The sequence below is a fragment of the Caballeronia sp. SBC1 genome (assembly GCF_011493005.1).
Classification (GTDB): Bacteria; Pseudomonadota; Gammaproteobacteria; order Burkholderiales; family Burkholderiaceae; genus Caballeronia.
In genome coordinates, this window is sequence record NZ_CP049156.1 from 1,719,020 (window position 1) to 2,180,392 (window position 461,373).

387 protein-coding genes, 1 tRNA gene, 5 pseudogenes, 1 riboswitch and 1 other annotated feature (1 of these 395 running past the window's edge) are annotated in these 461,373 nt (G+C 60.5%); of the genes and pseudogenes, 209 read left to right on the forward strand and 184 right to left on the reverse strand.

Translation table 11 applies throughout. From position 1 onward, the window contains the following. The first annotated feature begins 803 nt into the window (after nt 1–803). The 7 genes from SBC1_RS07610 (at nt 804) to SBC1_RS07635 (ending at nt 7,458) form a co-directional block, all read left to right on the forward strand. Entirely contained in the window at nt 804–2,177 is a 1,374-nt protein-coding gene (locus SBC1_RS07610) for a sigma-54 dependent transcriptional regulator (RefSeq protein WP_165089855.1), read from the forward strand. A 126-nt stretch (nt 2,178–2,303) separates the two neighbouring features. Beyond that, the gene (locus SBC1_RS40510; RefSeq protein WP_370469616.1) at nt 2,304–2,480 is read left to right on the forward strand and encodes a hypothetical protein; all 177 of its coding nucleotides are present in this window, start codon (nt 2,304–2,306) and stop codon (nt 2,478–2,480) included. Between the two features lie 621 nt (nt 2,481–3,101). Next, complete coding sequence (locus SBC1_RS07615) at nt 3,102–3,968, forward strand: STAS domain-containing protein (protein ID WP_165089865.1); 867 nt, start codon at nt 3,102–3,104, stop codon at nt 3,966–3,968. A 2-nt stretch (nt 3,969–3,970) separates the two neighbouring features. After that, the gene (locus SBC1_RS07620; RefSeq protein WP_165089868.1) at nt 3,971–4,357 is read left to right on the forward strand and encodes an STAS domain-containing protein; all 387 of its coding nucleotides are present in this window, start codon (nt 3,971–3,973) and stop codon (nt 4,355–4,357) included. Nucleotides 4,358–4,443: 86 nt separating this feature from the next. Continuing rightward, nucleotides 4,444–4,764 carry an anti-sigma regulatory factor gene (locus SBC1_RS07625; RefSeq protein ID WP_241202047.1) on the forward strand — a complete coding sequence of 107 codons (321 nt, stop codon included), beginning with the start codon at nt 4,444–4,446 and terminating at the stop codon, nt 4,762–4,764. After that, a complete protein-coding gene (locus SBC1_RS07630; protein ID WP_243830274.1) occupies nt 4,749–5,762 on the forward strand; it encodes an ATP-binding SpoIIE family protein phosphatase in 1,014 nt (337 codons plus the stop codon). Before SBC1_RS07625 ends, SBC1_RS07630 begins: the two co-directional genes overlap by 16 nt. A 1-nt stretch (nt 5,763) precedes the next feature. Next, nucleotides 5,764–7,458: an ATP-binding protein gene (locus tag SBC1_RS07635; RefSeq protein WP_165089871.1), complete on the forward strand. Its 1,695-nt coding sequence runs from the start codon at nt 5,764–5,766 to the stop codon at nt 7,456–7,458. A gap of 179 nt (nt 7,459–7,637) precedes the next feature. Here SBC1_RS07635 and SBC1_RS39765 read toward each other — a convergent pair. The 4 genes and pseudogenes from SBC1_RS39765 to SBC1_RS07655 form a co-directional block, all read right to left on the reverse strand. After that, a pseudogene (locus SBC1_RS39765) lies at nt 7,638–7,946 on the reverse strand (divalent metal cation transporter); the annotation flags it as partial. Between the two features lie 76 nt (nt 7,947–8,022). Continuing rightward, on the reverse strand, nt 8,023–8,742 hold the full coding sequence (locus SBC1_RS07645) for a Crp/Fnr family transcriptional regulator (RefSeq protein ID WP_165089877.1): 720 nt from the start codon (nt 8,740–8,742) through the stop codon (nt 8,023–8,025). 1,103 nt (nt 8,743–9,845) lie between these two features. Continuing rightward, on the reverse strand, nt 9,846–10,097 hold the full coding sequence (locus SBC1_RS07650; protein WP_165987510.1) for a hypothetical protein: 252 nt from the start codon (nt 10,095–10,097) through the stop codon (nt 9,846–9,848). A gap of 275 nt (nt 10,098–10,372) precedes the next feature. Then, the gene (locus tag SBC1_RS07655; RefSeq protein ID WP_165987512.1) at nt 10,373–10,810 is read right to left on the reverse strand and encodes a response regulator transcription factor; all 438 of its coding nucleotides are present in this window, start codon (nt 10,808–10,810) and stop codon (nt 10,373–10,375) included. Between the two features lie 176 nt (nt 10,811–10,986). Here SBC1_RS07655 and SBC1_RS07660 point away from each other — a divergent pair, with 176 nt between their 5' ends. The 5 genes from SBC1_RS07660 to SBC1_RS07680 all read left to right on the forward strand — a co-directional run bounded on the left by SBC1_RS07660 (nt 10,987) and on the right by SBC1_RS07680 (nt 19,642). Next, nucleotides 10,987–11,790: an alpha/beta fold hydrolase gene (locus SBC1_RS07660; protein ID WP_165089892.1), complete on the forward strand. Its 804-nt coding sequence runs from the start codon at nt 10,987–10,989 to the stop codon at nt 11,788–11,790. Between the two features lie 22 nt (nt 11,791–11,812). After that, nucleotides 11,813–13,378 carry an ATP-binding protein gene (locus SBC1_RS07665; protein ID WP_241202049.1) on the forward strand — a complete coding sequence of 522 codons (1,566 nt, stop codon included), beginning with the start codon at nt 11,813–11,815 and terminating at the stop codon, nt 13,376–13,378. Nucleotides 13,379–13,780: 402 nt separating this feature from the next. Continuing rightward, nucleotides 13,781–15,352 carry a methyl-accepting chemotaxis protein gene (locus tag SBC1_RS07670; RefSeq protein ID WP_165987514.1) on the forward strand — a complete coding sequence of 524 codons (1,572 nt, stop codon included), beginning with the start codon at nt 13,781–13,783 and terminating at the stop codon, nt 15,350–15,352. A 1,234-nt stretch (nt 15,353–16,586) separates the two neighbouring features. Continuing rightward, nucleotides 16,587–18,002 carry an FAD-binding oxidoreductase gene (locus SBC1_RS07675; protein ID WP_165089905.1) on the forward strand — a complete coding sequence of 472 codons (1,416 nt, stop codon included), beginning with the start codon at nt 16,587–16,589 and terminating at the stop codon, nt 18,000–18,002. Between the two features lie 206 nt (nt 18,003–18,208). Further along, complete coding sequence (locus tag SBC1_RS07680) at nt 18,209–19,642, forward strand: amino acid permease (protein WP_165987516.1); 1,434 nt, start codon at nt 18,209–18,211, stop codon at nt 19,640–19,642. Nucleotides 19,643–19,807: 165 nt separating this feature from the next. On the opposite strand, the gene SBC1_RS07685 is transcribed toward SBC1_RS07680, so the two are convergent. The 7 genes from SBC1_RS07685 to tauA form a co-directional block, all read right to left on the reverse strand. Further along, nucleotides 19,808–20,767 carry a GTP-binding protein gene (locus SBC1_RS07685; protein ID WP_165089915.1) on the reverse strand — a complete coding sequence of 320 codons (960 nt, stop codon included), beginning with the start codon at nt 20,765–20,767 and terminating at the stop codon, nt 19,808–19,810. After that, nucleotides 20,764–22,419: an amidohydrolase gene (locus SBC1_RS07690; RefSeq protein WP_165089922.1), complete on the reverse strand. Its 1,656-nt coding sequence runs from the start codon at nt 22,417–22,419 to the stop codon at nt 20,764–20,766. Before SBC1_RS07690 ends, SBC1_RS07685 begins: the two co-directional genes overlap by 4 nt. 37 nt (nt 22,420–22,456) lie before the next feature. Continuing rightward, entirely contained in the window at nt 22,457–23,842 is a 1,386-nt protein-coding gene (locus tag SBC1_RS07695; RefSeq protein ID WP_165089929.1) for a sodium:solute symporter, read from the reverse strand. 13 nt (nt 23,843–23,855) lie between these two features. After that, nucleotides 23,856–24,065: a DUF3311 domain-containing protein gene (locus tag SBC1_RS07700; protein ID WP_165089935.1), complete on the reverse strand. Its 210-nt coding sequence runs from the start codon at nt 24,063–24,065 to the stop codon at nt 23,856–23,858. A 199-nt stretch (nt 24,066–24,264) separates the two neighbouring features. Next, on the reverse strand, nt 24,265–25,182 hold the full coding sequence (locus SBC1_RS07705) for an ABC transporter permease subunit (RefSeq protein ID WP_165089940.1): 918 nt from the start codon (nt 25,180–25,182) through the stop codon (nt 24,265–24,267). Next, on the reverse strand, nt 25,175–25,990 hold the full coding sequence (locus tag SBC1_RS07710) for a taurine ABC transporter ATP-binding protein (protein ID WP_165089958.1): 816 nt from the start codon (nt 25,988–25,990) through the stop codon (nt 25,175–25,177). Before SBC1_RS07710 ends, SBC1_RS07705 begins: the two co-directional genes overlap by 8 nt. A gap of 31 nt (nt 25,991–26,021) precedes the next feature. Beyond that, entirely contained in the window at nt 26,022–27,086 is a 1,065-nt protein-coding gene (tauA, locus tag SBC1_RS07715) for a taurine ABC transporter substrate-binding protein (RefSeq protein ID WP_165987518.1), read from the reverse strand. Nucleotides 27,087–27,380: 294 nt separating this feature from the next. Between tauA and SBC1_RS07720 the strand changes: the two genes are divergently transcribed. Both SBC1_RS07720 and SBC1_RS07725 read left to right on the forward strand, forming a co-directional pair. Further along, a complete protein-coding gene (locus tag SBC1_RS07720) occupies nt 27,381–28,898 on the forward strand; it encodes a PLP-dependent aminotransferase family protein (RefSeq protein WP_165089966.1) in 1,518 nt (505 codons plus the stop codon). A gap of 154 nt (nt 28,899–29,052) precedes the next feature. Further along, complete coding sequence (locus tag SBC1_RS07725; RefSeq protein WP_165089969.1) at nt 29,053–29,457, forward strand: nuclear transport factor 2 family protein; 405 nt, start codon at nt 29,053–29,055, stop codon at nt 29,455–29,457. A 108-nt stretch (nt 29,458–29,565) separates the two neighbouring features. Here SBC1_RS07725 and SBC1_RS07730 read toward each other — a convergent pair whose 3' ends face one another. Continuing rightward, complete coding sequence (locus SBC1_RS07730; protein ID WP_165089972.1) at nt 29,566–30,321, reverse strand: IclR family transcriptional regulator; 756 nt, start codon at nt 30,319–30,321, stop codon at nt 29,566–29,568. Between the two features lie 183 nt (nt 30,322–30,504). Beyond that, the gene (locus tag SBC1_RS07735; protein WP_165987520.1) at nt 30,505–31,365 is read right to left on the reverse strand and encodes an IclR family transcriptional regulator; all 861 of its coding nucleotides are present in this window, start codon (nt 31,363–31,365) and stop codon (nt 30,505–30,507) included. 216 nt (nt 31,366–31,581) lie between these two features. Between SBC1_RS07735 and SBC1_RS07740 the strand changes: the two genes are divergently transcribed. Beyond that, complete coding sequence (locus SBC1_RS07740) at nt 31,582–33,240, forward strand: GMC family oxidoreductase (protein WP_165089979.1); 1,659 nt, start codon at nt 31,582–31,584, stop codon at nt 33,238–33,240. A gap of 211 nt (nt 33,241–33,451) precedes the next feature. Next, complete coding sequence (locus SBC1_RS07745) at nt 33,452–34,756, forward strand: MFS transporter (protein ID WP_165089982.1); 1,305 nt, start codon at nt 33,452–33,454, stop codon at nt 34,754–34,756. 56 nt (nt 34,757–34,812) lie between these two features. Here SBC1_RS07745 and SBC1_RS07750 read toward each other — a convergent pair whose 3' ends face one another. Further along, nucleotides 34,813–35,577, reverse strand: coding sequence for an IclR family transcriptional regulator (locus SBC1_RS07750; RefSeq protein ID WP_241202050.1), 765 nt, complete (start codon nt 35,575–35,577; stop codon nt 34,813–34,815). Nucleotides 35,578–35,779: 202 nt separating this feature from the next. On the opposite strand from SBC1_RS07750, the gene SBC1_RS07755 reads away from it, so the two are divergent. The 3 genes from SBC1_RS07755 to SBC1_RS07765 all read left to right on the forward strand — a co-directional run bounded on the left by SBC1_RS07755 (nt 35,780) and on the right by SBC1_RS07765 (nt 40,381). Continuing rightward, nucleotides 35,780–37,225, forward strand: coding sequence for an aldehyde dehydrogenase family protein (locus tag SBC1_RS07755; protein WP_165089988.1), 1,446 nt, complete (start codon nt 35,780–35,782; stop codon nt 37,223–37,225). Beyond that, a complete protein-coding gene (locus tag SBC1_RS07760) occupies nt 37,222–38,853 on the forward strand; it encodes an AMP-binding protein (RefSeq protein ID WP_165987522.1) in 1,632 nt (543 codons plus the stop codon). Before SBC1_RS07755 ends, SBC1_RS07760 begins: the two co-directional genes overlap by 4 nt. A 136-nt stretch (nt 38,854–38,989) precedes the next feature. After that, a complete protein-coding gene (locus SBC1_RS07765) occupies nt 38,990–40,381 on the forward strand; it encodes an MFS transporter (RefSeq protein ID WP_165987524.1) in 1,392 nt (463 codons plus the stop codon). 16 nt (nt 40,382–40,397) lie between these two features. On the opposite strand, the gene SBC1_RS07770 is transcribed toward SBC1_RS07765, so the two are convergent. Next, nucleotides 40,398–41,240 carry an NAD(P)-dependent oxidoreductase gene (locus SBC1_RS07770; RefSeq protein ID WP_243830280.1) on the reverse strand — a complete coding sequence of 281 codons (843 nt, stop codon included), beginning with the start codon at nt 41,238–41,240 and terminating at the stop codon, nt 40,398–40,400. An 822-nt stretch (nt 41,241–42,062) separates the two neighbouring features. On the opposite strand from SBC1_RS07770, the gene SBC1_RS07775 reads away from it, so the two are divergent. From SBC1_RS07775 to SBC1_RS07790, 4 genes are all read left to right on the forward strand, one after another. After that, entirely contained in the window at nt 42,063–44,825 is a 2,763-nt protein-coding gene (locus tag SBC1_RS07775; protein ID WP_165987528.1) for a type VI secretion system Vgr family protein, read from the forward strand. A gap of 38 nt (nt 44,826–44,863) precedes the next feature. Next, on the forward strand, nt 44,864–46,234 hold the full coding sequence (locus tag SBC1_RS07780) for an N-acetylmuramidase family protein (protein WP_165987530.1): 1,371 nt from the start codon (nt 44,864–44,866) through the stop codon (nt 46,232–46,234). 154 nt (nt 46,235–46,388) lie between these two features. After that, nucleotides 46,389–46,910 (forward strand): hypothetical protein, encoded by a 522-nt coding sequence (locus tag SBC1_RS07785; protein ID WP_165987532.1) that lies wholly within the window; start codon nt 46,389–46,391, stop codon nt 46,908–46,910. A 56-nt stretch (nt 46,911–46,966) separates the two neighbouring features. After that, nucleotides 46,967–47,215: a PAAR domain-containing protein gene (locus SBC1_RS07790; protein WP_165988808.1), complete on the forward strand. Its 249-nt coding sequence runs from the start codon at nt 46,967–46,969 to the stop codon at nt 47,213–47,215. A gap of 60 nt (nt 47,216–47,275) precedes the next feature. On the opposite strand, the gene SBC1_RS07795 is transcribed toward SBC1_RS07790, so the two are convergent. Continuing rightward, nucleotides 47,276–48,507, reverse strand: a protein-coding gene (locus SBC1_RS07795) for an IS3 family transposase (RefSeq protein ID WP_165987534.1) whose coding sequence is annotated in 2 segments (ribosomal slippage) — nt 47,276–48,219 and nt 48,219–48,507 — 1,233 coding nt in all. Because the reading frame shifts where the segments join, the coding sequence is not laid out codon by codon here. Beyond that, nucleotides 48,113–48,229, reverse strand: a sequence feature (AL1L pseudoknot). Its footprint overlaps the gene before it by 117 nt. A gap of 23 nt (nt 48,508–48,530) precedes the next feature. Continuing rightward, nucleotides 48,531–49,754 carry an IS110 family transposase gene (locus SBC1_RS07800; RefSeq protein ID WP_165086648.1) on the reverse strand — a complete coding sequence of 408 codons (1,224 nt, stop codon included), beginning with the start codon at nt 49,752–49,754 and terminating at the stop codon, nt 48,531–48,533. A gap of 309 nt (nt 49,755–50,063) precedes the next feature. On the opposite strand from SBC1_RS07800, the gene SBC1_RS07805 reads away from it, so the two are divergent. Together SBC1_RS07805 and SBC1_RS07810 are read left to right on the forward strand one after the other, a co-directional pair. Then, a complete protein-coding gene (locus SBC1_RS07805; protein WP_165987536.1) occupies nt 50,064–50,720 on the forward strand; it encodes a hypothetical protein in 657 nt (218 codons plus the stop codon). 113 nt (nt 50,721–50,833) lie between these two features. After that, entirely contained in the window at nt 50,834–51,496 is a 663-nt protein-coding gene (locus SBC1_RS07810) for a hypothetical protein (protein WP_165987537.1), read from the forward strand. Between the two features lie 188 nt (nt 51,497–51,684). Here SBC1_RS07810 and SBC1_RS07815 read toward each other — a convergent pair whose 3' ends face one another. After that, nucleotides 51,685–52,437 carry an IclR family transcriptional regulator gene (locus tag SBC1_RS07815; protein WP_165988810.1) on the reverse strand — a complete coding sequence of 251 codons (753 nt, stop codon included), beginning with the start codon at nt 52,435–52,437 and terminating at the stop codon, nt 51,685–51,687. Nucleotides 52,438–52,711: 274 nt separating this feature from the next. After that, nucleotides 52,712–54,541 (reverse strand): sulfoacetaldehyde acetyltransferase, encoded by a 1,830-nt coding sequence (xsc, locus tag SBC1_RS07820; protein WP_207958429.1) that lies wholly within the window; start codon nt 54,539–54,541, stop codon nt 52,712–52,714. A gap of 329 nt (nt 54,542–54,870) precedes the next feature. Here xsc (SBC1_RS07820) and SBC1_RS07825 point away from each other — a divergent pair, with 329 nt between their 5' ends. Beyond that, the gene (locus SBC1_RS07825) at nt 54,871–56,031 is read left to right on the forward strand and encodes a 2-aminoethylphosphonate--pyruvate transaminase (protein ID WP_165987539.1); all 1,161 of its coding nucleotides are present in this window, start codon (nt 54,871–54,873) and stop codon (nt 56,029–56,031) included. Between the two features lie 98 nt (nt 56,032–56,129). Here the strand turns inward: SBC1_RS07825 and SBC1_RS07830 are convergent, their stop codons facing one another. Beyond that, complete coding sequence (locus SBC1_RS07830) at nt 56,130–57,881, reverse strand: cobalt chelatase (RefSeq protein ID WP_165090003.1); 1,752 nt, start codon at nt 57,879–57,881, stop codon at nt 56,130–56,132. After that, nucleotides 57,881–58,855: an AAA family ATPase gene (locus tag SBC1_RS07835; protein ID WP_165093130.1), complete on the reverse strand. Its 975-nt coding sequence runs from the start codon at nt 58,853–58,855 to the stop codon at nt 57,881–57,883. Before SBC1_RS07835 ends, SBC1_RS07830 begins: the two co-directional genes overlap by 1 nt. A gap of 260 nt (nt 58,856–59,115) precedes the next feature. On the opposite strand from SBC1_RS07835, the gene xsc (SBC1_RS07840) reads away from it, so the two are divergent. Both xsc (SBC1_RS07840) and pta read left to right on the forward strand, forming a co-directional pair. Continuing rightward, nucleotides 59,116–60,945 carry a sulfoacetaldehyde acetyltransferase gene (xsc, locus tag SBC1_RS07840; protein WP_206366033.1) on the forward strand — a complete coding sequence of 610 codons (1,830 nt, stop codon included), beginning with the start codon at nt 59,116–59,118 and terminating at the stop codon, nt 60,943–60,945. Between the two features lie 108 nt (nt 60,946–61,053). After that, on the forward strand, nt 61,054–62,073 hold the full coding sequence (gene pta / locus SBC1_RS07845) for a phosphate acetyltransferase (protein WP_165987541.1): 1,020 nt from the start codon (nt 61,054–61,056) through the stop codon (nt 62,071–62,073). A 160-nt stretch (nt 62,074–62,233) separates the two neighbouring features. Here the strand turns inward: pta and SBC1_RS07850 are convergent, their stop codons facing one another. After that, nucleotides 62,234–63,529, reverse strand: coding sequence for a TAXI family TRAP transporter solute-binding subunit (locus SBC1_RS07850; protein WP_165090009.1), 1,296 nt, complete (start codon nt 63,527–63,529; stop codon nt 62,234–62,236). Between the two features lie 414 nt (nt 63,530–63,943). Between SBC1_RS07850 and SBC1_RS07855 the strand changes: the two genes are divergently transcribed. The 4 genes from SBC1_RS07855 (at nt 63,944) to wrbA (ending at nt 67,611) form a co-directional block, all read left to right on the forward strand. Next, the gene (locus tag SBC1_RS07855; RefSeq protein WP_165090012.1) at nt 63,944–65,569 is read left to right on the forward strand and encodes a methyl-accepting chemotaxis protein; all 1,626 of its coding nucleotides are present in this window, start codon (nt 63,944–63,946) and stop codon (nt 65,567–65,569) included. Nucleotides 65,570–65,763: 194 nt separating this feature from the next. Continuing rightward, nucleotides 65,764–66,066, forward strand: coding sequence for a helix-turn-helix transcriptional regulator (locus tag SBC1_RS07860; protein ID WP_165987543.1), 303 nt, complete (start codon nt 65,764–65,766; stop codon nt 66,064–66,066). A 216-nt stretch (nt 66,067–66,282) separates the two neighbouring features. After that, nucleotides 66,283–66,966 (forward strand): type 1 glutamine amidotransferase domain-containing protein, encoded by a 684-nt coding sequence (locus tag SBC1_RS07865; RefSeq protein ID WP_165090017.1) that lies wholly within the window; start codon nt 66,283–66,285, stop codon nt 66,964–66,966. Between the two features lie 24 nt (nt 66,967–66,990). Then, nucleotides 66,991–67,611, forward strand: coding sequence for an NAD(P)H:quinone oxidoreductase (wrbA, locus tag SBC1_RS07870; RefSeq protein WP_165090021.1), 621 nt, complete (start codon nt 66,991–66,993; stop codon nt 67,609–67,611). A 120-nt stretch (nt 67,612–67,731) separates the two neighbouring features. Here the strand turns inward: wrbA and SBC1_RS07875 are convergent, their stop codons facing one another. Beyond that, a complete protein-coding gene (locus SBC1_RS07875; RefSeq protein WP_165090026.1) occupies nt 67,732–68,493 on the reverse strand; it encodes a GntR family transcriptional regulator in 762 nt (253 codons plus the stop codon). A 334-nt stretch (nt 68,494–68,827) separates the two neighbouring features. Here SBC1_RS07875 and SBC1_RS07880 point away from each other — a divergent pair, with 334 nt between their 5' ends. Genes SBC1_RS07880 through SBC1_RS07905 form a run of 6 tightly spaced genes read left to right on the forward strand, consistent with a single transcriptional unit; the run spans nt 68,828 to nt 73,606 of the window. Further along, the gene (locus SBC1_RS07880) at nt 68,828–69,562 is read left to right on the forward strand and encodes a succinate dehydrogenase/fumarate reductase iron-sulfur subunit (RefSeq protein ID WP_165090031.1); all 735 of its coding nucleotides are present in this window, start codon (nt 68,828–68,830) and stop codon (nt 69,560–69,562) included. Next, nucleotides 69,559–69,903, forward strand: a complete 345-nt coding sequence (locus SBC1_RS07885; protein ID WP_165090036.1) for a succinate dehydrogenase — start codon at nt 69,559–69,561, stop codon at nt 69,901–69,903. The genes SBC1_RS07880 and SBC1_RS07885 overlap by 4 nt, the downstream gene beginning before the upstream one ends. After that, nucleotides 69,900–70,283, forward strand: a complete 384-nt coding sequence (gene sdhC, locus SBC1_RS07890; RefSeq protein WP_165090041.1) for a succinate dehydrogenase, cytochrome b556 subunit — start codon at nt 69,900–69,902, stop codon at nt 70,281–70,283. Before SBC1_RS07885 ends, sdhC begins: the two co-directional genes overlap by 4 nt. Nucleotides 70,284–70,324: 41 nt before the next feature. After that, nucleotides 70,325–71,218, forward strand: a complete 894-nt coding sequence (locus tag SBC1_RS07895) for a fumarate hydratase (RefSeq protein ID WP_165090046.1) — start codon at nt 70,325–70,327, stop codon at nt 71,216–71,218. After that, on the forward strand, nt 71,208–71,843 hold the full coding sequence (locus SBC1_RS07900) for a fumarate hydratase C-terminal domain-containing protein (RefSeq protein ID WP_165090051.1): 636 nt from the start codon (nt 71,208–71,210) through the stop codon (nt 71,841–71,843). Before SBC1_RS07895 ends, SBC1_RS07900 begins: the two co-directional genes overlap by 11 nt. 26 nt (nt 71,844–71,869) lie before the next feature. Continuing rightward, on the forward strand, nt 71,870–73,606 hold the full coding sequence (locus tag SBC1_RS07905) for an L-aspartate oxidase (RefSeq protein ID WP_165987546.1): 1,737 nt from the start codon (nt 71,870–71,872) through the stop codon (nt 73,604–73,606). Here SBC1_RS07905 and SBC1_RS07910 read toward each other — a convergent pair. From SBC1_RS07910 to SBC1_RS07930, 5 genes are read right to left on the reverse strand one after another with little or no spacing between them, the layout of a single operon-like run. Further along, nucleotides 73,537–74,454 (reverse strand): LysR substrate-binding domain-containing protein, encoded by a 918-nt coding sequence (locus tag SBC1_RS07910; RefSeq protein WP_165090074.1) that lies wholly within the window; start codon nt 74,452–74,454, stop codon nt 73,537–73,539. The two genes, SBC1_RS07905 and SBC1_RS07910, sit on opposite strands and share 70 nt — an antisense overlap. 12 nt (nt 74,455–74,466) lie before the next feature. Continuing rightward, the gene (locus tag SBC1_RS07915; RefSeq protein WP_165090079.1) at nt 74,467–75,225 is read right to left on the reverse strand and encodes a sulfite exporter TauE/SafE family protein; all 759 of its coding nucleotides are present in this window, start codon (nt 75,223–75,225) and stop codon (nt 74,467–74,469) included. Nucleotides 75,226–75,247: 22 nt separating this feature from the next. Beyond that, complete coding sequence (locus SBC1_RS07920) at nt 75,248–76,156, reverse strand: ABC transporter permease (RefSeq protein ID WP_165090083.1); 909 nt, start codon at nt 76,154–76,156, stop codon at nt 75,248–75,250. Continuing rightward, nucleotides 76,149–76,946, reverse strand: a complete 798-nt coding sequence (locus tag SBC1_RS07925) for an ABC transporter ATP-binding protein (protein ID WP_165090086.1) — start codon at nt 76,944–76,946, stop codon at nt 76,149–76,151. The genes SBC1_RS07920 and SBC1_RS07925 overlap by 8 nt, the downstream gene beginning before the upstream one ends. A gap of 1 nt (nt 76,947) precedes the next feature. Further along, on the reverse strand, nt 76,948–77,967 hold the full coding sequence (locus SBC1_RS07930; RefSeq protein WP_165090093.1) for an ABC transporter substrate-binding protein: 1,020 nt from the start codon (nt 77,965–77,967) through the stop codon (nt 76,948–76,950). A 601-nt stretch (nt 77,968–78,568) separates the two neighbouring features. Between SBC1_RS07930 and SBC1_RS07935 the strand changes: the two genes are divergently transcribed. The 9 genes from SBC1_RS07935 to SBC1_RS07975 all read left to right on the forward strand — a co-directional run bounded on the left by SBC1_RS07935 (nt 78,569) and on the right by SBC1_RS07975 (nt 89,686). Further along, complete coding sequence (locus tag SBC1_RS07935) at nt 78,569–78,913, forward strand: UxaA family hydrolase (protein WP_241202051.1); 345 nt, start codon at nt 78,569–78,571, stop codon at nt 78,911–78,913. A 99-nt stretch (nt 78,914–79,012) separates the two neighbouring features. Continuing rightward, entirely contained in the window at nt 79,013–80,188 is a 1,176-nt protein-coding gene (locus SBC1_RS07940; protein ID WP_165987548.1) for a UxaA family hydrolase, read from the forward strand. A 153-nt stretch (nt 80,189–80,341) separates the two neighbouring features. Then, complete coding sequence (gene dctA / locus SBC1_RS07945) at nt 80,342–81,673, forward strand: C4-dicarboxylate transporter DctA (RefSeq protein ID WP_165090120.1); 1,332 nt, start codon at nt 80,342–80,344, stop codon at nt 81,671–81,673. Next, nucleotides 81,670–82,599, forward strand: coding sequence for an NAD(P)-dependent oxidoreductase (locus SBC1_RS07950; RefSeq protein WP_165090127.1), 930 nt, complete (start codon nt 81,670–81,672; stop codon nt 82,597–82,599). The genes dctA and SBC1_RS07950 overlap by 4 nt, the downstream gene beginning before the upstream one ends. A 27-nt stretch (nt 82,600–82,626) precedes the next feature. Next, nucleotides 82,627–83,622, forward strand: a complete 996-nt coding sequence (locus SBC1_RS07955) for an Ldh family oxidoreductase (RefSeq protein WP_165090131.1) — start codon at nt 82,627–82,629, stop codon at nt 83,620–83,622. Nucleotides 83,623–83,749: 127 nt separating this feature from the next. Further along, entirely contained in the window at nt 83,750–86,680 is a 2,931-nt protein-coding gene (locus SBC1_RS07960; protein WP_165090135.1) for a molybdopterin-dependent oxidoreductase, read from the forward strand. 27 nt (nt 86,681–86,707) lie between these two features. Further along, nucleotides 86,708–87,451 carry a 4Fe-4S dicluster domain-containing protein gene (locus tag SBC1_RS07965; protein WP_165090140.1) on the forward strand — a complete coding sequence of 248 codons (744 nt, stop codon included), beginning with the start codon at nt 86,708–86,710 and terminating at the stop codon, nt 87,449–87,451. A gap of 11 nt (nt 87,452–87,462) precedes the next feature. Then, entirely contained in the window at nt 87,463–88,413 is a 951-nt protein-coding gene (locus SBC1_RS07970; protein ID WP_165090143.1) for a DmsC/YnfH family molybdoenzyme membrane anchor subunit, read from the forward strand. 730 nt (nt 88,414–89,143) lie between these two features. Continuing rightward, the gene (locus SBC1_RS07975) at nt 89,144–89,686 is read left to right on the forward strand and encodes a lysozyme inhibitor LprI family protein (RefSeq protein WP_165987550.1); all 543 of its coding nucleotides are present in this window, start codon (nt 89,144–89,146) and stop codon (nt 89,684–89,686) included. Nucleotides 89,687–89,923: 237 nt separating this feature from the next. On the opposite strand, the gene SBC1_RS07980 is transcribed toward SBC1_RS07975, so the two are convergent. Continuing rightward, nucleotides 89,924–90,157 (reverse strand): hypothetical protein, encoded by a 234-nt coding sequence (locus tag SBC1_RS07980; protein WP_165090149.1) that lies wholly within the window; start codon nt 90,155–90,157, stop codon nt 89,924–89,926. 587 nt (nt 90,158–90,744) lie between these two features. Between SBC1_RS07980 and SBC1_RS07985 the strand changes: the two genes are divergently transcribed. Then, on the forward strand, nt 90,745–91,758 hold the full coding sequence (locus SBC1_RS07985) for a flippase-like domain-containing protein (protein ID WP_165090154.1): 1,014 nt from the start codon (nt 90,745–90,747) through the stop codon (nt 91,756–91,758). 54 nt (nt 91,759–91,812) lie between these two features. On the opposite strand, the gene SBC1_RS07990 is transcribed toward SBC1_RS07985, so the two are convergent. The 5 genes from SBC1_RS07990 to SBC1_RS08010 all read right to left on the reverse strand — a co-directional run bounded on the left by SBC1_RS07990 (nt 91,813) and on the right by SBC1_RS08010 (nt 97,586). Next, on the reverse strand, nt 91,813–92,493 hold the full coding sequence (locus SBC1_RS07990; RefSeq protein ID WP_241202052.1) for a glycosyltransferase: 681 nt from the start codon (nt 92,491–92,493) through the stop codon (nt 91,813–91,815). A gap of 370 nt (nt 92,494–92,863) precedes the next feature. Next, a complete protein-coding gene (locus SBC1_RS07995) occupies nt 92,864–94,378 on the reverse strand; it encodes an ATP-binding cassette domain-containing protein (RefSeq protein ID WP_165090160.1) in 1,515 nt (504 codons plus the stop codon). Then, entirely contained in the window at nt 94,375–95,307 is a 933-nt protein-coding gene (locus tag SBC1_RS08000) for a branched-chain amino acid ABC transporter permease (RefSeq protein ID WP_165090163.1), read from the reverse strand. Before SBC1_RS08000 ends, SBC1_RS07995 begins: the two co-directional genes overlap by 4 nt. Nucleotides 95,308–95,321: 14 nt before the next feature. Then, nucleotides 95,322–96,197 carry a branched-chain amino acid ABC transporter permease gene (locus SBC1_RS08005; protein WP_165090167.1) on the reverse strand — a complete coding sequence of 292 codons (876 nt, stop codon included), beginning with the start codon at nt 96,195–96,197 and terminating at the stop codon, nt 95,322–95,324. Nucleotides 96,198–96,320: 123 nt separating this feature from the next. Further along, nucleotides 96,321–97,586 (reverse strand): ABC transporter substrate-binding protein, encoded by a 1,266-nt coding sequence (locus SBC1_RS08010; RefSeq protein ID WP_165090172.1) that lies wholly within the window; start codon nt 97,584–97,586, stop codon nt 96,321–96,323. A gap of 433 nt (nt 97,587–98,019) precedes the next feature. On the opposite strand from SBC1_RS08010, the pseudogene SBC1_RS08015 reads away from it, so the two are divergent. Further along, a pseudogene (locus SBC1_RS08015) lies at nt 98,020–98,253 on the forward strand (MFS transporter); the annotation flags it as partial. Between the two features lie 49 nt (nt 98,254–98,302). Here SBC1_RS08015 and SBC1_RS08020 read toward each other — a convergent pair. Next, on the reverse strand, nt 98,303–99,196 hold the full coding sequence (locus tag SBC1_RS08020) for a LysR family transcriptional regulator (protein WP_165090175.1): 894 nt from the start codon (nt 99,194–99,196) through the stop codon (nt 98,303–98,305). Nucleotides 99,197–99,315: 119 nt separating this feature from the next. Between SBC1_RS08020 and SBC1_RS08025 the strand changes: the two genes are divergently transcribed. After that, complete coding sequence (locus SBC1_RS08025) at nt 99,316–100,149, forward strand: SDR family oxidoreductase (RefSeq protein WP_165090179.1); 834 nt, start codon at nt 99,316–99,318, stop codon at nt 100,147–100,149. A gap of 1 nt (nt 100,150) precedes the next feature. Here the strand turns inward: SBC1_RS08025 and SBC1_RS08030 are convergent, their stop codons facing one another. Then, nucleotides 100,151–100,948: a hypothetical protein gene (locus SBC1_RS08030; protein ID WP_165090182.1), complete on the reverse strand. Its 798-nt coding sequence runs from the start codon at nt 100,946–100,948 to the stop codon at nt 100,151–100,153. Between the two features lie 477 nt (nt 100,949–101,425). After that, a complete protein-coding gene (locus SBC1_RS08035) occupies nt 101,426–102,232 on the reverse strand; it encodes a crotonase/enoyl-CoA hydratase family protein (protein WP_165090187.1) in 807 nt (268 codons plus the stop codon). A gap of 238 nt (nt 102,233–102,470) precedes the next feature. Here SBC1_RS08035 and SBC1_RS08040 point away from each other — a divergent pair, with 238 nt between their 5' ends. After that, on the forward strand, nt 102,471–102,824 hold the full coding sequence (locus tag SBC1_RS08040; protein ID WP_165090192.1) for a DUF1428 domain-containing protein: 354 nt from the start codon (nt 102,471–102,473) through the stop codon (nt 102,822–102,824). A 61-nt stretch (nt 102,825–102,885) separates the two neighbouring features. Here the strand turns inward: SBC1_RS08040 and SBC1_RS08045 are convergent, their stop codons facing one another. Beyond that, nucleotides 102,886–103,824 carry a DMT family transporter gene (locus SBC1_RS08045; RefSeq protein ID WP_165090197.1) on the reverse strand — a complete coding sequence of 313 codons (939 nt, stop codon included), beginning with the start codon at nt 103,822–103,824 and terminating at the stop codon, nt 102,886–102,888. A 344-nt stretch (nt 103,825–104,168) separates the two neighbouring features. On the opposite strand from SBC1_RS08045, the gene SBC1_RS08050 reads away from it, so the two are divergent. The 7 genes and pseudogenes from SBC1_RS08050 (at nt 104,169) to denD (ending at nt 109,703) form a co-directional block, all read left to right on the forward strand. Beyond that, entirely contained in the window at nt 104,169–104,873 is a 705-nt protein-coding gene (locus SBC1_RS08050; RefSeq protein ID WP_165090203.1) for a FadR/GntR family transcriptional regulator, read from the forward strand. Between the two features lie 24 nt (nt 104,874–104,897). Next, entirely contained in the window at nt 104,898–105,800 is a 903-nt protein-coding gene (gene ltnD / locus SBC1_RS08055; RefSeq protein ID WP_165987553.1) for an L-threonate dehydrogenase, read from the forward strand. Next, on the forward strand, nt 105,800–107,074 hold the full coding sequence (gene otnK, locus SBC1_RS08060) for a 3-oxo-tetronate kinase (protein ID WP_165090217.1): 1,275 nt from the start codon (nt 105,800–105,802) through the stop codon (nt 107,072–107,074). The genes ltnD and otnK overlap by 1 nt, the downstream gene beginning before the upstream one ends. Nucleotides 107,075–107,076: 2 nt before the next feature. Further along, nucleotides 107,077–107,730 carry an aldolase gene (locus tag SBC1_RS08065; protein WP_165090222.1) on the forward strand — a complete coding sequence of 218 codons (654 nt, stop codon included), beginning with the start codon at nt 107,077–107,079 and terminating at the stop codon, nt 107,728–107,730. Between the two features lie 20 nt (nt 107,731–107,750). Further along, a pseudogene (locus SBC1_RS39770) lies at nt 107,751–107,910 on the forward strand (MFS transporter); the annotation flags it as partial. Nucleotides 107,911–107,932: 22 nt separating this feature from the next. After that, nucleotides 107,933–108,730: a 2-oxo-tetronate isomerase gene (gene otnI, locus SBC1_RS08075; RefSeq protein ID WP_165090227.1), complete on the forward strand. Its 798-nt coding sequence runs from the start codon at nt 107,933–107,935 to the stop codon at nt 108,728–108,730. Nucleotides 108,731–108,737: 7 nt separating this feature from the next. Next, a complete protein-coding gene (denD, locus tag SBC1_RS08080; protein WP_165090232.1) occupies nt 108,738–109,703 on the forward strand; it encodes a D-erythronate dehydrogenase in 966 nt (321 codons plus the stop codon). Nucleotides 109,704–109,770: 67 nt separating this feature from the next. Here denD and SBC1_RS08085 read toward each other — a convergent pair whose 3' ends face one another. Together SBC1_RS08085 and SBC1_RS08090 are read right to left on the reverse strand one after the other, a co-directional pair. Next, on the reverse strand, nt 109,771–110,463 hold the full coding sequence (locus SBC1_RS08085; RefSeq protein WP_165090236.1) for a response regulator: 693 nt from the start codon (nt 110,461–110,463) through the stop codon (nt 109,771–109,773). Continuing rightward, nucleotides 110,460–112,157 carry an ATP-binding protein gene (locus SBC1_RS08090; RefSeq protein WP_241202053.1) on the reverse strand — a complete coding sequence of 566 codons (1,698 nt, stop codon included), beginning with the start codon at nt 112,155–112,157 and terminating at the stop codon, nt 110,460–110,462. Before SBC1_RS08090 ends, SBC1_RS08085 begins: the two co-directional genes overlap by 4 nt. Before the next feature lie 323 nt (nt 112,158–112,480). Between SBC1_RS08090 and SBC1_RS08095 the strand changes: the two genes are divergently transcribed. Together SBC1_RS08095 and SBC1_RS08100 are read left to right on the forward strand one after the other, a co-directional pair. Further along, nucleotides 112,481–112,846 (forward strand): DUF2866 domain-containing protein, encoded by a 366-nt coding sequence (locus SBC1_RS08095; RefSeq protein ID WP_165090239.1) that lies wholly within the window; start codon nt 112,481–112,483, stop codon nt 112,844–112,846. A 109-nt stretch (nt 112,847–112,955) separates the two neighbouring features. Further along, nucleotides 112,956–113,756: a winged helix-turn-helix domain-containing protein gene (locus SBC1_RS08100; RefSeq protein ID WP_165090246.1), complete on the forward strand. Its 801-nt coding sequence runs from the start codon at nt 112,956–112,958 to the stop codon at nt 113,754–113,756. A 34-nt stretch (nt 113,757–113,790) separates the two neighbouring features. On the opposite strand, the gene SBC1_RS08105 is transcribed toward SBC1_RS08100, so the two are convergent. The 3 genes from SBC1_RS08105 to SBC1_RS08115 form a co-directional block, all read right to left on the reverse strand. Next, nucleotides 113,791–114,723, reverse strand: a complete 933-nt coding sequence (locus SBC1_RS08105; RefSeq protein ID WP_165090251.1) for a glycosyltransferase family 9 protein — start codon at nt 114,721–114,723, stop codon at nt 113,791–113,793. Nucleotides 114,724–114,755: 32 nt separating this feature from the next. Next, complete coding sequence (locus tag SBC1_RS08110; protein WP_165987554.1) at nt 114,756–115,664, reverse strand: glycosyltransferase family 9 protein; 909 nt, start codon at nt 115,662–115,664, stop codon at nt 114,756–114,758. A 248-nt stretch (nt 115,665–115,912) separates the two neighbouring features. Further along, complete coding sequence (locus SBC1_RS08115) at nt 115,913–117,538, reverse strand: IclR family transcriptional regulator C-terminal domain-containing protein (RefSeq protein ID WP_165090257.1); 1,626 nt, start codon at nt 117,536–117,538, stop codon at nt 115,913–115,915. 172 nt (nt 117,539–117,710) lie between these two features. Between SBC1_RS08115 and SBC1_RS08120 the strand changes: the two genes are divergently transcribed. From SBC1_RS08120 to SBC1_RS08320, 42 genes are all read left to right on the forward strand, one after another. Then, a complete protein-coding gene (locus SBC1_RS08120) occupies nt 117,711–118,517 on the forward strand; it encodes a ribonuclease activity regulator RraA (RefSeq protein ID WP_241202054.1) in 807 nt (268 codons plus the stop codon). After that, complete coding sequence (locus tag SBC1_RS08125; RefSeq protein WP_165090263.1) at nt 118,517–118,975, forward strand: nuclear transport factor 2 family protein; 459 nt, start codon at nt 118,517–118,519, stop codon at nt 118,973–118,975. Before SBC1_RS08120 ends, SBC1_RS08125 begins: the two co-directional genes overlap by 1 nt. Nucleotides 118,976–118,991: 16 nt before the next feature. Continuing rightward, nucleotides 118,992–119,300 (forward strand): Dabb family protein, encoded by a 309-nt coding sequence (locus SBC1_RS08130; protein WP_165987556.1) that lies wholly within the window; start codon nt 118,992–118,994, stop codon nt 119,298–119,300. A 102-nt stretch (nt 119,301–119,402) separates the two neighbouring features. After that, nucleotides 119,403–120,818 carry an MFS transporter gene (locus tag SBC1_RS08135; protein ID WP_165987558.1) on the forward strand — a complete coding sequence of 472 codons (1,416 nt, stop codon included), beginning with the start codon at nt 119,403–119,405 and terminating at the stop codon, nt 120,816–120,818. 117 nt (nt 120,819–120,935) lie between these two features. Next, nucleotides 120,936–122,081, forward strand: coding sequence for a mandelate racemase/muconate lactonizing enzyme family protein (locus SBC1_RS08140; protein WP_370469617.1), 1,146 nt, complete (start codon nt 120,936–120,938; stop codon nt 122,079–122,081). A 115-nt stretch (nt 122,082–122,196) separates the two neighbouring features. Then, nucleotides 122,197–123,273: a mannonate dehydratase gene (locus SBC1_RS08145; protein ID WP_165090272.1), complete on the forward strand. Its 1,077-nt coding sequence runs from the start codon at nt 122,197–122,199 to the stop codon at nt 123,271–123,273. Nucleotides 123,274–123,449: 176 nt separating this feature from the next. After that, on the forward strand, nt 123,450–124,739 hold the full coding sequence (locus SBC1_RS08150; RefSeq protein ID WP_165090275.1) for a beta-propeller fold lactonase family protein: 1,290 nt from the start codon (nt 123,450–123,452) through the stop codon (nt 124,737–124,739). Between the two features lie 182 nt (nt 124,740–124,921). After that, nucleotides 124,922–126,103 carry a porin gene (locus SBC1_RS08155; protein ID WP_165090277.1) on the forward strand — a complete coding sequence of 394 codons (1,182 nt, stop codon included), beginning with the start codon at nt 124,922–124,924 and terminating at the stop codon, nt 126,101–126,103. A gap of 626 nt (nt 126,104–126,729) precedes the next feature. Further along, nucleotides 126,730–127,788, forward strand: a complete 1,059-nt coding sequence (locus tag SBC1_RS08160; protein ID WP_165090280.1) for a hydrogenase expression protein HypE — start codon at nt 126,730–126,732, stop codon at nt 127,786–127,788. A 90-nt stretch (nt 127,789–127,878) separates the two neighbouring features. Continuing rightward, on the forward strand, nt 127,879–129,705 hold the full coding sequence (locus SBC1_RS08165; RefSeq protein ID WP_165090283.1) for a nickel-dependent hydrogenase large subunit: 1,827 nt from the start codon (nt 127,879–127,881) through the stop codon (nt 129,703–129,705). Beyond that, entirely contained in the window at nt 129,702–130,241 is a 540-nt protein-coding gene (locus SBC1_RS08170; RefSeq protein WP_165090286.1) for a NifU family protein, read from the forward strand. The genes SBC1_RS08165 and SBC1_RS08170 overlap by 4 nt, the downstream gene beginning before the upstream one ends. Then, nucleotides 130,238–130,894, forward strand: coding sequence for a DUF5947 family protein (locus SBC1_RS08175; RefSeq protein ID WP_207958430.1), 657 nt, complete (start codon nt 130,238–130,240; stop codon nt 130,892–130,894). The genes SBC1_RS08170 and SBC1_RS08175 overlap by 4 nt, the downstream gene beginning before the upstream one ends. Then, nucleotides 130,887–131,582, forward strand: coding sequence for a DUF6084 family protein (locus SBC1_RS08180; RefSeq protein ID WP_165090289.1), 696 nt, complete (start codon nt 130,887–130,889; stop codon nt 131,580–131,582). The genes SBC1_RS08175 and SBC1_RS08180 overlap by 8 nt, the downstream gene beginning before the upstream one ends. After that, nucleotides 131,579–132,979: a hypothetical protein gene (locus SBC1_RS08185; RefSeq protein WP_165090293.1), complete on the forward strand. Its 1,401-nt coding sequence runs from the start codon at nt 131,579–131,581 to the stop codon at nt 132,977–132,979. Before SBC1_RS08180 ends, SBC1_RS08185 begins: the two co-directional genes overlap by 4 nt. After that, entirely contained in the window at nt 132,976–133,539 is a 564-nt protein-coding gene (locus SBC1_RS08190; protein WP_165090297.1) for a hydrogenase maturation protease, read from the forward strand. The genes SBC1_RS08185 and SBC1_RS08190 overlap by 4 nt, the downstream gene beginning before the upstream one ends. After that, complete coding sequence (locus SBC1_RS40515; RefSeq protein WP_371826747.1) at nt 133,536–133,640, forward strand: hypothetical protein; 105 nt, start codon at nt 133,536–133,538, stop codon at nt 133,638–133,640. The genes SBC1_RS08190 and SBC1_RS40515 overlap by 4 nt, the downstream gene beginning before the upstream one ends. 11 nt (nt 133,641–133,651) lie before the next feature. Next, the gene (gene hypF / locus SBC1_RS08195) at nt 133,652–136,066 is read left to right on the forward strand and encodes a carbamoyltransferase HypF (RefSeq protein WP_165090300.1); all 2,415 of its coding nucleotides are present in this window, start codon (nt 133,652–133,654) and stop codon (nt 136,064–136,066) included. Then, nucleotides 136,057–136,383 (forward strand): HypC/HybG/HupF family hydrogenase formation chaperone, encoded by a 327-nt coding sequence (locus SBC1_RS08200; RefSeq protein WP_165090303.1) that lies wholly within the window; start codon nt 136,057–136,059, stop codon nt 136,381–136,383. Before hypF ends, SBC1_RS08200 begins: the two co-directional genes overlap by 10 nt. Next, the gene (locus SBC1_RS08205; RefSeq protein WP_165090307.1) at nt 136,376–137,083 is read left to right on the forward strand and encodes an SIS domain-containing protein; all 708 of its coding nucleotides are present in this window, start codon (nt 136,376–136,378) and stop codon (nt 137,081–137,083) included. The genes SBC1_RS08200 and SBC1_RS08205 overlap by 8 nt, the downstream gene beginning before the upstream one ends. Then, nucleotides 137,080–138,261, forward strand: coding sequence for a hydrogenase formation protein HypD (hypD, locus tag SBC1_RS08210; protein ID WP_165090312.1), 1,182 nt, complete (start codon nt 137,080–137,082; stop codon nt 138,259–138,261). The genes SBC1_RS08205 and hypD overlap by 4 nt, the downstream gene beginning before the upstream one ends. Continuing rightward, a complete protein-coding gene (gene hypE, locus SBC1_RS08215) occupies nt 138,258–139,304 on the forward strand; it encodes a hydrogenase expression/formation protein HypE (RefSeq protein ID WP_165090315.1) in 1,047 nt (348 codons plus the stop codon). Before hypD ends, hypE begins: the two co-directional genes overlap by 4 nt. A gap of 37 nt (nt 139,305–139,341) precedes the next feature. Continuing rightward, on the forward strand, nt 139,342–139,671 hold the full coding sequence (gene hypA, locus SBC1_RS08220; protein ID WP_165090319.1) for a hydrogenase maturation nickel metallochaperone HypA: 330 nt from the start codon (nt 139,342–139,344) through the stop codon (nt 139,669–139,671). 38 nt (nt 139,672–139,709) lie between these two features. Then, nucleotides 139,710–140,699: a hydrogenase nickel incorporation protein HypB gene (gene hypB / locus SBC1_RS08225; protein ID WP_241202056.1), complete on the forward strand. Its 990-nt coding sequence runs from the start codon at nt 139,710–139,712 to the stop codon at nt 140,697–140,699. Nucleotides 140,700–140,766: 67 nt separating this feature from the next. Next, nucleotides 140,767–141,825: a HoxN/HupN/NixA family nickel/cobalt transporter gene (locus SBC1_RS08230; protein ID WP_165093138.1), complete on the forward strand. Its 1,059-nt coding sequence runs from the start codon at nt 140,767–140,769 to the stop codon at nt 141,823–141,825. Nucleotides 141,826–141,996: 171 nt separating this feature from the next. Next, entirely contained in the window at nt 141,997–142,848 is an 852-nt protein-coding gene (locus SBC1_RS08235) for a polysaccharide deacetylase family protein (protein ID WP_165090326.1), read from the forward strand. Nucleotides 142,849–143,036: 188 nt separating this feature from the next. Then, entirely contained in the window at nt 143,037–143,192 is a 156-nt protein-coding gene (locus SBC1_RS08240; protein WP_165090329.1) for a hypothetical protein, read from the forward strand. A gap of 462 nt (nt 143,193–143,654) precedes the next feature. Further along, complete coding sequence (locus SBC1_RS08245; RefSeq protein ID WP_165090333.1) at nt 143,655–144,371, forward strand: beta-ketoacyl synthase chain length factor; 717 nt, start codon at nt 143,655–143,657, stop codon at nt 144,369–144,371. After that, nucleotides 144,355–145,149: a 1-acyl-sn-glycerol-3-phosphate acyltransferase gene (locus tag SBC1_RS08250; RefSeq protein WP_165090336.1), complete on the forward strand. Its 795-nt coding sequence runs from the start codon at nt 144,355–144,357 to the stop codon at nt 145,147–145,149. Before SBC1_RS08245 ends, SBC1_RS08250 begins: the two co-directional genes overlap by 17 nt. Further along, a complete protein-coding gene (locus SBC1_RS08255; protein WP_165090339.1) occupies nt 145,124–145,429 on the forward strand; it encodes a phosphopantetheine-binding protein in 306 nt (101 codons plus the stop codon). Before SBC1_RS08250 ends, SBC1_RS08255 begins: the two co-directional genes overlap by 26 nt. Then, the gene (locus SBC1_RS08260) at nt 145,426–145,677 is read left to right on the forward strand and encodes an acyl carrier protein (protein ID WP_031359256.1); all 252 of its coding nucleotides are present in this window, start codon (nt 145,426–145,428) and stop codon (nt 145,675–145,677) included. The genes SBC1_RS08255 and SBC1_RS08260 overlap by 4 nt, the downstream gene beginning before the upstream one ends. Continuing rightward, nucleotides 145,677–146,339 carry a hypothetical protein gene (locus SBC1_RS08265; RefSeq protein WP_241202057.1) on the forward strand — a complete coding sequence of 221 codons (663 nt, stop codon included), beginning with the start codon at nt 145,677–145,679 and terminating at the stop codon, nt 146,337–146,339. Before SBC1_RS08260 ends, SBC1_RS08265 begins: the two co-directional genes overlap by 1 nt. Beyond that, complete coding sequence (locus SBC1_RS08270) at nt 146,336–148,024, forward strand: AMP-binding protein (protein ID WP_165093146.1); 1,689 nt, start codon at nt 146,336–146,338, stop codon at nt 148,022–148,024. Before SBC1_RS08265 ends, SBC1_RS08270 begins: the two co-directional genes overlap by 4 nt. Next, nucleotides 148,021–149,748, forward strand: a complete 1,728-nt coding sequence (locus tag SBC1_RS08275) for a glycosyltransferase (RefSeq protein WP_165090342.1) — start codon at nt 148,021–148,023, stop codon at nt 149,746–149,748. The genes SBC1_RS08270 and SBC1_RS08275 overlap by 4 nt, the downstream gene beginning before the upstream one ends. After that, nucleotides 149,735–151,333 (forward strand): histidine ammonia-lyase, encoded by a 1,599-nt coding sequence (hutH, locus tag SBC1_RS08280; protein ID WP_165090347.1) that lies wholly within the window; start codon nt 149,735–149,737, stop codon nt 151,331–151,333. Before SBC1_RS08275 ends, hutH begins: the two co-directional genes overlap by 14 nt. Next, nucleotides 151,326–151,763, forward strand: a complete 438-nt coding sequence (locus SBC1_RS08285; protein ID WP_165090353.1) for a thioesterase family protein — start codon at nt 151,326–151,328, stop codon at nt 151,761–151,763. Before hutH ends, SBC1_RS08285 begins: the two co-directional genes overlap by 8 nt. Further along, nucleotides 151,751–152,398, forward strand: coding sequence for an outer membrane lipoprotein carrier protein LolA (locus SBC1_RS08290; RefSeq protein ID WP_165090360.1), 648 nt, complete (start codon nt 151,751–151,753; stop codon nt 152,396–152,398). Before SBC1_RS08285 ends, SBC1_RS08290 begins: the two co-directional genes overlap by 13 nt. Next, a complete protein-coding gene (locus tag SBC1_RS08295) occupies nt 152,398–154,806 on the forward strand; it encodes an MMPL family transporter (RefSeq protein WP_165090365.1) in 2,409 nt (802 codons plus the stop codon). The genes SBC1_RS08290 and SBC1_RS08295 overlap by 1 nt, the downstream gene beginning before the upstream one ends. Continuing rightward, the gene (locus SBC1_RS08300) at nt 154,803–155,987 is read left to right on the forward strand and encodes a beta-ketoacyl-[acyl-carrier-protein] synthase family protein (RefSeq protein ID WP_165090371.1); all 1,185 of its coding nucleotides are present in this window, start codon (nt 154,803–154,805) and stop codon (nt 155,985–155,987) included. Before SBC1_RS08295 ends, SBC1_RS08300 begins: the two co-directional genes overlap by 4 nt. Nucleotides 155,988–156,004: 17 nt before the next feature. Then, nucleotides 156,005–156,484, forward strand: a complete 480-nt coding sequence (locus SBC1_RS08305) for a hotdog family protein (RefSeq protein ID WP_165090378.1) — start codon at nt 156,005–156,007, stop codon at nt 156,482–156,484. Next, entirely contained in the window at nt 156,481–157,206 is a 726-nt protein-coding gene (locus SBC1_RS08310) for a 3-ketoacyl-ACP reductase FabG2 (RefSeq protein ID WP_165090383.1), read from the forward strand. Before SBC1_RS08305 ends, SBC1_RS08310 begins: the two co-directional genes overlap by 4 nt. After that, nucleotides 157,206–158,432 carry a beta-ketoacyl-ACP synthase gene (locus SBC1_RS08315; protein ID WP_165090387.1) on the forward strand — a complete coding sequence of 409 codons (1,227 nt, stop codon included), beginning with the start codon at nt 157,206–157,208 and terminating at the stop codon, nt 158,430–158,432. Before SBC1_RS08310 ends, SBC1_RS08315 begins: the two co-directional genes overlap by 1 nt. Beyond that, nucleotides 158,429–159,676, forward strand: coding sequence for a beta-ketoacyl synthase (locus tag SBC1_RS08320; protein WP_165090391.1), 1,248 nt, complete (start codon nt 158,429–158,431; stop codon nt 159,674–159,676). Before SBC1_RS08315 ends, SBC1_RS08320 begins: the two co-directional genes overlap by 4 nt. 44 nt (nt 159,677–159,720) lie before the next feature. On the opposite strand, the gene SBC1_RS08325 is transcribed toward SBC1_RS08320, so the two are convergent. Further along, nucleotides 159,721–160,458 (reverse strand): class I SAM-dependent methyltransferase, encoded by a 738-nt coding sequence (locus tag SBC1_RS08325; protein WP_165090396.1) that lies wholly within the window; start codon nt 160,456–160,458, stop codon nt 159,721–159,723. Between the two features lie 166 nt (nt 160,459–160,624). On the opposite strand from SBC1_RS08325, the gene SBC1_RS08330 reads away from it, so the two are divergent. Beyond that, the gene (locus SBC1_RS08330) at nt 160,625–161,872 is read left to right on the forward strand and encodes an NAD(P)/FAD-dependent oxidoreductase (protein WP_165090399.1); all 1,248 of its coding nucleotides are present in this window, start codon (nt 160,625–160,627) and stop codon (nt 161,870–161,872) included. Nucleotides 161,873–161,961: 89 nt separating this feature from the next. On the opposite strand, the gene SBC1_RS08335 is transcribed toward SBC1_RS08330, so the two are convergent. Beyond that, nucleotides 161,962–163,224, reverse strand: a complete 1,263-nt coding sequence (locus SBC1_RS08335; RefSeq protein WP_165093149.1) for a multidrug effflux MFS transporter — start codon at nt 163,222–163,224, stop codon at nt 161,962–161,964. Between the two features lie 550 nt (nt 163,225–163,774). On the opposite strand from SBC1_RS08335, the gene SBC1_RS08340 reads away from it, so the two are divergent. The 4 genes from SBC1_RS08340 to SBC1_RS08355 all read left to right on the forward strand — a co-directional run bounded on the left by SBC1_RS08340 (nt 163,775) and on the right by SBC1_RS08355 (nt 169,775). Beyond that, the gene (locus SBC1_RS08340; protein ID WP_241201901.1) at nt 163,775–165,688 is read left to right on the forward strand and encodes an SMP-30/gluconolaconase/LRE-like region family protein; all 1,914 of its coding nucleotides are present in this window, start codon (nt 163,775–163,777) and stop codon (nt 165,686–165,688) included. A gap of 331 nt (nt 165,689–166,019) precedes the next feature. Further along, nucleotides 166,020–167,312, forward strand: coding sequence for an MFS transporter (locus SBC1_RS08345; RefSeq protein ID WP_165090402.1), 1,293 nt, complete (start codon nt 166,020–166,022; stop codon nt 167,310–167,312). Between the two features lie 367 nt (nt 167,313–167,679). Continuing rightward, nucleotides 167,680–167,756, forward strand: a tRNA-Asp gene (locus SBC1_RS08350). A gap of 90 nt (nt 167,757–167,846) precedes the next feature. Next, complete coding sequence (locus tag SBC1_RS08355) at nt 167,847–169,775, forward strand: SurA N-terminal domain-containing protein (RefSeq protein ID WP_165090406.1); 1,929 nt, start codon at nt 167,847–167,849, stop codon at nt 169,773–169,775. A gap of 158 nt (nt 169,776–169,933) precedes the next feature. Here SBC1_RS08355 and SBC1_RS08360 read toward each other — a convergent pair whose 3' ends face one another. Both SBC1_RS08360 and SBC1_RS08365 read right to left on the reverse strand, forming a co-directional pair. Then, complete coding sequence (locus tag SBC1_RS08360) at nt 169,934–170,275, reverse strand: hypothetical protein (RefSeq protein ID WP_165090409.1); 342 nt, start codon at nt 170,273–170,275, stop codon at nt 169,934–169,936. Nucleotides 170,276–170,452: 177 nt separating this feature from the next. Then, complete coding sequence (locus tag SBC1_RS08365; RefSeq protein ID WP_165090414.1) at nt 170,453–171,154, reverse strand: arylesterase; 702 nt, start codon at nt 171,152–171,154, stop codon at nt 170,453–170,455. Between SBC1_RS08365 and SBC1_RS08370 the strand changes: the two genes are divergently transcribed. After that, a complete protein-coding gene (locus SBC1_RS08370) occupies nt 171,153–171,854 on the forward strand; it encodes an ABC transporter ATP-binding protein (protein ID WP_165090417.1) in 702 nt (233 codons plus the stop codon). The genes SBC1_RS08365 and SBC1_RS08370 overlap by 2 nt on opposite strands. A gap of 69 nt (nt 171,855–171,923) precedes the next feature. On the opposite strand, the gene pgi is transcribed toward SBC1_RS08370, so the two are convergent. The 3 genes from pgi to SBC1_RS08385 form a co-directional block, all read right to left on the reverse strand. Continuing rightward, on the reverse strand, nt 171,924–173,549 hold the full coding sequence (gene pgi, locus SBC1_RS08375) for a glucose-6-phosphate isomerase (RefSeq protein ID WP_165090420.1): 1,626 nt from the start codon (nt 173,547–173,549) through the stop codon (nt 171,924–171,926). Between the two features lie 311 nt (nt 173,550–173,860). Continuing rightward, nucleotides 173,861–175,435: an NAD(P)H-hydrate dehydratase gene (locus SBC1_RS08380; RefSeq protein ID WP_165090424.1), complete on the reverse strand. Its 1,575-nt coding sequence runs from the start codon at nt 175,433–175,435 to the stop codon at nt 173,861–173,863. 197 nt (nt 175,436–175,632) lie between these two features. Then, entirely contained in the window at nt 175,633–176,937 is a 1,305-nt protein-coding gene (locus SBC1_RS08385; protein WP_165090428.1) for an FAD-dependent oxidoreductase, read from the reverse strand. 450 nt (nt 176,938–177,387) lie between these two features. On the opposite strand from SBC1_RS08385, the gene purL reads away from it, so the two are divergent. Continuing rightward, on the forward strand, nt 177,388–181,446 hold the full coding sequence (gene purL / locus SBC1_RS08390; RefSeq protein WP_165090435.1) for a phosphoribosylformylglycinamidine synthase: 4,059 nt from the start codon (nt 177,388–177,390) through the stop codon (nt 181,444–181,446). 131 nt (nt 181,447–181,577) lie between these two features. Here the strand turns inward: purL and SBC1_RS08395 are convergent, their stop codons facing one another. The 5 genes from SBC1_RS08395 to SBC1_RS08415 all read right to left on the reverse strand — a co-directional run bounded on the left by SBC1_RS08395 (nt 181,578) and on the right by SBC1_RS08415 (nt 185,626). After that, complete coding sequence (locus SBC1_RS08395) at nt 181,578–182,360, reverse strand: peptidylprolyl isomerase (protein ID WP_165090439.1); 783 nt, start codon at nt 182,358–182,360, stop codon at nt 181,578–181,580. A gap of 74 nt (nt 182,361–182,434) precedes the next feature. Then, nucleotides 182,435–182,758 carry a BolA family transcriptional regulator gene (locus SBC1_RS08400; protein ID WP_165090509.1) on the reverse strand — a complete coding sequence of 108 codons (324 nt, stop codon included), beginning with the start codon at nt 182,756–182,758 and terminating at the stop codon, nt 182,435–182,437. Next, nucleotides 182,755–183,294: a septation protein A gene (locus SBC1_RS08405; protein ID WP_089160312.1), complete on the reverse strand. Its 540-nt coding sequence runs from the start codon at nt 183,292–183,294 to the stop codon at nt 182,755–182,757. Before SBC1_RS08405 ends, SBC1_RS08400 begins: the two co-directional genes overlap by 4 nt. Nucleotides 183,295–183,524: 230 nt before the next feature. Then, nucleotides 183,525–183,947 carry a peptide-methionine (R)-S-oxide reductase MsrB gene (gene msrB / locus SBC1_RS08410; protein WP_165090537.1) on the reverse strand — a complete coding sequence of 141 codons (423 nt, stop codon included), beginning with the start codon at nt 183,945–183,947 and terminating at the stop codon, nt 183,525–183,527. A gap of 80 nt (nt 183,948–184,027) precedes the next feature. Then, nucleotides 184,028–185,626 carry a YdiU family protein gene (locus tag SBC1_RS08415; protein WP_165090559.1) on the reverse strand — a complete coding sequence of 533 codons (1,599 nt, stop codon included), beginning with the start codon at nt 185,624–185,626 and terminating at the stop codon, nt 184,028–184,030. Nucleotides 185,627–185,790: 164 nt separating this feature from the next. Here SBC1_RS08415 and SBC1_RS08420 point away from each other — a divergent pair, with 164 nt between their 5' ends. From SBC1_RS08420 to SBC1_RS08455, 8 genes are all read left to right on the forward strand, one after another. After that, complete coding sequence (locus tag SBC1_RS08420) at nt 185,791–187,449, forward strand: 3-(methylthio)propionyl-CoA ligase (RefSeq protein WP_165090589.1); 1,659 nt, start codon at nt 185,791–185,793, stop codon at nt 187,447–187,449. 253 nt (nt 187,450–187,702) lie between these two features. Next, nucleotides 187,703–189,787 carry a 3-hydroxyacyl-CoA dehydrogenase NAD-binding domain-containing protein gene (locus tag SBC1_RS08425; protein ID WP_165090593.1) on the forward strand — a complete coding sequence of 695 codons (2,085 nt, stop codon included), beginning with the start codon at nt 187,703–187,705 and terminating at the stop codon, nt 189,785–189,787. A gap of 47 nt (nt 189,788–189,834) precedes the next feature. Beyond that, entirely contained in the window at nt 189,835–190,461 is a 627-nt protein-coding gene (gene pncA / locus SBC1_RS08430) for a bifunctional nicotinamidase/pyrazinamidase (protein ID WP_165090618.1), read from the forward strand. A 59-nt stretch (nt 190,462–190,520) separates the two neighbouring features. Next, a complete protein-coding gene (locus tag SBC1_RS08435; protein ID WP_165090621.1) occupies nt 190,521–191,699 on the forward strand; it encodes an acetyl-CoA C-acyltransferase in 1,179 nt (392 codons plus the stop codon). A gap of 76 nt (nt 191,700–191,775) precedes the next feature. Continuing rightward, on the forward strand, nt 191,776–192,078 hold the full coding sequence (locus SBC1_RS08440) for a Dabb family protein (protein WP_165090626.1): 303 nt from the start codon (nt 191,776–191,778) through the stop codon (nt 192,076–192,078). 4 nt (nt 192,079–192,082) lie between these two features. Further along, the gene (locus SBC1_RS08445; protein WP_165090630.1) at nt 192,083–192,547 is read left to right on the forward strand and encodes a PaaI family thioesterase; all 465 of its coding nucleotides are present in this window, start codon (nt 192,083–192,085) and stop codon (nt 192,545–192,547) included. Between the two features lie 59 nt (nt 192,548–192,606). Next, on the forward strand, nt 192,607–193,614 hold the full coding sequence (locus SBC1_RS08450; RefSeq protein WP_165090635.1) for an NADP-dependent oxidoreductase: 1,008 nt from the start codon (nt 192,607–192,609) through the stop codon (nt 193,612–193,614). Nucleotides 193,615–193,647: 33 nt separating this feature from the next. Then, nucleotides 193,648–194,511, forward strand: a complete 864-nt coding sequence (locus SBC1_RS08455) for an SDR family oxidoreductase (RefSeq protein ID WP_165090642.1) — start codon at nt 193,648–193,650, stop codon at nt 194,509–194,511. 23 nt (nt 194,512–194,534) lie between these two features. On the opposite strand, the gene SBC1_RS08460 is transcribed toward SBC1_RS08455, so the two are convergent. Continuing rightward, nucleotides 194,535–194,861, reverse strand: coding sequence for an addiction module antidote protein (locus SBC1_RS08460; protein ID WP_165090647.1), 327 nt, complete (start codon nt 194,859–194,861; stop codon nt 194,535–194,537). An 87-nt stretch (nt 194,862–194,948) separates the two neighbouring features. Further along, entirely contained in the window at nt 194,949–195,173 is a 225-nt protein-coding gene (locus tag SBC1_RS08465) for a type II toxin-antitoxin system RelE/ParE family toxin (RefSeq protein WP_370469551.1), read from the reverse strand. 139 nt (nt 195,174–195,312) lie between these two features. On the opposite strand from SBC1_RS08465, the gene SBC1_RS08470 reads away from it, so the two are divergent. Further along, nucleotides 195,313–196,278, forward strand: a complete 966-nt coding sequence (locus SBC1_RS08470; RefSeq protein ID WP_165090650.1) for an alpha/beta hydrolase — start codon at nt 195,313–195,315, stop codon at nt 196,276–196,278. A gap of 54 nt (nt 196,279–196,332) precedes the next feature. Here SBC1_RS08470 and SBC1_RS08475 read toward each other — a convergent pair whose 3' ends face one another. Continuing rightward, entirely contained in the window at nt 196,333–197,163 is an 831-nt protein-coding gene (locus tag SBC1_RS08475; protein WP_165090655.1) for an NRDE family protein, read from the reverse strand. Nucleotides 197,164–197,184: 21 nt separating this feature from the next. Further along, a complete protein-coding gene (locus tag SBC1_RS08480; protein ID WP_165090658.1) occupies nt 197,185–198,171 on the reverse strand; it encodes a folate-binding protein YgfZ in 987 nt (328 codons plus the stop codon). 61 nt (nt 198,172–198,232) lie between these two features. Here SBC1_RS08480 and mltG point away from each other — a divergent pair, with 61 nt between their 5' ends. From mltG to SBC1_RS08530, 10 genes are all read left to right on the forward strand, one after another. Further along, nucleotides 198,233–199,249 carry an endolytic transglycosylase MltG gene (gene mltG, locus SBC1_RS08485; RefSeq protein ID WP_165090661.1) on the forward strand — a complete coding sequence of 339 codons (1,017 nt, stop codon included), beginning with the start codon at nt 198,233–198,235 and terminating at the stop codon, nt 199,247–199,249. Beyond that, the gene (gene tmk, locus SBC1_RS08490; RefSeq protein ID WP_165093162.1) at nt 199,249–199,869 is read left to right on the forward strand and encodes a dTMP kinase; all 621 of its coding nucleotides are present in this window, start codon (nt 199,249–199,251) and stop codon (nt 199,867–199,869) included. The genes mltG and tmk overlap by 1 nt, the downstream gene beginning before the upstream one ends. Nucleotides 199,870–200,072: 203 nt before the next feature. Further along, a complete protein-coding gene (locus SBC1_RS08495; protein ID WP_165090664.1) occupies nt 200,073–201,095 on the forward strand; it encodes a DNA polymerase III subunit delta' in 1,023 nt (340 codons plus the stop codon). A 33-nt stretch (nt 201,096–201,128) separates the two neighbouring features. Beyond that, on the forward strand, nt 201,129–201,626 hold the full coding sequence (locus SBC1_RS08500) for a GNAT family N-acetyltransferase (RefSeq protein WP_165090666.1): 498 nt from the start codon (nt 201,129–201,131) through the stop codon (nt 201,624–201,626). Nucleotides 201,627–201,684: 58 nt separating this feature from the next. After that, nucleotides 201,685–202,482, forward strand: a complete 798-nt coding sequence (locus SBC1_RS08505; protein WP_165090668.1) for a TatD family hydrolase — start codon at nt 201,685–201,687, stop codon at nt 202,480–202,482. 96 nt (nt 202,483–202,578) lie between these two features. Next, a complete protein-coding gene (locus SBC1_RS08510; protein WP_165090671.1) occupies nt 202,579–203,355 on the forward strand; it encodes an ankyrin repeat domain-containing protein in 777 nt (258 codons plus the stop codon). Nucleotides 203,356–203,598: 243 nt separating this feature from the next. Then, nucleotides 203,599–203,955 carry a Rap1a/Tai family immunity protein gene (locus SBC1_RS08515; RefSeq protein WP_165090673.1) on the forward strand — a complete coding sequence of 119 codons (357 nt, stop codon included), beginning with the start codon at nt 203,599–203,601 and terminating at the stop codon, nt 203,953–203,955. A 273-nt stretch (nt 203,956–204,228) separates the two neighbouring features. Beyond that, nucleotides 204,229–205,539: a mechanosensitive ion channel family protein gene (locus SBC1_RS08520; protein ID WP_165090675.1), complete on the forward strand. Its 1,311-nt coding sequence runs from the start codon at nt 204,229–204,231 to the stop codon at nt 205,537–205,539. Nucleotides 205,540–205,808: 269 nt separating this feature from the next. Then, nucleotides 205,809–207,227: an alpha,alpha-trehalose-phosphate synthase (UDP-forming) gene (otsA, locus tag SBC1_RS08525; protein ID WP_165090681.1), complete on the forward strand. Its 1,419-nt coding sequence runs from the start codon at nt 205,809–205,811 to the stop codon at nt 207,225–207,227. 305 nt (nt 207,228–207,532) lie between these two features. Then, the gene (locus SBC1_RS08530) at nt 207,533–208,600 is read left to right on the forward strand and encodes a glycosyltransferase family 4 protein (RefSeq protein ID WP_165090684.1); all 1,068 of its coding nucleotides are present in this window, start codon (nt 207,533–207,535) and stop codon (nt 208,598–208,600) included. 147 nt (nt 208,601–208,747) lie between these two features. Here the strand turns inward: SBC1_RS08530 and SBC1_RS08535 are convergent, their stop codons facing one another. The 3 genes from SBC1_RS08535 to SBC1_RS08545 all read right to left on the reverse strand — a co-directional run bounded on the left by SBC1_RS08535 (nt 208,748) and on the right by SBC1_RS08545 (nt 210,790). Beyond that, complete coding sequence (locus tag SBC1_RS08535) at nt 208,748–209,338, reverse strand: YSC84-related protein (protein WP_165090688.1); 591 nt, start codon at nt 209,336–209,338, stop codon at nt 208,748–208,750. 381 nt (nt 209,339–209,719) lie between these two features. Next, the gene (locus tag SBC1_RS08540; RefSeq protein WP_165090691.1) at nt 209,720–210,196 is read right to left on the reverse strand and encodes a hypothetical protein; all 477 of its coding nucleotides are present in this window, start codon (nt 210,194–210,196) and stop codon (nt 209,720–209,722) included. Between the two features lie 288 nt (nt 210,197–210,484). Continuing rightward, nucleotides 210,485–210,790: a PsiF family protein gene (locus SBC1_RS08545; RefSeq protein WP_165093165.1), complete on the reverse strand. Its 306-nt coding sequence runs from the start codon at nt 210,788–210,790 to the stop codon at nt 210,485–210,487. 613 nt (nt 210,791–211,403) lie between these two features. On the opposite strand from SBC1_RS08545, the gene SBC1_RS08550 reads away from it, so the two are divergent. From SBC1_RS08550 to SBC1_RS08590, 9 genes and pseudogenes are all read left to right on the forward strand, one after another. Further along, nucleotides 211,404–211,685 (forward strand): hypothetical protein, encoded by a 282-nt coding sequence (locus SBC1_RS08550; RefSeq protein WP_165090696.1) that lies wholly within the window; start codon nt 211,404–211,406, stop codon nt 211,683–211,685. Nucleotides 211,686–212,177: 492 nt separating this feature from the next. Next, nucleotides 212,178–213,122 carry a sugar ABC transporter substrate-binding protein gene (locus tag SBC1_RS08555; RefSeq protein ID WP_370469618.1) on the forward strand — a complete coding sequence of 315 codons (945 nt, stop codon included), beginning with the start codon at nt 212,178–212,180 and terminating at the stop codon, nt 213,120–213,122. A gap of 363 nt (nt 213,123–213,485) precedes the next feature. After that, a pseudogene (locus SBC1_RS08560) lies at nt 213,486–215,109 on the forward strand (sugar ABC transporter ATP-binding protein). Between the two features lie 327 nt (nt 215,110–215,436). Continuing rightward, nucleotides 215,437–216,534 (forward strand): LacI family DNA-binding transcriptional regulator, encoded by a 1,098-nt coding sequence (locus SBC1_RS08565; protein ID WP_165090711.1) that lies wholly within the window; start codon nt 215,437–215,439, stop codon nt 216,532–216,534. Between the two features lie 485 nt (nt 216,535–217,019). Next, nucleotides 217,020–218,741 carry a methyl-accepting chemotaxis protein gene (locus tag SBC1_RS08570; protein WP_165987560.1) on the forward strand — a complete coding sequence of 574 codons (1,722 nt, stop codon included), beginning with the start codon at nt 217,020–217,022 and terminating at the stop codon, nt 218,739–218,741. Nucleotides 218,742–219,203: 462 nt separating this feature from the next. After that, a complete protein-coding gene (locus SBC1_RS08575; protein WP_165090720.1) occupies nt 219,204–219,965 on the forward strand; it encodes a 2-keto-4-pentenoate hydratase in 762 nt (253 codons plus the stop codon). A 798-nt stretch (nt 219,966–220,763) separates the two neighbouring features. Beyond that, nucleotides 220,764–222,686, forward strand: coding sequence for a PrkA family serine protein kinase (locus SBC1_RS08580; RefSeq protein WP_165090741.1), 1,923 nt, complete (start codon nt 220,764–220,766; stop codon nt 222,684–222,686). Between the two features lie 300 nt (nt 222,687–222,986). Then, nucleotides 222,987–224,252: a YeaH/YhbH family protein gene (locus SBC1_RS08585; RefSeq protein WP_165090748.1), complete on the forward strand. Its 1,266-nt coding sequence runs from the start codon at nt 222,987–222,989 to the stop codon at nt 224,250–224,252. Then, nucleotides 224,249–225,901 carry a SpoVR family protein gene (locus SBC1_RS08590; protein WP_165090751.1) on the forward strand — a complete coding sequence of 551 codons (1,653 nt, stop codon included), beginning with the start codon at nt 224,249–224,251 and terminating at the stop codon, nt 225,899–225,901. The genes SBC1_RS08585 and SBC1_RS08590 overlap by 4 nt, the downstream gene beginning before the upstream one ends. 88 nt (nt 225,902–225,989) lie before the next feature. On the opposite strand, the gene SBC1_RS08595 is transcribed toward SBC1_RS08590, so the two are convergent. Both SBC1_RS08595 and SBC1_RS08600 read right to left on the reverse strand, forming a co-directional pair. Continuing rightward, on the reverse strand, nt 225,990–227,057 hold the full coding sequence (locus tag SBC1_RS08595; protein WP_165090754.1) for an AI-2E family transporter: 1,068 nt from the start codon (nt 227,055–227,057) through the stop codon (nt 225,990–225,992). Nucleotides 227,058–227,348: 291 nt separating this feature from the next. Then, nucleotides 227,349–228,971: a hypothetical protein gene (locus SBC1_RS08600; RefSeq protein WP_371826748.1), complete on the reverse strand. Its 1,623-nt coding sequence runs from the start codon at nt 228,969–228,971 to the stop codon at nt 227,349–227,351. A 140-nt stretch (nt 228,972–229,111) separates the two neighbouring features. Here SBC1_RS08600 and SBC1_RS08605 point away from each other — a divergent pair, with 140 nt between their 5' ends. From SBC1_RS08605 to SBC1_RS08615, 3 genes are all read left to right on the forward strand, one after another. Then, nucleotides 229,112–229,696 (forward strand): TetR/AcrR family transcriptional regulator, encoded by a 585-nt coding sequence (locus SBC1_RS08605; protein ID WP_165090757.1) that lies wholly within the window; start codon nt 229,112–229,114, stop codon nt 229,694–229,696. A gap of 95 nt (nt 229,697–229,791) precedes the next feature. Then, nucleotides 229,792–230,721, forward strand: coding sequence for an SDR family oxidoreductase (locus SBC1_RS08610; RefSeq protein WP_165090761.1), 930 nt, complete (start codon nt 229,792–229,794; stop codon nt 230,719–230,721). Further along, nucleotides 230,718–231,377 carry an epimerase gene (locus SBC1_RS08615; RefSeq protein ID WP_165090768.1) on the forward strand — a complete coding sequence of 220 codons (660 nt, stop codon included), beginning with the start codon at nt 230,718–230,720 and terminating at the stop codon, nt 231,375–231,377. Before SBC1_RS08610 ends, SBC1_RS08615 begins: the two co-directional genes overlap by 4 nt. Before the next feature lie 67 nt (nt 231,378–231,444). Here the strand turns inward: SBC1_RS08615 and SBC1_RS08620 are convergent, their stop codons facing one another. Next, nucleotides 231,445–232,449, reverse strand: a complete 1,005-nt coding sequence (locus tag SBC1_RS08620; protein WP_165090772.1) for an aldo/keto reductase — start codon at nt 232,447–232,449, stop codon at nt 231,445–231,447. Nucleotides 232,450–232,543: 94 nt separating this feature from the next. Continuing rightward, nucleotides 232,544–233,929, reverse strand: coding sequence for a DHA2 family efflux MFS transporter permease subunit (locus SBC1_RS08625; protein WP_165090775.1), 1,386 nt, complete (start codon nt 233,927–233,929; stop codon nt 232,544–232,546). A gap of 124 nt (nt 233,930–234,053) precedes the next feature. On the opposite strand from SBC1_RS08625, the gene SBC1_RS08630 reads away from it, so the two are divergent. Then, nucleotides 234,054–234,914: a LysR family transcriptional regulator gene (locus SBC1_RS08630; RefSeq protein WP_165090780.1), complete on the forward strand. Its 861-nt coding sequence runs from the start codon at nt 234,054–234,056 to the stop codon at nt 234,912–234,914. Between the two features lie 261 nt (nt 234,915–235,175). Then, entirely contained in the window at nt 235,176–236,819 is a 1,644-nt protein-coding gene (locus SBC1_RS08635; RefSeq protein WP_165090784.1) for a tannase/feruloyl esterase family alpha/beta hydrolase, read from the forward strand. 50 nt (nt 236,820–236,869) lie between these two features. On the opposite strand, the gene SBC1_RS08640 is transcribed toward SBC1_RS08635, so the two are convergent. Next, nucleotides 236,870–237,268 carry a DUF3331 domain-containing protein gene (locus tag SBC1_RS08640; protein WP_165090788.1) on the reverse strand — a complete coding sequence of 133 codons (399 nt, stop codon included), beginning with the start codon at nt 237,266–237,268 and terminating at the stop codon, nt 236,870–236,872. Between the two features lie 353 nt (nt 237,269–237,621). On the opposite strand from SBC1_RS08640, the gene SBC1_RS08645 reads away from it, so the two are divergent. Further along, nucleotides 237,622–238,278: a TetR/AcrR family transcriptional regulator gene (locus tag SBC1_RS08645; RefSeq protein ID WP_165090792.1), complete on the forward strand. Its 657-nt coding sequence runs from the start codon at nt 237,622–237,624 to the stop codon at nt 238,276–238,278. A gap of 476 nt (nt 238,279–238,754) precedes the next feature. Next, nucleotides 238,755–240,203 (forward strand): ISNCY family transposase, encoded by a 1,449-nt coding sequence (locus tag SBC1_RS08650; RefSeq protein WP_241201903.1) that lies wholly within the window; start codon nt 238,755–238,757, stop codon nt 240,201–240,203. Nucleotides 240,204–240,335: 132 nt separating this feature from the next. Here the strand turns inward: SBC1_RS08650 and SBC1_RS08655 are convergent, their stop codons facing one another. The 9 genes from SBC1_RS08655 to SBC1_RS08695 all read right to left on the reverse strand — a co-directional run bounded on the left by SBC1_RS08655 (nt 240,336) and on the right by SBC1_RS08695 (nt 251,484). Continuing rightward, complete coding sequence (locus SBC1_RS08655) at nt 240,336–241,736, reverse strand: tetratricopeptide repeat protein (RefSeq protein WP_165090798.1); 1,401 nt, start codon at nt 241,734–241,736, stop codon at nt 240,336–240,338. Nucleotides 241,737–242,091: 355 nt separating this feature from the next. Beyond that, nucleotides 242,092–242,865 carry a precorrin-6A synthase (deacetylating) gene (gene cobF / locus SBC1_RS08660; RefSeq protein ID WP_165090804.1) on the reverse strand — a complete coding sequence of 258 codons (774 nt, stop codon included), beginning with the start codon at nt 242,863–242,865 and terminating at the stop codon, nt 242,092–242,094. Nucleotides 242,866–242,897: 32 nt separating this feature from the next. Then, the gene (locus SBC1_RS08665) at nt 242,898–244,829 is read right to left on the reverse strand and encodes a TonB-dependent receptor domain-containing protein (protein WP_165090811.1); all 1,932 of its coding nucleotides are present in this window, start codon (nt 244,827–244,829) and stop codon (nt 242,898–242,900) included. Nucleotides 244,830–245,242: 413 nt separating this feature from the next. After that, nucleotides 245,243–245,395: riboswitch (adenosylcobalamin (AdoCbl) riboswitch) on the reverse strand. A 218-nt stretch (nt 245,396–245,613) separates the two neighbouring features. Then, nucleotides 245,614–246,669 (reverse strand): ABC transporter ATP-binding protein, encoded by a 1,056-nt coding sequence (locus SBC1_RS08670; RefSeq protein WP_165090816.1) that lies wholly within the window; start codon nt 246,667–246,669, stop codon nt 245,614–245,616. After that, nucleotides 246,669–247,541 (reverse strand): ABC transporter permease, encoded by an 873-nt coding sequence (locus SBC1_RS08675; protein WP_165090822.1) that lies wholly within the window; start codon nt 247,539–247,541, stop codon nt 246,669–246,671. The genes SBC1_RS08670 and SBC1_RS08675 overlap by 1 nt, the downstream gene beginning before the upstream one ends. Further along, nucleotides 247,538–248,410, reverse strand: a complete 873-nt coding sequence (locus tag SBC1_RS08680) for an ABC transporter permease (RefSeq protein ID WP_165090825.1) — start codon at nt 248,408–248,410, stop codon at nt 247,538–247,540. The genes SBC1_RS08675 and SBC1_RS08680 overlap by 4 nt, the downstream gene beginning before the upstream one ends. 19 nt (nt 248,411–248,429) lie before the next feature. Then, nucleotides 248,430–249,500, reverse strand: coding sequence for a PotD/PotF family extracellular solute-binding protein (locus tag SBC1_RS08685; protein ID WP_206365942.1), 1,071 nt, complete (start codon nt 249,498–249,500; stop codon nt 248,430–248,432). A gap of 217 nt (nt 249,501–249,717) precedes the next feature. Beyond that, entirely contained in the window at nt 249,718–250,437 is a 720-nt protein-coding gene (locus SBC1_RS08690) for a GntR family transcriptional regulator (RefSeq protein ID WP_165090831.1), read from the reverse strand. 99 nt (nt 250,438–250,536) lie between these two features. Next, nucleotides 250,537–251,484 (reverse strand): porin, encoded by a 948-nt coding sequence (locus SBC1_RS08695; protein ID WP_371826749.1) that lies wholly within the window; start codon nt 251,482–251,484, stop codon nt 250,537–250,539. A gap of 469 nt (nt 251,485–251,953) precedes the next feature. Here SBC1_RS08695 and SBC1_RS08700 point away from each other — a divergent pair, with 469 nt between their 5' ends. Beyond that, nucleotides 251,954–253,168, forward strand: coding sequence for a winged helix-turn-helix domain-containing protein (locus SBC1_RS08700; RefSeq protein WP_165987562.1), 1,215 nt, complete (start codon nt 251,954–251,956; stop codon nt 253,166–253,168). Nucleotides 253,169–253,210: 42 nt separating this feature from the next. Here SBC1_RS08700 and SBC1_RS08705 read toward each other — a convergent pair whose 3' ends face one another. After that, nucleotides 253,211–253,867, reverse strand: a complete 657-nt coding sequence (locus SBC1_RS08705; protein WP_206365943.1) for a helix-turn-helix domain-containing protein — start codon at nt 253,865–253,867, stop codon at nt 253,211–253,213. A 110-nt stretch (nt 253,868–253,977) separates the two neighbouring features. Here SBC1_RS08705 and SBC1_RS08710 point away from each other — a divergent pair, with 110 nt between their 5' ends. From SBC1_RS08710 to SBC1_RS08720, 3 genes are all read left to right on the forward strand, one after another. Beyond that, on the forward strand, nt 253,978–255,273 hold the full coding sequence (locus SBC1_RS08710; protein WP_165090843.1) for an MFS transporter: 1,296 nt from the start codon (nt 253,978–253,980) through the stop codon (nt 255,271–255,273). A 30-nt stretch (nt 255,274–255,303) separates the two neighbouring features. After that, nucleotides 255,304–256,857 carry an amidase gene (locus tag SBC1_RS08715; RefSeq protein ID WP_165987564.1) on the forward strand — a complete coding sequence of 518 codons (1,554 nt, stop codon included), beginning with the start codon at nt 255,304–255,306 and terminating at the stop codon, nt 256,855–256,857. Nucleotides 256,858–256,946: 89 nt separating this feature from the next. Further along, nucleotides 256,947–258,179, forward strand: coding sequence for an FAD-binding oxidoreductase (locus SBC1_RS08720; protein WP_165090853.1), 1,233 nt, complete (start codon nt 256,947–256,949; stop codon nt 258,177–258,179). Nucleotides 258,180–258,316: 137 nt separating this feature from the next. Here the strand turns inward: SBC1_RS08720 and SBC1_RS08725 are convergent, their stop codons facing one another. The 8 genes from SBC1_RS08725 to phnG form a co-directional block, all read right to left on the reverse strand. Next, a complete protein-coding gene (locus SBC1_RS08725) occupies nt 258,317–259,168 on the reverse strand; it encodes a MaoC family dehydratase N-terminal domain-containing protein (protein ID WP_165090856.1) in 852 nt (283 codons plus the stop codon). 306 nt (nt 259,169–259,474) lie between these two features. Next, a complete protein-coding gene (locus SBC1_RS08730) occupies nt 259,475–260,608 on the reverse strand; it encodes an alpha-D-ribose 1-methylphosphonate 5-triphosphate diphosphatase (protein ID WP_165090859.1) in 1,134 nt (377 codons plus the stop codon). Then, nucleotides 260,602–261,396 carry a phosphonate C-P lyase system protein PhnL gene (gene phnL, locus SBC1_RS08735; protein WP_165090862.1) on the reverse strand — a complete coding sequence of 265 codons (795 nt, stop codon included), beginning with the start codon at nt 261,394–261,396 and terminating at the stop codon, nt 260,602–260,604. Before phnL ends, SBC1_RS08730 begins: the two co-directional genes overlap by 7 nt. A 9-nt stretch (nt 261,397–261,405) precedes the next feature. Then, nucleotides 261,406–262,194 carry a phosphonate C-P lyase system protein PhnK gene (phnK, locus tag SBC1_RS08740; protein WP_165090865.1) on the reverse strand — a complete coding sequence of 263 codons (789 nt, stop codon included), beginning with the start codon at nt 262,192–262,194 and terminating at the stop codon, nt 261,406–261,408. Further along, nucleotides 262,191–263,060 (reverse strand): alpha-D-ribose 1-methylphosphonate 5-phosphate C-P-lyase PhnJ, encoded by an 870-nt coding sequence (locus SBC1_RS08745; RefSeq protein WP_165090868.1) that lies wholly within the window; start codon nt 263,058–263,060, stop codon nt 262,191–262,193. The genes phnK and SBC1_RS08745 overlap by 4 nt, the downstream gene beginning before the upstream one ends. Further along, nucleotides 263,057–264,229: a carbon-phosphorus lyase complex subunit PhnI gene (locus tag SBC1_RS08750; RefSeq protein ID WP_165090871.1), complete on the reverse strand. Its 1,173-nt coding sequence runs from the start codon at nt 264,227–264,229 to the stop codon at nt 263,057–263,059. Before SBC1_RS08750 ends, SBC1_RS08745 begins: the two co-directional genes overlap by 4 nt. Continuing rightward, entirely contained in the window at nt 264,229–264,894 is a 666-nt protein-coding gene (gene phnH / locus SBC1_RS08755; protein ID WP_165090876.1) for a phosphonate C-P lyase system protein PhnH, read from the reverse strand. The genes SBC1_RS08750 and phnH overlap by 1 nt, the downstream gene beginning before the upstream one ends. Further along, complete coding sequence (phnG, locus tag SBC1_RS08760) at nt 264,894–265,385, reverse strand: phosphonate C-P lyase system protein PhnG (protein ID WP_165090880.1); 492 nt, start codon at nt 265,383–265,385, stop codon at nt 264,894–264,896. The genes phnH and phnG overlap by 1 nt, the downstream gene beginning before the upstream one ends. Nucleotides 265,386–265,606: 221 nt before the next feature. Here phnG and phnF point away from each other — a divergent pair, with 221 nt between their 5' ends. Genes phnF through phnN form a run of 3 tightly spaced genes read left to right on the forward strand, consistent with a single transcriptional unit; the run spans nt 265,607 to nt 267,674 of the window. Next, complete coding sequence (gene phnF, locus SBC1_RS08765; RefSeq protein ID WP_165090883.1) at nt 265,607–266,365, forward strand: phosphonate metabolism transcriptional regulator PhnF; 759 nt, start codon at nt 265,607–265,609, stop codon at nt 266,363–266,365. Continuing rightward, nucleotides 266,362–267,123: a DUF1045 domain-containing protein gene (locus tag SBC1_RS08770; protein WP_165090886.1), complete on the forward strand. Its 762-nt coding sequence runs from the start codon at nt 266,362–266,364 to the stop codon at nt 267,121–267,123. Before phnF ends, SBC1_RS08770 begins: the two co-directional genes overlap by 4 nt. Next, a complete protein-coding gene (phnN, locus tag SBC1_RS08775; protein WP_165090889.1) occupies nt 267,120–267,674 on the forward strand; it encodes a phosphonate metabolism protein/1,5-bisphosphokinase (PRPP-forming) PhnN in 555 nt (184 codons plus the stop codon). Before SBC1_RS08770 ends, phnN begins: the two co-directional genes overlap by 4 nt. Before the next feature lie 48 nt (nt 267,675–267,722). On the opposite strand, the gene phnE is transcribed toward phnN, so the two are convergent. The 3 genes from phnE to phnC form a co-directional block, all read right to left on the reverse strand. Then, the gene (gene phnE / locus SBC1_RS08780; protein WP_165093175.1) at nt 267,723–268,457 is read right to left on the reverse strand and encodes a phosphonate ABC transporter, permease protein PhnE; all 735 of its coding nucleotides are present in this window, start codon (nt 268,455–268,457) and stop codon (nt 267,723–267,725) included. A 95-nt stretch (nt 268,458–268,552) separates the two neighbouring features. Beyond that, entirely contained in the window at nt 268,553–269,524 is a 972-nt protein-coding gene (gene phnD / locus SBC1_RS08785; protein ID WP_165090893.1) for a phosphonate ABC transporter substrate-binding protein, read from the reverse strand. A 64-nt stretch (nt 269,525–269,588) separates the two neighbouring features. Further along, a complete protein-coding gene (phnC, locus tag SBC1_RS08790) occupies nt 269,589–270,488 on the reverse strand; it encodes a phosphonate ABC transporter ATP-binding protein (protein ID WP_165090896.1) in 900 nt (299 codons plus the stop codon). Nucleotides 270,489–271,119: 631 nt separating this feature from the next. On the opposite strand from phnC, the gene hpnI reads away from it, so the two are divergent. From hpnI to SBC1_RS08840, 10 genes are all read left to right on the forward strand, one after another. Further along, the gene (hpnI, locus tag SBC1_RS08795; protein WP_165090899.1) at nt 271,120–272,391 is read left to right on the forward strand and encodes a bacteriohopanetetrol glucosamine biosynthesis glycosyltransferase HpnI; all 1,272 of its coding nucleotides are present in this window, start codon (nt 271,120–271,122) and stop codon (nt 272,389–272,391) included. A gap of 40 nt (nt 272,392–272,431) precedes the next feature. After that, a complete protein-coding gene (gene hpnJ, locus SBC1_RS08800; protein ID WP_165090902.1) occupies nt 272,432–273,853 on the forward strand; it encodes a hopanoid biosynthesis associated radical SAM protein HpnJ in 1,422 nt (473 codons plus the stop codon). Further along, nucleotides 273,850–274,731 carry a hopanoid biosynthesis-associated protein HpnK gene (hpnK, locus tag SBC1_RS08805; protein WP_165090907.1) on the forward strand — a complete coding sequence of 294 codons (882 nt, stop codon included), beginning with the start codon at nt 273,850–273,852 and terminating at the stop codon, nt 274,729–274,731. Before hpnJ ends, hpnK begins: the two co-directional genes overlap by 4 nt. After that, nucleotides 274,728–275,714 carry a lysylphosphatidylglycerol synthase domain-containing protein gene (locus tag SBC1_RS08810; RefSeq protein WP_370469552.1) on the forward strand — a complete coding sequence of 329 codons (987 nt, stop codon included), beginning with the start codon at nt 274,728–274,730 and terminating at the stop codon, nt 275,712–275,714. Before hpnK ends, SBC1_RS08810 begins: the two co-directional genes overlap by 4 nt. Nucleotides 275,715–276,149: 435 nt before the next feature. Further along, nucleotides 276,150–278,495, forward strand: a complete 2,346-nt coding sequence (locus SBC1_RS08815) for a bifunctional diguanylate cyclase/phosphodiesterase (RefSeq protein WP_165987566.1) — start codon at nt 276,150–276,152, stop codon at nt 278,493–278,495. After that, nucleotides 278,495–278,920: a hypothetical protein gene (locus SBC1_RS08820; RefSeq protein WP_165093179.1), complete on the forward strand. Its 426-nt coding sequence runs from the start codon at nt 278,495–278,497 to the stop codon at nt 278,918–278,920. Before SBC1_RS08815 ends, SBC1_RS08820 begins: the two co-directional genes overlap by 1 nt. A gap of 5 nt (nt 278,921–278,925) precedes the next feature. After that, nucleotides 278,926–279,666 carry a hypothetical protein gene (locus SBC1_RS08825; protein WP_165093181.1) on the forward strand — a complete coding sequence of 247 codons (741 nt, stop codon included), beginning with the start codon at nt 278,926–278,928 and terminating at the stop codon, nt 279,664–279,666. A gap of 205 nt (nt 279,667–279,871) precedes the next feature. Continuing rightward, nucleotides 279,872–280,861, forward strand: a complete 990-nt coding sequence (locus tag SBC1_RS08830) for a hypothetical protein (protein ID WP_165090914.1) — start codon at nt 279,872–279,874, stop codon at nt 280,859–280,861. Further along, nucleotides 280,858–281,307, forward strand: coding sequence for a hypothetical protein (locus SBC1_RS08835; protein ID WP_165090918.1), 450 nt, complete (start codon nt 280,858–280,860; stop codon nt 281,305–281,307). Before SBC1_RS08830 ends, SBC1_RS08835 begins: the two co-directional genes overlap by 4 nt. A gap of 97 nt (nt 281,308–281,404) precedes the next feature. Continuing rightward, a complete protein-coding gene (locus SBC1_RS08840) occupies nt 281,405–281,797 on the forward strand; it encodes a hypothetical protein (protein ID WP_165090925.1) in 393 nt (130 codons plus the stop codon). Nucleotides 281,798–281,843: 46 nt separating this feature from the next. Here the strand turns inward: SBC1_RS08840 and SBC1_RS08845 are convergent, their stop codons facing one another. Both SBC1_RS08845 and SBC1_RS08850 read right to left on the reverse strand, forming a co-directional pair. Beyond that, nucleotides 281,844–283,292, reverse strand: a complete 1,449-nt coding sequence (locus SBC1_RS08845) for a cytosine permease (protein ID WP_165090930.1) — start codon at nt 283,290–283,292, stop codon at nt 281,844–281,846. Nucleotides 283,293–283,680: 388 nt separating this feature from the next. Further along, a complete protein-coding gene (locus SBC1_RS08850; RefSeq protein WP_165090935.1) occupies nt 283,681–285,240 on the reverse strand; it encodes a methyl-accepting chemotaxis protein in 1,560 nt (519 codons plus the stop codon). Between the two features lie 344 nt (nt 285,241–285,584). On the opposite strand from SBC1_RS08850, the gene bluB reads away from it, so the two are divergent. Continuing rightward, nucleotides 285,585–286,259, forward strand: a complete 675-nt coding sequence (bluB, locus tag SBC1_RS08855) for a 5,6-dimethylbenzimidazole synthase (protein ID WP_165090956.1) — start codon at nt 285,585–285,587, stop codon at nt 286,257–286,259. A 43-nt stretch (nt 286,260–286,302) separates the two neighbouring features. Here bluB and SBC1_RS08860 read toward each other — a convergent pair whose 3' ends face one another. Further along, nucleotides 286,303–287,853 (reverse strand): methyl-accepting chemotaxis protein, encoded by a 1,551-nt coding sequence (locus SBC1_RS08860; protein WP_165090961.1) that lies wholly within the window; start codon nt 287,851–287,853, stop codon nt 286,303–286,305. A 631-nt stretch (nt 287,854–288,484) separates the two neighbouring features. Between SBC1_RS08860 and garL the strand changes: the two genes are divergently transcribed. Beyond that, a complete protein-coding gene (gene garL / locus SBC1_RS08865) occupies nt 288,485–289,270 on the forward strand; it encodes a 2-dehydro-3-deoxyglucarate aldolase (protein ID WP_165090965.1) in 786 nt (261 codons plus the stop codon). Nucleotides 289,271–289,322: 52 nt separating this feature from the next. Beyond that, the gene (locus tag SBC1_RS08870; protein WP_241201905.1) at nt 289,323–290,219 is read left to right on the forward strand and encodes a 2-hydroxy-3-oxopropionate reductase; all 897 of its coding nucleotides are present in this window, start codon (nt 289,323–289,325) and stop codon (nt 290,217–290,219) included. A gap of 103 nt (nt 290,220–290,322) precedes the next feature. On the opposite strand, the gene SBC1_RS08875 is transcribed toward SBC1_RS08870, so the two are convergent. The 5 genes from SBC1_RS08875 to SBC1_RS08895 form a co-directional block, all read right to left on the reverse strand. Next, nucleotides 290,323–291,096: a transporter substrate-binding domain-containing protein gene (locus tag SBC1_RS08875; protein ID WP_165093183.1), complete on the reverse strand. Its 774-nt coding sequence runs from the start codon at nt 291,094–291,096 to the stop codon at nt 290,323–290,325. Between the two features lie 85 nt (nt 291,097–291,181). Next, nucleotides 291,182–291,910: an amino acid ABC transporter ATP-binding protein gene (locus SBC1_RS08880; protein ID WP_165090989.1), complete on the reverse strand. Its 729-nt coding sequence runs from the start codon at nt 291,908–291,910 to the stop codon at nt 291,182–291,184. Further along, complete coding sequence (locus SBC1_RS08885; protein ID WP_165090992.1) at nt 291,894–292,547, reverse strand: amino acid ABC transporter permease; 654 nt, start codon at nt 292,545–292,547, stop codon at nt 291,894–291,896. The genes SBC1_RS08880 and SBC1_RS08885 overlap by 17 nt, the downstream gene beginning before the upstream one ends. Further along, on the reverse strand, nt 292,544–293,293 hold the full coding sequence (locus SBC1_RS08890; protein WP_165090995.1) for an amino acid ABC transporter permease: 750 nt from the start codon (nt 293,291–293,293) through the stop codon (nt 292,544–292,546). Before SBC1_RS08890 ends, SBC1_RS08885 begins: the two co-directional genes overlap by 4 nt. 113 nt (nt 293,294–293,406) lie before the next feature. Continuing rightward, complete coding sequence (locus SBC1_RS08895; protein ID WP_165090998.1) at nt 293,407–294,228, reverse strand: NAD(P)-dependent oxidoreductase; 822 nt, start codon at nt 294,226–294,228, stop codon at nt 293,407–293,409. Nucleotides 294,229–294,400: 172 nt separating this feature from the next. On the opposite strand from SBC1_RS08895, the gene SBC1_RS08900 reads away from it, so the two are divergent. Next, nucleotides 294,401–295,147, forward strand: coding sequence for a FadR/GntR family transcriptional regulator (locus SBC1_RS08900; RefSeq protein WP_370469553.1), 747 nt, complete (start codon nt 294,401–294,403; stop codon nt 295,145–295,147). Nucleotides 295,148–295,186: 39 nt separating this feature from the next. Here the strand turns inward: SBC1_RS08900 and SBC1_RS08905 are convergent, their stop codons facing one another. The 7 genes from SBC1_RS08905 to SBC1_RS08935 all read right to left on the reverse strand — a co-directional run bounded on the left by SBC1_RS08905 (nt 295,187) and on the right by SBC1_RS08935 (nt 304,275). Continuing rightward, nucleotides 295,187–296,209, reverse strand: a complete 1,023-nt coding sequence (locus SBC1_RS08905; protein ID WP_165091001.1) for a substrate-binding domain-containing protein — start codon at nt 296,207–296,209, stop codon at nt 295,187–295,189. 1,024 nt (nt 296,210–297,233) lie between these two features. Beyond that, complete coding sequence (locus SBC1_RS08910) at nt 297,234–298,319, reverse strand: ABC transporter ATP-binding protein (protein WP_165091005.1); 1,086 nt, start codon at nt 298,317–298,319, stop codon at nt 297,234–297,236. Nucleotides 298,320–298,333: 14 nt separating this feature from the next. Next, a complete protein-coding gene (locus tag SBC1_RS08915) occupies nt 298,334–299,218 on the reverse strand; it encodes a carbohydrate ABC transporter permease (RefSeq protein ID WP_165091009.1) in 885 nt (294 codons plus the stop codon). Further along, entirely contained in the window at nt 299,215–300,051 is an 837-nt protein-coding gene (locus SBC1_RS08920; RefSeq protein WP_370469619.1) for a carbohydrate ABC transporter permease, read from the reverse strand. The genes SBC1_RS08915 and SBC1_RS08920 overlap by 4 nt, the downstream gene beginning before the upstream one ends. A gap of 116 nt (nt 300,052–300,167) precedes the next feature. Beyond that, the gene (locus tag SBC1_RS08925; protein WP_165091015.1) at nt 300,168–301,403 is read right to left on the reverse strand and encodes an ABC transporter substrate-binding protein; all 1,236 of its coding nucleotides are present in this window, start codon (nt 301,401–301,403) and stop codon (nt 300,168–300,170) included. 83 nt (nt 301,404–301,486) lie between these two features. Next, nucleotides 301,487–302,872, reverse strand: a complete 1,386-nt coding sequence (locus SBC1_RS08930; RefSeq protein ID WP_165091019.1) for a GH1 family beta-glucosidase — start codon at nt 302,870–302,872, stop codon at nt 301,487–301,489. Between the two features lie 215 nt (nt 302,873–303,087). Continuing rightward, nucleotides 303,088–304,275: a GAF domain-containing sensor histidine kinase gene (locus SBC1_RS08935; protein ID WP_165091022.1), complete on the reverse strand. Its 1,188-nt coding sequence runs from the start codon at nt 304,273–304,275 to the stop codon at nt 303,088–303,090. Nucleotides 304,276–304,530: 255 nt separating this feature from the next. Here SBC1_RS08935 and kaiC point away from each other — a divergent pair, with 255 nt between their 5' ends. From kaiC to SBC1_RS08960, 5 genes are all read left to right on the forward strand, one after another. After that, nucleotides 304,531–306,213, forward strand: a complete 1,683-nt coding sequence (kaiC, locus tag SBC1_RS08940) for a circadian clock protein KaiC (RefSeq protein WP_165987568.1) — start codon at nt 304,531–304,533, stop codon at nt 306,211–306,213. After that, complete coding sequence (locus SBC1_RS08945; RefSeq protein ID WP_165091033.1) at nt 306,210–306,557, forward strand: circadian clock KaiB family protein; 348 nt, start codon at nt 306,210–306,212, stop codon at nt 306,555–306,557. The genes kaiC and SBC1_RS08945 overlap by 4 nt, the downstream gene beginning before the upstream one ends. Next, nucleotides 306,554–306,928: a circadian clock KaiB family protein gene (locus SBC1_RS08950; RefSeq protein ID WP_206365945.1), complete on the forward strand. Its 375-nt coding sequence runs from the start codon at nt 306,554–306,556 to the stop codon at nt 306,926–306,928. The genes SBC1_RS08945 and SBC1_RS08950 overlap by 4 nt, the downstream gene beginning before the upstream one ends. Nucleotides 306,929–306,933: 5 nt before the next feature. Next, nucleotides 306,934–308,571, forward strand: a complete 1,638-nt coding sequence (locus SBC1_RS08955) for a PAS domain-containing sensor histidine kinase (RefSeq protein WP_165091038.1) — start codon at nt 306,934–306,936, stop codon at nt 308,569–308,571. A gap of 263 nt (nt 308,572–308,834) precedes the next feature. Further along, nucleotides 308,835–309,209 (forward strand): VOC family protein, encoded by a 375-nt coding sequence (locus SBC1_RS08960; protein WP_165091044.1) that lies wholly within the window; start codon nt 308,835–308,837, stop codon nt 309,207–309,209. A 45-nt stretch (nt 309,210–309,254) separates the two neighbouring features. On the opposite strand, the gene SBC1_RS08965 is transcribed toward SBC1_RS08960, so the two are convergent. The 8 genes from SBC1_RS08965 to SBC1_RS09000 form a co-directional block, all read right to left on the reverse strand. After that, nucleotides 309,255–310,112 carry a hypothetical protein gene (locus SBC1_RS08965; RefSeq protein ID WP_165091049.1) on the reverse strand — a complete coding sequence of 286 codons (858 nt, stop codon included), beginning with the start codon at nt 310,110–310,112 and terminating at the stop codon, nt 309,255–309,257. Between the two features lie 678 nt (nt 310,113–310,790). Next, the gene (locus tag SBC1_RS08970; RefSeq protein ID WP_165091054.1) at nt 310,791–311,867 is read right to left on the reverse strand and encodes an AraC family transcriptional regulator; all 1,077 of its coding nucleotides are present in this window, start codon (nt 311,865–311,867) and stop codon (nt 310,791–310,793) included. Between the two features lie 488 nt (nt 311,868–312,355). Continuing rightward, on the reverse strand, nt 312,356–316,720 hold the full coding sequence (locus SBC1_RS08975) for a DEAD/DEAH box helicase (RefSeq protein WP_165091059.1): 4,365 nt from the start codon (nt 316,718–316,720) through the stop codon (nt 312,356–312,358). Nucleotides 316,721–316,907: 187 nt separating this feature from the next. Further along, nucleotides 316,908–318,146: an RNA polymerase sigma factor gene (locus SBC1_RS08980; protein WP_241202094.1), complete on the reverse strand. Its 1,239-nt coding sequence runs from the start codon at nt 318,144–318,146 to the stop codon at nt 316,908–316,910. Nucleotides 318,147–318,214: 68 nt separating this feature from the next. Next, nucleotides 318,215–318,622 (reverse strand): VOC family protein, encoded by a 408-nt coding sequence (locus tag SBC1_RS08985; protein ID WP_165091068.1) that lies wholly within the window; start codon nt 318,620–318,622, stop codon nt 318,215–318,217. 75 nt (nt 318,623–318,697) lie between these two features. Continuing rightward, nucleotides 318,698–319,114 carry a YciI family protein gene (locus SBC1_RS08990; RefSeq protein WP_165987570.1) on the reverse strand — a complete coding sequence of 139 codons (417 nt, stop codon included), beginning with the start codon at nt 319,112–319,114 and terminating at the stop codon, nt 318,698–318,700. 156 nt (nt 319,115–319,270) lie between these two features. After that, complete coding sequence (locus tag SBC1_RS08995; protein ID WP_165091077.1) at nt 319,271–319,618, reverse strand: YciI family protein; 348 nt, start codon at nt 319,616–319,618, stop codon at nt 319,271–319,273. A 270-nt stretch (nt 319,619–319,888) separates the two neighbouring features. Continuing rightward, a complete protein-coding gene (locus tag SBC1_RS09000; RefSeq protein ID WP_165091082.1) occupies nt 319,889–320,713 on the reverse strand; it encodes a hypothetical protein in 825 nt (274 codons plus the stop codon). Nucleotides 320,714–321,539: 826 nt separating this feature from the next. Between SBC1_RS09000 and bcsD the strand changes: the two genes are divergently transcribed. The 7 genes from bcsD to SBC1_RS09035 all read left to right on the forward strand — a co-directional run bounded on the left by bcsD (nt 321,540) and on the right by SBC1_RS09035 (nt 334,815). Continuing rightward, nucleotides 321,540–321,995, forward strand: a complete 456-nt coding sequence (gene bcsD / locus SBC1_RS09005; protein WP_165091087.1) for a cellulose biosynthesis protein BcsD — start codon at nt 321,540–321,542, stop codon at nt 321,993–321,995. Between the two features lie 230 nt (nt 321,996–322,225). Beyond that, nucleotides 322,226–323,131, forward strand: a complete 906-nt coding sequence (bcsP, locus tag SBC1_RS09010) for a cellulose biosynthesis protein BcsP (protein WP_165091090.1) — start codon at nt 322,226–322,228, stop codon at nt 323,129–323,131. Next, nucleotides 323,128–323,916 carry a cellulose biosynthesis protein BcsQ gene (bcsQ, locus tag SBC1_RS09015; RefSeq protein WP_165091094.1) on the forward strand — a complete coding sequence of 263 codons (789 nt, stop codon included), beginning with the start codon at nt 323,128–323,130 and terminating at the stop codon, nt 323,914–323,916. Before bcsP ends, bcsQ begins: the two co-directional genes overlap by 4 nt. After that, complete coding sequence (gene bcsA, locus SBC1_RS09020; protein ID WP_165091099.1) at nt 323,862–326,123, forward strand: UDP-forming cellulose synthase catalytic subunit; 2,262 nt, start codon at nt 323,862–323,864, stop codon at nt 326,121–326,123. The genes bcsQ and bcsA overlap by 55 nt, the downstream gene beginning before the upstream one ends. Before the next feature lies 1 nt (nt 326,124). Next, entirely contained in the window at nt 326,125–328,674 is a 2,550-nt protein-coding gene (bcsB, locus tag SBC1_RS09025) for a cellulose biosynthesis cyclic di-GMP-binding regulatory protein BcsB (RefSeq protein ID WP_165091103.1), read from the forward strand. 61 nt (nt 328,675–328,735) lie between these two features. Further along, complete coding sequence (gene bcsZ, locus SBC1_RS09030; protein ID WP_370469620.1) at nt 328,736–329,878, forward strand: cellulose synthase complex periplasmic endoglucanase BcsZ; 1,143 nt, start codon at nt 328,736–328,738, stop codon at nt 329,876–329,878. 17 nt (nt 329,879–329,895) lie between these two features. After that, entirely contained in the window at nt 329,896–334,815 is a 4,920-nt protein-coding gene (locus SBC1_RS09035; protein WP_165988815.1) for a cellulose synthase subunit BcsC-related outer membrane protein, read from the forward strand. 147 nt (nt 334,816–334,962) lie between these two features. Here the strand turns inward: SBC1_RS09035 and SBC1_RS09040 are convergent, their stop codons facing one another. The 10 genes and pseudogenes from SBC1_RS09040 to SBC1_RS09080 form a co-directional block, all read right to left on the reverse strand. Then, complete coding sequence (locus SBC1_RS09040; RefSeq protein ID WP_165091111.1) at nt 334,963–335,715, reverse strand: SDR family oxidoreductase; 753 nt, start codon at nt 335,713–335,715, stop codon at nt 334,963–334,965. A gap of 61 nt (nt 335,716–335,776) precedes the next feature. Next, nucleotides 335,777–336,640 (reverse strand): NmrA family NAD(P)-binding protein, encoded by an 864-nt coding sequence (locus tag SBC1_RS09045; RefSeq protein WP_165091116.1) that lies wholly within the window; start codon nt 336,638–336,640, stop codon nt 335,777–335,779. A gap of 250 nt (nt 336,641–336,890) precedes the next feature. Next, nucleotides 336,891–337,016: a type II toxin-antitoxin system RelE/ParE family toxin gene (locus SBC1_RS39775; RefSeq protein ID WP_241201906.1), complete on the reverse strand. Its 126-nt coding sequence runs from the start codon at nt 337,014–337,016 to the stop codon at nt 336,891–336,893. Nucleotides 337,017–337,071: 55 nt separating this feature from the next. Further along, nucleotides 337,072–337,173 (reverse strand): annotated as a pseudogene (locus SBC1_RS39780) (type II toxin-antitoxin system RelE/ParE family toxin); the annotation flags it as partial. Further along, nucleotides 337,170–337,397 (reverse strand): ParD-like family protein, encoded by a 228-nt coding sequence (locus SBC1_RS09055; protein WP_165091120.1) that lies wholly within the window; start codon nt 337,395–337,397, stop codon nt 337,170–337,172. The pseudogene SBC1_RS39780 and the gene SBC1_RS09055, both read right to left, overlap by 4 nt. A gap of 270 nt (nt 337,398–337,667) precedes the next feature. Continuing rightward, a complete protein-coding gene (locus SBC1_RS09060) occupies nt 337,668–338,252 on the reverse strand; it encodes a YceI family protein (protein WP_165091122.1) in 585 nt (194 codons plus the stop codon). 48 nt (nt 338,253–338,300) lie between these two features. Further along, nucleotides 338,301–338,861, reverse strand: coding sequence for a YceI family protein (locus SBC1_RS09065; RefSeq protein ID WP_165091125.1), 561 nt, complete (start codon nt 338,859–338,861; stop codon nt 338,301–338,303). 234 nt (nt 338,862–339,095) lie between these two features. Further along, complete coding sequence (locus SBC1_RS09070) at nt 339,096–340,040, reverse strand: ABC transporter substrate-binding protein (protein WP_165091128.1); 945 nt, start codon at nt 340,038–340,040, stop codon at nt 339,096–339,098. Nucleotides 340,041–340,131: 91 nt separating this feature from the next. Continuing rightward, complete coding sequence (locus tag SBC1_RS09075) at nt 340,132–341,160, reverse strand: ABC transporter permease (RefSeq protein ID WP_165091132.1); 1,029 nt, start codon at nt 341,158–341,160, stop codon at nt 340,132–340,134. Then, nucleotides 341,153–342,721: a sugar ABC transporter ATP-binding protein gene (locus tag SBC1_RS09080; protein ID WP_165091136.1), complete on the reverse strand. Its 1,569-nt coding sequence runs from the start codon at nt 342,719–342,721 to the stop codon at nt 341,153–341,155. Before SBC1_RS09080 ends, SBC1_RS09075 begins: the two co-directional genes overlap by 8 nt. A 273-nt stretch (nt 342,722–342,994) precedes the next feature. On the opposite strand from SBC1_RS09080, the gene SBC1_RS09085 reads away from it, so the two are divergent. Together SBC1_RS09085 and SBC1_RS09090 are read left to right on the forward strand one after the other, a co-directional pair. Beyond that, nucleotides 342,995–343,687 carry a FadR/GntR family transcriptional regulator gene (locus SBC1_RS09085; RefSeq protein WP_165091140.1) on the forward strand — a complete coding sequence of 231 codons (693 nt, stop codon included), beginning with the start codon at nt 342,995–342,997 and terminating at the stop codon, nt 343,685–343,687. 377 nt (nt 343,688–344,064) lie between these two features. Next, nucleotides 344,065–346,320 carry a TonB-dependent siderophore receptor gene (locus SBC1_RS09090; protein WP_165091146.1) on the forward strand — a complete coding sequence of 752 codons (2,256 nt, stop codon included), beginning with the start codon at nt 344,065–344,067 and terminating at the stop codon, nt 346,318–346,320. 133 nt (nt 346,321–346,453) lie between these two features. Here the strand turns inward: SBC1_RS09090 and SBC1_RS09095 are convergent, their stop codons facing one another. The 6 genes from SBC1_RS09095 to SBC1_RS09120 form a co-directional block, all read right to left on the reverse strand. Continuing rightward, complete coding sequence (locus SBC1_RS09095) at nt 346,454–348,073, reverse strand: PepSY domain-containing protein (protein ID WP_165091153.1); 1,620 nt, start codon at nt 348,071–348,073, stop codon at nt 346,454–346,456. A 4-nt stretch (nt 348,074–348,077) separates the two neighbouring features. Continuing rightward, nucleotides 348,078–348,398 carry a hypothetical protein gene (locus SBC1_RS09100; protein WP_241201907.1) on the reverse strand — a complete coding sequence of 107 codons (321 nt, stop codon included), beginning with the start codon at nt 348,396–348,398 and terminating at the stop codon, nt 348,078–348,080. Further along, nucleotides 348,395–348,697, reverse strand: a complete 303-nt coding sequence (locus SBC1_RS09105) for a hypothetical protein (RefSeq protein WP_243830199.1) — start codon at nt 348,695–348,697, stop codon at nt 348,395–348,397. The genes SBC1_RS09100 and SBC1_RS09105 overlap by 4 nt, the downstream gene beginning before the upstream one ends. A 588-nt stretch (nt 348,698–349,285) precedes the next feature. Continuing rightward, nucleotides 349,286–349,549 (reverse strand): hypothetical protein, encoded by a 264-nt coding sequence (locus SBC1_RS09110; protein ID WP_165091164.1) that lies wholly within the window; start codon nt 349,547–349,549, stop codon nt 349,286–349,288. A gap of 98 nt (nt 349,550–349,647) precedes the next feature. Then, nucleotides 349,648–350,787, reverse strand: coding sequence for an aromatic ring-hydroxylating dioxygenase subunit alpha (locus SBC1_RS09115; protein WP_165091170.1), 1,140 nt, complete (start codon nt 350,785–350,787; stop codon nt 349,648–349,650). Nucleotides 350,788–351,181: 394 nt separating this feature from the next. Then, nucleotides 351,182–351,817, reverse strand: coding sequence for a DUF938 domain-containing protein (locus tag SBC1_RS09120; RefSeq protein ID WP_241201908.1), 636 nt, complete (start codon nt 351,815–351,817; stop codon nt 351,182–351,184). Nucleotides 351,818–352,380: 563 nt separating this feature from the next. On the opposite strand from SBC1_RS09120, the gene SBC1_RS09125 reads away from it, so the two are divergent. The 3 genes from SBC1_RS09125 to SBC1_RS09135 all read left to right on the forward strand — a co-directional run bounded on the left by SBC1_RS09125 (nt 352,381) and on the right by SBC1_RS09135 (nt 355,518). After that, entirely contained in the window at nt 352,381–352,947 is a 567-nt protein-coding gene (locus SBC1_RS09125) for an ankyrin repeat domain-containing protein (protein WP_165091180.1), read from the forward strand. A 184-nt stretch (nt 352,948–353,131) separates the two neighbouring features. Further along, on the forward strand, nt 353,132–354,220 hold the full coding sequence (locus tag SBC1_RS09130) for a PRC-barrel domain-containing protein (protein WP_165091184.1): 1,089 nt from the start codon (nt 353,132–353,134) through the stop codon (nt 354,218–354,220). A 14-nt stretch (nt 354,221–354,234) separates the two neighbouring features. Next, nucleotides 354,235–355,518 (forward strand): MFS transporter, encoded by a 1,284-nt coding sequence (locus tag SBC1_RS09135; protein ID WP_165091188.1) that lies wholly within the window; start codon nt 354,235–354,237, stop codon nt 355,516–355,518. 55 nt (nt 355,519–355,573) lie between these two features. On the opposite strand, the gene SBC1_RS09140 is transcribed toward SBC1_RS09135, so the two are convergent. Together SBC1_RS09140 and SBC1_RS09145 are read right to left on the reverse strand one after the other, a co-directional pair. Then, on the reverse strand, nt 355,574–356,785 hold the full coding sequence (locus tag SBC1_RS09140) for a CaiB/BaiF CoA-transferase family protein (protein WP_165091192.1): 1,212 nt from the start codon (nt 356,783–356,785) through the stop codon (nt 355,574–355,576). Nucleotides 356,786–356,979: 194 nt separating this feature from the next. Then, nucleotides 356,980–357,921: a LysR family transcriptional regulator gene (locus tag SBC1_RS09145; protein WP_165091197.1), complete on the reverse strand. Its 942-nt coding sequence runs from the start codon at nt 357,919–357,921 to the stop codon at nt 356,980–356,982. 164 nt (nt 357,922–358,085) lie between these two features. On the opposite strand from SBC1_RS09145, the gene SBC1_RS09150 reads away from it, so the two are divergent. Further along, nucleotides 358,086–359,399, forward strand: coding sequence for an MFS transporter (locus tag SBC1_RS09150; protein ID WP_241201909.1), 1,314 nt, complete (start codon nt 358,086–358,088; stop codon nt 359,397–359,399). 21 nt (nt 359,400–359,420) lie between these two features. Then, the gene (locus SBC1_RS09155; protein ID WP_165091205.1) at nt 359,421–360,164 is read left to right on the forward strand and encodes an enoyl-CoA hydratase/isomerase family protein; all 744 of its coding nucleotides are present in this window, start codon (nt 359,421–359,423) and stop codon (nt 360,162–360,164) included. Between the two features lies 1 nt (nt 360,165). On the opposite strand, the gene SBC1_RS09160 is transcribed toward SBC1_RS09155, so the two are convergent. Beyond that, complete coding sequence (locus SBC1_RS09160; RefSeq protein ID WP_165093194.1) at nt 360,166–361,551, reverse strand: FAD-containing oxidoreductase; 1,386 nt, start codon at nt 361,549–361,551, stop codon at nt 360,166–360,168. A 259-nt stretch (nt 361,552–361,810) separates the two neighbouring features. On the opposite strand from SBC1_RS09160, the gene aldA reads away from it, so the two are divergent. The 4 genes from aldA to SBC1_RS09180 all read left to right on the forward strand — a co-directional run bounded on the left by aldA (nt 361,811) and on the right by SBC1_RS09180 (nt 367,544). Further along, nucleotides 361,811–363,235 carry an aldehyde dehydrogenase gene (gene aldA, locus SBC1_RS09165; RefSeq protein ID WP_165093198.1) on the forward strand — a complete coding sequence of 475 codons (1,425 nt, stop codon included), beginning with the start codon at nt 361,811–361,813 and terminating at the stop codon, nt 363,233–363,235. An 80-nt stretch (nt 363,236–363,315) separates the two neighbouring features. After that, entirely contained in the window at nt 363,316–364,647 is a 1,332-nt protein-coding gene (locus SBC1_RS09170; protein ID WP_165987572.1) for a nitrate/nitrite transporter, read from the forward strand. Further along, nucleotides 364,644–365,861, forward strand: a complete 1,218-nt coding sequence (locus tag SBC1_RS09175) for a mandelate racemase/muconate lactonizing enzyme family protein (RefSeq protein WP_165091211.1) — start codon at nt 364,644–364,646, stop codon at nt 365,859–365,861. The genes SBC1_RS09170 and SBC1_RS09175 overlap by 4 nt, the downstream gene beginning before the upstream one ends. A gap of 18 nt (nt 365,862–365,879) precedes the next feature. Continuing rightward, on the forward strand, nt 365,880–367,544 hold the full coding sequence (locus tag SBC1_RS09180) for a GMC family oxidoreductase (RefSeq protein ID WP_165091215.1): 1,665 nt from the start codon (nt 365,880–365,882) through the stop codon (nt 367,542–367,544). Here the strand turns inward: SBC1_RS09180 and SBC1_RS09185 are convergent. Next, entirely contained in the window at nt 367,511–368,407 is an 897-nt protein-coding gene (locus SBC1_RS09185) for a LysR substrate-binding domain-containing protein (protein WP_165093201.1), read from the reverse strand. The two genes, SBC1_RS09180 and SBC1_RS09185, sit on opposite strands and share 34 nt — an antisense overlap. Nucleotides 368,408–368,797: 390 nt before the next feature. Between SBC1_RS09185 and SBC1_RS09190 the strand changes: the two genes are divergently transcribed. After that, nucleotides 368,798–370,099: a sodium:proton antiporter gene (locus SBC1_RS09190; RefSeq protein WP_165091218.1), complete on the forward strand. Its 1,302-nt coding sequence runs from the start codon at nt 368,798–368,800 to the stop codon at nt 370,097–370,099. A gap of 116 nt (nt 370,100–370,215) precedes the next feature. Here SBC1_RS09190 and SBC1_RS09195 read toward each other — a convergent pair whose 3' ends face one another. Then, the gene (locus tag SBC1_RS09195; protein WP_165091222.1) at nt 370,216–371,325 is read right to left on the reverse strand and encodes a saccharopine dehydrogenase family protein; all 1,110 of its coding nucleotides are present in this window, start codon (nt 371,323–371,325) and stop codon (nt 370,216–370,218) included. Nucleotides 371,326–371,497: 172 nt separating this feature from the next. Beyond that, nucleotides 371,498–371,959, reverse strand: coding sequence for an Lrp/AsnC family transcriptional regulator (locus SBC1_RS09200; protein ID WP_031356349.1), 462 nt, complete (start codon nt 371,957–371,959; stop codon nt 371,498–371,500). A 309-nt stretch (nt 371,960–372,268) separates the two neighbouring features. Between SBC1_RS09200 and SBC1_RS09205 the strand changes: the two genes are divergently transcribed. Beyond that, entirely contained in the window at nt 372,269–372,796 is a 528-nt protein-coding gene (locus SBC1_RS09205; protein ID WP_165091226.1) for a Spy/CpxP family protein refolding chaperone, read from the forward strand. Between the two features lie 179 nt (nt 372,797–372,975). Then, complete coding sequence (locus SBC1_RS09210; protein ID WP_165091229.1) at nt 372,976–373,410, forward strand: PGDYG domain-containing protein; 435 nt, start codon at nt 372,976–372,978, stop codon at nt 373,408–373,410. Between the two features lie 71 nt (nt 373,411–373,481). Here SBC1_RS09210 and SBC1_RS09215 read toward each other — a convergent pair whose 3' ends face one another. The 7 genes from SBC1_RS09215 to SBC1_RS09245 all read right to left on the reverse strand — a co-directional run bounded on the left by SBC1_RS09215 (nt 373,482) and on the right by SBC1_RS09245 (nt 380,025). Then, a complete protein-coding gene (locus SBC1_RS09215; RefSeq protein WP_165091231.1) occupies nt 373,482–373,850 on the reverse strand; it encodes a DUF3022 domain-containing protein in 369 nt (122 codons plus the stop codon). A gap of 1 nt (nt 373,851) precedes the next feature. Continuing rightward, nucleotides 373,852–374,670 (reverse strand): YhfC family intramembrane metalloprotease, encoded by an 819-nt coding sequence (locus tag SBC1_RS09220; protein ID WP_206366056.1) that lies wholly within the window; start codon nt 374,668–374,670, stop codon nt 373,852–373,854. A 20-nt stretch (nt 374,671–374,690) separates the two neighbouring features. After that, entirely contained in the window at nt 374,691–375,755 is a 1,065-nt protein-coding gene (locus SBC1_RS09225) for a LacI family DNA-binding transcriptional regulator (RefSeq protein WP_165987574.1), read from the reverse strand. A 78-nt stretch (nt 375,756–375,833) separates the two neighbouring features. Continuing rightward, on the reverse strand, nt 375,834–376,802 hold the full coding sequence (locus SBC1_RS09230; RefSeq protein WP_165091244.1) for an NAD(P)-dependent oxidoreductase: 969 nt from the start codon (nt 376,800–376,802) through the stop codon (nt 375,834–375,836). 58 nt (nt 376,803–376,860) lie between these two features. Beyond that, entirely contained in the window at nt 376,861–378,159 is a 1,299-nt protein-coding gene (locus SBC1_RS09235) for an MFS transporter (RefSeq protein WP_165987575.1), read from the reverse strand. 59 nt (nt 378,160–378,218) lie between these two features. Then, a complete protein-coding gene (locus SBC1_RS09240; RefSeq protein WP_165091253.1) occupies nt 378,219–379,202 on the reverse strand; it encodes a sugar kinase in 984 nt (327 codons plus the stop codon). 55 nt (nt 379,203–379,257) lie between these two features. Continuing rightward, nucleotides 379,258–380,025 (reverse strand): sugar phosphate isomerase/epimerase, encoded by a 768-nt coding sequence (locus SBC1_RS09245; RefSeq protein ID WP_241201910.1) that lies wholly within the window; start codon nt 380,023–380,025, stop codon nt 379,258–379,260. Nucleotides 380,026–380,517: 492 nt separating this feature from the next. On the opposite strand from SBC1_RS09245, the gene SBC1_RS09250 reads away from it, so the two are divergent. Beyond that, the gene (locus tag SBC1_RS09250) at nt 380,518–381,819 is read left to right on the forward strand and encodes a hypothetical protein (RefSeq protein WP_165091256.1); all 1,302 of its coding nucleotides are present in this window, start codon (nt 380,518–380,520) and stop codon (nt 381,817–381,819) included. 52 nt (nt 381,820–381,871) lie between these two features. Here SBC1_RS09250 and SBC1_RS09255 read toward each other — a convergent pair whose 3' ends face one another. Then, the gene (locus tag SBC1_RS09255; RefSeq protein ID WP_165091259.1) at nt 381,872–382,762 is read right to left on the reverse strand and encodes a LysR family transcriptional regulator; all 891 of its coding nucleotides are present in this window, start codon (nt 382,760–382,762) and stop codon (nt 381,872–381,874) included. A 116-nt stretch (nt 382,763–382,878) separates the two neighbouring features. On the opposite strand from SBC1_RS09255, the gene SBC1_RS09260 reads away from it, so the two are divergent. The 3 genes from SBC1_RS09260 to SBC1_RS09270 all read left to right on the forward strand — a co-directional run bounded on the left by SBC1_RS09260 (nt 382,879) and on the right by SBC1_RS09270 (nt 385,717). After that, complete coding sequence (locus SBC1_RS09260) at nt 382,879–383,964, forward strand: YeiH family protein (RefSeq protein ID WP_241202097.1); 1,086 nt, start codon at nt 382,879–382,881, stop codon at nt 383,962–383,964. 160 nt (nt 383,965–384,124) lie between these two features. Further along, nucleotides 384,125–384,859, forward strand: coding sequence for a glutathione S-transferase (locus SBC1_RS09265; RefSeq protein WP_165091269.1), 735 nt, complete (start codon nt 384,125–384,127; stop codon nt 384,857–384,859). 54 nt (nt 384,860–384,913) lie between these two features. Then, a complete protein-coding gene (locus SBC1_RS09270; RefSeq protein ID WP_165091275.1) occupies nt 384,914–385,717 on the forward strand; it encodes an aldo/keto reductase in 804 nt (267 codons plus the stop codon). A gap of 82 nt (nt 385,718–385,799) precedes the next feature. Here SBC1_RS09270 and cadR read toward each other — a convergent pair whose 3' ends face one another. After that, the gene (gene cadR / locus SBC1_RS09275) at nt 385,800–386,231 is read right to left on the reverse strand and encodes a Cd(II)/Pb(II)-responsive transcriptional regulator (RefSeq protein WP_165091288.1); all 432 of its coding nucleotides are present in this window, start codon (nt 386,229–386,231) and stop codon (nt 385,800–385,802) included. An 81-nt stretch (nt 386,232–386,312) separates the two neighbouring features. On the opposite strand from cadR, the gene SBC1_RS09280 reads away from it, so the two are divergent. The 4 genes from SBC1_RS09280 (at nt 386,313) to SBC1_RS09295 (ending at nt 391,322) form a co-directional block, all read left to right on the forward strand. Next, nucleotides 386,313–388,604: a cation-translocating P-type ATPase gene (locus SBC1_RS09280; protein WP_165091291.1), complete on the forward strand. Its 2,292-nt coding sequence runs from the start codon at nt 386,313–386,315 to the stop codon at nt 388,602–388,604. Between the two features lie 121 nt (nt 388,605–388,725). Continuing rightward, nucleotides 388,726–390,462 (forward strand): ClcB-like voltage-gated chloride channel protein, encoded by a 1,737-nt coding sequence (locus tag SBC1_RS09285; protein ID WP_165091294.1) that lies wholly within the window; start codon nt 388,726–388,728, stop codon nt 390,460–390,462. A 284-nt stretch (nt 390,463–390,746) separates the two neighbouring features. Continuing rightward, nucleotides 390,747–391,022, forward strand: a complete 276-nt coding sequence (locus tag SBC1_RS09290; RefSeq protein WP_165091299.1) for a hypothetical protein — start codon at nt 390,747–390,749, stop codon at nt 391,020–391,022. A gap of 57 nt (nt 391,023–391,079) precedes the next feature. Continuing rightward, nucleotides 391,080–391,322: a DUF2795 domain-containing protein gene (locus SBC1_RS09295; protein WP_165091301.1), complete on the forward strand. Its 243-nt coding sequence runs from the start codon at nt 391,080–391,082 to the stop codon at nt 391,320–391,322. 33 nt (nt 391,323–391,355) lie between these two features. On the opposite strand, the gene SBC1_RS09300 is transcribed toward SBC1_RS09295, so the two are convergent. Further along, on the reverse strand, nt 391,356–391,976 hold the full coding sequence (locus SBC1_RS09300; protein WP_165091303.1) for a TetR/AcrR family transcriptional regulator: 621 nt from the start codon (nt 391,974–391,976) through the stop codon (nt 391,356–391,358). Between the two features lie 326 nt (nt 391,977–392,302). Here SBC1_RS09300 and SBC1_RS09305 point away from each other — a divergent pair, with 326 nt between their 5' ends. From SBC1_RS09305 to SBC1_RS09315, 3 genes are read left to right on the forward strand one after another with little or no spacing between them, the layout of a single operon-like run. Next, nucleotides 392,303–393,454: an efflux RND transporter periplasmic adaptor subunit gene (locus tag SBC1_RS09305; RefSeq protein ID WP_165091337.1), complete on the forward strand. Its 1,152-nt coding sequence runs from the start codon at nt 392,303–392,305 to the stop codon at nt 393,452–393,454. After that, nucleotides 393,451–396,669, forward strand: a complete 3,219-nt coding sequence (locus SBC1_RS09310) for an efflux RND transporter permease subunit (RefSeq protein ID WP_165091339.1) — start codon at nt 393,451–393,453, stop codon at nt 396,667–396,669. Before SBC1_RS09305 ends, SBC1_RS09310 begins: the two co-directional genes overlap by 4 nt. Next, a complete protein-coding gene (locus SBC1_RS09315; RefSeq protein ID WP_165091342.1) occupies nt 396,666–398,147 on the forward strand; it encodes an efflux transporter outer membrane subunit in 1,482 nt (493 codons plus the stop codon). The genes SBC1_RS09310 and SBC1_RS09315 overlap by 4 nt, the downstream gene beginning before the upstream one ends. Nucleotides 398,148–399,429: 1,282 nt before the next feature. Here the strand turns inward: SBC1_RS09315 and SBC1_RS09320 are convergent. From SBC1_RS09320 to SBC1_RS09365, 10 genes are all read right to left on the reverse strand, one after another. Further along, entirely contained in the window at nt 399,430–400,557 is a 1,128-nt protein-coding gene (locus SBC1_RS09320) for a diguanylate cyclase (protein WP_165091345.1), read from the reverse strand. A gap of 34 nt (nt 400,558–400,591) precedes the next feature. Continuing rightward, nucleotides 400,592–401,608: a chemotaxis response regulator protein-glutamate methylesterase gene (locus tag SBC1_RS09325; RefSeq protein WP_165091350.1), complete on the reverse strand. Its 1,017-nt coding sequence runs from the start codon at nt 401,606–401,608 to the stop codon at nt 400,592–400,594. Nucleotides 401,609–401,653: 45 nt separating this feature from the next. After that, nucleotides 401,654–404,020: a hybrid sensor histidine kinase/response regulator gene (locus SBC1_RS09330; protein ID WP_165091353.1), complete on the reverse strand. Its 2,367-nt coding sequence runs from the start codon at nt 404,018–404,020 to the stop codon at nt 401,654–401,656. Further along, nucleotides 404,017–404,883, reverse strand: coding sequence for a chemotaxis protein CheW (locus SBC1_RS09335; protein ID WP_165091355.1), 867 nt, complete (start codon nt 404,881–404,883; stop codon nt 404,017–404,019). Before SBC1_RS09335 ends, SBC1_RS09330 begins: the two co-directional genes overlap by 4 nt. Further along, complete coding sequence (locus SBC1_RS09340) at nt 404,876–406,438, reverse strand: protein-glutamate O-methyltransferase CheR (protein WP_241201911.1); 1,563 nt, start codon at nt 406,436–406,438, stop codon at nt 404,876–404,878. The genes SBC1_RS09335 and SBC1_RS09340 overlap by 8 nt, the downstream gene beginning before the upstream one ends. Beyond that, on the reverse strand, nt 406,435–406,902 hold the full coding sequence (locus SBC1_RS09345; RefSeq protein WP_165091357.1) for a chemotaxis protein CheW: 468 nt from the start codon (nt 406,900–406,902) through the stop codon (nt 406,435–406,437). The genes SBC1_RS09340 and SBC1_RS09345 overlap by 4 nt, the downstream gene beginning before the upstream one ends. Nucleotides 406,903–406,941: 39 nt before the next feature. After that, nucleotides 406,942–408,567, reverse strand: coding sequence for a methyl-accepting chemotaxis protein (locus SBC1_RS09350; RefSeq protein ID WP_165987577.1), 1,626 nt, complete (start codon nt 408,565–408,567; stop codon nt 406,942–406,944). Between the two features lie 567 nt (nt 408,568–409,134). After that, nucleotides 409,135–410,412: a type II toxin-antitoxin system HipA family toxin gene (locus SBC1_RS09355; RefSeq protein WP_165091361.1), complete on the reverse strand. Its 1,278-nt coding sequence runs from the start codon at nt 410,410–410,412 to the stop codon at nt 409,135–409,137. Then, the gene (locus SBC1_RS09360; RefSeq protein ID WP_165091364.1) at nt 410,409–410,681 is read right to left on the reverse strand and encodes a helix-turn-helix transcriptional regulator; all 273 of its coding nucleotides are present in this window, start codon (nt 410,679–410,681) and stop codon (nt 410,409–410,411) included. The genes SBC1_RS09355 and SBC1_RS09360 overlap by 4 nt, the downstream gene beginning before the upstream one ends. Before the next feature lie 218 nt (nt 410,682–410,899). Beyond that, a complete protein-coding gene (locus SBC1_RS09365) occupies nt 410,900–413,311 on the reverse strand; it encodes an AsmA family protein (RefSeq protein WP_165091367.1) in 2,412 nt (803 codons plus the stop codon). A 214-nt stretch (nt 413,312–413,525) separates the two neighbouring features. Between SBC1_RS09365 and SBC1_RS09370 the strand changes: the two genes are divergently transcribed. Together SBC1_RS09370 and fetB are read left to right on the forward strand one after the other, a co-directional pair. Then, entirely contained in the window at nt 413,526–414,206 is a 681-nt protein-coding gene (locus SBC1_RS09370; RefSeq protein WP_165091370.1) for an ATP-binding cassette domain-containing protein, read from the forward strand. Beyond that, nucleotides 414,203–415,015 carry an iron export ABC transporter permease subunit FetB gene (gene fetB / locus SBC1_RS09375; RefSeq protein WP_165091372.1) on the forward strand — a complete coding sequence of 271 codons (813 nt, stop codon included), beginning with the start codon at nt 414,203–414,205 and terminating at the stop codon, nt 415,013–415,015. Before SBC1_RS09370 ends, fetB begins: the two co-directional genes overlap by 4 nt. Before the next feature lie 39 nt (nt 415,016–415,054). Here fetB and SBC1_RS09380 read toward each other — a convergent pair whose 3' ends face one another. From SBC1_RS09380 to SBC1_RS09420, 9 genes are all read right to left on the reverse strand, one after another. Then, complete coding sequence (locus SBC1_RS09380) at nt 415,055–416,995, reverse strand: response regulator (RefSeq protein ID WP_165091374.1); 1,941 nt, start codon at nt 416,993–416,995, stop codon at nt 415,055–415,057. A 136-nt stretch (nt 416,996–417,131) separates the two neighbouring features. Beyond that, nucleotides 417,132–417,596, reverse strand: coding sequence for a response regulator (locus tag SBC1_RS09385; protein WP_165091376.1), 465 nt, complete (start codon nt 417,594–417,596; stop codon nt 417,132–417,134). Between the two features lie 70 nt (nt 417,597–417,666). Next, nucleotides 417,667–420,129 (reverse strand): ATP-binding protein, encoded by a 2,463-nt coding sequence (locus tag SBC1_RS09390; RefSeq protein ID WP_241201912.1) that lies wholly within the window; start codon nt 420,127–420,129, stop codon nt 417,667–417,669. Then, entirely contained in the window at nt 420,126–420,725 is a 600-nt protein-coding gene (locus SBC1_RS09395) for a biliverdin-producing heme oxygenase (protein WP_165091379.1), read from the reverse strand. The genes SBC1_RS09390 and SBC1_RS09395 overlap by 4 nt, the downstream gene beginning before the upstream one ends. Before the next feature lie 387 nt (nt 420,726–421,112). Beyond that, on the reverse strand, nt 421,113–421,427 hold the full coding sequence (locus SBC1_RS09400; protein ID WP_165091381.1) for a hypothetical protein: 315 nt from the start codon (nt 421,425–421,427) through the stop codon (nt 421,113–421,115). Nucleotides 421,428–421,473: 46 nt separating this feature from the next. After that, nucleotides 421,474–424,377 carry a DNA ligase D gene (gene ligD, locus SBC1_RS09405; protein WP_165091383.1) on the reverse strand — a complete coding sequence of 968 codons (2,904 nt, stop codon included), beginning with the start codon at nt 424,375–424,377 and terminating at the stop codon, nt 421,474–421,476. A 67-nt stretch (nt 424,378–424,444) separates the two neighbouring features. Continuing rightward, the gene (locus SBC1_RS09410) at nt 424,445–425,365 is read right to left on the reverse strand and encodes a Ku protein (protein WP_165987579.1); all 921 of its coding nucleotides are present in this window, start codon (nt 425,363–425,365) and stop codon (nt 424,445–424,447) included. A 223-nt stretch (nt 425,366–425,588) separates the two neighbouring features. Then, the gene (locus tag SBC1_RS09415; protein ID WP_165091388.1) at nt 425,589–426,173 is read right to left on the reverse strand and encodes a DUF6013 family protein; all 585 of its coding nucleotides are present in this window, start codon (nt 426,171–426,173) and stop codon (nt 425,589–425,591) included. A 177-nt stretch (nt 426,174–426,350) separates the two neighbouring features. Then, nucleotides 426,351–427,367, reverse strand: coding sequence for a zinc-binding alcohol dehydrogenase family protein (locus SBC1_RS09420; protein WP_165091391.1), 1,017 nt, complete (start codon nt 427,365–427,367; stop codon nt 426,351–426,353). 128 nt (nt 427,368–427,495) lie between these two features. Here SBC1_RS09420 and SBC1_RS09425 point away from each other — a divergent pair, with 128 nt between their 5' ends. Further along, on the forward strand, nt 427,496–428,446 hold the full coding sequence (locus SBC1_RS09425) for a LysR family transcriptional regulator (protein ID WP_165091393.1): 951 nt from the start codon (nt 427,496–427,498) through the stop codon (nt 428,444–428,446). 83 nt (nt 428,447–428,529) lie between these two features. Here the strand turns inward: SBC1_RS09425 and SBC1_RS09430 are convergent, their stop codons facing one another. Then, nucleotides 428,530–429,747, reverse strand: a complete 1,218-nt coding sequence (locus tag SBC1_RS09430) for a cytochrome P450 (RefSeq protein ID WP_165091395.1) — start codon at nt 429,745–429,747, stop codon at nt 428,530–428,532. 126 nt (nt 429,748–429,873) lie between these two features. Between SBC1_RS09430 and serB the strand changes: the two genes are divergently transcribed. Continuing rightward, complete coding sequence (serB, locus tag SBC1_RS09435) at nt 429,874–430,716, forward strand: phosphoserine phosphatase SerB (protein WP_165091399.1); 843 nt, start codon at nt 429,874–429,876, stop codon at nt 430,714–430,716. 63 nt (nt 430,717–430,779) lie between these two features. Here the strand turns inward: serB and SBC1_RS09440 are convergent, their stop codons facing one another. The 11 genes from SBC1_RS09440 to SBC1_RS09490 all read right to left on the reverse strand — a co-directional run bounded on the left by SBC1_RS09440 (nt 430,780) and on the right by SBC1_RS09490 (nt 444,645). After that, complete coding sequence (locus tag SBC1_RS09440) at nt 430,780–431,976, reverse strand: cystathionine beta-lyase (protein WP_165091402.1); 1,197 nt, start codon at nt 431,974–431,976, stop codon at nt 430,780–430,782. Between the two features lie 97 nt (nt 431,977–432,073). Then, nucleotides 432,074–432,736: a hypothetical protein gene (locus tag SBC1_RS09445; RefSeq protein WP_165091404.1), complete on the reverse strand. Its 663-nt coding sequence runs from the start codon at nt 432,734–432,736 to the stop codon at nt 432,074–432,076. 26 nt (nt 432,737–432,762) lie between these two features. Beyond that, nucleotides 432,763–433,950, reverse strand: a complete 1,188-nt coding sequence (bktB, locus tag SBC1_RS09450) for a beta-ketothiolase BktB (RefSeq protein WP_165091407.1) — start codon at nt 433,948–433,950, stop codon at nt 432,763–432,765. 90 nt (nt 433,951–434,040) lie between these two features. Continuing rightward, nucleotides 434,041–435,432, reverse strand: a complete 1,392-nt coding sequence (rimO, locus tag SBC1_RS09455) for a 30S ribosomal protein S12 methylthiotransferase RimO (RefSeq protein ID WP_165091418.1) — start codon at nt 435,430–435,432, stop codon at nt 434,041–434,043. A gap of 116 nt (nt 435,433–435,548) precedes the next feature. Then, on the reverse strand, nt 435,549–436,601 hold the full coding sequence (locus SBC1_RS09460; RefSeq protein ID WP_165091421.1) for a tRNA-dihydrouridine synthase: 1,053 nt from the start codon (nt 436,599–436,601) through the stop codon (nt 435,549–435,551). Nucleotides 436,602–437,022: 421 nt separating this feature from the next. Beyond that, entirely contained in the window at nt 437,023–437,655 is a 633-nt protein-coding gene (gene phaR, locus SBC1_RS09465; RefSeq protein ID WP_165091424.1) for a polyhydroxyalkanoate synthesis repressor PhaR, read from the reverse strand. 174 nt (nt 437,656–437,829) lie between these two features. Beyond that, entirely contained in the window at nt 437,830–438,570 is a 741-nt protein-coding gene (locus SBC1_RS09470; RefSeq protein WP_165091426.1) for a 3-ketoacyl-ACP reductase, read from the reverse strand. 90 nt (nt 438,571–438,660) lie between these two features. Next, nucleotides 438,661–439,842 (reverse strand): acetyl-CoA C-acetyltransferase, encoded by a 1,182-nt coding sequence (locus SBC1_RS09475; protein ID WP_165091428.1) that lies wholly within the window; start codon nt 439,840–439,842, stop codon nt 438,661–438,663. Nucleotides 439,843–440,146: 304 nt separating this feature from the next. Continuing rightward, nucleotides 440,147–442,117, reverse strand: coding sequence for a class I poly(R)-hydroxyalkanoic acid synthase (phaC, locus tag SBC1_RS09480; RefSeq protein WP_207958397.1), 1,971 nt, complete (start codon nt 442,115–442,117; stop codon nt 440,147–440,149). 384 nt (nt 442,118–442,501) lie between these two features. Continuing rightward, a complete protein-coding gene (gene pgeF / locus SBC1_RS09485; protein ID WP_165091430.1) occupies nt 442,502–443,392 on the reverse strand; it encodes a peptidoglycan editing factor PgeF in 891 nt (296 codons plus the stop codon). Between the two features lie 5 nt (nt 443,393–443,397). Then, on the reverse strand, nt 443,398–444,645 hold the full coding sequence (locus SBC1_RS09490; RefSeq protein WP_165091432.1) for an RluA family pseudouridine synthase: 1,248 nt from the start codon (nt 444,643–444,645) through the stop codon (nt 443,398–443,400). Nucleotides 444,646–444,790: 145 nt separating this feature from the next. Here SBC1_RS09490 and SBC1_RS09495 point away from each other — a divergent pair, with 145 nt between their 5' ends. Both SBC1_RS09495 and SBC1_RS09500 read left to right on the forward strand, forming a co-directional pair. After that, a complete protein-coding gene (locus tag SBC1_RS09495) occupies nt 444,791–445,576 on the forward strand; it encodes an outer membrane protein assembly factor BamD (protein WP_241202099.1) in 786 nt (261 codons plus the stop codon). A 431-nt stretch (nt 445,577–446,007) separates the two neighbouring features. Next, entirely contained in the window at nt 446,008–446,463 is a 456-nt protein-coding gene (locus SBC1_RS09500) for a hypothetical protein (RefSeq protein ID WP_165091435.1), read from the forward strand. A 316-nt stretch (nt 446,464–446,779) separates the two neighbouring features. On the opposite strand, the gene SBC1_RS09505 is transcribed toward SBC1_RS09500, so the two are convergent. From SBC1_RS09505 to SBC1_RS09515, 3 genes are all read right to left on the reverse strand, one after another. Then, complete coding sequence (locus SBC1_RS09505) at nt 446,780–449,002, reverse strand: ATP-dependent DNA helicase (RefSeq protein ID WP_370469621.1); 2,223 nt, start codon at nt 449,000–449,002, stop codon at nt 446,780–446,782. A 185-nt stretch (nt 449,003–449,187) separates the two neighbouring features. Beyond that, nucleotides 449,188–449,415 carry a DUF465 domain-containing protein gene (locus SBC1_RS09510; RefSeq protein ID WP_165091437.1) on the reverse strand — a complete coding sequence of 76 codons (228 nt, stop codon included), beginning with the start codon at nt 449,413–449,415 and terminating at the stop codon, nt 449,188–449,190. A gap of 76 nt (nt 449,416–449,491) precedes the next feature. After that, a complete protein-coding gene (locus SBC1_RS09515) occupies nt 449,492–450,553 on the reverse strand; it encodes a colicin transporter (protein ID WP_243830201.1) in 1,062 nt (353 codons plus the stop codon). A 212-nt stretch (nt 450,554–450,765) separates the two neighbouring features. Here SBC1_RS09515 and SBC1_RS09520 point away from each other — a divergent pair, with 212 nt between their 5' ends. Next, nucleotides 450,766–453,138 (forward strand): Tex family protein, encoded by a 2,373-nt coding sequence (locus SBC1_RS09520; RefSeq protein ID WP_165091439.1) that lies wholly within the window; start codon nt 450,766–450,768, stop codon nt 453,136–453,138. Between the two features lie 104 nt (nt 453,139–453,242). Here SBC1_RS09520 and SBC1_RS09525 read toward each other — a convergent pair whose 3' ends face one another. The 7 genes from SBC1_RS09525 to hflK all read right to left on the reverse strand — a co-directional run. Continuing rightward, nucleotides 453,243–455,135: a potassium transporter Kup gene (locus tag SBC1_RS09525; RefSeq protein WP_165091441.1), complete on the reverse strand. Its 1,893-nt coding sequence runs from the start codon at nt 455,133–455,135 to the stop codon at nt 453,243–453,245. A gap of 307 nt (nt 455,136–455,442) precedes the next feature. Further along, on the reverse strand, nt 455,443–456,003 hold the full coding sequence (locus SBC1_RS09530; RefSeq protein ID WP_165091444.1) for a phosphoribosyltransferase: 561 nt from the start codon (nt 456,001–456,003) through the stop codon (nt 455,443–455,445). 103 nt (nt 456,004–456,106) lie between these two features. Then, nucleotides 456,107–457,453, reverse strand: coding sequence for an adenylosuccinate synthase (locus SBC1_RS09535; protein WP_165091446.1), 1,347 nt, complete (start codon nt 457,451–457,453; stop codon nt 456,107–456,109). A gap of 174 nt (nt 457,454–457,627) precedes the next feature. Continuing rightward, a complete protein-coding gene (locus SBC1_RS09540) occupies nt 457,628–458,779 on the reverse strand; it encodes an ATP phosphoribosyltransferase regulatory subunit (RefSeq protein ID WP_165091448.1) in 1,152 nt (383 codons plus the stop codon). A 139-nt stretch (nt 458,780–458,918) separates the two neighbouring features. Then, nucleotides 458,919–459,110: a DUF2065 domain-containing protein gene (locus SBC1_RS09545; protein ID WP_031356417.1), complete on the reverse strand. Its 192-nt coding sequence runs from the start codon at nt 459,108–459,110 to the stop codon at nt 458,919–458,921. Between the two features lie 43 nt (nt 459,111–459,153). After that, the gene (hflC, locus tag SBC1_RS09550; protein ID WP_165091451.1) at nt 459,154–460,068 is read right to left on the reverse strand and encodes a protease modulator HflC; all 915 of its coding nucleotides are present in this window, start codon (nt 460,066–460,068) and stop codon (nt 459,154–459,156) included. 11 nt (nt 460,069–460,079) lie between these two features. After that, nucleotides 460,080–461,373, reverse strand: partial view of an FtsH protease activity modulator HflK gene (hflK, locus tag SBC1_RS09555; RefSeq protein WP_165091453.1) — the 3' portion only. Its footprint extends 173 nt past the window's final position; the window shows 1,294 of its 1,467 coding nt (coding positions 174–1,467); the start codon falls outside the window, past its right edge; the stop codon is at nt 460,080–460,082.

Genomic DNA, 461,373 nt, shown 5'->3' on the forward strand with positions numbered 1-461,373 from the left:
TACGACTGAGGGCGCATATCGTCGTCGGTCTCCAGATTACGGTGACCGCTTCTGTTGGCATTGGGCAGGAACTCTCGGCACGATAACCCTGACTAGGGAGCCCAGACGCGCAAAAGACACTTGTCCTGCGGTCGCAGTGTTCAACGCACCGCTCGAACAACACGTCTTCTGCTACGCATGCGAGCATGCATTAATTAAGCAATACGAACTTAAACAGCGGAAGAGAAGTGGGTGTTTGCATTTCTACCGGCCAACGCCCGCATACTTTCAGCAGTAGGCATGGCGGCCAGATATCCGAACGTCCACACGAGTCCGAATCTGGTGCTTGCCCACCGGCAAGTTCATATCGTTGCCGCAAGCGTAAAGCCCGGAATTGGGACGCTTATCGTGATTGAGGACTTCACTGCGATTTCCGGTCAGGAGACCGATATACATCGGTGCATGTGAGCGCGGCTAGAGGCATTATTCCAACCCATGGTAAATGAGTGTCCGTGCAGCCTGAGAATGGCGCGGAGTGCGGCGACCGCTGGGCGTCTAGAGCAAAGAACGCAAAGTCAACTTCATTCCATGTGCAAGTAATAAACGCCGATACAGAGTCAGTGCGGTAAGAAGGCCGGGTTATACGCACTTTTTTCCTTTATTTTCGGCATGCTAAATAACAACGGCAAAACATCCCTCAATTCTCTTTATCAAGTTTATGCATTGATCCAAAGATTCAAAGTATGTTTAACGTTTGCGACGGATATTCGGACCGGCTGTCAACGTGCATACTGCTTCCCACAATAGAGTAATGAGAGAAGACCATGCACGGGGAAAAGCGGCAGCTCTATTATGTCGGTCGGGCGCTGCACGCGCGTTTGCAGACACGTCTCCAGGAGCGTTCCTGGAACGTCGAGCTGATCGAACCCGGCATCGTGCCGAAGACAACGCGCCGGCATACATCAGCGGGGATCCTGGATTTCTCCTCGCTCGAATTCCCGGCTGACCATCGCTATCTTCACGACCTTCTTGCGAACGCGCTCACTGGTTGGGTAGCGTTGGGTCATCGCGAGGACTTTGAGGACGCACGCGTGCGCGGCCTGATTCGCGACTACTGTTTCGACTACATCACGCTTCCTGCATCGGATGATCGCCTGGTCGATGCAGTTGGCCATGCGTATGGCATGGTGGCGTTGCAGGTGAACGTATCGGGCGATGCAGGTGACGGACGTCCCGAAGGCGAAATGGTGGGCTCCTGCGACGCAATGGTCTCTTTGTTCCGCTCTATTCGAAAGGTCGCGATGACCGACGCGCCAGTCTTTATCTCGGGCGAATCGGGCACGGGCAAAGAACTGACCGCGCTTGCCATTCACGAGCGTTCTCCTCGGCGAGAGCAGCCGTTCGTCGCAATTAACTGTGGTGCCATTCCCACGCATCTTCTGCAATCGGAGTTATTCGGTTATGAGCGCGGCGCGTTTACCGGCGCGAATCAACGCAAGATCGGGCGTGTGGAAGCGGCTAACGGCGGCACGCTTTTCCTCGATGAAATCGGCGACCTGCCACTGGAAAGCCAGGCCAGTCTGCTGCGTTTCCTGCAGGAGCGAAAGGTCGAGCGCCTAGGCGGACATGGTTCTACGCCTGTGGACGTGCGCATCATTTCGGCCACGCACGTTGACATGCAAACGGCGATGATCGAAGGGCGCTTCCGCGCCGACCTGTATCACCGTCTTTGCGTTCTGCAACTTGACGAGCCGCCGCTGCGGGCGCGCGGAAAAGATATCGAGTTGCTCGCGAATCACTTGCTCGAGCGCTTCAAGAAAGAAGCAAGCCGGCGGCTGCGTGGCTTTGCGCCTGATGCGATTGCTGCAATTCATAACTATGGCTGGCCGGGCAATGTGCGCGAACTGATCAACCGGATTCGACGGGCCATTGTCATGTCGGAAGGGCAGCAGATCGGGGCAAGTGATCTTGAGCTGAGCGACTTCGTGGACGTTGCCCCGGTGTCGCTCGCGCAGGCGCGTGAGTTCGCGGAGCGGCAGGCTATCGAACTCGCGTTGCTGCGCCATCGCGGCCGTCTGGGCGATGCCGCGCAGGAACTCGGCATATCGCGCGTCACGCTGTATCGCTTGCTCAATGCGCATGGCTTGCGCGACGATGTCAGAGCCGTGCCGGCGCAGGACGCAAGGCCTGCGGCGTGACGCGTTATTGGCATCAACAAGCAGACACGGCCATACCCAGACACGTTGTATTGCATGGATGACCGGTATATTTTCGTGACTGGCCTGCAGTCGGCCATGTCGCAACTCGCCCGGATTCGCGCTGACATGGCGAGCAGGTCGGGTAGGGATGTCCATGTCGAGACGCGAGCGTATCGTTGTGACACGGTTGAAGGATTGGATCGTCTATTAAGCGATATACGCGCAAGGCGTGTTGACGAGGTCAGGATTACGGATTCGCTGTGGGGCGCGCGACGCGTGGTCATCAATTACTTTGGTGGCTAAACCGAAGTCGGGAATAAGCGCGTCCGCGTAAGTCCTCTTTTCTTCTGTGGTTGCCTCGCGCTAACAAAATGGATAACGTCGAAGTGATTCCATCGAGACCGCAACTAACTATTAGAAAAGATATCTCTCTTTTTGCGGCCGAAGTCGTTTTCCCCGCGTGTTTTCTGTTTTAAGGAGGGCCGTGGCGTCGTCGGGCACACGCATTGCGTTTAACCGCTAGCCGCTGCAGAGCGCGCGGCAACGCCGAAATCTATCGATCGGATATCCCGTTCTTTGTACTCTGCGCTCTGCATCCTGTTTCGATGACCTTTTTCATAAGTAGTATTCCTTAGGAATATCTTGGGAGCGTTGATGAATTCTTTCCACGGGCTTGGCCACACATGGTCGGGTCCGAATGCGACACGGGAGATCGTTCGATTCTTCGGCCAATTTACGCTCCTTTTATAGTCCAATAAATTGCACCATTTAAGCATTCGTGCCGGCATAAAGAGGGGCAATTCCAAGCTGTACGCAAAACGGTCAGGCGCAGGAAAGCAGTATCCAGCTAGTTCGGTTGTGCCACCGAATGTCACATATAATCCTTTCCTGCGAAAATCCGCGACTAGAGACTAGGAGAATGACTTGAGCAAACGCGCTGGCTTGGCCGATATTTTGGTAAAAGACGAAGCAGGCATTCTTGCCACCTGGGTTGCGGAGCAACTTTCGGCCGAGGCGAAGCAGGGCACACTTTCTGAAGCCGAGATCAAGGAGACTTCGCGTGCCTTCCTGTCGGTATTTTCGACTGCCGTAAAAAACGATTACAGCGAGAATATTACCGGCTCCGAGTGGGACGACGTCCGTGCCCACCTCGCGAAGCTGTCGCGTGAACGCGTGGTTCAAGGGTTTTCCTCGGAAGACACCGCGACCTTCATCTTCTCGCTGAAAAAGCCGTTGTTCGACAGCTTGCGCAAATCCGGCGACGACGGCGATCGTCTGAACGACGAATTCTGGAAGTTGACGCAAGTCCTGGACAAGCTTGGGCTTGTCACGGTCTCCGAGTATCAGAAGAGCCGGCAGCAAATCATCGAGCGGCAGCAGCAGGAGTTGCTCGATCTGACTACACCGGTGGTCAAACTGTGGGATTCGATCGTCGCGCTGCCGCTGATCGGTACGCTTGATAGCGAACGCACGCAGGTCGTTATGGAAAGCCTGCTCGACTCGATCGTGGAGAATGAAGCGGCAATCGCGATCATCGATATTACCGGCGTCCCAACAGTCGATACGCTGGTCGCGCAGCATTTGCTCAAGACGGTGGCGGCGGCACGCTTGATGGGCGCCGAGTGCATCATCAGCGGCATTCGCCCGCAAATTGCGCAAACCATTGTGCACCTGGGCGTGGACTTGGGCGATGTGGTCACCAAGGCCACGCTTGCCGAGGCGTTGAAGATTGCGCTGCGCCGGGTCGGGTTGACAGTGGGCAAACTCGGTAGCGTGAAAGCAGGCGAATAGGCATGGAGCAAATTCCGATTCTCAAGCTCGGCGACTTTTTGCTGGTGTCGATCCAGGTCGAGCTTCACGATGAGTTGGTCCTGAATCTCCAGGACGACCTGACATCACGCATCGAGAAGACGCATGCCCGGGGTGTGCTGATCGATATCTCGGCGTTGGAGATTGTCGACTCGTTCATCGGCCGCACGCTGGGACACATCGCTGCCATGGCGCGCGTGCTTGATGCCACTACGGTGCTCGTCGGCATGCGCCCCGCGGTGGCGATTACGCTGGTCGAACTCGGGATGTCGCTCAAAGGGATTCGCACGGCGCTCGACATCGACAAAGGCATGGCCTTGCTGCGCCGGTCGCTCGACGAAGCCTCGGACGAGACGGGAGTATCCTCATAGTCACCCTGAGCCCCGCCGTCCTGGAAATACGTACATCCGATCAAGTCAACGGCGCGCGAAAATTCATACAGGAACTCGCGACAAAAATGGCTTTCGGAACGCTTGAGCGAACCAAGTTCGTAACGGCGGCGAGCGAGCTTGCGCGTAATACACTCGTACACGGCAAGGGGGGCACGGTCACGGTTTTCGAGCTCGAGAACAACGGGCGTGCTGGCATCAAACTGGTTTTCACGGATCAGGGTCCGGGGATTCCGGATATCGACCGGGCAATGGAAGACGGTTACAGCACCGCTAAAAGCATGGGACTGGGCCTGGGTGGCGCACGTCGTCTGGTCAACGAATTCGACATTACGTCGGCGGTCAATGTCGGGACTACAGTGAGCATTACCCAATGGAAGAGGCGCTGATGGACTATGCGCTGAGTCTCACGGATCAAAGCGGCGTAGCCGAAGCGCGGCGGGCGACCATCAAGCTCGCTCAAAGCCTGGGTTTCTCCGAGCGATACCAGGCCGACGCCGCGTTGGTCGCGAGCGAAGCCGCGACCAACATCATCAAGTACGCGGGGCGCGGCGAAATTTTGCTGCGGCAATATATGAGCGGCGACGTCGCCGGGATCGAATTGCTCGCGCTAGACCGCGGGCCGGGTATCGCGAATCTCGATGCGGCCCGGCGTGATGGCTTTTCAACGGGCGGCAGTCTGGGAGCGGGGTTGGGCACCATGTCCCGTCAATCGCATCTCTTCGACATTTACTCCGTCGCGGGCGCGGGTACTGCCGTGCTCGCGCGCATCCAGAACGCCAAATCGCAGGTGGCGGATGCGTCGCGCTATTCTGTCGGGGCACGATCGACGCCGAAGGCGAACCAGGAAGTGTGCGGCGACGCGTGGGGTGTCGAGGAACGTGACGGTCGAATGCGTACTGTCCTTCTCGATGGCCTCGGTCACGGTCCGCTGGCGTCGGACGCGTCACGGCGCGCGGTGGATATCTTTCGCCAAGCCGGTCGCATAGACACGCCCGCCAGCATTCTCCGGCACGCGCACGAAGGCCTCAAGGGGTCACGCGGGGCGGTGATGGCGGTAGCGGAGATTGATATGGCTGCAGGCTCGGTCAAGTTTGCCGGGGTTGGCAATATCGTCGGAATCGTGGTGTCCGGCGAAGCCAGTCAGCATCTGCTTTCCACCGATGGCACGGTCGGCTACAACATGCGCCTGGTCCGCGAGGCCTCGGTTGACTGGACTGCCCGCAGTGCGATGATCCTGACAACGGATGGCTTGTCGACGCGCTGGAACCTGAACCGGCATGCGGGCCTGATTCAACACCATCCGAGCCTGATCGCGGCCGTGTTGCATCGCGACTTCGCGCGTGATTCGGACGATGCAACCGTTGTTGTCGTCAAGGCGGTTTGACATGCTTCATCGAATTCTTTCCACACCGATCAGCAGCAATCTCAGCCTCGTCGCAATTCGCGACCGGTCGCGCCAGGTGGGTGAGTTATTCGGGCTCGACAATCTGCAGCGTACGCGTTTCATCACCGCTATTTCGGAAATCGCGCGCAATGCTGTGCAGTTCGCCGGCGGAGGCACGCTGACCTTCCTAGTCGGCGACGCCAGCGAAGCGATCAACATGCAATGCGTGGTCGCGCAGATCACGGATAAGGGCCCCGGCATTGCAAACCTCGACGAACTCCTCGCCGATGCGTCCCACGGCGAGAAATCGTTGAGCATTGGTATCCCGGGTAGCCGGCGAATGGCCGACGGCTTCTTTGTCAGTTCACAGCCCGGCCAGGGTACGACGGTCTCGCTTGAAATGTTTCTTCCCCGCGATACGCCGCGCCTGACTACTGCTCAGTTGAACGGACTGGTCGAGCAGTTAACGCGTAGGAAGGCGCAAACGCCCGTCGAAGAGTTGGAACGCCAGAATCGCGACATGTTGCTCGCACTTGAAGAACTGCGCCGCAACAAGGCGGAACTCGAAGACGCGGACGCTCGCAAGAACGAGTTTCTCGCGATGCTCGCGCACGAATTGCGCAATCCGCTCTCGGCGATTTCCTTGTCGCTTGAAGTGGCGCAGCGCAGCGCCGAGCCGATTGGCGACATGCAGGCCAAGACCTTCGCGGTGATCGGTCGTCAGACGCAGCATCTTTCCCACATGGTCAACGATCTGCTCGACGTGTCCCGGCTGACGCGCGGCAAAGTGGAGTTGAAGACAGAGATTGTTCGTATCGAGACACTGATTGATGGCGCCGTGGAGATGACCGCAGCCGAAGTGGCGCGCTACGGGCATCGCGTGCTGGTCGAGTATCCGCCCGAACCCGTCATGGTCCGTGTCGATCCCGGCCGGTTAAAACAGGTGTTCAGCAACATCATTCACAACGCCGCGCGCTATACGTCTCAAGCCGATGAAATCCAAATTGGGGTGACGGTCGACGACATCAGTGTGCGCGTGAAAGTAATCGATCGCGGCATTGGCATTGACGACAACATGTTGCCGCGGGTTTTCGATCTGTTTGCGCAAGCGTCCATGGGTTTGGGACGACAGGAATCCGGTCTGGGTATCGGGTTGACGGTTGTGCAACGGCTCGTGCGCGATCACAGCGGTACGGTCACGGTGGAAAGCCCGGGCATCGGGCGAGGCAGCACCTTCGTGGTTGAATTGCCGCGGGTTCACGATCTTGTACCGGATGCACCGGAGACCTTCGCCGATGCACACGGAGGCTATGCGCAACGCATGCTGCTCGTGGACGACAACGAAGACTCCCTGCGCGCATTGGAAGCATTGCTGGCTATGAATGGTCACGAATGTCAAACCGCGCTCGACGGGAAAACGGCGTTGTCTCCCGACACGGTGTTCAGGCCGACAGTCGCAATCATCGATATTGGTCTGCCCGACATGTCCGGTTTCGATGTCGCTCTCGGTTTGCGTGAGCGCTTTAATACGGAACCGCTGACATTAGTTGCTCTAAGTGGTTACGCGACGGCGGACTTCCATAAGGAAGCGATCGAAGCAGGGTTTGACTACTATTTTGCTAAGCCGGTGCCAATCGACAGGCTATTCGATTTACTTGAGACTTTGCCCAGCCCGAAGCCGATTGCTTCCCTGTAAACGCTTTTGCTTTGACCGTGGACTCAGGCTAGTCCTGGACCACGCGCCTCAAGCAAATTCCCGATATCCGGTTCAGCCCAAGCTACCATCAAATTAGGAAGTAACCGGTGGGCCCGTTGTCGCCGCCAGAACCCGCGATTCCTGGAGCCGAGCGTGCACCCGCCCCGGCTGCAGCCGACAACTTGCAGCAGAACGGAAAACAGTGCCAAGCCGATGGTATAGAGCAGCACGGAACCGCCAATGACAAGATTGACCGCCGCGCCCATCGCGGGCGGGTCGACGGCAATGGCCACCAGCAGTAGAAACACGGACCCGTACAAGAGCCACGCGGGATAACGGCGCCGGATATTAGTAGCAAGACCATGGCCGCTCACCCGTCCCAACCACGCACTGATGACTTGAATAACCACCATCAGCGGGTAGGTGACAATGATTGTCCACAGCATGTTGAAGCTGAATTGCGCACCCGCTTGCGAGTAAGTGGCGATGCCGCCCGTTACGGGTGCGCCTCCCGTCGCTTGGGAGTCGCTTGGGACTCGGTGCGCGGCGCGCCGGAATTTGTATTCAGATCTCCATCAGATCTGGCAGCAGCCTGTCGAACTCGGTTTTCACCACGCGATAGCACTCGCATACACGCTTTTCGAGGCCGGGCCGGTTCACCACCTCGACGTGTCCATGGCTGTAGCGGATCAGTCCAGCATCTTGTAATCTCAGTGCCACCTCCGTGACTTCTGAGCGCCCGACACCGAGCATGTTTGCGATCAATCCCTCTGTCATCGTGAGCTCGTTGGAGGGTAATCGGTCGATGCTGAGTAGCAGCCACCGGCACAATTGCTGATCGATAGAATGATGGCGATTGCAAACTGCGGTCTGAGCCATCTGCGTAATCAACGCCTGGGTGTAGCGCAGCAATAATCGCTGGACAGGACCGGCGCGCCGAAACTCTTCTTTCAAGACATGGGACCTCAGCCTATACGCTTCTCCGGCGTTTTGAACAACCGCGCGGCTCGGCGTTGTCTCTCCGCCCATGAACAGTGAGATGCCAATCAAACCCTCGTTGCCGACGATCGCGATTTCGGCCGACGCGCCATCTTCCAGTACATAAAGCAGCGATACGATCGATGTCGTAGGGAAGTAGAGGTGGCCGAGCCGGTCGCCAGACTCGTACACAACTTTTCCCAACGGCATTTTGACCCGTACCAAATGCGGCGCCATGCGCCTCCACTCGGTCTCCGGCAAAACCGACAAAAGGTGATTTTCTCTGGCATCGTCGATATCAACCATATTGACCCCAGCTTGCTGGTTACTGGTCCGAATATATTACGACTATAGCTCGACCGTTCCAGGATTTGAACTACCGGCAAGCGCTGCCTTAACCGGTCCACTGCGTGTCGACAGATGGCGAATATCGTATTCATCTCCGTTTGATTAAAAGCGGATCGAGAAGATCTTTAACGTCGGCCCCGCTCGCGTGGAACGATCCGCGTGCGCAAGCGGTTTACATCCAGGCATGACGACGAAAGACTCGCGCATGGCGTTATTGGACACCTTCCTACGGAATCCATGGACGAGCGCATACCGGCGTAGCTGCAGCGCCGACCAGACGCACAACGTGTAAGTGCCTAGTCGGAATAGCGGATCACTCCGTTGGGACTGCGTTGCCCTGATACTCGCCCAGTTTCCGCAGAACCATTTCGGTATCCATATCATTGCAAAATTGCGCAACCAACGAAAAGGCGGCTGAAAACGGCGAGCAGCACAGCAAATTACCCTGAGCGAGTGATTCAAAGTGCTAATGCATCTTTTCAAAATCCTTCGCATGCCAAATCGAGCCTGTCAGCGGCCCGCGCAACGTTGTCATCAATGCATTGTCTTTGTCGTGGGGCTCATCACTTTTCCGACGTTTTCGTTCGCCGCGACGCTTTTCTCTGCGGGTCGAATGAGCGTGATCGGCCATCTAGAACCCTTCGGGAGCCTGTGTTTTCGTCATTTCAGTGGAGACCTGGTTTTGGGTGATAGCGCATTGCCGGAGGGCAATGGAACAGCAATTGCGTGAGTATCTGAATCCTCAACTACTTGAGGACGGAGGCACCATGCAAATGACTCATAAGGGCTACTGCATTGAGCTCACGTCGACGTGCATAGGGCACGCCTATATGGCTCAAGCAGTGATTCGAGCGTCCACCGCCAGACACGCGCGGCGGGGTTTCGCGGTGCGTTCATCAGGTGCGATGGGAAGGTTTAGTTCCCCAGACGAGGCCGTGATACGCGTGCTCAACTGGGCATTTTTGGAAATCGACGGAGGAAGGTAAAGCATTAGGCCAGCAGGATGCGACAGGGAGACTGGTATTTGGCCTCGGCGGACCGAGTTGGGATAGCGACCGCACCTAGGCGCTCGTGCTTTTGATGAGCAGCAGACTGATTCCCCCGAGACAAGTCGCCAGGACGCAATACCACCAGAATGATTTCGGCAGGGGGTTCCATAGTTTAGATAGAGCCCAGACGCCAAAGGCCAGGAAAAGCGACCCGAACACAAATGCCCAGGCGCCGCTGAGGTGCCATAAACCATAGATGACAACCAGCACGATGGCTACAAAAGCGCCAGGTCCGTTGATTCGTAATGGCGCGCGTTTATCCATACTGCGTCTCCGAAGCGGGTCGCTTTGCCGTCCAAGACTGTAATACGGCAGTCCGAAGAAAAACCTTAGATTTTCTTGCGCTGCTCACTTGTTATGAATCAGATGACGCTTGGCCGCCGGATTTCGCGCCAGCATACATAGGATGACCTACAGAGTGTCAGCATTTAATGCCGGGGCAACCCCCGGGGCCAGGCCCACAGCAGCGAGATACCGCTCAATACGTTGCGATTTCACTCTCGGATTCACTTCGAATCTTGGCAGCGGTTACTTAGCGGTTACTTATCTCTCAGCAAGAAAGTCCAGATTAGTGCAAGGAGGGTGGTAGGCGGTTGCCCTTTCTGACAGTACCCGTCGAACTCGTGGTCTACGAGATGCCGCCGTACCTCTTCTTCGTCGAGCGCGGTAAAGGCGATAATGGCAATGCCCTGGGTCGTTACATCGGCGCGCATGGCTCGGGATGCCTCTATGCCGCTGCAATAGGGCATGGAGATGTCCATTACAATCACGTCCGGCAACCAGCTCCTGGCGGCCGCGATGGCTTCGGCGCCGCCATAGGCGGGTCGCGATTCAATGTCTTCGAACCCGAGGTAAGTGACCAGGGCCTCGGCTGCGCTCTGGTTGTCGTCAACGACAAGCACGCGGGGTGACGTGCCGTCCACGTAATTGATGCGCTTTGTCCACGCCCGCGCCCGTTCATTTTGTATCCAGGACATAAGCCTTCTTATATGTTTAACGTGTGCGTTTCTGACAGGGTGTCAGCGTGTGTAGCGCGCAATTTTCAGACCCGAAAAAAATTAGTCCGAGAACAATCCTTGCTCTTTCAACACGCGCAAGGAAGTGAAGAATCAATTACCGATTTCCTTAGTAGACTTATTTTGCAGGTATGAAAATGAATGTTCGATCGCGTAACAATGTCCACATTTCCGGCGATGGTCCCGTGACGATCATGTTTGCTCATGGCTTTGGCTGTGACCAGAACATGTGGAAGCTGTTCGCGCCCAGCTTCGCTGAGCGATACCGAACGGTCCTGTTTGACCTTGTGGGCGGCGGCGAATCCGATCTGGCGTTCTATGACCGGGGCAAGTACGGCTCGCTGAAGGGCTACGCATCTGATGTCCTCGAAATCATCGACGAATGCGCAGCCGGACCGGTCATACACGTTGGTCATTCTGTCAGTGCGATGATCGGTATGCTGGCCGCGATCGAGGCCCCGGAGCGGTTCGCGGCCAATATCATGATCGGTCCCTCGCCATCGTTCATTAACGACGGCGACTACATAGGCGGCTTCACCCGCGGCGACATCGACGAGTTGCTGCAAACACTGGAGAGCAACTACCTCGGCTGGTCGAACACGATGGCCCCGGCGATCATGGGCGCGTCGGGCACGCCTGAGATGACCGAGGAACTGACCAACAGCTTTTGCCGCACCGATCCCGAGATCGCCAAGCATTTCGCGCGTGTCACTTTCCTCGCCGATCACCGCGCCGATCTCGCGCTCGTGACAACGCCTACGCTCATCGTTCAATCGGATGAAGACCTGCTTGCGCCGCTGTCTGTCGGGGAATACATGCTCCGCGAGATTCCGGACAGCGTCCTTAGTGTCGTCAACAACGTCGGCCATTGTCCGCACCTGAGCGCGCCGGGACAGAGCAAGACTGCAGCCGAGGCGTTTTTGAAAGAACTACACTTGTAAGATGGATAGCAACAAACGAACGATGGGACCGATTGACGACGCCTTCGAGCGAGCACCTTGCGGCCTCGTCACGACGACCGTCGACGGCATGATCGTTCGTGTCAATTCAACGTTCTGCTGTTGGGTCGGATATGCCGCTGGCGAACTGCTTGAACAGCGCCGGATCCAGGACCTGCTGAGTATCGGCGGAAAGGTGTTCCATCAGACGCATTGGGCGCCTCTGCTGCAAATGCAGCGCTCGGTAGCGGAGGTGAAACTCGAACTCTGCCATCGCGACGGGCACAAGGTCCCGATGCTGATCAACGCCGTACGGCGTCACGACGGCGAAACCGAGTACGACCATTTCGCGTTCGTGATCGTGACCGACCGCGACAAGTACGAGAAGGAGTTGCTGGCGACCCGGCAAAGGGTGGAAATAGCGCTGGAAGCGAAGAACCATGCCGAGCAGGCGCTGCAACTTGCCGACCGTCGAAAGGATGAATTCCTCGCGACGCTGGCGCACGAACTACGCAATCCGCTTGCGCCGATCCAGACCGTTGTCGAGCTGCTTCGGACCAAGCATTTCGACGACGATCAGGTGATCTGGTCGCGCGGCGTGCTGGAGAGGCAAGTCGGTCATATCGCGAGGCTGGTGGACGATCTGCTGGAAGTGTCGCGCGTCGCTGAAGGGAAGCTGGAACTCCGCAAGGAGCGGATCGAGTTGAACGAGGCGATCCGGCAGGCACTGGAAAGCTCCCGGGGGGTGATCGAAGCATCGTCGCATCGGTTGATTGTCGAAGTGCCTCCAGAGCCAATCTTCCTCGATGCCGATCCGGTGCGGCTATCGCAGATCATTCAAAACCTGATCAACAACGCAGCGAAGTACACGCCCGCGGGCGGAACAATCACGTTGAGCGCGATCCGTGACGCGGACGAGGCAGTGATCTGCGTGCGCGACACGGGGATCGGCATCGCCGCCGAGCATCTGCCGACCATCTTCGGCATTTTCGCCCAACTGGCGCCGGGTTTATCGAGGTCGCAGGGTGGACTCGGCATCGGCCTGTCGCTCGTTCGGTCTTTGACCGAGCGGCACGGTGGAACGGTTTCGGCGTCGAGCGGGGGAGTCGGTCGCGGAAGCGAATTTGTCGTTCGTCTCCCGGTGGCCGCGGTGGCCCCTGCATCGTCCAGCCAAGCCGCGATGGATGACAGCAACCCCTCGGTAGAGGCCGCGCCTGCCTGCGAGAGTTGGCGGATCATGATCATCGACGATAGCGTGGACGCCGCCGTGAGTCTGGCTATGTTGCTCGATCTGGATGGTCATGCCACCCGCATCGCGTACGACGGTGCGGGTGCCCTCCAGCTGATAGCGCAAGCGCCGTCGGACGTCATCCTGCTGGACATTGGCCTGCCGGATATCAATGGCTATGACCTGGCGAAGCAGATCCGTGAACGCCCGGACGGAGACCACATCTTGCTGATCGCGCTGACGGGCTGGAGCCAGGAACAGGATAAGCAGGACGCGGCGGCGGCGGGCTTCGACATGCATTTCACGAAGCCTGTTGATTATCGGCGACTGTTGGCAGTCTTGAACGAATTTCGTGCGATCTGATACGAATGACCCGAGATATCTGAGTATCCGAGTAGAGGAATGACTCATTCACGCAGAGATAAATAGCGGGAAGGGCGCGCGACTAGCCGTTACCGTGGAGCGACCAAAGACCCCCGTTTGGATGTGGGAACCCACAAGGTTATGAACTTGCCGCGTGCTCGCCCCTTTGCGGGTTGGCAGACGTCCGAGCAACTGCACTGGCGTAATCGTGAATTCCGATGCCATGTATCTGGGTATCTGATGATTTGGGTCTTAGTCCGCGGGTAACGGTGAATAACGGGGAGTAAGGAGCAAACCGGGACGATCAAAATTCTCCGGAGTTCTCAAGTTTCTCCGCAAGCAGGCCGTTATAGGGTTCGAGAACACAGAGATGGGCTCAGATCATCAATACGGAGGAGACAGATGAACGACAATTTGATCGGGGCGCAACGCACCTGGTTCACCATTAAGGCGCGGCTCGGCGTCGCCGTAGGCATCATGGCTTTGCTGATGATCGTTATCGGCGTGCTTGGGCTGATCGGCATGAACCGCAGCAACGAATCGAATCGGCAAACCTATTCGAAGCAGTTACCCGGGACCGTCGCGATCGGCAACATGGAAATCTTCGTGGCGCGTGAGCGCATGGCGCTTGACCGGGCGGCGCTCTCGCCCGAGACCACAGCAGCTGCATTGATCGTAAGTCGAGCGCAAGGGTTCCGCACCGCTTCCAACGACTGGTGGAACAGATACCTCAGCCTGCCTCGGGACGTCACGGAAGACCGTCTCGCGACTACCACGAGTGCCTCACGTCGTGACATGCAGGCAGCAATCGACGCATATATCGCGGCAATCAAAGGCGGCAACCACGACGCGATTGTTAATGCAGCTAATGACCTGACTCCGGTCTACGGGGTCATGACCCAAAGCGATGATGCATTGAAGAAATACCAGGAAGAACTCGGGCAGACAGGGTACGAGCGCGCAGAACGCAATTCCTCGATGCTTAGCATGGCATGTCTGGTCATGGTGCTGACGGGCGTCATAGTGGCCGGCTACAGCTGGATGTCGTTGCGCCGTGCGATCGGTGTGCCTATCGCGGACGCGCTGAGACACTTCAACCTGATCGCGAGCGGTGATTTGCGTGAGAAAGTTGATGTGAGGTCAGGCGACGAAATGGGGATGCTGCTTGCCGGCCTGTCCCGCATGCGCGCGAGCCTTATCGACACGGTAAGTGCCGTGCGCGGAGGGAGCGAATCTATCGGCGCGGCGACGCGGCAGATTGCGAGCGGTAACGCCGACCTTTCCAGCCGTACCGAGGAGCAGGCGGCCTCGCTTGAAGAGACTGCTGCAAGCATGCAGGAACTGACGGGCACGGTACGCCAGAACGCCGAAAACGCACGTCAGGCCAGCACGCTCGCGGTCAGCGCATCGGCGATCGCGAACCGAGGCAACGACGTGGTTGGCCGCGTTGTCGGCACGATGGCCGAGATCAACGACAGCTCGACTAAAATTGCCGACATCATCGGTATTATCGAAAGCATCGCTTTCCAGACCAACATTCTTGCGCTTAACGCAGCCGTGGAAGCGGCGCGTGCTGGAGAGCAAGGCCGGGGCTTCGCGGTGGTTGCCTCCGAAGTGCGCGGCCTCGCTCAACGATCCTCAAGCGCTGCGCGAGAAATCAAGGAGTTGATCCTGACCTCCGTTACTCGCGTAAAGAGCGGCTCCGCGCTTGCGCAGGAGGCGGGCCAAACGATGAACGATATTATTGGCGCAGTGCAGCGCGTAACCGACATCATGGGCGAGATCACGTCGGCCTCGGAAGAGCAGAGCAATGGTATAGAACAGGTTGCCCGTGCGGTCACGCAAATGGACGACGTGACACAGCAGAACGCGGCCCTGGTCGAACAGGCTGCTGCAGCGGCCGCTTCACTTGAAGGTCAAGCGCAAGCGCTTCGTACTTCGGTCGAAATTTTCAAGCTCGAACACGCGGTGTGAGGGGGCGGCCGAAGAAGGCGGCTTGCGCGCGCCTATTGGCCGTTTTCGCAGCACGATTAATGCTTGGCGTTGCCGGCCGGGTTTATGCGGCATGCGAGAGCAATATTGCGGCGATGCACAAGACCCAACCATCGCGTTGGGTAAGCCGAGGGCACGTGCGTTCACTGCTCAACTCCGTTTGCGCGGCCGGCTCCCAATTTTTCGGCAGGGAAAGAGCACGTCCAAGCAGGATTTTCCTTGCCCGAAAAAGGATGGGCGCGACCCCAGATCAGCTTGTGATGTGGTGTGCAAAAGCGCACGATAATCATATCGACGATGACTCCGCGGACGAGTTGTTGATCAGCAGATCACCTTCTCGTCCTTTCAGATCAGACGTCGTTGGACAAGCCACGGGCAGTGCAAATCGCCAGAGCGCCGGTTCATCCGACAAGTTGGATTCCGTGGCCGTCCGTACTTGAAGAGGAGGCGTTCATGACTAAACGGAATCTTATCCTTGGCTTCGTATGCTGCTGTTGCTTACTCGAAACGGGCAACGCTGCGTTGAATAACCGGACCCAAAAACTGCTGGAATCGCAATCGGTGAATGCGCAATCCTCAGGCGGGGCGCAAACGAATAGTAATTCTCCGACTAACATCAACACGCGTCCGAGCTATGGACCTACGCACGGAGTGTTCGATTCACCGGCGATTAGTGGCGGTGGTACTGTTCTGCCACGAAAGTAACAGTGAACAAGCGGCCGGAATAGCAGTTGTCCCACCCGGCAAGCGAGCCTGAGCGAAATAGGGATCGGTGATTTCGGCGCTATCTACAACACGAACTCCGTCAACAGGCGGAGGAGGGCGTCCTTTGCCCTGGACGCATACTCAACGCAGTTGATGTGAGCAAAAAAAACAATAGCTCATCGATTCTGGGCAAATCGCAAACCTGATCACCCACGGCTCGCTACCGCCGCTTGCTCGGCCCCCGCCTGAACCATCTCCCACCGCCGCTTGCACCAAACGAAAGCAACCGACTGGACCTACCGTCGGTCGCGTGGTCTTTCTACAATCTTCTCAAGTGAATCGCCGATAAAGGCGCCGGCGAGACGTCCTCATAGGCGAACGCATCGTAGAAAAAAGGTGCTAACGCTTCGAGTTTCGCCACGCATTTATGACCTTCAAATCATGGCCTTCCAACGTGCGTTCCTCAATGAACGTCCAAGGCAGAACTTTTGATCCCGACGAGGAGTGTCGCATGGAGCACAGTGCAATCGAACGGGTTGCGCCAAGCGTGTCTGTTGAACGAAGCAGCGCTACGCAATACGATCCGACATACGACCCGCTGGTTTCTCCGGGCCCGGGTCATGGCAAGCAATACGCGCCGACCTACTGGGTTGCAACTGCCGGTGCTCCGCCACCTGACGACGGCCCGATCACCCAGGACATCGACGTGGACGTGGCCATCATCGGCGGGGGCTACACAGGCCTCGCCACGGCGCTATGCCTGGCACGCGAACATGGCATCAAGGCAGTAGTCCTCGAGGCCAACAAGACGAGCTGGGGTTGCAGCAGCCGAAACGGTGGCCAGGGCCAGAACGCATCAGGACGTTTGTCGCGCTCCCAATGGATCGAACGATGGGGCAAAGACACCGCGCTGAAAATGCACGATGAGATCCTGGAGGGTTTCCAGAATTTCAAGTCGCTGGTGGCTGAAATCGACTGCGATCCGCAGCCGGGCGGTCACTTCCTGATTGCGCATCGCCCGCGCATGATGGAAAAACTCGCCGCCGAGGCGAAGGTATGGAAGAACGTGTTCGGCTACCCGTCCGAGCTGCTCGATCAGGAAACGTTTCGTCGTGAGTATGTGAACGATGCTGAAGCGGCCGGCGCGCTCCATGAACCCGAGGGCATCGGTATCCATGCGTTGAAGCTCGCATTCGGCTACTTGCGGCTTGCCCGCGAGGCGGGAGCGCGGGTGCATCCAGCCAGCCCGGTGATTGGGTGGGAAACCGTCAATGGGGTCCATCATCTCCGTACGCCTGGCGGCATCGTGCGGGCGCGTTCGGTGGGCATTGCGACGGGTGCCTATACGGCGCCTGATCTTCATCCGTCGCTGACGAGCCGGATCATGCCGATCCTGTCCAATTCAATGGTGACGCGCCCGCTCACCCAGCAGGAAATTGCGGCATGCAACTTCCGCACGACACAGGTGCTGACTGACACGCGCACCCTGCGTTTCTATTACCGCTTCTTGCCGGATAACCGGCTGCAGATTGGCAGCCGCAGCGCAATCACAGGCGCTGATGCACCGAATTCCCGCCACTACGATTTGCTCGTGGAAGGCATGGTTCGCAAGTTCCCCGCGTTGCGCGGCGTTGCGATTGACTACTCGTGGTGGGGTTGGGTCGATGTCGCTCACGATATGATGCCGCGTATCTGTCAGCCGGACCCGAAGCAATCGGTCTACTACGCGCTGGGTTACGGTGGCAATGGCGTGTCGTATTCGCAGCAGGCGGGCCGGCGGTTGGCTGAGCAGATAGCGGGGAAGGGAGGGAAACAGACGTTGCCGATTTTCACATCGCAATTGCCCGGTCATCCGTTCGCACCGTTCCGCCGGATTGGCCAACGGATGCTCTATCAGCTGTATTTCAGGCGCGACGAGAAGCCCTGAACAGGGCGCGCGTGCTCCCCAGCGCGCGCTTGGCACTCAACTGGTGACGCGTCATCCATGCACGTAAGCCAGGTCTCACCATTCAAGATGAATCTTTAACGGCGGGACGCGTAAGCGTCTTCGCCCGATCAAGTGACGCCGCCCGAATCTAAGCACTGCATGACAGAAGTGCACGGTCGGGCGGTCGATTGAAATCAGGAGACAACATGCAACGATCAACAGCAAAAAATGAATTGAAGGCTGGGCTCAAGCAGCGGCACATGACAATGATCGCGCTGGGAGGCGTGATTGGCGCGGGCCTTTTCGTGGGCAGTGGTGTGGTTATTCAGCAAACAGGGCCAGCGGCGATCCTGTCGTTTCTGATTACCGGTGGCCTGGTTGTACTGGTCATGCGAATGCTGGGAGAAATGGCATGCGCAATGCCCGCGGTCGGTTCGTTTTATGAATACGCGCGTCTTGCATTCGCAGGCAAGCGCGGGCCAGGCAAGCTTGCTGGTTTCCTGACGGGTTGGATGTACTGGTATTTCTGGGTGATCGTTGTTGCAGTGGAGGCCGTGGCCGGCGCCAAACTCGTGCAGTTCTGGCTACCGGACACGCCCGCTTGGATGATCAGCCTTGCGCTGCTCGTATTGCTGACCGCGACCAACCTGATCTCGGTCGCGAGCTACGGCGAATTCGAGTTCTGGTTCGCGTCGATCAAGGTGGCCGCGATCATCGTGTTTCTGTTCCTCGGCGGCTTGTATGTTCTGGGACTCTGGCCCGCCTCGATGCACGCAACGGCGGTGCTCCCGACACTCTTGTCGCACGGTGGTTTTATGCCAAAAGGGATCGGGCCGGTATTGAGCGGGGCAGTGGCCGCTACAGGGTTTTACTTCGGCGCAGAGATTGTCACGATCGCCGCCGCCGAAGCGCATGAGCCGACCAAGGCGGTCGCGAAGGCAACCAATTCAGTCATCACGCGGGTGCTGGTTTTCTATGTCGGTTCGATCCTGTTGGTCGTCGCGCTGGTGCCCTGGAATTCTCCGCAGATGGCAACGCCCTATGTCAGCGCGCTCAGCGCAATGGGCATCCCTGCGGCCGCGAACGTCATGAATGCAATCGTGCTCACCGCGGTGTTGTCGGCGCTCAATTCAGGCCTTTATGCTGCGTCGCGGATGCTATTCGCCCTGACTCGCCACGGTGACGCGCCAGCTGGTCTCGCGAAGGTCAACCGCAGGGGCGTGCCGGTCCGGGCGATCCTGATAGGCACCGTGTTTGGATACGCATCGGTAGTGATGTCTTACGTGTCCCCGGACACGGTGTTCGCATTCCTCGTCAACTCCTATGGCACGGTCGCAATTTTCGTCTATGTATTGATCGCGCTGTCGCAACTGAGGCTGCGTGCCCGTCTCGAGCGTGATGCACCGCAGAAGTTGCGCGTGAGAATGTGGTGTTACCCGTACCTGACCTGGGTCGCGATTATCGGCATGATCGGCATTCTTGTGGCGATGGCGTTGATACCCGAACAGCGCAAGCCTCTCTGGCTCGGAGTCGCGAGTCTCGGCGTGCTGTTTCCGGCATATATGTGGCGTGCCCGGAAGAAAAGCAGCGCAAGCGCCGAACCCGCGAGCCTCGCGGAGTATCAGCCGCCGCGGTTCTGACGGGTAGGATGTTGATAGGGTTTCTGTTCTGTTGGAACATGATCGTGCCGATTTGATATCGGCACGATTTACTTTATGTTCAACGGCGTTTTAGGTCAGATGGAAATCGTCACGACGTTTGGCAATTACTAAGGATAACTAGTCAGCAATGAAAGAACTTCAGTGTCACCATTCCGTCGATATTGCTGCAGCGAGCGCATCGAGCGTCGCCTGTTCGGTTGCATTGTCGAATATGCCGATAAGAACGATCACAGACTCCGTGATAACTTCTCCGGGAAATGGCGTAATAAGGATACGGCCGCCGGCCACATGAAGTTCTTGTGTCGCCGCTTCACCGTCCAACCGGATCAGGCCTTTCGCTCTCAATAGGTGCCCAGAGACGCTTCGCAGCGCGCCCTTGAGTTTCTTGCGATCCAGGTGTGCCGTGGTACTAAAGAGAAAGCTGCAGAAGTCCACCGGCAGCTTCGGGTTTAAACCGGTCATCGGGCGCGGCCAGCTGGTGCGAAGCTGGCCCGTGATGTTCTCATCGAAGAAGAGTTCCAGGGGAACCGCGCCGTTTGTTGTTTCCAGCATGATCCCGGTATGGGCCACCGTCGTCAATTCAGCCACGACAGCCGCTTTCTTATGCTCGTCGATCAAGTCTGTTTTGGTCAGCAGTATTGCCGTAGCACCAGCAATCTGTTGCCGTGCAATATCGCCTACATAGGGGTCCAGTAGTGTCTGCGTGATGGATGCCAAATCTACCGCAACGATGATTCCATACAGCCGGTACGCGCGATCGAGCAGACCAATTTGCGCGATGCGCACAGGGTCCGATACTCCGCTTGCCTCAATGATCAGAAAGTCGGGCGGATCGGGCCGGTTGCTGATCGCGAGCAGTGCGTCGACCAGTCGTCCGCCAATCGAACAGCAGACGCAGCCGTTCTCCAGGGTGATGACATCGTCAGTGCGTTCCCTGATCAGGGCAGCGTCGATATTGATCGCACCAAAGTCGTTGACGAGCACGGTAATGCGGCGCTGTCCCGCATTCGCGAGCACATGATTGAGCAGCGTCGTCTTGCCCGCGCCCAGATAGCCGCCGACGATAATGAGCGGAATCGGCCCCCGGACGCCGCTCGCTGTCATCCTGCCGGCCCTTGGAATACGCGGCCACCGAGCACCGTTCCCCACACTGGCAGATCCTTCAACCGCTCGGGCGCGATCTCACTCGGGTCATCCTCCAACACGGCGAAGTCGGCGAACTTGCCCACTTCGATACTGCCGACCAGATGATCCATCTTGAGCGTGTAGGCAGCCCCAAGCGTGATCGCCCGCAACGCGTCTGCCACCGGAACACGCTCGCTGGCGCCAAGCACTCGCCCCGAAGATGTCTCGCGCTGCGAAGCACACCACGCCGTGAACAACGGATTCAACGGCGTGATTGGCGCATCGGAATGAAAGGCGAACGGAATACCCAGGCGCCGCGCTGATTCCGCGGCGTCCATGCGGTTCGCACGATCGGCGCCCATGGTCTGCTCATAATGGGCATCGCCCCAGTAGTAGAGATGGTTGGAGAAGAAATTGATGCACAGGCCCAGTTTTGCCGCTCGTGCGAGCTGGCTTGCGTTGGCCATCTGGCAGTGCTGCAAGGTATGCCGATGATCGTGGCGAGGGCAGCGATCGAGAATTTTTTCGAGCGCATCGAGGACCAGTTCGGTCGCCTCGTCGCCGTTGGTATGAATATGCAGTTGCAGCCCGGCTTCATGGAACGGCGCAAATACTTCGACGAACTGGCTTGGCGGAATCAACCACAATCCGTTCGGCTTGCCATTCAGATATCCCGGCCATTTCAAGCGAGCAGTAAAGCCCTGAATCGATCCGTCGACAATGAATTTAACCGGTCCGAAGCGCAGCTTGTCCGTGTTGCCGACAATAGCTGACAGAACGCGCTGCGGGCCGCCTTCGGGGCATCGCTGCGGCGCAAATGCCGGAACAATCCTGAGCGGGTAGGCCGGGTCGTTAGTGATGTCTCTCAGGTTCTGATTGCCCCGTTCAGAGAAATCGTTCACCAGGTCGGTCGCGGTTGTGACGCCAGCTAGTTGCGCGACGCGGCCGAAATTCCAGATGGCTTCCTTCTTTTCGCTGGCCGCAATGGAAAGTCCACCACCGATCAAGCGGTACACGGGGAACATGGCGGCGAACTCCTGCAGTTCGCCGGTTGGTTCGCCATCCGCATCCTTGCCGATTCCGTCAATGTCCGTCTCGCTGTCAATACCCGCGAGCGCCAGCATGGGCGAATTGACGTTCATCAGATGCACGCTGGCATGGAGTACGACGATGGACCGCTGCGCGCTGACTGTGTCGAGTTCCTTGACCGACAAGCGCTTTGTGCCGAAGAAGATTGGATCAAAGCCCCAGGCGAGAAGCGGGGCCTGCCCATCCGTCATCAGATCGTGGGCTGCCTTGAGCCGGTCGATCACCGCGTCGAGCGTTGTTAATCCGGGATGACGAATGCCATCGGGGCCGCGACGATCGTGATAGCCCACATAAACCGCGTCCCACATCGCGCCTTCCATCAGGTGGCAATGGCCTTCCACCAAACCGGGCATCAGCACTTTGTCTCTGAACGTATCGACGATTTCGGCATCGCCCCACTGTTTCACGTCTTCACTATTTCCAACCGACAGGATCCTGCCATCGCGAATGGCGACATGGGTGGCGTGCGGTTGCGCCGGGTTCATCGTGAGGATTTTCTTCGCGACAAGAACCTGGATGGGACTTGTTGATGCGTCGTTCATAAGCGCTCGTTAGTGGGTTTGGCAGTCGATACACGAGTCAAGACAATGCATGCACATGAGGCCGCTTCATCGCAAGATGCACCGCGGCGAGTACGGCAACGTTCACGGCGAGGCAAACGAGGCCGAGATTCAAGCCGCCCAGATCAAACTGCAAGACATAAAGGGCGATAGCCAGGATTTGTCCGGTAAGCATGCCTGCTCCAATTGCTGCAGGCCGTACGCGAAGCCCGAACAGAATCGCGATAACGCCGGGGAAGAACTGGGTCACGCCGTAGTACGTGGTGTTGATGAGCGTCAGCATGAGATTCGGCGTCAGAAGCGTCATCACGATCGACACCACCAGGTAAATGACAATAACGAACTTCGCACTCCTTTTCTGCTTGTTCTCGGGCATGTTCGGCAGCAGGTTGCGGGTGACGATCGGTCCGATGGAAAGGCAGATCCCAGCCAGCACGAGCAGTCCGGAAAGCGATGCGCCAGCGGCCACAAGACCCAGCAGCCAGCCCGGCAGCAAACGGATCGCAGCCGCGAAGAACGCTTCGTTGGGCGATGCAAGATGCAGGTTCTGGCTGATCGCGTAGTAAGACGCGACAACAAGAAACGGATACATCAGCATGTAGAGAGGCATGGCGACCTGCGTGCGTCGGATCGTGTTCGCACTTTTTGCCGTGAAGAAATTCTGCACCGCAAACGGCATTACATAGAAGCCTAGTGATTGGAACAGCATGGTGCTCATCGAGAACGTCAATTGATGCGCGTCCATCCGGTTGCTGACATGCAGGCTAGCGGCGTGGAAGACTTCGGTGACGCCGACCTCCGCCGAGACCGCGACCCCGGTGATAACAATGGCGGCGACCATGAGAATATCTTTCAGCACTGCGATATAAGCCGACGCCCGCACGCCCGCAATCGCGATGTACGTGAACGCCAGCATGGCCGATATCAGGATCAGATAGAACGGCTGAAAATTCCAGCCCAGTCCCTTGAGCGCGGCGACAAGACCGGTGAACTGTAATTGGCCCCAAGGCAGCAAGAACAAAATGGCGGACGCTGCCACGACAAGCTCGAGCGTACGGCTCTGGAAGTGACCCTTGAACAGGTCGGGCAGGGTGATCGCGTTATAGCGTTTTCCTGCTTGCCAGATTTTTGGCCCGATAAAATAACCGACCGGATACGCCAGCAGGATGTAACCGAGGAACCAGACGCCATATGTCGGTCCCTTGGCATAGATCCCGCCAGGAAAACCGACCATCGTGCCGATGCTGTAGATCTCACCCGCGGCGAGAAAGAACACCAGGTACGCGCCGAACTGCCGCGATGCAACAAAGAAATCATGCACGCTTTGCGGTCCGCGGCCCGATTTTGATCGGATCGCGAGGTAAAGCGAAAAGACGATGAAGCCCAGAAATACGGCGGTGGCCATCCGTCATCCTCCTTCAGTTGTTGTCGGGATGTGCATCGTCGAAATGGCAGTCGAACAGACGCCAGCAGAGCATCAGGCAGCCCGACGTCAACACGAACCATCCGAAGATCCAGGCGTAGATGAACGGGACGCCGAGCACGGTGCGGTCAATCGATGCGACCCACGGCAGCAGGCCGATGACGCCTATATAGGGAATACCGAGCCCGATCATGAGCTTGAGCATGTTGTCTCCGTGTATTGCGGATCCTCGGGCGGCTTTTCTGGAGACAGCCGTTCGAGTGGAGTGCGGGCAATCCGCAGTTGGATCGCGTTTGCGGCGAATGAATCCAGTATGGCAAGCCAAAAATCGGGACGAGTAGTACCAGTGCCGGTAAATCGCTAAGTCCACATGCCGCCGCCAGGAGCGGCGACATGTTCAAGGACTAGACCTTGCCTTTCCAGGGCACGAGCACTCGCTCTACATAGCGCATCAGGACGTCGAAACACAGCGCGAAGAATCCGATCACGATAATGCCCATGATGACGACATCGCTTGCGAGAAATTCTGCGGCGTTGAGCACCATGAAACCGAGTCCGCTCGTGGACGCCACCATCTCGGCTGCGACCAGCGTGGTCCAGCCCACACCAATGCCGATGCGCATGCCCGTGAATATCTCCGGCATCGCCGATTTGAGAATCACGTAAAGGACCACTTGCGTGCGCGATGCACCCATGGAGTAAGCGGCATGAATCTGCTCGATTGATACTGAACGCACACCGGCACGCGCAGCAATAGCAAGTGGCGCGAAGATCGCGAGGTAGATCAAAAACACCTTCGAGAACTCACCAATGCCGAACCAGATGATGATGAGCGGCAAGTAGGCAAGCGGAGGCAACGGACGATAGAACTCGATCGGCGGATCGAACAGGCCGCGCGCAATGCGGGACACGCCCATCATCACACCCACGGGTATGGCGGTGAGACACGCGAGTGCAAAGGCACCGAACACGCGCAAGAGGCTGATCCCGGTATGTTGCGCGAGCGTCGAGTTGGCGAAGCCGTCCGTTGCCACCAGGATGAATTTCGCATAGACGGCCTGTGGCGAAGGCAGGAAGAGTGGCTTGATCAAGTGCAGGTTCGTCACCGCGAACCACAAGCCGAACAGGGCAAGGATGGTGAACATGCTTGCGGCAAGGCTGCTACCTTGCCCAGGCACGCCAAACGAGTCACCGGGCTTGACCGGTTTCTTGGCGAGAACCCGCGCACGGCGGCGCGGCCGTTGCGGCGGTTCGGCCGAGGTGTCGGGTCTCATAGATACGTTGCGGTGAGGTAGCGCGTTAATCGATTTCGAACTAGACATGAACCACCTCCGCCGCTGCGCCGTGAGATTTCTCGTCGCCGTAGATAATGCTAAGTATGCGCTCGCGCATTTCAATGAAGTCGGGGCTTGACTTGACAGCCCGCGCGTCGCGAGTCTCAAGAAAACGCTGGTTGAAATCGAGCTCGTAGGTATGGGTGATTCGCCCCGGTCGGGGTGACATCACGATCAGCCGGCTTGCAAGAAAGAGCGCCTCCTCCACGCTATGGGTAATGAAGAAGAACATCTTGTTGGTCTTCTTCCAGACGTCGAGCAACAGCTCCTGGATGGTTTCGCGGGTGAGCGCGTCGAGCGCGGCCATGGGTTCGTCCATCAATAGCATGGCTGGGTCGCAGGTGAGGGCGCGCGCAATACCCACGCGTTGCTGCATTCCTCCGGATAACTGGTAGATCATATGTTTGTGGAAATCCTGCAGCCCGACGAGGGCGAGGTTGCGCACCGCTATCTCACGGCGCTTCGCTCGGGCGACACCCTGCAGCTTCAAGCCGAACTCCGCGTTATCGATCACGTTCAACCACGGCAGCAATGCGTGTTTCTGGAACACCACGCCGCGATCGGCGCCGGGGCCGGCGATAGGTTCGCCGCCTAGCAGCAACTGGCCGCTGCTAGGCGCAATGAATCCCGCCATCAGCGACAGCAAGGTGGTTTTGCCGCAGCCCGATGCACCCAGCGCGACCACCAGGTCGCCGGAATTGATCTTCAGGTTGATGTCGTCCAGCGCGTGCACGCTCTCGCCAGCACGACGTCCTGGAAACGTCACGCTTACGTTGATGACATTCATGCTTTCCATAGATCCTCCTGGTCGACGACCATGGCGTGGTTCACTTAAGCTTCGTCGCGGCTTCGGCGTACACCGGCGTGACGAATTTCGCATAATCAGGTGCGACCGCGTTGATGCTCTTCTGGCCCTTCAGGAACTCTGACGTGTCCTTCAGAGCCATTGTTGCGCGACCGGAATCGCCGCCACCGAGCCATTGCGCCGACACCTGATCCGAGAGCGAGGGAAATGCATAAAGCGCAAGCGCCCCCGGTACTTCAGCCGGCGTGCCACCGATCATCTTCGCGATGGCTGCCGCCTGCGGCGAACCCGCGTTCCATTGCGCGGCATTGCTACGATATTGATTGTCGGCGTCAGAGATTGCCTTCACCAGTTTTGCCATGAAGTCCTTATGCTCCTCGCCCCATTTGCGATCGACCGCGATACCGTCGAACGTTGGCTTTCCAAGCTTTGACAGGTCGCCCGAGGTGATCAGCACCCTGCCGCTTTTCTTCAACTCGGCCAGCGCCGGATTCCATACATACGCCGCATCGATGTCACCCCGTTCCCACGCGGCCACAATCTGGTTCGGTTGCATGTTGAGGACCTTCACGTCCGACGGATTGATGCCCCAGTGCTGCAGCGCGAACATGGTGTGATAGTGGGTGGTCGAAACGAACGGGACGCCGATCGTCTTGCCCTTCAGGTCTGCCGGTTTCGTGATGCCGGAGCCGTTACGCACGACCATCGCTTCAGCCTGGTTGATGTTGTCGAGAATCCAGAAAAGCTGCAGATCCACACCCTGGCTCACGGCCGCAGCAAGCGGGCTCGATCCAATCACACCGACCTTCACATCGCCCGAAGCCATTGCTGTTGCTACTTTGGCGCCGGACTCGAATTGCCGCCAGTTGATCTTGTAGCCTGTCTCCTTTTCGATGGACCCATTGGCGATCGCCACGACCCAGGGATCGACGATCTGCTGGTACGCAATGGTGACCTCCTTGTCCTCGGCGTGGGCGGGCTGGAGCCCGATGGTGACGAACGTTGCCAGCGCGGTGGCGGCTGCAATGACGCAATGCAGCGGGCGAGCGAACCACCGAGAAAATTTTGATCGTTTATCGTGTTGCATTGCGGATCTCCTGGCGGGCAGCGTGCATGGCACGCAAGTCTTATCGGGTCGACCGGGGCTTGTCCCGATCGCGGGAACACGGTCGAATCGAGTATCGTCAACTAAAAATAGGCCGAGTTAGTACCAGACGCCGCCGATCGTTGAGTCCACATTCACCGCAGCCGATTGCGGCAGCCAGGTTTGCCCGGAGGGGCCAACGGCTGCCGTCATCGTGCAATGCGGCACTGCATATCGAATCAATCACTTCGTGCTAAATCGCCGGGTGCAATCGAATTAATCAATTTGGGAGGAAATATGGCTAGCCGGATGTCGTCGGCAATGTGGACGCAGCGGTTCCAGCGTTCGGCTGAATCCAATATAAGCCTGCAAGGGCAGATTCGGCAGATGCTGGTGGCCGCCATTCTCGACGGGCAGATGTCCGTTGATACCGCGTTGCCCTCGAGTCGCGAACTGGCCGATCAGTTGAGCGTGGCCCGCAATACGGTTGTGCTCGCTTACCAGCAGTTGGTGGAAGAGGGTTATCTGATTTCCCGGGAGCGCAGCGGGCACTTCGTCAATCCGGCCATGCTCGAAGGCCGGCACGGGTTTGTACCTACGCAAACCGTCGCGGCGAACGAGGCAGTCGGGCGCCCCGACTGGACCCGGCGCATTGAGCGTTTGCCGTCCCTGCAGCGCAATATTGTCAAGCAGGCGAGTTGGCAGAACTACGAGTTTCCCTTTATTTACGGCCAGTTCGATCAAACGCTCTTTCCGACGAGCGACTGGCGCGAGTGCTGCATGAAGGCGCTGTCCGTCATGGAAATCCGCAACTGGGCGCCGGACCTGATCGAACGCGACGACGACACGCTGATCCAGCAGATTCGCACGCGCGTCCTGCCGCGTCGCGGCGTCTTCGCGATGCCCGACGAAATTGTCGTCACGATGGGCGCACAGCAGGCGCTTTATCTGATCGCCGACCTGTTGGCGAACGAGCGCACGACGATCGGTTTCGAGAACCCCGGCTACCCGGATGCACGCAATATTTTCCTGAATCGCAACGCGCCGCTGCTGCCTCTGCCGGTTGACGAAGGCGGCGTGCGTCCGGTCGCCGACGCCCATCTGCTGGCGCAATGCGACTACGTGTACGTGACGCCGAGCCATCAGTGCCCGACCACGGCGACCCTGCCGCTCGAACGCAGGCACGCGCTCCTGGAACTCGCGCAAAAGCATGATTTCGTTGTGATCGAGGACGACTACGAGAGTGAAAATAATTTCTCGGGCGGCCCGCATCCGGCGCTGAAGAGCCTGGATACCGCCGACCGCGTGCTCTATGTGGGCAGCTTGTCGAAGAGTTTCGCCCCGGGCTTGCGACTGGGTTATGTGGTGGGCCCGCGTGACCTGATTCGCGAGTTGCGGGCATTGCGGCGGCTGATGGTGCGGCATCCAGCAGCGTACATTCAGCGCGCATTCGCGACCTTTCTAGCGCTGGGTCATCACGATGCGTTGCTGCGGCGGCTCGCCTTCGCCTACAAGGAGCGCGCGGAAGCACTCAGCGTAGCGCTCGACGCTCATCTGCCGGAAGTCCGTCACGCGCGGATTACCGGTGGCTCCTCGTGCTGGGTCGAAGGGCCGCCGTGGCTTGACGCGACCCGTCTCGCGGCTGAAGCCGAGGCGCACGGCATCCTGATCGAGCTGGGTAGCGTGTTTTTCATGGAGGGGCTGGAACAGCGCCAATGCTTCCGCATGGGCTTTTCGGCGATCAAGCAGGAAAAGATCGAACCCGGTGTGCGCGCGCTGGCGGAGCTTGTTCGGGCGCAACGTCCGAAGGCGTGAGCGCTTGGGTGCTCCGGTGCTCGGAGCAGGCGCTGGCCCAAGCGAATCGGCTCGACTGGCGCTACCGCGGGGCGTGAGAGTTATTTAACGTGTCGGTGAAACTTGCCGCAGCCATCGCCGATCGGCAATGCCAGTTTTCTCACAGGAGACACGTATGACAGACTCGCTCACCGCGACATCCGAAGTGACGGCCGACACGCTTGCGGCCTTTTCCGACGCCTTCAATCGTCACGACGCTGCTGCGTTGATGGACTTCATGACAGAAGACTGTGTCTTCGATACCGCTGGCGGCAACGATATCCACGGCACTCGCTTCACTGGCCGCGCGGCCGTGCAAGCGGCCTTTGAAGCGGTCTTCAAGACCTTTCCCGATGCCCACTGGGGACACGGCCGCCACTACGTGGCCGGTGAACGCGGTGTGTCGGAATGGGTATTTACCGGCACGCACGCGGAAGGGTGGCGGATTGAGGCCGAAGGCTGCGATCTCTTCGAGTTTCGCGACGGGCTGATTGCGGTAAAACGCGCGTTTCGCAAGGAACGCCCAAAGCAAACTGCCTGATTGCTTCGATAGGCGGCAATGGGCGCACCAAATCGGGCGCTGGCAGGCTTGCGGCTCGCACCGTAGCGGAACAGTGCCCGCCTCATCGACGGGCTGCTTAGAACGTACTTAGAACGTGTTTGCCAGCTCCCGCGCTGCTTCCTGCAGGCGCGGCACGAATTCGAGCGAGCGAGATAGCGGCGCACGTGAGACCGGCGCATGCACGGCGATGGCGGCAATGCTCATGCCGTCCTTGTTCATCACAGGCACTGCAACGCAGGCGATGCCCGCGAGAAATTCCTCGTTGTCGATACCAATGCGCTTGTGCGCGGTGCGATCGAGTTCGGCTTCGAGCATTTCGGGGTCGGTGATGGTATTCGGCGTGAAGCGTTCGATCTTGAGCGCGCGCACGAGCGCGGAACGCTGTTCGCGCGACAGCATCATGGCCAGCAGCAACTTGCCGCTGGCGGTGCAATAGGCCGGTACCTTCGACCCGGGCTTGAGATCAAGCCGCAGAGGCCAGGGCGCTTCCATGCGGTCCAGATACAGCACTTCGGTTTCGTGCAGCATCGTGAGGTTGCAGGTTTCCCCGAGGTCCGCCACCAGCCGCCCGAGAATGGCGTGGCGCAGACGCCGTGCGCCTGAGTGCATGACCACGCCCAGCCCGAGTTGCGCGAGACGCGGGCCGATCACATAGGCGTTCTTGTGGCCCGGATCGCGGATCACGAGGCCGCCCGCTTCCAGCGAAGCCAGCATGCGGTGCAGCGATGGTTTCGGCAAATCGACGTCCTGCGCGATGTCGGCGAGCGACACCGGACCTTCCGCTTTGACGAGATGCTCGAGCAGCGCGAAGGCACGCAGTGTCGGTGTATCAGCGATGGTCATAGCAAGCGTTCCGAAAAATAGATGATGACCATTGTACAGAAACGCCTTACTGGCTGGCCTGTGCTGATTTTCGGGAGGAATTCCAGACCAGAACCATTCCGGTTTTCGATATTTTCCTAATCCGGCTGTTGCCCAGCAACGGCTCGGAACGCCTCGTCTGAGGAGCGCAACTTTTCCGCACCGCTAACGTTGTGGCGTTGCGTCCGCGTGAAGCAAAGGGGCGAGGCGCGCCGCAGTCTCCTTGAGTTTCGGCACGTTCTTAAGCAAGTCGTCCAGGCTTGCCCGCGCGGTCGGCGCATGCACGGCCAGCGACGCTAGCACGCCGATACCGCCGGGTTTGCGCACGGGCACGGCAATCGCCACCATCCCTCGTACGAATTCCTCATTGTCTATACCAAGACCCCGTGAAGCCAGCCGGTCAAGTTCCGCGCCGAGCAGGGTCGGGTCCGTGAACGTGCGATAGGTATGTGCCTTGAGTTGCATCCGCGCGAGGACAAGCGCGCGCTCGGCAGGCGCCATCTGCGACAGGAACAGCTTGCCGCTCGCCGTGCAATGCAGCGGCACGCGCATACCGGGCTGCATGTGCAGGCGCAGGGGCTCGTTCGTCTCCACGCGTTCAACGTAAAGCACGGCGTCGCCATCGAGCACGGTGAGATTGCAGCTCTCTCCGAGCACATCGACAAGTCCGCGCAGTAACGCGCGGCAGGAGCGGGTAAACGTGCTGTTCGCGAGCATGGTCAGCGCGAGTTGAGTGGCACGCGGACCGAGGGTTATGCCACGGTCGGCACCGCGCGAATCAGGTATGTGTGTGACATAGCCCAGTGCTTCCAGCGAATCGATCATGCGCGTCAAGGTCGCCTTCGGAATATGCAGGCGTGCAGACAGTTGCGACAGTGAGAACGGTTGTCCGGCCGCGGCAAGGTGCTCGACAACGATGAGTGCGCGCAGAACGCGGGTGTCCTCGGGAAGCTGTTCCTGTTGCACGGCAGCATGTGAAGGAGCATGGGACGAAGCATTTGACGCGGAACTCAAGGCGTCTTTCATTGGCACCTCTGATTAAGGCTGGAGGGTGTTCAACATGAGCAACCGGGTCGGGGAGAACCCGAATAAACACCTGAATGCAGCCCTGAAAGTGGAACAAAAAGGTTCTTTTTGAACCGGTTTCATCGATCGTAGCGGTATTTCCTTGAAGGCGGAACGAACAATCAATAAATTTCAACGAAACGTACCGAAAAAACGAAAACAATGGAGGCATCAGTAATGGCACGGAGTTTTGACTATGTCATCGTCGGCGCTGGATCGGCTGGCTGTGTCCTCGCCAACCGCCTCTCGGAAAACGGCCGCTACTCGGTGTGCCTGCTTGAAGCCGGTCCGCCCGACCGGTATCTGTGGATTCATATTCCCATCGGCTACGGCAAGACCATGTTTCACCCGGTCTACAACTGGGGCTTCAAGACCGACCCCGATCCGAACATGAACGATCGCCAGTTGTACTGGCCGCGCGGACGCACGCTCGGCGGCAGCAGTTCGATCAACGGGCTGATCTACGTCCGTGGTCAGAAGAATGACTACGATCACTGGAGTGCGCTGGGAAACCGGGGCTGGAGCTGGCAAGAGTGCCTGCCGTATTTCCGGCGGCTTGAACACAATGAGTTGGGGGCGTCGCCGACTCGCGGCGTGGACGGACCGCTCTGGGCTTCCACCATCAAGCAGCGTCATGAACTCGTGGACGCGTTCATTGCAGCATCGAACAAGATCGGAGTGCGTACGGTCGATGATTTCAATAGCGGCGATCAGGAAGGCGTCGGCTACTACCAACTGACGACGCGAAAGGGCTGGCGTTGTTCGACCGCGGTGGCGTACCTGAAGCCCGCGCGTCGGCGTCCGAACCTGCACGTGGAAACCGATGCGCTTGCGTCGAAGATTATTTTCGAAGGCACGCGTGCCGCTGGTATCCGCTACTTGCAGCATGGACAAATGCAAGAGGTGCGCGCGAATCGCGAGGTGTTACTTGCGGCTGGTGCGCTTCAATCACCGCAATTGCTGCAGGTCTCGGGCGTGGGTCCGGCCAAGCTGCTCGGCGACTTTGGCATTCCGGTGGTCGCGAACCGGCCGGGTGTCGGCGAGAATCTTCAGGATCATCTGCAAGTACGGCTGATCTATGAAGTCTCGCGGCCGATCTCGACCAATAACCTGCTGCATTCTTGGCGAGGCCGCGCGAAGATGGGCCTGCAATGGGCGCTGTTTCGCGAAGGGCCGCTTGCTGTGGGCATCAACCAGGGCGGGTTGTTCTGCCGTGCGCTGCCCGACGAGGCCAAGACGCCCGACATCCAGTTCCATTTTTCAACACTCTCCGCCGATTCCGCCGGCGGCGACGTCCACGCGTTTCCCGGCTGCACATATTCAATTTGCCAGTTGCGCCCGGAGTCTCGTGGCCTCTTGCGCATCCGTACGAACGACATGCGCGACGCACCGTCGATGCAGCCGAACTATCTTTCGACTGATCTCGACCGCCGCACGACGGTTGCGGGCGTGCGTTTCGCGCGCCGGATCGCTGCTGCGGAGCCGATGGCATCGCTCATGAAGCGCGAAGTTCGTCCCGGCGCAGACGCGCAGACCGACGACGAACTGCTGCAGTTTTGCCGCGAATACGGTCAGACGATCTTTCATCCGTCGGGGACGGCCAAGATGGGCGTGGCGAGCGATCCGCTTGCCGTAGTCGACGAGCGTCTGCGTGTATACGGCACGCGCGGATTGCGGGTGGTCGACTGCTCGATCATGCCGACGCTCGTCTCGGGCAATACCAACGTGCCGATCGTGATGGTTGCCGAGAAAGCCTCGGACATGATTCTCGCCGACGCCCGCGCCGACGACCGTTCCAGGACAGCGCCTCGCGAGGAGGTACTGACGCCGCATTGAAGTTCTATTGAAGCCGCATTGAAGCCGTATTGAACGCAGTGATCCGAAGTTGCATCAGAAGCAAAAACGATCCCGGCCTGCATCGCTGACACAAAGTTGATAACACAGCATGCATACCGGGTAATTCGTGCCCCGGAGGAGACAGGTTTTGGGGCATTGCGTCGGGCGACACGCTGAGGTCGCCGCTCGACCATCCATCGGAGAAGACAGAATGGCAGTCGATAACAAGGTTATTCGCCGCGTTGCATTCGCGAGCGTCATCGGGGCCACCGTCGAGTGGTACGACTTTTTCCTGTACGGCGTGGTCGCAGGGATAGTGTTCAACAAGCTGTATTTTCCGGCACACGACCCGCTTGTCTCCACCATGCTTGCCTACGGCACGTTCGCAGTCGGCTTCGTTACACGGCCGCTCGGCGGCATCATTTTCGGCCATTTCGGGGACAAGGTCGGACGCAAATCCGCGCTCATCTGCACGCTCATCATCATGGGTGTCTCGACTGCAGGCGTGGCCTTCGTGCCGACGTACGCGCAGATAGGAATCTGGGCGCCAATCCTGCTGCTGGCGTTGCGCGTGCTGCAGGGCATCGGGCTCGGCGGTGAATGGGGTGGGGCCGTGCTGATGGCTTATGAATATGCGCCGCCTAACCGGCGCGGACTTTACGCAAGCTTGCCGCAGATTGGTTTGTCGATCGGCTTGTGCCTCGCGTCGGGCGTGGTTGCCGCCATCTCGAAGCTGCTGCCGGAGAGCGCGTTTCTCTCGTGGGGCTGGCGCGTCGCGTTCGCCATGTCGCTTGCGCTAGTGGTGATCGGCCTGTATATCCGCGTCAAGGTCATGGAGACACCCGAGTTCCTGGCGCTCAAGCGCACGCGGCGCGACGTGAAGGTCCCGTTCATTGACATGATCACGCGGTATCGTCGCTCTGTGCTGCTCGGCATGGGCGCACGCTGGATTGACGGTGTTTTCTTCAACATCTTCGCCGTGTTCATGATCGGCTATCTCACGCAGCATCTCGCGATGAGCCGGACCGAAGCGCTTACGGGCGTCATGATGGCCGCCATTGTGATGTGCTTTTTCATCCCGCTGTTCGGCAGGATGTCGGACCTGCTGGGCCGGACGCGCGTGTACCGGTGGGGCTCGCTGATTTGCGGCCTCTCGGTGCTGCCGGCATTCTGGCTGATGGAGAATCAGGCGGGCAACACAATGATCGTCTGGCTCGCGATCGTGATCCCGTTCGGTATCTTCTACGCAATGGTGTACGGCCCGGAAGCGGCGCTCTTTGCCGAGTTGTTCGATGCCGAAGTCCGCTACACAGGCATCTCGTTCGTGTACCAGTTCTCGGGAATCTTCGCGAGCGGCCTGACGCCGATCATCGCAACGGCACTTCTTCGGCTGAACGGCGGCAAGCCGTGGGCCGTGTGTGTGTATGTGGTGTTGTCGGCGCTACTGTCGGCGTGGTGCGCGCACAAGATGGAACCGCGCACGGATACGTTCGACGCGGTCACCCGAGCGCACTGAATGAGCCACGGTAGCCCGCGTGTTGTTTTTGGCGCGCGGGGTTATCAATCAACTAATCAATCGTGGAATGTCTTCGCCGTTTCTTCGGCGGCGAGGCGCAGGTCGGGGACGAAGGCGAGCAGGTCGTCGAGCGCGACGCGGCCAATTGGCGCTTGCACGGCGATAGCCGCACACGCGCGATTGCGATCGAGCATCACCGGGACCGCAATGGCGATCAGTCCCTGCAAGTGCTCCTGGTTGTTGATCGCGAGCAGGCGCCGGCGCGTCGTGCTTAGTTCCTTTCGCAAGGCATCGCGGTCGATGATGGTCCGTTCCGAGTAGGCTCGCAATGGCAGCGTCTCGATCATCCTCTCGCGCCGTTCGCGGGGCATGAAGCTCAGCAGCAGCTTGCCGCTTGCCGAACAGTGCAGGGGCACGTGCGAACCCGGCTGCAGATGCATGCGCAGCGGCCACTCTGTTTCCACGCGATCGACATAGACCACGTCGTTGCCCGACAACATTGTCAGGTTGCATGTCTCACCGATCTTTTCCACCAGTTGTTCGAGTAGCGCATGGCGCGCCGCTGCCGGACCGGCATGCATCAGGACGTTGACCGCGAGCGAGCGCACGCGTGGCGAACATTCGTATAACCGGTCGCCAGCGCCGCGCGTAATGAGGTACGCATCCGTCAACTGCACAAGGATGCGATGAACCGTCTGCTTGGGCAGCGCGAGTGCGTCGACGAGTTCGGTCATTGAAAGAGGGTGGCCCGCCTGGGCCAGCGTTTCTAATACCCGAAACGCACGCACGGCGGCGGCGTTGGATTGGTTGGATGTCGACACTCCGTCTCCTGAAGGCCGTAAATTTTTATCGAGAATTTGCATCAACTTTATCGCTTTTCGGGACTGCAAAACGTCCCGAAAACTGCATTTTTCGTCGCTGCTGGAAAGGTAGTGAGCGTTAGATCGGAAAACGGGACTCCACTGTGCGCGTGGCTGAGTAGATTGCAAATCATAGTGATTCTTTTAGCCGGAGCGACGCGTAATGAACGGACACATCAGCGCAGTGGAAATGGCGAAGGCCGCCGTCACCGATAGCGTCGAACAGGACGTGGCGGAACTGGTCGCACGGGCGCGTGCGGCGCAGCAAGGTTTCGAACATGCGGGGCAGGAGGTCCTGGACGCAGCGGCCGCTGCCGCCGCGTGGGCGATCATGGAGCCGGGGCGAAACCGGCAACTGGCGGACCTTGCCGTACGAGACACGGGTCTGGGCAACGCCGACGACAAGTTCCGCAAGAACTATCGGAAGACGCTTGGTCTGCTGCGTGATTTGCGCGGAGCCAAAACCTGCGGGGTGATCAACCGTGATTCAGCCACCGGGATTGTCGAGATCGCACGCTCGGTGGGTGTGGTTGCGGCGATTACGCCTTCGACCAACCCGGCCGCCACGCCCGCCAACAAGATCATCAACGCGCTGAAATGCGGCAATGCAGTAATCGTTGCACCATCGCCGAAGGGATATTCGTCATGCGCGTTGCTGATCGAATTCATCCACGCGCAATTCGCTAAGGCGGGCTTGTCCCCGGATCTCGTTCAGGTGCTACCGCCGCCGATCACCAAGGCGGCGACAGCAGCCCTTCTACGGCAGTGTGACCTCGTGGTCGCGACGGGATCGCAGGCCAATGTTCGCATGGCTTACACGAGCGGCACGCCCGCGTTCGGTGTAGGTGCAGGGAACGTGGCGTCGATTGTCGCTGCATCGGCGGATCTTAATGATGCGGCGCGGAAGATTCGCATTTCCAAAACCTTCGATAATGCCACCAGTTGTTCGTCTGAAAACAGCGTCGTGATTGTGGAGGCGGTGTATCGGCCTGCACTCAACGCACTCGCTGAAAACGGCGGAGTGTTACTCGACACGGCCCAAAAAGAACGCCTGCAAGCGGCAATGTGGACGGGGGGCAAACTCTCGGCGCACTGCACCGCGAAGTCGGCCGTTGAGATCGCCCGGCTAGCGGGTCTGGATGACGTCGCGGCCAAGGCGCCCGCTTTTCTGATGGTCGAGGAAGACGGGTTCGGCGAGACGTACCCGTTTTCGGGCGAAAAGCTTTCACCTGTACTGACCGTTTACCGCGCGAAGGATTTCGATGACGCTGCCTCTGTCGTGCAGCGCATCTACGCGTACATGGGCGCGGGTCATTCGGTCGGGCTGCATTCCGCCGATCCGGCCGAGGCCGTGCAACTCGGCATGAACTTACCGGTTGCCCGCGTTATCTCCAATCAGGCGCATTGCCTCGCAACGGGCGGCAATTTCGACAACGGCCTGCCGTTTTCGCTGTCGATGGGTTGCGGCACCTGGGGCCGCAACAACTTCTCCGAGAACCTCGGCTTTCGCCACTACCTGAACATCACGCGGATCGCATATCCCATCGAAGAACGGGTTCCGGAGATGGACGATCTGCTCGGCGATTTCTTCAAGAGGTACGGACGATGAATACGCCTGCCACCTTGCGCGCATTGATAGACGAACGCGCGGCTCAGTTCCCCGACAAACCCTTCCTGCTCGCGCCCGCCGACGACGAGGCCAATACGGATGCCAGCCCGATCGCAAGCCGCGCGGGCGTGCTGACATTCGGCGAATTGCGTGACGCTTGCCAGACGCTTGACGCCCGCTTTCGCGACGCGGGGCTGAAGCCGGGCGATGTTGTCTCGGTGTTCATGAGCAACGGCATCCAGACGGCCACGCTGCTCCTTGCCGCGATGTACAGCGGGCTTGTAGCCAATCCGTTGAACCTGCTGTGCCAGCCTTCGCAGGTGCGTTATATCGTCGAGCATTCGGATACACGGGCGATATTTGTCTCGGAGGAATCGCGAGCTGCGATCACGTCTGCCATTGCCGCGTTGCGCGACGAGGGTTTCGATCGCGAGATTCTGGTCGTCACCACTGAGCCTGACGCGCTTGAAGCACCGGTGTTCGCGCCTCCAGAACTGGCGCTCGCCGATGCTGCCATGCAGCCTTCAGCACGGCCTGTTGCATCGCAGTTGGCGAGCGGCAGTGAAAATTCACCGCGTTCGGAAGACGTCGCGCTTCTGATGTACACCTCCGGCACGACCGGTTTGCCCAAAGGCGTGCTTCTCACACATCGCAACCTGTTGGCGAACGCGCGCACGATCACGGCCGAGCACCGGCTCACTGCTGACGATCGCGTGCTCGCTTCGCTACCGCTTTTTCACATCAACGGCTTGGTGGTGACGCTTCTGGCCCCGTTGCATCACGGCGGTTCCGTCGTCGTAGCGCCGCGTTTCTCCGCCCGAACGTTTTGGCGCGACGTCACGCGTCACGGCTGCACCTGGATCAACGTCGTGCCTACGATAGTCGCGTATCTGCTCAACCAGCAGGACGATCACACCTTCGACCTGTCCGCGCTCAAGTTCTGCCGCAGCGCGTCGGCGGCGCTGCCGGTCGAGCATCACCGCGCGTTCGAGGCACGCTTTGGAGTTGGTGTAATCGAAACGATGGGCATGACGGAAACTGCCGCTCCAGTATTCAGTAATCCATATGAAATGAACAAGAGGCGGGTTGGCAGCATCGGCTTGCCATCCGGTGCGAGCGCCCGCGTGATTGACGCGCAAGGCCGCGATTGTGCCAGCGACGAATGCGGCGAGATCGTGTTGCGCGGCGAACAAGTGATGAGCGGTTACTACAAGCGCCCGGAAGAGACGCGAGCGGCATTCACTGAGGACGGCTGGCTGCGCACTGGCGACCTGGGTTACCGCGATGCGGAGGGTTACTTCTATATCAACGGCCGTTCGAAGGAACTGATTATCAAGGGCGGCGAGAACATTGCGCCGCGCGAGATTGATGAAGCGTTGCTGAAGCACCTGGGTGTGCTTGATGCGGCGGCGGTCGGTGTGCCGGATGCCGCTTATGGACAGGAGATCATCGCATTCGTCGTTCCGCGCACGCTCGACGGTCCGCTCGCCCTCGATCTCGCCGATCTCAGGAATCACTGCCTTCGCGAACTCGGCCGCTTCAAGACGCCGAAAGAATTCCGGCTGATCGATGAACTGCCACGTGGGCCATCGGGCAAGGTGCAGCGGCTGAAGTTGCTGGATAGCTGATCCGCAAGGTCGCACACCATCCACTCACGCAAGGGAAGCATCTGACACAAAAACGCCAGACGGAATAAGGAACAAGCAACACTGAAGCACCTATCACGAACGTCAAAGACGTCACATGGAAGAGACAGGAGACAGCATGGAACAGCAAGCGACGCAACCGCGGCGTGTCAAGACGCGTCACATCATTCTCGCGGTCATGTGCCTGATGTATTTCATCTCATACATCGATCGCGTGAACATTGCCGTGGCCGGCCCCCTTATCCGGCATGAGATGGGATTGACTTCGGGGCAACTGGGCCTTGTGTTTTCCGCGTTCGCGTATCCGTATGCGGTCATGCAGATCGTGGGCGGCTGGCTTGCCGACAAGTACGGACCCAAGCGTGTGCTGACCGTGCTTTCGCTCATTTGGGGCGTGGCTACGCTTGCGACCGGCTTTGCCGGCAGTGTAGCGATGCTTGTCGGCTTGCGCTTCATGCTGGGCATAGGCGAGGGCGGTGCATTTCCGACGGCTACCCGTGCCTTTACCTACTGGATGCCGGTCGCCGAGCGCGGCTTTGCGCAAGGCATCACGCATAGTTTCGCCAGGCTCGGCGGTGCCGTGACGCCGCCGCTCGTGCTCGCGGTGGTAGCAACAGGCGGATGGCGCGACGCGTTCATTCTGCTCGGCATCGCCAGCCTTGCGTGGACCGTGCTCTATTTGTTCGTGTTCACGAACTCTCCCGAACAGCACCGTCGCATCACGCCAGAAGAAACAGCGGAGATCGGTTATCACGTGGGCGACTGCGACCGCGCCAAACATTGCGCGACGCCGTGGCGAAAGCTGATGCATCGCATGTGGCTCGTGACGTTCGTCGATTTTTGCTATGGCTGGCTGCTGTGGGTCTACTTGACGTGGTTGCCGTCTTATCTCAAGGAGTCGCGGGGATTCGATCTGAAGCAACTCGCGCTCTTCACCGCATTGCCGCTGCTGGCGGGCGTGATAGGCGATACGCTCGGCGGGACGCTATCCGACAAGATCTTCAAGATGACTGGCCGGCTGCGCTTCGCACGCTGTTCCGTTCTGGTGGTGGGATTGGGCGGCTCGCTCGCGTTCCTGGTGCCTATGGTTAGTACAGCGAATCCCTTGACGGCCGTGCTGTTCCTGTCGGCGTCATTCTTTTTCCTGGAGATCACCAATCCCGTGCTCTGGACGCTGCCGCTCGATATCGCGGGAAAATACGCGGGCACCGCTGGCGGCATGATGAACACGGGCTTCGGCGTAGCGGGCATGGTGTCGCCGGTCGTGTTCGGTTACCTGATCGAAACGACGGGCAGCTACAACGTGCCGTTCACTATCTCGGCGTGCTTGCTTGCAGTGGGCATGGTGGCGGCACTGTTCATCAACCCGTTGAAGACGGTCGATGCCGACGAGGAACGCGACCGCAGCGAGGCCAGTTCGCTTGGCGGCATCCCCGCGTTCCTGCAAGCAGCACCCGGCTTGCGCCTGGAGCGGCATCACTTGCGCCGGCCGTTGCGCTGGCGCAAGTGAATTGCGGTGCTTGCAATTAGCTCTTGAGTTTGCGCAGGCGCCAGATCAGGCTGGAGGTATCGAAACGATTACCACCGAGCGCCTGTACGTCGCCGTAGAACTGGTCGACAAGTGCGGTCACCGGAAGCGAAGCGCCGTTGCGCTTCGCTTCGTCGAGACAGAAGCCCAGGTCCTTGCGCATCCAGTCGACGGCAAAGCCGTAGTCGAACTTGCCGTCGATCATGGTCTTGCCACGATTGTCCATCTGCCAGCTAGCCGCCGCACCTTTGCCGATTACGTCGAGTACGAGCGGCATGTCGAGACCCGACAACTGGCCGAAATTAACTGCCTCGGACAAGCCCTGAACGAGTCCCGCGATGCAGATCTGATTGACCATTTTCGCGAGTTGCCCGGCGCCCGCCGGGCCGATCAACGTAACGGCCGTCGCGTAGTGATCAAGCGTGGTGTGGACCCGTTCAAATGCTTCCGGAGCGCCGCCGCACATGATGGTCAGCTTGCCGTTTTGCGCGCCCGCCTGGCCGCCGGACACAGGGGCGTCGATGAAAGCCAGTCCGCGTGCGTCCGCGATCTCTGCCAGTTCGCGTGCGACATTGGCGGATGCTGTCGTGTGATCGACGAAGGCGGCGCCCGGGGTCATGCCGGCGAAAGCGCCATCGTCGCCCAGCGTGATGCTGCGCAGGTCATCGTCGTTGCCCACGCACGCCAGCACCAAGTCTGCCTTCGATGCGGCTTCGCGTGGCGTCCGCGCCGCGTGTCCGCCGTGCTCGGCTACCCATTGTTCAGCCTTGGCGTGGGTTCGGTTGTACACCGTCACGTCGAGGCCGGCTTTGGCAAGGTGGCCGGCCATCGGATAACCCATGACGCCCAGGCCAAGAAACGCGACACGGCGCACGGGGCCGCCGGAGGAAGAGTTTGCAGGTTCGGTCACGTGTGGTTCCTTTCAGAGTCGAGAGAGAACTCGATTGACGCTTCTGAGTCAAGCGGCGGGTATCGAGTTGGCTAGATCGGCCAGGATGAGCGAGTGCCGTTCCTTGACGATAAAGCGCTTCAGGCGTTGGAGAGTTTTCTTGTTAGACATGCCTTCCTTGTTCGACCACAAACATGTGCTCGTCCATGCGGCTCGCTGCGCATTTGGACCATGGCAATGGTTCAGAGGGCGTTGCTTGCCGATCAATCACCGCTCCTGCTCAAACGCGCCCTGAAGTCTTGCCGGGCGACACCTGCAACGGACCTGTTCCATAGAGTGCGGCCATTCCAAACACGAGTTGGATCGGTGTGATAGTCGTTGGGAAGCTAAGACCGCTCCAGTGAAGCCTGATGACGTGTAGCAAACGATACGGGTTACCCCTAATTATCGCTGCTTTTCGGATTTATCTCATTGTGCGCTCCGGCTATGGCTTGTCATGCTTGTAGATCATTGCCGGTTTAGAAACATTAGATAGAGACATTACACAATGAGAAACGACATCGGGCAAGACATTACACGCATGGGAGCTATGACCCATCACGCCCCTAACCCGGTGCCGGTCGGCTTCGGACCTGACCCGCGTGGATATCCAGAGCGTATTTGACGGCACCTCGTTGGATATCCGAACCTGTCTCTAGTTGTCCGGCATCGCCGCCCGCAAGCGCCGCCAAATGGGCATACGCGTCGTTAGCCCTCTACTCAATAAAAGTCCCCATGTTCAAACCAATTCAGTCCCGAACACTCGCTATCTCAGGGGCGTCGCTGCCTACCCACGGGGGAATGCCAATTCTTCGCGCCGTGCGTCTGTCAGGTTCCGACAAGCTCGGCACGCTGTACAAATACACGCTGGATGTGATGACCGTTGATGAGCCAACGCTGGGCGTGTGGCAGGCGAAAGAACTAGTTTCCCCGGACGCGTTGATCGGTACGGAAATGACGGCGGTCATCGAGTACGAAGGAAGCGGCACGTTTATGCCGGGGTTGCGAGGCAATGCGGGCAGCGCAAATCTGGGCGCGGGCAAACGCGAGATTACTGGCCTGATAACAGCGGTGCGCAGCAACGACGCGGATGACCGCCACGCGTACTACCGTTTGACGATCCGCCCGTGGCTGTGGCTGGCTACCAGAAACCGGGAAAACCGCATTTTCCAGAATCAGAGTGTGGTCGAAATAACCGAGTCGATCCTGAAGGAAGATAGCTATGGATTCCCCTACGAACTTCGCCTTGCTGCCTGGGGTTTCAAGTCCGGCTTTCCGAAGCGCGATTATGTACGGCAATTCTGGGAAAGTGACTTCGCATTTTTGTCCCGGCTCTGGCGCGAATGGGGACTGTATTTTTTCATGGAAGGGTCAACCCTCGTTCTGTGCGATTCCCCCGGGTCGCACAAGCCTCATGACGTGGCGTATGAAACCATTTCCTATCATGCACCGGGCGGCAAACGGATTGACGAAGAGCATATTCGTAAGCTCGCTGTCGCGCACGAGTTGACCGCAGGGACCGTCAGCCTGATCGACTACGATTACACGCGCTCTCGTGCCCTGCTTGGCGCATCCAAATCAGACCCGGGTGATACCGCATTCGCTAACGCCGAGCATTACGGCTGGGGCAATTATTCTCAGCCGCTCGCCAGCAGCATGGGTCTGTCGACCACGCCGAATGATTATCAGGGGGAGGCCGAATACCTGGCGCAGGTACGCCTTGATGCACTGCGCTGCCGCTCTCTGCGCGCACGCGGCACGGGCAACATGCGCGGAATGGCGACAGGTCGGACGTTCAAGCTACAGGGCTATCCGATAGAAAAGGCCAACATTGAGTATCTGGTGGTCTCAACGCAGATCGATATCCGCAACGTCGATGAGACCAGCCGCCCGTCTGGAGAAGACGCGCACTACCAGTGCGTCACGGACTTTGTGCTCCAACCAGCCAATGCGTTCTTCAAGAACCGCGCAAAGGCAAAGAGGCCGCGCTGCGGTGCGGAGACGGCCATTGTCGTTGGACCGAAAGACCAACCAATGTGGGTTGACGGTTACGCACGCATCAAGGTTCAGCTTATATGGGACCGGCAAGGCAGCGAGGACCAGAATTCGAGTTGCTGGGTGCGGGTTTCATCACCGTGGCAGGGAAACGGATTCGGGGTAATTTACCTGCCGAGAATTGGCCAGGAAATCACCGTCAGCTACCACGAGGATGACCCGGACAAACCGTATGTGTCGGACAGGATGGTCAATCAGCTCAATCAGCCGCCGTGGCAATTGCCAAAGAATCAGGCGCTGTCTGGTACGCGCACTCGCGACCTGAAAGGCAGCCAATCGAATCACATTGCTGCGGACGACACGCCGGGAAAACTTCAGGTTCAAGTAGCCAGCGATCATGGGCAGTCGCGACTGGTGCTAGGTTACAACACGCGGATCGAGGGTCGTGAGGGACGGCTCGAAGCGCGGGGCGAGGGGGTAGAGTTCGCCACGAATTTGTGGGCTGTATTTCGCGCCAACCGGGGCATGCTGATTAGTACCGAGACGCGAGCGGGAGCAACGACACCGGCGAAGGACATGGGCGAGACGGTGCAGCGGCTGACGCAGGCGCGCGAGCAACATGAAGAACTGGCGCGACTTGCGCGGCAGCATAAGGCCCAGCAGGACGGTGCGGATCAGAACGACGCGGCAAAGGCCATCAAGACGCAGAATGAGGCAATACGCGGCGACGCGGTGAGCACCGACAATCCGTTTCCGCAACTCACCCGCCCGGACCTGGTAATCGCCAGCGCGGCTGGCACCAGCATGACGGCGGCGCAGAGCACCCATATTGCGAGCAGTCAGGATTTTTCGGTGACGACGGGCCGTGACGTGAGCATTTCGTCGGGCCGCTCGCTGATTGCGGCGGTCAAGGGCGCGGTGTCGATCTTCGCCTACCGGCTCGGCATGAAGCTCATTGCTGCGCAGGGCAAAGTCGAGATTCAGGCACAAAGCGACGAGATGGCGCTGAGCGCATTGAAGGACATCACGATCACGAGTACGGACGGCAAGATCATCCTGACGGCGCCCAAAGAAATCTGGATCGGCGCGGGCGGTTCGTACATCAAGATCAACGCTGAGGGCATCGAAAACGGCACGCCCGGACACATCCTCGAAAAGACCTCGTTCTGGGACAAACCGGGGCCGGCCACCATGCGCATGCCAGTTCCAGTTCTACCGCTAAGCACCCTAGTGCAAGACCCGGTTCAGGAATACACGCAGGTTTTTGATGTCAGCACCCTGCTCGGCCACGAAGGTCTAGCGTCGGCGCTGGACAGCCAGCCATACCGCATCTATCTGCCGGACGGCACGATCCAGCAGCAAGGCATGTTGACTGACGGCGCTACCACGGTTGTTCAAACACCCACCTCCACGAAGGTCAAATGCGAAATCGGTGCTGGTGAGTGGAGCATTGGTGAGGATACCTACGATCAACATGAACTGGACGATCCGGCAGAAGGATGATCGACGAGCGAAAACTTTAGATATTTGAGGGAAGACTTGTGAATAAACCGCATCATAAAAGTGGACCGTCCTCTCATCCGAAAACACCACCCAATCCGCTGGTTGAAGTGACGTTTGTGTTTCGGGATGCAGTGAACCATCCGATTGAAGGGCTTGCCGTGCAGATTAAAGCCGGAACCGGCGCGCCGCCTGCACCGGCATGGAAGACCGGCCTGGATGCGGACGATTCCGGATCGTTACCTGGATACGCAGCAGGAGTTGCGGCAGCGTCGGCAGGGGTAATCAACAGCATTCAGGGCGCAACCGACAAGGATGGTTATGGCATGACGATTCACAATGCCGCCCGAAATCAGCCGATTGACGTGCTCGTCAAAAACCGTCATGGCGACTATGTGCTCAAGGGATCGGTCACGCCGTCAAAGGACGTGAGCGCGTACACGATTATCAGCCCGGAATACCATCTCGAGGCGGTGACGCAACTCGCGCCCAAGGATGCGTTCGAGCAGGACCTCAAGATTCCTGTGGTCAAGGAAGGCGAGGTGATGACCGTTGAGCGCCTGGTTAATGAATTTGGTCCGTATCTTGGATGGGTTCAGAAGATCACAGAACAAGGCAAGGTCAAGAAGGACTTCCCGACGAAAAAGAAGGAAACCTATACGGATGCCACCACGGGAAAATCAAAAACGTCTATTACCATCGAGCATCATTACAAGGTAGTCGATACCGGCAAGCCACGAACAATTGCTCTCAATGTGCTCGGGTCGAGGCTGAATTATCCGAAGTCGTCAAATCTCACCGACGAACATTTTCAATATCTAGCCCAATCTTTGGGATGTGAAGCGGCGGCAATCAAAGCTCTGAACAAGCAAGAGACTGTCGGCAAAGGCCCGTGGAAACCCGATGGGGGTTTTGACGCAAATGGATTGCCACGAATTCTCTTTGAGCGCCACCATTTCTATGATTTTACGTCACCGTCGATCGACAAAAAAACAGGCAAGAAGCCCAAAAACCCTTACCTTTCTTTTCCGGACATTTGTTTCCCAAAATCTGGAGGTTTCGGCGCCAGTGGATTACATCAATACGAGCGATTCGCTAGGGCTGGAAAACTAGATCTGGATGCTGCTATTCAATCTTGCTCTTGGGGCGCATTCCAAATTTTAGGCGAATATTACAAAGGCTGTAACTGCAAGACATCGATGGAGATGGCAAATGAATACATGCAAGGCATCGACAATCAAGTCAAGATGTTCGAAGCTTTCATGAAAAATGTAAAACCGAATGCGGTCAAAGCTTTATGTAGTAAGGACTGGCGAGGCGTTGCAGCTGCTTATAATGGGCTGCGTTGGGAGAAGCATAACCCAGATTATGCAAAGGACTTAGAAAGGTACTTCAATGAATTTAAAAAATAACTATCGAGCGGCGCTTATGCTGGTCACACTAGGTACTTCATCCTTATGCCACTCGTCAGAATTATTAATTTTTGACAATGACAATCTAATCGCTCTTGAGTCGAGCGGGCGATTGTACGGATACTATGGTGCAGTGGAGAAGGATAAGTCATGCATGTTCCTTTTCGTCGGTCAGTCCCCGCGCATTGGAAATTCTGGAGCGACTACTATTATCGAAAAAATAAAAACGTTCGGGTTCGAATTCGGTAAATACTCATATGCCGACAGATATAAACCAGCGGACATTGACGGAACTATAGCTATTACAGGAGGGGAGTGGATAGTTCAGGCTGAAGAAGAGCCGCCCGGTTGCGGTGGGAGCGTTGGCGTCTTCCACTCCAGCCCTTTCAATTCTCATCAATTTCGTTACAACGTAACTACTAAGATTAGCGGGTTAAGTATTCGCATCGCGACAAAAAAATCGTCAATTTTTAAAAAGCGAAACAAGTTACTTTTGAAAACGAAAAGTTACATCACAGAAGGGGACGTCGTCGCTGTGTTGCAACAAGAAGGGAATTTTTCTTATATTCGGTATACCAATCCGGACTACTTCAGCCCGATTTCGCAAAGGGTTACTACAGGCTGGGTTCGGACAAGTGATCTAGAGGACCCGTTCCCACCGTCGCAGAAGCAGTGAGCGCGCCGCGCGGCGGCAAGCCTGAAACCATAGACAACCTTGAGGAAACCAAACCTATGAACCTGATCCGACTCGGTGACGATACCGACCACCGCGGCAAAGTCACCAGCGCATCGACAACGATGCGGTTTGATGGCCGGTTCGTGGCCCGCAAGGGCGACGGGGTGTCGTGCCCGCTCCACCCCGGTATCCAGCCCAACCTCATTATCGAAGGCGATGATTCCATGATGGACAACGGGGTACCCATCGCCCGTCATGGCCACCGGGCAACATGCGGATGCCATCTGATTTCAAGTCTGGTGTGATATGAAAACGCTCGGAGGAGCTTTTATGAACCGCCCCGGGAATCGTGGAGGCTGGTTGGTTTAAGTTAATGCGGGTTCGACGGCAGGTGTTTCAAGTTGCCGGTAGTAGTTTGCCTCAGCTTCAGCGGGCGGGATATAGCCAAGCGGTTCCATCAGCCGATGGTGATTGAACCAGGCCACCCATTCCAGCGTTGCCAACTCGACGGACTCGCGTGTTTTCCAGGTGCGGCGATGAATCAGTTCAGCCTTGTACAAGCCGTTGATCGTTTCAGCGAGGGCGTTATCGTAGCTGTCGCCCCGACTGCCGACCGACGGTTCGATGCCCGCTTCGGCGAGCCGCTCGCTATAGCGAATGCTGACGTATTGCGAACCTCTGTCGGAGTGGTGTATCAGCGTTGCGTCGCCGCCTGGTCGCCGCGCGTAAAGCGCCTGTTCAAGCGCATCCAGAACGAAGTCCGTGGTCATCGACGTGCTGACGCGCCAGCCAACGATCCGCCGAGCGAACACGTCGACCACGAACGCGACGTACAACCAGCCCTGCCACGTCGAGACGTAGGTGAAGTCCGAGACCCAAAGCTGGTTTGGCCGCGAAGCGTTGAACTGGCGATTGACCCGATCCAGCGGGCGCGGGGCGCAGGCATCGGGGACGGTCGTGCGAACACGCTTGCCTCGCATCACGCCACGCAAACCCAGTCGTCTCATCAATCGCTCAACGGTGCAGCGAGCCACCTTGATGCGCTCCCGGTTCATCTGTTTCCAGACCTTATCCGCGCCGTAGACCTGCATGTTGGTCTGCCAGACGCGCTTGATCTCGGGTTGCAGACGTTCATCGCGTATCGCGCGAGCACAGCGCCGCGACGGATCGCGAAGCTGTGCGGCATGACGCCGATAGCCCGACGGGGCAATCCGCAAGACCTTGCAGATCGACTCGACCCCGAAGGTGTCGCGATGCTGATCGACGAAGGCCTTCAGGACTTCAGACGGCGGTCGAGCTCCGCCTGGGCGAAAAACGCGCTCGCCAACTTCAGAATCTCGTTGGCGCGGCGCAGTTCCTTGTTCTCACGTTCCAGCGTCTTGAGGCGTTCACGCTCCGACGTGGTCACGCCTTCGCGCTCGCCGCTGTCGATCTGCTCACGCTTGACCCAGCCCAATAGGGTCTGGCTCGAACAACCGATCATCGGCGCAATGGTTTCAACAGCTGCCCACAGTGACGGGTGCTCGCCACGCTGCTCGCGCACCAGACGAACGGCGCGCTCTCGGACTTCAGGGGAAAATTGGCTTGGCTTGCTCATGGCTCCATTCTGGTAAGAAGCCGTTATGACGGGGAAGCTGGCTGCACCGGATATCCAAGATCCGTGAGGCGTTTTAGTAATCGCTTAACGGTGCTCTGCATGTCGTGCCGGGTGAAATAGTCTGCACCGAGATCTGCGTATTCCACGCCATTGCGAAGCATGTGCCACGCTGCGGTGAGCATCGACGCAGCCACTGCGATGATTGCTTTCTTTGAACCGCGCCGCGCCTTGACGCGAGTGAACTGGGCGAACAGGTAGCTGTTCTTCGTACGTACTGCGGCCCATGCGGCAGTCACGAGTGCCGTCTTGAGCCATGTGCCGCTCTTGCGGACACGCGTACTGCGGCGCTTACCGGCGCTCTCATCATTGCGGGGACACAGTCCGGCCCACGATATGAGGTGAGCGGAATCGGGAAAGCGCGTCATGTCGACCCCAATCTCGGCCACCAGGACCCGCGCGGTCAGGTCACCGACGCCGGGAATGGTTCTTAGCAGTTGAACGTGCTGCCGGATTGGCGTCAGAGCAAGTCCCACGGCGGCATCCAGTTCAGTCAGCGCGTGCTCAAGGGCGTCGATGAGCTGCAAATGCAGCGCGAGCATCGTACGGTGATGTGAAGTTATGCGGCCGCGCAATGCTTCGCGTAGTTCACTCGTCTTCTTGCGCGCGTGACCTTGCGCCAGTGCCGCGAGCAGCACCGGATCGTTCTCGCCCGAGATGATGGCCTTCAGAATCGCGCGTCCGCTGCCGCCAAGTACGTCAGAAAGGACACTGCCCAGTTTGAGATTGGCATCCTCGAGCACCTTCTGGACACGCAGACAATGCTGGGCGATCTCGCGCGTCAGCTGTTTGCGTGTGCGTGTCAGATCACGTAACTCCTGGATCGCGGCCGGCGGGACGAAGCTGGAGCGGATCAGCCCGTGTGCGAGCAGGTCTGCGATCCACGTCGCATCGTTCACATCGGTTTTGCGGCCAGGCACGTTCCGAATATGCGCAGCGTTGCCCAGCACGAGTTCGAAGGAGCCCTCGAGAACGTGCCACACTGGCTTCCAGTAAACGCCGGTGGCTTCCATTGCCACGTGGGAACAGCCATGGACGGCCAGCCAGTCCGACAGCGCCAGCAATCCCTTAGTGGTACTGCAAAATCTCTGCACTTCACGGTGCTCCGGCGCAGACACACAACGGACGCAGGCGACGATGATGTCCTTATGTATGTCCAGCCCGGCACAGCGCGGATAGAGTACCTGCATGCTGCCCTCCTGCAAGATAGAGAATGGCAGCGGCGACAACCCTCGTTATCGGATTCTGGTAAGCGTGCTCCGGCAGGGCGACATTTGCCCTCGGTCACAATTCGGGGTGCTCGCAGGGTTGCGGGTCCAACTCTCAAACGGGCTCAGTGCACCAGATAATGGGCCGACCTCGACCACCGCTGCCTCGTAATCGTATTCCTTCCCAGATCCGCCTGCAGCAGTCGTGCGCTTCATCCTTCGGGGTCGGGAAAAACCCGATGAATCACTCTCAAGAGTTGGAGCCTCCACCAAATCCGGGGCGGTTCATTTATGAATCAACCACAACCTGACAGAACGAGCAATACGCAGCGCTTCTTTATCAACCCGCGAGCCTTTGTGCTGAGTATAGAGATTGAGCCGGGCCAGCATCAACTCGTGACTGAGGGCGATGACCAACACCATGGACTGCTATGCTTCCTATCTCCCATGGACGCTCATATCGAGGGCACGTTCCGGGCGAGGCCCGGTCTCTCGTACTCAGTCTTGTCGACCTGGAGCCTTTCCGAGAAAAGCTTCCTGGCGGACAACGGCCTGCTCGTAGCGGTCCTGCATTTGGGCTGGTCCGCACGCAACGGTCGCCTGCTACTGCGCCAAGACGGCATCCCGCGCCAGTATGGAGGACCATTGCTGACGTGGGCTGGGAAAGACCGGCCGATAACATTTGAAGTCAGCGCTACGGCGCTGTGCACGCTGGATCGCATATATGAGCATGCGGGTCTGTTCGCCTGGCGCGAGACCTGTGAGTCACTACTGAAAGAGGCGAGCGAAGACCTGCGCACGACAGCTATCCAGGCGGTTCTCGCAGCGCGCACGATGACGCCGAAAGGCGACGACCCTGCTACCCAAACGGCACTGTTTGACCCAGAGTTCCAACAATGGCATTTCCTGCCTGTGGCGATCACCGACGATCAACCAATCAATGATTAACAAACTTCAAGTGGGTTGTCCTACACGGCTTGAGAAACGTCAACTTATCTCTGCGCGAGGACCTTCTTCATTCGTTCGCGAATCGGGACCAAAACATTGACGTACCGCCTCGCTTGCAGAAAGGAACCATAATGATTTCATCTTCGCAGCCCCGAAACGACTTCGGCGGCCTCTCGGTGCTACCGGAGCCGCCCGTCTATATTCTCGCGACCGTCGATGGGCCGGGACGGCTGACGATGGTCTCCAGCCCGGGTCGGCTCGGCGTGATGCCCCACTGCTTCTTGTCGCCCTTCGATACGCTGATCGAAAGCGCATACCTCAGCAATGGCCGGTCTCTTCACACTCTACCTTCCTCGCAGGTGAACTGGCCGCTGTTCGAGGATGACACCCGGCGCGCCTTCATAGGTGATGTGCATCTTGGCTGGCCGGCGCGCGATGGCCGAATACTTTTGCGTGACGGTGGCGGGCTGGCTGGATTCAGGCAGGGAGCGTACAAAGTTGTTGCAGATGGTCAGGAGCCGGGCGCGTTCGATGTTGACGCGCGTGCACTTGCGAAGGTCGATCACATCTACGAACAGGCCGGTTTATTCGCTTGGCGCGAAACGGCTTTGGACGTGATTTTCTGGGACGACAACAAAGTACACCGTGCGCTGGAATGTGCCCTTCGAACTATGAACGTGAAACCCGCTGAGGGCGATCCGTCATGGGATCAGCTCGCGCTATTCGACCCCGAGTTCGAACAGTGGCATTTTGTGCCCTTTGACAAGACAACGTAAGAGAGAAATGGAGTCCATGCGAACCGCCTTTAACGAGCGCAATGTGCACGGTGATAGATACAGCAATTGCAGAATGCTTCAAGAACCAGTAGGCCCGGATGGATACGCGCCGGAGGCGTCCGGGGTCGATGCGTGTGCGTTGGCCCCGAGCGGCGGTATGAGGGGGGCCATACGCGTGGCAGGACGCGCTAGAACGTCTTCGCAAGCTCCCGTGCCGCTTCTTGCATGCGCGGGACGAATTCGAGTGCGCGCGACAGCGGCGCCCGCGAGACGGGCGCATGCACGGCGATCGCCGCAATGCATTGGTCGTTTGCGTCCATCACGGGCGTGGCCACGCAAACGATGCCAACCACGAACTCCTCATTGTCGATGGCGACGCGCTTGTGCGCGGTCCGGTCAAGTTCGGCGTCGAGCAGTTCAGGGTCGGTGATGGTGTTCGGCGTGAGGCGCTCGAGTTTCAGCGCACGAACAATCGCACCGCGCTGTTCGCGCGCCTGCATCGCAAGCAGCAGCTTGCCACTTGCGCTGCAATGGACGGGGACATGAGAGCCGGGTTTCAGATCGAGACGCAGCGGCCACGGCGCTTCCATCCTGTCGAGATAGAGCACTTGCGCCCCGTGAAGCATGGTCAGGTTGCAGGTCTCGCCGAGATCGGCGACAAGGCGCGCGAGGATTGCATGACGCAGGCGACGGGCGCCCGAGTGCATCATCACGCCCAGCCCCAGTTGTGCGAGCCGCGGCCCAATCACATAGGCGTTCTTGTGGTCGGGTGAGCGAATGACAAGGCCACCCGCCTCCAGAGAAGCCAGCATTCTGTGCAGCGATGCCTTCGGCAAACCCACGTCGTTTGCAATGTCGGCGAGCGACACGGGACCTTCTGCGGCAACCAGATGTTCGAGCAGCGCGAACGTACGCAGCGTTGGCGTGTGCGCTTCTTTCATTTGCGCCATTCTGGAAAACGGGTCGGTCAAATTGTAGGCGAGCGTTTTGCTATCGGCCGTTTTAGAACGAGCTTCATCGACGTCGGACAGGTCCTCGGTAATGGTCGTTTCGGTGTAGTCGGTCGGCACGGCGAATCCAGGTCAAAGAGGTTCTGACAGCAGCCGAAAAGTCTTTCTCAAGCTAAAACTTGCCGGAGGCAGGGGAGTGGATGTGACCCGTTCATCGCGGACCCTGTCCGGGCGATGAACGGATCAAACCCCACGCCTTAGATGCTCACACGTAGTCTTTGTACTTATCGAGCAAACGCACGGGTTTAGCGAGTGCATCACGGCGGAACGGGTCGCCGAGCTCGCGCGTACACATGATCTCGATGATGGTGGTCTTGCCATGATTCATCTGCAGATCAATGGCACGCTTGAGCGCCGGGCCCACATCCTCAAGCTGATTCACCAGGATCCCTTCTGCACCCATCGCCTTGGCGATCTCCGCAAAGCTCTGGTTATCCAGCTCGCCCGCCACGAAACGCCGGTTGTAGAAGTCCACCTGATTTTTCTTCTCCGCGCCCCACTGCCGGTTATGAAACACCACCGCTGTCACCGGAATGTTGTGACGCACGCAGGTCATGGTTTCCATCAGGCTCATGCCCCAGGCGCCATCGCCCGCATAAGACACCGCCGGCCGGTGAGGTGCAGCTACCTTCGCCCCGATGATGGTCGGAAACGCGTACCCGCAGTTACCCCAGCTCATCGCGGCAAAGAAGCTGCGCGGCTTGTTAAAACGTAGATAACTATTGGCCACCGAATTGATATTGCCGATATCCGTGGACACCATCACGTCCTCGGGCATCGCCTTCTCCAGCTCGCGCAACACCTGACGCGGATGCAGATACTGCCCACCACCCAGCGGCCGCTCGTGCTTCTGCTCCTCGATCATGTCCAGGCTGTAGGCATCACGCTCGTGGGTCCACTCGTCGAGTTCTTTCTCCCACGCTGCCTTCTCTGAGGCGATCTGGCGCGCGCGCTCTTCACGCGTGGCGTCGCTTACCAGCGTGCGTCCATCGAGCCGCTGGCTCAGTGCAATGGCGGCCGCTTTCGCATCGCCGCAAATGCCCACCGAGATTGTCTTCACCAGCCCGAGCATCTTGTGATCGGCATCGATCTGGATGATCTTCGCGTCCTTGGGCCAATAGTCCATGCCGTGCTGCGGCAACGTGCCGAAGGGTCCAAGACGCGAGCCGAGCGCGATCACCACATCGGCTTGCGCCAGCAGCTTCATGGCGGCCTTTGAGCCCTGATAACCGAGCGGGCCGCACCACAGCGGGTGCTTGGCCGGAAACGAATCGTTATGCAGGTAGCTGTTGACCACCGGCGCTCCAAGACGCTCAGCGAGCGCCTGACACTGCTCGATGGCGTCTCCCATCACCACGCCACCGCCGGAGATGATCACGGGGAACTTCGCCTGTGCGATCAACTCGGCCGCATCGTTCAGGCTCTGTTCGCCGCCGGGGCCGCGATCCAGGTTCTGGGGCTTCGGGATCTCGGCCTTGATCTGGCCGTAGAAGTAATCGCGCGGGATATTGAGCTGGGTCGGTCCCATCTCGGCCTTGGCGCGATCGAAACACCGGCCGGTGAATTCGGCCATGCGCGCGGGATGCGTGACGTGACCCTGGTACTTGGTGAACTCCTGGAACATCGGCAACTGGCGCGCTTCTTGAAAGCCGCCCAACCCGATGCCCATGGTGCCGGCTTCAGGCGTGACGATCACCACCGGGCTATGCGCCCAGTAAGCCGCAGCAATAGCGGTGACGCAGTTGCTGATGCCCGGCCCGTTCTGGCCGATGACCACGCCGTGGCGCCCGGAGACCCGCGAATAGCCATCGGCCATGTGGCCCGCGCCCTGTTCGTGAACCACGGGAATCAGACGAATGCCGGCGGGCGCGAAGATGTCCATCGCGTCCATGAAGGCCGAGCCCATGATGCCGAACATCTCGGTGACGCCGTTGGCGGCAAGCGTTTCAACGAACGCTTCAGACGGAGTCATGGCCTGGGGGCCGGTGCGGGCGGCGGTGGAAGCGCTGCTGGCTACGGGGTCGTGCTCGCTCATGGTGGTGTCTCCTGATTTATCGATAAAACGGAACGTCTGGTTCCGAAAAGTGCAGCTCATGCGGAAAGATAAAATAATATCAACCCACCGTCAATCCACATTTACAATAAACGGTACGATTTGTATCTATTAATGATGTGTTTCCAGGTCGCGGTCAGAGCTGAGGCTTTGAAACGGACGATGGGCGGTTAAAATGTCGTCATGCGCCGAGGACCTTGGCAGACGCGAATGCCTCGCAGCCTGCGGATCAAACGCACCACACACTTCACACGCTGATCTACTCTTCGTGCAGCCTTTAAACGCCACACATCGATACGGACACTCTTCCTATGAATCAATCCGCGGTCCTCAAACCAGCCGCTTCCGAAACGGGCGATCCCTTTCTCCTGACGCCCGGACCTCTGACGACCTCGCGTACCGTCAAGGCATCGATGGCACACGACTGGGGCTCGCGCGATGCGAGCTTCGTGGCAATCAACAAGGCCGTCCTCGCGCGACTCGCTGAGATCGTTCACGGCGAGGGCGACTATGTAACGGTGCCCATGCAAGGCTCCGGCACCTTTGCAGTCGAAGCCATGCTGACCAGTTTCGTCCCGCCTACGGGTAAGGTTCTCGTGCTCATCAACGGCGCTTATGGTCAGCGCGCGAAACGGATTCTCGACATCGCCCGGCGCAAGACCGTCGTCCATGAAACGGCCGAAGATGCGCCGCCGGACCTGAAGAAGGTCGAAACAGTACTGAAGCGCACGCCGTCGATCACACATATTTTCGTGGTCCATTGCGAGACGACCTCGGGCATCCTGAATCCGATTGCCGAGATCGGCGCACTCGCGGCCAAGTACAAAAAGGGCTATCTCATCGATTCAATGAGCGCCTTCGGCGCGCTGCCAATCGATGCACCCGCGATCCACGCAGACGCGGTGGCGGCGTCTTCGAACAAGTGCATCGAAGGCGTGCCGGGGCTTGGCTTCGTTGTGTGCCAGCGCGACGCGCTTGCAGCGACCAGGGGCAACGCCACCACGCTGGTCCTCGACCTGCATGATCAGTGGGCGAATTTCGAAAAAACCGGGCAGTACCGGTTCACGCCACCTACGCACGTGATCGTGGCATTTCACCAGGCGCTCGCGGAATTTGATGCGGAGGGGGGCGTTGGGGGACGTGGGGGGCGGTATAGGAACAACTGCAGCGTTCTGGTCGATGGCATGAAGGCGCTTGGCTTTGAGCTTCTACTGAAGGAGGATTTGCAGGCGCCGATCATCGTGACCTTCCGGATGCCCGCCCATCCGGGCTTTGTCTTCGAGCGTTTCTACGATGGCCTGAAAACACGCGGTTATGTGATCTATCCCGGCAAGCTGACGATTGCAGAATCGTTTCGTATCGGCTGCATCGGCCGGCTCTACGAAAAGGAGATGCACGGTTTGATTGCCGCTGTGCGCGACGTGCTGGATGAGATGGGTGTGAATAGCTTGAGCGCCGCGGCTATTGCGTAGGGATGGGGTTCGGTAACGTGGAGGACACGCTGGTGCGCTTCGCCGGGCGATATACCCGGCGAAGCGCATTTGGTTTCAATCGCGCGTCTACCTCGGGGTCACCTGACCCCCGCCGCATGCCTAGGTCCGCCGATCCATCGCACCAGTTCGCCGAACATCGCCATGGTGGGTGGGACGGACAAGTCCATCGCGAGGCAATGCCGGTAGTACGGGCTGAGATCCAGCCCAACACCCAATCCCAGCACCTCCACATCCCGCGCGGTCTCGTGGCGCGCAATAACTTCGCGCAGGTGATTGTCGAGATAGCTCGCGTTGTTGGCGAGGACGGTCGCACCTTCCATCGGGCTGCCGTCTGAAATCACGATCACGATCCGTCTTCGCTCGTCGCGTGCAAGCAGCCGCGAGCACGCCCAGTCGATTGCCTCGCCATCCACGCCTTCGCGAAACAGGTCGGCTTTGAAGAGCGCGGCGATATCGGCGCGGGCCCGTCGCCAGTTGGTGGACGCATCCTTGAATATCATGTGCGAGAGCTCACAGAGCCGGCCGGGATGAGGCGGCCTTCCACGCGCGAGCCAGTCGAGCCGGGCGCGCCCCCCGTTCCAGGCGCCCGTGGTGAAACCCAGCACCTCGGTTGTCACACCCGCCTGGTCCAGGGCGCGCACGAGCGTGTCCACCATGACGGCCACTGCTTCAATATGCGCGCGCATCGAACCCGAGCAGTCGATCAGAAAGCTGACTGCACAATCGGCCAGCAGCGTGTCCCGTTCCAGCAGGAAGAGGCGTCTCTCAGCAGGAGAGCTAACGAGTTGCGCGAGGCGCCGGCCGTCGATGCGGCCATGTTCTTCTCCGAATGACCAGCCGTCGCGCTGCGGGATAGCGAGCGCAATCCGCAGCGCGTGAGCCAGTCGGGGCACATTTATGCCTTGCGTCGCAATGCGCTCGTCGAGACGCTCGCGATACTCCGCCAGTAGCGCCTTGCGCACGAGCGCGCCCGGATGAATCTCCTGGTCATAGCGCTGGGTGAAAATACGATAGCTGTCGCTGGATGCCCCCGGCACGCGCCCCACGCCGGTGACGGCGGCTGCCACCGACTCGTCTTCATCCGCGGTCTCGTTGTCATCGAAATCGAACCATAACGACAACGCCGTGCGTGTGGCTTCGTCGTCTGTTTGATCCGATGAATCGTCGAGCGTGTGCTGCTCGCGCGCATCCCGGATCATTTCGCTCACGAGGCGCGCCATCTCGAGCGCGTGGACCGCGAATGCGCCTTGGTCTGCACGATGCCGCCGCAGCCCCGCCAACGACAAGCCAAGCACCGGGGCGACCCCAGCACGCGTATGTTCGATCAGACCCTCGGTTTCTTCAAGCACCGGCCAACCCGAGAGGCGCGACCACGAAATTTGCGCGACGGTATAGAGCAGATTTCCGATATGGCTTTCCGCCTGCCCAGAGCGATAAAAACCTCGGGACCACGCTTCGAACTGGTGACGAAGGTTTAACACCAGACCGGGCATGCCGGGCGGCGTCAGGCTTTCGCAGCGCAATTGCTCAAGCAGTTCGAACACGAGGCGCGCGACCGGATCAGCGGGGCATAACCGGCTATGCAGAGTCGCGTCGGATCGCATCAGACGCAGCGCTGCGCCATCGGCCGCGCCACGCAGGGAGTCGAGACTATTCGCCACCGTATCGCGGCGCAGATGCGGCGCATTGAACGGCAGCGGGCGCAGGTCGCGGCACAAACGACCGTTGCGATAGTCGAGCGCGGCATCGCCTGTGAGGGCGCGTATTGCCGATGCACACAGGTTCTCGCGCTGCTCGCGGCGGCGAACCGCCTGCCTGTCCGCCTCCATCAGCGATGCTCCACTGCAAGGCTCTCGCGCTCGGACACGTCATCCAGTTCCTTGCCAAAGCAACGCTGGAAATACTCCGCAACGATCGGCCGCTCCGCCTCATCACATTTGTTGAGGAATGTCAGACGAAACGCGCGCGCCGGATCGTGGAAGATCTGGCAGTTCTCTGCCCAGTCAATCACTGTACGCGGTGACATAAGCGTCGATACGTCGCCGGTCGTGAACCCTTTGCGCGTGAGTTCGGCCACGCTCACCATCGATTCAATCAGTGCACGGCCGGCGTCGTCGGCAAGCTCCGGCACGCGCGCGAGCACGATTCCCGCTTCTTCCGCACGCGGCAGGTAATTGAGCGTGGCGACCACGTTCCAGCGGTCCATCTGCGCGTGGTTCAACATCTGGGTGCCGTGATACAGGCCGTTGATGTTGCCCAGACCCACCGTGTTGGTGGTGGCGAACAGGCGGAAGTATGGGTGCGGCCGAATTACGCGGTTCTGGTCGAGCAGGGTGAACCTGCCATCGCGCTCCAGGATGCGCTGGATCACGAACATCACGTCGGGGCGGCCGGCGTCGTATTCGTCGAAGATCAGCGCGACCGGCCGCTGCAGCGCCCACGGCACGATGCCCTCCTGGAACTCCGTCACCTGCAGGTCGTCGCGCACCACGATCGCATCTTTTCCGACCAGGTCGAGGCGGCTGATATGACCGTCGAGATTGATACGCACACACGGCCAGTTGAGCCGCGCCGCCACTTGTTCGATATGCGTTGATTTACCCGTTCCGTGCAGCCCCTGCACCATGACCCGGCGGTTGCGGGCAAAGCCAGCGAGGATGGCGGTTGTCACTTCCGGGTTGAAGCGATAAACCTCATCGATTTCCGGAACGTGGTCGTCAGGTTCGCTGAAGGCGGGCACCATCAAGTCGGAATCGATACCGAACACAGCCCGCACCGCGACCATTTTGTCCGGCTTGTTCATTGCACCCGTCACGCTCGCTGCACCGCTCGTCGCACCATCAGTCACTTTCGTCTCCTCTCTCGTGTCATCTCGGCAACGCGTTCGCCCACGCGACCGGCTTACCAGGTGGTCATCATAGCTTTCTTCTTTTTTAGATACAAATCGTACCGTTTATTGTAAATGTGGATTGACGATGGGTTGATATTATTTTATCTTTCCGCATGAGCTGCACTTTTCGGAACCAGACGTTCCGTTTTATCGATAAATCAGGAGACACCACCATGAGCGAGCACGACCCCGTAGCCAGCAGCGCTTCCACCGCCGCCCGCACCGGCCCCCAGGCCATGACTCCGTCTGAAGCGTTCGTTGAAACGCTTGCCGCCAACGGCGTCACCGAGATGTTCGGCATCATGGGCTCGGCCTTCATGGACGCGATGGACATCTTCGCGCCCGCCGGCATTCGTCTGATTCCCGTGGTTCACGAACAGGGCGCGGGCCACATGGCCGATGGCTATTCGCGGGTCTCCGGGCGCCACGGCGTGGTCATCGGCCAGAACGGGCCGGGCATCAGCAACTGCGTCACCGCTATTGCTGCGGCTTACTGGGCGCATAGCCCGGTGGTGATCGTCACGCCTGAAGCCGGCACCATGGGCATCGGGTTGGGCGGCTTTCAAGAAGCGCGCCAGTTGCCGATGTTCCAGGAGTTCACCAAGTACCAGGGTCACGTCACGCATCCCGCGCGCATGGCCGAATTCACCGGCCGGTGTTTCGATCGCGCCAAGGCCGAGATGGGACCGACCCAGCTCAATATCCCGCGCGATTACTTCTACGGCCAGATCAAGGCCGAGATCCCGAAGCCCCAGAACCTGGATCGCGGCCCCGGCGGCGAACAGAGCCTGAACGATGCGGCCGAGTTGATCGCACAGGCGAAGTTCCCCGTGATCATCTCCGGCGGTGGCGTGGTGATGGGAGACGCCATCGAGCAGTGTCAGGCGCTCGCTGAGCGTCTTGGAGCGCCGGTGGTCAACAGCTACCTGCATAACGATTCGTTTCCGGCCAAGCACCCGCTGTGGTGCGGCCCGCTCGGTTATCAGGGCTCAAAGGCCGCCATGAAGCTGCTGGCGCAAGCCGATGTGGTGATCGCGCTCGGCTCGCGTCTTGGACCCTTCGGCACGTTGCCGCAGCACGGCATGGACTATTGGCCCAAGGACGCGAAGATCATCCAGATCGATGCCGATCACAAGATGCTCGGGCTGGTGAAGACAATCTCGGTGGGCATTTGCGGCGATGCGAAAGCGGCCGCCATTGCACTGAGCCAGCGGCTCGATGGACGCACGCTGGTAAGCGACGCCACGCGTGAAGAGCGCGCGCGCCAGATCGCCTCAGAGAAGGCAGCGTGGGAGAAAGAACTCGACGAGTGGACCCACGAGCGTGATGCCTACAGCCTGGACATGATCGAGGAGCAGAAGCACGAGCGGCCGCTGGGTGGTGGGCAGTATCTGCATCCGCGTCAGGTGTTGCGCGAGCTGGAGAAGGCGATGCCCGAGGACGTGATGGTGTCCACGGATATCGGCAATATCAATTCGGTGGCCAATAGTTATCTGCGTTTTAACAAGCCGCGCAGCTTCTTCGCCGCGATGAGCTGGGGTAACTGCGGGTACGCGTTTCCGACCATCATCGGGGCGAAGGTAGCTGCACCTCACCGGCCGGCGGTGTCTTATGCGGGCGATGGCGCCTGGGGCATGAGCCTGATGGAAACCATGACCTGCGTGCGTCACAACATTCCGGTGACAGCGGTGGTGTTTCATAACCGGCAGTGGGGCGCGGAGAAGAAAAATCAGGTGGACTTCTACAACCGGCGCTTCGTGGCGGGTGAGCTGGATAACCAGAGCTTTGCGGAGATCGCCAAGGCGATGGGTGCAGAAGGGATCGTGGTGAATCAGCTTGAGGATGTGGGCCCGGCGCTCAAGCGTGCCATTGATCTGCAGATGAATCACGGCAAGACCACCATCATCGAGATCATGTGTACGCGCGAGCTCGGCGACCCGTTCCGCCGTGATGCACTCGCTAAACCCGTGCGCTTGCTCGAGAAATACAAAGACTACGTGTGAGCGTTTGAGCTTCCGAGGGTTCAGGCTCTCGTGGAACCCGACGTGCTGGAAACGGACCGCTGCCGTTTCCAGCACCATACAGTCTTTGGCAACCGTGACCGAGTACCCATGAAGCCGATTAACCGCATCATCGAGCGCGCCCGCATTCATCCTATGCGTATCGTACTGAGCGAGGCGGAGGACCCGCGGATTCTCCAGGCGGCGCAACGTGTGACTTTCGAACGCATTGCCCGAGTGATTTTGGTGGGGGACGTCACGCGTATTCTTCAAGTGGCGGCCAGTGAGGGCATAGATCTGACCGGCATCGAACTGGTGGACCCATCCACTTCGCCGCTTGCACCATCCTTGTACCAATGCCTCTTCGAGCTGCGATGCGGCAAGGGCATGACGCTGGATGACGCGAAGCGGGAAGTGCTTAAACCTCTCTGTTTTGTTAACCTGATGGTGCGCCTCGGTCATGCCGATGGTTCGGTATCGGGAGCTGTCAACACCACCGCCGACGTGGTTCGTACAGCTATCCAGATCATCGGTATCGACCCGTCGTTCAAGCTGGTTTCCAGCTTCTTCCTGATGATGTTGTGCGAACCTTTCCATACGCTCAAGGGCGGCCTTATCTTCTCCGATTGCGGGTTGGTCGTGGACCCGAATGCGGACGAGCTGGCCCAGATCGCCATGGCGGCCGCAGATAGCGCGCAGAACCTTTTGATGGATGAACCGCGCGTGGCCATGCTGTCATTCTCGACAAGCGGTAGCGCCCGGCATGCGGCGGTCGACAAGGTCGTGGAAGCAACGCGTCTGGTCAGGCTGCAACGCCCGAACCTTGCTATTGATGGCGACGTGCAGCTCGACGCGGCGATCGTCGCCGAGATCGCCGAACGCAAGATCGATCACTCGAATGTGCACGGCCGGGCCAACGTGCTGGTCTTTCCGAGTCTCGAGGCCGGCAATATCAGCTACAAGCTGGCGGAAAGGGTAGGCGGTGCAAAGGCGATCGGCCCGTTGTTGCAAGGCCTTCGAAAACCCGCCAACGATCTGTCACGCGGCTGCAGCGCAGACGACATTTATTACGTCATTGGCGTGACCGTCGTGCAGGCACAAGCGACATTGGACACCACACAAAACACTTGAGACTCCCGCATAGGCAGTCACCTGTCGTTCTGATGTGCATCTAGCTTCAACGTCTCCCGGAAAGACACGGAGGATAACGCTTGAGACGCGTCACGGGGTCACTTAAAAAGACGCCAATCCCGGCATTCGGTCGGGCGGCCCTACGGACAGAAACACTGGGTCATCGAACCTTTTCAGCTACCTGAAAAATCCGCTTCCGCACGATGCCTATTGCCTGCTTAAGCGCATAAACGTCCTGGAAATAACGTTGAGGAATCCGAATCTGACTGGCATGCGCGTCGATGCTTTCTATTTCTTCGCGCCATTGCGCAATCTGGTCCGGGGTTGGTTGCGGGGTTCTCCATATTTCATCTTCCAGCGATTTTATTTCCCGATACCAGACCACGAGCCGGTTTTTAATCCGCGCCGACGCCATGCGCGGCAATGCCTGCAGCAAACCTATCAGGAGAGCCATGAAGGGCACCAGGATCAGCAGCCGCCTTTCGATAAAGCTGGCCAGCCAGAACGGAAGGTATCGCTGCAGAAAAGGACGGCCGGATTTGAAGTAGCGCGTGCTTTCGTCGGAGATGGGAAATTCATCGGTGTTCAAGTTGGGAAACGCGCCGAGCGGCGTGAAGTAATCTTCGCCGCCGTGCACGGTTTTGGCCGCCTCCAGCAGCAGATACGCGAGAGCGGGGTGCAGGGTGTCCTTGGATACGAGCAGAGCTGTTGCGGCTAGCAGGGTGACATCGGTCTGCGGAAGATCATTGACAATGCTGGTCGACGCACGCGGAAAAATGATCTTGGAGAGCGACGGGAATTTTTGCACGAGGGCGTCGGCCTGCGCGAAACTCATCAGCTTCAGATCACTGTTCAGTAACGTCTGCTGCATGGAAGCATCAGGTCTGCCGATAAAGAATGCCGCATCCAGTGTGCCATTTTCGAGGTCTTGATACGCCTTGGCTGCGTCCATTTCCAGCAGCTTGGTGTTGTCGCCGGTGACGCCGCTATAAGAGAGCAATACCTGGGCGACGTTGAGCAGGCCGCTGCCAGGAACGCCGATGGCAATCCTTTTGCCGCGTAACTGCGCCAACCGGTTGACGGTTGTATCGCCGCGATAAAACACCCAGATAGGTTCATATGAAACGGCAGCGATCGTCTGCAGGTTGTCGGTCTCTGTCGGGCGGGTGGTACCTGACTGAATAAAGCCGACTTCGTATTCGCTGTCAGGATCTTTCAGCCGCTGATAATTTTCGATCGAGCCCGAAGAACTGCGGATATCAAGCGTAATGCCGTCGCGTTTCAGGAGCGGAGCATAGCGATCCGCAAAGCCGCGATAAATACCGTTGTCCGCGCCGGTCGTAATGACGATGGTGCGCTGGATGGCGGGCTTGAGCACGGTCGCCAGCGCCCAGCCTAGTGTAGCGATCAAAACTATGGCGCCAACGATGAGAAGCCGTCTGCGCCCCGGCGTCATGGGGGCTTTCTGGATACGATGAAGCGCTGGGTCGTGCCTGGGCATTGCTTGGCCTCTCTCGTCAGGTCTTGCGCGTGCGGGCTGCGCCTGAAAGCCTGTCCTTCACGGATGGATGGGCATGCTCTGGAAGGAGAGGATGTTGAACGCTGACGAAACGAAACCCATCGTCGTTCAGCAATTTTCTCATCGTTTAAATAGTTGATCCCTATCATATTATCCTTGTTAAGGCTGTCAATATGACGATGAGCTTGGTCGGGCGATGTTGAACATCACGTTCCATCGAATTCAATAACTGGGGCCGTTACACCAGTCATCGCGCCGCGACTACGCACCTTCAGTTTTGCGCAAATGGACCGATAAGCAGTAGTCCAACCGCGCGCTCCCGACGCGGCTTGCCGAATCCGAGAACCGTCGATGAAGCTCAGCCTCAAAATCCCTCTTGCCTTTGCCGTCGCGCTGCTCCTGATGTTCGCGGGCGCGCTGTATGGCATCTTCGCCCTCAATCAGTCGATCAACGCGTACGGAACCACAGTGCAGGACAACGTTGCGAACGAACGGATGGTGTCCGCCACGCTCGTTGCATTCAAGCTGCAAGTCCAGGAGTGGAAAGACACGTTGTTGCGCGGCAAGGATCCCGCTCAACTCGACAAATACTGGTCCGCCTTCCAGACCCGCGAAAAGACCGTCGCCACCCTCGCGACGGAACTCAGGACGAAGCTGCCGGAAGGCGAAAGCCGCACGCTGATCGAACGCTTCGCGACCGCGCACGTTTCGATGGGTGAGGGTTATCGCAAGGGCCTGGAGGCGTTCAAAGCCGCGGACTTCGAACCCTCCGCCGGTGATAAAGCCGTGGCCGGTGTTGACCGCGAACCGTCGGCGCTGCTGGAACAAGCCGCCGAAAAAATCGCCGCTGACAGTGCGCAAGTTTCCGCGCAGGCTGCAATCGACGCGCGTCATGCGACCGAGATCAGCGTTGCGTTGATGCTGGCGGTACTCGCCCTCGCGATGATCGGCGGCTTCATGTTCAGCCGTACGGTCTCGCTGCCTCTTGGCCACGCGCTGCGTTGCGCGCAGGCAGTGGCGACCGGCAATCTGTCGATGGATTTCGACTCCAGCGGCAAGGACGAGATCGCGCAGTTGCTTGCAGCACTGAAAGATATGCAGTCGAGTTTGTCGCATGTGGTTGCGAAAGTTCGCGCGAACGCCGAAGGCGTGGCGACGGCCAGCGCCGAGATCGCATCGGGCAACCTGAACCTCTCGTCGCGCACGGAAGAGCAAGCGGCGTCGCTCGAAGAAACGGCAGCGAGCATGGAAGAACTCACCGGCACGGTCCGCCAGAACGCCGAGAACGCGCGACAGGCATCCACGCTTGCGGATGCTGCCTCGCATACCGCATCACGGGGTGGTGCCATGATGGTTCAGGTCGTGGAAACCATGCACGGAATTGCCGATAGTTCGAGCAAGGTCGCGGAGATCATCGCCGTGATCGACGCTATCGCGTTTCAGACCAATATTCTTGCGCTCAACGCGGCCGTTGAAGCGGCTCGTGCCGGCGAGGAAGGGCGCGGTTTCGCCGTGGTCGCCTCTGAGGTCCGTACGCTCGCGCAGCGCAGCGCAACGGCAGCAAAGGAAATCAAGGCATTGATCGCCCAGTCGACCGACCGCGTGAATACAGGCTCGGTACTCGTCGGCGACGCGGGGAAGATCATCGCGGAGATTGTGGGATCGGTGCAGCGCGTGACGGATATCGTCGGAGAAATTTCAACGGCGTCACAGGAGCAGAGCACGGGTATCGAACAGGTCAATACGGCCGTCACGCAGATGGACGAGGTCACGCAGCAGAATGCCGCGCTTGTAGAAGAAGCGTCCGCGGCGGCGCACGCGCTTGCCGACCAGGCTATTTCGTTGCGCGAGGCGGTGGCGGTGTTCACGCTGCGAGGCGATGCGTCACTGTCTGGAGAAGTGTCCATGCGTTCGCGGGCGCTTCGGCCGAGCACACCGTTCAAGGCGGTTTCCCGACGCGTGCCGGAGCTTGCGTAAGACGCGTTGTAAATGAGCTGAGGGCAGTCTGGACTGGCGAGCCAACCCGGCAACGAGTTAGCCGCGGCGAACCGGGTCTTTAGTCGAAGGAGGGGTTGGCCCGGGGTTGGCCCGGGGTTGGCCCGGGGTTGGCCCGGGGTTGGCCGTATACGACGCCAACCCCACAAGCCGTCTCTCTCGCCGGCATCTTCAGTATGCGCATATATAACCATCCTGACCCAGAGGACTTCACCCTCCGGCGAATCTTCAACGCCTTGAGCGACCCGGTGCGTCTCGACATGGTGCGGCATTTGTCGCGTGTCACGGAGGCCACCTGCGGGGAGCTCGACGGCGGCCGCCCGAAATCAAGCATGTCCCATCACTTTCGCATCTTGCGCGAGGCGGGTCTCGTGCAGACCGGCGTGGCCGGCACGGTTCATCGGAACACGTTGCGACGCGCCGAACTCGACAGCAGGTTCCCGGGCCTCATGAACGCCATCCTCAAACAGACTTCCTGACGGCCTCGCCAATCACCCGTCCGGCGCAGCCAACCGTGTGGTGGAGAAAGAGGTTGAGCGTGCGTTGGGTGTTGGCAAGCCGCGCTCGTTCATCATGATCTTGCCAGCCGCCTATACTGGCTTGATATCCCGGTGTCCGACGGCTGTTCGACGACTGTTCGACGACACCGGCCGGCGGTTGTCGCACCGCAAACCGAGCACACTTCGAAGGTTGCTATGAAACTCCTGATGGTTTTGACTTCACACGATCAACTCGGCGATACCGGCAAGAAAACCGGCTTCTGGCTTGAAGAATTTGCCGCGCCTTACTACGTGTTCAAGGACGCAGGCGTCGAGATTACACTGGCATCCCCCAAGGGCGGCCAGCCGCCTCTTGATCCCAAGAGCGACGATCCAGATTCGCAAACCGACGCAACCCGGCGTTTCAAAAGCGATAAAGACGCGCAGGCCGCTTTAGCCAGCACAGTCAAACTCTCGACTGTCTCGAGCGCGAGCTACGACGCCGTGTTTTATCCCGGCGGCCACGGTCCGCTGTGGGACTTGGCGGACGATCCCCAGTCGATCGCATTGATCGAAGCCCTTTATGCCGACGGCAAGATCGTCGCCGCGGTTTGCCATGCTCCCGGCGTGCTGCGTCATACGAAGGCGCCGGATGGCTCCCCGCTTGTGCAGGACAAGGCAGTGACAGGTTTCGCGAATTCGGAAGAGGAGGCCGTCGGCCTGACCAAGGTGGTGCCGTTCCTCGTTGAAGACGCGTTGAAGAAGAATGGCGGCAAGTATTCGAAGGGACCGGACTGGCAATCCCATGTGGTTGTCGCCGGGAACCTGATTACCGGCCAGAATCCCGCGTCGTCCGAAGCCGCGGCAAAAGCGCTGCTGGCGGCAGGAAACGCGGCCTGACGTGTTGACCCAGGAGAGAGAGCGATGACAGTCAAGGTCCAGGTGGTGTTCTACAGCATGTATGGGCACATTTATCAGATGGCGGAGGCCATTGCTGAGGGCGCACGCGAGGTGGCGGGCGCGGACGTTTCGATTCATCAGGTAGCCGAACTGATGTCCGACGAGGTGCTGGAAAAGAGCGGCGCCAAAGCGGCGCGGGCCGCCTTTGCACATATTCCCGTAGCGACTGTCGAGCAACTCGCGCAAGCCGATGCCATCATCTTCGGCACGCCCACGCGCTTTGGCAACATGTGCGCGCAGATGCGCAATTTTCTCGATCAGACCGGCAGCTTGTGGATGAGCGGCGGACTGATCGGCAAGGTGGGCAGTGTGTTCGCCAGCACCGCGAGCCAGCATGGCGGCCAGGAGACCACGATCACGAGTTTCCATACCACGCTGCTCCACCAGGGCATGATAATCGTAGGGGTGCCTTATTCCGAACAGGGCCTGCTCAAGATGGATGAAGTATCGGGCGGCACGCCTTATGGCGCAACGACCTTAGCCAAGGCCGACGGCTCGCGGCAGCCCAGCGAAAACGAACTCTCTATTGCACGATTCCAGGGCCGTCACGTGGCGCAGATCGCGGCGAAACTCGCTGCTAAGTAGTTCGGTTTGCTAACTGCTGTGCAGTAGGGGTATGGCGTCGCGCATCTCGCTCGCGAGATCGGCCGGTCAATGACAGGCCGGATCGCACGCGAGGGCTGAACTGCCGCTATGGGCGCGGGCTTACCCCTCCTGTTCCTCGCGCCCGGGTCGAGCGCCAATGTATTCGTAGTTCTCGGTGTTCAGCCGGGACACGCGAAGCTCGACCGCGCACCGATGATACGAGTACGCAATCCGCTGGATTTCCAGCAGCGGTGTGCCGGGGTCGAGGGACAGCTGCTCGCTTTCGAGTTCGTTCGCGAGCGCGACTCTCACACGTTCGTCCGTTTCGACCACGTTGATCGCAAACACGTCCTGATAGAAGTTGTAGAGCGTATTCGGACGATTGCGCAGCTTCGCTTCGGTCAGCCCCGGAAAACGTGCCTCCGGAACCGTGATGTGTTCGATCAGGACGGTCGCACCGTGCAGCGCAAGGCCGTTGGTAAACTGAAACACGCGTGCGCCGGTTTCTATGCCGAGCGCCACCGCGGTTTCGCGCGAGGCGCGCGCCTTGCGGAAATCGATGAGCGTAACAACGGGATACGCTTTCTCTCCGTCTCGCCTGACAATCCGGAAAAAGCGGAAAAAGTGGCGATCGCGCTGATGCATGGAGACGAACGTCCCCAAGCCCTGATGCCGGATCAGGATGTTCTCGGCGCAGAGTTCGTCGATCGCTTTGCGCAACGTGCCAATAGACACGCCGAATCGTTCGGCCAGGCGCTTTTCGGAAGGAATGCATTCGCCGCCTTTCCATTCGCCCGCCGAAAGCGCCATCAGGATGGCGCCCTTGACTTCCTTGTACCGCGTGCCGCCGAGCGACGGCGGAGTGATGGCGAGCGTGCTCATAAAAACCTCTGACATGCGCGAGTTGCGTCGAATTAAGTCCGTGATGTCCTTCCGTTCTTCCGTTTGGGACTCGCTCCAATTTTAAACGACAAACTCATATAGCACATATAGATGAGATGGTTTTTGTGTGTTTGTCGATACAGGGAATTCACCCTATGCGAGGTGGCCTGATTCCGCGCCATGCATGGTCACGCATCCTCACGCATCGTTCCGCGCAGGCCAAGAAACCCTTGTCCTCGAATGAAGAATTATTGGCTTTTCAAGGAGCCGAGCGTCGCTTTAATCTGACGATCAGCCCATATTCCAAAGCTAATTAATCAGGCGTTTATCCCCCATGCAGCCCTCCGTCAGCGACTCGCTGAGCGTGCGCGTCTGGCGCGGTGCCGAAGACGGCGCGTTCGAACCGTTCAAAGTCCCGCGCCGCGAAAGCCAGACCGTGCTCGATGTAGTGACGTTTATCCAGCGCAGTATCGACGCCACGCTGTCTTATCGCTTCGCGTGCCGTGTCGGTATGTGCGGTTCGTGCGCGATGACCGTGAACGGCCGTGCGCGCTGGACCTGCCGCACGCACGTCACGAAAGTGCTTCGCCATGCGGGCGACGTGCTCGAGATCGCGCCGCTGAACCACCTGCCGATCGTGAAGGATCTAGCGGTCGACATGACCACGTTCTTTGATAAATGGCGCGATGCAAAAGGCTATTTCGCGGGCAACCGCGACCGCAGCGCACCGCTTGAATTGATCGATCCCGCATCACGTGAACGGCAGGCCGCCGACGCGGGCATCGAGTGCATTGGTTGCGGCGTGTGTTACGCGAGTTGCGATGTGGTCGGATGGAAACCGGACTATCTTGGACCGGCAGCGCTAAACCGGGCATGGACGCTCGTGAACGACGTCCGAGACGTTCAGCAGGGCGTGCGCCACGAAGCGGTATCGAACGATGCGGGCTGCCACTCCTGCCATACGCTTGGTTCGTGTACCGAACGTTGTCCCAAAGCATTGGCACCAACCGCGAGCATTGCGGGCCTCAAGCGCGCGGGCCGCCAGACGCCGAAAGGAGGGACACGATGAACGTCACACTCAACGGATGGTGGCTGCAACGCATGTCCGCGATGGTGCTCACGCTCTGCGTCGCGGTGCATCTCGCGACCATGATCTGGGTGGTGCATGGCGGCCTGCGCGCAGCCGATGTGATCTCGCGCCTGCACGGCAACCTCGCGTGGGGCGCTTTCTACGCGGTCTTCGTGGTCGCGGCGTCCGTGCATGTGCCCGTGGGCTTGCGCCGTATCGCCGATGAATGGCTCAACTGGCGCGATGCGTGGGCCGGACGGGCCAGCGTGATCGTAGGCATCGCGCTGGCATTGGCGGGCCTGCGCGCGGTCTATGCGCTGATTGCGGGAACGCCGGCATGAGTACAAGTCACCGCGCCGTCACGCCAGGACGCAAGCTGGATTTCCGTGCGCGTAACCACCCCGCGTGGTGGGCGTTCCTGGTCCATCGCGTGTCTGGACTTGGGCTGGCGTTCTTCCTGCCCGCGCATTTCTGGGCGCTCGGCACGGCGCTGCATGGCGCTGCGCCGTTCGACTCTTTCCTGGCCGTCACGCGCGCGCCCGCATTCGTGTTTGCGGAGTGGGGCCTCGTCACGTTGCTGGCGGCTCACCTGATCGGCGGCGTACGGCTGTTGCTGATCGAATTTCGTCCGTGGAGCGGCTTGCGCAAGGATCTGATCGCGGCGACGGTAGGCGGCGCCTTTGTGATTGGAATGGCGTTTGCGCTGTCACTGACGCTGTAAGACTGACGCATGTACGCATGCGTGCTTTTGAAGAGGTATCCATGGAAACGACAACGGATTTCACGGTCGATTATGCGTTGATCGAAGAGATCGCGAAAACGCTTTATATCCGCTCGCTGAAGCAACTTCCGCCTGACATCAAGGAGGGCATCGCGAAGCTCGAAGCTGGAGAACGCAACGATACCGCGCGGCGCGTGCTTGGCACGATGCGTCAGAACATTGTCGTCGCGGAGCAGGCTGACAACCTGTTGTGCCAGGACACCGGGATCCCGATCTACAACGTAACTATCGGGCAGGGCGTGCAGTTCGACGGCATGCGTCTGAAGGCCGCAATTCGCCGCGGTTGCGAGCGCGCGACACATGAACATCCGCTGCGTTCATCGGTTGTTCATCCGCTCACGCGGCATAACGAGCAGAGTTCGTGCGGCGCGGAAGTGCCCGTGATCCACGTCGATTTCGACGATACCCCGGAGACGCTGTCCATCGAGATGATCCCGAAGGGAAGCGGCTCGGAGAACAACTCGTTTCTTCGCATGGCGATTCCAGCGGAAGGGGTCGACGCCATCCGGCGCTTCGTGATCGACTGTGTGGTCGACGCAGGCGGTAAGACCTGCCCGCCGACGATTGTCGGCGTGGGAATCGGCGGCACGTCCGACCTGTGCGTGGCGCTCGCGAAGCGCGCGGCTACGCGGCCGCTCGGCACGCATTGCCACGATGAACACGGTGCGGCGCTCGAGCGCCAGTTGTCGGCTGCCGTCAATCAGTTGGGTGTCGGGCCGCAAGGACTTGGCGGCGACGCGACGGCATTCGCGGTTCACATCGAGCTGGCTGCCACACACATCACGATGAACCCTGTTGCAGTGAACATGCAATGCCATTCGGCACGGCGGGCGCGTGCAACCGTGAACGCTCAGGGAGTCGGCTATGGCTACTGACACGCTGCCGACCGGCACGCATTACACGCTCGACATGCCGGTGAGCGAAGAACAGATTCGTGCATTACGCATAGGCGACACGGTCACACTCAACACCACGCTGTTTGGTATCCGCGATGCCACGCAGATCCATATGTTCGACCACAAGCGCACGACCCGGTTCGATTTGCGCGGCCATGCCGTGATCCATACCGCGCCGAACGTGCGACGGGTTGAGGTGTCTGCACAGAACCCGGCGGGGTACGAACCGGTCTGCGTCGGCACGACCACTTCCGCACGCATGGAGCGCTTTACCGCGCCGCTGATGCAAACGTATGGTGTACGGATCGTGATCGGCAAGGGCGGTCTTGGAGCGGCATCGAGTGCGGCGTTTGTCGAGTTCGGCGGGGTATATCTCGCGATAGTCGGTGGCACGGCGGCGCTCGAGACTACGTGGATTGAACAGATAGAGGACGTGGACCTGGACGACCTCAATCCCGAATCGCTCTGGCGCTTCAGGATTCGCGACTTCGGCCCGCTGCTCGTCGCCATGGATAGCCACGGCGGCAGTCTCTATACGGCGGTCCAGCAGAACACGAAAACGCAGCGTGACGCGGTGCTCGCGTCGCTCGGCATCCGAACCTGAACATTTAGCATCACGAATCAAAGCCCATGAAACAGCTCGATACCGACATCCTCATCCTGGGCAGCGGCGGCGCTGGCCTCTTCGCCGCGCTGCACGCGCAGGCCGCGGCGCCGCAATTGCGCATCACCGTGGCCGTGAAAGGGCTGCTCGGCAAGTGCGGATGTACGCGCATGGTGCAAGGCGGTTACAACGTCGCGCTCGCGCCGGGGGATTCTATCGAGCGGCATTTCATGGACACGATCGAGGGCGGGAAGTGGCTCTCGAACCAGGATCTTGCGTGGATGCTGGTGACGGGCGCCATCGAGAGAATTCGCGAACTCGAAAACGAGCTGGGCTGTTTCTTCGATCGCAATCCCGACGGCTCCGTGAGGCAAAAAGCATTCGCCGGGCAGACCTTCGACCGCACCGTGCACAAGGGCGACCAGACCGGTATCGAGATCATCAACCGCCTGGCGGAACAGGTATGGGCGCGGGGTATCGACAGGCTGGAGGAGCATCGGGCCGTGGAGTTCATCCACAGCCGCGACGGCAAGTCGCTTGCCGGTGTGCTCATGATCGACATGCGCAGCGGCGAGTTCGTGTTCGTGCGCGCGAAGGCCGTGCTGCTAGGAACGGGTGGCGGTCCGACCATGTATCGATACCACACGCCCAGCGGTGATAAAAGCTGCGACGGCATGGCAATGGCATTGCGCGCCGGTCTCACGCTGCGTGACATGGAGATGGTGCAGTTCCATCCCACGGGGCTGCTTGCCGGCGCGCATACGCGTATGACAGGCACCGTGCTCGAAGAGGGTTTGCGTGGCGCAGGCGGTTACCTGCTCACCGGTGCGGGCGAGCGTTTCATGCACGCGTACGACTCGCGCGGAGAGCGCGCGACACGCGACGTGGTGTCGCGAAGCATCTTCCGTGAACTGCGCGCCGGACACGCTACGCCCAACGGCGGCGTTTATCTGCAGATGCATCACCTCGGCGCCGATAGCGTGCGCAAGCGCTTCAAGGGCATGGTCGAGCGTTGCGAGGATTGCGGTTTCGATCTCGCGGGAGGTCTGGTCGAAGTCGTGCCGACGGCGCACTACATGATGGGCGGTGTCGTCTTCGAGCCAAGCTGCGCGACCACGTTGACTGGGCTCTTTGTAGCGGGTGAAGACGCGGGCGGTGTGCACGGCGCGAACCGGCTGGGCGGCAACGGCGTGGCTAATTCGACCGTGTTCGGCGGTATCGCGGGCGACACGCTCGCGCGCTGGGTGCCGCAGCATGCTGACTACGCTGACATTGATACAGACGCGGTCAACGCAGCGATTGCCCGTTGCAACCGTCCGCTGAACCAACCACGGGGCGACCTTGAGGCCATCCGCGATGCACTCTCAGAACTCATGTGGAACGATGTCGGCATTTTGCGCGATGCAAAAAGACTTCAGCGCGCGAAGCAGCAACTCGTTGAGCTTGAAGCGCAACTTGACCGCACCGGAATCGATGGCCGCGACTTGCGTTTCAACCTCTCATGGCACGACTGGATGAACCTGCGCAACCTGATCCTCGTGAGTCGCGCGATCACCGAATCCGCGTTGATGCGCGAGAACTCGCGAGGTGCGCATTATCGTGAAGATTTTCCGGAGGCGGGCGCGCTGGAGACGTCCGAATACATGTGCGTCCGGCTTGAGGGCAACACGTTCGCCACCAGCCGAGAACGCGTTCAGTTCACGCGGGTTCGGCCGGGGGAGTCGCTGATTGAAGAAGAGAGTTCGGCGGTATCGATGAAATGACGCTTCACTGCATCGGTGAATGCTTGCCGGGGATGATCGCGCCGTTCAAGCAAACCGACGTGACGCGGCGTGATTTGCTCGGGGAGCGGCGTGACACGCAAGCCGGACTCGCGGGTCCAGTTCGCGTTGGCAAGCAGGGGCACGATCGATACGCCAAAGCCGCGCCGCACCATCTCCGAGATGGCCTCTATCGAGTTGAGCTCCATGATTTCATCGCGGGCAAAACCGAGTTGCCGAAGGGCATTGTCGACAAGGACGCCGGTCCACGTATGGCGGTCGAAGCGGATGAAGGGTTCTTCAAGCAGCGCTTCGATTGAAGCGTCCGGATCATTGGCGGATGAGATGAAAACCATCGGTTCGCTGTACAGCACCGTCCACTTCAACGCGGCCGGTAACGCAGCGGGTGATTGCGTGACGATAGCCGCATCGAGTTCGCCGTTCTCCACGCGCGCTGCAAAGTCGCTCGACAAACCCGTGAACAGTTTCAGATCCAGACGCGGATAGCGTTGCTTGAGTTTGAGCATGGCATCGGCGAATGCGCCCATCAGCGAGGAGACGAGGGCGCCAACCCGCACGGTGCCCGACAGTTCGCCGGCGTTACCCGTTGCGAGAATCTGCCGATAGTTTGCCACCAGTGTTTCCGCCAGCGGCAGCACTGCGCGGCCCTGCGCGCTGAGGGATACGGAGCGCGCGGCGCGATCGAAGAGAACCAGATCGAGATCGCGCTCGAGCGAACGCATTTGCAAGCCGACAGCGGCTTGCGTGAGACAGACTTCGTCGGCGGCGGCAGCGAACGAACCGTGCTTCGCCACTGAGAGAAACGTCACGAAATACCGGATTGCGCTCACGACGACTCCCTTTCACTGCAGTGCATGCCGCAGCGACGAACCGAGCAGCGCCACGCCCGACGCGAGCAGCAAGACAAAAAGCATGCGGCGAAACGCGTGCTCCGAGAGGCGCAAATAAAGCCGCGACCCGAGCCACGCGAACAGCAACGACGAAGGCATCATCCACGCGAACAGCATAAGCGTCTCAGCAGAGATGAGTCCGTTCACGCTGTACATGACAAGCGTCAGCGTCTGCATCACGATGAAGAACGTCTGGCAGATCGCGCGTTGCGAATCCTTCGGGTAACCCCGCAACATGCACCATACCGTGGGCGCCGGACCCACGAGACCGGCTATTCCCCCAAGGATGCCGCCGATTACGCCGATGCCGCCGTCCGCGAGCATGCTGCGGGTTGCGCTGATAGTGATCGTCGGCAGATTCGCCGCCAGCAGCATCAGGCCGCAATACACGATCAGCAGCACACCCACCCCCAACCGAAACACAACGGGGTCGAGCCAGGGCAACAACGCCGCCCCAATAGGCACGCCAATCAGCCCGCCCGCTAGCATGGGTGCGATCAGCTTCACACGGATGCTGCGCCGCACGGTCCCGACCGTCAGCACCTGCCCTCCAAGCGAACCGACCACGAGCATCGGCCCGATCATTTGCGGTGGTAGCGTCCACGCCCAGAAGACCATCGCGACAAGCCCGAATGCAAAACCGGCCAGGCCCGAGACGAAGCCCGCGATCGCGCTCCCTCCAATCACCAGGAACACGAGGTTGGCGGTCAATGCGCGGCGCTCCGGAATCGCATCAGGACTGCATGCCCCAGCGCTGCACCGTATGGCGTTCCAGTACCCGGAAGATCAGATTCTCGACGGCAAGCCCGATCAGGATCACCGTAAAAAGCCCGGCGAAGACGTTGGCGATATCGAGCATATTCTTGTTCTCATAGATGAACCATCCGAGCCCGCCCGAGCCCGCACTCACGCCAAACACGAGCTCGGCTGCGATCAACGTGCGCCACGCAAACGCCCAGCCGATCTTCAGGCCAGTCAGGATGCTCGGGAACGCCGCGGGCACGAGAATCTGCAGCACATAGCGGCCGCCGCGCAAACCGTAGTTCCTGCCGACCATCTTGAGCGTGTTGCTGACCGAGAGAAAGCCTGAATGTGTGTTCAGCGCCACCGACCACGTGACTGAATGCACCAGTACGAAAATGAGGCTGCCATTGCCCAGGCCGAACCAGATCAGCGCGAGCGGAAGCAACGCAATCGCGGGCAGCGGATTCAGCATGGACGTCATGGTCTCTAGAAAATCGGTGCCGATGCGCGAAGTGATTGCGGCCGCAGTGAGGGCAGCGGCGAGCACGATCCCGCAGGCATAACCGATCAGCAATACATGGATCGATGCCCACGCCTTGCCCGGCAACTCGCCGCTTGCAATGCTCCTGAAGAACGCTTCAATGGTCGCGCTAAAGGTGGGAAACAGCAGCGGATTGTTCAGCCAGCGACCGTAGATCTCCCAGATACCCGCCAGCAGCACGAGAATCATCAGCTTGCGAATCCATGCCTGGTTGTAGAGCCGTTCGAACAGCGACAGCGGCTTTTCCACCACGCTGAATTCGCGCGTTTCAGCCGGCTCGCGGACCACTTCGGAGCGTGGCACGACCGCCGCCTGTTTGCGATGACCGGAACCGCCGTGCGTGAGCATGTCAGACATTTTCGGCCCTCTCTATTTCGTCTTCGAACAGCATGTGCTGGATGCGCTTTTCAAGCGCAATGGCGGCTTCGGGCGTTGCGGCGGTTTCCAGTTCCGCCTTGACCTGACCGGGGTGAGGCGAGAGCAGCAAGATCCTGCTGCCGACCTTGATAGCCTCGGGAATGGAGTGCGTGACGAACAGCACGGTGAAGCGCGTTTCATCCCAAAGCGCGAGGAGTTCGTCCTGCATCTTGCGTCGCGTGAGGGCGTCGAGCGCGGCGAACGGTTCGTCCATCAGAAGAATGTCCGGTTCCATTGCCATCCCGCGCGCAATCGCAACGCGCTGCTTCATGCCGCCCGATAGCGTATGCGGATAGCTGTCGGCGAACGCGGAGAGATTGACCTTGTCGATGTAATGCATCGCACGGTCCTCTATCTCCTTGCCATTGAGCCGACGAGACGCCTGCAACGGAAACATCACGTTCTGCCGCACGGTTTTCCACGGCAGCAACTGGTCGAATTCCTGGAACACCATCATCCGGTCTGGCCCCGGACGCGTGACCGTCTTGCCCTTCAGCGAGATCGTGCCTTCAGTGGGCGCGAGATATCCGCCGACACTCTTGAGCAACGTCGACTTGCCGCAGCCGGACGGCCCGAGCAGGACGAACCGGTCGCCGCGAAACACTTCGAAGTCCACACGATACGTGGCCATCACGAGTGTCTTTGGCGTCTTGTACTGGAGTGTGACGCCGCGTACCGCGAGCAGCGGCGAGGTGTCGGGGTAGGGGGCGGTATCTGGCGCAGCGCGCATGTCAGCTTCCTTGCAGGGATTGAGTGACGGGAAAAAACATGTCCTTCCACGATTGCGGTTTGGACTTGATAAGTCCCGTGCGCGCCATGAAGTCGGCGTATTTAATGGTGTTCTGGGGGACCGTGGTGAAGGACACGTCGGGCGAGGAAATCATCTTCTCCACTTCATCCACCGTGCTTTTTTCCTTCGATATCCGCAGGTACGCAACCGCCGCCGCATGCTTGTCCCGGTTGATCCACGCTTCCGATTCATTGAGTGCATCCATGAACGCTTTTACGAGTTTCGGGTTCTCGTTATAAAAGCGTGCCGTGCACCAGACCAGGTTGAAGCTCGACTTGCCGCCGAGCACGTCATAGGAGTTGAGCACGGTATGCACGTTCGGTTTTTGCAGCTCCTGTTCCTGGAACGGCGGCGAGCCGAAGTGCGCTGTGACTTCGCTGCTGCCCGACATCAACGCCTGCTGCGCGTCCGGGTGAGAGAGCGAGACCGTGTACTTGTCGAGTTGCCCCTGATTGCCCGTACCGAACGCTTTTTCCGCAGCCATTTGCAGCGTGATTGCCTGGATGGATACCTTGGCCGCCGGCAGCGCGATCTTGTCCTGACCTGTGAAGTCCTTGAGGGTCTTCACTTTTGCATTGGTCGTATTTAACAGCAGCGGCATGGAGTTGATCGCCGCCAACGCCTTCACTTCGACCGGCGTTCCCTGCGTGCGCGACCACAACAACACAAGCGGCGCAACGCCTCCCGAGGCGATCTGCAGCGAGTTGGAGAGCAGGGCGTCGTTCATCACGTTGCCGCCCGCGAACTCCACCCATGAGACCTTGAGGCCGGTGATACCGGCTTGCGCGGCATGTTTTTCGAAGAGCTTCTGGTCCTGCATGATCATGAGCGGCAGATAACTGACCCCGTATTGCCGCGCGATCTTCACTTCGCTCAGTTCCGCGCGGGCAGTCCCTGTCGCGAGCGTGGCAGAGAGCGCGCACGCTACGCCGATCATTCGAAAGAATCTTTTCACGTTCATTGCTGACGACCCTGTGGGTTGTGAAAGCGCCAGTCAGGCGCGCAAGCAAAGCGGGAGTCAAGACGTAATCAAGGCGCTACTCAAGACGCGAGCGGACGGCCTTTCATTCGCGGAGGATGGTTGATCGCACAGAGGATCTGAAGCGGACCGAACGTGATGACTGATGACGCGCGGGTGCGAAAGCAGCCCACGGATGAAGGGACAGGTGCAAGCGTCATGCGTGTCTCCTGTTGCCGGTCGTGTCTCTTGGAGCGCATGTCTTGAGCTCAATGCACGCCCGCTTTTTCGCTCATTCCGGTCACATGTTTCTTGTGCGTCCGGAACCGTACTACGGAACAGATCAAAACCCTGTGTTATTTAGGTCATCTGTATGAGTTCGAAGTCTATGCGATGAATTCCGTGAAAGCAAATTGGGGGAAACGCGGCATTTATCCGACCCCTTTTGAAAAAGCGTGTACTAATGGAAAACACTCATCCAACACATATAGATGACCTAGTTGACATCGATATATCTGCCGCCTAATATCGATTCAACGCAGCGTACTTGGCTCGCTGCCCGCGCGGGACGCACACCGCTTTCAACACACGAACGGAGACGCTAATGAGCAATCCCACGGCAGACATCAACAGCACGGCAGAGGCGGGTACAGCGCCCGAGCGCACGACTATTCATATCGTGTTGCATGAGGCGAAAGACACAGTCGGCGTGGCTGTTGTCGAGGGCATCAAGGCGGGAACGCAGCTCAACGCGTGGATCATGGACGACGATGAAATTGTGACGTTCCCGGCCAAGCAGGACATTCCTATCGGCCATAAGGTCGCGCTAAAGGACATGGCTGTCGGCGACACGGTCTTCAAGTACGGCGTAGATATAGGCAAGGTGGTCGCACCCATCAGCGCCGGCGAACACGCTCATGTGCACAACATCAAGACCAAGCGCTGGTAGCCGGCCGGCACGCGCCACGCCGATGCGTGACATTGCCCGATCTTATTCCCGGAATTGAACCGGGCTGAACCAAACGACGAACCGAACGAGAGACACACCATGAGCGTGATTGACCTGGATACGATTTTCCGCGGCTATCGTCGCGACAATGGCCGCGTCGGCGTGCGCAACCACGTGATCATCCTGCCGGTCGACGACCTGTCGAACTCGGCGGCGCTGGCGGTCGAGAACAACATCAAGGGCACGATGGCGCTGCCCCATCCGTATGGGCGCCTGCAGTTTGGTGCCGACCTCGACCTGCATTTCCGCACGCTGATTGGCGCCGGCAGCAATCCGAACGTCGCGGCGGTGGTCGTGATCGGTATTGAGGAAGGCTGGACCAAGCGAGTGGTGGATGGCATTGCCAAGACGGGCAAGCCGGTGATGGGCTTCGGCATTGAACTGCATGGTGACCACGACACCGTCATGCGGGCGTCGAAAGCGGCGAAGGAGATGGTGCAGTACGCAACCGCGCTTCATAGAGAGGAATGTCCGATCTCGGATCTGTGGGTGTCCACCAAGTGCGGCGAGTCGGACACCACTTCCGGCTGCGGCTCGAACCCTACCGTGGGCAATGCTTTCGACAAGCTATACGGTCTCGGCACCACCCTCGTGTTCGGCGAGACCTCCGAACTGACAGGCGGTGAGCAGATCGTGGCCGCGCGTTGCGCCAACGACGGCGTGCGCGAGCGCTTCCAGTTCATGTTCGACCGCTATCAGGACATGATCAACCGCTGGAAAACGGACGATCTTTCCGAGTCGCAGCCGACCAAGGGCAACATTGCGGGCGGCCTGACGACCATCGAGGAAAAGGCGCTCGGCAATATCCAGAAGATCGGCAAGAAGTGCATGGTGGACGGCGTGCTCGACAAAGCGGAGGAGCCAACACATCCGGGCCTCTGGTTCATGGACTCATCGTCGGCGGCAGCAGAAATGGTGACGCTGTGCGCGGCGTCGGGCTTCGCGGTGCACTTCTTCCCGACGGGCCAAGGCAACGTGATCGGCAATCCGATCGTACCTGTCATCAAGATCTGCGCGAACCCGCGTACAGTGCGTACGATGAGCGAGCATATCGACGTGGATGTGTCGGGTATTCTGCAGCGCGAGCAGAATCTCGACCAAAGCGGCGACAAGCTGCTCGAATGCATGCTCGCTACCGTGAACGGCCGCTTCACGTCGGCGGAAGCGCTCGGGCATCGCGAGTTCGTACTGACCCGGTTGTTCGAAAGCGCCTGAGGATCAAGCGGCGGGGTCTGTGCGGGATCTGACCAGACAGTGAACCCCGGCGCGCGCCGGCACGGAGAAGGCACACGCCACCCGTGCCGGCACACCCATGCCGCAAAGGCGCCGGCTCGACATGTAGCGGCAGCGAGTGGAGGAGACACCATCTTGCGCGTGCTGAAACATCTATACGTGCAAGTCCTGATCGGACTTGCGGCCGGCGTCGTTGTCGGTTATTTCGCGCCTTCGTTCGGCGTGGAAATGAAGCCGCTCGGCGACACCTTCATCCGTCTCATCAAGATGCTGATCACGCTCGTGATCTTCTGCACGGTCTCCGTCGGCATCGCGCGAATGGAAAGCCTCAAGCAGGTGGGCCGCGTCGGTTTCAAGACGTTGCTCTACTTCGAGGTGATGACCACCATTGCACTGGTGATCGGGCTGGTCGTGGCGAACGTGCTGCACCCCGGCGCGGGTCTGAACATTGATCCGGCCACGCTCGATCCCCATGCGATCTCTCACTATGTAGCGGACGCGCATGCGGCATCGTCGAGTTTCTTCGAATTGATCGTGCCCAACTCGGTAGTGGGTGCATTCGCGCGCGGTGATCTCCTGCAGGTGCTGTTGTTCTCGGTGCTCTTCGGCATTGCGCTCTCAATCATGTCGCAGCGCAGCCGGCTGCTGATGCGCGGGATCGAGCAATTCGGCGAAGCGCTCATGAGCATCGTCGGCATGATCATGCGGCTTGCACCGCTCGGCGCATTCGGCGCGATCGCATTCACGGTCGGCAAATACGGCATTTCGACCTTGCAGCAACTCGGGCTGCTTATCCTCTGCTTCTATGTCACCAGCATCCTGTTCATTGCCATCGTGCTGGGTGCCGCCGCGCAGTGGGCAGGCGTCGGGCTGTGGCCGTTGCTCAAGTATTTCCGCGAGGAACTACTGATCGTGCTCGGCACGTCCACCACGGAATCCGTGTTGCCGCGTCTGATGGAAAAGCTCGAACGCATGGGCTGCCCGAAGGCCATTGTCGGGCTCGTGCTGCCGACGGGGTATTCATTCAACCTCGACGGCGCGGCGATTTATCTCACGATGACATCGCTCTTCATCGCTCAGGCGACGAACACGCACCTCACGCTGATGCAGCAAATCGGCTTGCTGGCAATCCTTATGCTGACGTCCAAAGGCGGTGCGGGCGTAGCGGGTGCGGCGCTGGTTGCGCTGACAGCAACGCTTTCCACGCACAACATCATTCCGGTAGCGGGCATCACGCTGATACTGGGCGTCGACCGGGTGCTCAACGAAGTTCGCGCAATCACCAACATGATCGGCAATGTGGTGGCAGCGCTCGTGGTGGCACGCTGGGAGGGCGCGTTCGATGCACGTGCTGCGTGCGAGTTTCTTGCCGCGCCAAGCGAACGTCAGGCAGATCCCGTTGGGCCGAGCCAGGAAGAAATACGTCTTCCCGCGTCGGCTCAATTGATGGAAAAGGCGGCCGAATGAAGAAGATCGTCATCAGTGAGTTCATGGACGAAGCAGCAGTCGATACATTAAGACAGCGCTTCCAGGTCCGCTACGATGCCACGCTCGTCGATCATCCCGAGCGCCTTGCCGCCGATCTTGCAGATGCGCACGCGTTGATCGTGAGGAACCGCACGCAGGTTTCGGCGGAGCTGCTGCAAATAGCGGCGCATCTGAGCGTCGTGGGCCGGCTCGGCGTTGGGCTCGACAACATCGACATGTCCGCATGCGCCGCGCGCAACGTGGCCGTCTTCCCCGCGACGGGCGCTAACGCGCAAGCAGTCGCGGAGTACGTGATTGCTGCCACGCTCATGCTATTGCGCGGCGTGTACCTGCGCAGCGCTGATGTCGCCGCGGGCGAGTGGCCGCGTCAGGTGCTATCCAATGGTCGCGAGGCGGCAGGAAGCGTGTTGGCGGTGATCGGCTTTGGTGGTATCGGCCAGCTTGTGGCGCGGCTTGCGCGGGGCCTTGGCATAACGGTGGTCGGCTATGATCCGCAGCAGCCCGCGGACGCGCCATGCTGGCACGAAACCGGCGCGCGCTGCATGGCGCTTGATGAAGCACTCGCCGCCGCCGATGCCGTCACGCTGCATGTCCCGCTGACCGATGCCACGCGCAACCTGCTCGACACCACGCGCATCGGCCTGCTGAAACCCGGCGCGATCGTGATCAATACGGCGCGGGGCGGTACCATCGATGAAAGCGCACTCGCTGCTGCACTGCAAGAGAAACGGCTCGCCGGCGCCGCGCTCGATGTCTTCGCCGATGAACCCCTGCGCGCCGGTTCGCCTCTTGCGGCCGCGCCGAACCTGATCCTCACGCCGCATATTGCGGGGCTGACGGTGCAATCGAACGAACGCGTGAGTTCGCTCGTAGCGGCACGGGTCGCGGCTGCGCTTACAGAGTGAATATCCACAATCTCAAAGGAATGATCGATGGCCCGACTGCTTCCCGAGGCGCTCACCGCGCTTGCTGTTGACTCGCTGCTTGCCGCCGGCGCGCTGCCCGCGACCGCGCAATCGACAGCCCGTGCGCTTGTTTATGCTGACCAGCGCGGGTTGTCGTCGCATGGCGTATCGCGTCTGCCGATGTATTGTGCGCAACTCAGGAACGGCCGCGTTGATCCTTTGGCGCGACCGGGCATCGTTTCGGATCGCGGCGCGGCCGTGCTGGTCGACGGCGCGGATGGGCTCGCCTATCCCGCCTGCGATCTCGCGATCAGCGCGTTGATTGAACGCGCGCGGCAGTTCGGCAGTGCGGTGGCGGGCGTCAGGCGCAGCCATCATTTCGGCGTCGGCGCGGCGCATTTGCAGGCGCTCGGCGCGGCGGGCATGGTCGGTCTCGCGTTCAGCAACTCGCCGGCGGCCATGCCCGCGTGGGGCGGCCGGCGCGCGCTCTTCGGCACCAACCCCATTGCCGCCGTCTTCCCGCGCCGTCAAGGGGAACCGCTGGTGATCGACCTCGCGCTCTCGCAGATTGCGCGCGGCAAGATTGCCATTGCCGCCCGTGACGGCAAGCCGATTCCTGAAGGCTGGGCGACCACCCGCGACGGCCACCCGACGACCGATGCCCGGGCTGCCCTCGATGGCATGATGCTGCCGTTCGGCGGGGCGAAGGGCGCGATGCTGGCGCTGGTTGTCGAGTTGCTGGCGGCGGCGCTGACCGGCGCGAACTTCGGTTACGAAGCCGGTTCGTTCCTGACGGAGGAGGGCGAGCGTTCGCGTATTGGTCATTTATTCTGGGCGATCGATCCGGGCGCGCTGGCCGGTGACGACACCTATCTCTCGCGCGTGGAAACGCTGATTGAAATGATGCTCATGGACGACGATGTCCGGCTTCCCGGCTACCGGAGAGAACGTCTTGCCGAAGCGTCGGAGCAGGAAGGCGTTGATGTTCCCGACGCACTGGTCGCGCAACTGAAGGCAAATTGAAACCATCAGCGTAGCGGATAGTTCCTCTCACAAATGGCGATTTCCCTTTAGAACCGGCGGCGATTAGGATGGTCAGGATTGGATCGGTAGCGCCTGGACATACCAGAAGCAGCGAGGGAGACCCAGCATGGAACATCACGCACGCACGCAGGACGAGCGGCTCGAGATCAAGACGACCACTTGCTACATGTGCGCTTGTCGCTGTGGCATTCGCGTGCATTTACGCGAAGGCGAAGTGCGTTATATCGATGGCAACCCGGAACACCCGCTCAACCAGGGCGTGATCTGCGCGAAGGGGGCGTCGGGCATCATGAAGCAGTATTCGCCCGCCCGGCTCACGCAGCCATTGATGCGCCGAGCGGACGCCGAGCGTGGCAGCGCGCAGTTCGAACCGGTCTCGTGGGAAGTCGCCTTCGATATCCTCGAAAAACGCCTTGCCGGAATCCGCGCCACCGACCCAAAGAAGTTCGCGCTCTTTACCGGCCGCGATCAGATGCAGGCGCTCACAGGCCTCTTCGCCAAACAGTTCGGTACGCCTAACTATGCGGCTCACGGCGGTTTTTGTTCGGCGAACATGGCGGCCGGCATGATCTACACGATCGGCGGCTCGTTCTGGGAATTCGGCGGTCCCGATCTCGACAGCGCCAAGCTGTTCTTCATGATCGGGACGGCGGAGGATCATCATTCCAATCCGCTGAAGATCGCCATCTCGAAGTTCAAGCGCGGAGGCGGACGCTTTATCGCGATCAATCCCATACGCACCGGTTACGCCGCCATTGCCGACGAATGGGTACCGATCAAGCCCGGCACCGACGGCGCGCTGTTCATGGCGTTTCTCCACGAGCTAATTGCTGCCGACGCCTGGGACCACGAGTTCGTGCAGCGCTATACGAACGCAGCCGACCTCGTTGACCTCAACGAAGAGAGCGAGAACTTCGGCCTGTTCGTGAGCGACCCGGATACACCCGCGGGCAATCCGCTATTTCCGCAAAATCATGCATGGTGGGATACCGAAGCGGCGCGCGCCGTGCCACATCATTCACCGGGGGTGACACCCGCGCTCGACGGCCGCTATACGCTCGGGGACGGCACGCCCGTTGCGCCGTCGTTCACGCTGCTGCGTGAGCGCGTGGCGGATTGCACGCCCGAGTGGGCGGCTGATATTACGGGCATTCCCGCCGCCACCATCCGCCGTCTCGCGCAGGAGATGATCCAGACGAGCCGCGATCACCGGATCACACTGCCCATTCGCTGGACCGACGCGTGGGGCGAGACGCACGAAACCGTCACCGGCAACCCCGTCGCGTTTCATGCCATGCGCGGGCTCGCTGCGCACTCCAACGGCTTCCAGTCGATCCGTGCGCTCGCGGTGCTGATGTCGCTGCTGGGCACTATCGACCGGCCCGGCGGCTTTCGACATAAATCGCCGTTTCCGCGTGCCGTGCCGCCATCGGCGAAACCGCCGAACAGCCCCGACGCCGTCAAGCCGAACACGCCGCTCGCGACCGGACCGCTGGGCTGGCCCGCGGCGCCGGAAGATCTTTTCATCGATGAAAACGGCGGCCCCGTTCGCATTGATAAAGCGTTCTCGTGGGAGTACCCGCTTGCCGTGCATGGTGTGATGCATAGCGTGATCACCAACGCGTGGCGAGGGGATCCGTACCCAATCGATACGTTGATGATTTTCATGGCCAACATGGCCTGGAACTCGTCGATGAATACGACGAAGGTGCGCGAGATGCTCGTCGACAAACACGCGAACGGTGACTACAAGATTCCGTTTCTCGTGGTGTGCGACGCGTTCCAGTCGGAGATGACGGCGTTCGCCGACCTCATCCTGCCGGACACGACTTACCTTGAGCGCCACGACGCGATGTCGATGCTCGATCGCCCGATCTCCGAGTTCGATGGTCCTGCCGATTCCGTGCGCGTACCGGTTGTGCCGCCTTCGGGCGAATGCAAGCCGTTCCAGGAAGTGTTGATCGAACTGGCGTCGCGGCTGAAGTTTCCGGCCTTTACAACGGCGGAAGGCACGAGGCGCTATCGTGACTATCCTGACTTTGTCGTCAATTTCACGACTACACCTGATTCTGGAGTGGGTTTCCTGATTGGATGGCGTGGCAAAGACGGCGATAAGGCGCTGGTCGGCGAGCCGAATCCGAAGCAGTGGGAGCAGTACGCGAAGAACAACTGCGTGTTCCATTATGTGATGCCGGAAGACTTGCAGTACATGCGCAACTGCAATGGGCCGTATCTGGACTGGGCGGTGAAAAACGGTTTTCGCAAGTTCCGCGAACCCATCGTCATCCAGCTTTATTCCGATGTCATGCAGAAGTTTCGTCTCGCGGCGCAAGGGCGAACGAAAGGGCGGCAGCCTCCCGATCACTTGCGCGAGCGCGTCGAAAAATACTTCGATCCGCTGCCGTTCTGGTACGCGCCGCTTGAGAGCAATTCGACCGACCTTGAGCGTTTCCCGCTCGCCGCTGTGACGCAACGGCCGATGGCGATGTATCACTCATGGGACTCGCAGAATGCGTGGCTGCGTCAGATCCATGGCGAGAATTATCTCTACATGAATCCGTTGATGGCGGCTGAGAAAGGCATTGCGGACGGCGGCTGGATTTATGTTGAGTCGCAATGGGGCCGCGTGCGCTGCATGGCTCGCTTCAGTGAAACGGTTGAGCCGGGGACGGTGTGGACCTGGAATGCGATCGGGAAGGCGTCGGGTGCATGGAGCCTCGGCCCGGACGCAAACGAATCGCAACGTGGTTTCCTGCTCAATCACCTGATCACTGACGAATTGCCCGGCACGGATGAAGCGGACCAAGCCGCCGGACGTGTCTCGAACTCGGACCCGGTGACAGGGCAGGCTGCGTGGTATGACGTGCGCGTGCGGATCTATCCGGCTGAGGCCGACGCGCAGCACACGCTGCCGCAGTTCGACGCCATGCGTGCGCTGCCGGGTTCAAACGGTGTGATATCGCGGATCGTGCAGACCTACTTCGCAGGGCAAGGCGAATTTGCGGCACGGCTGCGCGGCGCAGTAGGGCGCAAGTAGCGACTACAAGAAGCAAGGGGGTATGCAATGACTCAGATGGCGCTGGTGATCGACCTGAACGTTTGCGTGGGATGCCACGCTTGCGTGACGAGTTGCAAGGAGTGGAATACTTCGGGCGAGTCGGGCAGTCTTGCCGACCTGAATCCCTACGACGCTGATCCGTCCGGCACGTTCTTCAATCGTGTCCAGAGCTTCGAGGCGGGCAGTTATCCGAACGCCGAGACCATCCATTTTCCCAAGTCATGCCTGCACTGCGAGGACCCGCCGTGCGTGCCGGTGTGTCCAACCGGTGCGAGCTATAAGCGCAAGGAAGACGGGCTCGTGCTGGTGGACTTCGATAAATGCATCGGCTGCAAGTACTGCGCGTGGGCGTGTCCGTACGGTGCACGCGAACTCGACGAAGAGCGCAAGGAGATGACGAAGTGCACCTTGTGCGTGGATCGTATCCATGACGAAAACCTCTCTGAGCGAGATCGACAACCTGCGTGCGTGCTCGCGTGTCCGACCTCTGCAAGATTGTTCGGGGACATTCACGATCCCGAATCCGTGGTGTCGAAGGCGATCAAGGAACGCGGCGGTTATCAGTTGATGCCTGAATGGGACACGAAGCCCGCGAACCACTATTTGCCGCGTAAGACGACGTCGGCTTCGGGCTGCGGGGAAGGCGCGTGCTCATGCAAGACGGCTTCCGCTGAGTCCATGCCGCAAACGGTGGACGCGCAACTTGAGCGTGGGCAATTGCATCTTGCGTCGATCGCGACGCGCATCTAAAGGACTCCGCAATGAACCCCGCTTTCTCAGTTGTCTTTCTCACCACGCTAAGCGGCGCGGCGCAGGGCCTGCTGATCGCGCTTGTCGGCGTGGAGGCAGCCGCGCATCTCGGTCTTCTCGCAGCGCCGTCAACGGCGTTCTATGTCACGGGTGCGGCGTTGTCGGTGGTGCTTGGCGGACTCGGTCTCATCGCATCGTTCTTCCATCTCGGGCATCCTGAACGCGCGTGGCGGGCGGTCGCCATGTGGCGAACCTCGTGGTTGTCGCGTGAATGCCTCTGTCTGCCGGCGTTTCTCGCATGCGCGTTTTTCTACGGCGTCGCGCACTGGTTCGGCTCGCCGTGGTCGCTCGCAATAGGGGCGCTTGGTGTGCTCGCGAGCGCCGCGCTGTTCGTTTGCTCGGCCATGATCTATGCATGCTTGCGCTTCCTGCAGGAGTGGGCCACGCCGCTCACGCTGGCCAACTTCGTCCTGCTTGGCTGTGCGTCCGGGTTCACGCTGGTCACCGCTTTAAGCGCATGGTTCGCGCCCGCACTCACAGTGGGTCTTGCCGCCTGCGCGTGCGTGCTGACGCTTGCGGGTTGCGCGAGCCGGTCGGCATCGCTCGTGCGCAATGCACGACTGCGGCCCAAGTCCACCGTGCAGAGCGCGACGGGGATCAAGAACGCCAAGGTCGTGCAGGTATCGCGCGGCTTCACTGCCGGCGCATTCAATCTGCGCGAGTTCTTTCACGGTAAATCGGCGGGCACGCTGCGCGGGATCAAGTGGGGATTTCTTGCGACGGCGTTCGTTGCTCCCATTGTGCTGATGGCATTGGGCGCAGGCGTGCATTCGGTCGGCATCTCGGTCGCGCTGTTGGCCGCGGCGTGTCTCGTGCAGTACGCAGGCCTGGTGGCGGAACGATGGTTCTTCTTCGCCGAGGCGAAGCATCCGCAGAACCTGTATTACGCGCGAGTGGGATGACGAGCGAGATGGCGCCCGGCTTAGTGGTGGAGGCGCGGTCGTACCGCGCACGATCGACTCGATCGGCAGGCATTGGCAGGCGCCACGTTGACGCTCGCGGAAATTTCGCTGTCACGCACATACTCCTGCTGGATGGCGGTGCATTCGGTGATCTCGCGTGGGTGGACCAGGCCGCTCCAGCGTGGAAGCCAGGCGTTCGAGCAGTTGCTACAAGGCTTTATAGGGTCGAGAAAAGTGATCTTGTTGCGGGAGTAGCGCGGCGCCGGTTGCCGTGGGTCTGATACAAGACAAAAAAGGCCGTACGCGTGCCTGAAAATAACGATCCACGGCCGACCACTACAGCGGAGCAGATCGCTCCCGGAGCAACAAGTATTCAGTTGCTTCCTTCAGAACCATGCATGCGCAACGATCGGCGGGATGTTGAACCGCTGGATCATTTTGTGCGCTCAAACCACGCGTGAAATATTGCGTAAGGCCTTGAGAAGGTCGCCTCCTTTTCGATCGGTTCATTCGCTCGAAAACTAGGATCATCCCCTTAACGAACTCAGCCGTCAGGCATGCGCCCAAGGAACGTTCTTGTATAGGCGATGGCGGACCGCGCTTGGGGCAGACAGGCATCGGAAACTAAGCGATGAAACGTGAACATTCACGCGTCATCAGAAGTGCTTCCGGGGGGCAGCGTGCGACCGTTTCGTTCCGAGGCCACTGCTGAAAAGGCTGAGCCGGGCGAATGGCAGGCATCGTGTTCGATCAGCGCAACTTCAACGATGGATCAACGGGGGCAGGTATGACAAGGTCAGGAAAATTGGAATCGAAGCTGTTCAACGTGAGGCGTGCTACCGGGACCGCCACGCTTGCATTACTGCTGTTGGGCGGAGGCTTTTCCGGATCCGCGCAGGCCGCGAGCTTCCATTGCGGCAAGAAGGTCTCAAGCTCGGAAAAGCTCGTTTGCAACGACCCCGAACTGTCGTCTCTCGACGACAAGCTGGCGATCGCCTACAAGCGCGCGAAAGACGTTACGCCCGATACTGCAGCGTTTGAGGACGACCGCGTCAAGCAGTGGCAATGGCGTCAACACAACTGCAAGGACAAGGCCTGCGTGACCAACTGGTACAACCGTCGCATCAGTGAGCTCGACGCGGACTTCGATCAGGGAACCGAGAACCAGGTTACCGTGCTTAAAGCCAGCCTCGCTGAGCAAAATCTGGCGCCCCCGGCTCAAGCCGCCGTGTTGAGGATAAAAGGCGACGCAGGTTCCTTGTCGATGCAATAGCGTGCGGACGCTGCTTGTCTAATGAGGGTTTCTTGTGCGGAGGTCTTTGCGCAGGACTCCCCGAACTGGCAGCGACTACCCTGAGCGCGTAGTGCCCGCCTTATGGTGGTTGATCTGGCTGGGGCCGAACTAACGAATCATTGGGTATCGGCCCCGGCATGCCTCGCGCGAATTCGCTACGACTTGGCGGAGGATGTCGCCAGGCAAGCGACATCCGAGTAGTAGCCTGTTGTTAGTTTACTTGGTCTGTGGTTGTTCAAACGGTGACCGTGGCAAGGGCTCGCCATCTACGAATGCCGTGGCGCTGCGCACAGCAAATTCGAAGGCACAGTCACGATTGGCGAACTGTCCAAGATTGCCAAGAGAGGTCGCTTCGCCATCCTCCTCCAGGATGGAAACGCGTGCGAGAAACGTGTTGCCTAGTCTTGTTACCGACGGTTGAATAGCCGCGCCATGGTGATAAAAGACCATCGCATCTCCTTTCATTGATTGCCGAGCTTAGATAACTGTAGCGCTGCCATTAGTCGAATCAAAATATTATTTTTTGCTCCGGGCACATAATTAAAAGCAGAAGCCCTGTACCTGGACGATGGGCGCGCACGCCCCGATGCACTACGTGCGAGCGTGCTGAAGGTGGCGTTGCTATGGTGAAGTGGGCACATAAAAACGTTCGAGCGGGGAGCCTCATAAAGCTACCCGGGTCTGGCGACCATTATGTGACGCGAGTGTTTTTACGCTGACGTAAGTATGAGGACCGCCTCGACGAGCGGCACCGTTGGGTGCCGAGATGCATCGCAGCGTGTTTGACATTATTGTGTTGCAGAATCAGGGTGCGACCGCAACTGGTGAGCGGTTAGACAGCGCGAGGTTGTCTTGAGTCGCACGTGCACAGGTAATATGACGCTGCATTAAGGATCATCCAATCGAATGCATATTCTTCGGCCTCTCATGGTTCAGTTCGTGACCGACGACCCGATCGCGCTGTCGGCGCCATCTGAATCCTTCATCTCGAACATATCGAACCCTAATGCACAGCGGCAAGTTTTCAGGCGGTCCCGGTGACCGGCGCTCACACACGTAACGTCGCAATCCTGCTTGCTTTGCTTGGGGTCGGTCTCTCAATGGGCGTGCCTTTCATATTGGGCTCCCACTCTTTGTTTGCTGGCCTTCGAACCATCCCGGTAGACGTATTCCTGGTGCTCGCTGCAAGCGCCGCCGTGAGCGCGCTAGCGAAAGCCGGCAAGCTGCAGCTCATGCAAACCACGCTTGGCTTGCGCCTTCCTTTCATGCGTACGTTTGCGATCACCCTCGTGACCGATTTGGCCTTTCTGGTGTCTCCGCTGGGAGCGGCGGGGTACGGAGTCAATATCGGTTTGCTGCAGCGCGCCGGGGCGTCGTGGGCGATCGCCACCACGGTGGTGGGCGCCGACCAGGCACTCGACCTGACGTTCTTCGGGGTTGCGGTCCCCATCGCACTTTTGTTCTCCATCGGCCCGCTGGCTCATTTGCTTCCGAAAGTGAGTTTATCCACGGTCGCGGCAACGCTGGCAGGTCTCGCAATCGTGATGGGCGCTCTTTGGATGTGCCGCCGATATGTCGCGCGTGCACTCGACGCGGCGGGCCATCTTGTTCCATGGCTCAGGGCCCGGCGGTCCCGCTGGGACAAGTTTCGCCGCAGCGTGCACCAGCAGTGGCGGCTGCTCATCACAGGCCCTCGTGACCGGTTCGTCGCACTGTTGCTGCTGACCACGCTGCAGTGGCTGCTTCGCTATAGCGCCTTATGGTTCATCTTGCTGGAACTCGGGTACCGTTTGCCGCTCGGATTTGTCCTCGCGGTGCAGGCGGTGGTATTGCATGCGGCGCTCTGGACCGGCGTACCCGCAGGTGGGGGCGGTGGCGATCTGGCGCTTGCAGCTGCGTTCGCGGCCTGGGTTCCGAGGGGAACCATGGCGACGGCGCTGGTGCTTTGGCGATTCGCGACGCTCTATTGCCCGCTGATGCTGGGCGCAGTGGGTTTTCTCGCGCTTGCATGGCGTCGTCGTGCGGCCATGCCTGCTCCCGCTCGTGACTGACGCTTTGAAGTGATGCCTAGACTGAACCTTTCAACGGAACCCTTCGAAGGAACCTCAAGCCACGTTGTCGCGCGGGCTCCTGATTCGTACGAAGAACGGCGCGTGTCCCGCATGATCGACTCTTAACGAAAAGAGATGACATGTCTGTGACAGGAGCGCGAGCGGATAACTGACTTTCAACAAGTCGGCGATCATGCGCCACTCCGCGCGAACGCCGGCCCAGTAGCCGAGTTTTTCCGTCTTGCGCGCCTGCGTTACCTTCGGCCAGTGGGTGACTGCAATCGAGAGCCGGCGTTCAATGATCAGGTGGTTCATGAACACCTCAATGCCAAAGCGCGGCAAGCGGTGAATTTCCTTGAGTGCCTCGCTCAACAGTTCTTTCCTGACCACGCGCTCACCCGAAACGAAATCCAGTCCGATGGCGCGAAACAGCAGCAGGCTGTTCTGCCGCAGGCTCAGGCTGACGTCCGCAGTGCCGCTCAGTACGGGGGCGGCGAGCGCGGTGATGTGTTCGCTGGCGAGGCCCTTGAGGTCGGCATCGAGCAGCATGAGCAACGCGTTCTCGGCTGCGGCGATGCCTACGGCCATCGCCGCGCTTTTACCGCGGTTCACCGGGCATGTAATCAGCTTGACAGAGGGGAAGCGTCTGACGATGTCGGCGGTACCGTCGGTCGATCCGTCATCGACCACGATAACCTCGGCCAGCAGCGGATGCACCGTTGCAACGGCCAGCACCGCGCCGATCCGAGGGGCTTCGTTAAATGCGCAAATGATGCATGAAACACGGTGGCGATTGGACAATGTCGAAAGGGCAGTCATGCGGGACGGCAGATGAGCAATTGGAGAGATGCGGCGCTAAGCTGCCGCAGCGCGCCGGTGCAGAGCGCGGTTTGCGATCTGGCATCCTACCCCACGAAGCGGCGCCGCGCCCCTCAAGCCGAAGAAATCTTGGCGAGGTGCCGGGTGAAGCTGATTGACAGCTTCACCCAACTGGCATTCTCTAATGGAACTTTAGTCCGATGATTTTGTGCTGGCTGGCGCCTTTAGCGCAGGCGTATTTGCGCCCAACGCGGAGAGACAACGGAGGTGGCAGAGACAACAATGGCTATTCGCAACCCGGATGCACCCTCGAGCCGTCGACTACCTCCGCTTCGAGATATCCCCGGCCCATCTCCTTGGCAAAGCGTGCCGGATTACCTTCCCAGACTATGCGGGCGTGCTCGAGCACGTAGACGCGATCGGCGTGAGGCAAAGCAAAGGTGACGTTCTGCTCGCCGAGCAGAACGGTTATCGGCGTGGTCTGTTGCAGCCTTTCAAGTGCCTTCGAGAGTTGTTCCAGGATCACCGGTGCGAGCCCCAGGGTCGGCTCGTCCAGGATCAGGAGCTTGGGCTGCATCATGAGCGCGCGTGCAATAGCCAGCATCTGCTGTTCGCCGCCGGACAGCGTGCGAGCTGTCTGGCTCTGCCGTGACTTGAGGATCGGGAATAGCTCGAAAAGCCAGGTCAGCTGTTGCGATCGTGCGGTGGAGGGAAGGTGATAACCGCCGAGATCGAGGTTCTCACGCACGGTCATGTCGCCGAAGAGCTCGCGGGTCTCGGGGCATTGAACTATGCCGGCGCGAGCGACCGCCGCCCCGGTCATGCCCTTCAGGTCGCGTCCACCGAAGCGGATCGCGCCCTGGTAGGGAAGCAGCCCGGAAATGGCGTTGAACAACGTCGTCTTGCCGGCACCATTTAGTCCTACTACCGAAACAAACTCGCCTTCGCGAACGTGGATACTGACCTTGTCCAGCGCACGCGCCTTGCCGTAAAACACGCTTACGTCCTGAACCTCCAGGATCGACACTTTACTGCGTGCCTCATCAGGCGGACGCTCCCTGGTTTCGATCTTGCCGCCTATATAAACTCGCCGGACGGTTTCATTCTGCATCACCTCCTCGGCAGTGCCTTCCGCCACATGCTCGCCAAGATACATGGCGAGGACACGATCGACCAATGCCGCCAGACTCTTGACGTTGTGGTCGACCAGTAGCACCGCGCGGCCCTCGGCGCGAAAGCCTCGGATCAGCGCCGAGAAGGATTCCGACTCAGCCGCGTTGAGCCCGGCAAAGGGCTCGTCGACCAGCACCACCTTTGGATCACGCGCGATGGCCTTGGCCATCTCCATTCGGCGCAGATCGGCGAAGGGCAGGCTTGCGGGGTGGCGGTGCATCACTGCGCCAAGCTCAACGCGCTCTGCGATTTCACGGGCCCGGCGCTCGACGTGGGGATCGGCGAACAGCTTGATCAGGGAGTCGGGCAGAAGCGCCAGCTTGATATGTTCGAGCACCGTTTGCCGATGCAGCGGCCGCGAGTGCTGGAACACGATACCGACGCCGGCTCGCGCGATTTTATGCGGCGCCCAGCCAGCCATTTCCACACCGTCGAGCTTGACCGACCCTGCATTGGGCCGTTCGATGCCCATGATCAGCTTCATCACAGTCGATTTGCCCGAGCCGTTCGGACCGATAAGGCCGAGAATTTCGCCGGCCTGAATGTCGAAACCGATATCCTTCACAGCCAGCAAGCCGCCGAAGCGTTTGGTCAGGCCGCGTACCTGGAGGCGAGGCGTATCGCTCATTCACGCTCCCTGGCCGTAACACGCAGCAGATTGCCGAGAAGGCCGTCCGGGAAAAACAGGATGACGGCCAGCGCCACGGCCGCGACCACGAAGGTGTTGATCTGGCCAAGGGGGCGCAGGAACTCTCCGGCCACGATCAGAAACACCGAGCCGAGCACGGCGCCAAGTATGGTGCGCCGCCCGCCGAGCACTGCAGCAATGATGATCTGGACACCCACGCCCAAATCAACCACGGTGCTGACCGACGCGGTTCCCTGATAGAAGATCAGCATGGCCCCGGCGACGCCCGAAAACACCGCACTGATGCAAAAGGCCGCGAGCTTGTGCTTCGTCACATTGAAGCCGAGCGCTTGCGCGCCAACGGCATCCTGACCGCTCGCTTGCAAAATGAGTCCGATCGCCGAACGCGACAAGCCAAACAGAATGATCGCGCAAACAATCAGAAAGCCGAGCGCGTACCAGTAGTTGTCTTCTGCGCGCACGGACAGGACGTCCGGCACCGTCATGCCGATCTCGCCACCGGTCACGCCCGCGAAAATCACGATGCAGTTCTGCAGCAACAGTACGGCGACCAGCGTGACGAGACCGAAGTAGGGGCCGCGCAAGCGCAGCGCCGGCAGGGCAAGCAGCAGGCCCCCGATCAACGCGACCAGCCCCCCGGCGATGATGCAGACCGGAATCGGCGGTCCCCACTTGGCGTCAAGTATGGCGGCTGTGTAGGCACCCAGGCCGATCAGGAACGTGGGGCCGAAGTTGACCTCGCCGGCGAAGCCGAACAGCAGGTCCCAGGCCATCGAGAAGACGCCGAAGTAGTAAGCAACCGTCAGGATGCCGAGCACGTAGCCGGACAGCCACCAGGGCAGCGTAGCGGCCACTGCCGCCAGCAACAGCGCGGCCCACAGCACAGGAGAACGAAGCAGGTTCTTCATGGTGGCTCGCCGGGCTAGCGCCGGCCCAGCAGGCCCTGAGGCCGTACATAGACCACGAGCACCAACAGCAGGAGCGCGGGCAGGGGACGCAGCGTCGGCGCGATGAGATAGGCGGTAATGGTCTCCAGATACCCCACGACGTACGCCGCCATCAGCGAGCCCGAGACGCTGCCCAGTCCGCCGAGAACCACGATCGAGAAGGCGCTTGCCGTGAGTTGGCCGGTGTTGTTGGAACTCACGCCGAGGAACGACGCCAGCAGCACCCCGGCGACCCCGGCAAGCACGCCGTAGATGCTCCATGCCAGCAGGTAGACGCGAGAGAGTTCGAAACCGAGCAGCGTCAGCCCGCGTGGGTTGATCGATGCGGCGAGCAGCGCCTTGCCGGCGCGCGTCCGGTTGACGAACACCCAGAGCAAGCCGATCACGAGCCAGCAGATCACCGCGATCATGATCTCGTTAAGCGGGGTGCGAACGCCGGCAATGCTGACTACGCCCGCAATCAGCGGACGCATTGTCACCGGGTTGTCGGTGAAAAGATAGGCCATGCCCTGCTGGATCATGATGCCCCACAGCAGTGTGCCGGTGAGCACGAAGATCTCTTTCTCCTCGCGCGGAATCGCGGCGGAGCGCTGGATGGGCCGCACGACCATGAGATAGGTCACATAGGCGCAGGCCAGCCCTGACAGCACACCTAGCAGCGTGCCGAGATAGGTGCCAATACCGGCTTCGCCCGCAAGCATCCAGCCCATCAGCGCCGCAACGAGCATGACGCCCCCGTGCGCGAGATTGAGGACGCCCGATACGCCGAAAATCAGCGTGAAACCAATCGCACCCAGCGCGTACAGGGAGCTGATCGCAAAACCGTCGATCAAGATTTGCAGCCAGACCATTCCCGCCCCTTTGGCCCGGCAAGTGGCCGGAATCCCTTGACGACGTGCTTGAACGAGTCACCTGAACGAGAAGCGGCCGTGATCCAGACTCATACCGGAACGCGGTCGCTTTGTTTTCCGGAGCTAGTTGGCCGCGGCTTGCTGCAGTTTGATGAACGACGGGAATTTGACCGTCGCGTTGGCCACGCTTTTCGGCCAGATCGCTACTTGCTTGCCATCCTGCCACTGAAGGTTGATGCCGGTAATGTAGCCCGGACCGTACTTGAGCGCGTGCGTGAACTGGTCGTTTCTGCCATAGAACTGCCAGCGGCCTATGGTCCCTACATAGTCGGTTTTCTCGAGTGCGTCGACCATCTTGTCCGGATCGGTCGCACCGTGGTTTCGCTTGATGGCATCCGCGAGGATATAGACCAGGTCGTAGCTCGTGAACCCGCAATAGGCCGGAGAGACGCCAAACTGCTTCGTGTAGGCATCAACGAACGGCACGGTCTTCGGCGTGATGGCCACGCCCGGAGCCGCGGCGCTCGCCGTGATGACCCCTTCAGTGGCGCCGTTGGTGTCCTTCCAGAAACTGCTGGTCGTGGCCTGCGAACTTTGGCCGGTCAAGGGGATCGGCACTTGCTGATCATGCCATTGCACGGTCGGTTGAACGCCCACATGGCTGATGCCCGTGGTGATCGTGTCCGGGTGCTTGCTTTCGATCTGATTGAAGATCGGCGTGAAGTCCGACGTGTCCGGATTGAAGCGGATGTGATCCAGCACCTTGAGGCCGGCTTTCGGCAGGCATTCGAGGAAACGATCGTCGAGCGGTTTGGTCCAGGCGGCATCTTCGCTCATGACCACCGTCGTCTTCATGTGGAACTGGCCCACCAGGATGTCGTGCGAGAAGTCGCAAATCGACTGGGCGATAAACGCCGAAGTCATCCAGCCGTGAAACGTGTACTTGTAGTTGTTGTAGTCATCGTGGACGTGCTTGGAGATGTCGTTGCTCGCCGCGCCGGGCGTGATGAAGGGCATCTTCAGGCGTGCCGACCAGGGTTCCATTGCGAGTGCAACCTCGCTGATGTAGCTGCCGATCACGGCGATGACCTTGTCCTGGGTGGCCGCGCGCTGGAAGGCGCGGACCCCGTCGGATGCCGAGGAGTGATCGTCGTAGGCGATGATCTGGATCATCCTCCCGTCAACGCCGCCATGAGCGTTGATCTCGTCGGCCGCGAGCTGGGCCGCCTTGGTAATCGACGCGCCGGCCACGGCCGACTCTTCGCCGATAACCCCGATCTTGATGGGATCTCCCGCAGCATGCGCTGAGACCGCCACCCCGAGCGCTGCAAACGCTGTACCCACCTGAACAAGGCTGCACAGGCGCCGCCACGTTGAATTCTTGGACATCGTCGGTTCTCCGATTCTTTTATCGTGGAGTAGCACCTGACAGAAGACATTCCAGGAAATAAGTAGGTGCGCAAATAACAATAGCATTCGCACAGAAGTCCGACATTGGTAGTAACGATGATGGGCCTTGATCCCAGGCGCGACGCCCGGAGAGAATGGGGCGGCAATCAAATGACATGAACTGAGCAAACGAACTGGCAGCAGGTGGGGCGCTGAAGCGGGTAGTTCCCCGTGCGTCGGGCAGTTGCGTCACTTGCTGGTCGCTACATTCATCAGGCTAGGTGAAGGACGGACGCCGGCCGCTCGATGGCGTCACGGTCGTTTGGTGAGCAACTAATATTTCGTTATCCTTTTTATTTATTAGCAGCCGATAAAAACTGATCGACCTACGCGCCTCGAGCTTGCGTTCTCGCGGGAAGAGACCTTCTATACCGTGCTTATCTCCGCCATCTCTCTTTCCTATCAGCTATGCGCGGCGTTGGCGGGCGGATTGACACCGTTGATTGGAACGGTGCTCGTGCATCAGTACGCCGGGCAATGGTGGCCGCTGGCCGCGTTTTACAGCGTTCTTGCGGCGATTACGCTGATTTGCGTGTCCACGTTGGCGCGGCGACGCATGGCAGGATCGCCCTCGATGAATCGGGCGTTTGTCGAGCCGCAGTCGTGAAACCGGGTCCGTTCGCAACGAGGCGCCACCGGCGCTCCGGCGAACATACTCATGGCATCTCCCGCAGCATGTCGACAAACGCTTTCAGCCCTGATGGCACATGGCGGTGCCCGGGGTAATAGAGGAACAATCCGGGGATGGACGGGCACCAGTCGTCCAGAACCGTCACGAGCTTTCCGGTATCGATAAACGGCTGTGCGGACCGGTCCGGCACGTAGGCAATCCCCACTCCGTCCGCGGCCGCCTCGGTCATCAACCCCGGATGGTCGAGGGTCAGCGGACCCGGCACATCGACTGTCAGTTCCTGCCCGTGCTTCTCGAATTCCCATCGATAAAGCTTGCCGCTTGGCAGGCGAACGCGAATGCAAGCATGGTCCTTGAGATCGTCCGGTACGAGCGGCGGCTTGCGCCCGGCGAGATAGGCGGGTGACGCGACGGCAAGAAAGCGGAGTGGGCCGCCAAAGCGCACGGCGATCATGTCCTGCGGCAGTGCTTCGCCGAGTCTTACGCCGGCATCGAAACCACCGGCGACTATATCGACCAGCCGGCCCTCCGTTACCAAATCGACAGACATGTCCGGATATCGCGCCAGGAACGCAGGGATAACCGATTGCATAAGCAGCCGTGCCGCCGGCTCACTGGCGTTGATACGAAGCGATCCACTCGGACGATTACGCACCGCATCGACTTCTTCCAGCGCAAGGTCGAGCTCCCTCAGCACAGGTTGCAAGCGCGAGACGAGACGTTCGCCGGCCTCGGTCGGGGACACGCTGCGTGTCGTGCGGTTCAGCAGACGCACGCCCATCTTAAGCTCGAGCGTTCGCATCATGTGGCTGAGCGTGGAGGGTGAGACCCCCAGTTCGTCCGCCGCTTTGCGGAAGCTGCGATGCGTGACGATCGCGGCCAGCGCTGTCAGGTCGCCAAGAGCGGGCCGGTCATTCATGGCTGATTTTCACCAAGTCATCAAATATTGTGCGGATAGTATCAGGAATAGACGGGGTCTAGCATCGCCTTCAAGACGTGCCGCAATTTCGCAGCACGGTTCTTTTGGGGGCAATCCACATGGCTCAAACATGGTTTATCACCGGCAGCTCTTCCGGATTCGGGCGCTTGCTGGCCGAAAAGTTATTGGCGCGCGGCGACCGCGTGGCAGCGACGTTGCGCAAGGTGCACGCCCTCGACGATTTGAAGGAGCAATTCGGCGAGCGCCTCTGGGTTGCGTCGCTGGATGTGACTGATACGGAAGCCATTCGGCAGGTAACCTGCCGGGCCTTTGCCGAGTTGGGGCTCATCGATGTGGTCGTCAGCAATGCTGCCTACGGATTGGTAGGCGCAGCAGAAGAGTTGAGCGACGAGCAGATCCGGCAGCAGGTCGACACCAATCTGATCGGTTCGATCCAGGTCATACGCGCCGCGTTGCCGTTTTTGCGGGCGCAAGGCGGCGGGCGGATTTTGCAGGTGTCGTCAGAAGGCGGACAGATCACGTATCCGGACTTCAGCCTGTATCACGCGACGAAGTGGGGAATTGAAGGCTTCGTCGAGGCGGTCGCCACGGAAGTTGCATCGTTCGGGATCGAATTTACGATCGTGGAGCCGGGTCCCGCAAAAACGAGTTTCGGCGGCGGCATCGTCAAATCGACACCCATGGCAATCTACGACAACACCCCGGCCGGCGATGTCCGGCGCGCACTCGAAGCAGGTTCGTTTGCGGTGAAAGGCGACCCGGACAAGATGGTCCAGGCGATGATCGATAGCGTTAAGCGCACGCCTGCGCCGCTGCGGCTGACCTTGGGTAGCGACGCTTTTGACAGGGTTCGCGCCGGGCTGTCGAAACGGCTCGCCGAGCTCGATGCGCAGAAAGACATCGCTAGGTCGACCGAGCTGGACGGCGCGTGACTCAATGTTTTCCGTAGACGTTGTTGTCGTTCGCGAATAGTTGCGGTTCGCGTCGGATCCTGCGTTTTTCGAGCGATTGCCGATGCGTCATGACTGGAGAAGAATCGATGCGTTGGTTGACCTTGACCGCAGTGGCCTGGTTTGCGCCCGTGCGCGTGACGGCGCGTAGCAGCATTCCGCGCGCTTCGGAGTCGGATACGTCGCTCGCCAAAGCGTCGCCTGCTGATCGCAACACGCACGGCACGTCGCCTGCCTTCTCGCAGGCCCGGGCGAGGCCCAAAGCCGAATCTCTTGCGTGTTCGCGCTGGACCAGTTCGTCGGTGATTCGCCGGACATCTGCTCGTTGATCCTCACCTGGCGGAAGCATCGCCAGTTGCTGGCGAGCGGTTTTCAGCTCGCCTCGCACCATGGCCGAACGCACGGCATCGATGGTTCCCATCACATCGATCGAGGCGTTTTTTACGGTGACTGGGGCATTAATGCTGCCCGGCTGAGCGGCAACAGCTAAGCCGTTCTCAGCGAGCGAGCCGGTCCCGGGCTGCGCTTCGTGGCTGTAGTAGTGATGAGCGGACCCGCTATAAAGATACGAAGCGCCCGCAATCAGCGCAGTCACGGCTATAACGACGGCCCCGGCAAGTTTGATGCGCCGGTTCGACTGGTTTTGTGAAGCGAAAGCAGAAATTTCCGGTTCGGACACGCTCGGATAGGGCGAATCCACCGGGATCCGCTTCTCATGGAACCGGTCGGGAATCACTTCATTGGGCGATGCTTCAGGCAAGTGTGATTCGGCCGCGCTCACGGCCGCAGATTTCGTTTTGCATCGCGGACACGCCGCGTCAGGCGATGCCAGCGGGTTGCCGCATACGAGGCAATCACTGGCGGTTTCGGGGGTACGCACGTTTAAGTCAGTCATCAAAAGGCTTGGAAAAGCATTATGCAGGCCATGGTGTTTTCTTACTGCGCGGAGGCAGACAGATGCTGAAGCGTTCGCCCCACGTTGAGCCCGCCACGCAGCGTTTGGCAATACCTGGTCGTATCCGGCGGCCCGTCTGACCTAACCGGCTGCTTCCTGCCTATTCTCGCTCTAAAGCGTTACTTTAACGCGGCACGTCCGTGACGCGAGATCGCGCGCTGCGACATCGGCTAGTGAATTGGCTGTTTCAAGCGGGTTTTGACCGTTCCTTACGTTTCCTGCCTTCGATACGTTTCGCGCGCGCAGCAATGTTGCGCATGCCGCAAGCGAGCCGGTTGAACGCGGTTGTCGCGAACCACACGCTCATTCCGTGCCACCATGCCGGCCGGCACCGGCGGCAAAGCGGCCCGCACCTGCAAGCCCTTCGGCAAACACCGCCGCATAACCACCCGCGCCTTCGCGGCGCAGTGCATCGGTCAGATCATCGGCGAGTGCGTTCTCATAGACTGAGCGCCGGTCGGCGCGCATCGCCGCCTGGGGCAGGGCGGCGAGTTCGCAGGCGAGCGTTTCAGCCGCCGCACGCGAGGCGCCAGGTTTGACCACTCGATTCGCAAGACCGATCGCCAGCGCTTCGTTGGCATCGACAGCACGCCCAGTGAGAATAAGGTCCATCGCCCGCGACATCCCGATCAGGCGAGGCAGCCGCAGCGTCCCGCCATCGATTAGCGGCACACCGAAGCGCCGGCAGAAAACGCCTAGCACCGCATCTTCCTCTACGACCCTCAAATCGCACCACGCCGCGAGTTCCAGGCCACCCGCCACCGCATGTCCCGCGATGGCCGCGATGATAGGCTTGCTGAGCATCATCCGCGTGGGTCCCATCGGACCTGGACCCGTGCCGTCGGCATGAATCTCGTTGCGATGCTCGTCATCGTTCAGCGCAGTGAGGTCCGCGCCCGCGCAGAACGTGCATCCCGCGCCCCACAGCACGGCGACGGCCAGCGAGTGGTCAGCGTCGAACCTTTCGAAGGCTGCGCGCAAAGCATTGGCCACCTGCCGGTCAACCGCATTTCGCCGCTCCGGCCGGTCGAGCACGACCGTTGCAACACGCGAATCCATTGGATGCAATTCGAGCCGAACGTGATCTCCGAAGCGAGTGACTTGCGGCATGGCCTTTTTCCTCAGCAAACGGCATTCGAGAAAGCATACGCCGCGGGATCGCGAGGCACGACCGTCCGCGATGCTTCGGAAAATAGTTGGCAAGCCATGTCGATTACTGAACGCGCCGTACGTCGTGTGGACAGGGCGGTGATCTGGCGCTGCAATGCGACCTGGTCCGAACGATGTCGCTTCGCGCCCCTATTTGTTCTTCGCAAGGAAACAACGACCCAACGAAAGGAGAGCGTTCATGACTTACATAGATGGATTCGTCGTCGCGGTGCTGACGACGAATCGCGAGACATATAGGAAATTTGCTGAAGCGGCGGCGGCTGTGTTCAAGGAGAACGGCGCATTGAATGTGGTCGAGTGCTGGGGTGATGACGTGCCGGAAGGGAAGTTGACCTCATTTCCAATGGCGGTCAAACGCAAGGACGACGAGACTGTGGTGTTCTCATGGGTCGTCTGGCCGTCGCGTCAGGTCAGGGATGAAGGAATGAAAGCGGTGATGGCCGATCCTAGATTGCAGCCCGACACGAACCCGATGCCTTTTGACGGCAAGCGCCTGATCTACGGCGGCTTCGAGGTGATCGTGGACGCGTGAATACGCGTGAGTAGGCACCGGGCGATGCGGTTGCCAGGAAAAATACTCACGCCCACCCGCTCTACTTCACAGGCGCTCCACGTCGCACACCCATGCCGGGAAGCCGCTTGATCACACCGGTAGCCAGTGCCGTCCCGACAAGAATAGTGGCGCATGCCTTGATCATTCCGGGTGATACGTGTTCCGAGAGGAAGAGCGCGCCCCATAGGATGCCGAAGATCGGGATGACAAACGTGACGCTGATCGTACGCGCGGGGCCAGTTGCCGCAATCAACTGGAAAAACAGCATATAAGCGATACCGGTACACGCTACGCCAAGCGCGATTACCGCTCCCCAGGACTGCGTCGAGATAGGCGTAGCCGGCCACCAGAACACGGCGAACGGCAGCAGCACGATGGTCGCGGCGGTCATCGTGCCGGCGGCGACGGTGAGCGAATCGACACCGGTGAGATTGCGCTTGGTGTAGCTCGCCGCGATCCCATACAGCAGCGTGGCGCCAAGTGCCGCGGCGGCGGCAAGTGCGGTAGTCGCCGGTGTCACGGCGGCTCCCGCGCTAGTGCCCACGGCCATCTGATTCCAGACCAGCAAGACCACGCCCACAAAGCCAATCACCAAGCCAGCGATACGTAGCCCGCTCAGCCGATCCTTCAGCCACAGGAACGCCACGATCGCGCCCCACAGCGGCGTAGTTGCGTTAATCACCGACGTCACGCCCGCTGACAGCGTGAGTTCCGCGTAAGCGAAGAGGCAGAACGGCGCGGCCGAGTTCAGAATGCCAACCACAAAAAGCGGCCATGCGTGGGTGCGCAGTATCTGAAAAGAGCCGCTCGCGGATCTGCGCGTGACCAGCACGAGCAGCAGGAACAACGCGCCGATACCCACCCGCAGCGCCATCAACGGCGCGACGCCAAAGTCGGTGACGCCGACGCGGATAAAAAGGAACGACCCTCCCCATAAAGCGGCGAGGATCAGCAACTGGACGATATTTATAGGATTCATTTTTGGGCGTCGAGCGCAGTGGAGTCGCGACGCGGAGCCATCGTACAGGCGCCGCAACGCGAGATGTTTCAGGCCGGCGCGAAATAAGCGAAGTGAGCGCAGCGGAGTGACCAGGCATGCCAACCACAAACATTTTTGGTCCGCTATACGGCTGCAATCGTAGGCTGTAGACCCGCGAGCGGCAAACGAACAATTCTCATGCGTATGTGAGAAAGATTACGATCAGATCGTACGGCAGGGGAATCGGCTATGCGACATAGGGCTGTCCTCAGGGTTATCGCCAGTATATGAAATTGCCGTCAAATTTGTATGATGACCACATCACCTAACAAATCAGAGGCTGCATGTTCGACAAGATTCCTGCGCAAGCCTTGAGCGATACGGTCGCGCAGCAGCTTCAGTTGCAAATCGAAAAGGGTAGCTTCGCAAAAAGCGGCAAGTTGCCGACCGAAGCCGTGCTCGCGCAGGAGTTCGGGGTGAGCCGCACGGTCATCCGCGAGGCGATCTCGCGGCTAAAAAACGAAGGCATGGTCGAACCGCGCCAGGGCAGCGGCGTGTTTATCGTTGAGCGGGCGGGGATCAGGCCCCTGCGGATCGATTACGCGCAGGCGGTCGAACCGGGCGCGGTCGTACAGATTCTGGCGCTGCGCCGGGCGATCGAGGCGGAAGTCGCGTCGGAGGCGGCCATGCGCCGCACGGACGAGCAGATGGACGTGATCGAAGCAAAGCTGGCGCAGATCGATGTTGCCGTTGCGCAAGGCGAGGACGGCGTGACCGAAGACGTCGAGTTTCATCGGGCGATTGCCAGCGCTACCGGCAACCCGTATTTCCTGACCACGCTTGCATTCCTGAATCAGTATCTCGAAGCCGGCACGCTGGTTACGCGCCGCAACGAATCGTTGCGAGAAGACTTTTCGCGGCAGGTTCGCGAGGAACACGCGCGGATCGCGGCTGCCATTCGGGCGGGCGACCCCATGGCTGCGCGCAATGCCGCGCAGACCCACCTTTACAACGCTGCTCGCCGCCTCGCGGAAGCCGGCATTTGCTGATCAGATAATCAGAAGGATAACGAAATGTCGAGAAACGTGGGAGTGATCGGCTTGGGTGCAATGGGCCTGGGCGTCGCGCGTTCGTTGTTGCGCGCGGGCTTCAAGGTTCATGCTTGCGACGTGCGCACTCAAGTGCTCCAAGCCTTCGCGGGCGAGGGCGGCATTGCGTGTGCCACGCCGGCGGAGTTGGGCAGCCAGTGCGACGTCGTCGTGACCGTTGTTGTTAATGCGGCGCAAACAGAGACTGTGTTATTCGGCACCGAGACCCAGCCCGGCGCTATCTCCACGATGAAACGCGGTGGCGTGGTTCTAGCGTGCGCGACGGTGTCTCCCACATTTGCAATCGAACTCGGCAAGCGCGTGGAAGCGGCCGGCCTGCATATGCTCGATGCACCGCTGTCCGGTGGCGCGGCACGCGCCGCATCCGGTGAGATGACGATGATGACGTCAGGCCCCGCAGCCGCCTATGCGGCCTGTGAGGACGTGCTCGAAGCGATTGCGGGCAAGGTGTACCGGCTTGGCGATGAATATGGCGCGGGCTCGAAGGTGAAGATCATCAACCAGCTTCTTGCCGGCGTGCATATAGCTGCAGCGGCCGAGGCCATGGCGCTCGGCCTGCGCGAAGGCGTGGACCCGGACGCGCTCTACGACGTCATCACGCATAGTGCGGGTAACTCGTGGATGTTCGAGAACCGCGTGCCGCACATTCTTGCAGGAGACTACACGCCGCTTTCAGCGGTGGATATCTTCGTGAAGGATCTCGGTCTTGTACTCGATACAGCACGCACGTCGAAGTTTCCGCTGCCGTTGTCGGCTGCGGCGCATCAGATGTTCATGATGGCGTCGACGGCCGGGCACGGCGGCGAAGACGACTCGGCGGTGATCAAGATTTTCCCAGGCATCGACGTCCCGAAGGGAGCCAAATAATGACTAAGGCTCTGCTTGGCTGCATTGCCGACGATTTCACCGGCGCGACCGATCTCGCCAACATGCTCGTGCGCGGCGGCATGCGCGCGGTGCAGACCATCGGCGTGCCAGCATCGGATACAAAGATTGAAGCGGACGCGCTGATCGTCGCGTTGAAATCGCGCACCATCCCCGCGGAAGAAGCGGTCGCGCAATCGCTGGCGGCGCTCGAATGGTTGCGCGCGCAAGGCTGCCGGCAGTTCCTGTTCAAGTACTGCTCGACCTTCGATTCCACCGATAAAGGCAACATCGGCCCGGTCGCCGATGCGCTGCTCGACGCGCTTGGCGGGGACTTCACACTCGCCTGTCCCGCGTTCCCGGAGAACGGCCGCACGATCTTTCGCGGCAACCTGTTCGTGGGCGATGTGCTGCTGAACGAGTCGGGCATGCAGAACCATCCGCTCACGCCCATGGCCGATCCGAACCTCGTGCGCGTACTGCAACGCCAGACGAAATCGAAGGTCGGGTTGATTGCTTACGACGTTATCGCGAAGGGGCCGCAAGCCGTGCGCGACAGGATCGCTTTGTTGCGCAACGAAGGTGTGCGTCTGGCCATTGCAGACGCAATCTCCGATGCCGATCTCTACGTGCTGGGCGAAGCGTGCTCGGATCTTTTGCTGATCACGGGCGGCTCGGGCATCGCGCTCGGCTTGCCTAATAACTTCCGCGCGGAGAACTTGCTGACCGAAGCAGGCCATGCGTCGGACTTGCCCAGGATCGAAGGGAAATCCGTCGTGCTGGCGGGTAGTGCGTCGAAGGCGACCAACGAGCAGGTGGCGGAGTGGCGAGCGACGAAGCCGAGCTTTCGTATCGATCCGCTCGCGCTGTCACGCGGCGAGCCGGTGGTTGAACAGGCCGTTGAATTCGCGGCAAAGCACGCCGATGAACCCGTGCTGATCTACGCCACATCCACGCCTGACGAAGTCAAGGCCGTGCAGAAGGAACTTGGCGTGGAGAAAGCGGGGTATCTGGTTGAACAAGCGTTGGCATTGATTGCAAGCGGGCTTCGCGATGTGGGCGTGCGGAAATTTGTTGTCGCGGGCGGCGAGACGTCCGGCGCGGTCGTGCAGGCGCTTGGCGTGAAGTCACTGCGGATTGGCGCCCAGATCGATCCGGGCGTGCCGGCGACGCAGTCTATCGGCGAAGAACCGCTGGCGCTCGCATTGAAGTCGGGCAATTTCGGCACGAAGGATTTCTTCGCGAAGGCGCTGAAGTCTCTTGAAGGAGCTGCGTGATCATGGCGACCAATGAGAATCGCATTCGCGAGGAAATTTGCGAGACGGGCGCGAGTCTTTATGAGCGTCGTTATACGGTTGGCACTGCCGGGAACATCAGTGCGCGACTTGACGACGGCTGGCTGATCACGCCGACCGATGCCTGCCTCGGACGCCTCGATCCGGCCGATATCGCCAAGGTCGATGCATCAGGCAATCACGTGTCTGGCGGTAAGCCATCGAAGACGTTGGCGCTGCATCGCAAGATCTACGAGAACAATTCCTACACGCACGGGATTGTCCACACGCACTCCACGCATCTGGTCGCTTTGACGCTTACCGATATCTGGCGCCGCGACGACGTCTTGCCGCCGATCACGCCGTACTACGTGATGAAGGTCGGCCATGTGCCGTTGATCGCGTACCGGCGTCCTGGCGACCCCATTGTCGCGGAACAAGTCGCGGCGCTTGCGTCGAAGGTGCGTGCCGTCCTGCTGGAAAGGCTGGGGCCGGTTGTCTGGGAAAAATCGGTCAGCCATGCGTCGTATGTGCTGGAAGAGCTTGAGGAAACCGCACGGCTTTGGCTTCTCGCGCGTTCGACGAACGCACCGCTTCCTGAGCCGCTCGACGAGACGGACATCGACGATCTGCGCAAGACCTTCAACGCGCGCTGGTAGCGCCCGGGGCCTCATGCCTATCTATCGGCAATCTCGCGGTCTTTGCCAGCCCTTATGTGATTGGTTACCTGAAGGACCTCATGCACAGCACGGCGACGGGCATGGTCGTGCTCGCCGGCATGCTTGTGATCGGTGCCATTGCCACGTGGCTCGAGCTTTGCCAAGCTCGTGAATCGCTGAACTCATTCAAGGAGTCGATGTTATGCCCCGTTTTGCCGCCAATCTCACGATGATGTACACCGAACACGCGTTCCTCGACCGTTTCGCGGCTGCAGCGAAGGATGGGTTCAAGGCCGTGGAGTTCCTGTTCCCCTATGACTTCGCCGCAGCCGAAATCAAAGCGCGACTCGGCGAACATGGCCTCACGCAGGCCTTGTTCAACGCGCCACCGGGCGACTGGGCGGCGGGCGAACGCGGGATCGCTTCGCTGCCGGGACGCGAGGAAGAATTCGCGCGTGCACTCGATAAAGCGCTGGAATATACCGCCGTACTCGGCAACGAGACCTTGCATGTAATGGCGGGTCTCATCACGCCGGAACAGTCGCGCGAAAAACATCGCGCGGTGTATCTGAAGAGCCTCGAACTGGCCGCGAACGCAGCACGCGCAGCGGGCATTACGATCGTTATCGAACCGATCAATACCCGCGACATCCCCGGTTTTTTCCTCAACCGCCAGGACGAAGCGCAAGCGATCTGCGAAGAGATCGGCGCGCCAAACCTCAAGGTGCAATTCGATTGTTACCACTGCCAGATTGTGGAGGGTGACCTCGCGGTCAAACTTCGGCGTGACATGAAACGCCCGCATGCAGGCATCGGTCATATCCAGATCGCGGGCGTGCCGGAGCGGCATGAACCGGACCTGGGCGAACTGAATTATCCGTACCTGTTCGACCTGATCGATTCGCTCGGCTACGAGGGCTGGATCGGCTGTGAATACCGGCCGAAAGCGGCGACGTCCGATGGGCTTGGCTGGATCAAACCTTATCTGCAACGTGCGTGAGGGCGACATGAATATTCTCATTACCGGCGGCGCCGGCTTTCTCGGACAACGGCTCGCGCGCCGTCTTCTCGAACGCGGCACGCTGATGGGCAAGACGATCACCGGACTTACACTGCTGGACGTTGTGCGTCCGCCGGATCTGGGCGACAAGCGCGTGCGACCCGAGACCGGCGATATTGCGGATCGCAGCGTGCTCGAGCGGTGCATTGGTGCGGACACCCACGCGATCTTTCATCTCGCCGCGATCGTGAGCGGCCAGGCCGAAGCGGATTTCGAACTGGGCATGCGCATTAATCTTGATGCATCGCGCCTGCTGCTCGATGTGTGCCGCTCGCTCGGCCATGCACCGCGGGTGTTGTTCACCAGTTCGGTCGCGGTGTATGGGGGCACGCTACCCGAGGTCGTTCGCGACGATACCGCGTTGAATCCGAAGTCATCGTATGGAACGCAAAAAGCGATCGCTGAGTTGCTCCTGTGCGACTACTCGCGACGCGGTTTCGTCGATGGCCGCGTGCTGCGCCTGCCGACCATCAGCGTGCGTCCAGGGCGGCCGAATGCGGCGGCATCGTCATTTGCAAGCGGCATCATTCGCGAGCCCTTGAATGGCGAGCGCTCGGTGTGTCCGGTCGGCGGCGACGTGCGTTTGTGGTTGCTGTCGCCGAAGCAGGCGATTGAGTCGCTGATCGCCGGTTGCGAGCTTGAACAGGCCGAGCTTGGCACATGGCCGGTCGTCAACATGCCGGGACTTTCGGTCAGCGTGACGGAAATGGTCGATGCGTTGAAAGAAGTCGCTGGAGAAAAAGTGGCTGCGCTGATCGACTGGCAACCGGACCCGAAGATCGAAAAGATTGTCGGAAGCTGGCCGGGTGCATGGGAGACGGAACGAGGCGAAAAGCTGGGACTGTCGGCCGATCACAACTTCAGCGACGTTATTCGCGCCTTCATTGAAGAGAGCAAATCCGCTGGCGCTTGAATGCTCACGACGCTCACGACCTTACGATGACGCTCAAGCGTTCAGAGCGGGCGCTGGATAGCGCCCGCTAAAGTTCCAGCCGATACCCCACGCCGTACACCGAAACAATCGGCTCGCTGTCAGGGCGCACGACCTGGAGTTTGCGGCGCAGGTTTTTGATGTGACTGTCGATGGTGCGATCGGTCACGACCCGGTGATCGTCGTAAAGCTGATTGAGCAGGTAATCACGCGGGAAGATCCTGCCCGGTGATTTCATTAGTAATGCCAACATACGCAACTCGACCGGCGTCAACTTCAGTTCCTCGCCGTCGAGCCGTGCGCTATGAAATTCCTGGTCCACCTCAAGGCCCGTTGCAACGAGGACCGCTGTTGCTGCCGGCGGGGCCGCACGTCTCAGGATGGCCTTTACCCGCGCGACCACCTCGCGCGGACTGAAGGGCTTGCAGACGTAATCATCGGCTCCAATTTCGAGGCCGCGCAGACGATCGGCCTCATCTACGCGAGCCGTCAGGATGATCACCGGAAGCGTTGAGAACTGCCGCACCTCGCGGCATATATCCATTCCGTTGCGCCCGGGCAGCATCAGGTCGAGCAGCATCAGCGCGGGCGGGGTGGTGCGAATGAACGGAATCACCTCGGCGCCGTCGCTGATCCACGTCGTTTCGAATCCTTCGATATGCAGATAGTCCGCCATGACCGCCGCCAGCTTCGGCTCATCCTCGACGATCAGGATTCGAACGCCGCGTCGCTCGGTACTCATGCCACGCCTCCTTCCGGTTCAAAATAGGCTGTTATCCAGACCCCGCCAAGCGGTGATGGCCGAGCAATCGTGGTCCCGCCGTGCGCGGTCACAATGGCGCGGCATAGTGCAAGCCCGAGGCCCGCGCCACCGCTCTGGCGACTACGTGATTCATCGACTCTATACAAGCGTTCGAACAGATGCGGCAACGCTTCGGCAGGTACGCCCGGCAGAGAATCCTGAATATCGAGTTGCCAGCCGCGAGGGCCAACGGTCACCGAGACGCATACGCTTCCGCCCGGATCGGTGTAACGCAACGAATTGAGCAGCAGGTTCTTAAGCAACTGCACAAAGCGCGCGGGATCGACCTGGAAGATCATGCCGGCTGCGCCATTAGGTGACGCTTGCTGCGACTCTTGCGCCGACGGCTCCGGCAGCGTCAGGCTCAATGCGATCTGTTTGGCCCTGAATGACTCCCGCATTGCTTCGACCGATGCGCGCACCAACTGTCCGATGTCGGCCGGCACCTTCCGGTAGCTCAACGCACCGACATCGCTCAGCGATAACTCGTACAGGTCTTCGATCAATTTGTTCAGCATGGCGACTTCGGTTTGCAGCGAGGCCAGCGAATGGTGATCGAATGCATGTACGCCGTCTTCGATCGCTTCCAGTTCGCTGCGCAATACCGCCAGGGGCGTGCGCAGCTCGTGCGAAATATCGGCGATGAAATCCCGGCGCGAGCGTTCCGCGCGCTGGAGCGAGTCCGCGAGCACATTGAAGTCACCCGCAAGCCGGTCCAGTTCATCCCGGCGTCCGGCGGCGACCCGCGTGGTGTAGTCGCCGCCCGCGAGCCGGTGAGTGGCGATCATCAGGCGCTTGACCGGTGCCAGCACGATCCGCGCAAGCAGCATGGCAACCAGTGCAGCCACGATCACGGCCACGCCAGCGATCTCCCAGGTCGCGCGCGCCTGCTGGGCCTGGAACGCGATATCGGCGGCATCGGAGAGTGTATTGGGCGCGTTGGCCGCGACCCAGCCGACTATCTTGCCGTTGTAGACCACCGGCTTGAGGGCGGCGTCGGGCGGTGGCTCGGCATCAGTCGTGGCGACCAGCTCATGATTGGTGTCGTAGAGCGTGGCAGGCTGGGGATTGCCACGTCCGGCGCGTCCCATCAGCGGGCGCGGAGGACGCTCGTAGGACGGTTCATCGTACGTCACGTCTCGTCCGGCGCTGCGGTCGCGGTTTGCCGCCACGCCCGAGTCGGCGAATGCGGGCGCGGGCAGGCGCATGCCCCAATGTGAACCCTCTTCGTTGCCAGAGAGCGGCCCGAGCATTTGTTGCACGCTTGCGCTGCCGGGGAAGGTGCGCCAACTTGGCAGCTTGTTTGTCTGCGCCTCGACCATCTCCTGCCTGAGAGCCTGATCATGCGCGGCGTCGAGCAGCGTTATCCATTCTTCGGGATGCTGGCGCAGGAAATCCCAGCTGCCGTGAGCGGCGTATTCGGCCGTCACCTTGGCCATGACGGCGTTCAGCCGCCCGGCGTCGCGCGCGCGGACGTAATGCAGGAAGCCGTTCTCGAAGCTCAGGCGCAGCGCGTATCCCATCGTGAGGGAAATCGTCAGGCAGGCGATCAGCACCGCGAGGAACATCTTCCACGTAATCCCGAAGCGAATCTTGCCCGCCCGCGCGCGGGAGCGGGTTCCAAGTGCTTTCAAAATGTTACCGGAGCGGCGGCGAGGCGTCTGGGCGCTGGATGAGCCCGTAGTAGAGCTCGCAGGTGAGCCTGCCTGGGCGCCGAGTGGTTCGCTATGTGTTTCGCTGTGCATTCGCGGATTCTAGTGGAAACGGGGGAGCCGTCTCACGTTCGCGGGACGTTCCCGCGCAACCTCCACGATTTCTCCTTCTTTTGTTCATTGTCAGTGCGTGATGCCTGACTAGTATTCGATCCTGCCAATGGGGTCATTCAACCCGATCCACTTAATTGCCGATTCAGCTGCCAATTTAACTGCCGATTCAATGTCGATTCTGGAGAGAACACATGCACACCGCGTCGAGCGTTCAGCACACCCCATCGAAGGTCTTCGGACGCATCGCGTCGCCGTCTTGTGACAACGGTAATCGGCGCGCGGCGAAGGCACCCGAGGCCACCTCGGCGAGCGCTGCGCAACGAGTCATCAAGCTGCGTGGCGCACGGGTGTCAGAAGCGCTGCCGCGGCCGTGGGGCGAGTGCTGCAGGATTGTGGAATGGGTCAATCGCGAAGGGCAATATTCGTGTCTCGCGGTGCCGGGCGACGCATCGGAAGATGAAATTCGACATCGCATGCGCTCGCACAGGAACGGTCCGCAGTACCTCGTGACGGACGACCGTGAGTTGCCGGCGAAGGTGGTGTTGCCGCGGGCATAACGACATGTCGAAAAGCGAGCGTTGCATGGTCCCGATGTTGCATGGTCCCGATCGTTAGCGCTTATGGTACCGCTCAGGAAATCCTCAAGAAGCGCTTTAGGAAACACAGATGAAAACACGCATCTTTTTTGTCGAGGCCAATCCGGCTATCCACGGGAATCTTCGCGATGTCCTGGAAAGCCGCTACATGGACGTCCACACGCTCAGCGGCGGCAGCGCGTTGATCGGGCGCATGGAGCACGACGTCCCGGCGCTGATCGTGTTGCGGGACGGCTTGCCCGACATGAAGGCGTCGGCCGTCCTGCGGGCGCTCCAACAGGCCGGCCATGACACGCCGGTAATCGTGATCGGCGACGCGGTGAACACGCTCGACTCGGTGGAACTGATCGTATGCCTCGAACTGGGCGCCGATGATTACGTCAGGATGCCTTGCAATCCACGCGAGCTGCTGTCGCGGGTCGAGAACGTGCTGCGCCGCGCACCGCACAAATCCCAGATGCCAGCGAATACGATGGGACGATGCGACATCGGCGATTTTGTCCTCGATTTCCGGGCCCGCATGCTGACTCGCCATGGCGCGCCCGTTGCCCTCCATTCGAGCACGTTCGCGTTGCTGCGCCTCTTCGCGGAACATCCGCTGGAGGTGCTGTCCCGACGGATCATCGCCGACAAATTGCGCGGCGCCGGCGAAGGGCATTGCGACCGTTCGCTGGATGTGCTGGTCTGCCGGTTGCGGCGGATTGTCGAACCTGACCCTTCGACGCCTCGCCTGATCCAGACCATTCGCGGGCGCGGTTATGTCTTCACCCCGTCCGGGATGAGCGCCGCTCCCCCGTATTACGACGAACTCGATGTCATGCCGCCGGCACAAGCGTGGAAGCGGGCCTCTGCGGTGAACAGCTACGCGTAGGCGCTGCGCTGTCCATACCCTCTAACCACTCCCTCTAGCCGTGCGGACGCGCTGCCTGCCGGGTCAGCCGTGCGAATGCCGCAAGCACGCGGTTGCACGTCAGCGTTTGCCGCCATAGTTTCTCTTTCAGAAACGCGGTCGGCACCCACTGCCACGGCAACACCACATCGACAATGCCCCACGCGGGCCGCCAACGCTCGGCCACCCGGCGACGCCGGAACAGGCTCAGACTCGGAACGCCGAGATTCGAGGCGAGATGGCCAATGCCCGAGTCGTTGCCGATAAACCAGCCCGACTCGTACACGCAGCAGGCAAGCTCGTGCAGGTTCGCAAAATGGGGGGCCGGAATATCCAACGTCGCAAGATTGCTCCAGCGTTCGCGCTCATGCGGCGCGATCACGAACTGCACGTCATAACCGCGCTTGCGCAAGCGCTGGGCAAGCCTCACGAAGCGCTGCGAGAGCCAGCGTTTGTCCTCGGTGCTGGCCTCGGGGTGAATCATCACGCGCTTGGCATTCCTGCGATGCACGAGGCGCGCAGGCGCTGTCATACCGTTATCCAGCACCGGCGCACTCAACGCCAGATCGTCCCGGCAGAAGTCAGCAAAGCGCTGCGCCATGCAACCCGGGCGGTCGCCGAATTCGACGTCGTGCAACGTGACCACGTGAGGATGGACATCGACGAGATCGCGCAGCGGCTGGTTCCATTGCATCTGGAAGACCGTGTCGTACTGAGCGAACTCGGTGGCGAGGTTGTCCTGCGGCAGTGCCAGGATAGTGACGCCGGGAAACCAGTGCCGAAGCGCATGCGCGGGCGTGCCGAACACGGTGACGTCAATGCCGTTATCAATCAGGTTCCTGACGATCACCATTGACACCAATGTGTCGCCTATCGCGTTGGACGTCACGAACGCGACCCGGCCGAACGGGGCAAGCGCACGCGCCGAGGGACTGGTGCGGTTATTCATACGTAGATGCGTTCATGCGTAAATGCAAGCGTTCATGCGTTGGCCGTGAGTGCGCGTAGCCGGTCGAATGCCTCAGACACCTTGTTGACCGACAGCATGTATTTCCAGTAACGCTCCTTGAGCCACCCGGTCGGCAGATACGCGCTGCCGATCAGCACCTGACCCACACCCCAGCCGGGGCGCCATGTGCGAGCGGTGCCGCGGCGCATGAAGAGCGATAGCGTGGGGATCTGGAGGCTCGACGCAAGGTGGCCCACACCCGAATCGTTGCCGATGAACCAGCCGGACTCGTAGAGCCACCCGGCGACCTGATCGAGCGGTCCGAGATCGGTGAGCGTGAGCCCGAACTGTTCAATATGCGTCCAGTGCGCGCGTTCCTCGGGCGCTACGACGAATTGCGGGTCAAACCCGCTGTCCCGCAGCTTGATCGCAAGACCGATGAAGCGTGACGCCAACCAGCATTTGTCGGTCGTGCTTGCCATGGGGTGGATCGCGACGCGCAGCGAGCGCTGGCGATGCGTCAGGCCGGGCAGGGGCGTGATGCCGTTGCCCTTGTCGACGAGGGTCAGGCGCAGGTCGTCGCGGCAGAAGCGGGTCAGGCGTTCGGCCATCGACTCCGTCGAATTGGCGCTGCACAAATGGGCCAGGATCATGACCTTGGGATGCAGCCGTTCAAGGTTCACAAACGGTTTGTTGGCGTGGAGCTGGATCACGGTGTCGAAGCGGGAGAGTTTTTCCGCGCAGTCGTCCGGTTTCAGTTCAGGTTCAATATCCATGCCGGGAAACCAGCTCCGCATGTTATTGATTTGCTGGCCGAACACAGTGACCGACACACCATTCAATCTGAGATTGCGTGCAACGGTCATCATCAGCAGCGAATCGCCGAGCGCCGACGAGAGGATCAATGCCACACTCGATAGTGGCTGGGTTGCGTGCGGCATACATGCTTCCGGCAAGGCACTCCGCTGTCGGGGGAGCGCTTTCCGCTCAGGATGGATCCCCGAGCCGGAGGCAGTCTAAGATCACATTCCATTACGTGGGTTACGACACAACTTACCAAGGCTTAGGAAGCAGGATATTTCGCGGCAAAGACTAACCGCGCCGTATGGATTGTCCCGTGCCAATGGCGAGCCCGATCATGCGATAACCACGTGACCACCGTGTGTCGGATGTGCATCTGATCGTCGTTTCAGGCGTAGCCGCTACCGCTTGCGTCCACGGAGTCAAGCCTGCCGAGGCGTACTTTGAGAAGGCGTCCCGACCACGGCGCGCTGGTGAGCGATTCCAGTGATTGCAAGTGCCGGTCGCTGGTGACATACAGCGCGGGGCCGTTTGCTTCGGCAACAAAAGCGAGGCCCGTCGGCGCGGCTACAGGCAGGCTGACCAGCCTGTCTACGCTGCCGTCGCCGGTGAACCGCACGACGCTCCAGCCGTCTTTGAGCGTGGTCCAGAGACCGCCGCAGTTGTCGAGGGCGACGCCTGACAAGCGTCCCGATCCCTTGGGCATTGATGCTAGCCGCCGCACGATCGATGCGCCTTTCTGCAACACGAACACGGTTCCGGAATCGGGCGCAACTGCGTAGGCCGTCACGCTGTCGCTGGCCCAGGTCATCGCTTCAATGCGCTCGCCGAAATGCCAATGTGACCTGAAACGGCCATCCTCGCCGATCACGCCCAACTGACAGTCCGTTGTGGCTTCGTTCCAGTACGCGGCCCACGAGCACCCATCCGGAGCCGTGCAAAGTGCCTTCACCGCAGGGTCGTTCCACGCCGACATGTCGGCGATCTTCACGAGCTCTCCGTTCGCGCCCAGCCGGGAGTGCGAGGCGCCATGCACCACGATCATTCCATCGCCGTAGAGCTGCATGGCGGTGATCGGTGCATCGAGCCGGGCGACGATGCGGTCCGTCTTGCCATTGAAGCAATGCACCGCGGGCGCGAGCGTATCGGCCCAGTAGAGACAGTTCGATGTCTGCGACCACACGGGAAACGCGCCGTGGAATGCCCAGGCTTCGCTGACGGGCTCGACCTCTTCCGCGCCCGGCTGATGTTTGCTCACGGCGAGTTGCGAGCCTACCCGACGCGCCGCTTCGGCGAGTTCCGGGCCGAGCAGTTCAAGCCGTGCAAGGCTCAGCCGGTACGCTGGCCCGGCGACGCTCAGCGCGCCGCGTACCTGTCCCGCCGAATCGATAATCGGCGCTGCCACGCAGCGCACGCCCAGCACGATTTCTTCGTCATCGATCGCGTAGCCGCGTGCCGCAGTGATGCCTAATTCGATCTGCAGGCGCCGGCGATCCGTGATGGTGCGCGGGGTCAACGGGTCGAGCGAGATGCTTCTCACGAGCGCCTCGCATTCGTCCTTGGGCAAGCGCGACAGGATCGCTTTTCCCTGACCCGTGCAATGCAGCGGCTTGCTTTGGCCCAGCGCCGCAGCAGAGCGCTGCGAGTGCGCACCGTCGCAACGTTCGAGCGACAGCACGGCGCCCCCGTCGAGCACGGCCAGATACGACGTCTCGCCCGTCAGGTCCCGCAGGGAGCGTAATTCGGCGCTCGCTGCCGCCACGAGATCGGGCATCAGGTACGCGTTGCGCACGAGTTCGAGATAGCGGAACCCGAGCCGATACACCCGCCTGACCTGATCGCGCCGCACGAGCCCACGTTCGACGAGCGTCGCGAGAATCCGGTACAGGGTTGTCTTGGGCAGGCCGGCTGTGTCCAGCAATTCCGCGTTACTCATGCCGTCAGGCGCCGCGCCGATCAGGTCGAGCACGCCGAGCGCTTTATCCAGTGAAGCGGTTCCTTCTCCTATTGCCATATTCCCATCCGTTGGAACTCAAGAGGCGAAATGAGGATATCACTGGTTTTCATGCATGGTTCACCGGTTTAGCATTCGATCCACGGTGAACGAAGAAACATCGGGCCTGGTTCCAGAGGTTGGAACTGGGGCTTTGATTTCACGCATCCAGCCTCTACGACAGGACACTCCAGTGAAGATCCATCACTATGCAGATTCCCTTGCCACCGCTGCGCCTCGCGACGTGGTGGTGAGCGACGAAACGCTCGCAAAGCTGGCCAAGGTCAGCAGCGGCTCCCTCACCACGCAGCTTTTCAAACACGGTTATCGACAGCCGGCGCTAGTGGGTTTGCGCGCGCTGAACAAGCATGTCGAATCGTTCGCCGGGCGCGCTTTTACGATGCGGTTCATCCCGGCGCGCGAGGGCATTGATACCTACGGCACGATGACCACCAAGCCGAACATGGACAACCTGCAGTGGCAGGGCGTCGAGCAGGTGAAGCCCGGCGATGTGCTCGTGATCGACAGCCAGAACGATCCGCGCGCGGCTTCCGCCGGGAACATTCTGGTCACCCGTTTGCTCGCGCGGGGCGCCAAAGCCATCATCACCGACGGCGCATTGCGCGACGGCAGCGAGATCGCCAACTTGCCGCTGCCGGCTTATGCGCGCGAGGTTACGGCGACTACCCGAATCTCGTACCACCACGTGGCGGACTTGCAAGTGCCGATAGGCTGCGCGGGCGTGGCGGTGTATCCGGGCGACATCATTGTTGGCGACGCGGACGGTATCACGGTAGTGCCGCCGCATCTGGCGCAAGAGCTAGCGGATTTCTGCACGCAGCAGGACGACCTGGAGCGCTATCTCGCCATGCGTATTGCTGCGGGTGAAGCATTGTGGGGCGTCTACCCGCCGAGTCCGCAAGCCTACGAAGACTACAACGCGTGGGTGGCAGCGGGGCGGCCGGCGATTGCGTCTGTCATTGCCAAGGAGAACCGCTGATGGCCGTGATCGATCACACTCGCTACGCCACATTGATCCGCCGTTATTTCGATGCCTGCAATGAAGCGGACTACGACAAGCTGGTGTCATGCTTCACGCCCGACGCGGTTCATTATTTCCCGGCGGGCCTGCCTGAAATTCCGTGGCGCACGGCGGACGTCATTGCCCGCAAATGGCAATGGTGCGTGGAAAACCTCGGCTCGCAATGGACCATCGAAAAGATTCTGGTGAGCCACGACAGCCACGAAGCGGTGATTGAGTGGACCCACTGGAAGGCGAAGTTGGGCGCGGCGTTGCGCGGTGACGAGTGGTATGTCTTCGACGAAACCAGCGGGCTCATCAAGGAGATTCGCGCGTATTACGCATCGCCTGCGGACAAGGACGTGATGATCAACGAGCTTGTCGATTTCGCTTATGAAGCGCGCGGCTACCATCTGAACGCGACCAAGAAGGCATGAAGCGGAGAGGGACGTCATGGTCATGAAACACATCGTCATGTTTCGTAGGCGAGCGAACGTGGTGAGCCAGCCGGGGCTTGAAGCGCAACTCGTTGAGCGCATGCGCACGCTGGACCGCGAGATCGCATTCGTGCGCGGATGGAAGGTCTCGGCGAACGAACTGGATCGCGCGATCTGCTGGGACTATCTGCTCGAATCCACCTTCGATGACCGGCAAGCGCTCGAGCAATACCTGCCGCATCCCGCTCATGTCGCGCTGATCACCGATCTGAAACAGTACTTCGACTGGGCTGCCGTCGACTACACGGACTCACTTGCCACCTGAACATTCGAACCCGGTTCGACAAGAAGCGGAACAGCTTCGCGGGTTCGCTCACACGCATGACGGCTGCGCTCGAAACAGAGCGAGCCGACTGGAGACAAAGCAATGAACAAGCACCCGTCGTCCGCGCATGCGGACCTGGGGCTGGCAGCCACCACGGCTGCCAAGGTGACCCAATCCGTGACCGCGGCCACGGCGCAGAACGGTCTGGCCGCAAGTACGCGTACACGATACCGTTTTATCACGCTGGCCTTGATCACGGTGGTCCTCGCACTCAGTTCCGGCGACCGGGCGGCCATGTCCGTCGCCGGTTCAGGCATGGCGAAGGAACTCCGCATTACATCAGTCGAACTGGGTTACATTTTTTCCGCGTTCAGTTGGGCCTATGTGATCTTCCTGATCCCGGCGGGCTGGCTGACGGATCGCATCGGCTCCAAGAAAGCGATGTTCAGCGCGATCGTAGTGTGGTCAATTTTCACCGTGTGCATGGGCCTGGTGCACTTCGTCGGGCTGGTGGTGCCCTTGTTGCTCGCGCTTCGTTTCCTGCTCGGTATTGCCGAGTCGCCTGTCGGGCCCGCGTCGGGGAGGATCATTGCCGCATGGTTCCCGGCCTCCGAGCGAGGAGTGGCCGGCGCCATCTTCAATAGCGCGCAATACCTTTCGCTCGCGCTATTCACACCGCTGATGGGCTGGCTGTGCCACGCGTTCGGATGGGAATACGTGTTCATCGTCATGGGCTGCGTGGGGATCGTGATCGGCGCTATCTGGTGGAAGAACTACTACCTGCCGATCAAGCACCCGGCCATGAGCGTAAGCGAGCTCGACTACATTCGGGCCGGCGAAGGACTCGTTGATCTCGAAGCCACGCAAAAGCTGGAGAAGACGGGACCCAAACGTTCGCAGTGGCGTGACATCGGCTCGCTCTTCGGGAGCCGCATGATGGTCGGCATCTTCATAGGGCAGTACTGCATCAGCGCGATCACGTGGTTTTTCGTCACGTGGTTCCCGATCTATCTGGTGAAGGATCGCGGCTTCGACATCCTCCAGGCGGGCTTTGTAGCGTCCATTCCGGCGGCAGCGGGTCTGATCGGCGGCGTGGCAAGCGGTTTTGTCTCTGACGGCCTGCTTAAAAAGACCGGCTCGCTGAGCATTGCACGCAAAGGCCCGGTCATCCTCGGCTTTCTGCTCAGTGCGAGCATGATTCTCTGCAACTACGTGAACACGCAATGGCTGGTGGTCGGACTGATGAGTCTCGCGTTCTTCGGCAAAGGTTTCGGTGCGTTGAGCTGGACCATTCTCGCGGACACAGCACCTCGAGAAATCATCGGCACGACCGGTGGCGTGTTCAACGCGCTCGGCAATAGCGCAGGCATTGTCACGCCAGTGGTGATTGGTTATCTCCTGCAAAGCACGGGGTCGTTCGCCGCCGCCCTTGTTTATGTTGGCGCGCATGGGCTGATCGCGGTACTGAGCTATGGGTTGATCGTCGGGAAAATCCAGCGTTACAAATTGAAGGACTAATCTTCAGAAGACGGGACGCGGATTCATGCACGTCGCGGCAATGGCATCCATTTTTCGTAAGGAGAAGTTGTGAGCACATTATCTAAATCATCGTCGGGTAAAGACCCGCTTGCACACTTGGCACGCGGTGCGGCCAGCGCGGATCGCATTACCGGCGTGAAGGTCTCGCTGACCTATCTGCCGCTTGCCGCCCCCATCAGCGACGCCAAGGTGCTGACCGGCCGGCAAAAGCCGCTGACAGAGATCGCGTTTATCTTCGCGGAGATTCGCACGGAAGGCGGTCACGAAGGCATCGGTTTCGGCTATTCGAAACGCGCCGGCGGACCGGGCATCTATGCACATGCGAAGGAGATCGCACCCGAGTTGATCGGCGAAGATCCGAACGACATCGCGCGCATCTGGAACAAGCTCTGCTGGGCCGGTGCATCAATGGGGCGCAGCGGCCTGACGACGCAAGCCATTGCGCCGTTCGACATCGCGCTTTGGGACATGAAGGCGAAACGCGCCGGCTTGCCGCTCGCGAAGCTGCTTGGCGCGCATCGCGATTCGGTGCAGTGCTACAACACCTCGGGCGGTTATTTGTCGATGCCGCTCGAACAGGTGATCGAGAACATAGACGCGTCGCGCGAACGCGGCATTGGCGGTATCAAGATCAAGGTGGGCCAGCCGCAGACAGCCATCGACCTGCAACGGGTAACGGCCGTGCGCAAGCATCTGGGTGACAGCTTCCCGCTTATGGTCGATGCGAACCAGCAATGGGACCGCGCTACCGCGCAGCGCTTCGGGCGTGTGCTCGAACAGTTCGATCTCACGTGGATTGAAGAGCCGCTGGACGCCTACGACGTGGAAGGACACGCGGCGCTGAGCGCATCGCTTGATACGCCGATCGCGACCGGCGAGATGCTGACGAGCTTCGGCGAACATGCGCAGTTGATTACGGCGCAGGCGTCGGATTTCATCCAGCCGGATGCACCGCGCGTGGGGGGCATCACGCCGTTCCTGCAGATCATGAGTCTGGCCGATTTCAAGGGCTTCAGCCTTGCGCCGCACTTCGCGATGGAGATTCACCTGCATCTTGCCGCCGCGTATCCGCGTGAACCGTGGCTTGAACATTTCGAATGGTTAGAGCCGATGTTCAACGAACGTCTCGAGTTGCGCGACGGCCGCATGCATGTGCCGAATCGTCCGGGCCTGGGCTTCAGTCTGAGTGATCAGGCTCGGGCGTGGACCAGGGACACGGCGTCGTTCGGTTCGGGCGTTTGAGCGCTGTCCTAAAGCGCGTTTCTAAGCGTAGGGAATACATTATGGCCGCATTACATCTGAACGAATTCCAACGCGGCCTTATCAACTTAGCGACTTAGCCGGAAGTGTGTCAATCATGAAGATGATTTTTCGCTGGCATGGTCCGAAGGACCCGATCAGTCTGCAGTACATTCGCCAGATTCCTGGGCTCTATGGAATCGTGTCGTCGCTTTACGACTTGCCGCTCGGAGAAGTGTGGCCCATCGAGCGGATCAAGGGACTCCAGAGCGCCGCGGCGGCGCATGACCTGAAGATGGAAGTGGTCGACAGCTTCCGGGCGCATGAAGAGATCAAGCTCGGGCGCCCCGGGCGTGAGCAACTGATGCCGCAATATGTCGCGACGCTCAGGAATCTTGCGGCTAGCGGCATCAAGGTAGTCTGCTACAACTTCATGCCGGTGTTCGACTGGACCCGCACGCAGATGGACTATGCGCTGTCCGATGGGTCGAATACGCTGTCGTTCGAAGCGGCCAGGGTGGAGGCGCTGGATGTGTCAAAGGGCATTCCGTTGCCGGGTTGGGGAACCCGTTATACGCCGGAGAAGCTGCAGTCATTGCTCGACGAATACGCTACGGTCAGTACGGAGCAGATGTGGCGCAATCTGGAATATTTTCTCTCGCATCTCGTGCCGGTCGCGCAAGAGCTCGGGCTGAAGCTCGCGCTGCACGCCGACGATCCGCCGCGCTCCGTGTTCGGGCTGCCGCGCATCATCAAGAATATTGAGGACCATCGTCGCGTGCTCAATATTGTCAATTCAAAAGCGAATGGGTTGACGCTTTGCAGCGGTACGCTGGGATCAGACCTGCGCAACGACGTGCCTGCTTTCATCAATGAATTCGCGGCGCGGCAACGCGTGCATTTCGTGCATCTTCGCAACGTCAAGGTGAGCGATAACGGCGACTTCTACGAGTCGGCGCATCCAACCGAATGCGGCTCGCTTGACATGGCCGAGATCATGAAGGCGCTTCATGATGCCAACTTCCAGGGTTATGCGCGTCCCGATCACGGCCGCATGATCTGGGGCGAAACGGGCGTGCCGGGGTACGGTCTTTATGATCGCGCGTTAGGCATCATGTATCTGCAAGGGCTGTGGGAAGGCATTGGTAAAGAGAAGGCCCGTGCGCAGCTTTTGCAGGGCCGCGTGGCGGCCTGAACGTTCGCATGACGCGCCAACGTTTTAACAATCGATCGGCAGTCTAAATCCAAGGTATTCACCGGGTCGTGCTTTTCATGCACGACCCGGGCTGCCGCATGCAAACAGTCGACGCGATGACTTCGCCGGATGCGATCAAACCGGCTCGTATAAATATCGAAGCAGGAGACAAAACAATGACGCAAGATTATGGCGACTGGCCCCGGAAAATCGGGCGCCGCAGATTCTGCGCGGGCGTCGCTGCTGCAACGGCCACAGCGGTTGCGCCTTCGCTAAGCAGGGCAGCGCGTACGTCGGAAGACGCCGCGTTCTACGTGGCGGTGGGTGCAACGTTGACGGTGTACCGGCCGGACACGCAAGCGCAAACGTTGATACGCGACAGCGAGACTGTGTTGCCGGAGGCAATTCAATATGCGTGGGCGCATCCTGCGTTGCCATTGCTATACGTCGCATTCAGTAACCGCTATTCCACGAAGGCCGACAATCATCACGGCGTGTCCGTCCTGCGAATCGATCAGGCAACGGGCAGGCTATCGCCTTTCGGCGAACCGTTGATTCTGAAGAACCGGCCGGTGAATGTCACGCTCGACCCCAAAGGCCAATACCTGCTGGTCGCCTATAACGCCCCGAGTGACCTTACTGTGCATCGGCTTGCAGCAGATGGTGCCATGGGCGAAGCGGTGGCCCAGCAACACGCCGTAGACGCCGGCATTTATGCTCATCAGGTCCGTGTTGCGCCCGACGATTGCACCGTTGTCCTCCCCACACGCGGAAACGACGCAACCGCAAGCAAGCCCGAGGATCCCGGTGCACTGAAAGTATTCCGTCTCGAAGACGGGCAGCTCACAGGCGAGCAATCAGTTGCGCCTAACGGTGGTTTCGGCTTCGGCCCGCGTCATGTGGATTTTCATCCGGCGAAGCCGTGGATGTATGTATCCATGGAACGTGAAAACCAGTTGCAGATGTTCGATCTGAAAGCGGGACGGCTTGCACCACAGGCGCGTTTCATCAAGACGACTCTCGCTCGTCCCAGCGACGTTCATCCGCAACAGCTCGCGGGTCCCATTCATATGTCGCGTGACGGGCGCTTGGTCTACGTCGCCAATCGTGCCGACGCCACCACGGACTTCGGTGGCAAGAAAGTATTCGCGGGAGGAGAAAACAGCATAGCGGTGTTCCGTATCGACCAGCAGACTGGCGAGCCGGTACTGGTCCAGACAGCGGCCACGGACAGCTTTCATCCGCGCACGTTTTCCCTTCATCCAAATGGACGCATGCTCGTTTCCGCTGAGATCGAACCGCTCGATGTGCGTGACGGCAACACGGTGCGCACGGTCAACGCGGCGCTGAGCGTGTTTCAGATCGCCGCCGACGGTCGGCTTCGACGCGTGCGGAAATACGACGTTGAAACGGGCACCGACTGGATGTTCTGGTGCGGCATGGTGCCGTTACGCGCACGCGCGTGAAGTCGGTCACTTTGAGTTTCGCGATCCGGGCTTCGGTGGCAAGAGAAGCATAGCCCGATATCTTTTAACGCTTTTAACGACTAACAAGACCCATCAATTTCCGGTCTCTGCATGAACGTTCCAGCGTTCGTGCAGGGCGAAGCTTTGGCCTTAACAACAACGACGAATCAGGAGATCCATCCATGAAGAAAGTCCTTTTCAGTGCCGCCCTGTTCGGCACGCTCGCCAGTGCAGCGAATGCGCAAAGCAGCGTCACGCTTTACGGCATTATCGATGAAGGTATTAACTACAACAGCAACATGAACGGCGGTCGTTCGTATGCAATGCAAGGCGGCGTGAGTCAGGGAAGCCGCTGGGGTTTCAAGGGCGTTGAAGACCTGGGTGGCGGTCTGAATGCGATATTCACACTTGAAAACGGTTTCGACCCCAGCACCGGCAAATTCAGTCAGGGCGGCCTGGAATTCGGACGCCAGGCCTTTGTCGGATTGTCGAGTCAGTGGGGTACGGTTACAATCGGGCGGCAATATGACGTCAACGCAGACTTCGTCGGACCGCTGGAAGCCGGGTCGCAATGGGCCGGGAACATTGGCGCTCATCCGGGTGACCTGGACAACCTGAACAACTCGGTTCGCACCAACAACGCCGTCAAACTAAAGAGCCTGTCATATGGCGGTTTCTCGTTTGGCGGCATGTACAGCCTCGGTGGCGTAGCCGGCGATGCCACCCGCAACCAGGCGTGGTCAGTCGGCATGGGTTACAACCGTGGGCCGCTGGTCCTCGGCGCCGGTTACATGAACGTGCGCAATTCGAACGTGAGCTTCTTCGGCAACGCCACTTCGGGCACCCCTTCGGTTACCGCGGCCAACTCCGCATACCCCATTTATAGCGGCTTCCTGTCCGCACGCACTTACCAGGTCGCGAGCGTGGGCGGCGCTTATTCGTTCGGGGCATCGACTCTTGGTTTCACTTATTCGAATGTTGCGTTCAAGGATCTCGGCGATACCAGCAGCGGCCCGAACGCGTCCGGCTACACGGGCAGCGTGCATTTCAACAATGCGGAAGCGAACTTCAAGTATCAGATCACGCCTGCGCTGCTCGTGGGACTCGCTTACGACTATACGAAGAGCAGCAGCGTTTCATCGGCAACGGGAACCAACGGCGGCGCAACTTATCATCAGGGAATGGCCGGCCTGGATTATTTCCTTTCGAAGAGGACCGATGTGTACTTGCTGGGTATCTACCAGAAGGCATCGGGTACGGACTCGCTTGATCACGCAGCGGTGGCATCCATCAATAATCAGTCGTCGCCCTCAAGCAATGACCATCAGGCCGTCGTGCGAGTCGGCATTCGTCACAAGTTTTAATGAAATAAAGACGGCGTGCGGCCTGAAATGAATGCGCGTTGTTCGCAACCATTCCGCGGTCCTACGCGAAGACGCAAGCCCGGTAGTCCATGGTGTTACCCCGCAGTGCAACAGCGAATCATGGGGCGTCGGGCGTCTATCAAGGCTGGGGGATCGAGGTGGACAAGGGCACGCATCGGGTAGCAATATCCCCTCGTTAAAGCGGGCTGCGGTAAAGCATGCCACTACCGCGCGTCCTGTTCGTGTTCGCGAAGCTGACGTTCAACTCAGATCGTTAAACAAGCATATTTCCTGCGTGTTAGAAAAACCGACTGAGAACGCAAGCGCCCGGGTTATCACGCCAGGCGTCCGGGAAAACCTTTGCAGAAACCGGTTGATTGACCGGCGTTACGAACTATATTTAAGAGAATAAAAAACACGGTCATGCGGGCGATAGGTTTAATAGAGGTCTGACTATCGGCCCAACGCACACCGGAGAGACGAGCGAACAGCCAGGCCATGGCGACAATTGATTGATCGCCGCGTCTGCTCGTTCGCTAAAGGCGGTTCCCCGCCACGGCCGGCAACCGACACGTTGCAATCCGCGGGGACGTCGCTAATTCGCCAGCAGGCGAGGAGGTTCCACCATGGATCCGGCAAGCGCCATTCCGTATGGCCGCAAAACTCAACACGCCCCTGCACTGAGTGAAGTACATATCCTGTGGATCACCGCGGGCCTCGGTTGCGACGGCGATTCCGTATCGATCACCGCCGCCACGCAGCCTAGCATTGAAGACGTGCTGCTCGGCGCCATCCCCGGACTACCGAAGGTTCATCTGCACAATCCGGTGTTGGCTTATGAAAACGGCGCGGAGTTCATGGCGCCGTTTCATGCTGCAGCGCGGGGTGAGATGGACAATTTCGTGCTGGTCATGGAAGGCTCGATCCCGAACGAGAAGATCAATCGAGAGGGGTACTGGGCTGCCATGGGAACGGACCCCGACACGCATGAACCGATCACGATTCCGCAATGGCTCGATCGCCTGGCGCCTAAAGCGCTGGCCGTGGTCGGTGCGGGCACGTGCGCGACCTACGGTGGCATTCATGCGATGGAAGGCAATCCCACGGGCTGCATGGGCCTTGCGGACTATCTTGGCTGGGACTGGAAATCGAAAGCGGGCCTGCCTATTGTGAACGTCCCGGGTTGTCCGGTTCAGCCGGACAACTTCATGGAGACGCTGCTATACCTGCTGTATCAACTGGCGGGCCTCGCGCCCATGATTCCGCTGGACGCGGCTCTTCGTCCCAAGTGGCTGTTCCAGCGCACCGTGCACGATGGATGCGACCGCGCGGGTTCCTACGAACAGGCGCTGTTCGCGAAGGAATACGGGAGTCCGAACTGTATTGTCAAGCTCGGATGCTGGGGGCCGGTGGTCAACTGCAACGTTCCCAAACGCGGCTGGATCAACGGCGTGGGCGGGTGTCCTAACGTGGGCGGAATCTGTATCGGCTGCACGATGCCCGGGTTCCCTGACAAGTTCATGCCGTTCATGGACGAGCCTCCGGGTGCGGTCCTTTCGTCGAATCTCATCAAGTCTTACGGCGGACTTATCCGCAGCCTGCGCAAGCTGACCAATTCGACCGTCAACGAGGAACCGAAATGGCGGCATAACCGTCCCACGCTGACGACTGGTTACCGTCCCTGAACTGTTTGTTGCGCGGAGCATATGCGGATACCGCCGCTGATCAACATCACGGCGGTCGCGGAGAGAGGCAGAAGTATCCAGGAGGGGGTCATGGCGGACATTGCGGCACCTGAACTGAAGTCGGGCACGGCGTCACAGCCTGGCAAACTGGTCGAGATGAACTGGGACCCGATTACGCGGATCGTTGGCAGTCTCGGCATTTATACGAAGATCGATTTCGAGCAGCGCAAGGTCGCCGAGTGCTACAGCACGTCGTCGATTTTTCGCGGCTACAGCATCTTCATGAAAGGCAAAGACCCACGCGACGCGCACTTCATTACCAGCCGGATCTGCGGCATCTGCGGCGACAACCACGCGACCTGCTCGGTGTATGCGCAGAACATGGCGTACGGCGTGAAGCCGCCGAACATCGCGGAATGGATCGTCAATCTTGGCGAAGCGGCCGAGTACATGTTCGATCACAACATCTTCCAGGACAATCTGGTCGGCGTGGATTTCTGCGAGCAGATGGTCAAGGAAACCAACCCCGGCGTATGGGAGAAAGCGCAGAAAGCCGCCTCGCCGCACGCGGAGATTCACGGCTACAAGACTATCGCGGACATCATGACCGCGCTGAATCCGTTCACCGGCGAGTTCTATCGCGAGACGCTCCATGTGAGCCGTTATACGCGCGAGATGTTCTGCCTGATGGAAGGCCGTCACGTGCATCCGTCAACGCTGTATCCGGGTGGAGTGGGGACAGTGCCGACCGTGCAGCTGTTCACCGACTACATCACCCGTTTGATGAAGTATGTGGAGTTCATGAAGAAGGTCGTGCCGCTGCATGACGACCTGTTCGATTTCTTTTATGAAGCGCTGCCGGGTTATGAGGAAGTCGGCCGTCGCAGGATTCTGCTGGGGTGCTGGGGCTCGTTCCAGGACCCGGACGTATGCGACTACAACTACAAGACCATGACCGACTGGGGCCGCAGCATGTTCGTCACGCCCGGCGTGGTGGTGGACGGCGAACTGGTCACCACGGATCTGGTCGAGATCAACCTGAACATCCGCATTTTGCTCGGCAGTTCGTTCTACGATGACTGGGATCATGAACAGACCTTTGTCCGGCAAGACCCTCTGGGAAATTCGATCGATCGCAAGCATCCGTGGAACCAGACCACCTTGCCACGGCCGCAGAAACGCAAGTTCGACGGCAACTACACGTGGGTCATGTCTCCGCGCTGGTACGACAAGCGCACGGGCGATTACCTCGCGCTGGATACCGGCGGTGGACCGATTGCACGGTTGTGGACGACAGCGCTCGCGGGCCTGGTGGATATCGGCTATGTGAAGTCCACTGGTCACAGCGTGAAGATCTATTTGCCGAAGACGGCGCTTAAACCCGAAGTCGAGTTCGAATGGAAGATCCCGAAGTGGAGCAACGCGATTGAACGTGATCGTGCGCGCACCTATTTTCAGGCCTATTCGGCCGCGTGTGCGCTGCATTTCGCGGAGAAGGCGCTGGCCGAATTGCATGCGGGCCATACCCGCACATTCACGCCGTTCCAGGTACCCGATGAAGCTATCGGCTGCGGTTTTCATGAAGCGGTGCGCGGGGTGTTGTCGCATCACCTGGTGATCAAGGGCGGCAAGATAGCGAACTACCACCCGTATCCGCCAACCCCGTGGAATGCGAATCCGCGCGATATCTACGGCACGCCCGGACCGTATGAAGACGCGGTGCAAAATACGCCCATCTTCGAAGAGAACGGGCCGGACAAGTTCAAGGGTATCGACATCATGCGGGCGGTGCGCAGCTTCGATCCGTGCCTGCCGTGCGGTGTCCATATGTATGTCGGGGATGGCAAGACCGTCGATGTCGCGCACTCGCCGACCTTCGGCGTTCCGCCGGGCATGAAGCCGGGAGGGCACTCATGAGCGACGCGCGCGTGCTTGAGGAACAACAACGGCGCATCGACGAATTGATTGCAGCACTGGCGGCACTGGACGACACGCATGCGCGCGATATTGCGCAGGCATTGTTGCAGGTGGTGCTCGATCTGCATGCAAGCGGCCTTGCCCGGCTGGCGGAGATCGTGACCGAGGCGGATGGCGCTGATGGTCCGATCGTCGCCCGGCTGATGCAGGACAAACAGGTCAGCGCATTGTTGTTGCTGCATGGGTTGCATCCGCAGGACCTGGCTAGCCGCGTCGCGCATGCGGTCGAGGGACTGCGGGCGCCGCTTGGTGCGCAAGGCGTGAGGATCGAACTGGTCGATGCAGGGGAGGACCTGGTACGCGTTCGTCTGGCGGGCGTGCTGACTGGCAAGCACGTTACGCCTGCCGATGTGCAGAACGATATCGAGCGGGCGATTTTTGAACAGGCGCCGGACGTGGCGCGCATTGAAATAGACGGGATGCCGGACGTCAATGTCCATGAGCTGCGGTTTGTCGCAACGCTGCCAACATCATGAATGCACGCGGGGGGGAGCAACCCGGGCAAACCGGGCAACGTGGCTGGGTAGCTGCGCTGCGCGCGTTCGCCCGGCCGCCGGTGGCCGCGCTATGTGAACTGTGCGGCGAACCGCTCGACGGCACTCATCCTCATCTGCTCGAACTGGAACAACACGCGTTGCGGTGCTGCTGCCGCGCGTGCGCGTTGCTGTTCGGGAGCCAGCAAAACGCGCGCTACAAGCGGGTGTCGGAAAACGTTCGCTGGCTCAGCGAATTTCATTTGAGCGACGACCAATGGGACGCATTGGCGATCCCGATCGGCATTGCATTTTTCTATAAGGACTCGGCGGCGCAACGCGTGATCGCGATGTATCCGGGTGCTGCCGGCGCGATGCAGTCGTCGCTTGATCTGAGTGCGTGGGACCGTCTGGTTGCCGACAACCCCATCCTCGATACCCTCGAACCCGATGTCGAGGCGCTATTGGTGAATCGCGTGGAAGGCGCGCGCGAGCATTATCGCGTGCCTATCGACCAGTGTTACGCATTGACCGGCGTGATCCGGGCGCGCTGGCGCGGATTGTCGGGTGGTGTGGATGCATGGCGCGCGATTCACGCTTGTTTTGCGGCGCTGAAAGCGGGCGAGCGTTTGCCCGAGGGAGTGCCGAATGCCTGATCTTGACTTCGTCGTCGAGGGTGCGGAAGTTGCGCTGAATTCGGTTTCGCCGTTGCTGTTGTTCAAGCTGCGCGTGAGTAATAAGGGCGCGTCGAACGGGTTGAGTGCTAGAGAGGAAATCGCGAGCCTTGCGCTGCATTGCCAGATCCAGATAGAAGCGACCCGGCGAACTTACGATCCGCTCGATCAGGCGCGGCTTAGCGAATTGTTCGGCGTACCGCAGCGCTGGTCGCAGACGTTGCGAACCCTGTTGTGGACGCACGCAAGTGCTGCTGTTCCTTCGTTCACTGAAACCTGCACGGTCGATCTTCCGGTGCCGTGCACGTTCGACTTCAATGTGGCAGCCGCAAAGTATTTCGAGGCGCTGGCAAACGCAGAGGGAGAGATTCCCTTGATGCTGCAATTCAGCGGCACGATTTTTTATCGCGAGAGCGACGGCACGTTGCAAGTCGCGCGCGTTCCGTGGCACAAGGAGGCCGCGTTCCGCCTGCCGGTTGCAACCTGGCGCGCGATGCGGGACTACTACTACCCGAACACTTCATGGATGTGCGTGCAGCGCGACGTGTTCGAGCGGCTGGAGCGTTATCGGATCGAGCGAGGTTTGACCGGCTGGGACCAAGCACTCACGTCCTTGCTGGACGAGACACGCAGCGAACAGGCGTGGCCCGCGCAGGGAGGCTTGAAATGAACGCTATCGAGGGGATCGTTCAGGCCGTGCTGTACGAGGGGTACATGCTTTATCCGTACAGACCGTCCTCGGTGAAGAACCGGCAGCGCTGGACTTTTGGGAGCGTGTATCCGCGAGCGTGGGCCGACTGGTCCGGCAGCGATGCATCGATGATGCAGACCGAATGCGTGATTCAAGGCGATGATGAAACGCGCGTAACGGTACGTCCATGTTTTCTGCATCTGATCGAGCGGGACGTGCGTGAGTTGAGTGAGCCTGCGTCTGCATGGACAGGCCTAGATGAAGGCTCGTCCCGGTCGGTGGCTTCGCTGGAAGTGGGCGGCCGGCGTTTCGACGCGTGGCAGGAAGCCGGTGAACAACACGTCGAAGTCCCGGTATTGAAGCTTGGGGAATTGTGCATAGCGGGGTTACGTCTGCCGTTTTCGCTGGCCGGAAGCCGTGCTGTGGAACCGCTGGCGGAAACGGATGGCCGCGTGCGCGGCGCGCTTGTGCGCACGCGGGCGGCGATCGTTGGCCGTGTGGAATGCTGCGCAACGCGGATCGACGAACGCACCTTCAGGCTCACGGTACGCATAGTCAACGTGACACCGGTCGATGAACCGCAGCGTTTGAATCGCGATGCTGCTTCATCATTCGCTTTGCTGTCATGCCATGCAGTGTTGGCCGTGGAGGGGGCGGCGTTCGTCTCGTCAATCGAACCGCCGGACGAACTCGCTGAGGCCGTTGCGGGTTGCACGAATATCAGCTTATGGCCGGTGCTGGTCGGCTCCGGTGAACGCCACGACACCATGCTCGCGGCGCCGATCATCCTCTACGACTACCCGCAGGTCGCGCCGGAAAGCGCAGGCGATCTCTTCGATGCCACCGAGATCGACGAGATCCTGACGCTGCGAATCCTCACCATGACCGACGCGGAAAAGCGCGAGATGGCCGCTGGCGATGAACGCTCACGCGCGCTGCTCGAACGCACGGAAAACCTGACAGCCAGCGACTTGCAGCGGCTGCATGGAACCTTGCGTGAAGTGCGCGCGGGGTCGGGCCAGGGTTGGCCTGACGTGTCCGAGGAAACAGGTGAGGCGCCCGAAGACATGGCTCCCTGGGCCGAGCTTGACGCCAAGCCACGGCTTTCTTGCGTCAACGTCGACGGCGTGGCGTTGCAGGTCGGGGCGCGCGTCGTGCTGCATCCCCACGCCCGCGCCGATATCTTCGACCTGGCTCTGCGCGATCAGATAGCGACCATCGAATCCATTGAGCGCGATTTCGAGGATCACGTCCATGTAGCGGTGACGATCGACTCCGATCCCGGGCGTGACTTCGGCCTTGCGCGTATGCCGGGTCATCGCTTCTTTTTCGCGCCCGACGAGATCGAGCCGTTGCGTGAGGAGGGGGCCTCATGACTTCGATGCTGGTGGCAGGAGTTGGCAACGTCTTCCTGGGTGACGACGGTTTCGGCGTCGAGGTCGTGCGGCGTCTACACGAAAGACGGACCGACGCGTGGCCACCGAATGTGCGGGTGATCGACTATGGAATCCGGGGAATCGATCTGTATTACACGCTGCTGGATGGTGTGGACCTTGCCATCCTCGTCGATGCAACGCATCGGGATGGGCCACCGGGCACGTTGTACATCGTCGAGCCCTCTACAAAGAACAACAACGATGGTTTTGAAGGTGATGCTTCGCCCGTTCTGTTGTCGCCACATGATCTCGATCCGGCGAAAGTCCTTCAGGCCGTGCAAGCGATGGGTGGTGAAGTCGGACGTATTGTTCTGATCGGTTGTGAGCCGGAAAGTCTCGGGACGGAGGATGGGCAAGAGGGGCGCATGGGACTGAGTGCCCCCGTCGCGGTGGCGGTAGACAAAGCAGTAGACACCATTGAAACAATGATCGAAAGCATGCAGGCGCAGACCACCTCGGTCAACGCTGGATGCGTGTCGCAGGACCACTGGAGAGCATGATGAGGTTCTTGCTGAAGTACTTGTTATTGTCAGGGCTGATTGTTGGCGTTGCGGCGAACCTGAAGGATATCCGCCGCTATATCCGTATTCGCAACATGTGACGGACGCGGCCATGAGCCTGTGCCTGCCGCCGGTCCGCGACGAACCGCCCGTGACATCACGGGTCGGTGAGGTCATTCGTGTGCGCGGACTGGTGCAGGGCGTAGGCTTCAGGCCGACAGTATGGCGTCTTGCGCGTGCGTGCGGCGTGAGCGGCGATGTAGGCAACGACAGCGAAGGTGTGCTGATTCACGCATGGGCCAACACACGTACGCTCGACGAATTTGTCGAGCGTTTGCGAAGCGAGTGCCCACCGCTTGGGCGGATTGATGCCATCGAACGTTACGCTTTGCACGAGATACCACCGCCTTCCGGCGGCTTTCGGATTGTCGCGAGTACAAGTAGCCACGCGCGTACCGGTGTCGTGCCGGACGCGGTCACGTGCCGTGCGTGTATCGACGAAACGTTTGACCCGTCGAGCCGGCGGTATGGTTATGCGTTCACGAACTGCACGCATTGCGGGCCGCGCTTGTCGATTGTCCAGTCGATCCCTTATGACCGCCCGAACACCACGATGGCAGCGTTTGCGTTATGTGATGCCTGTGCAAATGAATATGACGATCCGGACGACCGGCGCTTCCATGCGCAACCGATTGCGTGCCCGGCTTGCGGGCCGCGACTGTGGCTCGAGCACGCCGATGGTTCAATTGCAGAAGATGATCCGCTGGATGCGACACGCCGCCTTATCGAGCGCGGCAAGATAGTCGCCATCAAAGGGCTTGGCGGTTTTCAGCTTGCATGCGCCGCGTCAGATCACGCTGCCGTTGCGAAATTGCGTGCGCTGAAACATCGCGAGTGCAAGCCGTTTGCGTTGCTGGCGCGCGACGTGGCAATGATTGAGCGCTATTGCGTGGTGAGCGCGGCGGACGAAGTCCCGCTTGAAAGCTCCGCCGGCCCAATCGTCATCATTCCGACGATCGATCGCGGCACACGTGATCCGTTTCCGGGCGTTGCACCGGGTATCGCGACACTTGGTTTCATGCTGCCGTCAACCCCGCTGCATCATCTGCTGATGCAATCGCTTGACGGCCCCATCGTGTTGACCAGCGGCAATCTCTCAGACGAACCGCAATGCATCGATAACGAAGAGGCTCGCCAGCGCCTCGCAGGCATGGCAGACGCTTGGCTGATGCACGACCGCGATATCGCCCGGCGCGTGGACGATTCGGTCGCGCGGGTCATGGGCGGAGCATCACGCTTGCTACGCCGCTCGCGCGGTTATGCCCCTGCGCCGTTGCGTTTGCCGCGTGATTTTGCTACTGCGCCGCCGGTCCTCGCAATGGGTGCTCAGCAGAAAAACACCTTCTGCCTGCTGCGCGATGGCGAAGCGGTCGTGTCGCATCACATCGGTGAACTGGAGAACAGCGAGACGTATCGCGACTACAGCGTGTCGCTCGCGCGTTATCAACACTTGTTCGAACATGAAGCGCGCTTTGTCGCAGTCGACCTGCACCCTGAGTATCTGTCGCGCAAGCTCGGTATCGATATCGCGCGGCAGCGGTGTTTGCCGCTCGCCGAGATCCAGCATCATCACGCGCATCTCGCAGCGTGCCTTGCCGAAAATGATATCGGTCTGGGCATTGACGTTCTTGGCATCGTGCTCGACGGGCTCGGCATGGGCCTGGACAACGCGCTGTGGGGCGGCGAATTTTTGCTCGGCGGCTACGTGAATTTCAAGCGTCTCGCGAGCTTCACACCGGTCGCTCTGCCCGGCGGCGCGCACGCGATCTACGAGCCGTGGCGCAACACGTATGCGCATCTGTCCGCGAGTCTTGGATGGCCGCGTTTCGCGAAGCACTATGCGAAGCTCGACCTCCATCGTTTTCTCGCCGACCGTCCGCTGACGCTGCTCGATCAGATGATCGACGGCGGGATTAATAGTCCTGTTGCAAGCTCGGCCGGGCGTCTGTTCGATGCAGTCGCCGGGGCACTCGGTGTATGCCGCGAACGCGTGCAATACGAAGGGCAAGCGGCGATCGAACTCGAAGCGTTGATCGATACCGGCACGCTCCACGATGAAGACGACGCGCGAGCCTATCCGTTCGAAATCGTGGAAAAGGATACTTCGTTGTTGATCAATCCGAAACCGATGTGGATCGCGCTTCTCGACGACATGCTGCGTGCCACGCCGGTACGAGTGATGGCCGCACGTTTTCACAAGGGCCTGGCAATCGTTATTGTGCAGATGACCCTCCGTTTGCTTATACCCACGCAGGTCAGAACCATCGCTCTCTCCGGCGGGGTCATGCAGAACCGCGTGCTGTTCGAGCAGCTCACCGCACGCCTTGTAGCATGCGGCTTTGATGTACTGGCACATCGCCAGGTACCGTCCAACGACGGTGGCATTGCGTTGGGGCAAGCGGCAATCACTGCCGCGCGTGCCCTTGCATGCGCGTTTGTTGAACCACGGAGTACGTCATGTGCTTAGGCATACCGGGACAGATCGTCGAGATCAGCGACGCGGACAATAACCTCGCATTAGTCGATGTAGGCGGGGTGAAGCGGATCATCAATATCGCGTTCATCGTCGATGACGACCGGCCGCCGGCAGCGTGTGTCGGCAACTGGGTGCTGGTGCATGTCGGCTTCGCGATGAGCCGTCTCGACGAAGCAGAAGCCATGCGCACGCTTGCCCTGTTGCGTGAACTCGGCGAAGCGCAGGCGGAGATGGCCGCGATGATGGAAGGAGGCGGCACGCCGCAGCCTGACACGTTCAACCACTACAACGGAGCGCGCCATGACTGAACATCGGGCGCTACAGGGCCTGTATCCGTTTCTTCACGGTGAGCATCAGGACGCGGCGAAGCTCGATGCCGCGTTGCTCGAATCGGTCGCGCAGAAGGCACAGGCAAGCATCGACGCGAAGCGCGCATTCTTCGCGGATAACGCTAGCGCCGTGATCGCTGTAGCCCATGCGATCGCGGATGTTTATCGCCGTGACGGGCGGCTCTTTTCAATGGGCAACGGCGGTTCGAGTTGCGATGCCGCGCACATCGCGGTGGAGTTCCTGCATCCGATAACGGCCGGGCGTCCGGCGCTCACCGCGGTCAACCTCGTCGCCGATACAGCCATGATGACGGCCGTGGGCAACGACGTCGGCTTCGCGCATATCTACGTTCGGCAACTGGTGGCGCAGGCGCGTCGCGGCGACGGGCTGATCGGGGTATCGACAAGCGGTAACTCGGACAACCTGCTCGCCGCATTCGCGAAAGCGCGGGAGATGGGCGTAGTGACCATCGGCTTGGCCGGGCATGACGGGGGCAAGATGGCGGCGCCGGGTGCGCTCGACCATTGCCTCGTGGTGCCGAGTGACAGCATTCATCGGATCCAGGAAACTCACGTCGCGATTTATCACATCCTGTGGGACCTGGTCCATACGCTGCTCGCTGATGAACGCGGCAGCCTGAGTGTCCCTGACACAGCGGCAGGGGAGCGCGTGCCATGAAATACGTCGACGAATTCCGCGATCCGGAGAAAGCCCGTACGCTCACGCGCGAGATCCATCGGCTGGTCGAGCAGATTGTGCACGATCGTGGCGGCCTTAAACGGCCGCTGCAAATCATGGAGGTTTGCGGCGGCCATACGCATTCCATCTTCAGGTATGGGATTCACCAGATGTTGCCTCCTGAAGTCGAATTCGTCCACGGCCCCGGTTGCCCGGTCTGCGTGTTGCCGATGGGCCGCGTGGACGATTGCGTAGCGCTCGCCGAGCGCTCTGAAGTGATCTTCACGACCTTCGGCGACGCGATGCGTGTTCCCGGTTCGCGCAAGAGCCTGCTGAAAGCGAAGGCGGACGGCGCTGATGTACGGATGGTCTATTCGCCGCTCGACGCACTTGCTATTGCGCGCGCAAATCCGCATCGGGAGGTGATCTTCTTCGGGCTGGGTTTTGAAACTACCATGCCGAGCACCGCGATGACCGTGTTGCAAGCGCATGCCCAACGTATCAATAACTTCTCGCTGTTTTGCAACCACATCACGATCATCCCGACGATCAAGGCCATTCTCGATTCTCCCGACCTGCATCTCGACGGCTTCCTTGGACCCGGACACGTGAGCATGGTGATCGGCACGCGGCCGTACAGGTTTATTGCAGAGCATTATCGGCGACCAATTACTGTTGCCGGATTCGAACCGCTGGACGTGCTGCAATCGGTGTGGATGGTGCTGCGTCAGATCGCCGAAGGCCGCTGCGAAGTGGAGAACCAGTACGGCAGGATCGTGCCGGAAGACGGCAATGCGCAGGCGTTATCGGCGATCGAGCAAGTGTTCGAGCTGCGCGAATTTTTCGAATGGCGCGGGCTGGGATCGGTTGATCATTCGGGCGTGCGGATACGCGAACGCTTCGCCGCTTACGACGCCGAGCGCAAGTTCCCCGTCGCGAACCTGAAGATCGCCGATCCGAAATCCTGCCAGTGCGGCGAAGTGCTCAAGGGCGTTATCAAGCCGCAACAGTGCAAGGTATTCGGCACCGCGTGTACGCCGGAAACGCCGCTCGGATCGTTGATGGTATCAAGCGAAGGCGCGTGCGCGGCGCATTACCGTTATGCACGCATCGATACATCGGCGTTGTATGCGCATGGCGCTGCGTCGGACACGCTCAAGCAGGGAGCGCAGGCATGAACGACCGGATCGGCAGGCTACGCGATGTGACGATCAATCTCGCGCACGGCGGCGGCGGCCGGGCGATGCGCGATCTGATCGAGGACGTATTTGTCACCGCTTTTGATAACCCCGCGTTAGCCGCGCTCGAAGACCAGGCTGTGTTTCCGCTCGCAGACCTCACGCGTCTCGGCGACCGGCTCGCGTTCACTACCGATAGCTACGTGGTCGACCCGTTGTTTTTCCCCGGCGGTGACATAGGCACGCTGGCGGTATCGGGCACGGTCAACGACCTCGCCATGTCGGGCGCGAAACCGCTGTTTCTATCGTGCGGGATGGTGATTGAAGAGGGCCTTGCGATAGATATTCTGCGTCGCGTGGCGGCAAGCATGCAGCGGGTCGCGGTCGAAGCGGGCGTGTCTATTGTGACGGGCGACACCAAGGTGGTCGAGCGCGGTTGCGCAGACAAACTCTTCATCAACACAGCGGGTGTGGGGGTCGTGCCGCCCGGCGTGAATATATCGGCGCGGCGGGCGCAGCCAGGCGACGTGGTGATCGTGAACGGCTTTCTTGGCGACCATGGCGCGGCAATCCTGATCGCACGAAAACAGCTTGCGTTGCAGTCCGATATAGCAAGCGACTGCGCGCCGCTAGCGTCACTGGTGGATGCAATGCTGGGTGCGTGCACAGACATCCACTGCATGCGCGACGCAACGCGCGGCGGTGTCGCCACGGTGCTCAACGAGTTCGCGGTGTCGTCGGGTGTGGCGATCCGCATCCAGGAAAACGCGCTGCCGATCCGCGAGGAAGTGAAGGGCGCTTGCGAGATACTCGGCTTGGATCCGCTGTATCTGGCGAACGAAGGCAAGCTGGTTGCGCTGGTTCCCGCACACGCCGCATCAAGCGTGCTCGCGGCGATGCATGCGCACCCGGCTGGCGCGCGGGCGGCTGTGATCGGCGAGGTAGTGGCGCAGCCCTCGGGCATCGTGGTGCTGCATACGGTGTTTGGCGGGCAGCGAATTGTCGACATGCTGACGGGCGAGCAACTGCCCCGGATCTGTTAGCTGGCTTCATACGTAAGGGAATAGGAAGCGCACTGTCATGCATGAACTGAGCATTGCGAATAGTGTCGTTGAACTGTGCGCCGAACGCGCGATGGGCGCTCGAGTGTTGCGCGTGACGCTGGAAATCGGCCGGTTGTCGGCGGTGATGCCGGACGCAATCCGCTTTTGCTTCGATGTCTGCGCGAAAGACACCGTGGTCGAAGGCGCAACATTGGAGATTGTCGAGACACCGGGCCTGGCGCGATGCCTGGACTGCGGCGGCAACGTGGACATGATCGACCTGCTCGAACACTGCGCTTGTGGGAGCGTCAATCTCGAACTGCTGGCTGGCAGCGAGCTGAGGATAAAACAGATGGAGGTGGTTTGATGTGTACCACATGCGGTTGCTCGAAAGGTGCCGGCACGGTGATCACAGACCCTGAGACCGGTGAGCGGATTGAGACACCGGCACAAGGGAAGAGTGGTGCTGCGCGTGAGCCGGGCTCGTGGCGGCAACTTGCGACTGCGCCGACGGGCGCGAGTGTGGTTGCGCATCTGCATGCACGCGCGCATCGGCACGCTCATGAAGCTCATGTTCATGAACACGACGGGCATGAACATATCCACGAGCACGTTGATGAACACCACCACGCACAAACGCCTGCAGCCTTCGCGGGCACCAAACACTCGCCCATATCCCTGTCCGAAGTGGCGATTGCCGCTGCAACTCATGGCACAACGATCGCACTCGAACAGGACATTTTGGCGAAGAACCAGTTGCTCGCAGAACACAACCGTGGCTGGCTGGCGAGCCGCCATATCACTGCACTGAACCTCGTCAGCTCACCGGGAGCGGGAAAGACCACGTTGCTTGAACGGACTATCCGAGATCTCCAGGCGTTACACAGTACCCAGTCGATCCAGGTAATCGAAGGCGACCAAGCGACGCTCAACGACGCCGAGCGTATTCGCGCGACCGGTTGCCGTGTGGTCCAGATCAACACAGGCACGGGTTGTCATCTCGATGCCGGTATGGTCTCGCGCGCGCTGGCGCAACTCGATCCGCCTTCGCATGCGTGGCTGATGATCGAGAACGTCGGCAATCTTGTATGTCCCGCGTTGTTCGATCTCGGCGAACAGGCGAAGGTGGTCATCCTGTCAGTGACCGAGGGCGAAGACAAGCCGCTTAAGTATCCGCATATGTTCCGTGCAAGCCGCGTGATGTTGCTGAACAAGGTCGACCTGCTGCCGCACTTGCGTTTCAATGTTGAACGCTGCATTGCGTATGCGCGACAGGTGAATCCTTCTATTGAAGTACTGCAGGTATCGGCGGAAACCGGGGCGGGGATGAAGGCGTGGTATGCGTGGCTGGAAGCAGCCGCGCAGGCGGAGGTGGTCGGGGAAACAGTGCGCTAGAGCACGAGCAGCGCGCCGGTCGGATCGTGTGAAGGGTACGAGTGCGGGCAAGAATGCGAGGCTCATGATGCTAAAACAAATGGCTCAGCTTTTTAACGACCGTCCAACGGGCCTGCGCCACAAAATCACCGGTATCTACGCGCTCCTGCTGGTCTTCAATGTGGTTGCATGGACGTGGGCGCTGACGGCCTTTCACGGGCAGCCAGCGCTCCTGGGCACAGCGCTTTTAGCGTACACGTTCGGGCTGCGCCACGCGGTGGATGCGGACCACATTGCTGCTATCGACAACGTCACGCGCAAGCTGCTCCAGATCGGCCGAAGCCCGCTTGGCGCCGGTTTGTTCTTCTCGCTCGGCCACTCAACGGTGGTCGTCGCGCTCACAGTCGGCGTCGCGTTCGCCGCGACCGCGCTGACGACGCACTTCGATGACCTGAGAGGCATTGGTGGTCTTATCGGCACCAGCGTTTCGGCGCTGTTCCTGTTCGTGCTGGCTATCGCGAACCTGGTTGTGCTGGCGTCCGTGATCAGGACATTTCGCGCCGTGCGCCGCGGTGAACCGATGGTCGAAACCGATCTCGACCTCTTGCTGAACAACCGCGGTTTCCTCTCGCGTTTGCTTCGGCCGTTGTTGAGACTGGTATCGCGCAGCTGGCATCTTTATCCGGTAGGTTTCCTGTTCGGACTCGGATTCGATACCGCGACCGAGGTTGCGTTGTTCGGCATATCGGCGGCCCAGGCGTCGCATGGGCTCTCGTTCTGGTCGGTGCTCGTGTTGCCGATCTTGTTCACGGCGGGCATGTCGCTGGTCGATACCACCGACGGCATTCTGATGCTCGGTGCGTATCGCTGGGCCTTTGTCCGGCCCATGCGCAAGCTCTACTACAACATCACGATCACGTTCGTTTCGGTAGTGGTCGCTGTGTTGATCGGCGGGATAGAGGTGCTGGGTTTGCTCCAGGACAGCTTGGGGCTCAAGGGCACGTTCTGGGATTCAATTGGCAGCCTCAACGATCACTTCGGATTATTGGGCTACATCGTCATCGGCATATTTATTCTGAGCTGGATCGTCTCCATCGCGATCTACAAGCTAAGGCGTTACGACGATATCGCCGTGAAAACGCTCTGACACCACCGCTAGACGCTAAAATTCGCGTACGTACAGCAAGTACTGAAGCCTTCGAATGCCTTGCGCCGGAATTAGGTAAGCTTGGCCGCGCTTAACCCGGCCTAACAGGCGGCATTTCTTACTGGCGTATAAACACCCCTAACAGTTATTGGAATCAAAGAAGGAACACGCATGCTCAAACTTCATCCGCGACCGCAACTCGATCCGGATGCAGCGTCCGAGCGTCGCTGGCCTGTAACAGGATATCCCCTCGCACTGAAGGTCACGGCGGCCTGGCATGCGTTTGCGCTGGCCGGCTGCGCCACCGCGCCGGAGATGTGGCCATGGTGGCTAGCCGGCACAGTGATAAATCATGCCACCGTCACGGCAGCGGGATTATGGCCGCGCTCAACGCTGCTTGGTGCCAACTGGACGCGCTTGCCCGCCATCCCGCGCAATGCAAACGCCATTGCGCTCACGCTCGACGACGGTCCTGATCCGCTCGTCACGCCCCAGGTTCTCGATCTGCTCGATGCGCACCGGGTTCGCGCCACGTTTTTCCTGATCGGCGAACGTGCTCGCCGATATCCCGCGTTGACTCGCGAGATCGTCGCGCGCGGGCATGCCGTGGAGAATCACTCGCAGAAGCATGTGCATACTTTTTCGGTGACGGGCATGAGCGCGCTAAGCCGGGAAATCGATGCGGCACAACGCACGCTGACGAAACTGACGGGCGAGCGCCCGGCTTTTTTTCGTGCACCGGCGGGCTTGCGCAATGTCCTGCTGGAGCCAGTCTTGCAAAAGCACGATCTAAGGCTGGCTGCCTGGACGCGACGCGGCTTCGATACCCGCGAGCGCAACCCCGAGATCGTCGCGGAGCGATTGCTGCGCGATCTGGCACCGTGCGACATCCTGCTGCTCCACGATGGCGACGCCGCCATTACCGATGACGGTCAACCCGTCTTGCTCTCTGTATTACCGCGGATCTTTGATGCCGCCAAAAAACAAGGGCTGCGCTTCGTTACCTTACGGGAAGCATTCTGATCTCGCGGCCGAACAGGGTGTAAAAAGAGTACGGCAGTACGTCCAGTCGCGCCATCAAGTAAGAGACGTTACGCATTGTACGAAGCCGAGCGGCGCGCCTATCAGGTCACGGTGTTGAGGCTTATATCTTGCCGGGCTCCTCGGCATGACGTAGCGCTCGGTTCGGCTTCGGGAAAGCATGGTTCCCGGTGACTACCGCGACTATTGGAAACATCGACGGCGCAAGCCTTTACACGCGGCATGCCGACGCCGATGCCACGAAAATGCGCGATGCCAACGGCGCAATCGCGAGACCGCAGAGCGACTTGTGCGAGTCTCCTGGACGGCCGATCATCGACTATTGAAGAGAGGAAAAACAGCCAGTGATAGCGAGCGCGCCGAGCGCAACATACATTCCGTAACTTTTTCGATTTGGACAATGAGGGTGCTGCGGCTAGATTGGCGGTATTGCGCGCGAATTTCGGTTAGGCCCATCAAATCAATTTGGCTTTCCGTCGTATATGTGAGACTTATCCAGGCGTGAACTGGTTTTCTGGCTGATTTAGCAAGCAATTTTCAGTATGATTCGCCCCTCAATGCGGAGTCGATCCAAGTTCAAAGAATTCTTTTATCCGCTTCATTTACCGGCATATGGCATTAAGTAGTCGGCACAAACTGCCGTTAATCCCGTGCATGCATCGGTATATCGGCCGGGCATCTCCTGACAACCGGTTGAAGATCGTCCGGCTGGAGCGGGCGCGTTCATGTGCTGCCCGCACAGGCGGATCCTGGTGAATTGCTGCTGCCTTTCAAACCGTAAATATCGTATGCACGATCTGCGCTGGACCATACCCGTTGCCCGATGGTCCGCCACCGCTGCCGCTGCGACCTCCGATATCAGCTTTATCGAGCCGATCGTCCGCCGTCGTCTGAGCAGCCTGTCCCGCAGCGCCCTCAAGGTCGCCCATGACTGTGTGGCTGAGCTGGACCGCGTGCGCGTGGTGTTCGCATCGCGGCACGGTGAACTGCGGCGCACGACCGACATCCTGCGCGCCATCAGCACGGGCGAGCCGGTTTCTCCAACTGCTTTCAGCCTGTCCGTCCTCAACGCAATGACCGGTATATTCGGCATCGCCCGGGGCGATCGTTCACCCGCCAGCGCGATTTCCGCCGGGGCGGAAACGCTTGGGTTTGCAATGCTCGAAGCGCATGCGCAGTTCGAAGCGGACCCGTCGTCGCCCGTGCTGCTGGTCTATGCGGACGAGCCGCCCGATGCCGCCTACGGCACGATTGAAGACGAGGTGCAAGGCGGTGCGATCGCGATCCTGCTCGACACCCGCGCGGCCGGAAAGCTTACATGCACCATATCGGGTACAGGGAGCCTATCGGGAACGCCGGAACTGGCATCGGGACTTCTTACCGTGCCGGACTCTTTCCTTACGCAGAGCGAAGCGGTCCAACGCTGTCTCGACACACAGGCGCCCGCCACATGGCAAAACGCCGGCACTACCTGGCAATGGAGCTGGCATGAAGGCGCGGCTTAACTACGGCTGGCGGCTGGTCGCCACGGGCATGAGCTTTGTCGTGTTCGGCGTCTGCGGACTGCTGTTCTCGGTGCTGGTGTTTCCGATCTCGTGGCTGTGGCCGCATCGCGCATCGCGTCAGCGGGTGGTCACTACCATTATTCACTGGTTTTTCCGGGCGCTGGTAGCTGGCTTGAAGTGGGTCGGCGTGATGGAACTGGAAGTCTCGGGAGCAGCCGCGTTGCGCGACGCCGGCCCCGTAGTTGTGGTTGCCAACCACCCGACCTACCTCGACGTGGTGGTGCTGCTCGCGCTCACACCTTCGGCATGTTGCGTGGTCAAGAGCGCACACTGGGGCAACCCCTGTTTTTGGGGCATCGTGCGCGCGGCCGAATACGTGAGCAACGTCGACCCGATCGAACTCGTTGAAGCCAGCGCCCGCCAGATTGCCGCGGGCTATACCATGATCATTTTCCCGGAAGGCACGCGTAGTCCCGCGCCGAACCGCTTGCACGCTTTTTCGCGCGGTTTTGCGCACATCGCCCTCAAGGCAGGCACGCCGATCCTGCCCGTGCTGATGGATTGCGACCCGCCGGCCTTCACCAAGCAGATGCGCTGGTATGACGTGCCGTCGCGTGCGTTCCGCATTCGCGTGAACGTGCTCGAGCCCGTCGCGGCTGACCAGCTCATGACGCATGATTCTTCTCCGGCCCTTGCCGCGCGCACTTTAACCAGCGCTATTGAGGCACACATTAACCAGCGGCTGTTCGACTATGGATTCTTTGAAACTGGAAATTAAGCAGCTTCTGATCGATGCACTCGATCTGGAAGACCTGACGCCTGCGGACATCGATGACGATGCGCCGCTGTTCGACACCGATGGCATCGGACTCGATTCGATCGACGCACTCGAGATCGGCATCGTGCTGCGCAAACATTATCAATTGACTATTGCGGCGAACGACGAACGCACGCGAGAGCACTTCCGTTCGATCAGCACGCTCGCCGCGCTGGTCGCCAGCCAGCGCGGCGAGCTGAGTACTACGAACGACATCGGGGAAAAGGGGAGTAAATCGTGACCGAGACAGAGATCCTTGAGCGCATCCGCGCCATCTTTAAAGAGAACTTCGCGATCGAGCCCGACCGCGTGACGCCGCAAGCGCATCTGTACGAGGACCTCGACCTGGATAGCATCGACGCCGTCGATCTCGCTATCAAGCTGCAGGAAATGACCGGACGGCGCATCAAGCCGGAAGAGTTCAAGTCGGTCCGCACGGTCGGCGATGTGATCGGTGCGGTGGAATCGCTGCTGGCGGAACAGGGGTGATGCACGCGGAGCATTCACGTTCCGGCGGGCAGGGTGCCGCAGCGCCTGAAGGCCTGCGCGCCAAGCCCTTTGACCTGCTGCGAACGGTTCTGCAAGTTGCCCTGAAGGTCGCTTACCCGTTGATGATCTTGTGTGCATGGCGCTGGGATTCACCGCGATACATTGGCGCCGCGCTATTCGCTTTGCTTTGGCTGCAGCGCTGGGCCGGGACCGGCACGTTCGCGACGTCGCTGAGGCAACTCACCGCCACCGACTGGTGCGTCGCGGGCCTGCTAAGTTGCGCATCGGCTGCGATCGTAGTGTCGGGCAGTGAATTGCTGTTGCATCTATACCCCTCGTTTGTGAACCTCGGACTGCTGGTCGCGTTCGGCGCGACACTTGTGCGCGGACCATCGATGATCGAAAAATTCGCGCGCATGGGTAATCCGGCGCTTGGCGCGCATGCGGTGCGGTACACGCGCCGGGTCACGCAAATGTGGTGCGTGTTCTTCACGTTAAATGGCGCGTTTTCCGCTTATACGGCATTGTTCTGGACCCGTGCTGCCTGGTCGCTCTATAACGGCGCGATCGCGTATGGCCTTATCGGCGTGTTGCTGGTTGGCGAGATCGTATGGCGCTACGTGGCCGTGCTGCCGCGCGCCGCGCGCTCGGAGGCGGCATGATTGCGTTGCACGATGTGATGTGCTCCAAGCGTGACGCCGACACGCCGGTTTGCCGCGACGGTGCTGAAATACTCGATTTCGCCACGTTCCTTGCGCGAGTGCGGGCCATCGCCGCGCATTTGAGCGAGCAGCCGGCGCGACGCTATGCGTTGTGCATTGACGATCCGTTCAACTTCGCCTGCGCGTTGTTCGCGCTATTCGCCTGCGGCAAGGAACCGGTCATTCCAGCGCATGCAGCGCCCGGTTATCTGGCCGATCTCTCGAATGCCTACGACGTTGTCCTAACCGATGCCGACATGCCTGCGCTGGTTTCACGACCAGAGTATGTCAATCCTTCAGTATCGATCGACCCGCACGCGCCGCTCACGCTGTACACCTCGGGCAGCAGCGGTACACCGAAGCCAATCCGCAAGACCCTTGCGCAATTCAACGCTGAAGTTCATACGCTCGAGACGCAGTGGGGCCTGCTTGTCGGCGATGCAACGGTGCTCGGCAGCGTCCCGCATCATCACATTTACGGGCTGCTGTTTCGCGTGTTCTGGCCGATCGCGACAGGGCGCGCATTCGACCGCGCGCTCAGCATTGAACCGCAACATGTGCAAGCGCGGATCGCGCAATGCGGGCCGGGTTCCTCGGTCGTGGTGTCTACTCCAGCGCAGCTATTGCGCTGGCCTGAACTCGATGGTTTCGCCAACCTGAGTCCTGCACCTCGCGTGTTCTTTTCATCGGGTGGTCCGCTTTCGGCAGACGCAGCGAGCAAATATGCGGCAGCCTTCGGCGCGGCGCCGGTCGAGATCTACGGCAGCACGGAGACGGGCGGCATTGCATGGCGGCGGCAGGATCAGACGGATGCATGGCAAGCGTTGAACGGTATCGAGGTTCATCGTGGCGACGACGGTGCGCTTAACCTGCGTTCACCGCATCTGGGCCATGACGACTGGCATCGCACCGACGACACCATCGCGCTTGACACGGACGGGCGCTTTCGTCTGCAAGGACGCCTCGACCGCGTGATCAAGCTCGATGGCAAGCGCGTCTCCTTGCCCGAACTTGAATCCCGCCTCGGGCTGCATCCGTATGTGGTGCAGGCGGCGGTTGTGTCGCTTGAAGGGATGTCGCGCGAGCGTGTCGGCGCGGTGGTGGCGCTCACCGATGCCGGTAGCGCAGCACTGCTGGAACGAGGGCGCGTAGCGCTCGCTAAGGTCCTGCGCCGCCACCTTGCGGCGTACTTCGATATTGTCGTGCTGCCGCGTTTCTGGCGCTTCCGTTTCGCACTTCCGTTCGATGCCCGCGGAAAGTTGCCGGCAGCGGCTGTTGCCGCCGCGTTCGATGCCCGCGCGGACGGCGTGGAAGTGCTCTCTGAAGTGCGCAGCAAGACTGCTCTGCACTACGAACTTCGCGTGCCAACGACTCTCGTGCATTTCGCCGGCCACTTCCCCGGCTTGCCGATCTTGCCGGGCGTTGTACAGATCGACTGGGCCATGCGGTTGGCGGCCGAGCAAGCGCCGGGCGTGCGCATGCTGGCATCGATCGAACAGTTGAAATTCAAGGCGCCCGTACCACCGGGGGCGCTGCTCGATCTCACGTTGACGCATGACGCGCCGCGCCGGCGTGTGCAATTTGCGTATCGGCTCGGTGGCCGGGATTGTTCGTCGGGCGTCATTGTTTATCGGGGGACCGCATGAGCTTTCTGCCGTGCATCGTTATCCCGATCTACAACCACAAGGACGCGATCAGCGCGACCATCGCGAATCTCAGCGTGCATGGGTTACCGCTTTTTATCGTCGATGATGGCAGCGATCAGGCCACCCAGGATGTGCTTGCGTCGCTTCAGCAACAATACGCGGATACGCTCACGCTGATCCGTTTGCCGGTCAACGGCGGCAAAGGCGCAGCGGTGATGGCGGGCTTGCGGGCCGCGCGGAAGGCGGGCTTCACGCATGGCTTGCAGATCGACGCAGACGGACAGCACGACAGCGCCGATGTACCGCGCTTTATCGAAGCGGCTCGTGTGGAACCGGGCGCTGTGATTCTCGGCCGCCCCATCTACGACGACTCCGTACCGAAGTCGCGTCTCTATGGCCGTTATCTGACGCATGTGTGGGTGTGGATCGAAACGCTCTCGTTCACGATCCGCGATTCCATGTGCGGTTTTCGCCTGTATCCGCTTGACGTGGTGTGCGTGTTGATCGATGAGGTCAGCCTCCCGACGCGCATGGATTTCGACATCGAGATACTGGTGCGGCTGTACTGGCGCCGGACAGCGTTCCGTTCGATCCCGACGCGCGTCACCTATGCAACCGACGGCGTTTCGCATTTCGACATGCTGTGGGACAACGTGCGCATCAGCCGTACGCATACGCGGCTCGTTGTGGGCATGCTGGCACGGCTGCCAGTGCTGCTTGCGCACAAACTGATGCCGCGCGCATCGAATGAAACCGAGCAGCACTGGTGGCATATAGCGGAACGCGGCAGTCATCTTGGCATGTCCTTGCTTGCGCTTAGCTGCCGTCTCTTTGGCACGCGCTTCACCGCATTGTGGCTACATCCGATTGTTGCCTATTTCCTGTTGACCGGAGGCCGCGCCCGCGCTGCGTCGCGCAGCTACTTCACGCATCTTCAACAAGCCGCACCGCAGGATCAAACGCCTCGCCCGGGATGGTTGTCCGCATATAAACACATGCTGGAATTCGCGCGATCCGGCTTCGATAAACTCGCTGCATGGTCGGGTCGCGTCAACATGGACGACGTGAAGTTCGACGACCCGGCCGCATTCGAGGCACTGAGCGCGAGCGGCCGTGGCGCACTCGTGATTGGCGCGCATCTCGGCAATCTGGAGATGACCCGCGCGCTTGCCACGCGCGGTGCGCGGGCGAAGATCACCGCGGTTGTCTACACGGAGCACGCGCGCCGTTTCAACAACGTGCTGGCATCGGCGAATAGCGAGTTCGCGCAACGTCTTGTCGAGGTCAGCGACTTCGGCCCCGAGACGGCGATGATGATGCAGGATCGGGTGGAGGCAGGCGAGCTGCTGGTGATCGTTGGCGATCGCGTGCCCGCGCATGATTCGGGTCGCACGACTGAGGCACAGTTTCTTGGCTCAACGGCGCCTTTCGCGCAAGGGCCATACGTGCTTGCCCATGCGTTGGGTTGCCCCGTGTACCTGTTTTTCTGCTTGAAGGAAGAGCAGGGCTACAGGCTCTACTTCGAGCCGTTCGCGGAACGCATCGAGTTGCCGCGCCGGGAGCGTGCGCAGCATCTCGCGGCGTGGGCACAACGTTATGCGTCGCGTCTCGAACACTATTGCCGCAAGGCACCTTATCAATGGTTCAATTTTTTCGATTTCTGGGCGCGGCCCAATGGCAATGGTAATGGCACTGGCACGGGAGGCGCGAATGGCCGAACTTGATCCGAGCGGCCCAATAGCCGAGTTGGCTTATACAGCCGAAGAAGCGATCGTCATCGGCGGCAGGCGGCTGACGATCGAAGAGGTCGTATCGATTGCCCATCGGCGAACGCCCATCGCTTTGAGTGCCGATCCGGCGTGGCGCGCACGGATTGAACGCGGCGCCGAATTCCTGCGCCGCCACTTGGCACAGGGCGCGACCGTCTATGGGGTCAACACCGGTTACGGCGACTCGTGCGTAGTCGACGTACCCATGGAACTGGTCGAAGTCTTGCCCCTGCAATTGCTGCGTTATCACGGCTGCGGCATGGGCCAGCATCTCGACGACGCGCAGACGCTCGCCGTCATTGCCGCGCGGCTCAATTCCCTGGCGTACGGCTTCTCAGGTGTACGGCATGTGCTGCTTGAACGGCTCGCCGACCTGATCAATTATCGCGTGCTGCCACGGATTCCATCGGAGGGATCGGTGGGGGCGAGCGGTGACCTGACGCCGTTGTCATACGTGGCGGCCGCGCTGGTTGGCGAGCGCGACGTGCGGTTTAACGACGAGTTATGCAACGCCCGCAGCGTCTGGGCCAAACTTGGCCATACACCACTCACGCTTGCGCCGAAAGAGGGGCTCGCGCTGATGAACGGCACGGCGGTCATGACGGGTCTCGCATGCCTCGCGTTCGCCCGTGCCGGTCACCTGACGCGGCTCGCAGCACGCCTCACCGCGTTGTCCACCGTCGCGCTCGACGGCCGCGCCGCACACTTCGACCCCATATTGTTCGAAGTAAAGCCACATGCAGGGCAGGCCGAAGCCGCGGCATGGATTCGCGACGATCTCGCCGGCCGTGAGGACACGCCGGGGCATCGCCTGCAGGATCGCTATTCCATCCGCTGTGCGCCGCATGTGATCGGCGTTGCGCGTGATGCGCTGTCGTGGGTGCGTCGCGACGTCGAGAACGAGCTGAACAGCGCCAACGACAATCCGCTGATCGATCCCGATGGCGAGCGCGTGTTGCACGGCGGTAACTTCTACGGTGGCCATATTGCCTTCGCGATGGACGCACTGAAGGTAGCGGTCGCGAATCTGGCCGACCTGATGGATCGTCAACTGGCGCTGCTCGTCGACGATAAATTCAACAACGGCCTGCCGCGCAGTTTATCGGGCGCGGCGCCGGAGCGCGCATCGATCAATCACGGCTTCAAGGCGGTGCAGATATCGTCGTCGGCATGGACTGCGGAAGCGCTCAAGCTAACCATGCCTGCTAGCGTATTCTCGCGCTCGACCGAAGCGCATAACCAGGACAAAGTGAGCATGGGTACCATCGCCGCACGTGATTGCCTGCGTATCCTGGAGCTGACCGAGCAAGTTGCCGCTGCCCATACGCTCGCGACTGTGCAGGCTGCGCGCTTGCGTCTACGCATCAACAATACGACACCCATCCCCCCGCCATTGCACGCTTTCATGGAGAGCGTGACAGCCGGATCGCCGTTCGTCGATGAAGACCGCGCGCTCGAAAGCGACCTGCGCGCACTGACTGCGCGGATCGCGGCGTGCAATCTGGTTGGAGGATATGGTGGAGAGGATCGTCATGAGTGAAGCTGTTGCCCCGAGGGTGCTGACTGCGAGCGCGGCAGTTGAAGTACCGTTCCATGACGTCGACGCCATGAACGTCTGCTGGCACGGCCACTACTTGAAGTACTTCGAGATCGGCCGGGCCGCGCTGCTGCGCGTGTTCGACTATGACTATCGCGAGATGCAGGCGTCGGGCTATCACTGGCCGATCGTCGAAGTGCATCTCAAGTACGTGCGCCCGGCCATTTACGGGCAGCAGATCGAGGTACGCGCGCAATTGCTGGAATATCAAAACCGCTTGAAAATTGGCTACGAGATTGTCGATGCCGCTTCAGGAGGGCGTCTGACGAAGGGCCACACGATTCAGGTTGCCGTCAACGCCGCGACGCAGGAATTGCAGTTCGTGTCGCCGCCCGTGATGATCGAGAAACTGGAGCGCGCATGGGCACGTTGAATTGGCGCAATGTTGTTGCGGCTTTGTCTATCGTGTTCTCCGTGCCGGTGTTCGCAACGCAGCCTGCATCGGCGAGCAACACGAGTCTTGTTTCGCAGATAGCGGGACGTCTCGCTCAAGCGAAGGGCGTTCGCGCGCAGTTCACGCAAACCCAAACGCTGTCCGCGATGAAACAGCCGCTCGTCAGCACGGGCTCGCTGGTTTTTTTCCGTGAACGCGGCGTGATCTGGCAGATCGATACACCGTACAAAGCGACCTACATCATCACCGATACCGGCGTGAGCGAAGTCAACGCCAACGGCCAGCGGACGAACTCAACTGGCGGCAACGACGTGCGCGGCGTGGCGCAGGTTTCGCGGATGATGCGCGCGATGCTGGGTGGCGATCTCTCTGCGCTCTACGCGCAATTCGATGTCCACGCAGATGGCACACCGGCGCAATGGCGTATGCAATTGACGCCGAATCAGCCCCAGCTCGCCCAGTCGATCAAGGGCCTTGAGATGAGCGGTGGGGATTACTTGCAGGCGCTGCGCATTACGCTTGCGAATGGCGACGTCACACGCATCGACTTTGCGAACAGCACGGCGGTGAGTGAGTTGCCGCCGTCCGATCGCACGTTGTTCGGAGCGCCGTAATGCAGGTGTCGCAATCACAGGTCGCAAAACCGGCGCGGGGCATACGCGTCGGTTGGCTGCTGCTTGCGCTCGTCGCAACGCTTTATTGCGTGTGGCGATTTGCCGGGCCGTCGCCGCTGCAGACGAACCTGCTTGCGTTATTGCCTCCAACGGAAGCGGATCCGGTCGCTGAAAAAGCCGTCGATACCTTGGCGACCGCGCTGGGTGATCGTACGGTTTTCCTCGTGACCAGCAATGACGCAGCGCACGCCAAAGCCGCGGCGAAACAGCTTGGCGCGACGTTGTCGGCAAGCGGCGCGTTCGGCTCGGTGACGGCGGAACTACCCCCTTTCGATTTATCGAAGATTGCCGGGCTGTATATGCCGTATCGATTCGGCTTGCTTGCGCTTGCCGATCGCACCGCGCTCGCAGACGGCACGGTCTCTTTGCACGACATACTCGCGCGACGTCTCTATAGCCCGCTGCGCAGCGGCCTCGCGACCCAACTCGCCGATGATCCGTTCGGCTGGCTCGAACACTGGCTTGCGGGCTTGCCGCTGGCGACCTCGAACCTGGAGGTTGAAGACAGTTTGCTGGTGGCACATCAAGGCAATGCGACCAGCGTTCTTGTGATGGCAACGTTGCCGGGTTCGGCGTATGAATCGAAGGTGCAGCACACGGTTCATGAAGCCGTGGCACATAGCGAAGGCGCGCTTAGGCAAACTTTCCCCGATGTCACCCTGGCCCGCACCGGCGCTGTTTTCTACGCAGAAGCGGCGCGCGCTGCCTCCGAGCGTGAGGTGCATCTGATTGGTGTCGCGTCGCTCTGTGGGATTGCGTTGCTGATGTTGTTGGTGTTCCGTTCGGCGCGGCTGATCCTGCTCGGCTTCGTCTCGACAGCGCTCGGCATTGTCTGCGCGCTCGCCGCCACCATGCTGATATTTGGCAAGCTGCATCTGCTGACGCTCGTGTTCGGCGCGAGTTTGATCGGCGAGGCAGTTGACTATTCGATCCAGTATTTTGTTGTTTATCTCGTGGCGGGGAGTGACTGGGATCCACAGCGCGGCGTGCGTGCCGTGCGGCCGGCGCTGATGGTTGCGCTGACAACAAGCCTGCTGGGTTACGCCATCCTCACGTGGGTGCCGTTTCCTGCGCTCAAGCAGATTGCGTGTTTTGCGATTGTGGGTATATGTACCGCCTTTGCGTCGGTATTGTGGCTGTTGCCTGCGTTGCTGGTTCGTGCGCCCAAGCGTAGTCCGCAGCGCGTATTCGCCGCCGCCGCGCGTCTGCTTGGCGTATGGCGCGCAGTGATCGGCGGACGGCGGGCGTGGGGCGTGGCGGCTCTTCTGCTGATTGTCGCCGTGCCCGGCTGGCTGCGGCTCACGAGTGATGACGACATCCATCTGCTGATCCAGCGCGATCCTGTGCTCATGGCGCAGGAGCAGAAGGTCCGCGACGCGGTCGGCTTCGACAACACCTCGCAGTTCTTCGTCGTGCGCGGCGAGACTCCCGAGATCGTGCTGGAGCGCGCTGAGGCGCTGGGCGCGAAGCTCGACGGTTTGCCGGGCACAGCCAGGCTGAGCAGTTGGCAATCGATAACGTCATTCGTCCCGTCGGCGAAGCGGCAGGGCGAGGACCGTGCATTGCTCAGTCAACGTGTATTCAACGATCCGTCCACATTACGCGCAACGCTTGTTCAAGCTGGTTTCCGCGATGAAGTCGCTGACGCGTGGCTCGCGGCGTACTCGAAGTCGGGCCACTCGATACTGAACGTCGATAGCTGGCTTGCTGCGCCGTGGTCGCAACCGTTCCGTCACTTATGGCTCGGCAGAGTCGACGCCGCATCAACGTCGGGCGGATACGCCGCCGTCGTGATTCCGCAAGGCGTGACGCCGGCGAACCAGCCCGTGCTGATTGCCACCGCACATGCGCTGCCCGGCGTAACCTTCGTCGATAAAGCCGCGAGCGTATCCACGCTGTTCGGCGCTTATCGTGTCGATAGCGGCATCTGGCTGGCTGGCGCGCTGCTAAGCGTACTCTTGCTGATGATGATTCGCTACCGGCCGCTTGGCGGCATTGTCGTCACGCTGCCGGTGTTGCTGGCGGTGGGCGTGACGCTCGCCGTATTCGGCTACGCAGGGCTGCCGCTGAATCTGTTTAACTGGCTGGCATTGATGCTCGTGCTCGGCGTGGGCGCAAACTATGCCGTGTTCCTGCGCGAAGGCGCCGCGCGTGCGAACGCCGATCTTGGCGCCGTGTGGACGGGCGTGCTGCTGTCGGCGGCAACAACTCTGTTGTCGTTCGGCTTGCTCGCCATGAGCGCGATGCCTGCGCTGAAGAGTTTTGGCGGGACGCTCGCACTGGGTATTGCGATATCGGTGTTGCTTGCGCCGATCGGCATGCCATCGGAACGAAGGAGGGCTGCATGAACGGGCCAAGGGTTTATCTGCATGCGCTAGGGATGATCAATGCGCTCGGCGATAGTGTCGGCTCGATCGTGCCTGCGCTCGCGGCCGTGGTTTCACCCGGCATGGGGACGATCCATACCGGTATCGGCGATGCGTTTGTTGGCAGCGTGACCGTGCCGCTCGATCTCGCGCCTGCGGACTCGCTCGCACGTTACGACTGCCGCAACAACCGGCTGCTGCTTGCCGCGCTCGTACAGATCGCGCCGGCGGTAGAAACCGCTCGCGAGCGTTACGGCGCACATCGGATTGGCGTGGTGCTGGGCACGAGCACATCGGGTATTGAAGCGGCCGAGGCTGCGTTCGTGTACCAGGCGCAAGCGGGCAAATTGCCAGTGAGCTTCGACTATCGGCAAGTTGAAATTGGTACGGTGGCGCCGTTCGCCGCCGCGGCGCTGGGCGTCCATGGACCGGCATTCACGATCTCGACCGCGTGCACATCGAGCGCCAAGGCCTTTGTTTCCGCACGTCGGTTACTTCAGTTGCACCTGTGCGATGCGGTCGTGGTCGGCGGTGTTGATTCGCTATGCGAATTGACTGTACAGGGCTTTGCGTCGCTCGAATCGACCAGTGTGGTCCGCTCTAATCCGATGAGCCGTAATCGCAGCGGGATCAATGTGGGCGAGGGCGCGGCCGTGTTCCTGATGAGCCGCGACGAAGGCCCGGTGGTACTCGCGGGCGTGGGCGAATCGAGCGATGCGCATCACATTTCCGCACCCGATCCACACGGCGCGGGTGGTGAAATCGCATTACGTGCAGCACTGGCGGACGCCGGTCTTGCTCCGGCCGATATTGCTTATGTGAACCTCCATGCAACGGCGACGCGCAAGAACGACGACATGGAAGCACACCTGATGGCGCGGGTGTTCAAGGACGGCGTTGCGGCGAGCGGCACCAAGCCGATGACCGGACATCAACTCGGCGCAGCGGGCGCGACTGAGCTGGGGTTCGCGTGGCTCACGCTCGCGCGCGACGACGTCGCTTTGCCGCGTCATCTGTGGGACGGAGAGGCCGACCCGGCGTTGCCTCCACTCGATCTGGTCGAAAACGAGCGTTACCTGCGGCGCACGGCGGCCGCGCAATACGTGATGAGCAATTCGTTTGCGTTCGGCGGCAGCAACGTCAGCCTGATTCTCGGCCGGTGATGACTGTGACGACCCCTATGAATAACAACAGCTTTGGCTCCATTGAAACGATCTTGCCGCACCGGGGCAGCATGCTGCTGCTCGACGGCGTCAGCGCCTGCACGGACGAAACCCTGACCGCTTACGCAAGCGTTCGCGCGGATGCGTGGTATGCCGATGCCGACGGTGCGATGCCGGTGTGGATCGGTATCGAACTGATGGCGCAGGCAATTGCTGCTCACGTTGCTTTACTCGCGATGCGCGCAGGCGGTCAGGCACGTCCCGGCGTCCTGCTCGGATCGCGCCGGTACGAAGCGCATATCCCGGTGTTTGCATGCGGTGCCCGTTTACGCATAGAAGTGAAAGAGCTGCTGCGCGGTGAAGAAGGTCACGGCGCGTACGAATGCACGATTCATGATGACCAGGATCACAGCAGCGTGTGCTGCGCCGAAGCAGTCATCAAGGTGTATCAACCGGTTGATTTTCAGTCGTTTATTGTTGGGAGTTTCGGATCATGAGCCGGCGAGTTCTTGTAACGGGTGCGAGCCGTGGCATCGGCCGCGCGATAGCGTATCAACTCGCGGCAGACGGCTTCACGGTCTCCGTGCACTGCCGCAGCGGGCGCACTGAAGCCGAAGCTGTCGCGACCGGCATTGCCGCTCAAGGCGGCACGGCACGCGTGCTGCAATTCGATGTCCGCGACCGCGCTGCATGCCGCGAAGTGCTCGAAGCAGACGTGGCTAGCTACGGCGCGTATTACGGCATCGTCTGTTGCGCGGGCGTGACGCGAGACGCGGCGTTCCCGGCGCTCACCGAAGAGGACTGGGACATCGTGATCGAAACCGGTCTCGATTCTTTCTATAACGTCGTGCATCCGCTGACCATGCCGCTTGTGCGCGCGAAGCAGGGTGGTCGCATAGTGACGATCGCCTCGGTCTCCGGCGTGACGGGCAATCGCGGACAGGTGAACTACAGCGCGGCGAAGGCCGGACTCATTGGCGCTACGAAGGCGCTCGCCGTCGAACTCGCGACGCGCAATATCACCGTCAATTGCGTCGCTCCCGGATTGATCGACACCGGCATGCTTGAGGGCGTACCGCTCGAACAGGCATTGAAAACGGTGCCGATGAACCGCGTCGGGCAACCGGCCGAAGTCGCGTCCGTGGTGAGTTTTCTCATGTCGGATGCGGCCTCGTACATCACGAGGCAAGTGATCGGTGTCAACGGCGGGATGATCTGATGAAGCGCGTGGTCATTACCGGCATGGGCGGCGTCACGGCATTCGGAAATGCATGGGACGAGATCGAAGCAAACTTGAGAAACGGCCGCAACGCCGTGCGCCGGATGCCCGAGTGGGACTACTTCGAGTTGCTGCATACGCGGCTCGCGTGCCCCTTGCCCGCGTTCACCACGCCAGCTCATTACCCGCGCAAGAAAACGCGTTCAATGGGACCCGTGTCTCTGTATTCGGTGCGCGCGAGCGAACTGGCGCTGGCCGATGCGGGTCTCGCCGATGACCTCACGATCAAGGACGGACGCATGGGGGTGGCGTACGGATCGTCATCCGGATCGGTCCAGCCGATTCGCGCATTCGGCAAGATGATCGAAACCGGTTCTATGAGCGACGTGACCTCGAATAGCTATGTGCAGATGATGCCGCATACCACGGCCGTCAACGTCAGCCTGTTCTGGGATCTGAAGGGCCGGATTGTGCCGACATCTTGCGCGTGTGCATCGGGCAGCCAGGCGATCGGTTACGCCTACGAGATGATTGCAGCCGGCAAGCAAACGCTGATGCTCGCGGGCGGTGCGGAGGAGCTGTCCGGCCCGGCTGTCGCCGTGTTCGACACGCTCTACGCCACCAGCACGCGCAACGACGAGCCGCACCTGACCCCGCGTCCCTTTGATATTGCCCGTGACGGGCTCGTGGTCGGTGAAGGTGCCGCAACCCTGGTGCTCGAAGAGTATGAACACGCGCTTGCACGCGGGGCGCGCATTCATGCGGAGATCGTAGGCTTTGGTTGTAACTCGGACGGGGCGCACATGACGCAACCATCGGCCGAGACCATGGCCTTCGCCATGCAGCTCGCGCTGCGCGACGCACAACTTCCGGCTGAAGCTATTGCCTATGTCAACGCGCATGGCACGTCGACGGATCGCGGCGATGTAGCAGAAAGCCACGCGACGGCCCAGACTTTTGGCGAGCGTTTGCCGATCAGCTCGTTGAAGAGTTACGTTGGCCATACGCTGGGCGCGTGCGGTGCGCTGGAGGCGTGGTGGACCATCGAGATGATGAAGCGCAACTGGTATGCACCGACGCTGAACCTGAAGGAGGTTGATCCGGCTTGCGCACCGCTCGACTACATCATGGATAGCGGGCGTACGATCGATGCCGAATATGTCATGAGTAACAACTTCGCATTTGGCGGCATCAATACGTCGCTGATTTTCAGGCGCGTGCCATGAGCGGGGTTTCTTCGACGCCCCGTGGCCTGTCACGCGTGGTCGTGACGGGCATGGGCATTGTGTCGTGCCTGGGTGGTACGCTCGACGAAGTTTCCACCGCCTTGCGCGAGGGCCAAAGCGGCATTATGCGTGTCGATGCATGGCGTGAACGTGGCCTTGCAAGTCAGGTGGCGGGCGTAGCGTCCATTGCAGATGAGCCGCCGTTCGATCGCAAGCTCGAACGCTTCATGGGCGACACGGCGCGTTTTGCGTGTCACGCGGCACGCAAGGCTATACACGATGCCAACCTCGATCTCTCACTGTTGCGTTCGCCGCGTGCAGGCGCGGTAATCGGCTCGGGCACCGGCACGCTCTCGGCTTATGACGCAGCGATAGAGATGGCCTGCGCGCGCGGTATCGAGAAAGTGCCGCCATACGCGGTCCCGCAGGTGATGGGCAGCACCACATCGGCGAACGTGGCTCAGGTGTTCGGGCTGGAGGGCATGACCTATTCGCCGTCGTCGGCCTGCACCACATCAGCGCTGGCGATCGGACAGGCGATGCAACTGATCCAGACCGGCCGCCAACAGATCGTACTCGCGGGCGGCAGCGAAGGTTTGCATGAAAACACCACCATGTTGTTCGACGCAATGGGGGCATTGTCGAGGCGTTTTAACGACGCCCCGGAACGTGCCTCGCGTCCCTATGACAGCTCGCGCGATGGCTTCGTCATTGCGTCAGGCGGCGGCGTGCTGGTGCTTGAGTCGCTGAACCACGCCTTGTCGCGCGGCGCACGCATTCATGCCGAACTGACGGGTTTTGGCCACTGTACGGATGGTGCGGGCATGGTGAGCCCGCATGCATCGGGCATCGCGCGCGCCATGCGCGGCGCACTCGATGAAGCAGGTACACGTCCGTCCTATATCAACACGCACGCACCCTCTACACCGCTTGGCGACGTCGAGGAACTGCACGCGTTATGTGATGTATTTGGCGACGACATCCCGTTGTTTTCATCGACGAAGGGATTGTCCGGTCATCCGCTTGGAGCCTGTGGCGTGCACGAAGCAATCTACGCGTTGCTGATGATGCGCGATGGTTTTGTCGCGGGGACGGGGCCGATCGAAACGCCCGATCCACGCACGAACGGCATGCCGCTCGTGCGCACGTCGCGGCCGATGAAGATAGACACCGCGATGTCGATTTCATTCGGGTTCGGCGGCAGTTGCGCCAGCCTGGTCTTCGATGCCTGGAAGGGTGTTTGAAAATGTTCCACTGAACACAATGACCGTACTGCGTTTCGGCTGATTCAACCGGCCTTGATCGCGGCCACGTTGACAAGCGTTTCACGACGCTTGCCCGGCAATGGCCGATGCAACCCAAGCCGTTCAAGGAGTCCGAAGTCCGCGGCACGACTCCACCACAGGTAGGGCATGGAAACGTTTTTCGAACCGAATGCAAAGCCGGCGTGGCGGATCATATCGAGGTAAGCGCCGGCGCTTTTCTGCACGTGCATGGGGTGGCGAAACAGCAAGCGGATCACCCAGGACTTGATATACGCATCGGTGGATTCAGCGAATAGCAAAACCCCGCCGGGTTTCAGCACCCGGCGAAATTCAACCAGGGAGCGGCCTTGATCCACGAGATGATGAAAGGTCTGATGGCAGAACACGATGTCCGCGCTGGCATCGGGTAAGGGAAGCTGCGCGCAGTCGCCGTGAAGCAACTCGATCTCGCTGGTCCAGCCGTCGTTCTGCGAGCAAGCCCGCGCAGCATCCCGGGCTTCCGCGAGCGAAGGCTCATGAAAATCGACTCCGATGATCCGGCCGGGCCTGAACGCGTTGCCGAGCAGCCGGAACGATTGACCTTGCCCGCAGCCCACATCAACTATCACGGGAACCGCGGGCAGGGATGTATCGACCAGGCGTTTGAGGTCGTTGATCGCTACGCGCAACACGTGATGCTCCCACGTGGCCGTACGTAGAAACCATAGCCCGAAGGCCGTCTCCGGGACGAAGGCAACGCTCGATATTTCGGATGACGACACGAATTTCTCTCCGGCAACAAAGGATGCGAACAGGACGTACGTCATTGTAATGGCAAGCATGGCACTCGTAGAAGCAAGAGCCGGGCAACATGATTTACGTAAATGATTCACGTAACGTGCGCCGCACGAGACTTCACAGATAGCCCAACGCCTAAGCGAGGCACCCTTGAATACTGATTCTTCGAATCTGAACACGACTGTCGATGTAGCCATCATTGGCGCTGGCCCCTCGGGGGCGGTCGCGGCTGCACTGCTCAGAAAGGCGGGCCGTTCGGTGCTCGTGCTTGAGCGCCAGCATTTTCCGCGCTTTTCGGTGGGCGAGAGCCTGTTGCCGCAAAGCATGGCGTACCTGGAAGAGGCCGGCATGCTGCAGGCCGTCGTCGAGGCCGGGTTCCAGTACAAGAACGGCGCGCATTTTATTTATCGGGACCAGTCGTCGTCCTTTGATTTCCGCGACAAACATTCGCCGGGATGGGGCACGACGTATCAGGTCGAACGCGCGGTATTCGACGACCTGCTGATCAAATGTGCCGCGAAGCAGGGTGCCGAAGTGCGTTTCGGCCACACCGTCCAGGCGATGCAAACCGGCACTGCGCCCGTGCTCGATGTGATCGATGAAACGGGTGTTGCATACCGCGTGCAAGCGCGTTTTGTACTCGATGCAAGCGGCTTCGGCCGCGTATTGCCGCGTCTCCTGAATCTTGAAGCTCCCACGCGGATGCCCACGCGTGCGGCCATCTTTACGCACGTGCGCGATGGCATCCCGGCTGGCGCCACGGATCGGAACAAGATCTGCGTTGCGACGCACCCGGAGCATCGCAATGTCTGGTTCTGGATGATTCCGCTGGCAGGCGGACGCTCGTCGGTTGGCTGCGTGGCCGAAGCGAGTTTTCTGGAGGGTCCCGAGGACGAACGCGATGCGAAGCTGCGCGCGCTGATCCAGCAGGAGCCGACGCTTAAGCGGCTCATCGGTGAGGCGCCGTTCCTGATGCCGGTGCGGCATATCGGTGGTTATTCGGCGAACGTCGAGCGGCTGCATGGTCCGGGATACGCGTTGCTTGGTAACGCCGGCGAGTTCCTTGATCCGGTGTTTTCATCGGGTGTGACGATCGCGCTGCGCTCCGCGCATCTGGCGGTGCAAACGCTTGAGCGGCAGTTCAATGGGGAGACGCTCGACTGGCAGGCAGAGTACGATGTGCCGCTACGAAAAGGGATTGATACGTTCCGTGCATTCGTCGAACGGTGGTACACCGGCGAATTGCAGGACATCATCTTTTATCCGCATAAGACACCGCATATTCAGCGTTATATCAGCGCGGTGCTGGCGGGTTACGCATGGGACGAATCGAATCCTTACGTGGCCGATCCGGTGCGCAGACTCAACGCGCTTCATGAGATATGCAAGGGTTCTTGAGGGGACGCGATTGCGTTGAAAACAGCACCATTCGTCCGCTGTCGCCGCGCATTGGGCTTGTTGGAGTGCAACCCAACAAGCCCAATGCGCTAGGCCACCTTGCCGTTGCGACACACGGTTGCGTCTGGCTGCAGTTGCGCCAGATGTCGCAGCAGTTTTGTCACCATCCAGACCACGCCGAACGCGAGGATCACGAAGAACACCGCTAGCGGCGTCAGGACCTGCACCGACAAGAAGCCGGCGAGCCCCATCGTCGCTGACGACACGAGCAGCAGGGCACACCCGAGGATCGCACTTGTCAGGCCCGCGATGTGCGGGAACAGGGAGTTTCCCTTCGCCATCAACGTCGGATACATCGCGCCTGCGCAGAACCCCATCACGAGCACGGGGGTCGCAAGCGTCCATACGCGCAGGCCGACCGTCAGCGCGAGCAACAGCATCGCAATCGACGTGGCCGCCATCACGCGCGCACCCACATACAGCCGCTGTTCCGCAGTCGGCAGACGCGGGCCGTGCAAACGGTTCGACAGGCCGCCCAGGAAATACATCATCCCGATACCGAGCGCGAGGTAGCCGAAATAGGTCGGCGGCTTGTGCAGCGTGTTCTGCACCATGAACGGCCCGATGATGTTGAAGACGAGCAAGATGCTGTAGCACAGGCCTTGAGCGAGGAAGCAGCTCTGGAACACCGGGCTCGAGAGCACCTTGCCCGCATTTGTCATCAGCGTGCGCGGTTCCAGGCGCACCGGGCGCAGCAACGTTTCGCGATATCGCCAGATCACCGCCCACATCACAAGCGAATAGATCAGCAAAAAGACGAGGCAAGCCTGCCAGCCAAACCACGTCTGCAGGTGGGCGCCAATGACCGGCGCCACGATCGGCGCAAGCCCCCACGCGATTGCCATGTACGTGAACGCATGCATCAGCGCCTGCCCGGAGAACGAGTCGGTGATGATCGCCTTTGCGAGCAGGTTAGTGGCGGCGATGCCGAAGCCCTGCAGGCAGCGAGCGAGGAGGAACGTCTCCAGATTCGGCGCAGCGAGCGATAGCAGGCAGCCGATCGTGAAAATGACAAGGCCGAAAGCCAGCACGGGCTTACGTCCGTATGCATCGGATACGGGCCCGAAGACGAGTTGACCGAAGGCGTAGGCCGCCATATAGCCGGAAACGCTCGACTGTATGGCCTGGGGCGAAGTCGCGAAGAAACGCGCCATCGCGGGCAGCGCGGGTACGTAGATGTCGATTGCGAGCTGCCCGGCCGAGGCGAACAGGCAGATCACGAACAGCAGGAAGCGCGGCGAGTTCTTTATGGGCGCGGGAGGGTCAGAGCGGTCGAGAATAGTGTGGTTCATGAAAGCATGGAAGAGGCCGATTCGGTGACGCGGTATTGGCGCGTTCGGATATCGAACACGGTGCATTTCGGCGGCATAGCCGCGTATTGTGCCTGCCGTCTCGCGATTCGACACGATGCCCATTGCGAGTGCATGGTTGACAGCTGCCATGTCCCGTCCATGGCGTAGTCCAACGCTGCTTTGTGGGCGCCTTCTGCGCAACGCTAAACGGCGGCATGCAGCGCTCACCGGAGCGCGAACAGTTCAACTTTTCGCTTCCCCCGCCGATATACCGCCTGAAGGCAGCATCGGATTGAACCGACGCGACACTTGGTGGAGCGGCTAGTGGATCAGGCAATTTTCCCGGGGAACGGTGCCAGCCAGGCACGTCTTCAAAACGATCCTTCCAGCTCTAAATATCTTGCCGCCTCACTAGCCGTGAATGCCAGCGCGCAACCGCCGGCCGCCACGCGAGCGAACCATCAGCTGCTCTCCATGCTGTCAACGCCGCAAGCATGACAACGACACAATCACCCAGTTAAGCTGCCTTAAAAGGGCGCTCTCCACGATCATGAAACGAATCCATGCCACGTTCCTCGCCGCGCTGCTGATCGCGACCATTGCGCCCGCGTGCCAGGCTCAGTACACCACCGACTGGGTGGCAAACACCTACGGGACCAACGCCACCCGCGTGGGCAGCGTCGCGCGCTCCATGTGGGTGGCGCCCGAGGGCGTCATCTACACGGCTTCACTGTGGGACGAAAACGAGGGCGGCGTCGCCATCTACCAGAACGGCCAAAGCACGGGCTCCATAGGAGGTCACGGCGACTTTCAGGGCGGGGCCATTACGGGTAATGCAACTTCAATCTTCGCTGCATTGGCATTCACGACCGCTTACGGCGGCGGCACGGTGGGGCGGTACAACCGGACCACCCAGACCCGCGATTTGCTTCTCTCCGTCAGCGCGACAACGACGGCGCAGTTGACTGATGTCATCACCGGGCTCACAACGTCGGGCTCGCTTCTCTATGCGAGCGACTTCCCGGGAAATCGCGTCCGTGTCTACACCACCGACGGCACCTGGAGACAGGACATCAACGTATCGAGCCCTGGCGCCCTCGCCGTGGACGGCGCAGGAAACATCTGGGTTGCGCAGAAGAGCGCCGCCGCGATCGTCGAATTCAATCCGGCCGGCGTGCAACTCAACACCATCCAGTTGTCCGCCACCGCACGACCGTCCGCGCTGTATTCTGATTCGTCGACGGGGTATCTCATGATCGGGGACGAGGGACCCGACATGAACATCAAGATCTACAACATCTCGGGCGCGCCAACTCTGGTCAATACGTTCGGCATTCTGGGCGGGTACCTCGACACTACGGCCGGAATAAAAGGCCAGGTCGGCGATAAGCGCTTCACCCGCGTCACCGGCATCGGCAAGGACTCGGCCGGCAACCTGTACGTTCTTAACAACCCATGGGGCGGAAGCTGGGACCTCGGCCGCGACGGTGGCACCGATATCCACTCCTACAGCAGCTCCGGCACCCTGCAATGGACGCTTCAGTCTCTCAACTTCGAGGGGGTCGCGGCTCCAGACCCGGGTACTGACGGCGCTTACTTCTATGGAGGCACCAACCTGTATCGCGGCACCGCTGGAGGAACCTTCGTAGCGAACACGGTCGATCCGATCGACTATCCCTCTGATCCGCGAATCAACATCAACGATCCCTCACGCGATGAGCACTTCGGTCAGGTCGCTGCCGTTGGCGCCAACCGGATTCTTGTAGCGTCCGGCCAGAATCCCGATACGTTCTACTTCTTCCACTTTAATAACGCGAACGGCTACATCGCCATACCGGATGGCTCGATTCCAGGGACATTGCTCAATGCGACCGCCCCGGTCAGGGATGGATTCTGCCTTGCCAGCAACGGGGACGTCTGGGCGGGTCTGGACAAGACGAATGCCATCTGGCACTACCCGCTGACCGGCTTCGATGGCAACGGCAAGCCAACATGGGGAGCGGGAATTGCAACCCCCATTCCGGGCACGATCACGCCTTTGTCGCGGATCATCTACCTGCCCGAAAGCGACACCATGATCCTGGCTCAAGGACTGACCGGAGGCTCAGGTTGGACCTCCATCGGAACGCGGGTCGAGGTGTATCACGGCTGGCTCGCAGGCAACACGACCGCTCCCAACCCCGTGATCAACCTCACCAGCACCAATCCCAAGTCGATCACGGCAACCGGCAACTATCTCTTTGTCGGATACGTACACACCGTGCCTAACATCGATGCCTTCAATCTGACCACCGGGAACCTGGACACCACGTTGATCAACAGCAGCCCCAGCACCGTGTACGTAGGCAATGACGTGGATTCCATGTACGGCCTCAGATCGTACCTTCAGTCGACCGGACAGTACGTGGTCACGAAGGACAACTACAACGGTAGCAGCGTCATTGTTTATCGCTGGACGCCGTGATTGACGGGCTCGTCGTGGCGGCGCCCGCGCCTGCGGCGAGCGGCGCCATGGGATGAGCCGCCACCGTCCGGTTGGGCTGCGGCCGAAAAGCGAATCTCTCCACCTATCCAGGTCAGCGCCGCCTGGCGGACCTCGCTTACGCCAGGAATGATGTCCCTCCATAACGGCCGTGCAGCCGTCCGTGCAGACACCCCCATTAAACGAGTAGCATGTAGCGACCCGGCAAGAACGCACACCGTGTTTGACCGGGCCGATCCTGCGCTTGCTCGCGGCATCGCTTGAATTGCGAGCATCGTAGATAAAAAACGTGCCGTACCGGAGGAGACAAAGCATGCGCAAGATGCGCTGGATGGTCATATTTCTATGCTTCCTGGCAATCGCGATCAACTACGTCGATCGCGCGAACCTTGCAGTCGCAGCGCCGCAGATACAGAAGGCGCTCAACATAGGCCCGGCACAAATGGGCCTCGTGATGAGCGGCTTCTTCTGGACCTATGCGCTGATGCAAATGCCGTTCGGCTGGTTCGTCGATAAAGTCGGCGCACGCATTGCATTGCCGCTCGCAGTCGGCTGGTGGTCGGTGTTCACTGCGCTGACAGCAGCGACCACAAGCGTGGCGGGCATGTTCGGTTGCCGCCTGATGCTCGGCGTGGGAGAAGCGGGCGCTTATCCGGCGTGTGCGAAGCTCGTCGCGCAATGGTTCAAGCCGGCGCAGCGCGCGTTCGCCACCAGTATCTTCGATAGCGGCTCGCGGGTCGGCTCGGCACTATCCATCCCGATTGTCGCGCTGATCATCAGCGGCTTCGGCTGGGAAGCGTCGTTCGTCGCGACCGGCGCGGTCGGCTTGGTGTGGGTGTTGGGCTGGTTCGTGATCTACCGCAATCCGTCGCGTGGAGACCTGACCGGCGAGGAAAACGCAGCGCCTGCGCCGCGCGAGAAAACGTCTGGTCAGAACGTCACGTGGGCCTCGCTCTTCAGGCATCGCACGCTGTGGGGCATGATGCTCGGCTTCTTCTGCCTGAACTTCGTGATCTACTTTTTCATCACGTGGTTCCCAAGTTATCTCGTCCAGACGCGCGGTTTTTCACTCAAGTCGCTCGGCACGCTCGGCATGATCCCCGCGCTCATTTCCATTCCGGGCGGCTGGCTGGGCGGCATCGTTTCGGACGCGCTCTATAAACGCGGCTGGAGCCTGACCAAGTCGCGCAAGACCTGCATGGTCGGCGGCATGCTGCTTTCGTCAGTCATCACGGTGTCGGCGTTCACGACCAGCACGTATGTGATGCTTGCATCGTTTGGAATCGCTTATGGCAGCCTCGCATTCGCGGCGGCAAGCATCTGGTCGCTTCCTGGCGACGTGGCGCCCACGCCGGATTACGTGGCTTCCATTGGCGGCATCCAGAACTTTGCATCGAACCTCGCGGGCATTGTGATCACCACGTTCACTGGCGTCATGCTGGCACTCACCAAAGGGTCGTTCACCATTCCGTTGATCGTCGCGGGCGGTTTCTGTTTCCTCGGCGCGTTCAGCTATCTGGTGATCGTGGGCAAGATCGAGCCGCTTCACATTCCGGGTGCCCAGCCAATCGATTTAGCTGCATCGCAGGGAGTGGGGGGACGCTAAGTGAACGTTGGCGCTGCGGGGTGTGGATTTCGTGGACGTCAACGCGGACGTCGCCGTGGACGTCCGCGCGACTCGACGCCGCACCCCGGGCAAAGCAATTAGCTGCGCGGCCCGGTAGAATGGCGCCTGAGCGATACCGGCGAAAGCAGTCTTTGCTGCGTCGCATGAGAAAATTTCGCATCGTCTGATTTTTCGTTGTATACTGCGTCCCCGATTGAGCAAACGGTTGTGGAGCAAGGCTGGCAGGGTGTTGATCAAACCTTCCGGCGTGCTGCTTTCCGGTTCGGTCGGCAGGCAGGTTGCTGCAAGCCATTGAAATAATCGGCTGCATTGACCAAGTCTGGATTGTTGCAGAAAATGTAAAAAAGGAGTGGTAGTTCAGTTGGTTAGAATACCGGCCTGTCACGCCGGGGGTCGCGGGTTCGAGTCCCGTCCACTCCGCCAGCATTCACGAGAAAGGCGAACTCCGGTTCGCCTTTTTTATTGCCCGCTGCTGTAACATCGGGCGTTTCGTATTAGGCAGAATCGTCACGCATGCTCGACTTTTTCCGTAATCACCAACGCCTGATGATGGCCCTGTTGATCCTGATCGTCGTGCCGGGATTGGGAATTGTAGGTATCCAGGGCTTCAGCAGTTTCTTCGACGAAAACGCCAACGTCGCCAGTGTCAACGGCCACAAGATCACGCGTGTCGAGTACGACGGCGCAATGCGCCAGCAAGTCGATCGCGCGCGCCAGATGCTCGGCGCCCAGTTCGACCCGAAGATGTTCGAAACGCCGGAAATGCGCGCGTCGCTGATCGACAGCCTCGTGCAACAGCGCATGCTCGCCGACGAAACCCAGCGCCTCCACCTGACCGCCTCTGACGCAGCCGTGCGCCGCGCCTTGCTGGCCGATCCGACCATTGCTTCGCTGCGCAAGCCGGATGGTTCCATCGACGTGGAGCAGTACAAGCAATTGCTCGCCATGCAGGGCATGACGCCTGAACAGTACGACGAGCGCGTGCGTTATGGCCTGGCCTCGGACCAGATTCCGGCCAGCATCCAGTCCACGGCGTTCACGTCGAAGACCCTGGCGCAAACGCTGACCGAGATCGCCGAGCAGCGCCGCGATGTTCAAGGTCTCGCATTCCACACTGTCGATTACACCGCAAAGATCCAGCCCACCGACGCCCAAGTGAAGTCGTATTACGACGCGCACAGTGCTGAGTTCGCCACGCCCGAGTCCGCGACTATCCAGTACCTGGTGTTGTCGCCGGCCACGTTGTCGGCAGCGGTCAAGCCGTCTGACGCGGACCTCAAGAAGTACTACGACGACAACATCGCGCGCTTCAAGACGCAGGCACAAGTACGCGTGAGCCACATCCTGATCACGGCGCCGAAAGACGCAAGTGCTGTGGACAAAGCGAAGGCCAAGCAACAAGCCGAAACATTGCTCGCGCAGGTCAAGGCGCACCCGGACCAGTTCGCACAGATTGCAGAGAAGAATTCGCAGGACCCGGGATCGGCGGCAAAAGGCGGTGACCTGGGTTATTTCAGCCGCGGCATGATTGCAGGCGGTCAGGCATTCGACGACGCCGCGTTCGGCTTGAAGAAGGGCGAAATCAGCGGGATCGTGCAGACGGATTTCGGCTATCACATCATCGAAGCGACTGACGTGAAGCCGTCCGTCACACAGCCGTTCGACGAAGTGAAGGACGCGATCACGAAGGAGGTCGTTGCGCAGCAAGCGGCGAAGAGCCTGGCTGACGACGCGGAAGGTTTCACCTCGACGGTGTACGAGAAATCGAAGTCGCTGCAGCCCGCTGCCGACAAATACAAGCTGCAAATCCAGACGGCGACGGTTGGATCGAAGCCCGATCCGAAGCTGCCGCCTGATAGCCCGCTGAACAATCCGAAGTTCCTCGCAGCCATCTTCGCGCCGGATGCCGTGAAGCAGCACAACAACACGCAGGCTATCGATATCGGCAACAGCACGCTGATTGCAGGCCGCGTGACGGACTACAAAGCGGCGGCCGTGCCCGCACTCGATACCATCAAGGACGCAGTGCGCACGAAGGTCGTGGCAGAAGAAGCGGCGCAGGCCGCGCGCAAGGATGGCGAGGCCAAGCTGGCTGAGTTGCAGAAGTCGAACTCGACGGCGGGGTTTTCGTCGGTATCGAAGGTATCGCGTAACGACGCGCAGGGCCTGCCGCCCGCCGCGCTCGCCGCTATCTTCAAGGCGGATTCGTCGAAGTTGCCGGCCTACGTGGGCGTCGATCTTGGTGCGGACGGTTACGCAATCTATCGCGTGGACGGTATCGAGAAGCCTGATCCGGTGACCGCGGACCGTCTGGCCGGCGCGCAGCAGCAAGTCGCTCAGGTGTACGCGCAAGCCGAGATGGAGTCGTACCTCGATTCACTGAAAGCGCGCTCGAAGGTAAAGATCACGAACGTGCCGACTACGTCCGATCAGTCGCAATGATCCTGGCGGTCTGATTCACTGAATTTGACCTGCTTGAATACACCGCACGATAAAAAGCCCCGCAGGCGAAAACCAGCGGGGCTTTTTCATATCGGGCTACTTCCGAGAGTAAGGAGAAGAAGGCGCCCGACGGACGCGTTACAAGACCTGCACTAAGTTCAGAGGCATGCCTGGATGTCGCCAGTGGCGTCGCTGCCGGCCGAGCCCGCAGCGCGGAAACCGACCCATGTGCCCGGACCTGAATAGTTGGGGCGTACGACGGCGGCGGCGCCATTCGGCGGTTGCTGACCCGGAACATAGACATCGGATGCCATGTCGTTCGCGAGCGTGTCTTGAGAAACCACTTGTTGCTGTGATTTATCGGCCCATTTCTGCGCGATACATTGTGCGACGACCTTTGGCGGTTGCTGGCTCGTGCCAACCTGGCTGACGCCAGGGGACATGGGAGCGGCGCAAGCCGAGATCGCGACGGTCATAGCGAGAATTGGTAAATATTTCACGTTACCTCCTTTCAATGCGCTCACAGCGGAGCCGGGGTTTTTCAGGGTTACGCGAAAGTCTTGATTACTGAATCGTGGCCGTATTCCGCGCATGGCTAAAAGCCAACCGGGCAGCGCGCTGACAGGATTCAAGCGGGATATATCGATGAATCGCTTCGATAAGTAATATCCCCCCGGTCATTTCGATGGCGCGCCCAGCAAAGGTCTTAAAACTGGCCAGACGTTGTTCAATAGCAAAGGCTGGGCCTGAGGGGTCGGATGAATCTGATCCGCCTGGAACATTTCGGGCTTATTCTCAATACCAGCCAGTAAGAACGGGACTAGCGGCACGTGCTTTTCTTTGGACAATTGTTCATAGACGCCGTGAAACTTTTGCGAATAGTCCGGGCCATAGTTAGGCGGAACGTACATCCCGACGAGTAAAACCTTCGCGTTGGCGGCCTGCGATTTCTCGATAATGGTCCGCAAGTTGGCCTCAGTAGTGGCGAGCGGCACGCCGCGCAGCGCGTCATTGGCGCCGAGTTCCACAATGACTATGTTTGGCTTCAGGCGGTTGAGCGCGGCGGGCAGGCGGGCGAGGCCGCCGCTGGTGGTGTCGCCGCTGATGCTTGAATTGGCGACGCTATAATCGAAGTGCTCTTGCGGGAGCTTCGAACGCAGCAACGCCACCCAGCCTGTATCGCGCGGCAGGCCGTATTCCGCGGAAATGCTGTCGCCGAGGACCACGATCGACGGTTTGCCGGCTGTCGCCGAAGCGGTCGCCGCAGCCGCATTAGCCGCATCTTGCGCCGCATAAGCCGGCGCAGCGCCCATGCATGCAACCAATGCCAGCGGTGCCAGTGTGGCGCGCGTTGTCCAGTTCACCTTAAGTCTCTCCATGCAAAACAATATCGAACCAGTCATTGAAGTACGGGGTTTAAGCAAGCGGGTGAAGGACGCGACTGGCGAATTGATCATCCTCGATCAGATCGACCTGTCGATCGAAAAGGGCAGCAGTGTCGCCATAGTCGGCGCATCGGGGTCGGGCAAGTCCACGCTGCTCGGCCTGCTTGCGGGATTGGACAGCGCGACGGCAGGCACGGTTCGCTTGCTCGGGCGCGACCTGGGCACGCTGAACGAAGACGAACGCGCGGCATTGCGCAGCGGCTCGGTGGGATTCGTCTTCCAGTCGTTCCAGTTGATGCCGCACCTGACCGCTCTCGAGAACGTGATGTTGCCCCTGGAATTGCGCGGCGACGTGCCACACAAAGAGATTGCGACCCGTGCGCGGGACCTGCTCGACCAGGTCGGCCTCGGTCAGCGGACTGCACATTATCCCAAGCTGTTATCCGGTGGCGAGCAACAACGCGTGGCGCTTGCGCGCGCGTTTGTCACGCATCCGGCCGTGCTTTTCGCCGATGAACCCACCGGCAGTCTGGACGCGGCAACGGGTTATGCGATCATCGACCTGATGTTCGATATGAACCGGCGCAACGGTGCAACGCTGATCCTCGTCACGCACGATGCCGAACTGGCCGAGCGATGCGACGCGACGGTGACAATAGAAGCAGGGCGCCTTGTAAATGGCCTGAGCGTGTAGTTGGCTCAGAGGAGGGCGTCTCACGTTTTCATCCATAGAAGACGCGAGACGCCTTTCAGCATAAAACGCTTACAGCGCCTTCAACGCAGCCTGCGCACGCGCGATCAACGCCGATGTCGACGAATCGTGCTTCGAGGGATCAGCCTTTTCGCTGATGATATCGGCTTCGACCACTTTGCCGAGGATCTTGCCCAGCTCGACGCCCCACTGATCGAACGAGTTGATGTCCCACACCGCGCCTTGCACCAGCACCTTGTGCTCGTACAGCGCGATCACCGCGCCCAATGTCTCGGGCGTGAGGGCATCGAGAATAATCGTTGTCGTCGGGCGATTACCGGGGAAGCTCAGGTGAGTAGCGAGCTCTTCCTTGCCCGGTCCCGCGACCTTCTTCGCTTCTTCCAACGTACGCCCTAGCATCAGCGCTTCGCTTTGCGCGAAGCAGTTCGCCAGCAGCTTTGCGTGGTGATCAATCAGCGGATGTTCCGGCGTCAGGACAGCGATGAAGTCGATCGGGATCATGGTCGGACCCTGATGCAGCATCTGGTAGAACGCGTGCTGGCCGTTCGTGCCCGGTTCGCCCCAGATCACGGCGGCGGTCGGGTAATCGACCATCGTGCCGTCGAGCCGCGCCGACTTGCCGTTGCTCTCCATCTCGAGTTGCTGGAGATACGAAGACAAGTAACGCATGGCTTGCGAGTACGGCGCGACCATCACGCTTTGCGACTCGAAGAAGTCGCGGTACCAGATGCCGATCATGCCCATCAGCACCGGCAGGTTGCGTTCGAACGGCGCGGTACGGAAATGCTCGTCCATTGCATGCGCGCCGGCCAGCAGCTTTTCGAAATTCTCCGGTCCGACCGAGATCACGATCGACAAACCGACGGTGGACCATAGCGAATAACGGCCGCCAACCCAGTCCCACATTTCGAAGACGTTTTCCTTCGCAATGCCGAACTTGACCACTTCCTCAGGATTCGCCGATACCCCCACGAAGTGCTTCGACAGCGCTTCTTCCGGGCAGCCGCTTTTCAAGAACCACTCGCGCATGGAACGCGCGTTGGTCATGGTTTCGAGCGTGGTGAACGTCTTCGATACAACGATGGCCAGCGTCTCTTCAGCATCGATGCCTTTGAGCACGTTGTAGATATCGGCGCCATCGACGTTGGAGACGAAATGCGTGTCCAGACCCGGCTGCGCGAGGTGCTGCAACGCATGCACGACCATCTTCGGCCCGAGATCCGAGCCGCCGATGCCGATGTTCACCACATGGCGAATCCGCTTGCCGGTATAGCCGGTCCAAGAGCCGTCACGGACCTTGTTCGCGAATGCGGCCATCTTGGCTTTTTCAGCGCGGATTTCTTTCTGGAACGGGGAGTTGTCGTCGGTGGAACGCAAGGCCGTATGCAGCACCGCGCGATGTTCCGTGACGTTGACGATATCGCCGGCGAACACGGCGTCGCGCTTTTCAGCGACCTTGGCCTGCTGCGCGAGTTCGACGAGCAGTTTGAGCGTGGCTTCGGTAATGCGGTTCTTCGAGAAATCGATAGAGATGCCGCCGCCGTCAAAAGTCAGGCGCTCGGCGCGGGAGGGCGTGGTGTCGTTTTGCGGCGCGAACCAGTCGCGCAGGCGCTCGTCACGGATGGCATCGTAATGCGTCTGGAGCGCCGGCCAGGCAGGGAGCGAATTGAGCGTCATAACGGTCCGTTTATCAGAGGGTGACGGGAAGTACGGGTCATCGCGCGGAGTCTGATGATGGTCTAACTCGACCGCCGTATCGACTACCTTGAGCGCGAGTCAACAAGTATAGCCACGATGGATGAATGATTGCTTGCATGAACGGCATGAACTCGCTTGAACGGTTCACGCGCGCGTTCGGCATAACTTCGTGTGTTGCCTCGTGTTTCGTTCGCCCTTGATAAACGCCGCTTGGCGAAGCGGCATCGCCATCGCGTGTTTTTGTGACGCGCTCATGCGGCCTACTCACGTGGCCTACTCATGCGGCTTGATCACGCGGCGTAAAAGAGGCGATTAAGCAAACTGCGTACCTTCGGAGCCAGCTCGCCCGCGGTTAGTCCTGCGGGACCTTCGCCTTCACCAGTCAATTCTTCAGCGGCAAGCCCGTGCAGATAAACGCCTGCGAGCGCTGCCTCATAAGCCGGCATGCGCTGCGCGAGAAACGCGCCAATCAACCCGCCCAGCACGTCGCCGGTCCCGCCGGTAGCGAGCGCGGCATTGCCGGTGGGATTCACTGCAACGCGTCCGTCCGGTGAAGCGACGATCGTACCCGCGCCTTTCAACACAGCCACTGCGGTAAAACGCGCCGCCAACTGCCGCGCGGCGGCGATACGATCCGCTTGCACCTTTCTCACATCGGCCCCAAGCAAGCGCGCGGCTTCGAGCGGATGCGGCGTCAATACGCACGGATCGCCGCGAGCGCCCCGTTCGGCGACCTTGGCAGCCAGCTTTTCATCCGATGAAATCAGGTTGAGCGCGTCGGCATCGAAGAGCTTGGGGACATCGAGCGCGAGGACATCAACGAGCACCTTCTTCGCGCGCTCGCTCTGGCCCATACCGCAGCCGACCGCGAGCGCGTTCATCTTGTCGAGTGCGATCTGGTCGACGTGGTGCAGCATCAGTTCCGGATGCGGCGGGTCATAAGACGGTGAATCAGTGCCAATGAATGCCACGTTGACCTTGCCCGCGCCGCCGTACAGCGCCATGCGCGCTGCCAGGATGGGTGCGCCGCACATGCCGGTGTCGCCGCCGAGCACGGCCAGCGTGCCGAACGTGCCTTTGTTGGTCGCGTAATCGCGGGGTGGCAAGTGCGAGCCGAACAGCGATGGCGCGTTCAGCACGACGGAGGGTTCAAGGGGCGGCTTGACGCCCAGATCAGCGATATAAAGCTTGCCTGTCAGGTCGCGGCCATCGCCGGTGAAATGGCCCGGCTTCGCACCGATAAACGTGATGGTGTGGGTGGCGCGCACGGCCTGCGCGCGGCCATCGGCGCTGCGGCTGACCGGTTCACCCGTGTCGCTCGACAGCCCGCTCGCGATATCCAGCGCAAGCACGCCGCCGCTCGCCTTCGAGCGCCGCGACAGGCGCGCGGCGAGATCCGCGAACACGCCTTCCAGCGGCCGTCCGAGGCCGATGCCGAACATACCGTCGACGAGCCAGCCGAAGTTATCGAAGGATTGAGGGGATTCGATGGTGATTTTCACGCCAGCTTGCCGGGCTTCGGCCAGCGCCCAACGTGCATCGTCGGGTTTGACTTCCACTGGCATGCAAACCTCGACTTCAATACCGGCTTGCCGCAAGCGGGCGGCCATCACGAGCGCATCGCCGCCATTGTTGCCAGGTCCGGCCACGATCCAGACCGGCAGGGCGGCAAGATGTGGCGCATGCCGGTTTTGATCGATGACAAATTGGGCCGCGGCAGCGCCAGCGCGTCCCATCAGCGTATTCGCGGGCAGGGACGCCGCTGCGCGGCTTTCAAGCGTGCGTAGTTCGCCGAGTGTCAGGAGCGCCAGCGCGGAATCGCGTGGCTCGACGTACGGGGTGTTTGAGACGAAGGAGTCGGTCATGGCGCCAGCGTAGGAGGAGTGCGTGAGTTCAACGCAATTATTGCGCCCAAATCGACGCAAACGCCGGCCGGCGAACTCGTAAGGCGCATTCCGTCCGCGAAAGGCGCTTCGCAATTGCGCTTCGTGAGTCCGCTTCGCTGCTCCACTTCACCCGCTTTTTCACTGCCCAGGCTCAAGCCGGAAACGCTCAACCCTTACTAAAACCGGTCCATTCGCAGCGCGCTCAGCGTTTCGGCGGGCACGTCGGGCGTAACGCCGGAGACCATTGCCGCCACTACTTTGGCCGCCCCGCAAGCGATACCCCAGCCTGCCGGCCCGTGCGCCGCATTGATGAACAAACGCGCATGCGCGGTCGGGCTCACGACAGGCAAACCATCGGGCGACACCAGCCGAATGCCATCCCAGGCCCGCGCCGCCGATACCTTCGCCGCGCCGGGAATCCAGTCGTGCGTCGCCTGCCCGAGCAGCGCGAGGGCGCGCCGCGTCATGCTTTCGGTCATCGGCTTGTATGCTTTAGCCACGCTTTCCAGCACCGCACCGCCGGTCACCCGCATGCGCTGGTTGATCCGCGTCATCGTGATGCGTTTCACCGAATCGACTATCGTAATGTGCGGCGCACGCTCTTCGTAAGCAATCGGCGCGGTCAGCGTGTGCAGGCGCAGCGGATGCAACGGCAGCCTGATTCCTAGCGTGGCCAGCAACGCCTGCGTGCCGGTACCGGCCGCTACCACAATGGCGTCGGCGCCGATCAGTTCCACGTCGCGGGACTTGCGGCCTTTACCGTCGACTTCGCCCGCGCGCGGACCGAGTTCCACGGCGGCGCGCTGGGCGTCGGCGCGAATGGCCGTGACTTCGCGGCCGAGATGAAACTGCACGCCGCCGTCTTCCAGCACTTGCTTCAGCAGCTTGGTGAACAACGGGCAATTCGCAGTGCGGGCATCGCCGAGCAATACGCCGCCAGCAAGCGGTGGATCGTCGGGAATGGACGGCTCGGCCGCCACGCATTCCTCTGGCGTCAGCATGCGGTGCGGCGTCTCGAAGCGCTGCAGCAGGGCGATCGCGGACTGCGCCAGCTCGAGATCGTGTTCATGGCGGAACACGTGCAGCACGCCGGTGCGCTGTTCGTAATCGAGCGAGTATCGGGAATCGATATCGGCGATCACATCGCGCGAAATGTCCACCAGCGGCCGCAAAGCGGCGTATTGACCCGTGAAAAGCTCGGGGTCCCTGAACCGCGCGAGTTGCTTCGCGAACTCGCGGGTGTCGGAATTGAAGCCGGGTTTGAACACAATGCCGGTTTTGGCCGAGCGACGTGTCTGCATGAACGTCGGTCCGAACCACACGTCGAGCGGTGAGGGCAGCACGGAGCCGCCATGACCGTAGGTTGCGCCCTGCGCAACGGTGGCATGGCGCTCGACCACGCAGACGCGGTGGCCGTTTGCACGCAATTGATACGCGGTGGCGATTCCGGCGATTCCGCCGCCGATGACGATGACATCCATGATTCATTCTCGCCCGAAGGCGCAAGACCAGACTGGTTCACGAGCCGGCGCCCGAATGTGCAGGGCGCCCGGGATTCGCCGGGATTCTCGTGAGAGAGGCGAACCGGCGTTTGTGCGACCCAACGCCGGTCAGGGAAAGCGCGCCATGATAGCGCCAAACGGGCGCCGCCGGGACGCCAAGAGGCGTGGCGCAGCGGCGCCGCTCACCGGCCCGGCGGTTGAAAACCCAGGCGTGGCAAGGCTCTGGAAGAGCGCCACCGGTTCTTCGCGAAAACATTCCGCGGTATTTCAGAGATTGCAGCGGTGCCGTCAGGCCGTTTCACGGCGTGGCCCAGGGTCCGTTTTCGAGACACTTCCGGGTTATAATTCGGGACTTCCCACCGCCAATTGCGGCACTGCCGCAAACGGCTCCGACGTCTTTCGTCTCGACGTCTTCTAAGCACCGTGACAATGGCCCACTTCTCGTGTTTCCCCGGCGCTTCGGCCCTCTCCGATTTCCGTCAAACCCGCCTGCTCGAAACATTGACGCGCATCGACCCGGCAATTGTCGGCGTACGCGGCCAGTATCTGCATTTCGTGAACTCGGTCGATCCGCTCTCCGATGAAGACAGCAACCGCGTCCACGCGTTGATGCATTACGGCGCGCCGTTCGAGGCGGCCACCGAGCGCGGCGCGCACGAAACCTTCATGGTCGTGCCGCGTTTCGGCACCGTTTCGCCGTGGGCGAGCAAGGCCACCGACATCGCGCATCACTGCGGCCTTACGCAGGTTCGCCGGATCGAGCGGGGTATCGAATATACGGTGATCCTGAAAAGCGGCTTGCTCGGCAGCGGCATTGGCGGCAAGAAGGGGTTGAACGAGCAAGAGCGCGCGGCCGTTGCCGCTGCGCTGCATGACCGGATGACCGAAAGCGTTGCCCCGTCACGCGATCACGCACTGCATCTCTTCGACGAATTGCCGGCCCAGCCGCTGCAAGCTGTCGATATCCTCGGCCATGGCCGCGGCGCGCTGGAAACGGCGAACGCGGAACTTGGCCTCGCGCTGGCGGAAGATGAAATCGACTACCTCGTTGATTCGTTCAAGCAGCTGGAGCGCAATCCGACCGACGTCGAACTGATGATGTTCGCGCAAGCCAACAGCGAACATTGCCGTCACAAGATTTTCAACGGTCAGTGGACCATCGACGGCGAGCCGCAGGACATCTCGCTGTTCAACATGATCCGCAATACCGAAAAGCTGAACCACGCTGGCACTATCGTCGCGTATTCGGACAACTCGGCGATCATGGAAGGCGGCACGGCCGAGCGTTGGTTCCCGCGTGGTTCGAACGAACATTACGGTCGTCACACCGAGTTGACGCATACGTTGATGAAGGTCGAGACGCATAACCACCCGACCGCTATTTCGCCATTCGCAGGAGCGGCAACAGGCTCGGGCGGCGAGATCCGCGACGAAGGCGCGACTGGCCGCGGCGCGCGCCCAAAGGCGGGCCTGGCGGGGTTCACGGTATCGAATCTGGACTTGCCCGATGCACGCCAGCCTTGGGAAAACGCCCGCGACAGCGCTGTGCCGGTGCCGCAGCGCAATCCTTCGGACGCCCATGAGCCGTACGGCAAGCCGGAACGCATTGCGTCGTCGCTGCAAATCATGATCGATGGCCCGATTGGCGCGGCCGCATTCAACAACGAATTCGGCCGGCCCAATCTGGGCGGCTATTTCCGCGCGTATGAGCAGAACGCTGCCGGACGCGTGCGGGGTTATCACAAGCCGATCATGATCGCGGGCGGGATCGGCAATATCTCGGACCAGCACACGCACAAGATGGATCTGCCTGCCGGATCGTTGCTGATCCAGATCGGCGGTCCGGGCATGCGGATCGGTATGGGCGGCGGCGCGGCGAGTTCGATGGCGACCGGCGCGAACACCGCGCAACTCGACTTCGATTCCGTGCAGCGAGGCAACCCGGAAATCCAGCGGCGCGCGCAGGAAGTGATCAACGCGTGCTGGCAGTTGGGCGCGGAAAACCCTATCTTGAGCATCCACGACGTGGGCGCGGGCGGGTTGTCGAATGCGTTTCCTGAACTGGTCGATGGCGCCGACAAGGGCGCACGTTTCGAATTGCGTCGCGTGCAGCTTGAGGAATCGGGTTTGTCGCCGCGAGAAATCTGGTCGAACGAAGCGCAGGAACGTTACGTTCTCGCTATCGCGCCGGAAAGCCTGCCGGCCTTCGAAGCCATCTGCACGCGTGAACGCTGTCCGGTTGCCGTGGTGGGCGTCGCGACAGAAGAACGCCAGTTGCAGTTGATCGACGACCTGAAGAGCGCGGATCAAAAGCTCGAACCCGTCGATATGCCCATGGAAGTCCTGCTCGGCAAGACGCCCAAGATGCATCGCGACGTGAAGCGCGAGGTTCTGAAGTTCGAACCCGTCGATGTGACCGGAATGGTGTTGTCGGAGATCGCGGTGAGCGTGCTCAAGCACCCGACAGTCGCGAGCAAATCGTTCCTGATTACGATTGGCGATCGCTCGGTGGGCGGCACGACCGCGCGCGACCAGATGGTCGGCCCGTGGCAAGTGCCCGTCGCCGATTGCGCGATCACGACCATGGATTACGCGGGCTTCCGTGGCGAAGCAATGACCATTGCCGAACGCACACCGCTTGCCGTGATCGATGCACCCGCATCCGGGCGCATGGCAGTGGGCGAGGCAGTGACGAATATTGCGTCTGCTCCCATCGAATCGCTGAACAAGCTCAAGCTGTCCGCCAACTGGATGGCCGCGTGCGGAAGTCCCGGCGAAGACGCGGCGCTGTTCGACACCGTGAAGGCTATCGGCATGGAATTGTGCCCGGCGCTGGGCATCAGCATTCCTGTGGGCAAGGATTCGCTGTCGATGCGCACCAAATGGCAGGACGAGGCGGGTGTAGCGAAGGAAGTCGTGTCGCCGGTGTCGCTGATCATTTCGGCGTTTGCACCGGTTGAAGATGTCCGCCGTCAACTCACGCCGCAGTTGCAGCGCGGCACGGACACGGTGTTGATCTCGATCGATCTTGGCCGTGGCAAGAATCGTCTTGGCGGCAGCATTCTGGCGCAAGTGACGCAGCAGATCGGCGATACGGTTCCCGACGTGGACGACGCCGAGGACCTGAAGCGTTTCTTCAACGCGATCCAGTCGCTCAATGCTGCAGGCAAATTGCTCGCGTACCACGATCGTTCCGATGGCGGCCTCTGGGCGACTGTCTGCGAAATGGCATTTGCGGGGCATGTGGGCGTGTCGCTGAACGTCGACATGCTGATCCTCGATCCCAACCACGAATCCGATTACGGCGATGCCAAGGACTGGGCGAAGCAGACCAGCGGCCGTCGTGAAGACCGGACCATTCGCGCGTTGTTCTCGGAAGAACTGGGCGGCGTGATCCAGGTACCTTTGGCGGATCGCGATGCCGTGATGGCTGTGTTGCGTGAACACGGGCTGTCGGCTTGCAGCGAAGTGATCGGCAAGCCGAACGAGCGTGACGCCATCGAGATTTATCGCGATGCCAAGAAGATCTACGAGGCGCCGCGCCATGAGTTGCAGCGCGCGTGGAGCGAAGTGAGCTGGCGCATCGCGCGGTTACGCGATAACCCCGCCTGCGCCGATGCCGAATACGACGCGTTGCTCGATCCCGCTGATCCGGGCATCTCGCCGGTGCTGACTTTTGATCCGGCGCAGGATATATCGGCTCCATTCGTTGGCAAGGGTGCGCGTCCGCGTGTCGCTATCCTGCGAGAGCAGGGCGTCAATTCCCATCTGGAAACGGCCTACGCGTTCGACCGTTCGGGCTTCGATACCCACGATGTCCACATGAGCGACTTGCTGGAAGGCCGCGTTACGTTGGCGGACTTTGCGGGCGCGGTGGCTTGCGGCGGTTTCTCTTACGGCGACGTGCTCGGCGCGGGCGAAGGCTGGGCGAAGACGATTCGTTTCAATCCACGTCTGGCTGATATGTTCGCGGCGTTTTTCGGTCGCACAGATACCTTTGCGTTAGGCATCTGCAATGGTTGCCAGATGATGAGCAGCCTTGCTTCGATGATCCCCGGCGCGGATGCGTGGCCGAAGTTCACGAGGAACAAATCGGAGCAGTTCGAAGCGCGGTTTGCATCGGTTGAGATTCAAAGCTCGCCGTCAATATTCTTCGCCGGCATGGAAGGTTCGCGGATTCCGGTGGCCGTTGCACACGGTGAAGGCTTTGCGGATTTTTCGCAGCAGGGCGACGAGGCGAACGCTTTGGTAGCAATGCGTTTCGTCGATAACCAGGGCGCTGCAACCGAGCGTTATCCGTTGAATCCGAATGGCTCGCCGGAGGGAATTACGTCGGTGACGACGCCTGACGGACGCTTCACGGTGCTGATGCCGCACATGGAGCGGGTGCACAGGAACGTGCAGATGAGCTGGACGCCCGCCGATTGGACTGCAGACGCAAGTCCGTGGCTGCGCGTGTTCCAGAACGCGCGGCGCTGGGTGGGATAAAGTCGGGCGGTGCCCTTTTCACCAAGGAAGAGGGCACAGCGACGCAGAACCAAAGCCCAATAAAAATGCCCCGCTGGCTTGCGTCAGCGGGGCATTTTCACATCGGCGGAAACTCGACAACTTCCCGATAATTACTTGATCACAGCCTTCTTCTGCAAACCTTCTTCAAAAGCCTGCAGCTTTTCCTGCTCAATCTGCTTCGCAATCTGATCCTTCACTTGCTCGAGCGGCGGCGGGGCAACATCGCGGATATCGTCCAACCGGATGATGTGCCAGCCGAACTGCGTCTTCACCGGCGTGTCCGTCATCTCACCCTTCTTCAACTTCTCAGCCGCCGCGCCAAATTCCGGCACATACGCCTGCGGGCTTGACCAGTCCAGATCACCGCCATTCTTGCCCGATCCCGGATCCTTCGAATACTGCTTCGCCATATCTTCAAAGCTCGCGCCAGCCTTGATCTTCGCAATCAAGTCCTTAGCCTGAGCTTCATTGTCGACGAGAATATGGTGCAGGTGATATTCCTTGCCGCCGCCAACCTGCTTCACCATGTCGTCATACCGCGCCTTGATCTCTGCATCGGTCGGCGCATTGTTCTTCACGAAATCTTCAATCAACGCACGCAAGACCACCGTCTGCTGAGCAACGGCGATTTGCGCCTTTACGTCAGGACGCGTGGCAATACCGCGCCGCATGGCTTCCTGCATCAGGATCTCGCGATTCACCAGCTCTTGACGCACGGCCGCCTGCAATTGCGGCGTGTCCTGCTGACCCTGTTGAACGAGTTGCGCGACAAGCGCGTCGACACGGGATTTTGGAATCGGTGTGCCGTTCACCACGGCAATGTTCTGAGCAAATACGGGCGCCGCCGCGAACGCGGCCAGCAACACCCAAATACGGGGATTTTTTAAAATCATCAATAGTTCCTGATCAGAACGAGGGCTGGGAATCTAGGCTGAAAGCAAAACTCAAATGAAGGGCAGATACTCGGTCACTCGAACTGGTCTGCAAACTCTTCGGGTGTAAAAGCCTTGATGGCAAGCGCATGAATACCCTGCCGCAGCTCGTCGGCCAGCGCATCATACACCAGCCGGTGCCGCGCCACGCGTGGCTTCCCGGCGAATCGGGCCGACACGATGGTAACCGTATAGTGACTTCCCGCCGAGGCTCCGGCATGACCTGCATGCGCCGCGCTGTCGTCGTCTATATGCACCGACGAAGCCGCAAGCGCCGCATTAAGCCGCGCTTCGAGATAAGCAATCTTGCCCTCGGCCGACGCGTTGACGAAGTTCTCGATAAAACCGGGATCGCTCATTTCCCTTCATCCTCTTTCATATACTTCGCGAGCCACAAACTCTGCGCGACGATAAACACCAGCAAACAACCGGTCGCGCCAAACAGTTTGAAGTTGACCCATTGATCGGTGGTGTAGTTAAACGCCACGAACAGATTGACCACGCCAAGAATCGCGAAGAACACGGCCCAGGCAAGGTTCAATTGGCCCCACACCCGATGCGGCAACACTATCTGCTTGCCCATCATCGCTTCAATGAGGTTCTTCCCGAAAGCGACCTGCGACACGATCAGCGCACCGGCAAAAAGCCAGTAAAGCGCAGTCGGTTTCCACTTGATGAAGGTGTCGTTATGCAGCACGAGCGTCGCGCCGCCGAATACGACCACCACACCCAGGCTCACCCACAGCATGGGATCGACCTTGCGATGCCGGAATGCGACCCACGCAATCTGCACAAGCGTGGCGACAATGGCGACGGCGGTCGCGGTGTAGATACCCCAGATCTTGAATGCGACGAAGAAGAGGAGGATCGGAAATAGATCGAACAGAAATTTCATGTCGTAGGGACGAGGAGGGCATCAATTTGAAAGCGCGCACGCGCCGCGCGTTGCCGGTTCGCTACCGGCACTCTGCACGACGCCTGGCGAGTGAATAGCCGCGTTCAGACGCATTTGGTCGCATTAAGCCGCATCAGGCCGCAAGTCAGCCGCGTTTGAAGACGCGCGGCGAGGTAGCTCGCCGCGGCAGGCCGACTTGCTGGCCCACTGGCCGGCGTCGCCCGACGCGCTTACTTGGGTTCGAATTGTAGCGCAGCCGAGTTAATGCAGTAGCGCAGACCGGTTGGTGCGGGACCGTCCTCGAAAACGTGGCCCAGATGCGCGCCACAGTTCTTGCACTGCACCTCGATGCGCAGCATGCCGTGCGCACGATCCGTCTTTTCCTTGATGACCTCGCCGTTGATCGGCTTGAAGTAGCTCGGCCAGCCGCAACCGGCATCGAATTTCGTATCCGACTCGAACAGCGGCGTGCCGCAGCACACGCAGTCATACACACCGCGCTCCGTGTGATCCCAGTATTCACCGGTGAACGGCCGCTCGGTGGCGGCGTGGCGCGTCACCTGGTACTGGATGTCGGTCAATTCCTTTCGATACTCGGCATCGTCCTTCTGCAACGGAGCAACGGGGTCTTTCGTGAGGTCGTCTCGGTTCATGGTTCTATCTCCAGATCTTTAGCGGAGCCCGGCAAAGCGGCTCGTTTGGCTCGTTTGGGCCTATTCATTTGGGGGCTATTTCAGGAAGAGCAACTGACTTCCAGGTCGCTCGCCCAGTCGGGCGGCAGGCCGGCATACGCTTCAAATTCCGGTTGTTCATCGAAGGGATGACGCAGCACCTGCGCCAGCCGCTCAACCTCGGAAAAATCCTTCTCTTTCGCAAGTCGGATGGCGTTTTCGGCCAGATGATTGCGTAAGACATATTTTGGATTCACGGCGTTCATCGCGCTTGCTCGCGCTTCGTCGCCCTGTGTTTCCTCCGACAAGCGCAGCCGGTAGTCGTTCGCCCAGACATCGAAAGCGTCCCGATCGAGGAACAGGTCACGCACCGGCGCGTCGCCAGAGGTGTCAGCCTTGCGCATTTTGGCCAGGTTTCGGAACGTCAGCGTGAAGTCAGCGCGGTTGGCGTTCATTACTTCAAACAGGCGGCTGGCGAGTTTATCGTCGCCTTCGCGAATCTCCGCCAGACCGAGCTTCGCGCGCATACGGCGCTCGAGCGCGGGCGCAAAACGGTCCTTGAATCCTTCCAGCACCCGCTGCGCGTCTTCAATCACCTTGGTGTTGCGAGTGTCGCTGTCGTATTGCGGCCCGAACAGCGGCACTAACGATTGGGCGAGGCAAAACAGATTCCAGTAGCCAATCTGCGGCTGCATTTTATAAGCGTACCGCCCCTGCGAATCCGAGTGATTGCAGATGTGATTCGCATTGAATCCATCGATAAACCCAAACGGGCCGTAATCGATCGTCAGCCCGAGAATCGACATGTTGTCCGTATTCATCACGCCATGGCAAAACCCGACCGCTTGCCAGTCAGCCATCAGCTCGGCGGTGCGGTGCGTGACTTCCTGCAGGAGCGCCAGAGCGGGATCAGCGGCCTCGCGGCATTGCGGGTGAAACCGGTCGATCACGTGATTGGCGAGCTTTTGCAGTTCATCGAGGCGATCGTTTGTGTAGAAATGCTCGAAGTGGCCAAAGCGCACGAAACTCGGCGCGACCCGCGTCACGACGGCTGCGGTTTCCATGGTTTCGCGGCGTACCGGCTGGTCCGATCCGATGACGCACAGCGCCCGCGTAGTCGGAATGCCGAGATGGTGCATGGCTTCGGAGCACAAATATTCGCGTATCGATGACCGCAGCACAGCCCGCCCGTCGCCCATGCGTGAATACGGCGTGCGTCCCGCGCCTTTTAGCTGCAACTCCAGGCGCTCGCCGTCATGTTCGATCTCGCCCAGCCCGATCGCGCGGCCGTCGCCAAGCTGGCCGGCCCACACGCCGAACTGGTGCCCCGAATACACCGATGCATACGGCAACTTCTCCATCGGCCATTCCCGCGTGGGATTGCCCGCAAAAAGCTCTGCAAACGGATCGGCGAACGCAGGATCTCGCGCGTCTGCGGCGTTGAAACCGAGTTGCGCGGCGGTATCGGCGGAAATGCCTACCAGATAAGGCTCCGGCAACGGAGCGGCGGGCAGGCGGGTGAGAAAGGCGGAGCCGAGTGAAACGAATGCATCTGGCCGATCGGTTTCGATAGATGCAAGCAGCGAATCCACGGGCGAATCCAAGGGCGCAAGGCCTGCCGGATCGGCAACTGCTGCGGTGCTGCTTGGGGAAAACGACATATTGAGCACCTCATGATTAGTCGATATTGTAAATCCGCGGCCGCGCCGCTGCACAAGCCCGCGCGATCAGCTCCCACATTGGCTCAAGGATCGATTAAGGTATCCATTCCAGCAGAAGATCACGCATTAAATCCCGTGCATCCGGACTTGTGAGGAACTCGCCCATGACGTCGCCGCTTTTCGGCCAGATGATGGATGTACCGCTGCTCGCTTCATCGTTGATATCCCACGCTGCACGTCATTTCGGCGATACCGAGATTGTCTCGCGCCGTATTGAAGGCGACATTCATCGCTATACCTGGCGCGATTGCGAAAAGCGCGCGAAACAACTGGCGCAGGCGTTGATCGGGTTGGGCGTGAACCCCGGTGAACGCGTTGGCACGTTGGCGTGGAACGGGTATCGCCATCTGGAATGTTATTACGGCGTGACCGGCATGGGCGCCGTGTGCCACACGATTAACCCGCGGCTCTTCCCCGATCAGGTTGCGTTTATCGTCAATCACGCCGACGACGAATATGTCGCGTTCGACATGACGTTCGCCACGCTCGTCGACATCATTGCGCCGCAGTGCCCGAACGTGAAGGGCTGGATTGCGCTGGGCGACGAGAGTTGCATCAGCACTCATCTCGCCGATATGGCAACGCCCGTGCTCAGCTACGAAACGTTGATCGGCAAATACGATGGCGACTACGCGTGGCCGGTGCTCGATGAACGCTCGGCATCGTTTCTTTGCTACACATCGGGCACGACCGGCAATCCCAAGGGCGCGCTCTATACGCATCGGTCCACCGTGCTGCATGCATACGGTGCGTCGCTGCCCGACGCCATGGGCTGTTCCGCCCGCGATGCAATCCTGCCAGTCGTGCCCATGTTCCACGTCAATGCTTGGGGTATCCCGCACGCCGCGCCGCTGGTGGGTGCGAAGCTCGTGCTGCCCGGCAATTGTCTCGATGGTAAAGCGCTCTACGAACTCATGGAAGCCGAAGGCGTGACGTTTTCAGCAGGCGTGCCGACGGTCTGGCTTGGTTTGCTGAACTACATGAAGCAGGCGGGCGTGCGCTTCAATACGCTTAAACGCACGGTGATTGGCGGCTCGGCTTGTCCGCCGGCCATGCTGCGCAGCTTCGAGGACGACTACGGCGTGGAGGTGATTCACGCGTGGGGCATGACGGAGATGTCGCCGCTCGGCACGCTCGCCAAACTCACCTGGAGTCAGCAGCAACGCTCGCCGGAAGAACGGCGGCATCTGCGTGAGAAGCAGGGCCACGTGATGTTCGGCGTGGACATGAAAGTCGTCGGCGATGACGGCCGCGAACTTCCCTGGGACGGCAAGTCGTTCGGCGACCTGCACGTGCGCGGGCCGTGGGTGATCAACCGGTACTTCCGCAAGGACGATTCGCCGTTGATCGACGGCTGGTTTCCGACGGGCGATGTAGCGACTATCGACCCCGATGGTTTCATGCAGATCACCGATCGCAGCAAGGACGTGATCAAGTCGGGCGGCGAATGGATCAGTTCGATCGACCTGGAGAACGTGATGATGTCGCATCCGCAGGTGGCGGAAGCGGCGTGTATTGCGTGCTCGCATCCGAAGTGGACGGAGCGGCCGCTGGTGGTGGTCGTGCTGCGTCCGAATGCGACCGTCACGCGAGAGGAACTGCTCGCGTTCTACGACGGCAAGGTGGCGAAATGGTGGAAGCCCGACGATGTCGTTTTCGCCGATGAACTCCCGCATACGGCTACTGGCAAGCTGCAGAAGCTTCGGCTGCGCGAGTTGTATCGCGAGCATGTGCTGCCGACTGTGGATGAAAAAGTGGTCTGAGTTTTTGGGCGAATCTTAGTTTCCTTGCTTTCCCGCTTTACCGGGCTGCCGTCGCGCAGCCTGGCATTCTCCACGTGTTTTCTCCCGGCTCCGCGCCAAGCTACCCTCATCTCAAAAACAACGAAATTGAACGAGCGTTCTTTTTTGTGTATTCTTCTCGGGTAACTCACAATCCCAGCGACACGGTAATCAGCGCTTTCCGGGAGTTTCCCGGAGAATCTGACTATCGCAGGCATCGAACGGAGGTAGACAAATGGCAGTGGACTACACGACTCGCGACGGCATCGCCGTTATCACGCTGAACAATCCGCCGGTGAACGGCCTTGGATTCTCTACGCGGCTTGGCATTGTCGAGGGCGTTGAAAAAGCGCAGACGGACGCCTCGGTCAGTGCGATCGTGATCATCGGCGCGGGCAAGGCGTTTTCCGGTGGCGCCGACATCACCGAATTCAACACGCCCAAGGCAACTCAGGAACCCACGCTGCACACGGTCATCAAGGTCGTTGAAGGAAGCGCCAAGCCTGTCGTGGCCGCAATCCACAGCGTGGCAATGGGCGGCGGCCTCGAACTGGCGCTGGGCGCGCATTATCGGGTGGCATCGGCGGGAGCGCAGATCGCGTTGCCCGAAGTCAAGCTCGGCATCCTGCCGGGCGCAGGCGGCACGCAGCGCTTGCCGCGCGCGGTCGGGCTGGAAACTGCGCTGAACATGATCGTGTCGGGTGCGCCGGTGATGTCGGAGAAACTGGCTGGCACGAGCTTGTTCGATCAAATGGCGCAAGGCGATCTGCTCGACGAAGCCGTCAAATTCGCGCAGAAAGTCGGCACGCAAAACGGCCCGCATCCGAAGGTTCGCGATCGAAAGATCGACCATCCGAACGCCGAGGGTTTTATCCAGTTCGCGCGCAACGGCGTCACGCCGCTGGCGAAGAACTTCCCGGCACCACTCAAATGTATCGATGCGGTGGAAGCCGGCGTGAAGCTCGGTTTCGATAAAGGCCTGGCCGTCGAACGAGAATGTTTTATGGCGCTGGTGCAGACGCCTGAAAGCCGCGCGCTGCGGCACGCGTTCTTCGGCGAACGCGCGGCGAGCAAGATTCCCGATGTGCCTTCGAGCACCCCGGTGCGCAAGATCGAACGCGTTGGCGTGATTGGCGCAGGGACGATGGGCGGCGGCATCGCCATGAATTTCGTCAACGCGGGCCTGCCGGTGACCCTGCTTGAAACGAAGCAGGAAGCGCTCGATCGTGGCCTTGCCACCATCCGCAAGAACTACGAAAGTGCTGTCAAGAAGGGTCGTTTGACGGCGGAGAAACTGGAAGAGCGCATGGCGCTGATTACGCCCACGCTTTCCTACGACGCACTCAGTGATGCCGACCTGATCATCGAAGCAGTGTTCGAAGAACTCGGCGTGAAAGAGCAGGTATTTTCGAAACTCGATCAGGTCGCGAAGAAGGGGGCAATCCTGGCATCGAATACGTCCACGCTCGACGTCGACAAGATTGCCGCGTTCACCAAGCGTCCCGAAGACGTGGTCGGCATGCACTTCTTCAGCCCGGCGAACGTCATGAAGCTGCTGGAAGTCGTGCGTGGCGCGAAGACGTCGAAAGACGTGCTCGCCACGGTCATGCAACTCGCCAAGAAGATCAAGAAGACAGCCGTGGTGTCGGGCGTCTGCGATGGTTTTATCGGCAACCGGATGATCGAGCAGTATCTGCGTCAAGCGCTGTTCATGCTTGAAGAAGGCGCGTTGCCGGCGCAAGTGGATCGTGCGATCGAAAAATTCGGCTTCGCTATGGGACCGTTCCGCATGAGCGATCTCGCGGGCAATGACATTGGCTGGGCGATCCGCAAGCGCCGTTATCAAGAGAAGCCAGATCTGAAGTATTCGAAGATCGCGGACCGCTTGTGCGAGACCGGGCGCTTCGGACAAAAGACCGGCGCGGGTTGGTACGACTACAAGGCCGGCGATCGTACGGCGCATCCGTCGAAGATCGTCGACGAGATGATTGTTGCGTATTCGAAGGAGCAAGGTGTCACGCGGCGCAAGATCTCCGACGACGAGATTGTCGAACGGCTGGTGTTCGCGCTCGTCAACGAAGGCGCGCTGATCCTGGAGGAAGGGATTGCATCGAAGGCGTCGGACATCGACATGGTCTACCTGACCGGCTACGGTTTCCCGCTGTATCGCGGCGGACCGATGCTGTATGCGGATACGGTCGGCCTGTACAACGTCGAACGCGCGATGCGCAAGTATGGCGCCCAAGCCAACGGCGATGCATGGCAGCCAGCTGCGCGCGTAGCCGAACTGGCCGCAGAAGGGCGCGGCTTTAATAGCTAGATACAACAGCTAGATTCGAGAGCTGGATTCAACCGGTGAGATTCGCGATGAAAGGCGCTGACGAAGTCCTGCTTGTGGTCGATGTCCAGAATGATTTCATGCCTCGCGGTGCGTTGCAGGTCGCTCACGGCGACGAAGTCGTGCCCGTGATCAACCGCCTCGCGCGTGCGTTTTCGCATGTGGTGCTGACGCAGGACTGGCACCCGGCGAAGCATATTTCCTTCGCTGAAAATCACGCGGAGCGCGCGCCATTCGACATGGCCACGCTGAGCTACGGCCAGCAGGTTTTGTGGCCGACCCATTGCGTGCAAGACACGGACGGCGCAGCGCTGCATCGCGACCTGGACGTGCCTCACGCGCGGCTGGTGATCCGCAAGGGTCATCACGTGGATGTCGATAGTTATTCGGCCTTCATGGAAGCCGATCGCACCACGCCGACGGGCCTCGCGGGTTATCTACGCGAAGTCGGCGTGAAGCGTGTCTATTGCTGCGGGCTGGCGACGGACTATTGCGTCGCGTGGTCGGCGCTCGATGCGCGCAGCGGGGGTTTCGAAGCGGTCGTGATCGACGACGCCTGTCGCGCGATCGACCTCGACGGCTCGCTTGCGCGGGCGTGGGAGCAGATGACGGCAGCGGGTGTATCGCGAATCGGATCGACGGACTTGCTGCGCTGAACGGCGGGTTGAACCCGCCAAATGAACCAACCCTATTCGTATTCGAAGTGGAGACAAGCATGACTGACGCGGTAATCGTATCGACGGCACGCACGGGCCTCGCCAAATCCTGGCGCGGCGCATTCAACATGACCCACGGCGCGACGCTCGGCGGCCATGCCACGCAGGCCGCGGTGGCGCGTGCGGGCATTGACCCGGCGCGTGTGGAAGACGTGATCATGGGTTGCGCGAATCCGGAAGGCGCGACCGGCATGAACATCGCGCGGCAGATTGCGTTGCGCGCGGGCCTGCCGGTCAGCGTGCCGGGCATGACCGTGAACCGCTTCTGTTCATCGGGCTTGCAGACCATCGCGCTGGCGGCGCAACGCGTGATCGCCGGCGAAGGCGATGTCTATGTGGCGGGTGGAGTGGAATCCATCTCGTGCGTGCAGAACGAGATGAACCAGCACATGCTGTTGGACGGCTGGTTGAAGGAACACAGGCCGGCCATCTACTGGTCCATGTTGCAGACGGCGGAAAACGTCGCCAAGCGTTACGAAATATCGAAAGAACGGCAGGACGAGTACGGCGTGCAATCGCAATTGCGTGCAGCAGCGGCGCAAGCGGCGGGCAAGTTCAACGATGAAATCGTGCCTATCACGGTGCTGGCCGGTGTCGCCGATAAAGCCACGGGCCGCATGTTCACGAAGGAAGTCACGCTGGCCGCCGATGAAGGCATTCGCGCCGACACCACGCTCGAAGGGGTATCGAAGATTCGCACCGCTATGCCCGGCGGAGTGGTCACGGCGGGCAATGCCAGCCAGTTCTCCGATGGCGCGTCAGCATGTGTGGTGATGAACGCATCGCTTGCGGAGAAGGAAGGGCTCAAGCCGCTGGGGATTTTCCGGGGGTTTGCGGTCGCGGGTTGCGAGCCGGATGAAATGGGTATTGGACCGGTGTTCGCCGTGCCCAAGCTGTTGAAGAAAGCGGGCCTTAAAGTCAGCGATATCGACCTGTGGGAACTGAACGAAGCATTCGCCGTGCAAGTGCTCTATTGCCGCGATACGTTGGGCATTCCGGCTGATCGCCTGAACGTGAACGGCGGCGCGATTGCAGTAGGGCATCCGTATGGCGTGTCGGGCGCTCGGCTCACGGGGCATGCGTTGATCGAAGGCAAGCGGCGCGGTGCGAAGTTTGTCGTGGTGACCATGTGCATTGGCGGCGGGCAGGGCGCGGCCGGGTTGTTCGAAGTAGTGTGATTTTGTACGGTCGCCCGGCGTTTTTGATACGCTTGGGCGATCGGCATACATCATTTGCTACAACCAGGAGCCCGTCTTGTTACGACACATCGTCATGTGGAAGTTGAAGGAAAGCGCCGAGGGTGGCACCCGCGCGGAAAACATCGTCAAGCTGAAAGCCAAACTCGAAACCTGCCGCAGCATTGTTGCGGGGCAAGGCCACTTCGAAGTCGGCACGGCGCAGCCCGGTTTCGAAGCCACGTACGACGTGGTTCTCGTCTCCGACTTCGACAATCCCGAAGCGCTTCAGGCGTATCAGGTCCATGCCAAGCACCTGGCGATCAAGGACTTCGTTGCAGCGGTACGTGAATCGCGTCAATGCATCGATTACGAAGTCTGAGACCATGACCGATTTCTCCACGCTCCCTGAGAGCCCGTTCGTCGATTCGCTCGGCGTACAGCTTGTCACCGCCGAAGACGGCGCAAGCGAAGTGGTGCTGCCGCTGACCGGCACGCATATGAATACCTGGGGCATCGCACACGGCGGCGTGACCATGACGCTTGCCGACGTAGCCCTCGCAATGGCCGCGCGCAGTCTCGCCGACGATGGCATCGGCGTGGTCACCGTCGAAATGAAAGTCAACTTCATGCAGCCGGGCCGCGGCGAACTCCGCGCGTTTGCCCGCGTGCTGCACCGCTCCACCACCATGGCGTATTGCGAAGGCGAAATCCGCGATAGCGAAGGCCATTTCGTCGCCAAAGCGCTCGGCACCTTCAAGTACATGCGCAGGCTCGCCGTCGGCCGCGATATCGCGCAGCAACGCCTGCGTTCAGATCCGTCCGCCACACCCGGTCCCAGCGACGCCTGACGCCGCTACCAGGGCGCGCCTCGCGCTCTGTTATCCCGGGACCGCACAGGAGTATCACGATGTCAGAACACCATTCAATCAATCGCCAGATCCTCCTCGTTTCGCGCCCGCAAGGCGTGGCAAGCGTCGATAACTTCAAACTGGTCGACACTCCGCTTGAGCCTTTGGCGGACGGGCAAGTGCGCGTGCGCAATCACTTTCTCTCGCTCGATCCCTACATGCGCGGCCGCATGGACGACTCGAAGTCGTACGCCGCCTCGCAGCCGCTCAACGAAGTGATGATCGGCGGGACGGTGGGCGAAGTGGTGGAATCGAAGAATCCGAAATTCGCGGTCGGCGACAAGGTGGTCGGGATCTACGGCTGGCAGGAATTCGGCACGTCGGATGGCAAGGGCTTGCGTAAAGTCGACGACACCCATATTCCGCTTTCAGCGTATCTCGGCCCGGTCGGCATGCCCGGGGTGACCGCATGGCTTGGGCTCAACAAAATCATCGAGCCGAAAGCCGGCGAAACGGTCGTTGTCAGCGCGGCGAGCGGCGCGGTGGGAAGCGTAGTCGGCCAGTTGGCGAAAGCAGCGGGCTGCCGCGCGGTGGGCATCGCGGGCGGGGCGGACAAATGCCGCTACGTCACCGAGACACTCGGTTTCGACGCATGCATCGACTACAAGGCCGGCAACCTTCATGACGACCTCAAGGCCGCGTTGCCCAACGGGGCCGACGGTTACTTCGAAAACGTCGGCGGCGAGATACTGGACGCCGTGTTGTCGCGCATGAACGCGTTCGGCCGAATTGCGTTGTGCGGGATGATCGCGAGTTACGACGGTTCGCCGATGCCGCTTAAAAAACCCGCTCTGCTACTTACGCAGCGCTTGAAGGTGCAGGGTTTTATCGTCAGCGAGTCGCCGGAGGTCTGGCCCGAGGCGCTTACGCAACTCGGCGGGCTCGTTGCACAGAAGAAGCTGCAATATCGGGAGACCATTGCGCAGGGCCTGGAAAATGCCCCTGAGGCTTTTCTCGGATTGCTCAAGGGCAAGAACTTCGGCAAGCAGCTCGTCAAGCTGATCTGAACGTTCGAAATCTACAAATAGAAGGGAGACACAGTGGACCAGTTCGACGGCAAAGTGGCCGTGATCACGGGCGCCGGCAGCGGCTTCGGTCGCGAGTTTGCATTGATGGGCGCGACGCTAGGCATGAAGCTCGTACTTGCCGATGTCGATGTGAAAGGTCTCGCGGAAACGGTCGAGATGGCGCGCGGTTTGGGCGCCGAAGCGCTCGGCGCGCCCACTGATGTTTCCGATGCCGCGCAGGTCGATGCGCTTGCACGTACGACTATCGATACCTACGGCGCCGTGCATTTGCTGTTCAATAACGCGGGCGTCGGCACGGGCGGTTTTGTCTGGGAAAGCAGCGCGAACGACTGGGCTTGGGTATTCGGCGTCAACGTGATGGGCGTGGCGAACGGCGTGCGCGCGTTCACGCCGTTGATGCTGGCGCAGCAAGAGCCGGCGCATATTGTGAACACGGCGTCGGTGGCGGGCTTGCTGTCGGCGCCAGGCATGGCCGTCTATAACGCATCGAAGCATGCGGTCGTCGCGTTGACGGAGACGCTGTATCACGACTTGAAAATTGTCGGCGGCCACGTGGATTGTTCGTTGCTCTGTCCGGCATTCGTGCCGACAGGCATTGCGAACGCCGAGCGCGTGCGGCCGGAGGGCTTGCGCAACGATGAACCATTGACGGCATCGCAGCGCATGGCGGGCAAGCAACTCACGAAGGCGGTGGAGAGCGGCAAGCTGAGCGCGGCGCAGGTGGCGGAACTGACCTTCGACGCCGTACGCGAACGGCGCTTTTATGTGCTGACGCACCCGAAGATTCTGGCGTCGGTGCAACTGCGTTTCGACGACATCACGCAACAGCGCAACCCGACCGATCCGTTGTCGTTGAAGCCGGAGGTGAAGGGGTAGGGGGGTGTAACGTGCCGAAGGCGTCAGGCAGAGCGCTTGTCTAGCGTGTCCAAGGTATCGGATGTACCCATCACCGACAGTTTGAAACCCAGCGCACGCACCACTTTCATAATCGTGGCGAACTCCGGGTTGCCTTCGGTGGAGAGCGCCCGGTACAGACTTTCGCGCCCGATCCCGGCGTCTCGAGCGATCTGCGTCATGCCGCGAGCGCGAGCAATATCGCCCAGCGCCGCCGCAATCAGCTTCGGATCGCCTTCCTCGAGGCATGCCTCGAGATAGACTGCCATGTCGGCTTCCGTCGTGAGATGTTCCGTTACGTCGAAACGGTGGAAGGTTTCAGGACGGCTCATGGTGCTCTCCAATAGCGCGGGCGATCTCTTTCGCACGTTTGATGTCATTGTCTTGTGTGGATTTGTCGCCACCGGCAAGCAGGAAAATCATTGTTGGCCTCGTTGCATGTAATACAGGCGATAGCCGGGGCCAACCGTCATACGCATCTCGTGTAGCCCCTCCCCGAGGGCCTTTACGTCGCCGAGATTGCCGAGTTCCACCCGCCTCAAACGCGCAAGGATTCTGAATTTGCCGGTGCGATCCCGCAGGTTCTCGAGCCATTCAGTGAATTTGTGACTGCAGGATTGTGTACATCCAATACTGTAGCCCATGGATTACAATTATGCAAAGAACGAAGGTGCTTCGCGCTGGTTCGCCACGGGAAACCTGAATTCCGGGCACACCCAGCGGGACATCGTGCACTCCGTGTCATCATCACGGGCTTCCAACGCCCGCCAATTCCCTGCTCCCATGCCGCTGAATCCTGCCGTTGCACAGGTCGTCGAACTCATCGCGAAGGCCAAGCGGCCGCCGTTTCACACGCTTTCGGCTTCCGCCGCCCGTGCTTCTTACGAGCGCAGCGCGCTGATTCTCGACATCGCGCCGGCCGCGATGTTCGACGTCCACGAACTCACGATCCCTACACGCGATCAAGCGTCCATTCGTGCACGCCTTTATCACCCGGTCGAGCCCAATTGGGCCGCGCCTACGCCTACGCTGGTCTACTTTCATGGCGGCGGTTTTGTGGTTGGCAGTATCAATACGCATGACTCGCTCTGCAGACGCCTCGCCGCCGATTCGGGTTGCGCGGTGGCATCGGTCGATTACCGGCTTGCGCCCGAGCACAAGTTTCCAACCGCGGTGCACGATGCCTTCGACGCCCTCACGTGGCTTCACGCGCAAGCGGCGTCGCTGGGGCTCGACAGCACGCGTTTCGCGGTGGGAGGCGACAGCGCGGGCGGCACACTCGCCACGGTGTGCGCATTGCTCGCACGCGATGCCGGTATCCAGCTATGCCTCCAATTGCTGATTTATCCCGGCGTTAGCGCGCGGCAAGACACGCAATCGCACTCGCAATTTGCCGAGGGTTTTGTGTTATCGGCAGAGACCATTCAGTGGTTTTTTGCGCAGTATCTTCGCGACGATAAAGACCGCGACGACTGGCGTTTTGCCCCGCTGGACGCACGCGACGCCATGCCGGATTTCGCGGGCGTTGCCCCCGCATGGATCGCGGCGGCCGATCACGATCCACTCTTCGACGAAGACGTGGCCTATGCCGCGAAACTCGAAAGGGCACACGTCCCGGTCGAACTGGTCCGCTACGAAGGCATGACGCACGAGTTCTTCAAGATGGGAGGTTTCGTGCCGGAGGTGGCGAAGGCGCATGCGGACGCAGCGGACGCGTTGCGTCGATACATGAACGTCGCAGAGAGGTAAAAACCGGCGCCGGCAACTTCACGCGCACAAAGTTTCCCTCGGAGTTCAACGACCCTAAGCCGCACGCACGATCGTGAACGCATCGCTTCGCTCGAACGTGCCGGGGCGTTTGATGTTGTGTGAACCGTCGTCGTCGCTGAGTTCCTTGATCTGCAGCGTCAAGTCGCCGTCAACCGCCACTACCCGCAACGCCGTCGTACTGCGCGTGCCATAACCCTCGGACTCAATAAACGCCGCCGACAACACACGCTCGCGCTCAAGCGAGAGACCAGTGGAGGGCAGCAGATGGTCATCGGCGAGTTGGGGATTGCGCATGGTCTCGATCAGGCTGTCCAGCGACGGCCGTTCATCGACGTGAAGCAGATCCCTCAGCGCGTCGCGTTGCGCGACGAGCTTGGGCCAGGGTGTGTCGAGCAGACTATTCGACAACCCGTGAATGCCGGGGTCAAGCAGGGAAGGCGGGGCGTCGGCACGATTGCCGTACCAGGCCAGTTCGCGCCGTGTGAAGTCGCCGACAACCAGATTGAATCCGTTGTACCGATGCCCGTCGCGGGCCACCGCGTCCAGATAAGTCATCGGCGCGACCGGTGCGCCGGATAAAAAATCGCTGACCAACGTACCGCGAGTCGGGGCATTGGGCCGCACTTCCGCCGGCGCCCGATAATTCGTCAACGCAGCGAAGCGGCCGTCGCGCGTGACGCCAAGCCAGGTTCCACCGCCCGTCAGATCGCGTCCGGCGAGCACGTCCGGTGCGTTTTCCCACCAGTGCAACGGCTCGGTTTCACGATGAAAAAACTCATCGCGATTCGCCGCGAGCGTGAGCAACGGGCGCTCCGCGTCAGACCCCGCGGCATCCGGTTGCCAATCGAAGACAATCAGGCACATGAACAAACCGTCCGCAATAAGTCAGACTTCGCTCGGCAACGCATAGGGCAGCGGCGAGAATTTCAACGCGGGACCCTCCGCCGTCCCGACGTGCACCGAACCCTGCTCAAGCGCCGCGAGCTTGATTTCCACAAGCGCATCCACGCCGCCGCCGGGCGCGGGCGCCACGTTGACTACGAGGCCGCACGGCTGGCCGGGGTCATCGGAGTGGAACAGTTCGTCGCCGGCTTTGGCGGTATCGGCATGGGCCAGCGACGTGCGGCGCTTGATCGTGCCGCGATACTGGCTGCGCGCAACCACTTCCTGCCCCGGATAACACCCCTTTTTGAAGTTGACGCCGCCGAGCACGTCGAAGTTAACCATCTGCGGGACGAATTGCTCCGAAGTCGGATGCGTGATGCGCGGTTCGCCTGCGTGAATATCGAGCCAGTCCCATAACTCGGCCGGGGCGCGCGTGAGCTGTTTTTCCATCTCGGCGAGGCGCGCTTCGACCTCAGCCTTCGGGCCGACCCACAGGAAGCGCGGCCGGCCGGCGGCATCGGGAACGCGGATCAGCGAGCCGAGCGGACCGTCCACCTTTACGTGCACGCCGTCGGGCATGGCGTCGAAGAGATGGGACAGCGTCTTGCGGACATCGCCGGCAAATCCCACTGCGGCGAGCGACGGCGTGGCATCGACAAGCTTCGCTTTCGCGCGCATCACGAACATCGACAAGCGTTTTTGCACCGATGCCTGTATGTCAGCAGCGAGCATCAGGCGCACGGCTTCGCCGCATCGCCACATGAGGAAGGACGCCAGCAAGCGGCCCTTCGGCGAGCAATAACCAGCCAGACGCGCGCTTGATGCGTCCAGATGCTGGACGTCACTCGTCAATTGCGTGTGAAGAAAAGCGGCGGCGTCGTCGCCGGTTGTATCGATAATGCCGAACTGCGTCAGCGGCACGAACACGCCAGCATGAACAACGGCGTCGAAAGGAGATGAAAGCGATGAGGCGGTCGAAGAATTCATGGACCTGACTTGGGCGATGGCGAACAAGTATTATATGGGTCTTACTTAGAGCGTGTTTCGCATGTCCCTTTTGAAGAAATGTTTGATCGCGGCTGTCGTCGCGGTCGTGGTTGCCGGTGCGCTCGTCGGGGGCATGTTCAAATGGGCGAATAGCCCGGTCGAGCTGGCCTCACCCGAACTCGACATCACCATCAAATCCCACAGCACGTTACGCAGCGTGGCCCTCCAGCTGGACCGCGGCGGCGCGCACGTCCAACAGCAGTTGTTCGTGCTGATGACGCGCGTGCTCGGTCTTTCCGCACAGCTCAAGTCCGGTAACTACGCGTTCAAGGAGGGAATTACGCCCTACGAGATGCTGCAGAAAATCGCCCGCGGCGACGTCAACGAATACGTGGCGACCGTGATCGAAGGGTGGACGTTCCAGAAAATGCGCAACGAACTGGACGGCAATCCGGCCCTGCAGCACGACACGGCCGGCATGACCGACACCGACTTGCTGAAGGCCATTGGTGCGCCGGACGACGTGATTGCGCGGGCGAGCGCGGAAGGCCTGTTTTTCCCCGACACCTATCTCTTCGATAAAGGCACGAGCGACATCGCCGTCTACAAACGGGCGTACAAGCTGATGCAGCAGCGCCTCGACGAAGCCTGGGCTACACGCGCGCAGAATTTGCCGTACAAGACGCCTTACGAGGCGCTGATCATGGCGTCGATTGTCGAAAAGGAAACTGGGCGCGCTGCCGACCGGCCGCTGGTCGCGGCCGTGTTCGCGAACCGGCTGCGCATCGGCATGCCGCTGCAAACGGACCCCTCGGTGATCTACGGCCTGGGTTCGGGCTACGGCGGCCGGCTGCGTAAAAAAGACCTGCAAACCGACACTCCGTACAATACCTACACGCGCATGGGCCTTCCGCCCGGTCCGATCTCGCTGCCGGGCGTCGCGGCGCTTGCGGCAACGGTCAATCCTGCATCAAGCTCGGCACTGTATTTCGTGTCGCGCGGCGACGGCAGCAGCTTCTTTTCAGACAATCTCGGCGACCACAATCGGGCCGTCGACAAGTACATCCGGGGACAATGATGGTGCGCGGCAGATTCATCACGTTTGAAGGCATCGACGGAGCGGGTAAGACGACGCACCTCGCGTGGTTTCGTGAGCGCCTGGAAGACAAAATCGCAGCCACGGGCCGTTCGGTCGTGATCACGCGCGAACCCGGCGGCACGGCGCTGGGAGAAAGCCTGCGAGACTTGCTGCTCAACCAGCCGATGGACCTCGAAACCGAAGCGTTGCTGATGTTCGCGGCACGCAGGGAACATCTGGCCCAGATCATTGAGCCGGCGCTGGCGCGAGGCGATTGGGTGCTGTCGGATCGTTTCTCCGACGCCACCTTCGCATATCAAGGCGGCGGCCGCGGTTTGCCGCGCGACAAGCTGGAAGCGCTTGAGCGCTGGGTGCAGGGCGGTTTCCAGCCGGATCTGACCGTGCTCTTTGACGTACCGACAAACGTGGCCAGCGAACGGCGCGGCGCGGTGCGCTCGCCGGACAAGTTCGAGAGCGAATCCGATTCGTTTTTTGGCCGTACGCGGGCCGAGTATTTGCGCCGGGCGGCGGAATCGCCGGAGCGGTTTGTGATAGTCGACGCTACCCAGTCAATTATCGATATCCAGAAACAACTGGAAGCAGTGGTTGCAAGCATTTGATTTTAAATAGGTTCAGCGCTATAGAAATCACTTTAAGTTCCGCTTTTCAAAATGTTCTCACTGCGGACTTGGCTTCGGTCAAACATCGAAAAAACTTCAATTGCTATCGATAAATTATTGAATCAATTGAGTTTTTATAGCAAGTTGAAGTGAATTTAAACCCGCAAGATTGCACCGCAAACACCTGATCCAAAAGACTTTTCATGATCTATCCGTGGCAAACCGAAGACTGGGCCCATCTTGAGCAACTGCGTGCAAGCTGGCCGCACGCGTTGCTCCTGCACGGTCGCGCGGGTATCGGTAAATTGCAGTTCGCGCAGCATCTTGCTCAAAGCCTGCTCTGCGAAACCCCGACCGCAACCCGCGAACCGTGTGGAAAGTGCGTTGCCTGCCTGTGGTTCAGCCAAGGCAACCATCCCGACTATCGCGCCGTGTTGCCGGAAGCGCTCGCAGGGGAATTGGTCAGCGACGACAAGCCTGAAAAGACCGACGAGGACGGCAAGAAAACGAAGGTGCTGAGCAAGGAGATCAAGATCGATCAGGTACTCGGGCTGATGAATTTTTTCAGCCTCGGTTCGCACCGGGGCGGTTTGCGGGTCGTGCTGCTGTATCCGGCTGAATCGATCAACGTGTTCGCCGCAAACGCCTTGCTCAAGACGCTGGAAGAGCCGCCTGCGGGCGTGGTGTTCATTCTGGTGACGGCACGTATAGACCGCTTGCTGCCAACAATCATTAGCCGCTGCCGACAATGGCCGATGACCCTCCCGCCCACCGAGCCCGCCGTTGCATGGCTGACGCAGCAGGGCGTGGAGCGTCCCGCAGCCGTGCTGGCGGAAGCCGGCGGCGCGCCGCTGACGGCGCTGGCGCTCGCCTCCGATGAAAACCGCGCACTGCGCGATTTCGCGCTGGCGCAACTGGCCGCTGGCCCCGGCTGTGACGCTTTCGCGTGCGGAGAAAGCCTGCAGAAGCTGCCGGTACCCATGGTGCTCGGCTGGCTGCAACGCTGGCTTTACGACCTGCTCGCGCAGAAAACGGCGGGGCGTCCGCGCTACTTCCCGGGGGCATCGAAGGCGCTCGAACGCTGCGCCGCGCAGATCGATACCGAGCGTTTCGCCCGCTTTCAGAAGACGGTGACACGGCAGCGCGCGGTGGAAAATCACCCGCTGAACGCGCGGCTGGTGTTCGAAGAACTGTTCCTCGGCTATCGCGACGTGTTTGCGCCCTGACTATCGACTCACTTTTTTGCATACGAACGCACTATGAACCCCAATTTCCGCGACGCCACGCTTGACGATCTTCCCGGCATCGTGGCCATCTACAATTCCACCGTGCCCTCGCGCCTCGTAACCGCGGACCTGGAACCGGTCACGGTCGAAAGTCGGCTCGCGTGGTTTCATGCGCATGGTCCGAAGGCACGCCCGCTATGGGTGGTCGAAGAAAATGGCGCGGTCATCGCGTGGCTGAGTTTCTCCGACTTTTACGGCCGCCCGGCCTATCTGCGCACGGCGGAAGTCAGTATTTATCTCGCCGAAAGCGCGCGCGGCAAAGGGCTCGGGAAGCAATTGCTGCAAGTGGCGCTGGAACGCGCACCCGCGTTGGGTATAGACACGCTGCTGGGTTTCATCTTCGGTCACAACGAAGCGAGCCTGCGCCTGTTCCAGCGCTTCGAATTCCAGACGTGGGGCGCGCTGCCGCGCGTCGCAGTGCTGGACGGCGTTGAGCGCGACCTCCTGATTCTCGGCCGGCGGCTCGGCTGACCGGTCAGGTCGAGCGATCATCTAAAAGCCAACCCAATCCCGCTTTAACGGAATTCCCATGTTCGTCGATTCGCATTGCCACATCAATTTCGAGGGTCTGGCCGACCGCCTGCCTGAAGTGCTCGACAAAATGCGCGAGCTGAAGGTGACGCATGCGCTGTGCGTCTCGGTTGATCTGGAAACGCTGCCTTCGGTGTTGAAGATCGCCGAAGAAAACGAGCATATTTACGCGTCGGTCGGCGTGCATCCGGATCATGAGGACGCGCGTGAGCCAAGCGTGGCGGACCTCGTGGAACTGGCGCGGCATCCGAAAGTAGTGGCTATCGGCGAGACGGGGCTGGATTATTACCGCCTGGAAGGCCGCAGCATCGCCGATATGGAATGGCAGCGCGAACGCTTTCGCACGCATATCCGGGCGGCGCACGCGAGCGCGAAACCGCTGATTATTCACACGCGTTCGTCGTGGGAAGACACGCTGCGGATCATGGCCGAGGAGCGCGCCAGCGTGCCGGGCGGCGTGATGCATTGCTTCACGGAACCGTGGCACGTTGCCGAGGCGGCGCTCGCCCAGGATTTTTACATTTCGCTGTCAGGCATTGTCACGTTCAAGAGCGCGAAAGACGTACAGGACGTCGCGGGGCGTGTGCCGCTCGAGCGTTTGCTGATTGAAACCGACTCGCCGTATCTGGCGCCGGTGCCGTATCGCGGGAAATCGAATGAACCTGCGTACGTAAGTTATGTCGGACGCTTCATCGCGCAATTGCGCGCGATGCCGGATGAAGCGCTGGCGGCAGCCACCACGCGTAATTTTTTCACGCTGTTCAAGATCCCGCAGCCGCAGCCAGTTGCGCACTGAAGCTCTCCATGGTCTTTTCAGCGCGGCGCGTCCGATCGCTTGCCTGACAGATCCGGTATTTCGTTATTAGAACGTTAAGTAATCCCCAAGGAACACATGCTTACATTTTCGACAGTTTCCTCTTCGCCGCTTTCGACGTCGTCGGCTCGTCAATCCGCCTTGGTGCGTAGAACGTGGCGATCCCTCGTGACGGGCCTGGTGTTGACGGCCGCCGCCATCGCACAACCCGCCTTTGCAACGCCTGCCGACTCCATGATCAAGGCAGTAAAGTTCGACGACGTATCTGCCGTTAAAAAGCTGTTGTCACAGGGCGTGGATCCGAATCTCGTCGATGACACCGGCACGCCGCTACTTGTGATCGCGGCGCGGGAAAAGTCGGACAAGGTAGGCAAGCTGCTCGCCGATAACCCGAATATCGACCTCGAAAAGCTCGATCCCGCCGGTGAAAACGCGATGATGCTGGCCGCGCTCAACGACGACCTCAACTTCGTGAACATGCTGATCGCGAAAGACGCGGAAGTGAACAAGAAGGGCTGGACGCCGCTGCATTACGCCGCAACCAACGGTCACGACGACGTAGTGAAAGTGCTGCTCGATCATTCGGCCTACATCGACTCGGGTTCGCCCAACGGCACGACCCCGCTGATGATGGCGGCGCGCGGCGGCCATCTGTCGACGGTCAAGCTGTTGCTCGATGAAGGCGCCGATTTGCGGGTGAAGAACCAGATTGGCCTGACGGCGGTGGACTTCGCGAAGCAGTATCACGAGAAAGACGTGGCGGAAGGTCTGGCGGCGCGGCTGGCATCGATGCAAAACCAGGGCGCAGCGGGCGCGTCCGGAGCACCGCAAAGCGGCGCAAACAGTGCAAAATGACGCTCGCACGGCGAGGGATCTGATTCGGGTTTGATTCTGGTCTGACTCGGGTCTGGCTGACCACAGGTCCCGACCGCGCAGTGCGAAGAACATACGAGAAACAGCGGGCACGATCCGGGAAGGGCGAGCCGAGATGGCGCGTCTGGGATCGTCCGCTGAAAAGACGGGTTTGGGCCTTCAAGACAGGATGTTTTCACCTGTGCGCAGGCCGGCCCGCAACCGACAACATAAGAAAGGACCATCATGCAGCGGGTTTTTGTCATGGCCAGTGTGCTCGCGTTTCCGCTAAGCGCGGCCGCGTTCACAGGCAACGATCTGAACATGCTTTGTACCAAGACGGACACGGCCTCACGCAGCGCATGCGCGGCTTATATAGAAGGTGCCGCTGACGGCATCTACAACACCATTGAAGCCATTGGCGGCACATCGGGACCGCAGGTGGGCCAGTATTTTTGCCTGCCAGTCGATGTCAAACCACAGGAACTGACGGACGCGGTACGCAAGTTCATCGCCGACAATCCCACGCGTGGCAACTTCAACGCCACGACCATGGTGTCATTAGGGCTCGGCAAGGCTTTTCCCTGCAAAGCTGAACAGTAAGCCGCCATTCGGCGTAACGCGGTTCATCCAGGCCGCCGCCCAAGTCATCGGCCGACCGGTCGACGCGGCGTATGCTGCAATGCAATAGTCATCTCATCACGTGGCTGGTGGGCAAAATAGACCCAGCCCAGCCCAAACCGGTCCAAACCGGCCGGTCGCTGATGCCACTGCGCTCCATGCGCACACAGAAGCAATCGGGTTTCGCACAATCCCGTCGTACTCCCGTCGTATCCCTCCGATATCACCTCACAAAAGGCTGATCCCACGACGACGATGATCTCTTTCGCCTCTTTCGATTTCGACTCCTTCGAGCGAATCGCCTCCGCTCCGCTCAACACCTGGCCCGGCACGCTCGTCGTGGCGGCGCTCGCCGTGCTGTTCGCGATCGGCGTGCACCGCGTGGGCGCCCGCATCCTGAAGCGTATCGCGCGGCCGTATCCATTGATGAGCGTGGTATTGCGGTTTATCGACAAACCCGCGCTCGCGCTGCTGATCATTCTCGGATTGGGTTTCGTGCTGGTTGAAACCCCCGACGCACTGCCGTTCGCCGCCGCGCTGCGCGACCTGCTCACGGTAATGCTGATTGTCGCGCTGACGTGGCTTGCCGTGCGCTCGGTGGGCGCGGTGGCTGAGGCACTGGTGCAGGCCCATCCGCTCGACAGCCAGGACAACCTGCAAGCGCGCCGGATTCACACGCAGGCTCGCGTGCTGGCGCGTTCGGTGATGGTGGTGATCGTGATCATCGGATTCGGCGGCGCGTTGATGACGTTTCCCGCCGTCCGTCAGGTCGGCGCGAGTTTGCTGGCGTCGGCGGGCGTGGCCGGGCTGGTGGCGGGGATTGCCGCGCGGCCGGTGCTGGGCAACCTGATCGCCGGATTGCAGATCGCGTTGTCACAACCTATCCGGCTAGACGACGTAGTGGTGATCCAGGGTGAATGGGGACGGGTAGAGGAGATCACCGGCACCTATGTGTCTGTCCGAATCTGGGACCAGCGGCGCCTGATTGTGCCGCTGCAATGGTTTATTGAGAATCCGTTCGCCAACTGGACCCGCAACAGTTCGCAGATCATTGGCACGGTGTTTTTCTACGTCGATTACCGCATGCCGCTCGCGCCGCTGCGCGAGGAGCTTGAGCGGATTCTGCAGCGCGCGCCGGAGTGGGATAAGCGTGTGCAGGTGTTGCAGGTCACCGATGCCACCGAAAAGTCGATGCAGCTTCGCGTGCTCGTCAGTTCCTTCGATTCCGGCTTGAACTGGGATCTTCGATGCCGGGTGCGCGAAGGCCTGCTGAACTTCATGCAGTCGTCGTATCCGCAGTTCCTGCCGCGCACGCGTGCGGATATATCGCCGGAGGGGGAACATGTCGATTTTGTTCCGCCGCTCGAGCGCAGCATGGTGGACGGCAACGACAGCGCGGCCAGAACGATCAGGCCGCCGGCATCCAGCCGGACAGCCAACACGGAAGCCGATCCGGTCGCGAGCCGGGGAGAGCGACACGGACCGGACGCATCGGCGAATTCGGCGGCGAGCACGGCGCCGAATTCGCCCGGCGGGGGCGCGGCCAATCCCGCTGAACGGCGCTGAGCCGGGTCGCTGGCACTGAGATTGCGCACAAGCTCAGCATGAATTCACCCTAAGCGAGAGGGTGAGACCTTGCAGTGGGACCACAAACCACGCCCGGGCATGGGAGAACGCGACAACAGAATTGAACTGTGGCTGTTGTCCAGAGCCGAACGAAGATCATCGACAGAAACTGAACGGCCACGATCCGCGCACATGATGTGGCCATGAAAAGTACAGCCATGAAAAAAATACACACACCCTGAACAGAATCGCAAAAAAGGAAGCCTGTAATGACCCGCCTAGTCGTTGTATCGAACCGAGTTGCCTCTCCGACAGAAACCAAAGGCTCGGCCGGCGGCCTCGCCGTGGGCGTCTTCGGCGCGCTGAAGGACAGCGGCGGTGTCTGGTTCGGCTGGAGCGGCGACGTAGTAAGCGACAGCGTGGCCAACCAGGGACCGAAACTCGAGCAGGATGGCGCGGTCACGTTCGCCACCGTGGGTTTGCCGAAGAAGGATTACGACCAGTATTACCGCGGTTTTTCGAACGCGACCTTGTGGCCTGTCTTCCATTATCGCAACGACCTGGCCGTCTACGACCGCGACGAATACGCGGGATACAGACGGGTCAATTCGTGGCTGGCGCATCGCGCGATCAAGCTGCTGCAGCCCGACGACGTCATCTGGGTTCACGACTATCATCTGATCCCGTTTGGCGAAGCACTGCGTTCGGAAGGCGTGACCAACCGGATGGGCTTTTTCCTCCACATCCCATTCCCGTCGCCGCAGATCCTCCTCAACATTCCGCCTCACGCGGAACTGGTCAAGTCGCTGTGCTGCTATGACGTCGTGGGTTTTCAGACGCCCGGCGACCAGACCGCTTTCCACGATTACATCGTGCGTCACGCGCATGGAACGGCCACCGCTGATGGCGAAGTAGAAGCGTTTGGACGCCGGCTTAAGACCGGCGTGTACCGTATCGGCATCTTCCCCGATGAAATCGCCGAACAAGCCACTCGCGGCGAAGCGCGTCAGGACGTGATGGACCTCAAGCAGAGCCTGGAAGGCCGCAAGCTCATCATGAGCGTGGACCGGCTGGATTATTCAAAAGGCCTGGTCGAGCGCTTCAAGGCGTTCGAGCAGTTCCTGGAGAAATCGCCGGAATGGCGGGGCAATGTCACGCTGGTGCAGATCGCGCCGCCCACGCGCTCGGACGTGGACACCTACCAGCAGATCCGCCATAACCTGGAATACGAAGCAGGGCGTATCAACGGCCGTTACTCTGGCCTCGACTACACGCCAATCCGCTACATGAACCAGCGCTATGACCGGTGGAAGCTGATGTCGCTGTTTCGCGAGTCGCAGATCGGGCTGGTCACACCGTTACGCGACGGCATGAACCTGGTCGCGAAGGAATATGTCGCGGCCCAAAATCCCGACGATCCCGGCGTGCTCGTGCTGTCCCAGTTCGCGGGCGCCGCCGACGAAATGAAGGGTGCGTTGATGGTGAACCCGCACGACATAGTCGGCATGAGTGAAGCAATTGGACGGGCGCTCTCCATGCCGCTCGCCGAACGCCGCGAGCGCTACGAAACCAACATGGTGATGCTCCGCAAATACGACCTGGGCGTCTGGCGCGACTCGTTTCTCGCCGACCTGCGAGGCGTGAAATTGAATAAACAACCAGACAAAAACCCGGCAAGCAACAAATAACAACACATTCAGCGTCGACGTAAAACACGCTGCGCCAGCTCGATATCGGACTGAAATTGCAGAAATTCAACGATATTCGAGTGTTTCGCGACTGTAACAGCGTCGTGAAAGTGAAAGTTTTGCCAACATTTCGGCTTCCACGGCCAATAATACGGTGTCGTGCTCGCGCGCGCGTTGTCTCTGAACTTTTCTCTGAACGTCTGAACTTGGTTTAAACGTCGCGCGCGAGGGCGATCGGCGCCCGTGCCGATCCATATCACCGACTAGACATCACGGCGAAGTAAGACCGAGTGGAGACGCAAACAATGAGAATTGCACAAATAGCCCCGTTGACCGAATCAGTGCCGCCCAAGCTGTATGGCGGCACTGAGCGGGTGGTTTCGTATATTACCGAGGCGCTGGTTGAACTCGGCCACGATGTGACCCTGTTCGCTTCAGGCGACTCACAGACTAAGGCGAAGCTGGAAGCCGTGTGGCCGCGCGCGTTGCGCCTGGACCCGGCTATCCGCGACCGGATCGCCCCGCATATGCTGCTGATGGAAATGGTGCGGCGCCGCGCCGACGACTTCGACGTGCTGCATTTCCACATGGATTACTACTCGTTCTCGCTGTTCAAACGCCAGGACACGCCGTTCGTCACCACGCTGCATGGCCGGCTTGATTTGCCGGAGCAACAGCCGATCTTCAGCACGTTCAATACCGCGCCGGTCATCTCCATTTCGGACGCGCAGCGTCATCCGTTGCCGCAGGCCAAATGGCTGACAACCGTGTATCACGGGTTGCCGGAAGAGCGTTACATGCCGCAGCCGGTCGAGCAGACGTACCTGGCGTTCCTTGGGCGTATATCGCCGGAAAAACGCGTCGATACCGCCATCCGGATTGCAGGTCGATGCGGCATGAAAATCAAGATCGCGGCGAAGGTGGACTCAGCGGACCGTGAGTACTTCGACCGCGAAATCGCACCGCTGATGGAGCTGCCGTACGTGGAATTCATCGGTGAAATCGCCGATGACCAGAAGGCCAGCTTCCTCTCCGGCGCCCATGCGCTGCTGTTCCCGATCGATTGGCCAGAGCCGTTCGGGCTGGTCATGATCGAGTCGATGGCGTGCGGCACGCCGGTGATCGCGTTCAATCGCGGCTCGGTACCGGAAGTGCTGGACGAGGGTGTGACGGGGTTTATCGTCGAGGACGAGATTGGCGCCGTGGCGGCCGTGAACCGGCTGCATACGGTATCGCGCGAGGGTGTGCGCAAGCGCTTCGAAGAGCGCTTCACGTCGCGTCGCATGGCGCAGCAATACGTTGATGCTTATCAGGCGGTCATGCGCGCGCAGAAACGTTCACGCTTCAAGCTGATTGACAGCGCGACCAGCTAAAAGACGCGTCTAAAAAGCGCTTCGCCAGCATCAAAGCCAGAAAGAAAACCGCCGCGCAGCACGACCAGAAGGTCGGGCTGCGCGGCGGTTTTAACTTGCGCGCTTGATTCAGGATTCAGGCCTGCTCGTGCCGGCCGGAGACCCTGATCAGATCTTCAGACGCGATACCTTCGTGCCTTCCAGCGAAAGGTTAGCCATCAGGCCAGCGTTCGTCAGCACGAACACTTCGACCGGCGCCGTTGCGGTATCCGAATCGATATTGCCGTTCGCGCCCATCTTGACCAGCGCGACCGATGCATCGCCGCCGACCGACCAGCCATCCGTATTGCGGAATTTGTCGAGCGCGTCCTGCGTCATGAACAGGAAGATGATTGCCTTCGATTGCGCGCCGGCTTGCAGGCCGATCGATGCCGACGTCGTGCTGTAGTAGCCGACCGAGCTGCCGCCAACCCGCAGCGCGCCCTTGCCGTACTGCGCCCCGACGATGAATCCCGCTGCCAGCACTTGCGGGAACACGAGCACGCCGCGCGCCTTGCCAACCAGCTCGCGCGAGCCGCGAGCGGTGACGTAGAGGCGTTGCATGGTTGCATCGACATCCGCGTCGATCGAACGGCGTGCGTCCGCGTCGCCAGCGGTCTGTTGTGCGCCCTGATTCGACGTTGTCGTGCAACCGGCCAGCGCGAGGCCACCCATTGCAAGCGCGGCGGTCGATTTGATCATGAAGTTTCGTCTTTGCATCGTTTTCTCCATCGTGGTTTTTTGGGAAACCCCATCTACGAGTGTTGCAACATGGCGTTTTATAACACAGCACGTCCGTGAGCAACATGTGCTGAAATCTCGCGGAGCCTTACCCCGCTTGGCTTGCGCCGTGTCAGGCAAATGCAATGAGGTAATTTTGACCTGCCTGACCGAGATGCCGCCCGCATGAGAAAACGCTTGTTTGTGCGAAACATTCGTCTCTCACGACAGACGAAACGAGTAGACGCAAACGGCGGGCCAGCCCGACCCGATCGCTCGGTTTTCGGTCAAAGTTACCCGCCAAAATAAAGTGAAACGATGGGTTAAATAGTGCAAAAAAGCCTGCTGATGTGTTGCCTGCTCGCTGCAACGCGATGCTTTTTACGGCTTGGCAATCCGAGCAGATTCATTGGCTTGCTTCGTTTTGTCGTTTTTTGTGGCGGGGCGGCGCAGCGAACGTCGAATTACGCCGATCACTGCGCCCAGCAGAAACAACGTGACGGCCGGCACGACCCAGTAGCCGACAAACGCGTGCCATAGATAACCGAACAGCACGCTGCGGCGAGTCGAATACTCCGCCAGGGCATCCTGGTTCTTAGCGACATTTGCAGCTATTACGTCCGCTGGACAGCCGGCTCTACGGGCTTCGTCGAGGGAACCGTAGCAGCGCGAGATGACGGGAGAGGCACGTTGCGCGTCGGTGAACGTCCAGGAGGCCAGGGAGTGAGCAAGATCCTGGGCATCGTAAGCGAGCTGCTCGCGAAGCTCGTTTGCCGCGACGATCATGACGGGAACCGCCCAGAAAATGATCACGACCAACCACCGCCTGAACCAGCGGTTTTTATATCGCCATACCATCCTCGGGCCTCCGTCCGTTGCAGTGTTGCAAGCCGGCTAGACTGTGGCGGACCGATGGCGCATTAGTTGTTCTGGTGGGCCGCCTCCGCGTTATCTTATGAGATAAACCGCGCGCCGCGTAGCACGACCGTAGCTGCACTGCAATAAGACAAGGCGGGGTTTTCCCGCGCCCGGGACTTCACCTATGCCCGATTTATGTCTGATTTGTGGCTGAAAACGCCATGAAAAAAGCCGCGTGTTCCAAGCCACGCGGCTTTAACAAACAATTGAACGTCACCTCGCTCCGGATCAGCTCTTGTTGCTGAGACAGTCCTTCATGAAGGCCTTGCGATCATCGCCTTTCTTGCCCGTCGCTGATTTGTTGCACGCCGTCATTTTCTGCTGCTGGGTCATTGGAGCCGCGGCTGCAGGTGTTGACGAGAGGCAATCTTTCATGAATGCCTTGCGGTCATCGCCTTTCTTTCCGGCAGCCTGCGCATTGCAGGTCGTCATCTTCGATTGCTGGCTGTTATCGGCAAACGCCGGTGTTACAGCAAAGCTCACGCTTAAAGCGACGCCCAGTGCGAGCGCGGCCATGGTTACCTGGATCTTCATGCGTTTTCTCCCTTTAAATGATTGTCGTGAAACGAGGTGAAGTGCTGCAAGGTCAGGCGAGTGTCCATACCGCTGCGGCGTTTGCCTTGGGTTTTGCCGCCATTGCCATCGTTTTGCCGCCATTGCCATCTTCAGGCAGCTTGATCAGGCCAAACCGGGCAAGCCATTATGGCAAAAAGCCATACAAATGCCGTACGGTTTCGAACCTACGGAAATCGAAAAGCGCATGACGTCCGCGTTATTCAAAAGACGGCCGCATTAATCGATTCAAACCGATTAAAACTAATTTTGACCTGCTCCCAGCCCATTGATGCGCACTTTGTAAGCTTTCTTTCATCAAGGGCAACGGTTCTGCTCAGAAGGCTTACAATTTTCGTTTCGCCCACGCGCTTGTACAGCCCATGACGCTCGATGCGCTCAATGATTTCGCGGCCGCTAACGAGCCGCACCCACAGGCACGCGCAGGGGAAAATCTCCGTTGTAGCGTCGCAACATTCGCGAGAACGGTGTCTGCGCGCCGACAAAACGCCTTCACAGTCGCTCGCTACACTCTTTGTGCGCAGCGTTGCAAAGCCGTGCGATCCTGTCGTTCTACCGCTCAAAGGAGTCGCGTATGTCCCGCCCCTTATCCGATCACTACAAAGGTTTTGAAATCACCGTCCAGGCGTTGCGCCGCGGCAAGGAACGCGACGAGCCGGACGACGGTCCACGTCATTTCGATATCATCGTCAACATCTCGCGCAGTGCCAGTGGCGAGGGCGGGAAATCGGAGATGTTCGGCGTGCCGGAGCAGGAGCCGTTCAACAGTCCTATTGACGCGACGCGTGCGGGTATTGAGTATGCGCGGGCGATCATCGACAAGAAGGTGGAAGGGGAGTCTGTCGACGAGCTGTGAAAGCTTGCCGGCATTGTTATACCGGGCGAAACTTAACGATACTTCGTACACAGAAGTTGATTAGCGGCCTTGCTGCGCGGTCGCACTGTGTCACGCGCTGGGTCACGCGTTGCGCGAAAATCAGGGCCGACGGCAATTGCGGCAGGCTGCGGAAACGTCCACGCTCATCGGGGCCGCACGAAGCGCGCTTGTCACTTGGACGAGAGATACGTAAGCCCGCACAGGGATCTCGCGCGATGTTGAATCCCGTCTATCCGACGGGGTCGTGTCTCGATGTCCGTCACGACTGCCGGATCGCGACCGGGGCAGCTCGAGGTACCCGATCTGCCCGGAAGCACAGCTGCCGGAACCAGCAACCTGACATTCCAACGCATCGACACCCATCCTGTTTCATCCAATAACTGAACATCCAATAACTCAAAACGAAACCGGGAGATTTGCCGCATGAACTCACATCACAAACCTGTCAAACCCGCGGTGCGCCGCCGTTTCATGTCTGTTGCGCTGTCACTGAGCGCGTGCGCCGCATTGCCGTTGTCGTTGTATTCCACGGGCGCCGCCGCGCAAACCGCGCACAAGCCGAAGGTTGCACTCGTGATGAAATCGCTGGCGAACGAGTTTTTCCTGACCATGGAAACCGGCGCCAAGGACTATCAGGCCCATAACGCGAGCCAATTTGACCTAATCACCAATGGCATCAAGGACGAAACCGATACCGCGAACCAGATTCGCATTGTCGAGCAGATGATCGTCTCGAAGGTCGATGCGCTCGTAATCGCTCCCGCCGATTCGAAAGCGCTCGTCCCGGTCATCAAGAAGGCTGTGGATGCAGGGATCATTGTGGTGAACATTGACAACCGGCTGGACCCGGACGTACTCAAGTCAAAGGACCTGAACGTGCCGTTCGTCGGCCCGGATAACGCGAAGGGCGCAAGACAGGTCGGGGACTACCTGGCCAAGCGACTCAAGGCCGGCGATGAAGTCGGCATTATCGAAGGCGTGTCGACCACGACCAACGCGCAGCAACGCACGGCCGGCTTCAAGGACGCGATGCAGGCGGGTGGCATGAAGGTTGTTGCGCTGCAATCGGGTGATTGGGAAATCGACAAGGGCAACGCGGTGGCATCGCAGATCCTGAACGCGAATCCGAACATCAAAGCGCTGCTGTGCGGCAACGACAACATGGCGCTCGGCGCGGTGGCTGCAGTGCGGGCGGCAGGCAAGGCGGGGAAGGTCTACGTCGTCGGATATGACAACATCAACGCCATCAAACCGATGCTCGCCGACGGCCGAATTCTTGCGACCGCCGATCAATACGCCGCGAAACAAGCGGTATTTGGTATCGACACGGCTTTGAAAGCGCTTTCCGAGCATAAGAAACAATCGGAATTGTCGGGCGTGGTGGAAACCCCAGTGGTCCTGGTCACGAAAAAATAGGTATTACGCGCATATGAAATTCCATTTGTCTGCTTAAAATCTTAAGAAACGGGCACCGATGCCGATAAACGAGAGAATTGGATGATTAACTCGTTTTTCGATGAATGGTCAGGCGGAGCCCGGAATGTTGTATCTGAACTTGGTGGGCTGGATAGTGGGCGGTATTGGACCTGTATTGGGCTAGTTGAGGCTTCGCGAACACGCCCGGCTGCAAACGATTGCGGTCGGGCCTGGTCAGTAATCGAAGCGTCGCCATATTGAGGTCCATAGGGTCCGAAAGGTCTGCGAAGTCCGGTTTCTGGCCGGGTGCAGCGAGAGGGGCGGGCGTTTAAACAACGCAGCGGCTTTTCGCCGGAGAAGAGGATGGACGACAGAGTGGAGACCGCGCCCGTTCTCACGGTGAGCGGGATAGGCAAGACCTACGTGGAACCGGTTTTATCCGAAGTCACGCTGGATCTGCACGCGGGCGAAGTGCTCGCGCTGACCGGGGAAAACGGCGCCGGGAAAAGCACGCTGTCCAAAATCATTGGCGGCCTGGTCGATCCAACCACCGGCACCATGACCTTGGGTGGAGCGCCTTACTCGCCAGCCAGCCAGCCGCAAGGACGCAGAAGCACTCGGCGTGCGCATGGTGATGCAGGAACTGAACCTGCTGCCTACGTTGTCGGTGGCGGAAAACTTGTTCCTGAACCGCTTGCCGCAGCGCAAGGGATTCAAGTTTGGCTGGATCGACCGGGCGGCGCTGCGCGAGGACGCCCGCCACGCGATGCAGCAGGTCGGGCTTGACGCGATCGACCCGGATACGCTCGTGGGGGAACTGGGGATCGGGCATCAGCAGATGGTTGAGATCGCGCGCAATCTGATTGGCGATTGCCGCGTGCTGATTCTCGACGAACCCACCGCCATGCTGACGGCGCGCGAAGTGGACCTGCTGTTCGAGCAGGTCGAGCGTCTGAAGGAGCGGGGCGTGGCGCTGGTGTATATCTCGCACCGGCTGGAAGAGTTAAGGCGGATCGCCGGGCGCGCAGCAGTGTTACGCGACGGCAAGCTGGTTCATATCGACGCCATGCAGAACCTGACCAGCGACCGCCTGGTTACGCTCATGGTGGGGCGTGACATAGGCGAGCGCATCGATCTGGGCGAGCGAAGGATTCGCGACGTCGCGCTGAAAGTTGCTGGCATGAGCCGCGGCCAGGTGGTCCGCGATGTGTCGTTCGAGGTGAAGGCGGGCGAGATCTTCGGCATCAGCGGGCTGATTGGCGCGGGCCGCACGGAACTGATGCGGCTGATCTACGGCGCGGATCGGGCCGATAGCGGCGTGGTCTCCGTCGCGCATGAGGGTGCTGCGCTTATGCCGGTGAAGATTACGTCGCCGGCCGACGCGGTGAAGAACGGCATTGCGCTGATCACCGAGGATCGCAAGGGCGAGGGTTTGCTGCTGCCGCAGCCCATTGCCGCGAACATTTCGCTCGGCAATATCGGCGCGGTGTCGAGCAGGGGTTTTGTCGATGGACGGCGTGAAGCGGCGTTGGCGCAAAGCCAGATTGACGCGATGCATATCCGCGCCGCCGGTCCGTTGCAACCGGTGTCGGAGTTGTCGGGCGGCAATCAGCAAAAGGTGGTGATCGGCCGCTGGCTCGCGCGCGACTCAACCGTGCTGCTTTTCGATGAACCCACGCGCGGCATCGATGTTGGCGCAAAATTTGATATTTATGCATTGATGGGTGCGCTGGCGCTAGAAGGGCGGGCGCTGGTGGTGGTATCCAGTGATCTGCGCGAACTGATGCTTATTTGTGACCGGATCGGGGTGATGTCGGCGGGACGGATGACCGGGGTCTTCGAGCGAGACACGTGGTCGCAAGATGCGCTGTTGGCGGCGGCTTTTGCCGGTTACGCGAAACGCGATGAAATCCTCCAGGAACCTATCGTTCCGGACGCCAAGGCGCCGCCTCAGCCAGGCAGCGGCGGATCGGCAGTGAAGCGCTGAACCGCTGAACCGGCACACTGAAAGTTTTTAAAGCAGCTGAGTCACGGTAGCGAAAGCAGGTTTAGTTTAGGCAGTCAAAACGCAGTCAAAGCAGGCACCAAGCAGCAAAAAGCTGCGGTGCCGCCAAGCATGAAAACCGGCGCGGGGAAAACGCCGGCGGGCAATCCTGATGGCTGCACACAGGACCGCACACAGGCAGGTGTAGTACGTTAGACCAAGCGGGCAACCGGGAACGCAAGGCTAGAGGGCAGCGCAGCAGGATGCGCGTTGCGGGGGCCAATTAAGAAGAGCAAGAAGCAACACCCAAGTCAGAGAGAAGGACCAAGTATGGCGACGATCAAAGATGTAGCAGCCATTGCGGGCGTATCGTTCACAACGGTGTCTCATGTCGTGAACAACTCGCGGCCCGTTTCGGCGGAGGTGCGGCTGAAGGTGGAGCGCGCGATCCTGGAACTTGACTACGTGCCCTCGGCGGTGGCGCGTTCTCTCAAGGCGCGCAACACGCTCACCATCGGCTTGCTGGTGCCGAACGCAACCAACCCGTACTTCGCGGAACTGGCGCGGGGGGTGGAAGACGGGTGTGCGAAGAACGGCTATTGCATGTTCTTCTGCAATTCGGACGACGATCCTGCCAAGCAGCGCAGCTACTTGCGCGTACTGCAGGAAAAACGCATCGACGGGCTGGTGATTGCGTCTGCCGGAGAAGATGCGGTGCTGGCGCAAAGCCTGGCCGGTTCGCGTGAACCGCTGGTGATCCTGGACCGGAATATTGAAGGCGTATCGGCGGATCTGGTGCAGATCGACCACGAGAAGGGCGGCTATCTGGCCACGCGCCACTTGCTGCAACTCGGCCACTCGCGGGTAGGCTGTATCACGGGCCCGATTGCCACGGCGGTCAGCGCGATGCGCGTTCACGGATTTATCCGTGCAATGGCGGAGCGTGGCATCGAGATCGAGCCGAACGCCATTCAGCAGAGCGCATTTTCGGCCACAGGCGGTTACGAGGCAGCGTCGCAACTCTTCGATACCCTCAAGCCCACCGGCATTTTTGCGTGCAACGACATGATGGGCGTCGGTGCGTTGCGGGCAGCGGCCGAGCGGGGTATCAACGTGCCGCGTGACTGTTCGATCATCGGTTTCGACGATATCGAATTAAGCCGGTACACCTATCCGGCGTTGTCGACGGTTGGGCAGTCGGTACGCGAACTCGGGGAGCTGGCGGCTCAGACGCTGATCGACCGGATCGCGGGCAAGGTGCCGGCGACCACGCGGCGGCGCGTCGTGACGCCGCGCATGATCTTGCGTGAATCGACGGCGGTCGTGCCGGAAGTGTTGCCGCTGGCTTATCGGAAAGAGGCGGCGGCCGGATCCACTGCTGCAGCGAACTCCATGGCGCTGGGCCAAGGTAACACCGAGAACGCCTGAAGCGCGCAGATGACGTTCGCATGCGGGGTTTTGCCGGCGTCGGCAAAACCCCGTTTTTCCGCGCCACGGTTTGTTAGCGCTTCGGCGCGCGCGAACCACCCGCGGCGGGAACTGGAAAAGCCAAGAAACCAGAGAGACGATTCAACCTTAGAGGGCCACCGTGCCCGGCAGTATCCTCATTTGCCCGTTCTTCCCCCTTTTCTCCCCGAATCAAGCCTCAACCGGTTCCACCGACGGTCGTAAAGCCGCTGGCATCACTCATCCTGAATCGTTTACAACAATCGCATAAATGCCTTTCTTTGTTTAATAACGCGCATCTAAAGTTCTTAGGGTAAATCATTAGACGAAATAAGATTTCATGAATTTCCTCAAGTGCGCCGTGCATACGCCGTAAAAGATGTTCAAGCAGGCGAATCTGGTCTTGACGGAATCGCGATTCCAGACCTCACCGTGCCGACATTTTATAAGCAGCCCCAAGGAAAATCATGAACATGAGTTTAACGATCAAGGCCCGTCTCGGTCTGACAATGGCATTTCTGGGGCTGCTCCTGGTAGCGATTGGCGGATTGGGGCTTTACGGAATGACGCAGTCGAATCAGGCCTATCGCGACACCTTCGAAGACCAGATGCCAAGCGCTAACGCCGTCAGCAACGCCGAGCTTTATACGGCCCGCGAACGGCTCATATTCGACCGGGCAGCGTTTCTTGCCGGTACGCCGGAAGTGGCGGCGACTATCGAGCGTGGCGGCATGATGCGCGGCCGTGCCAACGATTATTGGAAGAAATATACCGAGCTGCCGCAGGATCCCAACGAACGGCAACTCGCCGATACCTCCAACGCCAAACGCCTTGCGTTGCAAAAGGTGATCGACAGCGGATATGACGCGGTCAGGGCTAATGACCAGCCGCGCATCATAGAAACAGCCAAAGCGATGCAGGTCGCATACGGTGAGCTTTCGACGGCCAACGACGCGCTGCGCAAATTCCAGTTTGACGGCGCCAGACAGGGCTACGACGCGGCCCAATCGGCCGCATCGAGTTTTCGCATGTTGAGCCTGATCGCGATCCTCGTCGGACTGGCCGCTGCTGCGTTTTCGTGGATCGCGTTGCGCCGCGCGATCGGCCGGCCGCTGGACGCCGCGCTCAAGCACTTCGAAGCAATCGCAGCCGGTGATCTGCGCGGCAAGGTCGTTGCCACCTCACGCGACGAAATGGGCCTGCTGATGCAAGGCCTCGCCAAGATGCAGGCCAGTCTCGTCGGGACGGTTCGCAGCGTACGCTCAGGCAGCGAATCCATCGCGACGGCGACCAAGCAGATCGCGGCGGGCAATATCGACTTGTCGTCGCGTACGGAAGAACAGGCGTCGGCGCTGCAGGAAACCGCGTCGAGCATGGATGAACTGACCGGCACCGTGAAGCAGAATGCCGATAACGCCCGGCAGGCGAGTTCGCTGGCGGCCAACGCGTCGGAGATCGCGAACAAGGGCAGCCGCGTGGTGGCCCAAGTGGTCGACACCATGGGCGATATCAACCAGAGCTCGGCGAAGATCGCGGACATTATTACGATCATCGAAGGGATTGCGTTCCAGACCAATATCCTGGCACTGAACGCGGCCGTGGAAGCTGCTCGTGCAGGTGAAGAAGGGCGCGGGTTTGCGGTCGTTGCAGGTGAAGTGCGCAACCTCGCTCAACGCTCTTCGGCGGCGGCGAAGGAGATCAAGGGTCTTATCGATACCTCGGTCGAGCGCGTGCAATCGGGGACGTCGCTGGTCGACGAAGCCGGCCGCACGATGAACGAGATTATAGGCGCGGTGCAACGCGTCACCGACATCATGGGCGAGATCGCGGCAGCGTCGCAGGAGCAAAGCGGCGGCATTGAACAAGTGGCGCGCGCAGTCACGCAGATGGACGAAGTGACACAGCAGAACGCGGCGCTGGTCGAGGAAGCAGCGGCGGCTGCGCAATCGCTGGAGGATCAGGCGGCGAAGCTGCGGCAGGCCGTGGCAGTATTTCAACTCGACGACAGCGCGGTCGAAGCGGGTTTCAGCCACGCTGCGGCGCGGCCCGGATCATCCGCGGCAGCAAAGTCTCGCCTGGCCGTTCCGGCGAAGCCGCGGCGCACAGCGCCGGCCATCACACTGACCAAAGCGCCTGTCGCAGCACGGCCGGTAGCGGCTGCGCCTACCGGCGATTGGCAAACCTTCTGATCGGCTAAGTGGGCTTATTGAGTCGAACGCGCTCCGCGAACCCGGTTTGCGGGGCGCGTTTTTTCTTGATCGCGGGTGATTTGGTTTAACAAGATCAACTTGCTTAACCCGATCAACGTGAGCGTTCACTGCCGACCTGGACGCCGCTGACAATGCGTGTTTGGGTTGACGCGGCCCATAGTCCCCATACTCCCATAGGCGATCCTGGCATCCAGCGCGCGCAGGCAAGCGAGGATGCAACGAGGGTTCGATCAACACGCTGCCATCAGGTTCGGATGCAGCCCTCCATCTGCATGAGAACCCACCCGCGCGGCGGCGCACGCATCAAGCAATTGCCATCCGAGAACCCCTGCTGTCCAGATCCCAACTCGCGATCCGGGTCGACTTCCCCGTACACTGAGCGCTTCGTTCATCCTTCACGGGATTAGAACGCGTTTCGATCACCACCACAGGACGCTCGCCATGACCGGATCCACCCTTGCCGCGCAACTCGTTCAGGCTCGCCGCCAGCGCACGCTGATAGAAGACCTCGAGTCAGTCGATATCCCTGCCGACGCCGAAGCAGCTTATGCAATCCAGCAGGAAGTTCTGACCCTTTCCGGCGCACGAATTGGCGCGTGGAAAGTCGGCGCCCGTGCGCCCGGCGCGCTGGCAAACACAGCGCCGATTGACGCAGAACTCGTCCACACGTCACCGGCTCGCATTGCGCACGCCTCGTTTTTTCGCGCGCTGATCGAACTGGAGATCGCGTTTCGTTTTTCGTACGCATTGGCGCCCCGTGACGAACCTTACAGCCGCAGCGAAGTGCTCGCGGCGCTGGGTGGCATGGCCGTGGCGCTGGAGGTGGTCGACAGCCGTTTCGCGCAATGGCCGAACCTCGCGACGCTGGCACAACTTGCCGATTCGCAGAACAACGGAGCACTAGTCGTTGGCAAGATGGAGCCGTATGACGTGATTGCCCCTAACTTCGATTTCCTTTCACCGCTGCTCGAACTGTCCGTCGACGGTGTCTCGATCGTGCCGCCGAGCACCGGCAATCCGGCCGGCGACCCTCGGGAACTGCTGGTGTGGTTCGTCAATCATTGCAGCTCGCACGGACACACGGTCCAGCCGTTCTGGACCATCACCACCGGCTCCTACACGGGCGCGCGGCGAGTCGAGGGCCTGAGCGTGGTAAGCGGCCGGATAGACCGGATTGGCGAGATCGAACTGACGCTGGAATGACATTTTTGCAGCATTCCAGGACACAGTGACAGAGCGCGCAGAAAGATTCATGCGTGCGTGTTACATCAAAAAAAGCACTCATTCGAGTGCTTTTTTTGCGTCTAAATCCCTGTCTGCCGAGCGGGTATAGCTGAGGCATAGCGAGGCTATAAGCGAGCTATATCCGGGGTATAAGCGGTCAACGGATGCCGGTGCGCTTCGTTTAGTAAGAGAGAGACATGGCGTTTGAGAGTCTGCAATCGAATGACATTGGAGAGTCGATGTCAAAAAAATGCACCTGGTGTTGCATCGTTCCGGTGCTACGAAGCGTATATGGGATAACCGGTGGATAAGTTGTGGATGAGCTTGTGGATGAGCGGGGGACAACACAGGGACAACTCGACATGGGCGCAGCATGGGTACGGGAGAGAAGCAGGAGAGAAGCGCGATAGAAGCGGGATCGAAGCGGGATCGAAGCGGGAGAGACCCGGCTATGAGCGCCATAAGCGCTCAATGCATAAACGCGGGCAATGCTGCACCGCCGGCAGCAGCAGCCAAGGTGTTCGGCTGCCAGCATGTCGCATGGGTCCGGGGCTTGTACAGCAAGGCTATGCAGCCAATGCGGAAAACGTTTCGCGAGTCGGGATGATGATTGTATGTGGACGAAAATAATCCACCAAGCTAGGAATACTTCGAAGCAAATCAACAACGCATTTGCATGAAAAAAAATTCGAATAGGTTTAGGATGAACTGAAGCGATGTTGTTCTGATTAGGCGCGCCGCGCACGCATTGCTTTCTGACTTCGGCGAGGAGGTAGCATGGATATCTACAGCAGTTTCGCGACCCGCTTCGAAAAAACCCGCGAGGAGGAATTCTCGCTCGAAGAGTATCTCGCGCTCTGCAAAGACGATCCTGCAACGTATGCAACAGCGGGCGAACGGATGTTGGCGGCTATCGGGGAACCGGAGTCAGTCGACACGCGCACGGACCCGCGTTTATCGCGTGTGTTTGCAAACAAGGTGATCAAGGTGTATCCAGCATTCCGTGAGTTCTACGGAATGGAGGAAGTGATCGAGCAGGTGGTGTCGTACTTCCGGCATGCAGCTCAGGGCCTGGAAGAGAAGAAGCAGATCCTGTATCTGCTCGGACCTGTGGGCGGTGGCAAGTCATCCATTGCTGAACGTCTGAAGCAACTGGCCGAGCGTGTTCCTTTCTATGCAATCAAGGGTTCGCCCGTCAACGAGTCTCCTTTAGGCTTGTTCGACTATGACGAAGACGGTCCTATCCTTGAAGAGCAATACGGCATTCCACGCCGCTATCTCAAGAACATCCTGAGTCCGTGGGCAGTGAAGCGCCTTCACGAATTCAATGGCGACATCCGCAAGTTCCGCATCGTTCGCCGTTACCCCTCCATCCTTCGCCAGATCGGTATAGCCAAGACCGAACCGGGCGATGAAAACAATCAGGACATCTCGTCACTCGTCGGCAAGGTCGACATCCGCAAGCTCGAAACCTATTCGCAGGACGACGCTGATGCCTACAGCTACTCAGGTGGACTGTGTCTTGCGAACCAGGGTTTGCTTGAGTTCGTTGAAATGTTCAAGGCCCCGATCAAGGTGCTGCACCCGCTGCTGACTGCTACCCAGGAAGGCAACTTCAAGGGCACGGAAGGTTTCGGTGCGATCCCGTTCGACGGCGTGATCCTCGCTCACTCGAACGAGTCGGAATGGAAGACGTTCCGCAATAACAAGAACAACGAAGCACTGCTCGATCGTATCTTCGTCGTAAAGGTTCCGTACTGCCTGCGCTATAGCGAAGAGATGAAGATCTACGAGAAGCTGCTGCGTAATTCTTCGTTGGCGGAAGCGGTATGCGCGCCCGGCACGCTCAAGATGATGGCGCAGATGGCGGTACTCACACGCCTTCATGAGCCGGAGAATTCCAGCCTCTTTTCGAAGATGCAGGTCTATGACGGCGACAACCTGAAGGACACGGATCCGAAGGCCAAGTCGTTCCAGGAGTATCGTGATTTCGCTGGTGTCGACGAAGGCATGACCGGGGTCTCAACGCGGTTCGCGTTCAAGATCCTGTCGCGCGTATTCAACTTCGACTCCACTGAAATTGCGGCCAATCCGGTACACCTGATGTACGTGCTGGAACAGCAGATCGAACGCGAGCAGTTCCCACCGGAAACGGAACAGAAGTACCTGTCCTTCATCAAGGACGTGCTGGCGTCGCGGTACGCTGAATTCATCGGCAAGGAGATCCAGACCGCGTATCTGGAATCGTATTCGGAGTACGGGCAAAACATCTTCGACCGCTATGTGACTTATGCCGACTTCTGGATTCAGGACCAGGAATTCCGCGATCACGATACCGGCGAGAGCTTTGATCGCGCCTCGTTGAACGCAGAACTGGAGAAGATCGAAAAGCCGGCGGGCATCAGCAACCCGAAGGACTTCCGCAACGAGATCGTGAATTTCGTGCTGCGGGCGCGGGCGGCGAACGGCGGTAAGAATCCGGCGTGGATCAGCTACGAGAAACTGCGGGTGGTGATCGAGAAGAAGATGTTCTCGAATACCGAAGAACTTCTGCCGGTGATCTCGTTCAATGCCAAAGGATCGGCGGAAGAACAGCGCAAGCACGAGGACTTCGTCAACCGGATGGTCGCGAAGGGCTACACGCCGAAACAAGTGCGCCTGCTCTGCGACTGGTATCTCCGGGTGCGTAAATCGTCGTAAGTAAGTGGTCGGTAAGTGGTCGTAGTGTGGCCTCGTACAACAGCGATTTTTGGTCTGCTTCTGGACATTTTTCACAGGGAGATGAATGAGTTCTCAGCGAAGCCCGGTAAAACGTGATTGAATCGTAGTTGTGTTGTCAGTTCTGAGTCTGTCAGTTTTGAGTCATACGTTCGCGTGACGCTGGCGCTGGTGCCAGCGCAAACGCGAACATCTTGGCGAGTGCCTTACGGTCTTGTGCCGCCCCGCGCGGTTCAGACCGCCAGCGCTTCGCTTCCTCGCCAATTACGCGGGAGACTGGATGTGCTGCATCAAATCATCGACCGCAGGTTAGCCGGTAAGAACAAGAGCATTGCCAACCGCGAACGCTTTTTGCGTCGTGTCAAAAACTATATTCGCCGCGCGGTGTCGGATGCCGTTCGGGACCGTAGCATCAAAGACATCCAGAGCACGCAAAGCATCACTATTCCGAAGAAGGACATCGCCGAACCTTCGTTCCGGCATGGCCCAGGGGGCAAGCGCGAGCTCGTGCACCCGGGCAACGCCGACTACATTCGCGGTGACAAGATTGCGCGCCCGAATAGCGGTGGCGGCGGTGGCGGCAAGACTGCGAGCAACGAAGGCGAAGGGCAGGACGACTTCGTGTTCGAGTTGTCGCGCGAAGAGTTCATGCAGTATTTCTTCGACGACCTCGAGTTGCCGCGCCTCGTCAAAACGCAACTGCTTGCCGTACCCACATGGAAGAACGTACGGGCAGGGTTTTCGGCTGAAGGAACGCCGAATAATATCGATGTCGTTCGCTCCCTGCGCAGCGCGCTCGGGCGACGGATTGCGCTAGGGTCGCCGTTATCGCGTCAGTTGCACGAGATGGAGCGGCAGTTGGAAGTGCTCCAGGACGAGAAAGGCGACCCCGAGGAAATCGCGCGGCTGGAAGCAGATATCGTGATCATGAAAGGACGTATCACGCGCATTCCTTTCATCGACCCATTCGACTTGCGGTACGTTAACCGGATCAAGCAGCCCACGCCATCAAGCAAGGCCGTGATGTTTTGTCTGATGGACGTGTCCGGTTCCATGGACGAGCAGCGCAAGGATCTGTCGAAGCGTTTCTTCATCCTTTTGTACCTGTTCCTGAACCGGAATTACGAAAAGATCGAAGTCGTCTTCATCCGGCATCACACGCGCGCCGAAGAAGTGGACGAAGAAACCTTCTTCCATTCAACCGAGAGCGGCGGTACGGTCGTGTCCAGTGCGCTGGAGTTGATGAAGAAGATCATGGATGAACGGTATTCGCCCGCCGAATGGAATATCTACGGCGCGCAAGCGTCCGACGGCGACAACTGGACTGACGATTCACCCAAGTGCCGGAAGCTTCTCGCCGAGGACATTTTGCCGAAGGTGCGCTATTTTGCTTATATTCAAGTAGCGCCTGAAGAGCAGAATCTCTGGGTGGAATATGCTCATCTGGCGCAAGGCGCGCCTGAACTCGCGATGAAGAAGGTCGAGTCGGCTGCCGATATTTATCCTGTCTTTCGCGAATTGTTTGAGAAACAACAGGCGGCTGCATGACAACACGGCATCTGGACAACGAAGCACGTGGGTATCACCTCAAACCTGGCGAAGAACTGAAAGCACAAGACAGCGCGCCACAAAAGGCCAGGAAGCCTCGCAAAAGCTCGGCATCGGAAGGAGACACCATGAACGTGGCGGAAAAAAGGCCGTTGCCGTGTCCATCGGACTGGACCTTCGAGCTGATTGAGGAATACGACACCGAGATTGCCCGTGTCGCACAGCGTTATGGGCTCGACGTGTACCCGATCCAGCTCGAACTCATCAGCGCCGAGCAGATGATGGACGCATACGCGTCGGTCGGGATGCCGGTGAACTATCGGCACTGGTCATTCGGCAAGCACTTCCTGTCTACCGAGAAGAGTTACCGGCGCGGGCAAATGGGCCTTGCGTACGAGATCGTCATCAACTCGAATCCGTGCATTGCGTACCTGATGGAAGAAAACACGATGACGATGCAGGCGCTCGTCATCGCGCACGCGGCGTACGGACACAACTCGTTTTTTAAGGGCAACTACCTGTTCAAGCTGTGGACGGATGCGCACGCCATTGTCGATTACCTCGTTTATGCGAAGAATTACATCGCGGAATGCGAGGAGCGGCATGGCATTGACCGGGTGGAGGAATTGCTCGACTCGTGTCACGCGCTGATGAACTACGGTGTGGACCGGTATAAGCGGCCGCAAAAATTGTCGTTGGCGAAGGAAGTGGCGGCGCGGCGCGAACGTGAAGCGTATTTGCAGTCTCAAGTGAATGAACTCTGGCGTACGCTGCCGAATAAAAAGGCGACCACAACCGAAGAAATTGAGAGCCGTTATCCGCCGGAACCCCAGGAAAACCTGCTGTATTTTGCGGAGAAAAATGCACCGCTGCTAGAGCCTTGGGAGCGCGAAGTTATTCGTATTGTCCGTAAGGTCGGCCAGTATTTTTATCCGCAGCGGCAAACGCAGGTCATGAACGAGGGGTGGGCCACGTTCTGGCATTACACGCTGCTCAATACGCTTTATGCGGAAGGCCGTCTGGAAGACGGTTTCATGATGGAGTTCCTGCATTCGCACAGTAACGTGGTGTATCAACCGCCTGTGACCAAGCAGTATTACAGCGGCATCAACCCGTATGCGCTGGGTTTTTCAATGATGAGCGATATTCGCCGCATCTGTGAACACCCGACTGCTGAAGATCGCGAATGGTTTCCGGAGCTTGCCGGCAGCGACTGGCTTGAAGCGCTGCATTACGCCATGCGCAATTTCAAGGACGAGAGTTTTATTGCCCAGTATTTATCGCCGCATCTGATCCGGGAAATGCGCCTGTTCTCCATTCTCGACGACGATATGCGTGACTCGCTGGAAGTGTCCGCTATTCACGACGAAAGCGGATACCGGTATGTTCGGCAAGCGCTGTCGCGGCAGTACGACATGCATCATCGTGAACCGAATATCCAGGTGTATTCAGTGAATACTCGCGGCGACCGAAGCCTGACCCTCCGCCATTTCATGACCGATAACCGTCACCTGACCAATGACAGCGAAGAAGTCCTCAAGCACATGGCGCGGCTATGGCAATTCGACGTATATCTTGAGAGCGTCGATGAAAACGGAACGGTGAGAAAGCGCTTCGATTGTAAATACACCGGGGCGGAGAAACGCTGAGTTATTTGTCATCGAAGAAAACCGGTTCGCTGAGTTAATCAGCGAGCCGGTTTTTTATTGAGCCTGTTTATTGAGCCGAACCGAGGCCCTAAACCTTATCGATCTTCCTGGCTTCTTCGTCTTGCGTGAACAAATCCCAGCTCGCCATGAAGAGCGCAGCGATCAGTGGTCCAATCACGAAGCCGTTGATCCCGAACAATCCCATGCCACCCAGCGTTGAAATCAGCACCACCCAGTCGGGCATTTTCGTGTCCTTGCCGACCAGGATCGGGCGCAGCACATTGTCCACCAGACCGATAACCACCACGCAGAACAAGATCAGGATCACGCCGCGCCAGATATCGCCGGTGAGCAGGAAATAGGCGGCGGCCGGCGCCCAGACCAACGCGGCGCCGATGGCCGGCAGCAGCGACAGGAACGCCATCAGCACGCCCCACAGGAGCGAGCCCTGGATACCCAGGAACATGAAGATCATGCCGCCGAGGAACCCTTGGACGGCCGCCACCGCGATATTGCCCTTCACGGTTGCCCGGACGACGGTCGTGAACTTGGCGATCAAGTGTTGCTTGGGTTCGTCGTCCAAGGGCAGGGCGCGGCGGATGCGCCGGCCGATTTCACCGCCGTCGCGCAGCAGGAAAAACACGAGATACAGCATTACGCCGAAGCTGATCACGAACTGGAACGTATTCTGGCCAATGCTCAAGGCTTGCGAAGCCACGAACTGGCTGATCGCCGCGGCACCGCTGGTCAGCCGTTGCTGAATGCTTGGGATATCGGTCAGGCCAAAGCGGCCAAGCAGCGCCTGCACCGAGTTCGGCAGCGCGTGAATAGCCTGCTGGAAGTAGGTCGTGAAATTGGGCTGGCCAGCCTTGATCTGGGCGTACGCAAGGCCGATTTCCTGGACGAGCGTGGCCGCGACGAAGCTGAGCGGCAGGATGACGATCACGATCGTCAGGCCCAGCGTGGCGAACGCTGCCAGATTGCGCCGCTTGCCGAATTTAGCCGCTAGATAACGCTGCAACGGCTGGAACAGGATCGCGAGAATTGTGCCCCAGAAGATCGCGCCGAAGAATGGCAGCAAGATCCAGCAGAGCGCAACCGTGACGACAAACAGCAAGAGGTGGAAGAAGTTCTGGTGAACCGAACGGTTATTCATGAGATCCCTGAAATGAGGCGGAAGTGGGGGACGAGGGCGAACTTCAGCGCCTGGTCACCCTTACCGGTGTAATTGCCGGATGCTAGCACGGGCAAGTTTTGGGCCCATCCAGCAGACTTTGTAATGTTTTTTTAGGGGCGCGGTTCAAGAAACCGACTTTTTCGTATACTCGGAAGTAGCATCGCGGCTGCTTTGGCCGCACGAAAGGCGCCCGGTTGAAGCTATATGGCTGTTTGGATAGCGTGACCACGGTGGAAGCTGCGGTCGCCTTGTCGGGGAGCCGCTAGCTGCTCACACGGGATGATGCGCAAGCGCAGTCAGATCGCGCGCGACGTCCTCTAAAACAGCGTCCCACTGCCCAAACTGCCGTTGCCGATACAGCGTGGCACTCGGGTACCAGGGGCTGTCACGCCGCTCCAGCATCCACGGCCAGTAAGGATTGACGTCGAGCAGCACCCACGTCCGCTGTCCGAGCGCTCCACTTAGATGCGCGACCGATGTGCACACGGTAATGACCAGATCCAGAGCGCTGACGAATGCCGCCGTGTCGTCGAAGGTTGCGAACTCAGCGGTGTAGTCGGCTATCGTCAGGCCGGCGGACTGCGCGGCCTCGAGGTCGTCCGCCGCACCCGGTTGCAGTGAATAGAACGACACGCCGTTAATGTCGCGCAAGCAGGTCGCATAGCGTTCCCAGCCAACGCGGCGCAACGGATTGCGGCCATGATTAAGGCTGCCGGTCCATGCGAGTCCGACCTTGACTCGTTTTTCTCCGGCAAGGCGCGCGCGCCACGCGGCGGTTGCAGCGGCATCCGGGCGAAGATAGGGCACCGCGTTCGGAATCGTGGCTTCGCTGGTGCCGAGCACGAGCGGCAAACTCAGGAGTGGGACCTCATAGTCAAACGATGGCAGTGATTCGACGCCGCCGCCGGCTGTGTACTCGTCCACGTGTTCGCCCAGGCTGCGCACCAGCAATTCGCCCATCTGTGGAAACGAATTCCACACGATGCGCCCGCCCTCCAAATGAACACGCTCGGCCAGAGTCGGGATATAGCGGCAAAACTGCAGCACGTCGCCCATACCCTGTTCGCCCCAAACGAGCAGTGTTTTACCCGCGAGCGGCTCGCCCTGCCAGCGCGGTGCAGGAAACACGGGGCGTGCACAGCTCATCAACGCCGATGATTCTTCCCAGCGCGCTTCGTGCCCAGGCCAGCCTTCGGCGTAATTGCCGCGCAACAGGCGCAGGACTGCGAGGCCGGCGCGAAGCGAAGCATCATTCGGAGCCAGATCGGCTGCGACCGACGCATGGTGTTCCGCCTCGCCCCACCTCTGCGCCTCCTTGAGTGCCTGCGCACGATTGGTCCACGCGGCCGCATCGCGACAGTCCAGTTCCACTGCCCGCGCGCCTGCACTCAGCGCCCCATCGAGATCGCGACACCCGAGTCTGGCCATGGTGAGATTGATCCAGGCATCGACATCCTGAGGATCAGCCTCGACCGTCTGGTCGAGAAGCTCCATTTCCTCGATAGGGTCGCCACCTGAAATCCTAAGTGCTATTGCAAGGTTCTTTCGCAAATTCGGGAAGTCAGGCTTGATAGTCATCGCGTGACGATATGGCTGCACCGCCTCGCGGTTCCGGTTCGCCATCTGCAGCGCATACCCCAGGCGAAAGTTGGCGGCAACGCTGTCGGGGTTGATCTGCGCAATCGCGTTGGCAAGTGCAACGACTTCGTCAAAGTGCTCTTGCTGGATCAGCTCGATCATCAGTCTATCGAGCGAACCGTCGTCCATGCTGTGAAGATAGGCCGCTGCTTGCAGCCAGATCGATTGTGTCTCCGGTTGCCCGTTCTGCTTTGCTTCCACCGCGTGGCGCAGAAAAATCAGGAACGGCGGCAAGAGAGGTTGCATGGGGGCCATAGAGGAGTCAGACATCAATTAGTTGGCGCGATTTGAACCGCACAGGATGAGGTGAAACTCGATCATACGTCTTGCCGACATCTCGAAAATCGATATAATTGAGTATCCACTCATTAATTACATCGATTCAATCACGCACGATGGCTCGACCCAAAAGCGACGACAAACACAACGCGTTGCTGCTCGCCGCGGAACAGGTTTTTGCCCAGCGCGGGCTTGCGGCTGCGCCGACATCGGCTATATCGAAGCAGGCGGGGGTGGCGGAAGGGACGTTGTTCACCTACTTTCGCACGAAGGACGAGCTGGTGAACGCGCTATACCGTTCCATCAAGCTCGATCTCGCCGACGCCCTGATGACGCGGTTCCCGCGCACGGGACCCATACGTGACCGGCTTGAATATCTGTGGAATGCGTTCGTCGATTGGGGTGTCGCGAATCCACAGCGGCTGAACGTGCTCGACCAGTTGTCAGTGGCGGATATGGTTAGCGAAGAGTCAAAGGCAGTCGGTTATGAACCGTTTGCCGAGATCGAAACGCTTGCGCAGCACAGTATCGACACAGGTGTTTTGCATGCTTATCCGGTCGCGTTTATTGCTGCCAGCATGAAATCGATGGCTGAAACCACGATGGCCTTCATGACCGCGTATCCGGCGCAGGCCAGTCAGTATCGGAAGATTGGGTTCAAGGTGTTCTGGAACGGTATCGCCCGGAATACACATAGTTGAATGATCGTTTGATCAAGCGGGCACGTTTTGTTGCTGGCTTTATTAAACGCTTTAATGACTGATTACTCACGCAAAAATCTCTGAAGGACCAGCACATGAGTACATGGACCACAGCCAACATTCCCTCGCAATCGGGCAAACGCGCGTTGGTGACAGGCGCGACCGGTGGATTGGGTTATGAAACATCGCTCGAACTGGCCCGGGCAGGCGCCGAAGTGATTCTCACCGGGAGAAATGAAGCGAAAGGGCAAACCGCGCTCGAACGCATTCGCCGCGAAGTGCCCAATGCCCAGATCCGTTTTGAACCCATTGACCTCGCGAGCCTCGAGTCGATCTCGAGCGCGACGCAGCGGCTGCTTGAAGAAGGCTTGGCGATTGATCTGCTCGTGAACAATGCCGGCGTGATGATGTTGCCCAAGCATGAAACAACCGCCGATGGCTTCGAGCGCCAGTTCGGCACCAACTATCTCGGTCACTTCGCGCTGACCGCGCAGTTGCTGTCCTTGTTGCGAAAGAGCGCCGCACCGCGCGTGGTGAACCTGAGCAGCATTGCGCATCGGCGGGGCAAGATCGCCTTCGATAACTTGCAAGGCGAGCGTGCTTATAAAGCGTGGCCGGCGTATGAACAATCGAAGCTCGCCATGCTGATGTTCGCATTGGAACTGCAACGCCGCAGCGACGCAAACGGCTGGGGCCTCATGAGCAACGCGGCGCATCCCGGTTTTGCGCGGACCGATCTCATCGCGAACGGGCCGGGAAATTCGGGCGTGTTGTCGATGCTCAGCCGCGTGATGATGCCGTTCCTGAGCCATAGCGCCGCGCAGGGCGCGTTGCCCACGCTGTTGGCGGCCACGTCGCCCGATGCACGGCCCGCCGCTTATTACGGTCCGAACGGTTTCCAGGAGATGACGGGAGCGCCTACCGAGGCGCGCATCTACCCCCAAGCGAACGACACGGCGGTTGCCGCTAGACTGTGGGATGTATCGGTGAAATTGACAGGTGTGTCCTGGCCGGAAAAATCATGAAAGTGCTTATTTTTGGCGCAACGGGAATGGTCGGGCAGGGTGTGTTGCGCGAATGCCTGATTGATAAGGATATCGAACGAATCGTCACGGTGGGGCGCAATGCGACTGGGCAGCAGCATCCGAAACTTGCCGAGATCGTACATAAGGATCTCTTCGACCTCACGCCAATCGAGGCCGATCTCACCGGTTTCGATGCGTGCTTTTTCTGCCTGGGCGTGTCGTCGTTCAGGATGAGCGAGGCCGACTATACGCACCTCACTTACGATTTGACGTTCGCGGTCGGCCGGACATTGTCGCGTCTTAATCCGGGCATGACCTTCTCGTACGTGACGGGAGCGGGAACCGATACAACCGAGCGCGGACGCAGCATGTGGGCGCGCGTTAAAGGCCGCACGGAAAACGCGCTGCTGCGCATGCCGTTCAAGGCCGCTTATATGTATCGTCCCGGGATGATCCAGCCGATGGACGGCATTCGCTCGAAGACGGCTGTGTATCAGATGGCGATTTCGCTGCTGCGGCCTTTGTTTCCCGTGATGCGGCGCGCGTTCCCGAACGCGATTACGACGACCAGCCAGTTAGGGCGGGCGATGATCGCCGTGGCCAAGGAACGCGGCGCGTCACGAGTGCTGGAGACACGGGACATCGCGAGGTACTAGAGAGGACAGTCGTTCGAACCCGGGCACTTCGCGCCGAAGGTCCGAACGACGAATCGCTTATCGCGACTTATCGCGCGGCATCGCCCCAGCGGTACTCCACCGTGGCGTCGTCCAACTGCGCCTTAATCTCTTCGTTCAGCGTAAGATCCACCGCAGCCAGCGTGTCCGAGAGCTGGTCGGGCCGGCTCGCGCCAATAATCGCCGACGTAATCACCGGATTCGCCAGCACCCACGCCACCGATGTCTTCGTCAACGACTCACCGGTAACGCTCGCGATCTTCTTCAATTTTTCGATGGTTTCAAACTCGCGCTCATGCCAGTAGCGCTGGTGATACATCGCTCCCGCCTTGCCGACGGTCGCTGTAAACCGGCCCTCCGCGGGCGCTGCATCGTGTTTATGTTTCCCGGTCAGCAATCCACCCGCGAGCGGGTTATACGGGATCACGGCCAGATGCTCGTCGGTCGCAAGCGGCAGCAACTCGCGCTCGATCTGCCTGAATAGCAGGTTGTAACGCGGCTGGACAGAAACGAAGCGCGCCACGCGCAGGAAATCGGAGCGGCCCAGCGCAGTGGCAAGCCGGTATGCCAGGAAATTCGATACTCCCACGTAACGCGCTTTGCCCTGGCGCACGATTGTGTCGAGTGCTTCCAGGGTTTCATCGAGCGGCGTGTTGAGATCGTCGGAATGCAGTTGGTACAGGTCGACGTAATCGGTATTGAGACGTTTAAGTGACGCATCAATAGCGTCCAGCAAATGCTTGCGCGAGGCGCCCTGATCCCATGCCGACGGCCCCATCTTGCCGACCGCCTTGGTCGCCAGGATGAACTGGCTGCGGCGCGCGGGTGTTTCCTTCAGCCAGCGCCCGACGATCTCCTCGGTGCGCCCGGCCACGCCTTCCGTGCTGCCGAGCGGATAGACGTCGGCGGTATCGATGAAATTGACACCCGCTTCAGCCGCACGATCCATGATGCTGCGCGACACGTCCTCTTCAGTCTGCAAACCGAAAGTCATCGTGCCCAGGCACAAACGCGAAACATTCAGGCCGGTACGGCCAAATTTACGAAACTGCATGGCGAACTCCTTGGGCGTGTTGCGTGTTGAAGGTCCAGCCAGCTTAAACGTTCAGGCAGGAGCCTGCATTTGCGTTGCTGCGTACTTCTACGTGCTACGAGGTTGCGGCCTGCGGCACCGGACGCGGGGGCACGGCATCGAGGAAGCGGAACACAATGGCCGATGCCAGCGTTACCAGGCCCACGCATACAAACGCGATCCGGAACGCAAGCGCGGCCGAGCCGAGGTTCTCCGAGAACACTGACACCAAACCGCCGCCAATCGAGACACCGAGGCCAATGGCCAGCATCTGCACCATCGAAAAGAGGCTGTTGCCGCTGCCTGCGTCCTTGATCGACAGACCCTTGAGCGTGACGCTGTTCATCGCGGCGAACTGCATGGAATTGCATGCGCCGAATACGGCGAGGATCGCGATCTCGATCGCGAGCGGCGTGCTCACCGAGAACGAAGCGAAGCCGACTATCGATGCCCCGACAAGAATGGTGTTCCACAGCAGGAAGTTATCGTAGCCGTAGCGCTTCACGAGCGGCGAGATCCAGCCCTTTGCAACGGTGCCGGCAAACGCGGCGGGCAACATCATCAGGCCTGAGTGCAGCGGCGTATAACCGAGTTGCAATTGCATCAGCAGCGGCAAGAGAAACGGTACAGCACTTGACCCGATCCGGCACAGCAGGTTACCGATCAAGCCCACGCTGAAGTTCGGCTCGCTGAACAAGGACAGCTTGAAAAGAGGATTGCGCCGGCGCTTGGCATACGGAATGTAAGAGAGTGCCGCGACCGCGGAGAGCACGAACAGTCCGCCCGACACCAGCAGTTTGTGCGTGTGCGCGGGGCTGTCGAGCGCCATCGAAAACGCGACCATGCAGAGCGAAAGCAATGCGCAGCCGATAAAGTCAAAGGGCGCGGCCTCTGCAATGGCATCGTTGGGAAGAAAACGATGCACGGCGAACAAACCCACTGCGCCAATGGGCACGTTGATCAGGAAAATCCAGTGCCACGTAAACGATTCGACGAACCAGCCGCCGAGCGTCGGTCCCAGAATCGGGCCGACCTGGCCGGCAATTGAAATGACCGCCAGCGCGGAGACATACGCTTCGCCCGTCACGCTACGCAGTACGGCCAGCCGGCCGATGGGCAGCAGCATGGAGCCGCCGATCCCCTGGATCACGCGCGCCACAATGAGTTGATTCAACGATTGCGCGTTTGCGCAGCACAGCGAGCCGATGACGAACAACAGGATGGCGACGAAGTAGACGCGACGGGTGCCGAAGCGGTCGGCGAGCCAGCCGGATGCCGGTGTGAGAAGCGCCATGGTCAGCGTGTAGGCGACGACAATCGGCTGCATCGCGAGCGGTTGCGCGTGCAGGCTGCGCGCAATGGAGGGCAGGGCCGTGTTGACGATGGTCGTGTCGAGGGCTTGCATGAAAAAGCCGACAGCCACGATCCACAAAAGCGCGGTGTGTGAGTTTTTTGAAGTCATCGATTGCAGCAGGAACAATGTCGCACGGGGTTAGCGCGATGTGACGATTTTAAGACTCGAACTGGCGATCGGGAACCCCGCTGGCTGCATTGACTATCATCGGCAAATCCGATCACAATAGATCATGCTCAATCCAGTCTGGCTGAACACGTTCGCGACGGTGGCCGCGTCGCACAGTTTCACCGACGCCGGGCGCCAGCTCCGGCTCACTCAATCCAGCGTGAGTGAGCACATCCGGCGGCTGGAGGAACACGTCGGCCGCCGGCTGCTCGTGCGCGATACTCATTCGCTCGCGCTCACCGCCGACGGTGAAGCCATGCTGGTCCACGCCCGCATGATCCTGGAAGCGATGACCCATGCCGAGTTGCAGTTCCGCTCGCCGCGCCTCAGAGGCCGCGTGCGCCTGGGTTCCTCCGACGACGTCGCGCTCGGCCCCTTGCCGAGCGTGCTCGCGGCATTTCGACGGACTCATCCGGATGTTGAACTGGAAATCACCATCGGCATGACGGGGCGGCTTTACGAGCACCTGGACGCGGGATCGATCGATTTGCTGATCGGCAAACGGCGTATTGGCGATCCGCGCGGTATTCCGCTGTTTTCCGGGCAGCTCGAATGGCTCGGGCTGACGGGCACCGAGGTGGATCTGGATCAACCTCTGCCGTTGATCCTGGTCGCCGAGCCGAGTGTCACGCGCGCCGTGGTGCTCGACTCGCTAGCAGCCGTCGGCGCGCGCTGGCAGGTGGTCTGCACGAGCAGCTCGTATGCAGGGTGCATCGCCGCTGCGCGCGGTGGGCTGGGGCTCACCGTGCGGTCCCATTTCCTCGCAGGCAGAGGACTTTCGCCACCGGTGAACCGCGCGGCGTTGCCTGAATTGCCGAGGGTCGAGTTCATTGCGTTGGGGGCGAAGCACTTGAGCCGCCCTGCAGAAACGCTGCTCGAGATATTGCAAAACAGCGATCTGCGAGGTGAATGGGCGGGCGAATGAGAGCCTGTTGTCGTCCAGGCATGACGCGTGCGCCTGGGCTGACACGGCTGTGGCCATATTTATCGGATCAATTTCGCGGCGATGCCGCGACATGGCCCTTGAAAGCCGGTTGTGTGAACGCAACGAATTCAGGTAATCGGATTTCTGCCAATAAGATGGTTCTTATATATTGTGCGACGAAAAACCCTGGCGACTTTCCGCTTCAACCCTGGCGCAGTAACTGATTGCAGTCAGGCACCGCAGCAATTCATCCATTAGGCGATGCCCCAAGCTACAACCCTTCTCCTGCGTGCGCTCCTGATGTTCACCGCGGTATTCGCGTGCAGCACTCACGCGAGCGCTGCGCCGTACGTCGTCAAGCATTGCGATGAACTGGAAGGCCAGTCGGTGCCGGCATCGGTGATCGGCTTGCCTACTCGGGGCGCAACCATCCTGAGCGCGTCGGTCGTAGCCGCCGCCGCGCCGAAAAACCGCAATGGCGAGTACTGCCGGCTCGTCGGCGTAATCAAGGCGCAACTGGACACTACGCCCGACATCCGCTTCGAGGTCAATTTGCCGGCGCGCTGGAACGGCCGTGCATTGCAGATGGGCGGGGGCGGCTACAACGGCGTGATCGTAAGCGGCACCGAGCCTATGGCTTTCGCGCCCTACGCCTCGCCGCTGTCCAGCGGCTACGCGACCTTCGGCTCGGATTCCGGTCACGTAGGCAATTCTGGGCGCGCCGATTTCGCAATGAACGACGAAGCGGTGATCAACTTCGGCTACGGTCATCTCAAGAAAACTCATGACGTAGCGCTTGCGCTGATCATGATGGGCTATGGGCGCAAGCCCGAGCAGACCTACTTCGCCGGCGGCTCGACTGGCGGGCGCGAAGCGCTCACGGCGATCGAACGATATCCCGACGACTACGACGGCGTGATCGCCAACGCACCGGCCATCAACTTTTCGGGCGTGCGGCTGATGGGCGTGAAAGTAGGGCAGGCGGCTTATGGAACGCCAGGTGGTGCCGTCGGGCCGGCCCAGCAAAAACGCGTGGTCGAGACCGTGCTCCACGAATGCGACGGGCTGGATGGCGTGGTCGACGGCATTGTCTCGAATGTGGAAGCGTGCCGCGAACACGAACCGCAGATCATCGCGCAACTGCGATGCGCGAACGGGCAACGGCCTTCGTTGCGGGACAGTTGCTTGTCCGAGGCGCAACTTGCCACGCTGGAGGTTCTTCGCGATGGTTTTACGCTGCCGTATGAACTTGCCTACGGGGTCACGAAGTACTACGGCTACAACGTCTTCCAGGGCGTGGATTTTTCCAGCGGACTGGGACTCGGCAATTCACCGGTCCTCACGCAGCCCCTGCGCTTCGATGCCGACGGTTATCTGTTCACACAGGCCGACAGTTACATGAAGTACTTCGTCACGCATGACCTGCGCTTCAACACGCTTGGTTTCGATGTCGATCATCCGGGAATCTACAAATCCCGCCTGATCGATTTATCGGCGACGGTCGGGGCAATGAACCCTGACATATCGGAATTCATTGCGCATGGCGGCAAGCTGATTACCATGCACGGTCTCGCCGATGAAGTCATCAGCCCGAATCAGACCATCGCGTTTTATCACACGCTGGTTGAGAAGTACGGGCAGAGTATTGTCGATTCGTTCATGCGGCTTTACATGGTCCCAGGATTCCAGCACGGCAACGGGGTGTTCATTCCAGCCTGGGATGAACTGGGCGCGCTGGACCGGTGGGTCACGGCGAACATCGCGCCTGAGACGTTGGTGGGGACGGACATAGCCAGCGCGACCAACGGTCGGACCCGGCCGCTGTGCCGGTATCCCGGCTTCCCTCAGTATCTGGGTCACGGCAACGTCAACAATGCCTCAAGTTTTCGATGTGAGAACCCTTGAGCGGTGCTCGTGTGCAGTGCGCTGACGGATATGCATGACTCATGCGCTAACTACGACTGACTTGGCGTGACGCACGGCACCAGCTCGGACGCGATGATCATCGCGCCTGCATTGCCCGGCGGCGGCTGGCAGGTCGCTGGCCGATAGATGAAGTCACCCGGTTTAATGGACTTGCCGCTCAGCACGCACTCGCCACGTTGTTTGGCCAGGGCAACCCGCCACGTCTGATGCCCGTAATAGCCCGAAAGCGGGTCGCACCATGAGACCGTGGCCGTACGTGGAGTGGGGAGCTCGATCACGCTAACCATCAAGGCCGCGTGATCGTTCCAGATGGTTTTTGCCGGGCGCCGCTGGGCGATTCGTGTTGCTTCGTCGGCGATTTTTCGAGCGCCTGCGGTATCGAGTAACGCGACGGTTCGGGACCATGCACTGGTATGTTTCTCGAGCATCTCACCTTTCCTTTACAAGAAATTCCGGGTAGCCGGCATCATCGGTGTCACGACGAGGCAATCACGTTATGCGGATTTTCGGTTGCACAAGACCACTGATCCGTTCAGCCGTCCATAGCAGGGTCGCTTTTCCAAAACCACGCAAAGCCAATTGATGTCGCCGGTCAGCATGGCGCGGCTGAGTAGCGCCATGCATCTGCCGCGAAAGAATATTCAACGAGTGATGAATTAATGCGATAGTAGGGTATTCGGGCGGTGGATGTCAAACGCCGCGCGGACCGATGCAAAGGTGGGGCGCTTTGCGTCGGTTAAAATTCGGGCTCGCCTTACAGCATTGGGATTCGGATCGAACCATGACACTTTCAACCGCAAGCCCGGCGCAAGCCGCCAAGGAGAAACGCTCCCGCGGGCGGCCCGCCTGCAGCGAGATAGCCGGCTCCGACGCGTTGCTCAAAAGCGCGCGGCAGGCGTTCGCCAAGCGCGGGTTCGAGTCGACCAGCGTACGTGAAATCGCGCGAGACTCGGGTGTGGATCCCGCACTCATCTCGCATCACTTTGGTTCGAAAGAGGCGTTGTGGATCGCGGTTGTCGAACAGATCGCGCAGCATGCCGCACCCATGATCGAAGCAACGGGAAACCTACGTACCGCCGATCTGACGAAGCGTCAGCGAGTGGAGCGGGCGCTGGCCATTTTTATCGACAAGGTGTTCAGCGAGCCGGACGTCGGGATGTTTTTCTCGACAACGGCAACCGAGCGGGGCGAGCGGCTGGATGTGCTGATGGAACGTCTTTTGCGCCCTTATCACGGCGCGTTTGTCCCACTTCTCGCCGATGCAATCGATTCAGGCGAACTGCCGCCCAACGACCCGGAGGTACTGTTCGCCATGCTGACCAATGCGGTCAGCAAGACTGTTTCGTATAGTCATCTCCTGTCGATTTTCTCTCCGCTTCCGAAAGACCCTGCGAAGTTCAAGCAGACCGTACTCGCCACCGCGCTCAGCATGCTTTGACGGTGAGGGCGATTGAGCTGGTTCTATGACAGTTCGCGGCTGTATTCGTATGCATCTCTTCTCTTTTCAGTCACGCCCAAGCCGCGGAAACAGACGCAACGCGTTGAGTCTCGCGATTGCTTCATGCGCTCCAGCCGTCATCCCGCCAAGGCCTCGGTAGTTATCGCGGTTGGCCGCACTGGCCGGAGCTGGCGCGCGGGAGATTCAAGCAGCGTTGATATAGGAGATCGTTCTGGCCCAGAGGGCTGGAACGAATTCATGCAGGGGCGCGGGCAGTTTTTTGCGAAATCTTGTAAGCCAACTGTTCACGGGCGTTCGCGAAAGCACTCTATTTTTTGATTTGACATAACATAAATTATCAATTTTATGTGTTGTAGCAGCTAAGTTGTAATGTCCGCTTTTAGCTAGATTCAAATGTCCGCTTTCGGGCGGCATAAGCTTACCCGGCGTCGATTCCCACGGCGCCGGGGGCTACGATGGCGGCGACGGACAGAATCACCATGACGATGCGCGAGTTGGACCGGTTCAAAGTGATTCAGTCGGTGGTCGAGGGGCTGCTCAAGCCGTGGCGTGCCGCCGAGCGGCTGTCGTTGACGACGCGTCAGGTTCGACGCCTGGCAGCACGCCTGCGCGAGCAAGGGCCGCCTGGGCTGATCTCGGGCCGCTGTGCCAAGCCGAGCAATCACCGGATCGATGCTGGGCTCGCCGTGCGCGCCGTGGCGATCATCCGTGAGCGGTACGCGGATTTCGGTCCGACGCTCGCCTGCGAGAAACTGCGTGAGTGCCACCACCTGAAGCTGGCCAAGGAGACGGTCAGGCGCTTGATGATCGACGCGGGCTTATGGACGCCGCGCCGACAACGTCCACCCAAGATCCACCAGCCGAGGAACCGGCGTTCGTGCCTGGGCGAGCTGATCCAGATCGACGGCAGCGATCACCGCTGGTTCGAGGAGCGCGCGCCGGCGTGCACGTTGCTGGTGTTTATTGATGACGCCACCAGCCGGCTGATGACGCTGCACTTCACCGCGACCGAGTCGACCTTCAGTTATTTCGAAGCGACGCGACGCTATATCGAGCAGCATGGTAAGCCCATGGCGCTCTACAGCGATAAAGCCAGCGTATTCTCGGCTAATCACAAAAGCACCGCTGACAAGGGAATAACGCAGTTCGGCCGGGCCTTGTACGAACTCAATGTCGACACCTTTTGTGCCAACAGCAGCCAGGCCAAGGGGCGCGTGGAGCGCGCCAATCTGACCTTGCAGGATCGGCTCGTGAAGGAGTTGCGGCTGCGCGGAATCGACACGCAGGAGGCCGCGAATGCTTATGCGCCCCACTTCATCGCGGACTTTAACAACCGGTTTGGCAAGGCTCCGAAGAGCGACTACAACGCTCATAGACCACTGCGCGACGACGAGGACCTGGATTCGGTTTTAACGTCTCGCGCATCGCGCTGCGTGTCGGCCACACTGACCGTGCAATACGATCGGGTGCTCTACCTGCTCGATGATTCGCCCGTGACCCGAGCGCTGATTCATCACTATCTGGACGTATACGAGTACCCGGATGGTCGCATCGAGATCGTGGCCAATGGCACTGCCCTGACCTATCGCCAGTACGATCGGCTCTCGGATGTAGACCAAGGTGCTGAGATCGATAACAAGCGCCTTGGCCACATCCTCGCGCTGTCTCGGCAGGTGCAAACAGAGCGCGACAACCGGCGTATTGGAGCCGCGCCATCACGCACGAATAGCGGCGAAGAAGTCCGGTCGAAGATGCGCAAGAGCGGCACGCGTAAGCAGCGCGAACTCAAGCAAATTGACCTGAACGCGATGATCTTGCGAACCTCTGAAATACAGGCAGCCGCGGTGGGGAAACTGCCTTCTACAGAGATAATTCTCAACCCAAAACCGGACATTTCAATTTAGCCCAGAGGCGGACATCTGTATCTGGCCTCGACATGTGTTGTATGTATTTTGATAATTCAAAATAAGCGCTCACTGACTCAGCCGTAAACCACGGACCGTGGCCGTTCTGCGGCCCTTTGCCATGCGCAAGGCTTAATGACCTGATGCCATTCGCCTCAGCATGGCTTCGAATCCGTCCTTGATAAGGCTTACTGAATTATTTTTGTAAGAAAAATGTGCGTTATTCGAATGGACCAACATGCAAGCATTGACTTCGAACACGACGATCCGACCGCTCAAATCCAGCGCGCAATCGATGCCGAAGTAATCGAGGTCGATTTCCTGCTGGATAGCACGCAGCGCATCGAATTGCGGTGGGCCGAAGACGCTCCGCGGATCATCGAGGAAAGCTTTTTCCTCGTCCTGCATCCAGTGCTGATTGACCATATCCGTGTTGGCGTGATGGATCTTCCACTCGTCATGGATCGCAAGGTGATAAGGATAGATCTCGCCGTCGATGAACATGAATCGATACTTTCGAAAGTAACCATCGGCTGAGCGGTAATCGCAATACTCTGTCAGGTAAAAGTCAGCATCTGGAAACCGCGTGACGAAGGCATCGATCTCGTTTTCGTCATGAACCTTCTGAAAGTCATCGCCATTGTGCGTGCCGGCCAGCCGGATGAGCCAGGGCCGTGAGAACGATGCGAGCTTGGGGTCGCATTCAGATCCGCGCGCGCTCTTGCCGGAAACACGAAGTGTCTGCGGAACATGACAGCCCGCTATCGCGGTCAGCCGACGCGCGATCGAGTCCCGGCTGGTTCGCGCGATCTTGCCCGGATGATTGACCACGGGCTTGCCTATGAGGTCAACGAGTTTCGTGGCGGGCGCAAGCAGCGCGTGGCCTTGATCACCATCCGCGACGAGATTCACCACGACATCGGCGCTGTCGCGCAGCATGTCGATATCGTAGGCGACATCGGGGAGCAGATTGAGCACGTGAGTCTCGTACCCTACCCGCTCAACGAGATGTTCGAACGGCGTATTGCCCGCGCCCGGTGCGAACAGCATGAGGACGCGAAAGGCAGGCGGCGACTTGATCGCTTCGATGGTGACGAACGGTTTCAACGCGAGACCGCGGCGGTAATGCTCGTGCGCCTGCGGCTTCTGGCCAAGCGCCTGCTGCAAGTTGGCGACGAACTGCAAGGCGCTAGTGTCGTCGGGACTTTGCGCCAGTACGCGTTGGAAGTGATCCAGCGAGAGCTCCAGACGGTTCAAGCCGGCATAGGCCAGTCCGAGCTGGCCGTGAACGGAGACGTCCTCTTGCCATTCGTCCGGGCGTTCAGTCAGCAACGCGACTGCATCTTCGAACCTGCCCCCGCGGATCAGAACTTGCGCGAGGTTCTTGCGCACTCCCCTATGACCAGGGTCCATATGCAGCGCCTCACAATAGAGCGCTTCCGCCTCGTCGAGCCTGCCTGCGCAGTGGAGCGCGAATGCTTCATCGATCAAAGGAACTATCGACGTAGCCTGACCCGGCGTGTAGCGCGTCATGTAGCCTCGTGGCAGGGAAAGGCGCGAGCGGGAGCATCGAGCGCCTGGCGCAACGATAAGCATTTTAGCTGGTCAAGGTCCCTTTATAGTGCGATACACCCGAAATATGCGCGATCGCTGACGGGGCTCCCTTAAGAAAATCGAAAGGATCTTGTGGGTGGCGCAGTATCGGCCATGCGAGAGGTGTTCCCAAAGTTGCGGGCGCCAAGCTCTTTAGCGCGCTAATCTCTCGTATAAAGACGCTACATACTCACCAAGCTCCGGCATTGGCATGCTTGCCACGCGCGTAAAACCGAGCACCTCACAGGATTGCACGTCCCTCGCCTCGCGCCGGTACAGCTGCTCAAAATAACCGTTAGTTATCCTCGCGATGTGTATTCCTTCGCATCAGATAACTATCCATGATCCAGCCGTTTGCCTTGCGCGCTTCCGCCCGAATCCGTTCGATATCTCCAACCACATCCTTGAGTTTTCCGGACACCAGAATCTCATCCGGTGTGCCGACATAAGCACCCCAGTAAATATCGATGTCCAGGTCGGCGAAACGCTTGTAAGCACCCTCTGCATCCAGCATCACCACCACGCTGTCGACATTGCTTGGAAAACCCTCCGCTATTCGCCTTCCCGTTGTGATCTCGATCGATTCTCCAATGCGATTCAACGGTATCTTGTGCTGTGCCGCCAGGGCCTGAATGCTGCTTATGCCCGGGATCACTTCGTACTGCAGATTGTGTCCGCCTTTCTTGATGATCGAATCGACGATCCGAATGGTGCTGTCGTAAAGCGTCGGATCGCCCCATGTGAGGAACGCTCCGCATTCGCCATCGGACATCTGCTCGGAGATCAATCGTTCGAACACGACCTGCTTGTCGCCATTGAGATCCTCGACGCTTGCCCGATAATTGGCAGCGTCGCGTGATCGCTCGGGACTGGTTGCTTCAGCGAAGCGATAGTCATTGCCCTTGATGAAACGCCTGCAAATTTCCTTACGCAGCGCGATCAGCTTTTCCTTGGCACTGCCCTTGTCCATCACGAAGAAAACATCGACTTCGTTGAGCGCGTTGACCGCCTGAATCGTCATATATTCGGGGTTTCCGGCGCCAATGCCGATGATCAGAATTCGCTTCATAGGTGACTCACAAGGGTCGTGACGACAAGTAGTTAGAAAGTATAAGCGACCTTGCCGAACGCAGTCCGGCCCAACGTGTTGTAACCGTATGCAGTGACGTACTGCCGGTTAAAGAGGTTGGACAGATTGGCGGACACGGTGAGATGCGAATTGACCCTGTACGCAGCACGCAGGCCAACGGTTGTGTACGACGGCAGGTAGGTCGCGTTGAACTGGTCGTCGTAGGTCGATCCACCGTAAAGCAGCGAGACGCCCGTGCTCAGCGCGTGCAGGCGGAACTCGTCCCACATGTGATCGATGTTCAGGCTGACGGTCTGACGCGGACGGCGGTTGAGCCACGTCTGGTCGGTGACATCCTGGGGATTCAAAATACCGATCGCGAGACTGACCGGTGTCGAGTCGCCAAGCGTGCCCTTGTACGACAGGTCGATGCCCTGGATGCGCGCGCGACCTACGTTCACGGGAAGATAGGTCACCGTGTCGTAGGTGATGAGATCGTGCACGCGGGTGTCATAAACAGCGGCCGTAAAGGTGCCGAACGACGTGGCCGCATCGAGCGCGGCCTCGACCGTGTCGCTGCGCTCAGGCAGCAGGTTCGGGTTCGCGTAACCTGGGTAGTACAGGTCGTTAAAGGTCGGCAGGCGGAATGCGTTGCCATACGAAATGCGTGCCGTATAAACCGGGCTAATGGCATAAGCGATGGCGACATTGCCGGTATTTACCGACTGACCCTGGATGATCTCGTGACGCCCCGCCAGGAACACCGTCAACGCACCGAGTGTGACCGATTGATGGAGCGAGACTGCTGAATCGTTGCGTGTCGGCACGCCCGTGGGGATGTCGACGGGCAGGAAGGCTTGCTCGCGGGTGAAGTCGTAGGCGAGCTTGCTCTCGCCGGAAAGCGGCAGACTGAAGAGCGTGAGCCCGCGTTCGTGATGGGTCAGCGAGGTCGACGTACTGAAACGCGTCGAGTCGATCTCATCGGTCGGGATGTCCGGGTTGTTCGCATAGAGGAACTGGCGGTCCGTGGTATAGCCCACTGACTGGTCAAACTGCGTAAACGGCGTGAGGTCCAGATGAAACGCGATGCCTGTCGTCAACTGATGATCGAGTTGGCGGTCATCGCCGCCAGCATTGTCGTAGGACAGGTCGGACCGGTGATAAAGGGCGAATGTGGAGATCGACCAGTTGTCATGCGCATAGCCAAGACGCGCATCCACGTCCTGAGCATGGTACGGATTGCGGCCATCCTCGTGCCCGTAAGCCCACGGCTGGGTCGCATCAATTCCAGCGGTGTTGTAGTCGTGCAAGCCCAGGGAATAGGTCAGTCCAGCCAATGCCGCGAGCGGACCAGTGGACGAAATACTGCCTGAAGTGCGGATCTGTGTATCGAACGTTTTGTTCGAACCGCCGCCTGTTGAAATCGTGGTCTGGTTGGGCTGATTTGCCGCACGGTTCGTGAAGAGTTGCACGACGCCACCCACTGCGTCCGCGCCGAACGAGGCGGCCGCCGGTCCCGAGATAACTTCAACGCGGTCAAAGGCGGAGGTCGGAAGGTCGGCCCACTCAGCTTGACCCGTAGTCGCTGAACCCACTCGGATACCGTCTATGAAGACGGCGACCTGACTTCCCGTTGAACCACGGATGCTGACGGAGGCAGAAGTTCCTGGGCCACCGTTTTGCGAAATGGTAACGCCGGGCAGCGTTGCGAGGGCTTGCGTGATGCTCGGGTCAACGGGCGACAGGCGGTCGAGATCCGCGCGGGTAAGGACCTGGGTTGAGGCGTAGCGTTGATCGAACGATTGCGGCAGGTGCTGCGTGTCACCGGTGACGAGAATATTCGGCAGCGTGGCGGTGGACGGAAGCTGCTCCGGCTGCGGCAACGACGAGTCGTCAGCGGCCTGTGCAACCTGCCATACCGACACCGTGAGCGCAGACGTGAGGATGAAATGCCGAAACTTCATACGGGGAAAACCTTGTTATTGAAGATTGGATAATTGGATAGCGTGCAGCGAACGCGGGCGTAGCGCGTCGATTTCGGATACCGGCGGTGACGAAACCCGTGCCCCTTTGGACGCCTTACCGCCCTGCGCGTCATGCGATAGACGAGCGCAACCCGCGAACACACGCCGCGGCCAAGCCACCTTTAAGTTGCAGTGAATTCTCTCGCACAGCAGATACGCCCCTGCCTCGGGTGTTGGTCTTGGCAAACGGCGGACGTCTCACCCCTCGCCTGCGCAATCGATCATGCCGCAGGCGGGCAGCCAAATGCACTTACGTGGGGTCTTGTACACCGACGCGACTCAAGCTGGCAAATCGAGGAGATGCCGCTCTGGCTGTCAGCCAGGATCGCGGGCAGTATCGGTCATCGGTCATGTGGATGTCTCCCGGGGAGTGCGCGCCCCAAAGTCAGAAAAGAGGTATACGACGCCAAGGTCTGACTTCCGGTATGTGCTGAAACCGGTCACAGTGGCGCGACCGTGCTGGATTTGCACCAGCTTCCACGAGTCGTATGCGCGCATTTTACTTCCGAATCCCGCCTGACACTATCAAGTCCGGGATATTGAATAACTGATGGTGCGCGTGCCCCCGGTATCACGAGATCCGTGCACGCTGATTATCGATGCCCCCAAGCGACTTATCTTTCGCTATCCTTACGTTTTCATGCGTTCGCGCTGAAGCGTCGAGGGCGAGCGGAATCACTAGCTCCTGCCCCGCGCCAGAAGGCATGCAGATCTTGAAGGCTCCTTAGTGGACCAGGATCGTACTGTCGGGTGACCAGCTCAACGTCACTCGCGAGCCGACCGGAATCAGGTCTTCGCCGGAGTTTTGCACATGGACCTTGAGCCGCTGCCCGCACCAATCAAGCATATAGGTTGTATTCACACCGGCAAAGACGTGATGGGCAACCTGCGCCGTCAGCCGGTTATGCGCGCTCGGCGCGGCCTCGCCCGTTGCTCGCTGAAGCGCGATCTTCTCCGGACGAACCGCGCACTTCGTCTGATTCGATACAGCGGAGCGTGATCCGAAACGAATCAGGCTGCCGTCGTTGATGCGCATGCCGCCCGTCTCCAGTCGTCCGTTGAGGATGTTGGCATCGCCGAGAAACGTGGCAGCGAACTCGCTGGCCGGATGATCGTAAAGCTCGCGTGCTGTCGCCTCCTGGATCAATTTTCCATCGCGCAGGATACCTACACGATCACTCAACGTAAGCGCTTCTTCCTGGTCGTGCGTGACGAATACGGTCGTGATCGCGACATCACGCTGGATGCGGCGCAATTCGACCTGCATGTCCACACGCAAAGATTTGTCCAGCGCGCTCAGCGGCTCGTCGAGTAGCAACACGCGGGGGCGCGTCACAATAGCGCGCGCCAACGCGACGCGCTGGCGCTGGCCACCCGACAATTGATTGATCCGCCGCCCGTGCAGGCTGCCGAGTTGCACGAGGTCCAGCACCTCACCCACCCGCCGCTTGATCTCGCTCTTGTCCACATGCCGCACGGACAGCCCGAAAGCGACGTTGTCGGCCACATTCATATTCGGGAACAGTGCATAGTTCTGGAACACCATGCCGATCTCCCGCCGCTCCACGGGCAAGCGTTCGACCGGCTGATCGTCGATGCGGATCTGCCCGCTATCCGGGAACACAAAGCCGGCAATCATGCGCAGGAGCGTCGTTTTACCGCTGCCGGACGGTCCGAGCAAACCATAGAGTCCGCCCTCCGCGAAACGGATGGAAACGTCGTCCAGTGCACGCGACTCGCCGTATTGCTTGGATACCTTGATTACGTTGACTTCGGCCATTATTGCTCTCCACCAAATCGATACAGCCGTGACACGATCAACATCGTGCCCATCGACACGACAATGATGATGGTTGAAATTGCGTTGATCTCAGGTGTGAAACCCTTGCGAATCGCGCTATAGATTTCGACTGGCAGCGTGGTCTCGCCCGGGTTGGACAGGAAGTACGACACCACGAACTGGTCGAACGACACGGCGAATGCGAACAAGGCACCCGCCACCACGCCAGGTGCAATAGCAGGCAAGGTCACGCGCCACGTGATCTGCCAGCCGCTCGCGCCAAGCGAACGGGCGGCCAGTTCCAGCTCAGGAGAGAACGTGCGCAAGCGCGCGCCGACCACGATAATCACGTAGGGCAACGCGAGCGCCACGTGACCGAGCAGGATGGCGTGCAAGCCGCGTCCAATGCCGATCGCAAAGAAGAAGATCAGCATCGCGGTGCCCGTGATCAGCCACGGGATCGCCATCGGCGGGAACAGCATGGCTTGCAGGAAACGCTTGCCCGCGAAGTCGTATCGAAAGAATGCCAGCGACGCCATCACGCCGAGAACAGTGGACAACAACGTGGTCCACAGCGCGATCTCGATGCTCCTGAACGCCGCCGCCTTCAGCACGCCGTCCTCGGCGAGCGCCTGATACCAGTGCGTGGTGAAATGAAACGGCAACTCATAAAGCGGCGACGCGTTAGCCGACATCAACGCCATGACCAGGATCGGAAGATATAGAAATCCGATCACGGCCACGACGTACCCGTAGCCGATAGCGCCAAGCGCTGCACCCACGCTCCACGTCCTGCGACGCGGGGTATGCGGCCCGTTGGCGACAGCCGGCGAGTCCAGCTCGATTGATCCGATGGTGTTGTCCTGCTTCATTTGTCTTTCCTCCGCGCGAGCTGCATGCCGGCGAACAGGATTGCCAGCACGAGGGCCAGCAGCGTGAACGACAATGCAGCGCCAAGCGGCCAGTTGAATACGGCAACGAACTGGTCCTCGATAACCGTTCCAATGAACGTGCCCTTGCGCCCTCCGAGCAACCTTGGCTCCATGAACACTCCCACTACTGGCACGAAGGTCAACACGGCCCCGGCCAGCATGCCCGGCATGGCGAGCGGCAGGATCAGCCGGCTCAGGATAGTCAGGCGTCCCGCGCCCATTGAGCGAGCGGCTTCGACCAGGGAGTCGTCAATAGCCTGCAAGCTCAAGTAAGCGGTCAGCACCGAATACGGCAGGTAGGAATGCACCAGTCCAATCACGATTGCCGGATAGGAGAACATCAGGTCGGTGTTGACTGTCCACGGCCACAGATGATTGAGCACCCAGTCCACCAATCCGCCACTGCGCAGCACCATGTTCCAGGAGAATATGCGCACCAGTCCGTTGCTCCAGAACGGCAGGATGATCAGCAGGAACAGCGCTTCTCGAGCACGTCCGCGTATTACCTTCGCGAGCATGTAGGCGCATGGAAAACCGAGCACCGTGCAGATCAACGTGACCTGCGCGCTGAGTCCAAGCGAACGCACCATCAGCTTCCGGTACAGCGGTTCATCGAAGAACGTCAGGTAGTTCTGGAACGTCAGCGACCAGCTGCCGCCGCTCGTCGGCACGTCGGACATGAAGCTGTAGAACAGCATGACCGACAATGGCAGGAACACCGCAAGCAGGAGCCACAGGTAGGCAGGTCCGGCCAGCGTCATGGCGCGAACCAGCGGTCGGCCTTGCGGCGAACTGAGGGCAAATTTCATGGCACTTCCTTGAACGTCGTCAGTCGGCCTGGGCCTTGATTTCCTGCCACAACTGCAGGTAAGCCTTGCGCTTGTCGTCGGTGATCGGCTCCTGAAACTGGATCCGCGATTGCACCGCCGGGTTAGCTAGCACCGCACGGTTGAACGCATTGGCCGGCAACGCGGCAACCGCCTTGACGTTCGCCGAGACTGGTGCGCCAACGCGCGAATCCCACTGCGTGTAGAAACCAGGATCGATCATGTAATTGATAAAGGCTTTTGCGCCTGCGACGTTATGCGCACCCTTGGGAATCGACAGGGAATCCAGCCAGCCGATCGCGCCTTCCTTCGGGATCACGAAGGTGACCGGCAAGTTGAACTTGTTGCGGGCGCGTGCGGCAGATCCGCTCCAATACGTAGAGATGTAAAACACCCCCGACGCCACATACTGGTTCCAGTCGTTCTCTGAACCCCAGAACGTTTTCAGTTGACCGGTCAGCGCCTTGAGCTTCTCTTTGACCGCGTCGAGATTCTTGATGTCGTTGATGCTCTGGCCCGTTGCGAGCGCTGCGAACTGGACTGCTTCGATAGCGTCGTCGCGCATGCCGACGTGGCCCTTGTACGCCGGGTCCCACAGCGCCTGGATGGTGTCCGGAACAGGATGGACCTTGGAGTCGTTGACAGCAAACGACGTCACTCCCCACGCCCATGGAATGCCGTAGCTCTGGCCACCAATTTCGAGCAAATGTGAATGGCGCATCTTAGGGTTCAGATCGGCGACGTTCGACATCCCGGTCACATCAATGGGCTGAAGCAAGTTTTGTTCGCGTGCTTGCTGGTTGAACGCGCTGTTGACCATCACCACGTCGTACGCGCCCGGATTGGTACGCAGCTTGGTGAGCATTTCCTGCTCGGAATTGAAGAAATCGTTGACCACGTGATACCCGGTCTTCGCTTCGAACTCCTTGAGCGCCCAGGGCTCATCCGTGCCATACCCCTTCCAGTTCAGCACGTGTACATCTTCGGCGTGCGCGGCGAAAGAAGCCAGGGCGGCCGTTGCCATTACCATTGCGCACGTCAACGCCCGTCTCAATACTTTATTCAATGCCATTTCATGGACTCCCGACAATCAAGTTGAACTCAAGCAGCACAGGCTGCAGCAGTAACTAGTAAATACACCTTAGTAAATAAATAGGAGCCAGACTTTTCAAGCCTGGTACCTCCTAGCGCATTAGCAACGGCCGCCTGAACACCACACGTATGCGCGAACGAGCTCGTCGCGCCGGGCGGTCAATGCATCTGTCTTTGCTCGGCCGCCTCAAGCATTTTCAAAATTCCAGGTGCAATCCGAAATAGGCGGGGTCAAGCAAACTGACCACGTATTCGACCGGCTTTCCATGCTTGTCACGCGTGAGCCGACGGGTGCGCAGGAACGACATGCCCGGCGGGTGCTTCAGGATATCGGCGTTGACTTGTTCCAGCCCGATCACCTCTGCCCATTCTTCGCCGTGATCCGCGGCCATTCCGTATTCGATCAAGGTCTGGTTCAGTGAACCGCCGATCAGGCCTTGCAACGGCAGGTCCGCCAGCCGGTCTGAGAACGGAATCCGGCTGAGTTCAAGCGAGATCGGTCGCTGCGAATCTGCTAGCACCCGCAACCGATCCACTGCGATAAAAGCCGGTTGTTCCAGCGCGAGTTCAGCGGCTAGCTTTTCATCCTGGATCACCCTGATTTGCAGCAACCGCGTTTGAGCGCCACCATCCGCCGTTTCGAGCGCCTTTGACCAGCCGAGCGCACTATCCAGCGTCTGGCCGTTATAGGTGACAAACGAACCCACGCCGACTTTGCGGCTAATCAGGCCCGTGTTCGTCAGTTCCTCGAGACCCTTGCGAATAGTGTTTCGGCTGACCGAGAACCGCTGCACCAACTCACTCTCGCTTTCCAGCAAAACGCCGTAGGGCAAGCGCCCGGTCAAAATCTCATCCTGGATCGCCGCAGCGACCATTTCCGCTTTCGACGCGCCCACATTGTTCAAACGCTTTTTCATTGCAGCGCCCCCGATCGTGGTGACCTTTCTGTCCTGAGAGCAGAAATTTTACGTATACATGTATGAACATGTTTTGCACGGGCCAGCCAATAATGAAATCTAGAACTTATGGAACATACCAATCGAGATGCCATGCGGACTGGCGCCGGGATATGCCAGCGGCAAGCCGGGATTAGCGGACCCCGCCAGCGTATAAGACGCCTGATTGTGATTGGTCAGATAGGAAATCGTGCCGTATACGCTGGTATTTTTGGAGAGGTCATACTGCGCCATTGCGGCAATTTGATTCGCATTATCGGCAGCAGCGGTTTTATCATGCAATGCGGTATAGCCTAATGCGACAAAGACCGTGGGCGTGAATTGATATTTTCCCGAAACACCATAAACGTTGACATTCAGATTGATGTCCGTCCATCTGCTGGCGGCATAGCCGGCATAAATCGTCGCCTTTTGAATGGTGTAGGAGGCACCCGCCTCCACGGCGGTATCGGTCGAGGAATTGGTGGCGTTCTTCACGGCCTGCCACGCCACCGTAGCGGCGATCGGCCCGCTGTTGTACTGAAGATCCGCCTGATAGCTCGAACCCGCCGAGCGCAATCCGCCCGCGTCGCCAAAACCGGCATATACACCGGCCTGCAGACCCGCTATGACCGGTGACTGGTACGACACGGTATTACTCGTGCGCACGACGTAGGTCATCAAGTTGCTGAATCCGGACGCCTGGGTCGATGCCCCGAATGCGTCCAGATAACCCTGGTCGTAAAAGACTGGCGAGTTTTGGCGGCCCAATCTCACTTCACCCCAGTTACCCGATAAACCCACCCACGCCTGCCGGTTGAACATCTGGCCCGTGGAAGCGAATGTGCCGTTGTTCGGATTAAAACCGTTCTCAAGTTGGAAATTGACCTTATTGCCGTCGCCAATATCCTCGGAGCCCTTTAATCCAAAACGACTGGCCCATTCTGAACTCGATCCAACGGCCGCAGTGTAGTGATTGCCAGTATTAACGTACTGAAAGAATTCATCCACGATACCGTAAAGCGTCACGCCAGAATCCGCATGAGCATAACTACACGACAACAACGCTGCACACGCAGCGTATCGACCCAGCTTCATATACCCCCCGGTAGTAAAAATAGCGGACGTGCTACGGCAGTGAACAAGTTGACCTACCTATCCGTTCTAAAAAGTACATGTATGAACAGGATCAAAATGTAGGTTGCCATTTTTTCGCAGTCAAGCGATTTGCACGTAGGGGAAAATGCTTAGATGACGGCGAGGACAGGGGTGCGTATGAGGGGCGAGGCTCTCGCGCGACGGTGCATGACGGCCCTCCTCGTTCGGTTCTCTTGTCCCCGCGCGTCATGCAGTGCCTTGAAATTGAAGGCTGAGGCAGGACGTCGGGACATTCCTTGAAGCTGACACAGGCGGTCCACCGTCCCGATCCCACCGCACGAGCAAGCCGGGCCTCTGGTAACGTATCCGGCCAACGCGTCTCCGCTCATGAGCCCACCGCATGAAGACAATCCCCCTGTCGGCCGCCCGCACTCTGCATCTGATAGCCCAAGGCCTGCTTGCGCCGCCGCGCCGCAAGGCGACAAAAACGGATGTGCTTGACGCAATCCGCCGCATGGCGCAGTTGCAGATCGACACCATCCACGTGGTCGCTCGCAGTCCTTACCTTGTGTTATTCAGCCGCCTTGGCGACTATCAGCCGCAATGGCTCGACGAGCATCTGGCCGAGGGTTCCCTGTTCGAATACTGGTCGCACGAGGCCTGTCTTGTGCCAATAGAAGACTACGGGCTGTTGCGTCACCGAATGCTTGATCCCGCCGGGATGGGCTGGAAATACGCGGCAGACTGGCATGCAAAACATCGCGACGACATCGAGCGCCTGCTCGAACGCATTCGGGCGACGGGCCCGATTCGCTCGGCGGACTTCGCTCGCGAAGGCGGCAATGGCAGCGGCTGGTGGGATTGGAAACCCGAAAAACGTCACCTGGAAGTACTGTTTGCAACCGGCGAACTGATGGTCGCGGAACGGCGCAATTTTCATCGGATCTACGATGTGACCGAGCGCGTGCTGCCCGGCTGGAATGACGCGCGCGACCTGCCGCCCGCCGATGCGGTCCCGCAGGAATTACTCAAGCGCGCTTGCCGAGCGCTAGGCATCGTCCGTGCCGACTGGGTAGCGGACTATTACCGCATGCCGCGCCGTCCCTACACCTCAGCGTTACACGAACTGGCCGACGCCGGGGAGCTGATACCCGTGCGAGTTGATGACTGGAAGGCAGATGCGTTCGTGCACCGCGACCTGGCGGACAAACTGGACGGTGCGGCCGCCGGCAGTCTTGCGTCCACGGTGACCACGGTGCTTTCGCCATTCGATCCGGTCGTATGGGATCGCAAGCGCGCGAGCACGTTGTTCGGATTCGACTACGCGATCGAGTGTTATACACCGGCCGCAAAACGCAAGTATGGTTACTTCGCACTCCCGATCTTACATCGAGGACGTCTGATTGGACGGGTCGATGCGAAGGCGCATCGCACGCAAGGTATTTTTGAACTCAAGTCGTTGCATATCGAGCCGGGCGTGCGGGTGGGCACGGGCTTGACGGCCGACCTGCGCCGCGCGTTGCAGCGTTGTGCGGACTGGCATAAAACGCCGCAGCTAGCGGCCGGTGCGGGCGTTCCCGCAACGCTGGCTGCTGCATTGACCGGCGTGCCGTGACCTTGGGACCAATGTGTTCGCAAGCGGCAATTGTATGAATGGCTAGATCGCGTCTGCCGGACGATTCGCGTCGGTATCGACACAACACACCAGCACTTGCGCGTCGTCTTGGCTCGTCGTCAGATACACGTGGCCGACCGCGCTATCGAAATAAAGACTGTCACCGGGTTCAAGCCTGAACACCTTGCCATCTTCGAACCGCAACTCCAGCGAGCCGCCGAGCACGAACACAAACTCCTCGCCCGCATGCCGGATGTACTCCGGAAAATCCGACACATTCCTGGCACGGATGTGCGCGCGCATTGGCACCATGCGTTTGCCGGTCAGGTCGCTCGCAAGCATGCCGTACTCGTAGTTCGGCGTGTCGTAGATCGCCTGCTCACCCGATGCCGTGAAAGAAGGTGTCATCGGTCGTGCGGCAGCCTTGGGCAACGGCCGCGTGCGCCCGAAAATGGCGTCGAACTCAAGCTGCAGCGAATGTGCGAGGGCCGCGAACTTGTCGTAGGTCAACGCAATGTCCCCGCGTTCGGCCTTCGAAATAGTCGATACAGCAATCCCCGATCGCTCCGACAACTCCATCAGCGTCAACCCCCTCGCCTTGCGAGCTTCACGAATGCGCGCACCGACCATCTTGTGATCCAAAGTCGGCGGCGCATCGCGTTTCATCGTTCCTGCCGTCGCAACAACCGCTTTCGCCATCGCTTTGCCTTTGCACCTGGAGTCGAGAATTTTTGTCGGATACGAGAATATTATTTTTTCTCGTATATGATAACTCACGTCGATTCTCCCTTACTCCAAGGACGCTGATCGTGTCAACACTCGCACTGGGCAAGGCCGGTTTGTCGAAGACACATGTCATTGCCGCGACCACGGTCGGCACGGCGCTCGAGTTCTACGACTTCACCATCTACAGCTTTTTCGCGATCCAGATCGGCCAGCTTTTCTTCCCGGGCGCGTCGCCGGTTAATCAGTTCCTGCTATCGATCGGCGTGTTCGGCGTGGGTTTTGTCGTGCGTCCGCTGGGCGGGATTGTGATTGGCGCGTATGCGGACCGCGTAGGCCGCAAGAAGGCGATGGTGCTGACCATCATGATGATGGCGCTGAGCTGCGCGATGATCGCCTGCGCCCCGCCCTACGCCGTCGCAGGCGTGGCGGCGCCGCTGATCGTGCTGGCCGCGCGGCTGATCCAGGGCTTTGCGGCCGGCGGCGAGTTCGGGCCGGGTACGACGTTGCTGGTCGAGTATGCAACCGACCAGACTCGCGCGTTCTTCGCGAGCTGGAACTTTGCGGCAACGGCGCTTGGCCTCGCACTCGGCGCGCTGGTCGCCACGCTGGTGAACGTCGCGTTGCCGAAGCAGGCTGTGCTCGAGTGGGGCTGGCGTCTGCCGTTCCTGCTTGGGATTGTCGCGGCGCCGGCCGGCATGCTGATACGCCGGCGGCTGGAAGAAACGCTGGTCAATCGACCACCCCGCGCACCCGGTGCGCTTCGTGCTCAAAGTGCGTTGAAAGCTGCCCTGACCACGCACCTGAAGCTGACGATACTCGGTACCTTCGCCGAACTTGGCGGTTCTGTGTCGGTGTACATCACGGCGTTTTTCCTGCCGAGCCATGCGGTTCGCGCACTGCATCTTTCGCCGACGGCGGCGGTGACATCGGGCGTCGTCAGTTCGCTCGTCCTGTTCGTGGCCGCGCCGCTGGCCGGCAAGCTCGCCGACCGCTTCACCCGCAAACGCGTGCTCGTGATCTCGCGTGTCATCATGCTGCTGACGGTCTATCCCGCGTTTGCGTTCCTCGGCAGCCACCCTTCCATGACCGCCCTATGTATTGTCTCGGGCTTGCTCGCGGTGTTCGTCGCCGGCCAGATCGTGCCGGTCCTCGTGATGATCCCCGAGCTGTTTCCGAAGCATGTCAGGGCGACCGGTATTGCGTTGACCTACGTAGTGAGTGCATCGTTTTTTGGCGGCTTCTCGCCATTCATCGCGAGCTGGCTGGTGGCGCGAACCGGCAACCCGCTCGCGCCGGCATGGTATGTCGCCGTGGCCTGCGCGATCTCACTCGTGCCGGTAATCTGGCTGAAGGACCGCACCGGGCAATCGCTTACATGAACCCGAGAAGGACAAGTTTAAGGAGACGTCATGAGTCACAACACTGAATTGGTCAGCCGATCTGCCGTTGAACTGCGCCGCATGATCGGCTCGAAGGAGATATCCCCGGTCGAGTTGCTCGATGCCTGCATCGAACGGATCGAAGCAATCAACCCCGCGGTGAACGCGGTCACGGCCACGTGTTACCCCGAAGCGCGCATTGCGGCTAAAACCGCCGAGCGCCAGGTCTTGAACGGAGAACCACTCGGCTTGCTGCATGGCTTGCCGCTTGGCGTGAAGGACCTGGAAGATACAGCAGGCCTTCTCACGACCTACGGCTCGCCGATGTCCCGCGGCAACGTCCCGTCCCGCGATGTCCTGCTCGTCGAACGCCTGCGCGCAGCGGGCGCGATCCTGGTCGCCAAGACCAACGTACCGGAGCTCGGCGCGGGCGCGAACACGCGTAATCCGGTCTGGGGTGCGACCGGCAACCCGTTCAATCCCAAGCTGAATGCAGGCGGTTCATCGGGTGGCGCAGCAGCGGCGCTCGCCTGTGACATGCTGCCGGTCTGCACCGGGTCGGACACCGGCGGATCGCTCCGCATACCCGCATCGAAATGCGGCGTGGTTGGCTTCCGGCCATCGCCCGGACTCGTGCCGAATTCACGCAAGCTGCTGGGCTGGACGCCGATATCCGTCGTCGGCCCCATGGGCAGGACCGTGGCCGAAGCCTGCCTGCAACTCGCTGCAACAGCGGGCATTTCTGCGACGGATCCGCTTGGCTACGAGTCCGACCGCTTGAGTTTTGCCATCCCGCAAGCGCTTGATCTGAGCACGTTGCGCATCGGCTGGACGGAAGATTTCGACAGTTGCGACGTCGATGAAAACATCCGCCAGATCTTTCGCGAGCGCATGGCGGCGCTCAAGCCGATGGTCCATACCTGTGAACCAGTGAGCTTCGATCTCGGTGATGTCCACCGCTGCTTCGACGTAATCCGCGCAGAGAGTTTTGTCGCGGGCTTGCGTGATGCCTATGCACGCGACCCGAACACGCTCGGACCCAACACGCGGGCGAACTACGAGCTGGGCGCGAGCATGACCCTCGCCGACAGTGCCTGGGCGCAAGCCGAACAGACTCGCATATTCAAGCGCTTTCAATCTGCGTTCGCCGAGTACGACGTGATCCTCTCGCCGACTACGCCGGTCACGCCGTTCCCGTGGCAGGAGTTATATGCTGCGCAGATTGGCGGGCGCGCTCAGGAGAATTATTATCGATGGCTGGCGCTCACCTATGTTGTCACGCTGACCACGCATCCGGCGATCTCAATACCTTGCGGCGTCGATCACGCCAACATGCCATTCGGACTGCAAATCGTTGGCCCGTTTCATGGCGATCACAAGACGCTCGCGGTTGCTCATACGCTTGAGCAAGCGTTCGAAACATCGCCAGTCCTGCGCCGTCCGCGACCCGATTTATCGAAGCTGACGCAACCGACGGCAGCGCTGAAGTCGATCGTCACTGCGCCACCTATTTTTAATGCGGCCAGAGAAAGCACCACTAACACGACTAGCACGATTGGCACGACCGGCACATCGGCCGTCTGAACCATGGCAAACGAAATCAACGTCTTCAAACCAATGCGCGGATGAGTCAGGTGATGATCGCCCTCGCCTGAACCGCCAAGGAACACCACATGAAATTCGATACCGTCGTGCTCGGCGGCGGCATAGTAGGGGTATCCATCGCGGTGCATCTGCAAAAGCGCGGGCGCTCGGTAGCGCTCGTGGACCGCAAGCCTCCGGGCAACGAAACCTCGTTTGGCAACGCGGGACTGATCCAGCGCGAAGGGGTGTATCCGTACGCGTTTCCGCGCGCGCTGAGCGCTCTCCTGAAGTATTCCCGCAACACCGCGCTCGATGTCCGCTATCACCCCAACGCCATACTCAAGCTTGCGCCGTTTCTTTGGCGGTATTGGCGCAACTCTCATCCGTCGCGGCACGCTGTGATCGCGCGCTGGTACGCGACGCTGATCGAGCATTGCGTGACGGAGCATCGGATGCTTGCTGCCGAGGCCGGCGCAAGCGCGTTGCTGCTGCCGAGCGGCTGGATCAAGGTGTTCAGGACGAACGCAAAGCAAGATTCAGAAATGCAGGCCGTGCAGCGTTGGCAACGCGAGTTCGGCGTGAGCTTCGACGCCCTCGATCCAGCGCGTCTCCGCCAGACCGAACCTGATCTTGACGCGTCCTTGAAAGGCGGCCTTCGCTACACTGCGGCCGATGCTGTCAGCGACCCGAACGCGCTGGTCACCGCCTACGCGCAGTATTTCGATCGGCTGGGCGGACGGTTTTTTATCGGCGATGCAACTACGCTCAGGGACCATTGGAGCGTCAGTACGCAGGCGGGTTTGTTGAGCGCGCGAACAGCCGTGATCGCGATGGGGCCCTGGTCGGACGATGTCACCAAACGGCTCGGCTACAGCCTGCCGCTCGCCGTCAAGCGTGGTTACCACATGCACTATGCGGCGAGGTCGGGCGCGCGCCTGAACCATCCGGTACTCGATGTTGAAAACGGTTACCTGATCGCGCCGATGTCACGCGGTATCCGCCTGACTACGGGCGCGGAGCTCGCGCTTCGCGACGCTCGCAAGACACCCGTGCAACTGGACGCGGTTGAACCGATCGCACGCGGTTTGTTCCCGCTGGAACAGCGCCTCGACGATGCCCCCTGGATGGGCCGCCGTCCCTGCACGCCCGACATGATGCCGATCATTGGCGCCGCGCCGAAGCATGACGACCTGTGGTTCGCATTCGGGCACGCGCATCATGGGCTGACGCTCGGGGCGATTACGGGGCGGCTTATCGCGGAGTTAGTAACGGGCGAAAAACCGCTCGTCGATTTGCACCCCTTCAGGGCCGATCGATTCTGAATACGACGCTTCAACGCGCTCACACTTTCTTGAGCAGGCTGCGCTATTGCGGGGCGTCAATGACAAGCGCGGGCTTCCCGAATGTCCTGGAACTGATCAGAGTGAGCGCGCTGCATCAGGACTTTTGTTAGAGGGAGTCAGGCAAGCGTCGCAGTAGCGCGCATGGTCAGGTAACCATCATGATCTTTGGCCCATAACTCGATCGTGCGGCCGTCATCCGACGGTTTGCCACACACGGTGAATGGATTGGGGGCGAAGGTCGGTCGCAGCGCGCGGAAAGCGAAGCTCGCGATGTTCGCATCGGGCAACTCACGGCGCACCAGATCCACGAGCAAGGTCGCGATTAACGGACCGTGCACGATCAACCCCGGATACCCCTCTTCCTGCGTAACGTAGGGGTGATCGTAGTGAATCCGGTGACCGTTGAAAGTCAGCGCCGAGTAGCGGAACAGCAACACCGGGTCGGTCTGAATCGCGCGGCTGAAGGTCTCGTCGACGGGCGCTTCAGGAGGCTCTTTCTTCGGCATGCCGAGACCATCAGGGTCGGGTTCGTCGCGGTAGACAATGTCGTGTTCTTCTTCAATCTTGAGCACGCCGGCCGCTTCAATTTCATGCTGGACCGTCACGAACACAAGCCGTCCGGTACGCCCCGTCTTGTCTTCTATATTCACAATGGTCGACGTGCGAGTTGCCTCTTCGCCAACCACCAGCGGCGCGTGAAATGTCAGGCGTCCGCCCGCCCACATCCGGCGCGGCAGCGGCACGGGCGGCAGAAAACCACCGCGTTTCGGGTGGCCATCGGGACCGGTTTCAGACAAGGCCGTAATCGGCAAAAAATAGAGCCAGTGCCATAGCGGCGGTACATTTTTCGTCTCGGGATCGCGATCCAGCGTAGCGGCCATTGCCGCCAGCGGGAACGCGGTGATTACGTCACGGACAACTTGTGTCCTGTCCAGCCAGCTGTCGAATTTTTCAGTTGCTTCGGGCACGATGGCGTCTCTCGTTATACGTGGCTGCAAGGGCTCTATACATAGCATCATTAACGACTTCAACTATGAACCCATCTGTCCGTTTCGCGAAGACGTGATTTTTGAATCGGCGTTGTGTTTTACTTAGGTTTTACTTAGCGCGCAGTTCACTCAGCCTCGCGCGAGTAGTGGATGCTTCGTCTTCAACACGTTGGCAGTTCTCTGACGCCATCGGCTGCTCAGCCACTTTCATAATTTGGGCAGCGGCACGAAGGGCAAAGCCGTCATGCCGCTTGATCGTCTCGCGTGGCGACCCTTGCCCTGCAATCACGCTACGCGTCTGCCTTCAAGGAACGTAGCGCGCGGCACCGGCAAGCGGCCTGCCATTGCGACCCGCACGAAATCCGCCCTGAGTCCCAGGCCAATCGCGCCACGATCCGTCAGACCAGCCGCCTTGGCCGGAGCCCACGATATCGTGCGGATAGCGTGCGGCAGCGACCAGCCCGCCTTATCGACGAGTTCGAACACGGCGGTCAGCAAACTCGACGGCACGTAGTCCGACGACAGGATGTCGAGCAGCCCCGCGCGCGCCATCTCAAGCGCCGATACATTGCCCGAGTGCGAGCCGCCGCGCACGACGTTCGGCGCACCCATGATCGTCGCAATGTCATGATCCCTTGCCGCCTGCGCCGCGGCCAGCGTCGTCGGAAATTCGGCGAGGGCGACGCCGTCCTCCACCGCTTCCAGCACGTGCTCGACCGATGTGTCGTCGTGACTCGCGAGCGGCAGACCCAGCGCTTTGCAACGCGCAACAATCTCGCTGCGATGGACCCGGGCGTACCGATGCTGGTCGTCAGTCAGTTCATTGAGCACCGTGCTCGCGTGTTCGTCGGTCCATTTGCCGTGACGCTCCTGATACTTGCGCCACTGCACCGGATCGTGCCATTGGCGCTGGCCCGGCGTATGGTCCATCACGGAGACAAGACGCAACAGCGGATGCGAAACGAGGCCCTCGAATACTTCAAGCACGTCCGCTGCCGCCACTTCGCATCGCAGATGCAGGAAGTGATCGACACGCAGCATACCGGTCCCCGCCAGCCGCTCGATCGAGCGCGCGCAGTTGGTCTGTATTTCCTTGCCGCGTACACCCACGCCCCCACGCGAGCCGATCCCGAGTGCATCGAATACCGTCGTAATACCGGCCGTTGCCACTTGGGCGTCGTGCACGAGGATGGCTGCGTCATGGTTCCACAACACGCCCGGTCGCGGCGCGATATGCTTTTCGATGTTGTCGGTATGCAGCTCGACCAGTCCAGGCAACAGATAATCGCCGCCCCAATCCTCGGCTTCGGCCACCGACGTTGTGCCAGGCGCCACCTCGGTGATACGGCCGTCCGCTACCCGTACTACGCCTGTGAACTCTTCATCGCGAGTGACGATGCGCGCGTTTTTGATCAACATGTCTGCAAGGTTTCCGTAATCGTTGACGCCGTTGCCGCCTGCCCGGCGGGAGCGTTGAGTTGGATCACGCGAGTGGCAACACGTTCACGTGTGTCCTCGTCATGAAAAATACCGACAATTGCCGCGCCCCGCTCGCGTGCCTCCACGATCAGATCCGCCACGACCTGCCGGTTCTCGGCGTCGAGCGACGCAGTGGGTTCGTCGAGCAGCAGCAGCGGCTGTTCAGCAATCAGCCCGCGCGCGATATTGATGCGTTGTTGTTCACCGCCGGAGAACGTCGCCGGCGCAAGCGTCCACAGACGCCGCGCCACGTTCAGGCGTTCAAGCAGCGCGCCGGCACGTGCCCGTGCGTCTTCCTCGTCCATGCCGCGAGAGATCAGCGGCTCGCTGACGAGATCCAGCGACGACACACGCGGGATGGCGCGTAAAAACTGGCTCACATAGCCCATGGTAGTACGGCGCAAGCGAATCACGTCGTGCGGCAGCGCATCCGAAAGCGACAGGTATCGCGATGTTCTGCTGTCGTCGCGGATAGCAACCGTGCCACGCGTAAGCAGATAGTTGCCGTACATGCAGCGCAGCAAGGTGCTCTTGCCGGCACCCGAAGGCCCCGACAACACGACACACTCGCCCCGTTCTACATCGAGCGACACACCGCCCAGCGCAGCGATGCGCACGCCACCCTGCTGGTGCAGCGTGAAAGTCTTCTCGACTCCTCGCGCACGCAGCATCAGTGCCGCGCGTTCAGCAAACGCAAGCTCATTGGAAAGATCGGCATTGGCATTCATTCTCGTACCTCAAACTGGCAGCACGGACGCAACCAACGTCTGTGTATAGGGATGTTGCGGATCATCGAGCACCTGGTCGGTCAGCCCGCTCTCCACCACTCGGCCGTCCTTCATCACCATCAGGCGATGCGCGAGCAAACGCGCAACACCAATATCATGCGTGACAATCAGGGCAGCAAGATGAAGCTTGGCGGTTAGCGTGCGCAGCAGGTCCAGCAGCCGCGCCTGCACTGAAACATCCAGCCCCGCTGTGGGCTCGTCCATGAATACAAGGCGCGGTTTCGTCACAAGATTGCGCGCAATCTGAAGCCGCTGCTGCATGCCGCCTGAAAACGCGGAAGGCAACTCGTCGATACGCGCGGCGTCCAGCTCGACCTGGTTCATCCAGTCCGAAGCTGTTTCGCGCAGACGTCCGTAGTGACGTGCACCGTTCGCCATCAGCGGCTCGCCGATATTCGCCCCCGCCGACACGCCGTGACGCAGTCCGTCACGTGCATTCTGATGCACAAACCCCCAGTCGGTACGCGCGAGCATTCTGCGACGCGGCATAGGCAACGCGATCAGATCGACTAGGTCATGCTCCACGGTGCGATAGTGCAGCGCGCCATCGTTCACTGGCGTTCGCAGCGCAAGCGCGTTAAGCAACGTGGATTTACCGGAGCCCGATTCGCCGACGATGCAAAGCACTTCGCCCGGATAGATATCGATGTCCACATCGACACAGCCGCCGCGGCCATCGTAACGTTTCGTGAGTCCGCGGCCGGTGAGCAGAGGAAGTGCGGGTGTCGAGAGATTCATGCATCCTCCTGTGTTGCGCGACGTTCCTGGCAGTAGTCGCTGTCCGAACACACGAACATGCGTGCGCCCGCGTCGTCCACGATCATCTCGTCGAGGAAACTCTCTCGCGAACCGCATAACGCGCACTCATGGTCCCATTGCTGAATGGTGAACGGATGATCTTCGAAGTCGAGACTCCGTACCTTCGTATAAGGCGGGATCGCGTAGATGCGGCGTTCGCGGCCCGCTCCGAACAGTTGCAGTGCCGGGTTCATGTGCATCTTCGGGTTATCGAACTTGGGGATGGGCGACGGTGAAGTGAGATAGCGGTCGTTGACGAGCACCGGGTAATCGTAGGTCGTCGCAATGCTGCCGTGCTGCACGATGTCCTCGTAGTACTTCACATTAATCAGCCCGTAGTCCGCCAGCGCATGGAGCTTGCGGCTCTCGGTGACGCGAGGCTCAAGCCGGAACAGCGGCTCGGGCATCGGCACCTGGTACACGAGGATCTGCGCTTCGGTCAGCGGCGTTTCGGGAATTCGGTGGCGGGTCTGGACAATGGACGCTTCCACCGTGCGCGTGGTGGTCGCCACGCCGGCCGTACGCGCAAAGAAGCGGCGGATATTCACGGCGTTGGTGGTTTCGTCGGAACCCTGGTCGATCACTTTCAGCGTGTCGCTGCGTCCAATGATCGCGGAAGTTACCTGCAAGCCACCCGTTCCCCAGCCATACGGCAAGGGCATTTCCCGCGATGCAAACGGCACTTGATGACCGGGTACGGCCACGGCTTTCAACAGCGCGCGACGGATCATGCGTTTGGTTTGTTCATCGAGGTAGGCGAAGTTATAGCCTTCAGCCATGGCACTTTCTTCGATACGCGCATTCATGCGGCGTTCTCCTCGCTGGGCTCTGGTTGCGCTTGTTGCGCTTCTTGAACTTGATACGCTTCCTGAGCTTCACGTTCGCGTTGCGCTTCTTTCTCGACGCCCGCGCGCAGGCGCCGCAGCAACTCGAGTTCGGACTGGAAGTCCACGTAGTGCGGCAATTTCAGGTGCTGCACGAAGCCCGAGGCTTCCACGTTATCGCTGTGATACAGCACGAATTCCGCGTCCTGCGTCGGTGACGAAACGGTCTCGCCCAGCTCCTGCGCGCGCAGTGCGCGGTCGACCAGCGCCATCGCCATGGCCTTGCGTTCCGAGTGGCCGAATGCGAGGCCATACCCCTGCGTAAACGTGGGTGGCACGTCGCCGCTGCCCGCGAACTGGTTGATCATCTGGCATTCGGTGATGTCGATATCGCCAATCTCCACCGCGAATCCCAACTCTTCAAGCTCCAGTTCGACGGCGACTTCGCCGTAACGAATCTCGCCGGCGAATGGATGCGAGTTCGCATAACCGCGCTGCGTGGCGTAGCCGATAGCCAGCAGGAAACCTTCGTCCGCACGGGCGAGATTCTGCAAACGGACCGGGCGCTCGACGGGAAACATCAGGGGCTCACGCGAGAGATCGCCGGGTTCGGGCGCGTCCGCGTGCATCTTTTCCTGCTCGATCAAACCTTCCTTGTCGAGCAGAGCGAGCACGCGCGGCATCGCTTCCTGCTGTGGTACGGACGGGCTTGGAGTCTTGGCATTGGCCGCGCGCGGGCCGCCTTCAGCGAGCAAGCTGAAATCGAGCAGACGCTGGGTGTAATCGTACGTGCCACCGAGCATCTGTCCGCCCGGAATGTCCTTGAACGCAGCCGAAATGCGCCGCTCCGCCAGCATGGCTTCCGTATTGAGCGGCACCGTATAACCGAACCGAGGCAGTGTCGTGCGATACGCCCGCAGCAGGAAAATGGCCTCCACGAGATCCCCCGCTGCCTGCTTGATCGCGAGCGCGGCCAGCTCCTCGTCGTAGACCGATCCTTCGGTCATCACACGCGCAACCGCCAGCCCAAGCTGCTCGCGAATCTGGTCGACACCAAGTTCCGCGATCGATTCATCGCCGCGCCGGTTGGCGCTGAGCAAGTCCCATGAACGTTCGATCGCGCGTTCTCCGCCTTTGACTGCAACGTACATCAGGCCACCTCCACGCGCGTTGTACGGGGCAGGCCGATCACCGATCCGCCATGCACGAAATAACAGTCGATACCGCAAGGAAACTCGCTCGCCAATAACGCGCGCTCATGCCAGAACGAAGCCGGCACGCCGGTGATATGGACTGCGTGCGAATCGCGGATACCAGGGCCGCGCCAGGTCATTGGCGTGCCCTCGTTGAGTGAGTCCACGCGGATGAACAGCATGACCGCGTCTTCGGGTGTCTCAGGGTCACCGAGCGAAAATGCATCGAGCGGCGGCATCGATTCCGCAGCGTGCAGGTAGGCGAAAACCGCTTGCCCATGATCGTGCGTGAGCGGTGCGCCCGTGTGAAAACGCAACGCGTCGCTCAGGCCGCGATGTTCATGCTGCAGCAGCACGGGCGTCGAGTAGTCGGCCAGTGCGAGCAGCGCGGCGAACGCGGCCATCGGCACGTGGGCTGCAGCCGTGCCGCCGTCCTGTTCCAGGGCGGGCAGCACGGCATCGATCGAGACGATCTTGCCGGGACGGGACAGCGCGTCGAGCAATGCACGGAACACGCCCTGCGAATCATGAACGGTGTCGTTGAAGCCCGGAGTGAGGGTCGCGAGGTCGATACCCGCGGTGCCCGCACCATGTAGGTTGCTTGAAAGCTTGTCAGGTAACATCAGTCGCCCCTCACCATCGTAAAGAATTCCACCTTCGTACCCGCGGCGCGGGCCTGTTTTTTCGCCCGGTTTTCTGCGATGCGCGCAGCAAGCGGTGCCAGCAAGTGCTCGTGCATCCGGGCTTCGAAAGCGGGCGTCTGCAGAAGCGCATCGGCGAGCGCGGCGAGCGTCGCGCGCTCCTTGTCCCGCCCCATATGAACGGCGATACCCACCGCCGCGCGCCCCTCGCGAACCCGCAACCGAAGCGTCGCACGCGTCACCGTCACTTCACCCAGGTTGAACGCGTCTCCGGTGCCGCCAACCCGTCCGCGCACCATCGCGAGACCGATATCGGGCGCACGCAGCCAGTCGAACTCGGGCGGCGAGACGCCGTCCAGTGCCGTATCAAGCGCGTCCTTCATGCAGGCCCGCGGCGTGCGCGCCAGGATGGCCAACCACTCCTGCCGTGTCGCGGGACCGGGGGGCGCGGACGTCTGCGCAGATGTACTCATGGTCTTTCCTCGTCAATAAAGGGCGCGCTTGAGACCCAAGCCGCGTCCGTGATTTCGTCGTCCTGTCCAGCCCTAACGCTACTAGAATAGTCATCCGGTCGTCTAGACGTTTGTGCAACCGGATAAAAATTCTTCAATAGCGCCCTGCTTTCACATTTTCGCCATCGGCGGCGCACTACAATGCCGAAAACGATATTCAAACCGACAGGAATGACAGCGACATGACATCTAACGAAACTGGCACACCGGGCTTGGCCGTGGAACGCGGCGCGGGCGTTGCGGTATGGCGTCAGATCGAACAGATTCTTTCGGCGGAGATCACGGCGAAAAGTTTCGGCGAAGATGGCCGCCTGCCCAGCGAGGCCGAACTTGCCCGGCGTTTCGACGTCAACCGGCACACGGTACGCCGGGCAATGTTGAGGCTGGCCGCGACGGGGCTGGTGAGCGTCGAACAAGGCCGCGGCACTTTCGTGCAGCCGGGTGCGATCGACTATCAGATCGGGCGTCGCACGCGCTTCACTGAAAACCTGCGGCGCAATAACCAGGCATCCGTGGGGCTGATCCTCTCCAGCGCGAAAGTGAAGGCTGATCCGGTCACCGCGAAAGCGCTCTCCATCCGCGCAGGGACGTTCGTGTACGAGATCGAGACCCGGCATGATTCCGACGATGTGCCGCTGACCTATGCGCGCAGCTGGTTTCCCGCCATGCGCTTCGCCGACTTACCCGGCGTGCTCGCCGGCGTGCAAGGCGTCAGCGCAGCGTTGGCGGAATTTGGCGTGGTTGATTACACGCGCAAATGGAGCCGTATCGGCTGCATCCTGCCTAGCTCGGAAGTCGCGCGGCGCTTGCAGATCAATCGCGCACAACCTGTGATGTGGGTTGAAAGCGTGGACGTGGACGAAGCCGGCGTGCCCATCAAATACGGTATTACCCACTTCGCCGCTGACCGGGTGCAATTGCTGGTCGAGGACGGCGTATGAGCGGCGAAGCCAACGACACCGTCTTGAATGCCTGGACGCCCGATGCACGCATCGCGCTTTACTACGCACCGCCGGCGTCTTCCACATGGTGGCGCGCGGGCTGCGAATGGCTTGGCCGCGATGCCGAGACCGGACGCTTGATCGAAACACCCGGGGAACCAGCAATTGCCGCGCTCGGACAGACCGTTGCGGCGCTCACCGGATCGCCGCGCCGGTATGGCTGGCACGGAACGCTCGTCGCCCCTTTTCATATTGCAGAAGGGGTTACGCCGCAGCAGGTTTTGTCAGAGGCTCGCGAATGGGCGGGGCGCATCGCTCCCTTCGATGCCCCCCTGTCCGCCGTCGAGATGGGCCGCTTCGTCGCGTTGCGAGCCGCGCGTCCGGATGACGACGCATCCATCCGCCAGCTTGCTGCCAGCGCGTTGTGCGCGATCAACTCGCTGCGCGCGCGTCCCTCGGCAGAAGATACCGAACGACGCCTGGCGTCGGGCCTGAGCGCGCGGCAGCAAAAGCTGTTGCATGAATGGGGCTACCCGTACGTGCTCGATGAATTCCGCTTCCACATGACGCTCTCCGACGCACTTGATTCGGCTTCGGTGCGTGCAGCAATTGTCTCGCTGTGGCAAACCCGCGCTGAAACGCTCGGACCGCTTCCCCTCCACGGAGCGGCGCTTTTTGTTCAACTGCACCCGGCTGCGCCGTTCACTCTATGGCAGCGCCTGCCCTTCGCGAATGCCCACTCCGAGGCCGTTGAATGAGCATGGAAACCGGTCGATTGATCTACGTAATGGGACCGTCGGGTGCCGGCAAGGACTCCTTGCTCGGCTTCGTTCGGGAGCGCATTGGCGCGCAGGTTATGTTCGCGCATCGCTACATCACGCGCCCCGTTTCCGATGGCGAGAACCATGTCGCCCTGAGCCGCGAGGAATTCGCCGCGCGTCTGGCCAGCGGCGTTTTCTCGATGCATTGGGAAAGTCTCGGGCTGCACTATGGCATCGGCGTTGAGATCGATGCGTGGCTCACGCGCGGATTGCCAGTCGTGGTCAACGGGTCGCGCCAACATGCGCCCGTTGCGCTCGAACGCTATCCGTTCGCCCAGTTCGTTCACATTCACGCAAACCCAACGGTGCTTGCCGCCCGGCTCGAGCGGCGCGGCCGCGAAGATTCGCGGCAGATGGAAGCGCGGCTTGCGCGTCGCCCTGCTTTGTTGCTTCCCGAGCAGGCGCGGCTTGTCACCATCGACAATTCGGGTCTGCTTTCGGAAGCCGGCCAGCAGCTACTGGCCGCAATCAGCCAGCAGCCGCTTTGAACTGTTGGCCGGCGGACCATTGGCCGCCGTCCAACACGGCCAACGCATTCAGATCACGCGTTCACGAAGCCACGCGGATGCCAGATCGATCAGCGTCACGATCACGATCACCATCAGCAGCACGGCTGAGGTTTGGGCATAGTTGAACGAGCGGATCGCTTCGTACAACACAACACCTATCCCGCCCGCGCCGACCATGCCGACCACCATCGCCGAACGTACGTTCGACTCGAACCGGTACAACGCATACGAGATCCACAACGGCAGGACCTGCGGCAACACGCCGTAAAGGACTTCATCGAGACTGCTTGCACCCGTTGCGCGCACGCCTTCCGCGGGCCGTGCATCGATCGCTTCAACCGCTTCGGCGAACAGCTTTGCCAGTACGCCGGTGGTATGCACCCAGAGCGCGAGCACACCCGAGAACGGTCCAAGTCCCACCGCTACAATAAACAGCATTGCAAAGACCATCTCGTTGATCGCGCGGCATGAGTCCATCACGCGCCGCACCGGCTGCGCGATCCACATTGGCGCAATGTTGGAGGCCGACAACAGCCCGCACGGAACGGCGCACACCAGTGCGAGTGCCGTTCCCCACACCGCCACGGCAAGCGTGACGATCATCTCGTGAACATAGGTGCGCCAGTCGGAGAAGTCCGGCGGGAAAAAGTCCTTGCCGAACTGCAGCATGTTGCCGGAATCACTGAAGAGATCGAGCGGGCGCATGTCGGCACTGTGCCAGGACAGCCCGAGCACCGCCACCACCACGACCCATCCGAACATGGACAACCAGCTTCGCTTAGGTTGCCCTAGTTCGAGCTTCAGCGGCAGCGAACCGCCCCTCGCGCTGTTGAGGGAATACGCGTCGGCGTTGTGCTTCACTTCGCGGCCACGCTATCCAGTTGCGCAAGCTTCTGGTCGAGTGCCGCGATCTGCGATTTCTTGTCCGAGTCGGACATGTGCGCGTCATTCTGGACCTGCTGCTTCTTCTGGAACAAAGTCATTTGGCGAATGGGTATGAGCTGGGCGTCGGAGGAATCCGTGAAGCCCGACAAGCCCGTGATCCCCGCCATGATCGCCTGCTCGCGCGGATCGCTCTGTGCGTAGTGATCGAAGAAGTTGCGCAGCTTGTCCTTCGTCGCCTGCGGCAGGTCACGGCGCCATACAAGCGGGTCCGACGCAATCAGCGGCGACTTCCACAATACGCGGACCTGCTTGAGTAAATCGGGGTGATTTTGCCTCAGGGTCTCGACCATGTCGGTGTTGTTGGTCGCCACGTCGACACGGTTGTTCACCACCGCCAGCATGTTCGCCTCATGGCTGGACGGAAGTACGCTCTTGAAGTCACTGCGCACCGAGATGCCGTTCTTCGCGAACAGGTAATACGACGGCACCAATGTGCCGGAGGTCGAGTTCGGATCGCCGAAACCGAGGTTGATGTCGTGCGTGTTCTTCAGCACCTGGTCGACAGTCTTCCACTTGCTGTTCACGTTCGTGATCAGCAAGGAGTAGTAACCCGCTTCGCCGCTCTTGTACTTCACCTTCGCGAACACTTCGCCGTTGCCGCGGTCGACCGCTTCAATAGCGGAGGCATTACCGAAGTAGCCAATCTGCACCTTGTTAAAACGCATGGCTTCGATAATGCCGGCATAGTCGGTCGCGAAGAACGGCTTGACGTCGAGACCGGTCTGCTTGTTCAGGTCGTCGATCAGCGGCTGCCAGCGCTGCTTGAGCGCGGACGAATTATCGGTCGAGATGATGCCGAAATTAAGCGTTTCGGCGCGCGCCACCTGCGTGACAAAACAGGCGGCAAGGGCTACGCCGGCCAGAAGAAGACGGGCTGATTTCATCGAATAAGTCCAGGTTTGGGAAAGTTCAAAGCGGGTGTTTCAAAAACACAATGAGGGCACACGCTCAGGAGCTGGCAGCGGAGGTCGACGCGAATGCAGCGGAGCGTGCCGACGCACCTTCGGGGCGCGCCGTGGCACGGTCAACGGCACGTTCGACCTGCTTCGCCACGTCGCGCTGCGCGCTCTCCGTATCGGTCAGCAGCTCTTCGGCTGCAGCACCGTACAGGTCGCGCAGAAGGGATGGCGTGAGGCTGGCAGACGGGCCGTCGTAGACCACGCGGCCGTCGCGCAGCGCGACGGTGCGTGCACAGTATTTCATCGCTACGTCGATCTGATGCAAGGACACCACCACCGTCAACCCGTGGTCCTCGTTCAGCGACTGAAGCAGTTCCATGACACGCCGCGACGACTCGGGATCAAGCGAAGCAATGGGTTCGTCGGCGAGAACAATGCGGGCACGCTGCACAAGCGCACGCGCCAGCGCGGCACGCTGTTGCTGACCGCCGGACAGCGTGCTGGCGCGCTCGTTGATGTGGTCTCCAATGCCCATTGCGCTCAGCGACGCCATCGCAAGGTCATGCTCCACTCGCGGAAACCTGCCGATAAGACGCCGCCACAACGGCACCCGCGACAACGCGCCAAGCAGCACATTGGTGCGCACAGTGAGACGCCCCACGAGATTGAACTGCTGAAAGACAAACGCGACGTCGCGGCGAATTCGACGAACCTCGCGAGCGACCTTGCCGTTTTGCTGGATGGGCCGGCCGAGCAGCGTGACATGCGAGGGCGCGGGGTCGGATGCCGTAAAGCCGGCAATGTGCCGCAAAAGCGTGGACTTCCCTGAGCCCGATGCACCGATCAGCGCGATCATTTCTCCTTCACCCACTCTCAGGTCGATGGAGTCGAGTGCCTTGCGGCCGTTATTGAACGTCTTGCAGAGACGTTCAATGTGAATTGCATCCATGGTGTCCTCGGGATCGCGGTTCAAAGCTTTGCAGCGTCGAAGGATTCTAGGAATGCAACATGACGTTGCGGTGACGGTTGCAAGACGTCTAGATGAATATACAAATTTAAACCGTTCCAAACGATAACAACGCTGCGGCGAATTGCATGAACGCGCGACCGAAGACGATTCTGAACCCGGCCGCCGGACTGGCGAAAATTAAGGGTACGAACCGCTCTCGCGACGTCGCGCATGCATATGAAGAAATACAGGCGAGGTTAAAAAATGCCCACGCGAGTGGATATACACAATCAACCGAGGGTTAAGCGGCGCGGACGCCTCTACAAGTTTCCCTACAATTGTGTCAGCCACCCCTTCGTTTCGAAAGCAAATTGAAATTTGTCTCTCGTCATTGCGGCCCGCATTCCGTCCGTATACCGCGATAGATTTCATTTGATGACTCGAATCAGTGCACGATATATTTACGGGCGACAGCGTTCTATCGACTGACACCCGCGCTGGCACCCATCTAGGCTCGAACATTGACCGAAGAGGGACGTGATCCTCGAATGAAACAACTCGGTCTACTATCCCGCTAACCGGCTTGTCTCGTCTGAGCGAAACAAGCCACCGATAGATGCAGGGGAACAGCATGACCTGGACGCCGCTACCCGTTACCGAATGGATGCTGATTGGTCTCTGCTGCCTCTCATCCGTCTACATAACGGTCGCGGCGCTCATGCGTCACGGTTCAAGGCCCTGGGGCATGACGCGCCCGGGCAGCCATGGACCGGGGGCCGTCACCATCAGTGTCCTCAAGCCCCTGTGCGGCCTTGAGCCCCGTCTTTACGCCAACCTCGAAACCTTCTGCCGGCAGACGCATCCGCGTTTTCAACTGCTCTTTGGCGTATCGTCGGCCACCGACCCCGCCGCCGGGGTCGTGAACCGGCTGCGTGAGGCATATCCCGACCTGGACATCACACTTGTCGTCAACGACTCCGTGCACGGCGTCAACCTCAAGGTCAGCAACCTGATCAATCTTGCGCAGCACGCGCGCCACGAGATCATCGTGATTGCGGACAGCGACATCGCGGTCCCGCCGGATTACCTGTACACCGTGTCCGCCCCGCTCAGCTCCGGTCAGGTCGGCGTGGTCACCTGCCTCTATCGCGCGCGGCGGGTGGGTGAAGTGTGGGCGCGGCTCGGCGCGCTTTTCATCGACGAATGGTTCGTGCCTTCCGTGCATGTCGCGCGGGCGGCCGGCGCACGCCGTTTCGGTTTCGGCGCAACGCTCGCGCTGCGCCGCGAAACGCTCGATGCAATCGGCGGTTTTCGTGAGCTGAAGGATTGTGTTGCGGATGACTTCTGGCTCGCCGAATACGTGCGTGAGCTTGGCTTGCGCACGCATGTGTCCGAGCTCACTGTCACGACCGATGTGACCGAACGCGACCTGCCCTCGCTTTGGCAGCGGGAGACCCGCTGGCTGCGCACCATCCGCTCGATCAACCCTCTGGGTTTCGCGTTTCTCTTCATCACGTTCACGTCGCCGTGGCTAATGGCGAGCTGGCTGCTCGGCCTCGGTTTCGACTGGAGCGGTGGCGCGATTGCCGACTCCACCGCCGACATGATCGTTGACCTAAGCACTTCGTTCGGCCTCAGCGCGCGGCTGCTCCTGCACTGGAGAACCACCCGCGACTGGCGCTCATTCTGGCGCGACCTGCCGCTCATTCCGCTGCGCGACCTGCTGTTGTCCGCCGAATGGATCACGGCGGCGTTTGGATCGCACGTGATCTGGCGGGGAGCGCGCATCCGCATCATGCCGCAGCCTGCCATGCCGGAAGTCAATTTGACGGACGCGTCCGACGAGCGCTACGACACCGCGCGCAGACCCACGCGCGTCGTCAATCACGACGCGAACCGGTAAAGCCATTCCATACGGCAGGTACAAGTTTCAGGAGCCACCCATGAAAACACTGTTCTTGCAGGCCCCATCGTTCGACGGCTTCGATGGCGGTGCAGGCTCGCGCTACCAGGCGAAGCGCGAGATCCGTTCGTTCTGGTATCCGACCTGGCTCGCCCAGCCCGCAGCGCTCGTGCCGGGCAGCCGGGTGATCGATGCTCCCGCCGACGGCTTGTCGGTGGAAGCGACGCTCAAGATAGCCGAAGCTTACGAGCTCGTGATCATTCATACGAGCACCCCGTCGTTTCCAAGCGATGCGTTGTTCGCCGAGAAGCTGAAGGCGCGCAAGCCGTCGGTGTTGATCGGCATGGTGGGAGCAAAGGTGGCAGTGGATCCGCACAATTCATTGGCAGCAAGCGATGCGATCGATTTCGTCTGCCGCGAGGAATTCGACTTCACCTGCATGGAAGTGTCCGAAGGGAAGCCCTTCCCTCAGATCAAGGGTCTGAGCTATCGGCTTGCCGACGGTTCGATCGAACATAACGAAGCACGTCCCATTCTCGAAGACATGGACGCGTTGCCTTTTGTCGCGCCGGTCTACAAGCGCGACCTGAAAATCGAAAACTATTTTATCGGCTACCTGTCGCATCCTTATGTGTCGATCTACACGGGCCGGGGTTGCCGTTCACGCTGCACGTTCTGCCTGTGGCCTCAGACCGTGGGCGGGCATCGCTACCGCACCCGTTCTGTAGAAAACGTGCTGGAAGAAGTGAAGTGGATTCGCGACAACATGCCTGAAGTCAAGGAGATCATGTTCGATGACGACACCTTCACCGACTTCAAGCCGCGCGTGGAAGAAATTGCCCGGGGGCTGGGTAAGCTCGGCGTCACGTGGTCGTGCAACGCGAAGGCCAACGTGCCGTATTCCACGCTCAAGATCATGAAAGAGAACGGCCTGCGTTTGTTGCTGGTGGGCTATGAATCAGGCGACGATCAGATCTTACTGAACATCAAGAAAGGGCTGCGCACGGACATGGCGCGGCGTTTCAGTGAAGATTGCCGCAAGCTTGGCATCAAGGTTCACGGCACCTTCATCCTGGGCCTGCCCGGCGAAACGCGTGAGACGATCGAAAATACCATTCGTTATGCGAAGGAAATTAACCCGCACACCATTCAGGTGTCGCTCGCCGCGCCCTATCCGGGGACTACGCTCTACAAGCAGGCCATAGACAACGGCTGGCTGGAAGAAAACAAGGTCATCAACCTGGTCAGCGCGGAAGGTGTGCAACTGGCCGCCATCGGTTATCCGCATTTGTCGCGTGAAGAGATCTATCACGGGCTCGAACGATTCTACAAACAGTTCTATTTCCGGCCGTCGAAGATCTGGGAGATCGTGCGCGAAATGCTGATGAGCTGGGAGATGATGAAGCGGCGCTTGCGTGAAGGCGTCGAGTTCTTCCGTTTCCTGCGCACGCACGAAGCATGAGCGCAGGCCAAGCGGCGGTTGGTCCGGCACGGCGCGCAATGATTGTGACCGCCGACGATTTCGGGCTGCACGCACGCGTGAACGAGGCGGTCGAGCGTGCCCATCGCAACGGCGTGCTGACCTCGGCCAGCCTGATGGTCGCAGGCGACGCCGCTGCGGATGCCGTGGAGCGCGCGCGGCGCCTGCCGACTTTGCGCGTGGGTCTGCATGTCGTCCTGGCGGACGGCCGGGCAACGTCGCCACGTAGTGACATTCCACAGCTAGTCGATGATCACGGCTATTTCGGCAATGCAATGGTTCGCGACGGCGTGCGCTTTTTCTTTCTTCCCCGCGTACGTACCCAGCTAGCCCATGAGATTCGCGCGCAGTTCAAGGCCTTTGCCGCGACCGGACTGCCGCTCGATCACGTCAATACGCACAAGCATTTTCATCTTCACCCGACTGTGCTGTCGCTCTTGCTTGAAATAGGCCGCGAATACGGTATGCGATCGATGCGCCTGCCTTACGAGCCGGGCGGGTCGCTTGCGTTGCGGCCCTGGATAGCGCTAGTGCGGGCGCGGCTGGACCGGTGCGGGATTGCCCATAACGATCACGTGGCGGGTCTCGCGCAGAGCGGGCGGATGGACGAGTTAGCGTTCATCAAGGCACTGGGCACGCTTCCCGATGGCGTGAACGAGATCTACTGTCACCCCGCCATACCGGGCGACGGTGCGCTCGCACCCTCCATGTCGGACTACCGGCACGCCGACGAGCTTACTGCACTGGTCTCACCGCGCGTGGCTGCCGCAATGGATGCCATGGGCCTCGCGCGCGGCGGCTTCAGCGACGTGTTCCCGGCCACTGTGTCACCCGTAGAGCCGGCGTTGCGCACCCTATGACCGCAGCAATGCGCTGGCTTGCCTGGGCCCGCTGGCCGCTCGCCATCGGCTTGCTGACCGTCTTCGCCGTGCACGAGGGTTTCGCCGACGTGCTGCGAGGCATCCCCCAAGCCGGTGTCACCATGCTCTGGCTGATCCCGTTCCACGCGCTGCCCTTGTTGCTCGATGCATGCGGATGGCGTGTCCTCCTTGGCCGCCTGGCGCCGCTGCGCGTCCTGTGGTGGATAGCAACCGTGCGTGAGTCGGTCAGCCGCCTGCTGCCCGCGGCCGGTGTAGGCGGCGAACTGGTCGGGATCAGGCTCGCGCACTGGTATATCGCCGATATCAATCGCGTCAGTGCATCGGTCATCGTGGAAGTGCTGGTGACAGTAGTCGTCCAATATGCGTTCTCCGCACTTGGCCTGTTATTACTGGTCGTCACCACCCACGCATTTGCAGGCGTGCGGCTGATCGGTCTTGCGCTGGTGTTGTCATTGCCGGTTCCCATTGTGTTTTTTATTCTGGTCAGGCGCGGCGGCTTGTTTCAGGCCCTCGAAAAACAGGCTGCCCGCTGGCTCGGATCGTCGCACCGTCTGTTGTCGAAGCTGGATGGAGTGCGGCTCGACCGGGAAATCGACACGCTGATGCGCCGCCCAGGCTTGCTAGCCTGCGCGTTCGCGTGGCAGTTGGGCGGTTATATGCTTGGTGCGCTCGAGGTGTACTGGGCGCTCGCGTTCTTCGGTCACCCTGTCTCCATTACCAGCGCGCTTGCCGTGGAGGCGCTCACTCAAGCGGTCCGGCACGCGGCGTTTTTTATGCCGGCGGGGTTGGGGGTGCAGGAGGCCGCGATCATGGTGCTGGCGCATATGGCCGGCGTGGACAGGCAAGCGGGTATCGCGCTCGCGCTCGTCAAGCGGATGCGTGAAGTGCTGTTCGGCTGCATCGCGCTTGCCGGTTGGCAACTCGCTGAAATGCGGCGCAATTCCCGTTCGCGGCTGACTTGAAAGCGGTTTATCGAAGCCGTTGCAGGTTTTTCATGTGGAAAGACCTGTTGTACGATGCACGACTCAGCCACCAAATCAACCCGCCCCCATTTGCGGATTGAAGACGCATAACCGGCTGTTGCGCTGCTGATTTATACGACTTCGAATTGTCTGCAATGCCGGACAGCCGCGGTATCCCTTCCCTGCAGTAACTGCATTGCGCACGGATCGCCCGTCTCGCGCCCGCACAAGACCAGCACACACGGGCTTATTCCCCGAAACGATACGGGCGAACAAACATTCACTTGAGCCCAGTCGCGCCTAGTAAGACAATCCAATTCATCCGATGATAATCGGATCAGGTGATTTCAATAACTGCGGTAGTTCAAACAACTCGGCCCGGCACAGCCGACAGCCCTCATTAATTAATAAGGCTGCTAAAACTTACCCGAGAACATGCTCACCTCCCTGCTTCCGCCGACGATCACACCCGCGCTTCGACTCTGCTTCCACCGCCGCTCGATGGATCAGCAACGGCCGCTGTCAACGTTCACCATGACCTTTACCGTGGTGGCGTTCCTGGTTTTCGTCACCGCCCGAGCACATGTAATGGGTATCGACTTACCGCTCTGGCCGCGCCTGCTATGCGCTATCGCAATGTTGCTGCTGGCCGCTGCCATTCCCCGAGCGCCGTCTACTTTCATATTCGGCCTGATCGGCGTGCTTTATGTCGTGGTCCTGCAGATCGGGATCGTGATCAATGTCGAAGGCGTGGAAAAACCGCTCTCGTGGATGCTGCCGGCCGGCATGGTCATCCCTATATGCGCGGCGCCGCTGTGGCTTACACCGCGGCATTTCATCCTGGGGACAATTGCGTTCTACCTGGCCGGACTGCCCTTTGTGATGTCGGTGCCCTTCACCCACGACGACTACGTCTTATGCGCAATGTGGGTGGCGATCGGCATTCCGATGGCGACCACGTTTCATTTCGGCTTCTATTGGTTCCGGCTCAACCACTTCCTGCTCGAAGAGAAACTACGGGCGCTCGCCGCCACCGATCCCTTGACCCAGCTCCTGAACCGGCGCGCTTTTCTCGAGCAGGCAGAACAGATGCTGAGCGAGACGAAAGGTCACGATGAAGTCGTCAGCGCGATCTTCCTGGACATTGATCGCTTCAAGTCCCTGAACGACCAGTACGGCCACGCGCGCGGTGACGAAGCGTTGGTCGAAGTCACGCAGGTCCTGAACGACGCCGTGCCTCCGGACGCGGTGGTCGGACGGCTTGGAGGCGAAGAGTTCGCCGTGCTCATCAAGGCGCCCGGGCCCGATCGGGCGACCGAGCTGGCCGACACGCTGCGCATTCTTGTAGCTGCAATCCTCCGGCCCGATGGTTTTCTCACCGCCAGCTTCGGCGTAGCTCATCGCCGGCCGAATGAGAACGTCGTCGAACTGCTCGACCGTGCCGACGAAGCGCTATTGCGCGCGAAACACGCGGGCCATAACCGAGTGTTCGTCGAGCAAGCAAGGCGGGTCGAGCGCGTACGCGCCACCGCTCTTGATGAAGACAATGACATCCGGGTCGATGAGGAACCAGTCGTTGTCACGCGCTGGGGCGCGTTCGATCTCTTCACGCACTACCAGCCGGTTTACAGTTTGTCGCATCAGAAGCAGGTCGGTTTCGAAGCCCTGCTTCGCGGCTTCGACCGGCATGGCACGCCGCTGCAGCCCGACAAGTTGTTCGCCCCGCAGTCGAATCCCGGCGTCAGCGACCTGGATTCGCTGACCCACCATCTCCATCTCGCGAACGCCCGCACGCGCTTGCCGCTCGACACGTGGCTCTTCCTGAACGTCGCGCCGTCCACCTTCATCCAGCCGGGTTATGAGCAGACGCTAGCGGCCATGGTCTTCGAAGCGGGACTCGATCCTCGCGGGGTGGTGCTGGAAATTCTCGAGTCCGAGGGGGTGGACGTTGAGGAGCTTGCGCTGGCCGCGTGGCGGTATCGCGGCTGCGGTTTCCTGATTGCCGTCGATGACTTCGGCGCGGGCCATTCCAACCTCGACCGCCTTCTGCGCATCCAGCCTGACTTCGTGAAGCTCGATGGCGCGTTGATTCGCGCGAAGAGCCGTGCCTCGGATCAGCCCCTGCTCCCCACCATTGTTTCGCTGCTGCATCGGGCGGACATGCTGGTGGTGGTGGAAGGGATCGAGACGACCGAGGAGCTGATCCTGGCGGTCGAATCGAACGTCGATTTCGCGCAAGGATTCCTGCTAGGCCGACCTAGCGCCACGCTGCCCTCGGCGGCGGCAGTCACGCGGCGCATCGACCACGCATTCGATGTAATTGCCGAAGGCCGGACCGTGCGCACCGCGCGCTTCGAAGCGCAGTTGGCGCCGTATCTCGCCATGCTCAACACTGCAGCGGCGGCATTGACGAACGGCGTGAGTATCGACGACGCCATAGCGCCCATGGCGAAGCTGGAACTGTGCAAACGCTGCTTTGTTCTCGACGATACCGGACGCATCTTGGGGCAGGAAGTGATCGGCCGCGCGGGATCGAGCGCGGACTTCCGGCTCGGGCCGTTATTCGCCGCGCAGTCGGGGCGATGGGATCATCGGCCGTATTACTGGAAGGCGGTGGCGAACATGGGAACGGCGGTGTTCTGCCAACCGTATTTGTCGCTGACGAGCGGACGGGCGTCGGTCGGCGTGACAATGGCGTTCATGTGCGACGAGCGGGTGATGGTTGTGGGTAGTGAACTCGACTGGACGTCGCCGCATTTGGCATGGCCCACGGTGGAATGATGGCTAAGAGTGACACATGGTTGTTCCAGATCAGGATCACTGTCTCACCCGAGGCCGCCGCGACCTTGCGCGGAGATCCACAGCGTATGCCCGCTGCGCTACGTGATGTACTGCGTCGCCATGACGCCTCGTTGACATGCCAGTTCGACGCGTTTTCTGCCTACGTGAACGAAGCAGAAAGACTCGGCCCGGAAAAGTATCCGCTTTACCGATGGACCAAGGATACGATCGAGAACCCTGATAAAAAATCCAGGTATCTGCGGTCTTTCACGGTTTATTTAGATAGTGAGGAGGTCTATCCAAGAAAAATCGCCGATCTGCTGCAGGTTGAATTGTCAGCGCTGGCAGATGCCGCCGGAATTGAGCGAGTAGTCAAGTTTGACAGTAACCCGGCAAACAACCCGCAACCGCCTGAATCGCAATGAACCAGATGAATTACCCTCCTCAACAGCATCGCGCGCGAGACATCCTCACTTCCTATTTCTGGAGTGGCGACGTCATTCGCAGCCGACGCGTGAGCGACATCGTGCTAACAGGCACGGTCGACGTGCCTGTGCCCCCTGCGCGTCTGCTTGCAGATTGGGAAAGGGAGATATCGTCGCGCCTGGTCCTGGAGCCCGGGGACGTCGAGACAATGCCTTTAGGAAGAGCGCGAGCTCGCTGGCCGGACTACAAACGTTGCGTGCAGGCGGTGTCGGACTGGACGTGCACGCTTGGATTGCCTGAGGTGCTTGCCGCCAGCGACGTAGCGCTCATGGCCTGCCGTGGCGCGAGGTACCACCATGACGCCGCGCAATATGGCGGTGCGGCCTTTTGCAACCTCTTCATGAGCGAGGACAAGGGTCTGGACTTGCATTTTCCCTCTATGGATCATCGAATCCCTCTGAGCCGAGGTACGGTTGTGATATTCGATACCGGCCAGCCTCATGGCGTCATTCAACGCGGCAGCAGCGGTTTTAATGCGGCCGACTTCGCGCCGGAGCGGGATTGCATTCAGATGTTCCTGACCTGGGAGCTTCCTATTGAAGATGCCCATGTTGGGGACGCACTTGGGGTTGCCTTCGACATCGACCCTTCGAGATCGCTGCAACTCGATGAAGAGCAAGTCCGGCTGAACGGCACGCGGGTCATTGTGTGCCCAGATTCTGGCCGATGGTGTCCGGCCGAGTAGTCGTCAGGTCCGCACTCGCAACAATTCATGTCGAAATATGTCACGGCGCGCTTCGCGATCTCGTAACCCTCCGTCTGGCGGGCCTCCGCTGCGGTGACACCGCGTGACATATTTTCGCTGATGATTTAAATCACCCGCACTCCTATAGTCCGCTCATCGCCACGCCGCAGTGCTGAAAGTGGCCCTGAACCGCAAAGGAGATAGTGTGAATACCCGCTCGTTCGCCAACCCCACCACCGCAGCTTTCCTCGTGTTTGCCGCGACCACCGTATCAGTACGTGGCGCTCTGCGTAAGCTCGTTCTTGCAGCTACCGTCGCCATGCTTGCCCTCGGCAGCGCCTCAGCTTTCGCCTGGTCGCAACACGGCACCGCGTACACATCACGTGGCACGTATAACGGTGCTCGATACGGCTCGTGCGGCGGCGGCAGCTGTTCGCATGCAGGCGGCGTCGCTGGCCCTTACGGTGGTTTCGCGACCAACACCGGTACGGTAACCCGCAACGCGCCGGGCCAGTTTTCGAATTCGGGCACCGCGACCGGACGCTACGGCAATTCGGTGCAGCACGCCGGCGACACCAACTGCGCTGGCGGCACATGCTCGCACACCGGCACCGTCACCGGACCGGACGGCAAGACGGCCACCACATCCGGTGACGTGACCAGAACCGCGCCGGGCCAGTATTCATCATCCGGGTCGATCACCGGCTCGAACGGCAACACGGTCGACCATTCGGCATCGACGAATTGTGCGGGTGCTTCGTGCTCCCGTTCGGGCACGGTGACGGGTTCGGACGGCGGGACCGTCTATCACTCAGGTACGGCGACGCGGGTTGCGCCGGGAGTGGTCACGACGTCCACCAGCGCGACAGGTACACACGGCAACACCGTGACGACAAGTGGAGTGGTCACAACCGGGGGCGTTGTCACGACGACGGGCAGCACAACGGTCGTCGTCGCGCCCAAGCCGGTAGTCGTTGCTCCTCCGGTCGCGTATGTGCCGCCTCCTCCGGTCGTGTATGCGCCGCCTCCCCCGGTCGCGTATGTGCCGCCGCCACCGGTTGTCTACGCACCGCCCCCGCCGCCAGCCGTGTATGTTGCTCCGCGCGTCGTCTATATGACGCCAGTGCCGCGGCCCGTAGTGTGGGTACCGGGTCACTGGGTCGGGAACGTCTGGGTAGCGGCGCACTGGTCATGAGCGATGACTTGCAGGGCGTGACCGGCAGCATGGTCATCCGAATCAACCAGGAAATGACAGAGGGGCAAAGCGGTGTGATGCGCGTATATCCAACTTTTAAATCGCAGTGCAAACTGTTATGCAAGGCTGGGGGAGCGGTAATACTGATCGTCGCGACGGTATTGGCACTTGGTGTGGGCGGCCGCATGACGACCGTCCACACTCCTGCCACGCATCGAACGGTCGGACCATCGCAACAGTGCGCAAAAAAGTATGCGGAGTTGTTCGACCTTGCCCATCTGGCAAGACGCAATGAAAAAACGTCCGACGTCATGGTACGTGAACTCACCGTGATGTCCGGGCGCCTGAATGAGTGTCTGGTGACGGCTGCTGCACACGTTCAAGTTGCCGGACCGGACTTTTCCATCACTCCGGATGCGCGTGCCTCGAACAGCAGCCAAAGCTGATCGGCCGCCGCGTTCGCCGCTTGTCGGCCTATCGAAAAAATCTGGCATTCTATGGCAACCACACAACACGAACGTAGCCACGCTCGCCTGATCCGCCATGCCAAATCATCTCGATGCTTCAGCTCTCTTAGCAATTGCGTTACACGCAGAGTCGCTGGCCGCAGGGCCATGCAATTGCACTCGAACCCCGCTTGACGGCTGGAACTCACAGCCGGTTTCTCTGGACGAACAGCGCCTCGAGGAAATCGGCACGCTCGTTGTGGATGATGATCCCGAGCCTAGCTATCGGGAGCACCTGCCGGGCAAGGTTGATTATTGGTCTCCCGAGGCGCCCATCACACCGCGTTTTTTCCCCTATAACCGCTGCACCGTATGGCAATGCACGCAATGCAGCCGGCTCTATCTTCGATACACGGAAGGCGGAGGTTACTTTGTCGACCGTCGAATCCGCGCGGTGAATTCGGCTTTGATCCAGGATATCCCTTTGTGAGCTGATGAGCGCCTGACGGGAGGGTGCAACCCAAAACAGGCGAGCGTTACTTCCCTGTAGACGTGGTCGGCTGGGCAGGCAGAATCAAATGCGGGGGCGCAGCGTGCGCCTTGTGGCGAGCGGCAAAGTAATACAGCAGAGCCGGCACCGCGAGCCCGACGATCCAGGAAATGTCCGCGCCGTCGAGCTTGTCCACCAGCGGGCCGGTATAGAACGCGCTCGAAATGAAGGGCAATTGCACGAGCACCCCGATTGCATATACCGCGATACCCGTCATGTTCCAGCGCCCGTAGCGGCCATCCGGATCGTAAAGCGCGGGGACGTCGTAACGATCCTTGGTAATGAAGTAATAGTCGACCAGGTTGATCGCGCTCCACGGCGTAAAGAACGCGAGCAGAAACAGGATGAACGATGAGAACTCTTTCAGGAACGCGTGACGACCGGCGAGCGCGAGGCCCATCGCAAGTCCAACCATCGCGACAATGTAGATCATGCGGTTACGCGTCGACAAACGCTGTTCACCGCGAAAGCCGCTGACCACCGTCGCGATCGACATCACGCTGCCGTACGCATTCAGCGTCGTGATGGTGATCTTGCCAAACGCGATGGCGAAGTAAAGCAGCGCGGCAATCGCCCCGCTCCCGCCGAGACTGACGACAAACGACACCTCGTGATGCGAGAACTGCTTGCCGGCGAGCGCGGCGGCGAACACGCCGAACACCATCGCCACCTGCGCGCCGATCACTGAGCCAAGTCCGATGGCCCAGAACGTTTTGCGCGGCGACGTGGAAGACGGCAGATAGCGAGAATAGTCGGCAACGTACGGGCCAAATGCGATTTGCCACGACGCGGACAGAGACATGGATAGCAGGAAGCTGCTCAACGTGAAGTGACGGTTCGCCAGCAAGGAGCCGATATCGTGACCGGCCAGCAGCCGCGCAAACATGTACACGAACGCGAGCACGCCGATCACGCTGGCGACGCGGCCTATTGCGTGGATCACGCGATATCCGAACACCGTAAAGCCGACAATCACCGCCGTGAACACGACAATGCCAACCGCGTCGTCCACGTGCAGCAGCTGCGCGACTGCCTGCCCCGCGAGCACCGAACCGCTTGCCGAAAAGCCGACGTACATCAGGCACACCAGCGCGATAGGAATCACCGCACCGAACACCCCGAACTGCACGCGGCTCGATATCATTTGCGGGAGTCCGAGTTGCGGCCCTTGCGCTCCATGCAACGCCATCACGCCACCACCTATCAGTTGACCGACCATCAGGCCGATCAAGGACCAGAACACGTCGCCGCCGAGCACGACCGCAAGCGCGCCAGTGACGATCGCGGTGATCTGCAGATTGGCGGCCAGCCATAGCGTGAACTGGCTGCCAAGGCCGCCATGACGTTCGGCGTCGGGGATGTAGTCGATGGTGCGGCGTTCGGCAATGGTGCTGCCCTGTGCGCCGCTCTGTGTGCCGGTCTGTGATGCGGACATGGATACCCTCGAGTCAGTGGCGTCGCGTGAATCGCGTATTGCCAGCTTCTTTCAATACATCGTCGTGCAATACGTCTGCGCTACAGCCCGAACCGCGAACGTCGCCGGGCGGCAACTCACGATTCAATGCGACTTTATGGGAACCAATATGTATAGACAAGTCCGTTATTATCGATGTTTACCCCTAACTGTAGTTTATAAAAATTCAGAGAATCTTGCACAAATTATCTATAAATCAATAGCTTGAGTTTAATTTTTCTTGATGATCGCGTGACTTATGCCGGCCAATATCTTTTTCATATGTATAGACAAGATGTAAGGTTGCCAACTTTATTTTGACTGGCCATCGCTCCCCCATCGCACGGACGCAAGGATGAAAACCGGATTTTCACGCAGTGGCTTTCAGGCGAAAAAGCGCCACCGCGTCATTCAACTGCCGGCTCTGCTCTTCCAGTGACACCGCGGCCGCAGACGCCTCTTCCACTAGCGCCGAGTTCTGCTGCGTCATCTCTTCCATTTGCGCCACCGTCACGTTGACCTGTTCGATACCCGTGGTCTGCTCGCCCGACGCCAGGCTGATCTCCGCCATGATCGCGCTCACACGCCTGACCGCTTCCACGACCTCCACCATGGTCGCGCCCGCATGAGCCACCAGTTGGCTGCCGTCCTTCACACTCAACGTTGACGCACCGATCAATTCCTTGATCTCCTTCGCCGCCGATGCCGACCGTTGCGCCAGGCTTCGCACCTCACTTGCAACGACCGCGAAACCCCGGCCCTGCTCGCCTGCCCGCGCGGCTTCCACGGCCGCATTCAGCGCGAGGATATTGGTCTGGAATGCAATCCCTTCAATCACGCTGACAATGCCAACAATCTTGTCGGAGCTACCCGAGATGGCGTCCATGGTCGCGACCACGCGATTCACTACATCCCCGCCGCGCAACGCGATGTCCGATGCGCCCGCAGCGAGTTCGCTGGCATTGCGCGCGTTGTCCGCGTTCTGCCTGACGGTGGCGGTCAACTGCTCCATGCTCGACGCCGCTTCCTGAAGCGACGCAGCTTGTTGCTCAGTACGCGCCGACAGATCGAGATTGCCGCCCGAGATCGCATGGGCATCACGCACGATTGTCTCCGCGCTCGAACGCACTTTGCGCACCGTCTGCGCAAGCCCCTCTTGCATGCCTTTCAACGCATTGAGCATGTAGCCCATCTCGTTGTTGCGCTGGACCGTCACGGTGCTGGTCAGGTCGCCGGCCGAGATCCGGCCGAAATAATCGACGGCCATATCGATCGGCCGCACGATCGCCCGGGTCAATATCCTCTGCGCGAAGAAGCCGATGACGAGCGCGACGACCGCAGCGGCGCCGAGTGCCCAGAGCATGGCTTCGAAACGTGCATCGGTGGTGTCGAAGCGTGCTTTCTGGCGTTCGACCTGGAAGTTTTCCAGCGCGGTCAGCGCACTTTGATAATCGGAGAACAGCGCGGGCGGCGCCTCTCGCTGGGTGGTAAGGAAATCCACCAGATTGTCCTGATCGAGCTCGGTCAGCGCCTTCTGGAACACTTGGGCCAGCAGTTGCTCGCGCCGCGCCTGCATCGCATCGATAAGCGCCTTCTCCGCTGGCACCGGCTCGTGAAGCTTCCGAAAAGCTTCCAGTTCCTTGTTGCTCTCGTTAAGGAGCGCATGCTGCCGGGCAATTTCGCGCTGGGCGGGCTTGCCGGCGCTGATCAGTTGCTCGACTTCGCCAAACCCGGCACGCAGCAAGAGCAAGCGCTCCGAGCTGGTTTTGAGGTGCAGCACCGAAGCGGTATCGTCGCGATACATCTCCCTGAGCGCCGAATTGCTGCCGTACAAACCCAGGATGCCCACCGCGATTACCGCGATGAGCAAGACGGTGTAAATGGCGATCGTCGCGACCAGGCCGCCGCGAATAGTCATGTGTTTGCGCATAAGGGCTAGTCCCCACTGCGTCGCTGTGGTGCGCGGCGCAACAGGTCTGTATCCTCCGGATATCTGGGCGAACCGTGAAGGGAACCACTGGAATCAAGCATCGATTGATCAGATAACGGCAGCGCGCGATGCGAAGATTTATCGGAAGGCGACGCGGATGTGGCGTATAGCGACATCGGTGCGCATTCGTGGTGCGTGGACAATGCGGCGGTGGACGTGGGTTGGGCAAATTCCGTTTCCTGTCGATCAACACCGTCGATTAACACCCACGGGTATGGCGCACTCCTTCGCCCGGTTGTTCGCCCGGTTGTTCGCCACTAAGGCACTTTTTTAAGCATGGATGTATGACTGATTCGACCTTCAAGCGTTTTTCCGAGCCCGAGATTGCCGCGGTGTACCGCGCGATCCACGAACGTCGCGACATGCGGCATTTCACCAATACACCCGTTGCGGCCGATCAAATGGCGCGGTTGATCGACGCCGCGCACCATGCGCCAAGCGTCGGTTTCATGCAGCCCTGGCGCTTCGTGCGGGTGACGGACCGGGACCTGCGCATCGCGCTGCATGACATCGTGGAAACCGAGCGGCGCGCCACCGCCGTTGCGCTCAACAAGCGTAGCGATGAATTCATGCGGCTCAAGGTGCAGGGCGTCCTGGACTGCGGCGAAGTCGTGGTCGTCGGTTTGATGGAGAATCGCGAGCGTCACATCTTCGGCCGCCGGACGCTGCCGGAAATGGACCTGGCGTCGGTCGCGTGCGCTATCCAGAACATCTGGCTGGCCGCGCGCGCCGAAGGGCTCGGGATGGGCTGGGTGTCGCTGTTCGATGTTGGCGCGGTGCAACGGCTGCTGCATATGCCTGCCGACGCGAAGCCGGTTGCCATTCTGTGCATCGGGCATGTCGAGCATTTCTACGACGAACCAATGCTGCAAGCAGAAGGTTGGGCCAAGCGCGTCCCTACATCGAATTGCGTGGAAGAGAACCGCTGGCCCGAAACGCTTCCTCGTTCGGATGCATGAGGCGGACGCGTGAGCCGCATGCATAAAGCAAGTTAACGTACCGCTAAGCCTCCGCGAGTTTGAACAGCGCGACGGCCGCGTTCATCTGCGCCGCCTGCGTTTCCAGCGACGCCGCCGCTGCGGCCGCCTGCTCGACCAGCGCCGCGTTTTGCTGCGTCACCTGATCCATCTGCGCGATGGCCACGTTGACCTGCTCAATGCCGGTGGTCTGCTCCTCGGACGCCACCGTGATCTCCCGCATGATGTCCGTGACCCTGCCCACCGCAACAATGATGTCGCTCATCGCACTGCCCGCGTTCCTGACCAGCACGGAGCCGTTGCCAACGCGCTCCACCGACGTGGTGATCAGTTCGCGAATCTCCTTCGCGGCCCCGGCCGAACGTTGCGCCAACGAGCGGACTTCGCTTGCGACCACAGCGAATCCGCGCCCTTGTTCTCCCGCACGCGCCGCTTCGACCGCCGCGTTCAGCGCAAGGATATTGGTCTGGAACGCAATCCCTTCGATCACCCCGATGATCTCCGAAATTTGCTTCGAACTACTATTGATTCCGCCCATGGTCGCCACGACGTCAGCGACAACCCGACCTCCGTGACCCGCTGTTGTCGATGCGGTTTGCGCGAGGCCGCTTGCTTGCCGCGCGCTGTCGGCGTTCTGTCGCACCGTACTTGTCAGTTGGCCAATACTCGCTGAAGTTTCCTGCAGCGAAGCCGCTTGTTCTTCAGTCCGTTGCGACAAGTCGATGTTCCCCGACGCTATCTCTCGTGTCCCCACGGCCATCTGTTCGGTGCCGTCGCGTACGCCGCCGACTATCGTGCTCAAGCCTTGCTGCATTGTCGATAACCCATCAATCAAGCGGCCGATTTCATCGTGCCGGCGCGCGCTGAGCCGGGTTGCCAGGTTGCCTCCGGCAATCTCCGTGCATGCATCCACGGCTGCCCGCAACGGCACGATCACAATCCGCTCCAACGCAACACGCGAAAAGAACGCCAGCACGAGCCCGGCCGCCAGCAAAGTCGAGGCGATCCAGGTGACTGTGTTGGTGCGTCGCTGTGAAGCTTCAAAACGTGCCTTGCCGTGCTCGAATTCCATGGCGACGAGCGGCTGCAGCGCGGCATCGTAGGCGTTGAATGCGTCCTTGATCTGATTCTCGTTGAACTCGCGGATATCGCTCACGCGCTTGGATTCCAGCGCTTGAACCGCCGGCAGCAATGTCTGCTGGACGAGTTGCTCGCGTGCAGTGTTCGCGGTCTGCATGAGCGTTTGCTCTTCGTGGCCGCTTGCTAATACTGCAAACGCTCTCCATGCTGCGTTCGCGCCATCGATCGCTCCCTGAGCGTCACGCAACAACGCGGCCGACTCTGCGCTGCCTGCGCGTGGGTCGTAGTCCTGCAACGCCGTGCGCGCGATCAGCAAGCGGATCGTGTCCTTGGCGAGCAAATCCAGACCGCCGGTGTCCTGCATGTAGAGCGCGCGCATGGATGCGTCCGCCGTTCGTGCCGCGTAGATGCTGTAGCCGCCCGTGGCAGCCAACATGATGGCGAATGCCGCCACCAGGATACTGAGCCATGCCTTGATGCTTACCGCTGTTTTCATCGAATCTCCATACGATGCGCCGCTTCGCGCGAGGACATCGGCCCGTGCCGACCCTCTCCTTACGGCGGATGAGCGGATAAGTTTAGGCAGCCAAGCGGCTGGAACAGATTGCAGCGGGGTGACGCAAAGCCTTGTTTTATAAGGCTCTGCGGCGAGTCATGGAGTGCCGGACGACGAATCGGCAAATACCGGTTATATGCGTGGTAATGCGATTTGCACCTCGGAAGGCGGCCAGCCTGTCATTTCCGCAGTCGCGCGCCCATTCGCTACGCTCGCTCCTTGCAGCGTATTGCCGGCGCAATCGCCGACGCATGGACTTGACGTCCCGAGCGGGCGGATTGCAGGATGAACACGCCTGGCGGGATCGCCGCGATTGCGATCACATCGAGCATGCTCAACGGTTCGCTTGCCGGGACACAACCGATGAACAGAGGCGCGGCTCCCGCAGTCTCGCGTAAGCCTCTAGAAAAAGGGCGCGTGTTGTAGGGAATACCCCTGCACAGTGCCTTTAGGCCGCCAACGCGCTTGCAGTACCGAAAAATCTCGATGTAATATGACGTCTGATAACGTATGAGATTGTCGAGATACTTCTGCGTCCAACTCAAGGCGTCAAGCCAGAGGAAGCCTAGCCATGACATCGTCTTCGTCTTACCAGCCCTTACCCAACACGTTTCGCCAGTCGGTCCTGAAGAGCGAAACCCAGATCGGATGCTGGGCATCCCTCGGCAGCCCCATCACGACCGAACTGCTGGGCATGCTGGGCTTCGACTGGATCCTGCTCGATGCCGAGCACGCGCCCAACGACGTCCTTACCCTCATCCCCCAGCTCATGGCGCTCAAGGACAGCCGTAGCGCCCCCGTGGTGAGGCCGCCGGCCAACGACAGCGTGGTGATTAAGCGGCTGCTCGACAGTGGCTTCTTCAACTTCCTGATCCCCTTCGTCGACAGCGCCGCCGACGCCGCTCGCGCCGTCGCCGCCACGCGTTACCCGCCGCAAGGGATTCGCGGGGTGTCGGTGGGTCATCGCGGGAATCGCTACGGGACCGTAAGCGACTACTTAAGCACCGCGAACGAAAACATTTGCGTCGTGGTGCAGATCGAAAGCCGGACAGCGGTTGATGCAATCGATGAGATCCTTGCCGTCGAAGGCGTTGACGCCGTGTTCCTCGGCCCGTCGGATCTGGCGGCATCGTATGGACACATTGGCAATCCGAATCACCCGGACGTGCAGCAGGCCATCGCCCACGTCTTCGAGCGCGCCCGTGCTGCGGGCAAAGCGAGCGGCACACTAGCGCCCGTGCAGGCCGATGCGGAACGGTATCTGTCGATGGGTTGCCAGGTGGTCGCGGTTTGTGCCGACATGGGTCTTCTCAGGAATGCGGCGCAAGCCGTGCAAAAACATTTCATGCAGAAGTAGGACGAAAGCCGAACGGAAGCAGGACGCATCCAGACAACTTGTGGAGATAGACATGCAAAAAGCAGGCTTCATCGGTCTTGGCATCATGGGCAAACCCATGGCCGAGAACCTCATCAAGAACGGCGTGGCGCTGGCGGCATTTACGCGCAGCGGCGTGCCGGACACGCTGATCCAGGCCGGTGCCGTGGCATGCGACAGCCCGGCCGCGGTCGCGGCACAGGCGGACGTGATCTTCGTCATGGTGCCGGATACGCCGGACGTGGAACGGGTGCTGTTCGGCGACAACGGCGTGGTCGCCGCGCTGCGCGAAGGCCAGGTCGTAGTGGACATGAGCTCAATCTCGCCTATCGCGACTCGCGAGTTCGCAGCGAAGGTCCGCGAACGCGGCGCGGACTATCTGGACGCGCCCGTCTCGGGTGGCGAAGTCGGCGCGAAAGCCGCGTCGCTCACGATCATGGTCGGCGGCTCGCAAGCCACCTTCGACAGCGTGAAACCGCTCTTCGACATGATGGGCAAAAACGTCTCGCTGATCGGCGAAGTCGGCGCGGGACAGGTCTGCAAGCTGGCGAACCAGGTGATCGTCGCGGCGACGATCGAAGCGGTGGGTGAAGCGTTGTTGCTGGCGTCCAAAGCCGGTGTCGATGCTGAGAAAGTGCGTACCGCATTGATGGGCGGTTTCGCCTCCTCGCGCATTCTGGAAGTGCACGGCGAACGCATGACCAAACGCACGTTCAATCCGGGCTTTCGCATTGAACTGCATCAGAAGGATTTGAACCTCGCGCTTTCAACAGCGCAGTCGCTTGGGGTGTCGCTGCCTAACACCGCGACCTGCCAGGCGCTGTTCAACGCTTGCGCAGCGCACGGCGGCAAGGCATGGGATCACTCCGGAATGGTTCGCGCGCTGGAGTTTCTGGCGAACCACGAAATCGGTCAGACACCTGCGGCCTGATCTGCTTTTAGCGCAAACACGCGGAGGGCCCAAATCAAATAAAAGGTCATCGCGGTCAACATCGCGATGACCTTTTTCACGTCATGCGGGACTAACCCTTTGCTTATCCCTTCGTCACGCTCGCCGGCAAATCGCGGCCGTGATACTTCTTGTAGATCGTGTTGAGCGTACCGTTTTTCTGGTTCGTGCTCACCCAGTTGTTGACCCATTCCTTGAGCTTCGGCTCATCCTTGTTCATCGCAATGCCCAGGTCGAAATCCTTCTGCGGGAACTTCAATTCCAGATTGCGATTCGGCGCGCGCTTGACCATCTCGGCAAGGTTCGACGGCGTGCTCGAGAAGATGTCGACCTGCCCCGTCACCACGGACGTGATCAGCGTGGCGTCGTCTTCATAGCGCTGAATCTGCGCACCCTTCGCCAATTGCGTCGTGATGCTGTCGTTGACGGTGGCGCGCGTGAGGCCAATGGTCTTGCCGTTCAGGTCACCGTAATTCTTGACGTTCTCATTTTTCGTCCCGCCCACGATGATCGTGATCACCGCATAGGGAATCGAGAAGTCGACGACCTTGGCGCGCTCAGGCGTGATCGACAAATCTGCTATCACCAGGTCCGCGCGCTTGGCCTGCAAGGTCGGCACGCGCGCTGCATTCGTGATCTGCACGAGCTCGAGCTTTACGCCCAGATCCTTGGCAAGTGCCACGGCCGTGTCCACATCGGACCCCGCGGGCTGTAGGTTGGCATCGGCGTAGCTGAAGAGCGGCGTGCCCATTGCGATTGCCACGCGGATCTTGCCTGCTTTCTTTATGTCGTCGAGCTGGTCGGCCATCGCGCTGTGCACGACACCCGCGAGCAACAAAGCGGCCACGCAGCCGCGCATGATGAATCGGTTGGTCTTCAAAGCAGTCTCCATTTTTATGGTCGGTTCAAAAGATCTTCTTCGGGCCTGGACTACAGGCTAAAAGCTACAGGCCGTTGTTCAGGAACGTGCGCAACTCGGGCGTCTGCGGCGCATCGAGCATGTCACCGCTGCCGACCTCCCACACCTTTCCCTGATGCATATAAATGATGCGGTCCGCCATGCGCTTGGCGAAAGCCATCTCGTGCGTGACCAGCAACATCGTCATGCCGTCCTTCGCCAGGTCCTCCATCACGCGCAGCACTTCACCCGTCAGTTGCGGATCGAGTGCAGACGTCACTTCGTCAAACAACATGACTTTCGGCGACATCGCAAGCGATCGAGCAATCGCCACGCGCTGCTGCTGTCCTCCAGAAAGTTGCTCGGGATAGGCATCGGCTTTCTGCGCGAGGCCGACCTGATCGAGCACGCTCATTGCCACTCGGCGCGCTTCATCGCGTCCGAGTTTCTTCACGTGGCGCAGCGCCAGCATGATGTTTTCTTCCACGGTCAAATGCGCGAACAAGTTGTAGCTTTGAAACACGATGCCGACTTCGCGACGCAACTGGTGCAGGTCCACCTTCGGGTCATCAACACGAATGCCGCATACCTCGATCGTGCCGCGGTCGATGGTTTCCAGACGATCGATACACCGAAGCGCTGTGCTTTTCCCTGAACCGCTCGCGCCGATCACGGCGATCATTTCGCCCTTGGCCACTTCCAGTGACACGCCCTTGAGCACCTGGTTCGAGCCGAAGCTCTTATAGACGTCCCCGAGCTTAACGATTGCCGACATTGAGCTTTTTCTCCATCGATTGGCTCCAGCGCGAGAGCGGATAACACAACACGAAATAGAAGACCCCGACCAGCCCGAACACGAGGAACGGTTGAAAAATCGAGTTGTTGATGATCTGGCCCGCGCGGGTCAATTCGACGAAACCAATCACCGAAGCGAGCGACGTCATCTTGATGACCTGCACCAAAAAACCAACCGTTGGCGGCAGCGCGAGACGCAGCGCTTGCGGGATGATCACGAGGCGCAGAGTCTGCCAGCGCGTCAATGACAGGCATTCAGCCGCTTCCCATTGGGGCTTCGGCATGGCGTCTATGCATCCGCGCCAGATGTCGCCGAGATACGCGCTCGTGTACACCATCAGCGCGAGGCCAGCCGCGACCAGCGCAGGCACCTGGAAGCCATACACGGACAAACCGAAGTAGACGATGAACAGCAGGATCAGCAGCGGAATGCCCTGAATCGCTTCGATATAAACCATCGCCGGACGGCTGAGCCAGCGGTGCGGCGAGATGCGCGCGAGCATCACGCCGAAGCCGCCAATGCTGCCCAGCACGAAGGCCAACGCGGAGAGCACGAGCGTCCACCAGATCGAGTGCACGAGATAAAACAAGTGCGCCGTAGTGAAACCGCCGGTCATGCTGCACCTCCGGGTATCACTGTATCGATACGTCCTTGATCGGGCACCGGCTTGCCGGCGCGCTCCGCCGCCTGGCGCATGACCCGCCGCCGCTTGAACGCAACCTCGCCTACGCCCCACGCAATCAGCTTGATGAGCAGCGACAACGCGAGATACAGCAGCGCCACGACAATGTACGTTTCGAGCGAGCGGAAGGTATCGGACTGCACGGTGTTCGCCGTTGCCGTGAGCTCTTCCGCCGAGATCTGCGACGCGATGGCCGAGGCCTGCATCATCAGGAGGAACTGGCTGGTCAGCGCGGGATACACCTTCTCGATGGACGGCTGAAGCATCACATGCCAGCCGATCCGCCAGCGCGACAACCCCAGGCATTCGGCCGCCTCGATCTGCCCGCGCGGCACCGATTCAAGACCTGCACGAATGATCTCGGCCGCGTAAGCGCCAATGTTGATTACCATCGCGAGCGCCGCGGCGGCGAACGTCGGCATGCGCACGCCGAAACTGGCAAGCCCGAAGTACAGCAGGAATATCTGCACAAGAAACGGCGTGTTGCGCACGGCCTCGATATAGATCGAGCATAGCCGCGATAAAAGCCGGTTCCGGCCGCGCTTGGCAAATGCGACCAGCGTACCCAGGATCACACCGAAAAACACCGCCACGGTCGTCATCTTCAACGTCAGCCAGGCGCCTTTCAGGAAGACGGGCCAGTACGGAAGCAGCGGGCTGAAATCGAGAGAGAAAGTCATCGCGGCAGTGTCTAGGTTTGTGACGAGCACGGGCGTCGGTCTTGCGTCGCCCGCTGCCATAGCGTCCCGCAGCGCAGCGCCGCCAGCGCCCGGGCTTGCGGGCTTAGCGAACGCTATTCGAACGGCCCGGTGGTGGTGAACGCCCCGCCCTGCAACACCGCAACGGCACTGCCAGGCTCGGGCGCGGGCTGCGCCTCAACCTTCGCACGGAACGGCTCCGAGGAGTCACGCGCGATAAATCCGAGTCGCGCGGCAAACCGGTTGTCCCACCACGTGACTACGTTGTCAGACATGCCGTAGACCACGGTATGGCCGACATCGGGCGTGAAGAGACTGCGCTGCAGGAGTTCGAGCAGGTCGTCGTAGCTGAGCCAGCTCGCCATCATCCGGCGATCCTTCGGCTCAGGAAACGTGGAGCCGATACGGATGCTCACCGTCTCTATTCCGTAGCGATCGAAATAGAACTGGGCCACGTCTTCACCGAACGATTTGGACAGGCCGTAGTAGCCGTCGGGACGTCGCAGCGCATGCGCGTCGATCTTCTCGTCCTGCCGATAAAACCCGGTGACGTGATTGGAGCTGGCGAAGATGACACGCTTGACGCCATGCCGGCGGGCGCCTTCGTAGAGGTTGTACACCCCCTTGATATTGGCTTCCAGCACTTCTTCGAAGGGCCGTTCCACCGATACCCCGCCAAGATGGATGATCGCGTCGCAACCGGCAACCAGCGCGTCGACCGCCTGCTTGTCCGAGAGATCGCACGGGATGACTTCTTCATGCGGCGCGGCGTCCGGGGACAACGTGGCCGACAGATCCGACACCCTGATTTTGTCCGCGAACGCGGCCATGCGCGAACGGATGACCTTGCCTACGCCGCCGGCAGCGCCGGTCAGCAACAGGCGTTTAAACGGGACTGTGTGTTCTTGATTGGCCATGTAAGCCTGTCTCCAATAAGCGCGGCTACCGGGAGCTTGCACACTCCTTTCGGTCGGTTGGGCCGCTTGATCCATCTTTTATTGTACGTTGTCATATGACTACAGGGTGCATATAATCATTCGCAAATCCATTTGTCAACTTTCGCGAAACATTATTCCAATCGAGGTAGCCGTGCAGAGACCGACTCGTGCTGTCTTCGAAACCCCGGCCTATCACTCGGTACGTCGCAGCCTGACGACCGAATTGGTCGATGCACTGCGCCAGCAGATCGACACCGCCGAGCTCAAAGTGGGCGACCGGCTCGCGACTGAAGCGGAAATGGTGCAGCGCTTCAACGTGAGCCGCACGGTAGTACGCGAGGCGTTGTCGAAGTTGCAGGCCGCGGGGCTGGTGGAGACGCGGCATGGCATCGGCACGTTCGTCTGCGAGGCGCCGAGCAGAGGCCTGTTTCAACTCGACCCTGCGGACGTGGCTGGTTCCATCGACGCCCTCGCCGTCCTTGAGCTGCGCATCAGCCTGGAGACGGAGAGCGCGGGACTGGCCGCGGCGCGATGCGACACAGCGCAGATCGCTGCCATGCGGCGCGCGCTGAGCGACTTCGAGCGCAACCTTGGCGAAGCGAACGGGACCATATCGCCCGATATCCGCTTTCATCTTGAGATCGCGCAGGCAACCGGCAACCGCTATTTTGTGGAGATCATGACGCATCTCGGCACCCACATGATCCCGCGCACCCGCCTCACCGCCACGCAGATTCCGCCCGCCCAGTACGCGGACTATCTGACGCGCGTGAACCGCGAGCATGAGCAGATCTGCGATGCCATCGAGCGTGGTGACGCCGACTCGGCTCGCACCGCCATGCGGCTACATTTGATCAACAGCCGCGAGCGTTTGCGGCGCGCGCAGACAAGCGTTTGAGCGCCGCGGCGGCGTCACGTCACGTCACATCACGTTACTTTAAGTGCGCATTCGTTTTGCCGGAGCGGCAACCGACGCCCGGTTCGTAACCGTCACGGGAAACTCGCGATAGATCGTGTACGCGGTCCCATAACACGCGTTGAGCAACCATCGAACGGCGTTTTGCGTGAGATCGGCAGTCGGGATGTGAACCGATGTCAGGCCCGGCGCGGAGAACGCGGCCGAGTAGTCGTCGTCGTAACCTACGACCGACATTTCATTCGGCACCGAGATGCCCGCTTGCTGCAAACACGATAAGGCGCCTATCGCCATGGTGTCGTTGGCGCAGAACAGCCCGGTAAACCTTTTCTTCGACGCCAGCAGTTGCTTCGCCGAGTCATATCCGCCGTCCGGCGAAAAGTCCGATTCGATCAACTGGACCTCGGTCCGGTCAATGCCGTTGCGCGCGAGTTCTTCGAAGAATCCTGCGATCCGCGCATGATTGTCGGAAGCCTGGAAAGGCCCTGAAATCACGGCTATTTTCTTGTGTTGATGCGCAAGCAGCGTCTGCGCCGCCAGCACCCCTCCCCGATGATGATCCGCGCAAAACGACGCCTCCGGCATCTGCGCGAAGTCGCGATTGAGGAACACCATTTTCGGATGCATGCGGTGCAGCTTGATGAGGTCATCGTCGTGCAGGTCATGGCTCGTCACGACTATACCGTCGCAATCGCGGCCGATCAGGAACTGCACGGCTTCGATCGCCTGGTCGCGCGGCGAGTCGTCACCGCAGCCCGTTGCCACCACCACGTGGCGATGCACCTTGCGCAACTCCATATCGGTCTGCTCGAGGATCGTGCCGTAGTATGGGCCGAAGAACGTCGGCACGAAGATGCCGATCATGCCGAGCGATTGCGTCGAGAGCGCGCGCCCAAGCGATGATGGCCGGAAGTTCAACTCGGCGATCGCTGCCTGCACGCGCGCGAGCGCATCGGCGGAAACGGGTCCGCGGCCGGAGATAGCGCGCGATGCGGTGGACATGCCCACGCCGGCCAGGGCCGCGACGTCCTTCAGGGTTGCCACTTTTACTTTTACTCCGTGGTTTTTCGTTCGCACTCGGAGGGAATGGTCCGATGGCGCTTGGTGGTTAGGGGTCTATGTTGTCAGGTTTCTGCGGTAGCGGTTAGGGTCAGTGCAGGGGTGCCAGGTTCCGGGGTTAGCGGTCGGGGTCAGTGCCGGGTTGCTGCTTTCAGGGCCTTCGCGGGTTATATGTTGGCTATTTTCTTTATCGCTATTAGCCACTGCGCGTGGCGGCGCGTCATTTCTTTGTCCAAAGCGACAAAGAAACGAAGCAAAGAAAGCGCTTTCAAAACGCGGGCTCGTAAGTGTCCCCAGCGTGCAGTTTTCGTGCTTTTGGTACCCCAAAAGCACGGTGCTCGCCAGAGCGACGGATGTGTGAACCCCTCCTTCTCGCGAATCCTGACACGAACACGCTTCGCCCCCAACGCTCTCGGGCAAGCACCCTTGCCAATGAACGCATACGGCTTGACGCGTCTTTACTGCTTCGCCTCTTGGTGGGTTGGCGATGTGGTCTGCGTGGTTGTCTTCATGGGTTACGGCCTCACGCATTTTTTTGGCCGCTTTGTTTTGAAGTGGGTTGGCAACGTGATTCGGCGTGCATACAAATTCGGTGGAGGGTTGTCCGCGGATAGCGCGGGGCGCTCCTTTGGCAGGTTCAGTCACTGGTGGCGAAGCGTGTGGGTATCCGTGTTCGGAGAAAGAGGGGTTCACACATCCGTCGCTCTGGCGAGTACCGTGCTTTTGGCGTACCCATGTATCAGAACTGCACGCTGTGGACACTTATGAGCCCTCGTTCTGAAAGCGCTTTCTTTGCTTCGTTTCTTTGTCGCTTTGGACAAAGAAATGACGTGCCGCCACGCACAGTGGCTAACAATGATAAAGAGAATATCCAACGCATGCAGACCACTAACCTTGAAAGCAGCAACCCGGCACTGACCACGACCGCTAACGCAGGAACCTGGCAACCCGGCACTGACCACGACCGCTAACCCCGAAAGCCCCCCGCCCCCCGAGTGCGAACGAAAACCTAAAGCCGCTCACCGCTGGTTTCATCGAAGAGCGAGATACGCTTGCTATCGATTGAAAACCCCGTGATCTCGTCAACCGCCGCGTTCGCCGTATCCTGCGCGATCGACGCGATTTGGGCGCCATGATAATCGAGCCAAATTACCCGGTGGTTGCCCATCGGTTCAACGAGCGAAACCGTCCCGCGATGTTCGAACGCCGGATCGATCGATACATCTTCGGGACGCACACCGAGCACGCACGGCTGGTTCTCCGGCGGTGACTGAAGAAACGGATAGGCGGACACATCGATGTCAACGTGCTCATTGTGAAACCGCACCCCGCCGCCCTCGCGACGCAACGTACCTCTAAGCAGGTTCATGCCCGGCGAGCCAAGGAACGTGGCAACAAACAGATTGTTCGGATGCGCGTACACCTGCGCGGGCGTGCCGATCTGCTGAATCACCCCACCGCGCATCACGGCCATGCGGGTCGCCAGCGTCATCGCTTCCACCTGGTCGTGGGTCACGTAGATCATGGTTGCGCCAAGACGCTTATGCAGTTGCTTCAACTCACGCCTGAGCTCCGTGCGCAGCTTTGCGTCGAGGTTGGAGAGCGGCTCATCGAAGAGGAACACGTCCGCTTCACGCACGATCGCCCGACCAATTGCCACGCGCTGACGCTGCCCTCCCGACAACTGCGCGGGCCTGCGCTTGAGCAACGGCCCAAGCTGCAACATCTCGGCCGCACGCGCGACGCGCCGTTCGATCTCGGCTTTGGGCGTACCGGCAATACGCAAGCCAAACGAGAGATTTCGCTCGACGTTCATGGTCGGATACAACGCGTAGGACTGGAACACGAGCGCGATGCCGCGATCTTTCGGATCGGCCCACGTCATGTCCTGACCACCTATTTCGATGCTGCCGCCACTTACATCGATCAGTCCTGCAATGCTATGCAGCAAGGTGGATTTACCGCAACCCGAAGGTCCGAGCAATACGAGGAACTCACCCGGTTCGACCTCAAGATCGAGCGACTCGATAATCGTATGGGAGCCAAGCTGGATCTCCAGATCGCGGATTGAAACGTTCGACATGACTGTAGACATGAATGAGCCCTGGACTAACCCTTGACCGCACCGGAAGCAATGCCGCGCACGAACCAGCGACCCGAAACGAAGTAAATGGCAAGCGGCACCATGGACGTGAGGATGGTCGCCGCCATGTTGACGTTGTAAAGGCGCTCGCCTGTCGTGGTGTTGATGATGTTGTTCAGTTGTACTGTCATCGGCAGATTCCGGGTTCCGGCAAAAACGAGACCCAGGATGAAGTCATTCCAGATGCCCGTGACCTGCATGATGATGGCGACCACAATAATAGGCGTGGACATGGGCACCATCAGTTGCAGGAAGATGCGCCAGAAACCGCCACCGTCCACACGCGCCGCCTGGAAAAGTTCATGCGGCAGCGCTGCATAATAGTTGCGGAACAACAGGGTCATCACGGGCATGCCGAAGATGGTGTGGATCAGCACAATTCCGGGCAACGAGCTGAACAAATGCACCGTTGCAAGCACCCGCACGAGCGGATAGACCATCACTTGCACGGGGATGAACGCACCCACCAGCAGGATGGCGAACAGCGTGCTCGCGCCACGAGGCTTCCAGAACGACAACGCGTAGCCGTTCACCGCACCCACCAGAATGGACAGGACCGTACTTGGCACGACAATACGCACCGAGTTCCAGAAGCCGACCTGAATACCCTGGCAATCCAGTCCCGTACACGCCGATTGCCACGCGACACGCCACGCATCCAGCGTGAAATGAACCGGCAGAGACAGGATATTGCCAAGGCGAATTTCCGTCATCGGCTTGACCGACGTGACGAGCATCACATACAGCGGCAACAGGAAAAACAAGGCCGAAGTCAGCAAGAACGCATACACGCCCAAGCGCGCGGGCGTGAAGCGCGACCTGCGTTTCAATGGGTGACGTGGCGCGTTCATCGGGAATCCCTGAGCCGCAATGCGCGGCTGCGAATATAGAAGACCGGCGCGAGAATCGCGAGCACGGTCACGAGAAGAACGATAGACGCCGCCGACGCCAGCCCAAGATTCGCGCGTCCGAACAAGTAATCCATGATGAACTTCGCGGGCACTTCGCTGGCCGTGCCGGGGCCGCCTTGCGTCATGGCGACCACCGCATCGTAGAGTTTGATGACCATCACGAACAGCAGGATAAAGGCCGTTGAAATGGACGCGCCGAGCATGGGAATGACAATACTGACGTAGACACGCCAGCGCGGAATGCCATCTATGCGCGCCGCCTTCCAGATCTCTTCATCAATGCCGCGCAGCCCCGCGAGCAACAGCGCCATCACGAGTCCCGACGCCTGCCAGACCGTTGCAATCACCAGCGTGTAGATCACGCGATCCTGATCGACGATCCAGTCGAAGCGTGCGTGCGTGAACCCGATCCGGTGCAGCACTTCCTGAATGCCCAGTTCCGGATTCAGGATCCACTGCCACACGAGCCCCGTTGCCACGAACGACATGGCGTACGGATACAGGAAGACCGTGCGCAGCGCGCCCTCCGCCACCACCTTCTGATCGATAAACACCGCCAGCAGCAAGCCGATCGCGAGGCATATGACGATGAAAAAAACCCCATAGATCACGATGTTTTGCAGCGACAGCATCCACCGGTCGTTATTGAAAAGCCGCACGTATTGCGACACGCCCGCAAAACTATTCGACGCGAACGTGCGCGAGTTCGTGAACGACGTGCGCAAGCTCCATAACATCGTACCCAGATAGGCGAACACCACGGTGAGCGCCATCGGCAGCAACGCAATATAGGCTGCCAGCGCAAACCGCTTCCTCAGCGGTTTGCGCTTCACGTGGCCGGCCGGCGCGCGCAAGGTTTTGCCGGCAGGCGCATACGTCCTCACAGCCATCAGCTTTTCAGCCCGCTGGCGAAGGCCTTTTGCGCATCCTCCACCGACTGGTTCTTGTTCCAGAAGTTGGTGATGACATCCTGCAACGCACCGTTGATATCAGGCGGCGTCAGCATTTCTGGATTCGGCAACTGCCGCGACTTGTCCTTCATGATCGCGATGCCCTCCTTCGCACACATGTCGAGACTCGAATCGTTGATGTCCGATCGAATCGGAATCGAACCCTTCTTCGCGCTGAACGCGACCTGGGCAGCCGGCGATGTCATGACCGTCGCCAGCAGTTTTTGCGCCTTGACCGCGTTGGGGTCGTCGGTCTTCGGGAAGACAAACGCGTCGCCGGCGACCAGATACGGCGAATGCGGGCCGAAGCCCGGGAAGCAACCGAAGTCCTTGCCGGCCGTTTGATTGGCGGCGACGAACTCGCCCTTCGCCCAGTCGCCCATGATCTGCACGCCAGCCTTGCCCGAGATCACCAGCGCAGTGGCGTCGTTCCAGTTGCGGCCCGGCGAGCCCGGATCAATATAGTTATGCAGGCGCTTGAACTGCGTCAGCACTTTCTTGAACGCATCGGACTTGACCGCGTTCACATCGCGATCGCGATACACCTTCAAATAAAGGTCCGGGCCGCCGACATCGGCGAACACGGCGTCGAAGGTGATCTTTTCCTGCCATGCCTGACCACCGAGCGCGAGCGGAATCACACCGGCCGCTTTCAGCTTGTCGAGATCCGCGATGAACTCATCGTAGTTGGCCGGCTCCTTCGTGATGCCGGCCTTCTGGAACGCCGGCTTCGAATAGAAGAACCATGCAGGCATGTGGATGTCCACGGGCGCCGCGTAGTAATGCCCGTTCGACTTGATGCTTTCAATGATTGACACCGGGAAGATCTTGTCCCAGTTCTCCTTGGCCGCCACATCGTCCACGTTGTTCAGCAACCCCTGGTCGATGATGTCGTGGAATTGCTTCGACGTATTGAACTGCGCGGCGGTCGGCGGATCACCGCCCATGATGCGGTTGATTGCCGTGGAGCGCGCCTGGTCCGCGCCGGCCACGGCCTGGTCGATCCACAATCCACCCGCCTTGTTATAGGCATCGGCGAACTGCTTGATGGCCGCTGACTCGCCACCCGATGTCCACCAGTGGATCACGGTCGCTTTCAACGGATCGGCGTGCGCGGCGCTGCTCGCCACAACGGCTGCGATGACACTGACCACCAGTTTCTTCATGCTGTTCATTGAGTCTCCTCCGGGCTATGTCTTCTATTTGGACCTGTAGTCCATAGGGTCCAACGGCTTCGGTATTGAAATCGAACCGCGGGTCAGGCGCTCGCGTTTGCGTTGCGCTCTTGAAGGAACTTCGCAATCAGTTCAGCGCTGTGTTTCATGGTGCGTTTCTGCGTCTTGTAGTCGACATGAAACACACCGAAGCGACGTTCATAACCGAAGGCCCATTCGAAGTTATCCATCAGCGACCAGATGAAATAGCCGCGTATGTCGACACCGGCTTTGATCGCGCTATCCACGGCGGCCAGATGGCGCTTGAGGAACGAGATGCGCTGCGGATCATCGACGCGTCCATCGACCACCTTGTCATCCGACGCCATGCCGTTTTCAGTGATGTAGATCGGCGGCAGTGACGGATACGTCTTGTTGAATCCGATCAGCAGGTCGCGTAAGCCATCGGGATGAATCTCCCAGCCCATCTGCGTGCGCTCAACGCCTGGCAATGGCACTTCCGTGAAACCATGCGCGCCGTCGCTCTTCACGTTCGTGCGGAAGTAATAGTTGATGCCGAGGAAATCGAGCGGTGTACCGATGGTGTCCATATCGCCGTCGAGCACCAGCGGCTCGGTGCCCGGCCATAGCTCGAAAAGGTCCTTCGGATAAGCCTTTTTCAACAACGGGTCCAGTATCCACGCGTTGTGCTGGACTTCAAAAAGATGCGCGGCGCGTACGTCGGCTTCGCTGTTGGTGTCAGGGGTACCGCGGCCCACATTCGCGACAATGCCCTTGAGCGACGCCGGATCGTTAGCCCGCAGGACCGGCACGGCGGTACCGTGCGCGAGCAGCAGATGATGCATGGCCTGGGTCGCGTAGCGGCCGTTCGCCAGACCCGGCGCATGATGGCCGTTGCCATAGCCGAGGTACGCAGAACACCAGGGTTCGTTGAGCGTGGCCCAGGCATCGACCTGGCCGCTCAGTTCGCGGCTCATCAGGTCGACGTAGTCAGCGAAGCGATGCACAACGTCACGATTCAGCCAACCGCCGCGGTCTTCCAGATATTGCGGCAAGTCCCAGTGATAAAGCGTGACGAAAGTCTTGAGCCCCTTCTCTTTCAGCCGCCCGATCAGGCGCTTGTAAAAGTCGATGCCCTTCTGGTTCGAACGCCCTGCTTCATCCATCACGCGCGGCCATGCGATGGATAGACGATACCCATCAACATTAAGCGCGGAAAGCAAGTCGAGGTCCGATTCCCACCGATGATAGTGATCGCAAGCGACCGCGCCGGTGTCGCCGGCCAGCACTTTGCCGGGCGTGGCCGAGAACGTGTCCCAGATCGACGGGAGCCTGCCGTCTTCGTTGACGGCGCCTTCGATCTGATAGGAGGCGGTTGCTGCGCCGAGCAGAAAGTCTCGTCGCCAGAGGGCTGAATCGGAGGGTGGGGAAAACGGATCGCTGGAGACAACGGATGCGTCGAGTGCCACGAGGACTCCTGGTGAGCGGTGGAGTGGAAGCGCTTCCACAAGCGCCTGCGAACGATAGCAGCGCCGAATTGGCGGGGACAATCCGGGTTTGTATGGAGAGGGTTGGGGTGACTGAAAGGCGTGATTGCCGCGAGGGAGATCGCGACAAATCGGGAAAAGGCGGGGTACTACGATCGTCCGTAGTGCTTATGCCGGCGGCCGGCGTTCACACCCTGTCACTCACACGGTATCCGTGCCACAAAACACGTCCCCGTCTCCGCCGATGAACTCACGGACAACATGCCACCGTGCGCCTTGACGATCTGCGAGCAAATATAGAGTCCCAACCCGAGGCCCCCGCCCGGCTGGCTGGTCGCCGGCCGCCAATACGGTTCGAAGACTTTTTCCAGGTCTTGCGGCGCGATCGGTGCACCTAGATTAGAGACCGAGATCGCAAGCGCGCCTGCATCGACCGATACCACCACCCGCACCGGTTGATCCGGCGAGCCGTGCGTCAGCGCATTGGCGAGCAGGTTGGACAGCAATTGCTGGATGCGCCCACGGTCGCAGTGGATGCAGCCGTCCACCGCGATCTGTTCCAGGACAACGCGTCCCGGATTCGCATCGCGCAGTTCCGTGACCACATGGCGCAGCGAATCGGCGAGATCGTCAACCGGAGCAAGCGACACGCCAATACCCGCACCAAGCCGGCCACGGGCGAAGTCGAGCACGTCGTCTATTAGCCGCGACATGCGCTGCGTCGTCGCCCGCAACCGCGTGCCGATGCTCACCAGTTCCGGTTCGCTGCTGCGTCGCGCCAGCCATTCCGCGGTCGCGCCCACGGCGGCAAGCGGATTACGCAGATCGTGGCCGAGCACGGCGATGAACTGCTCGCGCAACTCGGCGGTCGCCCGCTCGTTGAGGAGTGCGGCTTCGGTCGCCGAGCGCTCGTTCTCGCTCTCCAGTTGCAGTGCGATCAGTTCTGCGAAGAGCGTGAACATGGTCAGCGTTCGTGCATCCGATACCAGCGCGGGACGTGGATCGATTGCGCACAAATTGCCGAAATAGTCGCCGTTCGGAAGAATGATTGGCACCGAGATATAACTCTCGATGTTGTAGATGCGTGGCGTATGGTGGTCGCGGTAGACCGGATCGGTGCTCGCATGGTCAATAGCAACAGGCCGGCGCATGGCGCGAGACTCACTGCACAGCGTGGTGTGGACATCGAGCTGGCCGCCAGGCAAGAGCCCGAAGTGAATGTCGTCCTGCACGGCACAGGCGGTCCATGTTCCCTCGGTGACGCGCGCCACCGCCGCGAAACCGAGGCCGGTGTTTTTGCAGATCACGCGCAGCATGGACGGAACGGCGCCGATCCGGCCGACAGTGGCCACATCGCGAGCTATGGCTTCGTCGCTGTCGTCCATGGTGGCCTGCAAAACTCCGGAAACAGGGTTCAAGATTCTACCTCTCAGTGCTCGATATTTTTTGTTCGGTGCTGCGGTCAATTGTACGGATCAAGATGCCCGCGACAAGGGCTGGAGACACGGTTGGATCGTAATCTTCTGGATTGCATAGTGCGTACCGCGATGCCAAGATGCGCTGTCGCCATTGACCCATTGGCGCAGGTATCGAGCCGGGGGCGGCCGGTGCCTTCCTGTTAAACCTTACAAAGAAAAACAATGACCGGTGCAGCGCTTTCAAAATCGCCGACAGGCATTTCAGGCTTTGACGACGTCACCCTCGGCGGGTTGCCAGCGGGCCGTCCCACCCTGATGTGCGGCGCGGCGGGATGCGGCAAGACCCTGTTCGCCATGACGTTCCTCGTGGAAGGCGTGTTGAAGTACGGCGAACCTGGCGTGCTGGTGAGCTTCGAGGAATCGGCGGAGGACCTGGCCGCGAACGTGGCGTCGCTTGGCTATGACGTGATGTCGATGATCGACCAGAAGAAACTCGCCATAGATCACGTCAAGATCGATCCGGCGGGAATCGAAAACACCGGTGAATATGACCTCGAAGGCCTGTTCGTGCGGCTCGACTACGCCATCAAAAGCGTGAACGCAAAGCGTGTCGTACTCGATACCCTCGAAGCACTGTTCGCCAGTTTCCCCGACGCCATCTTGCTGCGCGCCGAGTTGCGGTGCCTGTTCGACTGGCTTAAAGAGCGCGGCGTCACTGCCATTGTGACCGCGGAACGTGGAATCGGGGATCCGAACCAATTGACGCGGCACGGCATTGAGGAATATGTGTCCGACTGCGTGATCCTGCTCGATAACCGGGTCGAAAACCAAGTCACCACGCGGCGCTTGAGGATCGTCAAATATCGCGGCTCGGCGCATGGGACCAACGAATACCCGTTTCTTATCGATACCACCGGCATCAGCGTCCTTCCCATTACCTCAGCCGGTCTGGCGCACCTGACGTCGAGCGATGTCATCTCCACGGGCATCGCGGATCTCGACTCCATGCTGGGCGTGGGCGGTTATTTCGTCGGCTCCAGCGTACTTGTGTCGGGACTCGCGGGAACGGGCAAAACTACCTTTGCCGCGAAGTTCGTCGAAGCCCGCTGCAAGCTCGGCGAACGCACGCTCTGGTTCGCGTTTGAAGAGTCGCCCGAACAGATCGTGCGCAACATGCGCTCGGTGGGCGTGGATCTTGCGCACTTTCTGGGGGATACGCTCAGGATTGAATCTGCGCGGCCCAGCTTTTTCGGGTTGGAAATGCATTTGGCGCGGATGGTTCGCGACATCGACCTGTTCACGCCGTCCGCCGTGGTGATCGACCCAATTTCCTCGCTTCGCGGCGTGGAGTCGGAAGTGCACGCGACGCTGTTGCGACTCGTCGATCTCCTCAAATCCCGTGGCGTTACGGCAGTTTTTACAAGTCTCACCAGTACCGACCAGGCGTCCAGCGTGAACGACCGCAGCATTTCATCGTTGATGGATACCTGGATTTCGCTGTCGCATATTGAAACGAACGGCGAGCGCAACCGGCTTGTCTACGTGCTGAAATCGCGTGGCATGGATCACTCGAACCAGGTCCGCGAGTATCAGATCAGCAATGGGGGAATCGCCATGGTGCCGGCTTACGTAGGCGCAGGCGGCGTGCTGACAGGTTCCGCACGGCTCGCGCAGGAAGCGCAGGAACGAGACGAATCCGCCGCACGCGACCAGCTTGTGATGCAAAAGAAGCGCGAGCTCGCAAGACGCCGCGAAGCGGTCGAGCATCAGGTCGCAGAACTGCAATCGGCGCTCGATGCTGAAGCGTTGGAACTCGATGCGCTGATTGAGCAAAGCAATGAACACAAGCGTCAGCTGGACGCCGACCGTACCCGGATGGCACAACTGCGGCGATCGAAAAAATGACCGAACAGGACTCGTCCGCGCCGGCGGAACACGAAACGGCCCCCGCAGGCACGCCCGCCGCTTGCTCGTATTTGCTGCGCTTATATGTGGCGGGGGAAACGCCCAAATCGATGGCCGCCATTCGCAACCTGCGTGCGCTCTGCGCCACGCACCTGGCCGGCCAGTATTCGATCGAAGTCATTGATCTGCGCGTGAACCCGCAGCTTGCAGCCGCTGACCAGATCCTTGCGATACCGACCGTCGTGCGGCATCTGCCCGCGCCGCTCAGGAAAGTGATCGGCGATTTGTCCAATACCGAGCGCGTGCTAGTCGGCCTCGATATCTGGCCAAAGGACTCTTCGTGAGCGCCCTGTCCGTCGAAGCCGACGCTGGGGGCGGCGCAGCGCCTCCGCAGCCATCGGACACGCTTGTGCTGCGGCTGTACGTGACGGGCAATACGCTGCGCTCCACGCGTGCCGTCGACAACGCCCGGCGCTTGCTGGAAACCTATGCGGCAGGCCGCTTCGAGCTTGAAGTGATCGATATCTACCTGCATCCGGAAGCCGCGATCGCGGCTCAGATCATTGCCGCGCCGACGCTGGTGAAGCTGCGTCCAGGGCCCTCGCGAAGAGTGATCGGCGACCTGTCGGATTCGAACAAGGTGCTGGCCCTGCTCGGCGTGACGGTGTCGAACGTAACCGCGAATGCGTCCTCGGGCGTGTCCGTCAAACCCTGATGCGTATGTCCGATCAATCCTACCCCGCCTCACTGGAAACCGCGTCTATCGAGGAGCTGCGCGAGCGGCTGCGGGAAGCAGAAGATACCCTCGACGCCATCCGCAGCGGCGCGGTGGACGCCGTGGTGGTCGGCAGCGACGACGATCGCCGCATCTACACGCTCGAGAGCGCGGACCGGCCGTACCGCGTGCTCGTGGAGCAGATGCAGGAAGGCGCGGTGATGCTCTCAGCGGACGGCACCATTCTCTACGCCAACGAACGTGCCGGGCAGTTGCTCGGCGCCCAGGTAGAGCACGTGGTTGGGTCCGCGTTCAGCGCTTTTGTGCTCGATGGCCAGCACGCGCGCCTGCAGGAATTGATCCGCGAAAGCGCTACCGGCACTGCCCGCGACGAACTGACGGTGCTGTCGGCCAATGGGGAAACACCCGTCTCTTGCAGCTTCAAGGCATTTGAAGCCGGCCGTGACCAGGACCGCCTGATCTGCGGCGTGATCTCCGATCTCTCGCAGCAACGGCAGATGGAAGCGCGCCTGCACCAAGCTCAGAAAATGGAGGCGGTCGGTCAGTTGACGGGCGGCCTGGCCCACGATTTCAACAACCTGCTGCAGGCCATTCACGGCAATCTCGAACTCGTGAAGCGCTCGCCGGCCGATCCCGAACGCGTGCTGCGCTGGACCGGCAACGCCATGCGGGCCGTCAGCCGCGGCGCCAAGCTCACCGCCCAATTGCTGGCATTTTCGCGCTCTCAGAAACTCGAATTGAAACCGGTTGGGCTGGCGGCGCTCGTACACGGCATGGCCGATCTGTTCGACCGCACGCTGGGCGCCGGGATCGACCTGCGACTGGAACTCGGCGACGACAACGCCCTGGTCGTGGCGGACCCGACCCAGCTCGAACTCGCGTTGCTCAACCTCGCAATCAACGCACGCGACGCGATGCCCACGGGCGGCGTGCTGCGCATCAGCACGTTAGCGTGGACGGTCACGGACGACCCCGATCTCGCCGATGGCGACTACGTGGAACTCAGCGTCGCCGATACAGGCACCGGCATGCCCGCCGATGTCGCGGCCCGGGCGTTCGAGCCGTTTTTTACCACCAAGGAACTCGGCGCGGGAACCGGTCTCGGCCTCGCCCAGGTGTACGGAATCTGCCAGCAGGCCGGCGGCCATGCACAGATCGAGAGCAGCCCGCGCGGCACGCGGGTTTCTTTGTTTCTGCGGCGTTCGCCCGCGGCAGCCGATGCACCGGACCCGTCGGGGGCGGCTATCGTCAATGCGAGCGACCGGAGTGCGCCGCGCATCCTGGTCGTCGACGATGATCCTGATGTTCGTACGTTCATGGTCGAAACGCTGGTCGCGCTGGGGTATCGCGTGGACTCGGCAGCAGGTGGGCGCGCGGCGCTCCACATGATGGCCAGCAATCCTCCCGACTTGCTGGTGCTGGACTTCGCGATGCCGCATCTTGATGGCGCTACGGTAGCGAAACTGGCACGGTCCCAGGGTTTGCAGATGCCTATTGTCTTTGCGAGCGGTTACGCGGACACCTCCGCACTCGATGCCGCGATGGGCAACAATATCTCGCTGCTTCGAAAACCATTTTCTATCGGGAATTTGTCCGCGGTCGTTGCGGCGGCGTTGGGGTAAGGCGTGGACAGCATCGGGTTGCTGGCCATGCCAAGCGAACGGGCGTCGGTCGCTTTTAAAAGACTCGCGCGTAAGCCGATGAACGAGCGCGGCGACAATCCGTGCACTGCTGACAGAAACTGGCAGTAGTCGCGCTTACGATGGGTTCGACTTCAGCACCGGCGGTTGATCGCCGGCTCATTGCTGGATTCTCGGCCCTAGACCCGGCTATTCCTCATCGAACAACCCTCGACCCGACCCTCGACCCAACGCGAGCGAACACCATGACCGATCCCAACTTCATCATCCTGTACGTCGACAACCCTTCCTTCAGCGCCAATTTCTATGCGAGTCTGCTCGGCAAAACGCCCGTCGAATCTTCCCCGACGTTCGCCCTGTTCATCATGGAATCGGGTCTCAAGCTGGGCTTGTGGTCAAAGCATACGGTCGAACCGGCAGCGGCAGCAGCAGCAGGTGGCGGCGGCGAGCTCGGGTTCCCTGTGAACAACAGCGACGCTGTGCACAGTCTCTTCGCCGACTGGGTCAAGCGCGGCATGGAAATCATCCAGCGGCCGACAGAAATGGATTTCGGTTTTACGTTCGTCGCGCTGGACCCGGACGGTCATCGCCTGCGCGTGTTTGCACTTTCCGGGCAATAAGACGACGCTGCACGACGTCCGCTTTCAAGCGGACGGACGGCTCGGTCACCACCTTCTCAACGGCACTATTGCTTTGGCCGCTCTAGCCGTCACGCGCATGTGCAGGTCGGGTTCGTCGAAGGCGCCGTCTCCTCTGCGCCGCGCGTGGTCGAGTTCTTCCGCCAGCCGTTTCGCTTCCCAGTCGCGTTGCCACGCCTCTGCATTGTTCCGGCGTTCGATCGCGCGCAGCGCTTCGTCCTCACGATCGATCCATGCAGCGAACGTCGAAAATGCGCGGTCTATCGCTTCATATTTTTCTGCCGGGCCAGTCACCGAAAACATCAAGCGATCACCCTGCCCTGGGTGTTTCCAGTACACGCCCATTTCACGTTCTTCACGTTCGCCAGCCAGCGCCGTGGTCTCGCCGGTGCCGGACGCCGAGGTCGCTCGCTCGCCCACCCATCGGGCTGCTGACGCTCGGGATCCAAAGCCCCCGGCATTCGACACAGGCTCGGGCTCAACCGCCAGCACCCGGAACGGCCATTCGAAGCGGCCGGAGCGCAAGCGTTGAAACTCGCCGGGAGCATCGGTCGAGACGAATCGCTTCGCCACTTTGTTGACCGTTAGCGTTCGCGACGCGAGGTGCAAAGTGAGATCGACACCGCCGCCCGCGACCCGAATCCGGCCCTCGTCCTCGCGAATCTCTGCGTCGCATTGCGCCGACGCATACGACGACCGCTTGCCTTCACGATACCCATGCAGCCAGAGTGCGCCGATCACGGCAAGCGACAGCGCAATCTGGGTGCCCGACTGCGGCGTCGAGGTAAGACCCGCATACAACACGACGGCCGCCGCGCCGCACGTACCCGTCTTGACGATACGGCCGAAAAAGGTTTCAGCCTGGAACAAAGCAAACAGCCACATGTGTTTTCCCGATGTCACGTTTTTCTTGGTTTAAGGTCGAACACGCCGCGGCTCGATGTCCGTGACATCTCCCCGCGATGCGTGTTCGCCTTGAAGCGTCTTGAAGACGCTTTCTCTCTCAGGTCGGCGATTCTGTGCTTTTCAGCGTTCAGGCGCGGTCAGGTCTGAACGCTGCGGGACGGACGTTGCGGCCCGCACCTGCCTGCGCGCGCATGCATCCGGCGACTGATGACCGCTGCAGTGTTGGCGCTGATGACCCGGCGTAGCCACAGCGTTTGCGCCGGGCGATTCGGGCGCGCTGTTGTAGCCGTAGTGGTCTATCAGAGTCAGAGTTGCCGCAGTGGCGCTTGCCGTGGATACCGAGGGCTAGGGAACCCGGGTTTGCATCCGATGCGCAAGGCGTCCGCAACGCGCACGGAGAGCGCGTGGTTCATCGCGAAAGCGGCCAGCGCCAGCAGTTGGCGACACCTTCCGCGACCGAGAAATAACCGGCCTCCTTTTCCCCGCTTCGGCGTCTGGTCAATACCGTTCACGATGCCTGCGTGCACGCCCGGCAATGATGCCTTCGACGCACGCTGCCACCCTCTCATTCCGTCCGCTCTTTCCGCCCATTTCGTTCAACGCGTCGAGGATTTGTTTGATTGTTTATCCACACTTACAGTTGCGCTTACAGTCGCTTTACGCGCTCCGCGCTGACCCGCCCAGGCTGCGGATCGTCGCTGCGGTCCGGAAGCCAACGCCGCGCGCATCGCGCAAGCGGCTGCTATCGTCCACTGGCGTAGTGGCGCCAACCAGTACCGCGGCTGCGCGTTGCCTGCGGGCTTCTGTCGGCGTGCAGCCAAATCGCTCCTTGAACGCGCGGTTGAACGTCGATTCGCTCATGAAGCCGACCGCGCAGGCAATTGCACCAATGAGATCGCGCGAATGCAGCGGCGATTCGAGCCGGCGCATGGCTTCGTCGAGCCGGCGAGCGCGTACATACTCCGCCACGCCGCCCATCGGTTCGAAAAGTTCATAAAGCGCGGTTCGCGACACCTTCAGGATTTCGCGCAGCCTCGCCGGGCCGAGGCTCATGTCCGCCAGATTGCCTTCGATAAAACTCAGCGCCTGCGCGCGGATCACCGGCGTCAGGCGCGGGTCGCCGGATTGCTCCCAGCGCTTGGCGCGCCGCAGCACGCAAGCCGCGACGAAGTCCAGCGTGGCTTCGCCCGCCACGCGAGCCTGTTCGTCGTCCATCGAGCTCGCGACGCTCACCAGGCTGCGCATATGCGAAGCGATCAGCAGGCCAATAGGGTCGGCCGCCTCCCAGGTCAATCCGTGCATGCGCAGCGCGCCGCCCGTGCGCCGGTCAATGGCTTGGCGCGGAATGGTGAGCGTCAGCATGGGCGCGTCGCGAGTAAAACCGACGTTTTCGACGACGAGGTCACGCACGACAACCGATCCGAGCGACACCTGCTGGATATCGCGGCCAAAGGTCGACATCAGCGTGCCGTCGAGGAGGCAATGCACCAGGTAATGGTCGATGCCGGAGGTCGCTATCCTGCGGCGGGTGCGCTGAAATTCGACGTCTCCGCCAACGACGTGCGACATAAGGAGCATTGAACCTAAAGACCAGCTTTCCATCTTCGCGCGAAACGGCACGGATGGATCTTTCGGGCGCTGAATCTCAAATATGGCGTCGATCCCTTCGCGCCAGATTTCCTCGGCGTCATTGTCGGGGAAATCGGCACTGTCGAATCTGATGGGTGTGGACATGGCGTTACTCAGCCTCCATAGCAGGGTTCGACATGATTTTCCAGATTTGCCGGGTTCGGCTTTTGGCATTACCCGGCATCGCAAAGGAATTAACGGCGTTTTAGCGACAAAACTTTAGCATGTGTTTAAAGCGATCCGAAGGGAACGGGGAATTGTCGCGATATCCCTGCTCGTTCACTTTCTGGCAGACCAGACGGGAAGCGGCTTTCCAGAAGCCGCCGTCCGTCGATGCTCCCCGCGTCACACAGGATGCTAATTGCCAAAAACGATGGAATCGATAATGCGGCCCGCACGGGTTATGGGTTTGGGCAAAGAACGTTAGCTCTCCCGCGATCAGAACTTTCGCTCCACTTTCATTAATAACGGACGGGTTTGTTTTGTGCGCTGCAATGCACCGATTCGTTTTATCCACGTAATCTTTAGCAAGAAAATCAGCGTTCTACTAAAAATCTTTATCGCGAATTCCGGCTGGTTGTTTCAGCGGCTCGTCAGCGGCTCGTCATTAACGGGGAAACGGGCATTCGGTCAAAGCTGCGCCGGACAAGATGCCAGCGCACGCGCTCTTGCGATTCCACATCAAGTTCCACCAGGAAACGCGTTTTCCCCGCGATAACCGCCCCCACTGGCAAACCATCGCAATACAACACGCGATTCCCCGGCAGCGCCGGCACTTTCTCCCCGGGCAACAAGGTGCCGGCGAGATTCAGCGGATCGACCGCGCTTATCGCGATAAAGCTGCTATCGGCGGGTCGGTTGCGCATGGTGCGTAAAAGCGGCACGGCTTCGGGCAACGCGAACTGCTCGCCCGCCAACCCCGCAACGAATCGGCCGCCGCGAATCTCGCCGCGCGCTTCCAGCCGATGAAACACGCGCAGCAGATCCCGCCACGGCGGCAACCAGTCGGCCTCACGTTCGAGCAAGCGCCAAAAGATCACGCCGTATCGGCGCAACAGGGTCATCGCGACATGCTCGAGTGAATCGGCGCCGGGCGCGGTGCTGCTTTCAGAGCGTCGCAGCAGCGCCCAACGCCCGGCGTCGTCCATCCCGCCTATAAAACGGCCGCCGCGCCGTGGCCGTCGCCCGAAACTGTTGCGGCGCGCGGCCGGCGCGAGCAACGCACGCAGGCCGGCGAAACTATCGGCGTTCACCAGTCCAAGCGACACCAGTTCGCCCAGCGCGGTTTCGAGTTCGGTACCTAGCAGGCGAACGTCCGAACGCAGTTCATCGAAGAACATGGCGCCGTGTTGCGTGAGCGCGTCGAACACGAGCTGGGCACGCGATGAAGGCTCGGGAGACTGCACCGGTTGCATCAACGGATTCCACGCCGCCAGATTTCGACGCGGCAGCAACACGATCGGCGTGGTGCGCACCGGGCCGCCCGAACTGCGCGATCGAGCACCCGGACGGCTCCAGACAACCTTGCCGGAGCGGCAGAGGTCGTCGAGCCAGGTCATGGAATAAGCGCTCAGGCGCGCCGGCAGGATCTCATCCTCCCACGCGACCGCGGGCGCTTCGTAGCCTTCGAGCTGTTCGATCGCGAGCATCAGCGCGTCGTGGCCGTCGCCATGCGGATCGGCTTTCGCGTCCACGCTGACGTGTTGCCAGTCGAACAGGAAACGCATGAAATCCTGCAACTCGACCGGCTCGATTTCGCGCCGCAAACGCCGCACGGTGTATCGATGAATACGCGCCAGCAGATGCCGTTCGCACCACTCTTCGTCGGTTGTGTTTATTGCGCCCGGCGTGAAGCGGCCTCGCATGACATAACCTTCGGCTTCGAGGCGCGTCAGTGCGAGCGCTACCGACGAAACCGGCACGGCCAAGGCGCGAGCAATAAGAGGCGCTGGCAGCGGACCAAAGCCGCTCAGACGGGCGCGCACGATCTCGACGAGCGCATCGTCTTCGGTCCACGCTGCGTCGAAGCCGGGCAGCGGGTTGAGCGGCGGCTGCATCGGTGCAACCGGATGGATCGCGCGCAAGCACGTCAGGCGTTCGACCGGCACCCATAAGCCATCTGCCGATGTCACCTGCAAACGCGTCGCACGCCCCGACGCGGCGAGCTGCTGAAGCCACGCCGGCCAGCCGTCGTTAGCTTGGCACTCGACTTCGGTGATGCATGAAAGCCCCGACAGCGCCTCGTGCATTTCATCGGCGTTGCGAACCGTTGGCCACGCTTCTTCGCGCACACCCGCGATTGCCACGGCGTCGAGAGCGCCCAGGTCATCGCTCGATTGTGGATCGGTCCAGCCGCGCGCGAGCACGGCCTGGGTGCGGCGTTCTTCGATAGGGGCATCGTCGAGAAAGGCGTAAGGACGCGCCGATAAAACCTCCGCCGCCAACGGCGACGGCGCGGGCAAATCGCGTGTGACGAGCCGAACGTCGCCACTCTCGATGCGTCTTAATAGCGCGATCCACGCATCGCAATCCATGGCGTCGTGCAGACAATCATCGATCGTCTGATCGACCAGCGGATGACGCGGCACGTCACGCTCGCCCACCACATTTTCGATGCACGCAACCTGATCGGGAAACACGGTTGCCAGCAGATCCTCGCTCTTCATGCGCTGCAATTGCGGTGCGACCCGACGCCCGCCCGCGTAGCGTGGCAACGCAAGCGCATTGGTCGCGTTCCAACGCCAGCGCACGCCAAACAGCGGCGCGTCGAGCAGCGCCTGGATCAGCACATGTTCCGCAGTATTCGACCGCAGACAACGCCAGACTTCATCGAGCGGAAAACTGTGGCTGCCCGTCAGCGACAGCACAATGGCGTCCTCTGTCGCCGCAGCCTGTAATTCGAAGTTGAACGTGCGGCAAAACCGCTTGCGTAGAGCAAGGCCCCACGCGCGGTTCACGCGGCTGCCGAACGGTGCGTGAATGACCAGTTGCGTGCCGCCGGAGGCATCGAAGAAACGCTCCATGACCAGAACGTCCTGAGTGGGCAGAACGGAGAGCGCGGCTCGCGAGCGCGCCAGATAATCCACGATCTGCCGCGCCGCTTCCTCGCCAATTCCGGTTTGATCAGCCAGCCTGGTGGTGGCGATGTCGAGCGAGAATTCGCCTAGCCAGGCGTCCACTTGCGCATGCAAACGCGCTATCGCCGCCGACAATTCGTTGCTCCGTCCCGGCGCTTCTCCGAGCCAGAACGGAATGTTCGGCGGCTGGCCGTGCGCGTCTTCCACGCGCACCCGGCCACCCTCCACACGCAAAATCTTGTACGACGCATTGCCGAGCTGGAACACGTCGCCGGCCAGGCTTTCGACCGCGAAGTCCTCGTTGACCGTGCCAATCTGCAAACCCTGCGGTTCGAGCAGCACGGCGAAATCGGCGTTGTCCGGAATGGCTCCGCCGGACGTGACTGCGGTCAGCCTGCCGCCGCGCCGGCCACGCAAACTTCGAGCCACCACATCACGATGCACGTAAGCCCCCCGCACACCGTGCCGGCTCGTATAACCCTCGGCGAGCATGCGCAGAACTGCGTCGTACTGTGTACGATCAAGCAGTGCGTACGGCATCGCGCTGCGCACGAGTTCGAACAGCGCGTCTTCGCTCCACTCACGGCATGCCACTTCAGCAACGATGTGCTGGGCGAGGACATCGAGCGGCGCCTGGGGAATATGCAGCACGTCGAGTTCACCGCGCGCCACGCAATCGAGCAACGCCGCACATTCGATGAGATCGTCGCGCGATTCAGGAAAGATCCGCCCTTTCGGCGTGCCGCTCACCTGATGCCCCGAGCGCCCGACACGCTGCAGGAAACCGCCGATCGAGCCCGGCGAACCGAGTTGACAGACCAGCTCCACATCGCCGATATCGATACCCAGTTCCAGCGAAGCCGTTGCAATCAGCACTTGCAGCTCACCGCGTTTGAGCCGCTGCTCGGCATCCAGCCGCTGCTCTTTCGCGAGACTGCCGTGATGCGCCGCGACGGCAGGCTTGCCGAGCCGCTCGGTGAGATGACGCGCGACACGCTCGGCCATCCGCCGCGTGTTCACGAACACGAGCGTGGTGCGGTGCTGCGCGATGAGATCGGCGAGGCGGTCGTAGACACGCTCGCGCGCATCGTTCGACATGATGGCTTCAAGCGGGATGGGTGGCAGTTCGAGCGCGAGATCGCGTTTGCGCACATGGCCGACATCGACGATTGAACACGCCCGATTACCTGTCAGGAATTGCGCAACCAGTTCGATCGGCTTTTGCGTCGCCGATAACCCGATCCGCACAGGTGCTTCGTGATTATGTTCAACGCACAGCGCGTCCAGGCGTTCGAGACTGAGCGCGAGATGAGCGCCGCGTTTGTTGCCGGCAACTGCATGGATTTCATCGACGATCACCGTGCGCACCGTCGTCAACATCGCGCGGCCGGAATCAGAACCGAGCAGCACGTAAAGCGATTCGGGCGTGGTGACGAGGATATGCGGCGGGCGTTTTTTGACCGCACTGCGCTCCTTGGGTGTGGTGTCCCCGGTGCGCACCGCTGCACGGATGTCGATGGGCGGCAGGCCCAGACGCTCAAGTTCGTCCGAGATGCCCGCGAGCGGTTCCTGCAGGTTCACACGGATATCGTTGGAAAGCGCCTTCAGCGGCGACACATAGACCACAGTCGTCTCGTCGGGCAACGGGTTAGTGCTCGCCAGCGCTTCCCGAACGAGTTCATCGATTGCTGAAAGAAACGCCGTCAGCGTCTTGCCGGAGCCGGTCGGCGCGGCCACGAGCGTCGACCGGCGGGCCTTGATCAACGGCCAAGCACACTTCTGCGCCTCCGTGGGCGCAGGAAAATGCCGGCTGAACCAGGCCGCAACGGCGGGATGGAAGCCGTCGAGCGGGTTGGAAGTCGATGATTTTGCAGCGGTCATGACGCTAGTTTATTAGCGGCCGGGAAAACGCGTTTGATCGCGGTCGGTGCGCAACGGCTAACGAGCAGCCGTGGGCGAGTGTCCGGGAATGATCAGATCAATCATTAAAACGATCGATTTGCCCATCCAACGCGCCGTTCACGGGCGCGCTGCACAGCCCCGCCGGGTTGCGGCTGTGGACGTACGCCTACTCCCTCATCCCCTTCATCTCCGCCGCTCGCTCAAGCAACAACTCCTTCTCCCTAACATTGCGTGTCATTGATGCGGCACGTTCAAATTCCACCCGTGCCTCCTCACGACGGCCCAGCTTCGCCAGCAAATCGCCGCGCACGCTCGGCAGCCAGTGGTAATTCGTCAGTACTGCGTTCGACCCCAGCTCGTCGACTATCTCTAGCGCCGCCGCCGGACCGAACGCCATCCCCACCGCCACCGCGCGGTTCAGCTCCACCACGGGCGACGGGGCCACCATCGCCAGCGCGTCATACAGCGCCACAATCTGCGCCCAGTCCGTATCCTCCGCCCGCCGCGCACGCGCATGGCAAGCCGCTAGCGCGCCCTGCAACGCATAAGGCCCGCGCGCGCCGTTCAGTTTCTCCGACCGTTCCAATGCCGCGAGGCCGCGACGGATCAGCAACGGGTCCCATCGGCTGCGGTCCTGGTCCATCAACAAGACCGGCCGCCCGTTCGCATCGGTTCGTGCATGAGTGCGGGATGCCTGTATCTCCATCAACGCAACCAGTCCGAATACCTCGCTCTCATCAGGCGTCAACCCCGCTAAAATCCGCCCGAGACGCAACGCGTCATCACACAACGATGGGCGCATCCAGTCATCCCCCGCGGTCGCCGAATACCCTTCGTTGAAGATCAGGTAGATGACTTCCAGCACCGACGCCAGCCGTGCCGCCCGCGCATCGGCTTTCGGCACTTCGAACGGCACCCTTGCCGCAGACAAGGTCCGCTTCGCCCGCACAATACGTTGCGCGATGGTCGGCTCGGGCTGCAGGAACGCCCGTGCAATCTCGTCCGTGGTCAGCCCGCCGAGCAGCCGCAACGTCAGCGCAACCCGCGCATCGACTGAGAGCACCGGATGACACGCAGTGAACACGAGCCGCAGCAAGTCGTCGCCAATATCGTCCTCACGCGCGGCATCCAGCGCATCCACGAAATCCGGCGTGACGTGCTCCTCGCGCGCATCCATGTCAAGCCCCAACTCTTCGTGCTTGCGGGCGTGCAATGCATCCTGCCTCAAGCGATCAAGCGCACGATGCTTCGCCGTGGTCATCAACCATGCGCCTGGATTGTCCGGCACGCCGTCCACACGCCAATGCTCAAGTGCCGCGATCAGCGCGTCCTGAGCAAACTCCTCGGCGAGCGACACGTCGCGCACCAAACGCGCCACGACCGCAATCACTTTCGCCGATTCCATCCGCCACACTGCCTCTATCGCGCGATGCGTGGCCGACTCCAGGCGGCTGGACTCGCCGGACGATCCACTCACGGCGCGGCCGCCGCATTCGGGTCCATGTAGACAAACTCCCATGCGTGGCCGTCGAGATCATCAAAGCCGTGGCCGTACATAAACCCAAGATCTTGTATCGGTCGCGGCGTCGTGCCGCCCGCGCGCACGGCCTTGGCCACGATTTCATCGACCTCGGCGCGGCTCTCGCAAGACAGGCACGTCAGCGCTTCAACCTGCTGTTTCGGGTCGATGATCGTCTTCGTGGTGAAGGTCTGGAAGAACGGCTTGACCAGCAGCATCGCGTAGATGTTCTCGCCGAGGATCAGGCACGCGCCCTGATCGTTGCTGAACGTCGGGTTGAAGCTGAAGCCGAGTTCGCTGAAAAACGCCCGCGCTTTCGGCAGGTCCGCCACCGCCAGGTTTACGTAGATTTGTTTATGCATTTTTTGCCCTTCAAGGATGAGAGATGCTGGCGTAAGCCGGCTTCCGGGGATGTCTTCAAGTTGTTCAAGCCGCGTTCAAACTCGCCGCGCCGCTTCAAGCTCGCGGAAACGCTCGATCGATTCTCCCGAGCCGAGGTCGTCCAGTTCAAACAACTGCCGCACTTCGATTTCGCCGCTTTCATGCTCGCCCATCGGCGAAGGAAAACGGCGTGCCCATTCGATCGCTTCTTCGCGTGAACGCACCTGGATCAGCGTGTAGCCCGCAACCAGTTCCTTTGTCTCCGCGAACGGCCCTTCGATCACGCTGCGCCTGCCACCTTCGTAGCGCACGCGCCAGCCTTTGGCGCTCGGCTGGAGACCGTTCGCGTCGAGCAGCACGCCCGCTTTCGCCAGTTCTTCGTGGTAGGTCGCCATCGCGCCGATCAGCGCGTCCTCGGGGAGCACACCCGCTTCGCTTTTTTCGGTCGCCTTGACCAGGATGATGAATCGCATTGTTGTTCTCCTCGTGGTGTGCTTGTGGTCTGCAAACGAGAACGCTGGCCGCGCTCTCATCCCCACGACGAACCACGCCCGGAGAAATCGACAATTTTTATATGACCAAGGGTAAACGCGTACTAGAACGACGTGTACGAAAACGACGCGAAAACCTCACTCCCAGCAGGGACCGATCTTGCGCACCTCGACCTCGCACCATTGCGCGGCCGGACACGCCGATGCAATCTCGATGGCCTCTTCCTTCGTCGCACAATCCAGCAGGTAGAACCCGCCGATCATTTCCTTCGCCTCCGCGAACGGGCCGTCGATCAGGCTAGCCTCACCGTTGCGTTTCTTGACACGTACACCGCCCGTTGCCAGCGATTCACTCGCGATCAGCAAGCCGCGTTCTTTCAGTTCCGCGCCGAACTCGACCATGCTGTCGTAGCGAAGCTTGCCTTCGGCTTGCGAGTGCTCGGCCCGCTGTCCCACAGGTTCGGCGATGAGCAACATATAAGACATGACGTCTCCTGGATTAAGGTTTCAACCGCCCTTCAAGGTATCAACTGTGAAGGAAGCTTTCAATCCCCCATCGCATCGCCCCTAAGCGGTGGACTGCCGAAAAGCGGCTAATCCGTCGCCCTCTTTCACGGCCCGCACTCATGGTCGATTTATCGCCGGCAAGCAGCCGGTCTGGATGATCGTCGTGGTGGCGAAAACTGCGCGTTATACAGTGATCGCCGCGTTGCTGACCATGCAACCTCCATGGTCATGGTTGCAAAAGACACGAGCTTACTTTGCCGCAGCGCGGCTTAACCGGCGCAAACGCGCCCGATGATGCCGCGCGCTCAAGCGCTTGAACAGGCTGCCGGCGTGGGGATCGCCGAAATGAAATAGCGCGGTGCAGCGCACGCTGGTAGGCAGGCACGGCTGGTTGGCGTGCAGCGAACGCATTCCCCAAAAGAAATAAATGTTGCCCGGCCGCATAGGCACTGTGCGCGCCGACATTGCCCGCTGCACCGCGCTGCGTTTCCACAAGCGACAAGCGAGCGGACTTTCGACCAACAGCTTCTCGACGATATTGAACAGCGGCCGCAGACGCACGCGGCGCAAGTTCGGGTACATCACGAGATCGCCGGACAGTCCGCCGCGACCATCGGGAATCTGCAGTGGGATCAGTGCGGTGACCACGTATGAATCGTAGTGAAAGAGCCAGGAGTGTTTCGCGCCCGTGCCGCCTGACAACACCCGGATAGACGTCGCGATGCGCGATTCAGCGGGCGCGCCCTTCATCGCCCGGCGATACAGTCCTGCAAGTGCGGCATTCAGTGCAACGGACGTGGGGAACGCCGCAAGCGGACTGTCCTGGATCCACGCCGGACCCGCCAAACCCAGGTATTCGACGTTACGCCGTGTCAGTTCGCTATCGACATACTCGCGCATGGCGTCGAGCAACGGCGTTCCAATCACGTCGCGCAGAACCGCAAAGCCAGTGGTATCCATGGCGTGCGCCAGCGCGTCGATGTCCGCGTCGGACAAGCTCGGAAGCGGATCGGCGGGAAACCCGGCGCCCGGATGCGCGGCATGGCGCGCAGGCGTCGTTACGTCGATATTCATGGTGTCCCCGTCTGTTGTCCCCGTCTGTTCACCAACCTCGGCAGAGTTCGGAAATCATAAGTGTCCCGAACAATCCGCTGTGCGCGCTCACCCACACACCGGAAAAGCAACCGACAGGCCCATTTCATCAGAGGAAATCAACGGCCATGCGGCGCGCTCCAACCCGCTCCAATCAATATGCCATCCTGAACAAAACGACCATCGCGTGACGCATTAGCTATCCACGTCTTTCCTCAACAAACTTCGCCGCCCCGGTTCACGTGACAACGCGGCAATAATTGCTCGCCGGAAAAAGGCGCGGTGAAGTTTCTATTACCGATAAGCGTAGGGTTACCTCGGTATGCGACTAGTCTTATTCCGCCACGCTGAATCGGATTGACGGATATCGGCAACCCCAGGTCCTCGGCAAATCTACGGATGAAGCGGCCGGCAAACCCTGAATTCGTTAGCGCCAGCTTATGCAATATCAACAAGCAGTTCGACTCACGCCAACTTACCGACACAAGCGCTAGATGCAAGATTAAACTGACGAATGAATGGGTGGGATTAAACGTTTGCGCTAATGGCGGGGGGCTACATAACGTGGACATAACGAAGTTTTTGCCCTCTGTTTGCGGCTTTAACCACACAACTATTTGCTAATGTGAGTTATGTGGCAAAAACAAATCGCCTTGAAGTAGACTCCCGGCTTACAAGGTAAGCCGTAACACTATTACCGTCCATTGCAGGAAGGCGCAGTGTAAATACTACTGGTTGCGCCGTTAGCCTGTATCGCCTGTATCGTTTTTTCGCGTTCATTCAGCTGAAAGCTTTCCTCTCTAAGAATATGGCCATGACTCTCGACTATCTGCTGGACCGGCAAATTTCCTCGCAATGGCGAGGCGTACTGGTTGCGCTGGCGGAAGAATTCGATACCCAGATCGGCCGCGACGAGCTGCGTCAGTTGATGCAACGGGTAGGACGCCGTTTTGCCGCCGCCCACCCGCTGGCGCCTTGCGCCACCACGCCCGAACTCGGCGCCGCGTTAAACGCGATCTGGAATGACGTCGACTGGGGGTTTGTCGAGGTGGGCGACGAGCCGGATTATCTACGCATCGTTCATTGCTGTCCGCCGTTGCTCGCGTTCGGCGCGAACGCGCTTCCCTGGAGCCCCGCATTTCTCGAAGGCGCGTATCAGGAGTGGTTAAGCGCACTCGGCGCGCAAGGCTTGTCGGTAGTGCAAGCGGGCGAGTTCGACGAAAGCGCTGCAGTCGAATTCAGACTCGGCCGCTATAGCAACTAAGGGCAGCTCAGAGCACGTTCAGCTTCGCTTGGCTGAGCGAGCCTGAGGCTGGACCGGAAACTCCCTTAGCTTTTACGAATGCAGTACGGGTCCGACACCGGACCCGGCAGTCAACCAGGTAGTCAATCAGGCATTGCCCGCATCAGCGCCCAAAAGCGCGCGAGACGTCACTGGCCAGTGGTCGTCGAGGCAAGGCCCAAAGTACAACCGAGAGTACGAGGACGCAGCACATGAACCCTTCGCGCGATATTGAGAAGCTGTTCGACAAATTTGGCGGCGATGCCGGCAACTACCAGGAGATCGGCCGCGAAAACGAGGCGATCCACGCCCGCACGCGCTGGCCGTTGCTCGCGACCCTTGACCTCTCGCAGCCATCGATCCCGAACATCGCGCCTCGCCGCGATGCTCACCTGCCCCACACGCACGACCGCTCCGGCGAACATCGCAACGTGCCGAACAGCTTGACGGAGCCGTCGGACGCGGCGCCGCTCAACCGCGGCAAACCACCGCTCTTCGCGCGCGCGCATCGGAAGACGATTCCGCCGGTCGCCAATGTCGCCTTGCCGTCGGCGCCGGTCGGCGCAGCGCGTTTCTCGGCGCTGGTCGAAGCGGTTGAAGAAACGTCGAACGCGGTGGAAGCCGAGACCGTGCCGCCAGCCGCCGCGCAACCGCAGCAGCCAGCACGACTGCCGCAGCCGCTGTTCCGGCCGTTCCACACGCAACAAGAGCAACACCTCCCGCAGCGCGCCCAACAACCACAACCGCGCACGCAACCGCTCACCACGCCTGCGAGCGCGCCCGGCCAGCCCACGGGTTTCGCTGCCGCGCTGCAACGCTCGAACACCACGGCGAGATCGCCGTCGTTGCCGCGTGTGCAAGCACCCGTCGCAACGCCGACACCCGCACCCGCGCCTGAACCCAAGGCCCAATCGATCCTCGGCAAGCTGTTCCGGCCGCAGGCGCACGCCCAGCCTGCGCCTCAACCGAGCGCACCGCCGGACTCCCTCGAGTCGATGTTCCAGCGTCTGCGCGCACCGGTCGCGCCGGCAACGGCACCGGCACCCGTCAACTCGCCGCTGAACGCACCGGTCCCGGGCGCAGGTTCGTGGCTCGCCAAGCGCAACGCATCGTCATGAAAGTCATCACCGTCGTCTCTGCCAAGGGTGGTGTCGGTAAAACCACGCTCGCGGCGAACCTGGCCTCGGTGCTCGCTGCACGCGGGCGGCGCGTGATCGCGCTCGACCTCGATCCACAAAACGCGCTGCGCCTGCATTTCGGCATTCCGCTCGACAGCATCGACGGACTGTCGCGCGCCACGCTCGCCGGCGATCCGTGGCAAACGGTGATGTTCGATGGTGTCGACGGCGTCACGGTCCTGCCCTACGGCGCGGTGGTGGAAGACGATCGCCGCCGCTTCGAATCGCACATCGACCGCGACCCGCAATGGCTCGCTCAATCGCTTGAAAAACTGGGACTCGATGCCGCGGATATCGTGATAGTCGATACCCCGCCGGGGTCGTCGGTCTATACGCGCACGGCGCTGTGCGCGTCGAATTTTGCGTTGAACGTCGTGCTGGCCGATGCCGCTTCGTACGCCGCCATCCCGCAGATGGAACGCATGATCGAGGCCTACGCCACGCCGCGTTCGAATTTCGTGGGCACGGGCTACGTGGTGAACCAGGTGGACCAGTCGCGGCAATTGACGAAGGACGTACTCAAGGTGCTGCGCAACCTGCTCGGCGACAAGCTGTTCCCGGGCGTTATCCACCTTGACGAAGGCGTGAGCGAGTCGCTTGCCTGCGACACCACGCTGATCCATTACGACCCGTTGAGCCAGGCGGCCGCCGATCTGCGCACGTGCGGCGAATGGCTCACCAGCGCGGTCGATTCCAAGCAGCTCTCGCCAAGGAACGTCGCATGAGCAAGCCACGCGCACAGGCATTGTCCGAAGCCGACGAAGTTGCGTCGCGGCTGGAAGGTTTTGTCGATTCAAGGATCTGGAGCAGCCGGATTTTTACGACGATCCTCACGCTGTTCGCCCTCTCGACAATGTATTTCGTCTGGACCGTACCGCTCGAGTTCACCCAGCAACTGATTTTCGCGTGCTGCTGCTTCGCTTTCGCACTCGCGTTCCGGCGGCTGCGCGGCCAGTACGCGACGCTCGTCATGATCATGTTGTCTGTCGCGGTCACCGGCCGCTACATGTACTGGCGGCTGACCGAGACAACTTACTGGGAACGTCCGCTCGACGCCGCCTGGGGTTTGCTGCTGGTCGCAGCCGAGGTCTACTCGGCTATCGTCCTGATGCTCGGTTATTTCCAGACCGCATGGCCGCTGCAGAGAAAGCCTATGCCGTTGCCGGAAAACCGCGATGAATGGCCGACCGTCGACGTTTTCATCCCGACGTACAACGAGCCGCTCGGCGTGGTGAAGCCGACTATCTATGCGGCGCTTGCGATCGATTATCCGGCGGACAAGATCTCCATTCACGTTCTCGATGACGGCCGTCGTCCGGAGTTCAAGGCGTTCTGCGAAGAGGTCGGCGTTACCTGGACGATCCGCACGCACAACCGGCATGCGAAGGCCGGCAATATCAACGAAGCGCTGAAAATCACGAAGGGCGAGTTCCTCGCCATCTTCGATTGCGATCACATTCCCACGCGCTCGTTCCTGCAGATCGGCCTTGGCTGGTTCCTGCGCGACAAGAAGCTGTCGATGCTGCAAACGCCGCACCACTTCTTCTCGCCCGATCCGTTCGAACGCAACCTGGGCACGTTCCGCAAGGTGCCTAACGAAGGCGAGCTGTTCTATGGCCTCGTGCAGGACGGCAACGACCTCTGGAACGCGACCTTCTTCTGCGGCTCGTGCGCGCTGCTGCGCCGGACAATGGTGGAAGAGATTGGCGGCATCGCGGTCGAGACGGTGACGGAAGACGCGCATACGGCGCTCAAGTTGCATCGGCTCGGCTATACGACCGCGTATCTCGCGATCCCGCAGGCGGCTGGCCTCGCCACCGAAAGTTTGTCCGGCCACATCGGCCAGCGGATTCGCTGGGCGCGCGGCATGACGCAGATTTTCCGGATCGATAACCCGCTCACCGGCAAGGGCCTGAAAATCGGTCAGCGGCTCTGTTACCTGAACGGGATGATGCACTTCTTCTACGGCATCCCGCGCCTTGTGTTCTTGACCGCGCCGCTGTCATATCTGTTTTTTGGCGCGCACGTGATCCACGCGGCGGCCGGCACGATCGCCATCTTCGCGCTGCCGCACATGATGCATGCGAGCATCACGAACTCGCGCATGCAGCGCTCGTTCCGGCATTCGTTCTGGGCTGAAGTGTATGAGTCCGTGCTGGCGTCGTACATCACCGCGCCTACTCTCCTCGCACTGATCAACCCGAAACTCGGCAAGTTCAACGTAACGGCGAAGGGCGGCCAGATCTCGAAGGATTATTTCGACTACGCCATCTCGCGCCCGTATCTGTTCCTGCTGGTGCTGAACCTCCTCGGGTTTATCGCGGGACTCGTGAACATCTACCTGCACTGGGATGTCAGCAGCGAAGTGAACACGGTCTTGCTGAACCTCGCGTGGACCACCTACAACATGCTGATCCTCGGTGCGAGCGTGGCGGCTGCAAGCGAACGCCGGCAAGTGCGCACGACACATCGGGTAGAAATGAAAATGCCCGTGATGCTCAAGTTCTCGACCGGCCGCACCCTCGCCTGCGAAACCATGGACTACTCGGAAGGCGGCGTGGGCGTGAAGCTGCCAGGCGACCTGGAAGTGCCGCTGCACGAGAAAGTCACCGTCTCGCTATTTCGTGGCGATGAAGAATACGCGTTCCCGGCGACCGTCGGTTTTACCGCCGTCGGGCGTGTGGGTCTGCGTTTTTCGGCACTCACGCGTGAGCAGGAATTCGAGTTCGTGAAGACCACCTTCGCCCGCGCCGACGCCTGGACCAACTGGTCTGAAGGACGCACGCCGGACGCGCCGCTACGCGGCTTGCGGCATGTGCTGGTGGTAGGCATGGGCGGTATCGGCGCGTTGTTCGACCACCTTTTCACCGACGCGAAGAACTGGCTCACGACCCGTTCACCCGACGTTAAAAAACTGAAGACGAAAGACTGACATGGGTAAGGGAATTTCGATGCTGCGCCCGGACAATGAACAAGGCGAACCGGACATGACGGTTTTCACCCCGTTCAGCTCCCGTCCCATTCCCCGCGCCCTGATGCGCAGCCTCGCTTGCTGGCTTGCATTGCAAACGGCACTGGCTGTGCCGCTGGCGTCGCTGGCAAGCGCTGCGGCGAATGCCACGGTGAATACGTCGACGAGCGCAACCGCTACCGGTGTGGGCGCCGTGCCGCCTCCCGGCCCCGCCATGCCGTTCAACCGGGCAACCATCGAGCAACCGCAGCTCGCTGTGCCCGTGCCGGCGTTCGCACAGGCGGCCTCGGGACCGTTGGGCGCGTCGGCCGTGCCTGCCGCGCACACGCTTGTGTCCAGGACGCCGACCACGGCTGAGCCTGGCACGCTGGTGCCGGGCGGCCGCCGCCAGACGCTCACATTCTCTGACCTCGGCGCGCTCGATCCGCTGCAACTGCGTGGCACGGACGGCCAGAACGGCGTGCCGTTCTCGGTACGCAGCGACGAAGTCGTGACCAGCGCGGTGCTGCACCTGATCTACAGCTATTCGCCTTCGCTGCTGCCGTCGATCTCGCAACTCAAGGTGCTGGTCAACGGCGAAGTCGCTGCCACGCTGCCCGTGCCGCGCGAGCAGGCCGGCATCCTGGTTGCGCGCGATGTGTCCATCGATCCGCGCTTCATCACGGAATTCAATCACCTGAACGTGCAGTTGATCGGCCACTACACGCAGCAGTGCGAGGACCCGTCGAACTCCACGCTATGGGCGACCGTCAGCAACGCAAGCTCGCTCGATCTCACGTATGCATCGCTTGAAAGCAAGCCCGACCTCGCCTCGTTGCCCGCGCCTTTCTTCGATCGCCGCGATGTTCGCCGCCTCGAACTGCCGTTCGTGTTCGCCGAAAAACCCAGCGCGGCCACACTCGAAGCAGCGGGCGCGGTGGCGTCGTGGTTTGGCTCGCTTAGCGGGTATCGTGGCGCTGTGTTTCCGGCGCAGATCGACAACGTGCCGCTGTCCGGCAACGCCGTGGTGTTCGCCACCAGCGACCAGCACCCGGCCGGCGTGAAGATTCCCGAGATAACCGGCCCGACCATCGCGGTGATGGATCGAGACACTCCGTCGCGCGGCCGCTTGCTGCTCGTGATGGGCCGCAACGACGCCGAGCTGAAGACCGCCGCGAAGGCGCTCGGCATTGGCCAGAACACGTTGTCCGGCACGACCGCCACAATCACGCAACTGAACGACTTCGCGCCGCGCAAACCCTACGATGCGCCGAACTGGCTGCCGACCGACCGGCCGGTGCGTTTCGGCGAACTGGCGGAAGCGCGTGACCTCTCGGTGACGGGTTATAACGCCGACGCCGTGCGCGTGAACATGCGTGTGCCGCCCGACCTCTTCATGTGGCAAACGAAGGGCGTGCCTATTGATCTGGGTTATCGCTACACGGTGCGTCCCGCGCTCGACCGGTCCACGCTGAACATCAATGTGAACGATGGTTTTGTGCAGTCGCTGCGGATTCCTGCGGTCGCCACGTCCACCTTTGATCTCGGCCGCTACTTCAATCAGGTGATGCCCGACAAGACGGCCGCTGCGCGTCACGAGATCTATGTGCCGCCACTGCTGCTCACGCCGCGCTCGCAGTTACGGCTGCACTTCTACTACGACTACCCGAAGACCGGCGAATGCCAGGGCCGCGTGCTGGATAACGTGGTGGGTTCCATCGATCCGAATTCGACTATCGACCTGTCGGGCTTCCCGCACTACATGGCGCTGCCCGATCTCGCGGCATTTGCCAATGGCGGCTTCCCGTTCACGCGCATGGCCGACCTGTCCGAGACGGCGGTGATCATGCCGAATGATGCCAACTCCGCCGACTTCAGCCTGTACTTGCTGGAGATGGGACGCATGGGGGCATCGACGGGTTATCCGGTCACTGGCGTGACTGTCGCCCAAGCCGATCAGGTCGACAATCTCGCCGATAAAGACCTCCTGATCCTCGGCTCCCCCGGCCGCCAGCCGCTGCTGCAGCGCTGGGCGAAGCAGATGCCGTTCTCGGGTGACGGCGAGTCGCGCAACTTCGAACTCTCCGACGTCGCGTTCAAGGTCGTCGACTGGTGGCACGGCCCGCATGGTGTGGAGCGCCTGCCGGCGCGCGCCGACCTGTCGCTTGTCAGCGCCAGCGGCGACGCGCTCATCACCGGCTTCGAATCTCCCCTGAAAAGCAATCGTAGCGCGGTGGCGCTGATCAGCGCGCCCGGACAGTCCAATGCCGACCTGTCCGCCGCCTTGCTCGACAACGACGTGCTGCCCGAGATCCAGGGCGCCATGGCGGTGATTCACGGACGCGACGTGACGGTGACATCGAATGGCGAGGCGTATTACGTCGGCCGCCTGTCGCCGTTCGAATACATGCGCTGGGCGTTGTCGTCGCATCCGCTCTTGCTGGTGCTCGGCGGCTTGCTCGCGGCCATCATCATCGCGGCATTGTTTTACCGGTCGCTGCGCGCCATTGCCGCGCGCCGTTTGAGGGATTGATATGCAGGTTGGTTTCAGACGTGGATCGAAGACGGCAATTCTGGCGCTGGCGCTGACCGCCATGGGGACAACCTTCAGCGCTCAAGCGTCGTCATCGCCCACGCCGCAATGTACCGACTGGCCCGCTTACCGGACCTTCACGGCACGCTTCGTGCAGGCTGACGGCCGCGTGATCGATTACTCCACGCCGACGCAGCAAACGACCTCCGAAGGCCAGTCGTACGCCATGTTCTTCGCGCTGGTCGCGAACGACCGCGCGACCTTCAACCGGCTGCTCGCCTGGACCCGCACGAACCTCGCCGCGAACCAGTTCGAACCGGGCAACGTGCGATTGCCATCGTGGCAATGGGGCAAAAAGCCGGACGGCTCGTTCGGCGTGCTCGATCCCAATTCCGCTTCCGATTCCGATCTGTGGATCGCGTACGACCTGCTGCAAGCCGGCCGTCTGTGGAACGACAAGACTTATACGCAACTGGGCATGGCGCTGGCCGCTCAGATCGCGCGTCTTGAAGTGACGAATCTCGCGGGCATTGGACCCATGCTGCTGCCCGGTCCGCAAGGCTTCCAAAGCGGCGACGTGACGCGTCTGAATCCAAGCTATTCGCCGCTGCCGGTATTGCGCGGCCTCGCTCGGGAGATGCCGGACGGACCATGGAACCAGCTTGCCCAGAACAGCTACAAGCTCGTGGCAACCACCGCGCCGCATGGTTTTTCTCCAGACTGGGCGGCGTACAAGTCAGGGCAGTTCGTCGTGGATCCGCAGACCGCCGACACCGGCAGCTATGACGCCATTCGCGTGTATCTGTGGGCTGGCCTCACGTCCAGCGCCGATCCGCTTGGCAAACCCTGGCTCGCCGCGCTCGGCGGCATGCGCCAGGCCGTCGCGCAAAACGGCTATCCGCCGGAACGCGTCAATGTGGCGACAGGCACGATCAACGGCGAAGGCCCGCTTAGCTACTGGGCCGCCCTCGCACCGTACTTCAGGACTATTGGCGACGATCGCGGCCTGGGCCTTGCCCGCACGCATCTTGCGGCACTCGACGCGCCCGTGGCGGCCTTATCTGTCGCTGCGTCTTCGAATCCTAACCGTGAACCGGTTTATTACGACCGTGTGCTGGGCTTGTTCGGCGCCGGATTTATAGAAGGCCGATACCGTTTCGACGAAGCCGGCCGACTCGTGCCGAGCTGGAGAAGCGCTTGTTGAAACGGTCCCTGTTCCCCATGAAACCACACAACGGCGCGCGGGCGATCGCGCTGAGCCTCGCGGCGGGCTGCGTCGCCAATGTGCCGCTCACCGCGTTCGCGCAAGCCGCGAGCAGCGCAGCCAACGGGGGCGCTGTTGCCGGTGCGAGTGGCAATGCGAGTACCAATGCGAGTGCCAATCCTAATTCGCCGATGACCGTGCTGATCGATCAGGGCCGCTACTGGCAGGCGCATCGCCGGGGCGATCTGGCCGAGCAGGCGTGGCAGAAGGTGCTGCGCATCGACCCGAAGCAGCCAGACGCGCTTTACGGCATGGGCATGATCCTCGCGGACCGCAAGGACGGCAGCGGTGCGCAGCAATATTTGCAGCGCTTGCGACAGGCTGCACCGCAGTATCCGAATATCGATGAACTCGGCCAGCGGCTGGGCGAAACCAGTCCGCGCGACCAGACCGTCAACGACGCCCGGCGGCTTGCGCAGAGCGGGCAGAACGCATCGGCGGTGCAGGAATATCAACGCGCGCTCGACGGCAAGCCCGCCACGCCCGAACTCACGCTCGAGTATTACCAGGCGCTGGCCGCCACGCCGCAAGGCTGGGATCAGGCGCGTCAAGGGCTGACGCAGCTCGCGCGCCAGAACCCCAACGACCCGCGCTACGCGCTGGCGCTCGCGCAGCACCTGACTTACCGCGACACCACGCGGCGTGACGGTATCGCGCGTCTTGCGCAGTTGAGCACCGACAGCACGGTCGGCGATCAGGCGAAGAAAAGCTGGCGCCAGGCGCTGCTGTGGCTCGGCGCTCGCGCGTCCGACGCCCCGCTTTATCAAGCCTATTTGCAGGCATCGCCGGATGACCCTGCGGTCAAGGCGCGTTTCGATTCGATGGTGCAGCAAGACAAGCAGGCTCGCGATCGCGCGCAAGCGGATGCGGCTACCGATGCCCGCGGGCGTGCGGTCGCCGATGGTTTCGCCGCGCTGGATCGTGGCGATATCGTCACGGCGCGCGCCCGTTTTTCGGCGGTGCTGGCGAACAGCCCGAACGATGGCGATGCGCTCGGCGGCATGGGTATCGCGGCGTTGAAGCAGGAAAAATTCGACGAAGCGCGCACGTATCTGGAGCGCGCATCGCGTGCCGGCAATCCGGCGCGTTGGAAGGATGCGCTCACGAGCGCGACCTACTGGAGCTATACGAGCGCGGGTATTGGCGCGCGCAGCAATGGCGAGATCGCGAAAGCGAAGTCGATGTTCGAGCGCGCGATTGCACTGAATCCGTCGGACACCACCGCGCAAACCATGCTCGGCGAAACGCTGCTCAATAGCGGCGACCCGCGCGGCGCGGAACAGGCCTACCGGATGGCGCTGCGCCGTCAGGCCGACAATCCCGACGCAATTCGCGGACTGGTTGGCGCACTGGCCGCGCAAGGTCGTGGCGACGAAGCGCTCAGCTTCGCGAACCAGTTGAACGCCGAACAGCAGGCGAAGGCCGGCGGCATCAACAAGTTGCGCGGCGAAGCGCAGGCCGCGCAGGCACGCGCGGCGGAGGCACGGGGCGACCTGGGCACCGCGCGCAGCCTCTTCGAAGATGCGCTGCTGAACAATCCCGACGATGTCTGGATGCGCCTCGACCTCGCCCGCATTTATGTGCGCCAAGGGGCGGTCGGCAATGCGCGCAGCATGATGGACGGCTTGCTCGCCACGCATCCCGACATGACCGACGCGCTCTATGCAAGCGCGCTCCTCTCAGCTGAAACGCAGGACTGGGCGACGGGGTTATCGCAACTCGAACGGATTCCGGTCGACCAGCGCACGCCGGCCATGACCGTGCTGCAACATCGCTTATGGGTTCACACGCAGGCAGAACTCGCGAACCGGATGTCGCGCGCCGGGCAGACGCAACAAGCCGAAGCGATCCTGCAAGCCGCTACGCCTACTGCCCAGGGCAGCCCGGAACTGATCGGCGTGCTGGCGTCGTCGTATTTGCAAGCGGGCGACACCATGCGCGCATTGTCGCTGGTCCGCAGCGCAATGGCCGTCGCACCCGACGATACCGGCTTGCTGCTGCAATACGCAGGCATCCTGACTGCCGTACCGGTTACCGCGGGACAAACGAATCCGCAGCAGGAAGCCGAACTGAGCTCGGTCATGCGGCGGCTCGCGGCGTCGCAGCTCACACCGCAGCAACGCATCGACTTCAACAACCTGAACATCGGCATCGTGGTGAAACAAGCCGATACCGTGCGTCAACGCGGTGATCTGGCAAGCGCCTACGAAGTAATCGCTCCCTGGCTTTCCGCCATGCCCGACAATCCCGATCTGCAAGGCGCGCTGGCCCGCTTGTACACCTCCGCCGGCGATGACCGCAGCGCACTCGCGAGTTATCGCGCGGCGCTGGCTCGCCGTCCTGACGACATCGACTTGCAGGTTGCCGCAATTGGCGCGGCGTCTGGTGCGAAGGAATTTTCGTTCGCTGAGGCAACGGCGAATCAGGCGCTGCGCACAGCGCCTGATGATCCGCGCGTGCTCGCCGCGGCCGGCCGCATGTATCACGCCGAGGGCAAGCTTTCGCTGGCATCGCGTTACTTGCAACAGGCATTGATCGCAGCGAATACGCCCGTGCGTCAAACGGTGCGTACCACTGACCAGGGTGCACAACCTAACGTGCCGCGCGGTTGGGAATCCGCCATGCAGCGCATCGGGTCCATGCCTTTGCCCGGCACTAATCCGTTTGAAGGCAAGACCGCCGTCGATACGTCGGCGAGCGCATCAGACGCACCCACCGGTCCGCTGAGCGGATTGTTCTCGCGCTCGACCACGCCGATGCCCGGATTGCCCAATGGGTCGTCCAATTATCCCCAGCCTTCTTCACCGACGCAGAACGTGCCGAACTATTTGCCCCCGCCTCAACCCGCGCCTTATTCGACACCCTATGTCGCACCCTATTCGACGCCGGGCAATGTTGCGCGCCCGGTAGCCACAGGTGGCGGATATGGTCCGGACACCTACGGTTCAAGTCAGTCCGGCGGCCCGGCTGCGGCGCCGTTGCAGCCTTATCCGGGACAAGCGCCAGCTCAAAACGTCGGGCAGTATCAAGGTCAATATCAAGGCCAGGGGCAGGCTCAATATCAGCCGCAGGCTTATCAGCAACCGTATCAGCCGCAATATCAGCAGCCTTATCCGGCGCAGAATCAACAGCAGCCTTATCAACAGCAACAGGCGTATCCGGCTCAGTATCAGCAAGCTCAGCAACCGTACGACCCGGCGGCTAGCTCGCCATGGCCCATGTCGCCGGCAGCGCGCGAAGCACAGGCGAACACTCAGCAACCGCAACCTCGTGTGTATTCCAGCGCGCCGGCAGCAAAGGCGAAACGTACGACAACGCGCAAGCAGGCCACGTCCCGTAATGCCCGCCAAGCGGATGAAACGGACTACAGGCAGCAGCCTTACCCGCAGCAGCAACAGCAGTACGCGCAGCAGGGGTATGGGTATCCGCAACAGCAACAACAGCAACCGTACGCAAATCAGGGCTACGGTCAGCCCTACATTCCGCAACCGCCCGCCGGTTACGGACAAGCCTACGCACCCGCGCAAACGGCCCAGGCGTACTCCGGCATGGCGGGCAACAATCCGACGACCGTAGCAAACGCGCAAACGCTAGGCGTCGCCGATGAACTCGCGCAAATCAACCAAGCTCAGTCGAGCACGGTGTCGGGCGGCATCATCTTTCGCCAACGCACGGGTGAGGATGGACTGTCGAACCTGACGGATATCGAAGCGCCGGTTCAGGGTCGCATTGCGGCGGGGAACGGGCATATTGTCGTGACAGCGACGCCTGTCACGCTGGACGCGGGCACGGCCGGGAACGACCCGAACACGCTGGCGCGGTTTGGGGCGAGCGTGGTCGGCGGGCTAACGGGCCAAAACCTTTCGGGCGACCAGACGGCGAGTGGCGTGGGGTTATCGGTGGGATATGAAACCAACAGCATCAAGGCCGACGTCGGGAGAACGCCAATTGGTTTCCGTGAGGCTAACTGGGTCGGTGGCGCTGAATATAACGGCGGCATCACCGACAAGGTTTCGTACTCGATCGCTGTTGCACGCCGCGCCGTCACGGACAGTTTGCTGTCCTATGCGGGCACGCGTGACTCGAGCATCAGCACGTTTGCCCAAAACAACGCCGCCGCCTTGAAGGCTCAACTGGGCGATGCAACCTACCAAAACCTGGTGAACAACGGAACGCTGACGTGGGGCGGCGTGACGTCGAACGGCGGCCGCGCCTCGCTCGGCTGGGACGACGGCATGAGCGGCGCGTACGTGAACGCGTCCTACGAGTATCTCGAGGGTCAGAACGTACAGAGCAATACGGCCGTCAAGGGCGGCGGCGGGGTCTACACACGCTTGTTCACGGACGCAAACCAGACGCTCACCGTTGGCGTGAACACGACCCTGATGCACTACGACAAGAACCTGTCGTACTTCACGTATGGTCAAGGCGGGTATTTCAGCCCGCAGCAATATGTGATCTTGAACATCCCGGTCGAATACAAGGGTCGCAATGGCGCGTTCACTTACGATGTGAAGGGGTCGATCGGCGTTCAGCATTATCGTCAGGATGCTTCGAATTATTTCCCGACCAATGGTGGCTTCCAATCAGCGATCGCGACTCTGGCGGCGCTACCGATCACCACGCCGTACTCCACAAATGGTGTGGTATACCCCGCCACCAGCAAAACTGGCGTCGCGTACTCGTTTAACGCAAGCGCCGAATACCAGCTTGCGCCCCAACTGTTCGTGGGCGGATCGGCATCGCTCGGCAATGCTTACCAGTATCGGGAATACATGGCCGCTGTTTACGTGCGGTACAGCTTCACGAAGCAACTGGGCGCTGTGACATATCCGCCGACCACGTTGACGTCGCCGTATCTGCCGATCACAAATTGACGAGTGTGATTGAAGCGGTGGCTCAGACGCGTATCGTCCAAGCCCCCTTTATTGCCGCGGCAAGTTAATCGCCAAATGACTGAGATAACGGGGCGTTCAACGTCCCTTGTCTCCATCGCTTTGTCCCCTGCCCCCGCGACGCTTGGCTTAAACCAGCACCGCCCCTCCATCCACCACGTGTGTCTGTCCCGTTGCGAACGCACTTTCCATCAGGAACAGATACGCCGCCGCGACATCGCGTGCCTCGCCCACTCGTCCGACGGGCAAATGCTTGCCGGCTTGTTCGTACATGGCTTGCCGGTCCTCTTCGGACATGTTCTGCCATAGGTTGGTCGCGACCAATCCTGGCGATACTGCATTCACGCGCAACGGCGCCAGTTCGACGGCAAGCGCGCGCGTGAGCGCTTCCATCGCCCCGCATATGCTCGCGCCGAATGCCCAGCCGCTGCGCGGCCGCAACGCCGCAATACCCGTTGTCAGCACGATCGAACCGCCCGCCGCGATGTGCGGTGCGCCGTATTTGACTGCGGCGAGCGCGCCCCAATAGCGGATATCGAAGGCGCGTCTTGCCAGCGACATATCTGTCGCAGCGATCTCGCCAAGCCGCAGTGAATCGCCTGCGGTGAACACCAGGTGATCGAAGCTGCCGGTCGCGTTGAAAAACGCTTCGATAGCGTGTTCATCGGTGAGATCGAGCGCTTGGCCCTGGGCGTTCGTGCCAAGCGCCGTGACTGCGGCGTGGACACGTCCCGCATGACTCGATGCAATTACGACGTTTGCACCTTCAGCCAGCGCATACTCCGCCACTGCAAAGCCGATACCCGATGAACCGCCGAGCACGATCACTTTCTTGCCATCGAGACGGCCTTTACGCACCGCGTTATTTTCTGTGACAATCATTGGTTGGACTCCTGAATAACGTTAAATACTCGCAGGCCGAATCCAGAGGACGAGAGCCCTTCTACGCCCTTTCAATCAGCGATTGCAACACCGTATCGAGCGGCACACGGCCTTTGCGTACTTCGTTTTCAGCGCCTTCGAAACAGATCCATTCTTCGTTGAAGCCATCGATCATCTGCATGCGCGGCGTCGGATTTTTCATCCCTTGCGACCGGAACAAGTCTTCCCAGGTGTCACGAGGCACGACTGTCATGCTGACTTCGCGACCCAGCAGACGCGTAAAGCTTGCAGCAATCATGTCGGGTGAAATACGCTGCGGCCCTTCCAGTTCGACAATGCGGCGCCCCGCCCACGATTCATGCAGCAGTTCTGCCGCGACGCGTCCGATATCGGCGGTGGCGACCATTGGCACGGGTTTATCGAGCGGTTGCAAGAAGCTGGGCACGATGCCAGATTCCCTCGCCGGCGCCACATCCCACGCAGCGTTTTCGATGAACCACGCGGCGCGCAGGAAAGCCACGGGCATTGGCAGCGTACCCAGTTCCTGCTCAAGGATTTGGAGCTGGTTCAAGAGATTAGGCTGCGTGGCTTGTGCGCCGATCGTGGACAGCACGACGACTTTGGACGGTTTGGCGGTTGCGAGCGCAGCCCGCAACGTGGCGATAGTCTTGCGTGCTTCGGGAAATCCCGGCGTGGGATCGAACGTTGGCGGCAGCAGGACAAACACGCCTTCCGTGCCTTCGAATGCGTGCTGCAGCGCTTGTTGGTCGTTGACGTCGGCGAGTGCGACTTCGCAACCCTGCTTCGCCCAAACCTCACCCTTCGCTGCGTCGCGAACGACGGCGCGAACATCGTGGCCGGCGGCCAACAACAAACGCGCAACAACGCCGCCGACTTGCCCTGTGATTCCAGTCACTGCAAACATGGTTTCTCTCCAAAGAACTAAGCAGCGAGTGCTGCACTGGAGAGGATTGTGTTAGCCGAGACCCGGTTTGACGATAGCCCGGATGTCATTTCATTCATGACATAAGCGCATTGATGGTGGATGCCTCAATGACCTTCAGGCTACACGGAGTCGATATCCGACTACGCCACGCGAAGCCGCGCGCGGGGGTAACGAGACTTTCAGAGAGCGAAAGGGCCTTGGTCAGTGTTGCCCTGATCGTGTAGCAGGCTCACCGCTTCAGATCCCGATAGAAATTCTCGTTCGGGCCGATCGCTTCGAGGTACACCAGCCGCGGTTTGTCGTCGACGGTGTAGCCAAGCAAGAACAATTGTCCTTGGCTTCGAAACTTGTACACAAGCAATTCCGTCCGCTAGGCCTCCTCTCTTTCGCTGTCCGACAGCGGGATCAGCCGCGACGACCGCCACTGCAGCGTCTACGTCGACAGCGTTGTTGTCATGGAGTTTCTTGTACTGCCTTGCAAAACGTCTCGTCTGACGTACCGTAAAGTTCATGTGCGGCGGACACGTGACACGAAAGGTGTGGAGTGTTCCCGCGGCTCGGCCATCGAGATCAGCGACTCGGCAATGAACGACGCTGGGATATCCGGGTTGTCCAGCGCCGCACGTCCGACCTTCGCCTCAAATTCAATCTGGCCGGCAATTGATCGGTGTTCTGCCGACGCATCGGCCTTCGCTTGTTCATACAACTCGTCATCAATTCGGACCGGCATGCTCATCGTAGCCCCCATTGCTACAAATGTAGTAATGAGATTGTAGTAGAGGGACAGCGCATTGGGGACCGGGTATGCACGACGAGTGGGGCGCAATAGTGCTGCCTTCGATCCGGTTTTTGCACATCGGCCACTCATGTTCCCGGAGGCTCTCACCTTCGAGGGAGCACCCATGCTGCGCACACAACAAAAACGTCACTCCAACTAACGCTGGAATGACGTTCTCCGACTAAACAGCCAGCATCACAACATGCATGCCGTCATGCATCAATAAACTTATTGCCGAATGCCTTCAGCTTGAATATGCAGCGTCGTCTTCATCTTGAAGCCATACGCCTTGCCATAATCCACGCCGAAGTCGCCACGATCGAACGTTGCCGTCGACTCCGTGCCGCAGACTTCTTTCTTCATCATCGGGTTCGTGAAGCACTTGAACGATTCGATCTTCAGGTTCAACGGCTTCGTCACGCCATGCAGCGTCAGCTCGCCGATGACTTCCACCGGCACGTCGCCCTTGAACTTCATCGACGTGCCCTTGTAGGTCGCCGTCGGGAATTTGTCGGCGTCGAAGAATTGCGCGCTCTTCAGTTCGCCATTCAGCTTCTCATTGCCAATATCAATCGACGTCATATCGATGGTCGCATCCAGCGTGCCCTTCTTGGCTGCGCGATCGAGCGTCACCGTGCCGCTGCTTTTCGTGAACTTGCCGCGCCAGATCGAGATGCCGCCGAAGTGATCGGTTTCGAAGCTCGGGTACGTGTGGTTCGGGTCGAGTTGATACGTGACTTCTTCAGCCATCGCGTTAAACGAAACGGCCGCGAAAAGCGCGCCAGCGGCTGCAATCAGGAGGTTCTTTTTCATGAGTTTTCCAGGATGAATGTTGAAAGCGATGAGCGCCTAGTTCTTGGCTTATGTCTTGGTCGCGACGAGGTGGAACTTGATGACGACTTCGTCGGCGACGACCGAGGTGTCTTTCCATTCGCCCGTGCCGACATCGAACTGCGTGCGTTTGATGGGCAATGAGCCATCGAAGGTTTGCGTCGCGCCCTGGCTCGTGACCGTGACCGGCACGATGACGTTCTGCGACTTGCCCTTGATGGTCAACTTGCCGCTGACATTGAACTTCGTCCCGCCAGCCGGCGCGATGGCTGTTGAAACAAAAGTAGCGGTCGGGAAATGGGCGGTATCGAACCAGTCCTTGTCGGTCGCCTGCTTGTTGTAGCTGTCATCGCCGAGATCGTAGCTTCCCGTATCGATGCTGATATTCGCGCTGCCCGCAGCCGGCTTGGCCGGATCGAAGTCGAGTTGCGAGGTGAACTTCTTGAACTTGCCTTCAACCGGCACGTTCATTTGCTTCGATGTCGCCGTCACCGTGCTTTTGGTCGTATCGACCTGGGCTTGAGCGGCGCTTGTGAATAGAGCGGTGGCAGCGGTAGCCGCCAATAACCATCGGTACAAGGGAGTTTGCATATCAGGCTTAGGAGCGTAATCGATACGGCATGGTATGCGAGCAGACAGGCGGCGGATAGTCACGCCGAAAGAACACATTGTTCTATCGGTGAAGGTAATGGAGTAGTGCCAACGCCAACTTTCGCGAGTGACGTGCAAATGAAACCACAAAAAGAAAGCGCAGCACAAAAGGATCAACTTGCAATCCCTTCGCACTGCGCATCGCCTGCTTAGCCTTTAACCAAAGGCTAGCGCTCAATACAACACGTTCTTCGCCACCGGCTGATCAATATTGTCTTTATCGACCATGACGACACCCGTATCAACAAACTTCGGCGGCGACTTCTTCTCAATCACTCCAATCACCGTCTGAATGCCCTTATAACCCATCTGATACGAGCCTTGCACGGCAATTGCCTGGATCGTGCCGTCCTTCACGAAGTTCTGCAAATCCGCATTGCCGTCAAATCCAACTGCAATCACCTTGCCCGCCTTGCCCGACTGAGCGAGCGCACGGCCCATCCCCACCGCCGTCGGCTCGTTCGCGCCAAAAATGCCCTTCAGGTCGGGATTGGCGGCAAGCACGTCGGTCGTCTGATTAAGCGCGTTCGCCATTTGCGACTGCGAGTAATACGGCCCAACCACCTGCAACTTGGAATGCGCCGCCAGATACTTGCGGAACCCGCCCACGCGCCCCACTTCGGAACCCGCGCCAGCCACATACGACATCAACGCAATCTTGCCCGTCTGCCCCACCCGCGCGATCAACGCCTGGGCGCACATCTCGCCGGCCTTTTCGTTATCGGTGGACAGGAAAGCCTGGTAATACGGCTTGCCCGAATCGGACAAGGCTGAATCAATGATCACCACCGGAATATGCGCTTCCCATGCTTTCTTCACGGCCGGCACGAGCGCATCCGGGTCCGATGCCGCCAGCACGATCCCCGCGACTTTCCGGTTCACCGCGTTCTCGACCATGTTCACTTCGGCGGCTATGTCGGATTCGGCAGCCGGGCCCTGGAAGGTCATCGTGTAACCCTTCTCCGCAGCCATGGCCGCGGTCGCGCCCTTGTTGACGTTCTGCCAGTAGTTCGAATCGGCGCTCTTCACGATCACGGCAATCTCGCCGCCCGCCGCAAACGCGCTGCTCGCAGCAACGGCAAGTACAGCGGCAAACATCGCCTTGGTAGTCAGTTTCATGTCTCGCTCCTGTTGATATTGATTTTCTGAGACCAAGTGGAATCCTTGCTCTCTGCTATATCGCGAACGCTCGAAACACGTTCGATGAAACTCATCTCCGGTTCCGGATCTGGTCAATCCACACCGTCCCCAAGATAACCAGCCCGATGATGATCTGCTGGATGAAACTCGATACCCCGTTCATGTTCAGCCCGTTGCGCAAGATGCCGATCACGAACGCGCCAATCGCCGTCCCGGAGATGGTGCCAACGCCGCCCATCAGCGACGTTCCGCCAATCACCGCGCTCGCGATGGCATCGAGTTCGTACATCACGCCTTCGTTCGGCTGCGCCGTCACCAGTCGCGACATCAGCACGCACCCCGTCAGCCCCGCAAGCGCGCCGGACAGCACATAGGTGAACAGCTTCACGCGGTTCACGTTCACGCCGGACAACCGCGCCGCTTCCGCATTCGATCCAACCGCATAAATGTGCCGCCCGAGCGACGTGCGGCTAAGCATGATGGCGACCAGCACCGCCAGCACGACCATGATGATCACGGGATACGGGATGCCGGGAAACACGATGTCGGGGAAACCGTCCGAGCCCATGCGGACCACGCGAAAGAGCGAGCCATTGCCGAGTTCAGCGAAGGAATCGCCGAGCCCCGAGACCGGCCGCGCACCGGTAATCTGCAGCGCCAGGCCACGCGCGACGAGCATCATGCCCAGCGTCGCGATGAACGGCGGCAACCCCATGCGCGTCACGAACAAGCCGTTGAACGCGCCGCAGATCGCACCCACGACCACGCCGCCAAGCATGCCTATCGGAACAGGCACGCCGGCTTTCACGAGCAACGCGGCGGCTACACCTGAGAGCGCAAGCACCGACCCAACCGACAAATCGATACCGCCGGTAATGATCACGCAAGTCGCGCCTAACCCGAGATAGGCGATGGACGTCACCTGCAACGCCACGGTCATGCCGTTGCCGAGCGACATGAACGCGTTGCTGGTCGCCGAGAACACGACCACGAGCATCACCAGGCTTCCCAGTGCCGCGAACTTCTGGATCAGGTCCTTGCGACGTTCGCGGGCGCGGGCACGGTCGGCGTGAGCCGTGTCGGTTGTCATCTCAAGCATGGGCGATCCGTCCTGATGCGTAGTGCATGATTTCTTCCTGATTGGTTTTACGGGTCTCGAGCACGCCCGCTATCTGGCCTTCATGAAACACCGCGACGCGGTCCGTCATGCCCATGATTTCGGGCAACTCCGAACTGATCAATACAACGCCAATGCCCTGCGCCGCGAGCCGGTCCATGAGTTCATAGATCGCGTATTTCGCACCGACGTCAATGCCGCGCGTGGGTTCATCGAAGAACAGGATCTTCGATTCGCGGAACAGCCATTTGCTGATCACGACCTTTTGCTGGTTACCGCCCGAGAGATTGCGCGTGATCTGGTTCACGCTCGGCGTACGAATGCCCAATGCATCGATATAGCGGCGCGCGACGCTCGCCTCTTCTTCGAAGCGGATAAACCCGCCCGTCCCCGACACCGCCTCCACGTTCGCGAGCGTGATGTTCTTCGCCACCGTCATCTGCAGCGCGAGACCGTTGCCCTTGCGATCCTCTGAGAGATACGCAATGCCGTTGCGGATCGCGTCGATAGGCGAATTGATCGAGAGCCTCTCGCCTTGCAACCGTACTTCGCCCGCCTCCACCGGATCGGCGCCGAACACCGCGCGCGCAACTTCAGTGCGCCCAGAGCCCATCAATCCCGCAAAGCCCAGGATCTCCCCGCGACGTAATTCGAAGCTCACCGGACCGAACACATCACGACGCTTCAGGCCGCTTACGCTTAGCAGTACTTCGTTCGTCGGCTGCGATTTACGTTCGGGAAAGACATCGTCCAGATCGCGGCCGACCATATGCGAGACTACTTGTTCGATGGTGGTGGCGGCGAAGTCATCGGTGGAAATGGTGCGGCCGTCGCGCAGCACGGTCACGCGGTCGGCAATCTCGGCCAGCTCGTCCAGCCGGTGCGAGATATAGACAATGCCCACGCCCGCCAGGCGCAACTCCTTGATGATCCGGAACAAATGCACCGTCTCGGATTCAGTCAGCGACGACGTGGGTTCATCCATGATCAAGAGCCGAGCGTTGAGCGAGAGCGCCTTGGCAATCTCGATCATCTGCTGCTGCGCGACCGACAACGATCCAACCAGCGTACGCGGCTTGAGCGACAGGCCAATGCGATCGAGCGCGGCCTGGGAGTCGGCAGCGAGACGCGCCCGATCGATGAAAATTCCGCGCTTCGGCTCCCGCGCCAGAAAGATGTTTTCCGCGATGGACAAATGCGGGATCAGGTTAAGTTCCTGATGAATGATCGCGATGCCGGCAGCCTGTGCCTCGAGCGTGGACGCGAAGTGGTGCTCGCGGCCGTCGATGTAGATCTCGCCCTCGTCCGGCCGGTATTGGCCACTGACGATCTTCATGAGCGTCGACTTGCCCGCACCGTTTTCACCGCAAATGGCGTGCACTTCGCCCGCGCGGACGTCGAAGCTGACGTTTTGCAGCGCGATCACGCCAGGAAAGCGCTTGCCGACGCTGTTCAGGCGCAGCAAGGGCTCGTCCGGCATGGCGTGCGGACGCGCGGTAGATGACGCAGCATCTGGCGCGCCCTGTTCGGCTGCCACGTTCATCGCTTGGCCTCGTCGACTCGTATGAGCATTTGCACCGGCGTTGTCTCCTCGGCGGGATCTCTGATTGTGGGATGGGGCCGATCGTTGTTCAGGCACCAAAGTGGTCAAGCCAATTTTCTGTTCTGTGAAGTGGCCTTACCTGTTGAGAATGATAATGGCGTTGGGCCTACTCTGGAATCGCGGTATTTACCCTTATATTCATTGGCATGCCGCTCAAGCGATGCTGAAAGCAATTGGTCAAGCCACCTTACACTTCGATCCTGCCCGACACTCATGACGACATCTGTAAAACCGGTTGAAACGCGACGGCTGTATCAAACCATCGCCGATCAGATCAACACGCTGATCCGCCACGGCAGCTTCCAGGCAGGTACGCGCCTGCCGCCGGAGCGTGAGCTTGCACAGCAGTTGGGCGTGTCGCGGCCGTCGTTGCGCGAGGCGCTTATCGCCTTGGAAATTCGCGGTCAGGTCGAGATCCGCATGGGCTCGGGCGTGTATGTCTGCGAAGGCAGCACCGAGGAACCGCCGTTGACTTCCATGGGCGAAAGCCCCACCGAGCTGATGCAAGCTCGTGCGGCTATTGAAGGATGCGTGATCGTGCTGGCTTGCACGCGGCTGACGCCGGAGGGCACGAGCAGGCTGCAAAGAAGCGTGGATTCGATGCGCGAACTGATCGCGGCGGGACGCTCGCCGCTTGAACCGGACCGGCAATTTCATATAACGCTGGCTGAAATCGCGGGGAATTCTGTGCTGACCCGGCTGGTCGGCGAGTTATTCGACGGCCGTAACGACCCGATCGCGGCCAAGGTGAGCGGGCTCGCGGAAAACATCACGACATGGGGCGTCGCGCTCTCCGAGCACGAACGGATCTTGAGGACGCTGGAAACGCGCGATCCGATCGCCGCGCAAGCCGCCATCCGGTCGCATTTGAAGGCATCGGAAGAGCGATGGGTGGGCGGCGTTTGACTGTCCGGCGAGCTAGGCGAGCTTTCAATCTAATCTCCGTTCAACTTCGCCAAAAATCAGCCTGAAAGGCTTGCACCACAAATGCCGAAACGTGGCCCAGACGCGAAACAGGCTGATCCGCCGGACTGCGTCTCGGCCCCCTTTGCCTCCTCCGCGCCCTTTCTCAGCAAGCCTCTCCCCGAATTTCTCTCCTTATAAAATCGCTGTCATTTTTTGTAATTGACAATGATAACGATTCGCATTCATGTATAATTAGTCAGCTACTTCATAGACATCTGTTACCTGTCTGACAGCCACAAACACACAACAACGCTCCGTTCGCCATCGTTAATGACGGCATTACGGGGTGCAATCACGACCACCTCCTGCTACTTCACATGCTCGCTATCAACCTGCACTCGCTCCGCGTCCGGCCGATGTCCGCCGCCGCACGTCATCTGTTCTTTTGTGCAGCCATGCCGCTCGCGCTCGGTTTTGCTACGAGCGGCAGCGCGCAAGCACAAAGCGCCGATACCGCCCAATCGGATACCTCAGCGAAATCAGCTGAATCGGCCGATACCACCAAGACCTTGCCCGCTGTCAAAGTTCAAGGCACGGCCGATGTCCTGCCCGGCGATCGCGCGCCGACCTACGGCGGCGGTCAGGTTGCACGCGGTGCCAGCTTCGGCGTGCTGGGCGAACAGAAAATGATCGACGTGCCGTTCAGCATGACGACGTACACGTCCAAGCTGATTGAAGACCAGCAGGCGCGCACGCTGGCGGACGTCCTCGATAACGACCCCGCCGTGCGCTCGGGTCTCGGCTACGGCAATCAGGCGCAGGTTTTTGTGATCCGCGGTTTCCAGCTCACCGGCGACGACATCTCGCTCAACGGCCTCTACGGCATCACGCCGCGCCAGTTGGTGGCGACCGAAACGCTGGACCGTGTGGACGTCTTCAAGGGCGCCAACGCGTTCCTGAACGGCGCATCGCCAACGGGCTCCGCCATCGGTGGCGGGATCAACCTGGAGCTCAAGCGCGCCGACGACAAACCCCTGACGCGCGTAACGGTCGAAGGTTCGGGGTCCGGCGAGCTCGGTACGCACGTCGACGTGGGGCGCCGTTTCGGCAGCGACGGCCAGTTCGGGATTCGCGTGAACAGCATGGTCCGTGACGGCGAAACCAGTGTCGACGATGAACATAAACGTAGCACCGCAACGTCCGTCTCGCTCGATTATCGCGGCGACAAACTGCGTCTCTACGGCGACTTTCTCTATCAACGCGAACGTGTGAACGACGGCCGTCCTACGGTCAACCTGACCGGCACGAACATCGTGATCCCGGCGGTGCCTTCGGCGTCATACAACTACGCGCAAACGTGGTCATACACGGCGCTGGAAGATACGGTCGGGATTGCGCGTGCGGAATACGACTTCCTGCCGGGCTGGACGGCGTATGTGGCGGGCGGCGTGCATCACGCAAACGAACACGGCGACTACTCCTCCCCCATCTATAACGGCGATACCGGTCTGACGACCGCCAACCGCCTGGGCGTGCCGCGTAAAACCGATGCGTACTCGGCCGAGGCGGGCGTACACGGGCGGTTCGCGACCGGTCCGGTGACGCATTTCGTCACGGCGGGCGGTTCGATCACGAGCATTCAAGACAGCTCGGCGTACGACTATTCCGGCAGCTATTCCACGAGCCTCTACGACACCATCCAGGTGCCGCGTCCGTCGGCCACGCCCGTCGGCAATTTTGCGAATCCGCTGGAGACCGACAGCACGTTGATCCGAAGTGTCGCGGTCTCCGATACATTGGGTTTTCTCAACGACCGCGTGCTCTTCACGCTGGGTGCGCGCCGGCAGGAATTGCACACGAACAACTACGCGACGGCGACAGGCGCGCTGACATCGTCGTATGCGGATGCGATCACTACCCCGATCCTTGGGCTGGTGGTGAAGCCTTGGCAAAACGTCGCGTTTTTTGCCAACCGCAGCGAAGCGCTGGCTGAGGGCCAGCAGGCCCCGCAGACCGCGTTGAACTACGGTACGAAGCTCGCGCCGGCACGCTCGAAGCAATACGAAGTGGGCGTGAAATATGACGTGGATCGCTTTGGCGCTTCCTTCGCGGCGTATCAGATTGAGGAGCCAACGGCTTATACGAACGCCTCCGACATTTTCGCGGAGAACGGGAAGGAGCGGCATCGCGGGCTGGAAGCCGCCGTGTATGGCGAGCCGTTGAAGGGCGTACGTCTGCTGGCGGGTGCCTCGGTGATCAAGGCCGAATTGCTCGATACCTACGAGGGAGCGACCGATGGCAACCGTCCAACGGGGGTGCCGAACTTCCTGTTCAACCTGGGTGCCGAGTACGACGTACCTATGTTGCCTGGGCTCACGTTGACGGCGCGGTACTTGCACACGGCGAAGCAATACTTCGATGTCGCCAATACGGCGTCGATCCCTTCGTGGAACCGGTTTGATGTGGGCGCGCGATACGCAACCAATCTCTTCGGCAGGAGTACGACGTTCCGCGCCAGCGTGATCAATGTGGCCAACAAGGCCTACTGGGCGACGGCATCGACGTCCGGACAGGGGTACATCACGCAAGGCGCACCGCGCACGGTGTTGTTCTCGATGACGACCGATTTTTAACCGGTCGCACGGAATGGGCTGCTCGCGTCGGTGGCCGGGCGGCCTTGATTGCGAGCCGTCGTCGGCGCTTTTTTCGATGCAGCCCGCAGCCGAATTCCTCGAAAACCCCGGTGGGATTCGATCCTATCCGGCCTTATTTATCGACAGCCAGCCCGGCGGCCCAGACACTATCCTGCCGCCCGGCAGCAGCCCGCCGCGCAGTAGCCCGCCACATCCAGGCAAAACAAGCCGCTCCAACAGCCGCACAAACGTCCACTCCGACTGCCGAAGGCTCAAACCACAAACCTGTCGATGGCGCGAGCCAACCGGCAATCGACGCGAGCGGCACGAGCAAGGTCGTGCCCGTAGCCAGCGCCAGCAACTCGACTGAGCCGCGCGCCGCGCCGCGCAAAAAGGCCCACGCAATACTCACCAAGAACACCGTGTAGTAGATCCACGCGTGCCACGCAGACATGTCGGCGACGCGCCCATTCAGCCACTTGCCCGCTGCGAGCGTCGCAGAAATACCCGCGATGCACCCAAGCGTCACGCCAACCGTCAGCGCCGCCATGAAATACGCCGCGCGCCGCTGCTTGGGGGGCACCCTATCGTCCTCTGCGACCGCTTGAGCGCGACGTTCAAGCTTTCGGCGACTCTCGATCCAAAGCAAATTACCCGAATAAAACAAGAAGGCGCCAGCCAGGCCGAGAAAGAAATAACCCCATTGAACGGGTGCGCCGCCATAACTCCCGAAGTGCAGCGCAAAGAACGCACTGGTAGCCGCGGACCACGCGTTGGCATCAGGGGCGCCGGGAAGGAACTGCGCATTCAGAAATTGTCCGCTCACCGGGTCCAGCAGAGCAAAACCGCCGCTGCGCGCCAGATACCGAGGATCATCGCCCCGGACAAATACCGTTGCGCCCGGAGCGCCCGCCCCCCGATAACTCAACTCCCGCGCCTCGAAGCCCGGCGCGCGCTGCTTTACCGCCGCCAGGATCTTAAGCGGTGGAAGCAAGGTCACTGCGCCGCCCGGCTCCGCCGGTGCCTTCGCGAAATACGGGTTCTGTGCCTGCTTGGTGGCATCAAGCGTGCCGCTGTAGATCACGTGATCCTGTACAGCAAATATGGTGTCGTTCAACCCGAACGCGACCACCGACAACGCCATCAGTATGTGAAACGGCAAACTCAGGATGCCGATCACGTTATGCGCATCCAGCCACATCCGCTTCAGGTTCTTGCCCACGCGCAACGCGAACAAGTCCTTGACGAGACTCGGCAACAACACAATCACGCCCGACACCAGCGCCAGCCCGTAAAGCAATGACACGACACCCATCACGCCCATGCCGACACTGAAGCCGCCGGGAATGCCGGCCGTCATGTGCAGGATATCGATGAAACGTGCAGCGTTCGATGTCTCCCGCGTATGGGTTTCGAGCTTGCCGTCGGCGTTCAGGGTTGCGGTGACCCGCTGCGACTGACCGCGCGGGCGCCACGAAAGACTCGCTGCACCCGGGGGTTCAAGCCGCAGCGTGAACTGTCGACGCGCGGCCGGATACGCGGCCAGCGTCTGTTCGATCACCGCAGACGCCTGCTCCAGCGGAAATGTTTGAGCATGCTCGAACGCTGGCGACGGCGGCGTGACCCAGTCGTCCAGCGTGTCCTTGAACATGGTGATCGCGCCGGCGTAGAACGCGATAAAAAGCGCGAGGCCAGCAACAATGCCAGTCCACGTGTGAACCGTCTTATAGACGCGGATGACGTCGCTGCGCATGGGGTTATCGAGTGAAAAAATGACGGGCGAGCGCGAGCATGGCAAAGCCGGTGAGATTCGCGCCGCCAAGCCAGACCCACGCGCGCAAGCCGGTTCGGAACATGAAACTGGCGCTCATCACCCCGATCCACACGGGTGGCACGAGCCACATTGCGACCTGGAATTTGTTCTGCACATCCAGTGCGCCCGGCGACAGGCAGGCAAGCAATCCGCTCGCGGCAATCGCAAGCCCAAACCCTCCGATCACGCCTGCCAGCGTCTTCGACAACCAGTCCCGCGACAGCCTGTTGCGCTCTTTCGCGCGCCGAACGGCCTCCAATGTCAACGCATCACCCGCGATGCGCCACCAACCCGGACTCGCTCAAGCAACACGCCGATAAACGGACACGCAGTCAGGCTCGCCATGGCCGCCGTGAATACGATGGCAAGCGAGGTGGCGGGATGCAGCCTGCTTGCGCCCATGCCTATAACAAAGGCCAGAATGCTTAACATTGCCGCAAGTGTTCTGAACAGCCGCGGCGGCAACGGAGCGCGCAGCCAGCGCTGGCCCGGGGCGGCCAGATAAAACGCGAGTGCGCCGGCAATCGCGAACAGCACGGATGCCGGCATGAAAAAATCTTGCATGGAGAGCGTGCAGAAGTGCCGTCTCAATCCATAAAAACGGATTGAGACGCGTTATTGAGAATCATTATCATACAGAAATTTACGATGCGCAGGGCATCGGCGTCTACTGCGGGCCGTCGACACCTTGCATGATGGCAACCTAAAGGATGGCTGGAGATAGCCGGAACGCCTTCACTCGCGTATGGCCTTTACCATGCAAACGGCCCGCTCGAGAGCGGGCCGTAAATGACCAAACTGTTCTGCAGGAAGCAGGAAGTCTGGAAGCTGAAGCCGGGTAAAGATCAAACGGGCGGACGTTTGAACGCGCCAGTCTGCAACCCTTGCATCACTTCCAAAACCATCACTTCCATTACTGCCGCTTGGACGCCTCCTTCTTCACTTTCTTCGCTTCTTTCTTTTCTTTCGGCGATTTGACAGCGACCTTCTTCTCGGTTTTCTTCGCGTCCTGGCTCTTGCTCATGATGTGCTCCGTGGTTGACCTGACATTATTGCCCGAGCCGCTGCAGTTTGGGAACATGGGGACATAAATATGCGTCGCCGGGCTCTGCTGCATGACTCCAGGTTAAGACGAAAACAAAGCTAAAACGCTCAATCGATCTTCGAGCGCAGTTCTTGAGCGCTCACCCGCAACGCCTGATAACCGGAACGCGCGTGCTCTGGCAAATCCGGGTCGCCTATAAGGGTGCCCAGCGTCTCGATCAAGCTATAGAGGATGCCCTTGGCCGCGCCCGCGGCCATGACGCCCGACGCGTAGGAATGATCGACGTGGCTGATGGCGGCATCGAAGTGGTCCTGTTCCGGGGGCGTGTCCGCCGCCGGCGTGACCGGGTTCTCTGTCGAGTTGGGTTCCATGATGGTCGACCTCTTCTGGTTAATACTTCATGACTGCGACGTCTTGACTAAGACGTTGTTACTGCGACGTTGTGTCATGTACGACTATCAGCCGGCTGCTATTCACTGATCGGCTGGATCATATGCACACGACGCTCCGTCGCGGGTTCTCGAACCGGCGCGCCGCATTCAGTGAGCAGCGAGCGCAGTTCAAGTATGACCGGGAAGACCTCATGATTATGATCCGCGCCCTGCCGGTCATGTGCTTCCTGCTCGCGCTCCACGATCCACCGGTCTTCCTTGAAGATACGCTCCGTGAACCACACCAGCAACGGCCACGCGGCATCAAGAATGCCCGGGATCTTCGGCCGGCGGATGGACAGCAGGCCGAACGTGCGGTTGGTGCGCTGCTCGGCGTCGAGCGGCACGTACGCGATCCACAGATCCATCACCATCGTCTGGTCCTTGGTGCGGATCCTGAGCGTCTGGTACGGATACTCGGTACGGATCGTCATCACGTCTTTGTTGTTCTCGTCGGGCTTCGTGCCGCGCTTCTGGCTGAACACCAACGCCTCGCCGATCGGCTGCTTGCCCTCCTCGCGCGCGAATGTGTAGTTCACTTCCACCCAGTCGTCGCCACGGCTACGTCCGACCGAACGCGCCTTCATCTGCCCCATTTGCTTGCGATGCAGGAACTGATGGTTCATGTCCATCAGGTTCTCGTGCATGAAGGTGTAATGGCACTTCACTTCGCGGCCGAAGCGGCGGGTCTTGTAGGCTTTGTCGCCCACGGAACCGAGCGCTGGAAACGGCGTGGTCTCGGCGAGCAGCGGGTCGCCGGGGAAAATAAAGATCAGGCCGGCTTCTTCCCGGCACGGATACGAGCGCACTCCATTCGGCAAGCGTTCGCGCCCGAGATACGGGACGTCGATACAGCGTCCGGTGCAGTCGTAGGTCCAGCCGTGGTAACAGCATCGAATGGATTCGCCGTCGACCACGCCCGCGTGCAGCGGCACCTGTCGATGCGCACAGCGGTCTTCCAGCGCGAACACTTTGTCGCTTTCCGTGCGTACGAGCACGACGGGGTCGCCGGCAAAACGAACGCCATGCGCCTTGCCGCGTTTTACTTCCCGCGACCATGCGACCGGATACCAGTGATCGGGGTGAATATCGACACGGCGCAGATCGCGCGCCGGTGGTTGAGACTGTTGGGACGGAAGTTCGCTTGGAGCGACGTCCTGCTGCAGCGCTACATGCATGTACGATGCCTCCGCTTGAGGGAATCGGCAAGAAAACAGACGAAAAAAGTGCTTTGAGGAGACATTGCAACCAAAGGCCTATCGCAGTCTACACGCCAGACGACAATTGAGCCGCGAAGAGGGGTGGCGAACGACATCGGAAGTGCGCTGGATGGGCGTGCGCAGGGGCTGCGGTGGCATTTTCGAGGCGTTTTTGCGGCACTTCGCCGCTCTGCCGGACAACATTCCTACGACGATTTTTTCGCCTCGCTTACGGTGCTCGCTGCACGACCCATCCTGCTAATACGCAACCGTTCGGGCGTGTCTCCGATCCAACCGCCCTGCGTTATATCCACCTGCCTCATCGCCTCGGGCCGGCCTTCTCACTTCCGATATGTTGGATTCGTCAGATTTGTCAGAGGCCGGTGCGCCTGAATATCAGGCAGAAATTGTTCGCCGGCATGGGCACGGCCTCTTCCATCCATAAGTCTGCCGCGCGCCCGAGCTCTACCAGGTCTTCCATATTTCGAATGCCCCAGGTGGGATTGGTGGCGCGAAGCTGATTGTCGAAGGCTTCGTTGCTCGGGGCGGTATGCGCCCCGTCGCGCTTGTAAGGTCCGTACAAAAAGAGCACACCGTCGTTTGCCAGGTGCTCTCCGGCTCCCTGGAAAAGCGCTTCGGCGGCGGCCCACGGCGCAATATGGATCATATTGATACAGACGATTGCCGCAAGGACGTCCGGCACGGGCCAAGGAGCCGACCGGACATCCAGGGCGAGCGCCGCGTTGAGATTGGCGAGTGAAGTGTGCTTGCGCCAAGCGTCGATAGAAGCACGCGAAGTCGCGTCGGGATCGCTCGGTTGCCAGGTGACGGCAGGCAGCGCAGCGGCGAAGTGGACGGCATGCTGCCCCGTTCCGCTCGCGATTTCGAGGACTACGCCGGACTTGGGCAGCACACGGCTCAGCACATCGAGAATAGGTCCGCGATTGCGCTCAGCGGCGGGCGCCACGCGGCGCAGAGGGTCGGGGTTATCCGGGTTGTTGGGGCTCACGGTGCATTTCCAGATTAAGTGCTGGCGAGCGTAAGCGCGCGACAGGCACAGGTCAAGCGAAGAGCCTCCGATAGCTTTGCCGGCGAGCATGAAGAAAAATGCCGATGGCGGGAGCCCGGACGAGCTGCCGATGAACAGCGGAAAAAAGTGGCGGAAAGAGACCGTAATGAAGAGCGAGCAACGCCGCTGAGGAAGCCGATGAACCGCCGGTCAAACCGATCATTCACATTCAGCGACACTAAAGAACGAACGGCCACGAGGACGCACCCTTTAGAATGACGCTCCGAACAAGCGGTCAGAACGGGAAACCCAGTCGCCCGGACCAAGGCGCGATTCCTGCTATCCCGGTGCGGCCTGCCGCCAAACCTGTGTATCCTGACGCACTGATGGAATCTGCAGGGACCGAGGCCGTATGCAGCTGGACGACACCGCCTGACGTTGAAAGCTGATCGAACGCTGCACGCGGTACCAACCGGACATCGCTCGACCCGGCGCCTGCCTGCTACCCGGCATCGAACAGCGGCCGCGCCGCGCCCGTCCATGCAATCCTAATGGAGCCTCCCATGCAACCTGATTCACCCGCAGGCATTCCCGGTCAAAGCCAGGAGCCTTTGAGCGACGATCTCATCGATTTCGCGAGCGAGGTCTTCGACGTAGCCCGCCGCGGCGACGCCGCCATGCTCGACGCCTTGCTGCACAAAGGCCTGCCACCGAACCTGCGCAACGACAAGGGCGACACGCTCGTCATGCTCGCGAGTTATCACGGCCACGCCGACGCGGTGCGCGTGCTGCTCGAACACAAGGCGGACCCGAACCTGCGCAACGACAACGGCCAGACGCCGATCGCAGGCGCGGCGTTCAAGGGTTACAAGCCGGTCATCGAGGTTTTGCTGGAACATGGCGCCGACGTGGAAGGGGCATCGCCAGACGGACGCACGGCGTTGATGATCGCGGCCATGTTCAATCGACTGGAAATGGTGGAGTTCCTGATCGAAAAAGGCGCGAACCCCGACGCGAAGGACGCGAACGGTTTTACCGCACGCGACGCCGCCGCGAAAATGGGCGCGCCCGACACCGTCGCGCGGCTGGCGCAGGCGACCGAGGCAAAGTCACGTCCGCCGGGCGTTTGAGCGACACGGGACGAAACGGGACGAGACGAGCTGGGGCCGCACGAGCGCAACGGCTTCGCGCGCCGCTCGTCCGGTCCGGGTCGAACGTCACCCCGAACGTCCCCCCTAACCCACGCGCCGTCGATAACCCGTGCGACGGCGCACCAATTTCGTGAAGGCAGCCCTGCAACATGGAGCTCTTGTGATGAGTGGCGGTTTCCCGCTTCGAGCGTACGAATGGCACTGGCGAACAGTGGCCCGGACGCTTGCAATCCTCCTTGTCCTGGCGGTCATGTCGGGATGCAGCCTGTTCCCGCATCAAGCGCCCGCGCCGATCGTCGACTTGTCGACGCCGCAACCGCCCGTCGTGCCCGAGGTCGTGGAGCCGGAAGAGCCGGCATCGGCGCCGGTTGCCGCGCAGCCCCCTGTCGAGCCCAAAGTGCCGCACCCCGCACCCAAACGGCGTGTGTTTGTGCCGAAAAAACCACCGCCGCCACCGCCGCCGCCCGTGGAAGAAAAAGCGCCGCCGACGCCGCCTCCGTTGCTCACCACGCGCATCATGCAGCACGAGCAAGTGCGCGGTTTGCTCGACAGCGAGATCCAGCGTCCGGACGGCAAGGTGATCGGCCGAGCGGTGGACATGTACGCCGATGCCACCGGCAAGCCGAAGATCATGATCGTGAACCTGGCGGGTTTCCTGGGCGTGGGAGACCGCAAGGTGACCTTCCCGTGGACCGCGTTCCGCTTCAATCCGGCCACGAAAAAAGCGCCCATCACGTTCGCGCTGCCAACGCCCGGCAGCAATGCGGCATCGAATGCGGCAAAGGTGAAAACTCAGGACGCGTCGGCACGACCGGGTTCAGTCAACGACATTCCGCCGACGCTCGCTCAACTCATCGACTCCAATGTCTCGCAGAAAAGCGGCGCGCGGATGGGCCGCGTAGTCGACGTGCTGATCGATGCCGATGCGCAACCCCAGGCGCTCGTGATCGATCTCTCCGATTCCCTCGCCGCCGACAAGCGGCAAGTGGCCGCGAACTGGCCCGACCTGCATGTGGTCTCGCGCAACAAGGTAATGCAATTGCAACTGGATTTCACCGACGCACAGATCAAGGCCGCGCCAACTTACTCGCCCGATCAGCCGATCAAGATCGTTTCGCCCGTCGTCCCGCCACCGGAACCCGCCGCGTCGCCTGAGCCCGCTTCTGCTCCGGCCGTGGCTACGGCCTCCTCCGGCCCGGGGTCGGGTGCGAAAGCCAGTGCGGCAGCCGTTGCGCGCCCCTCGAAACAATGAGGACGATCTGAAATATGGGAATTGCACGAAGTCTGCGCGCGCTCGATTGGCTGAACTTCTTTGTCGCGAATGTGCAGACCGGCTTTGGGCCGTTCATCGCTTCCTATCTCGCCGCGAACAAATGGACGCAAGGCGAGATCGGGCTGATGCTGAGCGTCGGCACGATCAGCGCGATGGCGAGCCAGTTGCCGGCCGGCGCGCTCGTCGATGCGTTGCGCAACAAGAAAGGCGCTGCTGCCGCCGCAATCATCGCGATCATTGTGGCCGCGCTGTTGCTCGGCGCGAGCCCGACGTTTGTCGTCGTATTCGCGGCCGAAGTGCTGCACGGCTTTGCGAGTTGCATGCTCGTGCCCGCAATGGCCGCGATCTCGCTCGCGCTTGTCTCACGCGCCGATCTCGGCGACCGCCTTGGGCGAAATGCGCGCTGGGCATCGATCGGCAGCGCGCTGACGGCGGGGTTGATGGGGGTGTTCGGCGAGTACCTGTCGCTGCGATCGGTGTTCTTCTTGACGGCGGCGCTGGCGTTGCCCGCGCTCGTCGCGCTGAACATGATCCATCACGAGATGGCGCCTGTCGTGCCGCGCATGAAAAAAGCCGCGGCGAAGGCGGGGGCAAGTCTCGCTCAAGCGGTGAGCGCGGCCGGGGCCGAGCGGCCTGAGAGCCTGCGCGATCTGCTGCGTGATCCGCGGCTCTTGACCTTCGCGGCGTGCGTGGTGTTGTTTCACTTGTCGAATGCGGCCATGCTGAATCTCGCCGCCGGCGAAGTCACCGCGCACATGGGCGACAACGTTCAACTCGTGATCGCGGCGTGCATTATCGTGCCGCAGTTCATTGTGGCGGGGTTGTCGCCGTGGGTCGGGCGGCAGGCGCAAAGCTGGGGACGCCGGCCCGTGCTGATCATCGGCTTCTCGGCGCTGCCGTTACGCGCACTGCTGTTCGCCGCCGCGAGCAGCGCGGCCAGCCCTTACCTGTTGGTGCCGGTGCAGATGCTCGACGGTATCAGCGGCGCCGTGTTTGGCGTGATGCTGCCGCTGATTGCAGCCGACGTGGCCGGCGGCAAGGGCCGGTACAACTTGTGTATTGGATTCTTTGGGTTGGCAGCGGGCGTTGGGGCGACGCTGAGCACGGCGATTGCCGGGTTCGTGGCGGACAAGTTCGGCGTGAACACCAGCTTTTTTGGACTTGCCGCAGCCGGTGCACTGGCCGTGGCGTTGGTATGGCTCGCGATGCCGGAAACCCGCGATGCCGCCGCTAACGAAGCAGCCGCCAAGGAGAAGGAAGCGACCCCGGCGGTTTGACGAGCTTGAGTGAGCTTGAGCGCGCAGATAGAACGCGCCGCGCTTGGGGCAAGATTCAGCCCAGCGCGTGCTCATGTTGCAATACGACCTGCGATGCCAGCCACGCATCGATCTGGTCGTCTGAAAATCCATACTCGCCTAGCACGTCGATCGTGTGTTCGCCCAGCATGGGCGGTGGCATGCGAACCGAACCTTCGGTCATCTCGCTCATCCTGATCGCGCTCGCCACCTGCTTGAGCTGGCCTATCGTGCCGTGTGCGACTTCCTCGACCAGTCCGCAATGCATCACCTGCGGATCTGCAAACACGTCCGCGAGGTTGTTGATGGGACCTGCCGGAATGCCGAGCCGTCTCAGATCAGCGGTCCAATCGGCGCGTGTGCGCGTGCGCAGTTTTGTATCGATGATCTCTTTGAGCACCTCCCGGTGCTGCATGCGCTGCTCGTTGGTGACAAAACGCGGGTCGGACATGGTGTGCTCGAGCCCAAGCAGTTCGCAGAGCTTGACCCACATGTCCGGCGTGCCCGGCGCCAGGTTCAGCGCGCCGTCCTGCGCCTCGAATACTCCGTACGGCGCGATCACCGGATGATGATTGCCGGTCGGCTCGGGTATTTCGCCCGCGCTCAGATAGCGTTGACCTTGCACGCCCAGCATGGCGACCAGTCCCGACAAAAGTGAACTCTCCACGCGCTGCCCACGTCCGGTCTGTTGCCGGGAGAGCAGCGCGGCAAGGACGCCCATGGCGGTCCACATGCCGGCCGTCATGTCGCCGATCGCAATGCCCACACGCGTGGGCCCGGCGTCGGGCATGCCCGTCAGGCTCATGATGCCCGTGTACCCTTGCGCGACCTGATCGAAACCGGGCCACAACGCGGCCGGCCCCGTGCGGCCATAGCCGGTAATATTGCCGTAGACGAGCCTTGGGTTAAGCGCCGACAGCGTCTCGTACCCTAGTCCCATGCTTTCCATCGTGCCGGTCTTGAAGTTTTCCAGGACCACGTCGGCGGAAATGGCCATGTTGCGCAGCAGCTCGAGCGCGGCGGGCTTGCGAAAATCCACCGCCATGCCCCGCTTATTCCGATTGCACGACAGGTAGTAAGCGCTGATGCCGCCGGCAAACGGTCCCCAGGTCCTGACCATGTCGCCACTCGGCGCGGGCTCCACCTTGATTACGTCTGCACCGAGATCGCCGAGGATCATCGAACAAAACGGACCCGCGAGCGCGCGAGTAAGATCCAGCACCTTGATTCCCTGCAACGGCAATGCCATGTCCCCTCCGGATATCTACTTGTGAGTGCGCTGGTTTCGTCGATGTTTTTATCGACCAGCACACGATTGAAGCGCACAAGATAGACGGCCGTCGCGTAGATGAAAAATACGGATTGACGATGGATCAATCACATTGCGGTATGGAGCTGAAGCGCCGGGACAGTGCCGCACACCAGCCCGCTAGAACGGATGCTTCAGGTTTCGTCCAGCGCGGCCAGACTGCGAGCGCCCAGCCATGCGCCCGGCAGGAGACGGCGCTGCACGTCCTGGATGATCAGCCCCTGCACGATCTCGCCCGCCGGCGTAAGCGGCAGTGTTTCCGCATGACACAGCCACAGGTCCCGTTGCCATTCGTCACCGTCGAGCGGCGTGGCGATCAGCCGGCCGGACGCGACCTGTTCATGCACGGCGGACCAGGGCAATACGGTCGCGCCCACGCCTCGCTCGACCCATGAAACCAGCATGGACGTGGAGTTGACGACCGCGACGAGGTTGTAGTCGAGTTGCGCGGCCGCGAAGGCCCGATCCAGTTTTGTCCGGACAATATTCGGCGGGCTGATCAGCACCAGCGGCAGCCGCGCCAGTTCGGCGAGGCTGCATGTGGCGCCTATCCCCGCCATGTCCGGATGACGAATGAGGAACAACTGTTCGTTGAGCAACGGCGTGCGCGTGAGCCCGCGTACCGGCTGGTCGAGTACGACTACAGCCAGATCCACCCGGCCCAGCAAAACCAGTCCGTATAGTTCCGACGACGAACTCTCCGTCAGCTCCAGGATGATGCCCGGGTAGTGAGCGCGAAGCTCCTGAACTACGTCGATTGCAATCAGGTGCGCGGTGCTGTGAGGCATGCCGACCACAACCGTCCCGTTCGGCTGGCGCGCGTGCTGCGAGAGCAGCAGCTTCGTGTTGTCGGCCTGACGCACGAGACCTTTGGCATGCCGGTAAAGCAACTCCCCCGAGGGCGTCACCTTCACACCCTGCACGCTGCGGCTGAACAGGCGCACGCCCAGCTCTTCTTCCAGGTTCTTGATATGCAGGCTCAACGCGGGCTGCGCGATACATAAGGTCTCGGCTGCGCGCGTAATGCTCCCTGACTCCACGATCGACAGGAAATACCGCAACTGCTTCAGGTCCATCGATCACTCCCTCGACTCCATCGTCCATAACAAAATCACTATGGATGGATCGTAATTCAATATTTCCACGATGTCGCGCGCGCCGCTTATATTGCCCCTGGGCCGATGCAAGGACGTCTCTGCGCCGCTGCACGGACCCGATAAAAATAGCAAAGGAGACAGGAGTGAACACATCGAGTCGCGCCATTGGCGAAGTGCTGCCGCTTAAAACGAGGCTCAATCGCGAGCAGATCATCGGGTTCTGGGCGGCATGGTCGGGGTGGACGCTCGATGGCATGGACTCCGTGATTTTTGCGCTGGTGCTCGTGCCGGCGTTGAAGGAGTTGCTGCCGTTGTCGGGCTTTGCGGCTACGCCGGGCGTTATCGGCCTGGCCGGGTCGCTGATGTTTGCGTTGTTCCTGGTGGGCTGGGGTTTCTCGTACATCTGGGGGCCGCTTGCGGACCGCTTCGGCCGGGTACGCGTACTTGCCGCCACCACGCTGTTCTATGCGGTTTTTACAGGACTCGCGGCTGTCTCGCATAACGTCTGGGAGCTCGCGATCTTTCGTTTTCTTGCGGGAGTCGGCGTGGGCGGCGAGTGGGCGCTGGCCGGTACCTATGTGGCGGAAGCGTGGCCCGAAGACCGGCGGCGAGCCGGCGCGGGATATCTTCAAACAGGGTATTACGCAGGATTTTTCCTCGCCTCGGCGCTCAACTACACCATCGGTACGCACTATGGCTGGCGTGTCATGTTCCTGTGCGGCTTGCTCCCCGTCGTGGTTGCGCTGTACACCCTGCTCAAGGTTCGCGAACCGCGCAAATGGAAACGCACGCATGGCGACGCGCCCGCTTCGGCACCTAGCAAGGGGCCTTTACGCGATATTTTCTCCAAGCCCTACAGGCAGCGGACGATCGTTAATTCAGTGCTGGTGACTGTCGCCATTCTCGGGCTCTGGGGCGGCTCGATCTATCTGCCGACAGCCGTCATCCAGTTGGCGGAGCGGCAAGGATTCGACGCCATCACCGCAATCAAACTGGCCTCCGCGACCACGGCCATTTATTCGATCGGCACGATTATTGGTTGCTTGATATTGCCCTTTCTCGCCGATCGATATGGTCGCCGCCCTACGCTCGCCGCTTATTACGCAACGGCCGCGCTGTTCCTGGTTGCAGGATTTGGCTGGGCGTTCTACCTTCATTCAGGACTCTTTCCGTTCATGGCGCTGTCGTTTTTCATCGGCCTGGGCGGGGGTAACGCGGCCATGTATGCGCTATGGCTACCCGAGCAGTATCCGACCTCGATCCGCGCTACCGCATTTGCTTTTTCGACATCGATAGGACGGTTTTTCGCAGCGGGCGTCAGCCTTTGCCTGGGCGTCGCGGTGAGCCATTTTGGAACGCTCGGCATACCTATTGCATTGACCGCATCCATATTCGTTGTTGGAATCATCACGCTGCGATGGGCAATTGAAACACGCGGCGCACCCTTGCCCGACTGATCTTTGGCACACTGAAAAAACATGACGAATACCAGCACCACCTCAGGCTTTTCCTGTTCGCGGCACGAGGGCGTTGTCACGATCCAGCTCACGCGTGTTGAGCAACATAACCGTATCGATCCCGCCGATCTGGCCGGACTCCGCGAAACGATTGCATCGGCGGCAAACGATGAAACCGCCATAGCACTGGTCGTCACAGGAACCGGCTCGACCACGTTCAGTTCGGGTTATACGTTGTCGGCGCTGGCCGAGGGCAATATCGACGATTCGTTCGAAAGCTTCCTGAACGAGCTGGAAGCCTGCCCGTTGCCCACGGTCTGCGCGCTCAACGGCAGCGTGTATGGCGGTGCAACGGATCTTGCGCTGTGCTGCGATGTGCGCATCGGCGTAGAGGGCACGCGCATGTTCATGCCGGCCGCGCGCATTGGTTTGCATTATTACCCCGACGGCATGCGTCGATACGTCCGTGAGTTGGGGCTTGCTCAGGCAAAGCGGCTCTTTCTTACGGGCATGACACTGCACGCGCCCGAGATGCTGTGCATCGGCTTCCTGACCGAGCTCGTCAAACCCGAGCAACTGAACTCGCGCACGGCAGAATACATCGATGCACTTCGCGCTTGCGTGCCAGAAACCGTGCGGTCAATGAAGCGTCAACTGACCGCTATCGCCGAGGGCGACGCCACGCTCAGCGCAGACCGAACCGCGTATGAGCGTTCGCTTCAAAGTCCGGTTATCGCTGAACGCATCAAGCAGCGCCGGGCCTGAATCATTTCAACGGTTCAAGCATGCCCAGCAACGTGGGAATCAACTCGCTGACGGTCGGATGAATATGCATCGCGCGTTGCAGCGTGGTGTACGGCGCATCGGCATTCATGATGTCGATGAACGTATGAATGGCTTCATCGGCCTCAATACCGAGCATGGCCGCGCCGAGGATCTTCTTCGTTTCGGCATCGACCAGCACCTTCATGAAGCCGTCCGTCTCGCCGCGTTCGCGTGCCCGGCCGACGCGCGACATCGGCATGGTCGCGATCAGCGCGCTCCGTCCGTCCTTGCGAGCTTCCGTCTCGCTCATGCCCACGCGCGCGAACGGCGGATCGACGAAAACGGCGTAACACATGATGCGCGAATCCACGCTCCGTTTTTCTCGGTCCACCACATTCGACGCGATGATTTCATAATCGTTGTACGACGTATGCGTGAATGCGCCGCGTCCATTGACGTCACCGAGCGCCCAGACGCCTTCGATCGGGGTACGAAGCTCTCCATCCACATCGATCAAACCGTGCTTGTTCAACACGATGCCAGCCGCCTCCAACCCAAGGTCATCGGTGTTTGGCGTGCGCCCCGTCGCGAACAGCAAATGCGACGCATCAATGTGCTTCTGGTCCTTCAGCGTGATCCGAATCCCCTTGCCTGCCGGTTCGAGCTTCGACGCCTCGGTGTTGAATAAAAACTCCACGCCCTCCCGCGACATGACCTTCTGGATCTGAACAGCAAAGTCCTTGTCCTCACGCGCCAGTATGCGATCGCCTCTCACGAGCACGGTCACGCGACTGCCGAAACGCCGGAACATCTGCGCGAATTCCAGTGCGATATAACTTCCGCCGACAATCGCCAGATGCTCCGGCAACTCGGTCAATTCGAGGATGGTGCTATTCGTAAGATGTGAAACACTGGCCAGCCCTTCGACTTCGGGCACGGTTGCACGCGTGCCCGTATTGATGAAGATTGCGTCCGCGTCGATCTCTTGTTGCTGGCCGTCGGGGCCTGTCACGCTGATCGAATGTGTCCCTGTGAACCGGCCGTGACCATTGAACACCGTCACGCCTTGCGTGCTGCGCAACCATTTCTCCACGCCGTTGCGTGACTGCGCGATCACATCGTCCTTGCGCGCCTTGACCCGTGCCAGATCCACCCGCACCTCGCCTTCCACGATCACGCCGTAGTCGTCCGCATGACGCGCGACGTGCGCCGCCCGCGCGCTTGCCACGTAGGTCTTGGTCGGCGTGCAGCCCACGTTCACGCAGGTGCCGCCGAACAAATGCCGTTCGATCACGGCGGTCCGCCGGCCGCTCTCGGCCAACTTGACGGCCAGCGGACCACCGCCCTGTCCGGTGCCGATCACGATAGCGTCGAAGTGCTGCGACATCTGCTGTGACATGCGAGTCTCCCAGTGAATGGTCAGGCCAAATCAACGTGGAACAGTGAATAACAGTGAACAAACAGGGCGTTTTTGCATGGTAGTTCGCCGTCAGCTATCGCGCCACATCAATACGCTCGCCTTTCAGTGCGTTTTCCGCATGGGCGGGTCGAGTTTTAATCGCTTGTGGCCGAGTGTCACGCCCGATAAAACTACCGCCATTCACGTCGCGGATAACCGCGGCGCTTCACCTTTCCTGGCAATCACGATGCGCACCTACCGTAATTTTATCGATGGCCGTTTTGTCGAGCCGCAATCCGATTCTTTTTCCGATGTCGATAACCCCGCGACCTCGGGCATCATCGCGCGTGTCGCGCTGGCTTCGCAGGACGACGCGCTGAGCGCGGTGGAAGCGGCTTCGCGTGCGCAGAAAAAGTGGCGCGCCCTGTCGGCGATCGAGCGCGGAGAACATCTGCGCCGTTTCGCCGATGCCATCGTTGAGCGCGCCCCGCAGATTGGCGCGGCGCTCGCGCTGGAGTCCGGCAAGAGCGTGGCCGATTCGGAGAACGAAGCCCGCTACGCCGCCGACATCACGCGGTATCACGCGGAATGGGCGCGCCGGATTGAAGGCGAAGTCATTCCCAGCGATACCCCGAACGAAAATCTCGTGCTGCATCGTGAACCGATTGGCGTGGTGGCCTGCCTGATCCCGTTCAACTACCCGGTATACACGCTTCTGCGCAAGATCGCGCCCGCGCTGATCACGGGCAATACGGTGGTTGTACGGCCGAGCAATAACACGCCGGCGTCCGCATTCGAGATTGCCGAAGCAGCGCTTCAGGCAGGTCTTCCCGCAGGCATTTTCAACGTGCTCGCGATGGACCACGCCACTGCAGGCACGGTCTGCACGCACCCGGCAGTCGGCATGATCACGTTGACCGGCAGCGTGAATGCCGGGCGCATCGTGCTCGATTATTGCAAGACGAACATAGCGAAGCCATCGCTCGAACTCGGTGGCAAGGCGCCTGCGATCATCGAGCCCGACGCCGATCTTGAAGCGGCAGCAAGCGCTATCGTGGCGTCAAAGACCACGCATTGCGGGCAATTGTGTACGGCAATGGAACGCGTGTATGTCCACGCCAGCGTGCATGATCGTTTCGTCGAATTGCTGCGCGCGAAGATGCATGCGGTCAGCTTCGGCGATCGCTCGCAAGATGCATCGAAGATGGGCCCGCTCGTCAGCCGCTCGGCGCAGCGCAACATTCATGCGATGGTCGAGCGCGCCGTCGCCGAAGGCGCAACCATTGCCACAGGTGGCGTGTTGCCCGAAGGCCCTGGCTATTTCTATCCGGCAACGCTGCTGGTCAATTGCCGCCACGACATGGAAATTGTCCGCGAAGAAATCTTCGGACCGGTGCTGCCGGTGATCTCGTACGACACGCTCGACGACGCCCTCGCGATGGCCAATGACCATCAATACGGTTTGTCTTCCGTGCTTTATACGGAGAACTACCGCACCGCGATGCGCGTGGCCAACGAGATTGAAGCCGGCGAACTGTACGTGAACCGCACGCCCGCTGATCCGTACCAAGGCTTTCACGCCGGCTGGAAACGCTCGGGCCTCGGCGGGGATGACGGCAAGCACGGCATGCTCGAATTCACGCAGACGCGTCTCGTCGTCATGAAGTACTGACGCCTCGATTCAACACCTCAACCCCTACTCGAACATCTATAAAAACGGCGCTCGTGGCGAGCAGCCGAAGGAGACTTCTTATGGAAAAGACCTTGACCGGCATCACGCCGCCAATCGCCGATACAACGCGTGCGCAGCGATACATGCAGCTTATGCTGCTGGTGATTGCCGCGGGCGCGATCTATCCGTTGCTGTATTTGCGGCAGGTCTACCAGACGCCAATGCTCGAGTTTTTTCGTATCGACAATAGCCAGCTTGGTTATCTGTATTCGATACTCGGCACCGTTTTCCTGATCAGCTATTTACCGAGCGGCTGGCTTGCCGACCGCATCGCGCCGCGTTTCCTGATCTGCTTCTCGTTGATTGCGACCGGCGCGCTAGGACTGGTCTATTCGACAGCACCCAGCTTTCCCGTTTTGCTCGCCGTGTTCTGCTGCTGGGGACTGACCACGGGCCTGACCTTCTGGGCGTCTATCCTGAAGCGCGTGAAGATGATCGCCGCGCACGACGAACAAGGCCGCTTTTTCGGCTTGCTCGACGGCGGACGCGGCTTGATTGAAGCGTTGCTCGCGACTGTCGCGCTGGTGATCTTCGCCACCGCCACGGAGAAGCACGGCCTGCCGACTAACGTAGGCTTCAAATACGTCGTCTACTTGTATTCGGCTGTCTGTATCGGCTTGGGATTGTTGATGGTGCTGGTGAAAGAGCCGCCCGCAACGGCGCAGGAACAACAGCAAGCTGCAGACAATCTCAAGCAACACCATTCGCTGTGGCGCGATCTGCTCACGCTGATGCGCATTCCGCAACTCTGGCTGATGGCGGCCGTTGTGTTCTGCGGTTATCAGATCTTCTGGGCAACCTATAGCTTCTCCGCTTATCTGCAAGTCGGCGACCTTAAGATGACCGTGGTCATGGCCGGGACGCTCACCACGCTCAAGCTCTGGATGCGTCCGATTGGCGGCATTGGCGGCGGTTATCTCGGTGATCGTTTCTCCACGCTTGGCGTGTTGACCAGCGCGCTGTTTCTCGCGGCGCTCGGGCTGGTCGCACTGGTCGTGCTGCCTACGCTCGGCAATATCAATCCGCGTGTGGGCGTGACGATGATCGCCGTGGTGGTTCTGGTGATCGGCATCCTGACGTACGCCATTCGCGGGCTCTATTGGTCGCTGCTCGACCAATGTGGTATTCCGCTGCGTATAACGGGCCTGGCGATTGGTCTCGTTTCGTTGGTCGGTTATTCGCCCGACGTGTTCCTGCCGCTCGTGAACGGCTGGACTACTGAGCATTTCCCCGGCCTCCTCGGCTACCAGTTCTATTTCTCTTACATCGCTGCGATCAGCGTGATTGGCGGCATTGCCGCACTCGCGCTCAAGCGTATGCACAAGACCGTTGCAAAGGACGCCCTCCAATGAAAATCGTCTCTCTCGAAACGCATTTCGTCGCTGTGCCGCCGCCGCATTTGGGCGGCATGTACTGGATCTTCGTGAAGCTGGAAACGGCTTGCGGAATTGAAGGCGTGGGCGAAATCTATTCGGCGACGTTCCATCCGAAAGCGATGGCACACATTATTGACGACGTGTTCGGACGGTATCTGCAAGACCACGATCCGCATCACGTAGAGCGTTTTTTCCGCGAAGCGTATTCGAGCGGCTTCACGCAACGCCCCGACCTCACGATGATGGGCGTAGTCAGCGGCCTGGAAATGGCGTGCTGGGACATCATCGGCAAGGCTGCGGATAAGCCGGTGTATGAATTGCTGGGCGGTTTGGTCAATGAACGGCTGCGCTCGTACACGTATCTGTATCCGAAGAATGCCGCAGGCGAATACGACTACGACGACGTCGATCTCGCCGCCGAGTGCGCCGTGCAGAATGCGGATCGCGGCTTCACCGCGGTCAAGTTCGATCCCGCCGGTCCGTACACCGCGTACTCGGGCCATCAGCTTTCGCTCGACGTACTCGAGCGCTGCGAGAACTTCTGCAAGCGTATTCGCGAGGCGGTTGGCAATCGATGCGACCTGCTGTTCGGCACGCACGGGCAGATGGTGCCGTCGTCCGCTATCCGTCTCGCGCAACGCCTGGAAAAGTACGATCCGCTCTGGTTCGAAGAGCCCGTCCCACCCGGTCAGGAAGACGCCATGGCGCAAGTCTCCCGACATACCAGCATCCCCATTGCGGCAGGTGAACGGCTCACGACCAAGTATGAGTTCTTCAAGCTGCTGCAAGCGGGCGCGGCGTCTATTTTGCAATTGAATGTCGCGCGCTGCGGCGGCTTGCTCGAAGGCAAGAAGATCGCTGCGCTCGCCGAAGTTTATTACGCACAGATCGCACCGCATTTGTACAACGGGCCCATTGGCGCTGCCGCCAGCATCCAGCTCGCCGCCTGTACGCCCAACTTCCTGATCCAGGAAAGCATTGGCACATGGGACGGTTTTCATGCCGAGATTCTCAAGACGCCGATTCAATGGGAAGACGGTTATATCGTGCCGTCGAAAGCGCCGGGACTGGGCGTGGAATTGAATATGGACGTCGTACGAGCCCATTCTCCTTACACCGGCGATCGTCTGCATCTGCAGATGGCGTCCAAGCCTGCCGATGTCCGGGATTCCTCTCCGGCCAAAGGCTGAGGCCGAGTACATAACATCATGACTTACGACTACATCATCGTCGGCGCAGGATCGGCCGGTTGCATTCTCGCCGAGCGGCTGTCCGCGTCGGGGCAATACTCCGTGCTCGTGCTCGAAGCGGGTGGCAAGGCCGACTCGTTCTGGTTCAAGATTCCAGTCGGGTTTGCCAAGACCTACTACGATCCGGGCTGCAACTGGATGTATTACACCGAGCCGGAAGCAGAGTTGGCGGACCGGAAAATCTACGCGCCGCGCGGCAAGGTGCAAGGCGGCTCCGGCTCCATCAACGCGATGATCTACGTACGCGGCGCACCCCGCGATTTCGACGACTGGGCGGCCGCTGGCAACGCAGGCTGGTCGTATAAAGACGTGCTGCCGTATTTTCGCAAGCTGGAAACCCACGAGGCCGGGGACACTGCCGTCCATGGCGCGAGCGGCCCGATCCATGTTACGTCGATGAAACGCGGCATTCACGCGATCACGCAGCACTTCCTCGATGCCTGCGATCAGATGCGCATTCCGCGCAACGACGACTTCAACGGCGCGAAGATCGAAGGCGTCGGCGTCTACGATGTCAACACGCACAAGGGCCAGCGCGCGTCGAGTAATGTGGCGTATCTGGAACCGGCGCTGAAGCGCTCGAACGTGCACATAGAACACCACGCGCTGACCTCGCGCTTACTGTTCGACGGACTGCGTGCCAAGGGGGTTGAGGTATCGCAGAACGGCGTCAAGAAGACTTTCCACGCTACGCGCGAAGTGCTTTTGTGTGCGGGTGCGGTGGACACTCCGAAGCTGCTGCAACTCTCAGGCATTGGCCCGAAGGAATTGCTCGCGCGCCACGGGATTCCCGTCCTGCATGCGCTGCCCGCCGTCGGCCAGAACCTGCAGGATCATCTCTGCGCAAGCTACTACTATCGCGCGAACATGCCTACGCTGAACGGTGACTTCGGTTCACTGATCGGCAAGCTGAAACTCGGTCTGCAGTACCTGCTGACACGCAAGGGGCCGCTTGCCATGAGCGTGAATCAGGCCGGTGGTTTCTTCAGCACCGACCCGGCCAGCCCGCTCGCGAACCTGCAGCTTTACTTCAATCCGTTATCGTATCGGATTCCTAAATCAAACCGCTCGCAGCTCACGCCCGAACCGTATCCCGGTTTCCTGCTCGCGTTCAATCCGTGTCGCCCTACAAGCCGCGGATCGATCGAGATCGCGTCCGCCGATGCGAAGGATGCCGCGTTGATTCACGCGAACTATCTGACGACGCAAAAGGATATAGATGAAGTGATCCAGGGTAGCCGGCTGATCCGCTCGATCATGCAGGCCCCGGCGTTGCGCGCGGTTACCGTGGAAGAAACGCTGCCGGGCACGTCAGTCGTGCCCGATAACGACGACGCCGCCATGCTGCAGTATTTCCGCGAGAACAGCGGCTCGATCTATCACCTGTGCGGATCGTGCGCGATGGGCCCGGACCCCCAGACCGCGGTAGTCGATGAACGTCTGCGCGTGCATGGCACCGAGGCTTTGCGCATTGTCGATGCGTCCATTTTCCCGAACGTCACGTCCGGCAATATCAATGCCCCCGTGATGATGGTGGCGGAAAAAGCCGCGCAAATGATTCTCGACGATGCCGCCGCGCCAAGTTTTGTTCAACGCGAAGCGCTTGCCGCCGCTTCGGCCTGAAGCCATTGCTGGAATAGCCGCTGCGTCCCGCTTGCACGCTGCTCGGGACGCAGCACGAACCAGTACGACTGGCGCCCTTCCACCTCCACGTCCAGCACCTGCCGCAATTGCCCGGACGCCAGTTCGGCCGCGATCATGTGGCGATCGGCAATGGTAATGCCCATGCCGTCGATAGCGGCTTGTATCGATAAATCGAGCAGGTCGAATTCGTGACCGTTGTCGGTGTCCACGCCTTCAATACGCGCGGCGTCCAGCCAGTGCTGCCACGTCAGGTACCGCTGATCCTCGCCCGATAAAACATGCAGCAAGGTGAAGCGGTTCAGATCCACCGGCGCATCCACACCTTCACGATCCAGCAACGCGGGCGACGCCACCGCAATATGCCGCTCGTGCATCAGCAAGGTACTTTCAAGGTTATTCCATTCGCCATCGCCAAAACGCACCGCGCAGTCGAGCCGGTTCGAATCCGTGATGCCATCGTCCACCCGCGTGGTGATGCTCAGGTCGAGTTGCGGAAACGCCTGGCGCAGGCGCCCGAGGCGGGGCACCAGCCAGCGCGCGGCAAAGGTCGGCGGAACGTTGATACGCAAGCGGTTGACGTCATTTTTCTGGCTGATCGCGCGGACCGTCAGTTCGATCTTATCGAAGGATTGCTGCAACGCACGCAGCAGCACGCGGCCGCTGGGTGTCAGCACGAGATGCTGATGACGACGGGAAAACAGGGTTTCGCCGAGTTGCTCCTCAAGTTGCCGGACCTGCCGGCTGACCGCGCTTTGCGTCACGTTGAGCAGTTCGGCTGCACGGGTGAAGCTGCCGGTGGTACCGGCGGCCTCGAAGGCTTTGAGCGCATTCAGCGCGGGCATTTTACGTTTCACGATGATCTGGACGGTTCGTTTGGCTCGCGACATGCCGGCGTGCAGCGAGCGGGTACGCGCGATTCTACTTAGCCGGCAGCCCGGACTGTGTCGAATGATGATCTCGTCACCGCGTTGGCGCCCTGCTGGCGCATCATTGTGCCCGAGCAGGATCATTGCACGTCGCGCCGGTGCGCGCGCGTCGCCACCGCATTGACCAACGAAGCTCGATGCGTTGCACGTGATGAAACTCCGCCGTCAACTGGCATCGTATGGAGGCATCTCGATCGGGCAGCCGCTTCCTCCACACCCTCGGCCGGCCGCTCAAAATCGCGCTGGCGTGTAACGTGGCACGCCCCTTGCTCCTAATCGCGTACGCTGCATTCACCTCAGGCTCTCATGACCGAAACGATATGGTTTCTCGTCGTTGGCGGTGTTCTCATTTCCATGGGGCTTGCCAGTTCGACGTTCAAACACCTGCCGATCAGCACCGCCATGGTGTATCTCGCCATCGGTTTCGGGCTGGGTCCGTTTGGCATCGGCCTGCTGAAGATCGATCTGCTGGGCGACGCAACCCTGCTGCGCAGGATTACCGAAGTCGCCATGCTTGTGTCGCTGTTCGCGATCGGGCTGCGCCTGCGCGTGCCGCCCACCGACCGCATCTGGTTATTGCCCGTGCGCCTCGGCATTGTCGCGATGGTGGCTACGGTCGCCATCATGACCCTTGCCTGCGTCTATCTGCTACACATGAGTTGGGGACCCGCGTTACTCATTTCCGCGATGCTCGCCCCCACCGACCCCGTGCTCGCCCATGACGTGCAAGTGCAGGTTCCCGGCGATGTCGACTTGCTGCGCTTTTCGCTCACCGGCGAAGGCGGTTTGAACGACGGCATCGCGCTGCCGTTTGCGTTGCTGGGTATCGCGGTATGTAACTACGAGGCGTCGCCGAAGCAAGCGCTGAGCTGGCATTTCGCAAGCGATGCCCTCTGGGGTGTCGCCGGTGCGTTGGCGGTAGGCTGGGTACTGGGAGACCTCGCGGTGAGGCTGATTGCGTGGTTGCGCACTCACCACGGGCTGGCCCTTGGGCCTGAGGGTTTTTATGCGCTGGGCTTAATTGCCCTCGCGTACGGCGTCGCCGAATCGATCCACACGTATGCGTTCCTGGCCGTGTTCGCCGCGGGCCTCGCAATGCGGCGCGTCGAGCAAAAGGCCAGCGGTGACAAGTCGGCGCATGAAGCGGTTGGCGTCATCGATACCGAGGACGTTGGCGCAACCGCCTCCGATCCGGACCGTGCGCATGCATTTGTCGCGGAACGGGTGCTCGGTTTCACGATAGAACTCGAGCGAATCGCGGAGGTAGCGGTCATGCTGATGGTGGGCAGCGTGCTCGCCAATGTCTGGGGTCGGCTGTTTACGTGGCAAGGCGCTGCCGTGATCGGATTGCTGTTTTTCGTGGTGCGGCCGCTATCGGTGCAGGCTTCGTTGCTTGGGTCATCGGCGACGCGCTCGCAGCGGCTGCTCACCAGTTGGTTCGGGATTCGCGGCGTTGGGTCGTTTTATTACCTGATGTACGCGCTGGAGCATGCGCCCCGCAGCGCTGCTGAACCGCTTGCGCCGTTGGTGTTGGGAGTCATCGCGGCGTCGGTGATCCTGCATGGCATTACATCGACGCCGCTGATGAATCGATACGGGAGAAGTTGATCTACCGGTTCAATGGTTAGGTCAGGCAAAAAAGATCAGTGACCGCTCACTTCGCCCCGCGCTCCAAACCAGCGGACCGCGGGGCATCACCGAGAGCGAAAAACCAGCCGCAAGGATCAGGCAGCCTGGAGTTGGCGGACCACGCCCAGCGCGCTCGCGCCCTCGTACAATTGTCCAAACCGATTCGCCAGGAACGCTTCCAACGGCACCTGCTCCTGCCGAATAAAACCGCTCTGCGGCAACACGCCTTCACGGAACAGATCCAGCTCGGCGCAGATCGCGCCGGCAGTCGTGATCTGGATCGCGCTCATTGGCACGCCGCATACGTTCTTCGCGAAGATCTTGCGCGTGAATACATCCTGTACGAGACGGCCATCGCGCATTCCCGTTGCTGTGACGAATACCAGCACCACGTCTTGCGCTGTGGCCGGCACCGCACGTCGCAACATCGCCTTCAATCCGTCACGGTCACTCGACATGCGCAAATCGTCGAGCAGGAACTTCATCAGCTCGCGATGCCCGGGATAACGCACCGACTTGTAATCCAGCGTCTCCACCTTGCCGGCCAGCGTTTCGCACAGCGTACCAAGGCCACCCGATGTATTGAACGCCTCGTACTCGGTGCCATCGAGTGAAAAATGCTCAAGCCCTTCCAGCGGCTGCACCCATTGCGTGGTGCCGTCGCGGATAGCCTCGCACGGCTGGCAATACTCGTTGATCAACCCATCAATGCTCCAGGTCAGGTTGTATTTCAACGCGTTGGTCGGGAATTCAGGCAGCGCGCCAACCCGCATCTTGACCTCGCGCACCTCGGCAAAACGCTTGGCCAAGTCGTGCGCCACGATGCCGATGAACCCCGGCGCCAAGCCGCATTGCGGCATGAAGGCATGGCTGGAGTCGTCGGCGATCGCGCGGATCGCATGCGTCGCCCGCACGTCCTCAGTCAGGTCGAAGTAATGCACGCCAGCCGCTTTCGCCGCCGTTGCGACCGTCACGGCGAGGTAATACGGCATCGCGTTGAGGAGTGCATCGAAACCTTGCAGCGCGAGACGCAGCGCATTCGCCTCGGCGGAATCGACACGGCGGGTGGCAATACCCTGCGCTTCAAGCAGGTCGAGCGCGTGGGCATCGCGGTCGAAAACGACTACGTCGTAGTCGCCGGTTTCACGCAGCAAATGAGCAATGCTCTGGCCAATCAGGCCGGCGCCGATGAGGGCTATTTTCATGTTTATCTCCTTGATGGGCGGTCGAGAGGCAATCTCCGACCACCAGTTTAGGAGCGCATGAATATTGATAAAAGACACAAAATGATGCGAATCGACTATCTATTTCGACGTTTTGACGACTCTGCGAGGCAAATTGTATTAATTCACTCACCAACCCTGCCGAACGGACTTCTTAACCCAAGCCGCCACGATCCACCTTGCGGGCAAGAATGATCGATGTCGTCGTGCGTTCGACGCCCTCTAGTCCACCGATTTCATCGAGCAGATCGTTCAGCCGGTCAGGGGAATCCGCTCGCAGCCACGCGACATAGTCGAACTCTCCGCTCACTGCACAGAGCAGTTGCATCTCGGGCATCCTGGCGAAGCGCTTCTGCACGTCGCGACCATACTTCGGCGCCAGCTTGATGCCCACGTAGGCCTGGATACTGGCATCGAGCACGTCTTGTCCCAAGCGGACGCCATAGCCTGCTATCACGCCGGTCTTTTCAAGCCGCGCAAGCCGGGCGATCACCGTCGTGCGCGCAATACCGAGTTGACGCGCAAGTTCGGACACGCTTTCGCGGGCATTCACCTGCAAAGACGCAACAAGGTTCCGGTCGATGTCGTCGAGCTGATCGAGGCGCGGCGGTCGCATGGGGCGTGGTCCTTTGTTTGATTTTGTTTGAGCGCGTGACAAAAGCGTGAAACAGGAAAGCCATTAAAACACGAGCGCATCAAACTGCGGCTGCCCTCGCTTCTTGGTTAAACTCCTACCGCTGCGAACCCGGCTTGCTCCCGAGTTGCTCCTTAGCGTTTTTTTCGCAGACGTATCGGTTGTAAGCAGTTGTGGCAACCAAAGCAACGTCGTGCGCTAACGTGATATTAATAGCGGCGTCGGCCAAACATCACACGTTATCTTTTCGTGTATTGCTTGCCCCTTCTCAATGGACCCAAGGTGTCACCCATGAAAAAAACATTCGTTGCATTGGCTGCCTCACTGGCTCTTTCCACGGCATTTGCCCAATCGTCCGCACCGGCGGCTCCTGCTGCGCCCGCAGGCGCATCGGCACCGGATACGGCACGCGGCCAGGCACGTGAAGCACGCGTCGAGCAACGTATTTCGGAACTGCATGCCAAGCTCAAGATCACCGCTGCCCAGGACGAGCAATGGAACAAGTTCGCCGATGTCATGCGCGACAACGGCCACACAATGGGTGATCTGTACCGTCAACGCATGGCGCTGGGTGACAACACGAGCGCGCTCGACGACATGAAACAGTACGAGCAGATCACGCAGGCACACGCGGACGGTACGAAGCGTCTGGTCGAGGCCTTTGAGCCGTTGTACGCAAGCCTTTCACCCGAGCAGAAGAAACTCGCGGACGCAAGCTTCCACCAGTCGAGCAAGCCGGGTGCGCATAAAGGCCGCGCGCCGCATCGCAAGGCGCCGGCTGCCGCAGCGGCGGACGGTGCTTCGACCACCAAGCCCTAAGCTTCCGCTAACAGCTTGATCTGAAGGCTGGACTTCACGCGGGTTATGCCCGCGAGCACGTGAAAAAGCGCTCGCATCGTGGTTTCGATGCGGGCGCTTTCACATTGCGGTATGCATAACAGGGAGCTTGGCGTTACGATCGCGGATTATTATCGTTTCAGCGTTTTCATGACATCCGCATGACACCCAACACTCTTACCCACCTCGACCTCACCGCCGACCCCGCCGCGCATCGCGTGGTGAAAGACGAAACGGTGGCTGTGCAGTTTGCAGAGGAACCCGGCTCGCTGATGAGCCTGGAAGGCCCGAATCGCTATGCTCCCGGCGATGCGTTGATCACGGGCGCTACCGGCGAGCGTTGGGTGGTGTCGCGGGATCGGTTCGATGCAAAGTACGTCACGCACGACGGCGTCACGCATGGCCATGCCGGTGCGTACCGGAACGTACCGGTTGCGGTCCTCGCGAAGCAGATGCACGAAGCGTTTTCAATCGCGCGTTCTGAAGCCGGCGATGTGCTTCACGGCGAAGCAGGCGACTGGGTCATGCAATACGCCCCGGGCGACTACGGAGTCGTCAAGGCCGCCCGTTTCGCGAAGGTTTATAAGCGCGCTTGATACGTGCACTTTATGAGCACGCTTTATAAGCAAGTTAAGCAGCGCAAGGCCAGGCTGCCTTCTGCCCTGTCTTACGCAAAATCCTCGCCTATACCGATCTCCACCGTGCGCGGGACCGTTTCCCCGGCTGCGTACATCTCCTCGAGCGAACCGAGCGTGGCTTCCACATAAGCACGCAGCACCGCATAACTGCGCGCGTGCAAACGCGACGGCATCGCCCTGTAACGCGTGAGTGAGGCGGGATCGAAGCGGATATCGATGGCTATCCGGCGCGCCGTTGCGCCGAAGCGCATTGCCACATAATGAATCACAAGCGAAAGCTGGCCGTCGTCGCCCGGACGCTCGGCGAATTGCGTCTGCTCCGGGAACAGGTCGCTGACCACGCGCGCCAGCAATTCGATATCCGCACTCGGGCAGTCATATTGATATTCGTCGTCCATCTCAGTCTCCGGCCTTTACACGTGCCGCACGGTTCGCAGCTGCCGCCACGCCCAGGAAATAGCGCCGAAGCGCCCGCATCACGATCAGCCCGAACACGAGATACACGGCATCGGCGGCGAGCAGCGGAATCAACCGCGCCTGATAAAGCGCAACCGGCAGAGCGATCAGCGCGTGAGCCACGATCATGAACGGCAGCGTGAAGCGGAAACGCTCACGCAGCATGTGCCACATTCCCACCGACAATCCCACCTGGAACACGAATGCCGCCGCCCGTTCGACCAGGAACAACGCGGCGGATTCCGGCGCGAGGCTGCCGAGCACGGCGTGCAGCCGCAGCAGCGACTCGGCCGGGACGCTCGTGAAATATTGATCGAGCATGCCACGATCGGCCAGCAGCGCGTAGAGGATCCACTGCAATTGCACCAGCACGCCAACGAGCCACGCCTCCGCGCCGCCGTGGCCGATTCCATAGCCGAGCGCCGTGCCCGGGCGCTGCAACGAGGTCGGATCGCGCTTGATCAGCCATCTCATGCCGGCGTAGCGCCCGACTTCCTCGCAGATGCCGGTCGCAAGCGCGCCGTAGATCACGAAAATGGCCGGATTCATCAGCAAGCCAACCGTGGTCGCGTTGCTCAGGACGAGACCGTGCAAGCCGCGTTCGATCACCATCGAAAACAGTGCAAAGACCGCGATCCCGACAATCACGTCACGCCGCTCGAAACCAAACCGGGGCTTCGTCTTGCGATACAACCAGATAGGCAACGCGGCAATCAGCAGCGTCGCGAGGGTGATACAGACCAGCGTCAAGGCACTTACCATCAATTGAATTTCCTCAAGAACTACGTACCGCCATTGTTTGTTGGTGCCGATGCCGATGTCGATGCCCGCACGACCAGTTCGCCCGGCAGCAGGCATTCTCGCGCCGCCACGACCGCGCCTTCAATGCGCTCATGCAGGAACTCGACGGCGCGCTCGCCTATGGTATAGGTCGGTTGGCGCACGGTCGTCATTCCGGCGAGCTCGGCCCACTCGGAGTCGTCGATACTCATCAGCGCCACGTGCCGCTGCCAGTCAGCGCCATGACGCTCCTTCAGATGCAACGCGACCCGCAACGCTACCGGCGCGTTCGCCGCGAAGAGCGCTGCGCGGCGGTTCCGCCGTTGCGCAGCGTCAATAAGCGCATCGATTTCGGCAAGGGTTGCGTCATTATCCAGATCGAGCACGATTGTCGTGCCTGACACGCCTGAATCGCAGAGCGCGCCGATAGTGTCACGAAATGCCGCTTCGCGCACGCGTCGCGAGCTAACCTGCGCGTACGGCTGGACGATAAACAGCAGTTCATCGAAACCCTGGCTCACCAGATGATGGATCGCCATGCGCACCGCTTCGGTGTTGTCCAGCCCGACCATATCGGTCACGAGCCCCTCGACCGAGCGGTCCACCAGCACCACCGGCACGCCGCCGCGAGTGAGCGATTCCAGCGTCTCTTCCTTCACGCCGAGCGCATTCACAATCACGCCTTCCACGCGGTAGGTGGTCAGAAGTTGAAGGTATCGCCGCTCCAGATCGACCTCGTTCGCCGCATGGCAGATCAGCGGCATATAACCATACGCGTGACAGGCCGCCTCCACACCCTGCAGCACCTCAACCGAGTAAGGATTCGTCAAGTCCGCGACCAGCATCCCGACCAGCCGGTTGCGCCCTCGTTTGAGCCCGCGCGCCATCTGGTTCGGCCGGTAATCGAGCTTCGCGATCGCCTCTTCTATGCGCTCGCGCAACTCCGTCGACAACACGCCCGTCTCGCCGTTCAGATAACGCGAAATGCTGGTCTTGCCGGTGCCGGCTTCGCGCGCGACGTCGGTGATGGTCGCGCGCCGGTCATTCGAAAAATTGTCTCTTGCCATGTTCTCGTTCGACACCCGATAAAAACAAAGCGCGCCAAGGCGCGCTTTTTTCAATGCAGCGAGCTTGACTCAAGCCGCTCAGCGCTTCAATGCTTCTGGATTCACCATGTTGTTCGTCAGCGTGCCGTTCAACGCGCCGATCAGGTTTTCCGCTGCGTTCTTGTTCATCGCGTGGCGGGTTTCGTGCGTGGCCGAGCCAATATGCGGCAGCGCCACCACGTTCTTCATCTTGAGCAATGGCGAGTCGGCGGACAGCGGCTCTTTTACGAAAACATCGAGGCCCGCACCGAGAATCGTGCCGTCCTGCAACGCTTGAATCAGCGCGTCTTCATCCACCGTCGGTCCGCGCGATGCGTTGATCAGGATCGCGCTGCGTTTCATCTTCTTCAGTTGCTCCGCGCCGATCAAGTTGCGTGTTTCATCGGTCAGGGGCACTTGCAGCAGCACGAAATCGGAGGTGGCGAGCAACTCGTCGAGATCAACCTTCTTCGCGCCGTAGTCGCGTTCAGCCTGTGCATTCGGACTGCGGTTTGTGTACAGCACGTTCATGCGGAAACCGAGCGACGCACGCCGCGCTACCGCACCGCCAATCCGTCCCAGCCCGATGATACCGAGCGTCTTGCCCTGGACATCGACACCAAAACAGTCTTCGCCGATGCTCTTCGTCCACTTGCCCTCTTTCACCCATTCCGCGAGTTCCACCACGCGACGCGCGCTTGCGAGGATCAACGCGAAAACCGTATCCGCCGTCGATTCCGTCAGCACGTCCGGCGTATTCGTGAGCAGAATGCCGCGGCGGTTCAGATCGTCGATATTGAAGGCATCGAAACCAACGGAAACCGTCGCCAGCACCTTCAGCTTCGATGCGCCCTCGAGCATGGCCGGTGTGATCTGCGTGCTCGCGCCGATCGCGCCATCAGCGTCTTTCAACGCGGCCACGAACACATCGTGCTGCTTCGGGTCCACGGTTGTGACATCCGCGTTTTCCTGAAGATACGCGAGCACGTCCGCGGGCAACGGCTTATACGCGACGATTTTCTTTTTCATCGAAACAGGTCCTGTGGAGTCAATAAGGTTGGGTTTCTTTCAAGTGTCTCAAGCAGTCTCAAGCACGTGTGGCCAGTTTAGCGGCGGCTGCGACCGGTTGCGGTTTCACGATCAGCGTCAGGATCACGGCCGCTACCAGCGCGGCGCTCATGAACACATACGACGCCGCCGGCGACCCCGTCGCGCCGTTCAGGTACCCGACCACATACGATCCGACAAACGATCCAAGCGCGCCCATGCTGTTGATCAGCGCCATTGCACCGCCCGCCACGTTCTTCGGCAGCAATTCAGGCACGATCGCGAAGAACGGGCCATAAGGCGCATACATGGCCGCGCCCGCGATCACGAGCAGCGCATAGGAGCCCCAGAAACTCGTCGATCCAAGCAGGTACGATCCCGCGAAAGCGAACGCGCCGATCAGCAGGAACGGCCACACGAACAACTTGCGGCGCTCGAGTTTGTCCGACGCCCAGGACGCCGCGATCATCGCAATGGTTGCTGCCAGATACGGCACGGCAGACAGCCAGCCGGTCTCGACCATGCCGAACGTGGACGCGTTCTTGAGGATCGACGGCAGCCACAACACGAAGCCGTACACGCCGATGCTCCAGCAGAAATATTGCGCGGACAGCTTGATCACCGCCGCCGACTTGAACGCCTCGCCATAGTTCTTGACCGGTTTGATCGCCGCTTGTTCTGCGCGCAGCGTGTTGTCCAGATCGCGTTTTTCCTGTTCGGACAGCCACTTAACTTGCGCTGGCTTGTCCTGCACGATGAACCACCAGATCACCGCCCAGATGATGGCCGGCGCACCTTCCACCACGAACATGTGGCGCCAGCCGAACGAATTGATCAAGTAGCCCGATACCACCGACATCCACAGCACCGTCACTGGATTGCCCAGGATCAGGAACGTGTTGGCGCGCGATCGCTCGGATTTCGTGAACCAGTTGGAGATGAAGATCAGCATCGCGGGCATCACGGCCGCTTCCACGACACCGAGCATGAAACGCAGCACCATCAGCGATGGAATGTTGGTGACCACGCCGGTCAGCGCCGCGCACCCGCCCCAGAGGATCAGGCTCACGAACACGAGCTTCTTCACGCTGCGACGCTCAGCGTAGATCGCGCCGGGAATCTGGAAGAAGAAATAGCCGAGGAAGAACAATGCGCCAATCAGCGATGCCAGCCCCTTGCTGATGCCGAGATCGTGGTTGATACCAGCCGCCGAAGCGAAGCCGAAGTTCGCACGATCGAGATACGCGAGGCTGTATGTGATGAACACGATCGGCATGATCGTCCACCAGCGGCGCACCGCGAGCTTGGTTGTAGTGGTGTTGGCACTGGCTGGTTGCATGATTGTCTCCGTCCTTGGCTCGTTTGTTCTGTGACTACTGAGGGGCTTTGAAAGCGCCCTTATAAAGCGACGTTGGCTGCCGCCTCGCCGCTGCTCGCTTGTTCCAGCGCATCGAGTTCGCTACGCGTCGGCAAACCTTCGCTATCACCGATCACCTGAATTGCCAAAGCGCCGATGCGGTTGCCGCGTGTCAGCGCGTGCCGCACGTCGCGCCCTTCCAGCAACGCGCTCACCACGCCGACAGCGAAACCATCGCCCGCGCCGACTGTATCGACGACATTTTTTACCGGGATTGCCGGCACCGTGCCTTCTTCGTTATCCACGGTCCGGAAATACGCGCCTTGCGCTCCAAGCTTGACCACGACGCCCTTCGCCCCCTGATCCAGATAGAACCGCGCAATGTCCTCGGGCTTCGTGAAACCCGTCAGGATCTTGCCTTCGCTGACACCCGGCATGACCCAGTCGGCCAGCGCCGCCAGCGCGTTCAGCGACTCCGCCATGGCTTCACGCGACGGCCAGAGCGTCGGCCGCAGGTTGGGATCGAAGGAAATGGTCTTGCCGGCCTTGCGCATCTCGCGCGCCATGTGGAACCCGAGTTCGCGCGAGGTCGCCGAAATGGCCGGTGCGACGCCCGTCAGATGCAAATGGCGCGCGCCCAGCACGTAGTCCGCCACGTAGTCATCGAGCGACATATGGCTCGCCGCCGAGCCTTTGCGAAAGTATTCGATCGCTGGATCGCTGCCGTCGTCATTCTTCGATTTGAGCTGGAAAGCGGTCGGATAACGCTCGTCGATCGTGACGCAACCCGCATCGATTCCTTCCTGCGCGAGCACATCGAGCACGTAGCGGCCGAACGAGTCGCGGCCCACGCGACTCATCCAGCCGACCCGGAAACCGAGCCGCGACAAACCGATCGCGACGTTCAGATCCGCGCCGGCCACGCGCTTGGTGAACTGGCCGACCTTCGCTAGATCGCCGGTCTCGGCGGCGACGAACATCGTCATGGCTTCGCCGTAGGTCACGACATCGAGAGAGGTTGTCATAAGCGGTCCTTCGTCATTCATTGATGGGGTGTTCAGGCCAATATTCCGGCCAATTTCAGGCCGATGCTAGTTGTTTGACGTAGCGCGCAGCATCGGCGGCGAGATTGTCTTGTTCGAATGGAAATTCGATACCGCGCGGAACGTTGGCCGGTAGAGAAGCCAGCAACGCGGCGAAGTGCTCATCGTCGGTTGCGGGGGCCGTCGCGAACCGTCGCGCGCCTTCGCCCTGCACCGCCTTGCAATGCACGTAACCGACGTATTGGGTCAGGCGCCTCGCTGCTTCGAGCGGATCTTGCTGCGCCCATTGCCAGTTGCCGGTATCGAAGGTCATGGAGAGCGTGTGCGAGCGATTTTCCAGCGCTTTGAACAAAGTGGAGAACGCATCGATCGTGCCGCCCGCTTTCAGCTGGCCGTTTTCGACCACGACCTGTGCTTTGGAATTTCGGATACCGGCGATCAGGCGGTCGAGCGTCGCGGAATCCGTGGCCGTGCCCGCGCTTTCTGACCCGCCGAGCTGAAATTTGACGATACGCGCATCGAGCGCAGCGGCTTCGTCCAGCGTCTGCTCCATCGCGCATTCATCGAGAGCGCCGGTATCGTCGAAAAGGGTCACGGGGGTGGAATAGACCGGCCAGATGCCAGCCGATCGAATTTGCTGACCGAGTTCGTATAGGGCAGCGGGCTGGGATTGGGTCTCATGGGAGAACAATTCGCGGCGGACTTCGAAGCCGGCCGCGCCGGCTTTTGCCGCGACTTCCGCCCAAGTTGCGTGGCCGTCGTGGCGGATCGCTTCCGCACCGAATGCACTCGCCACGATAACCACAGGGACGGCTCCGTCAGCCCGGGTATTTTTGATCAGATTTCCAGAATTACCGTGTTCCACAGCGGAATTTGCCTTTAACCGGCCAATGGAACCGGTTCCAAGAACGAATTTTAGAAAAGACGCGGTGTGCGTCTGAATGTTTCGAATGATGCGCCCGGGGTTCAAGGTGCGCCATTCTGGAATTCCCTAGGGCGCTTTCCTTCCCGGCATGAAATCGGGCTCGAACCTACTTCGCAGCCTCATCTCTCACAGTAAGTCAGAACGCCTCTCGTCATTCGTAGCGCTCGCCGCCCTAGGAAAACTCCTATTTTGATGACGGAAGGTTACTGCCCTTATCGCCCCGAGTAAGCTGGTGGACGTTATCGCAAGCGCGAAATCTAAACACCTACACGCAACAAGCCGCAATGAGCCGGTGGCACCGAAGCAACGCCTCTGAATTGCCAATACGGATTGCAGGGGCATATCTCCAGCACCACGCGAGAAAATAAAATCATGCTTGAGCGGGACAGCTTTCAAGACGGACTTGATCTCATCGCGGCTTTGGCGGAGAGCAGCCGCACTAGCCAACGCCAGCTTGAAGAAGCTGTCGCGGAAATGAGAACGCGATTCGCAGACAATGCCGAAGCACTCAAAACGCTAGCATTCGTCTTGAACTCAAATGACTACTTTGCGGAGGGATACAGTCTCGCGAGACAAGGACTGGTTATTGATTCACAGCATCCTTTATTGCATCACAACGCGGCGCGCGCATTAAGCATTCGTGGACGGACCGTCGAGGGTCGTCCATACAGTATAGAAGCAGCGCAGCTTTTGCCCGACAACCCGTATATGCAATTCCATTTCGCAGGTGTGCAGCTCGCCCTGGGCGAATATGAGGAAGGCTGGAAGCGATACAAATGGTTCTACGAAATTCCCGGCACCGCTAACCAGCGGATTTACCCCACATTTCCTGAATGGAGCGGCGAGCCTGTCGCGGGGTGCCAATTCCTGCTTGTCGGCGAGCAAGGGCGCGGCGATGAAATACAGTTCCTGAGATTCGCCAATTGGTTACACAGCCAAGGAGCGAAGGTAGATGTTTTAGTGAGCGAGCCGATATCGTGCTTAGCGGCCGGCATGCCGAGTGTCAGGGCCGTGTTCACGGCGATACCGCCAGGTCCCTATACCTATTGGTGCCACATGTTAAGAATGCCGGAACATGTGAAGCTTGATTTGCCGATGCTGCCCATTGCCATGCCTTATCTCTCTGCTGCGCCTGAAAAACAGCACCAATGGAAAATTCAAATCGATGCAATGGCGCCGGGTCGTGGAAATGCAAAGAATAGACGGATCAGCTTTGTATGGGCGGGTAGCCCGACTCACCCGCTTGACCGTTTTCGCTCTATCCGGATTGATGCACTGAGGCCGCTATTTGCAATCGCCGATATAACCTGGTTCTCGGTACAAAAGGGGGAACGCGAGCATGAATGCGAACCGCTGTCGCGTGAATTCGATATCCACACCTTAGGTCCGGACATCGGCGACTTTACCGATACGCTGGCCATACTGCATACGCTTGATTTGCTGATTACAGTCGACACATCAGTGGCCCACCTTGCCGGGGCCGCTGAGCTTCCCGTGTGGACGCTCGTCCCCGCTAACACGGAATGGCGATGGTTAGCCGGTAGAAAAGACAGCCCATGGTATCCATCGATGCGAGTATTTCGTCAGCACCAACTTGGCGATTGGGATAGCGTCATCGAGGAAGTGCGGCGCGCATTGCAGGATTGGTTGGTCATGCACGACACCGAGGCTTGAATTCTCACACGCCCTTTATTTCAGGTTTTGCAAACCAAGGGCTCGTGACAAGTTACTTCGCAGCCCCACCTTCCACACACAGCGCGTAAAACCGCGCCGCCACCCGCGACGTCGCCGCGCCATGTGGCATCAGGATCGAAAACCGCCGCGTCAGCGGCTCCGGCGCAATCCTCAGACGTTGCAACGCGCCGTCCTCATGGCGCATTGACATCGCCGACACAAAACCAATCCCCATCCCCGCCCGCACGGCTTCCTTCACGCCTTCCACGCCCGCTATTTCGAGCGCAACGCGCATCTGCACGCCCGCCCGCGCGCACGCTCGCTCAACCAACTGGCGCACCCCCGACCCACCCTCGCGCAAAACCAGCGAATAAGCGCACACCGCTTCGAGTGTCACACCGCCGGAGACGGGCACCAGCGGATGCCCACTCGGCGCAATCGCCACGATTTCATCCTCGCGCCACGGCGTGGCTTCGGTTCCCGGTGGCAGATCAGTGCCCACCGGCCCTTCGATCATCGCGATATCCAGCGAACCCAGCGCCGCGACGATTTCCGCTGTGTTCCCGTCAATCGTGTGAACCACCACATCCGGATGCTGCCGATGAAACTCTGCGATCAGATAAGGCAACAAGTAACTCGCTGGCGTCGTGCTCGCGCCGATCCGCAGCGTGCCGCGCTCGAGCCCCCGCAGCGCATTCCGGTACGCATGCGCTTGCCCGAAGGTCTCGCGAATCCGAGTGGCATAAACGGCGAGCTGTTCGCCCGCGGTGGTCAGCCGGATGCCGCGCCCATCGCGCTGATACAGAGGTTCGCCAAATTCGTCCTGCAACTGGCGCAACTGCCCCGACACAGCCGGCTGTGACAAGTGCAGCGCGAGTGCTGCGCGGCTGATATTGGCATGTTCCGCAACGGTGGCGAAGGTTATAAGCTGGTCTGGGGTCATTGGCGCTCAACTATCGGCTGAACGGATAGTTTACATCCTAAATGACGATTTCTCATATCGATATATCAATATTAGGATTGGCGCATCAAACCAAGAGGGAAAAAGTCGTGAATTCGATCGCCACTCCTGTCGCATCTACTCCCGCTCCAAGCGCTTCAACCGCTCCAAGCGGTCAAACGCGCGGCCAACTGAACGGCATCTTGTTCGTCGCGCTGTTTGCCGCCGCCGTCACGCAACTGGCCGCCCTGCCGTTCATCTCGAATCTGGGGCTGAGTCCGCTGATCGTCGGCATTGTCGCGGGGGCCATCTATGGCAACGCGCTGCGGGACGGCATGCCGGAGAGCTGGGCCTCGGGCGTGAATTTCTCCGCTCGCAAGCTGCTGCGTATCGCAGTTGGCTTCTTCGGTCTGCGCGTAAGCCTGCAGGAAATCGCTCAGGTCGGACTGCCGGGATTGACGGTGTCGGTGCTGGTGGTGGTGAGTACGCTCGCCATCGGCACGTGGGCGGGCATGAAGCTGATGAAGCTCGACCGCGATACGGCATTGCTGACCGCAGCCGGAAGCGCGATCTGTGGCGCCGCGGCAGTGCTCGCGTTCGAGTCCACCTTGCAGTCCGAACCGCATAAAAGCGCGATGGCTGTGGGCAGTGTCGTGCTGTTCGGCACGCTCTCCATGTTCCTCTACCCGCTCGCGTTGCACCTCGGCTGGCTGCATCTGGATACGCTGGGCGTCGGCCTGTTTTTCGGCGGCACGATCCACGAAGTGGCGCAGGTGGTGGGCGCGGCCAGCAACGTGAGCCCGGAAGCGACACATATTGCGACCATCGTGAAAATGACACGCGTGATGCTGCTCGTGCCTGTGCTGCTCGTGATCGGCATGTGGGTGAACCGCTCGCGTAACAACGGTCAAACCGACGGTAGTGGCACGAAGCGCAAGTTGGCCATTCCCTGGTTCGCGCTCGGTTTCCTCGCGCTCGTGATCGTGAATTCGTTGCACGTTTTGCCCGATACCGCTACCCACACGCTGAACACGCTCGATACTTTCGCGCTGACCATGGCGATGACCGCATTGGGTATCGAAACGCGGATCGCGCAGATTCGCCGCGCCGGACCGCGTGCGCTGGTAACCGGTGCCATCGTCTATGCCTGGCTGATCGGGGGAGGACTCGCGATAACCATGGGCGTCGAGCGCCTGCTCGGGTAACGTTCATAGAGGTGCCGCTTGCAGGAACACGAAAGCCCCGCCGCCCGTGCGGGGTTTTTGCTTTTCAGCGAGATTACGAGCGCAATCCAAGCGCAACGGCACGCGTGTTGCTACCCTCTTGTCTTTGGTTTCCAGCAATCACACCGCAAGGATATTGCCGATGGCCTACGAACTGTATTACTGGGACGGTCTTCAAGGCCGGGGTGAATTCGTCCGGCTCGCGCTGGAAGACGCCGGCGCTGACTACGTTGACGTTGCACGCGGCGCGAAAAAAGACGGACAAGGCACCGGCGCGATGATGAAAATCATCAACAGCAAGACCGAGCCGCACATTCCGTTTGCCCCGCCATTTCTGAAGGATGGCGAACTGATCGTGTCGCACGTCGCGAATATCTTGCAGTATCTGGGACCGAAGCTCGGTCTCGCGCCGAAGGATGAAGGTCTGCGCTATGTTGCGCACGGTTTGCAGTTGACTATCGCGGATATGGTGACCGAAGTCCACGACACCCATCATCCACTTGCAAGCGGTCTTTACTACGAAGACCAGAAGGACGCCGCGAAGGAACGCGCGAAGGATTTCATCGAGAACCGGATTCCGAAGTTCATCGGCTATTTCGAGCGGGCGCTCGCGCAGAATCCTCACGGCGATACACAGATGATCGGTAATACAACGACCTACGTGGATCTGTCGATATTTCAACTCGTCGAGGGCTTGCACTACGCCTTTCCGCGCGCAACGGAGAAGTTCGGCAGCCTGTATCCGCGCATTACGGCATTGCATGATGCCGTGCTGGAACGACCGAATATCGCAGCGTATGTAGACTCGGAACGCCGGATTCCATTCAACGAATCCGGCATCTTCCGCCATTACCCGGAACTGGATCAGGACGCTTAGGATTTCTGACTCGGCCGGCCTGTATCGGATAAACGTAATCAAAAGGGGCATCAGATGATCGAAACAATTCCCTCCTTCGGACTCGGCACCTTTCGCGTGGATGCGGAGAAAACTGCCAAGGCTGTCACAAGTGCGTTGCAACTCGGGTATCGGCATATCGATACCGCGCAGCTCTACAAGAACGAAGAAGCCGTCGGTAAAGGCGTGCGCGACTCGCTCGTGCCGCGCGACGATATCTGGGTCACGACAAAGGTTTGGCATGACCGGCTGCGTCGTGACGACGTGGTGAAAAGCCTCGTGGAAAGCCACAAGAAGCTGAACATCGGCACGATCGATCTCGCGCTGGTTCATTGGCCGTCGCCGGACAGCGTGGTGCCCATCGCCGAATCAATTGCGGGCTTCCAGGATGCGCAGAAGCAGCAGTTGATCCGGCATTTCGGCGTGTCGAACTTCACCGCGCCGTTGCTCGAGGAAGCGTTGAACGCACCCGGCGGCGAGGCCATTGTGACGAACCAGTTCGAAATCAGCCCATTCCTCGCGAACCGCAAGCTGGTCGAGGCAACGCAAAAGCTCGGTGTGAAGGTGACCGCGTATATGCCGCTGGGCGAAGGCCGCGCGCACAAAGATCCCACGTTGACTGCCATCGCCAAGAAGCATGGCGTGACGCCCGCTCAAGTGACGTTTGCATGGCTGTTGTCGCGCGATATCGTGGTGCTGTCGGCATCGACGAATCCGGAGCATCAGGAACTGAACTGGGACTCGCAAAAGGTAAGACTGGACGCCGACGATATTGCGAAGATCGATGCGCTCGACGAAGGCCAACGAAACGCGAAGCCACCGTTCGCGCCGAAATGGTGACTGGGTAGTTTGACGTAGAACGCAGCCCGGCTTTGGTGTGACGAGGCCGGGTTTTCAGACCCGACCCGCCTCGCTCCGCCACTCAGCCCAAGTGGGTCCGCTTCTCGCGTGCAGGCGCGACATTGTTCGTTGAAAGCGCCTGGACGATACCGCAGTCCGTCGCCGATTCTTCCGTTGTGCATTGGCCCCTCAACGCAACCAGTTGGGCCTTGAGTTGCGTCAATTCCTCGATCCGACGATCCACATGAAGAATGTGTTCATCGACGAGCGAATTGATTGAACCGCACGGTTCGCCGGGCGCGTCGGTCACGCTGAGTAGCTGGCGGATTTCGTCGTGCGTCATATCCAATGCGCGGCAATTGCGGATAAACCGCAGACGTTCCGCGTGCGTCTCCGTGTAATTCCGGTAATTCGAATCTGTCCGGCCGGCCTGCGGCATTAAGCCTTCTTTTTCGTAAAAGCGGATGGTTTCAGTCGTGCACTGAGCCATTTTCGCCAATTCACCGATTTTCATTGCTTATGCTCCCGGCCAACGCTTGACCTTGAAGTGACTTCAGGGCGTCTACTAAACCATAGATCCCCTCAGGAAGCCACGATGTCCCTACCCAGCGCAACGAATAACGCGACGCTCGACGAAACCCCGGCCCGCTCACCGTGCTGCCACGGTCATGACCATTCGTCGGACCACGCGCCTTCACATTCGCATAAACATGCACATGCGCATTCACACTCCGAGGCTAAAGCCGCTGCTCCCGCTCGTCAAAAGCCTTTGAACGGCGGCGAACGCACCGTGTTTCTTATCGCGCAGATGGATTGTCCGACGGAAGAAGCGTTGATACGCAAGAAGCTTTCCGCCATGCCATCCGTGCAGGACGTGCAATTCAACCTGATGCAGCGCTTGCTCACCGTGGATCACTCGCCGCTCGAGCGCGAGGCGATTGCACAGGCCATTCGATCGCTGGGTTTCACCGCTGAATTGCCCGAAACAGTTCTGCAAGGTGGAACTGCCGCCATCGCCAGGAAACCCGCGCACTGGCCGCTCGCGCTGGCCTGCGCCGCGGCGGTCACATCGGAAATCGCCAGTTTTGCTGCGTTTCCCGGCTGGATCGCAGCGTCGTTCGCCGTGCTCGCCGTCATCTCGGGTGGCCTGGGAACCTACAAAAAGGGCTGGGTCGCCATCCGCAACGGCAATCTCAACATCAACGCGCTCATGAGCATCGCTGTCACGGGCGCACTGGTGCTTGGCCAGTGGCCCGAGGCAGCCATGGTCATGGTCCTGTTCAGCCTTGCCGAACTGATCGAAGCTAAATCGCTCGACCGTGCGCACAACGCTGTTCAGAAGCTGATGCAACTTGCGCCCGAGCGCGCGACCGTCCAGCAACCCAACGGCACTTGGCATGACGTGGACGCAAAATCGGTATCGATAAACGCCGTCGTGCGCATCAAACCCGGCGAGCGGATCGGACTCGACGGCGTAGTGATGGCCGGACGCTCGACGGTCAACCAGGCACCCATTACGGGTGAAAGCCTGCCAGTCGATAAAGCACCGGGCGACGCCGTGTTCGCCGGCACGGTCAACGAATCCGGGTCGATCGAGTATCGCGTGACGGCGCTTGCAGGCGATACAACGCTCGCGCGCATCATTCACGCGGTGTCGGAAGCGCAGGGTTCCAAAGCGCCTACGCAACGCTTCGTCGATCAGTTCGCGCGCGTTTATACGCCAGTGGTATTTACGCTCGCAGTTCTTGTCGCGGTCTTGCCGCCGCTCTTGCTTGGCGGCGTCTGGCACGACTGGATCTATAAGGCGCTGGTGTTGCTGGTGATTGCCTGCCCGTGCGCGCTGGTCATCTCGACGCCGGTGACTATCGTCAGCGGCCTCACCGCGGCGGCGAGAAAAGGCATTCTGATCAAGGGCGGCTCGTACCTCGAAAGTGGCCGCAAGCTGACGTGGCTCGCGCTCGACAAGACCGGCACGATCACGCACGGAAAACCGGCGCAGACCCATTTCGAAGCCCTCGCTGATACCGACATCAACCGATGCCAGCAACTTGCGGCCAGCCTCGCCGGACGCTCGGATCATCCCGTGTCGCAAGCGCTCGCGCGTGCAGCTACCGCGGGCAACATCGCCCCCTTATCCGTCGCTGAATTCGAGGCGTTGCCCGGACGCGGCGTGCAAGGGACAATCGACGGCAAACCTTACGCGCTCGGCAATCATCGTCTGGTCGAAGAGCTCGGCCATTGCTCCGCCAGTCTGGAAGCCCGGCTCGACACGCTGGAACGCGATGGAAAAACTGTCGTCCTGCTGATCGGCGAACAAGGCGTGCTCGCCTTGTTCGCCGTCGCGGACACGATCAAGCAAAGCAGTCGCGCTGCCATCGCCGACCTGCATGCGCTCGGCGTTCGCACCGTGATGCTGAGCGGCGACAATTCGCATACGGCGGCGGCCATCGCGAGTGCCGTGGGTATCGATGAAGCCCGCGGCGACCAGTTGCCCGAGGACAAGCTCACTGCGGTGGCAAATGCGGTGGCAAAACTTGCGGCAGATGGCGCGGTGGTAGGCATGGTGGGCGATGGAATCAACGATGCCCCCGCCCTCGCCCGTGCTGACATTGGCTTTGCGATGGGTGCGATGGGCTCGGACACCGCCATCGAAACCGCCGACGTCGCGTTGATGGACGACGACCTGCGCAAGATCCCGGCTTTCATCCGGCTCTCGAAGGTGACACATGCGGTGTTGGTACAAAACATCGTGTTGGCGTTGGGAATCAAGGCGGTATTTTTTGTGCTTGCGCTGACGGGTGCGGGAACCTTGTGGATGGCCGTTCTCGCCGATGTGGGGGCAAGCCTGCTGGTCGTTGCCAACGGACTTCGCGTATTGCGCCGATAACTGCGTCCACCCGGGCAAATCTGTATGCATGTGAGCGTCGGAGCACTGCCCCGAGGCCCCTTGCGGGTGATATCCTTGCCCCGCGCCATTGGCCTCGACCCGCTCCGACATTCAAGCTCACGTGCTTTCATTCCTGCTTAAGCTTCGCACCCGGGCACAGATCCGGTTCCGCTTCTCCGAATCCCACTCCATGCTCGTGTGGGCCGTGATTGTCGGCGTGGCCGGCGCATTCGCGACGGCGGCGTTTCGCGTTGGAATCGACGAATTGCAGCGGCTTTTTGGCGGCGATCACGGTAACTTCGTTGAAATGGCCAAGCGCCTGCCGTGGCCCGTACGGGTCGCGCTGCCGACCGCAGGCGGACTGGTCGCGGGCGTGTGCCTGCTGATCGCGCGGCGTCGCAGCTCGGGTCAGGCAAATGCCGACTATATGGAGGCAGTGACCATTGGCGACGGCGTCGTGCCGGTCTGGCAAAGCATGTGGCGCAGTATCTCGTCGCTGTTCACCATCGCAAGCGGTGGCTCCATCGGGCGTGAAGGCTCGATGGTCCAGCTCGCGGCGCTATGCGCGTCGCTGATCGGCCGCTGGGTCCACTTCGATCCGCCGCGCCTGCGCCTGCTCGTTGCCTGCGGCGCGGCGGCCGGGATCACCTCGGCGTACAACGCGCCTATCGCCGGCGCGTTCTTCGTGACCGAGCTCGTGCTCGGCTCCATGGCAATGGAAAGTTTCGGGCCGATCGTGGTGTCCTCGGTGGTCGCGAACATTACGATGCGCGAATTCGCCGGCTATCGGCCGCCTTACGAAATGCCGGTGTTTCCAACGGTCACCGGCGTCGAAGTTCTTCTGTTCGTCGTACTCGGATTGCTCTGTGGCGTGCTCGCGCCGTATTTCCTGCGCCTGTTGGCTGCATCGAAACAACGCTTCGCCAAGCTGCCCATGCCCTTGCCGATCCGGCTCGGATTCGGCGGCCTGATTGTCGGCGTGATCTCGATCTGGTACCCGGAGGTCTGGGGCAACGGTTATGAAGTCGTCAACTCGATCCTGCATCATTCGTGGACCTGGGAAGCGCTGGCCGCAGTGCTGTTCTTCAAGATCGTCGCGACCGCGGCAACCGCGGGTTCCGGCGCGGTCGGCGGGATTTTCACGCCAACACTATTCGTGGGTGCGGTGGTCGGCTGCCTGTTCGGGCTGGCAGCGCATACGATCTGGCCGCACTCCACGTCCGCCCCGTTTGCTTACGCGATGGTCGGCATGGGTGCGTTCCTGGCCGCCGCTACGCACGCGCCGTTGATGGCGATCCTGATGATCTTCGAAATGACGCTGAGTTATCAGGTCATGCTGCCGCTGATGCTCTCGTGCGTGGTGGCATTTTTCATTGCGCGGGCATCTGCGCAGACGTCAATGTACGAAGTCACGTTACGCCGCAACCGCGACGAAAAAGAGCGCTCGCGGCTGGCCGCTACGCAAATGCGCGAGCTTGTGAAACCGGCTGACACCGTAGTCCCGCTTGATGCAGACGTGAAGACCATGACGCGGGTGTTCCTCGAATATCCGGTGAAGTACCTTTACGTCGTGGATGCCGACGGCCAGTTTCGCGGCGTGGTGGCGCTTAAGGACATCACGTCCGATCTGCTCGATGAGCGCGACACCACCGTCAAAACTGCCGAAGATTACCTGCAACCTCATTTCGATGTCCTTACACCGGACATGTCGCTAGGTGAAGCGTTGCAGCATTTCCTGGCGTTCCAGGGCGAGCGTTTGCCGGTCATCGACTGCCCGACACGGCCAATGTTACTCGGCGTGGTCTACAAGACATCGCTTCTCGATGCCTACTTCCGCTTGAACCCGGCATCGCGCTGAAATTGCGCGTCGCGTGCAAAAATCGCGGTAGTGCCGGAGTGCCCGTGAAGCACGTGCTTACGACCCTATTCTAGAATTCGCTCGAAGAACTACTGCTAGCGCCGTTTGAAACAAGGCACGGCAGGCGCACGGCGTTTATCAGGTGAAACGCTGAAAAACCGCATTGATCGATTGGCATAGCGTTTGCTCGAATCCTCGCTACTATTATCCGTACGGCCTCGTGTTTGTGCTGTCTGAGTACCGCTTGCGTGAGCGTGTGAACCAAGTGTCTGGAGGGTTGAGCGATGAAAACCTCAACGGCTTTATCGATGGTTCTGGTGTCCGTGTCGTGCTATGCCGCGCCCATCCACACGGACGACGCGGCAATCTATGCTGCTCGCCAGGCTCAAGCCATACGCGCGGAGCTTGCCCTTCGCGCCAATGACCCGCCAGTCTCGCCGCCCGCGCCGGAAGTGCGCGCACAGGAACTCGATCACGCGCACTGGGCTCATGTGGAATTACCGAAGTCGCGCTCGCCCAGCCACGGCATGGCGAGCCAGGTAGTACAAGTGCAGACGTGAATCTCGGCCGCGAACTCGGCGACCCGGATTAACCACTAAAAACAACCAAGGGCACCAATGACCGATACGCATGTGAATGCCGGCTTGAACGACGAACCGATCGATGACGAAATCGCAGAGGTCTTGCGTGATCTGTCGTTTCCGACCAACAAGGATGGCATTGTGGATGCGGCGCGCGCTGCAGGCGCAAGCAACGATGTGATCGCCGTGTTCGATGGTTTGCCTGAACAGGACTACGTCAACGCCGATGCCGTGGAGCAGTTGCTAGGCAGTAACGGCGGATCGGGTATCTCGATCTGAGCGATGCTTCGTTCGGATGCCGTTCGGAGGTCCTCAGACCACATCGGATCCAAACACCACCCGGCTAAAAAACTTCGCCAGGACGGCTTCGGACATTTCACTGCCGCAAGCCTGCGGATCCGACGTATAAAAAAACTGCATTCCATCGATCAACGCCGTCAGCCCAAGCGCAAGTTGCTCCGCCGGCATGGGCAACGGTGTCCCCGCACGCTCCGAAAACGCGACTATGTAAGCGGTCGTCGTCTGCAACAATTCCCGGATGAATGCATTGAATTGCGCGCGAAATTTTGCGTCGCGGCTTGATTGCAATTTCGCTTCCACCCACAGCAGAAAACACTTGTTGTCGCGGTAACACTCACTGTAATACTGCAACAGGCGGGCTTCCATGTCGGCCCGGCTCGCCTCGCCATCGAAGATGGAATGCAGCCGGCCCATGATTCCGTCGTGATCGCGCTTGAGCAGTTCCAGAAACAAAGCGGACTTGCTGCCGAAGTTCGAATAGAACGCACCGCGCGTATAACCCGCCGCCGCCGCAATGTCCTCGACACTGGCGGCAACAAACCCCTTCTTCATAAAAACAGCTTGCGCGGCGTCCAGCAAACGCTCACGCGTTTGATCACGGCTTTGCTCCCGGGTAAGGCGAATTCGTTTCATCGGCTGAGTTTAGCATCTCAAAATTGAATTATGATACGGCTTTGATTTCAGATTCATGGTTGTATTAGAATTCATCGCGTATCTGGCGACGAGGTACTGAAAAGCTTGGTGGCCGTGGCATGCCGCCTGTTCAAGTATCGCGCCCCGAATAGCGCCACATCTTGAAAATGCGCAGCGACGCCTCGTGTCGACGCTGCCCGCCGGTCGTGCCCGCAGGTCCATTGCGCGCACGGCAAGTCTTTGCGTCGAGGTCATTCGTGATTCTGCAAGTCTGTCGCCGCACGTTGTCATTGCTGTTGGCATTGTCATCATTCCGATCGCGGTTAATGTCGTTCACGTTGCCCGGATCGGGATTTTTTCCCGCTCGCCGCACCCTTGCGTGGTCACTCGGCGTGGTATCTGTCGTCGCGCTCAGCGCATGTGGCAAGAAGGAAGCGCCCCCCGTGGCGCTGCGCCCGGTGGTCGCCATGGCGGCCGTCGCCGACACGCACACGGTGCAGTCGTCGCTGCCCGCGACTATCGAAGCACGCTACTCGACCCCGCTGTCGTTTCGTGTGGGCGGGAAGATCATCGAGCGCCGTGTGCGTCTGGGCGACAGCGTGAAAGCCGGCGAGATCGTGGCGAAACTCGATCCCGCCGACAACGCCAAGAACGCCGCGAGCACCGCCGCACAACTGTCGGCCGCCCAGCATCAGCTTACTTATGCCGAGCAGCAACTCACACGCGACCGCGCCCAGGCGCAGGAAAACCTGATCTCCCGCGCACAACTCGAACAAACCGAAAACGCCTATGCAGCAGCGCTCGGGCAGCGCAACCAGGCTCAGGCACAGGCCGCGTTGTCGGCCGATCAGTTGAAATACACCACGCTTATTGCTGACCGCGCCGGCGTCATCACGGCTGAACAGGCTGACACGGGGCAGAACGTATCGGCGGGACAAGCCGTCTATAACCTCGCGTGGAGCGGCGAGATCGACGTGGTGTCGGACGTGCCGGAAACCACGCTCGGTTCGCTCGCGGTCGGCCAGAAAGCCATCGTGAGACTTGCCGCGCTGGGAGGCAAGCAGTTCGCGGCCCGCGTGCGCGAAGTGTCGCCCGCCGCCGACCCCCAAAGTCGTACTTATCGCGTAAGGATGACCCTTGAAGCGCCCACGCCGGAGGTCCGGCTTGGTATGACCGCCGACGTGACGTTCGCGCAAGTGCCCGCATCGGGGACATCCGGGGCATCCGCACAAGCGTTCACGCTGCCATCCACCGCGCTTTTTCACGCGGGCAAACTGCCCGCCGTCTGGATCGTGAAAGCGGACGGCTCGCTTGAATTGCGGCGCGTGGACGTGTCGCGATACGGCGAGCGCACCGTGACGGTTTCCAACGGGATCGCACCCGGTGACCGAGTGGTATGGCAAGGAGTCCACACCGTTTCCGCCGGCGAGAAAGTTCGCGTGGTCGCACCCTTGCACCCGGAAGATTTCGCGTCATGAGCGACCACGAACGAGACTCATCGGACGCCGCTGCAACGGCAGCCGCTGCCAACGCGGCCGCTGCGGCAAGGGGCGATTATCGTCACGAAGAAGGCAGTTTCAATCTTTCGGCCTGGGCCTTGCGCCATCAGGCATTGGTCGTCTTCCTGATCGCGATGGCGACCATTTTCGGGGTGCTGGCGTACACCCGGCTCGCGCAATCGGAAGACCCGCCGTTCACGTTCCGCGTGATGGTTATCCAGACCTTCTGGCCCGGCGCCACCGCGCAGCAGGTGCAGGAACAGGTCACGGACAAGATTGCGAAGAAGCTGCAGGAAACGCCCGCCACCGATTTCCTGCGCAGCTATTCCCGCCCCGGTGAGTCGCTGCTGTTCTTCACGATGAAGGACGGCGCGCCCGCGAAGGATGTGCCCGAAGAGTGGTATCAGGTGCGCAAGAAAGTCGGGGACATTGCCTACACGCTGCCAAGAGGTGTCCAAGGTCCGTACTTCAACGACGAATTCGGCGACGTCTTCACGAACATCTACACGCTGGAAGGCGACGGTTTTTCGCCGGTTCAACTTCACGATTACGCCGACTCGCTGCGCACGGTCTTGTTGCGCGTACCGGGTGTGGCGAAGGTCAATTATTTCGGCGATCAGGACGAGCGCGTTTATATCGAAATAGCGAACACGCAACTCACGCGGCTTGGGATCTCGCCGCAGCAGATTGCCCAGGCTATCGACGGTCAGAATGCGGTTGCGCCCTCGGGTACGCTGAACACGCCCAACGACCGCGTGTTCGTGCGGCCAAGCGGCCAGATCACCGACATGGCCGCGCTCGCCAACACGCTGATCCGCGTCAACGGCCGCTCATTTCGTCTTGGCGACATAGCGACCATCAAGCGCGGTTATCTCGATCCCCCGGCTACACAAATGCGCTCAGGCGAGAAGCCGGTGCTGGGTATTGGCATCACGATGCAGCCGGGTCAGGACGTCGTGCAATTGGGCAAGGCGCTGGATGCCAAGGTCGCCGAGCTGCGTGCGCAACTGCCCGCCGGCCTCGTGCTCAACGAAGTGTCGAGCATGCCGCATGCGGTATCGAAGTCGGTCGATGATTTTCTTGAAGCGGTTGCCGAAGCCGTCATCATCGTGCTGATTGTGAGCCTGGTGTCGCTTGGCGTACGCACGGGCATGGTCGTCGTGATCTCGATCCCGGTCGTGCTCGCGGTCACTGCCCTCTTCATGTATCTCTTCGATATCGGCCTGCACAAGGTCTCGCTCGGGACACTGATTCTCGCGCTCGGCCTCTTGGTCGACGACGCGATCATCGCCGTCGAAATGATGGCGGTGAAACTCGAACAGGGCTGGAACCGTTCGCGTGCCGCGGCCTACGCCTATACCAGCACCGCGTTCCCCATGCTCACGGGCACACTCGTGACGGTCGCCGGTTTCCTGCCTATCGCGCTGGCCAAATCCAGCACCGGCGAGTACACGCGCTCGATCTTCGAAGTGTCGGCCATTGCGTTGATCGCGTCGTGGTTCGCGGCAGTCGTACTGATTCCGCTGCTCGGCTACAAGCTGTTGCCTGAGCGCAAACGCGAGGCGCATCACGCCCACGATCATGAACACGATATCTACAACACGAAGTTCTACACCCGTCTGCGCGGCTGGCTGACATGGTGTATTGAGCGGCGTTTCGTGGTGCTGGGCATCACGCTCGTGCTGTTCGTGATCGCGTTGGCAGGGTTCACGCTTATTCCTCAACAATTCTTCCCGAGTTCGGACCGTTCGGAACTGCTCGTCGATGTCCGATTGCAGGAAGGCGCCTCGTTCGAAGCCACGCTGCGCGAGACGAAACGTCTCGAGAAGGTGCTGGAGGGACGGCCCGAGGTCGATCATGTAGTGAACTTCGTTGGCTCGGGTGCGCCGCGCTTCTATCTGCCGCTCGACCAGCAATTGCAAGTGCCGAACTTCGCGCAGTTCGTGATTACGGCGAAGTCGGTTGAAGATCGCGAGAAGCTCGCGCGCTGGCTCGAGCCCGTGCTGCGCGAAAAATTTTCGTCGATTCGCACGCGGTTGTCGCGGCTTGAAAACGGTCCCCCGGTCGGCTATCCGGTGCAGTTCCGCGTGAGCGGCGACGATCTGCCGAGGGTGCGCAGTATCGCCGAAAAGGTCTTCGCGGAAATGAGCGCCAACAGCGGCACGACCAACGTCCAGTATGACTGGGACGAGCCGTCGGAGCGCTCGGTGCGCTTCGATATCGACCAGAAGAAGGCGCGGGAACTTGGTATCAGTTCGCAGGACGTATCGGATTTCCTTGCGATGCAACTGACCGGTTATACGGTCACGCAGTATCGTGAACACGACAAGCTGATCAGCGTCGACTTGCGCGCGCCGAAAAGCGAACGGGTTGATCCGGCGAAGCTCGCCACGCTCGCCATGCCCACACCGAACGGACCCGTGCCGCTCGGAACGATCGGGCATGTGGTGAACGATCTGGAATACGGCGTGATCTGGGAACGCGACCGCCAGCCGACCATCACCGTGCAGTCGGACGTGAAGGCCGGCGCGCAGGGTATTGACGTGACGCATGCGATCGAAAAGAAACTCGCCACGTTGCGGGCTGGGTTGCCGGTGGGGTATCGGATAGAAGTGGGCGGACCGGTTGAGGAAAGCGCGAAAGGCCAATCGTCCATCAACGCGCAAATGCCGATCATGGCAATTGTCGTGCTCACGCTGCTGATGATCCAGTTGCAGAGCTTCGCACGCGTGATGATGGTGGTGCTGACCGCGCCGCTTGGGTTGATCGGCGTGGTGATCGCGCTGCTGCTGTTCAACAAGCCGTTCGGATTTGTCGCCATGCTTGGCGTGATCGCGATGTTCGGGATCATCATGCGTAACTCGGTGATTCTCGTCGACCAGATCGAGCAGGATATTGCCGCGGGGCATCCTCGCTTTGACGCCATTGTTGGCGCGACGGTGCGGCGTTTCCGGCCGATCACGCTGACTGCCGCCGCTGCGGTGCTCGCGCTGATTCCGCTCTTGCGCAGCAACTTCTTCGGCCCGATGGCAACCGCGTTAATGGGCGGGATCACGAGCGCGACCGTGCTTACGCTGTTTTACTTGCCGGCGTTGTATGCGGCTTCGTTCAAGGTGCGGCATAACGAGCGCGCGGGGTATGAAGATCCGAACACACCCTCAACGCCCGATGTCCGCGATGGAGGCCAGTCATGACACGCTCTGCCCTCACTGTTCTTGGCTTTGCAGCCGCCCTTTCCGCGTGCACGTTTGGCCCGGATGGAAAGCCGCCCGTCATGGCGACGGTGGCCCATTACGGTGCCGACGCGCAACCAGCGCGTACCGTGACGGCCGAAGGGGTATCGCAGAGTTTCGACGCCGGTGCGAAACCCGTGCCCGAATGGTGGAAGCTCTACCGTTCGGAGCCGTTGAACGCGCTGGTCGATGAAGGTTTGCGTAACAGCCCAAGCCTCGCCGCGACCGACAAAACCCTCGCTGCGGCGCGCGAACAACTGCGGGCGCAAGTCGGCGAGTCGATGCTGCCGAGCATCGACCTCGGCGGCCAGACGAACCGTGAGCGCGCGATCGGCGTGCCGAACTTCGGGCCGCCCACGGTGCTCTACAACCTCTTTGTCGGCCAGATCCGGGCACAATACACGTTCGACCTGTTCGGCGCGGCGCGACTCGCGGACCGGGCGCTGGCAGCGCAGGTAGATAGCCAGGCCTGGCAATTCGATGCCGCCCGCCGCGCACTCGCCGCGAACATTGTCACGGGTGCTATCGGTGCGGCGTCGTTAGGCGCGCAAATCGATACGACCGAGCGGCTGATCGTCCTCGCGGATGACGATGCGCGAGAAACGCAGCGCCGCTACGAACTCGGTTCGGCGTCGCGCGCAGACGCGCTCGAGGCACAATCAAATGCCGCCGCGCTCGCCGCTTCGCTGCCGGGGCTGCGCGCCCAGTGGCTTGCAACGCGCCACGCGCTTGCCGTGATGCTCGGCCGGACACCGGATCAGGCACCGCCGGATCTCGATCTCGCGTCGCTCACCGTGCCGGGCAACGTGCCAGTGGTCGTGCCGTCGGAACTGCTTGCCAGCCGCCCGGATATCCAGGCCGCCGATGCACTGCTCAAAGCGGCCGCAGCGCAAGTCGGCGTTGCGACGGCGCAGATGTTCCCGAGCCTGACGTTGTCTGCGTCGATGGGGAAAGCGGGTTTCAGCTGGCCATCCGCCTTATCAGGGGCTGGCGCGATCTGGGGTTTAGGCGCGTCGCTGTCGCAGCCGCTGTTTCATGGCGGCGCATTACTCGCTCAAAAACGCGCGGCGCAAGCGAGCTATGAAGCCGCCGTGGCGCAATACAAGCAAACGGTGCTGGCCGCGTTCCGCAACGTGGCGGATTCGCTCGCGGCGCTCGAGCAGGATAACCAGGCACTCAGCTTCGCCGATACCGCCAGCCGCGCTTCCATGAGCGCGTTCACGGATGCAGCGGCCCGCGTGCGGCTTGGGGCGATTCCGCCCTCGGCATCACGTGCGAGCGAGCGCCAGTACCGCAACGCCCGGCTGGATGCTATTCGCTATGAAAGCGCGCGTCTGAGCGATACCGCGTTGCTGTTCCAGGCAATGGGTTCTCCAACTGGCAGCGCGGCGAATGTTGCAGCGGCGGCGGCGGGGAAAACAACGGAGGCAGCCAAATAACCGTCGCTGTCGGGTCACATGCAATTTGGGCGAGCTCTCTCTCGCCTGACGCGTAGAAACTGAAGCGAGCGCGGCAAGCAAAGGGCCGTTCCGACGTGAGTCGGAACGGCCCTTTGCACTTCCTTGGGATAACCGAACGGTCAGCGCATTGCCGTGAGAAGCCTGGGATCAAAGACATCGAATGTCACAATTCAGAGTCGCCGGAACATCGCACTGCCATTCAAATGCTGCCGTAACCATCCCTCAGCTCAATTCTTCACTGAAACTCTTCACTATTCGGATAAATCGCGTTATTTCGGACTGCACTTTCCCATAGGCTGCGAGCTTTCGTGTATTCAAGGGAAATGCCATGTCTCGCTCACCGCTCCATGACCTGTTTCGGCTCGTTCAATCAGGACTGGAAAAAGTCGCGCTGGCGTGCGCCGCCTTTGGTTTGATGCACGCAACGGCCCGCGCGGGAGAGTCCGCTTTGACCAGCGTGCCCGCGGGTGAGCAATGGCGCAATCACGCCGCGCCCCAACTTGCAGCCGATGACCCATGGAGCAACCCCGCAGCCCCCAGCCTCGCAGTTGACGATGCCTGGAGCGCACCGGCCGCCGTTCGGCTCACTTCGCCTGGGCAAATGTACGCTGCGCCACCGCCGCATGTTTTAACGCAAGAGCCGCAACCGGCCGCAATAGAAGGTGCGCCAAGCTCCGTGGCAACAACCGTCCAGACTGCGCCCTCCGCCCTCTCGATGGATCGCTCCGACTGGAATGAAATACCGCGTGGACGTTCGCCCGGCCTGATCGCATCCCATGACGCGTGGCTCAACCGCACCACGACCGTCGCTGAACCGAGCGTGCCGGCGAAGCCACCGGTACACAGGGCGCCCCCTCCTCCGGCCGATCAGTGGAGCGCGCCCTTGGCCGACCTCGTTGCATCGAACGATGTCGTGACGCCTGCCCCCGCAGCTTCTTCTGCTGCCTTCGATGCCAATTCGCACCTGAGTTTCGCGGTAACGCCCCACCACGTCACACCGCCGCGCGTCAGCGAGGCTCAAGGCGGTTTATCGGCTGAGGCATCGCCAACGGTTGTGGCAGCCGGTCGACCGATGCATCGACGGAACCGTCCGATTGTTCACAGCACCTCAAACGCGCCTCGATCATCGTGCACAAGGCGCGCAAGGGCGGCTAGAGCGCCTTCTGCGGCATGGTGCCGTTCAGTTTCGGCAAGCTCGCGGTATAGGTGAACGGCGCCGCGGGCACGGTGAACGGAACCGCTCGTGGCAAACCGGCTCAGCTCAATTGGCGACGTCCACCCGATTGCGCCCGTCACGCTTGGCCCGATACAAAGCCAGGTCGGCAGCTTCGATCAACTGCTTCATGTCTTCTCCCGGCTGCGGCACCTGCATGACGCCGCCCACGCTGATCGTCAGCCGATCGCTGGCTGAACCCGTATGCGGCACGGCAAGCGCCTCCACCGCCATGCGGATCTTCTCACCGAGCAGGCGCAAGCCGCCAGTCGACGTAGACGGCAACACCACCGCGAATTCCTCACCACCAAAGCGGGCGGCAAGATCGGCGGGACGGTTCAGGCTCGATTCAATCGCGCGCGCCACGAGCTTCAGCACATCGTCGCCCGCCACATGGCCGTAGGTGTCGTTGTACGACTTGAAGTTGTCCACATCGATCATCAGGAAGCCGAGCGGCGACTGTTCGCGCGCCGCGCGTTTCCACTCGGCGCTCACGTAATCGTCCAGACATCGACGGTTCGATAAACCCGTCAGCCCGTCCGAATTGGTCAGGCGCTGCAGTTCCAGATTGGTTTCGAGCAGTTTTTGCTGCGACTGCCGCAACGCGCGGTAAGCCTCGTCGCGCTGCAGCAAGTTCAGATACGAACGCGAGTGGTAGCGAATCCGCGCAATCAATTCGATAGTGTCCGGCAGCTTCACCAGATAATCGTTGGCGCCCGCAGCAAACGCGGCGCTCTTGATGCGCGGCTCTTCCTTCGTCGACAACACAATGATCGGAATATCGCGGGTCGCCTCGTTCTCGCGGTATTGACGCACCAGCGTCAGCCCGTCCACGCCCGGCATGACAAGATCCTGCAGGATCACGGTCGGCCGCGTGGCCTGCGCGACGCGCAATGCATCCTCGGGGTTGGCGCAGTAGTGAAAATCCAGCCGCGGCTGCTCCACCAGCGCGCGGCGCACCGCTTCCGCGACAATCGTCTGGTCGTCGACCAGTAGTACCATGACCGCGCTTTCGGCGGCGCTCGGCGCATTCAGCGCGTCGGCAAGCAGATCGGCGGCAGAACGCTCCCCGGTCGCAGCATCGAGGGAGGCTGCCGGGCTTTCCGCACGGAATTCCGGGCCGGCCTGCTCACGCCGGGCGCGCTCCGCCAGCGGATCTGCATTTCGATGTTCCATGACTGAATCCTGTTCTGAGTCGAGTTCGAGCGCGTCATTTGCGCGATGATGTGAACGCCTTTTGCACGGCATTCGCGATATTCGGGAGCGGCAGGATGGCTACCGCCGCATTCAGCGCGGCGGCCGCTTTCGGCATGCCGTACACGGCGCATGTCGCTTCGTCCTGCGCAATAGTGTGATAACCCTTGGCGCGCATGGCGGCGAGGCCCGCCGCGCCATCGCGGCCCATACCGGTCAGCAGCACGCCGACCGCGTTGCCGCTCCAGCGCGCGACCACGCTTTGAAAAAACACGTCGATGGATGGTCGGTATGGCGTCGCGAGCGGCTCTTTCGTGTAGCCCAGCCGATTGCCGCTGCCGGAAAAATGCAGGTGGTCATTGGTCGCCGCGAGCAGCACGCAGCCCGGCTCCGGCCGGTCGCCCTCGCGCGCCACGCGCACCGGCAGGGTCGACTGTTCGTTGAGCCAGTCGGCCATGCCGATCGCAAAGGCCTGGTCCACATGCTGGACAATCACCGTAGCCGGCGCGAAGCCGGCCGGCAGCTCGGCCAGCAGCGTCGCCAGCGCACTTGGACCACCCGCCGACGCGCCGATCGCGAGCAGGTCGGTGTCCGAGGTAATACGTGGCGCGGCTGCAATCGGATGCGCGGCTGCTTTCGTAGCCTGCTGCGCGGCAATCTGGTCGATCTTGGCGGTCAGCGCAGCGATTCCGCGCTTCGCGTCGGGGCCTGCGAGCACCGGTGTGTCGACGGCATCCAGCGCGCCCGCGCCCATGGCCTCGTAGACCCGCCACGCGTTCGCGCCCACATCGACTGTCACGATCAGGATCGCGCACGGCGTCTCACGCATGATTCGCCGCGTGGCTTCGGTGCCGTCCATATGCGGCATCACGAGGTCCATCAGCACGACGTCCGGTTTCTGCGCCATGCAGTAGTCGACCGCCTGCGCGCCGTCACTGGCCACCCAGATCACCTCGAAGTCACGCCGGGTGGCAAGCGCCCCGCGCAAGGCGTCCACCGCCAGCGGCATGTCGTTCACGATCCCGATCTTCATCGCTCGCCTCTCTTTTTTAGTGTTCTCTCACGACTGCGCTTTGGACTACGCCTCGGACTGCGCTTCGCCGATCAGATCCCGCACCGCGTCGAGCAAGGTCTGATCGTGGAAACTCCCTTTCGCCAGATAATAGTCCGCGCCGGCATCCAGTCCCCGCTGGCGGTCTTCCGCGCGATCCTTGTAGGACACAATCATCACCGGTATCTCGCTGAGTTGCGGATCGCGCCGGATCAGCGTCACTAATTCGATGCCGTCAAGGCGCGGCATGTCAATGTCAGTGATCACCAGGTCGAAACGCTCGCTGCGTACCGCGTTCCAGCCGTCCATGCCGTCGACGGCGATAGTCACGTCGTAACCGCGCCCGGCGAGCAGCTTGCGTTCGAGTTCGCGCACCGTCAGCGAGTCATCCACTACCAGCACGCGTTTTCTCGCTGCGGCGACCACGCGCGCCGTGCCTGACGAGACCCGCCCGAGTTCACCGTCGATGACCAGCTTTTCAACCGCGCGCAGCCAGTCGTCGAGATCGGCGATCAGGAGCGGATCGCCGTTTTCCATCAACGCGCCCGCCGCGATAGTCGGCACCTTCCCCAGGCGTTTGTCGAGTGGTTGCACGACCAGCATGCGCTCGCCGAGAAAGCGGTCGACGACCACGCCGTAGCTCGCCGCGCCCTGCCCGATCACGACGACATTGAGGGTGTCGCTGGCGGTCTCGAAGGTGCCTGAGCGGAGGATCTGGTGCGCGGTGACAATGCCGAGCCGCCGCCCTTCGAACGCGAAATGCTGATGCCCTTCGAGCAGGTCGATCGATGCCCGCGGCAGGACAAGCGTGCGCGTGACGTGCGCGAGCGGCAGCCCATACGGCTCGCCGTCCACTTCAACAATCAGGCTGCGGATCACGGACAGCGTCAGCGGCAACTGCATCACAAAACGCGTGCCAACCAGCACTTCCTGCGTGACACGCAGGTTGCCGCGCACTTGCCGTACGACATCCTGCACTGCGTCAAGTCCGACGCCACGGCCGGAGACGTCGGTGACGGTATCGCGCATGGAGAAGCCGGGCAGGAACAGGAATTCAAGCAGTTCGGTGTCCGAAAGATGCGTGACCGTGGTCTCGTTGGCCAGGCGTTTCTGGACAATAGCCCGGCGCAACGCGTCGAGGTCCACGCCGCCGCCGTCGTCGCTGACGCTGATAAAAAGCGAACCCGCGCTATGGCGGGCTTCCAGCGTGATGGTGCCTTCCGGCGGCTTGCCAAGCGCCCGCCGCATCGATGGCGCTTCAATGCCGTGATCGACCGCGTTGCGTAGCAAATGACCCAGCGGCGCTTCGAGCAGGTCGAGGATGTCGCGGTCCACTTCCGTCGCTTCACCGGCGATTACGAAGCGCACTTGTTTATCGAGCGAGCGTGCTACGTCGCGGACCATGCGCGCAAAACCGCCGGTGGCATCGACGAACGGCCGCATCCGGCATTCGAGCGCTTCGTCGTAGAGTTGCTGCGACAGATGCGTCGAGCGCCGGTCATAGTTTTCCAGTTCGGCCAGGCGCTCGCCGAGCTGCCGATGCGCCTCCGCGTTGAGACGGCGGACTTCGTCCAGCGCATCGAGCGTGCGCGTGTCGAACGCCGCAGTCGGCGTGGCCGATGAACGCGATGCCGAGGTCGACGCCTCGGTCAGCGATTCGTGCAGGAAATCAAGCGCCCGGCTTGCGTCGCGCTGGATCCGCTTCACCCGCAACATGGATTGAGCAAATGGTTTGAGCCAGCGTGACTCGACCAGCGATTCACCCGAATGGCTGAGCAAGCGGTCGAGGGTGTCGGCACGAACGCGTAGCATGCGGGCCGGCTCGCGCAGTTCGGCGAAGCGGGCCGGCTGGTGGAACGTGGCTTCCACGGTTTCCCGAGTGTCTTCAACCACGGGCGCTGAGAGAGTCAGTTCATTCGATAAATCAAGGTCGGCGTCTGACTGAGGCGCTTCAAAAACAGATGAGGGTGGCGCACCGGCAGCGCCGTTCATCCGTGCATTCAGGGAGTCGACGAAAGCGTCCACGTCCGTCTGCGACAGGGTTTCGTCGCCGGACCCCTGGCCGATCCGCAAGATCAGGTCGACACCGCCCAGCAGCACGTCGATCATGCCGGCATCGACGCTCACGCGCCCTTGTTGTGCGCCGACGAAGCAGTCTTCCATCACATGCGCGAGGCTCACGCCGTCCGGTACGCCGACAATCCGCGCTGCGCCCTTCAACGAGTGGGCAGCCCGCATGCAGGCTTCGAGTGTCACCGGGTCACGAGGGGAGCGTTCCAGCGCGAGCAGGCCGTCGCTCAGGATCTGCGCCTGCGCCCGCGCTTCCTCGCGAAACAAATCGATGAGCGACGGCTGGCCGCGGCTTGGCCCCTGGCCTGTTTCAGCGCCGCTCATGTGAGGCTCCGATTCAAGGTCTCGAAAAGTTTGGCCGCGTCGAGCAGGCCCACCGTCACGCCGTTCCATGCCGTCACGGCCACCGAGTGAGACGCCGACATGCTCGCTATGGTCGCCGGCACCGCCTGGAAATCTGCGCGCGCAAAACGATGCACGCCATCGACGGCGTCGACGGGGAACACGATCGGGTTGCCGGGGTTACCGGGTTTACTGGAACCGCCGCGCTCGCCAACGTCGCCGCCTGGCTCGATGACCAGCAAACGCGCAAGATCCCGCGCATCGACACCCTGCAGGCCGCTCTGCTGCTCCGGCCTGCGCCCATCCTGCCCCACCACCGATGCGATCCCGAACAACCGCGCCAGCGACGCGCATACGAGCAACGTCCCGCGCACATTCACGACGCCGAGCACCGCGCGATGACGCCGGTGCGGCAACGAGTGAATCGGCCGCAACTGGGCGACCTGCTGGAAGATCGTGGTGGGCAAACCCAGCCATTCATCGCCGATGCGAAATACGAGCCACGACGTGGCATCCGCCTCGCGGGCCGCGTATTCGCTCAGTGACTGCGCTGTCTGGCGATGCAGGACCTCTTGTCCGATCACCGTATCGGCGGATTGTTCGCGGTCCAGCACGCGCGCCGCGGCGGCATCGTGCACAGGACAATTGCGACAATGAATGTACCCGGCCAGGCGCGGACACGAACCGTCGCCGCGAACGCCAATGCGGTTCCAGCAGTCGTCGATCGGGACATCTCCATTGGCAAGTAATGACGCCGGGGCGCCCGAGGCTGAAACCAGTTCGACGTGCCCGGCCGTTTCATCTGCGTCAAACTTTACGTCGTGCTGGTCGCGCGGATCACTCATGGCGGCCTCCTGATGCACGTTCAGCACGTTCAGCGCGCGCCAGCAACAACTGCGCGCCCGCACGATCGCCTTCCAGCCCGAGCACGGCGGCAAGATGCGTCAGCGCCTCACCATGCCCGGGGTCAAGATAAAGCGCACGTTTGTAAAAACCTCTCGCCGCGCTTTGCTCACCTCGCGTATCCGCGATCACGCCGAGCAAGTAGTAAGCGTCTGCGCTGGCCGGGTGCGCCTTGAGATAGGTCCGCGCGATGTCGGCGGCTTCGAGCAACGCGCCAGCATCGGCAAGTGCCTGGGCTTGTTTGAGCGTGCCCGGTTTGGCGGCAGCCTGGGCGTTGGCCGCTATGTCGGGTGCTGCATGCGACGCGCTGGCAGCAGGCAAGCCGAATGAAAATGAGCGTCCAAGTGCGTCGTTCAGATTTATAGCCGATGCGGCCCGATGGCCGAACGTATTCGCCGGGCTGGACTCCGCAACCGATACCTTTGGCGTCGCAGCCCGCGCGGCAATTTCCATTGCCCGCTCGGCGCTGGCGATGGCAGCGAATAGCGCCCGTGGCCGGGCGCCCAAACCTTGCTCGCCCCAGCCGCGCTCGCGGTTAAACGCCGGCCGGGCACCGCCCGCCAGCTCGTCCTCTAGTCCACCTTCCGGCCGTCTGAACGCGAACGCCAGCACCAGCTTGGCCGACGCCATACCTTCGCGCATCATCAGTCCCGTTTCCGCGGGCCCGACAAACAGCGTTCCGCCCGGTGCAAGCAGGCCGTCCAGCACCCGCATGGCCGTGTGCTGTGTCTGCCGGCCAAAATAGATCAGCACGTTGCGGCAGAAAACGAAATCGAAGGGTTCGAACGTCTGCGGATCGAGCGTCAGCAGATTCGCCTGGCGAAACCGCACTCGCTCCATCACTTCCGGCAATAGCCGCCATTGATCGCCAGCCTGTACGAAAAAACGCTCGCGAAATCCGAGCGCGCGACTGCGGAACGCGTTGCCGCCATAGTGCGCGTGGCGGGCAAGGTCGAGCGCGCGGCCGCTGATATCGATGGCATCGATGGAAAAACGCTCGGGTGCAATACCCGCGTCGAGCATGGCCATGGCGGCGGTGTAGGCCTCCTCGCCCGTCGAGCACGGCATGCTCAGGATCCGCACCGGCTTGAACGGGTGATCGAGAAGCTGCATCCGCGCCAGCTTGGCCAATGAGTTGAACGCCTCGGCATCGCGGAAAAACCACGTCTCCGGCACGACAGCCGCCTCGATCAAGGCCTGCAATTGCGCCGGCACGCCGTTCACCACAAGCCAGAACGCGTCGATACTGGCCCGCGATTCGTCCAGACCATCGGCACCGGCGGCGCGCCATGCGGCAAATCGGTCCGATACGGCTCGTTCGATCGCTTTCTCGCCGATAGACGCAGGGTCCAGACCGATCGTCCGTTGTAAAAGCCCGGCGAACTGCGCGATCAGCGCATGCGGAAGCGGCTCGCGACGGCTTTCATGCATCGCGTGGATCTTGTGAAACGCCTCCGCCGCGCGACGGGCCTCATCGGAAATAGAGACGTGCTTCATGCTTCGCTCGGCGTAAAGAGTTGTGCCTGCACGTGTTCCGGCAACAGATGCTCAATGCGGACCCATTGAACAAAGCCCTGCGCGTCGCGTGCTAGCGGCCCGAGATAACGCGCGTTCGCCGCCTCGACACCGGCGTGCCTGAACGCGGCGGCGTCGAGCGTCAGCGTGCGCGTGGCGCGCTCGAGCAAAATGCCGAGACGCTTATGTTCGACGCCCGTCGGGCTTTCATGCGGGTAGTAGACCAGCGCCAGGCGCGTGGACAAACGTCCGTGCGAACGCCGGCCCAGTGCAAGCGCAGCCAGGTCGATGACCGGCACCGGCAAACCTTCGTAATCCAGCACGCCCGCGACCCAATCCGGTACGCCAGGCATCGCCTTCAGCGGCAGGAGCGACAGCATTCGCTCGACTTGCGAACTGTCGATCACATAGCGGTCGTTATCGAGCGTGAACTGCACGAAGAGCATGGTCTCAGCGCCCGGACGAACGATCGGGAAGCGTGTGGATCACGTCGCCACCTTGAAGCGTGACACGCCGGTGCGCAGGCCATTGGCGGTGTGCGTGAGATCGTCAATAGCTTGCGTCGACTGGCGCAGCGACTCAGCCGTCTGCTGCGCGGCTTCGGACAACTGGGCGAGCGCCTGCGTGATCTGGTCAGCGCCGGTCGCCTGCGTCTGCATGCCTTCATTGACCATCACGAACCGCGGCGCGAGTGTCTGCACCTGCTGGATGATCTGCGACAGTTGCCCGCCGACCTGCTGCACGTCGATCATGCCGCGCCGGACTTCCTCGGAGAACTTGTCCATGCCCATCACGCCCGCCGCGACCGCCGACTGGATTTCCTTCACCATCTGTTCGATATCGAAAGTGGCGACCGCCGTCTGGTCTGCAAGACGACGGATCTCAGTCGCCACCACCGCAAAACCGCGCCCGTATTCCCCGGCTTTTTCCGCTTCGATGGCCGCGTTCAGCGACAGCAGGTTGGTCTGGTCGGCGACCTTCGTAATGGTGGCCACCACCTGGTTGATGTTGCTCGCGCGCTCGTTGAGGATCGCGAGCTTGCCATTCACCGATCCGGCCGCCTCCATCACGAGCCGCATGGTGTCTTCCATCCGCGTCAGGCCCACCTGCCCCGTACCAGCCAGGAGCGCCGACTGTTCGGCCACGCCGGACACTTCGTTCATGGTGCGCACGAGGTCGCGCGACGTGGCAAATATCTCCCTCGACGTAGCGCCGATCTCAGTCGTCGTCGCCGCGGTTTCGCTTGCCGTGGCCTGCTGTTCGCGGGCAGTCGCGGCAATTTCCGCCACCGATGTCGTGACTTGCACCGCCGACTTCTGCGCCTGACCGACCAAGCCAGTCAGTTCGTCGGTCATGCGGTTGAATCCCGCTCCCAGCGCGCCGAATTCATCCCCGCGCTCCAGATGCAAGCGCTGCGACAGGTCACCGGTGCGCATTGCGTCCACCACTTCCACCAGCCGCTGCATCGGCACGGCGATCGCCCTGAGCAGCAGGAAGCCGGTCCATGCCGCCACCAGGAAGGTCACCAGCACCACCACCAGCAACGTGATCTCTGCCTTGCGGACGGAGTCGCGAATGCTCTTCGACGAGCTCGTCTGCTGGTCATTGTTGTGCTCCACGAGCGCCCGCACCACGGTGCGGCCCGTTTCCCAGACCGGCGTGAGCTGGGTGTTGAAGGCCGCTGCCGCAGCCGCCTTCGACGTCGGCACATCGGCCAGGATCTGCTCCTGGATCGGCGCGTAGAGCGAGCGTTGCTGCTTGAAATCGGTGAAGAGACGGCGGTCGGTGTCTTCAAAAACCGTGGCCGCGTATTGCTCGATCAGCTTATCGAGCGAGTCGCGGGTTTCCGCGATGCGCTGCGTGTCGCGCCGGATCTGATCCGGCTCACTATCAATAAAAATAAGCCGCTGGGTCACCGTGTAGTTTTCGAACCACGCAGCGCGGATAGTCGTCGCGAGATAGACGCCCGGCGACGAATCCTCTTCCTGGCTGCGGGCATCCCGGTCGATCGCGCCAAGCAGGATGTAGGAACAGACGGCCATGACCAACATCAGCGCGAGAATCACGCCAAAGCTCACAAGAATCCGATTTCGAATCGTTAACTGCTTCACGCATGAACCTTTTCAGTAGGATTAGGCGTCAGCGCCGACACTGGGCGCACGGCACCCGGATCAAAAAGGGCGCGGCGCAATTTTAAGATGGAAAGCGAAACGCTTTGCGGATAAATACGGACTTTTGTCCGTCAATTACTAGTCCGACGTTGTCACCGGCCAAAGTTGTGCACAGAAATTGGGGACCACCCTGTTGACAACCTTCGGACAAACCCCGGAACGCGTTGAACGAAAACGGTTTTCAGGCACCGCTTCAAAGTGCGCCGGGCACGCGGATTCGGTCGTTTCAACCGGCGAAGTTATGCACACAAACTGTTGAAGGACCTGTGGACAAGCGTGAGGTTATCTTCTTAAGTCTCTGATAAATAAACGTAGTTTTCAATCGATCTAATTTGAACCACACGTTGCGTGCAAATGCCGGCGCGTTGCCAAGCGCGCAACGACCGGAGAGTTATCCCCAGTAATTGTGGGCAGGCTTGTTGATAAGCACGGGGCTCAACCCTTAAGTCGCTGATGCAGAACGGATTATTAGCCGTGACTCAAAAGCACTTTGTGCGCGCTGACATTTCAGGGAAGACGGAACGCCGGACGTTTCGCCCGAGCGACAGGAATTGCGCCGGTGCGACGGATTACTTCTCGAATCCGCGCGAGCAGGTCGTCGGCTTTATAGCGGTCGTCCTGGCTGAGGCGCTCGGCCACGATCTCGAACGCCTGGTCGATACGTAGCAGTATTGCCTCGGCCTCGGCACGTTTCAGACCCAGGCGCTCGCCGTACGCAATGAGCTGCCCGGGCACGGGAAAAACTTTCGATTTGTTCAGGTTCAGCGCCATCCGGCCGTCGAGCAACGGATAGATTCCCGTGCAGACGACATCGTAGATGGGCGAGAGCCGGCGCGGCCCAGTCGGATCGGCATAGATAATGCCGATGTTCTTCATGTGCGCGTCACCATCGCGAAGAAAACACGATAGCGCGACGCGTTCAAACAGGCGCAGCGATTGGGCGCGGAAATCGGCCCCGGTGTAGACCTCCACCGCGCGCCCGATCATCTCGTAACTGCCACGGTATTTGTCGTTGCCGGTCAGCACGCTCATGTCCTCGAAGCCGAGCGGCGTGCCGTCCGGCGCACGATCGAACCGCGCCATGACAAACAGCAGGCCGTCGTTGGATAGCCAGAAATCCGGTACGTCGAAACCCGCCTCGCGCGCCACCGACATACACAGGAATTCGTTGCGGGCGATCCCCGCATAGTCGTCGCCTTCAGCCTTCACGATCACTGTGGTCAGCGGCAAGGTTGCGTGCGCGTCGAGCGTTGCCACGCTGGCGGGAGCCTCGGGAGCAAGCGGCACCACCGTTTTCGGCTGCACGCCTGAAATGCCCGAGCCGAGCGCATATTTGCTCACCAGCCGCTCGAACAATTGCCCCGATGGCGACGACAGCAACTCGTCAAGCCGCTCGCCCTCGCCCTCAGGCACGGTCTGGCCGTGCAAAGCGTAGGTCAGCCTGCCGATCTGGTTTCGCCCGGCAAGGAATAACAGGAACATGTCGCTGGGGGTGCCGAAGCGCGCCAGCCGTTCTTCGATGATGTATCGCAAGTAACCTTCCGGGCGATTCATCGCGAACACGTTCATCAGCGCACCGCTGCTGTAGCTCTTGCGCCGCACGGGCATGGTCAGCGACACGGCCGCGTCGGGCTCGACTTCTCCGTAGTTGAAGACGAAGGTGCTCTCCTTCGCCAGCAGACCAGCCATGCCCTGGGGGGTGTGGACGTCGAGCCGGCGGATTTTGTCGAAGAGATTTTCGAGGTCGAACGGCGGCGCGGGCTTAAGCGACGACGGCGTGCTCATTCGTCCTCCCTGAAGAAGAAATCCAGATCTTCGAAAACCACTGTGTCTTTCGGACGCAGTGTGAGGTCGTAGCCGAGCGCGTTGGCAATCCGGCAAAGCTCATGAAGGCCGACGTTCTGTGCGCCTTCCGCGTTGGTGATTGTGCGCCGGGCCACGCCCGCGCGATCAGCCAGCGTCTGCTGACTCATGCGCCGCTCACGCCGGAGGGAGCGGAGTTCCGCCGCCACACGCTCGAAATTGCTGATGGGGTCCGTATATTTGCGCGTCATGATGCGCAATTATAGGTTAATTTTATATTTTGCGCAGTATGATGCGCGTTTTCATCGATAAATTTCTTACTGTTTGGTCACCACTAACTGTGCACTATGATGCGCAATTTTAAATTTTAATATAAAAATGCGCGTTAAGACGCGCATTTTTATTCGAAATTGGGATTGAGAAACATCCATAATCCATCGCACAGAGTGGGCAACCCAGTCGCCAGCTATCAGCTTCCGCGATAAAGCGCCGCACTGGCCGGCGTGGACGCCGCCGGCCGGGCCGAGCCGCCGTTTGCACCTTTCGGAACCTTTGCACCATTGGACGCAGCCGACGCAGCCGACGCAGCCGCCGGATTCGATACCCCCGGCTCCATATACGCGGGCGCACCCTTCGCATTTTGCTTCTGCCCGGGCGGCGGTGCGGACGGCGCGGTGCGCATGTCGGCCAGCATTTGCGTACACGGCAGCGGTTTGTTGTTACTCGGCGCGATCAACGGGATCAGCGCGGCAAACGGGTTAAGCAAACCGAGCCCGACCGCCGCCGCGCCGCGTACCGCCAGCGCACCGGCATTCACGCCTACATGCGGGTCTTTGAACGTCCCCTTCACATACAGCGGCGAGCGCAGCGAGAACACCCGGAAACCCTTCGTGTGCGGATGAATGTTCAGGTCCATCTCCTCGGTCTTCAGATTGATGGTGCCGTCCATGTTGATCACGGCGTCGTCGGTATCGAGGGCGAACACGCGCGATTCCAGCACGCCATTGGTCGCGACAAAATCCGCCGCCGCGCAGTTGATCTTCACATCGTGTTTACCGAAGAGCTTTTCGTAGACCGCGTTCGCCACGTTCAGTCCGGCCGCTTCCATATACAGCCGGCTGACCGTGCCGTCGGTGATCAGCGTCTTGAGTTCGCCGTTCATGGTTCCGGCAAGTGCGGCGGGCGAATTGCCTGTCGCCGATAACGCCGCGTCCCCGTTCACCTCACCCAGCGCTGACTGCATTGTCTTGACGGTCGGCAGCAATTCCTTGAGCTTCAGATGCCGCGCCGAGGTCGAGAAACGGCCCTGGAGCGGCTCCTTACTGCCATCGAGATGAATATTCGACGATAGTGTCCCGCCCGCCACGCCAAACGACAGCGGTTCGAACGACAGCACGCCGTCCGTCATCACCACATGCGTATAGAGGTTGGTGATCGGCAGCGCCGGGTCCTTGATGATCTTGCGGCCGGTGAACTTCACGTCGGCATCTATTGCCTTCCATCGATCCGTCTTGAACTCCTCGGTCGGCAAAGCCTTCGACGACGGTTGCTTCGCCGTGTCGCCGCGTTTCGCTTTGCTGGCGTTCGAATCGGCGCCGATGATCGGTGCGAGATCGGAGAACTGCAGCAGGTTCGACACAAGTTCACCCGACAGCAACGGCCGCGGCTTGCGTCCCACGAACGTCAGCGAGCCGTTGACGTCGCTGCCGCCCACGCGCCCGGTGAAGTTCTCGTACCTGAAGACATTTCCGTCAGCCTTGAACTGGCCGACAAGCCGCCCTTCCGTTGCATACGGCGGCGTCGCCGGCAGCGTCACGCCAACGATCGGGTACAAATGTTCGAGACTCACGCCTTGCAGCCAAAGCCGCAAGTCGAGTGCGGCGAGATGGGCGGGGTCGGTCACGGTCCCGACAAAAGCAATATGCGTGTCTCCGATACGAACATCCGCCTGCACGGGGAACGGGCGCATAGCGTCCTGCAACGCGAGCACACCGCCGACCTTGCCGTCGCCGGACACCGCCACGCTGTTGTATTTGCCCTTCACAGTCCAGCCGATGCCATACGGCGGCACGGGCGGCTTCGGCCCTTCTTTCGTGGTGATACTGGTGTTCGCCGAAACGCTTGCCGGGTTCGGCGCGCTCGCATTCGCGGAGGCGGCGGCCGACGCTGCGGATGCGGCCGCCGCCTCCGATGCCGCCGCTTTGTCGACTTGCTGGTTCAGCTTGGTGGCGCCGCTCTTGCCGACCATCTGGGCCGACGATTTCTGCGATGCCGCCTCCTGCTGCTTCATCACATCGCCGATGGGAATCAACTGGCCGAGCGTGTTCACGGTGACCTGCATGTCCGCTTTCGTGATCTCGTCGGCGTACGCGATATTGCCTTTGTCCAGCGCGATGTCATGCAATTGAAGGTTCCAGGCCGACGGTTGGGTCGACTGCTTGAACTTCAACGTCCAGTTATCGCGGTTGTCCTTGAGGCGTTCCAGATCAACCGAGGGATTCACCAGGTTGATCGATGGAATCACTATGTTGTGCGCGAGCAGCGGCAGCAGCTCGACCTCGAAATCGATCTCGTCCAGGGTCGCGAAAAACTTCTGCTTGGTCCAGTCAGGATTCGCAACCGTGATTTTTTCTGCCGAGAAACGCGGCCACGGCACCCAGCGGCGCCAGCCGGTTTCACCGGGCGGCCGTTGCCAGCCGACCTTCAGGTCGCCCGTAATCTGGAACTGCCGGCCGATGGCCTGCGAGACTTTATCGTCGACCCAGGGGCGAGCCCGGTTCCAGTCAAAGGTCAGGAACACAATCACCACCACAGCGATCAGGACGATCAGAACTGCAACGATCCAGGCGACTGTTTTTCCGATTTTCCGGCCAAGCGCCATAGTGGCTCCCTCTATTTTTCTTGAAAGACCGCACAGCACGTCCCGTGCCCGGCGATGATACCGGCCTGTTCCCCATGCCGGGCAGAGCCGGCAGCCCGATCAAGACTCGCGCGCATCTGGCCCGCGACTAGCCCGCGCAACTGATCTAAGGATCGCCTAAGCGGCGTTGATTTATGATTGCGCTCCGAGATCATTCCCCGAGCCTGTCTTCGCCATGTCCACGCAAGCCGACACGCCCCTGATTCGCGCGACAGCGCTCACCCGCCGCGACCCGGTGCGCAACGCTGTCCTGCTGCATCCCACCACGTTCAGCTTGGCTGGAGGCCAGCGCGCGGTTATCACGGGGCCGTCGGGCTCAGGCAAGAGTGTGTTCCTGCGTGCGCTTGCGCTGCTCGATCCAATCGATGACGGTGTGATCCAGTGGCGCGGAAAAACCATCGCGCGCGCGGGTATTCCGGCGTACCGGCGGCGCGTGGCTTACATTGCACAACGCCCGGCCATGCTCGATGGCAGCGTGGAAGACAACCTGCGTTATCCGTTTTCGCTGAAGGTGTATCGCGACGTGCGCTTCGATCGTGAGCGTGCGGTCAAGCTGGCCCGCCGGGCAGGCCGTGAAGCCGATTTCCTCGATAAACGAGCGAGCGAGCTATCGGGAGGTGAAGCGCAGGTTGCCGCGCTGATACGCGTGTTGCAAGTTGACCCCGACGTGCTGCTGCTCGATGAACCGACAGCGTCACTCGATCCCGCTTCCGCGCTGGAAATAGAAGCGCTCGTCGGTGCCTGGTTCGACGACGACCAAGGAGAACGCGCCAGCATCTGGGTGTCGCACGATCCGGCACAAGCGCAACGTGTAGGCGAGCGTCAGCTCGTCATGACCGCGGGTACCTTGTCATGAGCGGATATCAGAGCCTTAGCCTGCTCGACATTGCGATCGCCGCGGCGTTGATCGTGGTGAACGGGGTCTTATCGGTTGCGCTGAAGCTCGATCTGGAGCGCAAGCTGGCGTGGGCGGCGGTGCGAACTGTCGTGCAACTGCTGGCAATCGGATATGTGCTCGGATGGGTCTTCCAGTTTTCACGCTGGTACGTCGTATTGCCGCTGATGGCGTTGATGACGCTGATAGCGGGACTGTCGGCATCGAACCGCGGGCGGCGCACCTACGTTGGACAACGGGTGGATAGCGTCGCGTCAATCTGGGTGAGTTCGTGGCTGGTGGCTGCGGTGGGGTTGTTCGTCGTGATCCGGATTCACCCGTGGTACGAACCGCAATACGCCATACCGATCCTCGGCATGATCCTGGGCAACACGTTGACGGGTGTATCGCTGGGCATCGAGCGGATGACGGAGGAACTAACGGCGGGACGAGGGGCGGTGGAAATGTCGCTCGCGCTCGGTGCAACGCGGTGGGAAGCGGCGCAAGGGCCGGCGCGCCAGGCCGTGCGTGCGGGCATGATTCCGACGTTGAACCAGATGACGGTAGTAGGACTGGTGAGTCTGCCGGGCATGATGACGGGTCAGGTGCTGGCGGGCCAGTCGCCACTGCAGGCGGTCCGTTATCAGATCGTCATCATGTTTTTTATCGCGGCCTCATCGGCTCTTGGAACAGTGGGCGCCGTGTTGCTGACCTACCGGCGGCTGTTCTCGCCGGAACACCGGTTCATGGCGTCGAAACTCGTGGAGAGGGAAAAGCCGAAGCGCGGATGAAAAACTCGGACGAAGCAATGCTCCGGGCAAGCCGGTAAGCTATGCACCGCCCGGCCGCCGCGCCAAAGCGTGAATCAGCGACTCCAGCCGGGCGAAGTCGACCGGCTTGGTCAGGTGATCCAAAAACCCGGCATCGCGGCATCGGCGGATGTCTTCTTCCATGCCATAACCGGTGATCGCAACCGACGGCTTTCCAGGCTGCAAGCTGGTCCACGCGCGCGCGACCTCGAGCCCGCTGCCATCGGGCAGGCCGATATCGCTGACCAGCAGGTCGAACGTCTCGCTCCCGGCCAAAGCAAGCGCCTCGGCGACCGTGGTGGCAACTCCGACCTGATGCCCGAGCACCTCCAGCACCTGCGCCATGGCGGACGATGTGTATTCGTTGTCCTCGACGAGCAGCACCTTCAACGACCGCACGATCTCATTCGGGTCCTGCGCCGCGAGAGGCGAAGTTTCGTCTTCCGTCCCGGCCTTGACGAGCGGCAGCGTCAGCGTGAACCGCGCTCCCTTGTCGCGCCCGTCGCTCTGGGCCGTCAGCGTTCCGCCATGCTTCAACGCCAGCGTGCTGGCAATAGCCAAGCCCAGCCCCAACCCGCCGAACGCCCGGGTGATGGAATCATCGGCTTGTTCGAAGGCCGAAAAAATCCGCGGCAACGCTTCCGCGCTAATCCCGATGCCGCTGTCGGTGACCGAAATCGCGATGGTCGACGCATCCGGATTCCACATCCGCACCGCAATACGCCCGCCCGCCGGCGTGAACTTCACCGCGTTTTTCATCAGGTTCCACACGATCTGCTGCAAGCGCGCGGCATCGCCGAAAACCAACGTGGAGGTCGCGCCCAATGTTGTTTCCAGCGTCAGGCCCTTGCCGCGCAGATCGGACTCCGACATATCGATCGCGCTCGACATCAGCGTCTCCAGCTCCACATTCGCAAAGTTCAGCGAAAGCTTGCCGCGCGCAATACTGGTCAGGTCGAGCAGATCGTCGATCAAGCGCGCCTCCAGCTCCACATTGCGGCGGATCAATTCGAGCGTTGCCTGGGCGTCGGCCGGTAGCGCGTGACGAATCTCCAGCAAACGCACGGCGGCGACGATCGGTGTCAGCGGCGTACGCAGTTCGTGCGACAACACCGCCAAAAAATGATCCTTCGCCCGATTCGCGGTCTCAGCCTGTTCCTTCGCCACCCGCAACGCATCGGCGGCCATGTGCTCTTCGGTGACGTCGCGGATGATCTTCGAATAGCCGATCAAATCGCCGTTATCGGCACGAATCGCCGTCGTCACGCCCGACGCGAAGAACGAGCGACCGTCGCGGCGCCAAAGCCAGCGGTCGTCGCTCGCGCTGCCATCGACTTGCGCTGTCTCCAGTTCCTGCGCAAACACATTGGTGTCGCGATCTTCCTGGCCGTAGAACACTTCGGCGGACTGGCCGACCACTTCCTGCGCCGCGAACCCGAGAATTCGCTCCGACGCCGCGTTCCACGTCCGGATCCTGCCTTCCTGGTCGAGCGTGATGACGGCGTAATCCTTCAGCGCATCCACCAGCAAGCGGAAGTGCGTTTCCGTTTCCCGCAGCGCGCGTTCGACCGCAATACGCTGCTGGCGCTCCGTGCTTTCCGTCAGGGCGCGCCGCACGACGGCAGGCAGCCGTTGCAGGCGCTGCTTCAGGACGTAGTCAGTGGCACCGCGCTTGAGCATGTCGACGGCATGTTCCTCGCCGAGCACGCCGGAGACGAAGATGAACGGCGTATGGGGCACGCGCTCGCGGGCGATCGCCAGCGCTTCGACGCCGGAGAACACCGGCATCACGAAGTCCGCGAGGATCACATCGAAGTCGGATGTATCGAGCGCCGCTATGAAACCCTGTTCCGTGTAGACGATTTGCACGTCGACCGTATAGTCGGCACGCTCCAACTGGCTCAGGGTCAGTTCCGCGTCGAGCGCGTTGTCTTCTACGAGAAGCAGATGCAAAGGCTGCATGGTCAGGGCACTCAGGCGAACCGGCACACGCGATACTGCCGGGCAGGTCGCATCGGGCAAAACAACGAAAGGACCAACGGGTCCAGGCCGCTACGCCGGGCACCGTGCAGGAGGAATACGCCAGTGTGCACCAGATTCATTCCGGCGCGGACTGGCGGCGAACGCGCATGGACCCGGGCGGCGGTTCGTTGAGCACGGCCCAGAACACGCCGAGATCGGCAATTGCCTGCACAAATTCGTTGAACTCGACCGGTTTCACCACATAGGCGTTCACGCCGAGCGCGTAGCTGCGAATGAGATCCTGCTCCTCGCGTGACGACGTCAGCATGACCACCGGAATCGCTTTCAGCGCTTCATTGGAACGGATGGTTTCGAGCACTTCCAGGCCGTCGATCTTCGGCAGTTTCAAGTCGAGCAGGATGACTGCGGGGTTGCCTGGATTGCGTGCGCTCCACTCGCCTTCGCAACGCAGGTAATCGATTGCTTCCTGGCCGTCACGCGCCACGATCACTTCATTGGCAAGTTGGCTCTTGTCGAGCGCCACGAGCGTCAGTTCGAGGTCGCTGGGATTGTCTTCGACAAGCAAAATGGGTTTCAGCATGGTCCAATATGGAGGGTTGACAGGTTTGAATAAGCGCGGTGGCGGGATCAATCAGTCAAGCATGGCACATTCAGGTCCGCGGTGACGACGGCCCCGGCTTACGCAGCTTGCCAGCGCCGGTCTCAGTGGCAACGGACTCGTCCCTGAACACCTTCGGCAGCGAAAAGTGAAATGCGGCGCCCTCGCCTTCGCGGCCTTCGGCCCAGGTCCGGCCGTCGTGCCGTTCAATAATGCGGCGCACGTTCGCCAGGCCAATGCCGGTGCCGTCGAACTCTTCAGCGCGATGCAGCCGCTGGAACACGCCGAACAATTTGTTCACGTACTTCATGTTGAAACCGACGCCATTGTCCCGCACGCTGACAATGTATTCATCGGCCGTCGAATTCGACAGCAACTCGATTTTCGCCGATTCCCGTGTACGCGTATATTTCACCGCATTCGAGAAGAGATTACGTAACGCGATCTGCAGGAACGCCGGATCGCCAGTCACCGTCGGCAGCTCCGGGATAACCCATTCCACCTTTCGGTTCGCTGTCTCGCCGGCAAATTCCTGCGCGACCGACCTCACCAACTGGTTCAGGTCGACAGTCACAGGGCGTAGCGCCGCACGGCCCATTTGCGAAAACGTGAGCAGATCGTCGACAAGCACGCCGGCGAAACGTGCCGACTCCAGCATGTTGTTCAGGAAGCGCTTGCTGCGTTCAGACAGTTTGTCGCCCTCGCTTTCTCGCAGCAGATCCCCATAACCGGCAATATGCCGCAGCGGTGCGCGCAAGTCGTGCGAAACGGAATACGAAAACGCTTCGAGTTCCTTGTTCGCCCGACGCAGTTCGTTCGCGAGCTCCGCCAGTTCTTCCGCCCGACGCAGCACGATGTTGAGCATACCCAGCCGAAATTCACCCGCAATTTCCAATTCCACCGGGTGCCAGCGAATCGAGCAGTTGCGCACGGTCTCGAGCCACGGCGCAAAGTCCTTGCGCGGCGCCACGCTGCCATCCTGGCTCGACACACGTTTGACCGGCTCGCCCGCCCATGTGATCGTGCGCGTGGTTTCGGGACGGAACCAGAGGACGTAGTTGCGAAAAATTTGCGAGATTGGCACGGCCAGGATGCCGCTCGCAGTGTCCGTGTGACTCGACGCACGCGGCCACGCTTGCGACAGCGCGTCGGTCGAGTAGACACCCGTCGTGCTCGACGAAAGCCACTGCGAGAGCGCGAGCACGGTTTCCTGATCCGGCGTGGATCCCACCAGCGTTGCTTTCCCGTCCATCACGATCGCGGCGCCCATCGATCCGGCGAAACACAGCAAATCGTCAGGCGCCGACTTGAGGGCGGAAAGAAAGTCGTCTTGCTCGGCGAGGACGCCCATCAGACGCGACATCGTCCGCCGTAACCTCTGCAGATACGCCGTCTCGGCCCGCTCCTCCTTCGCCTCGATCTGCAACGACACGATCTGCCCAAGGTGTTCGAGAGCGACGCGCACCTCGAACGGCACGAGACGCGCGTCGTGGTGGTGGCAGGAAATCAGGCCCCAGAGCTGTCCGCGCACGACCAGTGACACCGACATCGACGCATGCGTGCCCATGTTGCGCATGTATTCGAGATGGATGGGCGAGAAGCTGCGCAACGCAGCATAAGTAAGGTCGGTCGGGCGGCCGGTGACGGGGTTCACGGCGGGTACGAGCCGCGCGGCTTTCGCGTCTGCGTTCGCCACGACCCTCACACGCTGTTTCACGTATAACGCACGCGCCTGGCGCGGGATGTCGGAGGCGGGGAACAACTGGTTCAGAAACGACGCATACCCGTCGTCGATATGCTCCGCCAGCACTTGGCTGCGGCCCTCGTCGTCGAATTTGTAGAGCAGCACGCGGCCGAAACCCGTCATTGTGCGGACTTCGCGCACGGCGAGGTCGCCGAGTTCGGTCAAGGTTTCAACGTCCTGCAAGCTGCGCGTGAACGTGCGCACCAGCGGATACATTGACGCAAACACGTCTGCATTTCGATGCCGTGCAACTTCGAGTTCGACGATCAGGTTACCGTCGTGCCGATGCATCGTGATGTCGAGTTCAGGACCGTCCGCGCCCGTGGCCACATGGTCCGGCACGGCTTCACGCGAGCTGAAGAACGGGTTCGCCATCACGCCGACATAAAGCGGCGTTTCGTCCAGCATGGCCGTGGCCGCCGCATGTGCGACCCGCGCCGCGGCGGCAGCGCCGATGACCATGTCCACCCGCTCGCCCAGCAATTGCTCCACTGGACGGCCCACGAGCACCGCGACATTCTCGCTGGCCTGGACAATGGCAAGCGTGCTGGACAGGCACAGCAGATAACCGTGCGGCTGAATACCGCCGGGAATGTGGATGGGTTCGGCGTCGCACTGCGCATTCGCCGCGGTCCCAAGTGCCCGGTGGGCCGGTTCTGCGCCGGGTAACGCAGGCATGCTTCCGTTCAAACCTGGACTCGACACGTCGCGATCATCCTGCACGCGCACGGCCGCGGTATGCGGTGACACTGGCTCTGACCCACTGCTCATGCCGTTGCCCCCCAACCTGTGCGAACCTGGCCAAGCCAGTCGTGCAACCCGTCGAACGTGGCGATCGCAGCGTGCACCGCCTCATCGTGTTGCTCAGGCGGCACGTTCGCGCTCGCGGTCTCGCGAAACGCGTTCCACATGCGGCCCGTGCGCAATCCATAACCTTCGAAATAAGCGTTCCCGAAACCGCTTTGCAGACCGAACAATGTAGCAACGTGCGGCGCGATGAAACGCCCTCCGAGCGTGGAGCCTTCCGTCACGTACATGGAACCGAAAACGCGGCCGATGCTGTCCATCTCAGGCAGCTGTTCAATTTTTGTCACCCGGTTCGCGCGATTGTTATCGCTGGTCAGGAACGCCAGGTCCGACACAAGCAGCGACGCCTTGCGCCGCCCTTCGAAAAAGTCGCGCAGACGCTCGGGCATAAAGGCCGCCGCCGCCTCTTCCCACGGTGCGACATATCCGTAAAACCCCTCAAGCAAGGCCACATAGTCCTCACGCGACCACTCAAGACGCATCAGGTCCAGTGCGTTTTCCAGCCGCGTATGACACTCAGCGGTTTCGTGTTTCAGACGGGACAGGAGATCGTATTGCATGATCCATTCAGTAGGTTTTCCGCGGGTTTGCCGCGCGAATGCCGCAATGTTGACTCGAATGCCAGATACCGGATGCCGGGTAACGACGCTGGCCGGCGTACGGTTGCTACAGATCGTGGTGGCTGCGGCGTGGGCGGGCACAGCACGGCGGTCAGCGGGACATCGAGCGCTCCTGGCTCACCGCCCAACCTCCGCGCCAGATCGGCATCGATTACCGATGCACAGGTCGGCAGGTACGCAAAAATGGTAGAAACAACTGCAGCTGGCAGGCGTGAACGCCTTGCTCAGCTTGGCTTACACGCGGCCATGCAAGATTCTTCAATACCGCGCGCTCATTCTACGCAAGAGGCGCTTTGTTGACCACGGGCAGCAACCGGCGGCGCCAAATCACCGCTTGCCCTTGCTGCCCTGATCCGTGTGCGCACCGGTTTGCGTACGCTCCTGATAGTCCGCGCCGCCGCGGCGATCCGTATCCTGCAAGCCACGCTCCAGGTCTTCGTGCGCCTGCACGCCGACCTCACGCGGTTCATCTTCCTGCTGCGACGCGGGACTTTGATCGGTCTCATGCGGCAGCGGCACGGCCTCGCCGTCATCGCGTTTTTGCTGCGCCGGATGCTTGCTTTCCAGTTCACGTCCGTCCTGCGCCGGACCTTTGCGAGCAGCGTTGGCGGCGTCGTGTGATGTCTTGTCCTGCTGTGTCATTGCGACCTCGCAGTGGTGACCTTTATGGGGTGATCCTTACCTTCGTTCACTTGATATCAAGCCGCTTCCTCATGGAAACGGTGATGCGTTGCCGTGTGTTCGCGTACTGGCTCCACGGGTCGGTTTTGAGTGCGTCCAGACGCTCATGCAAATTGCCGATATTCCATTGATCGCCACTCGTGGTGACATCGAGTTCATCCCAGCCGATAGGAACCGACGCCCCCATGCCCGGCCGCGCACGCAGCGAGAACGCAGCGACCGTGCTCGACCCCCGGTTGTTGCGCAAGTAGTCAACAAAGATCTTGTCCTGACGATTCTGCTTTCCCATCTTCGCGGAAAAATACTTGGGCAGCGTGCTGGCCATATGCTGCGCGACCGCCTGTGAGAACCCCTTCACTTCGTCCCAGCCGGCCTGCGGCGTAAGCGGAACGACCACATGCAGACCTTTGCCGCCGCTCGTCTTGCAGAACGATTCAAGACCGAGTTCCGTCAGCAACTCACGCGTCAGCCGCGCGGCCTCCTGCATGCGTTCCCAGCCGAGGCCTTCGCCTGGATCAAGATCGAAGACCATCCGGTCGGGCTTCTCAAGTTTGGCCGCGAGCGCATTCCACGTGTGCATCTCGATCGTGCCCATTTGCGCCGCGCCCACTAGCGCGCTAACGTTTTCTATCGTGATGAGCGCCGGATGACCAGGATCGATACCCGGATGCTGCTTGACGTTCGGAATGGTCAGCTTCTCGCTGTGTTTCTGAAAGAACAGCTCGCCGCCGATATCCTCCGGCGCACGCACCAGCGACACCGGCCGGTCCTTGAGATGCGGCAGCATCCACGGCGCAACGGCCTCGTAGTAGAGGACGAGATCGAGTTTTCGGGTGCCCGTCGAGGGATCAATCACACGATCGGGATGACTAATCTTCACACCCGCTACAAGCTCGGTACCAGCGGGACTGCGCGTGGTTTTTTTAGCAGCTGTTTTCGCTGCTGTTTTCGCGGAACTCAGCTTGGATTTACCCTCCGGTTTAGCGGTATCGGTGGTCTTCGCCGAAGTCCTTTTCGTCGCTGCTTTCACCGCGCGAGTCGCTTTCGCCGCGTTTTTAGCCGCTGTCTTCTTCGCTGGCTTTTTGTCCTCATCTTTATCATCGTCCAACGCAACCTCCTTCGTCGATTTCGGCACTTCCTTGACGATCTCGCGCGCCGGCTTGTCGTCCCTCAGGCTGACGAACGACGCTTGCCGCACGATCCACTCCGACGTCCATTCAGCGAAATTGCATTCGGCGACAAGTTCCGGCTTGACCCAATGCACCGGCGTACCGCTACGCTCTTTCGGCGCACTGGCGAACGGCATTGTCTTGACCTCGCGTGCATCGAGTTGCTTTTTGACGGCGCGTAGAGTCGATGCATCGAAACCGCTGCCCACACGCCCTGCGTATTGCAGTTTGCCGTTCGTGTCATAAACGCCGAGCAATAGCGCGCCAAACTGACCCCGGCTGCCCGACGGTTCCGAATACCCGCCGATCACAAACTCCTGCCGGCGCCGGCATTTAAGCTTGATCCATGCGTTGCTCCGCCCCGGCGTATACGTGCTGTCGCGCCGTTTTCCGATAATCCCCTCGAGCGCCATATCGCAAGCGCTCTTCAGCAGGTCATCGACGCTGAATTCGAAATCCTCGGAAAATCGCAGCGCGTTGTCATCGACCGGTTCCAGCAGCGCCTTCAGAATCGCTCGCCGCTGTATCAGCGGCACGCCGCGCAGGTCGTAACCGTTCAGATAGGGGATATCGAAGAAATAGACGGCAATATCCTGCGGACGATTGGCGTCGAAGGCGTTCTGCAGTTTCTGGAAGCTGGGCAGGTCGTTGTCGTCGAGCACGACCGCCTCGCCGTCGAGCCACGCGCTATCCACATCGAGTTGACTCAGTGCCTTGAGCTGACGGCTGAACTTGCTGGTCCAGTCATGGCCGTTGCGCGTGAAGATCTGCGTGGATTTCGCTTTAGATCCAGCCTCACGATCAATGCGCACGAGAATCCGATATCCATCGAATTTGATTTCGTACGACCAGTCATCGCTCGATGGCGCAGTGTCCACGAGGGTCGCGAGTTGGGGCTTCATGGTTGCAGGAAGCCTGGCGCGTACAGCATCCTGGATCGCGGGATTGTCCGCGAGCGAGCGCAACGATTCCCCGCTCCGGTTCGCCACGATATCCGGCCGCGGCCGCTCAGGGCTCTTGCCTTGATCTTTCACGGCAGGCCGCTTCGGCGATGGCGCGGCCTTCGTCACTCTGCTGGTCTTGGCAGCGGTCTTTCGCTCGGTCCTGTCACGCACTTCACCGCTCTTCGTGCGTGCGCCGAGCGAGTCGCTCATCACGCTGCCGGGCTGCTTGAGCAGCACGTCGTAGTCGGCTTCGTTGCGAGCTTCGTCGTCACGCTCCTTGATCAGCAGCCATTGCTCTTTGTCGCTGTTGCCGCGCATGTTGCTGCGTACGAGCGTCCAGCCGCCGTGCAGCTTTTCGCCGTGCACGACAAACTTGAGCTTGCCCTTCGCGTACGTTTCACGGGCTTCATCGATACTGCCAGCCTGCGGTTCCCACGTCCCGCGATCCCAAACGATCACGCTACCCGCGCCGTAATTTCCCTCGGGGATACTGCCTTCGAACGATCCGTAATCGATCGGATGATCTTCCACATGCACGGCCAGCCGTTTCACCGACGGATCGAGACTCGGCCCTTTCGGCACGGCCCACGACTTCAGCGTACCGTCGAGTTCGAGACGAAAATCGTAATGAAGACGCCGCGCATCGTGTTCCTGGATGACGAACGAAAGCGCGCTCGGCTGAGCTTTCTTCGACGCACGTCTGGCCTTCGCAGCCGCCTGACCTGATGGCTCAGGCGTCTGGTTGAAGCGCCTCATGCGCTGATAGGTGTCGAGTTTTGTGTCGAGTTTTCCGGCCATTGGCGGATCGCTTTTCGTGGTGCGGGTAGATACGTGACCCAACGCGATTCAACGCGCGACGACAGGTTTAGGCACGTTTGCGGCGCGTTGTTGTCTTGCGTGCTGGTTTAGCTGCCGGTTCCGCGGCGTCGGTGTCAGCCGTGTCGTCCTCGGCGCTACCGGTGCTTTTAGCGCTGCGTTTCGTAGCAGGCTTCCCCTTCTTCAAACTGCGCTTCAGTAGTTCGGACAAGTCGAGGATCTCCGCCGACGCCTTGCTCGGCGCGCCCTCTTCGACCTCCGACACCTCCTCCGTCTTCCCTTCCTTAACCTTCTTGTTCACTAGCGCCATGATGTCTTCGCGGAATGTGTCGTGATAATCGTGCGGGTTCCACGTATCGCTCATGTCATCTATCAACCGCTGCGCCATCTCCAGTTCTTTCGGCGACACCCCCGCCTTCTTCGAGTTTTCGTCCGGGAACTTGAAGTCATCGAATTCGCGCACTTCATCCGCCCAGCGCAACGTGTTGAGCGCCAGCGCGGGACCCACCGGAATCAGCGCGGCAAGATGCTGTTTGTTGTGCAGCACCACATTCGCTATCCCGACTTTGCCGGACGCCTTCAACGCGTCGCGCAGCAACGCATACACCTTCTCGCCCTTGCGATCGGGAGCGAGGTAATAAGGGGTATCGAGGGAGAGAAACGAGATTTCCGGAGCTTCCACGAACGCGAGGATGTCCACGGTCTGCGTCGATTCCGGATTGGCCGAGCGAATTTCGGCGTCGCTCATCACGACGTATTTGCCCTTCTCGTACTCGAAGCCACGCACGATGTTGTCGCGCGTGACGTCCTTGCCCGTGTTCTTGTTGAATTGCTTATAGCCGATGGGGTCCATCGAGCGCTTGTCGAGCAGGTTAAAGCCGACCTTCTCCGACTGCGTCGCCGGGTAAAGCTGCACGGGGACGTGGACCAGCCCGAAGCTGATCGCGCCTTTCCAGATCATGTGTGGCATCGCGAATGACCTTTCCGAAAGCCGCGCTGACGGCGTGACGGGATGAACGCTTAACAACGCTAATCAACGATTAACACGCGCCGAGAGACGCATGGCCATTATCGTGTTGCAGAAAACGTGCCAGATGGGATAAGCGCGCGCCGGCTCGGCCGGGCGCTTTCCAGCACACGCAGCGCGGCCTCGAATGCCACGTGCGAAATGCTTGGCCTCGCCAGCCGAGACGCTACTTGCGGCTCGCGCTGATGGTGAGTTTGGTACCGTCGCTGAGCGTGACGTTCTTTTCGGTGCCGCCGGTGGGCATCGTGAAATGGACTAGCTGGCTGAAGAAGTTATCGGTAGGACATTGAAGCTTCTTGCCGCCCACGGTAACGGCGGTGGCCGGGCGCGGCGCGTGGCCCTGGAAACTCAACTGGACGTCAGCGTCCCCGCTATTCGCGACCACCGCCGCGAAACGGATCTTCACCTGACGCACCGTCGTGCCGCTTGCGTTGCGAATGGAGTCCACGTCCGGACATGCGTCCGGAACGTTCTGCGAACCGCCGGCGGGCTTGCTTTGCCATGTGAAGTCATCGGTTTGGCCTGAGCGGATCGTGCGCGTTTCCTGCGCGTTGCCCCAGTTCTTCGACGCCATCTTCACCGTATATTTGATCGGTCCGTCGTAGGCGACTTCCGACAGCACCTTGATGCTGGGTGTCGCATGAGCTGCCGGTTCAACCACGCAAGCCAGCAGCGCCAACACGGCGCTTGCCGCAATCACGCGAGCTCGCGAAGACCCGCCAACCTGAATAAAACCCGAACGATCGATCATGCGAAAAGCCCCTCCGTTTGCAGCCGTCACGCCGGGCATACAGCAACGGCGCCGGGGTGGCCGCGCCGCGCGTGTGGCGCGATCAGTCTAGCGCGACGCGCGCCACGGGTTTCTCATGGGAAACCCGTGGCGCGCTTCCAGCTTGCAACGAGTTCGCTCATCGATACGCTGAATAAATCAGAAGCCCGTCAGTACCAGCTTGCCGATCGCGCGGCCTTCTTCCAGCAGGCGGTGCGCTTCACGCAGGTTCGTCGCGTTGATCTTGCCGAGGTCGCGGCCGAGCGTCGTCTTGAGCGTGCCTGCGTCGATCAATCGCGCCACCTCGGTCAGCAGCTTGTGTTGTTCCAGCATGTCCGGTGTGCCGAACATCGAGCGAGTGAACATGAACTCCCAATGGAACGCGGCGCTTTTCGCCTTCAGCAATTCGACGGCAATTGGTTTGTTGTTTTCAACGATCGTGCAGATGCCCCCCTGCGGTGCAATGACGGCGGCTGCGGCGGGAAAGTGTTTGTCCGTGTCATTGAAAATCAACACGTAGTCGACTTGCTCGAAGCCTGCGTCCTTCAGTTGCTTCGGCATGTCGCCGAAATGGTCGATTATGTGATCCGCGCCCAGTTCGGTCGCCCACTTCGCCGATTCCGGCCGCGACGCGGTCGCGATCACCTTCAGTTTCGCGACTTTTTTTGCAAGCTGGATGCCGATCGAACCCACGCCGCCCGCACCGCCCACAATCAACACGGACTTGCCGGCGTCATCCCCTTGCGCCGATACCCCGAGCCGGTCGAACAGTGCTTCCCACGCGGTGATCGTGGTGAGCGGCAAGCCAGCGGCGTGCGAGAAATCGAGCGATTGGGGCTTGACGCCAGCAATGCGTTCATCGACCAGATGGAACTCACTGTTCGTACCGGGCCGCGTGATGCTGCCGGCATAAAAAACGGGATCTCCCACCTTGAACAGCGTCACGTCCGGGCCGACCGCTTCGACCACGCCCGATGCATCCCAGCCAAGGACACGCGGCGTATCTTCGACCTTGTCCTTCGGCGCGCGCACTTTCGTATCGACGGGGTTCACGCCGATCGCTTCAACCTTCACCAGCAGATCACGGCCGGACGGCGTGGGTTTGTCGATCTCTACATCCATCAACGAATCCGGGTTCGAGATGGGCAAGTAACGAGTCAGGGCAATGGCTTTCATAAAAGAACTCCTCAAGGGGTTTCAAGCGTCGATATGTAACGCATAGCCCAATGTTAAGGGCTTTCAGCTTCGCGTGAAACCGTCATAATTGCTGAAACATTTTATTGAAAATCACGAAGATGACGAAAATGGACGTTCAGAGCGAATTACCCCATAGGGCGCAGCTCGACTTGCTGGACGTCGCGCTGTTCGTACGGTCGGCGGCCTTATCGAATCTGTCTGCGGCCGGGCGCGAATTTGGGTTGTCCGCGGCTGTCGCGAGCGCCCGGCTCGCCCAACTCGAGCGGCAGTTAGGCGCGCGGCTTTTGCATCGGACCACACGGCGCATCAGCGTCACGCAGGAAGGCGAGATTTTCATCGAGCACGCCCGCGCGTTGCTCGACGCCGCCGACGCTGCCCGCGCGTCGGTCGGACGCGCGTTCGAACAGCCGCAGGGGCGTTTGCGGGTGACCATGCCGTCCTCGCTCGGGCGTCAGCATGTATCGCCGGTTATTCCTGAATTCCTGCGCCGCTATCCGGGCGTGAGTCTCGACTTGCGCCTGACTGACCAAGTCGTTGATCTCGTCGATAAAGGCATTGATCTGGCGGTGCGTATTGGCGCGTTAAAGGATTCGACGCTCGTCGCGAGAAAACTCGCCAGCAACCGGCGCGTGCTGTGCGCGTCGCCGGCGTATCTTGCTGAGCACGGCACGCCGCGCCACCCTGCCGATCTCGCGCAGCACCAGTGCGCGATTCTGTCCGGCCAACGAGACTGGGCGTTCGTCACGCCGACCGGAATAATTGATGTGCGCGTATCCGGCCGGCTCGAGACGGACAACGGCGAAGTCATTCGCGACGCGTTGCTCGCCGGGTTTGGCATCGGGTTGAAATCGACGTGGAGCGTGGCGCCGTTTTTGCACAGCGGCGAACTGGTGACCATGCTCGATAGCTATCCGCTCGCGGAAACGGTGGCGATCTGGGCGGTGTACCCGAGCCGCGCATTCGTGCCGCCGAAAACGACGGCTTTCATCGATTTCCTGACGGAGCATTTCGGCGATCCACCTTACTGGGATCTCGATCCGCAGAGAGTGATGCGGTAATTGTCATCCCGTAAATGCAAACAGGAATTTACGTATTCTTAAATGAGTGAGCAAAGGCGCGCCGTTCAGGGCGCCCTCAATCCTCAACCCACCCTTACCGGCGCCTTCACAAATCCCCGAAACCTCGCCCGGGACGCGCGCAGCGGCTCCCCCGCGAGCCCGTAATTCGGAAACCGCGCAATAAACCGCCCGATCGCAATACGCGCCTCCAGTCGCGCCAGTGACAACCCCGCGCACTGATGAATCCCGAACCCAAACGCAAGATGCCGATTCGGCTCGCGAGCGATATCGAAGCAATCCGCCGCCTCGAATTGTTCCGGATCGCGATTCGCCGCCCCAATGCACAACGTCACCGGCGTCCCACGTGCGACCGCCACCCCGGCAATATGCGTGTCCGCCGTCGCTATCCGGTTGCCAAGCTGGTTCGAGCTTTCATAACGCAAACATTCCTCGATCGCGCTTTCGATCAATGTCGGATCGGCCAATAACTGCGCCCGCTGCTCGGGCCATTGCGCCAGCAACACAATGCCGTTGCCGATCAGGTTAGTGGTCGTCTCGTGCCCCGCATTCAGGATAAAAATGCAGTTGTGCAGCAGTTCGGTTTCGTCCAGGCGCTCTCCGTCGGCCTCGCTTTGAATCAGCCGCGTGAGCACGTCATGCTGCGGATCACCAGAATGCGCCCGGCGACGCGCAACGAGCGTCACCAGATAATCTATGAAATCCGTCACCGCCCGATTACCCCGTGCTTCCTGTTCCGGGTTAAGCGCAGGTTCCAGCGCGCCGAGAATTGCGAGCGACCAGTCGCGCAACGGCGCACGTTCATCGTGCGGCATGTCGAGCAAATTGCCGATCACTTCAACCGGAATCGCCGCAGCGAAATCATCGATTAAATCGATCTCGCCGCGTGCCGCAGCCTGGTCCAGAAGACCGTCGACCAGGCGCACGAGACCGGGCTCCATCGCCGCGATCGCACGGGCCGTCAGCGCCCCCGCGATCAGTTTGCGCACCCGCGTGTGACGCGGCGGATCGTTGAATACAAGGCTTGTCGTGTGATGCGCGAACAGCGGAGTGTGGACGCCATACTTCGGGCCAAATTCAACTGTCTTGTCCGAACTGAAGGTTTTCGGATCGCGATAAACAGCCTGCACGTCCCGATACCGCGTGAGAAACAAGGAGCCATCGGGTAATGTTTTGATCGGGTCCGTGGCGCGCAATGCGTCGTAGACCGGATAGGGGTCGGCGTAAAACGCGGCGTCGAGCTTGCGCAGATCAAAGTCGAGCGCGCGTTCGGTCGGGGTCATGCCTTTCTCCGTCGTTTTATCGACAGCCATCATATCGGCGCAGCGCGCACGTGCGCCATCGGTCGGGACCATTACAATGACGGGTCTCGCATTGTTCCCGCTGCTATTTTTCTCCCTCCGACCGTCATGAACCTTGTCATCCAAAGTCTCGATCCGATCGCCGATACCCATCTGAAACCGCTCACAGCCCTCGCCCGCTCGCAGCATACCGAGCGCGCGGACGCCGGCCGGGTGTTGCGGCTGCGCGGTGCGAATCCCCTGCAGCGCCCGGATATCGATGCGTATTGCGGTGCGCATCGGCTGGATTACGCGTTCATTGACCCGGCGCTGCGCCTGAGCGATTTCGGCCTCGTCGCCATGGACATGGATTCCACGCTGATCACGATCGAGTGTATTGACGAGATCGCCGATTTTTGCGGATTGAAGGCAGAAGTGGCGGCGATCACTGAAGCGTCGATGCGCGGCGAGATCAAGGACTTCAACGAGAGCCTGACGCGACGCGTTGCGCTGCTGAAGGGGCTCGAAGCAAGCGCGCTGGAACGGGTTTATGAGGAACGGCTGCGGTTGTCGCCGGGCGCGGAAATCATGCTCGCGGGAGCGAAGGCGGCGGGACTGAAAACTCTGCTGGTATCCGGCGGTTTCACGTTCTTCACCGAGAAGCTGAAGGCACGGCTCGAGCTTGATTTCACGCGCGCGAATACGCTTGAAATAGTTGATGGAAAGCTGACCGGGAAGGTCACCGGCGAGATCGTCAATGCTGATGTCAAAGCGCGCACCCTGCGAGAAACCTGCGCGCAACTGGGAATCGATCCGCAGCGCTCAATCGCCATGGGCGACGGTTCGAACGACCTGAAGATGATGGCGGAAGCGGGATTGTCCGTGGCGTTCCGCGCGAAGCCGGTGGTTCGCGAAGCGGCAGGACTGGCGTTGAACTTCGTGGGACTGGACGGGTTGCTGCGGCTGTTTTGAGGGGGCGGCCGAGATCGCGAGAAGGGGCTGAGAATAGATTCAGCCACTCCTCGATCGACGTCTTCAGGCTTCTAACCCTGCCAGCGCCCGCTCCAGATCCGCCCGCAGATCCGCTTCATCTTCCAGCCCGATATAAAACCGCACCAGCACGCCCTCATGCGGCCAGTCGCCGGCAGTACGCATCGACTTGATGTTGTACGGCATAGCGAGACTGTTCGCACCGCCCCAGCTCCAGCCGATCGCGAAGTTTTCCAGCGCTTCGACGAAGGTATCGATTTGCGCCGGGCTGTAGCGTTTATCGAAGACCACTGAAAACAGTCCGCCCGCCCCCGTGAAATCGCGTTCGAAAAATTCATGGCCCGGGCAATCCGCCAACGCCGGATGCAGGACAAGCGAAATTTCCGGCCGCGTCTTCAGCCAGTGAGCCAGCGAAAGCGCTGTCCGGTCATGAGCGTCGAAGCGGATTTGCATGCTCGGCAAACTGCGCAGCACGAGCGAACAGTCGTCCGAAGACACGCCAATTCCCATGCGCATCCGCGCACTCTTCAAGCGCATGTGGATGGCTTTGTCGGCGGTAATTGTCGCGCCCATCAGGATGTCGCTCGCGCCCGACTGGTACTTCGTCAGCGCCTGCACCGAGATATCGACGCCATGGTCGAACGGCTTGAATGCGAGACCGGCCGAATACGTGTTGTCGATAGCGGTCAGGATCTTGCGCGCCCGCGCGACCTTCGTGATCGCCGGCACGTCTTGCACTTCCATGGTCACCGAACCCGGCGCTTCGAGCCAGATCAGCTTGGTGTTCGGCCGGATCAGCGCGTCAATGCCCGCGCCGATCAGTGGATCGTAATACGTCACTTCCAGGCCGAAATCCGCGACGAGCCAGTCGGCGTGCTCGCGATTCGGCGAGTACGCGTTGTCGGGAATCATCACGTGATCGCCGGTCTTCACCAAACCGAAATACACGTTCGATATAGCCGACAAACCCGAAGGCTGCAGCAATGCATGCTTGCCGCCCTCGATCACAGCCAGCCGCTGCGCCAGCGCAAGCGACGTGGGCGTGGCGTGAAGGCCGTATCGCCACTGACTGTCGTCGCTCCAGACGAGCGCACGCATGGCAGCGAGATTCGGGAATACCACGGTCGACGCCCGTGCAACCGGCACCGCGAACGAATCAAAGCCCGGAGTGAGCTGATCCTCCGGATGAACGATGCGGGTCTGCAAGCTGCGTGCGCTGGACGAGTTGCTGGAATCGGTCATGAGTGTCCTGCTTGTTCGAGGCTATAAAAAAACGTCATCGCGAGAAAGCCGATGACGCCGTGTTACATCGAACGGCGAGTTCGTGTGAGTTCGTGTCTCACTCGCCGATCGTTACGTTGCTGGTCCCGCCCAGCGCGTGGCCCGCGGATGGAGGAGCGGGCGGGGGCGCGGGTTCCAGCGAAGGCGCGGCCGATTGCGGCGCTTTCGGCGCAACCGTACCCGCAGCAGGAGCAGGAGCAGCACTCAATCCCGATCCGACCGGCTTGAGGTCAAACGGCAGCGGATTGGAATCGTCGGCGTTCATGCGTTCGCCCGACACGCTGCCATCGGCTGCAAACTTGCCGACCCAGTTGCCGGTGATATGCGTGCCGTCATTCGACTCTTCGATCTCGAGCGTATCGCCGTCACGGTCACCCGCGACCAAAATCACCGTCGACGCTCCCGCGAACCGGTATTCGCCGTGCACGCCCGTGCGCTCATCCGTTTTTGCGCCAAGCTTCATTTCGATCTGCTTATCGCCAAGCGTACCGACATAGGTCGGGAAATGCGCATACGCCGGATTCGGCGTCAGTGGTTTGGCGGGCGCGAGCGCCAGCGTTTCAATTGCTTCGGCCGTACCTGGCGCCTGCAGGCCCAGATCGCCCGGCGTAGCCGCTGCGCGTGCCGCCGCAACGGCTCGGGAGCCGTCGGGCGGCATGGCCGAATTACAGCCGGCGAGCAACAGCGCTGCCGCCACCGCCGCCACTTTCAGTTGCGCCATCGAATAGTTTCCTGTCCTTACCTTGCTCATACGCGTTCAAAAATTGCCGCGATGCCCTGCCCGCCGCCAATGCACATTGTCACCAGCGCATAGCGTCCGCCCACGCGCTGCAACTCGTACAACGCCTTCACGGTGATCAGCGCGCCGGTTGCGCCAATCGGGTGGCCAAGCGAAATGCCCGAGCCGTTCGGATTGACTTTCGCGGGGTCCAGATCCAGCTCTTTGGATACCGCGCAAGCCTGCGCCGCGAACGCTTCGTTGGCTTCGATCACATCGAGGTCGGCAACGCTCAGTCCCGCCCGCTCCAACGCCTTGCGCGTGGCGGGAATTGGGCCAATGCCCATGTATTTCGGATCGACGCCCGCGTGCGCATAGGAGACCAGCCGCGCGAGCGGCTTCAGGCCACGCGCTTCAGCGGTACCGCGTTCCATCAGCACGACGGCGGCGGCCGCGTCGTTGATGCCCGACGCATTGCCCGCGGTCACCGTCCCGTTTTCTTTGGCAAACACAGGCTTGAGCTTCGTGAAATCCTGAAGCGTGGCGTTCAGACGGACGTGCTCGTCGGTATCGAAGACAATGTCGCCCTTCTTCGATGCCTGCGTCACGGCAAGAATCTGTTCCTTGAAATAACCCGCTTCAATAGCCCGCGCCGCACGCCGATGGGATTCGAGCGCAAGCTCGTCCTGCATCTCGCGCGAAATGCCGTATTTGGCGGCGACGTTTTCCGCCGTGACGCCCATATGGATGGCATCGAAGGGATCGTGCAGCGCGCCGAGCATCATGTCGACGAGACGCGCGTCGCCCATGCGCTGTCCGAAGCGTGCCGACGGCGCCAGATACGGCGCGCGGCTCATGCTTTCCGCACCCCCGCCGATGGCGATATCGGTGTCGCCAAGCAGAATGGATTGAGCAGCCGAAACGATTGCCTGCAGGCCCGAACCGCACAGGCGGTTGACGGTCAGCGCAGGCGCGTGCTGCGAGACGCCACCGTTCAACGCGGCGACGCGCGCCAGATACATGTCCTTGGGTTCGGTCTGGATCACATTGCCGAACACCACATGGCCAACGTCCTCGCCAGACACGTTCGCTCGCGACAACACCTCCCGCACGACGCGCGCACCGAGATCCGTCGGGCTGAAGTCCTTCAGCGCACCGCCGAAATCGCCAATTGCGGTCCGCACGCCGCTGACCACCATCACTTCACGTTGTGCCATGAAAGCTCCTTCGTCTCAGTTGTTTTGTGTATTCAGCGTCGAGAGTTGGACCAGGACCTCAATTCAAGACCTCGACTCAAGACCTAAAGCTCAGACTTCGCCCCACAAGTCGTGGCCATCGGCGCCGGTGATTTTCACCGACACGAAATCGCCCGCCTTATAGCGCTTCGACGCCTTCTTTGCCGGCTCGATATACACCACACCGTCAATTTCCGGTGCATCCGCCGCGGTCCGGCCGACGCCGCCTTCGTTGCTCAGTTCATCGACAAGCACTTTCAGCGTCTTGCCAACCTTGCGTTTCATGCGTTCCGCCGACAATTCTTCGGCCAGTTCCATAAAACGCGCGCGACGGTCCTCACGCACTTCATCCGGCAGCGCGCCGTCGAGTTCGTTCGCCGTCGCGCCTTCGACTGGCGAATAAGCGAAACATCCGACCCGATCCAGATCGGCAATACGAATGAAGTCCAGTAGCGTCTGGAATTGTTCTTCCGTTTCACCCGGAAATCCGGCGATAAACGTACTCCGGATCGTCAGGTCCGGGCACATTGCCCGCCATTTCTGCACGCGTTCCAGCACCTTCTCGGCGTTCGCCGGGCGCTTCATACGCTTGAGCACTTCGGGGTGCGCGTGCTGGAACGGGACATCCAGATACGGCAACACATGACCCTTCAACGGTCCTTCGGCCATCATCGGAATGACTTCGTCGACGCTCGGGTAGGGGTACACATAGTGCAGGCGGACCCACGCGCCATATTGCGCGGCGAGTTCGCCCAACGCGCCGACGAGATCCGTCATGCGCGTCTTCACCGGCTTGCCGTTCCAGAAACCGGTGCGATATTTGACATCGACGCCATACGCGCTCGTGTCCTGCGAGATCACGAGCAGCTCCTTGACCCCGGATTTGAACAGGTTCTCGGCTTCGAGCATTACGTCGGCCAGCGGGCGCGACACCAGATCGCCACGCATGGACGGGATGATGCAGAACGTGCAGCGGTGGTTACAACCTTCCGATATCTTCAGATACGCGTAATGCCGCGGCGTCAGCTTGATGCCGGCAGGCGGCACGAGATCGATGAACGGATCATGCGGCTTGGGCAAATGCAGATGCACGTGACTCATGACTTCGGCGGTCGCGTGCGGACCGGTCACGGCCAGCACTTTCGGATGCACTTCCTGGATCAAACCGGTCCCGCTCGCGCTTTTCTTTGCACCGAGACAACCGGTGACGATCACCTTGCCGTTCTCGTGCAGCGCCTCGCCAATGGCGTCGAGGCTTTCCTGCACGGCTTCATCGATGAATCCGCAGGTGTTGACCACGACGAGATCAGCGCCGTCGTAGGAGCCAGAAATCTCGTACCCTTCCGCGCGCAGTTGCGTGATGATTTGCTCGGAGTCCACCAAGGCTTTTGGGCACCCGAGTGAAACGAACCCGACTTTAGGGGCCGATGGGGTCGGCACGGCGGGGGAAATGGTCTGCGACATAGGTGGGTCCGGCGTATAGCGGTGACGATGGCGACAAATGGGGACGGTGCGGCAAGGCTAAAGGGTCCGATGTCCATGAAGACACAGCCCGAACAGCGTCCTGCGCACACAACCGTTTATTGTACCGCGCCAGCGACGGTGCAGCCGGACGAGTGGCAAGGCGCTCCCGGATCGAGCAGGTCAAGGGCCGCGCGTTGATATGCCGGTATCCAGTCGTTGAATGCCGGAACGCCCTCGATCACTTCAAGAATTTCGTGCGAGTCATGCACGCGCCGGATGGCTGCGTGCAGTTCGGCAGCCTGCGGCCAGGTCCGCTTGAGATAGCTGAGCCACATTTTGACGCGTCCGTGCTCATGACGGGTCGCGACACAGACTTGCAGTTTTCTCAGGTAATCGGCGAGCAAACCCAGCACGACCGGCCATTCCTCGCCGGAAGGCGTCCGGCCCATCAGCCCGCGGATGCGTAAAGCCAGGAACGGATCCGAGACGGCGCCGCGCCCGATCATCACGTCCGCACAGCCGCTGATGGTCCGGCACCGCCCCCAGTCCGCCACTGTCCAGACTTCTCCGTTGGCAATGACAGGCACGTCCACGGCGGCGCCAATACGCGCGATCCATTCCCAGTGGGCTGGCGGCCGGTAGCCATGGTCACGCGTCCTGGCGTGCACGACAAGGGCGGCGGCGCCGCCTTCCGCCAGTGCGGTCGCACAGTCGATCGCGAGCGAAGTATCGGACACGCCAAGCCGCATTTTTGCTGTCACGGCGATGTCGGCAGGCACCGCCGCGCGAACGGACGAAACGATCCGGTTCAGCTGTTCAGGGTGCGCCAGAAGCATCGCGCCGCCGCCGTGCCGATTGACAATTTTGGCGGGGCAGCCGAAGTTCAGGTCGATTCCATGCGGCGACAGACTGGCCGCTTGGGCCGCATTCAACGCCATCCATTCGGGATCGCTGCCGAGCAATTGAATCACCATCGGTGTCCCGCCGGGTGTACGGGCTCCGTGGAGGACTTCGGGCGCCTCTCTCGCGTAGGCACTTCGGGGAAGCACCGAGCCGGTCACCCTGACGAATTCGGACACGCACCCGTCGAATCCGCCTGTGCTGGTCAGCGCATCACGCAGCACGTAGTCCGCAAGCCCTTGCATGGGCGCAAGAAACAGCCGGCTCATGCGAGAACGGCTTCCAGGCTGCTTTGGCGACTCTCGCGGTTATAGGAGTGAAGCAAAGCCAACTTTATGAGCGACGGACCTGCTGGTACGGGACATGTTGTGGTCTGGCGATGTGAGTGCCGGGCGGCGCTTGAGCACCGGACAGGCACGAAGCTAACGAGCGCAGCGGCGCGTGCGCTGCCGTTAGTGTCCCTGCTCGAAAGCAGGACAAAAGACGCTTGAAAAGGCGAGAACCGGTGCGGCATCCGCCACAGGGCGACGTATTTGCCTTGATTCGCCTTGGGCGCTGCGGCGCTGCGCTACAAACCGATATTGTACCGTGAGCGGGAGTGCCCTCGAATGCCGCGGCCCAACCTTGACCCGCGCGGCTTTTCAGGCCGTCGCAAGTCTGCTTCAAACCAAACGCCGCGCCCAACCTCGCTTACTTCTTCTCCGGCGTGCCGCTCGGCGGAGTCGTGGTCGTGGTCGTGGTCGTAGCAGGCGTCGCGGCCGCAGTCCCGGCCGTAGCCGGCGTCGGGAACGGGAACGTGTTGAACATCGACTTCGCCTGGGTCTGCATTTGCTCCTGCATCTGCACGAACATGTTCTTCGATTGCTCGATATAGCTCGTCATCATCCCCTGCATCATGGGCGCCTGCATGTTCATGAACTGCGACCAGACTTCAGGATTGAGCGGTACCGAGTTACCGTCGATCAGCCCCTTCGACTGGTCGGTGAGCTTATGCTGAATGTCGATGAACGCCTGGATATTCTTCTCCAGATACGTGCCCATCATGCCCTGCATGGCGTTGCCGTAGAAGCGGATAATCTGCGAAAGCATGGTCGATGAAAACATCGGCAAGCCACCGCTTTCTTCTTCCAGAATGATCTGCAACAGAATGCTGCGCGTCAGGTCTTCGGCGGACTTGGCGTCCATCACCTTGAACTCTTCCTGGTCGAGCACGAGCTGTTTGACGTCGGAAAGCGTGATGTAGGTGCTGGTTTCGGTATCGTAAAGCCGGCGATTCGGATATTTTTTTATGAGTCGTTCGGCGGATTTCTTTGTAGTGGTCATGTAACGCCTTTAAACGCAAAACTCAAACTGTGCCGACGGACTCCGCGTAATTGAAAGCGACGCAAGCCGCCGGTTCGTAGTCGGTGCCGGCGAACCGGCATCCAGTTGCAACGTTCCGCTCCGACGCGGGACGCGCGGCGCGCACAGCCTGATGGCGCGCCGCCTGAAGCCCCCTCACCCCATGTGCAAGCCGCCATTCAGCGAGAAATCGGCACCCGTGGAAAAACCCGATTCCTCCGATGCCAGCCACGCCACGATCGAACCAATTTCCTCCGGCCGCCCAAGCCGGCGAACTGGAATGGTCGCAACGATTTTCTCGAGCACGTCCGGGCGGATCGACTTCACCATATCCGTCCCGATGTACCCCGGCGAGATAGTATTGACCGTCACGCCCTTGGTCGCCACTTCTTGCGCCAGCGCCATCGTGAAGCCGTGAATGCCGGCCTTCGCGGTGGAATAGTTGGTCTGGCCAAACTGCCCTTTCTGACCATTCACCGACGAAATATTGATGACGCGTCCAAAACCGCGCTCGACCATGCCGTCGATCACCTGCTTCGTCACGTTGAAGAGACTCGTCAGGTTGGTATCGATCACCGCGGTCCAGTCTTCGTGCGTCATCTTCCGGAACACGACGTCGCGCGTGATGCCCGCGTTGTTCACCAGGATATCGATCTCGCCGACTTCGGCCTTGACCTTGTCGAAGGCGTTCTTGGTCGACTCCCAGTCGCCCACGTTGCCTTCGGACGCGATGAAGTCGTAGCCCAGCGCCTTTTGCTCCTCGATCCATTTGACCCGGCGCGGCGAATTCGGTCCACAGCCCGCGACGACCGTGTAGCCGTCCTTATGCAGCCGCTGGCAGATACTCGTACCAATGCCGCCCATGCCGCCCGTCACATACGCTACTCGTTTCGTCATTGCTCGCTCCGTTTATCGTTATGCGCGCCTGAAGCCGGGCTTGCCTGCTGACCCGAACCGCGGCGCGCGGTGCTCTAGCACACTGTCTCCCTACGGCCGCTCGACTGCGAGCGCCACGCCCATACCGCCGCCGATACACAGCGACGCCAGTCCTTTCTTCGCATCGCGTTTCTGCATTTCATGCAGCAGCGTGACGAGAATCCGGCAGCCGGACGCACCAATCGGATGACCGATCGCGATCGCCCCGCCGTTCACGTTGACCTTCGACGTGTCCCAGCCCATCTGCTGATGCACGGCCAGCGCCTGCGCTGCAAATGCTTCGTTGATTTCCATCAGGTCGAGGTCCGACGCGGACCAGCCCGCGCGTTCCAGGCAGCGCTTCGATGCCGGGACCGGACCCATGCCCATCACCTTGGGATCGACGCCCGCGTTTGCATACGCCTTGATGCGCGCGATGGGCGTAAGACCAAGCGCTTCGGCCTTCTTGGCCGACATCACGATCACGCCCGCAGCGCCATCGTTTAGACCGGAAGCGTTCGCCGCGGTCACCGTGCCTTCCTTCGAGAACGCCGGCTTCAGGCTGGACAGCGATTCGGCTGTCACGCCATGACGCACGAACTCGTCGGTGGCAAAACGCAGCGGCTCGCCTTTGCGCTGGGGAATTTCAACGGGCACGATTTCATCGTTGAAACGGCCCGACTTCTGCGCTGCTTCCGCCTTGTTTTGCGACAGCGCCGCAAACTCATCCTGCGCTGCGCGCGTAATGCCGTATTCCTTCGCGACGTTTTCCGCCGTGATGCCCATATGGATCGAGTTGAAAGCGTCCCATAGGCCGTCCACGATCATCGAATCGATCAGCTTCGCGTCGCCCATGCGGAAACCGTCGCGTGAGCCCGGCAACACGTGCGGCGCCGCGCTCATGTTTTCCTGGCCGCCTGCGATCACGATGTCGGCATCGCCCGCGATAATCGCGTTTGCCGCCAGCATTACCGCCTTCAGGCCCGATCCGCATACCTTGTTGATGGTCATGCCCGGCACCGAGCTGGGCAAACCTGCCTTGATCAGCGACTGGCGTGCCGGGTTCTGGCCGGAGCCGGCCGTTAGAACCTGGCCGAGGATCACTTCACTGATCTGCTCGGGCTTGAGGTTCGAACGCTCGAGCAATGCGCGAATCACGATTGCGCCAAGGTCAGGCGCGGCGATTTTCGCCAGTGACCCGCCGAATTTGCCGACGGCCGTCCGTGCGGCCGATACGATCACTACGTCTGTCATTTCAGTTTCCTTTGAGAATCGAAAGTGGTAGCCCGGGTTTAGCCGGCTGACTGCATGGCCGGCTGGATGCGTGTTCGCGCTTGCCCCTTGTTTGCCTGCGCCGTTTTCAACCGGTGCAGGCGACGCTCTCAACAGCGCTGGCTTGCGGTTACCTCAGGGTTCTTCGGGTTTCAGCAACTGCAATAAAACAATACGTTGGATACTGTTGACCGGTCACGTCCGAAATGCAATCGGGTCCGATCCGCATGACCCGCCCTGGCCGTCACTCGAAACATCTTTCAGCCGTGCAGATCATGCAAAAACCTTATTGGTCCCGCTGCAGGACGTAACGTCCCGGCGCCGGCTCGATCACCGGAAAATCATCGGACCCAAGCGTTGGCTTCGGCTTTACCTTCTTGCCGGCGTAACCATCGAGCCATTGCGTCCACGTGGGCCACCAGCTACCCGGATGTTCGGTCGCGCCTTCGAACCATGCATCCGGGTCTTCGGGCAGGGTTTTATCGGCGTTATCGAGAACCCAGAAACTGCGCTTGTTCTTCGATGGCGGATTGATCACGCCGGCAATATGCCCCGACGCCCCAAGCACGAACGTCTGCGGTCCGGTCAGCAAAGGTGCGGACGCATACGCCGCCGTCCACGGCACAATGTGATCCTCGCGTGATCCGTACAAAAACGTCGGCACATCGATCTTCGACAAATCCAGCTGCTCACCACACGCAGTCAGTTCGCCCGGATTGCGCAGGCGATTTTCCAGATAGGTGTTACGCAAATACCAGACGAACATCGGGCCCGGCAGATTGGTTGAATCGCTGTTCCAGTAAAGCAGGTCAAACGCCTGCGGCGTACGGCCCTTCAGGTAGTTGTCCACCACGTAGTTCCACACCAGATCGTTCGGGCGCAGATACGAGAACGTGTTGGCGAACTCGACACCACGCATCAGCGCAGGCGGTTTGCCATTCTTGCCGCCAATGGTCTGCTCGCGCATCTGCACATGCTGCTCATCGATAAACACATCGAGCACGCCCGTGTCCGAGAAATCGAGCATGGCGGTCAGCAAGGTCATGGAGGCAACCGGATGTTCCCCACGCGCGGCCAGCACGGCCAGAGCGCTTGCGAGCAACGTGCCGCCGACGCAGAAGCCGAGCGTGTTGATCTGCTCGCGGCCGCTGATCTGCTTGACTACATCGATAGGCGCAAGCACGCCTTCCTCGATGTAATTGTCCCAGGTCTTGTGCGCGATCGACGCATCCGCATTACGCCACGAGATCATGAAAACCTGATGGCCGGCGTCAAGCGCATGGCCGACGAGCGAGCCTTCCGGCTGCAGGTCGAGGATGTAGAACTTATTGATGCACGGTGGCACGATCAACAGCGGCCGCTCTCTCACGGTCGCCGTGCGCGGCGTGTACTGGATCAGTTGCAGCAGGTCGTTCTCGAACACGACCGAGCCTTGCGTGGTTGCAATGTTCTTGCCGACGACAAAACCGGATTCATCGCTTTGCTGGATCTTGCCGCGCTGCATGTCGGCGAGCAGATTCAGCATGCCCTTTTGCAGACTCTCGCCACGGCTCTCGATCAGCGCCTGCTGCGCCTCCGGATTCAACGCAATGTAATTACTCGGCGATGCCGCTGCTGCCCACTGCTGTACGGCGAACCTGATGCGTTCGCGGGTCTTGTGATCGCCTTCGACCGATTCGGCAAGCTCCTGCAAATAACGCGCGTTCAGCACATACCAGGCCGCGGCAAATGCGAAACCAGGCGCGGATTGCCACGCAGCCCCGCTGAAGCGACGGTCTTTCAGCGTCGACAGGTCGATGCTTTGCTCAGTGGTCTGCTTGATGAGTTCCATGGCGTCGCGCGAGAAACTGGATTGCAGTTCCTGCAGGCGCTGCGGCGCGATAGCTGCGGTCGGAATCGGCGGCATTGCCGGCATCGCGAACGGCAATTGACCACCGGCGCCGCCGCTGTTGCCGACACCCATGCCCGGAAAACCAGGAAGCGCCGGGAAGCCACCCAACGCTGCAAACGGATTCGCAGATATTGATCCCGCCGATTCCGCTTGCGCCGGATTCGCCTGGGCGGCAAGCTTTTGCCACTGGGCCGGGTCGGCTACCGCACGCCAGGTGTTGAGCCATTGCTCGAACATCTTTTGCACTGCCGCTGGATCTGCAGCGGGCATGCCGAAAGACGCGCCCGGCACGCCCGGCGAAGCCTTGGCAGTAGACGGACCTGATGAACCCGATGACGATGAAGATGAAGATCTGGAGGCAGCCATATCCGCGTTTGACCTAAGCGTCCCGAGAGACTGAGTTGCTGATGCAGGCGTGACGTGGAGCCGCGTCGTCGTGATCGTCGAGCTGGGCTGCTAAACGCCCGACCGCGATGATGTGACCTTGCTACGCCGTGCGCTTTTGTGAAACATTCTTGCTCCACGGTGCAAGGCGTGTCAATGCGTCGCCTTGATTTTGACGCAGTGCGATATTTTTTTCATCATCGTTTTCCCGATGTGACGCGGTGATGAATGTCAAGAAATGTTGCGCAACATAAGGCGCGCCTGTCGCGAGCGGCCACGTTTTAGTCGCGCGGCAAAAAGCGCGCGCTGAGGCGTGGCGAAACATCAGGTCATAGATGGTTTGAACCGGATCTGCGCCGGTCCGGTCTAGTCGGCCAACCAGATCATTGCGGCCATACGCCCTGTTGTCCGGTCCCGTCTATATGAATAGAACCGGTCCACGTCAGTCATTGTGCAAAACGTTCCGCCATGGACATTTTCGGGCGGCACGCCAATCCGCTCGAGGCGCAAACGAGCGAGCGCGTAAAGATTGGCGAGATATTTGTGTTTCTCTTCACGCCTGACGAAAGCGGCGACGGTCGCATCGCGAAATGCAGGATCGATCGCGGCCACGAACGCGTCGAGCACATCTTCACCTACTTCGAACGCCGCCGAGCCGATCGCCGGACCGAGCCATGCGTGCAACGTGCTGGCTTGGGCGCCGGCGAGCTGCACAACCCGCTCCGCCGTCTTTTCCACGATTCCAGCCGCGAGTCCACGCCAGCCTGCATGCGCTGCGCCGACAGCACGGCCGGCTGTATCGCAAAAAAGTACCGGCAGGCAGTCTGCGATCATCACAACGCACACAACTCCCGCGCGATCCGTCACCGCTGCGTCGGCCTTGACCGCCGACGCGACGGACGCGGCCGAACCAGCGCAGCGGTCGATCACCGCACCGGCATCCTCGATTTGTGCGCCATGCACCTGCTCGAGCCACGCAACCGGAGCGCCCGTGAGTTCCACCACGCGCCGGCGGTTTTCCATCACGGCGTCGGGCACATCGCCTGTATGCAGGCCGAGGTTAAGGCCGCCACGACCGTTCGCGCCGCCATACGGCGCGGCGCTGACACCCCCATTGCGGGTGGTCGCGAGCGCCTTTACGCTTGGCGAAACTGCATCGGGACCGCTCGACCAGCCGGGCCAAACGCAATCATCGTTGCGAAGCGGCGGCCAAGCCGCGAATTTAGCGGCGAAATCAGACCCGGACGGGCTCGCCATTGGCGTCATTCCTCGTCATCATCGTCATATTCAATTGGCTGCGACTCGTCCCAGCCGCCGCGCGCCTCAACGTCGCCACCGTCCTCCTCGATGAAATCCGCATCCTCCGGATCCAGATCCGTCGCTTCATCGCGACCGAGGCCCAATTCCGCTGCCAACGCTTCAATATCCTCGGGCACATCCGCGCGCCAACTGATCTCGCGACCCGTGGTCGGATGGATCAGTCCGAGCCGCCAGGCATGCAGCGCCTGGCGATTGAACCCATCCGGCAGCGGCTGCACCGAACGCTTGCCACGTGCGTGGCCGTAGATCGGATCCCCCAGCAACGGATGGCGGATATGCGCGCAATGCACGCGGATCTGGTGCGTGCGGCCGGTATCGAGATCGCAGTGAACCGCGGACACGGGCTGGTTATTCCACATCGCGCGGTCGATGGTGCGATAGTGCGTACGGGCATATTTCCCCGATGCGCTCTCCACCACCGCCATGCGCGTGCGGTCGCGCGGATCGCGGCCAATTGGTGCGTCGATCGTGCCTTCGTCCGGCATCGTCCCCCACACCAGCGCGACGTAGCGGCGCTTTACCGTGCGTGCCTGCAACTGACGGGTCAGGATGGTCTGGGCTTCGAGCGTGCGTGCAACCACCATCAGCCCGGACGTTTCCTTGTCGAGCCGATGCACGATACCCGCACGCGGCAAGCCGGCGGCGGCATCGCCGTACCGGTACAGCAAGCCGTTGAGCAGCGTGCCGCTCCAGTTGCCCGCAGCAGGGTGCACGACCATGCCCGCGGGCTTGTTGATGACAACGAGCGCGTCGTCTTCGTAGACGATCTCGAGGGGCACCGGTTCTGGCGTGAACGCAAGCTGTTCGGGCAGCAGATCGGGAATCAGCGTGATAGTGGCGCCGAGCGGCACCGGCTGCCGGATCTTCGCGGGCGCGCCATCGACCTGCACGCGTTGCGCATCGATCCAGGTCTGCAGGCGGCTTCGCGAGAATTCGGGGAACAAGCGCGCCATGACCTTGTCGAGGCGCTCGCCAGCGTACTCGTCGGGGACGAGGATCGTGCGTGGCGTTTCGGCGTCGGCGCGGCGCTCGTGCAGGTTGGTGGGCACGGGTTCGCCGTGAATCTCGCTTGCCGCGTCCGGCGCAGCGGCCGGTTCGGTCAAATCGTCCAGACGTGCGTCGTCGGCCGATGTGCTTGGGCTATAATCTTTGCTGCGATCTTTGGTACGACTTGTACTTGAGCGGGTCATTTAGACTGAAAAGCTGGGAATTAGCCAGAAAGGCATGAGCTAGAAAATGCAAGCACTGATGCGAGCCGTGAATCAAGCTTTGAGAACCGTTTTGAACCCTGTCCGTCAACTGGTCCGGCTATCGTCGAACTCGTCTGTCAAGGTCATGGCGCTGGCTGCGAGTGCCGTCATTGTTGCGGGCTGTCATGGTTTGCCCGAGAAAACCGACGAAACGGCAACGTGGAATAACGGCAAATTATACTCGGAGGCGCAGGATGCGCTGAGCGGCGGTGACTTCGGCAAATGCGCGAAGTATTTCGAGAACCTTGAAGGTCGCGATCCGTTCGGTCATTTTGCACAACAAGCGCAGATCAATGTGGCGTATTGCGACTGGAAGGACGGTGAAACCGCTTCGGCCGACGCGGCTATCGACCGCTTCATCAAGTTGCATCCGGATCACCCGGACATTGCCTACGCGTATTACCTGAAAGGCATGATCCACTTCAACGACGACCTCGGTCTGTTCGGCCGCTTCTCCGGCCAGGACATGAGCGAACGCGATCCGGTGTCGCTGCGCGAATCGTACGACGCATTCAAGGTCGTGGTCGACAAATATCCGCAAAGCAAGTATGCGCCCGATGCTGCTCAACGCATGCGCTACATTGTGAACGCGCTGGCTTCGCATGAAGTGCACGCCGCGGATTATTACTATCGGCGTGGCGCTTATGTGGCCGCCATCAACCGTGCGCAGCTCGCAATCCGTGAATATCGGAACGCGCCTGCAACGGAAGACGCGTTGCATATCATGATGCTGTCGTACGGCAAGCTCGACCAACCGCAACTGGAAGGCGACACGAAGCGCGTGCTGGCCGCTACGTTCCCCGACAGCCCGTATGTCACAGGCAAGTCGCGTCCGGGTAAGGACAACAAATCGTGGTGGCAGCTCTGGTAAGCGTTTTTTTCACGCTGATCGCTCCAACGAAAAACCGGCGAAAGCCGGAATCATGCAGTTCAGTTAAGTTTCGAAAAAAAGCCGCGCTCATTCAGAGTGCGGCTTTTTTTTGGACACCGTTGTCACAGGCTGAACCGGGTTCCAGGTGGTCAATCCGAGCCAGCCCGCTCTCGCCAAAGGACGCCCGGAGTGGGCCTCCTGACGTGGAAAGTGCATCTGGCGGGCATTACCCACAGGCAAACATGACATTGCAACTTCGTAATCGCGTGCGGCCGAAACCCGTGTCATGCCCCGTTACATAAATAAGGAAAAAGGTTCGCGAAATTCATACACTTATGAATAGCCGCTCCTGATTCGGGACAGCCTGCCCCGGGCACAATCCGGCTCGGCGAATCACATCTGGAATGGCGCGGACAATCGAGGTGATCATCATGAATGGGCGTAGAGCGTGCCAGCTATTGCTGGTGTTGGCGGCGGCCCTGGGCGCGAGCGGCGCGGCCACCGCCGGTGGCTACTACCACGGCGGTGGCGGCGGCTGGGGCGGCGGCTACCACGGCGGCGGTTATTACCACGGCGGCTACTATCACGGTGGTTGCTGCGGAGGGTCGATCGGGGTCTATTTTGGACCGGGTTTTGTCGCTGGCTATCCATACCCGTATTACCCCGGCTACTACCCAGGCTACTACGCTTACGGGCCTGTCCCGGTCGGCGATCCCTCGTTGCCGGCTCAGTATGTCGAACAGGGGCAAGCAGCGAACCCGGCCGGCGGCGGCGCGCCGCAAGCGGCCTACTGGTATTACTGCGGGAAGCCTCAGGGTTATTACCCGTATGTAAAGACCTGCCCCGGAGGCTGGCAGACGGTGCCAGCCCAACCGCCCGGCGGTTGATCGCAGCAGGGCGCCGCGTTTCGATGAACTCCACCTGATCCAGTGTCAACTCCGAAGAGCCGCGCACGGGGAAAGAAACGCGGTTTGCACCACGGCTCGCCGCCAACACCGCGCAGTTGTAGTGACACCCGCAGTGCGGCGTCGCGCGCCCGAGACGCCCAGCGCTAGCAAAGCGATATCAAGTTCGTCACCGACCTCGCTAGAGAAATAACGCCGATGCTGCGTCAGCGCGCTGCCAGGCCGGTTTTTTGTTTTGTGCGGCGACACATGCTGCTGGCGCCCAGCTCACGGGCTCACGGCGTTTAACACACCGCGCTCATTCGTCCTCTTGAGCCGCCAACGTTTCGGAATCGGAGAAGAAAGCGCGTACCACCTCCAGTTCGCGCGTTCGCTTGAACGGCGGCAGGCTTTGCCAGATGCGCCGGCCGTAGGGTTTATCGACGAGACGGGTATCGCAGATCATCAGCACGCCACGATCCGTTTCCGCGCGGATCAACCGACCCGCGCCCTGCTTGAGCGTAATCACCGCCTGCGGCAACTGATGCACGGCGAACGGGCTCAGGCCCTTCTTGGTCAACGCATCAAGCCTCGCCGACAACACCGGGTCATCGGGCGGCGCAAACGGCAGCTTGTCGATAACCACCAGCGAGAGCGCATCACCACGCACATCCACGCCTTCCCAGAAGCTCTGGCTACCCACCAGGATGGCGTTGCCATAGGAGCGAAAGCGGTCGAGCAATTCGGTGCGGCTGGCGTCGCCCTGTACCAGCAGAGGGTAGTCCCAGCCGCGTTGCTCGATTGTGTCACGCAGTCGCATCGCAATCCGATCGACCGCACGCAAGGTCGTGCAAAGGAAAAACACGCCGCCCTTCGATGCCTCAATCACCGGCAACGCGCCATCGAACACGGCGTCGGTAAAATTTGGCGACGACGGTTGCGGCAAGTTACGCGGTACGTACAACAGGCCTTGCGTCGGGTAATCGAAGGGACTGGGCAGCGTCATTGAACGACGCGCGTTCAGGCCCATTTGCGCAGCGTAATGCGTGAAATCCCCACGCACCGACAATGTCGCCGATGTGAAGATCCACGCCCGCGGCACACCGGCGCGCTGCTTCGAGAAAATCGGCGCGACGGAAAGCGGCGTCTCGTGCAACTGCACCGTATGCGAGAACACTTCTATCCAGCGCACCATCTCGTTTGGATCGGCTTTTGCCGCCGCTTCAGCTTCTTCAGCTACCGCCTTTTCGACAGAAGTCGGCGGTGCAGTCCAGCCACCCAGCAAACCCTGCAATTCGCGTGCACGGCGCAACAGCACACCCAGCGACTCGGCCCGTTCAGCGTGCTCGCCAAGCGCCTTGGTGAGTGCGTCAAGATGCTCTTCAAGCGTATCGAGCGCCTCGAACAGCGGATGGTCGTCGGCGAGCTGGGCAAGCGCCATTCGCACCGAATCTTCTTTAAACGCCAGCCGCACGTCGCGCGCCGCACGCTCCAGCGCAGCGCCAAGTTTCGTCCAGTCGGAGAAATCGCGGGCGTGACTCAAGCCTTCGGCTACCGCGTCGCGGGCCAGTTCGAGAAACTGCGTGGTGGAAACCGTTTCGCCGAAAAAAAGCGTCGCGGTTTCGGGCAATTGATGTGCTTCGTCGAAGATGATGGTGTTTGCCGTCGGCAGCAATTCGGCCATGCCCGTGTCGCGCAACATGACATCGGCGAAAAACAGGTGGTGATTCACCACCACGATATCCGCCTGCTGTGCCTCGCGCCGAGCCTGCATCACGAAGCACTCTTTGTACTGCGGGCATTCCTGACCGAGGCAGTTGTCCCGCGTAGACGTGACCATTGGCCAGACGGGCGAGTTCTCCGGCACGCTCGCGAGTTCAGCCTTGTCGCCGGTGCGCGTGATCTTGGCGAAACGGATGATTTCCTGCAGATGCGACGTGTCCTGGCGCGTGGGCAAACGGCCGTTGTCGGCGGTGCGCTGCAGGTAGTAGTGACACAGGTAATTCGCGCGCCCTTTGAGCATGGCGACCGACACCGGCACGGCAAGCGCGTCGCGCACGGTCGGAATGTCGCGCTGGAATAGCTGGTCCTGCAAGTGCTTCGTGCCGGTCGAGACGATCACCTTGCCGCCCCACAACATGGCCGGCACGAGATACGCAAAGGTCTTGCCCGTACCCGTACCCGCCTCCACGATCAGCGTGTTTTCGCCGCCGTCGATTCCCGTCGATGCCGTCGCCACGCCCAGTTCGTCCCGACCTTCCTCATGAACGACGGGTGCATCCGATGGCCCGAGCTTGCGGGCGGGCCGGCGTTGCGCGTCGAACATCGCGGGTTCAGGCATGGCGCGCCCGGAAGCCTCCATGGCGGCGGCGACCGCGCGGGCCATGTCGACCTGTGAAGCACGTGAGCGATAACCATCGATTTGCCGCGCCAACAGACCCTCGGCGGCAAAAATCGCGTCAAGTTCAGTGCGGCGCTTCGGTGCCAGCGTGAGCGAAAGCGTGGTGTCGACGGCACCCGCCTTCGCGGCCGGCTTCAGCACGGATTCCGCGTTCTCTGTGAGGGTATGGTCGGGCGAATTCAAAGGGACGTTCCTGCTTGTATTCCGGCTTACGACTCGTGTCAGTAAGCATGGCTTGTTCTACCCTTGCCGGCGGGGCGCGAAGGGCCGAGTGGCGTAAAGGTTCTTCCGGCCCGCGCATGCATCGCGTGTGCACCGAACGTCCTTCATGGATTTAAGTGCGCGTCCGGCTCCAACTGCAATTGCAGCAGGATGATGGTGTCCTTGACTTTGAGCTTGCGCTTCTTCAGGCGCCTGATCTCGAAGTCGTTGATGCCGGGAACCTCAGCCATCTTGCCGATAAGACTATTCAGGCCGTGATGCTCCGCTTCCAGCTGCCCGATCCGTTCGCGAATCGTGCCTGTGTCGACCGCTGCTGCAGGATATGCATGCATATTCGTCTCCGCTGGTCTCGGCGACGCGTGTCCAAATCACTGACGGCGTCGCCCGAGGTTGCTGTCCGGCCCTGGCTTACTTGGATTGCTGTTGTTGCTGTTGCTGTTGCTTGAGTTGTGCCTGATGCGCCTGGTCTGCCGCGTCCTGCTGTGCACGCTGTTGCTGCTTGGCGGCTGCTTCCTTCTGCCGGGCCTGGACTTCCGCCTGATGCTCGGCCGCGTCACGTTGCTTCGCCGCAAAGCGTTCCGCCTTGTCCTCGCGTTCTTTCGCGTCCTGCACGCCGCGCGCGGCGGCATCGGCAAGTTTCTTCTGGTAGTCCGCCTGCTTGCGGTCGTAATCGGCTTGGTTAGCCGCGCGCTGCGGCGCTTCCGCCGTTCGCTGCGCCGCCGACAACGCGTTCTGGCGCTGCTTCTCTGCAAACGATTCCTCGCTCGCCTTCTCGCTCGCCTCGCGCTGCGGCGCCTCGGACGCGTACTGCGCGCGTTTGATCGCCGTTTGCTCGTCCCGCTGCTGCGCGTGCTGCAGACGTTGTTCGTCGTCGAGCGCCAGTTGTTCCTTGCGAATCTGCGCGCCTACTACACGCTTGGCGTCGCGCGCTTTGTCCAGGCAGTGATTGACAAAAAAATCGCTGTAGCAATCGTGTTGCTTGACCGCATAGAGATAGTTGTTCTCCGCGCTGCGAACGTCCAACGCCTTCTGGCGCGCGGTGAAACCATTTGTATCGGCTGTGGCTTGCGCTGCGCTAGCATCGATTGCGCCACTTGCTCCGATCTGACCCGCCGCCCGGCTTGCCGAAACCGAAACGCCCGACGCCGCTTGCGTGGCAGTACCTTGCGCGCCGCTTTCGTCGAGCTGCGTTTGCGTGACCGACGTACCCGGGTTGATGGGCTTCGGTGTCTGCGCGACGGCGGCCGTGCCAACGCTCGCACAGGTCAGCGCGAACAATATTGCCGCAACAGGCCGGGCGAGCGATCGGGTGGACAGCAAAAGCTGCCGCGACAAGCCGGCCAGCGGAATGGCCGACAGCACGGCTCGCCGCACGATGGCAACACCGCCACCCGATGCGGCCGGACCGGTCGAGGCGAACGAATCGACTGGAGCAGTCGGCAAAGCGGGCGAAAGGCGGGAAGTCGGCAACGTAATAGCCAGCGTGGTAGACAAGGAGACGGACAATGGCGTGAAAAAGCAGCTTCTACGATCCCGAAATTCTATCACCGCGCGCCGGAGCCCTCCGGCATTTATGGCAAAATGCCCCGCTTCACCAACCCGGCAAACGTGTTCGCGCGGCTTAACGTGAAATGCGCGGTACGAAAAGCCCTTGATGAGCCAGCAGGCTGACGCAGACCCCTATGACGGAAACCGTAGCACTCAAGATTGTCCAGCGCATCGCCACCGAATTGAATGTGCAGCCGCGGCAAGTCGCCGCGACCGTGCAGCTTCTCGATGAAGGCTCAACCGTTCCGTTTATCGCCCGATATAGAAAGGAAGTGACGGGCAATCTCGACGACACGCAATTGCGCAATCTCGAGGAACGGCTCATCTATCTACGTGAGCTGGAAGACCGGCGCGCGACGATTGTCCAGAGCATCGACGAACAGGGCAAGCTCACTCCCGAGCTGCGCGCAGCCGTTGAAGGCGCCAACAGCAAGCAGGTCCTCGAAGATCTGTATCTCCCCTATAAACCGAAGCGCCGCACGCGCGCGCAGATCGCCCGCGAAGCCGGCCTGCAGCCGCTCGCCGACGCCCTACTCGCCGACCCGACGCTCGATCCGCAAACAGAAGCCGCGCGTTACGTGGATGCCGAAAAAGGGGTCGCCGACACCAAGGCCGCGCTCGATGGCGCCCGCGACATCCTCTCGGAACAGTTCGGCGAAACGGCGGAAATTCTCGGTAAGGTTCGCGACTACTTGTTCAAGCAAGGCAGCGTGATTTCGACCGTTGTGGAAGGGAAAGAAACCGAGGAAGGCGAGAAATTCCGCGACTACTACGACTACTCGGAAACCATCCGCACCGTCCCGTCGCACCGGGCGCTCGCGCTATTTCGCGGGCGCAACGCAGGCGTATTGATGGTCAAGCTGGGCTTGGGCGAAGAGCTCGACGCGCAAGTGCCGCATCCAGGTGAAACGCTGATCGCACGCCACGTAGGTATCGCGAACCAGGGCCGGCCGGCCGATAAATGGCTCTCGGACGTATGCCGCTGGTGCTGGCGCGTCAAGGTCCAGCCGAATATCGAAAATGATTTGCTGACGAATTTGCGCGAAGAAGCCGAAGCTGAGGCCATCCGCGTATTTGCACGCAACCTGAAAGATCTTTTGCTTGCCGCTCCGGCAGGTCCGAAAGCCGTGATCGGCCTCGATCCCGGCATGCGTACCGGCGTAAAGGTGGCCGTGGTCGATCGCACCGGAAAGCTGCTCGCCACCGACGTGATTTACCCGCACGAGCCACGTCGCGACTGGGACGGCTCGCTCGCCAAGCTCGCGCGAATCGCCGCGCAGACGCAGGCCGAGTTGATCAGTATTGGCAATGGCACGGCGTCGCGTGAGACCGACAAGCTCGCGAGCGAATTGATCGCGAAACATCCGGAACTGAAGCTGCAGAAGATCGTGGTGTCGGAAGCGGGCGCATCGATTTATTCGGCATCCGAACTGGCATCGAAGGAATTTCCTGACCTCGATGTCACGCTGCGCGGCGCGGTATCCATCGCGCGCCGGCTGCAGGATCCGCTCGCGGAACTCGTCAAGATTGATCCGAAAGCGATCGGTGTGGGCCAGTATCAGCACGACGTCAATCAACGCGACCTCGCCCGCTCGCTCGACGCGGTGGTTGAAGATTGCGTGAACGCGGTCGGCGTGGACGCCAATACCGCATCGGTTGCATTGCTTGCGCGCGTGTCCGGATTGAACGCTACGCTGGCGCGCAATATTGTCGATTTCCGCGACGCCAACGGCCCGTTTGCATCGCGTGATCAACTGAAGAAAGTGCCCCGTCTCGGCGATAAAACCTTCGAGCAAGCCGCCGGATTCCTGCGCATCAACAACGGCGTGAATCCGCTGGACCGCTCGTCGGTGCACCCGGAAGCGTATCCGGTGGTTGAACGGATCCTGGCCAAGATCAAGAAGCACGCCGCCGACGTAATGGGCAAGCGCGAAGCCTTGGCGGGCTTATCGCCGGCAGAATTCGTCGACGAACGGTTCGGTCTGCCCACCGTGCGCGACATCCTCGCGGAGCTGGAAAAGCCGGGCCGCGATCCGCGTCCGGAGTTCAAGACTGCCACGTTCCGCGATGGCGTCGAGAAACTCTCCGATCTCACGCCGGGAATGATTCTCGAAGGCGTGGTCACGAACGTCGCAGCGTTTGGTGCGTTCGTGGATATCGGCGTGCATCAGGATGGATTGGTGCACGTATCGGCGATGTCGACAAAGTTCATCAAGGACCCGCACGAGGTCGTCAAGGCCGGTCAGGTGGTGAAGGTGAAGGTGCTGGAGACGGACGTGAAGCGCCAGCGGATTGCGCTGACCATGCGTCTGGACGATGACTTCGCCGCCGACGGCGGCCAGGCGCAACAACCGCGACGCGGTGCGCAAGACCGTCGCGGTGGCGCGGGTGGCGGAGGAGGCAGTGCCCGCGATGTCCGGGGTAATAGCGGCGGCAATAGTGGCGGCAAGCGCGAACCGGAAACGGCCAGCGCGATGGCGGCGGCGTTCGCCAAGCTGAAGAAGTAAACGAGCGATACGGCTCGATAGAAAAGAAAACGGCCCGTCTTGCGACGGGCCGTTTTCTTTTTAGCTACCTTAACAAGTGTGAATTGGCCTGAGACACACGACCATCAAATCTCGATCTTCGTCCCCAACTCGACTACCCGGTTCGCGGGAATACTGAAGAAGTCGGTCGGCTTGGCGGCATTCTGATGCATCCACGCAAACACCCGTTCGCGCCACACCGACATACCCGGCAACTGCGTCGGCACCACCGTTTCACGGGCCATGAAGAACGACGTATCCATGAGTTCGAACGTCATGTCATGGGTACGGCCGATCTCGTTCAGCACCGCCTTCACGTCGGGCGTTTCGTTGAACCCGTACTGCGCCTTCACGAGAAAAAGCCCGCCGCCCGCGTCCTTCACTTCCACGCGCTTGTCATCGTCGACATACGGCACATCGCGCGTAACGAAATTCAGGAAGATGGTCCGTTCATGCAGGACCTTGTTGTGCTTCAGGTTGTGCAACAGGCTAACGGGCACGAGCGTGTCGTTGCCGGTCAGATAGATTGCGGTACCCGACACCCGGTGCGGCGGATGCGCGAGCAGTCCCTGCAGGAACGGCATCAACGGAATACCGTCGGCGGCGGTCCGGTCCTTCACGATCATGCGGCCCTTGAACCACGTCATCAGCAAGAAAAACAGCACGCCGCCAATACCCAGCGGCAGCCAGCCGCCCTGCTCGATCTTAAGCAAGCTCGCGCCGAAGAACCCGACATCGACGATAAAAAACACGCTGATGATCGCGCCCACCAGAAACTTGTTCCAGCCCCACAGCTTGGTCATCACAACCGATGCAAGAATGGTCGTGACCAGCATGGTCGCGGTGACGGCAAGCCCGTATGCGGCCGCGAGATTCTCGGAGCTTTTGAAGCCGATCACAATGCACAGGATCACGAACAACAGCATCCAGTTCACGACCGGAATATAGATCTGCCCGATCGCCAGATCCGACGTATGCAGGATCTTCATGCGTGGCACGTAGCCAAGCTGGATTGCCTGGCTCGTAAGCGAATACGCGCCTGAAATGACAGCCTGCGATGCGATCACGGTCGCTACAGTCGACAGGATCACCAAAGGCAAGAGAGCCCATTGCGGCGCCAGGAGAAAGAACGGACTTTCGGCGGCTTCCGGCGAGTGCATCAGCAACGCACCCTGGCCGAAATAATTAAGTACCAGCGACGGCATGACGAGGCCATACCACGCGTAGCGAATGGGCTTGGCGCCGAAGTGCCCCATATCGGCATACAGCGCTTCTGCGCCGGTCAGCACCAGCACCACCGACCCAAGCACGATATACGCCTGCAGCACGTGGGCAGCCATGAACGAAAACGCGTAATACGGATTCAGCGCGATCAGCACGCGTGGCATTTGCACGATGTGATACACGCCAAGCACGGCCAGCGTCAGGAACCACAATCCCATGATCGGGCCAAAGAGCTTGCCGACCACCGACGTACCGCGGCGCTGTATCCAGAAAAGCATCACGAGAATAACGATGGTAATGGGGATCACCCATTCAGAAAGCGCTGGCGAGACGATTTCCAACCCTTCCACAGCCGAAATCACCGACATGGCCGGTGTAATGACAGCATCGCCGTAAAACATGCATGCGCCGAAAATGCCAAGCATCATCAGCACGCCGGTTGCACGTCCCGACCCCTTCAATGTGCGTAACGCAAGTGTCATCAGCGCAAGCACCCCGCCTTCGCCGTTGTTGTCGGCGCGCATCACGAAGAGCACGTACTTGATGGAGACCACGATCATGATCGCCCAGAACAACAGCGAGATAACCCCGAGGATGGAGGCTTCGCTCAGTTCAATGCCGTGGGATTTACTGAAGGCCTCTTTCAACGCGTACAGCGGGCTGGTGCCGATATCGCCGAACACTACGCCAATTGCAGCAAGTGCCAAGGCAGGTAGCGGCTGTTTGCGCTCGTGCGCGTGAGTCAATTTGTTCATAAACGCGGGAAGCCGTCCGAAGCGGAAAAAACGAACGCCATTCTAACGTTGCGTGCGGCGCCCGACCGGCCTGTTGCGATACCGCTACGACCGGAGCGAGACGGCAGTTTAGCATTGCAGCAAAGCTAGGAAGGTGCATGTAAGGTGCTTTCCGGCTTTAACCGACGATACGCAAAAAAACGCCGCTCGATCGCACCGGAAAGGCGAATCGAACGGCGTTTCAATTTCAGTTTCGTTCTGCTGCGTAACCACTGATCGTTCAAGTGAACCGATCACGCGCACGATTCAAATAAGCTCAGGACTTGAATCAGTTGCGCTCGTCCTGGACGCCGCGCTTGATCCAGGCACCGAGGTTGTGCGGGCGGACCGTGTCCCACTCTTCGAATGGTTGATGAATCCACGGGTTCGTTTCGAGAAACTGCACGTGGTAGTCGGGCTTTACTTTGGAGCAGCCCTTGTACCAAAGCACGGCCGAACGCACTGCCGTAACCGCGGGATAACGCTCTTTCAGATGCTGCTGCACGCGCGAAAGCGTCACCCCGGAATCGACGAGGTCGTCTACGAGCAGCACATTGCCAGACAGCTCGCCGCGCGTCATGGTGATGTATTGCCCGATATCGAGTGTGCCCTGCTCCGTGCCGGCTGCCTCGCGATACGAACTCGTCGCCAGGATGGCAAGCGGCAGGTCATAGATGCGCGAAAGCTGGTCACCGACCCGCAGGCCGCCACGCGCAAGGCACAGGATATTGTCGAACTTCCAGCCCGAGTCATGCACGGAGAGCGCGAGCAGTTCGATCAGCCGGTGATATTCGTCCCAGCCTACCCATAGATTCCGGTCGTCGTTGCGCGGATCTTTCATCGCGATCATGGTGAAACTCTTTTCAATATGTACAGCTATGTACGTCTGTTGAATATGCAAAAGTGGCCGCTGATTCGCGGCCACTTTCGTCGTTGCTACACGTCCGGGTTACTTAAACCTTGAACGGATGACGCAGCAGAATGGTTTCGTCGCGATCCGGACCGGTCGACACCATGTCGATAGGCACCGCCGCCACTTCCTGGATACGCGACAGGTACTTGCGCGCATTGGCCGGCAGGCTGTCCCATTGCGTGATGCCAATGGTGCTTTCCTTCCAGCCGCCGAACGTCTCGTACACCGGCTCGCAACGCGCCACTTCCGAAGCACCGCGCGGCAGGATGTCGACATCCTTGCCATCGAGCTTGTAGCCCACGCACAGCTTCACTTCTTCCAGACCGTCGAGCACGTCGAGCTTGGTCATGCATAAGCCCGAGATGCCGTTGATCTGGATCGAGCGGCGCAGCGCGGCGGCGTCAAGCCAGCCGGTGCGGCGCGGACGCCCGGTCACCGAGCCGAATTCCTTGCCGACTGTCGCAAGCGTCAGGCCGACCTGCTCCTGGCGGTTTGCGTTGTCGGCGTCATACAGCTCGCTCGGGAACGGGCCTGCGCCCACGCGCGTGCAATACGCCTTCGTGATGCCGAGGATGTAGTTGAGCTTCTGCGGACCCACGCCCGCGCCGGCAGTCGCCGCGCCCGCCACGCAATTGCTCGACGTGACGTACGGGTAGGTGCCGTGATCAATGTCGAGCAGCGTGCCTTGCGCGCCTTCGAACAGCAGGTTGCGGCCAGCGTGGTTTTCGTCGTAGAGACGGCGCGAGACGTCGGTCACCATGGGCGCGAGGCGCTCGGCGTAGCCGAACATGGTGTCCAGCGTTTCCTGGTAATCCACCGCAGCGGCGCCCAGATAACCGGTCAGCACGAAATTGTGGAAATCGAGGGTTTCGCGCAGGCGCTCAGCGAATACTTCGCGATCGTACAGATCCTGCACGCGCAAGCCGCGACGGCCGACCTTGTCTTCATACGCCGGGCCGATGCCGCGTCCGGTCGTGCCGATCTTCGCCGCACCGCGCCGCGCTTCGCGCGCCTGGTCGATAGCGATGTGATACGGAAGAATCAGGTTGGCGGCTTCGGAGATGAAAAGACGTTTCTGGACGTCCACACCTGCCGACTCCAGCTCGCCAATTTCCTTGAAGAGCGCTTCCGGCGACAACACGACACCATTGCCGATGTAGCAGGCGGTGCCGGCGCGCATGATGCCCGAGGGAATCAGTCGAAGGATGGTTTTCTTGCCGCCGATAATCAGCGTGTGGCCGGCATTGTGGCCGCCCTGGAAGCGCACAACGCCCTGAGCGTGGTCCGTCAACCAGTCGACGATCTTGCCCTTGCCCTCATCACCCCACTGGGTGCCGACCACGACGACGTTGCGCCCCGGGTTCACATTCACTGCGCTGGCAGACATGTCAATTTGATAGCTGGTTAAAAAAGCATTTTACCTATGTTCGCGGAAGGTTCCGAGTTTTTCCCGGTATTTGCGAACGCGTATTGATTTTGCATCGATTGGATCTGGCGGAGGTTTTGTCTGCGCTTTACCGCTGTGTACCGATAAAAAACGCACCGGCAAACCGGAAAACCGCTAGGAACGGGCCTCTACAACCCACTTTCCATCCCGCTCGACCAGCACGCGGTCGAACGCGAACTCGTCGAGATCATGGTCGTGTCCCGGCAACGCCTGAATCACCACTTCGCCCGCATCGCGCAATTGCGCAACCGCCGCGAGCAGCGGTTCGTCATGCTTCCACGGGGCGAGGACCGCGCTTCCGCGGGCATCGACGGGAGAAATACGCGCGACTTCGCGCAGGTCGAGCGAAAAACCCGTTGCCGGACGCGCACGGCCGTAGGCCAGGCCCACGTCGTCGTAACGGCCGCCCCGCGCCACCGCGTTCGGCACACCGTCAACATACGCCGAGAACATCACGCCGCTGTGGTACGCGTAACCGCGCAGATCGGCGAGATCGATCATCAGCTCGGCTCCGTTCGCTTGCCCAGCGAGGAATGCGAGGTCGTCTAGTGCCCGGCCGATCACCGGAAGATTCGGTAGCCGGGCCCGCGCTTCGTCGAGCACGGAAGCGTCGCCGTACAGCGAAGGCAATGCGCGCAACGCGTCCCGGGTGACATCGCCGAGCTTGGCCGTGAGTTCGTTCAGGCGCGGTACATCCTTCGCACCGAGCGCGTCGAACAGCGCTTCACCGAGCGACGCCGCAGCCGGTTCCAGGTCCAGCAACGCCGACAAAACACCCGCGTGGCACAGGTCGAGGCGCACTTTATCGAGGCCGCTCAAACGCAGTGAGTCCAGCATCAGTTGCTGGATCTCGAGATCCGCTTCCAGTCCCGCATGGCCGTAGATTTCGGCGCCGATCTGGATCTGCTCGCGCGTAGCGTGCAGACCGCGCGGGCGCGTATGCAGCACATTGCCCGCGTAACACAGGCGCGTCACACCCTGCCGATTCAGCAAATGCGCGTCGATACGCGAGACCTGCGGCGTTATGTCCGCACGCAAGCCGAGCGTACGGCCGGACAATTGATCGACGAGTTTGAACGTTCGGAGGTTCAGGTCGCTGCCGCCGCTGGTGAGCAACGACTCGAGGTACTCGAGCATGGGCGGCATGACAAGTTCATAGCCGTACGAACGAAAACGGTCGAGCAGCCGGCGGCGCAATTCTTCAATCTTGCGAGCCTCGGACGGCAAGACGTCGGCAATATTCTCGGGAAGTAACCAGGTGGACATCAGTGCGTTTCCTACGGAGCGTTTGAGCGCGGCAAAGATGATTGCCGCGGGTGTGCGCAAGCTTTGAGTCTATGGGCGACAGGAGATTACACGTCGGCCCGCTTTGAATTTTCGGGGTGCAAGCGTCACCTTGCAAGCGTCACGTGGCGATAATCAGCAGGATAACGCCAAGCACCATGGCGATCAGCCCACCGATACGAATCTGGTGCGGCGGCCGTTGCGCGATCCGGCGGAACGTGTCGCGCCAGGAGTTAGGGAAGACGAACGGAAACATCCCCTCAATAATCAGCATCAACGCAATCGCGAGCAGTAACGATGCAGCCATATCCATTCGATTGAAAGCGTCGCGGCTCTCGCCGCGACGCATGGACAACTCAGCGCTTGCGCGCGAGCGCCGGGGTGGTGGCATCGGCGCCGCTCGGTGCAGCACCATTCGGGCTGCGCATGAAGCGGAAGAAATCGCTGCTCGGATCGACGACCATCACGTCGCCAGCATTGAAGGTCTTTTTATACGCTTCAAGGCTTTGATAGAACTGGTAGAACTGCGGATCGACGCTGTATGCATCGGCGGCAATGGACGCAGCTTTTCCATCGCCCTCACCCTTGATGGTCTGCGCTTCCTTGTAGGCATCGGCAAGAATGGCTTCCTGCTGGCGCTCCGCGCTCGCTTTCAGCGCATCCGCGTCGGCCGTTCCCTTCGCACGTTCCTCGGTCGCCGCTTGCTGGCGCGCCGCGATCATGCGTTTGTAGACCGAATCGGCCACCGCCGGCGGAAAGTCGATGCGTGTCAGTTGCAGGTCGACAAGTTCCACGCCGAACGCGGCTGCCGGCTGCTCGATCGCCTTCTGCGCTTCGGTCGCAATAGCTTGCTGCTCACCGAGCACATCCGTCAGCGAACGCTTGGTAAACGACGACGTCAACGCCGTACGCGTGAGCGCGGCCAGCTGGTCCTGCGCCGTCTGCGTGTTCTTCTCGTTGCTTTCGAACAGCTTGAGCGGATCGGCCACCCGATACTTGATGACCGTATTCACGATCACCTCATTCTTGTCCGACGTATTGAAGCGATCCGAGCCTGCTTCGTCGAGCGTAAGCGTACGGGTGTCGATCAGCGTCAGCGTCTGGAACGGCGGCGGCAACTTGAAATGAAGGCCGGGCGTGACGAGCGTGGGCGTACCGCCGCCATGTGCGGACACGACCCCCGCGTGGCGTTCGTCGACCACGAACATCATGGACGAGCCGATGAACAACACGACTACCACGGCAACAACAAGCGCAATAATTCGATTCATGATCGCGCTCCTCATTGCGTGTCGTCTTCGCGCGAACGCGAACGGAACGCATCGCGCGAGCGCAACGGGTCACTCGATGACTGAGCGGCTGCACCCGAGGCAGCAGCAGAAGCTGCAGCGCTGGCGGGAGCGGCGGACTGCGCAGTCACGGCCGAAGCCGCCGATGCGCTTTCGGCACGTGCATCCTGCGTGATCGAGCCTCCAATCACGCCGGCAGGCGCGGCGCCCACCGGTTGATTCGCGCCCGAAGGCGCCGTCCCTGGTGCGACGCCCGACGCGCCCGACGCTGCAGCGGCTGCGTTCTGGCGGTTTGCATCGACGAGCTTGTCGAGCGGCAAATACACCACGTTGTTCGAGCTCTTGCTGTCGACGAACACCTTCGTCGCACGCGAATAGATCTGCTGCATTGTGTCCAGATACATGCGTTGACGAATCACTGCCGGCGCCTTCGAATATTCTGCGTAGACCTGCTTGAAGCGCTCGGCATTGCCTTGCGCCTGCGAAACGACCCGGTTGCTATAGCCCTTCGCGTCGTCAATCATGCGCGCCGCGTCGGTCTTCGCGCGCGGCAACAGTTGATCTGCGTAGGCTTTCGCGGTGTCGACCGCGCGCTCGTTGTCCTGGCGCACCTTCGCGGCATCTTCAAACGCGGGCTGCACCTGCGCCGGCACTTGCACGCTCTCGATGGTCACGCCCGTCACCTGCAAGCCCGTCTTATACAAATCGAGCGATGCCTGGATGGCGTCGACCAGCTTTGCGCGCAATGCTTCGCGATCCTTGAAAAGCAGGTCGTCGGTGCTTTGCGTACCCGCGATCTCGCGAATTGCGGCTTGCGCCGATTCCGTCACGTTCTGATCAGGATCGACATTGCGGAACAGGTAGTCAGTCGCCGATTTGATCTGATATTGCACGGCAAAGCGCACGTCGACGATATCTGCGTCGTGCGTCAGCAGCGACGCGTCACGAACATTGGCCTGGGTCACGGTGTTGTTGCGCCCGACTTCGACCGAACGAATCTGCGACGTATTGACGATCTCGTGCGACTCGAACGGATACGGAAGACGCCAGTGAATGCCCGCATCCGCCGACTCTTCATACTTTCCGAAGCGCGACACAACGCCCACATTGCCGTCCTGTACGACGAATACGCCGCTGCCCAGATAGATCGCAATCAACACGCCGATAACAATGCCCATGCCGATCTTCGCGCCCCGGCCGTTATCAGCACGCGGACCGCCGCCTGCCGGTTTCTTGCCGAACAAGCCCGCAAGCTTCTTGTTGAAGTCGCGCCACATTTCGTCGAGA

Excerpts from the sequence above, each read along its gene's own strand:
- SBC1_RS08730 (WP_165090859.1), bottom strand. The coding sequence starts at position 260,608 with ATGTTGATCAAAAACGCGCGCATCGTCACTCGCGATGAAGAGTTCACA.
- SBC1_RS07690 (WP_165089922.1), bottom strand. The coding sequence starts at position 22,419 with ATGAACGACGCATCAACAAGTCCCATCCAGGTTCTTGTCGCGAAGAAA.
- SBC1_RS07875 (WP_165090026.1), bottom strand. The coding sequence starts at position 68,493 with ATGAGCACGCTCGCCATCACTCCGCCGTCGCTCGGCGGCACGCGGTAC.
- SBC1_RS08135 (WP_165987558.1), top strand. The coding sequence starts at position 119,403 with ATGAACAAGCACCCGTCGTCCGCGCATGCGGACCTGGGGCTGGCAGCC.
- SBC1_RS07940 (WP_165987548.1), top strand. The coding sequence starts at position 79,013 with ATGAGCGTGATTGACCTGGATACGATTTTCCGCGGCTATCGTCGCGAC.
- SBC1_RS07980 (WP_165090149.1), bottom strand. The coding sequence starts at position 90,157 with ATGGTCTTTTATCACCATGGCGCGGCTATTCAACCGTCGGTAACAAGA.
- SBC1_RS08880 (WP_165090989.1), bottom strand. The coding sequence starts at position 291,910 with ATGTCGGCAATCGTTAAGCTCGGGGACGTCTATAAGAGCTTCGGCTCG.
- phnF (WP_165090883.1), top strand. The coding sequence starts at position 265,607 with ATGACATCTAACGAAACTGGCACACCGGGCTTGGCCGTGGAACGCGGC.
- SBC1_RS08355 (WP_165090406.1), top strand. The coding sequence starts at position 167,847 with ATGCTCGACTTTTTCCGTAATCACCAACGCCTGATGATGGCCCTGTTG.
- SBC1_RS08945 (WP_165091033.1), top strand. The coding sequence starts at position 306,210 with ATGACCGAACAGGACTCGTCCGCGCCGGCGGAACACGAAACGGCCCCC.
- SBC1_RS08910 (WP_165091005.1), bottom strand. The coding sequence starts at position 298,319 with ATGTCTACAGTCATGTCGAACGTTTCAATCCGCGATCTGGAGATCCAG.
- SBC1_RS08425 (WP_165090593.1), top strand. The coding sequence starts at position 187,703 with ATGGCAGTGGACTACACGACTCGCGACGGCATCGCCGTTATCACGCTG.
- SBC1_RS07695 (WP_165089929.1), bottom strand. The coding sequence starts at position 23,842 with ATGGCCACCGCCGTATTTCTGGGCTTCATCGTCTTTTCGCTTTACCTC.
- SBC1_RS09445 (WP_165091404.1), bottom strand. The coding sequence starts at position 432,736 with ATGGCGCAACTGAAAGTGGCGGCGGTGGCGGCAGCGCTGTTGCTCGCC.
- SBC1_RS08370 (WP_165090417.1), top strand. The coding sequence starts at position 171,153 with ATGCAAAACAATATCGAACCAGTCATTGAAGTACGGGGTTTAAGCAAG.
- SBC1_RS07675 (WP_165089905.1), top strand. The coding sequence starts at position 16,587 with ATGGAGCACAGTGCAATCGAACGGGTTGCGCCAAGCGTGTCTGTTGAA.
- SBC1_RS08630 (WP_165090780.1), top strand. The coding sequence starts at position 234,054 with ATGCTCAATCCAGTCTGGCTGAACACGTTCGCGACGGTGGCCGCGTCG.
- wrbA (WP_165090021.1), top strand. The coding sequence starts at position 66,991 with ATGACAGTCAAGGTCCAGGTGGTGTTCTACAGCATGTATGGGCACATT.
- SBC1_RS08670 (WP_165090816.1), bottom strand. The coding sequence starts at position 246,669 with ATGGCCGAAGTCAACGTAATCAAGGTATCCAAGCAATACGGCGAGTCG.
- SBC1_RS07930 (WP_165090093.1), bottom strand. The coding sequence starts at position 77,967 with ATGAACGTGAAAAGATTCTTTCGAATGATCGGCGTAGCGTGCGCGCTC.
- SBC1_RS08690 (WP_165090831.1), bottom strand. The coding sequence starts at position 250,437 with ATGAAAAAGCGTTTGAACAATGTGGGCGCGTCGAAAGCGGAAATGGTC.
- SBC1_RS08890 (WP_165090995.1), bottom strand. The coding sequence starts at position 293,293 with ATGACTTTCTCTCTCGATTTCAGCCCGCTGCTTCCGTACTGGCCCGTC.
- SBC1_RS08445 (WP_165090630.1), top strand. The coding sequence starts at position 192,083 with ATGACCGATTTCTCCACGCTCCCTGAGAGCCCGTTCGTCGATTCGCTC.
- SBC1_RS08160 (WP_165090280.1), top strand. The coding sequence starts at position 126,730 with ATGGATCCGGCAAGCGCCATTCCGTATGGCCGCAAAACTCAACACGCC.
- SBC1_RS09075 (WP_165091132.1), bottom strand. The coding sequence starts at position 341,160 with ATGCTTGAGATGACAACCGACACGGCTCACGCCGACCGTGCCCGCGCC.
- SBC1_RS07665 (WP_241202049.1), top strand. The coding sequence starts at position 11,813 with ATGGGACCGATTGACGACGCCTTCGAGCGAGCACCTTGCGGCCTCGTC.
- SBC1_RS08965 (WP_165091049.1), bottom strand. The coding sequence starts at position 310,112 with ATGTGGCTGTTTGCTTTGTTCCAGGCTGAAACCTTTTTCGGCCGTATC.
- SBC1_RS08870 (WP_241201905.1), top strand. The coding sequence starts at position 289,323 with ATGCAAAAAGCAGGCTTCATCGGTCTTGGCATCATGGGCAAACCCATG.
- SBC1_RS08235 (WP_165090326.1), top strand. The coding sequence starts at position 141,997 with ATGCTCAAACTTCATCCGCGACCGCAACTCGATCCGGATGCAGCGTCC.
- SBC1_RS08165 (WP_165090283.1), top strand. The coding sequence starts at position 127,879 with ATGGCGGACATTGCGGCACCTGAACTGAAGTCGGGCACGGCGTCACAG.
- SBC1_RS09310 (WP_165091339.1), top strand. The coding sequence starts at position 393,451 with ATGAGCGACCACGAACGAGACTCATCGGACGCCGCTGCAACGGCAGCC.
- bcsD (WP_165091087.1), top strand. The coding sequence starts at position 321,540 with ATGGCCATGACTCTCGACTATCTGCTGGACCGGCAAATTTCCTCGCAA.
- SBC1_RS08005 (WP_165090167.1), bottom strand. The coding sequence starts at position 96,197 with ATGGTCTGGCTGCAAATCTTGATCGACGGTTTTGCGATCAGCTCCCTG.
- SBC1_RS08145 (WP_165090272.1), top strand. The coding sequence starts at position 122,197 with ATGAAGATGATTTTTCGCTGGCATGGTCCGAAGGACCCGATCAGTCTG.
- SBC1_RS09000 (WP_165091082.1), bottom strand. The coding sequence starts at position 320,713 with ATGAATATCGACGTAACGACGCCTGCGCGCCATGCCGCGCATCCGGGC.
- SBC1_RS09035 (WP_165988815.1), top strand. The coding sequence starts at position 329,896 with ATGAAACCACACAACGGCGCGCGGGCGATCGCGCTGAGCCTCGCGGCG.
- SBC1_RS07955 (WP_165090131.1), top strand. The coding sequence starts at position 82,627 with ATGGCCCGACTGCTTCCCGAGGCGCTCACCGCGCTTGCTGTTGACTCG.
- hflC (WP_165091451.1), bottom strand. The coding sequence starts at position 460,068 with ATGAATCGAATTATTGCGCTTGTTGTTGCCGTGGTAGTCGTGTTGTTC.
- SBC1_RS07645 (WP_165089877.1), bottom strand. The coding sequence starts at position 8,742 with ATGGTTGATATCGACGATGCCAGAGAAAATCACCTTTTGTCGGTTTTG.
- SBC1_RS09160 (WP_165093194.1), bottom strand. The coding sequence starts at position 361,551 with ATGTCGCAGCACTTCGACGCTATCGTGATCGGCACCGGACAGGGCGGT.
- SBC1_RS08420 (WP_165090589.1), top strand. The coding sequence starts at position 185,791 with ATGACGTCGCCGCTTTTCGGCCAGATGATGGATGTACCGCTGCTCGCT.
- SBC1_RS08625 (WP_165090775.1), bottom strand. The coding sequence starts at position 233,929 with ATGACTTCAAAAAACTCACACACCGCGCTTTTGTGGATCGTGGCTGTC.
- SBC1_RS09360 (WP_165091364.1), bottom strand. The coding sequence starts at position 410,681 with ATGACGCGCAAATATACGGACCCCATCAGCAATTTCGAGCGTGTGGCG.
- SBC1_RS07710 (WP_165089958.1), bottom strand. The coding sequence starts at position 25,990 with ATGGAAAGCATGAATGTCATCAACGTAAGCGTGACGTTTCCAGGACGT.
- tmk (WP_165093162.1), top strand. The coding sequence starts at position 199,249 with ATGGTGCGCGGCAGATTCATCACGTTTGAAGGCATCGACGGAGCGGGT.
- phnC (WP_165090896.1), bottom strand. The coding sequence starts at position 270,488 with ATGGATGCAATTCACATTGAACGTCTCTGCAAGACGTTCAATAACGGC.
- SBC1_RS07885 (WP_165090036.1), top strand. The coding sequence starts at position 69,559 with ATGAACGTCACACTCAACGGATGGTGGCTGCAACGCATGTCCGCGATG.
- SBC1_RS08770 (WP_165090886.1), top strand. The coding sequence starts at position 266,362 with ATGAGCGGCGAAGCCAACGACACCGTCTTGAATGCCTGGACGCCCGAT.
- SBC1_RS07660 (WP_165089892.1), top strand. The coding sequence starts at position 10,987 with ATGAATGTTCGATCGCGTAACAATGTCCACATTTCCGGCGATGGTCCC.
- SBC1_RS07975 (WP_165987550.1), top strand. The coding sequence starts at position 89,144 with ATGGCAGGCATCGTGTTCGATCAGCGCAACTTCAACGATGGATCAACG.
- msrB (WP_165090537.1), bottom strand. The coding sequence starts at position 183,947 with ATGAACCGAGACGACCTCACGAAAGACCCCGTTGCTCCGTTGCAGAAG.
- SBC1_RS08540 (WP_165090691.1), bottom strand. The coding sequence starts at position 210,196 with ATGGTATGGCGATATAAAAACCGCTGGTTCAGGCGGTGGTTGGTCGTG.
- hpnJ (WP_165090902.1), top strand. The coding sequence starts at position 272,432 with ATGAAAACACTGTTCTTGCAGGCCCCATCGTTCGACGGCTTCGATGGC.
- SBC1_RS08675 (WP_165090822.1), bottom strand. The coding sequence starts at position 247,541 with ATGAAGCAGGACAACACCATCGGATCAATCGAGCTGGACTCGCCGGCT.
- hpnI (WP_165090899.1), top strand. The coding sequence starts at position 271,120 with ATGACCTGGACGCCGCTACCCGTTACCGAATGGATGCTGATTGGTCTC.
- SBC1_RS08010 (WP_165090172.1), bottom strand. The coding sequence starts at position 97,586 with ATGTCCAAGAATTCAACGTGGCGGCGCCTGTGCAGCCTTGTTCAGGTG.
- SBC1_RS09385 (WP_165091376.1), bottom strand. The coding sequence starts at position 417,596 with ATGCTGAAACCCATTTTGCTTGTCGAAGACAATCCCAGCGACCTCGAA.
- SBC1_RS08190 (WP_165090297.1), top strand. The coding sequence starts at position 132,976 with ATGACTTCGATGCTGGTGGCAGGAGTTGGCAACGTCTTCCTGGGTGAC.
- SBC1_RS08205 (WP_165090307.1), top strand. The coding sequence starts at position 136,376 with ATGACTGAACATCGGGCGCTACAGGGCCTGTATCCGTTTCTTCACGGT.
- SBC1_RS09235 (WP_165987575.1), bottom strand. The coding sequence starts at position 378,159 with ATGCAACCAGCCAGTGCCAACACCACTACAACCAAGCTCGCGGTGCGC.
- SBC1_RS09040 (WP_165091111.1), bottom strand. The coding sequence starts at position 335,715 with ATGATTGTCACAGAAAATAACGCGGTGCGTAAAGGCCGTCTCGATGGC.
- SBC1_RS08610 (WP_165090761.1), top strand. The coding sequence starts at position 229,792 with ATGAGTACATGGACCACAGCCAACATTCCCTCGCAATCGGGCAAACGC.
- SBC1_RS08620 (WP_165090772.1), bottom strand. The coding sequence starts at position 232,449 with ATGCAGTTTCGTAAATTTGGCCGTACCGGCCTGAATGTTTCGCGTTTG.
- SBC1_RS08715 (WP_165987564.1), top strand. The coding sequence starts at position 255,304 with ATGAGTCACAACACTGAATTGGTCAGCCGATCTGCCGTTGAACTGCGC.
- SBC1_RS08655 (WP_165090798.1), bottom strand. The coding sequence starts at position 241,736 with ATGACGCGCTACACGCCGGGTCAGGCTACGTCGATAGTTCCTTTGATC.
- hypE (WP_165090315.1), top strand. The coding sequence starts at position 138,258 with ATGAACGACCGGATCGGCAGGCTACGCGATGTGACGATCAATCTCGCG.
- SBC1_RS08105 (WP_165090251.1), bottom strand. The coding sequence starts at position 114,723 with ATGAATAACCGCACCAGTCCCTCGGCGCGTGCGCTTGCCCCGTTCGGC.
- SBC1_RS07730 (WP_165089972.1), bottom strand. The coding sequence starts at position 30,321 with ATGACCATCGCTGATACACCGACACTGCGTGCCTTCGCGCTGCTCGAG.
- SBC1_RS09425 (WP_165091393.1), top strand. The coding sequence starts at position 427,496 with ATGGACGTTCAGAGCGAATTACCCCATAGGGCGCAGCTCGACTTGCTG.
- SBC1_RS09090 (WP_165091146.1), top strand. The coding sequence starts at position 344,065 with ATGCTCGCTATCAACCTGCACTCGCTCCGCGTCCGGCCGATGTCCGCC.
- SBC1_RS09180 (WP_165091215.1), top strand. The coding sequence starts at position 365,880 with ATGACTTACGACTACATCATCGTCGGCGCAGGATCGGCCGGTTGCATT.
- SBC1_RS07700 (WP_165089935.1), bottom strand. The coding sequence starts at position 24,065 with ATGCTCAAGCTCATGATCGGGCTCGGTATTCCCTATATAGGCGTCATC.
- SBC1_RS08200 (WP_165090303.1), top strand. The coding sequence starts at position 136,057 with ATGTGCTTAGGCATACCGGGACAGATCGTCGAGATCAGCGACGCGGAC.
- SBC1_RS09220 (WP_206366056.1), bottom strand. The coding sequence starts at position 374,670 with ATGGTAAGTGCCTTGACGCTGGTCTGTATCACCCTCGCGACGCTGCTG.
- bcsA (WP_165091099.1), top strand. The coding sequence starts at position 323,862 with ATGGCTCACCAGCGCGGTCGATTCCAAGCAGCTCTCGCCAAGGAACGT.
- SBC1_RS08295 (WP_165090365.1), top strand. The coding sequence starts at position 152,398 with ATGCAGGTGTCGCAATCACAGGTCGCAAAACCGGCGCGGGGCATACGC.
- SBC1_RS08860 (WP_165090961.1), bottom strand. The coding sequence starts at position 287,853 with ATGAAAACAGCGGTAAGCATCAAGGCATGGCTCAGTATCCTGGTGGCG.
- SBC1_RS08640 (WP_165090788.1), bottom strand. The coding sequence starts at position 237,268 with ATGCTCGAGAAACATACCAGTGCATGGTCCCGAACCGTCGCGTTACTC.
- SBC1_RS09105 (WP_243830199.1), bottom strand. The coding sequence starts at position 348,697 with ATGCAAGATTTTTTCATGCCGGCATCCGTGCTGTTCGCGATTGCCGGC.
- SBC1_RS08555 (WP_370469618.1), top strand. The coding sequence starts at position 212,178 with ATGTCTGTTGCGCTGTCACTGAGCGCGTGCGCCGCATTGCCGTTGTCG.
- SBC1_RS07625 (WP_241202047.1), top strand. The coding sequence starts at position 4,444 with ATGGCTTTCGGAACGCTTGAGCGAACCAAGTTCGTAACGGCGGCGAGC.
- SBC1_RS07900 (WP_165090051.1), top strand. The coding sequence starts at position 71,208 with ATGGCTACTGACACGCTGCCGACCGGCACGCATTACACGCTCGACATG.
- SBC1_RS09500 (WP_165091435.1), top strand. The coding sequence starts at position 446,008 with ATGAATGGGCGTAGAGCGTGCCAGCTATTGCTGGTGTTGGCGGCGGCC.
- SBC1_RS08125 (WP_165090263.1), top strand. The coding sequence starts at position 118,517 with ATGGCCGTGATCGATCACACTCGCTACGCCACATTGATCCGCCGTTAT.
- SBC1_RS08150 (WP_165090275.1), top strand. The coding sequence starts at position 123,450 with ATGACGCAAGATTATGGCGACTGGCCCCGGAAAATCGGGCGCCGCAGA.
- SBC1_RS07805 (WP_165987536.1), top strand. The coding sequence starts at position 50,064 with ATGAATCAACCACAACCTGACAGAACGAGCAATACGCAGCGCTTCTTT.
- SBC1_RS08845 (WP_165090930.1), bottom strand. The coding sequence starts at position 283,292 with ATGTCCGCATCACAGACCGGCACACAGAGCGGCGCACAGGGCAGCACC.
- SBC1_RS08040 (WP_165090192.1), top strand. The coding sequence starts at position 102,471 with ATGACTTACATAGATGGATTCGTCGTCGCGGTGCTGACGACGAATCGC.
- SBC1_RS07825 (WP_165987539.1), top strand. The coding sequence starts at position 54,871 with ATGAATCAATCCGCGGTCCTCAAACCAGCCGCTTCCGAAACGGGCGAT.
- phaR (WP_165091424.1), bottom strand. The coding sequence starts at position 437,655 with ATGACCACTACAAAGAAATCCGCCGAACGACTCATAAAAAAATATCCG.
- hypD (WP_165090312.1), top strand. The coding sequence starts at position 137,080 with ATGAAATACGTCGACGAATTCCGCGATCCGGAGAAAGCCCGTACGCTC.
- SBC1_RS08925 (WP_165091015.1), bottom strand. The coding sequence starts at position 301,403 with ATGAACAGCATGAAGAAACTGGTGGTCAGTGTCATCGCAGCCGTTGTG.
- SBC1_RS08395 (WP_165090439.1), bottom strand. The coding sequence starts at position 182,360 with ATGATTTTAAAAAATCCCCGTATTTGGGTGTTGCTGGCCGCGTTCGCG.
- SBC1_RS08980 (WP_241202094.1), bottom strand. The coding sequence starts at position 318,146 with ATGGAATCGGCGAAAGTGATTGCGGTCGTGGCGCGTTTGGTGCGCGAC.
- SBC1_RS07905 (WP_165987546.1), top strand. The coding sequence starts at position 71,870 with ATGAAACAGCTCGATACCGACATCCTCATCCTGGGCAGCGGCGGCGCT.
- SBC1_RS09415 (WP_165091388.1), bottom strand. The coding sequence starts at position 426,173 with ATGATCGATCGTTCGGGTTTTATTCAGGTTGGCGGGTCTTCGCGAGCT.
- SBC1_RS08545 (WP_165093165.1), bottom strand. The coding sequence starts at position 210,790 with ATGAAGATCCAGGTAACCATGGCCGCGCTCGCACTGGGCGTCGCTTTA.
- SBC1_RS08270 (WP_165093146.1), top strand. The coding sequence starts at position 146,336 with ATGATTGCGTTGCACGATGTGATGTGCTCCAAGCGTGACGCCGACACG.
- SBC1_RS09355 (WP_165091361.1), bottom strand. The coding sequence starts at position 410,412 with ATGAGCACGCCGTCGTCGCTTAAGCCCGCGCCGCCGTTCGACCTCGAA.
- serB (WP_165091399.1), top strand. The coding sequence starts at position 429,874 with ATGAACCTTGTCATCCAAAGTCTCGATCCGATCGCCGATACCCATCTG.
- SBC1_RS08095 (WP_165090239.1), top strand. The coding sequence starts at position 112,481 with ATGCACACCGCGTCGAGCGTTCAGCACACCCCATCGAAGGTCTTCGGA.
- SBC1_RS09140 (WP_165091192.1), bottom strand. The coding sequence starts at position 356,785 with ATGGCATTGCCGTTGCAGGGAATCAAGGTGCTGGATCTTACTCGCGCG.
- SBC1_RS08065 (WP_165090222.1), top strand. The coding sequence starts at position 107,077 with ATGGCGACCAATGAGAATCGCATTCGCGAGGAAATTTGCGAGACGGGC.
- phnD (WP_165090893.1), bottom strand. The coding sequence starts at position 269,524 with ATGAAATCAGCCCGTCTTCTTCTGGCCGGCGTAGCCCTTGCCGCCTGT.
- SBC1_RS07850 (WP_165090009.1), bottom strand. The coding sequence starts at position 63,529 with ATGACGCCGGGGCGCAGACGGCTTCTCATCGTTGGCGCCATAGTTTTG.
- SBC1_RS08115 (WP_165090257.1), bottom strand. The coding sequence starts at position 117,538 with ATGGCAATAGGAGAAGGAACCGCTTCACTGGATAAAGCGCTCGGCGTG.
- SBC1_RS09315 (WP_165091342.1), top strand. The coding sequence starts at position 396,666 with ATGACACGCTCTGCCCTCACTGTTCTTGGCTTTGCAGCCGCCCTTTCC.
- hpnK (WP_165090907.1), top strand. The coding sequence starts at position 273,850 with ATGAGCGCAGGCCAAGCGGCGGTTGGTCCGGCACGGCGCGCAATGATT.
- SBC1_RS07755 (WP_165089988.1), top strand. The coding sequence starts at position 35,780 with ATGAACGGACACATCAGCGCAGTGGAAATGGCGAAGGCCGCCGTCACC.
- otnI (WP_165090227.1), top strand. The coding sequence starts at position 107,933 with ATGCCCCGTTTTGCCGCCAATCTCACGATGATGTACACCGAACACGCG.
- SBC1_RS09250 (WP_165091256.1), top strand. The coding sequence starts at position 380,518 with ATGCTTGAGCGGGACAGCTTTCAAGACGGACTTGATCTCATCGCGGCT.
- SBC1_RS08635 (WP_165090784.1), top strand. The coding sequence starts at position 235,176 with ATGCCCCAAGCTACAACCCTTCTCCTGCGTGCGCTCCTGATGTTCACC.
- SBC1_RS09520 (WP_165091439.1), top strand. The coding sequence starts at position 450,766 with ATGACGGAAACCGTAGCACTCAAGATTGTCCAGCGCATCGCCACCGAA.
- xsc (WP_207958429.1), bottom strand. The coding sequence starts at position 54,541 with ATGAGCGAGCACGACCCCGTAGCCAGCAGCGCTTCCACCGCCGCCCGC.
- SBC1_RS07720 (WP_165089966.1), top strand. The coding sequence starts at position 27,381 with ATGGCTAGCCGGATGTCGTCGGCAATGTGGACGCAGCGGTTCCAGCGT.
- bktB (WP_165091407.1), bottom strand. The coding sequence starts at position 433,950 with ATGGCACAACGTGAAGTGATGGTGGTCAGCGGCGTGCGGACCGCAATT.
- SBC1_RS08520 (WP_165090675.1), top strand. The coding sequence starts at position 204,229 with ATGATCTCTTTCGCCTCTTTCGATTTCGACTCCTTCGAGCGAATCGCC.
- SBC1_RS08840 (WP_165090925.1), top strand. The coding sequence starts at position 281,405 with ATGCCAAATCATCTCGATGCTTCAGCTCTCTTAGCAATTGCGTTACAC.
- SBC1_RS09490 (WP_165091432.1), bottom strand. The coding sequence starts at position 444,645 with ATGACCCGCTCAAGTACAAGTCGTACCAAAGATCGCAGCAAAGATTAT.
- SBC1_RS09155 (WP_165091205.1), top strand. The coding sequence starts at position 359,421 with ATGACGAATACCAGCACCACCTCAGGCTTTTCCTGTTCGCGGCACGAG.
- SBC1_RS09325 (WP_165091350.1), bottom strand. The coding sequence starts at position 401,608 with ATGAAGATCGGGATCGTGAACGACATGCCGCTGGCGGTGGACGCCTTG.
- fetB (WP_165091372.1), top strand. The coding sequence starts at position 414,203 with ATGAGCGGATATCAGAGCCTTAGCCTGCTCGACATTGCGATCGCCGCG.
- SBC1_RS08020 (WP_165090175.1), bottom strand. The coding sequence starts at position 99,196 with ATGAATGACCGGCCCGCTCTTGGCGACCTGACAGCGCTGGCCGCGATC.
- otsA (WP_165090681.1), top strand. The coding sequence starts at position 205,809 with ATGACCCGCCTAGTCGTTGTATCGAACCGAGTTGCCTCTCCGACAGAA.
- SBC1_RS08175 (WP_207958430.1), top strand. The coding sequence starts at position 130,238 with ATGAATGCACGCGGGGGGGAGCAACCCGGGCAAACCGGGCAACGTGGC.
- SBC1_RS08570 (WP_165987560.1), top strand. The coding sequence starts at position 217,020 with ATGAACATGAGTTTAACGATCAAGGCCCGTCTCGGTCTGACAATGGCA.
- cadR (WP_165091288.1), bottom strand. The coding sequence starts at position 386,231 with ATGAAAATCGGTGAATTGGCGAAAATGGCTCAGTGCACGACTGAAACC.
- purL (WP_165090435.1), top strand. The coding sequence starts at position 177,388 with ATGGCCCACTTCTCGTGTTTCCCCGGCGCTTCGGCCCTCTCCGATTTC.
- SBC1_RS08680 (WP_165090825.1), bottom strand. The coding sequence starts at position 248,410 with ATGAAATTTGCCCTCAGTTCGCCGCAAGGCCGACCGCTGGTTCGCGCC.
- SBC1_RS07790 (WP_165988808.1), top strand. The coding sequence starts at position 46,967 with ATGAACCTGATCCGACTCGGTGACGATACCGACCACCGCGGCAAAGTC.
- phnK (WP_165090865.1), bottom strand. The coding sequence starts at position 262,194 with ATGAATCTCTCGACACCCGCACTTCCTCTGCTCACCGGCCGCGGACTC.
- mltG (WP_165090661.1), top strand. The coding sequence starts at position 198,233 with ATGTCCCTTTTGAAGAAATGTTTGATCGCGGCTGTCGTCGCGGTCGTG.
- SBC1_RS07830 (WP_165090003.1), bottom strand. The coding sequence starts at position 57,881 with ATGGAGGCGGACAGGCAGGCGGTTCGCCGCCGCGAGCAGCGCGAGAAC.
- SBC1_RS08605 (WP_165090757.1), top strand. The coding sequence starts at position 229,112 with ATGGCTCGACCCAAAAGCGACGACAAACACAACGCGTTGCTGCTCGCC.
- SBC1_RS08405 (WP_089160312.1), bottom strand. The coding sequence starts at position 183,294 with ATGAAATTTCTGTTCGATCTATTTCCGATCCTCCTCTTCTTCGTCGCA.
- SBC1_RS09200 (WP_031356349.1), bottom strand. The coding sequence starts at position 371,959 with ATGCGACCGCCGCGCCTCGATCAGCTCGACGACATCGACCGGAACCTT.
- SBC1_RS08335 (WP_165093149.1), bottom strand. The coding sequence starts at position 163,224 with ATGAACCACACTATTCTCGACCGCTCTGACCCTCCCGCGCCCATAAAG.
- SBC1_RS08745 (WP_165090868.1), bottom strand. The coding sequence starts at position 263,060 with ATGAATGCGCGTATCGAAGAAAGTGCCATGGCTGAAGGCTATAACTTC.
- SBC1_RS09110 (WP_165091164.1), bottom strand. The coding sequence starts at position 349,549 with ATGGAACCCAACTCGACAGAGAACCCGGTCACGCCGGCGGCGGACACG.
- SBC1_RS07775 (WP_165987528.1), top strand. The coding sequence starts at position 42,063 with ATGTTCAAACCAATTCAGTCCCGAACACTCGCTATCTCAGGGGCGTCG.
- SBC1_RS07950 (WP_165090127.1), top strand. The coding sequence starts at position 81,670 with ATGAAGAAGATCGTCATCAGTGAGTTCATGGACGAAGCAGCAGTCGAT.
- SBC1_RS09395 (WP_165091379.1), bottom strand. The coding sequence starts at position 420,725 with ATGCAATACGATCTCCTGTCCCGTCTGAAACACGAAACCGCTGAGTGT.
- SBC1_RS07935 (WP_241202051.1), top strand. The coding sequence starts at position 78,569 with ATGAGCAATCCCACGGCAGACATCAACAGCACGGCAGAGGCGGGTACA.
- SBC1_RS08465 (WP_370469551.1), bottom strand. The coding sequence starts at position 195,173 with ATGGGCTACAGTATTGGATGTACACAATCCTGCAGTCACAAATTCACT.
- SBC1_RS09495 (WP_241202099.1), top strand. The coding sequence starts at position 444,791 with ATGGCGCTGGCTGCGAGTGCCGTCATTGTTGCGGGCTGTCATGGTTTG.
- SBC1_RS08275 (WP_165090342.1), top strand. The coding sequence starts at position 148,021 with ATGAGCTTTCTGCCGTGCATCGTTATCCCGATCTACAACCACAAGGAC.
- aldA (WP_165093198.1), top strand. The coding sequence starts at position 361,811 with ATGCGCACCTACCGTAATTTTATCGATGGCCGTTTTGTCGAGCCGCAA.
- SBC1_RS08315 (WP_165090387.1), top strand. The coding sequence starts at position 157,206 with ATGAAGCGCGTGGTCATTACCGGCATGGGCGGCGTCACGGCATTCGGA.
- SBC1_RS08720 (WP_165090853.1), top strand. The coding sequence starts at position 256,947 with ATGAAATTCGATACCGTCGTGCTCGGCGGCGGCATAGTAGGGGTATCC.
- hypF (WP_165090300.1), top strand. The coding sequence starts at position 133,652 with ATGAGCCTGTGCCTGCCGCCGGTCCGCGACGAACCGCCCGTGACATCA.
- ligD (WP_165091383.1), bottom strand. The coding sequence starts at position 424,377 with ATGGCCGGAAAACTCGACACAAAACTCGACACCTATCAGCGCATGAGG.
- SBC1_RS08385 (WP_165090428.1), bottom strand. The coding sequence starts at position 176,937 with ATGGATGTCATCGTCATCGGCGGCGGAATCGCCGGAATCGCCACCGCG.
- SBC1_RS09370 (WP_165091370.1), top strand. The coding sequence starts at position 413,526 with ATGTCCACGCAAGCCGACACGCCCCTGATTCGCGCGACAGCGCTCACC.
- SBC1_RS08365 (WP_165090414.1), bottom strand. The coding sequence starts at position 171,154 with ATGGAGAGACTTAAGGTGAACTGGACAACGCGCGCCACACTGGCACCG.
- SBC1_RS08495 (WP_165090664.1), top strand. The coding sequence starts at position 200,073 with ATGATCTATCCGTGGCAAACCGAAGACTGGGCCCATCTTGAGCAACTG.
- SBC1_RS09535 (WP_165091446.1), bottom strand. The coding sequence starts at position 457,453 with ATGTCTGCCAGCGCAGTGAATGTGAACCCGGGGCGCAACGTCGTCGTG.
- SBC1_RS07685 (WP_165089915.1), bottom strand. The coding sequence starts at position 20,767 with ATGACAGCGAGCGGCGTCCGGGGGCCGATTCCGCTCATTATCGTCGGC.
- SBC1_RS09400 (WP_165091381.1), bottom strand. The coding sequence starts at position 421,427 with ATGACACAGCAGGACAAGACATCACACGACGCCGCCAACGCTGCTCGC.
- SBC1_RS08460 (WP_165090647.1), bottom strand. The coding sequence starts at position 194,861 with ATGAGCCGTCCTGAAACCTTCCACCGTTTCGACGTAACGGAACATCTC.
- SBC1_RS08345 (WP_165090402.1), top strand. The coding sequence starts at position 166,020 with ATGCGCAAGATGCGCTGGATGGTCATATTTCTATGCTTCCTGGCAATC.
- SBC1_RS08825 (WP_165093181.1), top strand. The coding sequence starts at position 278,926 with ATGAATTACCCTCCTCAACAGCATCGCGCGCGAGACATCCTCACTTCC.
- SBC1_RS08515 (WP_165090673.1), top strand. The coding sequence starts at position 203,599 with ATGCAGCGGGTTTTTGTCATGGCCAGTGTGCTCGCGTTTCCGCTAAGC.
- cobF (WP_165090804.1), bottom strand. The coding sequence starts at position 242,865 with ATGAAGCGAATTCTGATCATCGGCATTGGCGCCGGAAACCCCGAATAT.
- SBC1_RS07815 (WP_165988810.1), bottom strand. The coding sequence starts at position 52,437 with ATGAAAGAAGCGCACACGCCAACGCTGCGTACGTTCGCGCTGCTCGAA.
- SBC1_RS09335 (WP_165091355.1), bottom strand. The coding sequence starts at position 404,883 with ATGAGTGATCCGCGCGACCAGCACGACGTAAAGTTTGACGCAGATGAA.
- SBC1_RS08815 (WP_165987566.1), top strand. The coding sequence starts at position 276,150 with ATGCTCACCTCCCTGCTTCCGCCGACGATCACACCCGCGCTTCGACTC.
- SBC1_RS08990 (WP_165987570.1), bottom strand. The coding sequence starts at position 319,114 with ATGCGATTCATCATCCTGGTCAAGGCGACCGAAAAAAGCGAAGCGGGT.
- SBC1_RS08885 (WP_165090992.1), bottom strand. The coding sequence starts at position 292,547 with ATGACCGGCGGTTTCACTACGGCGCACTTGTTTTATCTCGTGCACTCG.
- SBC1_RS07735 (WP_165987520.1), bottom strand. The coding sequence starts at position 31,365 with ATGAAAGACGCCTTGAGTTCCGCGTCAAATGCTTCGTCCCATGCTCCT.
- SBC1_RS07650 (WP_165987510.1), bottom strand. The coding sequence starts at position 10,097 with ATGGATAAACGCGCGCCATTACGAATCAACGGACCTGGCGCTTTTGTA.
- SBC1_RS07635 (WP_165089871.1), top strand. The coding sequence starts at position 5,764 with ATGCTTCATCGAATTCTTTCCACACCGATCAGCAGCAATCTCAGCCTC.
- SBC1_RS08230 (WP_165093138.1), top strand. The coding sequence starts at position 140,767 with ATGCTAAAACAAATGGCTCAGCTTTTTAACGACCGTCCAACGGGCCTG.
- SBC1_RS09060 (WP_165091122.1), bottom strand. The coding sequence starts at position 338,252 with ATGAAAAAGAACCTCCTGATTGCAGCCGCTGGCGCGCTTTTCGCGGCC.
- SBC1_RS09525 (WP_165091441.1), bottom strand. The coding sequence starts at position 455,135 with ATGAACAAATTGACTCACGCGCACGAGCGCAAACAGCCGCTACCTGCC.
- SBC1_RS08085 (WP_165090236.1), bottom strand. The coding sequence starts at position 110,463 with ATGAGTACCGAGCGACGCGGCGTTCGAATCCTGATCGTCGAGGATGAG.
- SBC1_RS09345 (WP_165091357.1), bottom strand. The coding sequence starts at position 406,902 with ATGCTCTTCGTGCAGTTCACGCTCGATAACGACCGCTATGTGATCGAC.
- SBC1_RS07610 (WP_165089855.1), top strand. The coding sequence starts at position 804 with ATGCACGGGGAAAAGCGGCAGCTCTATTATGTCGGTCGGGCGCTGCAC.
- SBC1_RS08300 (WP_165090371.1), top strand. The coding sequence starts at position 154,803 with ATGAACGGGCCAAGGGTTTATCTGCATGCGCTAGGGATGATCAATGCG.
- SBC1_RS08550 (WP_165090696.1), top strand. The coding sequence starts at position 211,404 with ATGTCCCGCCCCTTATCCGATCACTACAAAGGTTTTGAAATCACCGTC.
- SBC1_RS09365 (WP_165091367.1), bottom strand. The coding sequence starts at position 413,311 with ATGGCGCTTGGCCGGAAAATCGGAAAAACAGTCGCCTGGATCGTTGCA.
- SBC1_RS08565 (WP_165090711.1), top strand. The coding sequence starts at position 215,437 with ATGGCGACGATCAAAGATGTAGCAGCCATTGCGGGCGTATCGTTCACA.
- SBC1_RS40510 (WP_370469616.1), top strand. The coding sequence starts at position 2,304 with ATGGCGAGCAGGTCGGGTAGGGATGTCCATGTCGAGACGCGAGCGTAT.
- SBC1_RS08750 (WP_165090871.1), bottom strand. The coding sequence starts at position 264,229 with ATGTACGTTGCAGTCAAAGGCGGAGAACGCGCGATCGAACGTTCATGG.
- SBC1_RS07630 (WP_243830274.1), top strand. The coding sequence starts at position 4,749 with ATGGAAGAGGCGCTGATGGACTATGCGCTGAGTCTCACGGATCAAAGC.
- SBC1_RS09135 (WP_165091188.1), top strand. The coding sequence starts at position 354,235 with ATGGGAATTGCACGAAGTCTGCGCGCGCTCGATTGGCTGAACTTCTTT.
- SBC1_RS09270 (WP_165091275.1), top strand. The coding sequence starts at position 384,914 with ATGATCGAAACAATTCCCTCCTTCGGACTCGGCACCTTTCGCGTGGAT.
- SBC1_RS09085 (WP_165091140.1), top strand. The coding sequence starts at position 342,995 with ATGACGACATCTGTAAAACCGGTTGAAACGCGACGGCTGTATCAAACC.
- SBC1_RS07865 (WP_165090017.1), top strand. The coding sequence starts at position 66,283 with ATGAAACTCCTGATGGTTTTGACTTCACACGATCAACTCGGCGATACC.
- SBC1_RS09430 (WP_165091395.1), bottom strand. The coding sequence starts at position 429,747 with ATGACCCCGACCGAACGCGCGCTCGACTTTGATCTGCGCAAGCTCGAC.
- SBC1_RS09170 (WP_165987572.1), top strand. The coding sequence starts at position 363,316 with ATGGAAAAGACCTTGACCGGCATCACGCCGCCAATCGCCGATACAACG.
- SBC1_RS09540 (WP_165091448.1), bottom strand. The coding sequence starts at position 458,779 with ATGTCCACCTGGTTACTTCCCGAGAATATTGCCGACGTCTTGCCGTCC.
- SBC1_RS08265 (WP_241202057.1), top strand. The coding sequence starts at position 145,677 with ATGCACGCGGAGCATTCACGTTCCGGCGGGCAGGGTGCCGCAGCGCCT.
- SBC1_RS09340 (WP_241201911.1), bottom strand. The coding sequence starts at position 406,438 with ATGAAGCACGTCTCTATTTCCGATGAGGCCCGTCGCGCGGCGGAGGCG.
- phnL (WP_165090862.1), bottom strand. The coding sequence starts at position 261,396 with ATGAATGCCAATGCCGATCTTTCCAATGAGCTTGCGTTTGCTGAACGC.
- SBC1_RS08810 (WP_370469552.1), top strand. The coding sequence starts at position 274,728 with ATGACCGCAGCAATGCGCTGGCTTGCCTGGGCCCGCTGGCCGCTCGCC.
- SBC1_RS07745 (WP_165089982.1), top strand. The coding sequence starts at position 33,452 with ATGGCAGTCGATAACAAGGTTATTCGCCGCGTTGCATTCGCGAGCGTC.
- bluB (WP_165090956.1), top strand. The coding sequence starts at position 285,585 with ATGACTGATTCGACCTTCAAGCGTTTTTCCGAGCCCGAGATTGCCGCG.
- SBC1_RS08650 (WP_241201903.1), top strand. The coding sequence starts at position 238,755 with ATGGCGGCGACGGACAGAATCACCATGACGATGCGCGAGTTGGACCGG.
- SBC1_RS08700 (WP_165987562.1), top strand. The coding sequence starts at position 251,954 with ATGAAGACAATCCCCCTGTCGGCCGCCCGCACTCTGCATCTGATAGCC.
- SBC1_RS09475 (WP_165091428.1), bottom strand. The coding sequence starts at position 439,842 with ATGACAGACGTAGTGATCGTATCGGCCGCACGGACGGCCGTCGGCAAA.
- sdhC (WP_165090041.1), top strand. The coding sequence starts at position 69,900 with ATGAGTACAAGTCACCGCGCCGTCACGCCAGGACGCAAGCTGGATTTC.
- hypA (WP_165090319.1), top strand. The coding sequence starts at position 139,342 with ATGCATGAACTGAGCATTGCGAATAGTGTCGTTGAACTGTGCGCCGAA.
- SBC1_RS08320 (WP_165090391.1), top strand. The coding sequence starts at position 158,429 with ATGAGCGGGGTTTCTTCGACGCCCCGTGGCCTGTCACGCGTGGTCGTG.
- SBC1_RS08500 (WP_165090666.1), top strand. The coding sequence starts at position 201,129 with ATGAACCCCAATTTCCGCGACGCCACGCTTGACGATCTTCCCGGCATC.
- SBC1_RS08915 (WP_165091009.1), bottom strand. The coding sequence starts at position 299,218 with ATGAACGCGCCACGTCACCCATTGAAACGCAGGTCGCGCTTCACGCCC.
- SBC1_RS07800 (WP_165086648.1), bottom strand. The coding sequence starts at position 49,754 with ATGCAGGTACTCTATCCGCGCTGTGCCGGGCTGGACATACATAAGGAC.
- SBC1_RS08475 (WP_165090655.1), bottom strand. The coding sequence starts at position 197,163 with ATGTGCCTGATTGTCTTCGATTGGCAACCGGATGCCGCGGGGTCTGAC.
- SBC1_RS08050 (WP_165090203.1), top strand. The coding sequence starts at position 104,169 with ATGTTCGACAAGATTCCTGCGCAAGCCTTGAGCGATACGGTCGCGCAG.
- SBC1_RS07965 (WP_165090140.1), top strand. The coding sequence starts at position 86,708 with ATGACTCAGATGGCGCTGGTGATCGACCTGAACGTTTGCGTGGGATGC.
- SBC1_RS09330 (WP_165091353.1), bottom strand. The coding sequence starts at position 404,020 with ATGAGCGGCGCTGAAACAGGCCAGGGGCCAAGCCGCGGCCAGCCGTCG.
- SBC1_RS08920 (WP_370469619.1), bottom strand. The coding sequence starts at position 300,051 with ATGGCGCTCACCGTGGTGTTCGCCTATCTGGGTACGATGTTATGGAGC.
- SBC1_RS07655 (WP_165987512.1), bottom strand. The coding sequence starts at position 10,810 with ATGTCCTGGATACAAAATGAACGGGCGCGGGCGTGGACAAAGCGCATC.
- phnH (WP_165090876.1), bottom strand. The coding sequence starts at position 264,894 with ATGTTACCTGACAAGCTTTCAAGCAACCTACATGGTGCGGGCACCGCG.
- SBC1_RS08470 (WP_165090650.1), top strand. The coding sequence starts at position 195,313 with ATGCCGCTGAATCCTGCCGTTGCACAGGTCGTCGAACTCATCGCGAAG.
- SBC1_RS09420 (WP_165091391.1), bottom strand. The coding sequence starts at position 427,367 with ATGAAAGCCATTGCCCTGACTCGTTACTTGCCCATCTCGAACCCGGAT.
- SBC1_RS09265 (WP_165091269.1), top strand. The coding sequence starts at position 384,125 with ATGGCCTACGAACTGTATTACTGGGACGGTCTTCAAGGCCGGGGTGAA.
- SBC1_RS08185 (WP_165090293.1), top strand. The coding sequence starts at position 131,579 with ATGAACGCTATCGAGGGGATCGTTCAGGCCGTGCTGTACGAGGGGTAC.
- SBC1_RS09095 (WP_165091153.1), bottom strand. The coding sequence starts at position 348,073 with ATGCGCAGCGACGTCATCCGCGTCTATAAGACGGTTCACACGTGGACT.
- SBC1_RS09545 (WP_031356417.1), bottom strand. The coding sequence starts at position 459,110 with ATGGATATGGCTGCATCGTTACTGCTCGCGATTGCGTTGATGCTGATT.
- SBC1_RS09530 (WP_165091444.1), bottom strand. The coding sequence starts at position 456,003 with ATGATCGCGATGAAAGATCCGCGCAACGACGACCGGAATCTATGGGTA.
- SBC1_RS08035 (WP_165090187.1), bottom strand. The coding sequence starts at position 102,232 with ATGCCGCAAGTCACTCGCTTCGGAGATCACGTTCGGCTCGAATTGCAT.
- SBC1_RS08575 (WP_165090720.1), top strand. The coding sequence starts at position 219,204 with ATGACCGGATCCACCCTTGCCGCGCAACTCGTTCAGGCTCGCCGCCAG.
- SBC1_RS09045 (WP_165091116.1), bottom strand. The coding sequence starts at position 336,640 with ATGTTTGCAGTGACTGGAATCACAGGGCAAGTCGGCGGCGTTGTTGCG.
- SBC1_RS08820 (WP_165093179.1), top strand. The coding sequence starts at position 278,495 with ATGGCTAAGAGTGACACATGGTTGTTCCAGATCAGGATCACTGTCTCA.
- SBC1_RS08505 (WP_165090668.1), top strand. The coding sequence starts at position 201,685 with ATGTTCGTCGATTCGCATTGCCACATCAATTTCGAGGGTCTGGCCGAC.
- SBC1_RS08110 (WP_165987554.1), bottom strand. The coding sequence starts at position 115,664 with ATGCCGCACGCAACCCAGCCACTATCGAGTGTGGCATTGATCCTCTCG.
- SBC1_RS09115 (WP_165091170.1), bottom strand. The coding sequence starts at position 350,787 with ATGCATGTAGCGCTGCAGCAGGACGTCGCTCCAAGCGAACTTCCGTCC.
- SBC1_RS08255 (WP_165090339.1), top strand. The coding sequence starts at position 145,124 with ATGGATTCTTTGAAACTGGAAATTAAGCAGCTTCTGATCGATGCACTC.
- SBC1_RS07770 (WP_243830280.1), bottom strand. The coding sequence starts at position 41,240 with ATGGGTTATCCGATGGCCGGCCACCTTGCCAAAGCCGGCCTCGACGTG.
- SBC1_RS08435 (WP_165090621.1), top strand. The coding sequence starts at position 190,521 with ATGACTGACGCGGTAATCGTATCGACGGCACGCACGGGCCTCGCCAAA.
- SBC1_RS08400 (WP_165090509.1), bottom strand. The coding sequence starts at position 182,758 with ATGAGCGATCCCGGTTTTATCGAGAACTTCGTCAACGCGTCGGCCGAG.
- SBC1_RS07760 (WP_165987522.1), top strand. The coding sequence starts at position 37,222 with ATGAATACGCCTGCCACCTTGCGCGCATTGATAGACGAACGCGCGGCT.
- SBC1_RS09255 (WP_165091259.1), bottom strand. The coding sequence starts at position 382,762 with ATGACCCCAGACCAGCTTATAACCTTCGCCACCGTTGCGGAACATGCC.
- pncA (WP_165090618.1), top strand. The coding sequence starts at position 189,835 with ATGAAAGGCGCTGACGAAGTCCTGCTTGTGGTCGATGTCCAGAATGAT.
- SBC1_RS08970 (WP_165091054.1), bottom strand. The coding sequence starts at position 311,867 with ATGTCCACACCCATCAGATTCGACAGTGCCGATTTCCCCGACAATGAC.
- kaiC (WP_165987568.1), top strand. The coding sequence starts at position 304,531 with ATGACCGGTGCAGCGCTTTCAAAATCGCCGACAGGCATTTCAGGCTTT.
- SBC1_RS08530 (WP_165090684.1), top strand. The coding sequence starts at position 207,533 with ATGAGAATTGCACAAATAGCCCCGTTGACCGAATCAGTGCCGCCCAAG.
- SBC1_RS09225 (WP_165987574.1), bottom strand. The coding sequence starts at position 375,755 with ATGGCAAGAGACAATTTTTCGAATGACCGGCGCGCGACCATCACCGAC.
- SBC1_RS08600 (WP_371826748.1), bottom strand. The coding sequence starts at position 228,971 with ATGGCCCCCATGCAACCTCTCTTGCCGCCGTTCCTGATTTTTCTGCGC.
- SBC1_RS08130 (WP_165987556.1), top strand. The coding sequence starts at position 118,992 with ATGGTCATGAAACACATCGTCATGTTTCGTAGGCGAGCGAACGTGGTG.
- SBC1_RS07880 (WP_165090031.1), top strand. The coding sequence starts at position 68,828 with ATGCAGCCCTCCGTCAGCGACTCGCTGAGCGTGCGCGTCTGGCGCGGT.
- SBC1_RS07995 (WP_165090160.1), bottom strand. The coding sequence starts at position 94,378 with ATGAGCGATACGCCTCGCCTCCAGGTACGCGGCCTGACCAAACGCTTC.
- phnG (WP_165090880.1), bottom strand. The coding sequence starts at position 265,385 with ATGAGTACATCTGCGCAGACGTCCGCGCCCCCCGGTCCCGCGACACGG.
- SBC1_RS08935 (WP_165091022.1), bottom strand. The coding sequence starts at position 304,275 with ATGGACGACAGCGACGAAGCCATAGCTCGCGATGTGGCCACTGTCGGC.
- SBC1_RS08155 (WP_165090277.1), top strand. The coding sequence starts at position 124,922 with ATGAAGAAAGTCCTTTTCAGTGCCGCCCTGTTCGGCACGCTCGCCAGT.
- SBC1_RS09130 (WP_165091184.1), top strand. The coding sequence starts at position 353,132 with ATGAGTGGCGGTTTCCCGCTTCGAGCGTACGAATGGCACTGGCGAACA.
- SBC1_RS07670 (WP_165987514.1), top strand. The coding sequence starts at position 13,781 with ATGAACGACAATTTGATCGGGGCGCAACGCACCTGGTTCACCATTAAG.
- SBC1_RS08875 (WP_165093183.1), bottom strand. The coding sequence starts at position 291,096 with ATGCGCGGCTGCGTGGCCGCTTTGTTGCTCGCGGGTGTCGTGCACAGC.
- SBC1_RS07920 (WP_165090083.1), bottom strand. The coding sequence starts at position 76,156 with ATGTCTGACATGCTCACGCACGGCGGTTCCGGTCATCGCAAACAGGCG.
- SBC1_RS09300 (WP_165091303.1), bottom strand. The coding sequence starts at position 391,976 with ATGAAACGAATTCGCCTTACCCGGGAGCAAAGCCGTGATCAAACGCGT.
- SBC1_RS08380 (WP_165090424.1), bottom strand. The coding sequence starts at position 175,435 with ATGACCGACTCCTTCGTCTCAAACACCCCGTACGTCGAGCCACGCGAT.
- SBC1_RS08170 (WP_165090286.1), top strand. The coding sequence starts at position 129,702 with ATGAGCGACGCGCGCGTGCTTGAGGAACAACAACGGCGCATCGACGAA.
- bcsB (WP_165091103.1), top strand. The coding sequence starts at position 326,125 with ATGGGTAAGGGAATTTCGATGCTGCGCCCGGACAATGAACAAGGCGAA.
- SBC1_RS07725 (WP_165089969.1), top strand. The coding sequence starts at position 29,053 with ATGACAGACTCGCTCACCGCGACATCCGAAGTGACGGCCGACACGCTT.
- SBC1_RS09440 (WP_165091402.1), bottom strand. The coding sequence starts at position 431,976 with ATGACCGATTCCAGCAACTCGTCCAGCGCACGCAGCTTGCAGACCCGC.
- SBC1_RS09145 (WP_165091197.1), bottom strand. The coding sequence starts at position 357,921 with ATGGACCTGAAGCAGTTGCGGTATTTCCTGTCGATCGTGGAGTCAGGG.
- otnK (WP_165090217.1), top strand. The coding sequence starts at position 105,800 with ATGACTAAGGCTCTGCTTGGCTGCATTGCCGACGATTTCACCGGCGCG.
- SBC1_RS07680 (WP_165987516.1), top strand. The coding sequence starts at position 18,209 with ATGCAACGATCAACAGCAAAAAATGAATTGAAGGCTGGGCTCAAGCAG.
- SBC1_RS08310 (WP_165090383.1), top strand. The coding sequence starts at position 156,481 with ATGAGCCGGCGAGTTCTTGTAACGGGTGCGAGCCGTGGCATCGGCCGC.
- SBC1_RS07960 (WP_165090135.1), top strand. The coding sequence starts at position 83,750 with ATGGAACATCACGCACGCACGCAGGACGAGCGGCTCGAGATCAAGACG.
- phaC (WP_207958397.1), bottom strand. The coding sequence starts at position 442,117 with ATGGCTGCCTCCAGATCTTCATCTTCATCGTCATCGGGTTCATCAGGT.
- SBC1_RS08000 (WP_165090163.1), bottom strand. The coding sequence starts at position 95,307 with ATGAAGAACCTGCTTCGTTCTCCTGTGCTGTGGGCCGCGCTGTTGCTG.
- SBC1_RS09510 (WP_165091437.1), bottom strand. The coding sequence starts at position 449,415 with ATGCATGCATATCCTGCAGCAGCGGTCGACACAGGCACGATTCGCGAA.
- SBC1_RS08960 (WP_165091044.1), top strand. The coding sequence starts at position 308,835 with ATGACCGATCCCAACTTCATCATCCTGTACGTCGACAACCCTTCCTTC.
- SBC1_RS08850 (WP_165090935.1), bottom strand. The coding sequence starts at position 285,240 with ATGCGCAAACACATGACTATTCGCGGCGGCCTGGTCGCGACGATCGCC.
- SBC1_RS07895 (WP_165090046.1), top strand. The coding sequence starts at position 70,325 with ATGGAAACGACAACGGATTTCACGGTCGATTATGCGTTGATCGAAGAG.
- SBC1_RS08995 (WP_165091077.1), bottom strand. The coding sequence starts at position 319,618 with ATGTCTTATATGTTGCTCATCGCCGAACCTGTGGGACAGCGGGCCGAG.
- SBC1_RS09055 (WP_165091120.1), bottom strand. The coding sequence starts at position 337,397 with ATGAGCATGCCGGTCCGAATTGATGACGAGTTGTATGAACAAGCGAAG.
- SBC1_RS08705 (WP_206365943.1), bottom strand. The coding sequence starts at position 253,867 with ATGGCGAAAGCGGTTGTTGCGACGGCAGGAACGATGAAACGCGATGCG.
- SBC1_RS08955 (WP_165091038.1), top strand. The coding sequence starts at position 306,934 with ATGTCCGATCAATCCTACCCCGCCTCACTGGAAACCGCGTCTATCGAG.
- SBC1_RS08245 (WP_165090333.1), top strand. The coding sequence starts at position 143,655 with ATGCACGATCTGCGCTGGACCATACCCGTTGCCCGATGGTCCGCCACC.
- SBC1_RS09070 (WP_165091128.1), bottom strand. The coding sequence starts at position 340,040 with ATGAAACTGACTACCAAGGCGATGTTTGCCGCTGTACTTGCCGTTGCT.
- SBC1_RS09210 (WP_165091229.1), top strand. The coding sequence starts at position 372,976 with ATGACACCCAACACTCTTACCCACCTCGACCTCACCGCCGACCCCGCC.
- pgi (WP_165090420.1), bottom strand. The coding sequence starts at position 173,549 with ATGACGCTCAATTCGCTCCCTGCCTGGCCGGCGCTCCAGACGCATTAC.
- rimO (WP_165091418.1), bottom strand. The coding sequence starts at position 435,432 with ATGTCGCAGACCATTTCCCCCGCCGTGCCGACCCCATCGGCCCCTAAA.
- SBC1_RS09305 (WP_165091337.1), top strand. The coding sequence starts at position 392,303 with ATGTCGTTCACGTTGCCCGGATCGGGATTTTTTCCCGCTCGCCGCACC.
- SBC1_RS08510 (WP_165090671.1), top strand. The coding sequence starts at position 202,579 with ATGCTTACATTTTCGACAGTTTCCTCTTCGCCGCTTTCGACGTCGTCG.
- hutH (WP_165090347.1), top strand. The coding sequence starts at position 149,735 with ATGGCCGAACTTGATCCGAGCGGCCCAATAGCCGAGTTGGCTTATACA.
- SBC1_RS09470 (WP_165091426.1), bottom strand. The coding sequence starts at position 438,570 with ATGACGAAACGAGTAGCGTATGTGACGGGCGGCATGGGCGGCATTGGT.
- bcsZ (WP_370469620.1), top strand. The coding sequence starts at position 328,736 with ATGGGGACAACCTTCAGCGCTCAAGCGTCGTCATCGCCCACGCCGCAA.
- phnE (WP_165093175.1), bottom strand. The coding sequence starts at position 268,457 with ATGTTCGGATGGGTCGTGGTGGTGGCGGTGCTCGGGCTGTCCTGGCAC.
- SBC1_RS08615 (WP_165090768.1), top strand. The coding sequence starts at position 230,718 with ATGAAAGTGCTTATTTTTGGCGCAACGGGAATGGTCGGGCAGGGTGTG.
- bcsP (WP_165091090.1), top strand. The coding sequence starts at position 322,226 with ATGAACCCTTCGCGCGATATTGAGAAGCTGTTCGACAAATTTGGCGGC.
- SBC1_RS09410 (WP_165987579.1), bottom strand. The coding sequence starts at position 425,365 with ATGCCACACATGATCTGGAAAGGCGCGATCAGCTTCGGGCTGGTCCAC.
- pta (WP_165987541.1), top strand. The coding sequence starts at position 61,054 with ATGAAGCCGATTAACCGCATCATCGAGCGCGCCCGCATTCATCCTATG.
- SBC1_RS07765 (WP_165987524.1), top strand. The coding sequence starts at position 38,990 with ATGGAACAGCAAGCGACGCAACCGCGGCGTGTCAAGACGCGTCACATC.
- SBC1_RS08415 (WP_165090559.1), bottom strand. The coding sequence starts at position 185,626 with ATGTCGTTTTCCCCAAGCAGCACCGCAGCAGTTGCCGATCCGGCAGGC.
- SBC1_RS07970 (WP_165090143.1), top strand. The coding sequence starts at position 87,463 with ATGAACCCCGCTTTCTCAGTTGTCTTTCTCACCACGCTAAGCGGCGCG.
- SBC1_RS07855 (WP_165090012.1), top strand. The coding sequence starts at position 63,944 with ATGAAGCTCAGCCTCAAAATCCCTCTTGCCTTTGCCGTCGCGCTGCTC.
- SBC1_RS09125 (WP_165091180.1), top strand. The coding sequence starts at position 352,381 with ATGCAACCTGATTCACCCGCAGGCATTCCCGGTCAAAGCCAGGAGCCT.
- phnN (WP_165090889.1), top strand. The coding sequence starts at position 267,120 with ATGAGCATGGAAACCGGTCGATTGATCTACGTAATGGGACCGTCGGGT.
- SBC1_RS08285 (WP_165090353.1), top strand. The coding sequence starts at position 151,326 with ATGAGTGAAGCTGTTGCCCCGAGGGTGCTGACTGCGAGCGCGGCAGTT.
- SBC1_RS09215 (WP_165091231.1), bottom strand. The coding sequence starts at position 373,850 with ATGGACGACGAATATCAATATGACTGCCCGAGTGCGGATATCGAATTG.
- SBC1_RS09280 (WP_165091291.1), top strand. The coding sequence starts at position 386,313 with ATGTCCCTACCCAGCGCAACGAATAACGCGACGCTCGACGAAACCCCG.
- SBC1_RS08025 (WP_165090179.1), top strand. The coding sequence starts at position 99,316 with ATGGCTCAAACATGGTTTATCACCGGCAGCTCTTCCGGATTCGGGCGC.
- SBC1_RS08100 (WP_165090246.1), top strand. The coding sequence starts at position 112,956 with ATGAAAACACGCATCTTTTTTGTCGAGGCCAATCCGGCTATCCACGGG.
- SBC1_RS08665 (WP_165090811.1), bottom strand. The coding sequence starts at position 244,829 with ATGAAGTTTCGGCATTTCATCCTCACGTCTGCGCTCACGGTGTCGGTA.
- SBC1_RS09195 (WP_165091222.1), bottom strand. The coding sequence starts at position 371,325 with ATGAAAATAGCCCTCATCGGCGCCGGCCTGATTGGCCAGAGCATTGCT.
- SBC1_RS09380 (WP_165091374.1), bottom strand. The coding sequence starts at position 416,995 with ATGCAGCCTTTGCATCTGCTTCTCGTAGAAGACAACGCGCTCGACGCG.
- SBC1_RS08290 (WP_165090360.1), top strand. The coding sequence starts at position 151,751 with ATGGGCACGTTGAATTGGCGCAATGTTGTTGCGGCTTTGTCTATCGTG.
- SBC1_RS08305 (WP_165090378.1), top strand. The coding sequence starts at position 156,005 with ATGAATAACAACAGCTTTGGCTCCATTGAAACGATCTTGCCGCACCGG.
- bcsQ (WP_165091094.1), top strand. The coding sequence starts at position 323,128 with ATGAAAGTCATCACCGTCGTCTCTGCCAAGGGTGGTGTCGGTAAAACC.
- SBC1_RS08645 (WP_165090792.1), top strand. The coding sequence starts at position 237,622 with ATGACACTTTCAACCGCAAGCCCGGCGCAAGCCGCCAAGGAGAAACGC.
- SBC1_RS08975 (WP_165091059.1), bottom strand. The coding sequence starts at position 316,720 with ATGACCGCTGCAAAATCATCGACTTCCAACCCGCTCGACGGCTTCCAT.
- SBC1_RS08045 (WP_165090197.1), bottom strand. The coding sequence starts at position 103,824 with ATGAATCCTATAAATATCGTCCAGTTGCTGATCCTCGCCGCTTTATGG.
- SBC1_RS07860 (WP_165987543.1), top strand. The coding sequence starts at position 65,764 with ATGCGCATATATAACCATCCTGACCCAGAGGACTTCACCCTCCGGCGA.
- SBC1_RS07705 (WP_165089940.1), bottom strand. The coding sequence starts at position 25,182 with ATGTCTAGTTCGAAATCGATTAACGCGCTACCTCACCGCAACGTATCT.
- SBC1_RS08895 (WP_165090998.1), bottom strand. The coding sequence starts at position 294,228 with ATGGCCAATCAAGAACACACAGTCCCGTTTAAACGCCTGTTGCTGACC.
- SBC1_RS09460 (WP_165091421.1), bottom strand. The coding sequence starts at position 436,601 with ATGAGCCGGCTGTTTCTTGCGCCCATGCAAGGGCTTGCGGACTACGTG.
- SBC1_RS08180 (WP_165090289.1), top strand. The coding sequence starts at position 130,887 with ATGCCTGATCTTGACTTCGTCGTCGAGGGTGCGGAAGTTGCGCTGAAT.
- SBC1_RS08535 (WP_165090688.1), bottom strand. The coding sequence starts at position 209,338 with ATGCAAAGACGAAACTTCATGATCAAATCGACCGCCGCGCTTGCAATG.
- SBC1_RS09175 (WP_165091211.1), top strand. The coding sequence starts at position 364,644 with ATGAAAATCGTCTCTCTCGAAACGCATTTCGTCGCTGTGCCGCCGCCG.
- SBC1_RS09390 (WP_241201912.1), bottom strand. The coding sequence starts at position 420,129 with ATGAGCAGTGGGTCAGAGCCAGTGTCACCGCATACCGCGGCCGTGCGC.
- SBC1_RS08250 (WP_165090336.1), top strand. The coding sequence starts at position 144,355 with ATGAAGGCGCGGCTTAACTACGGCTGGCGGCTGGTCGCCACGGGCATG.
- SBC1_RS07785 (WP_165987532.1), top strand. The coding sequence starts at position 46,389 with ATGTTCCTTTTCGTCGGTCAGTCCCCGCGCATTGGAAATTCTGGAGCG.
- SBC1_RS09240 (WP_165091253.1), bottom strand. The coding sequence starts at position 379,202 with ATGACAACCTCTCTCGATGTCGTGACCTACGGCGAAGCCATGACGATG.
- garL (WP_165090965.1), top strand. The coding sequence starts at position 288,485 with ATGACATCGTCTTCGTCTTACCAGCCCTTACCCAACACGTTTCGCCAG.
- SBC1_RS08340 (WP_241201901.1), top strand. The coding sequence starts at position 163,775 with ATGAAACGAATCCATGCCACGTTCCTCGCCGCGCTGCTGATCGCGACC.
- SBC1_RS09230 (WP_165091244.1), bottom strand. The coding sequence starts at position 376,802 with ATGAAAAAGAAAATCGTCGCGTATAAGCCGTTGCCCGCGGACGTGCTC.
- SBC1_RS07925 (WP_165090086.1), bottom strand. The coding sequence starts at position 76,946 with ATGCGCGCTGCGCCAGATACCGCCCCCTACCCCGACACCTCGCCGCTG.
- SBC1_RS08580 (WP_165090741.1), top strand. The coding sequence starts at position 220,764 with ATGGATATCTACAGCAGTTTCGCGACCCGCTTCGAAAAAACCCGCGAG.
- SBC1_RS08590 (WP_165090751.1), top strand. The coding sequence starts at position 224,249 with ATGACAACACGGCATCTGGACAACGAAGCACGTGGGTATCACCTCAAA.
- ltnD (WP_165987553.1), top strand. The coding sequence starts at position 104,898 with ATGTCGAGAAACGTGGGAGTGATCGGCTTGGGTGCAATGGGCCTGGGC.
- SBC1_RS07835 (WP_165093130.1), bottom strand. The coding sequence starts at position 58,855 with ATGAACAAGCCGGACAAAATGGTCGCGGTGCGGGCTGTGTTCGGTATC.
- pgeF (WP_165091430.1), bottom strand. The coding sequence starts at position 443,392 with ATGGCGAGCCCGTCCGGGTCTGATTTCGCCGCTAAATTCGCGGCTTGG.
- xsc (WP_206366033.1), top strand. The coding sequence starts at position 59,116 with ATGAGCGAGCACGACCCCGTAGCCAGCAGCGCTTCCACCGCCGCCCGC.
- SBC1_RS08985 (WP_165091068.1), bottom strand. The coding sequence starts at position 318,622 with ATGCATAAACAAATCTACGTAAACCTGGCGGTGGCGGACCTGCCGAAA.
- SBC1_RS08835 (WP_165090918.1), top strand. The coding sequence starts at position 280,858 with ATGAGCGATGACTTGCAGGGCGTGACCGGCAGCATGGTCATCCGAATC.
- SBC1_RS09205 (WP_165091226.1), top strand. The coding sequence starts at position 372,269 with ATGAAAAAAACATTCGTTGCATTGGCTGCCTCACTGGCTCTTTCCACG.
- SBC1_RS09320 (WP_165091345.1), bottom strand. The coding sequence starts at position 400,557 with ATGGAACATCGAAATGCAGATCCGCTGGCGGAGCGCGCCCGGCGTGAG.
- denD (WP_165090232.1), top strand. The coding sequence starts at position 108,738 with ATGAATATTCTCATTACCGGCGGCGCCGGCTTTCTCGGACAACGGCTC.
- SBC1_RS09065 (WP_165091125.1), bottom strand. The coding sequence starts at position 338,861 with ATGCAAACTCCCTTGTACCGATGGTTATTGGCGGCTACCGCTGCCACC.
- SBC1_RS07620 (WP_165089868.1), top strand. The coding sequence starts at position 3,971 with ATGGAGCAAATTCCGATTCTCAAGCTCGGCGACTTTTTGCTGGTGTCG.
- tauA (WP_165987518.1), bottom strand. The coding sequence starts at position 27,086 with ATGCAACACGATAAACGATCAAAATTTTCTCGGTGGTTCGCTCGCCCG.
- SBC1_RS09190 (WP_165091218.1), top strand. The coding sequence starts at position 368,798 with ATGACCGAAACGATATGGTTTCTCGTCGTTGGCGGTGTTCTCATTTCC.
- SBC1_RS09185 (WP_165093201.1), bottom strand. The coding sequence starts at position 368,407 with ATGCCCGCGCTGAATGCGCTCAAAGCCTTCGAGGCCGCCGGTACCACC.
- SBC1_RS08480 (WP_165090658.1), bottom strand. The coding sequence starts at position 198,171 with ATGAATTCTTCGACCGCCTCATCGCTTTCATCTCCTTTCGACGCCGTT.
- SBC1_RS09080 (WP_165091136.1), bottom strand. The coding sequence starts at position 342,721 with ATGAACGTGGCAGCCGAACAGGGCGCGCCAGATGCTGCGTCATCTACC.
- SBC1_RS07740 (WP_165089979.1), top strand. The coding sequence starts at position 31,582 with ATGGCACGGAGTTTTGACTATGTCATCGTCGGCGCTGGATCGGCTGGC.
- SBC1_RS40515 (WP_371826747.1), top strand. The coding sequence starts at position 133,536 with ATGATGAGGTTCTTGCTGAAGTACTTGTTATTGTCAGGGCTGATTGTT.
- SBC1_RS08450 (WP_165090635.1), top strand. The coding sequence starts at position 192,607 with ATGTCAGAACACCATTCAATCAATCGCCAGATCCTCCTCGTTTCGCGC.
- SBC1_RS09290 (WP_165091299.1), top strand. The coding sequence starts at position 390,747 with ATGAAAACCTCAACGGCTTTATCGATGGTTCTGGTGTCCGTGTCGTGC.
- SBC1_RS08595 (WP_165090754.1), bottom strand. The coding sequence starts at position 227,057 with ATGAATAACCGTTCGGTTCACCAGAACTTCTTCCACCTCTTGCTGTTT.
- SBC1_RS09295 (WP_165091301.1), top strand. The coding sequence starts at position 391,080 with ATGACCGATACGCATGTGAATGCCGGCTTGAACGACGAACCGATCGAT.
- SBC1_RS08685 (WP_206365942.1), bottom strand. The coding sequence starts at position 249,500 with ATGGCATTGAATAAAGTATTGAGACGGGCGTTGACGTGCGCAATGGTA.